General features: G+C 45.0%; 396 protein-coding genes, 8 tRNA genes, 9 pseudogenes and 2 other annotated features (2 of these 415 running past the window's edge). Of the genes and pseudogenes, 226 read left to right on the top strand and 187 right to left on the bottom strand.

The annotated features are described in order from the left end of the window. Window positions 1-15, bottom strand: the 5' portion of a protein-coding gene (locus ACRRSW_RS15025) for an IS91 family transposase (protein ID WP_432459742.1). The gene continues 1,026 nt to the left of window position 1, outside the view; the window shows 15 of its 1,041 coding nt (coding positions 1-15); it begins with the start codon at window positions 13-15; its stop codon lies beyond the left edge, outside the window. A 2-nt stretch (window positions 16-17) separates the two neighbouring features. Further along, window positions 18-899, bottom strand: coding sequence for a site-specific integrase (locus ACRRSW_RS15020; RefSeq protein ID WP_432459741.1), 882 nt, complete (start codon window positions 897-899; stop codon window positions 18-20). Between the two features lie 212 nt (window positions 900-1,111). On the opposite strand from ACRRSW_RS15020, the gene ACRRSW_RS15015 reads away from it, so the two are divergent. The 3 genes and pseudogenes from ACRRSW_RS15015 (at window position 1,112) to ACRRSW_RS15005 (ending at window position 3,113) form a co-directional block, all read left to right on the top strand. Continuing rightward, a complete protein-coding gene (locus ACRRSW_RS15015) occupies window positions 1,112-1,462 on the top strand; it encodes a hypothetical protein (RefSeq protein ID WP_432459740.1) in 351 nt (116 codons plus the stop codon). 325 nt (window positions 1,463-1,787) lie between these two features. After that, a pseudogene (locus ACRRSW_RS15010) lies at window positions 1,788-1,996 on the top strand (transposase); the annotation flags it as partial. A 192-nt stretch (window positions 1,997-2,188) separates the two neighbouring features. Beyond that, window positions 2,189-3,113 (top strand): annotated as a pseudogene (locus ACRRSW_RS15005) (transposase). Window positions 3,114-3,367: 254 nt separating this feature from the next. Here ACRRSW_RS15005 and tatC read toward each other — a convergent pair. The 4 genes from tatC to ACRRSW_RS14985 all read right to left on the bottom strand — a co-directional run bounded on the left by tatC (window position 3,368) and on the right by ACRRSW_RS14985 (window position 6,751). Continuing rightward, window positions 3,368-4,111 (bottom strand): twin-arginine translocase subunit TatC, encoded by a 744-nt coding sequence (tatC, locus tag ACRRSW_RS15000; RefSeq protein ID WP_432452430.1) that lies wholly within the window; start codon window positions 4,109-4,111, stop codon window positions 3,368-3,370. Beyond that, a complete protein-coding gene (gene tatB, locus ACRRSW_RS14995) occupies window positions 4,108-4,416 on the bottom strand; it encodes a Sec-independent protein translocase protein TatB (RefSeq protein WP_432452431.1) in 309 nt (102 codons plus the stop codon). Before tatB ends, tatC begins: the two co-directional genes overlap by 4 nt. Before the next feature lie 2 nt (window positions 4,417-4,418). Then, entirely contained in the window at window positions 4,419-4,634 is a 216-nt protein-coding gene (tatA, locus tag ACRRSW_RS14990) for a twin-arginine translocase TatA/TatE family subunit (protein ID WP_432452432.1), read from the bottom strand. Between the two features lie 74 nt (window positions 4,635-4,708). Further along, window positions 4,709-6,751 carry a PhoX family protein gene (locus ACRRSW_RS14985; protein WP_432452433.1) on the bottom strand — a complete coding sequence of 681 codons (2,043 nt, stop codon included), beginning with the start codon at window positions 6,749-6,751 and terminating at the stop codon, window positions 4,709-4,711. 833 nt (window positions 6,752-7,584) lie between these two features. On the opposite strand from ACRRSW_RS14985, the gene ACRRSW_RS14980 reads away from it, so the two are divergent. The 3 genes from ACRRSW_RS14980 (at window position 7,585) to ACRRSW_RS14970 (ending at window position 9,407) form a co-directional block, all read left to right on the top strand. Then, window positions 7,585-8,058, top strand: coding sequence for a TIR domain-containing protein (locus ACRRSW_RS14980; RefSeq protein ID WP_432452434.1), 474 nt, complete (start codon window positions 7,585-7,587; stop codon window positions 8,056-8,058). Window positions 8,059-8,060: 2 nt separating this feature from the next. Beyond that, window positions 8,061-8,945 carry a DUF4231 domain-containing protein gene (locus tag ACRRSW_RS14975; protein WP_432459739.1) on the top strand — a complete coding sequence of 295 codons (885 nt, stop codon included), beginning with the start codon at window positions 8,061-8,063 and terminating at the stop codon, window positions 8,943-8,945. A gap of 72 nt (window positions 8,946-9,017) precedes the next feature. Continuing rightward, window positions 9,018-9,407, top strand: a complete 390-nt coding sequence (locus ACRRSW_RS14970; protein WP_432452435.1) for a TIR domain-containing protein — start codon at window positions 9,018-9,020, stop codon at window positions 9,405-9,407. A 267-nt stretch (window positions 9,408-9,674) separates the two neighbouring features. Here ACRRSW_RS14970 and ACRRSW_RS14965 read toward each other — a convergent pair. After that, window positions 9,675-9,977: pseudogene (locus ACRRSW_RS14965) on the bottom strand (IS4 family transposase); the annotation flags it as partial. A 106-nt stretch (window positions 9,978-10,083) separates the two neighbouring features. Here ACRRSW_RS14965 and ACRRSW_RS14960 point away from each other — a divergent pair. Continuing rightward, window positions 10,084-10,518 (top strand): annotated as a pseudogene (locus ACRRSW_RS14960) (ISAs1 family transposase); the annotation flags it as partial. Window positions 10,519-10,548: 30 nt separating this feature from the next. On the opposite strand, the gene ACRRSW_RS14955 reads toward ACRRSW_RS14960, so the two are convergent. The 7 genes from ACRRSW_RS14955 to ACRRSW_RS14925 form a co-directional block, all read right to left on the bottom strand. Beyond that, a complete protein-coding gene (locus ACRRSW_RS14955) occupies window positions 10,549-11,025 on the bottom strand; it encodes a hypothetical protein (protein WP_432452436.1) in 477 nt (158 codons plus the stop codon). A 242-nt stretch (window positions 11,026-11,267) separates the two neighbouring features. After that, on the bottom strand, window positions 11,268-12,503 hold the full coding sequence (locus ACRRSW_RS14950; RefSeq protein WP_432452437.1) for a MalY/PatB family protein: 1,236 nt from the start codon (window positions 12,501-12,503) through the stop codon (window positions 11,268-11,270). A gap of 35 nt (window positions 12,504-12,538) precedes the next feature. Beyond that, entirely contained in the window at window positions 12,539-13,291 is a 753-nt protein-coding gene (locus ACRRSW_RS14945; RefSeq protein ID WP_432456163.1) for an amino acid ABC transporter ATP-binding protein, read from the bottom strand. Window positions 13,292-13,338: 47 nt separating this feature from the next. Then, on the bottom strand, window positions 13,339-14,259 hold the full coding sequence (locus tag ACRRSW_RS14940; protein WP_432452438.1) for an amino acid ABC transporter permease: 921 nt from the start codon (window positions 14,257-14,259) through the stop codon (window positions 13,339-13,341). Between the two features lie 73 nt (window positions 14,260-14,332). Further along, complete coding sequence (locus ACRRSW_RS14935; protein ID WP_432452439.1) at window positions 14,333-15,187, bottom strand: ABC transporter substrate-binding protein; 855 nt, start codon at window positions 15,185-15,187, stop codon at window positions 14,333-14,335. 271 nt (window positions 15,188-15,458) lie between these two features. Further along, complete coding sequence (locus ACRRSW_RS14930) at window positions 15,459-16,436, bottom strand: LysR family transcriptional regulator (protein ID WP_432459738.1); 978 nt, start codon at window positions 16,434-16,436, stop codon at window positions 15,459-15,461. A gap of 225 nt (window positions 16,437-16,661) precedes the next feature. Continuing rightward, a complete protein-coding gene (locus ACRRSW_RS14925) occupies window positions 16,662-17,555 on the bottom strand; it encodes a LysR family transcriptional regulator (RefSeq protein ID WP_432459737.1) in 894 nt (297 codons plus the stop codon). Between the two features lie 265 nt (window positions 17,556-17,820). Between ACRRSW_RS14925 and ACRRSW_RS14920 the strand changes: the two genes are divergently transcribed. The 11 genes from ACRRSW_RS14920 to pstB all read left to right on the top strand — a co-directional run bounded on the left by ACRRSW_RS14920 (window position 17,821) and on the right by pstB (window position 28,529). Then, a complete protein-coding gene (locus tag ACRRSW_RS14920) occupies window positions 17,821-18,801 on the top strand; it encodes a DMT family transporter (RefSeq protein ID WP_432459736.1) in 981 nt (326 codons plus the stop codon). 296 nt (window positions 18,802-19,097) lie between these two features. Then, window positions 19,098-20,087, top strand: a complete 990-nt coding sequence (locus ACRRSW_RS14915) for a transposase (protein WP_432459735.1) — start codon at window positions 19,098-19,100, stop codon at window positions 20,085-20,087. 518 nt (window positions 20,088-20,605) lie between these two features. Next, on the top strand, window positions 20,606-21,232 hold the full coding sequence (locus ACRRSW_RS14910) for a helix-turn-helix transcriptional regulator (protein WP_432452444.1): 627 nt from the start codon (window positions 20,606-20,608) through the stop codon (window positions 21,230-21,232). After that, window positions 21,229-21,681 carry a hypothetical protein gene (locus ACRRSW_RS14905; protein WP_432459734.1) on the top strand — a complete coding sequence of 151 codons (453 nt, stop codon included), beginning with the start codon at window positions 21,229-21,231 and terminating at the stop codon, window positions 21,679-21,681. The genes ACRRSW_RS14910 and ACRRSW_RS14905 overlap by 4 nt, the downstream gene beginning before the upstream one ends. Window positions 21,682-21,789: 108 nt before the next feature. Continuing rightward, on the top strand, window positions 21,790-22,329 hold the full coding sequence (locus ACRRSW_RS14900; RefSeq protein WP_432459733.1) for a DUF924 family protein: 540 nt from the start codon (window positions 21,790-21,792) through the stop codon (window positions 22,327-22,329). A 109-nt stretch (window positions 22,330-22,438) separates the two neighbouring features. After that, window positions 22,439-24,163 carry a L,D-transpeptidase family protein gene (locus tag ACRRSW_RS14895; RefSeq protein ID WP_432459732.1) on the top strand — a complete coding sequence of 575 codons (1,725 nt, stop codon included), beginning with the start codon at window positions 22,439-22,441 and terminating at the stop codon, window positions 24,161-24,163. A gap of 297 nt (window positions 24,164-24,460) precedes the next feature. Next, window positions 24,461-24,895 (top strand): YcbK family protein, encoded by a 435-nt coding sequence (locus tag ACRRSW_RS14890; RefSeq protein ID WP_439033328.1) that lies wholly within the window; start codon window positions 24,461-24,463, stop codon window positions 24,893-24,895. Between the two features lie 212 nt (window positions 24,896-25,107). After that, entirely contained in the window at window positions 25,108-25,923 is an 816-nt protein-coding gene (locus ACRRSW_RS14885; RefSeq protein WP_432459731.1) for a phosphate ABC transporter substrate-binding protein, read from the top strand. 75 nt (window positions 25,924-25,998) lie between these two features. Then, the gene (gene pstC / locus ACRRSW_RS14880) at window positions 25,999-26,928 is read left to right on the top strand and encodes a phosphate ABC transporter permease subunit PstC (RefSeq protein WP_432452450.1); all 930 of its coding nucleotides are present in this window, start codon (window positions 25,999-26,001) and stop codon (window positions 26,926-26,928) included. Next, a complete protein-coding gene (gene pstA / locus ACRRSW_RS14875) occupies window positions 26,928-27,770 on the top strand; it encodes a phosphate ABC transporter permease PstA (protein WP_432452451.1) in 843 nt (280 codons plus the stop codon). The genes pstC and pstA overlap by 1 nt, the downstream gene beginning before the upstream one ends. A gap of 9 nt (window positions 27,771-27,779) precedes the next feature. Beyond that, the gene (gene pstB / locus ACRRSW_RS14870; RefSeq protein WP_432452452.1) at window positions 27,780-28,529 is read left to right on the top strand and encodes a phosphate ABC transporter ATP-binding protein PstB; all 750 of its coding nucleotides are present in this window, start codon (window positions 27,780-27,782) and stop codon (window positions 28,527-28,529) included. Window positions 28,530-28,585: 56 nt separating this feature from the next. Here pstB and ACRRSW_RS14865 read toward each other — a convergent pair whose 3' ends face one another. Both ACRRSW_RS14865 and ygfZ read right to left on the bottom strand, forming a co-directional pair. Next, window positions 28,586-28,798: a DUF1289 domain-containing protein gene (locus ACRRSW_RS14865; protein ID WP_432452453.1), complete on the bottom strand. Its 213-nt coding sequence runs from the start codon at window positions 28,796-28,798 to the stop codon at window positions 28,586-28,588. A gap of 142 nt (window positions 28,799-28,940) precedes the next feature. Beyond that, on the bottom strand, window positions 28,941-29,885 hold the full coding sequence (ygfZ, locus tag ACRRSW_RS14860) for a tRNA-modifying protein YgfZ (protein WP_432459730.1): 945 nt from the start codon (window positions 29,883-29,885) through the stop codon (window positions 28,941-28,943). 156 nt (window positions 29,886-30,041) lie between these two features. Between ygfZ and ACRRSW_RS14855 the strand changes: the two genes are divergently transcribed. Further along, window positions 30,042-30,287, top strand: a complete 246-nt coding sequence (locus ACRRSW_RS14855; protein WP_432459729.1) for a succinate dehydrogenase assembly factor 2 — start codon at window positions 30,042-30,044, stop codon at window positions 30,285-30,287. Further along, the gene (locus tag ACRRSW_RS14850) at window positions 30,259-30,672 is read left to right on the top strand and encodes a hypothetical protein (protein ID WP_432459728.1); all 414 of its coding nucleotides are present in this window, start codon (window positions 30,259-30,261) and stop codon (window positions 30,670-30,672) included. The genes ACRRSW_RS14855 and ACRRSW_RS14850 overlap by 29 nt, the downstream gene beginning before the upstream one ends. 75 nt (window positions 30,673-30,747) lie before the next feature. Here the strand turns inward: ACRRSW_RS14850 and nadB are convergent, their stop codons facing one another. Further along, complete coding sequence (gene nadB, locus ACRRSW_RS14845) at window positions 30,748-32,361, bottom strand: L-aspartate oxidase (protein ID WP_432459727.1); 1,614 nt, start codon at window positions 32,359-32,361, stop codon at window positions 30,748-30,750. 200 nt (window positions 32,362-32,561) lie between these two features. Between nadB and rpoE the strand changes: the two genes are divergently transcribed. The 5 genes from rpoE to ACRRSW_RS14820 all read left to right on the top strand — a co-directional run bounded on the left by rpoE (window position 32,562) and on the right by ACRRSW_RS14820 (window position 35,630). Next, window positions 32,562-33,140, top strand: a complete 579-nt coding sequence (gene rpoE / locus ACRRSW_RS14840; protein WP_432452458.1) for an RNA polymerase sigma factor RpoE — start codon at window positions 32,562-32,564, stop codon at window positions 33,138-33,140. Between the two features lie 21 nt (window positions 33,141-33,161). Then, entirely contained in the window at window positions 33,162-33,701 is a 540-nt protein-coding gene (locus ACRRSW_RS14835) for a sigma-E factor negative regulatory protein (RefSeq protein ID WP_432452459.1), read from the top strand. Between the two features lie 32 nt (window positions 33,702-33,733). Beyond that, window positions 33,734-34,744: a MucB/RseB C-terminal domain-containing protein gene (locus tag ACRRSW_RS14830; RefSeq protein ID WP_432459726.1), complete on the top strand. Its 1,011-nt coding sequence runs from the start codon at window positions 33,734-33,736 to the stop codon at window positions 34,742-34,744. After that, window positions 34,728-35,195, top strand: a complete 468-nt coding sequence (locus tag ACRRSW_RS14825; RefSeq protein WP_432452461.1) for a SoxR reducing system RseC family protein — start codon at window positions 34,728-34,730, stop codon at window positions 35,193-35,195. Before ACRRSW_RS14830 ends, ACRRSW_RS14825 begins: the two co-directional genes overlap by 17 nt. Window positions 35,196-35,441: 246 nt before the next feature. Then, on the top strand, window positions 35,442-35,630 hold the full coding sequence (locus tag ACRRSW_RS14820) for a CopG family transcriptional regulator (RefSeq protein ID WP_432452462.1): 189 nt from the start codon (window positions 35,442-35,444) through the stop codon (window positions 35,628-35,630). Here the strand turns inward: ACRRSW_RS14820 and ACRRSW_RS14815 are convergent. Then, window positions 35,627-37,285, bottom strand: a complete 1,659-nt coding sequence (locus ACRRSW_RS14815; RefSeq protein ID WP_432452463.1) for a SulP family inorganic anion transporter — start codon at window positions 37,283-37,285, stop codon at window positions 35,627-35,629. The two genes, ACRRSW_RS14820 and ACRRSW_RS14815, sit on opposite strands and share 4 nt — an antisense overlap. A 332-nt stretch (window positions 37,286-37,617) precedes the next feature. On the opposite strand from ACRRSW_RS14815, the gene ACRRSW_RS14810 reads away from it, so the two are divergent. Beyond that, a complete protein-coding gene (locus ACRRSW_RS14810; protein ID WP_432469366.1) occupies window positions 37,618-37,710 on the top strand; it encodes a hypothetical protein in 93 nt (30 codons plus the stop codon). 180 nt (window positions 37,711-37,890) lie between these two features. On the opposite strand, the gene ACRRSW_RS14805 is transcribed toward ACRRSW_RS14810, so the two are convergent. From ACRRSW_RS14805 to ACRRSW_RS14785, 5 genes are read right to left on the bottom strand one after another with little or no spacing between them, the layout of a single operon-like run. Next, window positions 37,891-39,564 (bottom strand): amino acid ABC transporter ATP-binding/permease protein, encoded by a 1,674-nt coding sequence (locus ACRRSW_RS14805; RefSeq protein ID WP_432452464.1) that lies wholly within the window; start codon window positions 39,562-39,564, stop codon window positions 37,891-37,893. Next, entirely contained in the window at window positions 39,561-41,276 is a 1,716-nt protein-coding gene (gene cydD, locus ACRRSW_RS14800) for a thiol reductant ABC exporter subunit CydD (RefSeq protein WP_432452465.1), read from the bottom strand. The genes ACRRSW_RS14805 and cydD overlap by 4 nt, the downstream gene beginning before the upstream one ends. Before the next feature lie 28 nt (window positions 41,277-41,304). Further along, window positions 41,305-41,415: a cytochrome bd-I oxidase subunit CydX gene (gene cydX, locus ACRRSW_RS14795; RefSeq protein ID WP_432452466.1), complete on the bottom strand. Its 111-nt coding sequence runs from the start codon at window positions 41,413-41,415 to the stop codon at window positions 41,305-41,307. Between the two features lie 10 nt (window positions 41,416-41,425). After that, window positions 41,426-42,562 (bottom strand): cytochrome d ubiquinol oxidase subunit II, encoded by a 1,137-nt coding sequence (cydB, locus tag ACRRSW_RS14790; RefSeq protein WP_432452467.1) that lies wholly within the window; start codon window positions 42,560-42,562, stop codon window positions 41,426-41,428. 1 nt (window position 42,563) lies between these two features. Continuing rightward, window positions 42,564-44,120, bottom strand: coding sequence for a cytochrome ubiquinol oxidase subunit I (locus ACRRSW_RS14785; RefSeq protein ID WP_432452468.1), 1,557 nt, complete (start codon window positions 44,118-44,120; stop codon window positions 42,564-42,566). Between the two features lie 981 nt (window positions 44,121-45,101). Between ACRRSW_RS14785 and lepA the strand changes: the two genes are divergently transcribed. From lepA to ACRRSW_RS14745, 8 genes are read left to right on the top strand one after another with little or no spacing between them, the layout of a single operon-like run. After that, window positions 45,102-46,901, top strand: coding sequence for a translation elongation factor 4 (gene lepA / locus ACRRSW_RS14780; RefSeq protein WP_432452469.1), 1,800 nt, complete (start codon window positions 45,102-45,104; stop codon window positions 46,899-46,901). 1 nt (window position 46,902) lies between these two features. Continuing rightward, window positions 46,903-47,817: a signal peptidase I gene (gene lepB / locus ACRRSW_RS14775; protein ID WP_432452470.1), complete on the top strand. Its 915-nt coding sequence runs from the start codon at window positions 46,903-46,905 to the stop codon at window positions 47,815-47,817. 10 nt (window positions 47,818-47,827) lie between these two features. Then, window positions 47,828-48,502: a ribonuclease III gene (rnc, locus tag ACRRSW_RS14770; RefSeq protein ID WP_432456165.1), complete on the top strand. Its 675-nt coding sequence runs from the start codon at window positions 47,828-47,830 to the stop codon at window positions 48,500-48,502. Further along, window positions 48,499-49,398 (top strand): GTPase Era, encoded by a 900-nt coding sequence (gene era / locus ACRRSW_RS14765; RefSeq protein WP_432459725.1) that lies wholly within the window; start codon window positions 48,499-48,501, stop codon window positions 49,396-49,398. The genes rnc and era overlap by 4 nt, the downstream gene beginning before the upstream one ends. Window positions 49,399-49,401: 3 nt before the next feature. Continuing rightward, window positions 49,402-50,109, top strand: coding sequence for a DNA repair protein RecO (gene recO, locus ACRRSW_RS14760; RefSeq protein WP_432452472.1), 708 nt, complete (start codon window positions 49,402-49,404; stop codon window positions 50,107-50,109). A gap of 25 nt (window positions 50,110-50,134) precedes the next feature. Beyond that, on the top strand, window positions 50,135-50,875 hold the full coding sequence (pdxJ, locus tag ACRRSW_RS14755) for a pyridoxine 5'-phosphate synthase (protein ID WP_432452473.1): 741 nt from the start codon (window positions 50,135-50,137) through the stop codon (window positions 50,873-50,875). Between the two features lie 3 nt (window positions 50,876-50,878). Continuing rightward, window positions 50,879-51,253 carry a holo-ACP synthase gene (gene acpS, locus ACRRSW_RS14750; RefSeq protein WP_432452474.1) on the top strand — a complete coding sequence of 125 codons (375 nt, stop codon included), beginning with the start codon at window positions 50,879-50,881 and terminating at the stop codon, window positions 51,251-51,253. Window positions 51,254-51,269: 16 nt separating this feature from the next. Then, window positions 51,270-51,569 carry a hypothetical protein gene (locus tag ACRRSW_RS14745; protein WP_432452475.1) on the top strand — a complete coding sequence of 100 codons (300 nt, stop codon included), beginning with the start codon at window positions 51,270-51,272 and terminating at the stop codon, window positions 51,567-51,569. A gap of 14 nt (window positions 51,570-51,583) precedes the next feature. On the opposite strand, the gene ACRRSW_RS14740 is transcribed toward ACRRSW_RS14745, so the two are convergent. After that, a complete protein-coding gene (locus tag ACRRSW_RS14740) occupies window positions 51,584-52,777 on the bottom strand; it encodes an ISL3 family transposase (RefSeq protein WP_432459724.1) in 1,194 nt (397 codons plus the stop codon). Window positions 52,778-52,923: 146 nt separating this feature from the next. After that, window positions 52,924-55,701, bottom strand: a complete 2,778-nt coding sequence (gene barA / locus ACRRSW_RS14735) for a two-component sensor histidine kinase BarA (RefSeq protein ID WP_432459723.1) — start codon at window positions 55,699-55,701, stop codon at window positions 52,924-52,926. Window positions 55,702-55,795: 94 nt separating this feature from the next. Here barA and rlmD point away from each other — a divergent pair, with 94 nt between their 5' ends. The 14 genes from rlmD (at window position 55,796) to rpoS (ending at window position 70,242) form a co-directional block, all read left to right on the top strand. Then, entirely contained in the window at window positions 55,796-57,106 is a 1,311-nt protein-coding gene (rlmD, locus tag ACRRSW_RS14730; protein WP_432459722.1) for a 23S rRNA (uracil(1939)-C(5))-methyltransferase RlmD, read from the top strand. Between the two features lie 50 nt (window positions 57,107-57,156). Then, on the top strand, window positions 57,157-59,376 hold the full coding sequence (gene relA, locus ACRRSW_RS14725; RefSeq protein WP_432452478.1) for a GTP diphosphokinase: 2,220 nt from the start codon (window positions 57,157-57,159) through the stop codon (window positions 59,374-59,376). Window positions 59,377-59,530: 154 nt separating this feature from the next. Further along, window positions 59,531-60,352 carry a nucleoside triphosphate pyrophosphohydrolase gene (gene mazG / locus ACRRSW_RS14720; RefSeq protein ID WP_432452479.1) on the top strand — a complete coding sequence of 274 codons (822 nt, stop codon included), beginning with the start codon at window positions 59,531-59,533 and terminating at the stop codon, window positions 60,350-60,352. Window positions 60,353-60,486: 134 nt separating this feature from the next. Beyond that, the gene (locus ACRRSW_RS14715; protein WP_432452480.1) at window positions 60,487-62,118 is read left to right on the top strand and encodes a CTP synthase; all 1,632 of its coding nucleotides are present in this window, start codon (window positions 60,487-60,489) and stop codon (window positions 62,116-62,118) included. Between the two features lie 65 nt (window positions 62,119-62,183). Then, window positions 62,184-63,482: a phosphopyruvate hydratase gene (gene eno / locus ACRRSW_RS14710; protein WP_432452481.1), complete on the top strand. Its 1,299-nt coding sequence runs from the start codon at window positions 62,184-62,186 to the stop codon at window positions 63,480-63,482. A gap of 449 nt (window positions 63,483-63,931) precedes the next feature. Beyond that, window positions 63,932-64,216: a cell division protein FtsB gene (gene ftsB, locus ACRRSW_RS14705; RefSeq protein WP_432452482.1), complete on the top strand. Its 285-nt coding sequence runs from the start codon at window positions 63,932-63,934 to the stop codon at window positions 64,214-64,216. A gap of 26 nt (window positions 64,217-64,242) precedes the next feature. Further along, window positions 64,243-64,950, top strand: a complete 708-nt coding sequence (ispD, locus tag ACRRSW_RS14700) for a 2-C-methyl-D-erythritol 4-phosphate cytidylyltransferase (RefSeq protein WP_432456166.1) — start codon at window positions 64,243-64,245, stop codon at window positions 64,948-64,950. Continuing rightward, on the top strand, window positions 64,947-65,426 hold the full coding sequence (gene ispF / locus ACRRSW_RS14695) for a 2-C-methyl-D-erythritol 2,4-cyclodiphosphate synthase (RefSeq protein ID WP_432452483.1): 480 nt from the start codon (window positions 64,947-64,949) through the stop codon (window positions 65,424-65,426). The genes ispD and ispF overlap by 4 nt, the downstream gene beginning before the upstream one ends. Continuing rightward, a complete protein-coding gene (truD, locus tag ACRRSW_RS14690) occupies window positions 65,427-66,482 on the top strand; it encodes a tRNA pseudouridine(13) synthase TruD (protein ID WP_432452484.1) in 1,056 nt (351 codons plus the stop codon). It begins immediately after the preceding gene. After that, window positions 66,460-67,218 carry a 5'/3'-nucleotidase SurE gene (gene surE, locus ACRRSW_RS14685; protein WP_432456167.1) on the top strand — a complete coding sequence of 253 codons (759 nt, stop codon included), beginning with the start codon at window positions 66,460-66,462 and terminating at the stop codon, window positions 67,216-67,218. The genes truD and surE overlap by 23 nt, the downstream gene beginning before the upstream one ends. Next, window positions 67,218-67,859: a protein-L-isoaspartate(D-aspartate) O-methyltransferase gene (locus tag ACRRSW_RS14680; protein WP_432452485.1), complete on the top strand. Its 642-nt coding sequence runs from the start codon at window positions 67,218-67,220 to the stop codon at window positions 67,857-67,859. The genes surE and ACRRSW_RS14680 overlap by 1 nt, the downstream gene beginning before the upstream one ends. Further along, complete coding sequence (locus ACRRSW_RS14675) at window positions 67,856-68,434, top strand: YqaA family protein (RefSeq protein WP_432452486.1); 579 nt, start codon at window positions 67,856-67,858, stop codon at window positions 68,432-68,434. The genes ACRRSW_RS14680 and ACRRSW_RS14675 overlap by 4 nt, the downstream gene beginning before the upstream one ends. Window positions 68,435-68,438: 4 nt before the next feature. Beyond that, window positions 68,439-69,242, top strand: a complete 804-nt coding sequence (locus ACRRSW_RS14670; protein ID WP_432452487.1) for a peptidoglycan DD-metalloendopeptidase family protein — start codon at window positions 68,439-68,441, stop codon at window positions 69,240-69,242. Window positions 69,243-69,387: 145 nt separating this feature from the next. Beyond that, a complete protein-coding gene (gene rpoS, locus ACRRSW_RS14665) occupies window positions 69,388-70,242 on the top strand; it encodes an RNA polymerase sigma factor RpoS (RefSeq protein ID WP_432456168.1) in 855 nt (284 codons plus the stop codon). Between the two features lie 72 nt (window positions 70,243-70,314). On the opposite strand, the gene mutS is transcribed toward rpoS, so the two are convergent. Beyond that, the gene (gene mutS, locus ACRRSW_RS14660; protein WP_432452488.1) at window positions 70,315-72,897 is read right to left on the bottom strand and encodes a DNA mismatch repair protein MutS; all 2,583 of its coding nucleotides are present in this window, start codon (window positions 72,895-72,897) and stop codon (window positions 70,315-70,317) included. Between the two features lie 164 nt (window positions 72,898-73,061). Between mutS and recA the strand changes: the two genes are divergently transcribed. The 23 genes from recA to luxS all read left to right on the top strand — a co-directional run bounded on the left by recA (window position 73,062) and on the right by luxS (window position 92,858). Then, window positions 73,062-74,105 (top strand): recombinase RecA, encoded by a 1,044-nt coding sequence (gene recA / locus ACRRSW_RS14655; protein WP_432452489.1) that lies wholly within the window; start codon window positions 73,062-73,064, stop codon window positions 74,103-74,105. Window positions 74,106-74,141: 36 nt separating this feature from the next. Continuing rightward, window positions 74,142-74,591 carry a regulatory protein RecX gene (locus ACRRSW_RS14650; protein WP_432452490.1) on the top strand — a complete coding sequence of 150 codons (450 nt, stop codon included), beginning with the start codon at window positions 74,142-74,144 and terminating at the stop codon, window positions 74,589-74,591. A 141-nt stretch (window positions 74,592-74,732) separates the two neighbouring features. Next, window positions 74,733-77,354, top strand: coding sequence for an alanine--tRNA ligase (gene alaS, locus ACRRSW_RS14645; protein ID WP_432459720.1), 2,622 nt, complete (start codon window positions 74,733-74,735; stop codon window positions 77,352-77,354). 38 nt (window positions 77,355-77,392) lie between these two features. Then, a complete protein-coding gene (locus ACRRSW_RS14640; RefSeq protein ID WP_432452492.1) occupies window positions 77,393-78,607 on the top strand; it encodes an aspartate kinase in 1,215 nt (404 codons plus the stop codon). 104 nt (window positions 78,608-78,711) lie between these two features. Next, window positions 78,712-78,891 carry a carbon storage regulator CsrA gene (csrA, locus tag ACRRSW_RS14635; RefSeq protein WP_137671596.1) on the top strand — a complete coding sequence of 60 codons (180 nt, stop codon included), beginning with the start codon at window positions 78,712-78,714 and terminating at the stop codon, window positions 78,889-78,891. A gap of 778 nt (window positions 78,892-79,669) precedes the next feature. Then, window positions 79,670-79,762 (top strand) — tRNA-Ser (locus ACRRSW_RS14630). Between the two features lie 11 nt (window positions 79,763-79,773). Continuing rightward, window positions 79,774-79,850: transfer RNA gene (locus ACRRSW_RS14625), tRNA-Arg, on the top strand. 50 nt (window positions 79,851-79,900) lie between these two features. After that, window positions 79,901-79,977 (top strand) — tRNA-Arg (locus ACRRSW_RS14620). Window positions 79,978-80,030: 53 nt separating this feature from the next. Beyond that, window positions 80,031-80,107: transfer RNA gene (locus ACRRSW_RS14615), tRNA-Arg, on the top strand. Window positions 80,108-80,155: 48 nt separating this feature from the next. Continuing rightward, window positions 80,156-80,232 (top strand) — tRNA-Arg (locus ACRRSW_RS14610). 47 nt (window positions 80,233-80,279) lie between these two features. Further along, a tRNA-Ser gene (locus tag ACRRSW_RS14605) sits at window positions 80,280-80,372 on the top strand. Between the two features lie 11 nt (window positions 80,373-80,383). Next, window positions 80,384-80,460 (top strand) — tRNA-Arg (locus ACRRSW_RS14600). A gap of 52 nt (window positions 80,461-80,512) precedes the next feature. Continuing rightward, window positions 80,513-80,589: transfer RNA gene (locus ACRRSW_RS14595), tRNA-Arg, on the top strand. 713 nt (window positions 80,590-81,302) lie between these two features. After that, entirely contained in the window at window positions 81,303-81,545 is a 243-nt protein-coding gene (locus tag ACRRSW_RS14590) for an OadG family transporter subunit (protein WP_432452493.1), read from the top strand. Window positions 81,546-81,564: 19 nt separating this feature from the next. Then, entirely contained in the window at window positions 81,565-83,340 is a 1,776-nt protein-coding gene (oadA, locus tag ACRRSW_RS14585) for a sodium-extruding oxaloacetate decarboxylase subunit alpha (protein ID WP_432459719.1), read from the top strand. A 10-nt stretch (window positions 83,341-83,350) separates the two neighbouring features. Beyond that, on the top strand, window positions 83,351-84,484 hold the full coding sequence (locus ACRRSW_RS14580; protein ID WP_432459718.1) for a sodium ion-translocating decarboxylase subunit beta: 1,134 nt from the start codon (window positions 83,351-83,353) through the stop codon (window positions 84,482-84,484). A gap of 606 nt (window positions 84,485-85,090) precedes the next feature. Next, on the top strand, window positions 85,091-85,711 hold the full coding sequence (locus tag ACRRSW_RS14575; protein ID WP_432459717.1) for a beta-phosphoglucomutase family hydrolase: 621 nt from the start codon (window positions 85,091-85,093) through the stop codon (window positions 85,709-85,711). Window positions 85,712-85,746: 35 nt separating this feature from the next. Further along, window positions 85,747-86,553, top strand: a complete 807-nt coding sequence (locus ACRRSW_RS14570; protein WP_432459716.1) for a rhamnogalacturonan acetylesterase — start codon at window positions 85,747-85,749, stop codon at window positions 86,551-86,553. An 82-nt stretch (window positions 86,554-86,635) separates the two neighbouring features. Beyond that, complete coding sequence (locus ACRRSW_RS14565) at window positions 86,636-87,127, top strand: YqaA family protein (RefSeq protein ID WP_432459715.1); 492 nt, start codon at window positions 86,636-86,638, stop codon at window positions 87,125-87,127. Window positions 87,128-87,151: 24 nt separating this feature from the next. Further along, entirely contained in the window at window positions 87,152-90,001 is a 2,850-nt protein-coding gene (locus ACRRSW_RS14560; RefSeq protein WP_432459714.1) for a M16 family metallopeptidase, read from the top strand. An 86-nt stretch (window positions 90,002-90,087) separates the two neighbouring features. Next, window positions 90,088-91,665 (top strand): glutamate--cysteine ligase, encoded by a 1,578-nt coding sequence (gene gshA, locus ACRRSW_RS14555; RefSeq protein ID WP_432459713.1) that lies wholly within the window; start codon window positions 90,088-90,090, stop codon window positions 91,663-91,665. Between the two features lie 19 nt (window positions 91,666-91,684). Continuing rightward, window positions 91,685-92,296: a hypothetical protein gene (locus tag ACRRSW_RS14550; protein ID WP_432456169.1), complete on the top strand. Its 612-nt coding sequence runs from the start codon at window positions 91,685-91,687 to the stop codon at window positions 92,294-92,296. 52 nt (window positions 92,297-92,348) lie between these two features. After that, on the top strand, window positions 92,349-92,858 hold the full coding sequence (gene luxS / locus ACRRSW_RS14545) for an S-ribosylhomocysteine lyase (RefSeq protein WP_432459712.1): 510 nt from the start codon (window positions 92,349-92,351) through the stop codon (window positions 92,856-92,858). A gap of 213 nt (window positions 92,859-93,071) precedes the next feature. On the opposite strand, the gene ACRRSW_RS14540 is transcribed toward luxS, so the two are convergent. After that, window positions 93,072-94,352, bottom strand: coding sequence for an HlyC/CorC family transporter (locus ACRRSW_RS14540; RefSeq protein WP_432452502.1), 1,281 nt, complete (start codon window positions 94,350-94,352; stop codon window positions 93,072-93,074). Between the two features lie 68 nt (window positions 94,353-94,420). Next, window positions 94,421-95,215, bottom strand: a complete 795-nt coding sequence (locus tag ACRRSW_RS14535; protein WP_432459711.1) for a cytochrome C assembly family protein — start codon at window positions 95,213-95,215, stop codon at window positions 94,421-94,423. A 390-nt stretch (window positions 95,216-95,605) separates the two neighbouring features. Here ACRRSW_RS14535 and ffh point away from each other — a divergent pair, with 390 nt between their 5' ends. Continuing rightward, a complete protein-coding gene (gene ffh / locus ACRRSW_RS14530) occupies window positions 95,606-97,000 on the top strand; it encodes a signal recognition particle protein (protein WP_432452504.1) in 1,395 nt (464 codons plus the stop codon). A gap of 160 nt (window positions 97,001-97,160) precedes the next feature. On the opposite strand, the gene ACRRSW_RS14525 is transcribed toward ffh, so the two are convergent. The 5 genes from ACRRSW_RS14525 to hpf all read right to left on the bottom strand — a co-directional run bounded on the left by ACRRSW_RS14525 (window position 97,161) and on the right by hpf (window position 104,221). After that, window positions 97,161-98,957: an alpha/beta fold hydrolase gene (locus ACRRSW_RS14525; protein ID WP_432459710.1), complete on the bottom strand. Its 1,797-nt coding sequence runs from the start codon at window positions 98,955-98,957 to the stop codon at window positions 97,161-97,163. A 126-nt stretch (window positions 98,958-99,083) separates the two neighbouring features. Continuing rightward, the gene (locus ACRRSW_RS14520) at window positions 99,084-100,391 is read right to left on the bottom strand and encodes a hypothetical protein (RefSeq protein WP_432459708.1); all 1,308 of its coding nucleotides are present in this window, start codon (window positions 100,389-100,391) and stop codon (window positions 99,084-99,086) included. A gap of 26 nt (window positions 100,392-100,417) precedes the next feature. Beyond that, window positions 100,418-101,404 carry a thrombospondin type 3 repeat-containing protein gene (locus tag ACRRSW_RS14515; protein ID WP_432459707.1) on the bottom strand — a complete coding sequence of 329 codons (987 nt, stop codon included), beginning with the start codon at window positions 101,402-101,404 and terminating at the stop codon, window positions 100,418-100,420. Window positions 101,405-101,615: 211 nt separating this feature from the next. Then, complete coding sequence (gene aroF / locus ACRRSW_RS14510) at window positions 101,616-103,619, bottom strand: 3-deoxy-7-phosphoheptulonate synthase (RefSeq protein ID WP_432452508.1); 2,004 nt, start codon at window positions 103,617-103,619, stop codon at window positions 101,616-101,618. Window positions 103,620-103,633: 14 nt separating this feature from the next. Further along, window positions 103,634-103,760, bottom strand: a sequence feature (Phe leader region). An 86-nt stretch (window positions 103,761-103,846) separates the two neighbouring features. Continuing rightward, entirely contained in the window at window positions 103,847-104,221 is a 375-nt protein-coding gene (hpf, locus tag ACRRSW_RS14505) for a ribosome hibernation-promoting factor, HPF/YfiA family (RefSeq protein WP_432452509.1), read from the bottom strand. 271 nt (window positions 104,222-104,492) lie between these two features. Between hpf and ACRRSW_RS14500 the strand changes: the two genes are divergently transcribed. From ACRRSW_RS14500 to ACRRSW_RS14475, 6 genes are all read left to right on the top strand, one after another. Beyond that, window positions 104,493-106,700: a putative bifunctional diguanylate cyclase/phosphodiesterase gene (locus ACRRSW_RS14500; RefSeq protein ID WP_432459706.1), complete on the top strand. Its 2,208-nt coding sequence runs from the start codon at window positions 104,493-104,495 to the stop codon at window positions 106,698-106,700. A gap of 225 nt (window positions 106,701-106,925) precedes the next feature. Continuing rightward, entirely contained in the window at window positions 106,926-108,698 is a 1,773-nt protein-coding gene (locus ACRRSW_RS14495; protein WP_432459705.1) for an extracellular solute-binding protein, read from the top strand. Window positions 108,699-108,704: 6 nt separating this feature from the next. Further along, on the top strand, window positions 108,705-109,796 hold the full coding sequence (locus tag ACRRSW_RS14490; protein WP_432459704.1) for a microcin C ABC transporter permease YejB: 1,092 nt from the start codon (window positions 108,705-108,707) through the stop codon (window positions 109,794-109,796). 2 nt (window positions 109,797-109,798) lie between these two features. Continuing rightward, window positions 109,799-110,851, top strand: coding sequence for an ABC transporter permease (locus ACRRSW_RS14485; protein WP_432459703.1), 1,053 nt, complete (start codon window positions 109,799-109,801; stop codon window positions 110,849-110,851). A 10-nt stretch (window positions 110,852-110,861) separates the two neighbouring features. Further along, window positions 110,862-112,433 carry an ABC transporter ATP-binding protein gene (locus tag ACRRSW_RS14480; protein WP_432459702.1) on the top strand — a complete coding sequence of 524 codons (1,572 nt, stop codon included), beginning with the start codon at window positions 110,862-110,864 and terminating at the stop codon, window positions 112,431-112,433. 35 nt (window positions 112,434-112,468) lie between these two features. Then, window positions 112,469-114,409 carry a transglycosylase SLT domain-containing protein gene (locus ACRRSW_RS14475; RefSeq protein ID WP_432459701.1) on the top strand — a complete coding sequence of 647 codons (1,941 nt, stop codon included), beginning with the start codon at window positions 112,469-112,471 and terminating at the stop codon, window positions 114,407-114,409. Here the strand turns inward: ACRRSW_RS14475 and pdxH are convergent. Continuing rightward, window positions 114,399-115,052, bottom strand: coding sequence for a pyridoxamine 5'-phosphate oxidase (gene pdxH / locus ACRRSW_RS14470; RefSeq protein ID WP_432459700.1), 654 nt, complete (start codon window positions 115,050-115,052; stop codon window positions 114,399-114,401). The two genes, ACRRSW_RS14475 and pdxH, sit on opposite strands and share 11 nt — an antisense overlap. 198 nt (window positions 115,053-115,250) lie before the next feature. On the opposite strand from pdxH, the gene ACRRSW_RS14465 reads away from it, so the two are divergent. The 6 genes from ACRRSW_RS14465 (at window position 115,251) to ACRRSW_RS14440 (ending at window position 121,777) form a co-directional block, all read left to right on the top strand. Next, window positions 115,251-116,270 (top strand): LacI family DNA-binding transcriptional regulator, encoded by a 1,020-nt coding sequence (locus tag ACRRSW_RS14465; RefSeq protein WP_432452517.1) that lies wholly within the window; start codon window positions 115,251-115,253, stop codon window positions 116,268-116,270. Between the two features lie 634 nt (window positions 116,271-116,904). After that, window positions 116,905-117,741 (top strand): SDR family oxidoreductase, encoded by an 837-nt coding sequence (locus tag ACRRSW_RS14460; RefSeq protein ID WP_432459698.1) that lies wholly within the window; start codon window positions 116,905-116,907, stop codon window positions 117,739-117,741. Then, on the top strand, window positions 117,738-118,790 hold the full coding sequence (ltaE, locus tag ACRRSW_RS14455) for a low-specificity L-threonine aldolase (protein ID WP_432459697.1): 1,053 nt from the start codon (window positions 117,738-117,740) through the stop codon (window positions 118,788-118,790). The genes ACRRSW_RS14460 and ltaE overlap by 4 nt, the downstream gene beginning before the upstream one ends. Before the next feature lie 14 nt (window positions 118,791-118,804). Next, on the top strand, window positions 118,805-120,076 hold the full coding sequence (locus ACRRSW_RS14450; protein ID WP_432459695.1) for a CinA family nicotinamide mononucleotide deamidase-related protein: 1,272 nt from the start codon (window positions 118,805-118,807) through the stop codon (window positions 120,074-120,076). 53 nt (window positions 120,077-120,129) lie between these two features. Then, window positions 120,130-121,137 carry a protein-methionine-sulfoxide reductase catalytic subunit MsrP gene (msrP, locus tag ACRRSW_RS14445; RefSeq protein WP_432452521.1) on the top strand — a complete coding sequence of 336 codons (1,008 nt, stop codon included), beginning with the start codon at window positions 120,130-120,132 and terminating at the stop codon, window positions 121,135-121,137. Window positions 121,138-121,147: 10 nt separating this feature from the next. Continuing rightward, entirely contained in the window at window positions 121,148-121,777 is a 630-nt protein-coding gene (locus tag ACRRSW_RS14440; protein ID WP_432452522.1) for a protein-methionine-sulfoxide reductase heme-binding subunit MsrQ, read from the top strand. Here ACRRSW_RS14440 and ACRRSW_RS14435 read toward each other — a convergent pair. The 3 genes from ACRRSW_RS14435 to ACRRSW_RS14425 form a co-directional block, all read right to left on the bottom strand. Beyond that, entirely contained in the window at window positions 121,761-122,726 is a 966-nt protein-coding gene (locus tag ACRRSW_RS14435; protein WP_432459694.1) for a sensor domain-containing diguanylate cyclase, read from the bottom strand. The two genes, ACRRSW_RS14440 and ACRRSW_RS14435, sit on opposite strands and share 17 nt — an antisense overlap. Window positions 122,727-122,893: 167 nt before the next feature. Further along, window positions 122,894-123,349: a lactoylglutathione lyase gene (gene gloA / locus ACRRSW_RS14430; RefSeq protein WP_432459693.1), complete on the bottom strand. Its 456-nt coding sequence runs from the start codon at window positions 123,347-123,349 to the stop codon at window positions 122,894-122,896. A gap of 55 nt (window positions 123,350-123,404) precedes the next feature. Then, complete coding sequence (locus ACRRSW_RS14425) at window positions 123,405-125,279, bottom strand: MOSC N-terminal beta barrel domain-containing protein (RefSeq protein ID WP_432459692.1); 1,875 nt, start codon at window positions 125,277-125,279, stop codon at window positions 123,405-123,407. A 179-nt stretch (window positions 125,280-125,458) separates the two neighbouring features. Here ACRRSW_RS14425 and dinB point away from each other — a divergent pair, with 179 nt between their 5' ends. The 4 genes and pseudogenes from dinB (at window position 125,459) to ACRRSW_RS14405 (ending at window position 128,843) form a co-directional block, all read left to right on the top strand. Continuing rightward, window positions 125,459-126,526, top strand: coding sequence for a DNA polymerase IV (gene dinB, locus ACRRSW_RS14420; protein ID WP_432459691.1), 1,068 nt, complete (start codon window positions 125,459-125,461; stop codon window positions 126,524-126,526). A 391-nt stretch (window positions 126,527-126,917) separates the two neighbouring features. Further along, on the top strand, window positions 126,918-127,241 hold the full coding sequence (locus ACRRSW_RS14415) for a cupin domain-containing protein (protein ID WP_432459690.1): 324 nt from the start codon (window positions 126,918-126,920) through the stop codon (window positions 127,239-127,241). A 250-nt stretch (window positions 127,242-127,491) separates the two neighbouring features. Beyond that, a pseudogene (locus ACRRSW_RS14410) lies at window positions 127,492-127,773 on the top strand (transposase); the annotation flags it as partial. An 80-nt stretch (window positions 127,774-127,853) separates the two neighbouring features. Beyond that, entirely contained in the window at window positions 127,854-128,843 is a 990-nt protein-coding gene (locus ACRRSW_RS14405) for a transposase (protein WP_432459689.1), read from the top strand. Window positions 128,844-129,146: 303 nt separating this feature from the next. Here ACRRSW_RS14405 and ACRRSW_RS14400 read toward each other — a convergent pair whose 3' ends face one another. Beyond that, complete coding sequence (locus ACRRSW_RS14400) at window positions 129,147-130,130, bottom strand: NAD(P)H-binding protein (RefSeq protein ID WP_432459688.1); 984 nt, start codon at window positions 130,128-130,130, stop codon at window positions 129,147-129,149. Window positions 130,131-130,221: 91 nt separating this feature from the next. On the opposite strand from ACRRSW_RS14400, the gene ACRRSW_RS14395 reads away from it, so the two are divergent. Together ACRRSW_RS14395 and ACRRSW_RS14390 are read left to right on the top strand one after the other, a co-directional pair. Further along, window positions 130,222-131,124 (top strand): LysR family transcriptional regulator, encoded by a 903-nt coding sequence (locus tag ACRRSW_RS14395; RefSeq protein WP_432459687.1) that lies wholly within the window; start codon window positions 130,222-130,224, stop codon window positions 131,122-131,124. Window positions 131,125-131,361: 237 nt separating this feature from the next. After that, on the top strand, window positions 131,362-131,598 hold the full coding sequence (locus ACRRSW_RS14390; protein WP_432452531.1) for a hypothetical protein: 237 nt from the start codon (window positions 131,362-131,364) through the stop codon (window positions 131,596-131,598). Between the two features lie 320 nt (window positions 131,599-131,918). Here the strand turns inward: ACRRSW_RS14390 and ACRRSW_RS14385 are convergent, their stop codons facing one another. Both ACRRSW_RS14385 and ACRRSW_RS14380 read right to left on the bottom strand, forming a co-directional pair. Beyond that, a complete protein-coding gene (locus ACRRSW_RS14385) occupies window positions 131,919-133,118 on the bottom strand; it encodes an MFS transporter (protein WP_432452532.1) in 1,200 nt (399 codons plus the stop codon). Between the two features lie 115 nt (window positions 133,119-133,233). Then, window positions 133,234-134,190: a helix-turn-helix transcriptional regulator gene (locus ACRRSW_RS14380; protein WP_432452533.1), complete on the bottom strand. Its 957-nt coding sequence runs from the start codon at window positions 134,188-134,190 to the stop codon at window positions 133,234-133,236. Window positions 134,191-135,310: 1,120 nt separating this feature from the next. On the opposite strand from ACRRSW_RS14380, the gene ACRRSW_RS14375 reads away from it, so the two are divergent. Genes ACRRSW_RS14375 through ACRRSW_RS14365 form a run of 3 tightly spaced genes read left to right on the top strand, consistent with a single transcriptional unit; the run spans window position 135,311 to window position 138,213 of the window. Further along, a complete protein-coding gene (locus ACRRSW_RS14375; protein WP_432452534.1) occupies window positions 135,311-135,943 on the top strand; it encodes a LysE family translocator in 633 nt (210 codons plus the stop codon). Window positions 135,944-135,980: 37 nt separating this feature from the next. Further along, a complete protein-coding gene (locus ACRRSW_RS14370) occupies window positions 135,981-137,165 on the top strand; it encodes an MFS transporter (RefSeq protein WP_432452535.1) in 1,185 nt (394 codons plus the stop codon). A 58-nt stretch (window positions 137,166-137,223) separates the two neighbouring features. Continuing rightward, on the top strand, window positions 137,224-138,213 hold the full coding sequence (locus ACRRSW_RS14365) for a diguanylate cyclase (protein ID WP_432452536.1): 990 nt from the start codon (window positions 137,224-137,226) through the stop codon (window positions 138,211-138,213). Window positions 138,214-138,347: 134 nt separating this feature from the next. Here the strand turns inward: ACRRSW_RS14365 and ACRRSW_RS14360 are convergent, their stop codons facing one another. Together ACRRSW_RS14360 and ACRRSW_RS14355 are read right to left on the bottom strand one after the other, a co-directional pair. After that, the gene (locus ACRRSW_RS14360; protein ID WP_432452537.1) at window positions 138,348-138,665 is read right to left on the bottom strand and encodes a hypothetical protein; all 318 of its coding nucleotides are present in this window, start codon (window positions 138,663-138,665) and stop codon (window positions 138,348-138,350) included. 361 nt (window positions 138,666-139,026) lie between these two features. Then, window positions 139,027-139,920, bottom strand: coding sequence for an EamA family transporter (locus ACRRSW_RS14355; protein ID WP_432459686.1), 894 nt, complete (start codon window positions 139,918-139,920; stop codon window positions 139,027-139,029). A gap of 102 nt (window positions 139,921-140,022) precedes the next feature. On the opposite strand from ACRRSW_RS14355, the gene ACRRSW_RS14350 reads away from it, so the two are divergent. Further along, window positions 140,023-141,399 carry a PLP-dependent aminotransferase family protein gene (locus tag ACRRSW_RS14350; RefSeq protein WP_432459685.1) on the top strand — a complete coding sequence of 459 codons (1,377 nt, stop codon included), beginning with the start codon at window positions 140,023-140,025 and terminating at the stop codon, window positions 141,397-141,399. Between the two features lie 62 nt (window positions 141,400-141,461). Here ACRRSW_RS14350 and ACRRSW_RS14345 read toward each other — a convergent pair whose 3' ends face one another. The 12 genes from ACRRSW_RS14345 to ACRRSW_RS14290 all read right to left on the bottom strand — a co-directional run bounded on the left by ACRRSW_RS14345 (window position 141,462) and on the right by ACRRSW_RS14290 (window position 152,311). Then, window positions 141,462-141,845: a DUF1499 domain-containing protein gene (locus ACRRSW_RS14345; protein WP_432459684.1), complete on the bottom strand. Its 384-nt coding sequence runs from the start codon at window positions 141,843-141,845 to the stop codon at window positions 141,462-141,464. Between the two features lie 119 nt (window positions 141,846-141,964). Further along, complete coding sequence (locus ACRRSW_RS14340; RefSeq protein WP_432459683.1) at window positions 141,965-142,387, bottom strand: VOC family protein; 423 nt, start codon at window positions 142,385-142,387, stop codon at window positions 141,965-141,967. A gap of 390 nt (window positions 142,388-142,777) precedes the next feature. Next, window positions 142,778-144,265 carry a sodium:solute symporter family protein gene (locus ACRRSW_RS14335; protein WP_432452542.1) on the bottom strand — a complete coding sequence of 496 codons (1,488 nt, stop codon included), beginning with the start codon at window positions 144,263-144,265 and terminating at the stop codon, window positions 142,778-142,780. A 135-nt stretch (window positions 144,266-144,400) separates the two neighbouring features. Then, complete coding sequence (locus ACRRSW_RS14330) at window positions 144,401-145,375, bottom strand: LysR family transcriptional regulator (RefSeq protein ID WP_432459682.1); 975 nt, start codon at window positions 145,373-145,375, stop codon at window positions 144,401-144,403. Between the two features lie 149 nt (window positions 145,376-145,524). Continuing rightward, the gene (locus tag ACRRSW_RS14325; RefSeq protein ID WP_432452544.1) at window positions 145,525-146,469 is read right to left on the bottom strand and encodes a 3-keto-5-aminohexanoate cleavage protein; all 945 of its coding nucleotides are present in this window, start codon (window positions 146,467-146,469) and stop codon (window positions 145,525-145,527) included. Window positions 146,470-146,562: 93 nt separating this feature from the next. Then, window positions 146,563-147,750, bottom strand: a complete 1,188-nt coding sequence (locus tag ACRRSW_RS14320; RefSeq protein WP_432459681.1) for an acetyl-CoA C-acetyltransferase — start codon at window positions 147,748-147,750, stop codon at window positions 146,563-146,565. Between the two features lie 90 nt (window positions 147,751-147,840). Beyond that, the gene (locus tag ACRRSW_RS14315; RefSeq protein WP_432452546.1) at window positions 147,841-148,806 is read right to left on the bottom strand and encodes a cyclase family protein; all 966 of its coding nucleotides are present in this window, start codon (window positions 148,804-148,806) and stop codon (window positions 147,841-147,843) included. 17 nt (window positions 148,807-148,823) lie between these two features. After that, window positions 148,824-149,774 carry a 3-hydroxyacyl-CoA dehydrogenase family protein gene (locus ACRRSW_RS14310; RefSeq protein WP_432452547.1) on the bottom strand — a complete coding sequence of 317 codons (951 nt, stop codon included), beginning with the start codon at window positions 149,772-149,774 and terminating at the stop codon, window positions 148,824-148,826. A gap of 23 nt (window positions 149,775-149,797) precedes the next feature. Further along, window positions 149,798-150,613, bottom strand: coding sequence for an SDR family NAD(P)-dependent oxidoreductase (locus ACRRSW_RS14305; protein WP_432452548.1), 816 nt, complete (start codon window positions 150,611-150,613; stop codon window positions 149,798-149,800). Window positions 150,614-150,648: 35 nt separating this feature from the next. Beyond that, window positions 150,649-150,999, bottom strand: a complete 351-nt coding sequence (locus ACRRSW_RS14300) for a cupin domain-containing protein (RefSeq protein ID WP_432452549.1) — start codon at window positions 150,997-150,999, stop codon at window positions 150,649-150,651. After that, entirely contained in the window at window positions 150,996-151,655 is a 660-nt protein-coding gene (locus tag ACRRSW_RS14295; RefSeq protein ID WP_432452550.1) for a 3-oxoacid CoA-transferase subunit B, read from the bottom strand. Before ACRRSW_RS14295 ends, ACRRSW_RS14300 begins: the two co-directional genes overlap by 4 nt. A gap of 5 nt (window positions 151,656-151,660) precedes the next feature. Continuing rightward, a complete protein-coding gene (locus ACRRSW_RS14290; RefSeq protein WP_432452551.1) occupies window positions 151,661-152,311 on the bottom strand; it encodes a CoA transferase subunit A in 651 nt (216 codons plus the stop codon). 421 nt (window positions 152,312-152,732) lie between these two features. On the opposite strand from ACRRSW_RS14290, the gene ACRRSW_RS14285 reads away from it, so the two are divergent. Further along, window positions 152,733-154,160 (top strand): esterase-like activity of phytase family protein, encoded by a 1,428-nt coding sequence (locus tag ACRRSW_RS14285; protein WP_432459680.1) that lies wholly within the window; start codon window positions 152,733-152,735, stop codon window positions 154,158-154,160. A 191-nt stretch (window positions 154,161-154,351) separates the two neighbouring features. Here ACRRSW_RS14285 and ACRRSW_RS14280 read toward each other — a convergent pair whose 3' ends face one another. Continuing rightward, the gene (locus ACRRSW_RS14280; protein WP_432459679.1) at window positions 154,352-154,969 is read right to left on the bottom strand and encodes a LysE family translocator; all 618 of its coding nucleotides are present in this window, start codon (window positions 154,967-154,969) and stop codon (window positions 154,352-154,354) included. Window positions 154,970-155,067: 98 nt separating this feature from the next. Here ACRRSW_RS14280 and ACRRSW_RS14275 point away from each other — a divergent pair, with 98 nt between their 5' ends. The 3 genes from ACRRSW_RS14275 to ACRRSW_RS14265 all read left to right on the top strand — a co-directional run bounded on the left by ACRRSW_RS14275 (window position 155,068) and on the right by ACRRSW_RS14265 (window position 157,089). Beyond that, window positions 155,068-155,946, top strand: coding sequence for a LysR family transcriptional regulator (locus ACRRSW_RS14275; RefSeq protein ID WP_432459678.1), 879 nt, complete (start codon window positions 155,068-155,070; stop codon window positions 155,944-155,946). A gap of 143 nt (window positions 155,947-156,089) precedes the next feature. Next, window positions 156,090-156,488: a GFA family protein gene (locus tag ACRRSW_RS14270; RefSeq protein ID WP_432459677.1), complete on the top strand. Its 399-nt coding sequence runs from the start codon at window positions 156,090-156,092 to the stop codon at window positions 156,486-156,488. Between the two features lie 118 nt (window positions 156,489-156,606). After that, window positions 156,607-157,089 carry a tetratricopeptide repeat protein gene (locus ACRRSW_RS14265; protein WP_432459675.1) on the top strand — a complete coding sequence of 161 codons (483 nt, stop codon included), beginning with the start codon at window positions 156,607-156,609 and terminating at the stop codon, window positions 157,087-157,089. 158 nt (window positions 157,090-157,247) lie between these two features. Here the strand turns inward: ACRRSW_RS14265 and ACRRSW_RS14260 are convergent, their stop codons facing one another. From ACRRSW_RS14260 to hutC, 7 genes are all read right to left on the bottom strand, one after another. After that, window positions 157,248-158,132 carry an alpha/beta hydrolase gene (locus tag ACRRSW_RS14260; protein ID WP_432459674.1) on the bottom strand — a complete coding sequence of 295 codons (885 nt, stop codon included), beginning with the start codon at window positions 158,130-158,132 and terminating at the stop codon, window positions 157,248-157,250. A 281-nt stretch (window positions 158,133-158,413) separates the two neighbouring features. Next, complete coding sequence (locus ACRRSW_RS14255; RefSeq protein WP_432459673.1) at window positions 158,414-159,721, bottom strand: YjiH family protein; 1,308 nt, start codon at window positions 159,719-159,721, stop codon at window positions 158,414-158,416. Between the two features lie 844 nt (window positions 159,722-160,565). Further along, window positions 160,566-162,572, bottom strand: coding sequence for a urocanate hydratase (locus tag ACRRSW_RS14250; RefSeq protein WP_432459672.1), 2,007 nt, complete (start codon window positions 162,570-162,572; stop codon window positions 160,566-160,568). Window position 162,573: 1 nt separating this feature from the next. Next, complete coding sequence (gene hutG / locus ACRRSW_RS14245) at window positions 162,574-163,401, bottom strand: N-formylglutamate deformylase (RefSeq protein WP_432459671.1); 828 nt, start codon at window positions 163,399-163,401, stop codon at window positions 162,574-162,576. Beyond that, complete coding sequence (hutI, locus tag ACRRSW_RS14240) at window positions 163,394-164,617, bottom strand: imidazolonepropionase (RefSeq protein WP_432459670.1); 1,224 nt, start codon at window positions 164,615-164,617, stop codon at window positions 163,394-163,396. Before hutI ends, hutG begins: the two co-directional genes overlap by 8 nt. Before the next feature lie 115 nt (window positions 164,618-164,732). Then, window positions 164,733-166,280 carry a histidine ammonia-lyase gene (gene hutH / locus ACRRSW_RS14235; RefSeq protein WP_432452563.1) on the bottom strand — a complete coding sequence of 516 codons (1,548 nt, stop codon included), beginning with the start codon at window positions 166,278-166,280 and terminating at the stop codon, window positions 164,733-164,735. A gap of 544 nt (window positions 166,281-166,824) precedes the next feature. Next, window positions 166,825-167,580, bottom strand: a complete 756-nt coding sequence (gene hutC, locus ACRRSW_RS14230) for a histidine utilization repressor (protein WP_432452564.1) — start codon at window positions 167,578-167,580, stop codon at window positions 166,825-166,827. Between the two features lie 157 nt (window positions 167,581-167,737). Here hutC and ACRRSW_RS14225 point away from each other — a divergent pair, with 157 nt between their 5' ends. After that, window positions 167,738-169,108 carry a formimidoylglutamate deiminase gene (locus ACRRSW_RS14225; protein ID WP_432459669.1) on the top strand — a complete coding sequence of 457 codons (1,371 nt, stop codon included), beginning with the start codon at window positions 167,738-167,740 and terminating at the stop codon, window positions 169,106-169,108. 315 nt (window positions 169,109-169,423) lie between these two features. Here the strand turns inward: ACRRSW_RS14225 and ACRRSW_RS14220 are convergent, their stop codons facing one another. The 4 genes from ACRRSW_RS14220 to ACRRSW_RS14205 all read right to left on the bottom strand — a co-directional run bounded on the left by ACRRSW_RS14220 (window position 169,424) and on the right by ACRRSW_RS14205 (window position 173,284). Further along, the gene (locus tag ACRRSW_RS14220) at window positions 169,424-169,789 is read right to left on the bottom strand and encodes a hypothetical protein (protein WP_432452566.1); all 366 of its coding nucleotides are present in this window, start codon (window positions 169,787-169,789) and stop codon (window positions 169,424-169,426) included. 3 nt (window positions 169,790-169,792) lie between these two features. Further along, window positions 169,793-170,815, bottom strand: coding sequence for a hypothetical protein (locus tag ACRRSW_RS14215; RefSeq protein ID WP_432452567.1), 1,023 nt, complete (start codon window positions 170,813-170,815; stop codon window positions 169,793-169,795). A gap of 423 nt (window positions 170,816-171,238) precedes the next feature. Next, complete coding sequence (locus tag ACRRSW_RS14210; RefSeq protein ID WP_432459668.1) at window positions 171,239-172,600, bottom strand: alpha-amylase family glycosyl hydrolase; 1,362 nt, start codon at window positions 172,598-172,600, stop codon at window positions 171,239-171,241. A 114-nt stretch (window positions 172,601-172,714) separates the two neighbouring features. Then, window positions 172,715-173,284 carry a TetR/AcrR family transcriptional regulator gene (locus ACRRSW_RS14205; protein WP_432459667.1) on the bottom strand — a complete coding sequence of 190 codons (570 nt, stop codon included), beginning with the start codon at window positions 173,282-173,284 and terminating at the stop codon, window positions 172,715-172,717. A gap of 168 nt (window positions 173,285-173,452) precedes the next feature. On the opposite strand from ACRRSW_RS14205, the gene ACRRSW_RS14200 reads away from it, so the two are divergent. From ACRRSW_RS14200 to ACRRSW_RS14170, 7 genes are all read left to right on the top strand, one after another. After that, on the top strand, window positions 173,453-174,442 hold the full coding sequence (locus ACRRSW_RS14200; protein ID WP_432459666.1) for a transposase: 990 nt from the start codon (window positions 173,453-173,455) through the stop codon (window positions 174,440-174,442). A gap of 607 nt (window positions 174,443-175,049) precedes the next feature. Then, a complete protein-coding gene (locus ACRRSW_RS14195; protein ID WP_432459665.1) occupies window positions 175,050-175,931 on the top strand; it encodes a helix-turn-helix domain-containing protein in 882 nt (293 codons plus the stop codon). A 210-nt stretch (window positions 175,932-176,141) separates the two neighbouring features. After that, a complete protein-coding gene (locus ACRRSW_RS14190; protein WP_432459664.1) occupies window positions 176,142-177,374 on the top strand; it encodes an MFS transporter in 1,233 nt (410 codons plus the stop codon). A gap of 112 nt (window positions 177,375-177,486) precedes the next feature. Further along, window positions 177,487-179,520: a TonB-dependent receptor gene (locus ACRRSW_RS14185; RefSeq protein ID WP_432459663.1), complete on the top strand. Its 2,034-nt coding sequence runs from the start codon at window positions 177,487-177,489 to the stop codon at window positions 179,518-179,520. Window positions 179,521-179,605: 85 nt separating this feature from the next. Further along, complete coding sequence (locus ACRRSW_RS14180; RefSeq protein WP_432459662.1) at window positions 179,606-180,727, top strand: SIP domain-containing protein; 1,122 nt, start codon at window positions 179,606-179,608, stop codon at window positions 180,725-180,727. 456 nt (window positions 180,728-181,183) lie between these two features. Continuing rightward, entirely contained in the window at window positions 181,184-181,681 is a 498-nt protein-coding gene (locus ACRRSW_RS14175) for a hypothetical protein (protein WP_432459661.1), read from the top strand. Beyond that, window positions 181,678-182,232, top strand: a complete 555-nt coding sequence (locus ACRRSW_RS14170) for a hypothetical protein (RefSeq protein WP_432459660.1) — start codon at window positions 181,678-181,680, stop codon at window positions 182,230-182,232. Before ACRRSW_RS14175 ends, ACRRSW_RS14170 begins: the two co-directional genes overlap by 4 nt. A 187-nt stretch (window positions 182,233-182,419) precedes the next feature. On the opposite strand, the gene ACRRSW_RS14165 is transcribed toward ACRRSW_RS14170, so the two are convergent. The 9 genes from ACRRSW_RS14165 to ACRRSW_RS14125 form a co-directional block, all read right to left on the bottom strand. Next, entirely contained in the window at window positions 182,420-183,118 is a 699-nt protein-coding gene (locus ACRRSW_RS14165; RefSeq protein ID WP_432459659.1) for a TapB family protein, read from the bottom strand. A gap of 376 nt (window positions 183,119-183,494) precedes the next feature. Beyond that, on the bottom strand, window positions 183,495-184,667 hold the full coding sequence (locus ACRRSW_RS14160) for an acetyl-CoA C-acyltransferase (protein ID WP_432459658.1): 1,173 nt from the start codon (window positions 184,665-184,667) through the stop codon (window positions 183,495-183,497). After that, window positions 184,664-185,938, bottom strand: coding sequence for an ArgE/DapE family deacylase (locus ACRRSW_RS14155; protein WP_432459657.1), 1,275 nt, complete (start codon window positions 185,936-185,938; stop codon window positions 184,664-184,666). The genes ACRRSW_RS14160 and ACRRSW_RS14155 overlap by 4 nt, the downstream gene beginning before the upstream one ends. Continuing rightward, window positions 185,935-186,582 (bottom strand): 3-oxoacid CoA-transferase subunit B, encoded by a 648-nt coding sequence (locus tag ACRRSW_RS14150; protein WP_432459656.1) that lies wholly within the window; start codon window positions 186,580-186,582, stop codon window positions 185,935-185,937. The genes ACRRSW_RS14155 and ACRRSW_RS14150 overlap by 4 nt, the downstream gene beginning before the upstream one ends. After that, entirely contained in the window at window positions 186,569-187,264 is a 696-nt protein-coding gene (locus ACRRSW_RS14145) for a CoA transferase subunit A (protein WP_432452582.1), read from the bottom strand. The genes ACRRSW_RS14150 and ACRRSW_RS14145 overlap by 14 nt, the downstream gene beginning before the upstream one ends. Continuing rightward, window positions 187,261-188,007, bottom strand: a complete 747-nt coding sequence (locus ACRRSW_RS14140; RefSeq protein ID WP_432461121.1) for an amino acid ABC transporter ATP-binding protein — start codon at window positions 188,005-188,007, stop codon at window positions 187,261-187,263. The genes ACRRSW_RS14145 and ACRRSW_RS14140 overlap by 4 nt, the downstream gene beginning before the upstream one ends. Window positions 188,008-188,022: 15 nt before the next feature. Further along, window positions 188,023-188,685: an amino acid ABC transporter permease gene (locus tag ACRRSW_RS14135; protein ID WP_432452583.1), complete on the bottom strand. Its 663-nt coding sequence runs from the start codon at window positions 188,683-188,685 to the stop codon at window positions 188,023-188,025. 11 nt (window positions 188,686-188,696) lie between these two features. Continuing rightward, complete coding sequence (locus ACRRSW_RS14130) at window positions 188,697-189,461, bottom strand: ABC transporter substrate-binding protein (RefSeq protein WP_432459655.1); 765 nt, start codon at window positions 189,459-189,461, stop codon at window positions 188,697-188,699. Between the two features lie 47 nt (window positions 189,462-189,508). Further along, window positions 189,509-190,834, bottom strand: coding sequence for an aspartate aminotransferase family protein (locus ACRRSW_RS14125; RefSeq protein ID WP_432459654.1), 1,326 nt, complete (start codon window positions 190,832-190,834; stop codon window positions 189,509-189,511). Window positions 190,835-191,015: 181 nt separating this feature from the next. On the opposite strand from ACRRSW_RS14125, the gene ACRRSW_RS14120 reads away from it, so the two are divergent. After that, window positions 191,016-191,918: a LysR family transcriptional regulator gene (locus ACRRSW_RS14120; RefSeq protein ID WP_432452586.1), complete on the top strand. Its 903-nt coding sequence runs from the start codon at window positions 191,016-191,018 to the stop codon at window positions 191,916-191,918. A 60-nt stretch (window positions 191,919-191,978) separates the two neighbouring features. Here the strand turns inward: ACRRSW_RS14120 and ACRRSW_RS14115 are convergent, their stop codons facing one another. Further along, complete coding sequence (locus tag ACRRSW_RS14115; protein ID WP_432459653.1) at window positions 191,979-192,512, bottom strand: adenylate kinase; 534 nt, start codon at window positions 192,510-192,512, stop codon at window positions 191,979-191,981. A 75-nt stretch (window positions 192,513-192,587) separates the two neighbouring features. After that, window positions 192,588-193,532 (bottom strand): hypothetical protein, encoded by a 945-nt coding sequence (locus tag ACRRSW_RS14110; RefSeq protein ID WP_432459652.1) that lies wholly within the window; start codon window positions 193,530-193,532, stop codon window positions 192,588-192,590. A gap of 584 nt (window positions 193,533-194,116) precedes the next feature. Between ACRRSW_RS14110 and ACRRSW_RS14105 the strand changes: the two genes are divergently transcribed. Continuing rightward, entirely contained in the window at window positions 194,117-195,028 is a 912-nt protein-coding gene (locus tag ACRRSW_RS14105; protein WP_432452589.1) for a DMT family transporter, read from the top strand. Window positions 195,029-195,243: 215 nt separating this feature from the next. Here ACRRSW_RS14105 and ACRRSW_RS14100 read toward each other — a convergent pair whose 3' ends face one another. After that, window positions 195,244-196,164, bottom strand: a complete 921-nt coding sequence (locus ACRRSW_RS14100) for an integron integrase (RefSeq protein ID WP_432459651.1) — start codon at window positions 196,162-196,164, stop codon at window positions 195,244-195,246. Between the two features lie 229 nt (window positions 196,165-196,393). Here ACRRSW_RS14100 and ACRRSW_RS14095 point away from each other — a divergent pair, with 229 nt between their 5' ends. The 4 genes from ACRRSW_RS14095 to ACRRSW_RS14080 all read left to right on the top strand — a co-directional run bounded on the left by ACRRSW_RS14095 (window position 196,394) and on the right by ACRRSW_RS14080 (window position 199,619). Beyond that, window positions 196,394-197,623 (top strand): ISL3 family transposase, encoded by a 1,230-nt coding sequence (locus ACRRSW_RS14095; protein ID WP_432459650.1) that lies wholly within the window; start codon window positions 196,394-196,396, stop codon window positions 197,621-197,623. A 245-nt stretch (window positions 197,624-197,868) separates the two neighbouring features. After that, window positions 197,869-198,564 carry an SDR family NAD(P)-dependent oxidoreductase gene (locus tag ACRRSW_RS14090; protein ID WP_432459649.1) on the top strand — a complete coding sequence of 232 codons (696 nt, stop codon included), beginning with the start codon at window positions 197,869-197,871 and terminating at the stop codon, window positions 198,562-198,564. A 124-nt stretch (window positions 198,565-198,688) separates the two neighbouring features. Continuing rightward, window positions 198,689-199,051: a hypothetical protein gene (locus tag ACRRSW_RS14085; RefSeq protein WP_432459648.1), complete on the top strand. Its 363-nt coding sequence runs from the start codon at window positions 198,689-198,691 to the stop codon at window positions 199,049-199,051. 91 nt (window positions 199,052-199,142) lie between these two features. Beyond that, a complete protein-coding gene (locus tag ACRRSW_RS14080; protein WP_432459647.1) occupies window positions 199,143-199,619 on the top strand; it encodes a hypothetical protein in 477 nt (158 codons plus the stop codon). 84 nt (window positions 199,620-199,703) lie between these two features. Here ACRRSW_RS14080 and ACRRSW_RS14075 read toward each other — a convergent pair whose 3' ends face one another. The 3 genes and pseudogenes from ACRRSW_RS14075 to ACRRSW_RS14065 form a co-directional block, all read right to left on the bottom strand. Further along, window positions 199,704-200,744 (bottom strand): IS481 family transposase, encoded by a 1,041-nt coding sequence (locus ACRRSW_RS14075; protein ID WP_432459037.1) that lies wholly within the window; start codon window positions 200,742-200,744, stop codon window positions 199,704-199,706. A gap of 119 nt (window positions 200,745-200,863) precedes the next feature. After that, on the bottom strand, window positions 200,864-201,814 hold the full coding sequence (locus tag ACRRSW_RS14070) for an IS110 family transposase (RefSeq protein ID WP_432459646.1): 951 nt from the start codon (window positions 201,812-201,814) through the stop codon (window positions 200,864-200,866). Between the two features lie 457 nt (window positions 201,815-202,271). Continuing rightward, a pseudogene (locus ACRRSW_RS14065) lies at window positions 202,272-202,940 on the bottom strand (IS91 family transposase); the annotation flags it as partial. Window positions 202,941-203,520: 580 nt separating this feature from the next. On the opposite strand from ACRRSW_RS14065, the gene ACRRSW_RS14060 reads away from it, so the two are divergent. From ACRRSW_RS14060 to ACRRSW_RS14045, 4 genes are all read left to right on the top strand, one after another. After that, window positions 203,521-203,994: a hypothetical protein gene (locus ACRRSW_RS14060; protein WP_432459645.1), complete on the top strand. Its 474-nt coding sequence runs from the start codon at window positions 203,521-203,523 to the stop codon at window positions 203,992-203,994. Window positions 203,995-204,434: 440 nt separating this feature from the next. Next, window positions 204,435-204,767, top strand: a complete 333-nt coding sequence (locus ACRRSW_RS14055) for a type II toxin-antitoxin system RelE/ParE family toxin (protein ID WP_432459644.1) — start codon at window positions 204,435-204,437, stop codon at window positions 204,765-204,767. Continuing rightward, the gene (locus tag ACRRSW_RS14050; RefSeq protein ID WP_432452593.1) at window positions 204,754-205,068 is read left to right on the top strand and encodes a helix-turn-helix domain-containing protein; all 315 of its coding nucleotides are present in this window, start codon (window positions 204,754-204,756) and stop codon (window positions 205,066-205,068) included. Before ACRRSW_RS14055 ends, ACRRSW_RS14050 begins: the two co-directional genes overlap by 14 nt. Before the next feature lie 217 nt (window positions 205,069-205,285). Beyond that, the gene (locus tag ACRRSW_RS14045) at window positions 205,286-205,747 is read left to right on the top strand and encodes a DUF2867 domain-containing protein (RefSeq protein ID WP_432459643.1); all 462 of its coding nucleotides are present in this window, start codon (window positions 205,286-205,288) and stop codon (window positions 205,745-205,747) included. A gap of 55 nt (window positions 205,748-205,802) precedes the next feature. On the opposite strand, the gene ACRRSW_RS14040 is transcribed toward ACRRSW_RS14045, so the two are convergent. Further along, the gene (locus ACRRSW_RS14040; RefSeq protein WP_432459626.1) at window positions 205,803-206,936 is read right to left on the bottom strand and encodes an ISAs1 family transposase; all 1,134 of its coding nucleotides are present in this window, start codon (window positions 206,934-206,936) and stop codon (window positions 205,803-205,805) included. A gap of 185 nt (window positions 206,937-207,121) precedes the next feature. Between ACRRSW_RS14040 and ACRRSW_RS14035 the strand changes: the two genes are divergently transcribed. Continuing rightward, a complete protein-coding gene (locus ACRRSW_RS14035) occupies window positions 207,122-208,330 on the top strand; it encodes an IS256 family transposase (protein WP_432452821.1) in 1,209 nt (402 codons plus the stop codon). A gap of 190 nt (window positions 208,331-208,520) precedes the next feature. On the opposite strand, the pseudogene ACRRSW_RS14030 reads toward ACRRSW_RS14035, so the two are convergent. Beyond that, window positions 208,521-208,667, bottom strand: a pseudogene (locus ACRRSW_RS14030) (IS3 family transposase); the annotation flags it as partial. Window positions 208,668-208,798: 131 nt separating this feature from the next. Between ACRRSW_RS14030 and ACRRSW_RS14025 the strand changes: the two are divergent. From ACRRSW_RS14025 to ACRRSW_RS14000, 6 genes and pseudogenes are all read left to right on the top strand, one after another. Next, window positions 208,799-209,760, top strand: a pseudogene (locus ACRRSW_RS14025) (transposase). A gap of 299 nt (window positions 209,761-210,059) precedes the next feature. Further along, window positions 210,060-210,914 (top strand): helix-turn-helix domain-containing protein, encoded by an 855-nt coding sequence (locus ACRRSW_RS14020; RefSeq protein WP_432452598.1) that lies wholly within the window; start codon window positions 210,060-210,062, stop codon window positions 210,912-210,914. 78 nt (window positions 210,915-210,992) lie between these two features. Further along, window positions 210,993-211,727, top strand: coding sequence for an SDR family oxidoreductase (locus ACRRSW_RS14015; protein WP_432452599.1), 735 nt, complete (start codon window positions 210,993-210,995; stop codon window positions 211,725-211,727). Window positions 211,728-212,073: 346 nt separating this feature from the next. Continuing rightward, on the top strand, window positions 212,074-212,355 hold the full coding sequence (locus ACRRSW_RS14010; RefSeq protein ID WP_432452600.1) for an ECs_2282 family putative zinc-binding protein: 282 nt from the start codon (window positions 212,074-212,076) through the stop codon (window positions 212,353-212,355). Next, complete coding sequence (locus ACRRSW_RS14005; RefSeq protein WP_432459642.1) at window positions 212,355-212,828, top strand: hypothetical protein; 474 nt, start codon at window positions 212,355-212,357, stop codon at window positions 212,826-212,828. The genes ACRRSW_RS14010 and ACRRSW_RS14005 overlap by 1 nt, the downstream gene beginning before the upstream one ends. 845 nt (window positions 212,829-213,673) lie before the next feature. Continuing rightward, a complete protein-coding gene (locus tag ACRRSW_RS14000; protein ID WP_432459641.1) occupies window positions 213,674-214,135 on the top strand; it encodes a GFA family protein in 462 nt (153 codons plus the stop codon). 146 nt (window positions 214,136-214,281) lie between these two features. On the opposite strand, the gene ACRRSW_RS13995 is transcribed toward ACRRSW_RS14000, so the two are convergent. Then, entirely contained in the window at window positions 214,282-214,758 is a 477-nt protein-coding gene (locus ACRRSW_RS13995; protein WP_432459640.1) for a GNAT family N-acetyltransferase, read from the bottom strand. Between the two features lie 352 nt (window positions 214,759-215,110). Between ACRRSW_RS13995 and ACRRSW_RS13990 the strand changes: the two genes are divergently transcribed. Beyond that, entirely contained in the window at window positions 215,111-215,680 is a 570-nt protein-coding gene (locus tag ACRRSW_RS13990) for a flavodoxin family protein (RefSeq protein WP_432452603.1), read from the top strand. Between the two features lie 21 nt (window positions 215,681-215,701). On the opposite strand, the gene ACRRSW_RS13985 is transcribed toward ACRRSW_RS13990, so the two are convergent. Then, window positions 215,702-216,007 carry an NIPSNAP family protein gene (locus tag ACRRSW_RS13985; protein WP_432461120.1) on the bottom strand — a complete coding sequence of 102 codons (306 nt, stop codon included), beginning with the start codon at window positions 216,005-216,007 and terminating at the stop codon, window positions 215,702-215,704. 89 nt (window positions 216,008-216,096) lie between these two features. Then, entirely contained in the window at window positions 216,097-216,612 is a 516-nt protein-coding gene (locus ACRRSW_RS13980) for a hypothetical protein (protein ID WP_432459639.1), read from the bottom strand. A 280-nt stretch (window positions 216,613-216,892) separates the two neighbouring features. Between ACRRSW_RS13980 and ACRRSW_RS13975 the strand changes: the two genes are divergently transcribed. Beyond that, window positions 216,893-217,729, top strand: a complete 837-nt coding sequence (locus ACRRSW_RS13975; RefSeq protein ID WP_432459637.1) for an MBL fold metallo-hydrolase — start codon at window positions 216,893-216,895, stop codon at window positions 217,727-217,729. An 849-nt stretch (window positions 217,730-218,578) separates the two neighbouring features. Here ACRRSW_RS13975 and ACRRSW_RS13970 read toward each other — a convergent pair. The 8 genes from ACRRSW_RS13970 to ACRRSW_RS13935 are packed head-to-tail and all read right to left on the bottom strand — an operon-like array spanning window position 218,579 to window position 230,471. Next, entirely contained in the window at window positions 218,579-219,910 is a 1,332-nt protein-coding gene (locus ACRRSW_RS13970) for a lysine N(6)-hydroxylase/L-ornithine N(5)-oxygenase family protein (protein WP_432452607.1), read from the bottom strand. A gap of 9 nt (window positions 219,911-219,919) precedes the next feature. Beyond that, the gene (locus ACRRSW_RS13965; protein WP_432459636.1) at window positions 219,920-222,694 is read right to left on the bottom strand and encodes a GNAT family N-acetyltransferase; all 2,775 of its coding nucleotides are present in this window, start codon (window positions 222,692-222,694) and stop codon (window positions 219,920-219,922) included. Further along, window positions 222,691-223,314: a nitroreductase family protein gene (locus tag ACRRSW_RS13960; protein ID WP_432452609.1), complete on the bottom strand. Its 624-nt coding sequence runs from the start codon at window positions 223,312-223,314 to the stop codon at window positions 222,691-222,693. The genes ACRRSW_RS13965 and ACRRSW_RS13960 overlap by 4 nt, the downstream gene beginning before the upstream one ends. Then, a complete protein-coding gene (locus tag ACRRSW_RS13955) occupies window positions 223,295-225,229 on the bottom strand; it encodes an iron ABC transporter permease (RefSeq protein WP_432459635.1) in 1,935 nt (644 codons plus the stop codon). The genes ACRRSW_RS13960 and ACRRSW_RS13955 overlap by 20 nt, the downstream gene beginning before the upstream one ends. Continuing rightward, entirely contained in the window at window positions 225,222-226,184 is a 963-nt protein-coding gene (locus ACRRSW_RS13950) for an ABC transporter substrate-binding protein (RefSeq protein WP_432459634.1), read from the bottom strand. The genes ACRRSW_RS13955 and ACRRSW_RS13950 overlap by 8 nt, the downstream gene beginning before the upstream one ends. After that, on the bottom strand, window positions 226,181-226,951 hold the full coding sequence (locus ACRRSW_RS13945) for an ABC transporter ATP-binding protein (RefSeq protein ID WP_432452612.1): 771 nt from the start codon (window positions 226,949-226,951) through the stop codon (window positions 226,181-226,183). The genes ACRRSW_RS13950 and ACRRSW_RS13945 overlap by 4 nt, the downstream gene beginning before the upstream one ends. A gap of 10 nt (window positions 226,952-226,961) precedes the next feature. Continuing rightward, window positions 226,962-229,181 carry a TonB-dependent receptor gene (locus ACRRSW_RS13940; RefSeq protein WP_432459633.1) on the bottom strand — a complete coding sequence of 740 codons (2,220 nt, stop codon included), beginning with the start codon at window positions 229,179-229,181 and terminating at the stop codon, window positions 226,962-226,964. Between the two features lie 27 nt (window positions 229,182-229,208). Then, window positions 229,209-230,471 carry an MFS transporter gene (locus tag ACRRSW_RS13935; RefSeq protein ID WP_432459632.1) on the bottom strand — a complete coding sequence of 421 codons (1,263 nt, stop codon included), beginning with the start codon at window positions 230,469-230,471 and terminating at the stop codon, window positions 229,209-229,211. A gap of 94 nt (window positions 230,472-230,565) precedes the next feature. Between ACRRSW_RS13935 and ACRRSW_RS13930 the strand changes: the two genes are divergently transcribed. From ACRRSW_RS13930 to ACRRSW_RS13915, 4 genes are all read left to right on the top strand, one after another. Next, on the top strand, window positions 230,566-232,326 hold the full coding sequence (locus ACRRSW_RS13930; protein WP_432459631.1) for an IucA/IucC family protein: 1,761 nt from the start codon (window positions 230,566-230,568) through the stop codon (window positions 232,324-232,326). Window positions 232,327-232,509: 183 nt separating this feature from the next. Continuing rightward, window positions 232,510-233,940, top strand: coding sequence for a Wzz/FepE/Etk N-terminal domain-containing protein (locus tag ACRRSW_RS13925; protein ID WP_432459630.1), 1,431 nt, complete (start codon window positions 232,510-232,512; stop codon window positions 233,938-233,940). A gap of 29 nt (window positions 233,941-233,969) precedes the next feature. Beyond that, window positions 233,970-235,052 (top strand): glycosyltransferase, encoded by a 1,083-nt coding sequence (locus tag ACRRSW_RS13920; RefSeq protein ID WP_432459629.1) that lies wholly within the window; start codon window positions 233,970-233,972, stop codon window positions 235,050-235,052. A 9-nt stretch (window positions 235,053-235,061) separates the two neighbouring features. After that, a complete protein-coding gene (locus ACRRSW_RS13915; protein WP_432459628.1) occupies window positions 235,062-236,873 on the top strand; it encodes a sugar transferase in 1,812 nt (603 codons plus the stop codon). A gap of 558 nt (window positions 236,874-237,431) precedes the next feature. On the opposite strand, the gene ACRRSW_RS13910 is transcribed toward ACRRSW_RS13915, so the two are convergent. Beyond that, a complete protein-coding gene (locus ACRRSW_RS13910) occupies window positions 237,432-237,680 on the bottom strand; it encodes a DUF3297 family protein (protein ID WP_432452620.1) in 249 nt (82 codons plus the stop codon). A gap of 929 nt (window positions 237,681-238,609) precedes the next feature. On the opposite strand from ACRRSW_RS13910, the gene ACRRSW_RS13905 reads away from it, so the two are divergent. Further along, the gene (locus ACRRSW_RS13905; protein ID WP_432459627.1) at window positions 238,610-238,984 is read left to right on the top strand and encodes a hypothetical protein; all 375 of its coding nucleotides are present in this window, start codon (window positions 238,610-238,612) and stop codon (window positions 238,982-238,984) included. 149 nt (window positions 238,985-239,133) lie between these two features. Here ACRRSW_RS13905 and ACRRSW_RS13900 read toward each other — a convergent pair whose 3' ends face one another. From ACRRSW_RS13900 to ACRRSW_RS13880, 5 genes and pseudogenes are all read right to left on the bottom strand, one after another. Beyond that, entirely contained in the window at window positions 239,134-240,267 is a 1,134-nt protein-coding gene (locus ACRRSW_RS13900; protein ID WP_432459626.1) for an ISAs1 family transposase, read from the bottom strand. Between the two features lie 118 nt (window positions 240,268-240,385). Continuing rightward, window positions 240,386-240,673, bottom strand: a complete 288-nt coding sequence (locus ACRRSW_RS13895) for a hypothetical protein (protein WP_432459625.1) — start codon at window positions 240,671-240,673, stop codon at window positions 240,386-240,388. 84 nt (window positions 240,674-240,757) lie between these two features. Next, window positions 240,758-242,578, bottom strand: coding sequence for an AIPR family protein (locus tag ACRRSW_RS13890; protein ID WP_432459624.1), 1,821 nt, complete (start codon window positions 242,576-242,578; stop codon window positions 240,758-240,760). Window positions 242,579-242,819: 241 nt separating this feature from the next. Then, window positions 242,820-242,930, bottom strand: a pseudogene (locus tag ACRRSW_RS13885) (IS5/IS1182 family transposase); the annotation flags it as partial. A gap of 587 nt (window positions 242,931-243,517) precedes the next feature. After that, complete coding sequence (locus ACRRSW_RS13880; protein ID WP_432452622.1) at window positions 243,518-244,954, bottom strand: alanine/glycine:cation symporter family protein; 1,437 nt, start codon at window positions 244,952-244,954, stop codon at window positions 243,518-243,520. A 668-nt stretch (window positions 244,955-245,622) separates the two neighbouring features. Between ACRRSW_RS13880 and ACRRSW_RS13875 the strand changes: the two genes are divergently transcribed. The 13 genes from ACRRSW_RS13875 to ACRRSW_RS13815 all read left to right on the top strand — a co-directional run bounded on the left by ACRRSW_RS13875 (window position 245,623) and on the right by ACRRSW_RS13815 (window position 261,901). Beyond that, the gene (locus tag ACRRSW_RS13875) at window positions 245,623-245,985 is read left to right on the top strand and encodes an STAS domain-containing protein (RefSeq protein WP_432452623.1); all 363 of its coding nucleotides are present in this window, start codon (window positions 245,623-245,625) and stop codon (window positions 245,983-245,985) included. A 21-nt stretch (window positions 245,986-246,006) separates the two neighbouring features. Then, complete coding sequence (locus ACRRSW_RS13870) at window positions 246,007-246,831, top strand: OmpA family protein (RefSeq protein WP_432452624.1); 825 nt, start codon at window positions 246,007-246,009, stop codon at window positions 246,829-246,831. Between the two features lie 11 nt (window positions 246,832-246,842). Beyond that, window positions 246,843-248,972 carry an SLBB domain-containing protein gene (locus tag ACRRSW_RS13865; protein WP_432452625.1) on the top strand — a complete coding sequence of 710 codons (2,130 nt, stop codon included), beginning with the start codon at window positions 246,843-246,845 and terminating at the stop codon, window positions 248,970-248,972. Continuing rightward, window positions 248,969-249,667 carry a hypothetical protein gene (locus tag ACRRSW_RS13860; protein ID WP_432452626.1) on the top strand — a complete coding sequence of 233 codons (699 nt, stop codon included), beginning with the start codon at window positions 248,969-248,971 and terminating at the stop codon, window positions 249,665-249,667. Before ACRRSW_RS13865 ends, ACRRSW_RS13860 begins: the two co-directional genes overlap by 4 nt. A 1-nt stretch (window position 249,668) precedes the next feature. Beyond that, the gene (locus ACRRSW_RS13855; protein WP_432452627.1) at window positions 249,669-250,607 is read left to right on the top strand and encodes a phosphate/phosphite/phosphonate ABC transporter substrate-binding protein; all 939 of its coding nucleotides are present in this window, start codon (window positions 249,669-249,671) and stop codon (window positions 250,605-250,607) included. Window positions 250,608-250,631: 24 nt separating this feature from the next. Then, entirely contained in the window at window positions 250,632-253,715 is a 3,084-nt protein-coding gene (locus tag ACRRSW_RS13850) for a PAS domain S-box protein (RefSeq protein WP_432452628.1), read from the top strand. A gap of 21 nt (window positions 253,716-253,736) precedes the next feature. Then, a complete protein-coding gene (locus tag ACRRSW_RS13845; RefSeq protein ID WP_432452629.1) occupies window positions 253,737-255,146 on the top strand; it encodes a sigma-54-dependent transcriptional regulator in 1,410 nt (469 codons plus the stop codon). A 758-nt stretch (window positions 255,147-255,904) separates the two neighbouring features. After that, complete coding sequence (locus ACRRSW_RS13840; protein WP_432459623.1) at window positions 255,905-258,028, top strand: LruC domain-containing protein; 2,124 nt, start codon at window positions 255,905-255,907, stop codon at window positions 258,026-258,028. 1 nt (window position 258,029) lies between these two features. Then, complete coding sequence (locus ACRRSW_RS13835) at window positions 258,030-258,581, top strand: hypothetical protein (protein WP_432452631.1); 552 nt, start codon at window positions 258,030-258,032, stop codon at window positions 258,579-258,581. 13 nt (window positions 258,582-258,594) lie between these two features. After that, entirely contained in the window at window positions 258,595-259,653 is a 1,059-nt protein-coding gene (locus ACRRSW_RS13830; protein WP_432452632.1) for a glycosyltransferase family 4 protein, read from the top strand. Between the two features lie 336 nt (window positions 259,654-259,989). Beyond that, a complete protein-coding gene (locus ACRRSW_RS13825; RefSeq protein WP_432452633.1) occupies window positions 259,990-260,805 on the top strand; it encodes a hypothetical protein in 816 nt (271 codons plus the stop codon). Window positions 260,806-260,808: 3 nt separating this feature from the next. Further along, complete coding sequence (locus ACRRSW_RS13820; protein ID WP_432452634.1) at window positions 260,809-261,216, top strand: hypothetical protein; 408 nt, start codon at window positions 260,809-260,811, stop codon at window positions 261,214-261,216. Next, a complete protein-coding gene (locus ACRRSW_RS13815) occupies window positions 261,209-261,901 on the top strand; it encodes a hypothetical protein (RefSeq protein ID WP_432452635.1) in 693 nt (230 codons plus the stop codon). The genes ACRRSW_RS13820 and ACRRSW_RS13815 overlap by 8 nt, the downstream gene beginning before the upstream one ends. A 92-nt stretch (window positions 261,902-261,993) precedes the next feature. Here the strand turns inward: ACRRSW_RS13815 and ACRRSW_RS13810 are convergent, their stop codons facing one another. Next, complete coding sequence (locus tag ACRRSW_RS13810) at window positions 261,994-262,224, bottom strand: DUF2798 domain-containing protein (protein WP_432452636.1); 231 nt, start codon at window positions 262,222-262,224, stop codon at window positions 261,994-261,996. Window positions 262,225-262,623: 399 nt separating this feature from the next. Here ACRRSW_RS13810 and ACRRSW_RS13805 point away from each other — a divergent pair, with 399 nt between their 5' ends. From ACRRSW_RS13805 to ACRRSW_RS13765, 9 genes are all read left to right on the top strand, one after another. Beyond that, complete coding sequence (locus ACRRSW_RS13805) at window positions 262,624-263,157, top strand: hypothetical protein (protein WP_432452637.1); 534 nt, start codon at window positions 262,624-262,626, stop codon at window positions 263,155-263,157. Between the two features lie 166 nt (window positions 263,158-263,323). Beyond that, window positions 263,324-263,758 carry a hypothetical protein gene (locus ACRRSW_RS13800; RefSeq protein ID WP_432459621.1) on the top strand — a complete coding sequence of 145 codons (435 nt, stop codon included), beginning with the start codon at window positions 263,324-263,326 and terminating at the stop codon, window positions 263,756-263,758. A gap of 216 nt (window positions 263,759-263,974) precedes the next feature. Further along, window positions 263,975-264,598, top strand: coding sequence for a hypothetical protein (locus tag ACRRSW_RS13795; protein WP_432459620.1), 624 nt, complete (start codon window positions 263,975-263,977; stop codon window positions 264,596-264,598). A gap of 501 nt (window positions 264,599-265,099) precedes the next feature. After that, window positions 265,100-265,315: a hypothetical protein gene (locus ACRRSW_RS13790; protein ID WP_432459619.1), complete on the top strand. Its 216-nt coding sequence runs from the start codon at window positions 265,100-265,102 to the stop codon at window positions 265,313-265,315. Between the two features lie 552 nt (window positions 265,316-265,867). Beyond that, window positions 265,868-267,652 (top strand): ABC transporter substrate-binding protein, encoded by a 1,785-nt coding sequence (locus tag ACRRSW_RS13785; protein WP_432459618.1) that lies wholly within the window; start codon window positions 265,868-265,870, stop codon window positions 267,650-267,652. 81 nt (window positions 267,653-267,733) lie between these two features. Continuing rightward, entirely contained in the window at window positions 267,734-268,672 is a 939-nt protein-coding gene (locus tag ACRRSW_RS13780) for an ABC transporter permease (protein ID WP_432452643.1), read from the top strand. 26 nt (window positions 268,673-268,698) lie between these two features. Then, the gene (locus ACRRSW_RS13775; RefSeq protein WP_432452644.1) at window positions 268,699-269,775 is read left to right on the top strand and encodes an ABC transporter permease; all 1,077 of its coding nucleotides are present in this window, start codon (window positions 268,699-268,701) and stop codon (window positions 269,773-269,775) included. Window positions 269,776-269,789: 14 nt separating this feature from the next. After that, on the top strand, window positions 269,790-271,490 hold the full coding sequence (locus tag ACRRSW_RS13770; RefSeq protein WP_432452645.1) for an ABC transporter ATP-binding protein: 1,701 nt from the start codon (window positions 269,790-269,792) through the stop codon (window positions 271,488-271,490). A 186-nt stretch (window positions 271,491-271,676) separates the two neighbouring features. Beyond that, window positions 271,677-272,837 carry a PQQ-dependent sugar dehydrogenase gene (locus tag ACRRSW_RS13765; protein WP_432452646.1) on the top strand — a complete coding sequence of 387 codons (1,161 nt, stop codon included), beginning with the start codon at window positions 271,677-271,679 and terminating at the stop codon, window positions 272,835-272,837. Window positions 272,838-273,031: 194 nt separating this feature from the next. On the opposite strand, the gene ACRRSW_RS13760 is transcribed toward ACRRSW_RS13765, so the two are convergent. Further along, a complete protein-coding gene (locus ACRRSW_RS13760; protein WP_432452647.1) occupies window positions 273,032-275,122 on the bottom strand; it encodes an RICIN domain-containing protein in 2,091 nt (696 codons plus the stop codon). Window positions 275,123-275,971: 849 nt separating this feature from the next. After that, on the bottom strand, window positions 275,972-276,097 hold the full coding sequence (locus tag ACRRSW_RS13755; RefSeq protein WP_432452648.1) for a hypothetical protein: 126 nt from the start codon (window positions 276,095-276,097) through the stop codon (window positions 275,972-275,974). A 250-nt stretch (window positions 276,098-276,347) separates the two neighbouring features. Here ACRRSW_RS13755 and ACRRSW_RS13750 point away from each other — a divergent pair, with 250 nt between their 5' ends. Continuing rightward, on the top strand, window positions 276,348-277,121 hold the full coding sequence (locus tag ACRRSW_RS13750) for a substrate-binding periplasmic protein (protein ID WP_432452649.1): 774 nt from the start codon (window positions 276,348-276,350) through the stop codon (window positions 277,119-277,121). 80 nt (window positions 277,122-277,201) lie between these two features. On the opposite strand, the gene narL is transcribed toward ACRRSW_RS13750, so the two are convergent. The 7 genes from narL to cobA form a co-directional block, all read right to left on the bottom strand. Next, entirely contained in the window at window positions 277,202-277,849 is a 648-nt protein-coding gene (gene narL, locus ACRRSW_RS13745) for a two-component system response regulator NarL (protein ID WP_432452650.1), read from the bottom strand. Window positions 277,850-277,898: 49 nt separating this feature from the next. After that, window positions 277,899-279,698, bottom strand: coding sequence for a type IV pili methyl-accepting chemotaxis transducer N-terminal domain-containing protein (locus ACRRSW_RS13740; RefSeq protein WP_432452651.1), 1,800 nt, complete (start codon window positions 279,696-279,698; stop codon window positions 277,899-277,901). Between the two features lie 20 nt (window positions 279,699-279,718). After that, window positions 279,719-281,491 (bottom strand): protein kinase domain-containing protein, encoded by a 1,773-nt coding sequence (locus ACRRSW_RS13735; RefSeq protein ID WP_432452652.1) that lies wholly within the window; start codon window positions 281,489-281,491, stop codon window positions 279,719-279,721. Window positions 281,492-281,579: 88 nt separating this feature from the next. Further along, window positions 281,580-283,049 carry a NarK family nitrate/nitrite MFS transporter gene (locus ACRRSW_RS13730; protein ID WP_432452653.1) on the bottom strand — a complete coding sequence of 490 codons (1,470 nt, stop codon included), beginning with the start codon at window positions 283,047-283,049 and terminating at the stop codon, window positions 281,580-281,582. Between the two features lie 105 nt (window positions 283,050-283,154). Next, window positions 283,155-283,481: a nitrite reductase small subunit NirD gene (nirD, locus tag ACRRSW_RS13725; RefSeq protein ID WP_432452654.1), complete on the bottom strand. Its 327-nt coding sequence runs from the start codon at window positions 283,479-283,481 to the stop codon at window positions 283,155-283,157. A 27-nt stretch (window positions 283,482-283,508) separates the two neighbouring features. Further along, on the bottom strand, window positions 283,509-286,049 hold the full coding sequence (gene nirB / locus ACRRSW_RS13720) for a nitrite reductase large subunit NirB (protein WP_432459617.1): 2,541 nt from the start codon (window positions 286,047-286,049) through the stop codon (window positions 283,509-283,511). Between the two features lie 44 nt (window positions 286,050-286,093). Then, window positions 286,094-286,903, bottom strand: coding sequence for a uroporphyrinogen-III C-methyltransferase (gene cobA / locus ACRRSW_RS13715; RefSeq protein WP_432452656.1), 810 nt, complete (start codon window positions 286,901-286,903; stop codon window positions 286,094-286,096). 386 nt (window positions 286,904-287,289) lie between these two features. On the opposite strand from cobA, the gene ACRRSW_RS13710 reads away from it, so the two are divergent. After that, the gene (locus ACRRSW_RS13710) at window positions 287,290-289,764 is read left to right on the top strand and encodes a molybdopterin oxidoreductase family protein (protein WP_432459616.1); all 2,475 of its coding nucleotides are present in this window, start codon (window positions 287,290-287,292) and stop codon (window positions 289,762-289,764) included. 92 nt (window positions 289,765-289,856) lie between these two features. On the opposite strand, the gene ACRRSW_RS13705 is transcribed toward ACRRSW_RS13710, so the two are convergent. Continuing rightward, window positions 289,857-290,321 (bottom strand): Lrp/AsnC family transcriptional regulator, encoded by a 465-nt coding sequence (locus tag ACRRSW_RS13705; RefSeq protein WP_432452658.1) that lies wholly within the window; start codon window positions 290,319-290,321, stop codon window positions 289,857-289,859. 138 nt (window positions 290,322-290,459) lie between these two features. Here ACRRSW_RS13705 and ACRRSW_RS13700 point away from each other — a divergent pair, with 138 nt between their 5' ends. Next, window positions 290,460-291,398, top strand: a complete 939-nt coding sequence (locus ACRRSW_RS13700; RefSeq protein WP_432452659.1) for a DMT family transporter — start codon at window positions 290,460-290,462, stop codon at window positions 291,396-291,398. 52 nt (window positions 291,399-291,450) lie between these two features. On the opposite strand, the gene ACRRSW_RS13695 is transcribed toward ACRRSW_RS13700, so the two are convergent. From ACRRSW_RS13695 to ACRRSW_RS13680, 4 genes are all read right to left on the bottom strand, one after another. Beyond that, window positions 291,451-292,176: an ArsR/SmtB family transcription factor gene (locus tag ACRRSW_RS13695; protein ID WP_432452660.1), complete on the bottom strand. Its 726-nt coding sequence runs from the start codon at window positions 292,174-292,176 to the stop codon at window positions 291,451-291,453. After that, window positions 292,158-292,547, bottom strand: coding sequence for a hypothetical protein (locus tag ACRRSW_RS13690; RefSeq protein ID WP_432452661.1), 390 nt, complete (start codon window positions 292,545-292,547; stop codon window positions 292,158-292,160). The genes ACRRSW_RS13695 and ACRRSW_RS13690 overlap by 19 nt, the downstream gene beginning before the upstream one ends. Next, the gene (locus tag ACRRSW_RS13685; RefSeq protein ID WP_432452662.1) at window positions 292,540-292,863 is read right to left on the bottom strand and encodes an antibiotic biosynthesis monooxygenase family protein; all 324 of its coding nucleotides are present in this window, start codon (window positions 292,861-292,863) and stop codon (window positions 292,540-292,542) included. Before ACRRSW_RS13685 ends, ACRRSW_RS13690 begins: the two co-directional genes overlap by 8 nt. Before the next feature lie 219 nt (window positions 292,864-293,082). Next, entirely contained in the window at window positions 293,083-294,033 is a 951-nt protein-coding gene (locus tag ACRRSW_RS13680; protein ID WP_432452663.1) for a LysR family transcriptional regulator, read from the bottom strand. 96 nt (window positions 294,034-294,129) lie between these two features. Here ACRRSW_RS13680 and ACRRSW_RS13675 point away from each other — a divergent pair, with 96 nt between their 5' ends. Then, window positions 294,130-295,044 (top strand): PhzF family phenazine biosynthesis protein, encoded by a 915-nt coding sequence (locus ACRRSW_RS13675; RefSeq protein WP_432452664.1) that lies wholly within the window; start codon window positions 294,130-294,132, stop codon window positions 295,042-295,044. A 397-nt stretch (window positions 295,045-295,441) separates the two neighbouring features. Then, window positions 295,442-296,113, top strand: coding sequence for a response regulator transcription factor (locus ACRRSW_RS13670; protein ID WP_432452665.1), 672 nt, complete (start codon window positions 295,442-295,444; stop codon window positions 296,111-296,113). A 316-nt stretch (window positions 296,114-296,429) separates the two neighbouring features. Here the strand turns inward: ACRRSW_RS13670 and ACRRSW_RS13665 are convergent, their stop codons facing one another. The 3 genes from ACRRSW_RS13665 to ACRRSW_RS13655 are packed head-to-tail and all read right to left on the bottom strand — an operon-like array spanning window position 296,430 to window position 300,479. Then, entirely contained in the window at window positions 296,430-298,751 is a 2,322-nt protein-coding gene (locus ACRRSW_RS13665) for an efflux RND transporter permease subunit (protein ID WP_432452666.1), read from the bottom strand. A 16-nt stretch (window positions 298,752-298,767) separates the two neighbouring features. Then, on the bottom strand, window positions 298,768-299,490 hold the full coding sequence (locus tag ACRRSW_RS13660) for an ATP/GTP-binding protein (protein ID WP_432452667.1): 723 nt from the start codon (window positions 299,488-299,490) through the stop codon (window positions 298,768-298,770). Continuing rightward, entirely contained in the window at window positions 299,487-300,479 is a 993-nt protein-coding gene (locus ACRRSW_RS13655; RefSeq protein ID WP_432452668.1) for an AvrD family protein, read from the bottom strand. Before ACRRSW_RS13655 ends, ACRRSW_RS13660 begins: the two co-directional genes overlap by 4 nt. A gap of 196 nt (window positions 300,480-300,675) precedes the next feature. Here ACRRSW_RS13655 and ACRRSW_RS13650 point away from each other — a divergent pair, with 196 nt between their 5' ends. Then, complete coding sequence (locus tag ACRRSW_RS13650) at window positions 300,676-301,452, top strand: outer membrane lipoprotein-sorting protein (protein WP_432452669.1); 777 nt, start codon at window positions 300,676-300,678, stop codon at window positions 301,450-301,452. 38 nt (window positions 301,453-301,490) lie between these two features. After that, window positions 301,491-302,630: a hypothetical protein gene (locus tag ACRRSW_RS13645; RefSeq protein ID WP_432459615.1), complete on the top strand. Its 1,140-nt coding sequence runs from the start codon at window positions 301,491-301,493 to the stop codon at window positions 302,628-302,630. A 189-nt stretch (window positions 302,631-302,819) separates the two neighbouring features. Here ACRRSW_RS13645 and ACRRSW_RS13640 read toward each other — a convergent pair whose 3' ends face one another. After that, window positions 302,820-303,728 (bottom strand): THxN family PEP-CTERM protein, encoded by a 909-nt coding sequence (locus ACRRSW_RS13640; protein ID WP_432452671.1) that lies wholly within the window; start codon window positions 303,726-303,728, stop codon window positions 302,820-302,822. A gap of 930 nt (window positions 303,729-304,658) precedes the next feature. On the opposite strand from ACRRSW_RS13640, the gene ACRRSW_RS13635 reads away from it, so the two are divergent. After that, complete coding sequence (locus ACRRSW_RS13635) at window positions 304,659-305,273, top strand: LysE family translocator (RefSeq protein ID WP_432459614.1); 615 nt, start codon at window positions 304,659-304,661, stop codon at window positions 305,271-305,273. Between the two features lie 502 nt (window positions 305,274-305,775). After that, window positions 305,776-306,417, top strand: coding sequence for a glutathione S-transferase family protein (locus ACRRSW_RS13630; RefSeq protein WP_432452674.1), 642 nt, complete (start codon window positions 305,776-305,778; stop codon window positions 306,415-306,417). Between the two features lie 225 nt (window positions 306,418-306,642). Here the strand turns inward: ACRRSW_RS13630 and ACRRSW_RS13625 are convergent, their stop codons facing one another. Then, entirely contained in the window at window positions 306,643-308,340 is a 1,698-nt protein-coding gene (locus tag ACRRSW_RS13625; RefSeq protein WP_432459613.1) for a carboxylesterase/lipase family protein, read from the bottom strand. A 204-nt stretch (window positions 308,341-308,544) separates the two neighbouring features. Between ACRRSW_RS13625 and ACRRSW_RS13620 the strand changes: the two genes are divergently transcribed. The 3 genes from ACRRSW_RS13620 to ACRRSW_RS13610 all read left to right on the top strand — a co-directional run bounded on the left by ACRRSW_RS13620 (window position 308,545) and on the right by ACRRSW_RS13610 (window position 310,386). Then, window positions 308,545-308,679, top strand: a complete 135-nt coding sequence (locus ACRRSW_RS13620; protein ID WP_432459612.1) for a hypothetical protein — start codon at window positions 308,545-308,547, stop codon at window positions 308,677-308,679. A 127-nt stretch (window positions 308,680-308,806) separates the two neighbouring features. Beyond that, window positions 308,807-309,739 (top strand): Gfo/Idh/MocA family protein, encoded by a 933-nt coding sequence (locus tag ACRRSW_RS13615; protein ID WP_432459611.1) that lies wholly within the window; start codon window positions 308,807-308,809, stop codon window positions 309,737-309,739. Window positions 309,740-309,813: 74 nt separating this feature from the next. Then, window positions 309,814-310,386, top strand: a complete 573-nt coding sequence (locus ACRRSW_RS13610) for a hypothetical protein (protein ID WP_432459610.1) — start codon at window positions 309,814-309,816, stop codon at window positions 310,384-310,386. Between the two features lie 150 nt (window positions 310,387-310,536). On the opposite strand, the gene ACRRSW_RS13605 is transcribed toward ACRRSW_RS13610, so the two are convergent. Further along, the gene (locus ACRRSW_RS13605; RefSeq protein WP_432452678.1) at window positions 310,537-311,499 is read right to left on the bottom strand and encodes a glycosyltransferase family 2 protein; all 963 of its coding nucleotides are present in this window, start codon (window positions 311,497-311,499) and stop codon (window positions 310,537-310,539) included. Window positions 311,500-311,543: 44 nt separating this feature from the next. Here ACRRSW_RS13605 and ACRRSW_RS13600 point away from each other — a divergent pair, with 44 nt between their 5' ends. The 6 genes from ACRRSW_RS13600 to ACRRSW_RS13575 all read left to right on the top strand — a co-directional run bounded on the left by ACRRSW_RS13600 (window position 311,544) and on the right by ACRRSW_RS13575 (window position 318,689). Next, complete coding sequence (locus tag ACRRSW_RS13600; RefSeq protein ID WP_432452679.1) at window positions 311,544-312,965, top strand: O-antigen ligase family protein; 1,422 nt, start codon at window positions 311,544-311,546, stop codon at window positions 312,963-312,965. 155 nt (window positions 312,966-313,120) lie between these two features. Then, window positions 313,121-314,125: a glycosyltransferase family 2 protein gene (locus ACRRSW_RS13595; RefSeq protein WP_432452680.1), complete on the top strand. Its 1,005-nt coding sequence runs from the start codon at window positions 313,121-313,123 to the stop codon at window positions 314,123-314,125. Next, window positions 314,125-315,090 carry a glycosyltransferase family 2 protein gene (locus ACRRSW_RS13590; protein WP_432459608.1) on the top strand — a complete coding sequence of 322 codons (966 nt, stop codon included), beginning with the start codon at window positions 314,125-314,127 and terminating at the stop codon, window positions 315,088-315,090. The genes ACRRSW_RS13595 and ACRRSW_RS13590 overlap by 1 nt, the downstream gene beginning before the upstream one ends. After that, entirely contained in the window at window positions 315,077-316,495 is a 1,419-nt protein-coding gene (locus tag ACRRSW_RS13585) for a lipopolysaccharide biosynthesis protein (RefSeq protein WP_432459607.1), read from the top strand. The genes ACRRSW_RS13590 and ACRRSW_RS13585 overlap by 14 nt, the downstream gene beginning before the upstream one ends. Window positions 316,496-316,785: 290 nt before the next feature. Beyond that, on the top strand, window positions 316,786-317,511 hold the full coding sequence (locus ACRRSW_RS13580; RefSeq protein WP_432459606.1) for an acyltransferase: 726 nt from the start codon (window positions 316,786-316,788) through the stop codon (window positions 317,509-317,511). Beyond that, complete coding sequence (locus ACRRSW_RS13575; RefSeq protein WP_432459605.1) at window positions 317,508-318,689, top strand: glycosyltransferase; 1,182 nt, start codon at window positions 317,508-317,510, stop codon at window positions 318,687-318,689. Before ACRRSW_RS13580 ends, ACRRSW_RS13575 begins: the two co-directional genes overlap by 4 nt. A gap of 40 nt (window positions 318,690-318,729) precedes the next feature. Here ACRRSW_RS13575 and ACRRSW_RS13570 read toward each other — a convergent pair whose 3' ends face one another. After that, on the bottom strand, window positions 318,730-319,314 hold the full coding sequence (locus ACRRSW_RS13570) for a hypothetical protein (RefSeq protein WP_432459604.1): 585 nt from the start codon (window positions 319,312-319,314) through the stop codon (window positions 318,730-318,732). A 141-nt stretch (window positions 319,315-319,455) separates the two neighbouring features. Here ACRRSW_RS13570 and ACRRSW_RS13565 point away from each other — a divergent pair, with 141 nt between their 5' ends. Together ACRRSW_RS13565 and fusA are read left to right on the top strand one after the other, a co-directional pair. Beyond that, window positions 319,456-319,797, top strand: coding sequence for a YajD family HNH nuclease (locus tag ACRRSW_RS13565; RefSeq protein WP_432452686.1), 342 nt, complete (start codon window positions 319,456-319,458; stop codon window positions 319,795-319,797). Window positions 319,798-320,378: 581 nt separating this feature from the next. Beyond that, a complete protein-coding gene (gene fusA / locus ACRRSW_RS13560) occupies window positions 320,379-322,463 on the top strand; it encodes an elongation factor G (RefSeq protein WP_432459603.1) in 2,085 nt (694 codons plus the stop codon). Window positions 322,464-322,794: 331 nt separating this feature from the next. Here fusA and ACRRSW_RS13555 read toward each other — a convergent pair whose 3' ends face one another. Beyond that, window positions 322,795-323,163, bottom strand: a complete 369-nt coding sequence (locus ACRRSW_RS13555) for an RNA-binding S4 domain-containing protein (protein WP_432459602.1) — start codon at window positions 323,161-323,163, stop codon at window positions 322,795-322,797. Between the two features lie 152 nt (window positions 323,164-323,315). On the opposite strand from ACRRSW_RS13555, the gene ACRRSW_RS13550 reads away from it, so the two are divergent. The 4 genes from ACRRSW_RS13550 (at window position 323,316) to ACRRSW_RS13535 (ending at window position 329,254) form a co-directional block, all read left to right on the top strand. Further along, a complete protein-coding gene (locus tag ACRRSW_RS13550; RefSeq protein WP_432452689.1) occupies window positions 323,316-324,257 on the top strand; it encodes an alpha/beta fold hydrolase in 942 nt (313 codons plus the stop codon). Window positions 324,258-324,606: 349 nt separating this feature from the next. Then, the gene (locus ACRRSW_RS13545; protein WP_432459601.1) at window positions 324,607-326,661 is read left to right on the top strand and encodes a TonB-dependent receptor plug domain-containing protein; all 2,055 of its coding nucleotides are present in this window, start codon (window positions 324,607-324,609) and stop codon (window positions 326,659-326,661) included. Between the two features lie 71 nt (window positions 326,662-326,732). Then, window positions 326,733-327,215: a YfiR family protein gene (locus ACRRSW_RS13540; protein WP_432459600.1), complete on the top strand. Its 483-nt coding sequence runs from the start codon at window positions 326,733-326,735 to the stop codon at window positions 327,213-327,215. Between the two features lie 23 nt (window positions 327,216-327,238). Then, the gene (locus ACRRSW_RS13535) at window positions 327,239-329,254 is read left to right on the top strand and encodes a putative bifunctional diguanylate cyclase/phosphodiesterase (protein WP_432459599.1); all 2,016 of its coding nucleotides are present in this window, start codon (window positions 327,239-327,241) and stop codon (window positions 329,252-329,254) included. A 20-nt stretch (window positions 329,255-329,274) separates the two neighbouring features. Here the strand turns inward: ACRRSW_RS13535 and ACRRSW_RS13530 are convergent, their stop codons facing one another. Both ACRRSW_RS13530 and ACRRSW_RS13525 read right to left on the bottom strand, forming a co-directional pair. After that, the gene (locus ACRRSW_RS13530; RefSeq protein ID WP_432452693.1) at window positions 329,275-330,576 is read right to left on the bottom strand and encodes an inosine/guanosine kinase; all 1,302 of its coding nucleotides are present in this window, start codon (window positions 330,574-330,576) and stop codon (window positions 329,275-329,277) included. A gap of 148 nt (window positions 330,577-330,724) precedes the next feature. Then, complete coding sequence (locus ACRRSW_RS13525; protein ID WP_432459598.1) at window positions 330,725-331,408, bottom strand: tRNA (adenine(22)-N(1))-methyltransferase; 684 nt, start codon at window positions 331,406-331,408, stop codon at window positions 330,725-330,727. Window positions 331,409-331,798: 390 nt separating this feature from the next. On the opposite strand from ACRRSW_RS13525, the gene ACRRSW_RS13520 reads away from it, so the two are divergent. From ACRRSW_RS13520 to ACRRSW_RS13505, 4 genes are all read left to right on the top strand, one after another. After that, window positions 331,799-332,050: a DUF4212 domain-containing protein gene (locus ACRRSW_RS13520; protein ID WP_432452695.1), complete on the top strand. Its 252-nt coding sequence runs from the start codon at window positions 331,799-331,801 to the stop codon at window positions 332,048-332,050. Then, the gene (locus tag ACRRSW_RS13515) at window positions 332,051-333,787 is read left to right on the top strand and encodes a sodium:solute symporter family protein (RefSeq protein ID WP_432452696.1); all 1,737 of its coding nucleotides are present in this window, start codon (window positions 332,051-332,053) and stop codon (window positions 333,785-333,787) included. Between the two features lie 294 nt (window positions 333,788-334,081). Continuing rightward, window positions 334,082-334,522 (top strand): hypothetical protein, encoded by a 441-nt coding sequence (locus tag ACRRSW_RS13510; protein ID WP_432459597.1) that lies wholly within the window; start codon window positions 334,082-334,084, stop codon window positions 334,520-334,522. Between the two features lie 185 nt (window positions 334,523-334,707). Further along, on the top strand, window positions 334,708-334,968 hold the full coding sequence (locus ACRRSW_RS13505; RefSeq protein WP_432459596.1) for a hypothetical protein: 261 nt from the start codon (window positions 334,708-334,710) through the stop codon (window positions 334,966-334,968). A 4-nt stretch (window positions 334,969-334,972) separates the two neighbouring features. Here ACRRSW_RS13505 and ACRRSW_RS13500 read toward each other — a convergent pair whose 3' ends face one another. Both ACRRSW_RS13500 and ACRRSW_RS13495 read right to left on the bottom strand, forming a co-directional pair. Further along, a complete protein-coding gene (locus ACRRSW_RS13500) occupies window positions 334,973-335,380 on the bottom strand; it encodes a SufE family protein (protein WP_432459595.1) in 408 nt (135 codons plus the stop codon). Beyond that, entirely contained in the window at window positions 335,373-336,587 is a 1,215-nt protein-coding gene (locus tag ACRRSW_RS13495; RefSeq protein WP_432459594.1) for an aminotransferase class V-fold PLP-dependent enzyme, read from the bottom strand. The genes ACRRSW_RS13500 and ACRRSW_RS13495 overlap by 8 nt, the downstream gene beginning before the upstream one ends. 107 nt (window positions 336,588-336,694) lie before the next feature. Here ACRRSW_RS13495 and ACRRSW_RS13490 point away from each other — a divergent pair, with 107 nt between their 5' ends. Beyond that, on the top strand, window positions 336,695-337,864 hold the full coding sequence (locus ACRRSW_RS13490) for a GGDEF domain-containing protein (protein WP_432459593.1): 1,170 nt from the start codon (window positions 336,695-336,697) through the stop codon (window positions 337,862-337,864). A 40-nt stretch (window positions 337,865-337,904) separates the two neighbouring features. After that, window positions 337,905-339,320 (top strand): sodium:proton antiporter NhaD, encoded by a 1,416-nt coding sequence (gene nhaD / locus ACRRSW_RS13485; RefSeq protein WP_432459592.1) that lies wholly within the window; start codon window positions 337,905-337,907, stop codon window positions 339,318-339,320. Between the two features lie 322 nt (window positions 339,321-339,642). Here nhaD and ACRRSW_RS13480 read toward each other — a convergent pair whose 3' ends face one another. The 3 genes from ACRRSW_RS13480 to ACRRSW_RS13470 are packed head-to-tail and all read right to left on the bottom strand — an operon-like array spanning window position 339,643 to window position 344,359. Further along, complete coding sequence (locus ACRRSW_RS13480; RefSeq protein WP_432452703.1) at window positions 339,643-341,142, bottom strand: SpoVR family protein; 1,500 nt, start codon at window positions 341,140-341,142, stop codon at window positions 339,643-339,645. Between the two features lie 7 nt (window positions 341,143-341,149). After that, complete coding sequence (locus tag ACRRSW_RS13475) at window positions 341,150-342,418, bottom strand: YeaH/YhbH family protein (RefSeq protein WP_432452704.1); 1,269 nt, start codon at window positions 342,416-342,418, stop codon at window positions 341,150-341,152. 18 nt (window positions 342,419-342,436) lie between these two features. Then, on the bottom strand, window positions 342,437-344,359 hold the full coding sequence (locus tag ACRRSW_RS13470) for a PrkA family serine protein kinase (protein ID WP_432452705.1): 1,923 nt from the start codon (window positions 344,357-344,359) through the stop codon (window positions 342,437-342,439). A 985-nt stretch (window positions 344,360-345,344) separates the two neighbouring features. On the opposite strand from ACRRSW_RS13470, the gene ACRRSW_RS13465 reads away from it, so the two are divergent. Both ACRRSW_RS13465 and ACRRSW_RS13460 read left to right on the top strand, forming a co-directional pair. Then, complete coding sequence (locus ACRRSW_RS13465) at window positions 345,345-347,030, top strand: sodium:solute symporter family protein (RefSeq protein ID WP_432459591.1); 1,686 nt, start codon at window positions 345,345-345,347, stop codon at window positions 347,028-347,030. Window positions 347,031-347,181: 151 nt separating this feature from the next. Then, window positions 347,182-347,721: a hypothetical protein gene (locus ACRRSW_RS13460; protein WP_432459590.1), complete on the top strand. Its 540-nt coding sequence runs from the start codon at window positions 347,182-347,184 to the stop codon at window positions 347,719-347,721. A 189-nt stretch (window positions 347,722-347,910) separates the two neighbouring features. Here ACRRSW_RS13460 and ACRRSW_RS13455 read toward each other — a convergent pair whose 3' ends face one another. Beyond that, complete coding sequence (locus ACRRSW_RS13455; RefSeq protein ID WP_432459589.1) at window positions 347,911-349,317, bottom strand: glycoside hydrolase family 1 protein; 1,407 nt, start codon at window positions 349,315-349,317, stop codon at window positions 347,911-347,913. 856 nt (window positions 349,318-350,173) lie between these two features. Here ACRRSW_RS13455 and ACRRSW_RS13450 point away from each other — a divergent pair. Beyond that, on the top strand, window positions 350,174-351,802 hold the full coding sequence (locus ACRRSW_RS13450) for a methyl-accepting chemotaxis protein (protein WP_432459588.1): 1,629 nt from the start codon (window positions 350,174-350,176) through the stop codon (window positions 351,800-351,802). An 804-nt stretch (window positions 351,803-352,606) separates the two neighbouring features. On the opposite strand, the gene fruA is transcribed toward ACRRSW_RS13450, so the two are convergent. The 3 genes from fruA to fruB are packed head-to-tail and all read right to left on the bottom strand — an operon-like array spanning window position 352,607 to window position 356,445. Next, window positions 352,607-354,343 (bottom strand): PTS fructose transporter subunit IIBC, encoded by a 1,737-nt coding sequence (gene fruA / locus ACRRSW_RS13445; protein ID WP_432459587.1) that lies wholly within the window; start codon window positions 354,341-354,343, stop codon window positions 352,607-352,609. 19 nt (window positions 354,344-354,362) lie between these two features. Next, complete coding sequence (gene pfkB / locus ACRRSW_RS13440; protein ID WP_432452712.1) at window positions 354,363-355,304, bottom strand: 1-phosphofructokinase; 942 nt, start codon at window positions 355,302-355,304, stop codon at window positions 354,363-354,365. Between the two features lies 1 nt (window position 355,305). After that, on the bottom strand, window positions 355,306-356,445 hold the full coding sequence (gene fruB / locus ACRRSW_RS13435) for a fused PTS fructose transporter subunit IIA/HPr protein (protein WP_432452713.1): 1,140 nt from the start codon (window positions 356,443-356,445) through the stop codon (window positions 355,306-355,308). Between the two features lie 256 nt (window positions 356,446-356,701). Between fruB and cra the strand changes: the two genes are divergently transcribed. Continuing rightward, window positions 356,702-357,688 carry a catabolite repressor/activator gene (gene cra / locus ACRRSW_RS13430; protein WP_432452714.1) on the top strand — a complete coding sequence of 329 codons (987 nt, stop codon included), beginning with the start codon at window positions 356,702-356,704 and terminating at the stop codon, window positions 357,686-357,688. Between the two features lie 324 nt (window positions 357,689-358,012). After that, on the top strand, window positions 358,013-358,876 hold the full coding sequence (locus ACRRSW_RS13425; protein WP_432459586.1) for a PEP-CTERM/exosortase system-associated acyltransferase: 864 nt from the start codon (window positions 358,013-358,015) through the stop codon (window positions 358,874-358,876). A gap of 39 nt (window positions 358,877-358,915) precedes the next feature. Here the strand turns inward: ACRRSW_RS13425 and ACRRSW_RS13420 are convergent, their stop codons facing one another. The 6 genes from ACRRSW_RS13420 to pspF form a co-directional block, all read right to left on the bottom strand. Beyond that, entirely contained in the window at window positions 358,916-359,710 is a 795-nt protein-coding gene (locus tag ACRRSW_RS13420; RefSeq protein WP_432452716.1) for a peptide ABC transporter ATP-binding protein, read from the bottom strand. Next, window positions 359,703-360,713: a peptide ABC transporter ATP-binding protein gene (locus tag ACRRSW_RS13415; protein ID WP_432452717.1), complete on the bottom strand. Its 1,011-nt coding sequence runs from the start codon at window positions 360,711-360,713 to the stop codon at window positions 359,703-359,705. The genes ACRRSW_RS13420 and ACRRSW_RS13415 overlap by 8 nt, the downstream gene beginning before the upstream one ends. After that, window positions 360,713-361,600 carry an ABC transporter permease subunit gene (locus ACRRSW_RS13410; RefSeq protein WP_432452718.1) on the bottom strand — a complete coding sequence of 296 codons (888 nt, stop codon included), beginning with the start codon at window positions 361,598-361,600 and terminating at the stop codon, window positions 360,713-360,715. The genes ACRRSW_RS13415 and ACRRSW_RS13410 overlap by 1 nt, the downstream gene beginning before the upstream one ends. After that, on the bottom strand, window positions 361,587-362,552 hold the full coding sequence (locus tag ACRRSW_RS13405) for an ABC transporter permease (protein WP_432452719.1): 966 nt from the start codon (window positions 362,550-362,552) through the stop codon (window positions 361,587-361,589). The genes ACRRSW_RS13410 and ACRRSW_RS13405 overlap by 14 nt, the downstream gene beginning before the upstream one ends. A 3-nt stretch (window positions 362,553-362,555) precedes the next feature. Next, a complete protein-coding gene (locus ACRRSW_RS13400; protein WP_432459585.1) occupies window positions 362,556-364,154 on the bottom strand; it encodes an ABC transporter substrate-binding protein in 1,599 nt (532 codons plus the stop codon). 72 nt (window positions 364,155-364,226) lie between these two features. Then, window positions 364,227-365,207: a phage shock protein operon transcriptional activator gene (gene pspF, locus ACRRSW_RS13395; protein ID WP_432459584.1), complete on the bottom strand. Its 981-nt coding sequence runs from the start codon at window positions 365,205-365,207 to the stop codon at window positions 364,227-364,229. Between the two features lie 154 nt (window positions 365,208-365,361). Here pspF and pspA point away from each other — a divergent pair, with 154 nt between their 5' ends. From pspA to ACRRSW_RS13360, 7 genes are all read left to right on the top strand, one after another. Next, window positions 365,362-366,024: a phage shock protein PspA gene (gene pspA / locus ACRRSW_RS13390; RefSeq protein WP_432452722.1), complete on the top strand. Its 663-nt coding sequence runs from the start codon at window positions 365,362-365,364 to the stop codon at window positions 366,022-366,024. An 11-nt stretch (window positions 366,025-366,035) separates the two neighbouring features. Continuing rightward, window positions 366,036-366,260: an envelope stress response membrane protein PspB gene (pspB, locus tag ACRRSW_RS13385; protein WP_432452723.1), complete on the top strand. Its 225-nt coding sequence runs from the start codon at window positions 366,036-366,038 to the stop codon at window positions 366,258-366,260. Continuing rightward, the gene (gene pspC, locus ACRRSW_RS13380; RefSeq protein ID WP_432452724.1) at window positions 366,260-366,634 is read left to right on the top strand and encodes an envelope stress response membrane protein PspC; all 375 of its coding nucleotides are present in this window, start codon (window positions 366,260-366,262) and stop codon (window positions 366,632-366,634) included. The genes pspB and pspC overlap by 1 nt, the downstream gene beginning before the upstream one ends. A 474-nt stretch (window positions 366,635-367,108) precedes the next feature. Next, window positions 367,109-368,581 (top strand): TyrR/PhhR family helix-turn-helix DNA-binding protein, encoded by a 1,473-nt coding sequence (locus ACRRSW_RS13375; RefSeq protein WP_432459583.1) that lies wholly within the window; start codon window positions 367,109-367,111, stop codon window positions 368,579-368,581. A 111-nt stretch (window positions 368,582-368,692) separates the two neighbouring features. Further along, window positions 368,693-369,799: a 3-isopropylmalate dehydrogenase gene (gene leuB, locus ACRRSW_RS13370; RefSeq protein ID WP_432459582.1), complete on the top strand. Its 1,107-nt coding sequence runs from the start codon at window positions 368,693-368,695 to the stop codon at window positions 369,797-369,799. 220 nt (window positions 369,800-370,019) lie between these two features. Further along, on the top strand, window positions 370,020-371,198 hold the full coding sequence (locus ACRRSW_RS13365) for a cystathionine beta-lyase (RefSeq protein ID WP_432452727.1): 1,179 nt from the start codon (window positions 370,020-370,022) through the stop codon (window positions 371,196-371,198). 138 nt (window positions 371,199-371,336) lie between these two features. Continuing rightward, window positions 371,337-372,290 (top strand): DUF808 domain-containing protein, encoded by a 954-nt coding sequence (locus tag ACRRSW_RS13360; protein WP_432452728.1) that lies wholly within the window; start codon window positions 371,337-371,339, stop codon window positions 372,288-372,290. Here the strand turns inward: ACRRSW_RS13360 and ACRRSW_RS13355 are convergent. From ACRRSW_RS13355 to pdsR, 3 genes are all read right to left on the bottom strand, one after another. Continuing rightward, window positions 372,283-373,056, bottom strand: coding sequence for a substrate-binding periplasmic protein (locus ACRRSW_RS13355; RefSeq protein ID WP_432452729.1), 774 nt, complete (start codon window positions 373,054-373,056; stop codon window positions 372,283-372,285). The genes ACRRSW_RS13360 and ACRRSW_RS13355 overlap by 8 nt on opposite strands. A gap of 103 nt (window positions 373,057-373,159) precedes the next feature. After that, window positions 373,160-375,322, bottom strand: coding sequence for a proteobacterial dedicated sortase system histidine kinase (gene pdsS / locus ACRRSW_RS13350; RefSeq protein WP_432452730.1), 2,163 nt, complete (start codon window positions 375,320-375,322; stop codon window positions 373,160-373,162). Beyond that, window positions 375,322-376,014: a proteobacterial dedicated sortase system response regulator gene (gene pdsR / locus ACRRSW_RS13345; RefSeq protein ID WP_432452731.1), complete on the bottom strand. Its 693-nt coding sequence runs from the start codon at window positions 376,012-376,014 to the stop codon at window positions 375,322-375,324. Before pdsR ends, pdsS begins: the two co-directional genes overlap by 1 nt. A 222-nt stretch (window positions 376,015-376,236) precedes the next feature. On the opposite strand from pdsR, the gene pdsO reads away from it, so the two are divergent. The 3 genes from pdsO to ACRRSW_RS13330 all read left to right on the top strand — a co-directional run bounded on the left by pdsO (window position 376,237) and on the right by ACRRSW_RS13330 (window position 379,884). After that, a complete protein-coding gene (gene pdsO / locus ACRRSW_RS13340) occupies window positions 376,237-376,980 on the top strand; it encodes a sortase-associated OmpA-like protein PdsO (RefSeq protein ID WP_432452732.1) in 744 nt (247 codons plus the stop codon). Window positions 376,981-377,000: 20 nt separating this feature from the next. Next, window positions 377,001-379,199 carry a marine proteobacterial sortase target protein gene (locus ACRRSW_RS13335; RefSeq protein WP_432452733.1) on the top strand — a complete coding sequence of 733 codons (2,199 nt, stop codon included), beginning with the start codon at window positions 377,001-377,003 and terminating at the stop codon, window positions 379,197-379,199. Between the two features lie 64 nt (window positions 379,200-379,263). Then, entirely contained in the window at window positions 379,264-379,884 is a 621-nt protein-coding gene (locus ACRRSW_RS13330) for a class GN sortase (RefSeq protein ID WP_432459581.1), read from the top strand. 89 nt (window positions 379,885-379,973) lie between these two features. Here the strand turns inward: ACRRSW_RS13330 and ACRRSW_RS13325 are convergent, their stop codons facing one another. Continuing rightward, window positions 379,974-380,408, bottom strand: coding sequence for a PaaI family thioesterase (locus tag ACRRSW_RS13325; RefSeq protein ID WP_432452735.1), 435 nt, complete (start codon window positions 380,406-380,408; stop codon window positions 379,974-379,976). Between the two features lie 228 nt (window positions 380,409-380,636). Then, window positions 380,637-381,179, bottom strand: coding sequence for a NifB/NifX family molybdenum-iron cluster-binding protein (locus tag ACRRSW_RS13320; protein ID WP_432452737.1), 543 nt, complete (start codon window positions 381,177-381,179; stop codon window positions 380,637-380,639). 666 nt (window positions 381,180-381,845) lie between these two features. Here ACRRSW_RS13320 and ACRRSW_RS13315 point away from each other — a divergent pair. After that, the gene (locus ACRRSW_RS13315; RefSeq protein ID WP_432452738.1) at window positions 381,846-383,387 is read left to right on the top strand and encodes a methyl-accepting chemotaxis protein; all 1,542 of its coding nucleotides are present in this window, start codon (window positions 381,846-381,848) and stop codon (window positions 383,385-383,387) included. 71 nt (window positions 383,388-383,458) lie between these two features. Here the strand turns inward: ACRRSW_RS13315 and ACRRSW_RS13310 are convergent, their stop codons facing one another. Further along, complete coding sequence (locus ACRRSW_RS13310; RefSeq protein WP_432452739.1) at window positions 383,459-384,337, bottom strand: LysR family transcriptional regulator; 879 nt, start codon at window positions 384,335-384,337, stop codon at window positions 383,459-383,461. 130 nt (window positions 384,338-384,467) lie between these two features. Here ACRRSW_RS13310 and ACRRSW_RS13305 point away from each other — a divergent pair, with 130 nt between their 5' ends. From ACRRSW_RS13305 to ACRRSW_RS13290, 4 genes are all read left to right on the top strand, one after another. Then, window positions 384,468-384,656, top strand: a complete 189-nt coding sequence (locus ACRRSW_RS13305) for a hypothetical protein (protein WP_432459580.1) — start codon at window positions 384,468-384,470, stop codon at window positions 384,654-384,656. Continuing rightward, a complete protein-coding gene (locus ACRRSW_RS13300; protein WP_432459579.1) occupies window positions 384,640-385,104 on the top strand; it encodes a hypothetical protein in 465 nt (154 codons plus the stop codon). Before ACRRSW_RS13305 ends, ACRRSW_RS13300 begins: the two co-directional genes overlap by 17 nt. Before the next feature lie 69 nt (window positions 385,105-385,173). After that, complete coding sequence (locus tag ACRRSW_RS13295) at window positions 385,174-386,070, top strand: MBL fold metallo-hydrolase (RefSeq protein ID WP_432459578.1); 897 nt, start codon at window positions 385,174-385,176, stop codon at window positions 386,068-386,070. A 745-nt stretch (window positions 386,071-386,815) separates the two neighbouring features. Continuing rightward, window positions 386,816-388,432 (top strand): methyl-accepting chemotaxis protein, encoded by a 1,617-nt coding sequence (locus ACRRSW_RS13290; protein ID WP_432452742.1) that lies wholly within the window; start codon window positions 386,816-386,818, stop codon window positions 388,430-388,432. A gap of 51 nt (window positions 388,433-388,483) precedes the next feature. On the opposite strand, the gene ACRRSW_RS13285 is transcribed toward ACRRSW_RS13290, so the two are convergent. Beyond that, complete coding sequence (locus tag ACRRSW_RS13285; RefSeq protein WP_432459577.1) at window positions 388,484-389,269, bottom strand: substrate-binding periplasmic protein; 786 nt, start codon at window positions 389,267-389,269, stop codon at window positions 388,484-388,486. 202 nt (window positions 389,270-389,471) lie between these two features. Here ACRRSW_RS13285 and ACRRSW_RS13280 point away from each other — a divergent pair, with 202 nt between their 5' ends. The 3 genes from ACRRSW_RS13280 (at window position 389,472) to ACRRSW_RS13270 (ending at window position 394,376) form a co-directional block, all read left to right on the top strand. After that, window positions 389,472-390,383 (top strand): LysR family transcriptional regulator, encoded by a 912-nt coding sequence (locus tag ACRRSW_RS13280; RefSeq protein WP_432452744.1) that lies wholly within the window; start codon window positions 389,472-389,474, stop codon window positions 390,381-390,383. Between the two features lie 100 nt (window positions 390,384-390,483). Continuing rightward, window positions 390,484-391,875, top strand: coding sequence for a DUF1254 domain-containing protein (locus ACRRSW_RS13275; protein ID WP_432459576.1), 1,392 nt, complete (start codon window positions 390,484-390,486; stop codon window positions 391,873-391,875). Between the two features lie 467 nt (window positions 391,876-392,342). Further along, window positions 392,343-394,376, top strand: a complete 2,034-nt coding sequence (locus tag ACRRSW_RS13270; RefSeq protein ID WP_432459575.1) for a methyl-accepting chemotaxis protein — start codon at window positions 392,343-392,345, stop codon at window positions 394,374-394,376. On the opposite strand, the gene ACRRSW_RS13265 is transcribed toward ACRRSW_RS13270, so the two are convergent. From ACRRSW_RS13265 to ACRRSW_RS13250, 4 genes are read right to left on the bottom strand one after another with little or no spacing between them, the layout of a single operon-like run. Then, a complete protein-coding gene (locus ACRRSW_RS13265; protein WP_432452747.1) occupies window positions 394,366-395,367 on the bottom strand; it encodes an ABC transporter substrate-binding protein in 1,002 nt (333 codons plus the stop codon). The genes ACRRSW_RS13270 and ACRRSW_RS13265 overlap by 11 nt on opposite strands. Continuing rightward, window positions 395,364-396,416, bottom strand: a complete 1,053-nt coding sequence (locus ACRRSW_RS13260; RefSeq protein WP_432459574.1) for a FecCD family ABC transporter permease — start codon at window positions 396,414-396,416, stop codon at window positions 395,364-395,366. Before ACRRSW_RS13260 ends, ACRRSW_RS13265 begins: the two co-directional genes overlap by 4 nt. Next, window positions 396,413-397,438, bottom strand: coding sequence for a FecCD family ABC transporter permease (locus ACRRSW_RS13255; RefSeq protein WP_432459573.1), 1,026 nt, complete (start codon window positions 397,436-397,438; stop codon window positions 396,413-396,415). The genes ACRRSW_RS13260 and ACRRSW_RS13255 overlap by 4 nt, the downstream gene beginning before the upstream one ends. After that, window positions 397,435-398,271: an ABC transporter ATP-binding protein gene (locus ACRRSW_RS13250; RefSeq protein ID WP_432452750.1), complete on the bottom strand. Its 837-nt coding sequence runs from the start codon at window positions 398,269-398,271 to the stop codon at window positions 397,435-397,437. The genes ACRRSW_RS13255 and ACRRSW_RS13250 overlap by 4 nt, the downstream gene beginning before the upstream one ends. 215 nt (window positions 398,272-398,486) lie before the next feature. On the opposite strand from ACRRSW_RS13250, the gene ACRRSW_RS13245 reads away from it, so the two are divergent. Beyond that, window positions 398,487-400,640 carry a TonB-dependent siderophore receptor gene (locus ACRRSW_RS13245; protein ID WP_432459572.1) on the top strand — a complete coding sequence of 718 codons (2,154 nt, stop codon included), beginning with the start codon at window positions 398,487-398,489 and terminating at the stop codon, window positions 400,638-400,640. Window positions 400,641-400,692: 52 nt separating this feature from the next. On the opposite strand, the gene ACRRSW_RS13240 is transcribed toward ACRRSW_RS13245, so the two are convergent. After that, entirely contained in the window at window positions 400,693-401,844 is a 1,152-nt protein-coding gene (locus tag ACRRSW_RS13240; RefSeq protein WP_432459571.1) for an anaerobic sulfatase maturase, read from the bottom strand. 109 nt (window positions 401,845-401,953) lie between these two features. Continuing rightward, window positions 401,954-403,489, bottom strand: a complete 1,536-nt coding sequence (locus ACRRSW_RS13235; protein ID WP_432459570.1) for a sulfatase-like hydrolase/transferase — start codon at window positions 403,487-403,489, stop codon at window positions 401,954-401,956. 380 nt (window positions 403,490-403,869) lie between these two features. On the opposite strand from ACRRSW_RS13235, the gene ACRRSW_RS13230 reads away from it, so the two are divergent. Further along, the gene (locus tag ACRRSW_RS13230; RefSeq protein ID WP_432459568.1) at window positions 403,870-405,042 is read left to right on the top strand and encodes an OmpP1/FadL family transporter; all 1,173 of its coding nucleotides are present in this window, start codon (window positions 403,870-403,872) and stop codon (window positions 405,040-405,042) included. Between the two features lie 273 nt (window positions 405,043-405,315). Beyond that, window positions 405,316-406,515, top strand: a complete 1,200-nt coding sequence (gltS, locus tag ACRRSW_RS13225) for a sodium/glutamate symporter (protein ID WP_432459567.1) — start codon at window positions 405,316-405,318, stop codon at window positions 406,513-406,515. 643 nt (window positions 406,516-407,158) lie between these two features. On the opposite strand, the gene ACRRSW_RS13220 is transcribed toward gltS, so the two are convergent. From ACRRSW_RS13220 to ACRRSW_RS13205, 4 genes are all read right to left on the bottom strand, one after another. Then, complete coding sequence (locus tag ACRRSW_RS13220; RefSeq protein ID WP_432459566.1) at window positions 407,159-408,190, bottom strand: HlyD family secretion protein; 1,032 nt, start codon at window positions 408,188-408,190, stop codon at window positions 407,159-407,161. Then, window positions 408,187-408,528, bottom strand: coding sequence for an Mg2+ and Co2+ transporter (locus tag ACRRSW_RS13215; RefSeq protein ID WP_432459565.1), 342 nt, complete (start codon window positions 408,526-408,528; stop codon window positions 408,187-408,189). Before ACRRSW_RS13215 ends, ACRRSW_RS13220 begins: the two co-directional genes overlap by 4 nt. A 45-nt stretch (window positions 408,529-408,573) precedes the next feature. Next, on the bottom strand, window positions 408,574-409,359 hold the full coding sequence (locus tag ACRRSW_RS13210) for a hypothetical protein (protein ID WP_432459564.1): 786 nt from the start codon (window positions 409,357-409,359) through the stop codon (window positions 408,574-408,576). A gap of 91 nt (window positions 409,360-409,450) precedes the next feature. Then, entirely contained in the window at window positions 409,451-410,887 is a 1,437-nt protein-coding gene (locus tag ACRRSW_RS13205) for a DUF1254 domain-containing protein (RefSeq protein WP_432459563.1), read from the bottom strand. A 230-nt stretch (window positions 410,888-411,117) separates the two neighbouring features. On the opposite strand from ACRRSW_RS13205, the gene ACRRSW_RS13200 reads away from it, so the two are divergent. After that, window positions 411,118-412,128, top strand: a complete 1,011-nt coding sequence (locus ACRRSW_RS13200; protein ID WP_432452760.1) for a bile acid:sodium symporter family protein — start codon at window positions 411,118-411,120, stop codon at window positions 412,126-412,128. On the opposite strand, the gene ACRRSW_RS13195 is transcribed toward ACRRSW_RS13200, so the two are convergent. The 4 genes from ACRRSW_RS13195 to ACRRSW_RS13180 all read right to left on the bottom strand — a co-directional run bounded on the left by ACRRSW_RS13195 (window position 412,125) and on the right by ACRRSW_RS13180 (window position 415,506). Continuing rightward, complete coding sequence (locus tag ACRRSW_RS13195; protein WP_432452761.1) at window positions 412,125-412,583, bottom strand: dCMP deaminase family protein; 459 nt, start codon at window positions 412,581-412,583, stop codon at window positions 412,125-412,127. The two genes, ACRRSW_RS13200 and ACRRSW_RS13195, sit on opposite strands and share 4 nt — an antisense overlap. Window positions 412,584-412,784: 201 nt before the next feature. Continuing rightward, window positions 412,785-414,494, bottom strand: a complete 1,710-nt coding sequence (locus ACRRSW_RS13190) for an EAL domain-containing protein (RefSeq protein ID WP_432459562.1) — start codon at window positions 414,492-414,494, stop codon at window positions 412,785-412,787. A gap of 152 nt (window positions 414,495-414,646) precedes the next feature. Beyond that, a complete protein-coding gene (locus ACRRSW_RS13185) occupies window positions 414,647-415,279 on the bottom strand; it encodes a DUF2959 family protein (RefSeq protein ID WP_432459561.1) in 633 nt (210 codons plus the stop codon). 2 nt (window positions 415,280-415,281) lie between these two features. Beyond that, window positions 415,282-415,506 carry a hypothetical protein gene (locus ACRRSW_RS13180; RefSeq protein WP_432452764.1) on the bottom strand — a complete coding sequence of 75 codons (225 nt, stop codon included), beginning with the start codon at window positions 415,504-415,506 and terminating at the stop codon, window positions 415,282-415,284. 215 nt (window positions 415,507-415,721) lie between these two features. On the opposite strand from ACRRSW_RS13180, the gene ACRRSW_RS13175 reads away from it, so the two are divergent. Beyond that, the gene (locus ACRRSW_RS13175) at window positions 415,722-416,864 is read left to right on the top strand and encodes an exonuclease SbcCD subunit D (protein WP_432459560.1); all 1,143 of its coding nucleotides are present in this window, start codon (window positions 415,722-415,724) and stop codon (window positions 416,862-416,864) included. Then, complete coding sequence (locus ACRRSW_RS13170) at window positions 416,864-419,920, top strand: SbcC/MukB-like Walker B domain-containing protein (RefSeq protein ID WP_432459559.1); 3,057 nt, start codon at window positions 416,864-416,866, stop codon at window positions 419,918-419,920. The genes ACRRSW_RS13175 and ACRRSW_RS13170 overlap by 1 nt, the downstream gene beginning before the upstream one ends. A gap of 79 nt (window positions 419,921-419,999) precedes the next feature. On the opposite strand, the gene ACRRSW_RS13165 is transcribed toward ACRRSW_RS13170, so the two are convergent. From ACRRSW_RS13165 to dinG, 6 genes are all read right to left on the bottom strand, one after another. Next, window positions 420,000-420,830 (bottom strand): outer membrane protein OmpK, encoded by an 831-nt coding sequence (locus tag ACRRSW_RS13165; protein WP_432459557.1) that lies wholly within the window; start codon window positions 420,828-420,830, stop codon window positions 420,000-420,002. A gap of 308 nt (window positions 420,831-421,138) precedes the next feature. Then, window positions 421,139-421,321 carry a pleiotropic regulatory protein RsmS gene (rsmS, locus tag ACRRSW_RS13160; RefSeq protein ID WP_432452768.1) on the bottom strand — a complete coding sequence of 61 codons (183 nt, stop codon included), beginning with the start codon at window positions 421,319-421,321 and terminating at the stop codon, window positions 421,139-421,141. Between the two features lie 77 nt (window positions 421,322-421,398). Further along, window positions 421,399-422,145 carry a YccT family protein gene (locus tag ACRRSW_RS13155; RefSeq protein ID WP_432459556.1) on the bottom strand — a complete coding sequence of 249 codons (747 nt, stop codon included), beginning with the start codon at window positions 422,143-422,145 and terminating at the stop codon, window positions 421,399-421,401. A gap of 66 nt (window positions 422,146-422,211) precedes the next feature. Next, window positions 422,212-422,814 carry a primosomal replication protein PriC gene (gene priC, locus ACRRSW_RS13150; protein WP_432459555.1) on the bottom strand — a complete coding sequence of 201 codons (603 nt, stop codon included), beginning with the start codon at window positions 422,812-422,814 and terminating at the stop codon, window positions 422,212-422,214. Further along, window positions 422,793-423,572 carry a TSUP family transporter gene (locus ACRRSW_RS13145; RefSeq protein ID WP_432452771.1) on the bottom strand — a complete coding sequence of 260 codons (780 nt, stop codon included), beginning with the start codon at window positions 423,570-423,572 and terminating at the stop codon, window positions 422,793-422,795. The genes priC and ACRRSW_RS13145 overlap by 22 nt, the downstream gene beginning before the upstream one ends. Further along, a complete protein-coding gene (gene dinG, locus ACRRSW_RS13140; protein WP_432459554.1) occupies window positions 423,572-425,596 on the bottom strand; it encodes an ATP-dependent DNA helicase DinG in 2,025 nt (674 codons plus the stop codon). The genes ACRRSW_RS13145 and dinG overlap by 1 nt, the downstream gene beginning before the upstream one ends. A gap of 350 nt (window positions 425,597-425,946) precedes the next feature. Between dinG and ACRRSW_RS13135 the strand changes: the two genes are divergently transcribed. Both ACRRSW_RS13135 and ACRRSW_RS13130 read left to right on the top strand, forming a co-directional pair. Continuing rightward, window positions 425,947-426,990 carry a porin gene (locus ACRRSW_RS13135; RefSeq protein ID WP_432459552.1) on the top strand — a complete coding sequence of 348 codons (1,044 nt, stop codon included), beginning with the start codon at window positions 425,947-425,949 and terminating at the stop codon, window positions 426,988-426,990. Between the two features lie 769 nt (window positions 426,991-427,759). After that, complete coding sequence (locus ACRRSW_RS13130; RefSeq protein ID WP_432459551.1) at window positions 427,760-428,785, top strand: porin; 1,026 nt, start codon at window positions 427,760-427,762, stop codon at window positions 428,783-428,785. Between the two features lie 239 nt (window positions 428,786-429,024). Here the strand turns inward: ACRRSW_RS13130 and ACRRSW_RS13125 are convergent, their stop codons facing one another. Further along, window positions 429,025-429,399 carry a TraR/DksA family transcriptional regulator gene (locus ACRRSW_RS13125; protein WP_432452775.1) on the bottom strand — a complete coding sequence of 125 codons (375 nt, stop codon included), beginning with the start codon at window positions 429,397-429,399 and terminating at the stop codon, window positions 429,025-429,027. Window positions 429,400-429,571: 172 nt separating this feature from the next. Then, window positions 429,572-430,513 carry a tRNA-dihydrouridine synthase gene (locus tag ACRRSW_RS13120; RefSeq protein WP_432452776.1) on the bottom strand — a complete coding sequence of 314 codons (942 nt, stop codon included), beginning with the start codon at window positions 430,511-430,513 and terminating at the stop codon, window positions 429,572-429,574. Between the two features lie 421 nt (window positions 430,514-430,934). On the opposite strand from ACRRSW_RS13120, the gene apt reads away from it, so the two are divergent. The 4 genes from apt (at window position 430,935) to ACRRSW_RS13100 (ending at window position 434,691) form a co-directional block, all read left to right on the top strand. Then, window positions 430,935-431,480 (top strand): adenine phosphoribosyltransferase, encoded by a 546-nt coding sequence (gene apt, locus ACRRSW_RS13115; protein ID WP_432452777.1) that lies wholly within the window; start codon window positions 430,935-430,937, stop codon window positions 431,478-431,480. Window positions 431,481-431,493: 13 nt separating this feature from the next. Beyond that, window positions 431,494-433,779: a DNA polymerase III subunit gamma/tau gene (gene dnaX / locus ACRRSW_RS13110; RefSeq protein ID WP_432452778.1), complete on the top strand. Its 2,286-nt coding sequence runs from the start codon at window positions 431,494-431,496 to the stop codon at window positions 433,777-433,779. A gap of 71 nt (window positions 433,780-433,850) precedes the next feature. After that, window positions 433,851-434,177: a YbaB/EbfC family nucleoid-associated protein gene (locus tag ACRRSW_RS13105; RefSeq protein ID WP_432459550.1), complete on the top strand. Its 327-nt coding sequence runs from the start codon at window positions 433,851-433,853 to the stop codon at window positions 434,175-434,177. 88 nt (window positions 434,178-434,265) lie between these two features. Further along, window positions 434,266-434,691, top strand: a complete 426-nt coding sequence (locus ACRRSW_RS13100; RefSeq protein ID WP_432452780.1) for a DUF3010 family protein — start codon at window positions 434,266-434,268, stop codon at window positions 434,689-434,691. A gap of 84 nt (window positions 434,692-434,775) precedes the next feature. Here the strand turns inward: ACRRSW_RS13100 and asnB are convergent, their stop codons facing one another. From asnB to ACRRSW_RS13085, 3 genes are all read right to left on the bottom strand, one after another. Next, entirely contained in the window at window positions 434,776-436,440 is a 1,665-nt protein-coding gene (gene asnB, locus ACRRSW_RS13095; RefSeq protein ID WP_432452781.1) for an asparagine synthase B, read from the bottom strand. A gap of 176 nt (window positions 436,441-436,616) precedes the next feature. After that, window positions 436,617-438,227 carry a cation:proton antiporter domain-containing protein gene (locus tag ACRRSW_RS13090; RefSeq protein WP_432452782.1) on the bottom strand — a complete coding sequence of 537 codons (1,611 nt, stop codon included), beginning with the start codon at window positions 438,225-438,227 and terminating at the stop codon, window positions 436,617-436,619. 19 nt (window positions 438,228-438,246) lie between these two features. Next, window positions 438,247-438,996: an HAD-IIA family hydrolase gene (locus ACRRSW_RS13085; RefSeq protein ID WP_432456174.1), complete on the bottom strand. Its 750-nt coding sequence runs from the start codon at window positions 438,994-438,996 to the stop codon at window positions 438,247-438,249. Window positions 438,997-439,745: 749 nt separating this feature from the next. Here ACRRSW_RS13085 and ACRRSW_RS13080 point away from each other — a divergent pair. The 3 genes from ACRRSW_RS13080 (at window position 439,746) to lpxM (ending at window position 442,211) form a co-directional block, all read left to right on the top strand. Next, complete coding sequence (locus tag ACRRSW_RS13080) at window positions 439,746-440,762, top strand: adenosine deaminase (protein WP_432459549.1); 1,017 nt, start codon at window positions 439,746-439,748, stop codon at window positions 440,760-440,762. 81 nt (window positions 440,763-440,843) lie between these two features. After that, the gene (locus tag ACRRSW_RS13075; RefSeq protein ID WP_432452784.1) at window positions 440,844-441,173 is read left to right on the top strand and encodes an antibiotic biosynthesis monooxygenase family protein; all 330 of its coding nucleotides are present in this window, start codon (window positions 440,844-440,846) and stop codon (window positions 441,171-441,173) included. 90 nt (window positions 441,174-441,263) lie between these two features. Next, window positions 441,264-442,211, top strand: a complete 948-nt coding sequence (gene lpxM, locus ACRRSW_RS13070) for a lauroyl-Kdo(2)-lipid IV(A) myristoyltransferase (protein ID WP_432459548.1) — start codon at window positions 441,264-441,266, stop codon at window positions 442,209-442,211. Here lpxM and ACRRSW_RS13065 read toward each other — a convergent pair. The 3 genes from ACRRSW_RS13065 to ACRRSW_RS13055 all read right to left on the bottom strand — a co-directional run bounded on the left by ACRRSW_RS13065 (window position 442,208) and on the right by ACRRSW_RS13055 (window position 444,359). After that, window positions 442,208-442,897, bottom strand: coding sequence for a DUF2982 domain-containing protein (locus tag ACRRSW_RS13065; RefSeq protein ID WP_432452786.1), 690 nt, complete (start codon window positions 442,895-442,897; stop codon window positions 442,208-442,210). The two genes, lpxM and ACRRSW_RS13065, sit on opposite strands and share 4 nt — an antisense overlap. A 97-nt stretch (window positions 442,898-442,994) precedes the next feature. Continuing rightward, the gene (locus tag ACRRSW_RS13060) at window positions 442,995-443,288 is read right to left on the bottom strand and encodes a DUF1244 domain-containing protein (RefSeq protein WP_432452787.1); all 294 of its coding nucleotides are present in this window, start codon (window positions 443,286-443,288) and stop codon (window positions 442,995-442,997) included. A gap of 81 nt (window positions 443,289-443,369) precedes the next feature. Beyond that, window positions 443,370-444,359 (bottom strand): DUF2333 family protein, encoded by a 990-nt coding sequence (locus ACRRSW_RS13055; protein WP_432452788.1) that lies wholly within the window; start codon window positions 444,357-444,359, stop codon window positions 443,370-443,372. 271 nt (window positions 444,360-444,630) lie between these two features. Here ACRRSW_RS13055 and ACRRSW_RS13050 point away from each other — a divergent pair, with 271 nt between their 5' ends. Continuing rightward, entirely contained in the window at window positions 444,631-445,200 is a 570-nt protein-coding gene (locus ACRRSW_RS13050) for a TonB-dependent receptor (protein WP_432459547.1), read from the top strand. A 380-nt stretch (window positions 445,201-445,580) separates the two neighbouring features. Continuing rightward, entirely contained in the window at window positions 445,581-447,581 is a 2,001-nt protein-coding gene (locus tag ACRRSW_RS13045; protein ID WP_432459545.1) for an oxidoreductase, read from the top strand. Window positions 447,582-447,643: 62 nt separating this feature from the next. On the opposite strand, the gene ACRRSW_RS13040 is transcribed toward ACRRSW_RS13045, so the two are convergent. The 4 genes from ACRRSW_RS13040 to ACRRSW_RS13025 all read right to left on the bottom strand — a co-directional run bounded on the left by ACRRSW_RS13040 (window position 447,644) and on the right by ACRRSW_RS13025 (window position 450,224). After that, the gene (locus ACRRSW_RS13040; protein ID WP_432459544.1) at window positions 447,644-448,228 is read right to left on the bottom strand and encodes a TetR/AcrR family transcriptional regulator; all 585 of its coding nucleotides are present in this window, start codon (window positions 448,226-448,228) and stop codon (window positions 447,644-447,646) included. A gap of 110 nt (window positions 448,229-448,338) precedes the next feature. Then, window positions 448,339-448,884 (bottom strand): phosphodiesterase, encoded by a 546-nt coding sequence (yfcE, locus tag ACRRSW_RS13035; protein WP_432459543.1) that lies wholly within the window; start codon window positions 448,882-448,884, stop codon window positions 448,339-448,341. Window positions 448,885-449,039: 155 nt separating this feature from the next. Next, window positions 449,040-449,660 (bottom strand): GDSL-type esterase/lipase family protein, encoded by a 621-nt coding sequence (locus ACRRSW_RS13030; RefSeq protein ID WP_432459542.1) that lies wholly within the window; start codon window positions 449,658-449,660, stop codon window positions 449,040-449,042. A 222-nt stretch (window positions 449,661-449,882) separates the two neighbouring features. Further along, the gene (locus ACRRSW_RS13025) at window positions 449,883-450,224 is read right to left on the bottom strand and encodes a zinc ribbon domain-containing protein YjdM (protein WP_432452794.1); all 342 of its coding nucleotides are present in this window, start codon (window positions 450,222-450,224) and stop codon (window positions 449,883-449,885) included. 201 nt (window positions 450,225-450,425) lie between these two features. Between ACRRSW_RS13025 and ACRRSW_RS13020 the strand changes: the two genes are divergently transcribed. After that, window positions 450,426-450,650 carry a hypothetical protein gene (locus tag ACRRSW_RS13020; RefSeq protein ID WP_432459541.1) on the top strand — a complete coding sequence of 75 codons (225 nt, stop codon included), beginning with the start codon at window positions 450,426-450,428 and terminating at the stop codon, window positions 450,648-450,650. 517 nt (window positions 450,651-451,167) lie between these two features. Here the strand turns inward: ACRRSW_RS13020 and hisIE are convergent. Genes hisIE through hisG form a run of 8 tightly spaced genes read right to left on the bottom strand, consistent with a single transcriptional unit; the run spans window position 451,168 to window position 458,250 of the window. Continuing rightward, window positions 451,168-451,785, bottom strand: a complete 618-nt coding sequence (gene hisIE, locus ACRRSW_RS13015; RefSeq protein WP_432459540.1) for a bifunctional phosphoribosyl-AMP cyclohydrolase/phosphoribosyl-ATP diphosphatase HisIE — start codon at window positions 451,783-451,785, stop codon at window positions 451,168-451,170. Next, window positions 451,782-452,555 (bottom strand): imidazole glycerol phosphate synthase subunit HisF, encoded by a 774-nt coding sequence (gene hisF / locus ACRRSW_RS13010; protein ID WP_432452796.1) that lies wholly within the window; start codon window positions 452,553-452,555, stop codon window positions 451,782-451,784. Before hisF ends, hisIE begins: the two co-directional genes overlap by 4 nt. Further along, a complete protein-coding gene (gene hisA / locus ACRRSW_RS13005) occupies window positions 452,545-453,297 on the bottom strand; it encodes a 1-(5-phosphoribosyl)-5-[(5-phosphoribosylamino)methylideneamino]imidazole-4-carboxamide isomerase (RefSeq protein WP_432452797.1) in 753 nt (250 codons plus the stop codon). Before hisA ends, hisF begins: the two co-directional genes overlap by 11 nt. 1 nt (window position 453,298) lies before the next feature. Further along, window positions 453,299-453,907 carry an imidazole glycerol phosphate synthase subunit HisH gene (hisH, locus tag ACRRSW_RS13000; RefSeq protein WP_432459539.1) on the bottom strand — a complete coding sequence of 203 codons (609 nt, stop codon included), beginning with the start codon at window positions 453,905-453,907 and terminating at the stop codon, window positions 453,299-453,301. 14 nt (window positions 453,908-453,921) lie between these two features. Then, complete coding sequence (gene hisB / locus ACRRSW_RS12995; protein ID WP_439037776.1) at window positions 453,922-454,950, bottom strand: bifunctional histidinol-phosphatase/imidazoleglycerol-phosphate dehydratase HisB; 1,029 nt, start codon at window positions 454,948-454,950, stop codon at window positions 453,922-453,924. Between the two features lie 48 nt (window positions 454,951-454,998). Then, window positions 454,999-456,057 carry a histidinol-phosphate transaminase gene (hisC, locus tag ACRRSW_RS12990; protein WP_432459537.1) on the bottom strand — a complete coding sequence of 353 codons (1,059 nt, stop codon included), beginning with the start codon at window positions 456,055-456,057 and terminating at the stop codon, window positions 454,999-455,001. 1 nt (window position 456,058) lies between these two features. Continuing rightward, window positions 456,059-457,345 (bottom strand): histidinol dehydrogenase, encoded by a 1,287-nt coding sequence (hisD, locus tag ACRRSW_RS12985; protein ID WP_432459536.1) that lies wholly within the window; start codon window positions 457,343-457,345, stop codon window positions 456,059-456,061. Window positions 457,346-457,350: 5 nt separating this feature from the next. After that, complete coding sequence (gene hisG / locus ACRRSW_RS12980) at window positions 457,351-458,250, bottom strand: ATP phosphoribosyltransferase (protein ID WP_432452801.1); 900 nt, start codon at window positions 458,248-458,250, stop codon at window positions 457,351-457,353. A gap of 21 nt (window positions 458,251-458,271) precedes the next feature. Continuing rightward, window positions 458,272-458,398 (bottom strand) — a sequence feature (His leader region). A 188-nt stretch (window positions 458,399-458,586) separates the two neighbouring features. Between hisG and ACRRSW_RS12975 the strand changes: the two genes are divergently transcribed. The 3 genes from ACRRSW_RS12975 to tsaB all read left to right on the top strand — a co-directional run. Further along, complete coding sequence (locus ACRRSW_RS12975) at window positions 458,587-458,799, top strand: hypothetical protein (RefSeq protein ID WP_432452802.1); 213 nt, start codon at window positions 458,587-458,589, stop codon at window positions 458,797-458,799. 242 nt (window positions 458,800-459,041) lie between these two features. Next, window positions 459,042-460,958, top strand: a complete 1,917-nt coding sequence (locus ACRRSW_RS12970; protein WP_432459535.1) for an ATP-dependent DNA helicase — start codon at window positions 459,042-459,044, stop codon at window positions 460,956-460,958. Further along, window positions 460,955-461,373 carry the 5' portion of a tRNA (adenosine(37)-N6)-threonylcarbamoyltransferase complex dimerization subunit type 1 TsaB gene (tsaB, locus tag ACRRSW_RS12965; protein WP_432459534.1) on the top strand. It continues 271 nt past the right edge of the window, so the window shows 419 of its 690 coding nt (coding positions 1-419); its start codon is at window positions 460,955-460,957; the stop codon falls past the right edge of the window. Before ACRRSW_RS12970 ends, tsaB begins: the two co-directional genes overlap by 4 nt.

Here is a 461,373-nt window from a genome sequence, read left to right as displayed (position 1 = left end):
AATAAAGGTGCTCATGGTTACGGCCACATGAGTGTGAGAGAGTCAGTGAGTTTATTCACTGCCTTTACGGCATCTAGTTGCTTCACTTGGGTCAACTGGGTATAACGTGCAGTGGTATTTAAACTGGCGTGTCCCAGTAAGTGTTGCAAGGAGCGTAAATCCAAGCCTTGTTCAAGCAGATGGGTGGCATAACAATGGCGCAGCGAATGCGGGCTAATGGGTTTATGAATACCGCAATCGCGCAATACCCGCTTCAAGGCTTTTTGTACGCCGCCTTTATCCATAGGCACATCCACCTGTTTACCTTGGCGTGGAAACAGCAGACGAGCATGGCGATGGCTTTGCCAATGGTGACGTAAAACCTGAAGGGTGCGATGTGGCATGGGCACGAAGCGGTCTTTACCGCCTTTAGCATCCCGCACATGGATTTGCATGGCCTGACTATCAATATCATGAATGCTTAAGTGTAAGCCCTCGCTCAAGCGCAGCCCCATGGAATACAACACTAAGAAGAAGACTTGATAGCGGGGTTGCGACGTCATGCTAATCACGAAGCCGACTTGCGCAGGGCTTAAGATATCGGGTAAGCGCTTCACTTGAGGAGGCTTCACAATGTTTAACCACTGCCATTGTTTCTCGAGGGTGTAGCGATAAAAAAATTGCAAGCCATTGCGGTCTAGCTTCACGGTGCTCCAAGAATGGCTGCGAATCAGTTGAGCAAAATAGGCCTTTAAATCAGCGGTGCTTAAGGTATCGGGGGAGCGGTCAAAGTGGGCAGAAATCCGACGTACCGCACGCGAGTACGCATCAATGGTGGCTGGTCGTTTCCCTTGTAAGGTTAAATTGGTAAGGTGTTGTTTATATAAAACATGATAACGATGTTGTTGGGTAGGGTTCATGCTGCATACTCCGGTTCATCACGACCGATTGGCCGTGTCACATTGAGTATGAGATATCAGGTGCTATGCACTCTGCCGCAGAGCGGCTTCGTTCAACAAGGGTTTTCAAGTCTGACAAATTACAGTTGGCTTTTTGTTCGTGCCTCACTTATTTTAGCCAACTGCAATTTGCCGCTTAAAACGGCGTTATGTGTCAGTAGCCTGAGAGAGAAATGGTATATTCAAAGACGAAATTGACTCTATTTTGGGTGGCTGGTGGGTTTGTTTCTTCGGTGCTTGGAGTAATTCCAGCAGTGATCTATTGGTCTTATGTCAATCAAGATTGGAAGCTTGATATAGTTGGTGAGATTATGGCAAGTTCAATAATGCTGCCCGTGGGCTGGATTTTCTGTGCCATTATCCCAATGAGTTTTCCTTCTACATTAATGTCATGGGTATCAATTGGAGCTTTTATTTTGGCTTGTAGGAAACAGGAAATTGCTCCTCTTTATCTATCATATGTAGCATTTTTAGTTTTCGGAATATTTTGGCCTATGGCTTTCTGGGCAATGATGAGCGTTTAACAATGTCACATAATCGGGTAGCCAGCCCCCACAACACCCTGCATGCGGCTCCGCACAGGGCGTTTCACTTAGAATAGTGAAGCTTTATCCATCCATCTCGAAGTGAGAACAAGCCTTGGGGAATTATTGAGGGGAATTATTGAGAGGGAATTATTGAGACACCCATTCTAATTTGCTAGTACTGAAAACATTCTTAACCGACTTCAAATGCCACTAGAAAACTGGCCAACATCAAACACAGCATCAAACAAGACACCCACCCAACTAACAAAACGCTTGCAATAGTTTAAACTATCAATAGCCATTTATTTGGGGAGTTATCATTATGTCTCGGCCAAGACGCTCGCAAGTAAGCTTATCGGATACACCTTACTATCATTGTGTTTCGCGTTGTGTTCGACGGGCGTTTTTGTGTGGCGAAGACCAGCAAATCGGCAAAAGCTAAGAGCACCGCCGCCAGTGGGTCGAAGATTATTTGCTTAAGCTCGCAGCGGTGTTTGCCATTGTTGTTTGTGTTATGCAGTCATGAGCAATCAGCATCAAACAAGACACCCACCCAACTAACAAAACGCTTGCAATAGTTTAAACTATCAATAGCTATTTATTTGGGGAATTATCATTATGTCTCGGCCAAGACGCTCGCAAGTAAGCTCATCGGATACACCTTACTATCATTGTGTTTCGCGTTGTGTTCGACGGGCGTTTTTGTGTGGCGAAGACTAGCAAATCGGCAAAAGCTAAGAGCACCGCCGCCAGTGGGTCGAAGATTATTTGCTTAAGCTCGCAGCGGTGTTTGCCATTGTTGTTTGTGTTATGCAGTCATGAGCAATCACAGCCATGTGGTGTTGCATATTGATAAGGCTCAAGCCGAAGCGTGGTTGATAGATAAGGTGCTAGAGCGCTGGCATCGTTTGCATAAAGGCACCTTACTGGCTCAGATGTCCCTTAATCCAGACTTACGCTCAAAGCTCGATGAAGTGCAACTGCAAGCCGTTCACACCATTGCAGAAGTCTATCGCGTTCGATTCTATGACTTGAGCTGGTTTATGCGCTATTTAAATGAACATATTGCTCGAGAAGCAAATAAGGAAGATAAATGTACGGGACGTTTTTGGGAAGGCCGCTTTAAATCCCAAGCGCTACTCGATGAAACAGCGCTTGCGGCTTGCATGGCTTATGTCGACTTAAATCCAATCCGCTCAAATATCGCCGCAACGCCAGAAACCTCAGCCCACACCTGTATCAAATGGCGTATTCGGCAAGCCAAGCAAGGCCAATAGTCCAAAGTTCTGATGCCCTTTGCGGGTCACCCTAATGAAACCATGCCTAAAGGCCTACCCTTTGAACTACAAGATTACCTGCAATTGGTGGCGCTTACAGGTCGAGTCATCAGAAAAGATAAACGCGGTTATATTGATGATGCGCAAACGCCTATTCTGCAACGCTTACAAATTGATGAAGAAAGCTGGTTAGCTTTGAGTACGGGCTTAGAATATCACTTTGCTAGCGTAGTAGGGGCAGGGCAATTACTGCGACATTATAAGCGCCAGCATAATCACAACGGATTAAAGGGATGGGTGCAGCTAAACGCTGGTTTGATGTTGGCTATACATTGATAACCTCATATCATTCTCTCGGAGTCGGTATTTAAGCTTCTCCCTAATCACTGTAGCTATCCGCTTGCACATCGTGGATTTTTACCATAACAACATGAATTAAAACTGCTATTTTAATATCTGCTGTCTTTTGGTTCGTTTTGTTCACCGCTTGGCATGATTTGGAGCGGTGGTTTGTTTTTGGCGAAAGAAATTATAACTTCTTATCATGTCGCTCAAAAAATACTCACGAAAGAGCAACATGCCCTAGTGTTGACTTGAATGTCCCTTGCCGGCTGCGTTTAAGCGCTTATATGCTTAGTTTAGCCGTGTGCTCTGGCGTTGTGCTAATCCAGCAGCGGCTAGCCAGTATGCCTAGTTCAAATAACAAACACATCGGTATTGCGAGCAAGGTTTGCGAGATAATATCGGGTGGAGTGAGTAGCATGCCCAATACGAAGCTGGCTACCACCACATGTGGTCTTGCTTTAGTTAAGTCGCTGACTTCGCAGATCCTCAGTTTACAGAGCAGAAATACGAGGATGGGAATTTCAAAGGCCAGCCCAAAGGCCATGAACAGCGCCAGTACGAAGTCGAGGTAGCTACTGATGTCAGTCGCCATAGTAACGCCTTGCGGCGTAGTGGCGGTGAAGAAGCTAAAGGCTGCTGGCAGCACGACCATGTAGGCAAAGCTGATGCCTAGGTAAAATAACAAGGATCCCGATAGCAACATGGGGGCAAACAAGTTGCGCTCTTGTCGTTTTAAGCCTGGAGCAATAAATTGCCAAAGTTGATACAAGATCATCGGTACCGACAACGCGACGGCGCAGAACAAAGTGAGCTTGATGGGGGTAAAGAAAGGAGTCGCCACATCGGTGGCGATCATACTGGTGCCTGCTGGTAAGTAGCGCATTAAGGGGCTGGCGAGTAGCTGATAAATGTGGTTTGCAAAGTACACTAAACTCACAAAGCAGAATATTACCGATGCTAGCGCCAGCAATAGGCGCTTGCGTAGTTCTACCAGGTGTTGCACTAAGGCGCGGTTGAGACTCATGCCTGCTCCTTGATAGCAGTATTAGAAGATGGGGGGGCTTGATTTGGTTGGCTCTCGCTCGCTGGACTTTTTCGAGGCCGCACTTTGGGGCTGGCTAGCGGCTGTTGCGCTTGCTTTATCCCCTGATTCAGTTCTTCTAAACCCAATTCAGACTCTAGTGTTGCGCCCAGCTGACTCATCATCTGTTTGACGCGTCGCCAGCCTGAAAACACATTGCGCAGGGTGTCGGGTAGGCGCTGCGGGCCAATGATTACCAGGCTCACAACGGCAATAAGGCTAAGTTCCCAAAAGCCGATATCAAACACTTTTAGCTACCTTGCTGTTGTTTAAGCTCTGCGCTTTCTGCGGTGGTCTGCTTGGTTTGGCTAAGCAAATCTTGGTCTTTATCTTCAGCCATCGCTTGCTTAAAGCCTTTGATGGTGGAGCCTAGGTCGCCGCCTAGTCCGCGTAGGCGCTTGGTGCCAAATAGCAATACGACGATTACCGCGATGATGGCTAGCTGCCAAATACTAATTCCTGCCATGTTATTTCCTTAAGGTTTGAGTTGTTTAAAATAGGCAGGCCATAAGGCCTGCCTAGTGACGCTAAATGGGCTGATTAAACCCCTAGTGGGCTGCCATCGTTTTTGCGAATGGCAACCAGAGCCGCGCGAGGGCGAACGTTTACTCCGGTCGGCGTGGCTTCGGCAGCATTGTTACTGTATGGCCAGTTACCTGGATGTTGAATCGAAACAAACATGGTGGTGTTGTCGGGGGTGATGGTGAAACCCGTGACTTCACAGCCGTTGGGTCCAACAAAGAAGCGACGTAATTCGCCTTGGTTGTCGGCGTTAATGGTATCCAGATTACCTTCATTGTCAGTGAGCTTAGAAGGCACTACCGCTAACATTTGGTCGTTAGTATAGTTAGTGACTTCACTGGCACCGTTGTCGGTTTGGATCCACAGTATGCCTCGCTCATCGAAGTTCAAACCATCTGGGCTAGCAAATTGGTTAAACTCATTCAAACCAGACAAGTTAGTTGCCGCATCGCCGTTGGCGTCTGAGCCAAACACGAAAATATCCCATGTAAATTCGCTCACCGTTTCACCTTCGTCCCAACGGATCACATGGCCAAACTTGTTGTTTAGGCGTGGATTAGCAGGGTTGGTGCCAGTGGTTTCGTTACGACGGGTGTTGTTGGTGAGTGAAAGATAAACCGCGCCAGTGATCGGGTCAACGGCACACCATTCTGGACGGTCCATTGGGGTGGCACCCACTAAATCGGCGGCTCCCGCGGTATTGAGGATAATGTCTTCTAAGCTGTTGAAATGATCGCTTAGGCTTGCACCGTCTTTGGTTGCGCCATCCATACTTAATGGCAGCCAGCTACCGACGCCCTCTGCGTCAAACTTAGCCACATATAGCGTTCCTTCGTCCATGTATTTGTTACCCATGGCTAAGCGGTCGCTCGCGTTCGCATCGCTTGGATCCCAGGCTGCGGCTGAAACAAACTTATACATATACTCGAAGCGCGAATCGTGGCCAGAATAGAAGCTGATTGGTTGGCCTGCTTTTAGCTGACCAAAGGTGCAGCCTTCGTGGCGGAAACGACCTAAGGCCGTACGTTTTACTGCGCGTGAGTTTGCGGTGTAGGGGTCAATTTCCACAATGAAACCGTGGCCGTTGGCTTCGTTGCGGTAGTCATCCATGGCGCTGTTACCACTTGGTGTGATGTTAAAACGAGAGAATTCATCGACTCGCTCTGCTGCATTACCCGCAAGGGTTTCCCAGCCATAACGACCGGTGCCTGCAGTGGTAATGCCAATGCGCTCTTGGTCGGCGCTGGTGGTGCCGGTGTTGATGAAGTAGCCCGGCCAGTTTTCTTCACAGGTAAGGTAAGTGCCCCAAGGAGTATAACCATTACCGCAGTTGTTTAAAGTGCCACGCGCTTGGCTGCCATCGGGTGAAAACGGCGTTGCCAATTTATCCGAGTAAGCAAGTGGGCCTGAAATATCCATGGTGGTGGCGCCGGTATAACGGCGGTTAAGTGGATCATTATCTACCACCATCCATTGGCCGTTATCTTGCTGCTGAATTCGTACTACCGCAACGCCGTGGGCATTAATTTCTTTGCGCACTTGATCAACACTGCTACGAACACCGTTAGCATCGGCATCGCTGCCATTGGGATGCAGAGCGTTTTGGTCGATGTATTCGTGGTTAACACATAACAGGCCGTCGCTACCAGAGTCATTTAAGGGGAAGAAGTGCAAGCCGTCGTGGTGCATGCCCATGGCATTCTCTTGATCTACGGCATTGTTGCTGCCGTCAGCTTGCCAAGCCGAAGCTTGGTCGGTAAGCGGTTGGCCCCATGGCGCTAGCACTTGTGCGCTATAGCCTTCTGGCACACTCACGGCATCGGTTTTGGAACCCGCAATAGAGTTAAAGCCTAATTTGGCTGTAGACACTGCGGGTGCAGCCGTATTACTGCTGCTGGAGTTACAACCCGCTAACCCAAAGGCGCCGAAAGTGGCCATTGCCCCCAAACCCAGACCGCCCTTTAGTACGCTACGACGCGCTAAGTGGGCTTCTAATACTTGGTCAAAATCTGGATTATCACTTTTGTTAAAGCGAGTCGGGTTAAATATTTCCTTGCTCATTTCTCTCTCCTGAGTCGTTGTTTTACGCTGGTTTAATCCATACGAGTGCGGAGTAACATAGAAAAGTTGTGTGACAAAAACTTTACCGAAATGTGAAGTAAATTGTTTGCACTGTGTTTAGGGTGTTAATTGTTTGCTTTGTTTTTAGTGGTTTCGCTTAGTTACTTCAACATGAGTGGCAAGGCCTGAGAGACCCCGACACTTTTTATGCTAAAAATGTAACTAAAGCATAAGAATTAACATTTATGGCTAAAGGCACGTGCGACTCGACAGGAATTCAAGCAAGAAGCTGTTCATTCAATTGTTGTTCAGGGTTATGCCATCGCAGAAGTGGCAGAACGTTGAGGTGTTAGCACTAAGGCGCTGTATCACTGGATGCGTATTTACGCGAAACCATCGAAACATAGTTTACAGGAGCAAGATCTTCAGGGTGAAGTCGCTAGGCTTTAGCAAGGGCCTAAACGCACACAATAAAAGCGGCATCTTAAAGGAAGTCTCCGTGTTCTTTGCAAGCGAGTTAAAGAATGCTAGCTGTTCATAAAGTCTCGTGACAATCACATAGTCAGCCATTCCCATTCGCTAGTAAAATGCTTAAGTGACTGCTTGTTTTTATTTCCACTGTAAGTATACAGTTTGGTGGGATCCCATCTTTCACGCATGGTCAAAATGGTGATTGACTGGTATGCTGTTGATAAATCTAAATATTAAAGGCTATGTGAATTTCTGTGGTGCGTGATAGGTGGTAACTTCGCATGCGTGAAAGATGGGAATTTGCATATTAATATACTGTTATGCGTTTTAGGCAACTAATCAATTAACTGATGGAGAATTCGATGGGGTTAGCAAGAGCGTTTGTCGGGTTTAGTAGCACAGATATTCATAACTACAGGCTAATGCAAGCATGGAAAGCAAATAATAATATTGATTTTAACTTTGCTGACTGTCAACTTAGTAGTGCATTAAATTCACAAAATGAAGCGTACATAAAAAGTAAATGCCGTGAACGTATTCATATGGCTGGAAAATATGTAATGCTTATTGGGAACGATACTAAAAGTAGACATAAATATGTGCGCTGGGAAGCCGAAGTTGCAATTGAAAAAGGTTGCACAATCATCGGTGTCAATTTAGATGGCTCACGTAATATGGTCAGGGATACTTGCCCACCAATCATTCGAGATATTGGTGCCATTTTTGTACCTTTCTCCCCTAAGATAGTTGCTTATGCAATTGAAAATTACAGTATGCCTAATGATAATGACAATTATCATTACCTTGAACATATCTATAAGAATCTAGGATATTGATAGTGTCTGAAAACAACCTAAACGAAGATGATTTTCCTGCGTTATACCAATCGGCAGATCAAGCATCTTTAACAGCACAGTCAAATTATTATTTTGCGCTTAAAAGTTACCTGTTTTTACTTGTGATCGCAGCCTTAATTTCATTTTATTATCCGGCAGATTTAATTGGGGCTTTAGCATCTGCTTCACTATTCCTAATTACATTATGCATATTAATTTGGCTTAAAGTCCAAAAACCTGAAGATACTTGGTATAACGGGAGAGCTGTCGCTGAATCGGTCAAAACAAGAACATGGCGCTGGGTCATGAAAGCTGAGCCTTATGATCAAAATGTACCGGATGAGCAAACCAGAAAAGAGTTCTTATCTGACTTGAAAGCAATTCTTGATCAAAATAGGTCTTTATCAGCACATTTACAGTCAGAAAAAACTAATGGGAATGCCATTTCAACTCAGATGTTCAACATCCGAAATTTATCTTTAGAACAACGGTTGAGTATTTATAAAAATGAAAGAGTAAAAAACCAAGCTGATTGGTATTCAAAAAAATCTCTTTTTAATAAACGCAGAGCTAAGCATTGGTTCATTGTTTCTGTTGTATTACACGCAATTGCAATAGCACTTCTGTTATGGCGTATCACAGAACCATCACTGTCATTGCCCATCGAGGTAGTTGCAACAGGAGCAAGTGCTGTTTTAACTTGGCTTCAAGCTAAAAAACACAATGAGTTAAACTCATCATATTCACTCGCAGCACATGAAATAGTGTTAATAAAAAGTGAAGCGGAATCAGTTGCTTCAGATAAAGAATTATCTAATTTCGTAGTGAGCAGCGAATCGGCTTTTTCACGCGAGCATACACAATGGTCTGCGAGGAAAAATGGATAAAATTAATATCCACAAATTAATGATTAAATGTTCTTAGTTTATAGTTTGTTCAATTAAATAAAGGAGTATAAAGTGGCAAATAGAATCTTTGTTTCTTACAATTTTAATGACCGAGAAATCAGTCGTAGTATTAAAAGTTTTACACAATCACATGGAGGTCCAGTAAGAGGTAATTTCTTTTTTGTTGAAAATGATGTTTCAGCATATGGGGATGCAGCTATAGATAAAGAAATTAAAAGCGTTATGTCTGGCTGTGATTCTGCCTTTTTTGTTATAGGGAATAATAACCACAATAGTCCTTGGATTAACAGAGAAGTTGTTCTTGCAATATCTAATGGACTTAAAATTGTAATTTCTCGCTTTCCTAATTCTAATGGTGGAGTGCCAAGTCAGCTAAGGAATATACCTTATACTGAAGTGCAGTGGACACCTTCCAATATAGCTAAAGAATTAAATAAATAGTGTTGTGATATAAACGTATAATCGGGTAGCCGGAAAAATCACATAGACACCCATTCTAACTCATTTATTGAAATGTTTAAGTGGATGTCTTGTTTTCAGTCGTTGTTTTCAGTCGATGATAACCGGACATCCAGTTTCATAGAAATTATTGAGAGAAATTATTGAGATAATTATTGAGACACCCACTCTAACTCGTGGGACAAAATCACATAGACAGTCATGCCCATCAGCTATTGAAATGTTCAAGTGGCTGTCTTGTTTTCACTGTTTATCCTTAGATTTAAATACATATAAGTGACAGGGCATGGGTTTCTTTCGCGCGACTTGCACTGCGCCTATATAGCGCGCTTTATTGTTTGCTGAAGCATAAAGCGTTTTGGTGAGTACCCATTGGTCACTAAGCTGATAACAGACCTCGCCACGTAGCCTACCCAACCAATACCAGCCATAAGAAGCCACTTCTCTAAACCAGGTATTGTGATAACCCGCATCCGTCACTATGAGCGGTGTACAGCCTGTTGGTAATACACTGGCTAGCTCAGATAAGAACTGATGATGACTACGAGGTGAAATTATTGAGACACCCACTCTAACTCGTGGGACTGAGTAAAGCGCATAAACAGCCATGCCAATCAGCTATTGAATTGTTTAAGTGGATGTCTTGTTTTCAGTCGGGGTTGAAGCACGTACTTACCATGTATTGAGCGCCAGTGACTTGGTTGGAGACTTCTCCGCTTGGAGCGGCCTAACCAGCATTGTGATGGTCGAAAATTACCGCGCAGCAAAAGGCAAAGAGCCAGAGTTAGAGTATCGCGACTACATCAGTTCAACTGAGCTGACCCCAAAGCAAGCGGGAGATGCCATACGGGCTCATTGGGGCATTGAGTCCATGCATTGGATTTTGGATGTCAGTATGCGGGAAGATGCTTGCCAGATTTACCGAGAAAACGCCGCTGAAAATTTGGCGGGATTAAGGCACATGGCACTTAATATGCTCAGAGCTGAGCCAACCAAGATTAGTGTGCCAATGAAACAGAAGCGATGCATGATGAAACCCGCGTTTCTGGAGCAAGTTCTTGTGGCTGGATTGACGTCAATGGTTAAATCCTAACCATTCATGCGGACGCCCTGCCTTATATCTTCAGTTAAAAAATGATTCTATAATAAAGCCCCTCATGTCAATATAGCTTCCCCAAACCTTGGTCTTTACACCAACAGCATAATAGTCTCTGATGTCATGCTTAGTTTCGACTAATAATTTCCAATCTTTACCGTTATAAGCAATGCCAGAGAAAAACCCTTCAAAAGACAAAATGGATTCACCGACCATACTATCCGTCGAACTTCCCAATATAAAACACCGCTCATCAAAATCATCAACTGGTGTATCAACACACTTAGGTATAATCCACTCATAAGTGAATTCTTTATTAATTAAATCAACCTTGCTTATATTAAACGCTGCATAGTAGGTTTTATCATCCATCACACCTTTTCTTTTAAGCGCGATCCACTCACCACTTTCAAATTCTAGCCCAGCATCCGAAACAGGAAAAAAAAACAAATATAAAATAAAACTTAAGAACACACAAAGTACTAGTATTATTTTAAAACGCACTACAATCTCCTCCCCCACAAACACCATATTCAGTTGTGACAGACTCTAAATGTTCAGGAACTTCACGAGAATATTTGTTTTCCAAAGACGAAATTATTGAGACACCCACTCTAACTCGTGGGACAAAATCACATAGACACCCATTCTAACTCATTTATTGAAATGTTTAAGTGGATGTCTTGTTTTCAGTCGGATGTCTTGTTTTCAGTCGATGATAACCGGACATCCAGTTTCATTGCTATTTAAGCATCATGGGTCTGGCGCTGTCGCCATGCTGTAGAGATGCGATTTAAGCCCTCAGAGAGGCAGGCTCGAGTGGTTGCCAGGTTGAAGCGAACATGGCCTTCTCCCCCTGGGCCAAGGGAAGCTCCCGTCACCAGGTTCACTTGTGCTTCGGTTTCGAAAAAACGCAGAAGCGCTGCATCTGTTAGTCCCAATGCGCTAAAGTCCAGCCAGGCAAAGTAGGTGGCTTCTGGTTGAGTCGCGGTTACCAGTGGCAGATCTTGAGCAAGTTTACTTTTGAGCCGTTTAAAGTTCCCCTCGATGTAGTGCATCAGTGCCTCACTCCAGTGGTCACAGTCTCGGAAGGCGGCTTCGGTCGCGGCTTCTCCAAAGATACTGCCGCCGTAGCCCAGGTTACTGCGTTTTAGGCCCCGTGAATAGGCGGCTTGCAAGTGTTCGCTTTCGGCGATCATCAGTGCATGTTTAAGCCCGGTGGTATTGAATGATTTGCTTGCTGAGACCAGAGTGACGCTATTGAGAGATGCCTCGTCTGATAGGCTTGCAAAGGGGGTGAAAGGCACGCCCTTATAAAGAAGGCCGCAATAAATCTCATCTGTAACAACGATTAAGCCATGAGCCAGACAAAACCTATTGAGTTGTTCTAGTTCTTCTCGGCGCCACACGCGACCGACAGGATTATGCGGACTGCACAAAAGAAAAAGTTTGCTACGGGGTGTGACGCAGCGAGCAAGATCTTCGAAATTCATTTCGTAATGCCCATTGCGTTTTAGCAATTGGTTCGGCACGGCGACGCGGCCGCTAGCGGTGATCAGCTCTTCAAAAACATGATGAACTGGCGTTTGGTACAGAATTTCGTCGCCGGGTTCCGTGAGTTCCTCGATCAATGACTGCATCGCCGGATAGACACCTACATTACTTGAAATCCAATCCTTGTCGATTCTCCAGTCAAAATGGCGTTCGAAATATTCGATAACGGCATCGAAATAGCTATCGCGCTTGCTTGGGTAGCCAAAATGCTTGTTTTCGACGACTCGTTGCATCGCTTGGTTGATGGCAGGCGCTGCTGCGAAATCCATCTCGGCGGTACCAAAGCAAAGCAGATCCGGATTGTTGGTTCTGGCTATCTCGGCCTCCCATTTTTTGGTGCTGAGATAGGTTCGGTCTATCGGGGTATCAAAACCGTAGGGGTCGTCCACCGAGGTCTGAAAATCATTTTTAGATAATTTGCTTGTCATATTAAGCCTATAGTAAACCTTTAGGGAAATGCGGATTAGAGTACTCTAGCGAGAAATTCACGGGTGCGAGGTGATTGTGGTTTGTCAATCATTTCTCGTGGTTGTCCGCTTTCGACAACGACACCGGCATCCATGAAAATTAACTGGTCTGCGACTTCGCGAGCAAAACCGATTTCGTGTGTCACGACCACCATGGTGATCCCATCTCGAGCGAGATCCTTCATCACATCTAGAACTTCACCCACTAGCTCCGGGTCGAGCGCCGAGGTGGGCTCATCAAAAAGTAGTACCTTGGGATTCATTGCCAAGGCTCGAGCAATCGCGACACGCTGTTGTTGTCCGCCAGATAGCTGACGCGGGAAAGCGTCTCGCTTTTCTGCCAGGCCCACGCGAGCGAGCAGGGCTTCGGCATGGGCCCGAGCGTCGGCAATGGGTTGGCGGCGTACCTGTATTGGGGCTTCCATTAAGTTTTCAAGCACGGTCATATGTTGAAATAGGTTAAATTGCTGGAATACCATGCCGATTTCCGCGCGTCGCTGGCAGATTGCCGCAGGGGGGAGTTCGTGTAGCTTTTTGCCATCAAAGCGGTAGCCGACAAAATCCCCATCAACCAGCATGAGGCCAGCGTTTATCTCTTCCAGATGATTGATGCAGCGCAGGAGTGTACTTTTACCAGAGCCTGACGGGCCAATAATACAAGCAACAGAGCCTGTTGGTACGCTTATATCAACGCCCTTTAGTACTTCAAGATTACCGTAGGATTTATGAATACCGGCAGCGTACACCATGGTATTGCTTGGTACGCCGAAGGTTTCTCTATGGTTAGTTGGAGCTTTCATATTTGGCTACTCTTGCTTCGTAAGGATAGGATCTGAGCTATGAAGCCCTTGCTGTGGCTGCGCTCTTCACGGCCGAAATAGCGTTCTAGATACGATTGCCCCATCGACATGAGCGAGACCATGAGGAGGTACCAGAAGGTGACAACGATCAGCAAGGGAATGGTTTCAAAGGTCCGAGCATAGATGGCCTGAGCGGAATAGAATAGGTCACCTACCGCGATGATGCTCACCAGTGAGGTGGTTTTCAGCAGGTTAATCGTTTCATTTCCAGTCGGTGGAATAATCAATCGCATGGCTTGCGGGATAATGATACGACGGGTCAGCAGGCTTGGTGTCATGCCGAGACAGGCTGCGGCTTCGGTCTGCCCTTTGTCTATTGAATTGAGTCCGCTGCGAATGATCTCGGCCATATAGCCAGACTCATGAAGTGACAAGGCTATCGTCGCCGCGACAAACGGGGTCATGATGTCGTTAGTGGCCACCGAAAAGACGGTGCCAAGCCCCGGGAGCCAAAGCGAAAATTCTTTTACGAGAATGGCTAGGTTGTACCACAGAACCAGTTGCACCAGTGCCGGCGTGCCGCGAAAGAACCATACAAAGATCCGTGCGGGGATGGTTAGCAACTTGCTGGAGGACATCATCATCAGAGCTGCAATCAGGCCAATTGAGGTGGCAAGGAGCATAATCACAATGGTTAGGACGATGGTCATCCACAGCCCCTTCACAATCATTGGGTGAAACAGGTATTTGCTCACAACTGGCCATTGAAGTTCAGGATTCGAGATAGCGCCATTAATCAGAAAGGCCACGATGAGAACAGTTAAGATGCTGGCAATCACCCGGACAGGATGGCGCAGCGGAACGACCATCAGGTTTTCGGGATCAAGTTTTGGTTTCGGTGTATGGGAGGCGGACATGGCTGTTTCCTGGCTGATGGGGGATGAAACTTAACCCCGTCATATGAGGATGACGGGGTGCTTGTGAATCACCTTAATCGGCGAGTTGAGAGGCATTGGTGTAGATCACTGAAGTGTTGACGGCAGAGGTGGTGAGACTGTAGCGACGAAGGATATTGGCATAGGTGCCGTCAGCGATAAGCTTATCAAAAATAGCTTTCATCATATTGGCGGTCTCGGTATCGCCCTTGCGGATCGCAACGCCCAGAGGCGAGGGCAGCATCGCGTCTCCAACCACGACTTGTTTGCCGTTGGTGGTTTTTTCAAAATACCCGGCAGCCGTCGAGTCGTCGAGCCTGGCGTCTACGCGACCAGAGATGACCGCTTGGATGGTGTCCTTTTGTTCGGGATAGAGCGCCTTATTGACAATTTCTAAACCGGCTGCGGTACAGCTTTCGGAAACTTTGTCTGCTACAAAATCGGCAGCGGAGCCAGTTTGCAGCGCAATCGTTTTGCCGCAAAGGGCGTTGTCCATTTTAAATGCGGCGGCTTTGTTAGGTGTGGTGACCACGACGACCCCAGATTGCAGGAATGAGACAAAGTCTACCTGCTTTAAACGTTCTTCGGTGACGGTGAAGGTTGCCCAAGCTACCTTGTTCCTTCCCGCAACTAAAGCTGGGATTTGGTTGGAAAAAGGCATGGTTTGAATTTCCAGTTTGGCTTCCATCAACTTGGCCGCGGCGGTCGCAAGCTCGATGTCGAAGCCGGCGGCCTTACCGTTTTCGTCGATATATTCAAAAGGAGCATAAGACAGGGTATTTGCGATGGTGAATTTGCCAGTCTGTTTCACGTCTTTGATTACGGTAATTTCTTGAGCGCTGACTTGACTTGTTATGGCGACCATGAAAATGGCGCTGAGCAGGGGGCTGATAGGTTTAAGTAAGATCATTTGGGTTTCCTTCCGTTGGATTCATTTGACTATCAAGCAAGCGAATACATAAATCAAATAAATAATTTTAATGACATTCATGCAAACCATGCATATAAAGCTTGCAGTTGATCACATAACGGGAATTTTTGTGACTGATTTTTATCCAATATTTGCAAAAGTAAGCGGAGGATGGAAATCCTATTGAAGTCGCGTAAAGACGATGGTTCAAGCAAGACTAATTACGGTGAACCTTTAAGTATTTCCCTTCGGTTGACGAGTTATGTAATGGCTAAAGTTTAAAGCGACGATAAGCGGCTTGCTTACCTTCACGTTGCTTCTCTACAACGGAGCGCAGCAGGCTTCGGAACCAAATATGTCCAAGGTCGTTTTCCATCTCATGCTCATAGATAAGCGACAGGGTGACGTCGGGTAACGAAATCGGCGGGGGCAGGATGCGGATTTCGCTTTCCTGCGATAATACAGGCAAGATGCCGTCGCCAAAGGTGGTGAGTAAGTCTGAGCCCTTGATGACCCAAGGTGCGACGAGGTAATGCGGCACAGTTGCCACGATATTTCGAGACTTGCCCATATTTTTTAATGCATTATCGGCTAATCCTGGCGAGATTCCGTCTGCCGATATTTGTAAGTGCTGAGCAGAAAGATAGCCTTCCAGATTCAGGTGGTCGAGCTTTTCATTGCCAGCCCAGCCGGCGCAGACCATTTTATCGCGAGCCAATTCGACCACTCTAAACATGCCATCTTTCATCGTTGAGTTGCCAATGATAATACCGTCGACTTGCTTATTTCTTAACGAAGATGCTGCGTCATTTTCCCGTTCATGTATCGCGTTTAGGCTTGCATTTGGTGCTTCGATTGAAAAGGCCTCAATTAAGCCCGGTAGGAAAGTAACGGCAGTATAGTCGTTCACGCCAATCCGGAAGTTCCGCTGTGTTTTGCTTGGGTTAAATTGTAAATGCTGGTCTATCGCTGCGCGGATTTGCGAGATCGCTTGGGAAATTGCGGGCCAAAGTTCCATTGCTCGCGGTGTTGGTAACAAGGCTCGAGACTCTCGAGAGAACAATTCATCGTCTAATAATAGCCGTAGCCTTGCCAGAGAGTGGCTTATGGCCGGTTGGGTTCGATTTAGACGGGCAGCCGCTAGTGTCACGCTACGTTCTTGCATAAGGACATCAAAGACCCTGAGCAGATTGAGATCGATTTGCTTCAAAGCGTCTTCACTTCTGGCACTTGGAGGAAATTCTGTCATTACTTGTGACCTAATATGCACTATTTCTATTTAAGATGTCATACTGATTATATTTATGCATATTACAAGGTGAAGCAAGCCTTTTATCAAAAACACCGGATAGTTGGTACTTCATAAGACACCTCAAAACCCTCCAGCGAGTAAAACAATAGTCGTTATCTAAAGCGACATAAAAGGCCACCTATCCCAACTAGTGCTTACTTGGTAGAAAAGGTTGGGATGTTCTTATTGCTTGCTCCCCAGACGTTCGACTAAAAAGTCGATCAAACTACGCAACTTAGCGGACGGACGAGTATCTTGGTGATAGGTAAGGTACAAGGGTGTTGGCTTATAGGACCAGTCTGGCAATACTTGGACTAGATGGCCTTGAGCAATGTCATTTATTAAAACATAATCGGGTTGCATCACGACACCACAGTTATTGATCGCGGCCATTCTGAGAGCATCCCCCTGATTGGACATAAAGCGTCCATGAATATACACCTGAAAGGTTTCATCTTTAGGTCCTATTAAGTCCCAGCGATCCTGACGTTGCCAGTATGATAGGCCCAGACAGCTGTGATGACTGAGCTGATTTGGATGCTCGGGCATACCATGCTGACGGATATAAGCTGGAGACGCGGCCAGTATCCTGCGATATGCGCGTAAGGGGCGTGCAACCACACCGGGTTCACATATCTTGCCAATCTGAATGCCTAATTCGTAATTGTCATTACTAAGGTTTGAAATTCGATTATCCAGATTTAGCATCACGTCCACATCTGGATTTTGTTCCATATAAAGGCTCAGCTCTGGCACTAAACATTGACTACCAAAACTGACCGGGGCAACCATTCGTACTAGGCCTTTTGGTGCCGACTGTAATTCTATTGCGCTATTCTCAGCATATTCAACTTCAGACAATACTCGAAGGCAACGTTCAAAATAGAGTTGACCGACTTCAGTGAGATGTTGTCGTCGAGTGGTTCGGTGTAATAACCGAGCCCCGATCCGTTCTTCCACTAATCTGATCTGCTTGGCTACCATGGTTGGCGACACGTTACTAGCCGCAGCTGCGGCGGTGAAATTTCCGCATTCCACCACTTTGACAAACATTTTCATCCCAGAAAGTACACTCATGATTAAGAACCTACAGGTTTTAAATCAATCAACTTAACACGTATTTATCATGAGTTTGGAGTTAAATATAATAAATTTTCATCACCCATTGGGTGGCTTCTGAGTGACTCATTGCTAGTCCAGATCAAAACCACAGATAGTCAACAGATGGTTGTTGTATTGGCTAAACAAACGATCACGTAGAAATATTGTTTCTGCACGATTCTTCATCAACAACTGGGTGTGAGTCATCTGAACATGCCTGAAGCGAGAAATGAGATATAAAATGAAAAATTCATATTCGATGGGCGTAATCTGCTGTCTTATCGCGACCTTTTCTTGGGGAGCCACATTTCCAATCATGACCAGCGCACTGATACACATTGATCCTTATACATTTACCACGCTACGCTATGGCTTTGCTGGTATCGCGTTAGCCATCGCACTATGGCTACGAGAAGGTGAGCAGGGACTGAATCTGAAAGGGGAGCGCATTGGGTTGGCTTGGTTACTCGGCTCTGCCGCTTTTGTGGGGTTTGGTTTTTTTGTGTTTTTAGGTCAGAAAATGGCGGGAGAAACTGGCGCATTAACAACCTCTATCATGATGGCAACGATGCCAATGTTGGGCATTTTGGTGAATGGTGTCTTACGAAAAGTAGTGCCTCCGACGATTTCTATAGGGCTGATTATGATGTCATTTTTTGGCGTAATGACCGTGATTACAAAAGGCCATTACGCTAGTTTGTTTGATTCTCCCACCAGCTATAAAGCCAATGCTTTCATTATTTTTGGTGCACTGTGTTGGGTTATATATACCGTAGGGGCCTCGTTTTTTCCTCGCTGGTCACCGCTTAAATATACCGCATTGACAACTTGTTTGGGGATGACCAGCGTATTGGTGATAAATGGAATATTATATGCCAGCGGTGTGGTTGCTGTGCCGACGACTAGTGCCTTTGTTTATGTGATTCCCCATGTTTTTTATACCGCTATTGTGGCTAGTTTCATCGGGATCCTATGTTGGAATATTGGTAACAAGATTCTGACGCCACTTAATGGTGTTTTATTTATGGATATTGTGCCTATTACCGCTTTCTCTATCTCAGCGATGATGGGAATAAACCCTGGCTTTCCTGAAATCGCTGGGGCCAGTATCACAGGAGCGGCACTGATTCTTAATAATCTCTATCTTCGGTATCGCGTGACACCTAAAAATACGAGGCTCTCGGTTCGCAATAACAGCGAGATTAGTAAACAGCCATCCTAATTCAGTGAGTAGCAGGCGGCCCTATCAAGTAGATATTTAGTGGCAAGTATCAGAGTACTATGGAGTTTTTTGTGTGGAAATAATTAGACATCTACCCCAACTAGCCAAATGCCAGTAATAATCTAAACTATCAATAGTGGTTTTTGGACAAATTATTGAGACACCCACTTTAACTCTTTGCAAATAGCAAATAGCAAATAGCAAAATGGAAAATGGAAATAATTAGACATCCACCCCAACTAGCCAAATGCCAGTAATAGTCTAAACTATCAATAGTGTTTTTTGGAGTTATTGCCATGCCTCGGTCAAGACAGTCGCAAGTGAGCTTATCGGATACACCTTATTATCACTGTGTTTCCCGCTGTGTTCGGCGGGCTTTTTTGTGCGGTAAAGACCAACACACAGGTAAAAGCTATGAGCACCGCCGCCAGTGGGTGGAAGATTATTTGCTGCAACTTACTGCGGTTTTTGCCATTGATGTCTGTGCTTATGCAGTTATGAGTAATCATACCCATGTGGTATTGCACATTGATAAGGCTAAAGCCGAAGCCTGGTCCATGGATGAAGTCTTAGAACGCTGGCATATTCTGCATCAGGGCACCTTACTGACTCAGATGTACCTCAATTCTGAGTTACGTCCAAAGTTAAGTGAGGTGCAACTACAGGCCATTCACGCCACCGCCGAAGTGTATCGGACTCGCCTCTTTGATTTAAGCTGGTTTATGCGCCATTTAAATGAACATATTGCTCGAGCTGCCAATAAAGAAGACCAATGTACCGGGCGTTTTTGGGAGGGGCGTTTTAAATCTCAAGCGCTTTTAGATGAAGCAGCCCTCGCAGCTTGCATGGCCTATGTGGATTTAAACCCGGTTCGCTCAAATATAGCGAGCACGCCTGAAACCTCGGACCACACCAGTATCAAACAGCGCATTCAGCAAGCCAAACAAGGTCAGCAACCCAAGCCGCTAATGCCCTTTGTCGGTAACCCCAGAGAAACCATGCCTAAAGGCTTGCCTTTCGCGTTACAAGACTACCTGCAACTGGTGGAACTTACCGGTCGAGTTATCAGAGAAGATAAACGCGGTTATATCGATGATGCACAAGCGCCCATTTTACAGCGCTTACAAATCGATGAGGAAAGCTGGTTAGCCTTAAGCACGGGTTTAGAGCATCACTTTGCCAGCGTGGTTGGGGCTGGGCATTCACTAGAGCGCTACAAGCGTGAGCACAATCAACAACGAATTAAAGGCATGGCAGCTGCCAAGCGCTGGCTGGATCTAGGTTAAGAACTTACAGGTTCAATTTCATTGACTCGCGAGTGATTCAGGTTATCTAGGCTAGCTGTGTCTTCCGTCTCGCTGATTGCCAGTTTTTATTATCCCCCTCTTTATTAATACTGAACTTTTCAACATCAAGCTGCCTTTACATGGATGAAATGTGATGTTTATTGCTTAATGGTGGCGGTTAAAGTGACTTTAAGAGTGGATTTTAAAATGGCTGTCTTATTTTGGAAGAGTCTCGTTTTAGGAGGCTTAAGCATTTCGATTGTTTTCGAGCTTTATAAAGCCTTAACTTTACAAACTCTAGGCGAATGACAATAATCAGTTGATGTTATAGCCAGAGACCCATTATGAAAACCACAGATAGCATCTTGTATGATTATTAAAATGGCTGTCTTGTTTTGGAAGAGTCTCGTTTTAGGAGGCTTAAGCATTTCGATTGTTTTCGAGCTTTATAAAGCCTTAACTTTACAAACTCTAGGTGAATGACAATAATCAGTTGATGTTATAGCCAGAGACCCATTATGAAAACCACAGATAGCATCTTGTATCGAATCAAAAGTCGAGGTGTGCAAACGGTTAAAATGCTGGCTGAGTACCTAGACATTACAACCATGGGGGTGCGCCAGCATTTACAAGCACTAGAAAAAGAAGGTTTGATCGAGCATTTTGATAAGAAAGTGAAAGTAGGTCGGCCGACTCGGTATTGGCAATTGACTGAGGGGGGACATGGTCGTTTTCCCGATTGCCATAGTGACTTGAGCGTGCAACTGCTCGGTGCGGTACAACAAGTATTTGGTGAACAGGCGATTGAACAGTTGCTGGCTCATCGCGAGCAGCAAAGCTTTAATATTTACCAAACTTTGTTAGCAGGTGAGCGCAGTTTAGAAGACAAGCTAGAAGCTTTGAGTCAAAAGCGGGGCGCTGAGGGTTATATGGCAAATTGGCAACGTGAGGGAGAGCACTACTTGTTTATTGAAGATCATTGCCCTATTTGTGTTGCCGCTAGTGAAAACCAAGGTTTGTGCCAGTCTGAGTTAGCGTTACTGGCAAAGTTGTTCAGCAATTGCCAAGTCGAGCGGATTGAGCACATCGTTGAGGGGGCTCGTCGTTGTGCTTATCGCTTAAGCCCTATAGAAGGCGAACAATGACCTTTACACTGCAGCTACCCAAGGTCACCCTTGGAGCCACTCTATATATTGTGAGTTTTTTATCTCAAGCTTGTGAATTACAAGCAATTCCGCCAGCGCAAGTGCAGCGGGGCTGCGGTTGCAGTTATTACTTCCCTGCCAAACCACCACTGCCACCGAAGATTGTGCTGCAAACCCAATTGGATGGGCTACAGCCAAGGATGATGCGTGAAGGACAGCTGGTTGAGTTGTGGGGGGCTAAAGCCCGACCTTTATACACTCAGCCGGGTTGGGTTAGCGAACAAAAATTTCGCTATCAGGCAACCTCAATTAAGCTTTATAGCGAGCTTCGTCGCGGTTGTACTTGGGGTGAAGCGGGTTGTGATGTTCTGGGTTATTTGAGCCAACTTGCCATGGCTGACAATTACCAGCAATGTCAATGGTTGGTGCAAGGGGATTGTGGCTGCTAGGCTCACTGATGATTGAGCTCTGCGTTTGAGTGCTTGGATACTTTTCTCAATCTTTAAAATGAGCGGGTAAACCCGACAAAGCCAGCTTTTTAAGCTAGAGAGGATTAGATGGAATATCAAGCGATCCTTGAGTTTTGGTTTGAACACTTACAGGCAGAGCAGCGATTTGTGATTGAAGCGAGCGTTGATCTGCAAATAACGGAAAGTTATAGTGGGCTACTGCAAAGCGCTAGTTTTGCGGAGCTATGGGCTTGGCGTGATAGTGCTAAGGGGAGTCTTGCGGAAGTCATTGTATTAGACCAATTCTCTCGTCATATTCACCGAGGTTCTGCCCAAGCTTTTGCTTGCGATCCGTTGGCATTAGCCTTGGCGCAAAATGCGGTGGCGAAGCAATTTGATCAGCGGCTAACACCAACGATGCGTGCATTTTTATATATGCCCTATATGCATAGCGAATCTTTAGTGATCCACCAACAGGCGGAACAGTTGTTTCATCAACCCGGTTTGGAGCAACAGTACCAATTTGAATTAAAGCATAAAACCATTCTCGAGAAATTTGGACGCTACCCCCATCGTAATCAAATTTTGGGGCGGCAGTCGAGCGCAGCTGAATTAGCATTTTTAGCAGGGCCTAATTCATCTTTTTAGGATTCTCAAGCACTTAAGCTTCTGCTTGCGAAATGCATAGCATTTTTTAAGCATAGCGACTGGCTTACACGCTATGCTTAATTAATATCATCTCATTCAGGAGTGTTGGGTGAAAAGCGTAGTCATTGGACTGGGAGTCTATTTATTTAGCCTACATTTATATGCCGCGGTGAGCCTATTAGCGCCAGAAGAACAAGCTGTAGTACAGTCAAATACACTTGAACAAGCGGGGATGGTTGAATTAAAAGGCGGGGCGGCAGTGATTGCCACTAAGGTTGACGACGATCCGGTAAGCCAACGTTTACTCAGCCGTTTAGATTGGCCTCAGGCTGGTGGGGCATCGCAGAGATGGTTAGCCAATCGTGCTGATAATTATCAATTACGCTATCCTCAGCTGCAACAGCGTATCTATGCTTATCATCCTCAGGCGCTTTGGTATGGTTATGCCCAAGCGCGTAAGGCGCGAGACCAACTACAATGGTTGCTGTTTGAACTCAGCCTGGCGGGTGCACCAGAACAAATAAGCCGATGGCTGGTTCAGCTAAACATTATCGATAGTAGTGATGCTCAATGGGAGTCTTTATACACCGATGCATTTCTCGGTGTAATTGCCTGTTATCAGCAGTTGATGGCTTTGGATTATTCGCAAAGTATGGCTTTGAATCATATCGCAGAATTGCCGTTACAATTGTTTATCGATCAAGCCTGGATAGCAAATCTTAATCAGCAGCAAGTTTATCAGCAAGTCATGACTTTACGGGGTGAACTAGACATTGAGCGGCTGCGTTATCGCCAACAAATGTTGTATTGGCTTAATGTGGCTCAACAGCGTACCGAAAACACCCGTATTGCAAATGGTCCTTTAATTCGTTTAGGAGATTCCGATCCGCGGGTTCCTTTGATCCGGGAGCGTTTAATTGAATTTGACTCTAATCATCAACTGCTTGAGCAGAATTTGCCATTATTCGAAAGTGAAACTTACAATGCTTTGCAACGTTTTCAGCAGCAACATGGCTTGAAAGCTGACGGTATTGTGGGTAAAGACACATTGTATTGGTTGAATTTTCAACCGCTAGAGCGCTCAAAAATGCTTGCCAAAAACTTACTCAGGCAGCAGCTTTTAGATCGTTTTCTGGTGATGCCTCCAAATCAACAACGGATCGTGGTAAATGTGCCTGCCTATCAAATGAGCTATATCGACCAAGATATCGAATTGTTTCGTTCTAAAGTTGTGGTGGGTAGAGCGTCTCGTGCGACACCATTATTAGTGAGTGAAATCAGTAGTGTGGTGATTAACCCCTATTGGAATGTGCCTAGAACCATTGTCCGTAGAGATATTATTCCCAAGCTTCGCCTCGATCCCAGCTATGTGCAACGCTTGGGCTTTGAACTATTTGATTATCAAGGTCAGGCGGTTGAACCGGAGCAAGTGGATTGGACTCTGGTTAAGGATACCGGAAGATTTCCCTATCGAATGCGTCAGCGGCCAGGCTCAGCAAATGCGTTAGGTAACTATAAATTTTACTTTGCCAACCAATTTGCGGTTTATTTGCATGATACGTCTTCCCCTGAGCTGTTTTCTGAGTCACAACGAGCGTTTAGTTCTGGCTGTGTTCGGGTTGAAGCTGCTGAATCATTGGCAGAACAACTACTCAAGCAAGATGGTTATAGCCAACGTTACAAGCAGTCACTCATGGCAAAAGGTGAGCCTAAATGGTTACCTTTACGAAAACGTGTTCCGGTTTATTTAGTGTATTTTACTTCTTGGTTTGATAGCTCCGGTAGCTTGAATTACCGCAAAGATATTTATAATTTCGACCCGAAGATTGGCTGATAACAGAGCTGAAAACATCTTTTTAAACAGCTTGTTAGCTTACCTTTACTTAAACTTTAGCTCACTAAAAAATCACTCACTGTAGTGATTTGTTTGCTTTTTGTGGTGCTTTTCGGTATTTTACACCAAATTGATGTTTTTTTAATCCGTTTGAGGTAAGTGTAAATGTTAGACCGAAAGTTAAATAGGCGGTCATTGTTATTGGGGTTGGGCGCTGGATTTATCGGTCTTGGGATACCAAAAAGCTATGCAAGTTCTAGTATTGCCAGAGAACTTCCGGGAACACGCGTTTTAAATATGAACAACTTACACACCAATGAAAGTTGTGAAGTCTGTTTCTGGAAAGATGGTCAATTTCAAGAGAAACAAGTTAAACGTTTAGATAATTTGTTGCGTGATTTTAGGCGCAACGAAATTATCAATATGGATAAATCTTTATACATGCAGATGGCCTTGTTACAAGAACGTTTGGGTGGGGAAGTCTTATTTGAAATCATTTCTGGCTATCGCTCTCCTGCTACCAATGAAATGTTACGCAATAGCACCACAGGCGTAGCTAAAAAGAGTTTTCATATGACCGGACAAGCTGTTGATGTGAGAGTCAAAAATGTCGCACTGCATAAGGTTCACAGCGCCGCTTTAGAGTTGGGTTTAGGTGGGGTTGGCTATTATCCAAATAGTGGTTTTGTGCATATCGATACTGGTCGAGTCCGTCATTGGCGAGGTTCTTAATTTGCGATGAGCGCAAGAATGAATGTTTGCGCTCATGCATATATTATATATCTATATTTCATTTTTTCTTTCTTATTTAGTTTATAAAACCGCCTAAGCTGCACAATTCCTGTGTAATATTCTGTTTGTAATATTTCTGTCACTTTTGCTTGCTTCAATGCATCCGCCTTAGACAAGTTGTTTGTCATTATTTAAATGCAAAGAGAAATATTATGAGAAATAAGTTAATCACAGCGTTAAGTATCGCATCTATCCTATTGGCAACCAATGCTTATGCCAGTAATACAGTGACGGTGTCAGGTTCCACTTCTGTATCTGGTATTATGGAAATATTGGCCGAAAACTACCAAAGCACTCAAAATGATGTGGTTGAAGTGCAAAGTACCGGCTCTTCGGCGGGGATCCGTGCTGTTAAAGAAGGGACAAGCATGATTGGTATGTCTTCTCGTGAAGTACAAGATGACGAACTCAATGCTGATACTAAGAAAGTTGTGATGGCGCAGGACGGTATTGCAGTGGCCGTAAACAAGGCCAATGCGGTTCAAAATCTAAGCATTGAACAAGTTAAAAAAATCTACTCTGGTGAGATTAAAAACTGGCAAGAAGTCGGTGGCGCCGATCAAGCGATTGTTGCCGTCACTCGTGAAGTGGGTTCCGGTACTCGTGGTGCCTTTGAAGATATTATGGGGCTCACTCGAAAAATTAATGGGGTAACCGTTACCGCTATTTCCCCTCGCGCTCAAGTGGCCAGTGGCAATGGTGCCATTAAAACCTTAGTGGCGAACAACGTCAACGCCATAGGTTTCATTTCTCTTGGTTCGGTTGACGATTCTCTTACCGCCTTAAACATTGAAGGTGTCGCCGCAAGCAAAGCCAATATTCAAGCTGGTCGTTACGAAATTGCCCGTCCTTTTATTCTGTTAGTCAATACAGACCCCGCACCAGAAGCTCAGCAGTTTGTTGATTACATTATGAGTGATGCCGGCCAAACCATTGTTGCTGAACACGGCTACATCGAAGTTAACTAGGTTTTCCTTTAAAAGCTTAACAAAGGGGCATGAGTATGCCTCTTTGTTGTGCCTTGGGATTGGAAATAAAATCTTATGAATCAAACGGTTATTACGCCACAGGCTGAGTTTAACAACCCAGCATTAGTTGCAGCGCTCAAGCAGTCATCTGAAAAGGTTGACTGGCTTGGACGTTTTTTTAATCTACTCTTTTTGCTGAGCGCACTGATTGGTGTTCTGTCGGTCGCGATTATTGGTTATTTTTTGGTGCTTGAGGGCTTACCAGCCATTCAGTTTGCGGGTTTAAGTCATTTCTTGATCGGAACTGATTGGTATCCGCCGGCCTTATTTGGTGTCGGCGCGATGATTGTGGCATCACTTGTTTCAGCCCTCGGAGCCGTGCTCATTGGGGTTCCGGTTGCGTTGTTAACGGCGGTATTTTTAGCTGAAGTTGCACCGAAACGCTTGGCCAATATGATCCGCCCGGCGGTAGAGCTGCTGGCGGGGATCCCATCGGTTGTTTATGGTTTTTTTGGCTTGGTGATCATTGTTCCGGCAATTGAATCGGTGTTTAAGGTACCCGCGGGTAGCACCATTTTAGCGGCCATTATTGTGTTGGCGGTGATGATTTTACCCACGGTGATTACCATTGCTGAGACTTCTATTCGTGCCATTCCTCGCAGTTATAAAGAAGGATCTTATGCGCTAGGAGCTTCGCCGATATTTACCATTTTTAAGGTGATCTTGCCGGCTGCCCGCTCAGGGATTTTAGCCGGTGTGGTGCTCGGAATTGCGCGCGCCGTCGGCGAAACCATGGCCATTATTATGGTGATGGGAAACTCCCCTGCGATGCCTGGCTCACTGCTTGACTCGGCTCGCTCGCTGACCGCAAACATCGCTCTGGAAATGTCTTATGCAAGTGGAATTCATGCCAGCTCATTGTATTCAACTGGGATTGTGTTGCTGGTTTTTGTGATGTTGTTAAATGGGACCTTGTTAATTTTGAATCGTCAGAGGGTTAAGTAATGCGCCGTCGTATTGAAGATCTGGCTGCTTTAAGCCTCGTTTGGGCCGGAGCAGGCTTGACTATTTTATTTTTGCTGTGGATGTTATGGCACATCTTAAGCAATGGTTTAAGCCATGTAAGTTGGGAGTTTATTAGTTCAAGCTACACCACGATTGGTAAAACCTCGGGTATTTTCTCGATGATTGTCGCCACCTTATATATGGTGCTGCTATCGATAGGCATCGCAGCCCCAATTGGCATTATGACTGCACTTTACTTAACCGAGTATGCCAAGCCCGGGAGCAAAGTTGTCAAGGTGATTGGTTTTTGCACGGAGTCTTTGGCGGGTATTCCATCGATTATTTATGGTTTATTTGGGATGACTTTTTTTGTGGTCACCCTTGGTTTGGGCTTTTCGATTCTGTCGGGCGCGCTCACCTTAGCCATTTTGATTTTACCGGTGATTATTCGGACCACTGAAGAGGCCCTGATTGCAGTCCCACAAGCATACCGAGAAGCTTCTTATGGCTTAGGCTGTTCACGGATCTATACCATCTGGCGGGTGATCCTTCCATCAGCGATGCCTGGTATTGTCACCGCGGTAATTTTAAGTACCGGGCGAGTGATTGGCGAATCAGCCCCTGTCTTTTTAACCGCGGGTATGGTTACCAGACTGCCGGAGTCGGTGTTCGATTCAGGGCGAACTTTAACCGTTCACTTGTATAAATTAACTCAAGAATTGTTCACCGTTCATGAATGGAATCAGGCGTATGCAACTGCCACGGTACTGATTGTCTTGGTTTTAGCCATTAACCTACTGACTAAATTGATCGCGAGTCGATTCAACAAAGCTGCTTACTAAGAGATAGATATGAATAAGTTTGATGTTCAACAACTTGATTTACATTACGGTGATACGCACGCACTAAAGGCGATTGATTTAGAAATTCCTGAGAAACAAGTTACGGCACTTATTGGCCCGTCTGGTTGTGGTAAATCAACCCTGTTACGGACTTTAAATCGGATGAATGATTTAATTGAAAATGTGCGTATTACCGGGCGTGTGCATTTAGAAGGGAAAGACATTTATCAAGAGCGTAATGTGGCTGCGCTACGGATGAAGGTGGGAATGGTTTTTCAAAAGGCCAATCCCTTTCCCATGAGTATTTACGAGAATGTGGCTTATGGGTTACGCGCTCAGGGGATCCGCAATAAGCAGACGCTCGATGAGGTGGTTGAAAATGCCTTGCGCAGTGCCGCCCTGTGGGATGAAGTGAGCGATCGTTTACAGAGTCATGCTTTTGGTTTGTCGGGCGGTCAGCAACAACGTTTGTGTATCGCGCGAACCATTGCAATACAGCCTGATGTGATTTTGATGGATGAACCAACCAGTGCCCTGGATCCCATCGCCACTCATAAAATTGAGGAGTTGATGGAGGCGCTGCGTAAAAAGTTCACCATTGTGATTGTCACGCACTCGATGGCGCAGGCGAAGCGTATTTCAGATAAGACCGCTTTCTTCTGGATGGGGGAATTGGTGGAGCATGGTGATACTGAGCAAATATTTAGCGCGCCAAAGGACCAACGAACCCAGGGGTATGTGAATGGAGACTTCGGCTAAGGCTCGCTGAGGGCTTGATAAAAATGCCGTGATTAGAAAACTCGGCATTTTTATTCCTATAAGCGGGAGTTGAGCTTGCTAAATTTCCAGGTGGGCGCTTGCTGACGCCGTTGCTCACAGCGTTGTAAAACTTCCCGTTTGGCTTGCTCATCCAGCCCACTCCAGGCGCAGATTTCATCGAGTTGCCGAAAACAACCGACGCACTGATCTTTGTCATCCAACGTGCAATGCCGAATACAAGGGGATGCGATAGCTTGTGGAGCGCTCATTGTGTTTTCCTGGTCTGAATTTTCGGTTTTTTCGGCGATCAATGGCGCGCCAAAAAAAATCACCAATGCACGGATCCTTGCATCTAAAGTACAGTATAGCTACCAGCAAATAGATGCGGGGCGCTCAGTGTTTGCCCTTGTCTCAATCTTCTAAGCCGTAAGGTAGCTGAGCAATGGTATAGAGACTCTGTTCATCCCCTTCTAAGCGAAACTTTGCGGTGGCATCCGTATCCTTATTTAACACCGCTAATAGTTCAATATAGCCAGGATCGAGCTGAACGGCCTGTAATACGGTGGCTTTGGCTCGCCAGTTTTCACCCAGTTTTTGTTCTAGACGGTCGCCAGCTTTGGGTAAGAGATCGCCATGTCCGGCAAAGCGCAGCGTCGCTCGCTTGTTGTTGCCGCGATACTTGGCGCGTGCAATGGTTTCCTGACCGGTATAACAGCCTTTGGAAAAGCTAATGGCGTTTAAACACTGTAGGTTTAAGGCTTGAGGAATGAATTGCTGGCTGGTGGCCAGCTCCAGCATGGGGAGGCCGGAGACAATCTGTAACGCGCGCCATAATTGATTGGCGTCGAGTGGGCTGGTTGGCGCATCTTCTCCCCAATTGGCGAGATCGGTAATCACTAAATAGCGGCGTTTGGGACCATCCAGGTGCACACAGATGCCACTATCGATTAAACCACCATAGCTGGCGATATCATCGCCAAAATGTTCCGCGATGTAATGTGGGGCTTCACTGCCAAGTACTGCGATAATCTTCAGCTTGGTTTCGGTTTCGATGGCCACTTTAGAAAATACCGCATATTTCTTTAGCTGGGCTAATTGGCTGTCGGCAAGCGATTTTGGTTGCAGGTATAAGTAGTCATCGTTTAAACGCAGCAGTCGCAATACTGACCACATTTTACCTGTGGGGTCGCAGTGCGCTGCCAGACTTTGTTGGCCCGGATCAAGACTGTTTACGTCACAGCTAAGCTGTCCTTGCAAATAGCTTTGGGCGTCAATTCCACTCACCCTGACTAAATGCCATTGGTCCAGAGGCTGAACTAACAGCGGAGGGAGAGTGCATAAGGTTTGTTGAGACATAGTCGGCTTCCGTTGAGAGCTAGATCAAGCTTATTAGCGTGTAATTTTGTTGCTGAAATGGTATTGTCGTCAATACTTTTGCAGCATTTTTTAACTGGTTATTAACTGTGGCTAATACCGAGTTTACCAGTGTCACTGATGTATACAAGGAACAACATGCAGGAAAATAAATCACGTTTAAAATGGGCTTGTCGTCGGGGGATGTTGGAACTTGATGTATTGTTTATGCCGTTTGTAGATGAAGCTTATGATGATTTGAGTGAGGCGCAAAAACAAACCTTTAAACGCTTACTCGCCTGTGATGATCCTGATCTATTTGCTTGGTTTATGGGTCATAAGGTCTGTGATGATCCGCAACTAGCTGCGATGGTTAATGTTATTCTCAAGCGCGTCAAAGTGTGAATTTAGGGCGACTCGTTCGTCGACTTATTTTGCGCTGATCTGCCTGATGGCTGCGGCGCAAGTCTTGTTGTTATTTTGTTTCCCTCGTTTACTTCCTTTACTCCCTCTGAGTCTTTTTTCGATAGTGCTGTGCTATTGGCATTGGTGGCGGTATCGCCCTAAGGGTTATTTTTCTGCGGAACAGATTGCTTACCAACAAGGTGGGAAAACTGAGGTTTACCAATGGTTAGCGAACTCTCGCGTGGCTTTTACTTGTTGCATTATTATTGGTATTCGCCAAGACCGTTTAAAATTAAATGTGATTTTTGCAGATAGTATTGAGCATGATATTTATCGTAGGATGTGCTTTGTAATTAACTTTCCCATCGAGTCTGAACAACCATAAGGGCGGAATATCGTTGCAACGGTGGTGAATAGTATGAAGGCTTAGCTAAGCTAAGCCTTGTTTAAATCCATCGATTTAGTCTACGTTATCTGGTTCTTGATAAAAGGTGTTTGGATCGAGGATAGTCGGCTTCACGATGTCCAGTTTATCTGGGTAATCCAAATTGTAATGTAGACCGCGACTTTCATGACGGCGCATGGCACAGCCCACGATTAACTCGGCGACTTGCACCAAGTTACGTAATTCTAAGAGATTATTCCCCACTTTAAAGTTTGAGTAATATTCATAGATTTCTTGCTGTAGTAAATGGATTCGATGCATGGCACGTTGTAAGCGCTTGTTGGTACGCACAATGCCAACATAATCCCACATAAATAACCGTAGTTCGTGCCAATTGTGGGTAATGATGACTTCTTCATCTGAATTACTCACTTGGCTGTCGTCCCAAGGCTTAATTTGGTTGCATATACTCACTTCGTTTAGATGTGCTTTTATATGCTGGCTAGCGGAATGAGCAAACACCACGCATTCCAATAGAGAGTTGCTGGCCATTCGGTTGGCGCCATGTAAACCAGTGTATGCCACTTCGCCAATGCCATATAAGTTTGCAATATCCGTTTCGCCATTCAAGTTGGTGACTACACCACCACAAGTATAATGGGCTGCTGGTACAACCGGTATTGCTTGTTTACGGATATCGATCCCGAGATCTAAGCAACGTTGTAAAATAGTGGGAAAGTGTAATTCGATAAACTCATCATCGCGATGGCTGATGTCTAAGTAGACACAGTCTGCACCGAGGCGCTTCATTTCGAAATCGATGGCGCGGGCCACGACATCACGAGGGGCTAATTCTTCTCTGGCATCAAAGTCAGGCATGAAACGAGTCCCATCGGGACGTTTTAATAACGCGCCCTCTCCTCGGAGTGCCTCAGTGAGCAAGAAGTTTCGAGCTTCTGGGTGGTATAAACAGGTGGGATGAAATTGATTAAATTCCATGTTCGCAACTCGACAGCCGGCGCGCCAAGCCATGGCAACCCCATCGCCACTACTGACATCAGGGTTACTGGTGTACTGATAAACCTTGCTTGCACCGCCAGTCGCCATCGCCACAAATTTTGCTTTGACTACATCAACTCGTTCGGTATTTCGATTCCATACATAGGCACCGACAACAGTTTTTTTCGGGTCACCTTCTTTCACAATTAAGTCGACCGCATTAAATCGCTCTAGAATCGTGATATTAGGGTGGCTTAATACCGCTCTGACCAAGGTTTGTTGAACGGCCTTGCCTGTCGCATCGGCAGCGTGCAAAATGCGACGTCGACTATGCCCGCCTTCACGAGTGAGATGATACTGGGCCTCGCCATCTTTGGTGGTCTCTTGATCGAAGGGAACCCCAAGGTTGATGAGCCAGTCGATACAGCGTTTACTGTTTTCTGCGGTGAATCGAACGGTGGCTTCTTCACATAAGCCATCACCGGCGATAAGAGTATCATTGACATGTTCTTCTACGCTGTCATTCTTATCGAACACGGCAGCGATGCCGCCTTGGGCATAATATGTGGAGCCTTCTTTTAGTGGTCCTTTGCTCAGGACGTGGACTTTGGCATAATCTGCCAAGTTTAACGCCATTGTTAAGCCTGCAGCGCCACTGCCTATTATTAGAACATCGCTAGTGTATTCCATTAGATGCGCTCTTATATGAAGTTAAAGGGAAATTTGAGTATATCGTAGTTTAACTGAAACTTACTCAAGTTTGCACTGTCTCACAGAGGCGCAAAAATTTATTTGATGAAAAGAGAACTTTTTTGAAAACAAGTAGTCTGAAGAGATGTGCCGCCAGAGAAGTTACCGACACCCAAGCATTAGGAGGTCGGTAGTTACTGATGTCAGAACAGTGGACAGATCAAGCGTTGGTCGAAAGAACTCAGCGCGGAGATAAGGCGGCATTTAATTTGTTGGTGCAAAAATACCAACATAAGGTGGCTAACCTGGTATCACGTTATATTGTGAATCATGGTGATGTAGCCGATGTAACGCAGGAAGCATTTATTAAGGCTTACCGAGCGTTACCTAATTTTCGTGGTGAGAGCGCATTTTATACATGGTTGTATCGAATCGCCGTGAATACCGCGAAAAATTACATTGTTGCTCAGGGGAGAAGGCCTCCAGCAAATGATGTAGACGCAGATGAAGCCGAGTTTTACGATGGTGCAGAAGCATTGAAAGAAGCTGATACACCAGAAACCTTGTTGCTATCTGAAGAAATAAAAGAGGTAGTTTTTGCTACAATGGAAGGACTACCCGATGATTTACGTACGGCAATTACGCTTCGAGAGATAGATGGTCTTAGTTATGAAGAGATTGCAAGTGTGATGGATTGTCCTGTTGGTACTGTCCGTTCGCGGATATTCCGAGCAAGGGATGCAATAGAGAAGCGGATCCAACCGCTTTTAAGCAGGTAATTTTGGGGATGAGTGACTAATATGGCAAATCAAGAACAGTTATCCGCATTGGTTGATAACGAGTCGACCGACGCATCACTGTTAGAGCTGTTAGCCAACGAGCCAGAGCGTGCTCAGCAATGGAGTAATTACCATTTGATTGGCGATGTGCTTCGTGGGGAAACCCCCAAGAAGATTAATTTGAATATTGCTGATAATATCGCGTTGGCCTTAGAAGATGAGCCCGCCATTGTCGCACCTCGGCCTTCTCATTCTTCTGAAAAAGAATCTTCTGGTAAGTTGGTGCGGTTTTTCAAGTATACGGGACAGTATGCAATTGCGGCATCAGTCGCGGTGGCTGCTATTGTTGGTGTTCAACAGTATTCTTTACAAGTAGCAAGTGATACAGAGCAACCTTTACCGGTATTTAATACTGTGCCTGTCGGTGGTTCGGTTGCTCCGGTTAGTTTGCAATCTAGCCCACAGCCACGCGAGTTAAGTGAAGCCGAAATGATTGAACAACGTAAACGTATTAGTGCTTATTTACAGGATCATCGTTTTCAACAGAGAATAGTAGAGTAGTTATATAACTTATGCGTTTTAAACAACTTTTGATGCCAGTAATTATATTACTGGCATCTTTTTCTGTTTCGGCAGAGAGCACTGATAGTCCCCCTAGCGCTCCTAGTGAGGTCAGCCAAGCTAGCCCCGCGATTAATTTATTACAAGAATATCAACAAGCCTTTCATCAACGTAACTACGAGTTGTCTTTTATCACGGTACGTCAAGGTCATATTGAACCAGTACGGTTAATTCATGGTGTTGTCGATGGGGTTGAAGTTGCGCATCGTGTATATCTCAATGGTCCTGCCAATGAAGGGGTTTATCGTCAAGGTGTTGTGGCTTTTTTTGAACCAGGACAAACACCTTATAGTTTAGCTTCTACTCGTTTACCGGGCATGTTTGGTAATTTGGCGGCTATTGATATTGATGGTTTAACCACGAATTATGATTTAGTGATCGCGGGCAAGAGTAGGGTTGCTGGACGTCCTGCCCAAGTGATGCGGATCGTTCCTAAGTCTTCCGATCTTTATGGTCTGTATTTTTGGATTGATTACGCGACGCAATTACCCTTGCGATTAGATATCGTTGACCATGATGGCGAGCTTGTTGAACAGCAAATGGCTGTCAATTTAGCCGAATTTGAACAACCCACCGCCTGGATGCATGAACTTGCTAGTTTGGATTTACCAAAAGCAGTGGTTGGTAAGCTCCCCGTTGATGAGTCGAAGCAAAAAATTAACTGGCGTTTAGGCTGGCAGCCGGAGGGTATGAAAGTTGCGCAAAAAGAACGACATTCATTATTATTGTTAGCTGAGCCAGTGGATTATCTCAAGTTAAGTGATGGTTTATTTGATATCTCTGTTTATGCAAATGCTATAGGTAAAACCAATCCCTTACGTGAACAATTGGTTCGCCAAGGGGCCACCAGTTTACATACGGTTGTCAGGCAGGGAGTTGAAATTACTGTTGTCGGAGAGATCCCTCCAGACACAGCCTCTAAAATTGCTGATTTTGTGAAATTGGGCCCTTATCTGGAGCTGCCAAGTGAACCTGCCCAATAATTCCAATTTAATTATCGAAACGGCCAAAGTTGTTGCGCTAGAGCAGGGATATGCAGTCGTTGAATGCGTGAGTAAAAGCGCTTGTGGCAGCTGTGGGAGTGCTGAGCATTGTGGTAATAGTTCTATCGCCAAGGCATTTCCTCATCGAGTTCATCGGCTCAGTGTGAAACTTACCGAAGAAGTGCAAGTTGGTGAACAGATAGACCTAGGCCTAAATGCTAAAAACATGCTCACAAGTGCTTTACTGATTTATTTAGTGCCTTTGTTGTGTTTAATTGTTGGCGCGGGTCTTGGGAAGTTTTTGTTTGCGCAGCAATCATCGAATGAATGGGGCGTAGTGTTGATGGCCTTGCTGAGTCTAGGGCTCGGTTTTGTATTCGTTCGTTTATTTGCTAAACGTGTTAGTCGACAGCTTCAATATCGACCTAAGATGCTGAGACGTCACCGCTGAGTGGATTGAACGGTGATGGTAGTTGCTGTTTCAGCGATAAATTGTAACCGAGCCCTTCGGTTGGTGATGCTGCGTTCCCGTATGAGCCATGGTGGCGATGACTCTTTATTGAGTTTGTCCTGTCTAACTATAACGACAAGCGACTGCAAAAATAATAAGCAAAGATTAACAGACCCTAGTATTAAAATCTGATCTTAATTACACTAACGTTATAATCAAATTATAATGTTAGTGAGGTACACCCCAGTGGAAAACAAGACCGCGCGTTTTACAGTGCTGATGGACCCGCGTAAAAAGCAGGCATTTGAGAAGCTATGTGCTTCTCAAGACTTAACGCCGTCACAAGTCGTTAGGCAATTGATCCGAGAATATCTTGAGCAACATAATGTGAGTTATGCTGACAGTGCTACCCATAACCCACAAGTGAAACGTTAGCGCTGCTGTTTTGAGTTATTGTTTAGTAAAACTCGAACCGCTTCATCAAATAACAGAAACATATGCTCGTGGCCAACTAGCTCGATAATTCCTGCTTTCTTCAATTTGGCCGAGACCCGTTGATTGGCTCCAGATAGCAATACATTCACGCCACGACGCTGTAAGCCGCTGATGACTTCTTCTAAGGCTTGCAGCCCAGTAATATCGATAAATGGAACCCATTTTAAACGAATGATAAGGTGTTCAGGATCGCTGTGAGTATAGGCTAGCGCTCGTTCAAAATTTTCAACTGCTCCGAAGAAGAAAGGACCTTCAACCGCAAATACCAATATATTCTCTGGTAATTCTCCTAAGCCTTTCTCTGCAAACTCTAAGGCGAGTTCTTGTGCCGAAGATTGCTTCACTTCAACACTGCTCGCCATACGTCGTAAAAAATGTAAAGTTGCTAATATTACGCCAATATTGACTGCTACAACGAGATCGGCAAATACCGTAAGAGCAAAGGTAATTAATAGGATTAGCACGTCGGCTCGTGGTGCGCGGCGAACCATTTTAATGAAGTGTTTCGCTTCACTCATATTCCAAGCGACAACAAATAAGATGGCCGCAAGGGCCGCTAAAGGAATGTGTTTTGCTAGGGGGGCAAGCACTAACAATATGACTAATAAAGTGATTGAGTGGACAATACCAGCTAAGGGACTGTTGCCACCATTACGAATGTTGGTTGCGGTACGAGCAATCGCCCCGGTTGCCGCGAAACCGCCAAATAATGGCGCTGCTATATTTGCCAGTCCTTGACCAATTAATTCTTGATTGGAGTCATGACGAGTACCCGCCATCCCATCGGCAACCACCGCTGAGAGTAAGGATTCAATCGCGCCTAACATGGCGATGGTAAAGGCTGGGCCAATCAGTTCTATTACTTTCGTCCAGCTTAGTGAAGGAATGCTTAGCTCGGGTAAGCCTTGTGGTATTTCGCCAAAAGCTGAGCCAATTGTGCGTACGCCGTCAAATTGAAAGAATACTTGAATAAGGGTGGTGAGGACGAGCGCAATTAAGGGGCCAGGGACTCGTTTTAATAGCGGTACTTTCGGACTATAAATTACCAGCAATAGGGCAAATATGGCTAGCATGCTAGTGCTAAGATGAAATTGTGGAAGAACATTAATCAGATGATATAGCTTGTTATGGAAATGCTGACCAGTGACCTCAGGTAAACCAAAAAAATCCTTCCATTGGCCGACCCAAATGATGACCCCTATTCCTGCCGTGAAACCTACGATAACAGGCGCTGGAATAAATTTAATGACACTTCCTAGTTTGGTGATCCCCAAAAGCATTAAGATCAGTCCAGCCATGAATGTGGCTATTTGTAATCCTTCAATACCATGCTGGGCGGTGATGCTTGAAAGTACCACAATGAAGGCGCCGGTCGGGCCGGCAATTTGTACCCGGCTACCGCCAAAAATTGAGACCAAAAAGCCTGCGACAATTGCGGTATATAAGCCTTGCTCTGGTTTGGCGCCGGAGGCGATGGCGAAGGCCATCGCGAGAGGAAGAGCAACAACACCAACAATGACGCCTGCAATAATATTACTTACCCAGTTCTTAGGCTTGAGTAATCCCGCTCTTAGCGCTTCGCTAATCGCAATCATTTATCGCTCCAATTTAGAAAGGTATATTACAATTACATTATAATGCGATTATAATTAACGGCAATCATCTTTGCTTTATTATCTAGCTTTATTATCTAGCTTTATTACAGTAAGGGTGGCCTAGAATATCGAATGTATGCTTGTTTAATGTGATGAGCGAATGAGCGATACAATTGCGACTTGTCCTCAAGATGAATCTATCTATGCTTATCATTTGCCATGCATGCTCTGGTAACGGGTCTGAAGTTGATGCGGGGGCATTAGTTGCACAAGACGTTAGCGGCAACTCATTATAAGCTCGAGATTTTGTCCCTATTATTAAGGTTTTGAAGGTGAAGGGATTGTCATCGTTGGCCAAAATTGGCACTACAGTGAAAATTAATCAGCTAGTCTACGGTGATCGCAATATCGATGATATTGGCTAAATGATGCTTAAATTTGAGCTTGTAAAAAGCCTACGTGGACTTTTCTATTTGCTGAAGAGTGATTATTGGTTGCCTGTGCACCAAGAACCGAACGATTAAACAAGCCGAGAGGATTCACGGCTCTCGGCTTGTTTGTTTGATGCTCGACTCGGATCTTATACCGTCAACGATTGGTTTTAATTATTGAACGCCTAAATGCCAACGCTTCGTAAATGCTGGATGTTCTAATTGTTGGTGGCTCGCGATAATTAAAATACCATCGCGTTGCCAGTGCAATAGACCCTGCAGTAGTTGCTCTGTAGAGGCTTGGTCTAAACCTGAAAAGGGTTCATCGAGTAGTAAAACTGGGGTTTTGGCTAACAATAGGCGAGCTAAGGTGAAGCGACGTAGTTCGCCGCCAGATAAGCCGACACCGTACTCACCTAAAATGGTTTGTAGGCCGTGACTTTGTTTGGCTAACCATTCTTGTAAGCCGACTAATGATAATATTTCGGATAACTCCGTATCACTTGCTTTGGGTTTTGCGAGTCTTAAGTCGGCAGCGATGGTTAGCTGGAAGATAAACGGACGTTGCGGCAAGTAGCCAACATATTGATGCCAAGTGTTATCGTTAAACTGGTGCTGTAATTGTTGGTTTAGAGCAATCGAACCTGCTATTTTCGGTATATCGCCAGCAAGGGTTTGCAATAAACAACTCTTGCCAATACCTGAAGGACCGCTTAATAAGACCACGTCGCCAGCCTTAAAGGTTTGGTTTTGCTGGTGAGTGAGAATTGCTTGTGGTTTAAATCCAAAGCATAGATCTGCGATGCTAAAATTCAACTCCGCTTGAGAAAGAATATCGACCGTTTTGCTTGCCGATTCTGTCTTTGCACTTGGTGAGCTTGCGATCAGTTGATTGGTTCTATTTTTGGCTGCGACGCTATAACCGATGGCAAGGTGGAGAGAGGATAAAGCTTGAAAGACCTCAGATAAACCTAACCAAGCTAAGAGCAGAGCCACTAAAATAGCCGGATGCAGTGCTTGCTCGAGGACCATCGATGTTCCAGGCATCGCTAAACAGATTATACCGACTAAAAGCAACAGCTGGGCAAGGCTATCGGCGATGAGAACAGAGAGTTGGAGTCGTTGTTGTAAACGGTTGATTGTCTGTTCATTGTCTGCCACGGTTTGAGCATAGTCTTGCCAGCGACCAAAGGTTAAAAGGGTGGTTAATAATTGCAAACCAATGAGCGTGACTTGTCGACGTTGGCCGTTGTAATTGACTTCTTGCTTGGCTAAATGAATACCCAGAGGCAACATCATAAAGGGGAGTAGTATAAGTCGCATCAGCAGGAGCAAAACGATGCTGAACAATGCACTGGGAAGATAGTAGGCGATGGCTAAACTAAAAAATCCGCCAAGGGCAATAGCCCAGAACCAAGGTGCGATAGCTCGTAGTGGAAATTGGTCAAGTAAGTCAATGTCACTGATTAAACGTTGCAAGGTTTCGGCGCTATCGGGCTGCTCAAATCGCAAAGAATCAGCAATGCTTTGATGACTCAGTCGATGAAAGGTGTTTACCCGCAAATTTTTCAGCAGCGATAATACAGTATGGTGTGATTGTAAACGCTCTGCGTAGCGCCCCGCCGTTCGGGTAATGGCTAAAAACCTGATCACGGCTCCCGGCCGCATGTAATTGAAGCTGCCTGCTTGAATGGCTGCAACCCCTGCCATCGCGGCGGCGCTAATAAACCAACCAGAATACGCCAATAGTAATACGGTGGCTGCAACGGTGAGTAAACCAAGCAGCCCACTGAGGCTCCAGCCTCGCCACTGCCAAACTAATAAGTGACGTAATTTTAATGATTTCATGGTGTCGGCTCTTGTATATGGCAACTGCTTGGCAGCGGTGATAACTCATCAGAATGAGTCATTTTACCTTCGCTCAGATAAATACAAGCGTCTAAAAAATGAAGGTGTTGCCATTGATGGCTCGCGATGAGCAGCGTTTTTCCTCGGCTTATTTCTGCGAGGACTTCGCAGAGTGGTTGAACACTTTGTTGGTCCAGCTCGGCAAAGGGTTCATCGAGTAGCCAAATGGCTTTAGGTTGTAGTAATAAGCGCGCGAGGGCCAAACGTTGTTGTTGTCCACCTGATAGCCCGAGTCCGCTTTCACCGATGGGATAGTCCAAGCCTTGTTGCGTGGTGGCTAACCATGTCCATAAGCCGACTGAAGTAAGGGCTTGAATCATTTCCGTTTCAGTGGCGTTGCGTTTTGCAAGTTGCAAGTTATCGGCAATGCTACCGGGCATCAATTCGGCGTGCTGGTTTAAATAGGCAATGTGTTGCCTTAGTCGGGGCATTTGACTCGCAGATATATCAATTTCATTGACTGTTAAATTACCTTGAAAAGGAAGAAAACCAGCGAATAATTGCAATAGAGTGGACTTGCCGCTGCCACTTGGGCCAGTGATAAGGAGTCGAGATTGAGCGGGAATGTTTAGTTGCTCTAGTGCTAGTCGAGGCGTTTGGGTTTGTCCCACCACAATGTGAGAGAGTGTCAGTGAAAACTGCTTCGCTTGCAGTAATTTTTCTGGTAAATCATGGGTCGCTAAATCTGAGCTTTGTTGGCGGCTCTCGGCTTCGCTGATGGCTCGCCATAATGGTGCTAGTAGTAAGCTCGCCGACTGTGCTTGTGCTTTGGCATGATAATCGTTGCCCAGTTGCCGAAGCGGTTGATAAAACTCGGGCGCAAGCAGCAGGATAAATAATGCTGAAGCATAATCTACAGGAACCACCTGTTTAAGCCAGGGGAGTTCTCCTAACAGACCTAAGCCTAAATATAGGGCGACCAACGCGATTGCCAATGAGCTAAATAACTCTAATACGGCAGTGGATAAAAACGCCAGTTTTAGGACTTGCATGGTACTGCGTTGATATCCTTCCGCTGCGTTAGCAAGGTGTGCTTCAGCAACATGACTGGCATTGAGTCTCTTTAAGATATTCAAACCTAGTAAAAAGTCATACAGTCGACCACTCATTCGACTTTGTACTTGTAGTTGTTTGGTACTGGCTTTGCTCGCTTCTTTGCCAACGAGGATCATAAATAGCGGCACTAAGGGGGCGGTACATAATAATAACGCACTAGCCAATAGGCTGTGTTGACTTACGACGATAGCGATTGTTAGTGGTGCGACTAATACTAGAAATTGCTGTGGCCAATAACGACAGATGTAACCATCGAGTGCGTCGATATGCTCAGTTAATAAACTGGATAGCTGGCCATCACTACCGTATTTGAGCTTCGCGGGCCCTAATAGTGATAAACCTTGCCAAATTTGGTTGCGCAATTGCTGACGTAAATTTCGGCTGGCACCTTGGGCTATAAAGTCTTTGCTACTTAAGAGTATTAATCGAATCAAAAATGCACCACCAAAACCATACCAGAGCAATGGCTCTGGTTGGTTTAGTTGGATCAGTGAGTTAGAAATGAGCGCCAAAAAGTACATTTGCAGAATAAGCAAAGGGATACTGAGTAGCGCGAGTAGGGTTGCGATTAATAGTTGCGGCCGGATTGGCCGCAACCAACTTCTAAGAAGTTGTGATGAATTATTATTGTTCAGGTTCGTCGTCCGAATATCCGTTAAATTCTAGCCACATAGCATTGATAATGCCAAAGGAACAGGCCAGTAGTACACCTAAAATCCAAGTAAAATACCACATAGAATGCTCCTTAATATAGTGAATGAGAGTTATCTCGAATAGTTTGTTCATTGAGGCGACCAAACATTTTGACATAACACCAAATGGTGTAAGCCAATACGATGGGAACAAAAATACAGGCCACTACAAACATAATCTTGAGAGTGAGTTCGCTAGACGTTGCATCCCACATGGTTAGACTATGATTGGGTCGCGAGCTCGATGGCATTATGAATGGGAACATCGCGATGCCACAAGTCATAATAACACCCGCTTGGCCGAGCGAGGAGCAAACAAATGCAATGGCACCTTTGCCCATCTTGCTAAATAGCCCGGTGAATAAGAATGCGCCCACACCTAAAATTGGAAATAGCCATAAAATAGGGTACTTGGAAAAATTACTGAGCCATGCTGCGGGCTGAACCTCTACAGTTTTAGCCACTACATTATTAATCGCGTTGGTATCAATGGTACTGGTAAGGGTATACCCATCGATCCCCATATGTAACCAAAGACCTGCAAGCACAAATATTAGCGTTGCGCCAAAGCCAGCAATAACGCCGATAGATTGGCTTCGTTGCAAAATGACACCTTCGGTTTTCATTTGCAGATAAGCAGCGCCTTGGCTGACAAACATCAGCAAACTTAGAACTCCAACGAGTAAGGCGAAGGGATTCAGTAACGCAAAGAATGAGCCTGTGTAATGGATCCGTAGAAGTTCGTCAAAATGAAATGGAACCCCTTGTAATAAATTACCAAAAGCGACCCCGAAGATAATGGGCGGAACAGCTGAACCAACGGTGAGAGCCCAGTCCCAATTACTACGCCATTTTGTATTGTCTAATTTGGAGCGATAATCGAATCCAATAGGTCGTAAAAATAGCGCGGCCAGAGTCAAGATCATCGCCAAATAAAAACCACTAAATGCTGTCGCATAAACTGGTGGCCAAGCGGCAAATAGTGCTCCTCCAGCCGTAACTAGCCAGACCTGGTTGCCATCCCAATGGGGAGCAACGCTGTTAATCATGACGCGTCTTTCTTCATCGTTTTTACCAACCACTTTTAATAGGGCACCGACGCCCATATCAAAGCCATCGGTAACAGAAAAACCAATCAGTAGTACGCCGATTAACAGCCACCAGATAAATCTTAAAAATTCATAATCCATGTTATAGCTCTCCAAGTTGATCCGTTTCTAAGGCGTATTTACCGGTATGCAATGATGAGGGGCCTTTCCGTGCAAAATGTTGCATTAGCCAAACTTCAATGACAATGAATATGCTATATAAAGTGGTAATTAGACCTAGACTGATCCAAATTTCCGCCGGTGTAAGTAATGAGGCGGCTAAATGCGTTGGTAGTACCTCACCAACGGCCCAAGGTTGACGACCATATTCAGCGACAAACCAACCAGCTTCACAGGCAATCCACGGCAAAGGTAAACTAAATAAAGCCATCTTTAAGAACCATTTCGGTTTGTGTTGAATCCGTTTCGCACTAAACCAAAAGGCGAGTGCAAAGACTAACAACATCAAAAAGCCTGCGGCGACCATGATGCGGAAGGACCAAAACATTGGCGCAATTTGGGGAATACTGTTGTCTACGGCTAATTGTACCTGTTGATCGGTTGCGTTGGCTGGATTGTCTGTATAGGCCGTTAACAATAGTCCGTACCCCAGATCCTGTTTGACTACTTCAAAGGCGGCTTTGGTTTGTTCTGTGGTATCTCCGGCTCTTAGTAATTGTAATAAGCGATAGGCTTCTTTACCGTTGACAATCCGTTCGCGGTGGATTTCTTTCAAGTCTTTGAGACCTAAGACCTGCTCATCAACCGAGCGTGTCGCAATAAGGCCCAATGCATAGGGAATTTTTATTGCGTAGTCTGTGGTTTGTGTTTCACTATTTGGCAGGCCAAACAGAGTAAATGCAGCGGGGGCTGGATGAGTTTCCCACTCGGCCTCAACGGCGGCGAGCTTCACTTGTTGCACATCGCCTAATTCATAACCTGATTCATCGCCAAGGATAATCACCGACACTGAAGAGGCAAGACCAAAGGCAGCTGCAATGGCAAAACTGCGGCGAGCAAAGGCTAAGTCGCGGCCTTTAAGCATGTACCAAGCTGAAATGGCCAATACAAACATTGCGCCAGTCACATAACCCGCAGATACCGTATGGACGAATTTTACTTGAGCGACTGGATTAAATACCACTTCAGCAAAGCTGGTCATTTCCATGCGCATGGTGGTGTAGTTAAACTCTGCTCCGACAGGGTTTTGCATCCAACCATTGGCGATTAAGATCCATAATGCCGATAAGTTAGAGCCCAATGCAACCAGCCAAGTTACAGCTAAGTGTTGAACTTTAGTCAGCCGATCCCAACCAAAAAAGAATAAACCAACCAAAGTTGATTCAAGGAAAAAGGCCATTAAGCCTTCAATTGCCAATGGCGCACCAAAAATGTCGCCCACATAATGTGAGTAATAGGACCAGTTGGTACCAAACTGGAATTCCATGGCTAAACCAGTCGTTACTCCCAGTGCAAAGTTAATACCAAATAGTTTGCCCCAAAACTTAGTCATATCTCGGTAAATCTGTTTACCTGTCATCACATAAACAGATTCCATGATGGCAAGTAAAAAGGTCATACCCAGGGTGAGTGGGACAAATAAGAAGTGGTACATCGCGGTGAATGCAAACTGCAATCGTGAGAGTTCAATAATATCCATAAACCGACTCCGAGGGTTAAATGTAGTCCTACATTAGGACAGTCTAATTTACATATTTAGACAAAATTTAGCTATCTGGGGATTGGCTATTTTGTTGATTTAGATCAATTAGTTTGATGTTTTGTATGTTTTTTCGCAAACTCGAACTGAATAACTGTTTTTTATCAAGGAAATATCATTAACTCTGCTATCTAGAAATCTCTTTGGTTGTTTTTATTCTTGTCATTAATTGTGAATTATGATGCGTTGAGGTTAAGTATTTATTACAGTTTTTGTTCGATATAAATGCGCGGATTATTTTTCTTTTTTAGAGGAAGTGAAGGTTATTGTTGACTTGTTTAAGCTAGCTACTTCTGTGGCGTAATGATCCTTAGCTTGCTTTATTTCCCAATTTACGAGCGTTTGCTAACGGTGCTTTCAAGTTTTATCGTTATTTATTTGGTGTAAAATACAAATTTAAGTTCTTTAAGCTTGCGGGGGCACTCGTCGGATGATCTTTAGTGTTAGTTTTAGCGAGCTTGGTTGTTGATTTGTGTAAAATTATCGATTCGCAATCGTTGTTACAGGACTGAATAATCCTGTAACTGGTGCCTCTGATTACAAGTTATATCACGCGGCTCGTGGTGATTTAGGCCCGCAAGAATGAACAGATAGTGAGTTAGATTGGTAGAATGGCTAACAGCGTTTTTCGAAGCATTGTATTCAATCGTTTTTACTGTTTAATGAGCGATATTGGCTTAGCCTTCTTGCTAATGTGCTTTTCGCCGCGATTAAAAAGCCTGGAATTCGAACCAATTTACAACAGCAGAGAGCAATCGCTCTCTTTCACTGGGATCTGATCCCCTTGAAATAGTCGCGCATTTTTTTTGGATCTTGATGGATTGTGGTAGTATCCGCGTCAACGATATAATGTGCGATTGCCGCATTTTTTAGAAAGGCAAGATTTGATTCTTTAGCCAATGATTTTACATAGGTACCCCCTTGATAAATAAGAATATTCGTAATTTTTCGATTATTGCCCATATTGACCATGGTAAATCGACCCTATCTGACCGTTTAATTCAGCACTGTGGTGGATTGAGTGCGCGCGAGATGGAAGCTCAGGTATTAGATTCTATGGATCTTGAGCGCGAACGCGGAATCACCATTAAAGCGCAAAGTGTCACTTTAGATTACATCGCTAAAGACGGTGAGACTTATCAGCTCAACTTTATTGATACGCCAGGGCACGTCGACTTCACCTATGAAGTCTCTCGTTCTTTGGCGGCCTGTGAAGGTGCTTTATTGGTGGTTGACGCAGCGCAAGGGGTAGAGGCTCAAACTCTCGCCAACTGTTATACCGCGATGGAAATGGATCTGGAAGTTATTCCAGTTCTGAATAAAATCGATTTACCGCAAGCTGACCCAGACCGGGTTGCTGAAGAGATTGAAGATATTGTTGGGATCGACGCGACTGATGCCACCGTATGCTCGGCTAAAACTGGCTTAGGCATTGAAGATGTATTGGAAACGATTGTTCGCGATGTACCGCCCCCAGTCGGTAATAGTGAAGGGCCTTTGCAGGCGCTGATTATCGACTCTTGGTTTGATAACTATCAAGGCGTGGTCTCGTTAGTTCGCATTACTAATGGTGAAATGAAAGCTGGCGAGCGGATGCTTGTGATGTCTACAGGTCAGTCTCATGTGGTCAATGAAGTGGGCATTTTCAAACCGAAACAAACCAGTACCGGGGTATTAAAAACCGGTGAAGTGGGTTACATCGTCGCGGGTATTAAAGATATTTTGGGGGCGCCGGTAGGAGATACGCTTACGACCTTAAAAAATGGTTCTACTGAAGCATTACCTGGTTTTAAAAAGGTTAAACCTCAGGTTTATGCGGGCTTATTTCCCACCAGTTCAGATGAATACGAGAACTTCCGTGATGCGCTCGGTAAGTTAAGCTTAAATGATTCATCGTTATTTTATGAACCGGAGAATTCTACTGCCTTAGGTTTTGGTTTCCGTTGTGGCTTCTTAGGGATGCTGCACATGGAAATTATCCAAGAGCGTTTAGAGCGGGAATATGATCTCGATTTGATCACGACCGCGCCGACCGTGGTCTATCAAGTGGTGATGAATAATGGCGAAGAGTTATTTGTAGATAGTCCAGCCAAGTTACCTCCAACCAATAATATTGCTGAAATTCGCGAACCGATTGCCGAAGTGAATATCTTGGTGCCGCAAGATTATCTTGGCAACGTGATTACGCTATGTGTGGAAAAACGTGGTTTACAAACTAATATGGCTTATCACGGCAAGCAAGTCGCATTAACCTATGAAATTCCAATGGCGGAGGTGGTGCTCGATTTCTTCGATAAACTTAAGTCAACCAGCCGCGGTTATGCATCACTGGACTATAACTTTAAACATTTTCAGGCCGCGAGTATGGTGCGGGTTGATATTATGATTAATGGTGATCGTGTTGACGCCCTAGCGCTTATCACTCATAAAGACCACTCTGAGTCTCGAGGTCGGCAAGTGGTCGATAAGATGAAAGAGCTGATCCCTCGGCAAATGTTTGATATTGCCATTCAGGCTTCGATAGGCATGCATATCATTGCTCGTTCAACGGTTAAGCAGTTACGTAAAAATGTGATTGCGAAGTGTTATGGCGGAGATGTAAGTCGTAAGAAAAAACTACTCGCTAAACAAAAAGCAGGTAAGAAACGAATGAAACAAGTGGGTAATGTTGAAGTACCTCAAGAAGCATTCTTAGCTGTTCTACATATTGGAAAGGACTAATATGGCCACTATATTTCCGCTTATTTTAGTTATCGCAACATTTGTAACGGGTGTTGTTTGGGCTTTAGACAAGTTTCATTGGGCAAAACAGCGACAGCTTAAGCTGCAAGATGCTCGAATTGCTGCTGGGGGTGAGTTACCCAGCAATGCGGAGCAAACGATTAGTAACGCGCCGAGCTGGATAGAAAATTGCAGCTCGGTATTTCCGGTGATCGCCTTGGTGATGATCTTACGCTCGTTTATTTATGAACCTTTTCAGATCCCCTCGGGTTCGATGATGCCAACCTTATTGGTTGGGGATTTCATCTTGGTTGAAAAGTTTGCTTACGGTTTAAAAGATCCAGTGACTCGCACCACTTTAGTACCAACCGGTCATCCAGAACGGGGTGATGTGGCGGTCTTTAAATATCCTCAAGATCCCCGCGTTGACTATATCAAACGTGTGGTGGGTTTACCGGGCGATCGTATCATTTACCGTAATAAACAATTGTTTATTCAAGAAAAATGTGAAAAAGAGCCTTGCCCAGAGTTGCGCCCTGTACCCTTAGACTTTGAGGTTTCTGGACGCTTTAAGCAAGGCTTAATGCCACTTGAAAATTATCGAGAGCAGTTAGCCGAGGTCAATCACGAAATATTGATTAACCCTGCGGCTCCTGACCGAGTGCACTCCTTTTACCAGCAGCCAGGGACTGCTAAAGATGAGTGGATCGTACCTGAAGGGCACTATCTGGCTTTTGGAGACAACCGAGACAACAGTATGGATAGTCGTTACTGGGGCTTTGTGCCAGAACATAATTTGGTAGGTAAAGCGGTCGCGATCTGGATTAGTTTCGAGTTTGAGCGTGGTAAAGATTCATTTTTGCCAACATGGATCCCAACTGGGGTTCGATTTAATCGCATTGGCGCGATCAAGTAAAAGGGTCATGATGAATAGCAACAATCAGGAACGCCTGCAGCGCATCATTGGTTACCAATTTGAAGATGCTAATTTGTTGACGTTGGCTTTGACTCATCGCAGTGCTGGAGGCATTCACAACGAACGTCTCGAATTTTTAGGTGATGCGGTATTAAGTTGGGTGATTGCCGAAGAACTGTATCAGCGTTTTCCTAAGGTTTCTGAAGGCGATCTGAGTCCAATGCGCTCTACTTTAGTGAAGGGGAAAACTCTCGCAGAGTTAGCGCGTAGTTTTGAATTAGGCGAGTATATTAAATTAGGCCCCGGTGAATTAAAGAGTGGTGGCTTTCGTCGTGAATCGATCTTAGCCGACGCAGTTGAAGCGATCATTGGTGCGGTGTATTTAGATAGTGACCCCCAAACCGTGAAGCAATTGCTCCTGAGTTGGTACCAACCTCGTTTAAATAAAATAGAGCCGGGTTTGAGTCAAAAAGATCCGAAGACGCGCTTGCAAGAAATTTTGCAATCTCGTAAGCAAGCTTTACCTGATTATCAAGTGGTTGAGATTAAGGGGGAAGCACATAACCAACAATTTACCGTGAGCTGCAGCGTGGCTGGTTTAGATAAACCGATTATTGGCACCAGTACCAGTCGACGCAAGGCCGAACAAGTTGCCGCAGAATTGGTATTGGAGCATTTACGATGAACTATGATACGCGCTGTGGTTTTGTGGCAATTGTTGGTCGACCGAATGTGGGTAAATCAACCTTGCTGAATACCCTGTTGGGTCAGAAAGTCAGTATTACCTCTAAAAAACCTCAGACCACCCGGCATCGAATTTTAGGTATCGATACTCATGATATCTATCAAACTATCTTTGTAGATACGCCAGGCTTACATATCGAAGAGCAACGCGCGATAAATCGTTTGATGAACCGCGCCGCAACCAGCTCTTTGGGGGATGTGTCGATGGTGATTTTTGTGGTTGAAGGCACTAAATGGACCGCCGATGATGAATTAGTTCTGGGTAAATTGCGGCATTTAAAAGTGCCTGTCGTGCTGGCGATTAACAAGGTGGATAACGTTCAAGATAAAGAATTGCTGTTCCCACATATGCAGGCGATGAGTGAGAAATATTCGTTTTCTCATATTTTGCCTATCTCTGCTAAACAAGCCAAGAATGTTGAGCAGCTGCGCGAGTGGGCGCAACAGGCGCTTCCGGAAAACGTGCACTTCTTTCCCGAAGACTATATTACGGACCGCTCTTCGCGTTTTATGGCTGCCGAAATTGTGAGAGAGAAGTTAATGCGGTTTACTGGTCAAGAGTTGCCCTATTCCACTACTGTGGAGATTGAGCAGTTTAAAATGCAAGAGAATGGGGTTTACCAAATTAACGCACTTATTTTGGTTGAGCGGCCCAGCCAAAAACGAATGATTATCGGGAATAAAGGCGAAAAGCTAAAAACCATTGGTAAAGAAGCGCGATTGGATATGGAAAAATTGTTTGATAACAAAGTATTCCTTGAGATGTGGGTGAAGGTTAAATCTGGTTGGGCTGATGACGAACGAGCCTTGCGTAGTTTAGGTTACGGAGACGACTAAGTTTTGTCAGAGTTAGCGCTTAGCCCCGCGTTTGTGCTGCATACTCGACCCTACCGTGAAACCAGTTTATTGGTTCAGTTGTTTACCCTGGAACAAGGGAAAATTAGTGTGGTGGCCAGAGGGGCGAGGGCAAAGCGTTCTCGCTGGCGGGCTATCTTACAACCCGCAGTTCCTTTACTGGTGGGGTTTTCGGGAAAGACGGAGTTAGCTAATTTAACTCAGGCGGAAGCGACCAACTTGGCTTTTCCATTATTTGGTGAGCATCTATATAGCGCTTTGTACTTAAATGAGTTGTTATATTACTTGCTGGAGGAAAAAACTGCTTATCCTCGTTTGTATCAACAATATCAGCAGAGTTTACTGGCATTGGCGAAGCAACAACCTTTGGAGGCGAGTTTACGTCGCTTTGAATTACAGTTGATCGCCGAACTCGGCTTTGCTTTAAGTGAACCAAGCGGTTTTATTCAAGGTCAAAGTTATCAATATCGTCTCGAGCAGGGATTTATTGCTAGCCCATTGGCTCCTGTGAACGCTGGATTTAGTTATCAAGAAGTGCTGATGTTGCTGAGCTTTGATGCTCAGCAGGCAGAACATTTGGCCTGTGCTAAACGCTTTTGTCGTATCGTCATTGCACAATTACTTAATGGACGTGAATTGACTAGTCGTGCATTATTTAAACAAATTAAAACAACCAATAAAGCGGTTCGTTAACCGCATTGTTGAATAAGGAAAGCTCGTGAGTGAAATATTATTAGGCGTTAACGTCGACCACATCGCTACTTTACGTCAAGCCCGTGGAACCACTTATCCCGATCCTGTATTAGCAGCGGGTATCGCTGAAACCGCAGGCGCCGATGGGATCACCATTCACTTGAGAGAAGATCGCCGGCATATTATTGATCGTGATGTGGCGATCATGAGCCAAACGGTGCAAACCCGACTTAATTTAGAAATGGCTGTGACCGATGAAATGATTGAAATAGCCTGCCAGCATAAACCGCATTTTGTCTGCTTAGTTCCTGAAAAACGTGAAGAACTGACCACGGAAGGGGGGCTGGATATAGTCGGCCAGCTTGAGAAAATTACCGCCGCTGTGGAAAAATTGACAGAAGCAGGCATCCTCGTTTCATTATTTATCGATGCCGATGATGAACAGATTGATGCAGCTGTTGCCTCAGGCGCACCTTTTATTGAACTGCATACGGGTCACTACGCCGATGCTGCAACGGAGTCGGCGCAGCAAGCGGAGCTTAAAAAAATTGCAGCGGCAGCGAGTTACGCCAGTGATAAAGGCCTGAAAGTGAACGCAGGTCATGGCTTGCATTATCACAACGTATTGCCGATAGCCGCTATGCCTGAAGTTATTGAGCTAAATATTGGTCACGCCATTATTGCTCGCGCGGTGTTAGTCGGCATGAGTGAAGCGGTTCGTGAAATGAAAGCCTTAATGGTGCAAGCTCGTAGAGCGGAAGCTTAATTAGTGGCAATTGTTGGTTTGGGCACCGATATTGTGCAAGTGGCTCGAATTGCGCAGAGCAAGCAGTTGGCGGGTTTAGCGAAGCGCATTCTCACGCTTGCCGAGTATCAACGTTTTGAAAACACGCATGCCGCAGAACGCTTTTTGGCGAAACGTTTTGCAGCCAAAGAAGCCGCTGCAAAAGCTTTGGGGACTGGGATTGCCAACGGAGTTGGTTTCCAGCAGATTGAAGTTAGTAACGATGCCTTAGGCAAACCGGTACTGCAATTTTATGGGGCGGCCTTAGCGTTAGTTGAACAGTTAGGGGTCACCAGCCAATTTATTAGTATTAGTGATGAACGTGAGTACGCCGTTGCGACGGTAATTTTGGAGCGTTAAGTTTTGGAGAAAAAAATTGATTGAGCGATATCGAGTACAGCTAGATTTATTCGGTTTGATGAAACTCATGGCCTTAGTTGGTTTTGGGGTCGGTATTATTGCTGGTTTAGCCTTAGTGATTTACACCTTAAGCCAAGGGGGGAATGTAATTCAGGTGTTGCTTCCTATGATTATCTCTCCCTTTAGCAATGCTTTGGTGACGGCTATTTTTGGGCTGGTGAGTTACCCTTTTTACAATTGGTATTGTAAGCGGAATCGCGGCCAAATATTGACCGGGCGTTTCCTAAAAGATCAACAAAGTCAAACCGATATTTAACCAATAAAAAAGGTTCATCGCGGCTTTCCGGGGAAGGCCGCTTTTATCTTCATAAAGAAGTAATCCGTATCTCGATACCCATAGCCCATTCTTTTGATTAGCTTGATCTTATTATTAATCCCTTCCAGGGTGCATGTATTTAAGTGATATAAAGCCGAAGACACTATCCCATGAAGGTACGGTTTCAGCTTTCTAGCAAAGTTTATGAGTGGCTTTACTCCGCTTTCATGGACTTGTTGCCACCATATTCCCCAAAGGTCTTTGGCTTGTTTTTCCGAGTCGCAGTACCAGAGTTCCTTGAGCTGAGCACCAAGTAAATGGGTCACCATTAAGTCACGGTTAACCGCGAGTATTTCATCCAGATAGCTTTGTTGCTTGGTATTTAAATTCTCTCTATTTTTCAGTAGTACCCAGCGTGAGCGCTTGACCCAACGCCGTGCACTTTTGTCATCTTTTAGTTGGTTGGCTTGATCTACACGAACTCTATCCATAACCTCTCGACCAAACTTAGCAACGACATGAAAGAGGTCATAGACAATACGAGCATTTGGACAATGAGCTTGAACCTCAAGGTCAAAAGCGGTGTTCATATCCATTGCCACAACTTCGATATTTTGAGCATGTTCTCCAAGCATCTCAAAGAAGGGACGTATGTCTTTGCGACTTCTACCTAGACCAATCCAAAGTACTTGATGTGTTTGTGCATCTGCGATAACAGTGGCGTAACAATGGCCCTTGAATATGGCAAACTCATCCATGACCAGTTGACGCAAACGCCCCCAAGGAACCTCAGGTACGACACGCTTGAGACGTTGCTTATCTATTTCTTTGATGGTGTGCCAGTGCACTCCAGTAAGCTCTGAAATGTGTTTGATGGGTAGCAATGGTAATAGATTATCAATGTAATCAATCAGCCGATTAGTGAGGCGAGAATATGGCTTAACCCAAGAAATAGACTCAGTCTTGATACCACAATTTGAACACTTGATGCGCCGAGTCTGAACGAGTAACTCAACGGGTGTACCTAGCATCATCGCATCCTTAAGCGTTCGCCACTGAGTGTCATGAATAGAGTCAGAAACTTGACCACAAGAACAGTATGCAGCGGTATTAGGAATTAAGGTGATAGAGATTAATGAGTCATTTTTATAAGACTTTACGATCTGAAAGCCTTCCCAGAATGACGATAGAAAAGTATTATTCGGCATGAAAACGGTAGTTTGTGAAAGGTTGTGTTTGGCGATGTAACCTTACCACTAACTACCGTTTTTGTTTTCAGTTCCCGCTAATCTGCAAAGAACCATAAAAAAGCCGCATCTTGTAAGTTGCGGCTTTTTATATATTGAATATCGATTTAAGCGAATGCCGCCATCAGTTGTTCGGCAGCTTGTTGGACTTTCTCTATCTCATCATTTAATTCGAGTAATTCAGGTTCCACTTGCTTAACATCATTATGCTGGCGTAAGTTTTCTTCGATAGTCGCACTCAGGTTTTCAAGCCGCAAACAACCACTGTAAGCACATCCTCCGCGAAAGCGGTGGATGACCGCAATAAATTCACTGCAACTGATCTGCTGTGCCAAAATTAGCTCGATGTTACTCTGCATTTCGGGAAAGCTTTGCTGCAACATATTCAGCATATCGATGGCTAAAGCTTGATTATTATTCGATCGCTGCATGGCGAGTTTCCAGGAAAGGCTCGCATGTTCGAATTCAACAGTAGAGCTCAGCTGTTTAGAGGATTCCAAGGGTCTATCTGTGATGACTCTGGCGTTGGGTTGCCAACGGTGAATCACTTGCTCTAAAGACGATTCGTCGATTGGCTTTGCCAGATAATCATCAATCCCTTGACGCAGTAATTGGGCCTTTTCTCCATTTAAGGCGTGGGCTGAAACTGCAATAATTGGCGTTTCTTGATTTTTACTCTGTTGACGGATTTTTTGGGTAGCGCTAATTCCATCGAGGATCGGCATCTGAATATCCATTAAGATCAAGTCATAAGCCTGGGTTTCGGTACGGGTAATTGCTTCAAGGCCATTGCTGCAGGTATCCACCTCTGTCACGAGTTCATGCAGCATTGCGGAAATGAGTTTTAAGTTGGCGGCGTTATCGTCTACAGCTAATACTCTTAGTATCAACTTGGCGCGTGATAGCGAAGGCATGGGGGCCAGTATTGGCGGGTGATCGGTATGTTGATCGACTAGGGCCTGCGCTAATTTACGGTGGTTCACAGGCTTACTGATACAGTGCTTGGCTCCTGCATCTGTAATGCGTTGATGAATATCGGGGTCGCTGCTATTTATCAATACAATGACTTGGTCGCAGTGCTGTTTAGCTTGCTTGATTTTGCTCAGAAGTGGTTTTAAGTCTTGCCAATCACTATGACCAATCAAGATACTGGCATAGTGTTGTTGCAGGGCTTGCTGCCATTGTGGTTGGTCGGTGGCTTTATTGAATGACAGTTGCCATTGTTGACTCAAGCTTTGAATCACTTCTTGGCTCACCGGATGAGGTTCATAAAGCAATACCGATAGCTGCCCTAAAGCCTGCATCGGCAGCGGTGCCCCTAATACCATGTCGGTTAATTCTAGGTGGATATTAAAGGTGAACTCCGAGCCTTGCTCTGGTTCAGAGCTGAGTCGGATATCGCCCCCCATTTGTTGGACTAGTTTTTGAGTAATCACCAGACCTAGACCTGTACCGCCATATTCGCGGTTAATACTAGTATCGGCTTGTTTAAAGGCTTGGAATAATTGTGACTGTTGTTCCTTAGAGATCCCAATACCACTATCTCGAACGCTGGCGTGCAATACCACTTGCTGGCCTTGTTGTTTCGCCAAACCAACACTAACGGTAATTTGTCCTTTATGGGTAAATTTAATGGCATTACCCAGTAAGTTGGTAAATACCTGCTGTAAACGTAATGGGTCACCACGCAGGCCGTCGGGGACGTTAGGCTCGATCAGTAAATTTAGTTCTAACTTTTTGTCTTGGGCGCTTGGCCCTAACAATGTTAAAACTTCGTTTAGCGTATCGTGTAAATTAAACTCGGTACGGTCAAGTTTTAATTTGCCAGCCTCAAGCTTAGAAAAATCAAGGATATCGTTAATGATTGCCAATAGGTTATTCGCTGATTTCTCAATGGTGAGTAGATAATCAGCTTGGTTATGATTTAAAGATGTTTTCAGCAACTGTCGGGCAAAACCGATCACTCCGTTTAACGGGGTTCGTAGCTCATGACTCATATTGGCGAGGAATTCCGATTTGGCTTTAGCGGCTTGTTGCGCTTCTTTCTTCGCGATATCGAGTTCAATATTTTGAATTTCAATTTGTTCTAAGGTTTCTCGTAAATCGCTAGTGGCTTGATCAATACTTTGATGCATCTCCTCGTGGTATTCGGCAAGTGATTTTGCCATCGAATTAATGCCGTGTTTGAGCAAACCTAGTTCACCAGTGTAACTTCCTTCAACCCGCGCATCTAAACGGCCTTGGCGGATCCGGTCAACAATATTCACCATGTTGGTGATGGGCTGGGTGACTTGCTTACTTAATTGGAACGCAAATAAAACACTGATCAATACGCCAAACAGAACGATGAAAAGTGCGACGGTGGTGTCGCGAAACTGTAACAATAATGCTCGGTCTTTATTGTATTGCATCGAGATATAACCGAGTAATTCGGGTTTCCCATCGGCAAAGGCGGCGAAGCTGCCTTCAGCTTCGGCCCAAATTGGGGCCCGGAGGATGATTTTATCCGGATAAATTTCGACTTGGGTAGATTGTGGCAAGGGCAGTTCGGGATCGCTTTGCAACAATCGAATATTACGATGGTAATTACTGGTAACAAATAATTGGTTATGTTTATCGTAAACGGCGATGCTTTTAATTAAAGGCGACATTTTTCGGTGGGTGACGCTGATTAGTGATTTTACTCGCTCTCGATTATAACGACTTAAGCCCACTTCGCTGGCGATAGCTAAGGGCTCAATAACGTTAACTCCCTGTTCAATCACGAAGCTATCTAATTGCTGATTACGATTAAACGTAAAGTAGCTAGCAAGCAAAATTCCCACAATAAGTGTGGGGATAATGGTAAGAATATATACGCGGGCACGTAAGCCATACTTGGTCATAAACGTTTCTTATGGGAAAATGACATGGTTCCAATCGGCTATGATGACATAAGCCCATCTCTTTTTGTATTCACTGGTAAAATAAGTCTCTTCTATGGCGCAATTTTTTAAAGCAAAACCCAAGACCACCTCTCTCAAGAGGATCGATGATTGTCAAGTCGAGCAATTAGATCATCACTTACACGGCATTGTAAGAGCGGGGCGGCAAACTTACTTTGTGCCCAATACGTTGCCCGGTGAGCGAGTCAATATTTTTCCGAGCCATAAGTCTGGGCCAGCAAAGCTAATCAAACGACTCAAGGACAGCGCACAGCGTATCTCGCCAATTTGTCAGTTTTATCAACAATGCGGTGGTTGTAGTGTCCAACATTTGGACGCGGCCACACAGCGGCAGTATAAACAAAGAGCGGTGGCGCAGTTGATTTCGCGATTGTCGGGCTACCCAGAGATGACAGCGCTGGAACTATTGAGTGGCGATGATTGGCATTATCGCAGAGTAACTCGGCTGAGCACTTGGTATGATAAGTCTCTTGGTTGGCAGCTTGGTTTTAGACAAAAAGGCAGTCAACAATTGGTGACCATTAGTGATTGTTTGGTATTGAGTAAGAACTTGTCGGTTTTACTCGAGCCTTTACAGGCTTTACTTAAAGGCTGGCCCAAAAATGTCGGCTTGGGTCATGTTGAGTTGATTGATTGCGAACCCAAGGTGGTTTGTCGGGTGCGCTTAACGAAGCCTTTAGCTGCAAAGTGGCAAACTCAATTACTGGCAATCGCTGAGCGTTTTAATTTTGCGATGCTGCTTACCGAAGCCGAGCAGCATACTTGGCTCACTGGCGAGCAAGCTTATTATACTTTGCATGACCAGCAGCTTGATTTAGCCTTTCACCCCGGTGATTTTATTCAGGTGAACGTCACTATCAATCAGCTGATGATTAATAAAGCCTTGGCTTGGCTAAAGCTTAAACCACAAGATGTAGTGCTCGACCTATACTCTGGTATCGGGAATTTTAGTTTGCCTTTGGCGCAACGAGCGAAACAAGTGATTGCTATCGAGGGCGTTCCTGCGATGAGTCAGCGGGTGATGGATAACGCCAAGCGTAATGGCTTAATGAATATCAGTGCCTACTGTGGGGATTTGGAACAGCCCGAGACAGCCAAGTTTTGGCAATCGAGAGCAGTCACCAAAGTACTTCTTGATCCGGCCCGCGCGGGAGCAAAACAGGCCATAACTCAGGTTGCCAAGCTTGGCCTAAGCACCGTAGTATATGTGTCATGTAATCCTGCAACCTTGGCCAGAGATGCCAAGGTGCTAAAAGAAGCTGGCTATAAAATGGTTAAGCTCGCGGTTGTTGATATGTTCCCTCAGACAGAGCATATCGAGACAATGGCTCTGTTTGAACGTTAACTTTAACAAGATAAAAGTGGTCAGCGACCAAAATAAGGAACAGTAGTGTTATGGTCTCGGTGAGAGAAACGCATCTTAATCAACAGTTGTTGTTTGATGAAAATCAATGGGTAGAAAGCCTTGGCATTGCGCTTGAAGACCAGCAGCATTTATTTGGCTCCACTAATTTTTATCGCGCTTTAGATGCCGAAAAAGAGCAGATCCATATCTGTCTGACGAAGGGCAAGGAGATGGTTGAGATCCTTGTAACACTCAACATGGATTTACCGACCTTGGAAGCTGCTTTGTTATTTCCTTTCGTGGATAGCGGCCTATTAAGCAAAGAGCAACTGCCGCAGTATTTTTCTGAAGAAGTGATTAAGTTGCAATTTGATGCTGCCCAAATGGATGCGATGAAGGTATTACATACCGGGCAAAATAAAAATTTATCTTCGACACAAATCGATAACGTGAGACGAATGCTGCTCGCGATGGTAGGCGATGTGCGAGCCATCGTGATTAAATTGGCAGAGCGGATCTGTTTTTTACGCGAAGTTAAAAATGAATCGGAAGAAGTTCGTGTATTGGCCGCAAAAGAAAGCAAAGATATTTACGCTCCGTTAGCAAATCGCTTAGGGATCGGTCAACTCAAATGGGAGCTTGAAGACTTTACCTTCCGTTATCTGCATCCCGATACCTATAAACAAATCGCGAAACAATTGGATGAAAAGCGGATTGCGCGCACACAATATATCGAAGACTTTGTTGCCAAATTACAGCAGGATATCGTAGCTTCCAGTATTAATGCCGAGGTGTATGGTCGACCCAAACACATCTATAGTATTTGGCGAAAGATGCAAAAGAAAGATTTGTCTTTCGACAAATTGTTTGATGTACGGGCGATTCGTATCGTGGCTGAGAAGCTACAAGATTGTTATGCCATCTTAGGCATCGTACATACTTCTTGGCATCATATTCCTAGCGAATTTGATGATTATGTGGCCAACCCTAAACCGAATGGTTATCAATCTATCCATACGGTGGTCATTGGTCCAGAAGGTAAATCTATCGAAGTACAGATCCGTACTCGGCAGATGCATGAAGATTCTGAACTCGGGGTTGCGGCGCATTGGAAATATAAAGAAGGCGGAACTGGTGGGCGCAGCGACTTCGAAGATAAGATTGCCTGGTTACGTAAGTTACTGGCTTGGCAGGATGATATCGCTGAAAATGGTGCGATGCTTGAAGAGTTACGTTCACAAGTATTTGATGACCGCGTTTATGTCTTTACCCCTAGTGGTGAAGTGATTGATTTGCCCGCTGGCTCAACACCGCTTGATTTTGCCTATTACGTGCATAGCCAAGTCGGTCATCGTTGTATTGGCGCTAAGATTGGTGGGCGGATTGTGCCTTTTACCTATCAATTACATACAGGTGAACAAGTTGAGATTATTACCCAAAAGGAATCGAGCCCTAGCCGTGATTGGCTCAATCCTAATCTAGGCTTTGTAAAGTCTTCTCGGGCGCGTAATAAAATTGCCACTTGGTTTAAGAAGCAAGATAAAGATAAAAACCTCTTGGCGGGTAAAGATTTACTTGAGGCAGAGCTCAATCGCTACGGTTTTAAAATGAGTGATATCGACCATTGTCTTGAGCGTTTCAATGTGAAAACTGTAGAAGATTTATTAGCCGCTATTGGTGCAGGTGATGTGCGACTGAATCAATTGATTCATTATTTGCAAGCGACGCTATATAAGCCTTCTGCGGAAGAACTCGATCGTCAAGCGCTGGAAACTATCACGAAGAAAGCCGAGCACCATGGACAGAAGAAGAAGCGGGCAAAAGACTCCATCGTGGTGGATGGCGTTGGCAATCTTATGACTCATATTGCTCGTTGCTGTCAACCGATACCCGGTGACTCAATTAAAGGCTTTATTACCCAGGGGCGTGGAATTTCAATTCATAATGTTGATTGTGAACAACTTGCTGAATTGCATAGTCGCACACCAGAACGTGTGATTGACGCGGTATGGGGCGAAAATTACTCGGGAGGTTATAACCTTACAATTCGCATTGTGGCGAACGATCGTAGTGGGTTGCTGCGGGATATTACCACCGTGTTGGCGAATGATAAGGTGAATGTTATGGGGATGCAGAGTCACTCTGACGTCAAGAGTCAGACGGCAACCATCGATATGGAAATTGAAATTTATAATCTCGATACTCTGTCTCGGGTATTGTCCAAAATAAATCAACTTAATCATATTATTGAAGCGCGGCGTTTACGCTAATCATCGAGGGCTATTTTCGCATCGTAGGATGTTGAAAATAGCCTCATTAACCAGAACTTTATGTAAGTGCTAGAGTGATGAATCGCCAGCGTTATCTGAAGCTATCGAAAATTTAAAATGAAAGGCTAATAATCCTTAGGAAATTTTGAACTCTATGCTGCAACGTCCTTATCGTATTGATACCTTACTCGCCATTATGGCGAAATTACGTGACCCCGAGTGTGGTTGTCCTTGGGATCTTAAACAAGATTGGCAATCTATCTTGCCACATACTGTAGAAGAGACTTACGAGGTGGTAGAAGCAATTCACCAAGCGCTGGATTCTGGTGATTTTGCTGAAGTAAAGTTAGAGCTTGGTGATTTACTGTTTCAGGTGGTGTACTACGCTCAGTTTGCTCAAGAGCAAGGAGACTTTGACTTTGCAGCAGTGGTTGATGGGATCTGTGAAAAATTGATCCGCCGTCATCCACATGTTTTTAATCAGCAACAAAAAATCCAATTGGATGATGCCCAGCTAAAAGTTAACTGGGAAGCCGAGAAAGTGCGAGAGCGGGCAAATAAGTCTCATCATCACGCACCAAGCGTGTTAGATGATGTGCCGCAAGCATTGCCAGCTTTGAGCCGAGCACAAAAGTTACAAAAACGCTGTGCTCATGTGGGGTTTGACTGGCCCAGCGTCGCTCCGGTGATCGACAAGGTTAAAGAAGAATTGGCGGAGGTCGAACAGGCTATCGACGAAAAACAGCGGCAGGATGTTGCCGAAGAAATTGGCGATTTGTTGTTTTCTTGCGTAAATTTGGCACGGGTTTGCGATTTTGATGCTGAAGCGCTGTTACGCCAAGCGAATCATAAATTTAGTCGAAGATTTCGTGGTGTAGAGGCTTTGGCAAGAAACCAAGGGCGGCAACTTGACAGCATGAGCCTGCAAGAGATGGATGCCTTGTGGGATAAAGTGAAAGAAAATTACAAAAATTGATTTACAACAAATACACTAAAACTTAGTCTTGATAGAGTGACATCGATTGTGGTGTTAAAGAGGCTTTGCTATACTATGCCCCCGTCCAAGTATCGCAGATACGCCCTTAACACATCCAACTTCTCAGGTTCGACATGACAACAAAATACATTTTCGTCACCGGAGGCGTAGTGTCCTCTTTGGGTAAAGGTATTGCCGCTGCATCGCTGGCTGCCATTTTAGAAGCTCGTGGTCTTAAAGTGACCATTATGAAGCTTGACCCATACATCAATGTAGATCCCGGTACTATGAGTCCGATCCAGCACGGCGAAGTATTTGTGACTGAAGACGGTGCCGAAACCGATCTAGATTTAGGTCATTATGAGCGCTTTATTCGTACCAAGATGACTAAGCGTAATAATTTCACGACGGGACGCGTCTATGAAGACGTGCTGCGTAAAGAGCGTCGTGGCGACTATCTAGGTGCTACCATCCAAGTCATTCCACATATTACCAATGCGATTAAAGAACGGATTGTCGCGGGCGGTGAAGGTGTTGATGTTGCTATTGTGGAAATTGGTGGAACGGTGGGCGATATTGAGTCACAACCGTTTTTAGAAGCAATTCGTCAGTTAGGCACTGAAATTGGTCGTGAACGCGCGATGTATATGCATTTGACCTTAGTGCCTTATTTGGGGGCGGCTGGTGAAGTAAAAACGAAGCCGACTCAACACTCAGTGAAAGAACTCCGTTCTATCGGTATTCAACCCGATATTTTGATTTGCCGGAGTGACCGAGCGATTCCAGCTAATGAACGCGCCAAAATCGCTTTGTTCACTAATGTACCCGATCGCGCAGTTATCTCGCTGAAAGATGTCGACAGTATTTACAAAATTCCCGCTTTGCTGAAGTCTCAGGGCTTAGATGCATTGGTCACCAATCGCTTTGGTATTGAATGTCCTGAAGCCGACTTAAGTGAATGGGAACAAGTCATTTACGAAGAAGCGAATCCAACGAATGAGATTGTGATTGGCATGATTGGCAAATATGTTGAATTACCTGATGCCTATAAGTCGGTGAATGAGGCCTTGAAACATGCCGGCCTTAAGAATCGCTTGAGTGTGAAGATTCAATATGTCGACTCTCAAGATCTAGAAGTAAAAGGACCTGAGGTCCTTAAAGACTTGGATGCTATTTTAGTGCCTGGTGGCTTTGGTGAGCGTGGTGTAGAAGGTAAGATTTTAGCTGCGCAATATGCTCGTGAAAACAACGTACCTTACCTTGGTATTTGTTTGGGGATGCAAGTCGCTTTAATTGAATACGCGCGGAATGTGGTTGGCTTGACAGATGCCCATTCTACCGAGTTTAATGCGGAATCATCGGCACCCGTGGTTGGGCTTATTACCGAGTGGATCGACGAAGATGGCAAACGAGAAACGCGGAATATTGATTCAGATTTAGGTGGCACAATGCGCCTTGGCTCTCAGCTTTGCCATTTAACTAAGGGCTCTAAAGTTGCAGAGTTGTACGGTAGTTTAGAAATTTATGAACGTCATCGCCATCGTTATGAGGTGAATAATACTTTGTTGCCAAAGATCACCAAAAAAGGTCTAAAAGTGACCGGCTTGTCGGCAGACAAGAAACTAGTGGAAATCATCGAAAACCCTGCTCATCCTTGGTTTGTTGCTTCACAGTTTCACCCTGAATTTACATCTACCCCGCGTGATGGACACCCATTATTTGCCGGGTTTGTGAAAGCCGCTGGCGAATTTAATAAAGCTCGCTAGTATCTACTAGCGAGTAGAGATTTTTAGAAAGTTTGTAGTTTATTAACTTATAGAGGAAATTAGTAATGTCTAATATCGTAAAAGTACTTGGTCGCGAAATCATGGATTCACGCGGTAACCCTACTGTAGAAGCTGAAGTTCATCTAGCTGATGGTTCTTTCGGTATGGCTGCTGCGCCTTCTGGTGCTTCAACTGGTTCTCGTGAAGCCCTAGAATTGCGTGATGGCGATAAAGCTCGTTACTTAGGCAAAGGTGTATTAAAAGCTGTTGCTGCTGTAAACGGCCCAATTGCTGAAGCATTAGTTGGTAAAGATGCTTTGGCTCAAGCTGAGCTTGACCAAATCATGATCGATCTTGATGGTACCGAAAACAAAGCTAAGTTTGGCGCAAACGCTATTCTAGCGGTTTCTTTAGCGGCTGCTAAAGCTGCGGCAGCTTCTAAAAAAGTACCACTATACGCTCACATCGCTGACTTAAATGGTACTCCTGGTGTTTACTCTATGCCTCTTCCAATGATGAACATCATCAATGGTGGTGAGCATGCAGATAACAGCGTAGACATCCAAGAATTTATGATTCAACCCGTTGGTGCTGCAAACTTCCGTGAAGGCCTACGTATGGGCGCTGAAGTATTCCATAGCCTTGCTAAAGTACTTAAAGCTGATGGTCACTCAACTGCAGTTGGTGATGAAGGTGGTTTTGCGCCTAACTTGGCTTCAAACGAAGCGGCACTTGCAGCAATTAAAGTTGCGGTTGCAAATGCAGGTTACGAACTAGGTAAAGACATCACTCTAGCGATGGATTGTGCTGCATCTGAGTTCTACGACAAAGAAGCTAATATCTACGACCTTAAAGGCGAAGGTAAAAAATTCACTTCTGAAGAGTTCAACTTCTTCCTTAAAGATTTGACTGAACAGTACCCAATCGTATCGATTGAAGACGGTCTTGACGAGTCTGATTGGGATGGTTTTGCACACCAAACTAAACTTTTGGGCGACAAAATCCAATTGGTTGGTGACGATTTGTTCGTAACTAACACTAAGATCCTTAAGCGTGGTATCGACAATGGTATTGCTAACTCTATCCTGATTAAATTCAACCAAATCGGTTCTTTAAGCGAAACTTTGGCTGCTATTAAAATGGCGAAAGATGCTGGTTTCACTGCCGTTATCTCTCACCGTTCAGGCGAAACTGAAGATGCAACTATCGCTGATCTAGCGGTTGGTACTGCTGCTGGCCAAATCAAAACAGGTTCATTGAGCCGTTCTGATCGGGTTGCTAAATACAACCAATTGCTACGAATCGAAGAAGCACTAGGTTCAAAAGCACCTTACAATGGTCTTAAAGAAGTTAAAGGTCAGTAATATTAAGGCTTAACTCGGTTAAGCTTAATATGCTACTTTGATTATAAAATCCTCGCTTAGGCGGGGATTTTTTTAATGAATGTTGATGGCGAGGCTAAAGTGGAAGAGCGGCGAGCCGTTCTGAGCGTGTTGCTACTCTTTGTTAACTACGGGCAAGCAATTGCTACGAATCGAAGAAGCACTAGGTTCAAAAGCGCCTTACAATGGTCTTAAAGAAGTTAAAGGTCAGTAATATTAAGGCTTAACTTCGGTTAAGCTTAATATGCTACTTTGATTATAAAATCCTCGCTTAGGCGGGGATTTTTTTATATGAATGTTGACTCGAACCTCCATGGATCCCTAGTCGCAATTACGACTAGGGATTTTTTTGCCATTGAATTGGCTAAATCAACGCACTAAGAGTGGAGTAACAATCGGCTTTATGGGATTATCTAGCTCACGGAGGAATCATGCGTTCGTTTAAAATTCTGCTCATACTGCTCGTTATGTTATTACAGTACCAACTATGGTTTGGGAAAAATTCGCTTAACGATTATTTCGGCTTGCGAGAACAAGTTTCGAAACAGCTACTCGCTAATCAGGAGTTGAGCCAACGTAACGTTGTATTGCAGGCGGAGATTGCGGATTTGCGTAATGGTTTAGATGCCGTTGAGGAACACGCTCGAAACGAACTCGGTCTGATAAAACAAGGTGAAACCTTTTATCGAATCATTCCTTCCCCCGAACGGAACTAATCGCAGCCATTGAGTAGTTACTATTGATGAACTTTATATCGAAGCAATATATTGCATTGCTTCCTGCCGCGGGAATTGGTTCGCGAATGCAGGCGGATATTCCCAAGCAATACTTAAAGATTGGTCAGCAAACAATCTTAGAAACCACACTTGGTGTTTTCCTTTCTCACCCCGATATTGCGCGGGTGGTCGTGGTGTTGCACCCCGAGGACCAATGGTTTAAGCACTTAGCTATAGCCGCTTCTGATAAGGTTTTAACGGTGTTTGGTGGAGAAGAAAGAGCCGATTCGGTATTGGCTGGGCTGGGGGCTATCGATGAGAATGCTTGGGTTTTGGTACACGATGCCGCTCGGCCATGTATTACTCATCAAGATATTAGCAAGTTAATTCGCCATGTAGAGTTACACGCCGATGGCGCTATTTTAGCCACTCCAGTACGCGATACCATGAAACGCGCCGCTTCAGGTAAAGTTGAGCATACCGTTTCCAGGGAGCAGCTTTGGCATGCATTAACGCCACAAATGTTTCAAGTCGCGCCATTAAAACAATGTCTCTCTCAAGCCTTAAAAGCTGGGGTTCAGATTACTGATGAAGCTTCGGCCATGGAATGGGCGGGTCAGTCGGTGAGCATTGTGGTTGGTCGAAGCGATAATATAAAAGTGACTTGCCCTGAAGATTTAGCGTTAGCCGAGTGGTATGTCAGTCAACAACTTAATAAAGAGGAAACCGCGTGAGCATCCGCATTGGGCACGGCTTTGATGTACATAAATTTGGTGGACCAGGACCATTGATGGTTGCAGGTGTTGCCATTCCTTATCCACAGGGTTTTGTCGCCCACTCTGATGGTGATGTTGCTTTGCATGCTCTCTGCGACGCATTACTGGGTGCTTTAGCCTTAGGTGATATTGGCCATCATTTCCCCGATAATGACCCCGCTTATGCAGGGATTGACTCGCGTATTTTACTGCGTCAAGTGATGGCGGAGGTGAGCCAGCGCGCTTATAAACTCGGTAATCTTGACCTAACAATTGTTGCACAAGCGCCTAAGATGGCGCCTCACATTGAAATGATGCGTCAAAACATTGCCGAGGATCTAAATGTGGATATTGACCGCGTGAATGTAAAAGCCACCACTACTGAAAAGCTCGGTTTTGAAGGGCGAAAAGAAGGGATTTCTAGTCATGCAGTTGTGTTATTGGAGGCTTGTTAAGTGAGCAATTATTCACAAGTTATCTCTGAGTTTAATTTTCTGCATGGCCAACCTACTGGCACTGGTTTGTTAAAGCAACAAGCCGTCGATTTTCGGGTTGATGAGGTGCTGCCGTTTGAATTTAGCGGTGATGGCGAGCACATGTTGGTTCAAATCGAAAAAACAGGAGAGAACACCGCTTGGGTTGCCAAGATGCTCGCGGAAGCTTGCCAAGTAAGCCCTAAAGACGTGAGCTACGCGGGTTTAAAGGACCGTCATGCGGTTACCCGTCAATGGTTTAGTATCCAATTGCCTGGAAAATCCAATATTGAGTTGGCCGAAGATTTGGGCTCGGGCGTGAAAGTTATCGCGATTGCTCGTCATAATCGTAAGCTGAAACGGGGGGCTTTGTCGGGGAATAACTTTGTGATCCGTCTGCGTGATGTTTCCGACATCGAGCAAGCTATGGCCCGGGCTAAGTTAGTCTCAAAGATGGGCGTTCCAAATTATTTTGGCTCACAGCGCTTCGGCCGGGGAGCAGGGAATATTGATAATGCTTTGGCGATGTTTACAGGCAAACGGATTAAAAACCGTGAAAAACGCAGTATGTATTTATCAGCGGCGCGCAGTTTAGTGTTTAATCATGCGATTAGCCAACGCATTGAGCAGCAGTTATTTAATCAAATACTCGATGGCGATGTGATGAAGTTTGCTACGAGCAATGCTTATTTTGTGGCTGAGCAAGCAGAGTCAAGCATCGTAGAGCGTTTTCAGCAAGGGGAAATAGAGTTATCGGCGCCCATGGTTGGCAAAGGGGAGCTGGTATCTTTAGATAAGGCTTTGGCATTTGAAAGTGCGGTGCTTGCCGCCTACCCAGACATTGTGGCGGGTTTGGCTGAAGCTGGCTTGAAAATGGAACGTCGCGCTATAGCATTACGGCCTAAAGAATTTAATTATCATGCTGAAGGTAACGATTTAGTTCTGAGCTTTTTTTTAACGGCGGGGAATTACGCTACAAGTATTCTTCGAGAAATTGTTAATTGCGAGGGCGATGATAATGACCATATTAGTGAGTAATGATGATGGTGTATATGCTCCAGGGATCCACTGTTTAGCAGAGGCCTTACAAAGTATCGCTCCAGTGATGATGGTTGCCCCAGATCGAAATTGCAGTGGTGCTAGTAACTCATTGACCTTAGAAAATCCTTTACGGATCGTTGAGCTGGAAAATAATATTATTTCGGTAAAAGGAACGCCGACCGATTGTGTGCACTTCGCGATCAATGAGCTGGTTGATGAGTTGCCTGAGCTCGTGGTATCAGGGATAAATGAAGGTGCAAATCTGGGCGATGATGTATTGTATTCGGGGACTGTCGCGGCAGCCATGGAAGGTCGCAATTTAGGTTTGCCTGCCATTGCGGTCTCATTGGTTGGTAGCGAAGGAAAGCACTATGAGAGCGCTGCAGCAATCAGCTTGAAATTGGTCAAACAACTCCGTCAACAGAGTTTACCCAGTAATCAAATTTTAAATGTTAATGTTCCTGATTTGCCTTTAAGTCAAATAAAGGGCATAAAAGTAACTCGTTTAGGAAGTCGTCACCGTGCAGAAATGATGGTTAAACAACAAGATCCGCGAGGGCACGATATATATTGGTTAGGTCCTCCGGGAGCCATGCAGGATGCTGGTGAGGGAACCGACTTTGCCGCCATTGCGGCAGGCTATGTATCGATAACCCCACTTACCATCGACATGACGGCACACGCATATTTGGACTCACTCGATATGTGGATCAAGGATTGGGAGGCACTGTAATGCAATTTGGCGAAAGCCCTCATAGTTTGAAGTTAGTGAATCAACTGCGCCAACACGGCATTAGTAATCGCGAGGTACTTAGCGCCATCGCCAAACTCCCTCGTCAGTATTTTATCGATGAAGCTTTAGCTCATCAAGCTTGGGACAATACCGCTTTACCAATTGGTCAAGGGCAAACTTTATCTCAGCCTTACATCGTGGCGAAAATGACCGAGTTGTTGCTAGAAGCAAAGCCGAAAAAAGTATTGGAAATCGGGACCGGCTCGGGCTATCAAACCGCGGTATTAGCGGCTCTGGTTGAGCAAGTTTATTCGGTAGAACGGATCAAAACTTTACAGTTTCAAGCTAAGCGTCGTCTCAAACTACTCGATTTACATAATGTAGCGACAAAGCATGGTGATGGCTGGCTGGGGTGGGCAAGTAAGGGGCCTTTTGATGCGATTCTGGTGACGGCCGCAGCAACCGAGGTGCCACAAGCACTGGTGGAGCAGTTAAATGTTGGTGGGCGGATGATTATTCCAGTTGGCGCGCAACAGCAACAGCAAACTTTATTGTTGATCGAAAAACAGGTACAGGGTTACAGCGAGCGCTGTTTAGAGCCAGTACGTTTTGTCCCTCTTGTGAATGGTGAATTAGCGTGAAGATATTTAGTCATTTATATGACCGAGTGATGTTGTGGTCAGAGCATAAACATGCAGTTCGCTATCTTTGTAGCATGAGCTTTATCGAATCAGTTTTCTGGCCAATCCCGGTGGATGTGATGTTAGCACCGATGGCATTGTCGCAACCATACAGGGCTTGGCGCTTTGCCTTATTGGCCACTATCTTTTCAGTACTCGGAGCCGCTTTGGGTTACGGCTTAGGGCAGTTTTTCTATGAACCACTGGTCGCTCCGTTGGTGAAGTCAGTCGGTTACCAAGATAAAATGGAGGTTGCTTTTCGTTGGTTTGAGCATTGGGGAGTATTGGTGGTGTTTGTCGCTAGTTTTACGCCAATCCCCTATAAAGTATTTACTTTAACAGCTGGTATATTGAATATGGCTTTCGTTCCATTCTTACTTATTTCATTCATTGGCCGTGGGATGCGCTTCTATTTGGTGGCCGGGCTGATGAAGTGGGGCGGCAAGAGAATGGAAGAACAACTGCGGAAATACGTTGAATTATTGGGTTGGTTGGTTATTGTGTTAGCAGTGGTTGCCTATTTACTATTACGTTAATTAGATGAAAACATTGCAGTATCTCATTTTCTTCATTTCGCTTAGCCTGTTATTTGGCTGTAGTCGAGAGGGCGCGCCAGCGCCAGTGAGTGATGCTGGAATTTACAATGCTGATAATCATGGGGTCTTAAATTCTACTCGCTATACCGTTAAGCAAGGAGAGACTCTTTACTCCATTGCATGGCGAGCTGGGCTTGACCCCAAAGTTTTAGCAAAAAGAAACAATATCTCAGCTCCGTATACAATCTTTGTAGGTCAAACTATTAAATTGAAATCTAACGGAGTTAAGTCCGGTAAGGCTAAACCAAGCAAGCATAAAACAGCGCAAGCGCAAGTCAAATATGTTAATGAATCGTCAAAAAAACTTGAATCAACGTCAACAAAGGCATACGCTAAAAACTCGACCAAGCGTGTAACCAAGGCTCCAACGAAAGCTGCTAAAGGCTGGGTTTGGCCTACAAAGGGTAGAATTATCAAAGGCTTCTCAACTAAAGCCAATGGTAATAAGGGACTCGATATTGGTGGCAAGCAAGGTCAGAAAGTAGTAGCGTCAGCGTCAGGCAAAGTGGTTTATGCAGGGAGCGCGTTAAGAGGTTATGGAAAACTTATAATTATAAAACACGATGACGATTACTTAAGTGCTTATGCACATAACAGTCGTTTAAGAGTGAAGGAAAAACAGCAAGTAGTAGTAGGACAACATATCGCTGATATGGGGGATACAGGGACAACTGATACGCGATTACATTTTGAGATCCGTTTCAAAGGAAAGTCGGTCGATCCAACAAGGTTTCTACCGACACTCTAGCCTAGATTGCACACAATAATAATTAGCAATCAGGTCTGTTCAGGGAGGCTATGCTATGACTCAAGCAAAAACTGCTGTAAAGCTAAAAAGTGTTTCAACGACAGGTAATACTAAGGTTGAACGTACCGCTGAAAAAGATGACATCATGCAAGCCGATGTCTCCAAGAGTTTAGATGCGACTCAGCTCTATCTTGGTGAAATTGGTTTCTCTCCACTATTAACTGCAGAGGAAGAAGTTTTATACGCACGACGAGCGCTGCGTGGTGATGAGGCCGCTCGTAAACGAATGATCGAAAGTAACTTACGTTTAGTGGTTAAAATTGCTCGCCGTTATAATAACCGTGGTTTAGCGTTATTAGACTTGATTGAAGAGGGTAATCTGGGATTGATTCGAGCGGTAGAAAAGTTTGATCCGGAACGCGGGTTTCGTTTCTCGACTTACGCAACTTGGTGGATCCGTCAAACCATTGAACGTGCCATCATGAATCAAACTCGTACCATTCGTTTGCCGATTCACGTGGTAAAAGAACTGAATGTTTATTTACGTACAGCACGTGAGTTAGCTCATCGTTTAGATCATGAACCAACCGCAGAAGAAATTGCCGAGACTCTCGACCGTCCCGTTGAAGATGTGACTAAGATGCTGCGTTTGAACGAACGTATTAGCTCTGTGGATACACCAATTGGCGGAGATAACGATAAAGCCTTGCTCGATATCATTTCTGATGAAAATGATCACGGTCCAGAGCATCGAACCCAAGACGATGATATGAAAAATAGCATTGTTGGCTGGTTAGGTGAGCTGAATAGTAAACAGCGTGAAGTATTGGCGCGCCGTTTTGGCTTACTCGGCTATGAAGCATCGACTTTAGAAGATGTAGGACGCGAAATTGGCCTTACCCGGGAACGGGTTCGACAAATTCAGGTGGAGGCATTGCGTCGTTTACGGGATATTTTGTCATTACAAAATTTGTCGATAGACGCTTTATTTAAAGTCTAATATTTTATCGTTTGAATAAAAAAGGAAGCTTCGGCTTCCTTTTTTGATTGAGTTTTATTTGAGCACTAAAGATTAGTGACTCGTTTGTTGCTTGAGCATAAAGAGCAAGTCTAGGGCCGCTCGTGGTGACAGTTCATTGGGATCTAGCATTTTAAGTTGCTCAATAACTGGATGTTGTTGGGGGAGGGGGAGCTCAATGTTCAGTTGCTGTTCAAATGCTTGGTCTTGTGGCTGAGCCGGACTATCGTGTGGCACTGATGCTTCCAGTTGTGTTAGCTTTATTTTGGCCTTTGAGATCACCGATTGGGGGATCCCTGCCAAGGCTGCAACTTGTAAACCAAAGCTTTTGCTGGCTGCACCTTCTTGAACCTGATGCATGAATGCAATGGTGTCATGATGCTCTACAGCGTCTAAGTGAACATTGGCGACTGCGTCGATGAGCTTCGGTAATTGAGTGAGTTCGAAGTAATGGGTCGCGAATAAAGTTAAAGAGCTTATGTTGGCGAGTTGTTCGGCAACAGCCCATGCTAAGGACATTCCATCATAAGTGCTAGTTCCGCGACCAATCTCATCCATGAGGACCAGACTATGGGGGGTCGCATTGTGTAAAATATTAGCGGTTTCGGTCATTTCAACCATAAATGTAGAACGCCCACTCGCTAAGTCATCAGATGCGCCAATTCGAGTGAAAATTCGGTCTATAGGGCCGATTTCGACACTATCTGCGGGTACATAGCTACCAATATAGGCCATTAAACTAATCAGCGCGGTTTGTCGCATATAGGTTGATTTCCCGCCCATGTTAGGGCCAGTCACAATCAATAATTTACGTTGCGGATTAAGTTGGACGGGATTAGCAATAAATGGCGTTTCGTTAACTTGTTCAACGACTGGATGGCGCCCACCTTGAATGTTGATACAAGCTTGTTGGACAAAACTAGGGCGAACGTAGTTTAAATACTCGGCGCGTTCAGCGAGGCAGCTAAGAACATCCAACTGTGCCAAAGCTTGGGCACTACGCTGTAATTCACTGATTTTTGGTAGCAGTAGATCTAATAATTGGTCATATAATTGTTTTTCAAGAGCAAGTGCTTTGCCTTGGCTGGAGAGTACTTTTTCTTCATGCTCTTTGAGTTCGGCAATAATGTAACGCTCCATATTCTTCAAAGTTTGACGACGAATATAGTGCTCCGGTACTTGGTCTGCATATAGGCGACTGACTTCAATATAGAAGCCGTGTACTCGGTTATAACCGATTTTTAAGTTGGCAATCCCGGTTTGCTCTCGCTCTCGTTGTTCAATTTGACGAAGGTAGTCATTGGCGCCGTCACTTAGATCTCGCCATTCATCAAGCTCCTGATTATAGCCTGCGGCTATTACCCCACCGTCACGAATTAACACTGGCGGATTATCGATCAGCGCTCGCTGTAATAGTTCCAGTAGTTCTGGAAAATCAGCAATGTCTTTAGCCAATGGTGCTAAAGCGACAGTTTGTTGTAAGTTGCTTTGTAATTCGGGCAAGATATTAAATGCATTGCGAAGTCTGGCCAGATCTCGAGGCCTCGCTGAGCGCAGCGCCAAACGCGCTAAAATTCGCTCAATATCTCCAATTGCTTTGAGCTGAGTTTGTAGTTGTCCGTATAAATCTGCTTGGATTAATTCGGCGATGCAATCTTGACGCACACGGACTTGAGCCTGATCTCTTAAGGGCTGATGCAGCCAACGATTTAGCAGCCGACTCCCCATTGCGGTTGCGCTGCGGTCTAATACTGCGCTGAGGGTGTGCTCTTGCCCGCCAGACAAATTACGGGTGAGTTCAAGGTTCTTACGACTAGCAGCATCGAGTTGAATAAATTGATTTTGCTTTTCGATGATGATCGTATTGATATGCGGTAAGGCGGTGCGTTGTGTATCTTGAACATATTGCATTAAGCAACCTGCGGCAGCTATCGCTAATGGGTATTCACTAACGCCAAAACCATCTAGGTGACGGGTACCAAATTGTAGGTTTAATATTTTTTGTGCGCTGGCAAGATCGTACTCCCACTCTCCGCGCCGACGTAGGCCTTTATTCGCTTGTAAGATCTCTACAAACTCAAAGTTATCGGGGTATAGTAGCTCAGAGGGCTTAAGTCTTTGCAACTCAGCTTGAAGCTGTTGTTCACCGCTGAATTGATTAATCACAAACCGGCCGCTGGCAATATCTAAATAGGCGAGTCCAATCTGCAGCTGTTGATTTACAACGCTTACCAATAGGTTTTCTTGCTTTTCTTCTAATAAAGCCTCATCGCTGACTGTGCCTGGTGTGATGATGCGAACCACTTTACGTTCTACTGGACCTTTACTGGTTGCCGGGTCGCCGATCTGTTCGCATATCGCGACCGATTCACCGAGTTGCACCAGACGGGATAAGTACGTTTCTACGGCATGATAGGGGATCCCGGCCATTGGTATTGGGTTGCCCGCAGATTGTCCTCGTTTGGTTAAGGAAATATCCATCAATTCAGAAGCACGCTTGGCATCTTCATAGAACAATTCATAGAAGTCACCCATCCGATAAAATAGTAAAATTTCGGGGTGCTGTGCCTTTAAGCTAAGGTATTGGCGCATCATCGGTGTATGTTTTTCTAGATTGATATCGGTCATTTCGGTCATCGAACTGCATAGTGAACTGGCTAAATGAAGCTGCAAGGATAAAAGTTGTGGCTGGATTAGGCAAAACTCTTTTACTAATTTATAGTGGAATAAACTTGATGCTGTATGAATAAACAGTATACTACTGGACAATAAGATTGTTTAAAGCACCTGATGAGGGCGATATGGATCAAAATAAACAAAAGGCACTGGCTGCGGCCTTAGGTCAAATTGAAAAACAATTTGGCAAAGGTTCAATTATGAAACTTGGCGATAACCGTACTATGGATATTGAAACGGTTTCTACCGGTTCGTTATCTTTGGATATCGCTTTAGGCGCTGGTGGCTTACCTATGGGCCGGGTGATTGAGATCTATGGCCCTGAAAGTTCTGGTAAAACAACCTTAACACTAGAAGCCATTGCGCAGGCGCAAAAAGCCGGTAAGGTTTGTGCTTTTGTCGATGCTGAGCATGCTCTGGATCCTATCTATGCTAAAAAGTTAGGCGTCGATGTTGATGAGCTACTTATCTCTCAACCTGATACGGGTGAGCAAGCCTTAGAAATCACTGATATGTTGGCCCGTTCTGGCGCGGTTGATATGATAGTGATTGACTCAGTGGCCGCACTGACACCAAAAGCCGAAATTGAAGGCGATATGGGTGATAGCCACGTTGGCTTGCAAGCACGCTTAATGTCTCAAGCTTTACGTAAGTTAACGGGTACTTTGAAACAAACCAACTGTATGTGTATCTTTATCAACCAAATCCGGATGAAGATTGGCGTGATGTTTGGTAACCCTGAAACCACTTCGGGTGGTAATGCCTTGAAGTTTTATGCTTCGGTTCGTTTAGATATTCGTCGTATCGGTGCAGTGAAAAGCGGTGATGAAATTGTTGGTAACGAAACGCGCGTTAAAGTTGTTAAAAATAAAATAGCGGCTCCGTTCAAGCAGGCCGAGTTTCAGATTTTGTATGGTGAAGGTTTTAATCGCTACGGTGAATTAATTGACCTTGGAGTGGCTGAAAAACTAGTTGATAAAGCTGGTGCTTGGTTCTCTTATAAAGGTAAAAAAATTGGTCAAGGTAAGGCGAATGCCTCAAATTACTTAAAAGAGCATCCAGAAATCGCTCAAGAAATTGAATTGACCATTCGTAATAACCTTCTTAATCCCGTGGTTGCGGAAGAGCCGGTAAACGTTGAAGACTTGCCAGTCGATAGCGAAGCGTAAGCCAATCTAGAGGAGCCGTAAGGCTCCTTTTTATTAATGATGAACCAGCGTAGCGCTTTAAACTCAGCCATCAATTTACTTTCTCGACGCGCCTATAGTCGCCGTCAATTATCGCAAAAACTGCAACAAAAGGGTTATTCACCCTCGGATATCGCTGACGCCATTGACTATGCTGAGCAGAATGCTTGGTTGGATGATATTAATTATGCGATGCAATTAACTCGCTCCCGCCTTGCTAAAGGTTATGGACGTAATTACCTCTATCAATACTTGCTCAGTAAAGGAATCGATAAGGCGATTGTCACAGAAGTGTTAGCGCTTCCTGAATGGGATTGGTATCAAGCCCTTCAGCAGCTGTTTGCACGTAAATTCAGTCAAGGCTTCCCCTCCGAACGACTTTTACAGCAAAAATGCAGCGCTTACCTATATCGTCGTGGCTTCGATTTTGAACTGATCAATCTTTTGTTTAGCGAGCAGCAGCAATAAGTGTCGAACACTTTGCCTATAAAGGTCTGCGTGCTATATTGTCGCGATTAATTTGAGTTTCATTTTTTTCAGCGCTTGTCGACGAGTAATACTAGCTTTACCACTAAGTCGAGTTGCTACAAACCCCCAGGAAAGAGTTTCATGAAGATGACTTCAGCTGAAGTAAGAGAAGCGTTTTTAAGCTTCTTTAACAGCAAAAATCACCAAGTTGTGGCAAGTGGTTCGTTAGTGCCACATGACGACCCAACCTTACTATTTACTAACGCGGGTATGAATCAATTTAAAGATGTATTTCTCGGAATTGACAAGCGTAGTTATACCCGAGCGACAACCTCACAGCGTTGTGTTCGGGCGGGCGGTAAGCACAATGATTTAGAAAATGTTGGCTATACTGCACGTCACCACACTTTTTTCGAAATGCTAGGCAACTTCAGTTTTGGTGATTACTTCAAAGAAGATGCAATTGCTTACGCATGGGAGTTTTTAACCGAAGTGGTTAAGTTACCTAAAGAAAAGTTGTTGGTGACGGTTTATCACTCGGATGATGAAGCTTTTAATATATGGGCCGATAAAATCGGTGTACCACAAGATCGGATTATTCGTATTGGTGACAAGTCACCAGAGAAAAATTTTGAGTCTGATAACTTTTGGCAAATGGGTGACACAGGACCCTGTGGTCCTTGTACCGAAATTTTCTATGATCATGGCGAGCATATTTGGGGTGGCCCTCCGGGATCCCCTGAAGAAGATGGAGATCGTTTCATCGAGATATGGAACGTCGTATTCATGCAGTTTAACCGCCAAGCTAACGGGCATATGGAGCCTTTACCAAACCCATCCGTTGATACCGGCATGGGCCTTGAGCGGATCTCTGCGATTTTACAAGGGGTCCACTCCAACTACGAAATTGATATTTTCCAAAACTTGATTGCAGCAGCTGCAAAAATCATCGGTACCAATGATTTAGAAAATAAATCGTTACGGGTCATTGCTGATCATATTCGAGCATGTGGGTTCTTGATTGCCGACGGTGTTATGCCCGCTAATGAAGGCCGCGGCTATGTATTGCGTCGAATTATTCGTCGAGCTGTGCGTCACGGGAATAAGCTTGGTGCGCAAGAAGGTTTCTTTTATCAACTGTTAGCGGCCTTAATTACCGAAATGGGGGATGCATACCCAGAATTGGCCAAGCAGCAGCCTGTTATTGAGCGAGTCTTACGTCAAGAAGAAGAGCAATTTGCTAAGACTTTAGATCGCGGCTTAATGATTTTAGATGAGGCGCTTCAGGGCTTAGAGGGCTCCGTTATCCCGGGTGAGTTAGTTTTTAAACTCTATGATACCTATGGATTCCCTGCGGACTTAACTGCCGATATCGCTCGAGAGCGTGAGCTTAGTGTCGATGAGGCTGAGTTTACCGCAGCAATGCAAGCGCAACGAGAACGCGCTAAAAAAGCGAGTCATTTCGATACGGACTACAACGATAATCTGCAAATTAACGCCGAAACCGAGTTTTTAGGTTATCAACATCTAGAAGCCGAGGTAAACATTGTTGCAATGTTTAAAGAAGGTGAGGAACAGTCGGTGTTAGAGAATGGTGATCATGGCATTTTAGTGCTTGATAAAACGCCATTTTATGCTGAATCTGGCGGTCAGGCTGGGGATGCTGGTGAGCTTCAATTTGACGGCGGTAGCTTTGTCGTTGAAGACACCATTAAGTTAGGAAAAGCCTTTCTACATAAGGGATATGTTCAAGGGGCTAGTCTTGCCCAGCAGCAACTAAGGGCCAAAGTAGATTCACGTCGCCGCTGGAACACGGCACTTAATCACTCGGTGACTCATTTATTACATGCAGCTTTACGACAAACACTTGGCGAGCATGTATCGCAAAAAGGTTCGTTAGTTGAAGCGCAACGTTTACGCTTTGATTTCTCTCATTTTGAAGCGATTTCGATGAAGTCGATTAGTCAGATCGAACATTTAGTCAATCAACAAATTCGCCGTAACCTACCAGTACTCACCAAGGTGATGAACTTGGAAGAAGCCAAACAAGCCGGTGCAATGGCGCTATTTGGTGAAAAATATGATGATGACGTGCGGGTGGTGAGCATGGGTGACTTCTCTACAGAGCTTTGTGGTGGTACCCATGTAAATCATACTGGTGATATTGGCTTTTTCAAAGTGACTAGCGAATCAGGGATTGCAGCTGGCGTCCGTCGTATCGAAGCCGTTACCGGGCAATTTGCGATTGATCTGATCCATCGATTAACCGAAGAAGTTCAAACGGCAGCTAACTTGGTCAAAGGTGATCAATTCACCATCGGTGAAAAAGTGATGCAGCTGGTTGACCGAAACAAGATGTTGGAAAAAGAAATCTCCCAATTGAAAGACAAATTGGCCAGTGTCGCCAGTAACGATGTGGCAGATCAAGTACAAACGATTAACGGTGTGAAAGTATTAATTGCCTTCCTCGATGGTGTTGAAGGCAAAGCCTTGCGCAGCATCGTAGACGAGTTGAAAGTTAAATTGGAAAGTGGCGTGGTACTCTTGGGCACGGTAAGCGACGGTAAAGTCAGTCTAATTGCTGGCGTCACTAAAGATTTAACAAGCCGTGTTAAAGCGGGTGAAATGGTTAATATTGCAGCCCAATGCGTTGGCGGTAAAGGCGGCGGTCGACCTGATATGGCACAAGCTGGTGGTAATAATCCCGATGGTATAGCAAATGCGCTGGCACAAGTGAAACAGTGGCTAGGCGAAAAGCTTTAAACATATCAACATTCAGTGTTAAGAAAGAAGGAAAGCAAGTGGCACTAATTGTTCAAAAATATGGCGGTACATCGGTGGGTACGATAGAGCGTATCGAAGCCGTGGCTGACCGAGTGATTAAGCATAAACAAGCGGGTGACGATTTAGTTGTGGTGCTTTCAGCGATGTCTGGTGAAACCAATCGCTTGTTGGGCTTAGCGAATCAAATCGATGAAAACGCCAGTGAGCGTGAAAAGGATGTTCTGGTATCAACTGGTGAGCAGGTGACAATAGCCTTGTTGAGTATTGCTTTACAGAAGAAGGGCTGTGATGCGATTTCGATGACGGGAGATCAGATCCAAATGCATACTGATAATGCGCATGGTAAAGCGCGTATTACTAGCATTGACGATCAAAACATCAAGGCTCACTTAACGAAGAATAAAGTTGTGGTGATTGCTGGGTTTCAGGGGCGTAGCCCAGATAACTATATTACTACGCTTGGTCGTGGTGGTTCAGACACCACTGCTGTTGCCATTGCAGCCGCGCTGAAGGCCGATGAGTGCCAGATCTACACCGATGTGGATGGTGTATACACCACTGATCCGCGGGTTGAGCCTAAGGCGCGCCGTTTAGAGAGTATTACTTTTGAAGAAATGCTTGAAATGGCTAGCTTGGGAGCGAAGGTTCTGCAAATTCGTGCAGTGGAATTTGCCGGGAAATATAATGTGCCACTGCGAGTATTATCCAGTTTTGCAGAAGGTAATGGCACTCTAATTAGCTATGAGGGAAATAAAATGGAATCACCGGTCATTTCTGGTATTGCCTTTAATCGGGATGAAGCGAGCTTAACGATTTTGGGTGTGCCAGATAAACCTGCGGTGGCAGCGGCAATTTTGACTCCGATTGGGGAAGCGAACATTGATGTGGATATGATTATTCAAAACTCAATGGGCGATGGTACAGCTGACTTTACTTTTACGGTACATCGTAATGATTATAAACGCGCCAAAGTCTTACTAGAGCAAACTTGCGAAAAATTGGGTGCCCGAGCAGTCCAAGGTAAAGATTCTTTAGCAAAAATATCTATTGTTGGCGTTGGCATGATGAACCACCCCGGTGTCGCTAAAACTATGTTTGAGACTTTTGGTGCAGAAGGAATAAATATGCAACTTATTTCAACTTCTGAAATCAAAGTATCGGTAGTGGTTGATGAAAAATATTTGGAACTGGGCGTGCGTGCGTTGCATAGCGCCTACAAGCTCGACCAATAATAATGACTCTGCGACTTAAACAGGCTAGTCTATAGGCTGAATAATTGAAAATAATAGTCTGTTAAGTCGCTAAAGAATAAGAAATCGAATTTAAGGAGATATAAATGCTAATTTTGACTCGTCGTGTAGGCGAAACCTTGATGATTGGGGATGAAGTGACTGTGACCGTATTGGGTGTGAAAGGAAACCAAGTACGTATCGGTGTTAATGCACCGAAAGAAGTTTCGGTTCACCGTGAAGAAATTTATATGCGCATTCAAGCCGAGAAAAATGCCAGCGCATAAGCACGCGTTGGTGCTCAAATTTACAAAAGGAAGCTTAGGCTTCCTTTTGTGTTTTTGGGACTGCAGCGCCCTCTAACCAAGCCGTTGAGGTAGACCTTCAGTCGGCGCCTAAAAGCTTTAACTGTTTGTTGTTTAACATGTCTCATCTTCATTTGATTGATTTTTCATGAACCATCATTGATGTCGCAAGGTATGCCATTTGGTTTACTTCCAAAAATGCTTTTAAGTTGAACCTCAAGTCGCTGGTGATTGGTCACGGCTTCGTTGATGCATCATGTTATCGGTGACATTTGCTTGCTGTGGCTTATCTAAAGTAAGCGCAAAGCACAGACATTGATATCAGCCTTTGCTTACTTTGAACACCTACCTCATTGAAGCACCGTTATTTGCGATTTGTATTTGGTTAGTTTTTAGCGATTTAGCTATTTAAATGCGTATGAGTAATGCTCACATCGTCATCAATCGATTTCACTTCGATCGGCTTTGTCGGGTTTGGTAAATGATGTTTTGAAGTTTATTGTGTCATCTGATGTTCTCGGGGGCTTTGGTTTGACCATTTGATTGAAAACAGTGCAGCAAGATATATCGCCTGATGTGTTGTTTATGCGGTGTTCTTCGGTTCGCTTGCTGGTTCAGAAAGAATTGTGCTCGCTGCATTTTTGGACGTATATCTATCAAAAATACAGCGAACTGTTCGAAAGCTGTACGAACAAAAGAAAACTGGCAAAAAAGGTTTGACTATATTTTTGGAAGCAGTAATATCTGCATCCGAAATCGCGGTGAGGTGGCCGAGTGGCCGAAGGCGCTCCCCTGCTAAGGGAGTATAGGGTTTGTAGCCCTATCGAGGGTTCGAATCCCTCCCTCACCGCCATCGATTTCAACGCGCGTGTAGCTCAGCTGGATAGAGTACCTGGCTACGAACCAGGCGGTCGGAGGTTCGAATCCTTCCACGCGCGCCATATTTAAAGTAGAATGATTTCGGTCGTTTTTATATAAACAGTTTTTTTGTGCGCGTGTAGCTCAGCTGGATAGAGTACCTGGCTACGAACCAGGCGGTCGGAGGTTCGAATCCTTCCACGCGCGCCATTATTTTAAAAGCTCATAGTTCATGTGAGCTTTTTTTATTCAAGTGTTTCTGTGCGCGTGTAGCTCAGCTGGATAGAGTACCTGGCTACGAACCAGGCGGTCGGAGGTTCGAATCCTTCCACGCGCGCCATTATTTACAATAGAATGAGTGATCATTCTTATATTGCAGTGTTTTTGCGCGCGTGTAGCTCAGCTGGATAGAGTACCTGGCTACGAACCAGGCGGTCGGAGGTTCGAATCCTTCCACGCGCGCCATTCTTCTTAAAATCAGTGTTATGCTGATTTTGTTGGAGTGAAATCGTGGTGAGGTGGCCGAGTGGCCGAAGGCGCTCCCCTGCTAAGGGAGTATAGGGTTTGTAGCCCTATCGAGGGTTCGAATCCCTCCCTCACCGCCATCGATTTCAACGCGCGTGTAGCTCAGCTGGATAGAGTACCTGGCTACGAACCAGGCGGTCGGAGGTTCGAATCCTTCCACGCGCGCCATTCTTTAAGAGGCTCACCATTAATGTGAGTTTTTTATTCAAGTGTTATCTGTGCGCGTGTAGCTCAGCTGGATAGAGTACCTGGCTACGAACCAGGCGGTCGGAGGTTCGAATCCTTCCACGCGCGCCATCTCCTTTCTATGACTTCTCTTTTGTTTACTGCTCTAAAGCGGTTTCGATGCGCTTATGCTCTTACAAATATTGTATTTGCGCTCAGCTAATCATCATCGACATTCGATGAATGACATCGATATTTAGAATTGTTATTGGTTGATCGATAGCTTTGAATCTGCGCGCAGACGGCGGCCTCTTCAATGAGTTGATTCATTTTTGTTGCGCTTTGCTTAAAAGCCAAGTCCCTCACTATTATTTGATATTAATTTGTCGAAGCTGGCTTCATAGCTATCATTGATAGCGCGCTAAGGTTTTTAAATCAGGGTATTTTTTTAGCCTTTAGTGATACCTGCTTGTGAATAATTTGATGGTTTATAGGGGACATTTTTATCTTACGAAGTTAGGATCTCTAGTTGAAATTGGTATTCATCTCTTATTCAGCTTCATTTTGTAACTGTTGTGATCCTGCAGGCTTCTTTTAGTTTAGCTAAGCTGGTAAATTAGCTTATAAATCGGACAATAATCTGTATCGCGATGAATGTTAACAGCTTGTTAATATATAGCTTATTTAGCCTTGTCAGGTTTCGCCGTCACTAGATTATGAATTTTCCTATTGATAAAATAAAATTAACAATACTAATATTTTGAATATTTATTCAAATTCCAGTTTGATTTTTGTCAGTTTGCATGTAATTCTTACGGCAATCTTAAAGGATGTGGATTAATAATATGATAGATATGACCGAGCTGTTGTTGGAAGCAGCCACACTTATGGGGATCGGGATGGTCGCCGTGTTTGCTTTCCTATCGTTGCTTATTTTAGCCGTTTTAGGTCTTGCCAAATTAGCTCCGCCATTGATCGAACCAACCAAGCCTAGTCACTCGTCTTCTACTTCGACTAAACAAGCCAATAATACCGCCGTTGTTGCTGCGATCTCTGCAGCGGTTCAACAGTACCGGAAGGCTCAATAACTAAAGGGGATTTAACGCAATGTCTAAACCACTTGCTTTAACCGATGTTGTGCTACGTGATGCGCACCAATCATTGCTAGCAACCCGTCTTCGTATTGAAGATATGTTGCCCATTGCTGAGCAATTAGACCAAATTGGTTATTGGTCTCTGGAGACATGGGGTGGGGCGACCTTCGATGCTTGTATTCGTTATCTGGGTGAAGATCCATGGGAGCGTCTGCGAGAACTGAAAAAAGCCATGCCAAATACCAAGCAACAGATGTTGCTACGGGGACAAAATTTATTGGGTTACCGGCATTATGCTGACGATGTGGTCGAACGTTTTGTAGAGCGCGCAGTTAAAAATGGGATGGATGTTTTTCGTATCTTCGATGCGATGAACGATCCTCGTAACTTTCAAACGGCGGTAAAAGCGGCGCTTGATTGTGGGGCGCATGCCCAAGGAACGATTTCTTACACCACTAGTCCGATTCACTCTATCGAAAACTGGGTTGATTTGGCGAAGCGCTTGGAAGACCTTGGTTGTCATTCGATTGCAATTAAGGATATGTCTGGCCTACTTAAGCCTTATGAAGCTGAGGCATTAATTAAACGTCTGAAAGCCGATACTGACGTAGAGATAGCTTTGCATTGTCATGCGACCACGGGTTTAAGTCTACCGACTCATATGAAGGCCATTGAAGCCGGAGTGGATATTATTGATACTGCCATTTCTTCGATGAGCTGTACCTATGGACATAGCCCAACAGAAACCATCGTGGCGATGCTAGAAGGGACTGAGCGTGACACTGGTTTAGATCTGACGAAATTGGAAGCCATTGCCGCTTACTTCCGTGAAGTTCGTAAGAAGTATGCGAAGTTTGAGGGCAGTTTGAAGGGGGTTGATTCTCGGATCCTGATTGCGCAAGTGCCTGGTGGGATGCTGACGAACATGGAAGGCCAACTGAAAGAGCAGGGTGCGGCCGATAAAATGGACCAAGTACTGGCAGAGATCCCTAAAGTTCGTAAAGATTTAGGTTATATCCCGCTAGTCACGCCAACCTCACAAATTGTGGGCACGCAAGCGGTGATTAATGTGCTTACCGGGGAGCGCTATAAAACCATTACCAAAGAGACGGCTGGTATTTTAACTGGTCATTACGGTAAAGCTCCCGGCGAACTCAATAGTGAACTACAAAAACGAGTGCTTGATGGCGAACAAGCCATTACTTGTCGTCCAGCTGATTTACTCGAAGCTGAAATGGAACGTTTAGAGTCTGAAATAAAACAACATTCAGCAGACAAAGGCTTTAAGCTGGCAGATGCGGTGATTGACGACGCTTTAACTTATGCTTTATTCCCACAAATCGGCTTGAAATTTCTGGAGAATCGTGGCGATGCATCCGCTTTTGAGCCGATGCCTAGCGCCGATGACGTTAAGCCCGCGCCCGCGGTTGCTGTTAAGCAAGGTTCTGTCGAGACTTATTCGGTACGGGTCGATGGGCAGCTTTACACTGTTGATGTCGGTCCTGAAGGCTCCATTGATGGAGTGGCGGCAGTAAGTTCTTCTGCGCCTGCAAGCCCTGTGGCGGTCTCAACTGGCGGTGAAGCACTGCCGGCACCATTAGCTGGAAATATTTTTAAAGTCTTGGCCAAACCTGGGGTGCAAGTTCAGGAAGGTGACGTATTGTTGATCATGGAAGCAATGAAAATGGAAACCGAAATTCGTTCCGCTAAAACCGGGGTGGTTGCAGAGGTTCTAGTTAAAGAAGGTGATGCGGTAGCGGTAGGCGAAATCCTGCTTAGCATCGCATAAAGGAGTGACAGTGGAAGGATTAATGAAGCTTTGGCTCGAAACGGGTATCGCCAATTTTGAGCTTGGTCAGGTGGTCATGATGGCAGTGGGTTTATTACTGCTATATTTGGCGATTGTCCGTAAATTTGAACCCTTATTGTTATTACCCATTGGCTTTGGTGCAGTATTAGCAAACATTCCTAACGCAGGTTTTACTGAAGAGGGTGGTTTACTGTATTACATTTATCATGTGGGGATCGAAACTGGCGTTTTCCCTTTATTGATCTTTATGGGGGTGGGGGCTTTAACGGATTTTGGGGCATTAATTGCTAATCCCAAAATGTTGTTATTAGGTGCCGCCGCTCAATTCGGGATTTTTGCGACTTTATTTGGCGCGATAGCCTTAAACTGGGTGCCTGGTTTTAATTTTACGCTTGCCGACGCATCTGCGATTGCCATTATTGGTGGTGCCGACGGACCTACGGCTATCTTTTTAGCTTCTAAATTGGCGCCTGATTTATTGGGCGCGATTGCGGTAGCTGCTTATTCTTACATGGCCTTGGTTCCGATTATTCAACCGCCTATTATGCGCGCGTTGACGACTAAACAAGAACGTGAAATTCAAATGGAACAATTACGCCCAGTTAGCATGCGGGAGAAAATAATTTTTCCAATCGCAGTGCTTGGCTTAACGATTCTGTTTTTACCAGCGGCAACGCCCTTGGTTGGGATGTTTTGTCTGGGGAATTTAATGCGTGAGAGTGGCGTGGTTGATCGTTTAAGCAAAACTGCACAAAACGAACTGATTAATATTGTAACCATTTTCCTTGGTTTGGCCGTTGGTTCTAAGTTGTCAGCTGACAAGTTCTTAACGGTTGAAACCTTAGGGATTTTGGGGCTTGGGGCGATCGCATTTGCTATTGGTACCGCTTCAGGGGTGTTGATGGCGAAAGTGATGAATCGTGTCAGCGGGGGAAATATTAACCCATTGATTGGGGCAGCTGGTGTATCGGCAGTGCCAATGGCGGCCCGAGTCGCCAATAAGGTCGGTTTAGAGGCTAATCCTCATAACTTCTTATTAATGCATGCGATGGGACCGAACGTTGCCGGAGTATTGGGTAGCGCAGTTGCCGCCGGAGTATTACTATCCTTAGTTGGAGGCTAATAACTCTAACCATCTAAAAAAAGCTTGCTTAGGCAAGCTTTTTTTATGCTTAACGTGTTAACCACATCATGACGCCGAAAAAGCCAATGAGTAGGCTGCTGATTGCGATGATCCAATAATATCCTTTTCGACCTTGTTTAAAACTTAGACCGTAGTGGAACAAAAATAACGTCCACAGTATTGTAAGTAGCAAAGGAACTAAGAAGAAACGCACCATAGTTTTTCCATTATTACTCTTAACTGTTTGAATAATGTTAGTTTAACCTAAAAATATAAACTCAACCTAGTTTCGTGTTATTTTCGAGACGCTTCTCGCGTGTTGGTTTTACAGCATGCTGCTTAACCCCAGATAAGACTTTGAAATTTAGGTGACCAGGGCTTAAGACAAGGATTCTGCATTGGGCATTTTAAATTTATCCCCGTGGAAAGCGACTGTGTGTTTTTCAGTTGACTCTTTCTGTGGGCATCTACTGGCTAGCGATTTGTTGTTTGCCTTAGCTGTACGGCGGTATTTATAAATTATTTTTGTCTATTTTATGAAGGCTTGTTGGTATGATGATCGGCTGAAAGGGCTGCTGTTTAGTTCTAGATAATTTCGAGTAGACAATGAATATCCAACAATACCAAGATTATGACGCTTTTATTTTTGATATGGATGGGACTTTAATCGATTCGTTGCAACAGCATCAAGCTGCTTGGGAGCGAGTATTAAAGCATTTTGCGATTCCTTACACCGCGCAGCAAATGTTGGCGATGAGTGGTATGCCAGCGGAACAAACTGTAGAAAATTTACTAGCGCAGGCCAATATGACACGGATTAAAGTGGATGCGGTGGTAGAAGCGAAAAATCAGCACTATCAGCACTTAGTTCATGCAGAAATACAGGCGACGCCTTTATTGACTGTATTTAATCACTTTCAGGGCAAAAAACCGATGTCTGTGGGCACTGGTGCTTCTCAGCAGGAAGCGGAGTTCTTGCTCAATAAATTAGGCATCGCTGAGCAATTAGTTGCCATTGTTGGCGCTGATTTGGTCGATGCTCATAAACCCGCGCCGGATACTTTCTTGTTGTGCGCGAAGTTAATGAATGTTGAGCCTCAGCGCTGTTTGGTGTTTGAAGATGCTGACGCTGGCATCATGGCGGCGAAGGCGGCCTCTATGGATGTTGTTGATGTCCGACCACTGTGGCCAAATAAGTACTTTGATCAGCATCTTACACTTGAGTAAATGCGGTTATCAAGTTGTCCAGAGAGTCCACGATTATGAATAAGACCATCACTATATTACTCGCGATGTTACTCTCCCTTAGTTTTTCAGCACGCAGTAAAGAGCAGGGTATGCCAAGTATTACGATTTATTTAGTTGGTGACTCAACGATGACTGACTATTCTCTCGAGTCAGCTTATATGAGTCATCGTTATCCTTTAACGGGTTGGGGACAAGTTCTTCAACCTTTGTTGACCAAAGACAATTTGGCGGATATTGCGCTGATTTCTGGTGAACTAGCGCTGGTAGATGATCGCGCCAAGGGGGGGCGCAGTAGTCGAACTTTTTTTGAAGAAGGCCGTTGGGAAGCTGTATACCATGCCTTGCAGCCGAATGATTTGGTATTGATTCAATTTGGTCACAATGATGCTGCGCTTGAAAAGCCAGAGCGCTATGTCAATATTCAGGGTTATCAGCAGTTTTTGCGTTTATTTGTTGCGCAAACTCGTCAAAAGCAGGCTGTCCCAATTCTTGTTACCCCAGTGACCCGTAACTATCCTTGGTCTGGTGCAGTTTTAGGGAGTGCTCATGGAGGATATCCCGCAGCAATGAAAGAAGTCGCGAAACAACTCCAGGTAGATTTGATTGATTTGACGAGCTCTTCGGCTAAATATTTTTCACAGCAGGGGCGTGATTATGTCACGGAACACTATTTTATGAATCTTCCTGCAGGGATTTACCAAGCATACCCAGAGGGTAAGAGTGACAATACTCATTTTCAACCCGAAGGTGCAAAAGTTGTCGCAGATCTCGTCTTGCAAGGCTTGAAACAGTTACAGCCTCACTCTAAGTTGGCTCAATAGCATTGGTGTTGCTTGCAGAAAGTACTGTTTTCATCGCCTGCTTAAGTGCTCTGCTTGCTGAAAGCGGCGAGAGCTCTAGTCAGTGTTGTCCACGAAATTGCAGGGGCGTCCAAAAAAAGTCGGTCGCTGCTCGGTCATTATTTTGTTAAGTTTACTGTTTTTTAGCGCTTTTAGTTCGGCGACTTTGCTGCCAGGAAGCTCGGAACTGGTGTTTAGTACATTGTTGTTACAATATCCACAGCGTTGGTTAAGTCTGCTAGTTGTGGCGAGTGTTGGCAACACCTTGGGTAGCTTATTCAGTTTCGCTATGGGGTGGGGCTTAATGGCTTCTCTCAAACAGCGTTTGGTTGGCCCTCCGAATTTAGCTCGGCAAGCGAAGGTTAAATTCTGGTTGAATAAATACGGCCCTTGGAGCTTACTGTTGAGCTGGGTGCCGCTGGTGGGTGATCTTTTGTGTTTATTGGCTGGGGCCGCTAAGTTGTCGGTCTGGCAGTGCGCGATCGCGATGTTGATTGGTAAAACGGCTCGCTACGGTTTGATATTAGCCTTCGGCGCGTCACTCGCGTCGATTTAAATTGTTATAAATGAGGAAACAATAGTGCTTAGATGGTTGAGTGTTTTTAGCATTCTTTACTTAGTTGTTGGATGCTCGCAGTTTGACACGCAACAGTTGCCAACGTTGCCAGCAGGTGTGACCTTAGTTGAAGCTTCGCCAGCAAGTGACGGAGCACTCCAGATTGCCTATAAAAAATATCGTTTGGCAAACGGTCTAACCGTCATTTTATATCAAGATGATTCCGCGCCTTTAGCACATGTTGATGTGACTTATCATGTCGGTTCGAATCGCGAAGTGGTCGGGAAATCAGGATTTGCTCATTTTTTTGAACACATGATGTTCCAAGGCTCAAAACACGTCGGAGATCAGGAACACTTTCGGATCATCAATGAGGCTGGTGGTACGATGAATGGATCGACCACCAAAGACCGTACTAATTATTATGAAACCGTGCCGGCGAATCAACTTGAAAAAGTGTTGTGGTTGGAAGCCGACCGGATGGGATTTTTACTTGATGCGGTCAGTCAAAAGAAATTCGAAATCCAGCGTGCTACGGTTAAAAATGAGCGCGCTCAACGGGTTGATAATGCGCCTTATGGTTTATTGTCGGAGCGGGTCGATGAAGCCTTGTATCCTCGAGATCATCCATATTCTTGGCAGCCAATTGGTTATATCGAAGATTTAAATCGAGTGGATGTAAACGATCTTAAAGCCTTTTTCTTACGTTGGTATGGTCCGAATAACGCGGTGCTTAGTATTGGTGGTGACATCAACATTGAACAAACGCTGACTTGGGTTAATAAGTACTTTGCGACGATCCCGACCGGACCAGAAGTTCCTAAAATTAAACCGCGGCCGGCTCAATTGAGTGAGACTCGTTATATTTCTTTAGAAGATCGGGTGCATATCCCTTTACTCTACATCAGCTACCCAACGGTGTTCGCGGGAGCAAAAGACGAAGTCGCCTTGGATATGTTTTCTGAGATATTAGGCGGTGGAAAAAGTTCATTACTGTATCAATCATTGGTTGAAAGCGGTAAAGCACTATCGGCATATAGTTCTCATTATTGTCGAGAAATGGCTTGTACCTTGTCGATCGCTGTTCGGGCTAATCCGCAGGCGGGTCTGAGCTTAGCTCAGCTAGAGCAAGAAGTTGACCGAGCCATTAGTAAAGTCGCTGCGCGTGGGATGGATGCGGCTGACTTACAAAGAGTTCGCGGTTCACTCAAGGCTTCTACTATTTATAGCTTAGAAAGCGTCTCTGATGTGGTCAGTCAATTGGCTTATGGTGAAACTTTTTTTGGCCAACCGCTTTATGTGAGCAAAGTACTAGAACAATTTGAGCATGTCGATGATCAACAAGTGCAACAGGCATATCAGCAGTATATTTTGGATAAACCGCGGGTCGTGATGAGTGTGGTTCCTAAGGGCCAAAGACAGTTATTGGCTGGGCCTGATAATTATCAGCCAAAAGCGCGCCAACTGCCTGTGTATCAACATATCGATGAACAGCAATTGAAGCAGGCTAAAGTCGTCGATAGTTTTGACCGAAGTATTGAACCCAGTGCGGGACCGGCGCTAACGGTAAAATTGCCACCCTTGTGGCACGGTCAGCTCCGTAATGGTTTACAGCTATTAGGCACCTCTGCGCAAGCAACACCAACGGTCACCTTACAGTTTCGCTTACCCGGAGGTAGTCTCGCCGAAGCGCCTGGTCAAGAGGGATTGGCCAAGTTAACCGCAAGAATGTTAATGCAAAGCACTCAAGGCCATAGCGCCGCAGAGTTAGCAGACCAATTAGATGAGTTGGGGGCCTCAATTAGTTTTGGTTCTGGTTTGTATAGTCAAAGTATCAGTTTGAGTTCACTGACCGAAACCCTGCCTCAAGTGCTGGATATCTTACAGCAACGTTTGTTAACGCCGGCCTTCGATGAGCAAGAGTTTGCACGCGAGAAAGCCCGTCATTTGCAAAGCATTGAGCAGAATTATAACCGACCTAGTTGGTTGGCGAGTATTGCGAGTCAGGGCCTGATTTTTGGTGAAAGCAGCCGGCTTGCAACATCCAGTGCCGGGACGAGGCAGAGTGTTAGCGCGCTTAGTCTCGAGGATGTGAAGCAATTTTGGCAGCGTCATTACCAGCCGATGGGAAGTCAATTGGTTGTGGTGAGTAACTTGGGGCAAGCTCAAATGGAGCAAGCCTTACAGCCCTTGCAACAGAAATGGCGTGGTCAAGCAAGTCCTAGTGGTCATCTTCGCATTACCGAATCAGTCAGTAAGCCGACGATTTATTTGATTGATAAGCCTGGTGCGGTGCAATCGGTAATCCGTATTGGTCGTTTGGCGATGCCCTATGATGCAACGGGTGAGTACTTCAAAGCCAACTTAATGAATTTTAACTTTGGTGGCAATTTTAACAGCCGGATCAATATGAATTTGCGCGAAGATAAGGGCTACACCTATGGGGTAAGCAGTGGCTTCTCTGGTTTTGAAGACGGCGGTAGTTTTGTGATTTCTACCGATGTTCGTCAAGATGCAAGCGCTGATGCAATTAAAGAATTACTTGCCGAGCTGGAACATTACTCAACCACCGGGCCGACAGATAAAGAACTCGCCTACATGCGTAGTGCGGTGTCTCAACAAGAAGCGCTGGCTTACGCAACGCCTTCCCAAAAAGCGTCATTTTTGATGCAGATGCAGGTACATCAACTGGATCCCAGCTTTGTTGCCCAGCAGAATCAGATTGCCGCGACAATTAGTCGTGAGACCTTGAAAAAGTTCGCGTCAAAATATTTATCACCACAACAGATGATCATCGTTGTTGTGGGTGACAAGCAACAGTTGTTGCCACAGTTAAACAAATTAGGTATGCCTGTTCAACAACTTGCATTGTAAATGGACCCGCGCTTAGGGTGGTAAAAGGATGCTAAGCTCGTTATGCTTTGCTGCACCAAGCGCTTTAACAAATAGTGAGTTTGAATTTGACTCAACAGTTTTCTAGACGGCTTGCGCAATTAAGCGCAGCAATGGCGGATACCGGCGTTCAGGGTATTCAACGTGGTATCGAGCGAGAAGCTTTGCGAATAGGTGAGCAAGGTAAGTTGGCTAGCAATGGTCATCCAAAGGAACTTGGTGCGGCTTTAACTCACCCTTTGATTACCACCGATTATGCTGAAAACTTGCTGGAATTTATTACCCCAGTTTCTGATAGTGTAGAGCAGTTGTTATCGCGTTTAACTGATATACATCATCAAGCATTAAAAAAACTCGATGGACAGTGTCTATGGCCGCTTAGCATGCCTTGTTATATTGGGAATGAGCAAGATATCATTTTGGCTGACTATGGTCAGTCAAATATCGGCAAAATGAAGCATGTTTATCGACAGGGATTACGTCATCGTTATGGGAGTGCGATGCAGGTGATCTCGGGGGTTCATTATAACTTTTCGTTGCCTTCGAGTTTTTGGCAAGCTTTGCAAAAAGTTGAAGGGGATAGCCAAGATTTATCGGCGTTTATCTCGCAACGTTATATGGGATTAATCCGCAATTTCTACCGTTTTGGCTGGATGGTTGCGTATTTGTATGGTGCATCTCCAGCTCTTTGTGGTTCCTTCATGAATGCAGCTGAAAGTCAGTTAGACTTTCAGCACATGGGGAAAGGTACTTTGTACCTTCCCTATGCAACCTCCTTACGTTTGAGTGATTTGGGTTATACCAGCGCGGATCAAAACCAGTTAGAGATTAACTATAATAGCGTTGAGGAATACGTGCATAGTGTTCGGGAAGCTGTGAGTACTCATTCTGATGGCTTTGCTGATATAGGGGTAAAGGTCGACGGTGAATATCGTCAGCTGAATGCGAATATCTTACAAATTGAGAATGAGCTATATGCTCCGATCCGAGCTAAAAGAGTGGCTAAACCGGGTCAAACTCCTTCACAAGCGTTGGCAACAGACGGTATTGAATACATTGAAATTCGCGCTTTAGATGTCAATCCCTACAGTGCGGTTGGTGTCACCGAAGCACAAGTGAGGGTGATTGATTGTTTGTTATTAGCTTGTACCTTAATGGACTCACCGGCGATGAGTCATGCCGAATTACAAGCTTGTCGAGACAACTTTAACCAAGTCGCTATTCAAGGGCGTAACCCTTCTCTTGAGCTCAACATTGCAGGTAAACAGCAGCCATTGCCGCAGCATATTGAAGAACTGTTTTCTTATATGAAACAAGCTGCCGAGCTACTCGATATCAAGCGTAGTCGGCCTGATTTTGCGATGGCTTTAGCAGAAGCTATTCAAGATGTGAGCGACGATAATAGCTATTCAGCATATTTTTTACGCTTGCTAACCACACAAGCTGCAGATAATAGTCATTTGGGCTTGCGATGGGCGGCAGAATATCGTCAACAGATGCTGAATCATCAACCGACTAACTGGCAAGAAAAAGATTTTGCGGCCATGGCTGAGCGGAGTTTTATCGAGCAGCAGTCGATAGAAGCAGCGGATGATATGTATTTTGACCAATTTTTAATAAAGTATTTTGAAAATGCGAATCAATAGAACTGTAAATTTGACACCGATGACTCGCTGTTTATTAGCCTCGCTTGGGTTGGCAATGCTGGCGGGGTGTAGTAGTGCTCCGCCGAGAGATCCCGAAAATATATGTAGTATTTTTGAGGAAAAAAGTGATTGGTATCAGTCGGCCAAAAAAATGAATAAGAAGTGGGGAACGCCGGTCCATGTTCCTTTGGCAATGATGTACCAAGAGTCGAGCTTTAAACACAATGCTCGACCACCAATGGAGTACTGGTTTGGCTTTATTCCGGTGGGTCGTGCGAGTTCGGCCTATGGTTATAGCCAAGCAAAGACCATGACTTGGGAAGACTATGTTAGAGAAACGGGTAACTCATGGTCTTCGCGAAGTAATTTTGATGATGCCATCGATTTTATGGGCTGGTTTACTTATAAGACTCATAAAATTAATGGTGTTTCCAAGTGGGATGCTCGCAATCAATATCTTAACTACCATGAAGGTTGGGGGGGATATAAACGGGGCTCTTATAAACAAAAGCAGTGGCTCGTCAAGGTTGCCAATCGGGTTGACCAACGGTCTAAGCGTTATGCCGCACAATATAGTAAATGTAAAGAAGATCTAGATAGTAGCTGGCTATGGCGGCTATTTTTTGCTTGAATACCCTATAAATTAAACTCCGCTTAGCTGAGTATATCCGAGAGAGATAATCATGCCTTTATTAGATAGTTTTACTGTTGATCATACCCGTATGCATGCACCTGCGGTTCGAGTCGCCAAAACCATGGCGACCCCTAGCAATGATACGATTACCGTTTTTGACCTTCGCTATTGTGTGCCTAATGAAGAGATATTGTCAGAGCGTGGTATCCACACGCTAGAGCACCTGTATGCAGGCTTCATGCGTGAGCATTTGAATTCTGAGCAGGTTGAAATTATCGACATTTCTCCTATGGGCTGTCGTACTGGTTTTTATATGAGTTTGATTGGAAGCCCTTCCGAGCAGCAGGTGGCTGAAGCTTGGTTAGCTTCGATGCATGATGTATTGGCGGTGAAAAACCAAAATGATATTCCTGAGCTAAATGAGTATCAATGTGGAACTTATACTATGCACTCTTTGGATGAAGCCAAAGCTATCGCGAGTCAGATCATTGAACGTGGTATTAGTGTGAATAAAAACGAACAATTAGCCTTATCTAACGATATTTTGGGAACCCTTTAATACCAAATCAGATTCATTATATGATCAACTTATTGCGCAGAATAAATTTGCTAATAACAAGCTATGAAGTGAAGTAACTCGTGGTTTTAATTCCAAAATACATCACGCAGTTAGCGGTTAGACCCGTAAGAATGAATAGCTAATGAGTTAGATTGGTATCAATAGGCGCTTGTAAAACTAAAAAGCCAGCAAAATGCTGGCTTTTTAGTTGCTTTAATTTGATTTGGGTTTGTTATAAAAAGCAGGCATAACTCGCGCTAGGCTCACCGTATTATTTTCAATTTCAACAATTTCTATGGGATAGCCACTCAGTCTCAAGCATAGGTTGGCTTCAGGGATATCTTCTAAATACTCGATGATCAAACCATTTAAGGTTTTAGGACCATCGATAGGAAAAGACCACGCCATTTCTTTATTGAGGTCGCGAATGTTAACCGTACCTTCAATTAAGTAGCTTCCATCAATTTGTGGATGAATTTCATCGCTGGGGGCTGGTGCCATGCTCGTGGTAAAGTCACCCACAATTTCTTCCAGAATATCTTCAAGCGTCACCAAGCCTTGAATATCACCATACTCATCAACAATTAGCCCAATCCGCTCTTTGCGGCGTTGAAACTTTAATAACTGTACATTAAGTGGGGTGCCTTCTGGGATGAAATAAATTTCCTTGGCCGCGCGCAACATTGAGGTCTTATCAAATTGTTCACGAGATAGCAGCCTCAGCGCATCCCTAGAGTGGACAAAACCAACCGAGTCATCGATAGAGTCGCGAAATAGCAAGATTTTAGTATGCGTACTTTGAGTGAGTTGCCGAAGAATGCTATCCCAATCGTCATTGATGTCGATCGCTGCAATTTCGTTGCGGGGGATCATAATGTCATCAACGGTGACTTTTTCTAAATCGAGAATACTAAGTAGCATGTCTTGGTGGCGTTTCGGGATCATCGTCCCCGCTTCATCCACTACGGTGCGTAATTCATCAGGATTTAAAGCCTCATCGCCCTTGCTATTCGGATTCACACCCAACAGGCGTAATATTCCATTCGTCACTGCATTGGTGGCCCAAATCACTGGGAATAGCAATTTCATGAGTGGGCGAAGTAACAGTGAGGCTGGAAAGGCAATCCGTTCAGGGTAGAGTGCCGCCATGGTTTTTGGTGTGACTTCAGCAAAAATCAAAATGGCGAAGGTTAGTGCCAGCGTTGCGATCGCCACACCGACATCGCCGAATAGGCGTAAGCCAATAATGGTGGCAATTGCTGATGCCAAAATATTAACTAAGTTATTGCCAATAAGGATCAAACCGATCAGCCGATCAGGACGCTGTAATAGCTTGTCGACCCGTTTTGCCGCTTTATGTTTGGTATTGACTAAGTGCCGAAGCCGATATCGATTAAGCGACATCATGCCAGTTTCGGAGCTAGAGAAAAAAGCAGAACAAACTATGAGGAACACGAGCAGTATTAATAAGCTACTCGTTGAGATGTCGTTCAAACAGGAAAATCCTTGGTAAATATAAGGGACTAATTTATATGTTGAGTTTAAGGGCTGTCAAGTGATGTTTATGAGCCGATGATGATTTCTTTAACAAAGCGTGAGCCAAAATAGGCGAGAGTGAGCAAGATTGAGCCACTGACAGTCATCACAACCACTGTTTTACCTCGCCATCCTCGATAACGTTGTCCCCATAATAAACTTGCGTAAATTACCCAGGCCAATAGGCTAAACAGTGCCTTATGAGCCTGTCCATGGGCAAAAAACTGATTTAAGAAAATGAAGCCGCTGAGTAGCGAGATACTGAGTAATACAAAACCTAGTCGAATGAGGGTAAATAGTTGTTTCTCAATTCTCATTAATGAAGGTAACGCAGGGTGGATTGCGCCAGGCTTATGCCGCTTCAACGTCCAATCTAGGTAGGCCATTTGCAGGGCATAAAGGCTGGCAATCATTAACACCGTGAATGCTGCCAGCGCGACGCAAATATGGATCAGCACCTGTGGTTTCAATTCTAGATGAAGAATGTAATCACTTGGAATTAATACCGCTAAAAATATGCTAATAATCGAAAATAGGTAAGTAACTGGAAGGATAAACCAAAGCTTAAAGGGCTTGGCCAGTACGGTGACACTCAAGGAAATTAATAGGCTCACTAAGGCCGCGACATTGAATAGACTAAGGTCTTGGCCTTGGGCTAAAAATAAATGCTGAAATTCCCAGATGCCATGCAGAGCCATGCCACAGGCGGCACTTAGCCACAGCCACTTATTGGCGCCAGCCTGTTTATTCAGCAGCCCAGAAATGCATACATAGGATGCTAATAGATAAAATATGGTGGTAGGGAGTACCAATACATTCATGATTTAAAGCTAACTAACTAATTGTTTGAAATCAGTATACTCGGCCTATCCAATCAGAGCTAGAATTAGCGTTTAGAAAATGTTGCTTGCTAACCATTGATCTTTGGTGATTGGTGTTTTTCGGTGAGAAACGGCGTTAAATCATGGTGATAGGTTCTCCTTAAAGCGAGAAAAATTTAATTGAAAGCTTTGGGTTGAAGCCTCCATGCGGCATTTCTCACCATTTTCGACGCGCTATTGCTTGCTTTTGTCGACTGGCTCAGCGGTGTAGGCTCCACCTTTTCGCAAGATCCGATAAACAGCTGCAAAAATAATCTCGAAAGATAAACAGGCCCTAGGGTATAATGCCAGCGCTGAACGATGCTCGTTATATGATCAACAGGAAAAAGCATGTTTGAAAACTTATCTGATCGACTCTCGAAAACCTTAAAAAATATTAGTGGCCGTGGCCGTTTAACCGAAGACAATATCAAAGATACGCTACGCGAAGTTCGGATGGCTTTATTGGAAGCCGACGTTGCTTTACCTGTGGTTCGTGAGTTTGTAAAAAAAGTAAAAGAACGTGCCTTAGGTCAAGAAGTTAACAAGAGCCTTAGCCCAGGCCAGGTATTTGTTAAAATCGTACAGCAAGAGCTTGAAGCGGCGATGGGGGATTCTAACGAAAGCCTCAATTTGGCGGTACAACCGCCAGCCGTGGTGATGATGGCGGGTTTACAAGGGGCGGGTAAAACCACCAGTGTCGCCAAACTTGCTAAGTATCTGAAAGAACGTGAAAAGAAAAAAGTGATGGTGGTCAGTGCCGACGTTTATCGTCCGGCGGCGATCAAACAGTTAGAAACCCTCGCCACAGAAGTGGACGCAATTTTCTACCCGAGTCACGAAAAACAAAACCCGGTGGATATTGTCAACGCAGCCATTGTAGAAGCGAGAAAACAGTTTGCTGACGTATTAATCGTCGATACCGCTGGTCGTTTACATGTTGATGAAGACATGATGGACGAAATTAAGGCCTTGCATCAAGCGGTTGACCCAGTCGAAACCTTATTTGTGGTGGATGCGATGACCGGCCAAGATGCTGCAAATACGGCTCAAGCCTTTAATCAAGCATTGCCGCTTACCGGTGTGATCTTAACCAAGACCGATGGTGATGCGCGTGGTGGCGCGGCGCTGTCGATTCGTCATATCACTGGTAAGCCGATTAAATTTATGGGGGTTGGTGAAAAAACCGACGCTCTAGAACCCTTCCATCCAGATCGTATTGCGTCACGTATTTTAGGGATGGGTGATGTTTTATCGTTGATTGAAGAAGTTGAGCGTAAGGTTGATAAAGATCAAGCGCAAAAACTTGCCAAAAAAGTACAAAAGGGTAAGGGGTTTGATCTAGAAGACTTCCGCGAGCAGTTGGTTCAAATGAAGAATATGGGCGGCATGATGGGCATGCTGGATAAGTTGCCCGGTATGGGACAAGTCCCCGCTAACGTGAAAGATCAAATGAATGATAAGTTGACCAATCAAATGGAAGCTATCATTAACTCGATGACACCGGGTGAGCGTAAGCAACCGGAGATCATTAAGGGCTCGCGTAAGCGTCGAATCGCTGCTGGTTCTGGGACTCAAATTCAAGATGTAAACAAGTTGTTAAAACAGTTTACTCAAATGCAGAAAATGATGAAGAAGATGTCGGGTAAAGGTGGCATGCGTAAAATGATGGGCCAAATGAAAGGGATGATGCCTCCAGGTGGGATGGGCGGCTTCGGCGGTGGCAGAGGCCCCGGTCGTTTTTAGTCGTGACCCTTGAGACTAAAACCCAGCGCCTTGCTGGGTTTTTGCTTTTTAGCGGATGCTTTTGTTAAATATAGGTGCGACCTAGATGTATAGCAGAGGCAAATTCAGGGGCGTGTCACGTCGCAATGAATCTGTCCTAGCAGACCGTTAGGTGAACTATCTACACGACGCATTGCTCAGCCATGTGGTGGCTTTCTTTTATATGCTTGAGTATTTTGTCCCAGCAATGATAAATCAGCAGATGACCATGTGGTTTCAATTCATATAGTTTGGTATTGGGTAGCGCGTTACACAATAAACGAGCGAGTTGAGCAGGGACGTGCTGGTCTTGGCTACCATGCCACATGCTGATGGGGGTTTCTAAGGCTGAAAAGTCGATTGACCAGTCTTGACTTAATAAAGTAAGTTCATGAGAAAATGCAGTCGGTCCTTGGCGCATCGCTTCTCGAAAAGCTAATAAAAAGTTATTCATCAGCTCTGGCTCTGAAAGGGCATTGGCATCACTTTCACATAAAAATTGGTAAACTTGATCGAAGTAACGTTCAGGATTGTCCATTACATTACGCGCAATAAATGTAAATAGTGGGTGGATAATACTGGGGGCATTGAGTGCGATATAAGCCAATAGTTTATTACTGGTTTTTACCCCATGTAGTAGTTTGATTGGTTGATAAGGCGTCACGCTACTAATCAATGTTGTGTGAATGATACGTTCAGGGGCCAGTGCTGTGAGAGCTAAAGCAAATGGTCCGCCGCCGCAGAACCCCGCGACGCAAAACTTTTCCAGTTCTAATCGGTCCGCGAGTTGTAGAGCGTCTTGGGCCGATTGCTCCAAGCAAGGTTTATCGCTTGCTGTTGTGAGGCCAAACCCAGCGCGATCAGCAGTGATTAATCGCAGCCCTTGCTCATATATCAAGTTTTTATTGGGGTGTTGTTGCAGCCTTGAACCCGTGCTCGGATGGAACATGATAAGCGGCAGGTCACTGCTTCGACCAATATCGCTATAGCCAAGCTGGCGTTCGCCGAGTTTCAGTTGATGGTGATAACAAGGCGCGTTCAGGTGTTGCTGTTGTAATAAACTGGTGACAGTGGATACTGATGTTTTGTTGGTGGCGCTACTTGTAAGCGCAAGTTTGATCAGTTCGCTTTGCCTATGGCAGCCAGTTTTCGCAAAAATAGCTTTCAATTGGCTGCGTACGGTATTGATTGAGACTTTATTTTTTTCGGCAATTTGATGCAGAGTGCGTTCTTCAAGCAGTAGTGCCACAATTCGTAATTCCGCAGGACTGATGTTGTAGCTTAAAGCAAAACCTTCAAGATCAAGCTCCACCTGTGCTTCCGCGCAGGCGATTAATGCCAGTACTTGTCCAGTCTGTTGCCATCTATCCATGACTCTTGAGAGGTTTAAGCTAATCGGTTGCGCTTGGAAACTTTCACGGAGTTGCAGAGTTAATGAGTGGTGTTGAGGGTTGGCGGCGGATAGCTGCTCAATCGCTTGATTGAATTGTCGCTGAAGATGGTGTTCGGCTAATTGCAGACGATTATTGTATAAATTTATTGCGGTGGTTTTTTCTAAGGCATGTCGCGCTTGTTGATTGAGTTGCAATACTTCACCCGCTGCGGATAAAAGCAAAGCGGGTAAGGGAAGTTGCTCAAATAGTTGTTGCTGTAAGGCTTGTTGATCTTGTTCTTTGGTGAGTTGTTGGCAAATTTGAGCACTGCGTTGTAAGTGGTCGACTAAGTGTTCGAATGACGCAGTTGGTGAGATGGGGCTTATCGTGTGCAGTTGTCCAGCCCCCATACTCAGCATTGTCTGCTCGCTGACTTGCTGTTGAGATGATAATCGGGGCAGTAGTTCAACAATTTGTTCTAATAATTCAGGCCATAATGCAGGGTTTAGTGAGGTATCATAAATCTTAGCGATAAGGTGTTCAGATAGTGGCTCCGTGTTGTGCATAATACCCTTTCATTCGATGCTTTCGTCTAAGGAAATGAAAATCACGTTAACTAGACCGACGACAAAGATAAAGCAAAATTAGATGCTAACTGTAAAAAGTTAGCATCTAGATCAATTGACCATGATTTAGTTCATATTTGGACAATCGTTGGGAAAGCCTTTATTGCTGGCGTATGACCAGCCATCTACATTGGCATAGCGGTTAAAATTGTTACACATAGCATCAATCGGGTAGGCAAGTTCAAAATAGCTAAATCCGCCGAAGTCACTATTGTTGCTCGCGGTGCTACCAAGTACAAAGCTTTCATTTGAAATGACGCTAGCGTTACGTACAAACAAAGCACTGTTTATGGTGAAATTGGCGGCATCGACTTTCGCAGATTGAAGTTCTACTTTGTCTGCGTAGACTTGCTTGGTCCATAGGCTAGAGCCTGAGCGAAGCGTGAGTTCTGCAACGGGGTCATTGAGTGTACCGATAGCATCTACGTCGATCGAGGCATTACCTTCCAATTCGATATTGTTGGCAGTCATTGTGTTTCCGCCCAAAGAGGAAGAGCTACCGATATAAACTGTGTCCGCTCTTAGATCGCCTTCGATTAATAGACCACCATTATTAAATAGGTCTAACTCGTTTGCCATGCTGGCATTATATACGGTACCGCCTGCATTGGTGCGTATTCGCAAGTTATCAACCAGCAAGGAACCTTCGCCAAGGTGCTTGAATCCAGATGCGTTACTTGCGGTTAATTCAGCACTGCTTAAATTGGTATATTCCATGCTGCTTGCGGTATCAAGTAGGATCAGTTGCGCTTTACCTTCGGGAGAAAAAAAGAATAAACGAGATGATAAAGTTGCAACAAACTTTAAACCGTCGACATCATCGTTATATACGATCGATGACGTTCCTGTCGCCAGTAATTCACTGCCCGCAGGGTAAGTGTTATTTTCAAAATAGACGGCGCTTCCTGCATCGATGAAGGCTGCACGATTACTATCGGTGTTGCCTAAAATGCTGGTGCCGATGATATTCACATCCTGCTTACCAACGACTTTGATTAAGCTATCAATGCTACCACCAGTGATTTTAATGTTGTCACGACTGATCACAAGTTCAGCATTGCCATCACCGCCGCAGGTTCCTGTTAGCGTTAAACTCACAAAACGCTCCGAGCCAGGGTTGGCAAAGTAATCGTTGAGCGCATCGGCATTGCTAGCACAGTCAATATCGAGCGTAATGGCCTGATTGTTTGGGGTGGTACTTGAGTTTGCCAAGCGCTCTAGGTAGCTAAAATTGCCGTTCATCTCATTGGCTTTAATGGTCTCTCCTGCTTTAAACGTGGTTAAAGTTGTGGGGCTTGTATCGGCGACAGCTATTCCAGTGCTTAGTACGATGTAGCAGGTGAGCATTGAGAGTGAATTATTAAACTTTTTCATTATCTGGTCCTTTAGATATTTTTAAATTATTGCCATGTAGCTTGGTCAAATACGGCCTTATCAAAAGTTGCGGCTGGCTTGGGCTCACAAGCATCCCCTATGCCGTTGTCGTTGCTATCGGTCTGCTGGCTATTGGCGACATTTTTACAATTATCATGGTTGTCACCGACACCATCGTTGTCTGAATCTTGGGTTTCACTGGCATTGTTGGGGAATTTATCAGCATTATCGCCGATGCCATCGTTGTCACTATCGCTTGTTTCATTGGCATTATTCGGATAACGATCTTGTTTATCTAATACGCCATCGTTATCGTCATCGTCGTCGTCAATCACCTTTGCCAGTTCACCGTTGTTAATGATGATGGTTTCCTCTTCAGTGACGCTTGCAAGCAATTGTTTATTTTGTTGATAGCTTTCGACGATTTGACTGGCCGCACCCGCCGACAGGCTATCAATCGGCATTAATTGCGCTTCAACGAGTAGTTGCGCATAGCGTGCTGTTTCACTGTTTTGTTGACTGATAAAGTCACCGAGGATACTTTCAGGATCAATATGCAAGTCATTCGCAATTGCCTGCTTGGCTTGTTCTACGCTTAATTCGCTATCATTTTGCATTGCGAGATGCACTAAGGTTGAGAGCGGCGATATCTTGGTTTGTCCTGCCGGAGCAGCCATGAGATAACTAAAACTAATGGTTTGCTCTGGCGCGTCTTCGTCGATAGTTTGTCCTGCAATTGCCTTGACTACAATTGGGTATTTTGCGTAATCGGGGTAGTCGCTAACAATGAGAATCGCTTTGCCGCCTTCTCCTGATGTCGCAATTGGTTCTCGATTGTTCCATATATAATCGCCATTGATATCCAGCCAAACTGAAGCGTTTTGTAGATAGCCGTCGATGGCGGTCGCTTCGAGTGTTAACTGGCCAATTGGTGGTTTATCTTCACCTCCGCCGCAGCCACTTAAGCTTATCGCCATCCCAACTGCTAAGGCTAAAGGATGTAGTTTTTTCATGATTGTCCCTTTATGAGTTGATCTGCCAAAGTGATAGATTTGGCGACCTCAAGATATAAAAGAGGCCATTTTCACGCATCACCTAAATGGGTGATAGGAAGGAAAATAACGGGTCAACTAAGGGCGAGGTTGGTCTTTGGGAAGGGGAGTTGAATTAGCCAGCGCCTTAGCGCTGGCTTGATTGAAGCAAGACAAATGACCAGCGAAGTGTTTAATAAAGCTCCGCCATAAGTTGTTTGAATTGATTAAAATCCAGTGATTTATCGGTATCAACACTCGCTTCACTAGGGGCCGGGTGAGTACATAAAATTACTCCGTCTGCACCAAGTAATTTTGCGGCCTTGGCCAAGGGGGCGATAGACTCGATGTTCTCTACTACTTCTCCTGGATTGACCACGATGGGTAAGTGAGTTTTTTCGCGTAACAGGCTGATGGCGCCTAAATCGAGGGTGGTCTTGGTTTTGCCTTCTAGCGTTCGAACGCCGGCTTCACACAGAATCACCTGTTGATTGCCCTGCGCTAGAATATAGTCAGCAGCATGTAACCATTCCTCTAGGGAGCACATATTGTTACGTTCCAACACAATTGGACGAGTCGACTTGCCTAATTCCTTCAGCAAATGGAAGTTTTTCATATGGCGTGAACGAACATGCAAAATATCTGATTTGGCGGCAAGGGCGGCAACTTGGTCGACGTAACTCACTTCCGTCATGATGGGGAGCCGATATTTTTTGCCTGCGGTATTGAGATAATTTAAACCTTCTTCTCCTAGTCCCTGAAAGCTATAGGGTGAACTGCGTGGTTTAAAGCAACCTGCGGCGAGAATAGCGGCTCCTGTTTCTTTTACCGTTGCTGCACAGTTGATGATTTGTTGCTCCGACTCAACTGCTCCGGGGCCAGCAAAAGTAATAAAGTCTCCCCCTCCTATTTTCACATCACCGACTCGTACCACGGTATTCACTTGTTTATGACTGCGACTCGAAAGCGCGCCATCAGCCTGAATGGTTTTAATTAAGCTCGGTGTTTCTGTTCCTGAGTTTTGTTGGTGAGCGAGTATCGCCAGCGGGATCTGGGTTGGATCAACATTTTCGCTGGGATAACAGCCTAACACCTTAATATAGCGGGTTAGGCGGGTTAACTCTGCAAGAGCCGCTTGCATTTGTGGGGAATTAACGTTGGCCGATACATCGACATAAAACATTTCTTCCCATGGATTACCTTGTACCGGGCGAGATTCTAACTTACTCATATTAATGCTGTGCTCACGCAATACCAGCAAGGCTTCAACCAGTGAACCTGGCTGTTGGGCTGTTGACATAATAAAGGTCGTGCGAGCAGGAACTTGATCTGCAACTTCAATCGGCTTGCGTGAAACGACGATAAAACGAGTATAGTTTTGTTGTTGATTGGCAATATCTGTTTTGAAGGCTCGCAGACCATACATCTCTCCACCAAGTTTACTGCCGATCGCGCCGATACTCAGATCATCACTGGCGGCGACCATTTCCATCGCTTTAGAGGAACTATCGACAAAATCAACTCGGGTTCCGGGCAGTGTTCGCAGGTATAGACTGCATTGCTGGTAGGGTTGGGGATGCGCATACAAGGTGGTTACCTGTTCTAACTTTGCCTCAGGGTTTGCAAGAATACAATGGTCAATGGCAATCGATAGTTCTCCAACAATTGAGAGGCTCGTGTGTTGCAGCACATCATAAACTTCGTTAATACTACCAGAACTGGTGTTCTCTATCGGTAACATGCCGTAATCCGCTTGACCAGACTCGACGGTATCGACAATATCCTGAAAACCACTACAGCCAAATTCAACAATTTGCTTTTTGTAACGTGAGAAGTATTGATGGGTGGCGATATTGCTATATGAGCCTTTGTTGCCCAGGAAGGCGACACGTACCGCTGGTGCAAGTTTATCGGGGTTGGTTATCCCTTGCAGAAATGCTTGCTGTGATAGAACCGAATCTTCGATGATGGTGTGATAAAGCTGGGTGACATAGTGCGCATCAAGGCCAAGTTCGCGCCCTTTGGTGATCAGTTTAACCAGTAGTTGTTGTTCACGTTCTTGATCGCGAATCGCCTTTGGGGATTCAATTTTACTTTTAGCCACTTCAACGCTGAGTTGGCGACGCTCAGTCAATAAGCTTAATAAGTTTTGGTCGAGCTCGGTGATTTTTGTTCGGATCTGCTCTAAGTCTGCCATTTATTATTCCCTGTAAAAAAAAAGCCTCCCGGTAGGAGGCTTTATGGATCTGTGTGTTTTCGTTTTTACACCAATTCCGTCCGCCTCCCTAAAAGGGTGGAGTAAAAAAGAAACCAAACAAAAATCGGATTGTAAATATTTTCATGCGACCAGACTAAAAAGCAATCATCTTAAAGTCAAGTAATACCAAGCAAATTGATGCCTGGTATTACTGTATTATCGAAAGCCTATGCGGCTTCTTCATCATCGTTATTCGGCTCGCCATCATCAATCTCGGCAGGCTCTCTTAGGAATTCTTTTCCTGAGCGACTCGCTCGATGTGCATTTGGCTTCTCTTGGAAGCGATGTAATTGTCGCTCTAGCTTGTGTCCAAGATTATTGATGGCGGTGATGAGGTCCTGATGCTCATCACTGGCAAATAGTTGTCCATTGGGTAAGTTAATTTTAGCTTCTACCTTAACCTTCTTGTTATCGCTAATAATAATAACTTTTGGTGAGATTAATGGGATTTGGTTTTTTTCTAACTTTTCAAAGCGCGTGGCAATATGCTCACGAATGGTTGGGGTAATGGAGATTGTTTTGCTGGTAATATCAATAATCATAAGCCTCCCAAAGACTATCTAGTAATTATTTCACTTTCAGCATACGATCTTTAAAAATAAAAAAACAGACATTCGTCACATTTTTTTAGCGCTTGAATTTGTTCGAGTATGATTGTGACTTGTTAGTGAAAAGTATTATAAATTGCTGAATAATGCTTGAATATTGTTGGGTAATTCGGCACATTGGATGGGATAACAAGCAGTTGGTGTTAACCCGTCGGTCACGCTTAGTTCGTAACCGAAAAAGAAAGTCGTTGTAATTTTAATCGATATGGATGGCGTCATAGATACTACACCTTTGCTGAATTCATCTTCTGGTCCTTCCGAGTTAGCGGTTTCAATATCTGAGCTCGCTCTTGTATTAGCTCGTCAGCCCAGTCAACATTTCTTTTCTGAATTGGTTCGTCAATTGGCAGAGCGCTGTGGTGCTTGCGAAGTTTATGTTGCCCGTTTTGATTCTCGTTTGGCGAATGTACCCTGTATTGCTTATTGTCGTGATGGTCAATTGTTTTCTAGAACCTTAAGCCCTGTCACGCCTCAGTTATTGGCTGATATTCGATATCAGGCTATGACTCTCTCAAGCGATTTAGCAGAGCAGTATCCCGATTATGCCTTCCTTCCCTCCGAGCTAGCGCGTAAGCCCTCAGGCTTTTTAGCATTACAAATTGTTGATGATGCAAAGCTGGTGGCTTATTTAGCGCTAACTTTTGTGGCTTCAGAATTTGATTCGGAATTTGTTAAACAACTCTGTTTGCCATTTATGGAGCGGATTGGGACCGAATGCTCTTTGTTACAAGAGAGCGAAGCGTTGGCGCTCTCAGCGGTGGCGTTTGAAAGTAATGACGGCTTATTGATTACCGATGCAGACTATCGCATCGTGAAAGTTAACACCGCGTTCTCGCAAATTACTGGTTATCGCCAATCGGAAGTATTAGGTGCCGAGTTGACGGAGGTTTTTGGTAGTCCAAACCCAGTGTTTATTGACGCTGTGGATGGTTCCGTTCGGCGTAAAGGTGAAGTCGAGCGCTTGAGAAAAAATGGTCAAAGTTATACTCAATCAGAGACCATTACCGCGGTAACGAATGCCGATACGGGACAGAGCCATTATGTGGTGAATATTCAAGATATCTCGGCCAATATTGCATCGGAAAAACAAATTCAACATTTAGCCTATTTTGACGAGCTAACGGGTTTACCAAATCGGCGAAAATTACGTGAAGAGTTAGACAGTTGTTTTAACCGCGCTAAAAAGAGCCATGTGATTGGAGCCTTGCTGTTTATCGATTTAGATCATTTTAAAAATATTAATGATTCTTTAGGGCATGCCGCAGGCGACTGGGTATTACAGCAGGTCGCGCAACGTTTACAAGGTTTGATCCGCCAAGGCGATGTATTGGCTCGTTTAGGTGGCGATGAGTTTGTCCTGTTACTGGCTGATCTCGGCGGAAGTCCGCCTCATGCAGAACAACAAGCGCACTTAGTTGGAAAACGTCTTATTAAAACCATCTCTGCACCTTATCCCTTCGATGGTCAATCGTTGCATATTGGTGCCAGTGTGGGGATTACTTTATTTCCGGGAAAGGGGCAGACAGCAGAGGATCTGCTCAAGCAAGCTGATACAGCGATGTATCAGGCGAAATCGGCGGGGCGACGTACCGTGATCTTTTTTGAAGATGGTATGCAGCGGCAAGCGGATAAACGTTTGCAAATGCACAATGCATTGCGTAGCGCTTTAGCCAATGAAGAATTATTGGTTTATTACCAGCCACAACATATGGTCGCTACGGGTGAGTTAGTTGGGGCGGAGGCCTTAGTACGTTGGCAGCCTTTGGGGAAGAGTTTGGTGTCGCCGACCGAATTTATCCCCATCGCTGAAGAATCCGATTTGATAATCGATATTGGCATGTGGGTACTTGAACAAAGCTGTAAACACATGGCTAAATGGCAAGCGATGGGCTTAACGCTGCCAGAGCTTTCAGTTAATGTGAGTGCCAAGCAATTCCATCATCCTGAATTTGTTGAGAAAGTTGAAGATTTGATGATGCGTTATGATATCGATAATGCGATGTTAAATTTGGAAGTGACCGAGTCGGTGGTGCTCGGGCATGCCGAGGATACGATTCGTAGAATGGAACAGCTAAAGGAATTAGGGCTGCGTTTTGCTATCGATGATTTCGGCGCGGGCTATTCTTCATTAAGTTACCTGAAACGCTTACCTGTGGATGAGCTGAAAATCGACCGCTCCTTTATTCGTGATATTCCTCGTGATAGCCGTGATATGGCGATCGTTGATGCAGTATTAGCAATTGCCCGTCATCTTGGTTTTACGGTGACAGCTGAAGGCGTGGAAACGCGTCAGCAATTAGAATTTCTGAAGCAACAAGGTTGCACCTTTTATCAAGGTTTTCTATCCAGTAAAGCGATCCCTGCCGATGCGATGGAACGATATATTCAACGTTTTCAGCGTAAATTTGCTTAAAAGCTCTTTATCTTTTAGTTTCTAGTCGGTTATAACTACAGCCATAGGGTCTGTTGCCAGCTGGGGTGGATTTTTATACAGGCTAAGTTTGTCACGATGTTTTTCGTTGCATTCATGGCCTTTATAGTGAGTATTGTGGTGAACTTGAGCCTATTTCACCAGGACAGTTCAACCGATTCTGCTTAAGTTGAACATTCTATTTTTATTTGTGAGGACGCGCTTATCATGACACGACTGCTATCGGCACTTTGTATTTTGCTTATTGGTTTTGCTCACGCCGAGGAATTTAGTCGTTCTCACGCGCTGGTGATGCATGGCGAGCCAGCCTTAGCTGCTGATTTCTCTCATTTACCTTATGTGAACAGTGATGCTCCGAAACAAGGGCGTATCACTTACGATGCATTGGGAACCTTTGATACTTTCAATCCCTTTATTGTGAAGGGAAATCCCGCCGCAGGGATTGGTCAAATATACGATACCTTGATGGTCTCTAACGATGATGAAGCATTTTCTCGCTATGGTCTGCTCGCCGAAACCGTCGATTTACCAGCCGATCGCTCTTGGGTACGCTTTAATTTACGCCCACAAGCTCGTTTTCACGATGGTCACCCAGTCACCGCGGAAGATGTGGTCTTTACCTTTCATTTACTGATGGAAAAGGGTGCGCCTCATTATCGGGCCTATTATGCCAGCGTGAAAGATGTGGTGGCAGAGTCGCCGCTGAGTGTGAAATTTAGTTTTGTTAATGGCAATAATCGCGAATTACCGCTGATTCTTGGTGAGTTACCAGTGTTACCCAAGCATTATTGGCAGCAGCATGACTTTAGTAAAGCCGATTTAACCCCCCCTTTGGGTTCCGGGCCTTATCAGTTGGATAAGTTTGATATTGGGCGTGCGGTGAGCTACCGCTTGGTCGATGATTATTGGGGCAAAGACTTAGCGATTAATCGCGGTCGTCATAATATTCAAACCATCGCATATGAATATTATCGTGACTCTTCGGTGGCTTTAGAAGCCTTTAAATCGGGACGGATTGATTTTCGCTTAGAAACCAGCGCCAAAGATTGGGCCACCGCATACAACGGTCCGTTGTTCGCAGAAGGTAAAATTCATACCGATAATCTGAGAAATGAAAATCCGCAGGGGATGCAGGGTTTTGTCTTTAATACTCGGCGAAGTGTGTTTAGTCAGCGAGGCGTGCGCAAGGCTATTGGTTTATTGTTTGATTTTGAATGGACTAACGAGCAGTTATTTTATGGTGCTTATACCCGTACAGAGAGCTATTTTGCTGCCTCCGAATTGGCGGCAACCGGGTTACCTAAAGGGGGCGAGTTAGCCTTACTGACGCCATTTAAAGCGCAGCTTCCGCCTGAGGTATTTAATCAGCCATTTCAGCTCGAACGCACCCGAGGCGATGGGAATATTCGCCCGCAAATGCGCGAAGCTTTAGCCTTGCTTAAAAAGGCAGGATGGACTTTGAGCAAAGGTAAGTTAGTGGATGTTCATGGTAAACAAATGCATATCGAAATTTTGATTTATCAGAAGAATTTTGAGCGAATTGTTTTGCCCTATACACGCAATTTACAAAAAATTGGGATTAGTACTGAAGTTCGGGTGGTGGATGTTTCGCAATATATCAACCGCGTACAGAAATTTGATTTTGATATGATAGTGGGTAGTTTTGGACAGTCTTCTTCACCGGGTAATGAGCAGCGCGGTTACTGGGGCAGTGCAGCTGCCGATCATTTTGGTTCACGCAATTACATTGGGGTGAAAAGTTCGGTGATTGATGAGTTGGTTGATGCAGTGATTGCTGCTGATAGTCGAGCCGCGTTGGTGGATGCCACTCGCGCTCTCGATCGGGTTTTGTTGTGGTCTTATTATGTGGTCCCTCAGTGGCACCTTAATACTTGGCGTATCGCCTACTGGGATAAGTTAAAGCGACCGACACGTAACCCCAAATTCTCGCCTGGTTTGGATACTTGGTGGGTCGAATAAACGACCATGACTAGTTATATTCTGCGACGCCTGTTACTGATGATCCCTACTTTATTGGGGATTATGACGCTTAATTTTGTGATCATCCAGTCAGCCCCCGGTGGTCCGGTTGAGCAAGCTATCGCCAAGATCCAAGGGATTGATACTTCAGCGACTCGTCGGGTAGATTCGGGGGTCGATAGCGAAGTTATCCAATCTAACGCTGGTGCAAGTTCTAGTTCATATCGTGGCGCGCAAGGTTTACCCCCAGAACTGGTGGCGGAGTTAGAACAGCTCTACGGTTTTGATAAACCCTTGTATGAACGTTATTTTGATATGTTGGGGAATTACTTGCGGTTTGATTTTGGGGATAGTTTCTATCGGGATAGTTCGGTGGTTGACCTCATTATTGAAAAAATGCCGGTGTCGATCTCCTTAGGCTTGTGGACCTCGCTATTGGTTTATGGGATTTCGATCCCGCTTGGGATCCGTAAAGCGGTGCAACACGGTAGCCGTTTCGATGTGTGGAGCTCAACTGTGGTCACGGTTGGTTTTGCTATACCTAATTTCCTGTTTGCGATTATGTTGATCGTACTGTTTGCAGGGGGCAGTTATTGGGATTGGTTTCCACTGCGAGGGCTTACCTCAGCTAATTGGCAGGAGTTAAGCTGGTTGGCTAAAGTGGGCGATTACTTTTGGCATCTGGCCTTGCCCGTCACCGCGATGGTGATTAGTAGTTTTGCGACTCTTACCATGTTGACTAAAAACTCCTTCCTTGATGAAATTAATAAGCAATATGTATTAACCGCAAGAGCCAAAGGGCTTAGCGAAAATCGCGTGTTGTATGGTCATGTATTTCGTAATGCGATGTTGTTGGTGATTTCGAGTTTACCAGCTACCTTGATTAGCATTTTTCTAACGGGTTCTTTCATGATAGAGGTGATTTTCTCCTTAGATGGTCTTGGTCTGTTGGGTTTTGAGTCGGTAGTTAATCGAGATTACCCGGTGGTATTTGGTACTCTGTATATCTCAACCCTTATCGCTTTGTTGCTCAAGTTAATCAGCGATGTGACCTATACCATGATTGATCCACGGATTAATTTCGAGGGGAGGCGTTAACCATGGGCTTAGTCGCGCAGTGGCTGCGAGTAAAGGCCAGCCCAATTACCCAACGCCGTTGGTTGCAATTTAAAGCGAATCGACGTGGTTATTGGAGTTTTTATTTATTTTTGTTGCTGTTCTTCATTAGTTTGTTTGCCGAGTTTATTGCCAATGATAAACCGTTGCTGATTTCCTATCAGCAACAGTGGATGATGCCGATCATCACCGAATATAGCGAGCTGCAGTTTGGCGGAGACTTAGATATTGAGGCGGATTACTCCGATCCTTATATTCAAGGTTTAATCGAGCAGCAAGGGGGATGGTTGCTATGGCCTCCAGTGAAGTTTTCTTACGACAGCATTAATTTTAATTTGACGGTGCCTTCCCCCTCACCCCCTACATTTGACAACTGGTTAGGCACCGACGATCAAGGACGCGATGTATTTGCTCGCTTACTTTACGGTTTTCGCTTGTCGGTATTATTTGCGCTGGTATTGGCAGTTACTAGCTCTGTGATTGGCGTCGCGGTTGGCGCCATACAAGGTTATTTTGGTGGGCGGGTTGACCTTTGGGGTCAACGTTTTATCGAAATATGGTCGGGGATGCCGCAGTTGTTTTTACTCATTATTTTATCGAGCATCATTCAACCGAGTTTTTGGTGGCTACTTACAATCTTATTGTTATTTAGCTGGATGAGTCTGGTTGACGTGGTTCGAGCTGAATTTCTTCGAGGTCGTAACCTCGAATATGTGAAAGCTGCTCGAGCCTTAGGGGTAAGCGATCCAGCGATTATGGCACGGCATATTTTACCTAATGCGATGATTGCAACTTTGACATTTTTACCTTTTATTTTCATTGGAGGTCTGACAGCCTTAACTGGTTTAGATTATCTAGGTTTTGGTTTACCGCCAGGTTCCCCTTCATTGGGAGAGATGGTTGCCCAAGGTAAAAACAACCTACAGGCACCTTGGCTCGGTATTACTGCTTTCCTATCGATGTCGATTATTTTAATTTTGTTGGTGTTTATTGGCGAAGCGGCGCGTGACGCCTTCGATCCCAGAAAGCGTATTTAGGTAGCGGCTTGTGAAAAAACTATTAGAAATTAACCAGCTATCGGTGTGCTTTGGTTTGCCTGACCCAGTGGTTAAAGATGTCAGCTTGGAGTTGATGCAGGGTGAAACTTTAGCTCTGGTCGGTGAGAGTGGCTCGGGCAAATCGGTAACCGCCTTGTCGATTCTGTCTTTACTGGGCGGGAATGCCAAAGTGAGTGGTCAAATTTGGTTGCAGCAGCAAGCCTTGTTAAATCAACCAAGCAAGACGCTGCAAGCGCTGCGAGGTAACCAAATTGCGATGATTTTTCAGGAACCTTTAACCTCGCTCAACCCCTTGCATAGCGTAGAGAAGCAAATTAGTGAAGTACTCTATGTTCATCGTGGTATGGATAAGCAGCAGGCGCAGCAGCGCGTCTTAGAGTTACTCGACTTAGTGGGGATCGAACAACCGGAAAAACGTTTGGCTAGCTTTCCTCATCAATTGTCGGGAGGGCAACGTCAGCGGGTGATGATTGCAATGGCCCTGGCCACCGAGCCAAAACTGTTAATCGCTGATGAGCCGACAACAGCCTTAGATGTCACTATTCAGCAGCAAATTTTAAATTTGCTTAAACAGTTGCAACAACAGCTAGGGATGGCGATTTTACTGATCACTCATGATTTAAATGTGGTCCGTGGTTACGCCGATCGTGTGGCGGTAATGCAAGCTGGCCAACTGGTTGAAGTGAATGATTGCGCGGCGCTGTTTGCGGCGCCTCAGCATGCCTATACTAAAACTTTGCTCGATTCTGAGCCGGTTCGCCAAAGCCTCTGTGATGCACAGGCGGAAACTTTACTGAAGGTTGCGCAACTGAAGGTATGGTTTCCCATTAAACAGGGTTTTTGGCAGCGAACCGTCGACCATATTAAAGCGGTCAACTTAGTTGATTTTGAATTAAAGCGAGGTGAAACCTTAGGTATTGTTGGGGAAAGCGGTTCAGGGAAAAGTACCTTAGCGCAGGCGGTACTGCGTCTGATTGACAGCCAAGGTGAAATTTATTTCAAACAGCAAGCCATTCAAGCTTATGGTGTTAAACAGATGCAGCCGCTGCGTCGTTTTATGCAAATAGTCTTTCAAGATCCGTTCTCTAGTTTGAGTCCACGAATGACGGTAGCGCAAATTATTGGTGAAGGTTTAAGTTTGCATTTTGACCTGAGCAAACAGCAATTAAAGCAAGCCGTTGCGGAAGTGTTGCTCGATGTTGGTCTCACGCCAGATGTGATGCACCGTTATCCTCACGAATTTTCCGGTGGGCAGCGTCAACGTATTTCTTTGGCTCGTGCTTTGGTACTGAAACCAGAAGTCCTAATTTTGGATGAACCCACATCTGCTCTCGACCGAACCGTACAAAAGCAATTGCTTGAATTGCTGCGTCAGTTACAGTTTAAATACAATTTAAGTTATTTATTTATTAGCCATGACTTAGCGGTTATTCGTACGCTAAGTCATCGGGTGATGGTCATGCAATATGGGCAGGTGGTGGAGCAGGGCGCAACTGAAGCAGTTTTTTGCCAACCTCAGCAAGAATATACTCGCCGATTAATTGATGCTGCGTTAATCTAAAGATTGATGGTAGCAACAATTAGGCGTGACAGACTATGCCACAGTGGTTTTGGCAACTATGTGTTTTTCTGCTCTGTAGTGGCTTAGGCTTCGCTCAGGCAGGGCAATTAACGCCGCAGCAGCAAGCCTATAAAGACGTGCGGCAATTGCAACGCGCAGCGAAGTGGACACAAGCAGAGCAATCTTTAAATCAACTTAAAGACTACCCCTTGTTTGATTACCTACGTTATTACCAGCTACGAGGACAGATCCGCACTGTTAGTCGCGCCGAAGTAGAACAATTTATCGGCGCGAATTCATTGTCTTATTTAAGTAATGCGATGCAGCGTCGTTTTATGTTAGAGCTTGCCAGAAGGGGAGAATGGCAAAGTTATTTAGAATTTTACCCTCAGTTGCCGAATAGCATCGACTTACAATGTCATTATTATTATGCCTTATACAAAACCGGAGATGCTCCTCAAGCATGGCAAGGTGCCAAAAAACTGTGGTTGCACGGTCGTTCTAGACCGAAGGCCTGTGACGTTTTATTCACCCATTGGCAAAAAGCGGTTAAAATCAGCGATCAATTACGTTGGCAACGGATGCTGTTGGCTTTTCAAGCGCGGCAGATTAGTTTATTAAAATATCTCGGTAAATCTCAGTCCAAAATACATCAACCAGAGGTGAAGTTATTGGTGAAAGCCTATACTCAGCCAGCTGTTGTTTTGAGCTCCGGACAACTTAAAATTAGTCAATCGAGGTCTCATCAGCAAATTGCCTTATTAGCAATAAAAAGGTTGGCGAGGCGTGATTTGGCTGCAGCTGTGGGGTATTTGACGCGTTGGGCGAAGCCCTTAAGTCAGTCAAATCAGTTGTATTTAAACTGTGAGCGAAGTTTGGTCCGCAAGGTGATTGGTCAGCCAACTCCGGTTTTGCTGAAGTGGGCCGACCGCCAGCTTCGTTTACATCCTGATAGCCATAGTATTGAGCAGCGGGTTCGTTTAGCGATTGCGCAGCAACAGTGGGCGCAGATTAGTCTATGGTTAGCGCGATTACCTGAAGCGACTCAGCGGCAGGAGCGTTGGCGTTACTGGCAGGCTCGCTCGATGCTTGCTTTGGGACAAACCGAGCTTGCTATGGCCAGCTTCGATAAACTTTCCGTAGAACGAAGTTACCATGGTTTTCTTGCTGCTCAATATTTAAACAAGCCATTTCAACTCCAAGAGCAGCAACATCGTATGAGCGCTGCTGAACTTAAGCAAATCGACCAGCATCCAGTGGTGCTCAAAGTCAAAGAGCTATTGGCCCTAGAAGAGTATTATTCGGCGCGTTCCGAATGGGATCATTTATTAAGGCGCTCCAAGTTATCGCGCCAGTTAGATTTAGGGGCTCTGGCCCTTAGTCATAACTGGCAAGACATGGCGGTACAGGCGTCAATCATTGCAAAGCAATGGGATCAACTGCAAATGCGTTTTCCTTTGAGTTTTGCTCAAGAGTTTGAGTATTTTGCGAATAAGCGCCAAGTAGAAGCTAGTTTATTGTACGCCTTAGCGCGTCAAGAAAGTGCGATGTATCCTTTGGCACAAAGTTCGGTTGGCGCACGTGGCTTGATGCAGTTAATGCCAGCGACTGCGAAACACACCGCGAAAAAAATTGGTTTTAAGTATCGTTCACGAAGTCAACTATTTGAACCGGAAGATAATATTCGTTTGGGGAGTGCCTATTTAGACAGTTTACTTGACCGTTATCAAGGCAATCGTATCTTGGCTGCCGCTGCTTATAATGCTGGCCCGACACGGGTTAGTCGTTGGCTTGCCAAGTCAGGCAAGGTACCTGCCGATGTATGGATAGAGTCGATTCCGTTTAAAGAAACACGCCATTACGTACAGAGCGTATTGGCGTATCAAGTCGTATATCAATATCGGCGTAAGCAACCGCTTCAATCTTTACTTACTCCACAGGAGTTAAGTTACTCCTATGGTGTGCCTAAGGGCTAAGGCGGTCCGCTTTCCAGCCCTTGGCGTCGCAACTATAACGGAAGCGGTCATGCAGACGATCGGCTTTACCTTGCCAAAACTCAATTGTATCGGGAATGACTCGGTAGCCACCCCAAAACTCAGGCAGTGGCACCTCTTTATCTGCAAACTCTTGTTTGCAATTGCTGACTTGTTTTTCAAGAATACTACGGTTTGCGATGACTTGGCTTTGGTGGCTGGCCCAAGCACCAATTTGGCTGCCTCGTCCGCGGCTATGGAAGTAGTGCTCGGACTGTTGTTGAGTGACTCTTTCAACACGCCCTTCAATGCGAACTTGGCGTTGTAAAATATTCCAATGAAAGGTTAAACAAGCGAGAGGATGAAGCTCTAACTCCTGTCCTTTTCTACTCGAATAATTGGTGTAAAAAACAAAGCCCTCTGCGTCAAATTCTTTTAACAATACGACTCTAGCCGAAGGACGACCATCAGCGCCTACCGACGAAACTGTCATTGACTCAGGCAGTACAATTCCTGATTTTTTGGCTTGTTTAAACCATTCCCCAAATAGCTCTATGGGATCTTCTTTGCCAGTCGGCTCAGGAAGCGAGACCAACACTCCTTGACCCAAGGTTAAGGCACAACGTAACTTACTAATAAATGACATAATTAACTTACTTAATTAGTTGATGCAACAAGTAAAAAAACTCATTGCATGAAGCAGCAACGGATATCTAAATTTAAACTATAGTTTACACTCTGTGGCGCGGTTTCACTATCAAGTTTTGCTCTGTCTTGGTATAGTTTTACCCAGATCGTTTTTCAAGTTTAATTCTGCTTTGCAGACGATAAGAGGGTAAGTAATTTGGCCACAATTAAAGATGTTTCTCAGTTGGCAAATGTGTCGATATCAACCGTATCTCGCGTGATTAACGATACTGCTCAGGTAGCACCAGAGAAACGAGAGGCCGTTCTCCGAGCGATGGAAGAGCTTCATTATCGCCCAAATAGTTTTGCCCAAGCCTTGGTTAGCAAACGTTCCGACTGTATTGGTTTAGTGGTGGGTGATCTCGGTGGTGGCCCGTTCTTTGTGCAGATGATGAAGGGTATAGAAGAAATTGTTGATATGGCCGGTAAATATACCATTGTTATGTCGGGCCATCATAGTGCAGAGAAAGAGCGTCATGCGATCGATATATTATTACAGCGTCAGTGTGATGCAGTTATTGTTCATTCGATGGCATTAAGTAATGAGGAGTTAAGAGAAATTGCGGATTGTAAGACCCCGTTTATTTTTATTAACCGTTTAGTTCCTGGCTTCGAGAATCGTTGTGTGTACTTGGACAATAGTGAGGGGACGTATAAGTCGACTCGCCATTTACAAGAAAAAGGCCATAAAGATATTGCCTTTATTACTACCGATGATCTGTCATTCACCGATGGCGTTGAGCGTTTATCAGGTTATCGTCAAGCGATGGAACAAATATCCGCACCTATTGATGAGCAGCTGATTGCTCGAGCTTACCCCGATGAAGTTGGGGGGAGCCAAGCAGTAAGTCAATTATTAGAGCGAGGAATGAGTTTTACTGCCATCGTGGGGTATAACGACTCGATGGTTGCTGGAGCCGTATCGGCTTTACGTGATAAAGGCTTCGATATTCCCGGGCAAATCTCTGTTGTGGGTTATGATGATAATCACTATGCGCGTTTTGTTCATCCTAAGCTCACCACCGTTCGTTATCCTATTGAGGATATGGGCAAGCGTGCCGCTCAGTTAGCTATCGATATTTTGGAAAAGAAAGGCAAGGAAATTGAGCCTAATATTATCGGGCTTAAATTTATTCCAGAGTTGATTGTGCGTGATTCCGTAATCAATAAACTGTGATCTAAATCAAACATTCTAAGCAAGGGCTGTTCTTAGCCCTTTTTTTATTTTGCTATGAAAGGCTTTTCTGGTATCGTTTTCACATCGGATGCAATTGTTAGCCGCATTTGAAGATTGAGTTTGAGATGACTTAATTGAAACTTTCCCGCTGTATAGAATTGATTGATTTAACTAGCATTTCTAGCTATCTACAATTCTAAGAACTTGCTGTTACGACCTAAATTTTTGGGTCGTTTTTTTTTGCCTTCGTTTTACGGTTGGCGAATACAACTCAAGATCACTTTTATGACAGCGAAGACGCAAGTTTACTCCGTGGCCATTTTAATGAAATCTTCGGCCTAAGTGTTTTTGCTTTAGAATTAGCATAAACGCACTCAATCATCCCCCTTGTCTAACATGATTTGAATCGCTATCGATTGTTCAGATATTGTGCTCGGTTGATAGAATAGCAACTCTATTCATTATCGATTGATTTACGCTGGTTAAAATGAATGTTAGTTTTGTTGTTTATTTTCTATTTTTAATAAAGTATTCCAGCAATCAACGGCTTGCTCTCATCTATTTCCCCTCGGTCTAAATAGATCCCCCATTCGCGAATGGGGTGTAATTGCCGCTAAACTTAAAAGGACAGTGAGTGATCAAACGAATTAGTATAGTGGGCTGCGGTTGGTTGGGTTTACCTTTAGCGCAGTTTTTGTTGGCCGAAGGCTATCGGGTATTGGGGTCTCGGCGTAAGCTTGAAGAGCTGGAATCACTTGGCCATCTAGGCATAGAAGCATATCAGTTGGATTTAGCGCCGCAGTTACAGTCAAATAATATTGCAGCGTTGCTTGCTTGTGACTTGCTCATTATAAATATTCCTCCAGGGCGTAAAACAAATACCGCAGACTACCATATCGCCCAAATCACCGCGTTACTTGATGCCGCTACAGAGCATGGCGTTAAAAAGATCCTCTTTATCTCGTCTACTTCGGTTTATGGGCCTCAACAGGGAATCGTAGATGAATACACGGCTCGTCATCCGACCACCAGTTCTGGTATTGCCTTAAGCCATATTGAAGATAAGTTATTTGCTAGTCGCGCTTATCAAGCGAGTGTACTGCGTTTTTCTGGCTTACTGGGCGGACAGCGTAAACCTGGACGATTTTTATCGGGGAAAACTGTGAGTGGCGCAAAGAGTCCGGTGAATGTGATCCATCGTCAGGACTGTATCGCGTTGATTGGTGCTTTAATTCAGCGGGATATTTGGGGCGAGCAGTTCAATGCCTGTAGTGATTTACATCCAACTAAACAAGAGTTTTATGAGCTAGCGGCTGAGCAGTTGGGACTGGTTACGCCCACGTTTACCGCCGGTGAAGTCAGTAATAAACGGATCGACAACCATAGAATTAAGGCTGTATTGAATTATCAATTTAGCTACCCCGATCCGATGCAATGGTTAATCGAACATCAACAAGAGGCTGAGTCATGAGTGATTTTAGAAGTGATACTGTCACCCGTCCTACGCAAGCAATGCGTTTATTAATGAGTCAAGCGGAAGTGGGGGATGACGTATATGGTGATGATCCTACGGTCAATCGTTTGCAGGATTATGCTGCCGAGAGAATGGGAACCGAAGCCGCCTTGTTTTGTAGTTCGGGGACTCAAGCCAACCTGTTGGCCATTATGGCGCACTGCCAGCGAGGGGATGAGTATATTTGTGGTCAGAGTGCACATAATTATAGATATGAAGCTGGTGGTGCCGCAGTACTTGGGAGTGTGCAGCCACAGCCAATAGAAAATAGTTCTGATGGAAGCCTGTGTCTCAACAAGGTTCAGGCGGCAATTAAAGAAGATGATTTTCACTTTGCCCAAACTCGCCTGTTATCTTTGGAAAATACCATTGGCGGGCGGGTATTACCGATGGATTATTTGGCTAGCTTACCTTCCTTCGTGGCAGAGCATCAGCTGGCGCTGCACCTGGATGGTGCTCGATTGTTTAATGCCGTGGTTCAAAGCGGTGTCGATGAACGTCTGCTGGTAGCGCCTTTCGACAGTTTTACCATTTGTTTATCGAAGGGTTTGGGAGCGCCGATTGGTTCGTTACTGCTTGGCGATAAACGCTTAATCGAGCGCGCCAAGCGATTGCGAAAAATGTTAGGGGGTGGCATGCGTCAAGCGGGCATTATTGCAGCCGCTGGCCAATACGCTTTGGAGCATCATGTCGCTCGTTTAGCCGAGGATCACGCTAATGCACAATTGTTGGCGGAACAACTGGCGCAAATTGAGGAATTAGAATGTGACGCACACTCGGTGCAAACCAATGTGGTTTATGCGCGTTGTCGTCACCAACAATCCTTTGCCTTAGCAGAGTATTTAGCCGAACGGGGGATATTTGTTACCGCCGGGACGCCGATCCGTTTCTTGACCCATCTTGATGTGAATCAACAAGATATAAAACAACTCATTGGCGCGATTAAAGCCTTTTACGCTGAATCAGCGGCTGTGATAAGCAACAATACCGCTAGGCCAATGAATTAATTAAGGAAGTCATCATGAAAATAGAAATGCTCAGTACCGGCGATGAAGTTCTCCAAGGCGATATCGCGGATACTAACGCTGCATGGTGTGGTCAAGAGCTGAATGATATCGGTTTGAGTTTTAGCCGTCGGCAAACGGTAGCGGATAAGCTTGAAGATATCGTCGATGCCCTCCATCAGGCGGCCCTGCGCAGTGATTGGGTATTGGTGAATGGGGGATTGGGACCGACTTCTGACGATTTAAGTGCCGAGGCTGCAGCGCAACTGATCGGTAAGCCCTTACAGTTAAATCAGCACTGGTTAAGTCAGTTGCAAGCGTGGTATCAACTACAAAACATAGCGATGCCAGAAAGTAATGTTAAACAAGCGATGTTGCCGGAAGGGGCGGAATTAGTCGATAACCCCATTGGGACCGCCAGTGGTTTTATCGTACAACATGCTGGTGCTCAGTTGCTGTTTACACCTGGCGTGCCGAGTGAATTCAAGAAAATGGTCAAGCAGCAGTGGTTTCCGCGTTTGCAAGCTGCTGTGCCAGAATCGAATGGTGAAGTGAAACGTTTTTATACTTTCGGTTTATCAGAGTCTTCATTGAGTGACCGTTTTGATCCCCTAGAGTTACCGCCCGAAGCACGTTTAGGCTACCGTTCATCACGACCCAGTATTGAGGTGAAGCTGTTTTATCCTCGCCAAGACGCTGAATTTGAGCGCTTGAGCCAATTATTGCGAGCGCAACTTGCAGCACATATTTTTACTGAAGATCAAGGCAATTGGGCCCTGCATCTTCAGCAATTGATGGTTGCAGCGGGGAAAAAGTTAGTTTTAGCTGAATCTTGCACAGGTGGCATGTTAGCTGCCGAACTAGTGGCTGTAGCGGGGAGTTCAGCTTACTTAGATCGTGGCTTTGTGACCTATAGCAATCTAGCGAAGCAACAAAGCATTGGGGTTCCCGAGGCACTACTTGAACAATATGGCGCGGTGTCCATGGAAACCAGTCAAGCGATGGCTTTCGGTGCGCTCGCCAATAGTGCCGCCAATATTGCCTTATCAATTACTGGGATCGCGGGTCCGGATGGTGGTAGTGAGCAAAAACCGGTCGGTACCGTTTGTTTTAGCCTCGCGGAGGGCGACCGTTGTATTAGCCAGCAACTATTGCTTAGTAATCGGAGTCGCTCGGTGGTGCGGGTGATGGCGACTGCGGTTGCGATGGACATGTTGCGCCGTTACCTCACTGATTTACCCGTGTTCGGGGAATATCAGCACATCAAGCGGATCGCCAGTAAAAATTAAGCCTCGTGAAATTTTTTTACCGCAAGCGAGGTCTGATAGAAAAAGGAGATGCTATGTGGTTTAAAATGAAGCGTGATTGGGAAGAAGCAGAGTCGGCGGTGACGCCCGAGTCTTTATTTAAACAGCGCCGTAATATTATGAAAGGTTTAGGTTTTATTGGCGCTGGTGCGGCCTTGCCTACGAGTGTAGCAGGCGCATCTTGGTTTAGTGCTGACGACCCCGAGCCAGTGGCATTGGTTCGTCGAGCATTGAACAAAATTGACATTCCACCGATCCATCAAGATGTGCTAACCCCAGAGTCGACTGCCACTAGCCATAATAATTTTTATGAGTTTGGTACTGGTAAAAATGATCCGGCGAAGAATAGCCGCAGCTTTAATCCTTCGCCATGGACGATTAAAATTACCGGAGAGGTAGAGCAAGAACTCACGCTTGATTTAGATAAATTGATGGCAAAAATGGCTTTAGAACAACGGATTTACCGCTTACGTTGTGTCGAAGCTTGGTCGATGGTCATCCCTTGGGTGGGGTTTTCGTTGGCCGATCTGCTGAAAATGGTGAAGCCCTTGTCGTCGGCTCGCTATGTTGCCTTTGAAACGCTTTATGATCCGGAGCAAATGCCGGGACAGAAAAATTCGTTTACAGGCGGAGGGATCCGTTATCCCTACGTTGAAGGTTTGCGGATTGACGAAGCGACGAATCCACTCACGTTTATGGCTGTAGGTATGTACGGCAAAACCCTACCCGCACAAAATGGTGCGCCATTACGTTTGGTTGTGCCATGGAAATACGGTTTTAAGAGTATTAAGTCGATTGTTAAAATCCATTTACTTGAGACTCAACCACCAACCACTTGGAATCGACTTGCACCTCATGAGTATGGTTTTTATGCCAATGTGAATCCGCTGGCCGACCACCCGCGCTGGAGTCAAGCTTCAGAACGGCGGATTGATTCAACGGGCTTGTTAGGGCGTAAACGAATAAAAACAGAAATGTTTAATGGTTATAGTGAGCAGGTCGCTCATCTCTATCAAGGCATGGACTTAAATAAGTATTTTTAGTGAGAGACGTGTGAGTAAAAAAATTAATCAGTATTTAGCTAAGCATCAATGGCAAGTGCGGGTGCTATTACATTTATTGTTGTTAAGCCCACTGCTTTATTGTTTTTTAGCGGTTAGTGATGGCTGGTGGGGGGGCGATCCGGTCAAAGCCCTGATCCACTATTTGGCTAATGTAGCGCTGAATATACTCCTGATTACGCTGTGTTTAGCCCCCTTTGCTCGGCGTTTTCGTTTACCCGTGTTGTTTGCTTTTAGGCGTTTAGTGGGCCTATATGTATTCTTTTATTCGCTGTTACACATGCTCGCTTATTTGGTGTTTGACTTAGGCTTAGATTGGGCCTTGTTTGGACAAGAAGTATTGGATCGGCCCTATATATGGTTTGGTATGTTTGCCTTTATATTATTGTTGGCTCAAAGCCTGACTTCATTTAAGCGCATACAACAAAAACTGGGCCGAGTCTGGTTGCAACTTCACGGATTTATCTATCCCGTTACATTGGCGATAATCATTCATTTTTGGTGGTCTTTGAAGTCTGGATGGATTGAGCCCATTATATATTTAGGTTTGACCTTTGTTTTGTTGTCTATGCGCAGGGTTCCCTTACGACGATGGATAAAAAGCTTTACGCCTCAGAATTAAACCCCCATAAGTGAAAGTTGTTTTTACCCTCATCTTTGACTTGATACATGGCTTGGTCGGCGCGATGTAGGGTTTGTTCAAATTGTTCATCGTGGCGGTGAAAGCGACACATTCCAATACTGATGGTCACCGCGACCGAGATCTGTTGGTAGCCAATGGCTGGTGTAAAAGCGTCGAGTAAACGCTTAGATAATTGTTTCAGTTGGCTCACTTCACTGAAGGGGATCAATAGGGCAAATTCATCTCCTCCAATTCGTCCACATTGCCCTTGTTCTGGGCAATGTTGTTGGATCCGTTCGGCGCAGCATTTTAAGATCCGGTCACCGACAGTATGCCCATAGCGGTCATTAACCGGTTTAAACTTATCTAAATCAATGAACATCAAAGTGCCGCCTTCAGCTCCGATGTTTTGACAATATTGTTCGAATTGATTTCGAAAGGCATGCCGATTGAGAAGTCCGGTTAAGGGATCATGATGGGCCAGTTTGGCTAAGCGTTGGTGAGCGATTCGTTGTTGAGTAATATCGCTGTGTGTCCCCAGAACACGCAGGGGATGGCCGTTTTCATCATAGTCTTGAATGGTTCCTCGATCTTTCACCCAGCGAATTGAACCGTCTTTATGCAGCATTTTATACTCGACATCGTATTCGTCTGTTTCGCCAGCGATCAAGGCTTCAAAAGCCTTGATCGCAAAATCTTTATCATCGGGATGTAGGTTGGATTGCCAATTTTTATAGTAGGCTTTTTGCTCATTGGCGGAAAGACCACAAATTTTACCGTATTCGGAGTTATACAGACTGAGCCGCCCACTGGGAATGTGTTGTTCCCAAAGCACTAAGCCACTATCGTTCAATACAATATTAAGTAAATTGATGTTCTCGTTGAGTTGCTCACGCAATTGCTGGTTTTGCCGACGTAATTCGACAATTTTCGGGTCACTATCATCCATAGTTAGTGTTTTATTAATTTGTAAACCATTTGTGCTTATTTTATCAACACCTTGTACATTATAGCTATCGCTTATTTATTCGCTGAATAATTTAGTGAGGGAAATGGCTTAGCATGGCCGTTCCCCTCACTAAATATGTTGAGTAAAAAACTCACTTTTTTGCAGGCTTACCAGCTTCCGGTATTGCCCATCGAAGCCCAAGGTTCTTGCGCAGCTAGCGATTCACCTTGTTGTAGTAACTCCACTGAAATACCATCGGGAGATACGACAAAGGCCATGTGACCATCACGAGGTGGACGATTGATGATGACGCCAGCTTTTTGTAATTTGTCGCATAGCGCATAGATATTTTCTACCGATACGGCAATGTGTCCGAAATTACGTCCGCCGGTGTAGGTTTCTGATTGGCCATTTTCATCAGGCCAGTTATAAGTGAGTTCCAAACATGGGGAATCTTCGGTTTTGACTCGTTCAATATCTTCATCACAACTGAGATAGATTAAACTGAATCTGCCTTGGTCACTCTCATAACGGCGGACTTCGCTCATGCCCAATAAATTGCAGTAAAAATTCATGGATTGATCGAGATCTTTTACTCTTACCATGGTGTGTAGAAACTTCATTTATTCTTCCTATTATTAATGACTACAAATTAAATAAATCTAAACTAGCGTAACATTACGCTTGGGTAATACATAAGTCTGTTTGTGGAATACAACTACAGCTCAGGATGTAGCCTTGTTGCTTCTCTTCATCGTTTAAACCACTGTCTTCGAGGATGCTGACTTCACCACTTTCTAGTTTGACTTTACAGGCACCACAAAATCCACCGCGGCAGGAATAGTTTAAATTTAGCCCGGCCTGTTCCGCTTGTTCTAAGATACTTTGTTGATTATTACCTTGAACGTGACTATCCCAACTATCAAACAGAATATTAATGCTCTTACTCACCACCGAGTCGCTGATCTGGTGGCCAAAGCTTTCAGAAAAATAATCGTCGGGATGCACCCCTAAGGCGAGCAACTGCTGTTTTGCGCTGTCCATAAAGCCCTGTGGACCACAGACAAATACCGAGCGTAGTTCTAAATCTTCAATATCGAGTAACATCCCGCGATTGAGTCTGCCCTGATAGCCTTGCCAAGTGCTTTGAGCGGATTGGCTTAAACTATAACGAATACTGCAGTGTGGCATTTGTTGAGCGAGCACTTCTAGTTCGGCTCGAGCGATCAGATCTTGTTCGCTATGTGCACTGTGTAGAAACACCACATCTAGCTGGCTGTTGATGTCACTCAGGTAGCGCAGCATCGACAGCATCGGGGTGATGCCGCTGCCAGCTGACAGCAGTAATAATTTGTTGCTTGGGCTGGCGGGTAAATGAAAGTCGCCCGCAGGGGCTAAGGCTTTGAGTTGCATACCTGGCTTCAAGTAGTCATGTAACCAATTTGATGCCAGTCCGTTGGAAACCCGCTTAACGGTTATTGCTAAGCTTAAGGGGCGACTAGGAGAACTCGACAGCGTATAATTTCGGTGTACTGGGCTGCCGTCTATCTCCAGCTCAATGCCTATATATTGGCCTGCTTGATAATGGCAGATGTTGCCCTCTGGAGCCTCCAAAATGAAAGTTTTTACATCATGAGTTTCTTCGCGTATTGCAATACACTTGAGTAAGCGGCTTTGTCCCGCTTGCCAATTTGTAGTCACTGTTGGGCTGGATTGTGTTTTTTTGATTTGCTCGGGATAATGTTCTGGCGTCTTGGTTTCTAGTACTTCTATGGTGTCATATAGACTGATCTTACCATGATTGAGTGCCACCACATTTTGTCCGAAATAAACGTTTCCATCGTTACCCTTACGATACTTAGCGAGTGTTGATAGTGGTTCTTTTTGCGGATGAAACTCTCCACGGGCTTGATCGAGGGTTGTAAAAATACAGCGCGAACAAGGGTTTTGCACCTCAAATTCTACTTCTCCAATACGAAAACGTTTCCAGCCATCTTCGGCAAATGCAGCAGTGTTTGTGACCACTAGGTTGGGCCTAAATTGAGCCATATTATGTTGCGTTGGGCTGCGTGAATTGAGATCTTCTAATGAGGCTTCAGACACTAACAATAGGGGATAGGCGTCGGCGAAAGCGACCTGACTATCCCGCTTTTTGACCATACGCTGAGATTGTTCCCCAAAAAATACTAGGTGGCAGTTTTCCCCTAAATATTGGCTAAACCAATGATCGTAATCATTATGGCAATGTTGTGCTTGAACCGTATCCTGCCAAAGCTTTACTGGAATATAATGATCTGAAAAATCGGTGTATTTAATGTTTACCCCTGCCATGTTAGGGGCTTCCAGATATAAGCCTTCAGGCCGTAAAACACTGTGGATTTGCGCTAACTTGGGGTGAGTTCTGGCGGTTAGTTGTTTGCCATCGGGTAAGCAAACCACAAAACGTCGGTCGAATGCTAGGCCATGTTCTTCTACGTAAGCGTGATTTAAATCAATCCCTAAGGTTGATTTTATGGGGTAAATGCTTAACTGGCTGATCTGCGCTTGACTCACAATAATGCCTTATTATTCTTTGCTCATAATTTTAATCTTACTTAAGGTGGTGCATCGAGGCTAGCTCAAATTACCCTGATGAGCGATTTCTTATGAGGAAAGGCTTGTATTTGGTAAACGCATAACTATACTGTTTTTATATACAGTTGTTGTGGCGTATTTGCTTACTTATGACTTTAATGAATCGTAAAATCATTCATGTGGATATGGATTGTTTCTATGCTGCGGTGGAAATGCGTGAGCAACCCGAATTCGCGAACCTTCCTTTAGCCGTAGGTGGTTTGAGTAGCGGTCGAGGCGTATTAACAACCTGTAATTATCTGGCCCGTCAATATGGTATTCGCTCTGCAATGCCAACCCATAGAGCGCTACAACTGTGTCCCCAATTGGTTTTAGTGCCGCCGCGGCTGAGTTTGTACCGAGAGGTCAGCCGGCAAGTACAGGCTATTTTTGCCACTTATACTCAAGTGATCGAACCTTTATCCCTCGATGAAGCTTATCTTGATGTGAGTGCGTGTGAGGCTTGTCATGGTTCGGCGACTCTAATTGCTGAGCAAATCCGCCAAGATATCTATAACTGCACCGGATTAACCGCTTCGGCTGGTGTAGCGCCGGTCAAATTTTTGGCAAAAATCGCGTCCGACCTGAATAAGCCTAACGGACTATATGTGATTAAACCCGAGCAGGTTTCGGCATTTATTGAAACACTCGCCCTAGAGAAAATATCGGGTGTTGGTAAGGTGAGTATTGAAAAGCTGCATCACCATGGCTTATATACTGGCGGAGATATTCGTCGTGCCAAACGCGATAAACTGCAGACTTTGTTTGGTAAGTTTGGTGAGATGTTATGGTTGCGTTGTCAAGGGATCGATGAGCGAGCCGTAAGTAATGACCGTAAACGTAAGTCGGTGGCGGTAGAACGAACTTTTGCCCAAGATGAGCGAGATAAAAGCTTAGTCGTTGAGCGTTTACTGGCTTTGTTACCCGAGTTACGGCGGCGTAGCGAGCAACATTTACGACAGGCCAAGATGAATAAGTTAGGGGTAAAAGTAAAATTCGCCGATTTTCAGCAAACTACCAAGGAGCAGCAGTGCCAACAGATTGATGAATCAACCTTAGTGGAGCTGTTTCATCAAGCCTTTGCGCGCGGTAAGGGCAAAGCGGTGCGTTTAGTTGGCTTACATATTGGTTTAGCTTACGAGCAGCAAACTGAGTCGGCACAGTTGAGCTTGCCTTTTAGTGATTAAGTGGATTCCTCAGCACTTAGCCTGTCAGTGCTTACATCTGGTTGTGGGCCGAACCGACAGATTGCTCTAATGCCTCATCGTTTGTTGGCTGCTGTATCGAGTTACCACACAATTCCGCCCTAGCTCAATAAGCATTTGGTGTAGGATTTGAATTTCGCGCATCCTGACTGCCTCCGTGTAGGCTTAGATAGAATTTGTTTTGACGAAATTAATTAGATTAAACAACGGGTGTGCGTCTGCTGTATTGAATTTACTAGAAATTATGAGGTGTTCGCTAGAAGGCAGCGTTAACTTACAAAGCCTTCAAAGGCAATCAAATTTTATAAATTCTAGGTATTTTTTCTGTCTTACCATCCTCTTATATCCACTAATAATTATGTAAGGAAAATATATGATAAGCCCTCGTATGAACGAAAATATAAAATGGTCAAAAACTCCATTTTCTGGTGTTGAATTTTTTTGGTTATCAGAGAAAACTGAAAATGGTAGAACGGCAATACTCAAATTTGAAGCTCATGCAGAGCTGCCGTTGCACAATCATCCTGGCTGGGAACAAATATATGTTCTTGAAGGCCGTTTACAAATCAACTCAGAAATTTATGCCGCAAATGATTTTGTTCTTATTAGCGCGAGTACAGATCATTCGGTATTGGCTTTAGAGCCGAGCATATATATTACTATTTCACAAATGGAAGGCGTAAAAGTTCTTGAGTAACAGCCAGTTAAAAGAATTATTGAGATATTTATGGACACCCCGTGTTTTGCAACTCCTGATTGAAGATCGGTTCGCTGACATATATCCGGCGATCGGAGCAAATAAAAATAACTAGACAGCCATCTCAACTAGCCAGATCTCGGTAATAGCCTAAACTATCAATAGTAGCAAATAACTAGACAGCCATCTCAACTAGCCAGATCTCGGTAATAGTCTAAACTATCAATAGTATTTTTTTGGAGTTATTGCCATGCCTCGGTCAAGACAGTCGCAAGTGAGCTTATCGGATACACCTTATTATCACTGTGTTTCCCGCTGTGTACGGCGGGCTTTTTTATGTGGCGAAGATAAGCAAACGGGCAAGAGTTATGAGCACCGACGCCAGTGGGTGGAAGACTATTTATTGCAACTTACTGCGGTTTTTGCCATTGATGTCTGTGCCTATGCTGTCATGAGCAATCATACCCATGTGGTATTGCACATCGATAAGGCCAAAGCCGAAGCCTGGTCCATGGATGAAGTCTTGGAGCAAATAACTAGACAGCCATCTCAACTAGCCAGATCTCGGTAATAGCCTAAACTATCAATAGTGTTTTTTTTGGAGTTATTGCCATGCCTCGGTCAAGACAGTCGCAAGTGAGCTTATCGGATACATCTTATTATCACTGTGTTTCCCGCTGTGTTCGGCGGGCTTTTTTATGTGGCGAAGATAAGCAAACGGGCAAGAGTTATGAGCACCGACGCCAGTGGGTGGAAGACTATTTATTGCAACTTACTGCGGTGTTTGCCATTGATGTCTGTGCTTATGCAGTTATGAGCAATCATACCCATGTGGTATTGCACATCGATAAGGCCAAAGCCGAAGCCTGGTCCATGGATGAAGTCTTAGAACGCTGGCATTGTTTGCACCAAGGCACCTTACTGACTCAAATGTATCTTAATTCTGAGTTACGTCCGAAGTTAAGTGAGGTGCAACTACAGGCTATCAGTGCAACAGTAGAAGTCTATCGGACTCGCCTTTTTGATTTAAGCTGGTTTATGCGCCATTTGAATGAATACATTGCTCGAGCTGCCAATAAAGAAGACCAATGTACCGGTCGTTTTTGGGAGGGGCGTTTTAAATCTCAAGCGCTTTTAGATGAAGCAGCCCTAGCAGCGTGTATGGCCTATGTGGATTTAAACCCGGTTCGCTCAAATATAGCGAGCACGCCTGAAACCTCGGACCACACCAGTATCAAACAGCGCATTCAGCAAGCCAAACAAGGTCAGCAACCCAAGCAGCTAATGCCTTTTGTCGGTAACCCCAGAGAAACCATGCCTAAAGGCTTGCCTTTCGAGTTACAAGACTACCTGCAACTGGTGGAACTTACCGGCCGCGTTATCAGAGAAGATAAACGCGGTTATATCGATGATGCACAAGCGCCCATTTTACAGCGCTTACAAATCGATGAAGAAAGCTGGTTAGCCTTGAGCACTGGTTTAGAGCATCACTTCGCCAGCGTGGTTGGGGCTGGGCATTCACTAGAACGCTATAAGCGAGAGCACAATCAACAACGAATTAAAGGCATGGCAGCTGCCAAGCGCTGGCTGGATCTAGGTTAAGAACTTACAGGTTAAATTTCATTGACTCGCGAGTGATTCAGGTTATCTAGGCTAGCTGTGTCTTCCGTCTCGCTTGTTGCAGATTTTCGTCGTAAAAACGTGTATTAAGATTGCAATTTTCAGCATCAGGCTGCTTTTATGCGGATGAGAGATGATTTATATCGCTTGATGGTGGCGGATGAATATAAGCCTTAAGATGGCTGTCTTGGATAACTTTGTGGCGGATGAATATAAGCCTTAAGATGGCTGTCTCGAATAACTCGGTCTCGGATAACTTTGACAGCCTTGTTCAATGAACACTCCTTAAGTTGGAGCGGCGGCAGGTAAACATTGCAAGCCAATGAGAGTCTGTTCTACCGCTAAGGCTAGTGGTGTATGAGCTTCTTCACCGAGCTCTGCGAGCAGTTTGCTATTATTCATCTGAAGTGGCCGTTGCCATAAATAGCGCATTTCTAGTAGTTCTCTCATGGTGGCATTAAAAGGACTAATAAGCTTGACTACTCCCCAAGGAAAGCTGCGGATATTGGCTGTTTTACCACTATGTTGAAGAACTACATCGCGAATGGTCTCCACCATTTGGCGGCCGTTGGCGTCCCAGTGTCCAGCCATATGATATACTGCGAAGGCTTCAAGTTGGTGGCGACGCTCTAATAGTTGTCGCATCACTTGGGCAACATCAGGTATATAAGACCATTGATGGGCAGTTCCCTTTTGGCTTGGATTATTGATTGTGCTTACCGCTTGGCCAGGTTTGATGAGTCCTTGGGAAAACCAGTTGTTACCCGGCTGGCCACCAAAAAAATCTCCAGCGCGAACAATGATGACTCGACCGCCATTTTGTGCATAGTTGAATAAACGCTGTTCTAGTTGGACTCTGATCCGCCCCTTACGCGTTTGCGGGTGCTGCGGTGTGTTTTCATCAATTTGTAAAGATACTTCTGGGCCAAAATTATAAACGGTGCCGGGCAATACGATGGTTGCGCCAATTTTTCTTGCTGCGGCAATGGTATTGTCTAACATTGGGAGTACCCATTTTTCCCAGTTTTTATAACCAGGAGGGTTTACCGCATGAATGATCACGTCACAGCCTTGGGCTGCAGCTTCGACTTGGCTTGCATTCAGTGCGTCACCTTTCATCCACTGGACCCCTGCTTGTGATTGCTTGGCGCGGCTTAAGTTTCTGGTCATGGCACACACTTGCCAGTTGGCGTGAAGTAGTTGTCGAGTGAGCTCCCCACCAATCCCCCCGGTTGAGCCGAGCACTAATACTTTTGCTTGATTTGTCATTGTTTTGAACCTCTATTCATTTGATGGGGAGAGCATAGTATTATTGTTAGCTAAATGAAATTGAGCAAAACAAACGATCAGGTATGCATTTATGTATAGTGGCAACATTGACTGGGAACTCTATCGTTCATTTCTCGCTGTATTACAGCAGGGCTCCTTATCGGCAGCAGCGAGAGCATTAAACTCCACTCAACCCACCATCGGTCGGCATATTGCCGCTCTTGAGAAGGCACTGGAACTTAGCTTGTTTATCCGTTCTCCGGACGGATTATTGGCTACCGATGCAGCCAAAGCACTACGCGGCCAGGTGGAAGTGATGGCGAGCACCGCTGCAGCAATAGAGCGAGTTGCTACAGGTCAACAGCAGGAGCTAGGTGGCGTGGTTCGAATTACCGCCAGTGAGGTGGTGGGGGTTGCCTTATTGCCGGATATTATTACACCACTACAGCAGCAGTACCCAGGCTTAAAATTGGAGTTGGTATTATCGAGCCAAGCACAAGACTTACTGCATCGCGAAGCTGATATTGCGATTCGTATGTTTCGACCAAAGCAAACTCAACTGGTTGCTCGTAGAGTGGGCCACTCTGTATTAGCTTTACATGCAAGCCCTGCCTATCTTGAGCGCTTTGGCTACCCGGAGAGTGTGGAGGCGCTCGCCCAACATGCCATTATTGGTTTTGATTCATTGAGTGATTTTATTCGTAAATTGACTAAAAGTTTACCGCCAGAGCTTGACCGAGAAAACTTCGCTTTTAGTTGTGACAGTGATCTCGCACAATTAGCGTTGATTCGTGCAGGAGCTGGCATCGGGATCTGTCAGGCGATTTTGGCAAAAGGTGATGATAAATTGGTGCCTGTTTTAGCCGAAGCCTTTCAGCTAAAGATGGATGTATGGGTCACCATGCATGAAGACCTGCGTAACAGTCAGCCATGTGTGCGGGTATTTGAGGCTCTGGCTGATGGATTTAGGACTTATTTTCAATCATTTGACTAAACGCTGGCTAAGCTTGGCATGACCCTAGTGATGTGAGCGCCTTATTGCTTGCGCTTGAGGGGATGAGCAAACCTATAAAAAATTCTATGTATTTGATGATTAAAGGTATTATCTTGCTTTTTATCTGTCATGAGCTTCTAATTCATAATTAATCATTGGTTCCCCTCGGTGGTTTGCGCCTTTGCTATGAATGTCCGTTCATAGCTTAAGGGGGGATATGCTGCTAGGAGTGTATAGATGTTAACCCAATTTTGTCAGGCATGTGGTGAACAAACTGAGCATCAACCGTTACTTAAACAAAAACCTTCCAAATATGGCACGACTAAAAAAGAACAAATAAAAGCCTTTATCGAAGGTTTTTTTGCTGGCCAAGCCAGCCCTGTTGGTGCTTCACTGGATCTCATAGACCGTTATTTGGTTTGCCAGAAGTGTGGTCGTAAAACGCTCGCAAACCAAGGTGATGAGTTTCAGTAATCACCCGATAATTCAGAGTCATTGAAGATTAACTGAGCCGCAATATGGCAATTAGCGAAACCCTCTTTATTAAGAATTCATGATGCCTGTTCAGATAGCTTGAAAGCTAGACTCTCCCCAGCATCGTAAAACCATGAATCATCCATCCTGATTTAGTGAGCGCTGGCTGTTCTCATCGAGTAGGGATTTGGTCGGCTGTATCATTGGTCAATCGAAGCCAGCGTATAGCAGCTGGCACGGTTTACTAAAAATATAGCCATCATTTTGCGTTTTGAGTCGCGAAGAAAAGCGAATGAAAGGGATGGATGAACGATTCGTCATTAATTTTCTAACATCTCCTTTGCAGAAGTATCTGTTGCGGAATAAAACGAAAACACACTTAATACCGCTAAGCTCAAGCCAAATAGCAAATAGGGCAGAGAAGGAGAGAGTGTATAAATGAGAGTCGCAGCGAGTGGCGCAAGGCAAGTCCCCATCGCTTGCGCCGCACCTAGGCTTCCTGCCGCAACCCCTTGCTCTGAATTCGTCACCGCATTAGCCGCTAAAGTTTGTATAGAAGGAAATACCATGCCTAGCCCCACTGCAATAAGGGCATACACGGCCATAAGGTGAATGGGAGTCGAGACCCAAAACATCAATACCATGGCTATCGCAGCGATTAATGTCCCAGTGCTTAACCACGTTTTCGGCTGAATATAAACTAACTTTGTAATGACTATTTGGGTGAATATAAGTGCAACTCCTACAGAGGCCATCGCTTGTGCCGATACTTTAGCCGCAGATTGATTGTCTAGGTGCAACACATCAAGACAAAAGAATCCCACTACGATTTGGCAAGTGATCACACAACTCATACTAATAAATGCACTTAACATGGGTAAGCGTAAACGAGGATCAAACAAGCGAACGGTCGCTTTGGGGGCTGCGCTTATCACTTGTGTCTGAGGGAGGCCAAAATAAACGATGAGTAAGGCTAACATTGCTAGAAACCCACCGAGAAATAAGGGGTGAGTTAAACCATCGCCAACAATAAAACTCGCCATGAGTGGGCCAAGAACCAAACCAAAGCCGTTGGATGCACCCAGCAATGCCATTTTGGGCCCTCGAGTTGCTGGTTCATAGTGATCGGCGATGAGTGCGCTATTCGCAACCGGAATGGCTGCAAAAAATCCCCCCATCATGCCTCTTAATACAATAAAAATCAGTAACATCACCCAAATTTCGTTGTGATTTTGCAACGAATATTCCGTAAAAATGGCCAAACCAAGGTAACTTAGAGTTAAACCTAAAGAGCCCCAGAGTAGAATTTTCTTTCGGCCTAAACGATCACTTTTTATTCCCCATGCTCGCGAAGTCATTAACCAAACAAAACCGGCCATTGTGACCATCAGGCCGCTTTGCCACTCAGGCATAGACAGCGCTCGACTGATAGGGCCGATCACCACGGCAAAAATTTGCATGGTCGCGGCGCATAGCATGCTAGCTAACAATAAAGGGAAAAGTTTGATTTGTTTATTCACAGTCTACCTCGAAATTGATTTAATCGAATTAAATGGTAAACAAGGGCAGAAGACCGAACTACTCAAAAAGGGATTATCGGAGGGGGAATGATACTCTATTCTCAATCGACCACGTTTAAGCGCGATAAGACCGAGGGCTTTGACCAAAGTATTTTTTAAAAGCCACTGAAAAATGCCCATGATTGTTGCATCCAACTTGTCCCGCGATATCAATAATGGGGTGATTAGATTCGAGCATAAGGCGCGCTGCTTTGCGCATTCTCAGACTAAGTAAATACTGACCAACCGTTTGTTGGGTGATGGTTTTGAAACCTTTTTTAAGTTTAAAGTCATTTAAGCCAACACGATGAGCTAAGTTTTTTAATGAAGGTGGCTCCTGCATTTCTTGCTCTAATATGTATTTCACCATTTGTAATTTTTGTATGTCCTGTGAATTAAGCACAAGTCGACTTTCATCGATACAATAGCGAATTGCAATCTCATCTAATACAGCACTAAGCAAGTCTTGAATCAGTTCATCATGGTCACGAGTAAGATCTTGAGTTTGATTACAATAAGTGAGTAATTGCGTGATATGTGAGTTAATCGTTCCAGACAACAATATTGGTTCAGGGCTAGGGTTAAGAATATTTTGAAACAACTTGTGCAAACCTAAGCGCTCATCTTGTAAAACAAAATTACGCCAATAAGGTAGTTTAATATGAAGCCCATAGCTGAGATTTAGTTGATGAGCAGCATACTCTGAAAAGCCACATGATTCCGGTGAAAAACTTAAACAAAATTTACCCGCGAAAAAATGTTCGGGGTGTTTCCAACTCTGCATTTTAGAGTGTGATATTCCTTTTTGCATAAAGAAAATAGACACATAAAATGCCCCTAACAGACTGCTTCTTTCAATACGAGTAAATTGCTTAAAAAAGACCTGATTGCGACTAAATGCGACATCGTCGGACAAGTGCTTAGAGTAAAAACTCAAGGCACCAGCGGGATTACAAACCTTAAATTTTAAACCAGTACTTTGATGATGAAATAATGGTTCTACATCTTGATGACCAATGACAATACGTTCCACTTGGTTAACCCATGATAAAAGGGGATCTCATTATTCATCAAAATAGACTCAAACAAAAGTAGTTCTCATTTCTATTTGTTTTGGGTGTCGTTCAGGTTTAATGCCTAAAACATAATAGAAATAAACAACAGATGTATGGACACACCGATGACTGCAAGCACCGCTCCTATGCTCCCAGTTAAGCCTTACATCGCTTCCTAAATGGCGGTTTTTAGTCTTACAAGCTTTTAAAAGGCGATGATTAAACTCAGGTTTTAGGCAAATCAACGGTTAAGAGTCTGGTTTAGCTGGGGGACATAAAAGTTGGGTGTTTTTGCGCGTAAATTCTATCATGAGTTCAATTTTCAATCGCTTGGGTAATTTTTTACCGCTTGTGCTGATTTGAGTCATGTTGATATGAGGGTGGTATTTTAAGCACGTAACGCTTGTCGTGGTTTTGCTAAAAGAGCCTGCAAAAACTGAGTTGTTGGTGAGTCAGCTCTGACATGCTTGTTCCCAGTAAGTCGATTGCGGCGATGATTTCATTTCTGAATGTAGTGCTCACTAACAAGTCGGCCCCATACTTATCTGCGAAATAACTTTAATTATTTAAATAGTTAACCTATGTTTTTTGGGTGTCTACGTATAGTCGTTTCTACGTATAGTAAGGTGTCGAATTAGACTTGAGTCAGATGAAGTAAAGGCAGCTTGGTTTTGATGCGCTTCGATAGTGCCAATTTGTCATTGCTTGTCATCGTGATTGCGGAGCTTAAAGCTTATTGAATTTTGGCTGTTAAATAATTGTTTGATTCAAGCGTGGCCGGATGTGCAATTGCTTGCCAAGACATATTACTTGCTTGATGGCCGGGCTTCACGAGAGGAGCGATAAGCGACAGCGATAAAACATCACATCTAAGTCTATGAGATTGATACATATAGCAATTTTATTATTTGTTTTATTCCTGTTTTAGCTGGTTCTCGATAATTTTTATGAAATATTTTTTCAAATAATACTTTGTTTTTACGCGTGTTAATTAAATTGCGCATTTTGCTGGTAGATTTAACATTAACACTTGTCATACCAGTTATGTTACGCTTGATTTTTTTTTGAGGTGCAGGTGACTATTAGAGTTCTACGACCATGTTAGGGATCACCGATTTTTGGTTGTTTGTGGGATCTGGGATTTTGCTAAATATGCTTCCCGGACCGGATTCTCTTTATGTTGTGGCTCGAGCGTCAAGCCAAGGCTTGAAAGCGGGATCAGTGGCGGCCTTGGGAATTGGTTGTGGGACTTTTGTACACATTTTTGCTGCGGCTTTTGGTTTGTCTGCTATATTAGCCAGCTCAGCTACAGCCTTTACGCTGATAAAAATACTTGGTTGTCTTTATCTATTGTTGATGGGCTTAACCATGATATTCACCAAAGCTAATATTGTCACCAAGGAATGTGCGTTACCAGACAGCGGTTATTTGAAAATTTTCCGCATGGGTTTTTTAAGTAACAGTTTGAACCCTAAAGTGGCCTTGTTTTTCTTGGCTTTTGTCCCCCAGTTTATTGCCTCTAACGCCGACAATAAAGCCTTGGCATTTTTGGTTCTGGGTTTAGTGTTCAATCTCAATGGAATGATTTGGTGTCATTTACTGGCTTGGTGCAGTGTGGTGATTCGTGACAAGGTAGGGGTGAGTGACCAGTTTAGAGACTGGCTTAATCGTTGCCTTGGCGGTTTATTTATGTGGTTTGGGATCCGTCTAGCGCTCGCTAAAATCAGTTAGTTAATGCAAGCCGTTTGGTTTGTATTCAAGGAAGTATATGCATCGTTCTAAAAAGCAATTGTTGTTAATGATGGCATTTTTAATGCCTTTTAGTTTTTCCATTTGGATGGTTTTACTGAATAATTTTGCGATTGAAGTGGCTCAGTTTAGTGGACGCGAAATTGGGATCTTACAAAGCTTACGTGAAGTACCTGGTTTCCTATCCTTTACCGCCATCTTTGTTTTGTTGTTACTTAAAGAGCAAACCTTTGCCTTGTTAAGTTTATTGATCTTGGCGATTGGGATTAGCTTAACTGGCTTTTTCCCAAGTGTGTACGGTTTGTACTTTACCACGGTGCTGATGTCGGTCGGGTTTCATTATTTCGAAACAGTGAACCAATCACTTACCTTACAATGGGTCCCAAAATCTGAAACCCCCGAATTCATGGGAAAAGCAATTGCGGTGCGAGGCGCGGCGGCAGTGCTTGCTTATAGTCTATTATGGAGTTTATTGGAATATAGTGACCTTGCCTATTCCAGTTTATATGCCATGTTTGGTGGACTTACAATTTTGGCGATCTTATTGATTGCTTTACGTTTTCCACATTACACCGCCGAGCACGAACAACATAAAACGCTGATTTTGCGTTCTCGCTACTGGCTGTTTTATACCTTGGTGTTTCTGAGCGGTGCGCGCCGCCAAATATTTGTGGTATTTGCGGGCTTTTTAATGGTCGAAAAGTTTGGTTATTCGGTATCCGATATCGCGCTGTTGTATTTGGTCAATCAAGTCTTAAATATCTTTTTTGCAGGGAAAATCGGTCGTTTAATTGGGCGTGTAGGCGAACGTAAAGCACTCATCATAGAGTACAGTGGGTTATTCTTTGTGTTTGCAGGCTATGCCTTGGTTGAGCAAGCCGAATGGGCCGCAACGTTATATGTGATTGACCATCTATTCTTTGCTATGGCGATTGCGATAAAAAGTTATTTTCAAAAAATTGCAGCGCCCGCCGATATCGCGAGTACTGCTGGGGTGAGTTTTACGATTAATCATATTGCAGCGGTGGTATTACCCGCCTTGTTAGGATTTATTTGGTTATATTCACCTTCTATGGTGTTTTGGTGTGGTGCCGTGATTGCGATTTTATCGCTGATGTTTGCTTTATTGGTGCCTCGCCATCCCACACCCGAATACGAAACCTTACTGATTGCTAAAGTGAAGCATTCAGTGGTTAGTGAGTAACGCAATTGTGAGCTTAGGGTTGTTGGTGTCGATAATAAAGTTGATAGGGATCTAAATAATGCTAGAGCACTTATTGGAACGAATAAACCAAGAAGAGTTCGAGGTTCTATCTCATGACATTAAGTATGCGCTGTTAGAGCATCGTAAATGGTCCCATAAAATTGGTATGGCCTTGGTATTACGTCAACCGATGCACGAGCAAGACTTTGTCGCCGATGATGCGCACTCACATTGTTCCTTTGGTCGCTGGATGAAACATGTCTTGGAAGATGAGCAATTTCATCAACAGGCATTTTTTAATATTGATGACGTTCACCAACAGTTACATGATTGCGCTAAAGTATTGTTGAGTAATTTGGCTAAACGAGGGGAAATTTCTCCTGCCGATCTAGAGTGCTTCTTTCAAATTCAAAACGAGTTTGTGGATATGGTGCTGATGATTTTTGAGTTTTCGGTGATTCATAAGCACCAGTTTGACGACACCACCAAGCTAATGAACCGACGCACTCTTGATATTGTGCTGACTAATGAAAAGCATCGTATGCAACGTGTCATCGGCTCAAATTGTTGCATTGTATTGGCCGATATCGATAAGTTTAAAGATTTCAATGACACTTATGGACATGATGTTGGTGACTTGGTTTTAGCACATACCGCTTCGTTATTTCGCGAGTCAATTCGACGCCATGATACCGTCGCCCGATTTGGTGGTGAAGAGTTTCTATTTATGATGCCTGAAATGAAGCTTGAAGAGGCGACGCAAGTGATTGAAAGAATTAGGTTGAAATTGGCGGAGTCGTCGATTGTACATCAGGGGCGAGAGCTTGGGGTGACAGCCTCGTTTGGAGTGACTCAGCTCAGCCCGTATTATGATATTAAAGATTCGATTAAGTGTGCCGATTTGGCTTTATATGAGGCCAAACGGGCTGGAAGAAACTGCACCGTGATATTAGATGTGGAAGAATTAACCAAGAATATTGAAGTGATTGATCTTGCGAACTTAGATGCTAAATATGTGATTCAAGAATTCTGTTTAAAAGCGAAATAGATATGATTTTGGTGCTTGATGGCGGTTAAGGTCCCGTCGTCGCATACTCTTAATCGTTAATACTTCGCTTAACTTGGTGCTCTATTTAAGAAAACTTAAGTGGCTTTATGCCTTCATACGCGATGCTTTATCTGCTACACCAAGATGGCGATAATGCTACCGACGGTACCGATGGCTTTCAGCACTTGCCCAGCGGTATAGGCACCATCTTCTGTCTCTTCTACTTCGTTAGGTTTATCCATACCTAACACGCCATAACCAAAAGATGTGATAGTACTAGGTTCTGAATCGCTGCTCTTGGTCTCAACTTTATTTTGTTCAAGCTTGGCTGGCCCATCGTTGGCGACTGACAGCTGTGGTTTAGCAGATTCCATGTTGTTGTTCTGTTTTGCTTGCATGGCCGCATTCACTAGATATGCGTTATTGGCTCCGCCTACAGGGGCTATCGACATGAATTGACTCTCCTTTCGATTCTTTTCAACAACTTAGTTATCGACCGCTTGGCAATTAAATTAAGTGATAATTTTACCAATTTAACTTAATTGTACTGTGCCCTCAACCACGCAATAAGTCTTGCGGAACAAAGCTGCGATATGACAAATGTTATTGTAGTCTCTAACCAGATAAATGACATGTCTAATCCACTAATTTGTTAGTGTGATCATAAGCTAATGACTTATATATCCTATACTTTTTTATTTAATGAAGGAGCTGAAAACTGATACCAGATCATGGTTAAGCTGAGAGCCATTTGTCGAATCTAGCGTGCCGTTCCGGGCCCCCTTTTTACAAGGGGGGCAATGTTGTTGTGTTTTATAATGGCTTGGTTGAGGCTGATTTTATCGTAATACCCAAGGGACCGCGGTAAACCACCAAGGCGATCCCAAGTAAGAAGGCGCTGCAAGCCACCCATTGCGTAGGATTAAGTTGTTCCCCATAGACTAAGTAGCCGCTAAATAAGGCAAATACAGAGACCAGTAGCGTAAACGGTGCCATAAGACTCATAGGATATTTGAGTAACATTTTGTTCCAGACCCAATAACCAAATACGGTAGTGGGGTAGGCTTGAAATAGTACCGATAACCATGCCTTGCTGGTCCAATGTTGATAGCTGGTTGCGAGCACATCAACCCCATTAATGAGCACGCTTAAAGCGAGTAGTGGTAGTGGCGCAAACAATATTCCCCAAATGTTAAACGCAAAAGGTGCAGTCGTCCCCGATTGTTTCATAATCACCCCGGCGAGCGGCCAGCAAATAGCCGATATTGAGATCAATAGAATGCCGAGTGGTGTGACATTGCCATTGGTGTAGAGGAGCGATACGATTAATCCGAGCAGGGAAATGCCAATGCCCAACTTCATTCGTGAAGAGATTCGTTCTTTGTAAAACCAAACGCCAGCGAATACGCTAGTCAGCACATCGGTTTGCAATAGCACAGAGGCCATTCCTGAAGATAAGCCAAAGGTGATGGCGCAAGAAGCCATACCCCAGACACCAGTGCCAAAAACCAGGCCGTAGGCAATTAAATGGCGCCAAGCAACCTTAGGCCTTTTAATAAATAAAATCAGCGGGAAAGTTGCACACAAGAAGCGCATTGCAGCAACCAATAGCGGATCGATCTCGCTGACCCCCAGTTTGATCATTGAGAAATTAAATCCCCATATGGCCATCACGCTTAGGCTTAACAATAAATCCCTTAGTTTCATCTGGCTTTATCCCTTATCGATATTTATCGCTAGTGTCACTTGTTGAATAAAACAAGTACAGATACAATTATTTATCATATAAGGGGTACAGTTAGGCTGGCTATGGCAAAATATAAGCAAATCGCTCGACAATTTATTGATGATATTGAAGCAGGCAAGTTGAGCGCTGGAGTGAAAATGCCCTCGCTACGACGGTTGGCCAATCAGCAAAGCATTAGTATGACCACCGCGGTGAGTTGTTATCAAGAGCTGGAAGCTCTAGGCTGGTTAGTTGCTCGTCCCCAAGCTGGCTTTTTTGTGAGTGCCCGAAGCCAAAATTTGCGGCAACCAGATTGGCAACGGTTTACGAGCAAGGTGGCTAAACCTAGAGTTCAAGCGCATCGCTCGCAGGTGCCAGATGGTCCTTTGGGAAGAGCACAATTGGCGATAGATGACAGTACGCTGCAGTTGGTGAATAAAAGCCTTCGAGCCGCGATTCGACAAACTAGTGCATTGTTTGGTGATTATCCAGCGCGACAAGGTGAGCCGATGTTAAGGCAGGTTTTGGCCGAACATTTTACTCAAAATGGCTTGCTATTGAAGGCCGAAGAGTTGGTGATTACGCACGGTTGTATGGATGCGGTGCGCCGAGCTTTGGAAGTTTGTACTCAGCCGGGCGATTCGGTGGCGATAAGCTCGCCCTGTTATGACGGCTTGCTGGACTTATTGTCAGTGCTGGGGCTACAAATTGTTGAGCTTCCTTCACTCAAAGAGGGGATTGATTTAGCCCAATTAGAAGCGCATTTACAACAGGGGACGGTGCAAGCGGGTTTGTTCTGTACTAGCCATATGAACCCGCAGGGGATCACCATGTCTGTTGAGCAGAAGCAACGCTTGGCGAGGCTTGCTGCAGATTATAAAACCCCTATGATTGAAGATGACATATACTTGGAGCTGTCTCACCAAACTCAAATGCCACTGCCAGCCAGCTATTATGATCAGTCGGGTTATATGCTCTGGTGTGGTTCGGTTTCAAAAACCTTGTCAGCCAGTCTTCGTGTTGGATGGTGCCGTCCTGGTCGTTATCGACAGGCGTTTATTGAACGAAGTTTTGGGGTGTCGACCATACTCCAATTTGCGTTAGCTGATTTCATTGACAAAGGGGATTACGCTAAGCATATGAAGCGAGTACGTTATCAGCTTCAGCAACAAAAACAGCACTACCTTGCCTACCTGACTCAGCATTTACCTCCGTCGAGTCGCATCACCGCTCCTGATGGAGGCTTAGTATTATGGTTGCAGATCCCGGGGTTAGATCCTCAGAAACTAATAAAGCTTGCTCAAGGTGCTCAATTGGATATTCGTGTCGGCCAGCTGTTTACTGCATCGCAACGTTATCAAGACTGTTTAAGGCTTAATATGGGTTGGCCACTTGATCAAAACCTAAAGCAACAACTCGATAGATTGATGGCGATCATGGGTCATAGTGTGCATTGCTAATTAAACTGCAAGCCACTTAAGGATTTAGTTGATTTCACGGTAATGATGACGCTGTTGTCAGTTTATTTTGTTTGATTGCTTAATTCACGGCGAATATGTTCGATGCGTTGGCGATTTACTCCAAAATCATAATATCCGAGGCGCGCTGCGGAGCGAACATGGATTAGGATTTGTTCGTTTTGTTGAGCAAGCAGATAGAACTCAAGATCATCGACAAAGCCAAATAATGCGGAGTGAAATTCTACTCGCAGGTAGTTGGTTTGTTGAGTCACTATATGGCTACGCTTCTCGGCTTTGAGGATCTGTAGTAAACGCTGTTGTGCCTGCAGCATCGTTCCTTGGTAAACTAAAGGCTGAATATAGTTGCCATCGTTTGCCGCTTGGCTGATTACGCAGTTAGGCGAATCGGGACAGGCTTGCAGCAGTTGTTGATGCACGCCAAGCATTGGTGGGTGCGCTACCCGAGCAGGCAGTGAGTAGCCATAGGCTTGGCAGTAGGCAGAACACTTGTTTCTTCATCCCTGATCCCTTTTATTTAGCTCAAAAGCATTGCCAGTCGATGCGATTAAGCGGTTCGTATTGCGATGGGATGATCTGGTTTGAGTTGTAATAGATCCCAACGGTTTCCATATAGATCTTCAAACACAGCGACTAAGCCATAATCTTGCTGCTTGGGTTGACGTATAAACTGAATACCATCATCGAGCATACGCTGATAATCTCGCCAAAAATCATCGGTATTTAAAAACAAGAATACTCGTCCACCGGCCTGATTGCCGATAAAATCCTGTTGTTCCGGCTTTGAGGCTTTGGCCAGTAACAAACTTACTCCCTGAGAGTTTGGCGGCGCAACCACCACCCAACGTTTATCTTGTTCGGCTTGATAGCTATCTTCGAGTAACTCAAATTTTAGTTTGTTGACGTAAAAATCGATGGCTTCGTCATAGTCTTTCACGACCAAGGCGATATGAACGATACTCTGCTTCAAAATGAATTCCGTGCTGCTAGGAGAGATATCAAAGCATAGCTTATTTGGTGCTGTCCTGCTCAATATTTATCTTTTTAACTAATTGAAATAACAGAACATAAGTGTATTAATCTGAAGATGTTCAAAGTATTGGCAAACTGAGCGACAGGCATAGAAAAGAGTAACCGGGTGGTTACTCTTTGAGAAAAATCTACTCAGCTTGATTGGCGAAATAGACGGAAAAACAGTAAAACACAAGCCCAACGGCGATAACGCCTAACATCCAATAGGTCGTTTGATCCATGCTTTAATCTCCCTTGAACATGTTAAAAACTTTGGTGATGGTGACCGAACAAATCACGATGATCATGATGACGCAAAATGCGTTTAAGGTCAGTGTGGTGGCGATATTCATAGTACTTCTCCTTCGATAATCGTAGGGACATCAGATTTGGCAAAGAGCGGTTTGTCGCTGTGTTTGACTAAACCAAATAAAATCAGGGTGCTTAGTGAGGCAACAATGGCTACCAAGTGAGCATTTTCGAGAACGCCCATTGCTGGGAAGAGTTCAACAATGGCGTTTTTTAGCGGTGTAATAGACCATGCGCAGTTAACCGCCCAAGACCATACGACAACGGTAAAGGCTGCAGAAGCATTACGTTTCCAAAACAAACCGGCCAAGATAATAAAGAATAACGGGACTAACCAAGCAAATAACCAAGTAATCGCCTTAATCACATTGGGTTGGTTGAATAAAGTGAGTCCAGCAGAAATGATTCCAATAATCAGGATGATAGCTTGGATCATCTGCTTTTCTTTTAACGGGCTCAGTGGTTTTTTACTATTGGCACCAACAATATCTTTGGCAAAAATAGTTGCGGGTGCGAGCGCAGACATGGCAAAGGTGGATAATAAGGCTCCTAAAAATCCTGCTTGTACTAATACCACTAACCACGTTGGCAGTAACTTTACCACCATGGTTGCCCCCGCAAGTTTAGGTCCTAATTCGGAAAACTCTGGAATGGTGGCTGCAGCTAAACCGCATAATACAGGGAACACCCCAAACAACCCGTTAATGGGGGCGGCTATCCATAATGAGCGACGAATGGTACGCTCATCTTTGGCCGACATCGCCGCTGCCATCCCTTGCTGATTAACCGATTGAGCGAAAACCACAGAGAAAATCGCGGCTAAAGCAAAGCCAAACAATAGATCGGGGGTCGCAAAGATGCTTAATTTAAATGTTTCACCGTGTTCTACATAGTATTGCTGTACGCCTTCCCACCCCCCAGGAAGGGCAAATGTAAGGTAACAGCCAGCTAAGATGATTGAGCCATACATGATCACCGCATTGACTAAGTTCACCCACATGGTTTGTTTGATGCCACCCATCATCACATACGCTGTGCCAATTGCCGCACCAACAACCGCCGACCAGCCGAGAGACCAACCACTAATGGCGGAAATACCTATGCCCATTGTTTGTGTTTCTAAGGTCACCAAACCAAACACCACCATTGCTCCAACACAAGCGGTAATCGTTCGTAGTTGTTTGCCGTACATGGTACCAATCAGTTCGGGAATGGTAGAGCAGCCTAGGCGACGCACCCAGCGGCCAGTGCCAAGGCAGATTACACACATCAGAATGGTGTGCGCAAAGCTGAACCACAGCGCTACAGCCCCAACGCTAAACGACATTTCCATTAAACCGTAGACATGCGCCGAGCCCAAGTAAGTAATGGCCAAGGTTATAGAAAACATCGCAAGATTTGCATCTCGTCCGCCGTTTGCCATATCCATTACCACACCAGACTGTCTTTCTTGTTTATTCAGGTATAATCCTATGCCACCGATAACGACCACATTGTAGATTATTACCATGATTAAAACGGTATTCATTTCTTACCCCTTGTTTCACGTTTATAATGTTTTTTTTATTATCAACTATTCATATAAATAGTTTTTTAAGATGATCACTTTTATAAAATTGTTTTATTTCATCCATGGGAATGGTTTTTTCATGGGTGGTGATCGCTACTTCATTTCATTTATTTTTTCTCTGTTTCTAGAGAGTAGGAAGTCTTTAAATAACTTAGTTGAATGGGTCATGAATCGTTGTGGTAAATAATAAATGTTTAAAAACCAATCATCTGTGTCATAATCGGGGAGTAAACGAACTAAGCGTCCTTCATTAATGTGTCTGGTGACGATGAATTCGGGAAGGTAGGTAATCCCAGATGAGCGTAGGCAGGCCGATAGCATCATTTTTGCGTCAGACAATTCGACATATTTTTCTAGTTTTATTGGAACCGCCTCATTATTGTCTTTATAGATCCAAACGTTTTGGTTTTGCAGTGCTTTAGAATAAAGGCAACGGTGATTTCTTAATTCGTCAAGAACCAATGGTTCTCCATTTTTTCGAATATACTCTGGCGAGGCTACCGTAATAAATTTTTGAGTGAGTAAGTTTCGCCGAACTAATAGAAGATCGGCATCTTTGCTTTTGGCGTTGCCTGATATGGCCGAAATAATAAAATCGTGATCTTTGTAATGTTCCATGCCGCGGGGCGTGACGGTGAGTTGCACATTCACCAAAGGGTTATCTTCCAAAAATTCGCTGACGATTGGCATCACCACATTTTCAGCATAAATTGGGGTACAACAGACACGTATATTGCCTCGTGTTTCGGTGGTGAAATGGGTTAGTTCGTTGATCATTAAATTAATATCATCGGTAATTTCAGAAAATTTACTGTATAGAAAATTGCCGGCTTCGGTTAATCGTTCATTGGGATTATTTCGTTGGTATAAACTAATACCTAGATCTAATTCTAAGTCATTCAACCAACGCGAACCGGTACTGGTTGATATATTTAGTGTTTCAGCTGCTTTGGTGATGGAACCAGCATTTATTAGTTCAATAAAAAATAACATTCTTACAAGTTGTTGTGGGTCAATGTTATTTGCTTGGTTGTGTGTGCAGCCTTTTTTAAAGTTTTCATCTAACATAATGTTCTCGAGTTATTAAATGGTTAGACGTATCTTATTGAACTTAACTGTTGTACTTAATCATCCATGTTCATTATTGAGCTCTAGCTCTAAAAATGGGGAGTTTAATTAAAATACCTCCCCAATAGGCATCGTATAAATCGAGTGACTTAAGACGAATAGTTTTTCCAGCTTGGGAAGTTAGCTTTGTTTAACTTAAGGATCTGTCGCGCTTCATCAGGAGTCGCAATTTGTAAGTCGTTACAGGCAAGCATGCGCTGAGTGCGCTCAACAAATTCAACATTCGATTTTGCCAATTGGCCTTTACGGTAGTACACGTTGTCTTCCATACCGACTCGTATGTGACCGCCAAGTGCAATACAAGCGTTGATAATTGGCAAATGGCCTCGTCCAATACCTAATCCGCCCCAAGTGAAGTTGCTTCCCCAGTGACGACGTACTTCATCGAGCATTTGCAGTAAGATGTGCACTTCGGCAGGTGAGCCACCAGGCGCTCCGAGCACAAATTGAAAGTGAGGTGTTAAAAATGGGTTGTGTACTTCCGGTTGACCTTCCTGTTGGGCTTTTTGGTTTTGTTTGTTGATGCTGTTGCGATAAAACAACACGTTATGGATCATGCCAATGTCGAAAATTTCTATTTCAGGGGTGACCTGAACTAAAGGCATTTGTTGTGCGAGTTTACCTAGAAAAACCGGATTATTTTCAAAAATACAGCTGTGAGCCCAATTCATGGTGCCCGCATCAAAGGTGGCGATTTCAGGGCGTAATTCCTGGAAAGGTAGCATACGCACTTCATCTTCAAGACCCAGCCCTCCAGATGTGGTCAAGTTGATGACGATGTCGCATTTAGCTTCTCGGATATATTGAACGGTTTCACGAAACGCATTGATATCCATCGATGCATTTTGCTGTGTATCACGCACATGAATATGCGCAATAGATGCCCCTGCAGCATGGCAAGCGATGATCTCGTCGGCTTGTTCACGTGGTGTCACAGGGACGTCAGGAAACATCTCTTTCTTCGGCCATGCACCAGTACACGCGACGGTTAATATTCTTTTGTTTTGTAAACTCATGATTAAATTTCCCTTCATTTTGTTCTCCTGACCCAAATTCAAGGTGCACTGAAGCAAACAAGCAATGTTGTCTATTTCGTATACCTTGTTTTGGGTGTGGAGAAGTGAGTGTTAGTTAGGTCGCTTCACAATAACGGCAACTCCCTGGCCACCGCCGATACATAAGGTGGCAAGGCCATGCTCTTGTTTACGCTTGACCAGTTCATTGACCAGCGTTACCAAGATGCGAGCACCTGAAGCACCAATTGGATGGCCAAGTGCGATGGCACCACCGTTGACGTTGGTGATGCTTGGATCAAGATCAAGACCTCTTGTTACGGCGAGCGCTTGGGAGGCGAAGGCCTCATTTGCTTCGACCAATTGGATGTCGCGAATGTTTAAACCCGCGTTTTGTAGCGCTTTTGAACTCGCAGGAACAGGGGCATACCCCATGGTTTGAGGATCGACACCGGCAGAAGCTTGGGCGACAATTTCAACCAAAGGTTGTAGTTTTAGTTCAGCTGCTTTTTGCTTACTCATCAGAACTAATGCCGCTGCGCCATCGTTTAAGCCCGAGGAATTTGCAGCGGTAACCGTACCGGAACCATCTTTGATAAAGGCCGGTTTCGGTTTCGAAATACTGCCTAAGCTTGAATCAAAGCGTGGAAATTCATCGTTATCAACCACCACATCGCCTTTACGTGAAGGGATCACGACTGGGGCGATTTCATCTTTAAATCGTCCCGATGTGATTGCCGCTTCTGCTCGGTTTTGCGACTGAAGGGCGAAGCGGTCTTGCTCTGCACGTGAGATATCGTACTGTTTGGCAAGGTTCTCGGCAGTGATGCCCATATGGAATCCGCCAAATGCATCGGTTAAGCCATCACACAGCATGGTATCGGTTAACTTTGCATGGCCCGCTTTGATGCCGATACGATGGGATTGCAATAAGTGACCAGCATTCGACATCGACTCCATTCCACCAGCAACCACTATATCGACCTCACCAGTACGAATTTGATTGGCTGCTTCCATCACTGCTTTTAAACCCGAACCACAGACCATTGACACGAGACTGGCAGTTTTTTCATCGGGGATCCCAGCTAATTTGGCGACTTGCCGAGCCGGATTTTGTCCTAGGCCTGCAGAAAGCACATTTCCTAAAACCACATGGTCAACTTGCTCAGGTCGTATGCCTGCCGCTTCAATCGCCGCTTTGACCGCGACAGTGCCAAGTTCTATCGCCGATACATTCACAAATGCACCGAGATAGCTACCAATTGCAGTGCGTTTGGCACTTACAATGACTACATCTTTCATATTTGTAACCTCAAAAAAAGATCCCATTGCTACCTCACTCTAGGCAAGAGCGCATTGCTCATCCCCTGAGCAGAGGGATCAAACTCGATATTAGTGATCGCCAAATGGATAGACACGATCGGCAACTGGATTGACTTGGTTGTCATCAATGATGGCCATCAGGCGAGTCATCGAACCGTCACCGCAGTAAAGGTTTAACGGTGTGCCAATAATGGTGCAGCGTTTGCCTGCAATTTTTGCCACATTACCGCCAACGTTTTCCCAGCCAACTTTACCGTTGCCTAGTAATAATTTATGGCAGGGTTCCCATACACCGTTGCACAGGCCTTTCGATTCAACTAAGCCATACAGATCTTGGTATGCAGCTTCGCCATGGATTTCTTTATACAGCTCACGATCAAAGTGGGCGTATTCCTCAATTCCAAATTTGGCAATATATTCTTCTTTGAGTGGTAAACCGGAATAGCCTTCCAGATTCATTGAAAGATGTCCGGCGCACTTCTCTGCAATAGAGGTATGCAGTGGGTGGTCAAGGGCTTGTTGGTCAACTCCCAGCGCTTTAATGTCGTGGCGTACACACCAGTGGCCCACTGATGCACCGACGCCAGTGGCATAATGGTAGTATTGTTTGCTGTCGTCCCATTTCTGAGCCATGCCGGTATATATGATGACAATCATTCCTTGTAGCTCTTGATGCGTGACGCCGGTCTTAGCCAATGCTTCATCTAGATGTTCGGCTTTGATCAGGGTCCATTGCTCAAGGTGAGAAAGGTCCAGGCATACGGCGTCGCCGCAATAGGCACTGAGTTCCATTTCATGGGTATAGCGAGCTCGCCGACCATCAAACTCAGTTTCAATCACATGACGGGGGGAGTCTGCGTGGGTACCGCAGTGCATTGGCATTTTAAAATACTGGGTCAGAACCCCTGATTTTGCTAAGCCGTGTGCTCGAGAGACTTCTGGCTGAGGAAAATAAGGCCACTGTGGTGATTGGTTGCCAATTGGGTGAGACAAATCAACAATGGTTTTACCCTTAAAAAAGTTATGGTTGGACATCTTGTTTCTCCGTTAAATTAGGCGTTTTGTTGTCTGTATTTAGTTTGATCAATCAGGTATTGAAATAGTCGATTCTTTGATTCTGTAGCAGAGGCTTCACTCCAGTGCTGGAAGCCTTCTCCAGTTTTGAACCCTTGTTTCCCTTCGGCAACTAGTTGCTTTAGCTTGGTACTTGGCTCAAGTCCTGAATACAGATGTTCAAAGATATAGTTGTGAATATTCAAGCTGAGTTCGGTTGAGACCATGTCTGCGTTTTCAAACGGTGCAATTTGTGGCAGCCGAAAACCGAAAGAATTTTTGATGCACTCATCGATGGTATTTGCATCGGCAATCCCTTGATCGAGCATGTAGAAGGCTTCACGCCATAGGGCGTGTTGTAATCGATTGGCTAAAAATCCTGGAACATCTTTTTTGCATTCGGCAGGGGCTTTACCGCACTCCTGCAACAAATGCATCGCGCTACTAACAATATCATCGCGGCTTGCTTGAGTACGGATCACCTCTACCAGTGGGATTAATACCGCTGGATTCCAAAAGTGCATACCAATCACCCGGTCTCGCTTTTCGACGGCAGCGGCAATTTCGGTGATTGACTTGACCGAGGTGCCAGAGGCAAAAATACATTCGGGCTTGGCGTACTCTTCCATCTCTTTAAAAGTGGCATGTTTGATTTCCATGACCTCTGGTACCGATTCGAAGATTAAATCGGCATCTGCATAGGCTTCAATGGCATCAGCAGTCACTGATACGCGATCGAGAATGCCATCCTTTTTGCTCTCATCGAGCAGGCCTTCGCGAACAAACATATCCAGTTGAGCTGACATATCCTCAATAGCGGTACAGTTTGAAACATTGCGGGTCTTGATGGTGACGTTACGACCACCGCCGGAAAATATTTGAGCGATACCCACTCCCATCATTCCCGAACCACCCACAATGGTGATGTTTTTGATATCTAAACTATTCATTTATGTTTTCTCTTATTGATTGCTTAACCTGCGGTACAGCCGCCATCGACGTAGATGATTTGGCCGTTAATAAAATTCGCACCAGCAGAAGAGAGGAATAACACCAAGCCGATCATGTCTTTTGTTTCGGCGACACGCCCCATAGGCAATCGAGCAAGAAATGGCGCGATGCGATCGGGATCTTCACAAATTTCTTGGGTGAGTGGTGATTTGATCAGAGTGGGCGCTATTGCATTCACATTGATGGAGAAGTCTTGTTTAGCGCCTTTGATTGCCCATTCGGTAGCAAGTTGTTTGGTCAGCGAATCAACAGCTGCCTTGGATGCTGCATAGGCAGCATAACCGTCGGGGTGGCCACAGAATCCACGTACACTTGAGGTATTCACAATTTTGCCATGGCCTTGCTGCATGAAGTATTGACCAAACACTTGGCAGGGCACTAAGGTGCCAGTGACATTAACGTTTAATACTTGGTTAAACTTGTCGACGGGTATTTCTTCTGCCGGGGCACGAAAGGCCATACCAGCGTTATTAACCAGAATGTCGATGCGCCCATAGGTTTCATGTACTTGTTTCACAATTGCCTGTTGTGCCTCAACACTGGTTACATCGCCACAAATCGCTGTACATTCCCCACCTACTTGAGCAACACTGCGCACCGTCTCTTCTAGAGTTTCCATACGACGTGCCGTGACGATTGTTTTGGCACCGTGTAGTGCAAATGCCTGAGCATAGGCTGCCCCTAGGGTGCCGTTGCCGCCGGTAATCACCACAACTTTGTCTTGTAGGTCAAAACATTTACGGGCGAATTCGTCGCTCCAACTTGATGTCATCACCATTTTTATTTCCTCGTTATTTGATTTAAATCGTTTACTTATGCTGAGACCGTGACTAAAACCACCGCATCGGTATTGCTGCTATTCCACATTTTTCGTTTTTCATTTGGCTGCAAGCTAATGGATTCGAAACGATTGACTACATAGCTCTGGCCAGCTTCATTTTCGACGGTAATTTGACCCTCGATAACGAAGTAACTTTTCTCGGTGCCAGCGCCAAATGTGCCTTCTCCGTATTGCCAGTCGGCTCCTCCATCGGCCTTAAAAGTCGACAAGCCTTGCCAGAACTTTGTGAGGCCTGTGTCTTCGCCCTGAACTTTTAAACAGGACACATTGAAATGCTTGGGCGGTTGGTATTGGTTTAGTGTTTCCAATTGCGATAGCTTCATTTTTCTTCTCCAAATAGCTTGATAGATCCAGCGATCACCAGTTCGGTTCCGGTTTTTTGAATCACTTCTTCAACGCTGGTGTTATAGGCAATTTCTAGCAGTAACAAGCCCGCTTTCGTGGGTTTAATCACCGCTAGCTCGGTAACGATGAGGTCGACACAATGGCTTGCTGTGAGTGGCAGGGTGCATTGATTAAGAATTTTGGGCTCACCGTTTTTATTGCAATGAGTCATCATGATGATGACTTTCTTGGCCCCGTTCACCAGATCCATTGCACCGCCCATTCCGGCCACCATTTTTCCGGGGATCATGTAGTTAGCGAGATTGCCATGTCGGTCGACTTCCATGGCGCCAAGAACGGTTGCGTCTACGTGTCCTCCACGGATCAGCGCAAACGATAGGCTCGAATCAAAATAAGCCGCACCGTGGCAAGCCGTCGCGGCTTGGCCGCCCGCATTGGTGAGGTCCCAGTCTTCTTGCCCCGCTATAGCCGTCGAATCCAGACCGACCATGCCATTCTCTGATTGAAAGATGACGTGTTTTTCAGGTGCCACAAAATCTGCCACCAGAGTGGGCATGCCAATCCCAAGATTCACCAGGTCTCCAATATTGAGTTCTTCAGCGACGCGTTTAGCGATGAGGTTTTTAATTGACATATTGTTTACTCCACGATGAAATCGACAAGAACCGACGGCAGGGTAAATAACGCTGGTTCGACATGGTCGTAATCGATGATTTGCTCAGGCTCTACCAGAACCAGTTCGCCAGCGGTTGCCATCACAGGATTAAAATTGGCGGCGGTTTTGTTGAAGCTGGAGTTGCCGTATGGGTCGCTCAGATGGGTACGAATTAGTGAAACATCTGCTTTAAGTGGTTCTTCAATTAGGTAGCGTTGACCTGCCACTGTGACTTGTTGTTTCGCGTCTTCGACCAGAGTATTGAGCCCTGTTTTGGTTAAGACTCCACCAAGACCAGCTCCCCCTGCGCGAATTTGCTCGGCTAAGGTGCCTTGTGGGATTAACTCAACCTGCATTTCTCCACTATTCATTTTTTCACCGGCAATTCGATTTAAGCCGATATGGGATGCAATTAACTTACTTACTTGACCATTTTTAATGAGTTTGCCGACGCCTTTGTCTGGTAGACCTGCGTCGTTACAAATAACGGTAAGATTGGTGATATTTTTTTCTACCAGGGCATCGATCAACTTCTCTGGCGTACCAACCGTCATAAACCCGCCAACCATCACCGTCATCCCATCTTGGATATGTGCGATGGCTTGTTGGGGGCTAAGAGTTTGTTTACTGAGCATGACTTCTATCTCTGTCGCAATGAACTTGAGGCAGACTTTACGCCGAAGAGAATTGGAACAAATAGCGTCAGCGGGAAGGGGGCTTGCATTGTTGGGAGCGGATCTACGATTGAGCTCACACATTGCTTTTCTGGCGGTTGGCGGTCACACATTTTGCGGTCTTTTTTGCGCTGATGGGACTCGCGGTTCCATTCATGCAAATTTTATCCGAGTGAGTTCATACAAAAGTTTGATGATTTTGATGAACCATTTTTATCGTGCTGTAGCTTGGGTAGGTATTTTTGTCACAACAAGAGCAGCGGGGCTTCGAAAGGTTTCCGCACAACGGCATCGTTGAGTGGTCATTAAAATGTCATAGCCGTTGATTAGGCTAGGGAAAGAGTCACCAAACACGGCAGTTTTAACAGTAAAGGGAACGACCATGAGCAATCAAGCCTGCTTAGCAGGAATCATTTCAGCGAGCCTTTTAGTTGCTTGTACCCATTCAGCAACTACAGCGCCAACTACAGCGACCGGTTTTGTAGATAGTTTTCCTCAGCAGGGGAGTCGTCTACCTTACACGGTATTGCGAGATGATCTTATCGACGCTAAAACCAGTTTACCCTTGGAAATTCGTAATGGTGGTTTTGGCTCAGCCATGACCGGCAATCCAAATCAAGCGAATCAGTTTTACGCACTGACCGACCGAGGTCCGAACGCGAATTACAGTGGTGATTACGGGAAAGGGAAGAGCTTTCCAACGGCTAGTTACACGCCGCGGATCGGCTTATTTGAAGTGGCTGAGAATGGCGAGATCAGCCTCTTAAAAACTATTTTGCTAAAACGGCCAGATGGCAGCCTTATTTCAGGTTTACCCAATAGCTCGGCTTTGGGGGGAACAGGTGAAACGCCTTATCATGCCAATGGCAAGCCAGTGTTGGTGAATGACAATCGGCCTTATGACGCGCAGCGTAATCCAATTAAGCTGGATGATTTTGGTTTAGATGGGGAAGGTTTAGCAGCCTTGCGCGATGGTACTTTCTGGGTGAGCGATGAATATGGCCCACATCTGGTTCATTTTGATGCCAATGGGGTGGAACTTGAACGGATGAATGCGTTTCAAAACGACAAGCGGGCGACTTACCACTTGCCTGCGGTGTTTCAGCATCGACGTGCCAATCGAGGTATGGAAGGTTTAGCAATTACGCCAGACCAAAGCACCTTGGTGGGGATCATGCAGTCCACCATGAAAAATCCTGATAAAGCGGCACAAAAAGGCGATTTGACTCGTATCGTGAGTATTGCCTTAGCTAATGGCAAAACTGAACAGTATTTATATCGTCAGCAGAAAAAGCAAAACTCAAATTCTGAGTTGGCGGCTTTGACCAGCCATGATTTTCTAGTGATAGAACGTGATGGTGGTTTTTTGCTGGGCGGGCCTAAGGGGGCTAGTAAAGCCAACCCCAAAGTGCAGAAACAAGTGTATCGCATCGATCTTCACAGCGGGACGCCGCTTTCTCAAGTGCCTTTATCGGCTTCAGTGACCCGCGATCCCAGCCTTGGATTACTGATTGACGGTTTAACGCTGGAGCAGTACAGCGTTAAATATGGCTGGGATGGCTTGGCTAAGCACGGGATTAAGCCGGTGACGAAAACCTTGGTGGTGGATATGGTACAAGCCGTTGCCTATCCACATGACAAGATGGAAGGCTTGTGGGTGATTGATCAACAGCATTTGGGGGTGCTGAATGATGATGACTTCGCGACTTGGTCAACGAAGGGGAAGTTAGAACAAAAACATCTCGATGCCAACACGGTTGATCACAACCACTTGTATATCATTAAGGCCGATCTTTTTGGCGTAAAATAGCCGATTGCTTGCAGCATCCGGCGAAATAATTTGACTTTGTTGCTTTATAAAGTATCCACTGGATGGTCGATATTCGACTCATCCAGTGGATACTGCTGGTGATTATTCAAGGTTTTTTAGCTTGCATTCAAATCGCCCTCGAGAGAGTAAATGAGACAAGTTTTTTGTTATCCTGTTGCCAAAATATGCGGTTACAACTGTTTACTGGCTAATAGTGCTGCGCCAAAAGAAACTAAACCAGCACCGCACAGTTGATTGATCCGCTGCCCAAAGCGTTGAAAAATATTTGAGCTCCCTTTGCTGGTGACAACAAACGACAGCAAGCTAAACCAAATCCCATGGAGCAAGGCAATGTATAGGCCATAAGCGATAACGAAGCTGAGCTTACTGTTGTCTGTAGTGAGCAGTTGGCTAAATACGCTGAGAAAAAACAGCATCGTTTTTGGGTTTAGTAAGTTACATAAAAAACCCTGCATCACATATTTGCCAGCAGTTTGATGGGGGTGTTTTGCATGTTGCTCACTGATTTGGGTTTTTGAAGCGAATAAGCCACAGATCCCCAAGTAGATAAGGTAGAGCGCGCCTATATATTTGATGGCGTTAAACAGAAAAATATTTTGTGAGATTAGGTGACTAATCCCGAATATAGAATAGCTGCTATGTACGCAGATACTGAGCGCTATGCCAAGCGCGGTGAGCATACCGGCAGCTCGGCCCTTAGCCATGCTATTTTTAAGCACTAAAACAAAGTCAGAACCGGGACTAACAACAATAAGAAAACCAAAAACTGCTAAACTCAAAAACTCCATAACTTCCCTGATAGGTTGAGGATTTGAATTTATTGTATCTATTTTTAGTTTATATATAATCGAAAATACGTCACAACAACTGTGAGAAATACTCACCTATGAGGCATTTAAAGGCGTTTCATGTTTTTCATATCGCCGCTCAGTCGACCAGTTATAGTGAAGCCGCTAAAAAACTCTACTTAACCCATGGTGCCATTAGTAAACAGATCAAAGTGTTGGAACAGCATTTACAAAAGCCTTTATTTATCAAGCAAGGGCGACGAATGCAGCTCACAGCGCAAGGAAAAGTTCTGAAACACTATACTGATGTGGCGTTTGATGCGCTTGACAATGGCGCCAAGCAAGTGATTAGTATGGATGAGCATCATCTTGAAGTGTCCTGTGAGCCAACCTTAACCATGCGTTGGTTAATGCCGAGGCTATCGCAGTTTCACCAAAGCTCAGGGATTGATGTCCGGCTCTCTACCGCTGGTGGCTCTATTGCCTTAAATGAGAATGGCCTATCGATGGCGATCCGGCGTGATGATTTTGATATCCCCGAAGATTATGGTGTTCACCCCTTAGTCGAGGAATGGGTTGGGCCGGTGATGTCTGCGGCTTACTGGGATAAAGTACAAGCAGATCTTACCAAGATGACTTTATTACACTCCGAAACGAGAGCCAGTGCATGGCAGGATTGGTCACAACACTCTTGCCATATACTGCCAGTTCATCCGTTTGAAAAGACCTTCGAACATTTTTATTTTTGCTTGCAAGCTGCTGCCGATGGTCTTGGGGCTGCAATGGGCTCTTATCCGTTAGTGGCCGATGATTTAGCTTGCGGTCGTTTAATTGCTCCTTTGGGTTTTATTTTGTCAGGGCATCACTATATTTTGCTTAGTTGTCGCAATGAACTTGTAGAAGATGAGGCTCAGTTTTTAGCTTGGTTGCAGGACTGTATGCGTCGATCTTGTCCCGAAGGTTTGTCAGGTAAGTGAATATGATTTACTGGCCACCGAAGATGTTTGAGATTGAGAGATCTTCTTGCCGTCGCCCTATTGTGGTTTTGTGCTTTAATTGATTACCGCTTCTCGAAAGTATTTTTCCTGAACATATCTGCTCACAAACTTTGGAGTATTAAATGAGTCAAATCAACGGTAGTTGTCATTGTAATTCAGTACAATGGGCGTTTGAATTACCGATTAAAACGGTGGTTAAATGTCATTGTAATAGTTGTCGGAAATTGCAGGGCTCTGATTACAGTACATGGATTGTTGTGCCTCAGGCGCAGTTCGAAGTGATTAAAGGTCATGAATATATCGCTAAATATAATGCCACAGAGTTATCCAGTAAGGCATTTTGTTCTAATTGCGGTTGTTCTGCATATTTGGTTAATGGTAAGCATTTCCCAGAAGACTTTGTGCTGCCTCTCGGCTCAATTGATCACTATTCAGAAGCGCTGGCACCGCAAATTCAGGTGTACACGACCGACAAAGCCGCGTGGCTAAAATTACATGACGATGAACCTGTATTTAGCTAAAGCTGTCACCCCCCTTACAGCATTGTATGTAGTAAGGGGGCTTTTTGTATAAAACAAAGGTCGCAAACTGCGTCTGTTATGCGCCATTGTTTGATAACTTATAAGTGTTTAAGTATTTATGGAAACAGTAATCAATCGGGCGATTGCTTTGCGTAAGGACGGTCTGTACCAAGAATCTCGATCTTTGCTCGAAAGTCTGCTTAAGGATCGGACATTCGCGGCCAAAGCTCACTTGCAAATTGCGTGGTCGTACGACAATCAAGGCAAAGAACAAGCGGCAATTCGGCATTATAAATTAGCCTTATTGGGTCCACTTTCTGCATCCGAATGCTTTGATTGCTTATTTGGTCTCGCAAGTACTTATAGAAGTCTCGGTGCTTATGCCGAAGCTTTACTTTACTTTGAGCGAGTTATCAATGAATATCCAGAGTCAATTGAAGCTCAGCCTTTTTATGCCATGTGTTTGTACAATGTGGGTCGCCACAAGGAGGCCATTTCATTGCTGCTTGAGCTCTTGGTTTCAACCACAAATAGTGAATCCATTCAAGAATACCAAGCGGCTATTTTGTTATATGCCAAAGACCTCGACAAAATTTGGTAAGCACAATTTGCTCATAAAATGGAATGACATACCCAGTATGGCTTGTGGTTAAAGTTGGTGTCTACTGGCCACTTGGGGTTCAACGATGAAGCAAGCTTGGCTTCATCTGTACCTGCCAGTACTTTGATTATTCTAGGGGAAGACTAGTGGCTTATTGCTCACTCGCGATGTTTTGAAGATAGAGGCGTGGTGCTAAGTTTTTGCTGAATAAAAGCTAATAATTTGTCGGACTGATCGTGGAAGTGTTCAATGGAGTCATGTTTTGCCCCTTCAACAGCCATAATTGTCACCGACTGTTTGTCTGTAGCATTCTGTTGAATCAGTTGCATATCGCTGATCGGGACCACCTTATCTTCCGTGCCGTGGGCCAGCAATACCGGACAGCGAAGCTCGCTGATTCGGTTCATCGGGGCGATATCTTCGAAACGAAATCCTATCACATGCTGAATGTAGTTTAAGATCTGCGTACGCATGAAGCGAGGCAACCAGGGTTTGTCTAAATGGCGCTTCATTAGCAGGTTGGGGTGTGCAAAGCCCGATAGGCCTATGACCAAATCGATGTCATGGCGTTGGGAAGCACTCAGAATAGCTGCCGCCGCGCCAAGCGAATGGCCTAGGATCACCAGTTGATGGCCAGGGGAGCGCTGTTGAAGCCAATCAAGTGCGCAGCCAAGATCTTCAGCAAAGCGCGGCAGTGAGGAAAAACTGTCTCGGTCACTGCGACCATGATTGCGCGCATCATAAAGTAGCACATCCATTCCGGCAGCGTAGAAGGGTTGCGCCAGTGGTAGCATCATTTCGGCGTTTGCCCCCCAACCATGCACGATGACCAGAGTACATCGACTGTTGTTGGCGGGCAGAAACCAGGAAAACAGTTGTTTACCGTTTACGCTGCTGAGCCATTGCTCAGAGAAATTTATCCCCAGCGCTGCGGGTGTCGATTGTTCGATGATCCGTGGTGCGCGATAGACCCGATGCAAGATCAGCGGAAAGCATAGTAGCAGGCAGGCAAGTACGACTGTCAGGAGTAAAAATAAGTCCATGGATGATGGCTTAAGCGTTAAGGTTTAGGCCAGCATTATAGCAAGCGAAACATCTGCGCGAGTGCGTGAATGTCTTAGTTTTTGAGCTTAAGTTTTTGAGCTTAAGTTTTGCTGCTTAAGTTTTATGATTGGAAGGCGATTGCTAGACAGCAGAAAGTCTGGGTTGGTGATATTAAGACTGTAAGCCGTGGATAGTCAGTGCTTGCTTGGGGCTGATGGAATCGCTGTCGTCAGCAAGGGTAAACAAGCTCATAAGCAAATGATTATGAGCTTGTGATTGATTAACTAAAAAGCACGAGTGCTGTGGGTACCGCAAGTAGCAAGCTTAAAAGTGTGCGAATAAACCAAATCACCACTAATTTAGCAACACTTAAGGGGATTTTGGTTGAAAGAATACATGGGATGGATGCTGAGAAAAATAGGATGGATGAAATCGCAACCACTCCTGCTGAAAAGCGAGCAACCAAATCGGCATCTTTCATCAACAAAGCGGGCAAAAACATTTCGGCTAACCCAGAGGCACTGGCCTTAGAGAGCGCCATCGCATTATCGATATTAAATATCCAAATTACCGGATAGAACAGGTAACCAATCCAATCAAACAGCGGCGTGTATTTGGCGAGCAATAAACCGATTAAGCCGACTGACATAATTGAGGGCAAAATGCTAATCGTCATCAGTAAGCCATCTTTTAGATTGACCAAAATACTTTTACCAAGTGGTGGTGCGTGTTCTGCGACTTCCAAGCCATTTTTAAGAGCGCTGGCGAGTCTATTTCCTGGCTCGCAATTTGGCTCTCGATGGCTCGCGTGGTTATTGATTGTTGTTAATGGGGGGAGGCGGACTGTGATTGCGGTGACGATGAAAGTAATCAACAGTGTTAACCAAAAGTAAAGATTCCAAATCGCCATTAAATCTAAAGTTTTTGCAACGATAATCATAAAGGTCGCAGAAACCGTTGAAAAGCCGGTTGCGATAATCGCCGCTTCGCGTGCCGAGTAGTGACCCGAGAGGTAGACTCGGTTGGTGATCAGTAAACCGATGGAATAGCTGCCGACAAAAGAGGCGACCGCGTCAATTGCTGAGCGCCCCGGCGTGCGCCAAATTGGCTGCATTAATTTTTGTAAAATGATGCCAATACTTTCTAATAGACCGTAACTGACTAAAAACGCGAGAAATACTGATCCAACTGGTACGATTAAACCGACCGATATTACCAGCTTATTGAATAAAAACGGCAGCATATCGGGAGTTTGTAAAAACGCTGGCCCCGATTGACTGATGGCGAGAATAGCTGCGATAACACCGAGCCATTTCAACGCAAGAAAAACTTTATTGGAGAAACTTTTACGCCATTCGTTACTGATGATGGGGTTAATGGCACCAGCCAAAATCATGGCCATCGCATACCAAGCGGTTCCAGCACCAAGGCTTGTTTTTAACCAAGCGACAATATGGTCTAAAGGAATGCTTTGTTTTCCAGCAACCGTGATTGGAATAAAAAACATAAAGATACCGACACTACTTAGTCCAAGCAATCTTGCCCAAACCAAGCTTGGTGAAGCACTCGACTTGACCAGCTGACTCATTGCACTCTCCATTTTACATTCAATTTGTTAGCGACGTGAAGACGAAGCTTGATATAAGTTATATATATGTATATACAACCAAGGCTAATCATTAATTAGCAATCTATATGCCAAGTGATAAGCATTCATAAATACAGCGTCAGCCAAGCAAGATGCATCGATGGCTCGCCCATTCCAGGTCTTTCTGCACCAGTTTGGGGTGATAAATGCACCTATTTAGTGCTTTCGGGGCGATTTCTTGAAGGTTTTACGAGTGAGGACGAGATGTTTTTTCTGGTCGTGAGTTATTTTTGCTCAATACTTTGTGGGGGCGTTGTTATTATCTTGTCTTTGCCTTAAGGGTTTCCAGTGCATATGACAGAGGCCTCGGTTCGGCCTAATGACTCGGCTAAATGAGTGCTTGTATATGCCTATTTATACCAGGCTAACAGATTATCTGTTCATTCTTGCTAGCCTGGAACAGCACGACCGCGTTATGTGTGTTGTAATTAGAGCCACTGGTGACAGCACTTCATGCCTGGTTCTCGGCAGAATTATTCTATGCAATCAGCGGATCATATCCTGAATCAAATCGGTATTAGCTGGGAAAAGGAATTTAAACACATCATGATGAATTGAAACACCAACTTGATTGGTATGGCAATGCTACAGATATAAGTTCCCCGATCGTGAGAATTTGTGAGTAAGAGTGGCATAGAGAGCGAGATTGTGGGGAATGGGTTGGGGACGGAGTTATTGATCAATTTGCTTCATTCTGAGCTTGCCTGTCGATTGCCAATCCATCGAGTATCCGCAAACAAAGTCTTGAATGAGTGTATGCTCACTCAAGACCTGTGCCGCTTAGTTATTGAATCAGTTGATCAATTAGCGCGTCATCTGCGACCGTGGGGATGGTAACTTTTAGTCGCGGCTCGGCGGCCATGGCTCGTTTGATGGCAAACACCGCGCCTTCATTTCGAGCCCAGTTTCTTCTTGATATGCCGTTATTTACATCCCAATGCAGCATCGACTTCAAGCGTCTGGCACAATCATCTGAGCCGTCCAGCAGCATCCCGAAACCGCCATTGATCACTTCGCCCCAGCCAACGCCACCGCCATTGTGAATACTGACCCAGGTTGCCCCGCGGAATGAATCGCCAATCACATTGTGGATCGCCATATCGGCGGTAAACCTAGAACCGTCGTAGATATTTGAGGTTTCTCGATAAGGTGAGTCGGTGCCGGATACATCATGATGATCGCGACCCAGAATCACTGGTGCAGATAGTCTGCCCGACTTGATGGCCTGATTAAATGCATCAGCAATCTTGATCCGTCCTTCGGCATCGGCATATAAAATTCTAGCTTGAGAACCCACCACCAATTTGTTTTCCTTGGCTTCTCGGATCCAAAGCAGGTTATCGGCAATCTGTTGTTTAATTTCTTTTGGTGCCTCCAGATACATGGCTTCCAGTACTTCAGCGGCAATTTGGTCGGTAACATCCAGATCCTGTTCACTGGAAGAGGCACATACCCAGCGAAACGGTCCAAAACCATAATCAAAACAAATTGGTCCCATAATATCCTGCACGTAGGAAGGATATTTAAAGGAGCCGTCGGCTTGCATAATATCGGCCCCGGCGCGACTCGCTTCGAGCAGAAAAGCATTCCCATAATCAAAGAAATACATGCCCTTGGCGGTGAGCTGGTTAATCGCATCAACATGCCTTTTCAGGGAGTGTTGCACCGCAGCTTTGAATTTTTCAGCTTGATTGGCCATCATCTCATTGGACTCCTCAAAGCTGTAACCAACCGGGTAGTAGCCACCCGCCCAGGGATTATGCAGCGAGGTTTGATCGGAGCCGAGATCCACTTGAATATCTTCCTGAGCAAACCTTTCCCAAAGGTCAACGATGTTGCCAAGATAAGCCAAGGAGACTGGCTTGCCTTGCTCCAGCGCGAGTTTCACTCGGGCCATGAGTTGCTCGATATCTTCATAGATTTCATCAACCCAGCCTTGTTGATGGCGTTTATAAGCCGCTTTAGGATTCACCTCGGCCACGATACCGATGGTTTTGGCGATGACTGCTGCTTTGGGTTGGGCGCCACTCATTCCGCCCAGCCCAGAGGTGACAAATATCGGTAGTTTGGATGGATCGCGATCCGGTTTCATTCGGGTGGCATTTAAAACGGTCAGTGTGGTGCCATGCACAATCCCTTGTGGTCCGATATACATGAATGAACCCGCTGTCATCTGACCATATTGAGTCACCCCCAGTGCGTTAAATTTTTCCCAATCATCGGGCTTTGAATAGTTGGGGATCATCATGCCATTGGTCACCACCACCCGAGGTGCGTCTTTGTGTGACGGATATAAACCCATAGGATGACCCGAATACAACACTAAGGTTTGTTCATCGCTCATCTCTGCGAGGTACTTCATGGTAAGGCGATACTGGATCCAATTCGAGAACACCGAACCGTTGCCACCATAGGTAATCAGTTCTTCAGGATGCTGGGCAATCGCATGATCTAGGTTGTTGCTCAGCATCAGCATAATGGCAGCGGCCTGCTTGGATTGGTGCGGGTACTCATCGATAGACCTTGCCGAAATCTGATAGTTCGGCATGAAACGATACATGTAAATGCGGCCGTAGGTTTCCAGCTCCTGATAAAAATCTTCAGCAAGTTCCTGATGATGCGCTTCGGGAAAGTATCTTAGGGCATTTTTTATGGCTAATTTTTTCTCGGTCTTAGTGAGAATATCTTTTCTTTTTGGCGCATGGCTTAAGTTCTCATTTCTGGCTCTTTTGGCCGGTAAGATCTTCGGGATACCTTCTAAGATCATGTCCTTGAAACTTTGCTCAGTCATTTTAAACCTCGTTTGTATTCTTTAAGTATGCTGCTTTGCCGGGCGCTAATAAACAGCTGATGAGCTGCTGTAACAACGGCTTAAGGGGCTCAATTTTGCCGCTATCCAGCTGATAAGTTTTAGAAGAATCAGCTAGATAAGTATCTTGTGAGAGCTCGAGCTGAATCGCGTGAATGTTGTGTTGGGGCTGGCCAAAATGGCGGGTGATGTAGCCGCCCTTAAAGCGTCCGTTACAAACATGGCTATAGTGGCTACTGGCTACAATGTTTTCTAAGTCAGTGAGTAAGTCAGGCGCGCAGGCGAGGCCGTCATTGTTGCCAAAGTTGAAATCGGGCAGTTTTCCTGCAAATAACATCGGCACCTGTGCGGCAATGCTATGCGCGTCAAATAAGATGGCATAGCCAAATTGGGCTTTCAGCCGCGCCAGTTCGCTGGCAATCTGTTGGTGATAGGGCTGCCAAATTTCAGTCTTAATCTGTGCTTTTAAAGCGGCGCTATGCTGCTTGTCGGTTAAAAAAACCGGGCGTTCATCAAATAATATCTCCGGAAATAACCCGGTGGTTTTACTGGCATAAAGTGCTTGGTCATCCTGCGGGCGATTTAAATCCACTACATAGCGTGAATAGTTGGCGCTGATGATGGATACATCCAACTCGCTTAAGAACTCGTATAACTGAGGCAAATACCAGTCGGTATCCGGCAAGTGCCTGGCCGATTCGCTCAGGCGCGCTTGCATCCCGGGCAATAATTGCAGGCCACTATGTGGCATGCTGACCAGGAGTGGGTTATTGCCCTGATGAAACTGAAATGGTTTCTCGCACTTAAACATCTGTGAGTTCTCCTGCTTTGACCCGAGCCTTTAACAAATCCCCACCCAGCCAATAACTAAGCTCCCCTGGGCTGTCGATGTCCCAACAGACAAAATCGGCGATTTTGCCAAGGCTGAGTTGGCCATGAGTCTTGGCCAAACCCAAAGCTTTGGCGGCGTGAATGGTGGTGCCTGCCAGTGCTTCTTCGGGCGTTAAACCAAACAGGGTACAGGCCATGTTCATCATCAGCCGCAGCGAGAGTACGGGTGAGGTGCCGGGATTGGCATCGCTGGCAATCGCCATCGGCACTCCGTACTGGCGTAATAGCGCAATTGGTGGCTTTTGGCTTTCTTTCAAGCAGAAGAAGGCGCCGGGCAATAACACCGCGACGGTGCCCGATTGCGCCATGGCGGCAACATCTTGCTCGGTTAAATATTCCAAATGGTCAGCCGACAGCGCTTGGTAGCGAGCAGCTAAAGAACTGCCACCAAGCGCCGACAACTGCTCGGCGTGTAATTTTACCGGTAGCCCTAAAGATTGCGCGACTTTAAAGTAGCGTTCCACTTGTGCGGGACTAAAAGCAATGCCTTCACAAAAGGCATCCACTGCATCGGCCAAGCCTAAATGGGCGATTTGTGGCAGTAGTTGTTCACACAAATAGTCGATGTAGTCGTCGGCGCGGCCCTCAAATTCTGGTGGCAGGGCATGCGCGGCGAGGCAAGTGGTTTGAACATCCACTGGAAAATCTTTGGCTAAATCGCGAGCCACTTGCAGCATTTTGGCTTCATCAGTGCTTGTGAGGCCATAACCCGATTTTATTTCTACCGTGGTCACGCCATCTTTTAGCAGCGGGCTTAAGCGGCGTTTGGCGGAGTCGGCCAACTGTTGTTGACTGGCCGCCCGAGTGTCTCTTACCGAAGCGGCGATGCCACCGCCTGCCTTGGCGATTTGTTGATAGCTGATGCCATTGAGGCGTTGCTCAAATTCGCTAGCGCGATTGCCACCAAAAATAAGGTGAGTATGGCAATCAATTAAACCGGGGGTCACCCAACCGCCGCCCAAATCATGTTTCTGTTCAGCCTGATAAGCGGGGAGCGCTGCATATTCACCAATCCAGACGATGTGTTGTTGGTTGACGCCAATAGCTGCGTTTTCGATGCTTTGATAGTGGCCACCTTGCATGCTGGCGAGGTGGAAACCGTACCAAAGAGAATCAAATTTGATGGCTTGACTCATCTGCGCCTCGTTTCTTGTTTGATGATTAAAACGGTCAGGCCACGGCTGGTTTGCAGCTGTGGCGCTACGGTAAATACCGACGGTGAGCGATTAAGGCTTGCCGCCGAACCCAGGCTTATGCCTTCATTTCGTGTTGGCTGGGTAATAAACCCTGCGGCATTTGCTCGTTATGGAGTGCTTCGGCAAGCAGCTGGTTGGCTTTTTCGATATCTGCTGCGAAGTAGCGATCTTTATCGTAAAACGGTACTCGGGCGCGAAGCTCGGCTTTGGCTTGCTCCAGTCGCTCGGTCGACTTCAGAGGCGATCTAAAATCTAAACCTTGCGCCGCGGAGAGCATCTCTACGGCTAAGATCCCACGGGTATTCTCTGACATATCTTTTAAGCGGCGTGCCGCAAAGGTGGCCATGGAGACATGGTCTTCTTGGTTGGCCGAAGTGGGGAGGCTGTCTACTGACGCCGGATGAGCAAAGCTTTTGTTTTCGCTGGCCAGGGCGGCAGCGGTCACCTGCGCAATCATAAAACCGGAGTTTACCCCACCGTTATCTACCAAAAATGGCGGCAGTTTGCTGAGGCTGCTGTCGATGAGCAGCGCCATCCGCCGCTCCGATAAACTGCCTATTTCGGCAATTGCCAGTGCTAGGTTATCGGCGGCAAAGGCCACCGGTTCGGCATGGAAGTTACCGCCGGAAATAATATCGCCTTCGGCTGCAAACACTAAGGGATTGTCGGAGACTGCGTTAGCTTCCACTAACAGGGTGTTGGCAGAATTGCGGATCTGATCTAAACATGCGCCCATTACCTGGGGTTGGCAACGCAGCGAGTAGGGATCTTGTACTTTTTCGCAGCCCACGTGTGATTCGCCTAAGTCACTACTCTCACCAAGCAAATGACGATAAGCGGCAGCAGCGTCGATTTGTGTTTGATGACCGCGCACTTCATGGACTCGCGCATCAAAGGGACGGCGGCTGCCGAGCGCTGCTTCTACCGATAGAGAACCGCAGACAATTGCTGAAGCGTACAAATCTTCGGCATGGAATAGGCCTTCCAAAGCAAAGGCGGTGGAGGCCTGAGTGCCGTTGAGCAAGGCCAAGCCTTCTTTGGGCGCGAGAGTAATTGGCGCTAAACCCGCGATGGCAAGCGCGGCTTGTCCAGAAATGATTTCCCCCTTGTAGCGAGCCTGACCTTCGCCAAGCAGTACCGCGCTCATATGGGCCAGCGGGGCCAAATCACCGGAAGCGCCCACCGAACCTTTCTGTGGAATACAGGGGTATACCTGTTTATTAATCAGGGTGAGCAAAGCTTCAATGACACTGAAGCGGATCCCCGAGAAGCCGCGAGCCAGACTGTTTACCTTCAGCGCCATCACCATTTTTACCGTAGCATCACTCATCAGCTCGCCAATACCAGCCGCGTGAGATAACACGATGCTGCGTTGTAATTCTTCCAGATCGTCAGCGGCAATGCGGGTATTGGCCAACAAACCAAAACCGGTGTTAATCCCGTATACGGTGCGGTCTTCGGCGATGACATCGTTTACGACCTGAGTGCTGGCATCGATGCCGGCAATCGCGTTTGGATCGAGGGATAATTGAACACTACGGCGGCTGATTTGGCGCAACTGATTAAGACTGATTTTTCCTGGTACGATTGTAAATTCAAACATGAATTATCTGCTCCGCAATGTTTGCTGTTTGATGAGGTGAACCAGCGCAGTGGCAATTCAACTTCGCTATAACGCTTATCTTAGTTTAGTCGTTGTAATTGCCAGTTTGATCGTAATGACTGCACAGGGCTAGTATCACGATCGAAGTGGTTTTGCTTGCTCAACTCATATTAATTATGAACATGATTTCCGCCGCTTGGCTTAACATGTATATACAAGTTAGCTAAACAATAAAATCAAATGTGATTCAGCGCAAGTATTTTCTGTGGAAAAACCGATGCGAGTAAACCTAATCGGGTCAATATGGTGGGCCACTTGTGCGGGAGTGAGGCAAAGTTATCTGGATGAAAGCTCGCCATGTGCATCAATTTTTGAGGAAATGCTAGGGAAATCACTCATTAATACTGCGGTAAGCTTTTGCTGCAATGCGCTTATTGTTTGGTCTTTGCAATGCGTCGTGAGTGGGACTTGCTGGTTTCACTCAGCAATAATCCGCACATACGATAAAAATGTCTTGAAAAATCCCCTAAAGCTCAGTGCTCATCTAGCGATGAAAGTGACCAAATAGTTGGAATCTTGAGCTGGGAGATAATAAGCGAGCAGTGGTCACCAATTGTTCCTTGGACCAAGTGCGACGCTTAATTTGCAAGCAGGGTTCGCTGGGGTCGATTTGCAATAACTGACACTCTTCAGCGCTGGCCATCACCGCCTCAACCAAATGTTCACCCTCAGTCATGGGGGCGACCTTCATCAGGTAGTCATAGGTGGTATTCAATTGAAAATCTTGTTTATCGTAATCAGGCGCAAGGCTGGCGTTTACCACTCGTTCTTCTAGTTGGATCGGTAGCTCATTTTCGAAGTGTAAAATAGTCGCTCTAAAAATGCTGTGACTGGTTCTCACCCCTAGATTCATCGCCTCTTCCATGGTGGCTTTGGTACGGGTGATTTCGATTAATTGAGCACGGTGCTGGTGTCCGCGAGCGGCAATTTCATCAGCAATATTGTGTACTTCGAACAGCGCCGAATGGGCTTTTTTTTGCGCGACAAAAGTGCCAACCCCTTGTTGGCGAATCAGGATGCCTTCATCGGTCAGTTCTCGTAGGGCGCGATTAACCGTCATGCGGCTGATATTGAGCGCCTTCACCATCTCTGATTCTGAAGGCACCCGCTGGTCGGCCTGCCACTCTCCGCTACTTATTTTGTGGCAAATGGCCTGTTTTACCCGAGCATAAATTGGCGCTGGAGAATCTTCAATTGATTGAGATAGGCTGTGCATGATGCTGCTGGCGGTCTCTACCATAGGGGGTCCTGTGTCATAAGCGATAGCGGAACGAATGTTTGGATTATACCCAGTAATGCGCTGTCATCACAGTATAGGGATCGTAAAAAAATTATCTTGTATATACAATATGGCTTCTATTACACTGAATTCATCCAATGAATTGCGAGAGAAGGCTATGAGCAGCCAAGTTTATTTTGCCGAGCAGGCCTTGCTCCAACAAGGTTGGGCGCAAAATGTTCGTATTGAGGTACTTGACGGAGTGATCCTGCGGATTGTCCAAAATAGTCATGCCCAAGATGCCACGGTCCTGAGTGGACCAACCTTACCTACGCTTGCTAATCTTCACTCGCACGCCTTTCAGCGGGCGATGGCCGGGATGGCCGAGGTGAGCCTTAAGGCAAACGATAGTTTTTGGAGTTGGCGTGAGCTGATGTATCGCATGGTTGGTCAGTTGAGCCCGGATGATGTGCGGATCATTGCCACCCAGTTATACATTGATTTGCTCAAGGCGGGTTACAGCCAGGTGGCAGAGTTTAATTATTTGCATCATCAGCAAAATGGTCAGGCTTATGCACAGCTTAACGAGATCAGCCAACAGCTGCTTGACGCCGCCGATACCGCAGGTGTCGGTTTAACCCTATTGCCCGTGTTATATAGTTATTCTGGATTTGGCGGTCAAGTACCCAATGCAGGGCAAGCCCGTTTTATTAATAGCAGCGAACAATACTTAGCGCTACATCAAGCTTGTGAGCAGTCGATTGCGGGCAAGCCCTTACATCAGTTGGGGATCTGCTTTCATTCACTGAGAGCGGTCAGTCCCGAGCAAATCAAGCAGGTGATGGCAGCGCTTCGCAGCCCCATGCCGATCCATATTCATATTGCAGAACAACAAAAAGAAGTCGCAGACTGTTTGGCTTGGAGTGGTCAGCGTCCGGTACAATGGCTGGCCAACGAAATTGGCTTAGATGAACGTTGGTGTTTGGTGCATGCCACCCATTTAACCGAGCAGGAAATGCTCACGCTGGCACGCAGCCAGGCGGTGGCGGGTTTATGCCCCAGTACCGAGGCGAATTTAGGCGATGGAATCTTCCCCGCCGCTGACTATATACGGGCGCAGGGACGTTGGGGCATCGGCTCCGACAGCCATGTAAGCCTGTCACTGGTGGAAGAATTACGCAGCTTGGAATACGGCCAACGACTGCGTGACCAGCAACGTAATCGGCTGTATAGCCAGAGTCAAAACCATGTTGGCGACTTTTTATTCGAGCAAGCTCGTTTGGGAGGCAACCAAGCGACGCAGGTACAATTGGGTTTGGCCAAAGGTCATCGCGCCGACTTTATGGTGCTCGATCATCAGCATCCATTTATTGCCGCCAGCAAGCCTCAGGATATCCTCAATCGCTGGCTATTTGCCTGTAATGAAAACCTGATCCGTCATGTCTATGTAGCTGGAAAACCAGTGATCTGCGATTTTCAACATCCTCAACAACAAGCCGCACGAACGGAATTTACCGCCTTGCTGAGCCGCTTATTTAAGGCAGTTTAAAGCCTTGGCTGCGTGAGCCGCAGATGCTCACGCTCACCGTTCATGAGTGTGGATCTCCCAAGCGTTTTAAGCCGGTTGCTTCCTCAAGAAGCGCCAGTGATGGAGCGCTCATATGTCGCACCTTGGCTAGAGCTTATATGGCTGTTCACCAAATGTGGTGGAAAGACTTTCAACAAACATTAATAAGCGAGGTAATCGGTAAACGTTCATTGGCAAGATAAGCAAATAGCAAGACACATAGGTTCATTCCCGCTGGGTCAAGTTAGAGCCAGCAAGTTTTTACAATGTTATTACTTTATTGTGGACGGCCTGACCTCAAATGTCATAGATTTCCATAATTACGCCGCCAGCCACCATTAAAGCGAAACTCAACATGAACCAACAAAAAGCAAAAACAAATAGATTACGAATATGCTTTGGAACATGGTCTCTTTTTTCTAGCATCCCATAACGTTTCGCATGGAAAGAGCTTAAAAATACAGTGGCGTATTGTAAAACGCCTTGACCCGAGAAAAACATGTTTAAAGAGTAAAATCTTACTCCATCATCAAGTTCATCTTCTAAATATATCAGCCATTTTGACTTCAAGTAGGCTACCAACCCAAGCCAGAAAAAAACACCAAAACAGCCAGCCATAAAACAAATAAGCGAAATTTTTGATAAAAGGGTAATTTCACTCATAATTTACTTAATTCCATTCCATTTATATAATTCTTCGCCGAATGATTCGGCTTTGTTACCTGCTATTTTGCCACTGGCATAACCACCAGCAGCACCTGCAACAACAGAACACCAAAAAAAGCTTGTTCCTCCTGATGGCAAACCAAAAACTAAAGAACAAGTAGCCCAGATACTAATAGCTCCGCCTGTGGCTCCCCCTGCAATACTGCCTGCCGCTTTCATTGTATTTTTATATTTAGCTTTAGTGCACGTTGCCTCATTAGCAAGCGAGCAAGCTTTTTGTATGTTAGAAACGGCATCAACTCCGGTTAAGGCAATTCCTACGTAGCCAACACGTTTTAGGTGACGAGCCATTTTGGCAACTGTTTTATAGTTTCTTGCAAAGTTAGGAATAGTGGTTGCGTTTCCGGGCTGTTTACGCCACTGATGGACAATACTTTTACTACTTAAGCCTAAGTTACTACGAATATCTCCAGCGACTATATGACGACCGAGTGTTGGTTGTCCAAACCGATTTAGAGCAGTGTTTAGCCTTTGAAAATGCACTTTTCTTTTAGCAAAGAAACCTTGGCTATTTAAGTTACCGGTTGAGTTATAGCTACTCACGTAAGAACGCTCTAAGTCTTTTAATATAGCTTTTACTTGGTTAGTGTGTGCATTCCATGTGGTATTGCTCACGCCTAATAGTAAGCCATTGTAGCTTGCTACATTCGACAAAAAGTCATATCTCTTGGCTAATATTTTTCGTTCTGAACTATCGAGCATTAATAGCGTTTTATCAACTGCGTGCGCAATTTCTAAAAAGTCAGCTTCTTCTTGCGTACATTGATTACTATTGGCAGGGGATAGCAACACAATTTGGCCAACTTGCACCTTATCGTTTTTTAGGTGGGCGTTAACCATCTTGAAGTGGTCATAAACCAGTTGATTCGGAGAGTTATACATAATCATAATTAATTGGTCGATCGACATCGATTTTTCAACAATGTGTATAACTTTGTCATGTACTCTAGTTGGTGAAGACACGGGCTACCCTTTATATAATTGGCTATTTTTATAGAGAATTTAAGACACTCTACAGTAATTGATAGATAAGTAAATAAAGGTGGTGTGAAGAGTACAATTATTGAGACACCCACACTAACTCGTTGGACAAAATCCCTTTGCTAGCGTAGTGGGGGTAGGGCAATCACTGCGACATTATAAGCGCCAACACCAGCAACAACGGATTAAAGGCATGGGTGCCGCCAAGCGCTGGCTTGATGTTAGCTAAATATTGACAACCTAACTTCATTCCCTCTGAGTTGGTATTTAAGCTTCTCTCGAATTGTGATACGGAGACACCCATTCCAGTACTTAACCAAGTGTCTAGAAGTACAGCTAGGGATCGCCGCATCAAACCACACATAGTTTTGCCATAGAAACCAAGTTACAATTCTAAACCCCCGATTATTCTAGGACTTTGAGCACACGTCCCCAACATCCTGGAATTTCGAGAGAGAGTTCGCCGTGATGACACTGAAAACACTGCTTATGATTAAGCAGGTCAAGCACAGTTTGTCCTAGTACGGCGATTGGGATGTGGACTGTTACTGGTTGCTGACATGTATTCACAACCACGATTATCTTTTCCTGCTCATATTGCCGGAGAAAGGCAAATTGCTCCGAGGCCACAAACAACTGTTGGTAGGTCCCATGCTGTAACGCCGGAGATTGTTGGCGGAGATAACTGATATGAATAATAGCGGCTCGTAAATCAGCGTGCTTTTGTGTTCCCATGGACTCCAATTGGAGTTCTGGGCGTAAGTTGTGGTCGCTATTATGTTGTCTTTCTCCTTCTAAGCCCCATTCACTCCCATAATATAGTGATGGGACTCCTGGAATAGTAAACAGCAAGATATACAAGGGATAGAGATGCGCTGGATCATGTAGTGTGGAGGCTACACGATTAACATCATGATTATCGGCAAAATTATATAGGTATAGACCGCGGTAAATGCCATGCTCTTGGTTGAAAAGACGGTTCAGAGAATAGGCTATCTCAAAATAATTGTGATCATTATGGCTAGAATATAGTCCTTTATAACATTCATAGTTTGTGGTTGCATGTAACATATCTGGGTTTGCCCACTGCGTGTAATCACCATGAATAACTTCACCCATTAACCAAAAATCTTTCTTTATTTTTTTTGTGTACGAGGCGAGGCGTTTCATGAACTGCTTATTTAACACGTCAGCGACATCTAAGCGCAACCCGTCAATTTCAAACTCTTCTATCCAGAGACGTACGGCCTTAAAGAGGTGTTCCTCTACCTGTGGATTGGTGACGTTGAGTTTGACCAAATTGAAATGGTCATTCCAACCCTCATAGGAAAACGGATCGCCGAAGGGACTGCGTTGCTGAAAATTGATCTCGCAAAACCACTCCGTAAAGATTGAATGTTGTTGATGTTGCTGAAGATCCTGAAACGCAAAGAAATCACGACTGACATGATTAAATACGCCATCCAGCACAACTCGGATATCGTGTTGATGAAGGTGTTTAATAAGCTGTTTTAAGGTCTCGTTTGTACCTAATCGACGATCCAGTTCAAAATAATTAACGGTATCGTACCCATGAGATTCTGACTCAAAGATGGGTCCCAGATACACGGCATTTATGCCCAATTCCTTCATATGGGGGATCCATTCACAAATTTTAAACAGTCGTTCTTTATTTTGCGAATGATAGTCATTGTGCTCAGGGGCTCCGCAAAACCCGAGTGGATAGATATGATAAAACACGGACTCTTCATACCAGGCATGAGTCATGGTTGTTCTCCTTATTAAGTACGTACCGTTAGGTATATAAAAGTGGTAAAAAAAATGGATGCCTTGTTCAGTTTTCTCCCAAATAAAGCATCGGTTTAAATAGTGTTTTACTTATCATGAAAAGATCCCATACATGTACTGCTGACAGGCAATATGGGCTCTTTCGTCATTTAAAGTAATCTGACGATCATAGAAATTTGTAGTGATATAGGCATTGACCATCCCCAAAAACGTCACAGCGTAACGCGTGCTGCGGCCCCGCATATTTCCATGATCCTGTTCAGCACTGCGAAAGATGTCTTCAAGGATCGCATATTGCTGTTCAACAAAAGGAAATATTGTCTTTCGGGCTTCGCTTTGTTCGGATGAATACATCAGTGATAAGGCGAACCGATATAGATCTGGTGATTTCGTGGCAAAACGGAAGTATGTTTTCACAATATTCTCTAAGGTGAGCGTCATATCGCCAGAATAGACCGCATTGTGCGCCAGACCTTCGAGAAACGGGTCAAAATACTGTTCTAGCAATGTTACAAGTAACCCTTGTTTGCTGCCAAAATAATAGTACAGTGTGGGTTTCTTCACGCTCACGGCCTCTACGATTTTTTGGATCCCGACATTTTCATATCCATTTGCCGTAAATAACCGTAAAGCGGCTGATAACATTTCGTCTTTTTTATTCATGTGTCATATATACCGATAGGTATACACTGCGTCAAGGAAAAAGTATGGAATTGATGAAATTCTGTAACATCCAGACAATAAGAACAATAAGCGAGACATCCATACCAACTAGCGACCCCATTATTAATTATCTAAATTGTCAATAGATGTTTTTTGGGAGTTTTAGTTATGCCTCGTTCAAGACAATCGCAAGTGAGCTTAGCGGATACTCTTTATTATCATTGCGTTTCGCGCTGTGTTCGTCGTGCTTTTTTGTGTGGTGAAGACCAACACACTGGTAAGAGTTATGAGCACCGGCGTCAATGGGTAGAAGACTATTTACTACAACTGGCAGCGGTGTTCGCTATTGATGTTTGTGCTTATGCTGTTATGAGTAATCACAGTCATGTGGTGTTGCATGTTGATAAGGAGCAAGCCGAAGCGTGGTCGATGGATGAAGTGCTAGAGCGCTGGCACATTCTGCACAAAGGTACCTTGCTGACCCAAATGTACCTTAATCCTCAAGTTCGTTTACGACTTGATGAAGCTCAATTACAAGCCATCAAAGATACTGCGGATATGTATCGCGCTCGCCTCTATGATTTAAGTTGGTTTATGCGCCATTTGAATGAACACATTGCTCGAGAAGCAAATAAAGAAGATAAGTGTACAGGTCGCTTTTGGGAAGGCCGCTTTAAATCACAAGCACTATTAGATGAAGCTGCGCTTGCAGCTTGTATGGCTTATGTGGACTTAAACCCCATTCGCTCAAACATGGCCTCTACGTCAGAAACCTCAGACCACACCAGTATTAAGCAGCGTATTCGGCAAGCTAAGCAAGGTCAACAACCTAACGCGCTGATGCCCTTTGCTGGCAATCCCAGTGAAACCATGCTCAAAGGCTTACCCTTTGAACTACAAGATTATCTGCAATTGGTGGAACTCACTGGTCGAGTTATTAGAGAAGATAAACACGGTTATATCGATGATGCGCAAGCGCCTATTCTGCAACGCTTACAAATTGACGAAGAAAGCTGGTTAGCTTTGAGTACTGGCTTAGAAAACTACTTTGCTAGCGCGGTGGGGACAGGGCAATCACTGCGACATTATAAGCGCCAACACCAGCAACAACGGATTAAAGGCATGGGTGCCGCCAAGCGCTGGCTTGATGTTGGCTAAATATTGACAACCTAACTTCATTCCCTCTGAGTCGGCATTTAAGCTTCTCTCGAATCGCTGTGCTTGCTGCTTTGCTTTTAGTGGCTTTTCGCCGTAAAAACATAAATTCAAAGCTGCTCTTTTCTACGTTTGGCTGTTTCTTATTGGATGAGTTGTAATGCTTGTTACCTGATGGAAGTGATTGAATAGTATTTTAAAATGGCTGTCTTTTTATTATTTTTTTAAAATGGCTGTCTTTTTATTATTTTATTAGAACGCCAGACAAAACCACAAAAATCCGCCAGTAATGACATCCGATTTGAACTTTTAAAACAGGTCGTCAACTGCTCTTATCTGATCGGTATTCGCCAACTAGGCTTCTTTGTGTAAAACGCGCATTTATTGTGCGCAAAACAGTAGTACGATTAAGCCGGGCTTGGTGGTGGAAACCCTAAGTTAATTGGCTGCGAAGACTCACCGATATTAGCCACTTGGCCGATTATGTGCGCTGGGCCTAGCATAAATTCTAGTTGCGAAAATCCAATATATCTGGTAATTAAATACTAATGATAATTATTACCGTTAAGGTTGTTGTGCGTTACCTACGACTTTATATGAGGGCAGTACTTTGGAAAATCTCTCTATTCGGAATGTATCTACATTCGAACACTTAGAATTGGACGCTCATTCACAAAGCTGGGTACGGTCTATCAACCACTGTTTTACAGAGGATACGACAGTTGAAAATGCCTATTTGCCAGGGCTTTACATCACCTTACTTGGTCAGTGTCAGTACAGTACGCCAAATAGCCCCCAAGAAAAACTGGATAACTACAATTATCACTATGCGGTTGCATTAGCCGATGAACCTTGCACCAGCAGTGTAGTGTTTCCTAGTAACGCTACTTGGCAAACCCTGTCGATTATGCTGCCTCTTGCCCAGCTTCATGAGTATGGTATTAGTTCCGTGTCCGAGGTTGCCCATCACTTTAGACCTGAAGCAAGGATCTCCGAACTGGGCGCTATTTCTGGTGACATTCTGAGATGTTGTGAGTCAGTGTGGCAGTGTGAATTTAAAGGACTAGAAAGGCAGTTGTTTATCAGAGCAAAAGCTTTTGAAGTGTTGTCTTTATTTCTTCATAAACGGCGCGAAGACTCCCAGTACGGTATGTCATCTCGCATGTCACAATTGCGTGAAGCGCTTAATCATGTTGAAGATAACCTTGACCAAGATTGGACTTTGTCTTCACTGGCTCGTCTTGCGGGGAGTAATCAAACCTATATTAAGCAAGACATTAAAGGTTTGGTGGGAACCAGTTTTCGCAAGTGGCTAAATAAAAAACGACTCAACATTGCGCTTGAACGATTGTCTGGCGATGCTCCCATCCATCAGATCGCTGATGATATCGGCATCAAAAGTCAAGCCTACCTTGCCACCTTATTTAAAGCTGAGTTTGGTCTAAGCCCCAGTGAATATCGACAGGCGCTATTGTTAAAGAGAAGCGCTTAAAATTGTCTGTTTTCAAAAGAAACATGACCCCATTTGAAAGCGCTCAACGACCTACCTTTTATAATACCTGCTTGATGTAAACAGTGTTACTTATGCAACACATTCGTATTACGCGATTACCTTGGAAGAATAGCATCGTGTTACCCAAGGCTAGCTGCTCACTAAGACAGCATTAGCCGTCATGTCACAAAAGGAAGTTGGTTCCATTCAATGCTTAAGACTAAACACCCATGGATAATGCTCGCCAGCATATATATCACTCAATATATTGGTATTGCCTTCATACTTTCTGCGGCCATGGCAATTTTACGTCAGCAGGGTGTTCCTCTCGACAAGTTAGCGTTGCTTAACCTCGCTGTTTTACCCATGGTGGGCAAGATATTTTATGCACCGCTGATTGATAAATATAAGCTCTCGTTACAAGGAAAGTACCGTAGTTGGTTAATTCTTTCTAACCTTGGCATGGTCTTGCTGTTGCTTATCATCGGAACCATGGATGCCTCACAGGGCTTTTTAGGCATACTTGGAGTGATTGGCTTATATGTCTTTTTTATGAGCCTACAAGATGTTTCGGTCGACGGTTTATCTTGTAAGTTATTTTCAATGAGCGAGCGAAAGTTTGCGAGTAGTGTGCAGTTTTCGGGAAACTTGCTCGGTAATATTATTGGTGGCGGTCTATTACTGATCTTTTACCCGTGGTTAGGATGGCAAGGTTCGTTTGGGGTATTGGCGGGCTTAACCGCACTCGCATTAATTCAAGTTTGCTTATTTAAAGAACCGAATACAACCAACAATGTGAGCCAAGAGAATCATCAATACCTGTTCAAGGATATTAATGGCTTTATGGTAAAGCATAAATCATGGTTTGTTGTTTTAGCGCTTTATCCCTTTGTGTCTACATGGGGCTTTGCGTTACTTAATCCTATTCTTGTTGATGGCGCTTGGTCGTTGGATGAGATAGGTTCGTCGATCAAAATTTTCGGCTCCATCGTTGGCGTGTTCTCCGCTATGTTGGCAGCCCCGTTAATCACGAAACTCGGTCGACAAAAAGCACTTATTAGTGCCCTTGTTTTACAAATGGCAGGCTTGTGCCTAATTATTTTACCTGCCTTTGGTTATACCGATAAAGTCACGGTTTACCTTGCCATCGTTACTCATTTCGTTAGTTTCCCTGCTTTGCTTGTTATTTCATCAACCATATTTATGGACAACGCTTCGGTTACCTCTCGTAAGGCTACATTTTTCACCCTGCAAGCCAGTTTTGCGTCGCTACTGGGCTTTGTTTACTCGTGGTTAAGTATGGCGGTGGCTAAACAGCTTGGTTATGGCATGACGAGCCTGTTGGGTGCGGTTATTTCTCTTATTATTGTCGGTTTAGTATGGATTTTATTATACAGGCAAGGTCCCGATACCCGTCTTCAACTCGATAATCAATGTAACTAACCAGCCTTGAATAATAGAGATCATTTTCATTTTTAATAGCTTTGCTAAATGCAAAGTTAAAACATTCATTACAATTTTTAATTTATTTCATTTTATTTGGAAAGGAAGTCTTATGATGAGTCATTGCCAAAGAAATATTCGAGCCAGTTTGTTTTATTCTCGGTGCTTATTGGCGTGTGTTGTTAGCAGCATGGCATATTCTTCAATATTGAGCGCGGAACCGGTATCGCTTGAAACATACGTGGTCACGGGTGAAAAAAGAGATAAAAACATCAAGGATGTCCCCACTGGTGTCACACTTATCTCAGGCGAGCGTTTAGAGTCTGGAGAATATAAAGAAGCCAAAGAGACGGCGGTATTGGCGCCTAATGTTATCGCCGATTCGTTTAATAATATCTCGATACGGGGTATTTCGGGCGGTGGAGCGGCCACCGGGGGACTCGCATATTTAACTGGGGCTCGCGCTAGAGTGGTGAGCGTGGTGGATGGTGTGACCCAAGATTTCTCTGGTTATAATTTTAACCCTGTTTCTGTTTGGGATATCGAACAATTAGAAGTGCTTCGAGGGCCTCAATCGAGCAGTCAAGGTTCTAGTGCTATTGGTGGTGCGCTGGTGATCAATACCAACGATCCTACTTTTTATCGCGAAGCCGCGTTTAGAGGCGGTTTTGAAAATTATAAAAATGGCAATATGAATTATAACCTTGGCCTTATGTCATCGGGGCCCTTGCTTGAAGATGAACTGGCCTACCGAGTGGTGATTGATGCTACCACTGGAGAAGGCTGGTTAAATTACGATACTAATGGTTATGATACGCCGAATCTAAGTGAGTCAGATAACCTTAACGCTAGAGGAAAATTGCTGTGGCTGCCTACCCATATCCCTGCTTTGTCTGCAAAGCTCACTCTTAATTATCATAATAATCAAGGGGAGCATGCTAACTTTGCCAGTAATACCGATGAGGGCATTGCCTCTAAGACATTCTCCTTAAATGGCTCTAACGAAGTGCGTTTGCAAGACTCTAAAGCGGACTCTATTGCGACAGACATTGATTATCAGATCAATGATAGCTTAACTAACTCGTTGCATATCAGTCGCAGTAGCGCTGACATCCATGACGATGCCTATTCGACAGGCAATACCTACGATATTAACAATGAAACTTATGCCTTGGAGAATCGGCTGCTACTCAGCGAAAACGAGTCGGCGCTAACCGGGGTTGTTGGGATCTTTATTTCTCATAAAGATGCTTCTCTTGCTACCTCTAACTTTACTATTGCAACCGAATATCAAACCACAACCAGCGCCTTATATGGGGAGGGAACATATTCACTTTCGCCAAAATACAGGCTAGTGGCGGGCGTACGGGTCGAAAATGAAGACGCAGACAAGACCAGTTCTACAGCGTTTTCTGGGGGCGATAATAGTCAAAACGACAGTGAAACCTATTATCTGCCGAAGCTGAGTTTGCTCTATGACTTGGCCGACTCAACCACTCTTGCTGCAACAGCCAGCAAAGGTTACAGCCCTTCCGGTTTAGGGATTAACTTTTTTGGCGAAGAATATAGTTATGATAGTGAAACGGTATCGGCATTTGAGCTAAGCAGCAAGAGTATATTTGTCGGTGGAAGCGTATTAAATGCCAATTTGTTTTATAACGATTACAAAAATTATCAAGCAGGAACCAGTGGTTTTACCATTGAGAATGTCGGCAAATCTTATACCTACGGTTTAGAGCTAGAGGGCTCCACTTGGTTGACCAACAATCTAGAAATAACAACGGCGATTGGTTTGCTAGACAGTGAAATCAGTGATGATGAGTCATATCAGGGAAATCAGCTCACCAATGCGCCAAAACTGAATGCGAGCCTTGGTTTCACGGTGTATATCGATGAACGTTGGACTTTGGGTGCCAACGCCACTTATGTCGGAGAGTACTACTCAGACTTAGAAAATACCGAGACATCTGTCGCTGGTGATTATGCTCTGCTTGATGTTCGCGCGAGTTACCGAGTAGGAGACTTCACCATTAATGCCTATATTAAAAACCTCACCAATGACGATGCGGTTTCCTATCGTGCTGGCGCGCTTGCCTCGGTTGGTCAGTCACGCACTATTGGCATGAGTGCCATGTACCGTATGTAGATTGATTCGTCACAATGATTCGTTTTTTCGCAGAGCTTTATTTTAAGCTCTGCTCGTTTAAGCCCAGCAGAAGTACGAAAAACTCATGAGCAAGTCACCAACCCCCATTCGCGATGTTGACCATAAAGTCGACATTATTGACCACGTTAATCAAGACCACCCCGAGGAGTTATTAGCCATTGCTAAAAGCCATGTGTCGGATAAACAAATTGTATCGGCAAGGGTTAAAGATATCTTTCAAGAGGGGATTCAAATTGATATCGCATTTGCAGTTAAATCGGCTCAACACACAATACTTGTACCTTTTGAAATAGAGGGCAGTTTAGAAGAAAGAATTCTCTATTTAGCTTACGCGAGTATTGTAAAGCAGGGGCTTGACTTTTCGGGCAATGGTAAGCAGTTTTTTGAAGTGCTTGATAAACAATGGCTCACCGCCAATATCATTCGCTTGACCGTAAAAAGTGACATGCCTTTACCAGAATACTATCCAGGCTATGCCTATGCTTTGGTGTTAAAAGGCATGCAAAAAAAGCGGGCAAATTCGGTCCAACAAAGTACTCAAAAACATTGCTTAAAGCGTATAGCTGACCATCTGTTTATTTGGTTAATGAAGCACCTTTCAACGAAGAATCGTGAAAAACTGTTATATAAAGCCAATAAAAATGTGCGGCTTTACACCTTACGTAAATCATGGAAAAGCAGTGATTCCGCCCCTTTCCCCGACCGTGGGCAGATAGATATTTATACGCATGGCAATAGCGCGGGGAGCCAGTGGGCAGAGCGCTTGAGTATCGGTGATGTATTTATGAGTCGTTCACAAACCCAAGACCAACACCCCCATTTAGCCAATGGTCAAGCTCTGATTATTGCTGATGAAACGGCATATCCTGCGGCGGCGGGTATTATTGAACATTGGAGTAATGCATTACCGCCAGTGGTCATTATATTAAGTGCCAACAAAGAGCAGCAGAACTATTTTTCTGAAGACAGCCTTCCTCGCGGCGCTCAACTTCACCGAGTGGTTTGTGCAGAACAAGAGCAAGCCACAGAAGTGTTACGCATATTACGCAGTCTCGATAACATCGATGCGGTATGGGCTGCGCTAGAGTCGTCTTCAGCGACAAAAGTACGACACTACCTGCGTAATCAGCGCCATATCAAGGGAAAAAATAATCACACCAAAGCTTATTGGAAGCTTAAGTCATAAGGTTTCACTATTTAAGGCTAATTACATTGCCTGCAGCGGCATCTTTAAATGCCGCTAATTTTTGACGGTAGGCCACCTGGCTGTCGCCGTATTTGCGTAATAATCAGACATATATAATTTCTATTTGGAGATCCCTTCGCAGTTATGCCCTTGCCATTCGCTAGTCCTTAGCGTTTAATAATCAAAGTCTTATTAAGCGGTGACCTTCCAACAGCGGACTTTCACTTCATGAGTTCATGCCCATGCTGGTTGTACACAAAAAGCTGCACTCGGAATTATTTTATTACGCTCGTTTTTATGAAATGCACTGCGCTTCATTTTTACACAAAACGCTCTCCGTAAAATAATCCGGTGAGCTTGGGGGGTCTAGAAGTCGTGGTAGGGATCGGCCTGTAACTTGGATTAAAAATAGCATAAGTGGTCAGACAAGAAAGCTTAGGTGTTTGAGGGATGAGAATGAAAAGCGGCAAAAAGGGGTTGAAAACAGGCACTCGCTTTAAAAGGGTGAAAAAAATTTTATTTCGAGTCGTGATCGCTCTGGGTCTCTCCATCGCCCTGAGCATTGCGCTTATCGTTTATACTCCGCCCATATTTACCGTAGCCTTAAATACCAGCTTAGCGTTATTGCCAGAGCACAAATTTGTAAGCTACAGGGTTCAGCCAAAATCTGAGTTGGCTGAGCGTTGGCAGCTGAGTACCTCTTTTTCTAATGATGATGCGCTGTTACAAGCGCTGAAACAAGGTTTGCCTGAGAGCCACGATAAAAGTACTTTTTTTGCGCGTATGTTTGTGGTTCATGATTATCCGCAGCCTTGTCAGTTTATGATTTTCGGCCTGCACCGGAGTATCGATATAAGCTGGCAGGTCGAAGGGCTGCGCTGTAACAGTAAGGCCAGTTGTGAAGTGGCTCGAGTCCAACATATTTGTCCTGAACGTAAGAGACATGACAAATGAAGGCAAAGTTAAAACTGGTGCTTTGGATTGCGATAGCCTTGTTGGCGATTGTCGGGATGCAAGGTTTAAGTAGCAACTATAGCTTGAGTGATATGCGGGCCGTGGTGGATGCATATTATTGGTATATTCTGCCGGCTTATACTTTGGTTATTTTTCTGCGTGGGGTACTTTTTATCCCGACTATGCCCTTGATTCTGTTAATGGCAAGTAGTATCGATCCGCTGCTGATGTTTCTTCTTACTTTGGTGGCATCTTGTAGCTCCGCCTATTTGGTTTGTCTGGCGATTGATTACATGGATATGCAAAAGCGACTGGAAGCCTTGCCTAGCAAGAGTGTGCAACGAGCGCAGCGCTGGGTTCGCTCTTTTGGTGTTGCGGCGATTGCCGGATGGGCTTTTTTCCCTTTGGTATTTACCGAGCTGATTGTCTATCTCGCGCGCTTGGCCGGTTTACCGCGACGACAGATTGTGATGGCGGTTGGTCTTGGCGAAGGCTTGTTGATTAGTGGGCTGATTGTTGTCGTCAGCTGGTTTACCAGCGTGGCACAGTGAGCTGACTTTCAAGGCTTACTCGGATGCGCTAGAGCTTGCTTGATGAGATGTTTAAAACGCTACCTTTAGGCCGAGCCTGATGGCTGCGTTTTTAATGGCTAGTGCGGGTGGAGCGAGGAGACTTATCTCCCCATTTTTTAACCAGCTGTATCATCGTTTAAATATTGAAATAAACACCATTTGGAATTTACATTTTGACGCCATTGAGCTCTGCTTCAACCAGTTTGCTAATAGTTCCATCATTTGATACTTGAACTTCCACTCCGTAGTTTGCTGCATACCAGATGATAGCCTTACTATCAGCCGGAGAGCCGTCAGGTAATGTCATTGAATAATTTTGTTCAAATTTGCATGTTTTGAAGCTACCAGCAGGAACAGTGATGTTTTCAAAGCCTTGAAATTCAGAACTAATGTTGATCACAAATTCTTGGTCAACCCCCGATGAGTTGTTTACGATCATGGTAATGGTTTGACGATGAATATCACCTTTATCTACGTCAAATCGCATTGAGGTACCAGGCGTATAGCTCAATTCGTTTTCATTTGCATTATCAGTTTCGCCCAACATGATTTGTTCTTTATTCCCTTCATCGATGAATAAATAGGCGTTATCGGTGACGTTATTTTCGGTTGTTTGAGCGAGCAATGCAGGCTGGCTCCGGTAAGTTGTTTCTTCAATCACTTTCGTTAAACTGGTCTCAATGGATCCATCTTGCGCGACCATGCTGATAGTCTGTGTTGCACCGAGCTCATATAAATCTTCATTAAAACAAATGGAGGCATTCTCGATATCGATGTTTTTTACATCGCCACTCTCGCTATTGCTACTACCACAACCCCCGATTGAAACCGCTAACATAAAGAATGGTAAGACTGTAACTTTCATTTTAATTCCCTTAATAAGTCAATATTTTTTACACAATGCCGCTGATTAAAAGAGAGTACCTTTGATGAGCGGCTAATCAGTGCTCATATTATTATTTCTCTGGCTGGCAAGCGCTGGGTGAATAGAGTCACGTTACGGCAGGGCTTTGACATCATGTCACTCTCATATTAAGAGTGACTGCCAGTCGAGAAGCATTGAAGTATACGCCTGATTTATAAAGGATTACAGCTCTATAATGTTCTATGTGAACAAAACGTTAGTAATTTCTCTCTAGGTTTTTTAGCATTGCTGAATGACTCGAAAGTAACGGTGGTTGCATATCCATGGAACAAACTGTTACATGGATATGGGGAATATATGATCAATGATATGGATTTTAGACTCGCTCGATTAACATCGCGATCCCTTGACCGCCTCCGATACAAGCGGCAGCAACACCGTAGCGAGCTTGTTGTTGGTGTAAGGTTCGAGCAAGTGTGCCAACTAAGCGAATACCACTGGCTCCAAGGGGATGGCCGAGGGCGATGGCTCCGCCGTTTATATTTAGCTGTTCATGGCTAATTCCCAATTGTGCCATTGCATAAAGTGGTACGATGCTAAATGCTTCGTTAATTTCCCAGCAATCGATTTGCTCTGGTTTTAGCTTCGCCATTTGCAGCACTCGCTGTATCGCGGGCACCACACCTTGTCCCATAAGTTCTGGTTGAGTACCTCGATCGGCGCAAGCAACTATTCGAGCGAGTGGTTGAGCATGATGCTCCTCTAAAGCTGACTCCGTCATTAACATCATCAGCGCCGCACCACTGGTTAAGGGGGAGCTATTCCCAGCGGTTATATGACCGTTTTCAGTGAATACCGGTTTAAGCGCTGCGAGTTGGCTGAGGCTGGTATCGCTTCGAATGTTGGCATCCTGTTCAAATACGGAGTCATGCTTGGTATGGATCGGCAGAATTTCTTGGCTTAAGTAACCACTGGCTTGGGCATTGGCTGCACGTTGGTGTGAGCTTAAAGCGAATTCGTCCATAGTGTTTCGGTCGCACTGTGTTTTTTTCATCAAGGCTTCTGCTGTGAGGCCCATATTCATCACGACATCCATTTGATAACGATCGGCGTAATGTTCTGGAATCGTGAGAATACCTTGCTGAAATAACGAGGGGCCCATGGGGATCCGAGTCATGTTTTCATAGCCTCCGGCGAGTGCGATATCGGCTGCCCCCGAAGCTAAAATTAATGCACTGGAACGGATTGCTGAGATCCCGGAACCACATTGCTGGTCGATACTTCTGCTGGCACACTGATCGCCTAATTGGCTTTGATAAAGCGGATAACGTCCACCAAAACTCCACTGATCTTTAACACTGAGTGCGCAGCCGAGCGATAGGTCATCCACCTTATCTGCATTAACCGCGGTTTCGATTAACGCATGGTCGATCAGTTGTGCCAAAAGTGTATCGCCACGTATTGGCGCTAAGGCGTCAACCTCGGATTTTTTAGGGTGGGCTCGACTAAAGGCAGTTCGTTGATAATGACTTAGATAAACAGCTTTCATTTTTTCTCCAGTTGACACCAGCGGCTGATAAAGAGAGCGTAGGTTTTTAAGGTGTGGCGAATGGATTCGATATCGACGCACTCATCAACGCCATGAATGTTCTTTGCTATTGGCCCGTAGCAGGTTCCAGCGGTTCGACTATAGAAGTGGAATGCGCGTAAGTCGGTGGTACAAGTGGATAAATAATGCTCAGGTTCTTTTCCTAATAATGTGTGATGACAGTTAGCAAGCAAGCCGACCCCTGCATGGCCAGTATCCACGATATGTCCTTCAGAACGAAAGCCATGAAACCGCAGGATCGGTTTTTGACTCACAAAGGCTTTATCTTTTAAGGCCGCTTGTTCAATACAATCGTTTACCCGTTGCATGATATCACTGGCACTCATGCCAGGCGGAAAGCCGATCCGTCCTTCCATTTCGGCATGTGCAGGAACACTCGAAGCCCAATTACCGCCTTTAATTTTACCAATGTTCAGGTTAAACGGTTGCGCAATTTGATCATAGGGTGCTGGTCGTTCGAGCTCATTAAGTTCAGCTTCTAGCGATTTTAACCAAGGAATTAATTTTTGTATTTTCTCGATGGCATTGTCGCCGGCTGATGTATCTAAAACATGGGCGGGTCGGCCTCTGACCAGCAGTTTGAACCATAAGACACCAACTTGAGCGGCATAAATTTGTGGTCCGAAGGGTTCTGGAATTAGCACGAAGTCGCCGCCAAACCCTTGCTGTAAACATGCCAGAGCGCCATTTCCAGAGCACTCTTCTTCGACCACGGCTTGAATAATTAACGGTGATTTAATTGCATACCCGGCGTGCTGAATGGCATGTACCGCAAAAATCATTGCGGCGACGCCCGATTGCATATCACCTGCGCCTCGACCATATAACCAACCGTCCTTTCGCCATGGTTGATTAGGAGCCTGAGTCCACATGTCTGCTGGGTCTGCGCTCACGACATCGAGATGACCATTCAGTACCAGCGTTTTACCTGGAGCGCCTTTGTTGAGTTGACTTACCAGGTTGTATTTATTCTCATGATCCCATGGCACGGGGGCATAGAGGGCGTGACCGCACATATCACTATGCTTCATTGCGACACGTTCCACCGGAAGTTTTAAGGCGCAGAGCTGTCTTTCAACAATATCTAGAACACCTTGCTCATGGTTGAGTACACCGTATTGTCGGACCATGTCTTCGGTGAAAGAGAGGGTATCTTCGAAGAGTTGCTCGCAGCTATTGAGAATGGCTTGTTCACATTGATTAAAGCTCATAGCTCACCTATTTGTTCTGGAATGATAAGATCAGCTTCGGTGAAGTGAATCAGCTGCTGTAGACTTATGTCTCTGGCTTTTTCTCTAAGCACTAAACCCTGCGGGGTCACATCCATCACCGCCTTATCTGTAATAATCCGCGATACACAGTGTCTTGCGGTAAGTGGTAATCGGCACTGCTTTAGAATTTTAGGCTGGCCTTTTTTGTCACAGTGGGTCATCAATACCACAATACGCGGGGTTTTTTGTGCAAGCTCCATCGCGCCGCCGATGCCCGGCGAAAAACGCCCCGGGATCTTCCAGTTGGCTAAGTTACCGGCTTGGTCCACTTCAAACGCCCCAATCATGGTTAAATCCAGTTTTGCACGTCGGATCATCGCAAAAGATACAGCACTATCGAAATAGCTACTGCCGAGACAAGTTGAAATATAGTTCCCGGCGGAGTCTATCACGAAGGGGTCTATATCCTCCGGTTTCGGTTGTTCGGCGGCGCCGAGCACGCCATTTTCGCAATGGATTAAAATGTTTAATTCCTTTGGTAAAAACTCGACAACTTTAGCTGGTAAACCAATCCCAAGATTGATGACGGTGTCGGCTTGTATCTCGCGCGCGGCTCGTTCGACGATTCGACTAATATTTGACATGGTGAGAAAGTGCTCCGTATTCATCAGATAATGCGGCTAATGGCACTAAACTGCTCACAAATACCGATGGCGTATGAATGTGATTTGGATTAAGGCTCCCGGGTTCTTGGCAATCAGCGGTTTCCACAATCACATGGTTTGCTGCCATTGCCATTAAGGGACTGAAGTTGATCGCCGACCCCTGATACATTAAGTTGCCGTAGTGATCGGCTTGGGCTGCGTGCAATAAGGCAAACTCTGCGCTTTGCGCCATTTCAACTTTATAGCGCTGTCCTTGCCATTCCAAAAGCTGTTCCGGTAAGGTGATTTCTGAATCGAGCCCAATATCAGATAAAAAGCCAAAGCTGCCGGCTCCGGCAGTACGGATCTTTTCGGCGAGAATGCCTTGCGGGTGAAATTCAACTTCTAATTGGCCGCTGTTCATCAAGTCGATCACCGGTTTATTTAAACCTAGATGGGTGGTAATTAGTTTATCGACCTGACCATTTTCGATAAGTTTACTGATCCCAATACCACTCTCGTTGGCATCGTTTTTGATTAAGGTTAAATGACGCTGCCCTTGGCGTAATAATTCGTTGATCAGGGTGAAAGGGGTTCCTGGGCAACCAAAACCGCCCACCATAACCGTCGCACCCTCGGGGATTACAGCAATTGCCTGCTGTAATGTTTGTTGTTTGTTCATGAATGAATGCTCGCTAGAAATTGCTGGGTTCGCTGATGCTGAGGATTGCCAAATAATTGCTCTGGTGTGCCGTCTTCAACGATGTAACCACCGTCCATAAATATGACGCGGTCAGCAACTTTTTGTGCAAAACTCATTTCGTGAGTCACAATCAGCATGGTCATACCATCGCGAGCCAACTGTTCTATAACCGCCAGTACTTCGCCCACCAGTTCGGGATCGAGAGCCGATGTGGGTTCATCAAACAACATAACCGCTGGGTTCATCGCTAACGCTCGGACAATCGCAACGCGCTGCTTTTGACCACCAGAAAGCATGTCTGGATAGGCATTTTGTTTGTTGGCTAAACCGACACTTTCCAGTAATTTGATGGCTCGACGAGTCGCTTCTTGGCGGGCTTGTTTGAGCACAATAGTTGGGCCTTCAATTATATTTTCGAGGATCGTCATGTGCGGGAATAAATTGAAGTGCTGGAAAACCATGCCTAAGTTGGTACGAACTTTACATAAATGACGCTCGAGCATTTTTCCGTTGAGATTATCGTCATTTACGAGCGTGTTATTCACGATAATGGTACCTCCGCTGGGGGTCTCCAAATGGTTCATGGTACGCAACAGAGTGCTCTTGCCTGAGCCGCTAGGACCAATGATGACAATCACTTCCCCTGCGTTTACATCTAAGTTGACCGAACGAAGCACTTCTAGTTGGCCATAGCTTTTCTTTAGGGCGTTGATTTTTACAATGGAGTTGGCCATTCCTTAGCTCCTCGTGGTTTTTTGATGCAGGTGTCGTTCTAATTTATGCAGTAAGGCGGCGGTGACGCTAGTCATGACGGCGTACAGCATGGTTGCCGCGAGGTAGAGCTCAAATGGCTTATAGGTGGTTCCAACTAATTGTTGCGTTTTCATGGTGAGTTCAACCAGCGTAATCGTGGAAACCAGAGAGGTATCTTTGATTAAGATAATAAAATTGTTTCCTAAAGGAGGAATAATATTGCGCAGCGCTTGCGGAAGAATAATGCGCCGCATGGTTTGCGCATGATTCATTCCGATTGATTTGGCTGCTTCTGTTTGGCCTTGTCCAATCGATTGAATGCCAGCTCTTATGGTTTCGGCATTGTAAGCGCCCACATTGAGCGCTAAACCAAGTACACCAGACAAGAAGGGGGATAAATCAAGTCCAAACTGGGGCAATCCATAGTAAATAAGAAACAGTTGTACTAATAATGGGGTCGAGCGAATTAACCAAATATAGAAGTTGGCGATTGCTCTAAATAGTAGATTATTAGAGACCTTTGCCAATGCCGCAATCAAACCAAACGCTAAGCCTAAAGCAAGCGCCACGATGGCGATATATAAGGTGAGAATTGCCGCCTCAGAAAGCACGGGCATATATTTTATGATGATAGCCCAGTCAAACATGAATTCACTCCTTATCGAATATCGGTACCGAAGTACTTCTGGCTGATCTGGGTATAAGTACCGTCAGATTGCATTTCGGTAATGGCGCTATTAATTGCCTTAAGCAACTCTGGGTTTCCTTTATTGAGGGCGATGCCAATCAATTCAGGGTAGAGCAGTTCTCCAGCCATCTGTAATTTGAAATCATGCTGTTTAATTGCCATTAAGCCCGTCATTCGGTCAGAGACAAATCCAGCAAGTCTGCCTGATTGAGTTTCCATAATCAGTTGCGGAACGCCTTTATAGGTACGAACTTCGACTTCCGGAGCATTTTTACGTAACCACGCCTCGAAGGTGGTGCCTAGGGTTACCCCTACTTTTTTGCCTTTGAGATCTTCTATGTTCATCGTTTTAGCGCCTTTTTTGACAAATAGTTGCGCGCCAGAGCGATAGTAGGGTTGCGAAAAGTCGATAGTTTTTAGGCGGTCTTCGGTAATGGCCATGGAGCCAATGATGGTGGTATAGCGCTTGGCCAACAGACCCGCAATAATCCCATCCCAGGCGGTGGCAACGGGTTTACCTTTAACACCAATCCGACGCGCTATTTCTTGACCAATTTCAACATCAAAACCAACCAATTTACCGTTGTCATCAACATAGTTGAACGGCGGGTAGGCCCCACTTAGGGCAAAACTGAGTTGTTTGTCTTGTTTTACCTTGGCGATCCCATCCTCGGCGTGAGCCGATAGTGTTAATCCCAAACTTAGACATGCACTTAGTAGTATTCTTAAAAACATATTAATTTCCTTTTAATGTCGAATGTAAATTAAGGCGTATACAGCTGCTATAAATAGGCCTGTTCGAGCTTGTGTAAAGCATCACTAAATAACGAAACGATTAAATCGATTTCTTCACTTGTGACGGTTAATGGAGGAGCAATCAGGATATGGTCACCTGCGACTCCGTTGAGACTGCGACGGGGATAGATTAATAAGCCCATTTGTTTCGCAATATTGGTAATCTGCGCAAAAATATTGAATTCGGCTGGCCATGCTTGTTTAGTTTGTCGGTTTTGAACAAATTCAACACCTTGTAGTAAACCAATCCCTCGAACATGACCAATCATCGGATGGTCATCTTGTAATTGATCGAGCTTCTCGCGCAAGTAAGCTCCTTGTTTGGCGGCATTGGCCACGATTTGCTCGTCATGCATTGCTTGAATAATGGCGCGACCTGTCGCGCAAGCTAATGGATTCCCTGCGTAAGTATGACCATGTTGAAACCCGCCGCTCTCAAGGACGGGGCTGACCAATTCTTGTCTCGCCAGCATTGCTGCGATAGGGTAGTAACCGGCACCTAAGCCTTTCGCCAAGGCGACAATATCGGGTTTTATATCCCAGTGTTGGTATGCTAACCATTGGCCGGTGCGCCCCATTCCTGAAAGCACTTCATCAAGAATAAGTAAGCAGCCGAAGCGCTGGCAAAGTTGTTGAATACCATCATAATATTGCTGAGTAAGCATTCTTGCACCGGTGCTGGCACCGCCAACGGGCTCGAGTACGATGGCTATAATATTTTCACCGCCTACCTCGTTGATCGCCGCTTCAGTTTCGCCCAATACCGCTTCAATATGGAGTTGCAGTGAGGCTTGTGAATAGCGGTAAAGATCGGGTGAGGGCACTTTAATTGCTGAATTAATAATGCTGCTAAAGGGCTGCTCTAACGGTTGGTAACTGGTTAAGCCTAAGGCTCCCAAGGTGCTGCCGTGATAGGACGGTCGCAGTGACACGAAATGCTGACGTTGGGTTTGTCCAAGTGCAAAAAAGTACTGGCGAGCGAGTTTAATCGCACTTTCTACGGCTTCTGAACCGCTGCCGACAAAGAACACTTTATCTAAGTCATGATTGGTTATTTCAACCAACTGATTGGCTAAATCAATCGCCGCCTGATTCTCAAACTGGGTGCGATAGCTGAAGGCTATCGTCTCTAGTTGTTGTTTCATCGCTGCTTTAATTGCCGGATGATTATGACCCATATTACAAGTAATCGCGCCGGAACAGCCATCAATGTAGCGTTTACCGTTATTGTCCCAAAGATAGATACCATCAGCACGATCAATCAATGGCGCATCATCACTAGTTTGATAAAACAAAGCATTATTTGTTGTCATTACACCCCTCACATCCGTGTTTGAAAAATATTGGTTTTCCTCAATACAAGATCGATTATAAGAAGGAATTTAATATTGTAAATTATAATGTTTTTTCATTAATTGATGACTTTTACTCATATGCTGAGTGATACTATTTAGTATTGAAATCCCGCATTGGCATCCAAAATAAGGGCAGGATATGTCGCAAATTAATTTAAATTCGTTGAAATCACTGATTATTTTTAAAGTGCTTTATGAAACAGGAACGGCGACTCGTACTGCAAAAGATTTAGGCATTACTCAATCTGGGGTGAGCCGTTCCTTGGCCTTACTCGAAGAAAACATAGGGATGCCTTTGTTTACTCGATATAAAAAGCGTCTCATCACCACTCCGGAAGCCGATGAATTATATGGCGAAATACTCGGCCTACTGGGTAACCTTGAAGAGATGAAGCATAGTATTGTGGCTTTGCGTGAGTTTGGCGCATCAAGGATCCGCTTAGCCGCGGTGCCCGGTTTGGGTTTTGCTTTTGTACCACAAGTGATTGCGGCGGTGTTAGGCATTAACTCTGGATATAATATCTCTTTCGACATCTTGACGAGTTCAGAGGTGGTGCGGGCTGTAGAGGCGGGGCAGTTTGATGCCGGTTTTGTTACCTTGCCTGTTAGTAGTCAAACGCTGATTGTTGATAAAATTTGTGAAGTGGAAGCGGTCTGTTTGGTCCCCATTGAACATCCGCTTGCCAATAAGGCGCAAATATCTACCGATGATTTTAAGGATCAACATTTGGTGATCCCCAATCAACCTAACTTAGCGGCGGACCAGCTGTTAATGCATATTGCCAAGAGTAATATTCGAATTTCTGGGAAAACCGAGGCAAATATTGCCGCGATTTGTTCTTTGGTTGCACACAATGTGGGAATGAGCCTGATTAACCCCATTACCGCTTATGACTTAGCTAATCTGGATAAAGTCGCAATTCGTCCTTTTAAACCCGCAGTGAACTACAGCTTTGGCTTAGTGTATAAGCGAAGTTGGTCAGGCAATCAGTTTATTAAGCTATTAAAGGAAAACCTACCCGCGGTCCCTAAACCTCTGTAATCCCCTGCTTGGGCCTGTTCGGATCTGCGAGACATAAATGTAACAACATAAAAATGCGGCCTAATGATTCAGTTCTGCAATAAATTTTGAGGTTTGTTTAGGGCAGCTTAAGCGAATAAATTTGATATGTTGGTAGGTGTTGGTATGCATCAGTTGTTGGTAATAGCGCTGATTGCTTCTATAGGTTCTTAGCGTCCAAAGTATTATCGAATCTCGGCTCATAAAGTTTTTTCGAAAACTTTCTCGATTGCCAGTTCCCTGCCATAGTTCTTGGCGATGTAAGCTGCGGCTCAACGCCCGTCTTACCGCCTGAAATAAGGTTCTGCGGAGTGAATAATCGAGCCAAATTACGGTATCAACATGGGCCCATTTCACTGGGATCGTTCGATTATAGTTGCCATCTAAAACCCAGTTTTCTTGCTCGGTAACGGCAGTAATCGCTGCGAATAGTTGTGGATCGGTGGATTTAGTCCAATTGGACTTCCAGAACATCGCATCCATCTCATAATGCGGGTAAGCCAAGGCTTTCGCTAATTGTTTGCTAAAGGCAGTTTTACCGCTGCCGCTGGTCCCTATAATATTGATACGTTGCATGGTGAACTCTTGAGCTGATCGATCTCTGGTAGAAGCAACACCGAGTCGCCAGCGTTGTTGCTTCTATTCAGTCGTTTAGGGGGTCAAAGTCATTGAATCGGCGACTAATTGAATGGCATTTACTAGTTCTGTTATCTTCTGCGTGGCTCCTGTTGAGACGAGGCGCAGATAGCTTCCGTCTTCTTTCATTGCTAGATATTGAACAATTGTTTTATCGCCAGCAGTCGCTTGTATTTTGTATCCGTCTAAGTTCGCAAATTTAACGGGCTGAGCGTTGGTAATGCGGGCATCCTGAAAACCAGTCGTCGATTTCAAAAATTGTTCTGCAGCAGGCTTAATATCACCAATGTTGTGCTGAGCTTGTGAGCTTGCAAGGACCATGTTCGGTAAATTGCCGCTTGGATCGGTACCGTCGAAAGTGGTGAGTATGGCGGAGCTACCAAGCAGTACATCCACGACTTTAAAGGGAGAGAATGCTGTAAATTTAAAGGGTAAGTTTTGCAACTTTGTTTCAAGCGGTTCAGCTGCAGAAAGTGAGATGGATTGTAGTGATTTTATGACGTCATTTTCGCTCAGCTGCTCCTGGTTTAAAAGATTGTAGTTAATCAGAACGCTTGAGTTCCCATCGAGTAGACTTATATATTTAACAACATTTATGCCATTAATATGCTGATTTCCCGATAGCAATGGAATGCTGTTGGCGCCAACTTTGATGTTTTGACGTTTGCTTATCTGGATCCCTTTTGTGGCGAAGCCCTTTTTTGCAATCGCGGCATCAGTGAAGAGTATTTGTAGTTGAGCGTAGGCGTCTCCGGGGAGCTCGGCAATCACAATGCTGGAATGTGTTGTCAAATTTTCAAAGCCTGAAAAACTGTTGGACAGCGTAAAACCTGCAGGAGGCGTCATGGATACAGTGGTGCCCGGAACATGCACTAAGGCCTGACCAGCCCAAGACATCATGGGAGTGAGCAAAATGATTGCGGTGATGAACCGAGCAATTTTGATTCGATGTGCTTTCAATATTCACCTCTTATAGTTATTCAAACACTCAGTTTTGAGTGTGCAGGAATTCGACATCTTTGTTATTTGGCTTGGCGGTAACCTTGATACTGCCAGAAATTCATTCGTAAACAGCATGACACAAGTCACAGCTATTTTATAAGTGTTTGATGTTTAAATGCGAATGATTTGCGAATGCTAAGAATAAATTAACCAAGGCTTATGGATTTTTGACAATAATTTTAATATTCAATTGCTTGACTCAAATGCAAGCTTGGCTAGCTCGTCACCGAGCCATTGCTGATTTCGTTTCAAGGATGAGGCTGAGTAAGCGCATTACTTCGAATTATACAGTTGAATTTTTATGCAATAAAAATGTATACTCGCCGACTGGCATTTTCCAAGATGCCTCAAATTTATCTTTGTTAACCTAGTCTCTATCACTCTGAAATAATATTCGGGCAAGAAAAGCTTGAATAGAGACATCACTTTTACTTGTGTATTAGGCATATCAGGTTCCCTTACTATGTGCCACAAATGCGAACGGTATAAGCTAGGCGATTGCCGCATTTTTTTGGTTACTTTCATTTTAGATAGGAGTTGCTATGGAAACATCCACCTTGCGTGCGCATTTGGCATTGTTACTCGCGATGGTGTTGTGGGGCAGTTCTTTTATTGCCTTGAAAGTTGCAGTTAATGAAATGGCACCAATGATCGTGGTGTTTTTGCGAATGAGTATTGGAACGACTGCATTTTTGGTCGTTTGGCCTTGGTTAAGGCAAGACTTTAAGTATCAAGCGGGTGATTGGAAGTTTCTCATGGGGATGGCGTTTTTTGAACCATGTTTGTACTTTTTGTTTGAGTCTCAAGCGCTGATTTATACTAGCGCCGGGCAAGCGGGCATGATTACGGCCATGTTACCGTTAATGGTTGCGGTCACGGCGTTCTTTTTTTTAGGGGAAAGGAATACCCTTAAACAATGGACTGGTTTTATGATCGCCGTTGTTGGTGTGGTATGGATGTCGGTAACTGGCGAAAATAGCCTGCAAGCACCTAATGCGATATTGGGGAATTTCCTTGAATTTTTGGCAATGTGTACTGCCGTTGGTTACACGTTGTTGGTTAAACATCTCACCAAACGTTACTCGGCTTTTTTATTAACTGCACTACAAAGTTTTTGCGGCGCTATATTTTTCTTCCCCTTAGCATTTGTTTCTGAGTGGCCTGAGCAGGTGTCATTGGCATCGGTTGGCACCATTGTGTATTTAGGGCTGGTGGTCACATTAGGTGCGTATGGCTTATATAATTATTCTTTGACTCATGTAAAGGCTTCAACCGCTGCAGGCTACGCCAATCTATTGCCGGCTTTGTCATTGATTTTTTCGATGTTGCTGCTTGGGGAACGTTTGGAAACGACTCAGTGGGTTGCGGTAGGGGTTATTTTCTTTGGTGTTTATTTAAGCCAAGAGCGCAAGCCTAAAATACCTAAAGAAGTGCCGCCAGCAGTGACAGGATGATGACTTCACCCTTGTTATCGACAGTTATTGCGCTGCCGTATATGTGCAGTGATTTTTAATCCGAAGTTTGTTGAGGGGCAGTGGATATCAGTTGTGTCGCTCTTGTCCCGAAGTGGCTTAGGGCGTACTGACTCGTTGGTGTTCCAAAACGTGTTAGGTCTTCTTACGAACGACCCTCTCATGCATAAGCGCCTTGATGCTTTTTCATCGGTCATCTATTTTGCAACTTGAACCAAGCACTCTAAAGGGCTTTTGACGCCCGTGGTATAACGACCGATAACATGCGTGTAAATCTCAATCGTTGTTACATCTTGATGGCCAAGTAGTTCTTGTATAGTTCTTAAATCAGTCCCTTGTTCTAATAAGTGGGTGGCAAAACTGTGCCTAAAGGTATGGCAACTTGCAGGCTTATTTATTCCGGCATTATGCACGGCTTTGGTGACGGCTTTGGTGACGGCTTTGGTGACGGCTTTGGTGACGGCTTTGGTGACGGCTTTTTGGAGCACACTATGATGAATATGATGGCGTTTGAGCTCACCTGTTCTAGCGTCGATACACAGGCGAGTTGAAGGAAACAAAAACTGCCAAGAAAACGACCGTTGAGAATGTGGATACTTACGGGCTAACGCGTAAGACATCGTCGTTCCAGCATAATGTAGACTCATATCGTGAGCAAAAACACTTTTGCTCAGGAGAATGTTATCGCGAAGCTTTGGGATCAAGTTAGGGGGTAACAAAGTTACGCGATCTTTATTTCCTTTGCCTTGCCGTACGGTGATTGTATTTTGATCAAAATCTAAGTCTTTAATCCGTAATCTCAAGCATTCACTGAGTCTTAGTCCCGAACCGTAAAGCAGTGAAGCCATGATCTGATAATCCGCGGGTAAATTCGCAATCACTTGGCTCACTTCAGCTCGAGTAAAAACTACGGGAATGTTGACTTGTTTTTTCGAGCGTTTCGCCTGAATTCCAATCATTTCGATACGTAGTACTTTGTTATAGATAAACATGAAGGCATTAAATGCGATGTTTTGAGTCGCCGGAGCGACTTGCCTATCGACCGTTAGGTGAGTTAGAAATCGTTCAATATCAGCAGCTCCGAGCTTTGCTGGGTGCTGCTTGTGATAAAAGTACAAAAAACGTTTTATCCAATGCCAGTAGGTTTGCTCGGTGCGAATACTGAATACTGTAATGGTGCTGATAAATCGTATTTCTAAATCGCTGCTGGAGCCGCAATGGTGTGTTTGACATGTTGCGCACCTTTTATCTGTATATACATGGCTCTTCACCGAATGTAGTGGAAACACTTTCAACAAACATTAATGAGCGAGATAATAAGTAAACGTTCATGAATACCTCGCGACCATGCAAGACACGACGCTTTATCAATCCATTCTTGGATTAACTCATCCTTGGGCTGTTTCATCTGTTGAACTCAATGAGTCAACCCAAACCATCACCGTACGCGTTGACTATGACCGAGCTTCATTAACGGCTTGCCCCTCTTGCGGTAAGGCTGTTCGTCGACACGATACTCGGCGGCGGGTTTGGCGACATTTAGATACCTGTCAGTTTGAAACACGTATTGAGGCTGAAGTCCCTCGAGCTGATTGCCCAGAGCATGGAGTGCAAACACTTCAAGTGCCTTGGGCGACAAGTAACAGTCGCTACACAGAGCTGTTTGAGGCTCGCGTTATAGAGATGCTTAAAGTCAGTTCCTTATACGCGGTGAGTAAAACCTATCGGCTTAGCTGGGGAGCCATCGACCGTATTATGGCACGAGCCGTTCAACGCGGTCTGACAGCCAGAACCACCATCAACTACCAAGACCTGTTGGTCGATGAAACGGCATTTAAGAAAGGCCATGACTATGTCACGGTATTATCCAATCGTGATGGTCAGGTGATATCGGTTGAAGACGGTCGAACAGGCCTGAGCTTATCAGCTTGCTTTAAGGCATTGCCCCCTGAGTCAACAATGGTTACACGTTCCATATCGATGGACATGAGCAGAGCATATATAAACGCAGCATATGACTACTTCGGTGAGCGGGCTAAGCAAATGATAGCCATAGACCATTTTCATATCGCAAAGGCGCTCACTAAAGCGGTGAATGAAGTGAGAAAAAGCGAACTCATGGCGTTGCCCCAGCATTTAAAAAGAGAGTGCCACCAAACACGGTATGGATGGTTAAAACGAAACAGCCACCTACATGGGACATTGAGAGAAAGAGTGAATGCGCTGGCCAAAATGATGCAAAATACTGGCTTGAGCTGGATATTCAAAGAGCAAGCAAGAGCCATTTGGTATGGCGATGCAGCTAACGCCAAAGCGGCTTGGAATGATTGGTTGGCACTCATAAAGGTCAGTCAAATCAGGCCGATGATGACAGCAGCAGAAACCGTGAAAACGCACTTAAAGGGCATCATCAATGCGATGCGTTATAAGGTATCAAATGGCTTGGCAGAAGCGATAAATGGAAACATTCAGCGCCTAAAAATACGTTCGATGGGTTTTAGAAATAAAGAACGCTTTAAGCGAGCTATTTTATTTCACTTTGGAGGGCTTGATATGACTTTCCACCAAGAACGGTGAAGAGCCATATACATACAGTATTTTTAGTTTCGTTTGCGTCATTTGTCAAAGTAATCAATGATAGAAATGGATCGACGATTGATTGATTCCGAGTAAAAAACTAAGGTAGACAATGGGTTAATATCAAATCATAAATTGATGGGCGAACGTGATGAAGATCATGTTTTTTGTGATAGGACGCGCGCTCATTGAATGGGATAGACCGCACGTGCGGCCTACTTAGCGTTAAATTGCAATGGAGTATTATGAATTCTGTATTAATAACAGGTGCAAATAGAGGGTTAGGTTTAGCATTAGCACAACAATTTTCTGCCTGTGGTTATGAATTGTATTTAGTAGTACGTACTGAATCTTCAAAAATTGATTTACTTAAAGAGTTACCTGACGCAAATGTTTTAATTTGTGACGTGACCACTAATAAATATGAAGTGTTATTAAATGAGTGGTTAAGCGATATATCCTTAGATGTTATTATCAACAATGCTGGTTCGGGTACAAAAGCCCCAACGCTAGAATCTACGAAATCTGAGTTTTTGCGTAAAGAATTTGAAACTAATTGTATAGGTGTCTTAGCGACAGTTAAGGGGGCTTTAGTTGCTTTAAAAAGAAAGCATAATTCCCTTGTAATCAATATCAGTTCTCGTAGAGGCTCATTAACTATGCAGTCTGAATTAGCAGCTAAAGGTTCAGGATGCTCATATTCTTATCGCATAAGTAAAGCCGCACAGAATATGCTTACACTTTGCCTTGCTGATGATCTAGAAGATTTGAATATTCGAGTTGTTGCGATACACCCGGGACGACTATTAACCAAAATGGCTTCAACTGATGCTGACATGACACCAGAATTATCAGCAAAAAAATTACTGGCGATGGTGAAATGCAACAAACTAAAAACACGAGACTATATAAGTTTGGATACAGGTGAGCTACCTTGGTAAGCAATTTAACTATGCGTTTAAACGGAACTAAAACAGTGGGTTACGTTTCGCTTCGCTACACATTATAACCCACAATTTTAGTCCGCTTAACGCGGCGTTAGATCTCACTCGGAGTTAGTGAAAAATGCAAAAAATGAACAAAGTTGAACTTAGCCCAAAAACGTTATTGAATGCAGAAGATTTTCAGATGTATAAAAGTAACAATAGAAAATGGTTTGTTATCCACACTATCATTCTAATTTCGATTATTGTGTTGGTTACAGTATCAATTATGAACAAAGAATTAGAGCTTGGTATTTATACGGGCTCTTTACTATTTGGGTATATTATTTCTTTGGGAATAATAGCATCAAAGAATAAGTTGAATTGGTTTTTATGGGTAGTACTTACATTTATTTCAATGTTTACACTGCCCTTAATAGGTATGATCATTTCACACGTATTGATTGCTAGAAAAGGTTTTAAGAATGAGTGGCTATCGAGATAGAATTTAAATATATCGATCTAACAAGTTCCGTTTAGCAAGGCGTTAGGTATTCTATTGAAAATCTGAATTACTAAAATATAGGAGCGTACAAATGGTGTTGAATAGTTATCAGGCTACTTCCGGGAGTTTCGTTCCCGTATGGACGTTAGAAATCCAAACTCCCATTGAGGATGTTGATAAAATTCTGGATGCAGTTATTGCAGTACACCCTCTTAAATATGGGCGTTATCGACGTAATGCTAGTATCTCCGGTCAAGGTATGGAAACCTCACAACCAGAAGAGGACTCAACGACCACAACACATGTAGAAACTTACGTCGCAGGACAGCCTGAAACTTACCCAATGGTTGAATTGAAGGTATCTATTGAGCGCGACGTTGCAGTTCTGGAAAAGGTCATGGACGCCATCCATTTCGTCCATCACTATGAAGAACCTGTTATTTTTCTACGAGAAGATTGGGCAAGCCGGGCCGCTTACAACCCGAATAGTGAAAATCCAAACCGTTGGTGGAACAATGGGCGGGGAATGCCGAACAAGATTGAAAGCATCGGTGGAAAGAATACCTAACAAACGACTATGGTGTCAATAAGTTAGATGTAGTAGCTCAGACCTGATCTGACAGTTACCCGATTTTTAGGGTGCCTTGTCAGCTTAGATTTGAGCTAAATTCTTCTCAGCCCAAACCGTTTTCCCATCGACTAATGTTTCAAGTGGTGTTCTGCCACAGCATATCTTTCCTTGATGGGTTCGTTCATTGTTGTAGTAATCCATCCACTCGTCCAGATCTTTTTGCAGCTCCTCTAGTGTTGAGTACAGTTTCTTCCTAAATGTGATTTGATAAAACTCGTTCAAGATCGTCTTATGAAATCGCTCGCAGATGCCGTTAGTTTGAGGCGACATTGCTTTAGTTTTGGTGTGGTCTATATCATTGATGGCTAGATAGAGCTGATAGTCATGCTGTTCTACTCGGCCGCAGTATTCTGTACCTCGGTCAGTCAATATACGAAGCATGGGCAAGCCCTTTGACTCAAAGTACGGCAGAACTTTGTCATTCAGCACATCAGCTGCTGTTATTGGCGTTTTGGTGGTATACAACTTAGCAAAAGCGACTTTGCTATAGGTATCAACAAAGGTTTGCTGATAGATGCGTCCAACGCCCTTCAGGTTGCCTACGTAAAACGTATCTTGTGAGCCTAGGTAGCCAGGGTGAGCGGTTTCAATTTCCCCACAAGCCTCATCATCGTATTTCTTTTTTTCAAGCGCAGCAACTTGCGCATCACTAAGTACAATGCCTTCGCTAGCCACTTTAGCTTCTAAGGCTTTTAAACGCTTTTTAAAGTTTTCGAGACTATGGCGTAACCAAATTGAGCGAACACCACTGCCAGAGACAAACACACCTTGTTTGCGTAGCTCGTTACTGGTTCTATGCTGGCCATGAGCGGGCTGCTCAATAGCATATTTAATGACGGTCTGTTCGGTTGCTTCATCGACTCTATTTTTAAGGTTAGGCGTTCGCCGAGTCCTGTTGATGAGGGCATCTAAGCCACCTTCCTCTGCAAGCTCTTGGTAGCGATAAAACGTATCCCTAGATACGCCCATGACTTTACAAGCTTTAGACACATTGCCAAGTTCTTCGGCAAGATTGAGTAAACCAGCTTTGTGTTTGATGATCGGGTTGTTAGTATGCAACATAGAGAGTTACCTTCCTTTTTGGATATTTTGATTAAAGATTCAACACCTTTATCAAAACGGGTAACTCTCTACTTTTCAAGAAGTAGTGTCAGATCTAGTCGGAACTAATACAAGTTAGATTAAATTATTTTTGCATCCCATAAGGCGCCATCTCGTAGCATTGAGTTTAGGATGGTTACCATCTTTCTTAGGCATGCAATGATGGCTACTTTTTTAGGTTTCCCTTCAGCTAAAAGCCTCTGATATGTGCTCTTAAAAATGGGGTTACATTGGATGGCTGACATCATGGCCATGTATAACACGGTTCTTACTTGAGCTCGTCCCCCTTGAATTTTTCTGAGCCCTTTATAGCGGCCACTTTCTCGGTTCATTGGGGCCACTCCGACGAGAGATGAGGCTTGTTTATTGGTTATTAACCCTAACTCTGGAAGGTTACTAATGATAGACGCCGCTGCAATTTTCCCTATTCCTGGCATGCTTTGTAATATCCCATTCTTGGCTTGATACTCAGGGTTACTTTCAATTAGCTTGATAATCTTGCTTTCAATTTTCTCTATCTGATTTTTAAACGCAGTTAAAATAGGTTTAATCGTCAGAATGAGTTGCGAGGGCATAATTTTCATGCGATTTTTTTCCATTGTTTGCATCGAAAGAAGCTGGTTTCTTCGGATGACTAAATCTGCCATGAGTCGCATAGAATCTGGCTTTAGTGTCGTTAAATTGGGCTTTATAGCTTCGGCGTAGTGCGCGATAAGTTTTGCGTCAAGTTTGTCTGTTTTAGCCCTCTGCCCGATAGCGCCTGCAAAACGTCTTACATGAACAGGGTTGGCTATTACATACGGTAGTTTGGCATTGTGACAAGCTATAATAAAAGGCATTTCTAATCGACCTGTAGCTTCAATCACGACTCGTAATGGCGTGTGTTTTTGAATGATTTTTATGGCTTGCTTGATACCTTTATCATCGTTGGAGACAGTGAAGAAAATGTCGAGGGGTCTAATATAAACATCAAGTTGTTCTTTACCTGTATCGACACCGACGTTAATACATTTATTTGTTACTGTATTCATAATAAGCTGACTCTATATTGCGTAATACGGGTTCTAGACCCTGTAGACTATTCGAGTGTGGTGCTTGGAGTTCCACTTAATGCTCACGTTTGTTATCGGCCTTTGAAAGGAGCCTTAAGAATATCGAGCTATTAAATAGAAGCTTAAGTTGCTGCTTAAGCCTGAGTCTCACTTTACTCATATTTCTTAATAATTATCCATACAATAAGAATAGGTGTCGCGTAGCCGCCACCTTATTCGGGTGTTGAACAAGCCCGATGCTCCCTTCTATAGTAAATAACGGTATTGATGTTGGCGGGGCCAAGGCCTTGTTACTTTTTACAAGGCGAGTTTGGCTAAGACTGGGTGAATGGCGTTAAGCCTTTGCCTGTCATACATGGTGCTAAGCTGTTATTTTTTGTATGTATTCATCCTCATGTTAAGCCCTGCCATTCTCCTTATCCTGTTCGCCTTTCGGCTAGCTCGTTCGACTCACGCCTGTGCAGTGCATGGGGTGCTGGCAGCAAGGGCATGGCCGGGTCGCGCTGTGGTTGTCGGTTTGGAGCGCGGCGAGGTTCACGCGTTGCGGCACTCGCAGGAGTAACTGAATGCGCCGCAATATGTGTTTGGCGTTGCCCCGTAAAAAACCATAATCTCTCACCCGCTGTAATCCCTTGGGCAATACATGCGCCAAGATAAGCCTTAAGAACCTTAAGGTAGGCAAGGTGCGGATTTTGGTGGTGTGGCTTTGGCTATCTAGATACCTAAAACTCACTTGGTCATTATCGGTACTGATGATGTCGTTATCGGATAAGATCCCGCGATACAAGTAGCGAGATAAGTACTGTAGCGCGGGCAGCCCAAAACCTACGTTGCGACAATCGACCACCCATTTGGTGGGGATATGCGGGGGCAACTTGATGTTTGGGTGTTGACTGAGCGCATCTAGCATTCTCCCTCGCCATACCTTGGCCAGCGCAAAGGCGTTAAACAAGTACTTCTTGTTGCAGTGATGCCACTGCTGCTTCGCACTGTGATAGCGCCCACCGGCCACCAATACATGTAAGTGGGGATGCAGGTTACGCTGGCGGCTATGGGTATGCAGTACGGCGGTAAACCCTAATTCCCCCTGGTTCTGGCGTTTGGAAGCAAATTATTGAGACACCCACTCTAACTCGTGGGACAAAATCACATAGACAGCCATGACCATCAGCTATTGAAATGTTCAAGTAGCTGTCTTGTTTTCAGTCGGTTAAGTGGATGTCTTGTTTTTAGTCCCTGCTTCATAAACTACACAAAGATGAGTAGCCAAGATTTTGTATTTTTGATAGATTTGTTGATAGAGCGAGTGTTGGTGGGGATGGTGGCATGGAATACAGGCTCATCTCTTGAATTATCAACACAATAAGCGACATCTGTGGTTTCTTTGTGAACGTCTAGTCCAATGACAAACGAGCTAGATTAGACATGTCGATCTCCTGTTCTGTTATGACTTGCATTTAACAGTGTGGCTCTAGTTTGACGACCCCACAATAAACGCAGGAAGTCGACACTTTCACCAGGGGATCATTATGTCTAGTTTTTGGTGCTAAAGGTGGCAATTTGGCGTGAAGTCTGTGCTATTTACCCTTTAAAGCAGGGTTAGTATTCGAAAAATATACGTCGTATATCGTAGGAGAGATATGCGACCTTAAGTTTTATATCAAAAAATATGCACGGAGGCATAAATGGCTAGTGTAATTTCAATCAGTAAACTGCCCTACAACTTACCATCGAGTGAGCGAGAGCAATTAAGAACCCTTGCAAAAATTATCGGTTTCCGACCGGAGTTACTTGTCGGAGGAGGAAAGAATGAAACCGATGCAATTTGCTCTATGATTTTGTATAGGCATCTAAGTCAAAAACAGCGAATCGATGCAATGAAAATTATTCGGAGTGTATCGAATCGAGCATTGATGGGGAAACTTATCACTGGGGCATTGGATGCGACATTTTTGAATTCACAGTATGGAGTGTGGTCCATGACGAATAAAGAGCTACAGAATGACAAGAGCTTTCATGAGTTTTTAGATACATTCGTTAGTTATGTTGGGATTGGTGCATCCAGTTTGGGTATTAAAGATCTATATGAGAAGTCCCTTGCAAAAGGAAAGTTTGGTCGTAGTGGCTATGCTAGTGATTTGGGGTGCTGTTGCTTTTAACAAGTCAGAACTTAAAAAAGTGAATAGAGAACTTGCGAATCGTAGTGTGCTATTAACTTCGGAGTTACACTAATGATTTATAATGTTCTTTCATATGTAGCTGTCACTGTTTTTGCGATTTGGCTTTGGAATGATTCTTCCGCTGAACACAAAGATAATCTATTCTATGTTGCAATAATATTCTCTCAAATTGGTTTTTTCCTTTACTCAAGAAGGTTAGACAAGCTAAAAGACAGGATATCTGAACTGGAAAATAACAAGTTGTAACTAACAGATAAGAATAGGTGTCACGCAGCCGACACCTTAATTCGCAGTCAGTCAAACAAGACACCCATCCCAACTAACGAAACGCCTTTATAGCCTAAACTGTCAATAGTGATTTATTTGGGGAGTTATACGTAGAGTTTGCCTTCTCTACGCTAGTTGCGTACACTTTCTGTATGAAAAGCGTATTTGTCGAATCAACCATCTTTGAAAAGTACCGAAATGAATACCTCCGTGATGAAGAGTTCAGACTCTTTCAAGCTGAGTTAATGTCCAACCCTAAGCAGGGGGATGTGATTCAAGGTACAGTTGGTTTGCGAAAGATTCGAGTTGCAAGTAAAGGCAAAGGTAAGCGTGGAGGCTCACGTGTGATCTATTACTTCCTCGATGATAAGCGGCGTTTCTACTTGCTAACTATCTATGGCAAAAATGAAATGTCAGACTTGACCGCAGAACAAAAGAAACAGTTAAAGTCTTTTATGGAGGCGTGGCGCAATGAGCAATCGTGACCTATTTGCAGAATTAAGTTCCGCTCTTGTTGAAGCGAAAGAGCACTCAGAGGGCAAGCTTACCCTTAAAACCCATCAAGTTAACGATATTAGCGATCTAAATATCTCACCTGATGAAATTGTGAGTATTCGTGAGCAGTTTAATATGTCACGTGGTGTTTTCGCTCGTTTGCTGCATACATCATCTCGAACATTGGAAAACTGGGAGCAAGGACGTAGTGCTCCAAACGGCCAAGCTGTTACCCTTCTAAAGCTGGTTCAGAGTCACCCAGAAACTTTGTCACATATCGCTGAGCTATAACAAACAGCAGCATTCGACCCAATTCCTTAGCAGTTTTGGTATCAATCGGCGGCGGTGTTTTCGGTGGTTAAATTGGCACCTGCGCAATTGGGCGCATGTGGTTTATTCGCTTTAAAGGCAACCAAAACCACTCTCAGTTTTTTGAGTTAGTAAAAAAGTAAAGTATAACTACTCCCCCCCTCTATTGGGACGTTTTACATTAAAATTAAGAATGGACATGATGAATAAAGTTATTGCAACTGAACTTCCATTGAGCAGTCTTCTGAGTAAACGAATTAGAGCTACGGATTTTATAGACTGTTTTTCCGTAAAGTCTGATTTGACGCCTCGTCATGCGGCGGAAATCATCACGGATTTTCCTGTTTGGGCTCGCTTTCTAGTTAGTATTAGAAATTTGGTAACTTCTCCCTTTGGTCTTTCAAGCGATGGTCCCGAAGCAAAAGATAAAATAGGGTTCTTTCCTGTTGAAGTTGAAAATAATCAAGAATTGATTGCTGGTTTTAACGATAAACATTTAAATTTTAGAGTGTCCGTAATATCTCAAAATGGAAGGGTGTTTTTATCTACATGGGTGCGTACAAATAATATAGGCGGTAAAATTTACCTTAAGACCATTCTTCCATTTCATGTTTTGATTGCTCGTAATGCTTTAGTTCGTGTTCGTTTGGCCAGTGGTTAAAGGTAAAATACAACAAATAAGAATAGGTATTGCGCCAGGGTGAGAGCATGAATGCTCACTTTTCACTCACTCCTTTAAAACCAGCCAGCAGCACCTTATCCAAATAGCTACAACTCATAGCTGCAATTTTCTGTTTGCGCCGGATGCTGGCTTTTCTTGTCGTTTCTGCACGCAGCATGTTTATAGCTATATGGCGCATACAAGCCATGATCTCTGCCGCGTTGCCACGGTAAATCTGGCAAGCATCTTCATTCATAGATGCATCCAAAACCCAGTGTAGACTGTTTTCTATGGCCCAGTGACCACGAACAGCAGCTGCAAAACGTTCCACACTGAGTTCTGCAGAACAAATATAATAGCGATAATCGAGTGATTCTTTACCTGCTTTATCAATGCGATAACCAATGGCAACCCCGATACTTTTTAAGCCTTTCCAGTCTGGAAACTGTTTGATAAGTTCACCTGCAGGAAGTACATGATATTCACGGACTTCAACACGTCCATGGCCCTGTTCGATAGTGACATCATTCCGTAAGCTCGTAGCTTTTACGCTTTCTAACAGTGCTTGTTGAACAGATTTAGCCAGTGTCTCTTGGTTACCTTTAACTGCAAGCAGATAATCACCACCGTTATCGACGATGGTTGAAGCGATATTTTTCTGGCATGCAATGGCATCAATAGATACCAAACAACCTTTGATATCCAGTAGCTTAATGAGCTCCGGGATAGCCGTGATTTCGTTCGACTTAGCATCTGTTTTTCGCTGACCGATGACAACACCATTTTTAGTGGCGAATGCACTGACCATGTGAATGGTAGATTGCCGGGATTCACGATCATAGGAGCCACGCAAGACTTTGCCATCAATAGCGATCAGTTCGCCTTCGGAGCGAGCAGAGACTGCTTCCATCCAGCTGATGAAACACTGCTGAAACTCGCTAGAGTCAAGGCGCGAGACGATTCTAGCAATGGTATCGTGAACAGGTAAACCATCTTTGAATAAGCCCTTATCTTGGAACCAATCAAGGTGGATTTCTCCAAAATCTTCAATGTCTTCCCATCCCTCGGCACCGGCTATCGCTGCACAAATAGTCAGGAATAGAACATCAAATAATGGATAACTGATTTTCGCTGACTGACGTGGGTCTTTTAGGTCGCCGAAATGAAGAGAAAAGGCATCGATACTCATGGTGATACTCTCGAAAAAGAGAGTATAAGATCACAACTCGATCTGCAGGTCAAATAGGATGAACTTGGTTAAATAATGTTCGCGATCTCACCCTGGGTATTGCGCAGCCGACACCTTATTCGAGCCTGTAAATTAAATTGTGTAATTGCTTATAATTAGGCCTGAACAGGCTAAGGATAAGCAACATGGATAAGAAAGTTCTCGAAGCATTTGCTCGTGAAGCCGCTAAGTCAATCAAGACCCCTTCAGATCTAGATGACTTTCGTAAAATGTTAACCAAGGTGACTGTTGAGACAGCGTTAAATGCTGAGCTTGATGACCACCTCGGTTATCAGAAACACGCTGAAAAGCCCGATAAGAATAGTCGTAATGGTTATTCATCCAAGACCTTGATCACCGACGATGGTGAGATTGAACTGGATGTACCTCGAGACCGAGATGCCTCGTTTGAACCGAAGCTTGTTCGTAAGCATCAAACTCGATTTCAATCGATGGATGACAAGATATTAAGCCTTTACGCCAAAGGCATGACAACTCGTGAAATCGTCGCTACGTTCAAAGAAATGTACGATGCTGATGTCTCTGCAAGCCTCATATCTAAAGTTACCGACTCAGTTCTAGAGCAGGTTGTTGAATGGCAATCACGGCCACTGGATGCAGTCTATCCCATCGTCTACCTTGATTGCATCGTGGTGAAAATCCGCCAAAACAAACAGCTCGTCAATAAGGCGATTTACTTGGCTCTGGGCGTAAATATCGAAGGTCAGAAAGAACTTTTAGGGATGTGGATATCTGAAACGGAAGGTGCGAAGTTCTGGCTCAGCGTTCTCACTGAACTCCAGACTCGAGGTATCAACGACATTCTTATCGCTTGTGTTGATGGCTTGAAGGGCTTTCCAGATGCTATTAATGCCGTATTCCCAAAAACCCAAATACAGCTCTGTATCGTCCACATGGTGCGCAATTCAATGAAGTATGTCCCTTGGAAAGACTACAAGGCTGTAACGGCAGATCTCAAAGGTATTTACCAGTCGAATACCGAGGAAGAAGCGCTTCTGGCCCTCGAACAATTTGGTGACCAGTGGGATGATAAATACCCACAGATAAGCCGCTCTTGGACAGCGCATTGGGATAATTTAAATACATTGTTCAGCTACCCTCAGGACATTCGTAAAGCCATTTACACGACGAATGCGATAGAGTCCTTGAACAGTGTGATACGCAAAGCGACAAAGAAGCGTAAGCTATTCCCCACGGATGAATCAGCGAGGAAAGTTGTCTATCTTGCAATTATGGATGCATCGAAACGCTGGTCGATGCCAATAAGAAACTGGCGACAGGCTCTCAATCGCTTTATGATTATGTTTGAAGACCGACTTACTGATTACTTGTAACCCAAAGCAGTTACACAGAATTATTTACAGGGTCCCTTATTCGGGTGTTGAACAAGCCCGATGCTCCTTTCTATAGTAAAACGGTGTTGGTGTCGGCGGGGCCGAGAGCGTCAAACAAGACACTCACCCCAACCAAATTATAAGCGTCAAACAAGACACCCATCCCAACCAAATTATTGAGACACCCACTCTAACTCGCTTTTAGTTGAGAATTTTCAAACGCCACTGGTGATAAATCACCATTGGCCGAATGAAACCGCTCTAAGTTGTAATACTTCATATAAGCAGCCACATCTTGCTTCATAAATTCTCGTGTTGGCTGATTAACTTTAAACAGCCCCGAATTCAACTCCGAACTGCGACATTCTTAATTCTCAAGCCGCCTCCATTATTTCTTTGAAAATGACGGCGGGTTGCTTGAATCCTAAACATTTTTTCGTGGCATTATTGAGACACCCACTCTAACTCGTGGGACAAAATCACATAAGCAGCCATGCCTATCAGCAATTGAAATGTTTAAATGGATGTCTTGTTTGCATTGTTGTGTGCGGGGAAGATCCTATATCAGGTGAAAGTTTTGAGCATCGCCGAGGTTGGGTTGAGAATAGACTGTTATTTCTAGCGAGTGTCTTCGCTATCGATATTTGTGCTTATGCGGTGATGGTAACCACCTTCATGTGGTGTTACATATTAACTCAGAGAAAATAGCAAAATGGTCTACGTTGGAGGTTATTCAAAGGTGGCATAAGATCCATAAAGGCACCTTGTTTACTCAGCAATATGTACGAGGTAAGTCCCTATCTGAATACGCTCTAATGTTAGTGGAATCGTCAGCCGAGACCTTTAGAAATCGTCTCATGGACATTAGCTGGTTCATGAAAGAGTTAAATGAGCCCATTGCCAGACAAGCTAACTTTGAAGATCAATGCACAGGACGATTCTGGGAAGGGCGTTTTAAGTCTCAAGCTTTACTAGATGAAGCCGCATTAGCGGCTTATATGGCGTATGTTGACCTCAACCCCTTAAGAGCAAAAATAAGCCGAATACTTGAAACCTCAGAGTTCACCAGTGTGAAAAAACGTGTGGTTGCTGCAAGACACCAAAAACAACCTAAACCGCTTTATCCTTTTGTCGGTAACCCAAGAGAAAATATGCCTGATGGTTTGCCTTTCCATTTATCAGATTACCTTGAGCTTGTTGACATGACAGGCAGAATCATCCGAGAAGACAAGCGAGGTGCAATAGACACTACATTGTTGCCAATTTTACAACGCCTCAATATATCTTCAGAAAACTGGCCATGTATCGCTACAGAATATGGAGAAAGAACGGGTGCCGTTGTTGGTGCAGAACATTCAATTGCCCATTATTGCAATTCAAATAAACTCAATAGAAAGCCAAGATTCAGCTACAACCAACGACTCGCTTAACCTCCTCAAATCATCCTAGTCCTTTCAATATTTCCTACTAAATCATTAGGAAGAAATAAACTCGCCTAAAAACCAATAAACCTACTTTTAGTTCATTACTTTAGCGTATTAAAAAGAGCGAAAGAGGGCATTTTAGACAAATGCGCTTTTGTTCGGGGGCGGATTTTGTATGATGAGGTTAAGTTTTTAACGTGCGTGTCCAGTTTCTGTCACGTGTCCAGTTTCTGTCAGTGAATGATGCCAGCTGGATGTAAAGCATTTCATCTTTTCAAACACGGTATCTTCAATTTCGAGTGACGATGACAACACCTTTATATGATCACGTTTCATTTGAAAGTTCAGGCATTAGCCTGTGGTCTCATCTCGACTCGCCATTGACAGAAGAGATGACTCAGAAACTTTTAAAACCCCATACCAGCACCAACTATTTTCTGATGTTCGTCAATCACAGCCTTGTTCATTATTGCGTGGATTTAAAAGATATCACGGTATCCGCTGGGCAAGTTCTATTCATCAAACCAAGGCAAATCCGCATTCCTCCAAGTAGTAAAAACAAAGCAGAATACTACAAAGTTATTTTCAATGAAGAAATCTATGGACTATTACCTAGTCCTTGCCGCTTTTGGTTGGATCCGCTGAATGAGCAAAAGGTTGCTATGTCAACACAGGCATGGCAGCGAATGAACGATGCATTAATGCTCTTGCGCACCGCTATCCTAACATCAGCTCCCTTAAATATCAGAATGGCGTATTTAAATTCGGTATTACAGGAATTAGAGCATGCTTATTTTTCTAACGTTGAAAATGAACCCAAGAAACGGCATGTTCAATCATTCCTTCATTTCCAAACCCTGATTGAAAACAAGTTCATAGAACAACTTACCATTTCTGAAATAGCAAAGACACTTGCTCTTAGTGATACCAGCCTATATCAGCTGGTAAAAGAATGGGCTGGAGTATCACCGAAAGAATACCTTAATCGCCGTATTGTTTTAGAAGCTCAACGTCTACTGATTTACTCCAATCTATCAGTAAAAGAGCTAGCTGTGCGGCTAGGGTTTGCCGATGAAAACTACCTTTCTCGTTTTTTTCGTAAGCAAACAGGGCAATCGATTACAGACTTTTTAGTGAAATTTAAAGATATGTCTAGCTAGTACAATGATCTGTCTCTGTGTCATGTCAGCCCGTTTTTCTACACTACCTCTATCACAAATGTATCAAGAGGTGTCGTAATGAAAAGTGTTTTAATCACTGGCGCAAATCAGGGAATAGGTTTGGCAACAGCTAAGAATTTAGCTCATCAAGGATATTATGTTTACTTGGCATGCCGTAACCCAGATGCTGGAACATTAGCCGTTGAAATACTAAAAGCAGAAGGGATTGAAAATGCCTCATGTGTACTGTTAGACGTTACTGATCAGGCATCAATTGATTTAGCCGTAAAAGAGGTGCTAAAACACTCGAATAGTCTAGATGCACTCATCAATAACGCAGGTATTCTTGGTAACTTCAACCCCGATGGAAGCGTCTCTATTGAAGAAATTAAACGCGTCTTTGAAACCAATGTTTATGGCGTGATAAGAGTCACACGCGCTTTCCTTCCCTTGTTACAACAGTCTAATGCGCCACGTATCGTCCATATTAGCAGTGGGCTTGGATCACTTACGAATCAAAGCGACCCAGACTGGTTGTTTTCTCATTACAAAAGTGAAGCTTACTTTCCATCTAAAACAGCACTTAATGCTTATTGTGTTGCACTAGCAGCAAAACTTAAATCAACGAGGTGTAAGGTTAACGTTGTTGATCCAGGCTTTGTCAAAACGGCCTTTAATGGTTTTCATGGTATACATGACCCAGCTGAGGCCGCGAAATTTATAACCTATGCCGCAACGCTTCCTGAAAACGGTCCAACGGGCTGCTTCCTCTCAGAGTCAGAAGGATCATCAAATGGCATAATGCCTTGGTAAACCCCACTCTATCAGACAGTAGTCGCGCGGCTTAAAAATAAAAAAACATGCCATAAAAAAACACGGAGTCATTAACATGACACCGTGTTTTTTTATTGAATCTAATTACGCTGATTTCGCCTTGCCATTCGCTAGTAGTTAGCGTTTAATAATCAGAATATTATTAAACGGTGACCTTCCTACAGAGGACTTTCACCTCATTAGTTCATGACCATGCTGGGCGTACACAAGCGCTTCAAATCGGAACAAAAACAGCTGGCTTTGTTTTCGTTCCTCAACAAGTTTAGCCAGCAGTTTTAGTCCGCTTAAGCGGGCGTTACGTGTCGTATGAGAATGGAGTAACTCTATGAAAGATGAAAAGTACAATAGAAGTATTGGATTGCAATGTCCTACCTGTGGATGCACATCATATGAGTATGAGCACGGCGTTGATGAAACCATCGAAGTTGCAAAGTGCGCATCTTGTGGCCGCGAAATAACCAAGGATGAGTTGTTTCAAGAGAACAGCGAGAATATTCAAGAGCATATTTCTGAAGTAGGTAAGCAAGTGACCGATGACTTAGCAAAAGAGTTGAAGGCATCTCTAAAGAAAGCATTCAAAGGCAGCAAAAACATCAGGATTAAGTAATGCCCATAACAATTGATGCTGGCGATATTATCGCAGGTTTCGCCCTTGCGATGTCAGCTTATGCAACATGGCGAACTACAAGCTTTAATGAAAAGCAAAAGTCACTAATTGAGAGCCAAGAAAAGCTTAATAATCTATTGCTTGAAAAAGAGGAAGGCGAAGCTCTAAGTGACAAAAAAGCAGATTTAGGTGCTTTCTTTGTTAAGCTTGGAAGCAGTAAGTATAGGCTTAAAATATGGAACAAAGGAAGTGCAACTGCAAGAAATGTTCGACTCGAATTTCCAGAAGAAAATGACGTTCTCATAGGCTCAGATATCGAAGAAAAGTTCCCTCTTGAAAGCCTTGAGAAATTCCAGTCGGTAGAGCTAATTGCGGCTGTTTACATGGGAACTAAAAGCAAGCATGTTATCCGCTTGGTTTGGGAAGATGATGCTCATGATCATAATGAAAAACTTGCATATCCCACCCTGTAAACACGTAACAAACGCGTCAATTAGGACGCTCGCAAGCTTGCGCCTATTACGCGGGCGTTATAGGCCCAAGAATGATTAAGCCAGCACTTGCGATTATCGCTATTACTGTTTTGCTTGCATCTTGTGTAAGCCCTGAACAATTGGAGAGTCGTTACAATAGTCTCGGTAGCAAATGTGTATCCATCGGTAAAAGTATGAGCGCTGTTGAAAAGTGCATTGGCGTCGAGTTTCGTGAAAGCACATACCAAAATAAAATAGTGAGAGATCACCAGTCATGTAAGCCATATTGGGGGTTCCCATTTATGCAGTCTTGCGGTGGTATCAAAGTCATTTATGATCAAAACAAGGCCGTTACCAAGTGGCTAGCATGGGGGCAATTTGACGGTGTATAGCTATAACAAGTCAATCAAAGTTCGCCTTCGGCTGGACGCGCTAACGCGAGCCCTTTATTGAGGCGTTGATATGACCCCCACAGTCAATATAAAGCGCAGAAATTTCGACTCTTACATTTGAGAGCCTACTACTTGTTTTGGGTATAGTGTTACCGCATAGATGAAGCAAGTAACTTCGTTGGTTCTCATGCTGATATGCGTGGATTACTCACTATTTGATGAGTAGAGCCAACCTTACTTATTTCGTCGTGGCACCTGGCTTCAGTCTATGCTCGATGTTCTTGTAATACAGCCACTTGTATAAAGGACTTATGCGTATCTAAGCCAATAAAAATTATGTTATCGTTATTCATGCTAGCCTTCAGCTTTAGTTGTTAACACACAAAGTATGGCTCTGGCTCTGGCTTCGCGCTAACCCACGACAATGGAGGCTAGCACCTCGTGGGGGTCATTATGTCTATGCGTACTTTTCGATTAAGGAGATCGAGTTTGAAAGGTAACTGTTTGTGTGGCGAGGTGTCGTTTGAATTATCTGGTATCTTACCTCCGATTTATCAGTGTCATTGTTCGCTTTGTCGCAAAGTATCTGGGGCGTCATCGAATTCAGCTTTAATCGTCAGAGCTGATAGTTTTAAATGGCTTTCGGGGACAAATTCTATTAGTCGTTATGTTTCAAGTTCAGGTTTTAAATCGGAGTTTTGCCAATGTTGTGGAAGCCCTGTACCAAACATAAGCTCTAGCAAAGACACATATTGGGTACCAGTTGGTTTGATGTCTGAAGATTTAGCAACGACAATCAAGGCTCATGTTTACGTTAATTCGCGAGCAAACTGGGATGAGGCATTTATCTGCGACAACGTCGAAAAGTTTGCCACAATGCCTTCGGAATCTGAATGGTTGAAATTATCGGAGTAAGCGCACGCATACAAGCGTTTAAGACCGATTTGCAACGCTTGGTATTTTCCGGCTTATTTTGGGTTTAGTGTTTATGTCACAATGGTTTGGTAGGGTGGTGGCGTTGCTCGCCACGTTACACCATCAACGCTTAACTCGTTTCTGTGTTACACCAGCATTTTATAGTTCATGATGTGCTGCGGCCCAGCAGGCCCTCCTCGATACAAATCTCCGGTGTCTTGAAAACCACATTGTGCGTAACATTGATAGGCTGCTTTATTTCGGCAGTTCACGGTTAAATATAGCGCTCTAAAAAATGGGTAAACTTTCTCGATATAATTGGGGAGTTGTAAGAGTACTTTTTTTGCAATGCCTTTGCCCTGAGAGTGCTGGTCTATGAGTAATGAGCGGATCCCTAATGAGTCTGGCGGACAAAAGTCATAACTTGCGCTATACGCTAAATCCAGGATGAAAAATCCGACCACTTGATCTTCAACGATGACGAGGTGCGGGTGTTCATGCGCTGCAAGTTTTGCGATTAACCCAGAGACATTGTCAATGGCAAATATGGCTTGTTCAGGTTTTACACTTAAGCCACTCACTTGTTGCGCCCGTTGGGCGCTATATTTTTCAATGATTGGCATCTAGTCCTCGAATATATTGATACTTAATTCTTTGTTAAATATTGGTAAAGCATGGCTTCAGCCTAACAAGATTAGGGTGAATATAAAAGTGAGTCCAAGCTAAAAATCTCTAGCATTTAAATTTGTATGAGATGGCTCTATGGACAGCGAAGCAGAGCGGGGCTCACGATCTTAACTGGCTGGTTTGTTTGGCAACATCGGGAAACAGGGACGACCGCTCGTTCAAAATGTATCTGCCTTCGTACTATGTATCTATAGCGCTTTAAATTCTTAACTCGCTCCAAAAACTCTTGACCTTAAGTTGACTTGAGGTTTTATGCTGCTGAATATTGACTGTTCAGGAGTAAAAAAGATGAAAGTAGCCGTTGTTTATTACAGCAAAACCGATATCACGCGACAATTAGCGCAAGCGATTATTGAGGGACTGAAAACACAAGCTTGTATCGAGGTGCTTGAGCATTGTATTACGGGGAAAGAAATCATAGCGGGCAGGTTTCAGAATAAACCATTATTTGAATCGATTCTGAGTTGTGATGCATTGATTATGGGAACGCCAACTTATATGGGCGGGGTCTCGGCACAATTTAAAGCATTTGCCGATGCGAGCAGTGAGTATTGGTCTGAGCAACAGTGGGCGAATAAGCTGGCAGCTGGCTTCACTTGTGGCAGCGCTTTAAATGGTGATCAGTCGAGTACCTTGCAATATTTAACGATTCTGGCGAGCCAACATGGGATGTATTGGCTTGGTTTAGATACCGCTGATGGTTATCGAAATGATGGCTTAAATCGACTCGGTTGTCAGCTTGGGCTTGTGGCGCAAAGTCGTCACGATCAGGTCAATCCCGTTGATCTCGCAACCGCGAAATATTTGGGAAAAAGAGTTTCAAATTTGCTGTTCCGATTGAATAAAGTTGACGGTTAAGCCTAAGTTTCATAGGGATGCTTATTTAAATACAGGGCGGAAAAAACTGCGTTGGTAACTCACAATACAGTCCGTCTCTTCAGCAAATCGAAAGGCTGCAATACACTCTGGATCGGCCAAGGATTTAGTCCGATAGTCTTCATATATGGCTAGACTGGGAAAGCTGAATAGGGCTAAGGCAATATTGTTAGCGCCTTCCGACGGTAGGAAATAGCCATGGTGTTGACCACCAAACCTTTCGACCAAAGGGATCCACATCTTTGCATATTTTTCGAATTCCTTTGCTTTTTTCGGGTCAATTACATAGTTCAGATAGCAAGTGATCATCAATTTTGAACTCCAGTTTAGATTGTTTTTTAAAACTAAATATTGTGCAACAACTTACTTATTGTTGACGATGTTTGTCTCATCGCAATTTATTGCGACGGCGCTTCGATAATCGCTTGGGTGGTATGATTTTTATCTAACACAAAGCGTTGTTGGGTGTCTCCCAATGTGAGGGTAAACCCATCTGTCTCTAAGCTATAGTTCCAATCTTGTTCGTAAGATGTCAGTTTGCTTTCGTTTATCTCATAGTAGGAACCGCCCAAGGCATAGAGTTTACCTTCGATGGAAGCCATATAATCTTGATCGAAACCGTCGTCTTGAATTACATGTAGCTCTGTCGCTTGGTATACCCATCCGTCTAGGAAAAGATAGTAGTAGTCTCTGGAAAATAGCTCGTCGCTTCCATCGTTGTCTTTATCTTGTATTTTTTCAATGGGATAGAGGGTCAGCTTATTTCCTTTTTGCTCAGAGTACAGACGCCATACGTGGTTTTGTAGCGCTTGTTCTGCCGTAGCAACTGGATTGCTGTCGCCTGAATCTCCTTGACCACAGCCGAGTAGTAGAAAAACAGAAATGAGTTGGAATGATATGAGTAAATTTTTCATCTTTATCCTTAACTTTGAATTCGATGATTGAGTTTCGATGGCGACGATGGTTTCTCTTTAGAATGACTGATGGTGCCTCGTCATCTTTTTGCGCTGTCAGTATCACTAGCTGATACTCTAGACACTACTTTATTTTTGTTTCTTTGCCAAACAACTTATGTTGATGATTACTTAAGTGAAATTAAAGCGAATGAAGGATAGGTTAAGTTCGATATTGTTTATATTCAGGTGTATCTTGTTGATACACTCCAAGCTCAAAATAGTCGCTGAGAATTAAATTATGGAATTGAAAGTTTTAGTCGATAACAACACCATCATTGATCGTTATTTTTTGGCTGAGCCCGCTGTTTCATATTTAATTCGCGAGGGTGATACCAAGATATTATTTGATGTGGGATATTCAGATATTTTGATAAAAAACGCTCAAAAAATGAATGAATCTCTTATGGATATTGATTATGTGGTTATTTCTCACGGGCATAATGATCATACCGGTGGTTTAGTTCCTCTTGTGAAATATTACTCCGAAGCAAAAGCTGAACATTTTAACTATCCCCATCCAACACTTATCGCTCATCCAGATGCTTTCTCATATAAAGAATATGAAGGTGATGACATCGGTTCAAGTTTAGATCGTAAGCGATTAGCTCGGTATTTCAATACACGTTTAGTCACTGAACCATTATGGATTACTGAGCACATTGTATTTTTAGGTGAGATAGAAAGAGCGAATAATTTTGAAAAGATTGAACCAATTGGTCGGTGTGAGCACTTAGACTCAATGGTCGATGATTATGTGAAGGATGACTCCGCACTCGTCTATAAATCATCACAGGGTTTAGTGATTGTTACTGGATGTTCTCATTCCGGGATTTGTAATATTATCGAATACGCAAAAAAGGTTTGCGGTGATGAGCGAGTGATCGATGTCATTGGCGGTTTTCATCTTATGAATCCAAGTGAACTTCAAGCGGTAGGCACATTAAAATACTTCAGTGAGCAGAATATAGAAACGATTCACCCATGTCATTGCACAAGCTTGGAGTATAAAATAAATTTGTCTAAATCAAGCCATGTGGTAGATGTTGGTGTTGGTTTGTCTCTTGACTTCTCATAGATGGTTTCGCGATAAGTATCGACTGATAACAAGATGGCGCATTTAGAATAATCAGCGAGCTGATAAAATGAAGATGAGCATTTTCAGTGAATCACTTGTTTAGTTTCTTTCAATCAACAATCACCCGCTAGGCTTGGCAAAGTTTGGGCTTTTGTTACAAAGTTCAAAGCCTTGCTCAGCTTTACTAGGGGTGGTGCATTCCTATTTATAAATACGGGCGGAAAAACCAAGCCCATAGCCCGTGATTCCCAATGGTACGCAATCAATATTTATATCCTACAGGTAGTACACAAGCCTTACACTCCTCTAAAAGCAGCCGCGACTATTGGTAGTACCAAACATCTATTGCTACAAATTCGGTTAAGGGCGCAATCTTTGCCTTAGGAGCGGATATGGCTGCCGATATTGGGAATGGGGAAATCTTTAGCGAAAGTTCCCGCGATAGACCTGCGAGCTGGCGATAAAGTAATGATCAATATTAGTTTTGAACTGCGGGAGTTACTCGCTCAATATAGCCGCAGTGAATTAAGGGAGAGCACAAAAGTACGCATTATCCAACCCATGGGGATATGGTGTTGGGCGCAGCCCCTAACGACAAGTCGGTTGTAAGCCAGTTTATTGGTGATGAGCAGGCCTGAGACTGAGCGACATCCTTATAAATGCGAAAATGACGCCTAGAATAATTACTGATTAAGGGCTCATTTGTCCATGGCTATACGCTATAACGGTAAAATGTTCAGTTTAGCAGCCAAGGCACCAATTGATGCCTTGGCTGTCAAATCGCTATCATGGGTTCGTCGCGTTTAAGTGCAATCGCTCAATGACTTGAGCGATTGCTTTATGATTCGATTAAGCGTTAATCGCCGACAGCGTGGCGCTTTGATGACGGCTGGCTAGACTTGAAGGGCTGAGGCCCCAGTCGATCATACTGTGCTTTTCTTCGATCTTATATAAGCTTTGCTCGCTGGCATGGTTGAGAATTTTGGCCGCTCGCCAACTGGCTAAGCTTAGTTGTGGTTCGGCGATCCCGTGGCTATGCAGTCCGGCATTCACCATATAAATGCGGTTTTTACTGGGGCCCTGCCAGTTCACATCAAAATCGGCGTTTAGCTGAATTTGACCAGCCGTATCGCGCTCAAATAACTTGCTGAGCTCTGCGATGCAGGGAGGAAGGGCGCGTTGGTAGCCAGTGCAGAGGATCACCACGTCGGCGTCCAGTTGGGTCGTATTCTGATTCAGGCCATGCTTGAGCTGCAGTTGATAGCCAGTGTTGTGATCGCTGAGTGAAGTTAAGCTGCGATTTGGCTGAATCGACCACCAAGGCGGATTTCTAAGTACATAGCGGTCATGATAAAGGCGCTGGTAAATGCTCAAGAGGCAATCGTTAGTGATGCCATCGCTGGTGAATTTTTGGCGTGCTACCTCGCTATTCTTGATGTCTTGTTGCAGTGAGTAGAAACCATTAACGTAGTCGGGCATAAAATATTGGTCGGTAAAGCAGCTTTCATCGAGAACTTCGATGTTTGGTCTGCGCGATACCCAGGTTAATTGACTGACTTTGCCAAACTCACCATCAAAAACATGTTGAAATATATCGGCGCCGCTTTGTCCGCCACCAATAATCGCCACTCGTTTGTCGCTTAAGTTGGGTTTACGAAGGCCCAATTCACTGGCATGAAAACAAGTATCGTTGACTAAGGCTTGGCAGAAATCGGGCATCTTGGGGCGAGTGCCAGTGCCGATCACCAAATGGCGACTATGCAAGCGCTGTTGTTTGGTTTCCAGGGTAAACCGACCTTGCTCAAAGCTCACCGACTGAACTTCATGATCAAATTGGGTATTGGGCAGTGCCTGCGCCGCCCATGACAGATAGTCGGAAAACTCTAAACGAGAAATAACCGACTGACCCGAGGCAATGAAGGGGTAGAGCTTTTGTTGGCTCACCAAATAGTTAAGAAAGCTATAGGGATTGGTGGGATCGACACTAGTCACTAAATCTTTCAAATAAGAGGTTTGCATTTTTGCATCACTTAGCAGCATGCCGGGATGCCAGGCAAAGCGGGCTTGTTTTTCTAAAAATAAAGTTGAGAGCTGCGCTTTGCTGCTGGCAAGCGCTGCAATGCTGAGGTTGAACGGGCCAATGCCAATGCCCAGTAAATCATATGCTGGTGTATTCATCATGCGAAACCTCTAGATTACAAACTGATTAAAGAAACGTTCTCGCTCGCACTGTAGTAATGCGGCTCGTTTGTGTGGAAAATCAAACTCAAATTGCTTTTCTAAGCCTAAGCGCTCGGTGATTTTAACCACGCGATGGTTATCTGCGCGTGGTTCGCCCATCACCCGCTGGGTTCGCGGATCATCAAGAAAACAATATTGAATAATTGCGCAGCCCCAGGTATCAAAATAAACACCGCCGCGAAAATCGAAATTGCCCACCAAAATGTGTACTCCTCGGTCATAATTCTGATAGGCATAATGGGGACCTAAACGGTCTTCAGGGGTCCAGTAAACCTCGAAGTAACCAAAGGGCACGCCATCAAATTCGCCAATTACCGCGTATTGGTGAGGATCTGAGCGCATCTGTTCTAGATAGCTTGCATGTTGTTCAAGGCTGCCAGCTAATTCCCAAACGGGGGCGATCATGGGGTGGTTGTGCCAGTGATGAAAGCCATTCAAGTCGCGCTGTTGATCGATCACTCGAAAGCTTAGTTGTCGCTTCAAATGATAGTAGTAACGGGTGAATACTTGGCCAGTGGGTTTGTTGGGACGCTGTGGGTGCTCAATGCCATTGGCAGCCTTTAAGTGTTGAGTGGGTGGCAACTCGGCTTGTGGCTCTCGCCATAGCGGGGCAATTTGTAAAAATTGATGCAGGCTCAAGCAGGGCCCTGTTTCGCCTTGGCTGGAGGCTTCTAAATGAGCGCTGGCAGCCTCGGGGAAATAGTCTGCTTGTAAGTGGCTTGCTTTGAGCTGGTAAAAAGCATGCTCGGCGGCGCTCCACCAAACTAAATCATCACTGTGTGGTGCATCGCTAACCAGCCTTAAATCTAGATGGCATTGGCGTTGGTGTAACCGTGCTTTGCCCTGAGCAATGGTTTGGCCGTATTCTCGTACGCTGAATTCAAGACGACCAGCACTCGTTTGCTCGTCTGTAAAACACAGCTGGCGGCCACCTGCTAAGGTTTTATGGCTTTGTGGTTGTGCTGCGCTCAGCTGTAAGGGATTGGCAATGTCGCAATAGATTCGACTGGGATCACTGAGCGTGGCTTCGTTATGATCGGCCAAGAAGCAATAAAAATTACGCTTCCAATGCAGCGTGGGTGAGTCCAATACATAGTCATAGAAGGAGCTATCTTTTGGCCGAGCTGCGCGTAGCGCCGAGAGTTTATCGCAGCAGAGAGACCATAATTGTTGCTCGCTTATCAAGCCCTCGGCGCCAATTGCCGCAATGGTGTTGAGGAGGGTGTTGCCAATCAAGTAATAAGCATGGAAGGGATTAAGCTGTTGCGCTGGCATAAAATAGGCGGGCGACTGCTGGTTAAGCTCTTCTTTAAAGCGTTTTAGGGCAAGATCGGTTAGGCCGATGCCCTGGCAATCGCGGTAGGCCATTCCTGCTGGCAGGTTATTCTCAATTTGCAAAACAATGTTTTGTTGATGCGCCAACAACACGATTCCGTAATCGCTGCGGGCAATACACAGCGGGGCAATCACCTGGTCCATGAAGGCCGAAAACCAGACTAGAGCCGCATTCTGCTGGCTTAAGTTTTGTTGTTCAGCATAGCCTCGGATCCATCGACAGGTCTGTGCCGAAGGTTGCGCTAGGCTGGTCTGATTGGCACTGGCTAATAGATAGTAATTAGCTGGGTCGAGCGTTTGCGCTTCATCGCTTGCTTGATAGAAAGGGTTTTGCCGTAAGCAGCTCAGACTTAAGTCGAGCACATTGCCATGCTGATCGGCGATCGCAGCCCACAGGGGTTCTTCCATAAAACAGGTGGTTGCTAAGCGTTGTTGCAACTCTTGACCGCTGCGAGTTTGCAACAGCCGACTAAATTGAATGCCGCGCTCGGCCTCGGTACTGGATAGTAGGCGCAATGAATTGGTTAGTTTGACTGGTAATGAGACCTTGAGCATCCATGGGAGCTGAGGGTGATAGATGGCACGTGTTGATGAGGTGGCGGTCCAGCCTGTCGAATTCAGTTGCAGATCTTTCACCACCGCTGACAGTTGTGTGGCTGAATCGCTATTGCGCCAGGCCTGCGCCTGCAAGGGGTGCATCGGCAGCGGCCACCACTCTTGGCCCAATTGTGCTTGCGCCACAAGCTCAGGTTGCTGCGCAAAACTGGCCTGAAAAAAGGCCAATAGTTGTTGCTGAACACGCTGTAATTCGGTTTGCGCTGTACCTGTACTGTCTTGCTCTGGTTGGCCGAGTGAACATTGGCCAACCAAGTGCTGTTGATGGACTGCAAACCATTCTATGGCAAATTGGCCTGCATGTTCTGGCAGATATTGGCGTTGTTGCTGGGCGTTTAAAGGCTCACAACTTTTCGCCGCTGGATGCATGCTATGACCAGCAGTGAGACTTTGCTCGGCATGAATAAATTGCTCGGTCGAATCCTCTGAGCGGGCGGCGAGGGCTGCTTCCGCTTCTATAATTGATTGCTGCGATCCGCATATGCGTTGCCGAAAGTTTTGTTTTCGCTGCTCGTCAATCTCGGGATAGAGCTGCTCGAGCACTAAATCTAGGGCTTGAGAAAAGTCAATGATTTGCTGCTGCTCTGCCTGATGTAAGATGATTTTGCCCGTATAACGATGACGCCACGCAGGGGAGCAATAGCTAAGCTTCAACTCTAGGGTCTGGCTTGGACAAAGCGGCAGGAATACCGAATTACCCTCCAAGTGTTTGTTAGTGGTTTCAACAAGTAGGCTATTGAAGAAAGCTTGTTGGCCTAGCGGATGAGTGTTCACTTATTTGCCTCCTGTTTGCTGGACGAGTGATTTAGCCAAGGGCTGAGCTGGCCAGCCCCTTGCCATTGAAAGGTGTAAGTTCGAGCATCTTTGCGTTTTTTTTGTCGAGGATTGAGCGGCGTGCCTAAGATCAAAAAGCCTACCGGGTGATGCTGTGGTTGCAAGCCCAGTAGCGGTCTCACTTTGGGGAGTGAGACCGCATCGGTGCTGTACCATACGCCACCAAAACCCAGCCCATCGGCTGCCAGCAGAATCATTTGGCAGGCGGCTGCGGCAGACAAGATCTGATCCTGCTCGGAGATCTTGCTATGCGGTTGGAGTGCCGCCGACACCAATATCATGCTTGGTGCCTGCTTTAAGTAGTTGGCGAGGCGTTTGGCGCGTTGCGGATCTAAGTCTTGTTCAGAATCCTGCCAAGCTTGCTGTAAGTGCTCGATTAATTCCCCGATCTGTTGGTGTTCGATCACTAAAAAGTGCCACGGGTTCAAGTTGCCGTGATCGGGGGTGCTCATGGCTGCCTGCAAGATTTGTTGCAGTTGGCTTGGATTGGGCGCGGGAAAGCCCATTTCATGTACATGATAAGACACCCGACGATTCAGACTATTGAGTAGCTCGGTCATTATTTTTTCGATATCCAATAAATAGCAATAATAAGAAGTACAGGCTGCCGATGACGGACACCATTAAGCCAGCGGGAATTTCGTTCGGTGACAATAGGCTGCGGCCTAAGCCATCGGCCCAAATTAGTAAAATAGCTCCGGTTAGGCCCGCGGCCGGGAGCAACTGAACATGACGGTATAATCCTAGAAGGCGGGCGCAATGCGGCGCCAGTAAGCCAACAAAGCTAATTGCGCCAATGCTGGAAACACAAATGGCAGTGAGTAGCGCCGATACAATCAGTAAGATGCGTCGCTGATGTTGCAAAGGGATCCCGACGGCTCGGGGAATAATTTCGCCCAGCGGCAAAATATCTAAACTGCGCAGGAATGGCACAATACTGCCGAGGCTGAGTAGGAGAACCACCGCTAAGGGTAAGATCCGATCAGTCGATGCACCATAGGTGGTGCCCGCTAACCACATCATGGTGACAGAAGCGGTCGAGCTGCCAAAGGTGAGTAGAATATGGGTGGCTGTGCCGGCAAAGGCGGAGATTACAATGCCAAACAAGGCCAGTTGCGAGACACTTAACTGCTGCTTTAATCCCCAAGATAACAAGCCAATCACCAGACCCGCACCAACTAAAGCTGCGATGGTAAGGCTGAATTGTCCGGCGCCGGGATAAATCACTAATACGCAGGCAATTAATAAGACAGCAAAAGCGCTCACGCCGGATATATCGGGACTCGCCATCGGGTTTTTAAATAGGGTTTGCAGTAAGGTTCCGGCGCAGGCGAGGCCAAAACCGCCTAGCCCTGCTAGTAATACCCGCTGGTTTACCCAGCTTGCGCCAAGTTCTCCCGGCATTTTTAGGCAAAGCGTTAAAGTGGCCAAGAGTAGCAGTATTAAGCCACCGAGTACCCATTGGGCGCGGGCATGGATTAGTGGTTTTAAGGCGATGGTTTGGGTTTCCGTAGCCGCTAAGGCCCTGCCAGATTTTTGGAATAATAAGTAAATAAAGTAGGGGGCTCCGAGCAGCGCAGTAAATGCCCCCGTAGGTAGACGATAGCCTAAGAATAACAGGCTACGTGAACACCACTCGGCGGCCAGCACTAATACTGCTCCGAGTATCATGGTGAGCAGCCATTGTAGTAGCATCGCTTGGCGCGTATGACTGGCGCGTAATACTAAGCGGGCGAGGTGGGGTGCCATTAAACCGACAAAACCAACCATACCCACCAGTGCGGTGGCAAGGGCAGCCTGACTGATCGCCAGCAATAAAATCGCCCAACGCCAGCGTTTCACCGCTAAGCCTAAGGTGCTGGCGTGGGTATCGCCTAATAGAAATAAGGCCAGTCGTGGTAAGGCTAGCAGACCTATCAATAAAGCAAGGCTGATAGGCAATGCCGTTTGTTTGAGTAGTTCGGTATTGGTTTGCAAGACCTGACCGCTGCCCCATAGGAACAGGCCGTCGGTTTGGTTTTCAAAATACAACAATAGTAATGAAGAGACCGCGCCAGCACCTAGGCCCAGCGCCATACCAATCAGTACCACAGGCAGCTTACCGCCACCAATTAGCTGGCTGACCGTCAAGACTAATAGGGATAATAAGGCTGCGCCGAGCAATGCGCCGCCCCATAACAGGCTGAGTCCGGCTTCGGGGAGCAGTACCCGCACCAACACTGCACCTAATAAGGCACCGGCGGAAATACCCAAGGTTGAGGGTGAAGCAAAATCGTTATCTAAGGTGGTTTGAATGAATAAGCCAGAACTGGCAAATAGCGCGCCGGTGAGCAAGGCCATGGCAGCGGTGGGCAACCACACATAGTCAAGCATGGCTTGAGCCAAATCAGCCGGGGCAATATTCGGGCGACTTAGAAAATAGACGGCGATGCTCAGTAGCATCAGTGAAGATACTGATAGTAGTGGCTTAACCATGTTGTTGCTCCTGCCAATCTAACAGTGATTGAGTGAAAGCCTCTGCCATTCTGATAGCTGATTCTGGGCCGCCAAAGCTCCATAAAGGAGTCACCTTGGAAAAGCGTTGTGCTTGCACAAAGGGTAGCTTGGACCAAACAGGGGAAAGGGTCATTCGCTCGCCATCGGCCTGATTTCCCGCCAAAATTAAATGGCTATGCTTGAGCTGAGGTAATTGCTCGAGTTGCAAGTGAGTAAAGTCTTTTCCCGGTAAGCCAGTTTGCCATTGATAGCGTAAGCCTAGTTGCAGCGCGACCGCGCCAGCTAAGCTGTCTCGTGTGAATACTCTTAAGCCATAACCCATGCCAACAAATTTGGCATAGCTGACTGAATAATTGGCTAAACCGGCAGTGGCGAGTTGTTGTTTCAGCTGCATGAAACGCTCATCCATCGCTTTGAGTTGTTGCACGGCTTGTTCGGTTTTGCCAAGCGCTTGAGCGATGTGGCGAAATACTCGCTGCGAGTGCTCGAAATAGTTAAAATCTGCTTGCTGTGGATGAGGAAATTGCTGATAGATGAGCGTGGGAGCAATCTGTTCCAAAGCGCTTAATAAGCGAGCATGGCGAAATTCGTAACCAATAATAAGATCGGGCTTTAGTTGTGCAATGGCTGCTAAATTTGGCTCTTGACGTCGCCCTAATTCGGTCACTTGTTCAGGCAGCTCGGGGTGGTTGGTTTGCCACTTTCGGTAGCCGGCATTTTGGGTCAGGCCAACTGGTGTGACGCCTAAACTTAAGAGCATCTCTGCGGCCGACCAATTTAAGGCGACCACCCGTTGGGCGCTGTGGTTTAAGTGAATGCAGCTGGCTAAACACAGCTGCACGGGTGCCGCTTGGCTAGAGCTGCTAAGTAATGCACCGAGCACCAGTAAGCACTTCAATTGTCTTCGGTAAGCGCCTTTGAATATGCGGCTCATAGCTGCTCCTCTGGCCAAAGGACATGCTGCTGGCCGATTTGGTGGCTCCGTACTGGCGTTTGATAAACTTGACTGATCAAGGTCGCATTGATCACTTGAGCTACCGGGCCTTGGCTAACGATGCGGCCCTGGTTGATGAGAATGGCTCGGTCGCTATAACGGCTCGCTTGGTTGAGATCATGTAATACCCAAACGATGGTTTTTTTATATTGACGATTGAGTCGCTGCACTATTTTAAGCAAGGCTAATTGATGGGAGATGTCTAACCAGGAGGTGGGTTCGTCGAGCATCACCACTGGCGTGTCCTGGGCTAATACCATGGCCAGCCAGGCGCGTTGCAATTCACCACCCGATAATTCGGTGAGTTGGCGGTGGGCGTAGTCACCGATCCCGGTTTCATGCATTGACCAGTCGATAAGCTGCTTGTCACTGGCATTTAAGCGTTGGTACCACGGCCGATGTGGGTGACGACCAAAGGTGACCAGATCAGAGACGCTTAGGCTGGCCGGAACCGGATTACGTTGTGGCAGCAGTGCCAGCTGTTTCGCCAATTGGGCGCGAGGAATGGATTGTAGCGCCTGTCCTTGCAATACAACTTCGCCCTGTAAGGGACGGACTAAACCGCTTAATACCGACAATAAACTACTTTTGCCTGAACCATTGGGCCCGATCAACGCAGTGATCGAGCCCTCGATGATTTCACCACTCATGCTATTAAGAATGGTTGTTCCCCCCAATTGGAGGGAAATGTTATGGAAGCTTAACAATGAGTTATCCTTAGAAAACGGCGTTGTAGCTAACTGAGAAGGTGGTGCCTTTACCCTTGTAGGTAAATAACTCCGAGGCTGACAAGCTGCTATAAAGGATCTGTGCGCGCTGACTCCATAGGGTTTCGTAGTCTTTGTTAAACAGATTTTGGATCCCAAAGTTAACTTGTCCCAGCGGCAGTGCGTAGTAGCCGTTTAGGTTTGCCAGTGAGTAACCATGAAGCTCGCTACCTTGATCATCACTGTAGTCGGCCAAGGTTTGCCATTGTAATTCAGCACCGTAAGCTTGGTTGTCGTAACCAAGGTTTAAGCTACCGTTAGAAGGACTCGCTTCTTCTGCCGCGAGTTTGTTCCACGCGCCATTACTCTCGGTTTCGCTTTTGATTAAATGTGCTTGCAGACCGGTGTAGAAGTTATTGTCGAAGTAGTAGTTTGCCTGACCTTCAATACCATAAATTCGGCGTTGGTCATCGTTAACCACCACCGCTAGAGTACTTTTGTTGTAGGAGGTCGTTTTGTCGGAGATCGAATAGTAGCTGGCAACTTGTAGATCATAGTTACTGCTGGTTTTACGCCAACCAAGTTCAAAGGCATTGGTTTTTACGCCGCTGAGTCGATTGTCGGCCACATTAATGCTGCTGATTAAGTTTGGACCATCGCCATAGGTACCATCGTAGTTACCGTTCCCGTAATACTTCGCGGGATCGGGCAAGTTGAAACCTTGGCTGAAGTTAGCCCAAATTTGCTGCTGGTGGTCGATTTTATAGATGGCACTGAGATTAAATAGCAATTCATTATAATCACTTTTACCGCCTTTAATTACATCCGGATCGTTATACATCCCAATCGCTGACAGGTGTTGCTGTAAGAGGCCTACAATGTCACCGACTTCATGTTCGATGTGCTGATAGCGGAAACCACCTGAGAGCGACCAATCGTTATTCACTTCCCACTTGGCTTGAGAAAATGCTGCAATATTGAGGGTGTCGATATCGGGGTAGCGCTGCAGGTTTTGGGTTTGTTTAAAGTTGAGACCGCCAGAAGCAAGTGCGGTATTGGCATCGTAAATTCGCTGTTTGGCGGAAAATGATTCTGATTCGGCATCGATGCCGTAGGTGAGCTGAACCTGGTCAAAGTCTTTCACCAATACCAGTTTGCCGCCTAATACATCGGTTTCTTGAAGAGACGCGCCATAGATCGGATAGCTATTGCCAGCTAAGGGGGAGCCGGTCACCCGATAAATAGAAGGAAAAGGAAAAAACTGCATCGACTCACTGCGGTAAAACAGTTGCGCCATCAGCGTTTGGCCCAGAATGTTGTGGTGCTGGTATTGACCATTCACCATGACCCGTTCGGTGGATGGCTGTTCTTCAAGGGACAAGCCTTGTTGCACCGAAATTAGATCTGGCCGACCAAAAATTCCGGCGAGATTTGGCCCTAAATAGGTGCCGTAGTCGCTATCTTGTTCGCTGTTGTAATATTGAGCACTTAACGACAGTAGTTGCTGGTTATCGGGTTCAAATTCAAGATTGCCCATGATGTCGATACTTTGATTAAACTGTAAGTCAGTTTGGGTGATATCTGGCAAAATCATCTGACCGTTGGCATCATAGGCTGCGCCGCTATCTTGGTAGGCGGCAGATAAACGGCCGCGTAGTTTTTCTGAGCCGCCAGCCACACTGAGTGCCAGTTTTTTATTCTGGTCATCACTATTGTTAAACCTAGATGAACCCGCTAAGTTGAGCGCTACTTCAGCCGGGCCGACGCTGGCCTTCTTGGTAATAATATTGATGATACCGCCAGCGGCTCCCGCGCCGTAAATCGCGGTCGCGCCGGAGAGCACTTCTACATGAGCAATATTGAAAGGGTCGATACTGTCTAACTGGCGGCTAATGGCTCGAGTTGAGTTGAGTGACACACCATCGATCATCACTAATGCCGAGCGTCCCCGTAAGTTTTGACCGTAATTGGTTCGACCCTCACCGCCAAAGTCAAAACTTGGGATCAATCGACCGAGTGCGGTTTTTAAATCGGCGCCAGCGTTCACTTGGCGTTCAATTTGCTGCTGGTCAATCACCCACATGGTGGCTGCTACATCGGCGATTGCGGTATCGGTCCGACTAGCAGTGACCACCATTGTGTCCAGGTTGGTGACGGCTTGAGCACTTGAAGCCATTAACAATAATGCAATGGGGCTCAACTTGGCTGTTAAAGGCGTTAATTTGTTCATTCGATTCCTTGAACTAAAGTGACATCATTAAATAACTTGGGTGGCAGAGCGCAGGTATTGCTGGAGGCACAATACACAGGCCACCAGCCCAAGCGCGAATGCCCATATGGGCGTTAATAAGGGAATGCTGAAATACAAACAGCTGCTCGATACGGCGCTACCGACTAAGTAACCACTGCTATGAGCCCGCGACAAAGAGCCACTGCGTCGACTCCGTTCGCTCAAACTCGATGATTGGGACAGCGCTAACTGGCTGTACCAAACTGGGAAACCAGAAACTGCAAGGGTCAGGCTGGTTAGCCCTGCGAGTAATATCAGCCATGGTTGTTGTGCCCCGCTTGAGCTGAGGCCAACCGAGAGGCTAAGTAGCAGGCACCCAAGTGCTAAACACAGCAGTAAAATGGGGGCCAGTGGGCGTTGTTGTTTTGACCACCAAGGGATTAAAAGTAACTGAGAGATCAGTAAGGTGATGCTGATGTATAACAAGATGGAGGCGTATAAACTTGAGGCCTGTTCCCCTTGATAGCCTAAGTCGAGCAATAGTGGCAACAGATAGAATTGTAGTGTGCTCACCAAGGCGGTCATCAATAGCGCACTGAGCAAAATTAGTTTCAGCTGATTGGGGCGGCGTCTGGTTTTGGCTTGTTCACGAGGGGACTTGCCTGAGTATGTCTGGAGGGGGAAATCTTTGGCAAAATCAACCTGATTATCAGCCTTTTCACACAGTTGCTTGACTAGTAAGGGTAGCACTAAAATCAGGGGGATTAGCAGTAAGTACTGCATGCTAAAAGGCAGTAATACTAAGCTTGGGCCGAGTAAGCGACCGAGAGTAATTGCGCCACTGGTTTTAGCGAGCGGGCCTAAGCCATTTTGTTTTGTGATCGCCAAATGGGTTTGCGCCAATATAATAAAAGCGCTGCTAAATATCCCCAGCGCTAAGCGTGCCAGAGCCATTACCGGTAGCGAAGGCGTTGTTGGTATAAGCAAGGCGAAGTAAAACAACAGATTTGCAAGGATAAAGCCACTGATGGTGATGCGTGAACAGAAGCGGATCCCCAGTTTTGGTAGCCACTTGCCCCAAAGACCGCTTCCCAACCAAAAGCTAATTAAATTAACATTCACGACCGCCGCAATCAGCCCTAGACCCTGTCCCGATCCCTGCAAACCCTTTAATGCTGCAATGTTTGGCAACAAGGCAAGTAGCAGAGTTTGGTTTAATCCCAAAGCGATGAGTAAACAGCGATACAGCATTAACTTGTTAATCTTAATGATAATGGTTTGTATTATCATTGTTGATTTTAAGGTAGTTTGTCAATATATTGATGATGTTTTTAACAAATAAATTTCATTGTGTATTTCAAAAAAAAGCGAGTAGGGAACCACCATGACACAACACCGTGCTTGGCAATTAGCGAGTCAACAACTAGTCGCTAAGATATTGAGTGAGTTACATTTTGAGGAACGTTTAGCGTTTGAACCTCGGTCGCCAGCTGTGTGCGAAGGTCATGCTGTGGCGAGCAAGCTGACGAATTGGCGTCTGGTGACTGCCTCGCGCCACTGGGATTTTCAGGCGAGCCAAAGCATTTGGGGCATGTTTATCATTACGCCTGATAGTATTCAATGCAGCGACGGTTTAGCGCCGAGTGCAAGTCAGTTGTTGATTGATATTCAGTCGCAAATTCAAATTAACGATATTAATCTCGCAGGCCTATTAGAAGAAATTCAACAAACGCTATACAGCGATATGTTGCGCATTACTCAACTGCGAAACTTAACCAGTGATGCGCTGGTGACTATGGATGAAACCTCTCGGCAACGTTATTTAGACGCGCACCCTAAGGCGATTGCCAATAAGGGTCGCTTGGGTTGGGGGGCTGCGGAGTTAGCGCTGTATTCGCCGGAATCAGGTCGGGCATTTCAACTCCATTATTTGGCGCTGAACAAGCAACATTGTGAGGTGGGTTTTGCCGAAGGTTTGAGTCCACAGCGCTTGCTTGAAGAGGTGCTGGGGAGTGAAGCGTATCTGGCGTTGATCAATAAATTGCCCGCGAAGAATCGCGATCAGTTCTTGATTATGGCGGTTCATCCTTGGCAAATGTCGCGCTTTTTAGTTGGGCAATTTGCCGAATGGTTTGCCAATGGCGACGCAATCGATTTGGGTCCTGTTACTGGTGATTGGCTGGCGCAGCAATCAATCCGTACCTTGAGCGCCGTTGACCCAAGGGTCCGTTATGACGTGAAAACGGCATTAACGATTTTAAATACCTCCTGTTACCGCGGTATTCCTGGCAAATTTATCGTGCAGGGGCCCAAGCTGTCGGCATGGTTGGCCCAGTTAACCATTCAAGATCCCTTGTTTGCTCAGCTGGGACTGAGGGTACAGCAAGAAGTTGCGGGGGTATTTTGCCCGCAGCCTTATCAGCAACAAGTCGCAGGAGGGAGCTATCGTTATCAAGAAATGCTCGGTTGTATTTGGCGTGAACGTGCCGAGAGTGTATTAAGTGAGCAGCAGCGTCCGATGTCAATGGCCACGTTGATGCAAACCGATAGTCAAGGCAAGGCGGCGATTGTTACCTTGATCGAACTCTCGGGCTTGAGCGCCGAAGCCTGGCTCAGAAAGCTGTTTAAGCATGTGGTGGTGCCGTTATATCATTTGATGTGTCGCTATGGAGTGGCCTTGGTGGCGCACGGTCAAAACATTACCTTGGCCTTGCAAGGCCATCAACCCGTTGGCTGCTTGATTAAAGATTTTCATGGCGACTTACGTCTGATAGACCAAGATTTCCCAGAACTTAATCGCTTGCCGCAGGCGATCCGCCAGAACTTGACCCGCTTGCCCGCCCATTACTTGATCCACGACTTATTAACGGGCCATTTTGTCACGGTATTGCGTTTTGTGTCACCCAAGTTAATTAGCCTTGGGATTGATGAAACACAGTTTTATCGCTATTTAGCCGATGAAATCCGCAGCTATCAAGCGGCACACCCGCAGTTGCAGGAACGGTTTGAGATGTTTGATTTATTGAAACCCGAGATCGAGAAACTATGTGTGAATCGAGTGCGCTTTAAGATTGGCTACGGCGATAGTGAGCAACGACCATTGCCAGAAATTGGTCAGCCGATCACTAATCCGCTGTGTGTTTAATTTAATTTCTCAGACCGATCGCGGATTTAAGGCCATCGGTCTGGGCGTTTATTTTACGGCTTCGCAATCTGCAAACTCGCCTAATTAAAAATCATTTATTGTCTGTAATCCATTGTTTTATTTAAGTAATTATTAATGGCATGATTTTGGCTATAACTCTCTTGAATTCAGACGGAGAGTGGCATGGGCGAATTACTACCAAGACTATATTTGATTGTGGATGCCTTATGGCGTCGACGTTATCTTATCGTCATGCCGATCCTGTTGATGCCCATTTGTGGTGTCTTAGTCTCGTTGTTCTCCGCGAAGCAGTATGCTTCACATACCAGTATGTTGGTGCAAGAAACCGCTAGTTTAAATCCTTTTCTGGAAGATTTAGCGGTGTCGGCAAATCTAGAGGGCCGGATGGAAGCCCTGACGACCTTATTACACAGCCGACATGTGTTAACTGAAGTGGCCATTGAACAAGGCTTGATGGTCGAGAGTGACAGTCCACAGCAAAAGCAGCAGGTGATTAATCGTTTGTCGGCGGCGCTCACGGTGCGTCAAGTGGGTAAGGACTTAATTCGGATTGATTATCGCTCAGCGCATCCGCAGGGGATGCGTGAATTACTAGAAACCGTCTCTTCACATTTTATTGAGCAGTTACTCGCGCCAGAGCGTTCTTCCATTAAAGAATCAGAACGTTTTCTGCGGGAGCATTTAATGTCCAGTAGTTTTGCTTTAGAAGAGGCCGAAGAAGCCTTAGCGGATTACCGCACCCTGCATGCCGATGGTTTACCCGAGCAACATGCGGCTAATACCCAGCGTTTGTCGCAGATCCGTCAACGTTTGATTGAGCGAGAAGCAGAACTTGCTGGTGCAAAACAAAGCTTAGGCAGTATCGATCAGCAACTCTCTCGCACCAACCCGGTCCTGACTCGACTCGAAGAGCAGATCGTGATGAATCGTGCCGAGCTGGCCACCCTCATGTCGCGTTATACCCAAGGTCACTCCAAGGTACAAGCGCTGCAACGGGTATTGCGCCATCTCGAACAGGAGCGTGAACAAGTCTTATCCTTACCTCAGTCCTCGATTTCGAACACGGATAGCTCGGCCTTATTACAGCAACAAATTTCCCTGACCGAATCCAATGGGGAGATGTTGATCGTGCAAGTTGAAGCCTTAATGATCGCTCGCCAGCGAGTCGATGCCCTCGCCGAAGAAGTCTCACAATTACGCAGTTTAGCTCGCTCGCTGCAGCAGCAAATTGGCTCGGTGGGTGAGCAAGAGAAACAACTGCGGATCCTTAATCGTAATCTTAAAGTTAAACGTAGCCTGTATGAAAACATGCTGACACGTTACGAGATGGCCCAAGTGACGGGCGCTTTAGGGGTATTTGAACAATCCGATCGGATTAAAATTATCGATCGTGCTTTTACTCCCAGTGGGCCTTCTACGCTGCCAATGTGGTTGTTTGTGCTTGCCGGGCTGGTGGCTGGGATCGTGACGGGGTTCAGTTTAGCGCTATTGGCTGAACTGGCCGACCCCAGTTTACGCACCATTAAAGACATCGAAGATATCGCCGGAGTGACGGTGCTTAGCCGTATTCCACCACTGTCTCACTCGAATTAACAGCCTATTGTGCTTAAGAGGAACAACTTATGAGTATTTGGATCCAAGTGGTACAGCACCTACAGCCGGGTGGCATCGAAACCATGGCGCTCGATTTACAACGGATGGAAGAGGCGCACGAGCAAGGGGTGATTATTTCCTTGGAAGGCACCAAGCAGCAGGCCTTGCAAGACTGGCCGCGGCTGCGCCCCTACGCCAATCGCCTGATGTTTTTAAATAAGCAGCCGGGATTTCGCCTTAGCACCCTATGGAAGCTGGTGAAGCTGTTTCGTCGTTGGGCTGTCCCCGTGGTGCATACTCACCACATCGGGCCATTAATTTACGGCGGTATCGCAGCGCGTTTAGCCGGGGTTAAAGTGGTGATTCATACCGAACATGACGCCTGGCATCTGCGCCAGCAGCGGCGTCGTATGCTGCAATCCTTCGCGCTGAAATGGGTTCGGCCGATGATCGTCGCCGATGCCAATTTGGTGGCGAGTGAGCTGAAGTCGGCATTGGGTTTTAACGATGAACAAGTGCAAGTGATTAAAAACGGCGTCGATACTCACAGTTTCGCGGTGGGAGACAAACACTTAGCTCGCCAGCAGCTAGGTTTGCCAATACAGCCTCGATTGATTGGTTGTGCGGGTCGTTTAGAGCCAGAAAAAGGTCAGGCGGTATTGATTGAAGCCCTCAATAGTTTGCCCCAAGACGTACATTTGGTGTTTGCCGGCGATGGAAGCCAACGCCAGGCGCTACAACGTTTGGTGATGGCTCTGAAGTTACAAGCGCGAGTGCATTTTCTTGGCGCCATCGAATCAATGCCGCAGTTTTATCAAGCGCTCGATTTGTTTTGTTTACCTTCTTATTTTGAAGGTTTGTCGTTGGTGATTCTCGAAGCGCAAGCCTGCGGCATTCCGGCAGTGGTGACCGATGTTGGGGCTTCAACCGAAGCCCTGTGTCCACGTACTGGCACTTTGGTGGAGCCCGGTTCAGCCTTTGCGATGGCGCAAGCCTTGGGGCAGCAATTGGCACTGAAAGTGACAGGCAATCCGCGCCAGTTCGTTAAACAGGTGGGCGATTTACGAACCACCGCCCGCAATTATGCAGCTTTACGTCATCGTTACTTATAGGAGCTTACTATGACCATTGTCACTTACTTGACTCTGATATCGATGTTTTTGGTCGTTTATCACCATGCGCTCTATCCCTTGTTGCTCAAGTTACTGAGTCAGTTGGCGGGTAAGACAGAACCACAGGAGCCAGTGGCGGTGGTTCGAAAATATCATCGCTCGCTTAACGATGAGCAATTGCCAAGCATTGAGTTGCTGATCCCTGCCTACAACGAGCAAGACTATGTCGCGGCAAAACTGATTAATTTGGCCACTCTGGATTATCCCGATGAGCGCTTAAGCATTAAAGTGGTGTGCGATGGCTGCAGCGATGCAACAGCGACGGTGGCCAGAGAAACCATCGCACAATTAGCATTTTGTAATTTTAGTTTCGAGGTTTGTGAGCAGCCGCAAAATAGCGGTAAGGTGGCGGTGCTCAATCAACACATCGCCCAAAGTGGTGCCGACATCGTGGCGCTGTCGGATGTCTCGGCGTTAATTTCGGTGGATGCGCTGCTGATTGCTGCCAGTCACTTTGCTCAGGATGATGTGGGAGTGGTGTGTGGTTATTATCACCTGTTAAGCCCCGGCTCAGTGGGTGAACAAGCGTATTGGAACTACCAACGCCAAGTGAAGCGTTGTGAAGCCGACATGGGGGCACCGCTGGGGGCTCATGGTGCTTTTTATCTGATTAAGCAGCGTTTATTTCGAGCGATGCCGGAAGATACTATAAATGATGATTTTGTGATCCCCATGGATATTGTGGCGCAGGGCTATCGAGCGGTGTACGAGCCAAATATTCGCGCTTTAGAGTTAGAACACGCGGCCGACAGCCAGGATCGCAGCCGTAGGAAACGCATTGGCGCAGGCAATTTGCAACAGTTGATCCGGCTACGCCACATGTTGTTACCACGTTTCAAAGGGGTGGCTTTTACCTTTTTTTCAGGTAAGGCATTGCGGGTGACCATTCCATTTTTGATGTTAAGCAGCTTGCTTGGCTCACTGCTGCTCGCCTCACATTCTCTGGTTTTTATGGCTTTACTGGCCTTACAGCTCAGTGCTTATTTGTTGGCTGCGTTGCCGAGGATGTTACCCATGTTAAAGTTTCCAGGGCCGATTGGAAGCTTGAATTACCTCGTTGAAGGACACTTTTCCAGCATGTTGGGTTGTATTGACTATGGCTACAAGAAGATTAAGAAACACTACTTTACTCACTTACTGAATCCTTGGGTGGTGGTCTTGAAACGCGGCTTCGATATGTTTGCGGCTAGTTTATTGTTGCTATTGGTGAGTCCCTTATTTCCTTTGATTGCCTTGGCCATCAAACTTGATAGCAAGGGGCCAGTGTTTTATCAACAAACGCGAGTGGGTTTAATCGCCGAGGATCGGGCCGTACTATTCTCGATTATTAAATTTCGCAGTATGCGCGCCGATGCCGAACAAGCCAGTGGCGCGGTATGGGCTACTAAACAAGATAGCCGGATCACGCGGGTAGGGCGCTGGCTACGCAAGACTCGGCTCGATGAGTTGCCGCAGTTATGGAATGTGATCCGAGGGGATATGTCATTGGTGGGGCCTCGGCCGGAACGTCCGGCCTTTTATCAAACCCTGGAGCAGGCCATCCCGTTTTATAGCGAACGAACCGTGGGTCTCAAGCCGGGTATTACTGGTTTGGCTCAGGTGAATCTGCAATATGATTCCAGTATCGAAGATGTAAAGCAAAAACTTGCTTATGATCACCGTTACGCGCTTTCTTTAAGTCAGTGCAGTAGTTGGTTATATCAGGATTTGAGTGTATTACTTAAAACTTTATGGGTGGTCGTTGCGGGGAAGGGCCAGTAAGGCTTTGCGGATCGCAGCATGATGCGCTTTCTTTATTCCAGAGCTTGCAGCAGTTGGTTATATCAAGACTTGAGTGTATTACTTAAAACCTTATGGGTGGTCGTTGCGGGGAAGGGCCAGTAAGGCCTTGCGGATCGCAGCATGATGCGCTTTCTTTATTCCAGAGCTTGCAGCAGTTGGTTATATCAAGACTTGAGTGTATTAGTGAAAACCTTATGGGTAGTCGTTGCGGGGAAGGGCCAGTAAGGCCTTGCGGATCGTAGCATGATGCGCTTTCTTTATTCCAGAGCTTGCAGCAGTTGGTTATATCAAGACTTGACTGTATTACTTAAAACTTTATGGGTGGTCGTTGCGGGGAAGGGCCAGTAAGGCAATTTTATTGCAGAACGCTCTGTGGGTGTAAGTCTGGATATTACTGGCTTGGCTTTGGTGGAGCTGCAATATGATTCCAGCATCGAAGATGTAAAGCAGAGCAAAGGGCTCGACAAGCTATGCAACTGAAAAGCTAAATTATTTCAAGCTTGAACTATTGATAGCAAGTCGTGGTTTATAAAAGGCTTAAATATAGAAGGCTTCAACCGTTCCTTTGAGCGTGATAAGGATAGGTTGGCCGCGACGATCTAAGGCTTTAGGTGATGGGATTTTTACCCAGCCTTCACTAATGCAATATTCTTCAACATTATTGCGCTCTTTACCGTTCAATCGAATACCGATGTCGTGTTCGAAACACTCTGCTACATGATGTGGGCTGCGAGGGTTGCCTGCAAGGCGATCGGGTAAGGCTGGCTTTGAGTTTGTGTCGCTCATGTTTATGACCTGAAATAAATAAAAGTGGCTTATTGTAGACAATGCGAGACTGACGCTCAAGATTTTAGACAAATCGTTAAAGCAACGATTTGTCTAAAATTTGAAACGTGCTAAAGGCGAACAAATAACGAATAGTCGATCATGGTTCTGGTGTCTTTACTCGCTAGAAGCGCCTATCGATGTTGACTTGACTTGACTTGACTTGATTTGCGGATCAGCTTGGTTCCTGTTGGAGGACAATAAAGTTTGATTATATTCAAACACGTTTCTGCCCCGTTCTGTGTTAGCAACGGGGTAAAAGCTTTCGCCTACGGCGACGTCATTAAGCTTCAACGAGCAAAGCTTAGCTAAGCAAAAAGAAAGCTCGCCCTGCATCTTCTTAAACCCTGCGTTGCTCATTCTCAAGGGCGTTGAAGTAAACACTACGCTCAAACAGACTTCAACTTTGCTCCCTTGTTCATTTGAGCTACTCGGCGAAGATGATGGGATTATAAAGCGTAATCTTGGCTATCGAGAGTATGAAAGTTTTTGTTTTTAGAATGGGTGTCTAGTTTATTTTCCTAGTTTATTTTCGCGCTTCATACGACTTCACGTCGCACGCCCCATTCTGTGTTAGCTACGAGGTAAAAGCTTTCGCCTACGGCGACGTCATTTTTCTTTGACGAGCAAAGAAAAACGAAGCAAAAAGAAAGCTCGCCCTGCATCTTCTTAAATCCTGCGTTGCTCATTCTCAAGGGCGTTGAAGTAACTCGCTATGCTCAAACAGACTTCAACTTTGCTCCCTTGTTCATTTGCGCTACTCGGCGAAGATGATGGGATTTAAAAGCGTAATCTTGGCTACCGAGAGTGTGAAAGGTTTTTGTTTTTAGAATGGGTGTCTAGTTTATTTTCCCTCATTTGAACAAATATCTGACTCGATAGAGAAAGGGTTGGTCTATGTCCATGCGCACACTGCCGCAAAAGGCAAGTCATCTGCGCCTCAAGGTGAGCAGTTTATTGACGCTGAGTCCGGGGATTATTTTTACCTCACTCACGGTAATAGAGGTATCTATTTACTGGGGCAGTTTACTGGTCCTGCGAACATTTTCAGCTCTATGGGGCATGGTTGGGCTGACCGACCTTTTCGCGTAATCCGTCACGCTAAGCCAAATGGTGGTTATGCTGGGCCTCATAAATGGTGGGCACCAAATGATCGCTCAACATTTACACCCGTTCCTGCTACTGAGCTAGCTGAATTCGAAGAGCATATTCTTGAGCCATTTTTCGGGATCAGCCTCTCCAACTATGGTGTGGATGCAACTTAACAAACCAATCAACAGCGACCGCTTGCGCTCTGCGATTTTTAGGCATTAGCTCGCAAGCTCGCTATATTATGCCTAAAATCGCGCCACGCAAGCGCCACGTAACCCACTGTTTTAGTTCCGTTTAAATGCCAGGGTGAGAGCATGAATGCTCACTTTTCACTCACTCCTTTAAAACCAGCCAGCAGCACCTTATCCAAATAGCTACAACTCATAGCTGCAATTTTCTGTTTGCGCCGGATGCTGGCTTTTCTTGTCGTTTCTGCACGCAGCATGTTTATAGCTATATGGCGCATACAAGCCATGATCTCTGCCGCGTTGCCACGGTAAATCTGGCAAGCATCTTCATTCATAGATGCATCCAAAACCCAGTGTAGACTGTTTTCTATGGCCCAGTGACCACGAACAGCAGCTGCAAAACGTTCCACACTGAGTTCTGCAGAACAAATATAATAGCGATAATCGAGTGATTCTTTACCTGCTTTATCAATGCGATAACCAATGGCAACCCCGATACTTTTTAAGCCTTTCCAGTCTGGAAACTGTTTGATAAGTTCACCTGCAGGAAGTACATGATATTCACGGACTTCAACACGTCCATGGCCCTGTTCGATAGTGACATCATTCCGTAAGCTCGTAGCTTTTACGCTTTCTAACAGTGCTTGTTGAACAGATTTAGCCAGTGTCTCTTGGTTACCTTTAACTGCAAGCAGATAATCACCACCGTTATCGACGATGGTTGAAGCGATATTTTTCTGGCATGCAATGGCATCAATAGATACCAAACAACCTTTGATATCCAGTAGCTTAATGAGCTCCGGGATAGCCGTGATTTCGTTCGACTTAGCATCTGTTTTTCGCTGACCGATGACAACACCATTTTTAGTGGCGAATGCACTGACCATGTGAATGGTAGATTGCCGGGATTCACGATCATAGGAGCCACGCAAGACTTTGCCATCAATAGCGATCAGTTCGCCTTCGGAGCGAGCAGAGACTGCTTCCATCCAGCTGATGAAACACTGCTGAAACTCGCTAGAGTCAAGGCGCGAGACGATTCTAGCAATGGTATCGTGAACAGGTAAACCATCTTTGAATAAGCCCTTATCTTGGAACCAATCAAGGTGGATTTCTCCAAAATCTTCAATGTCTTCCCATCCCTCGGCACCGGCTATCGCTGCACAAATAGTCAGGAATAGAACATCAAATAATGGATAACTGATTTTCGCTGACTGACGTGGGTCTTTTAGGTCGCCGAAATGAAGAGAAAAGGCATCGATACTCATGGTGATACTCTCGAAAAAGAGAGTATAAGATCACAACTCGATCTGCAGGTCAAATAGGATGAACTTGGTTAAATAATGTTCGCGATCTCACCCTGGTTTAAATGCCTTGTTATAACTCTTACCAAATAGACTTACGGTACTCTTTCCCATTTAAATCTATAGCTATTGCACATGTATAAATCTGATGATTTTTAGCCCTGTGAACTTCAGTTCGAAATTCCTTTATTACACCAATCTCTATACCGTGTTGAGCAACAAGAGTTGGAAGCCGGTGACGATAATATAGCACTGACTTTCTTACTCGTAACGGTAATTTAAACAACTGTTCATCGTTATAAGGTAACCAATTAATAGTTACAACGTTACCTGCTTTTAAGTTCGCTAGTTTATGTAAATCTTCAAACACAAAGCCATCATCGACGTAATTCGTGCCACTCATAAATGAATGGCAAAAGTTATGAATAACAACATTGATGTGCTTTAGTTTCACTTAGATATCGAAAAAACGTTTCAAATCATCATGAATTGTACGGCCTTTATAGTATCCTTCATAATTTAAATCTTGTTTCAGCACTCCTGTGTCTTCATCTTGATAAGTTCTGAAATATAAAGAATTTTTAGCGTTCTCTTGGGCGTTTTTTTCAAATTCAATCCACCTATTTAGTACAGATTTGAAGTGCTCACTTACCTCATTTAAAGAACCCACGCCGTCATATAGTGTTTTTACACATACTGCGGTTACAGCAAACCGACCATAGCGTATTGCTTGACCATATGCAGAAGTACCAAAGCGATCATTAACATCTTCCCTTAATGATTTTTCAAGAGCATTAATACTTTGATAAATATTAAATGCATAAAAATATTCTGTTACTCTTTCAGAGTCATTGAGGTATTTAGTAAAGTTAGACTCCTGAAAAAGGAATTTCCCACTAGATCTTCTAGCTACGGCTGGCTGCATATCGCAGCAGATAGCTAATCTTAATAATAGCTCTCGATCAATTATTTGATTCCGCGAGATATACTTATCCTTAATACCATCTGCAAACTCTCCCTTTTTACGTTCATAATAATAGCCAAATTTATTAAACAATAACTCCTGCAAATCTATCTGAATTTTATCGTTTGAACGCCTATCTGCATCAGAAACTTCATTTTGTCTATTTGTAGCTTTGGAGATACTTTCAATTAATGAACGTTTTTTCATTTCGCTATTTGCAGAATGCTCGCCAAATGTGATTATTTTTAGTAGTACTTCTTTGTTATCGAAAATGTCTCCATTTTCAACACTGTTTTTAATATCTTCATATATACGGCTTAATGTAAAAGCCGTTTGGCCACCATTTATTATTTGAGGATTTGATATAACTATTTGAGCTTTATCTTTTTGACCAATTCTTTCATTAACTGACGTTTCGTCAGATAGCATTGTGATCCCATTGTTAAAAAGAGCAAACTCATTGGTTTTCTTCTGAGTTATAGTGTTATGAATTTCTTTGTTCACAGAGTTAGCTTTCATTTCAAGAAAGCAGCGAGGGTTGTACTTTAAGATTGAGTTCTTATAAGTGTATAAAATTCTACCAATTTCCTCTGTGGGAACAAAAACCACAGTGATATCACAATCTTTGAATTCAGTTTCAACATTGTAGCTAATTCTTGCGCTTGAAGAGTTTTTATTAGTTAAGTTTAATGATATTGATAGAAGGTTGTTATGGTAATAAGTCCCTGTTATTACAGGAAAAAGTAAATCTTTATATACCTTTTCATTGTCAAATATTTCAGCAGAAAACCCGTTCGTTAGTCTTCTAACTTGACTAGTTTTAAGGGACTTTAAATTTGCGAGAATTATAACCTTATATTTATATCTTCCTATATCATCTACTTGAGATAACTCTCTAAGAAGTTGTTTTATTTTTCCGTTATATTCATTGCCGTCTTCGTCATGTGTTTCTCCGTCAACGATCCTATCTATATCCATTTTTAGTAATTCGTCAGGTGAAATCTCCTTACTTTCAAAATTACCTTTGTTAGTTCTAAATTTTGATTGAATGAAATAAATTTCTTTAGCTTCACCATCAATGTAGTAGGCATCAACCCCTGCATCGTAGCCTTTATCAGTAATTAACCTCTCTCTCGACTTAAAATCTAAAATACCAAAAGTCACCTTTAAATAAAGGTGTATCAATGCTCTTCCACGAGCTTGGTTAATTTTTTCCAAATCGTCTTGCTTAGGTCTATAACTCTTGAACTCAATTGGAGATTCAAATCGAACCTGATCTAGAATATTTACTAAATTCTCATACTTTGTCATAAACCTTCCTCTAGATATGACGATCAAAACTTGGGGAAACTAACAGTATATTAATATGCAAATTCCCATCTTTCACGCATGCGAAGTTACCACCTATCACGCACCACAGAAACTCACATATCCTTTAATACTTAAATTTATCAACAGCATACCAGTCAATCACCATTTTGACCATGCGTGAAAGAGGCCTTGTTGATCAAATCCAAGCTCAAGGTACAGTTATTCTAGGCTCTTACTTTATTTAGCCAGTTACCTGACGAATAGGCATACCTAGCCTAGTCATTTTGTTTAATGCACTGACACTTGCCATCATTTCACCCACTTGGGCGTTGTAATTACGTAAGCTCAACTTATCAAAATAAACTAGACCCCCATTCTAAAAACAAAAATCTTTCATACTCTCGATAGCCAAGATTACGCTTTTAAACCCCATCATCTTCGCCGAGTAGCGCAAATGAACAAGGGAGCAAAGTTGAAGTCTGTTTGAGCGTAGTGTTTACTTCAACGCCCTTGAGAATAAGCAACGCAGGGTTTAAGAAGATGCAGGGCGAGTTTTCTTTTTGCTTAGCTAAGCTTTGCTCGTTGAAGCTTAATGATGTCGCCGTAGGCGAAAGCTTTTACCCCGTTGCTAACACTGAACGGGGCAGGACTGGGATAGACCATGGATGCCCAACAGTTTGTTTAAAGCAACAATGATTAAAATTTATTGTAAACGAGCAAACTTTATTGTCCACAGATAGTTCCAAGCGGCGCGGTTTTAGAGATACAGCGCTCATTAATCTGGAAATTGAAGCTTCAGAACATGGTTCATTTAAAGCTATCGAAGATAGCCATCAGACGAAATGAACCATGTCCATGAAAATACCAAATAGTATTTTTCCGAAAGTTTGTGACTCGATATCTCGAGTTGAGCGTTTCGTTGCTTCAGCTCTCTCGGGTTTAAGCGTCAGTCTTCAAGCGGGCTTTATCCCAAGCTTTGTGATCGATATCTAGGTCTGAGAACTTGGCAGGATCAAATACAGGGTGTTCTATGCCTGCCTTTAATTGTGCTTTGTAGTCATTTAATAAACGGGTAATGGTCGGGAATAACATCAGCAGCGCTAATAAATTCACAATTGCCAAAACACCCATCATCGGATCGGAGAAGAAAAACACCGATGTTGCTGCTGGCGCAACGGCACCGAGAAATACCATCGCAACCACAAACATACGTAGTGAATGCAGCGCAGCTTTACTCTTCGACATAAAGGTGATTGCGTTCTCACCAAGGTAGTAGTTGTAGATAATCGAACTGATTGAAAACAGTAAAATCGCAGCGGTTAGGTAATACTTGGCCCATTCACCGACATGAGAGACTAGCGATTGCTGAGTCAACACCACTCCGTCGATATTGGCAGCACCAGGTACATAAACATCACCAAGTAAGATGATGAATGCAGTACAACTACAGATTAATATCGTATCAATAAATACTGAAAGTGATTGAGTAATCCCCTGACTGATCGGGTGGGTTACATCGGCCGTAGCGGCAACGTTTGGTGCAGAACCAAGACCTGCTTCGTTAGAGAACAGACCGCGGCGTAGCCCTTGTGCCAGCGCTGCGCCCATACCGCCACCAACCGCTTCTTCAAAACCAAAAGCATTGGATACAATTGAATAGATAACACTTGGAATTTCAGTAATGTTGAGCAGGATAACAATCAGTGCCATCGCCACATACCCAACGGCCATGATAGGCACAATCACATCTGCTACTTTTGCGATACGTTTAATCCCACCGTAAACGATGAAACCAGTGATAACAGCCAGAACAATGCCACTCCACATACGGTCAATGCCCATACTGTCTTGCGCAGCACCGGCCACAGTGTTGCCTTGGAAAGCATTAAATCCGATTGCAAATGATGCGATTAAACAAACGGCATAAACATAGGCCAGCCATTTGTAATCCTCTCCAAGGCCATGAATGATGGTGCGAGCGGGGCCGCCACGAAAGGCGTTGCCTTCTTTACGTTTGTAAAGCTGAGCGAGTGAACATTCGATCAGACTGGTCGCCATTCCTACCAGCGCAATGGCCCACATCCAGAATACCGCACCCGGTCCGCCTAAAGTGATAGCAACCGCAACGCCAGCGATATTACCACCCCCCACGCGGCCACCCACAGAGAGTAGTAGCGCTTCACGACCAGAAATCGCATTTTTGCCAGCGGTTTGGTTTTTGTTTAAAAGAACGTGGAACATCCGCCCAAAAAATCTAAATTGAACAAATCCTGTGACCAAGGTGAAAAACAAACCTAAGATCACCAGAAACGGGATAAGTGCCCATCCCCAAGTGAGGTCACCAATGACTCCAAAAAATGACTCTATTAATTCCATTTTGTTGATTCCTAAAATAAATAAGCTTTATTACCCAGTAGCTACCGCGCAAAAATTTCGCAGAGCATAATGCATGCCATAACTTGAAGTCAATTTGTGCTAAAAGTTATATCTTTCTTCGACTAGTGATTGCAGCTGTGTACCCAATAAAAACAGGCCGTTGCTCAGGGAGAGATGAAGCAGCTTGCTCGAATCGTGAGTTTGTTCAGAAGTAAATAAAAGGATAACAAAAACAACAATAAAATAACAACTACGGTAAATTAAATATAAAAACAATCGTGAGGTACGAACAAGAGCAGCATTGCTATTTTGATTCGTTCTTGGCACGAGCCGTATTTTATTTGCTTAGCATTCGGCCATCCCTTTTATTAGTGCGCAACAATTACCAGCAAAACAAAAGTTCACTGCTTAACTCTGCTGGATGTTGCAATATGATCTCCACTGGTTTTTGGCATGTTTGTTGAGCCAGATTAGCCCTCAGTGTTTGCTCCAAGCAAAGAATCCCTAAGCGCAGCTTTTGCATATTGCAAAAGCTGCGATTTTGCTTCTGAAAACCCTTTGTTTATGGTCTCTGTTTTTATGTAATTAATTGATATTTAAAGCTATATATTCATTGGCATGATATTGGCAATAAATCCGTCGAGAACAAATGTTTTGTGGAGCTAATTATGAATATGCAACTAACAACTTCCGTTCAAGGTGATATTACCGCATCCATCGTAGGTGCCTTAGACGCCAGCTCATGTGGCCAATATAAACATGTCTTTGAAGATCTTTGTCAGAGTTCGGCCAACAAGGTCATTGTGGTGAATATGACTCAAGTCAGCCAATTGGATGCTTCTGGTATTGGCGCCTTGGTATTTATGTTTAAGCGGATTCATGCCGCAGGCGGACATTTGATTATTTGTGGTGCTCAGCAACAACCTCGCGATTTATTGCTGATGCTAAGAGTTAATCAAATTATCACCATGTTTGATACCTTACCGTCAAGCGCCAGCGTGCACCAATCATTGTCGTCGATAGCTGCTTAATTGAAACTCAAGGAGTCTGCCATGCGTTGTATTGTGATAGGTCTGTTGTTATTGATTGGCTCGGGTTGTAGTTCTTGGCCAAAGCAGGGTCGAGGCGGTTTTGCTGAGCACCAGTTGAGTATTTTAGCTTGGTTAGATGGTAGTAGCGGCAGTCTCCAGCAGAGTGAAATTGGTCCGGAACACGGCTTGCAGTTTGAGTCAATACTGACCAAACACCAGCTCGACTTACTGGTTTTGGAAGGTGCTGAACTGTGTTTCCCAGCCTCAGTGGCACAGGCGCGCAGTCAGCAACAACGGATCATTCGGGAACTGGAAGGTGGTTTAACCCTAGATGCCGCCAATGACTTAGAAATACAGCAGCATTTTCTCGCAATGTTAGAGCAGCGGCTCGACCGAGTCTTACAAAGTGGCGCTTGTCAAACTGATAGTTTTGGGCAGATCCAGTCATCGCGGCTCATGGTGAGCATTAGTGATGCGCTAAACAGTAACAACCAGTTTGCCTTCGATTCCAGCGAACTTACACCAGCTTATCGCGATCAGCTCAGCCGTTTAACGCCAATCATTGTTGCTAGCAAGTTATCGCTGATGATCACCGGACACAGTGATAGCAAGGGCGATCAGGCTTATAAGCAAGATTTGTCTTTGGCACGAGCGCAACGAGTGGCCGACTACATGGTGGAGTTAGGCATGCCGCAATCGTTGATTAAGCTACAAGCCGCCGCCGATTCTCAGCCCTACTTTACTGGCGATAGCGATGAGGTTCGCCATTCTAACCGACGTGTCACCGTGAGTCTGATTGACTCCTATCCTAGCAACGCCATGCCGCGTTTTGCTGCCGCAGAATAAGGAATCGCATTATGAAAATTAGCAAAATTCCATTTCCCGCTTGGATGCTCATTGGTTTAGTGATCAATATGTTCATGATATTCGAAGCCAATGCTGCCAATCCTCAAGTACAACCTGGCGATGTGGTTCGAATTGTTCTCCCGGGCGAAACCTCCCTAGACAAACGTTTTGAGGTGGATCGCAATGGTCGGTTGATACTGCCTGAAGTGGGACCAATCATGGTGTCCGGTTTTACCGAAGCACAAATGCAACAAAAAATTAAGCGAGAATTGTCCAACGCTTACCGAGATTTGGCTGGTTTGCGAGTATTGCTACAGGAGCGTCGAATTCGGATTAGTGTATTGGGCTTTGTTGATAAACCAGGTGAAGTGGTTCTTGCTGAAGGCGCTGGGGTGCAGATGGCGATTCAAGCGGCTGGTGGCTTACGGGCTGGTGCTCAGCTAGATCGCTTGCAACTCCGCCGGGCTAGTTTTAGTCAGCCGCAGGTATTTAACTACAAACAATATCTCGATTCGGGCGATTTGGCTGCGTTGCCTCGCTTGCATTCGCTCGATGTATTATTTGTTCCTGCATCGCCGAAAATTGGCAATGTGGCGGTGGATTTTGATCCGAATAGTTTGAACGACAATGGTGATGCCGCTGAAGACCGCACCGCGGTTAAAGTATTTGGCGAGGTTTATAATCCAGGGAGTTTTTCTTATAAAAGTTCAGCTAATTTAGTGGATATGTTAATGCGCGCTGGCGGGGTGACTCGTTATGCCAGCGTAGAGCAAATTCGGGTGATTATTGACGGAGAACCTAAGTTATTTAATCTGAAACGCTATCTGGATACCGGCGATAACGATTTGTTGCTGAGCTTAACTGCGGGCACCACCATTTTTGTACCGAAGCAGGAAGAGGAGATTAAAGCGGGCGCGAATACGGTGTATGTGATGGGGGAAGTGTTCAAACCTGGTGCCTACGAAGGCAATCAAGCGGCGGGGTTCTTAGATGTATTAGCGAATGCCGGTGGGCCGAGTCGCTTTGCCGAAACCCGACAAATTCGAATTATTCGTAGCAGTGGCGCGGTAGAACGTTTTGATTTGCAGTCTTTTACCGAAGGTCGCAGTGCTCAGTTGCCTAGAATCATGGCGGGTGACGCGATTTTTGTGCCCGAAAAAACCGATTTAAATGAAAAATCATGGACCAAGGTGTCACCGAACCAAGCGGTAAAAGTGATGGGCGAAGTTAATCGGCCCGGTCGTTTTGAGTGGGCTGACGAAATGAATCTGATGGATCTTTTGGCACATGCCGGCGGCCCAAAACCAAACGCAGACATGGCCAAAATCACCGTATTATTCAGTGATGCTGGTGGCACGACCCGCTCGGTTAACTTTAATTTAAACGCCTACCTTAATGGCGAGATAAACAATCAACAGATGCCGCGGATCGTGGCTGGCACTACTATTATGGTGCCGCAACTACCCGATGACCCAAGTGATAATAAATCGCAGTGGGTGCGCCAAAGTTCGGAAGATTCAATCTATGTATTTGGTCAAGTGGTGGCACCTGGCCGCTATCGTTTTGACCCGAGTATGCACTTTTTAGACATTCTTGCCGCCGCCGATGGTCCTTCAGAGCAGGCTGATATTAGTAATGTACGGATTAGTCATCGTAATGGTAAACATGCGTCGGTATCGAAACTCGATTTAGCTTTGTACTTCGAAACGGGCGATGAGTCGATATTACCCAAGGTGGTTCCTGGTGATTCGATTTATATTCCAGAAAAAAACCGCAATTGGTTGTCTGAAAAGAAGGAGCGCACGGTACGGGTATTAGGTTCCGTTAGTAAGCCGGGTCGTTACCGCTTTAATGATGAGATGACCTTATTAGACCTGTTAGCCGAAGCGGGTGGGATTGATAGCGAGGGCTATCCGCAAAAAATCACCGTGGTGAACCTATCTTGTTGTAAGGATCAGGCGCGAACTTTTGACTTGCTCGAATTTTCTAAAACGGGTGATTTCAGCCTGTTACCGGTGATCCGTGCAGGAGACACCGTATATATTCCATCGCGTGCCGAAAGTGGCTGGGTAAAAGCGCGTCAAGGGCTAGAAGATGTCTTTAGACTGATTTCTGTGAGCGCATTATTGGGGTTCCTATGATTGCATTACCTTCAACTTATCAAGAACTAGAGCGGGTCTATCAACGACTACCGAATCATCAAAATAGTTGCATCGGAGTGAGTGCTGCCCAACCTGGAGAGGGCGTATCAACGTTGGTGGATGCCATCGCTAAACGCGCCGCAGGCGCAGGGCGTTCGGTATTAGTGGTGGACTTTAATTTACATCATCCACGGCGCTTCGATTGCCCCTTATTTGACTTGGGTTGGGACCGAGGTGAAGTGAAAGGAGTGGTGAAAGACCCATCTTCGCTGGTGGATTATTTGCCAGCTCCTCTGGATAAGGCCTCATTACTTAAACTCAAAGAGCCGGGGTATATCGAACAACAGATTGAAGCTTGGAAGCAAGACTATCAATTGATCTTGATTGACACCTCGGCGATCAATCAAAACAACGGCGGTAATGTTTCGGCGCAACGCGCTTTAGCGGCCAGTGATGCCTGCATTTTAACGGTGTTGGCTGGGGTGACCGCCCGGCCAGCATTTCAAACCGCAGTGAACGATTTAAAGCTAGAAGATGTGCGCTTATTGGGGGTTGTGATGAACGATCGCTTTAATCCGAGTTTAAAAGCCGAGTTATTGAGAGAGTCCTCACGAATTACCATATTATTCCCTCGATTTAGTCAATATCTAAGAAGATTTCTTGTTAATTCTCAACTACTTTCAATAAGGGTGTGATATGTTTTCGAATATACAAATCGTCGATGGAGTGACGGAAAACTTGACCAAGCAAAAGCCAGCAGAAAAACCCTTAGTGTTAAAGGGAAAACGGTACTGGGCACAACGTAAGGTTCAGCTTAAAGCGACCCTATTATTACTGTGTCTGCTGTTAGTTGTGCTGTTTTCTTTAAATGCACAAGCGGTACAAAAAACTTACTCTTTTGGTATTGTGCCGCAGCAATCAGCGACTCGTTTGGTAGAGCAATGGGGGCCGTTGCTGGATGCGGTGAGTCTTGCCAGTGGCTATCCCTTAACGTTTAAAACCGCGCCGAGCATTCCTGAATTTGAGCAACGCTTAGCTAACGGCGACTATGATTTTGCTTATATGAATCCCTACCATTATCAGGTGTTTTCAGCCAATCCTGGTTATCAAGCCTTGGCTAAATCAAAGGATAAAACGCTGCAGGGGATCCTGGTGGTGAGGGCCGATAGTGAGATCCAAAATATTGCGCAATTATCGGGCGACTCCTTGGCTTTCCCTGCACCGCAAGCTTTCGCTGCCAGTGTGGTGATAAGAGGTTATTTAGCTCAACAACAATTAGACTTCAAGTCGAAGTATGTGGGCTCTCACGATTCGGTTTATCGGGCGGTTGCTGCGGGTTTATATCCGGCAGGTGGCGGTATTCCTCGAACCTTTGCCAGCATCGATCCAGAAATTTCAAAACAGTTGAGGATCCTTTGGACGTCAGCTGGTTTTACTCCCCACGCCATCGCTGTTCATCCGCGAGTGGCTCCGGCGGTCAGTTCCGCAGTACAGCAAGCGCTGATAGGGCTCGCTGAACAACCGGATGATCAACTCTTACTCGCCGAATTGAATATCGACGGTTTTGTCAGTGCTAAGGACCAAGATTGGGATGACGTACGCCAACTAAATATTGGAACCCCTATCACTAAATAGCGTGACTTGAGGAATAAAATTGCGATGGCATTGAGCTTTAAAGCAAAAACCGTATTAGGGGTCGCCTTAATCGAATCAGTGCTATTAGCGATTTTGGTATATAGCAGCATTGGTTGGCTCTACGACTCCAATGAGATGCAAGTTGAACAACATGGGCGAATGATGTCCACTTTGTTCGCCTCAAGTACTAAAAATGCGCTGATCACCACAGATATCGCTACCCTCGATAGCCTTGCCTCAGAATTCGCTTCGCAGAGTGATGTGGCCTATGTGATTATTCGCGATGAGCAGCAGCGCGTTTTGGCTCAGTCGGGGGCCGATCCCAATGAAGACCCAGCCAATAATCCTGAACTGGGAGACCATGTCCACAAGGTATTTAATACTCACATTGAAGTCATGGCCGCCAATCACTTATACGGTGAAATTGATGTGGGCATTTATGACCATGGTCTGCATGGTTTGATTAGTGAAGCGAGTTCATTTGGGGTTGGCATTGCGGTATTGGAAATTGCGTTAGTGGCGTTATTTTCCTTTTTGTTGGGGACCTATTTAACGCGCCAGTTGGGTGGCTTACGGGATGCCGCAAAAACCATTGCTCAGGTGGGGCCAGGTTTTCAATTGGCGGTCAAAGGTCATGATGAGATTTCTGAAGTTGCCAGTGCCTTCAATAAGATGTCGGCAGCCTTGGAGCAATCTCATCTTGAGTTTAAGCAAGCTATTAATGTGCAGCAGCAACTGGCCTTGGAATTAGAGAAGAATCAGTCGATGCTAAGCGCGACCATCGCCTCGGCGATGGACGCAGTGATCACCACCGACCGCTATGGTTACGTGCTGGAATTTAGCCAGAGTGCCGAGCGTATGTTTGGCTATAGCCGTGATGAGATGCTTGGCCAAGAGCTGGCGGAATTTATTGTACCGAAGGCTTTTCGTGAGGCGCATCGCAAGGGTATGCAGCATTTTCGAGAAAGCGGTGAAGCGCCAGTACTTGGCCAGCGTTTAGAGTTGCCAGCCTTGCATAAAGAGGGACATGAGTTTTTGGCTGAGTTGACCATCAGTGCGGTGGAGCTGGGCGATAACACTATTTTTACTGCCTTTATGCGGGATATTTCCGACAAGAAACGGACTGAGCAAGAGTTGCAACTGGCCGCGTGTGCCTTCGATGCTAATGAAGCGATATTTATGACCGATCGGTACTCTAAGATTGTTCGCGTGAATAAAGCTTTTACTCATATTACCGGTTATTCGGCCGAGGAAGCGATTGGACAACAACCTTCTTTATTAAGCTCTGGTCAGCATGACAAGGCTTTCTTTGAACAGATGTGGCAGGGGATCCGCGAACAGGGAGAGTGGTCTGGTGAAATTGTCAATCGACGTAAAAATGGTGAATTATTACCAGAGTGGTTAAGCATATCCTCAGTCAAAGATAGCCAAGGAAAACCAAGCCATTATGTCGCACATTTTACCGATCTGAGTGAACAAAAAGCGGTTGAACAGTCTCTGGAAAGAGCGAAACACGATGCCGAAGCTGCCAGCCTTGCCAAGAGCCGTTTTTTAGCAAGCATGAGTCACGAAATTCGCACTCCTTTGAATGCTATTATCAATATGTATCAGATCTTGAAGGAAACAGAGTTGAGTGCGGAACAGCAAAGTTTCGTGGATGTTGGTCATGAAGCTGGCCATACTCTGATGGCCTTAGTGAACAATGTCTTAGATTTCTCCAAAATTGAAGCGGGCCAATTAGACTTCAATAACGAATGGTTTTCTCCGGTGAAGGTGCTGCAAAGCATCGTTAAATTGTTTAGTACCACCGCGGCACAAAAATCTCTCAGCTTTAAACTCGATGTTGACTCACAGGTTATGTCGGAATACTTCGGTGAACCCCTGCGTTTTCGTCAAATTGTATTTAACTTAATGGGTAACGCGATTAAATTCACCCAGCAAGGCGGGGTGAGTCTGGCTTTACACCGCAGCCAGCATAAGGGCTTAGTATTGCAGGTAAAAGATACTGGGATCGGGATTAGTGACGAAGACAAAGCACGTTTGTTTGAAGAGTTTTATCAAGTAGAGAGTGGTTCAACCAAGCGTTATTCGGGAACTGGATTGGGGTTGGCGATTAGCTTACAGTTGGTTGAGAAAATGGGCGGGCAGATCTCCGTGGAAAGTCAGCTTGGGGAGGGCACCACTTTTTGTGTTGAGTTTCCTTTCAAAGGTCGCGCGGCGCCTGCGGTTCAGCTCGAAGATGTATTGGATCCGCACCAGCATTTAGATGCACTCACCGCCAGAGTCTTGTTAGTGGAAGATAGCGCGATGAACCGCACCGTGGTAAGCCAAGTGCTCAAAGATGTGGTGCAGCAACTTGATTGTGCTGAAAATGGTCAATTAGCGGTAGAGCGATGCCAACAGCAGCACTTCGATGTGATTTTAATGGATATGGCAATGCCGGTGATGGATGGTGTTAGTGCAACGCGGGAGATTCGTAATCACGCTGGACTCAACCAAAATACACCGATTATTGCGATGACCGCCAATGCCTTTGCCGAAGACAAACAAGCTTGTTTTAGCGCAGGTATGAATGATTTTATCACTAAGCCTATCGACATTGCCTTACTTCGGGCTAAACTAATCCAATGGTTTCATGCTTCAAAGCTCGAAGCGGATAAGGTTAAGCCTTCTGCGTGCACGGTGGAGCAGCCCCTTGCATTATTAAATCAAGACCAGCAAAGCGATACTGCGCTTCAGCCTGAGAGCGATCCTATTTTGCCAATGATCGATTTTAAGGTTTTGGATCAACTGGTTAAAGATGCGGGGATGGAGGCTTTGCCTGTGATGTTGTCGCTGCTCTATCAGGAAACCGAGCAGCAAGCGCTTGCCATTAAAGAGGCGTTTGCCGGACAGCAGTTTGAGCAGTTGGCGCTGGCGGCACATACCATGAAGGGCAACCTCGCAACCTTTGGTGGAGAAAAAGTACGCCAGTTAGCATTAGCTATTGAATTGGCCGCCAAGGCCGGCGATGCGGCAAGTTTAAAAGCGCCTGTCGCCGAGCTTGATGCGGTGCTTGGCGCAACCATGAATGCGATTAAACAATATGAACAAAACTTAGCAAGTTGAGGACGGTACATGGGAAGTGATATGAAAGCCTCGGTTTTGTTGGTGGAAGACAGTGCCACACTGGCCGCCACCTATCAGGCTTATCTCAGTAAAGACGAGCTTAAACTTGAACGAGTCGCCACTGGTGGTGCAGCTATCGAATTTCTTTCTAAGCAATCGGTGCAGGTCATGTTGCTTGACCTCAATCTTCCCGATATGAGTGGCATGCAGGTTTTAGAATGGATGGTAGAGCGCAGCCTGCCAACTTCGGTGATTATTATTACCGCCTACGGCTCGGTCGATGTGGCGGTCGATTCGATGCGTTTGGGGGTGGTGGACTTTATCGAAAAACCCTTCGACGCCAGTCGCTTGCGGGTAACGGTAAACAATGCGCTGAAATTACATAAACTAAAATCCTTAGTCGAGGACTATCAGGCGGACGCTGGGCGTGAGCGTTTCCATGGCTTTATTGGTGGCAGCTTGGCGATGCAGAATGTCTATCGAATGATTGAAGCGGTGGCCGCCAGTAAGGCAACGGTGTTTATTACTGGCGAAAGTGGCACCGGTAAAGAGGTTTGCGCCGAGGCCATCCATCAACAGGGACAGCGGGCCGATAAACCTTTTATTGCCCTTAATTGCGGTGCTATTCCTAAAGATCTCATGGAAAGCGAGATCTTCGGTCATGTGAAAGGTGCTTTTACTGGTGCCTCTTCGGCCCGGCAAGGGGCAGCTGCGCAGGCTAATGGTGGCACCCTGTTTCTCGATGAAATCGGTGAAATGGACATGGATCTGCAAACCAAGTTATTAAGATTTGTGCAGACCGGTCGTTTTCAAAAAGTGGGTGGCAGTCAGGAAGAGCAGGTTGATGTGCGCTTCTTGTGTGCGACCAATCGCGATCCCTGGGAAGAGGTGCAAGCGGGTCGGTTTCGGGAAGATTTGTATTACCGTTTATATGTGGTGCCGATCCACTTACCGCCACTGCGTGACCGGGGTCTGGATGTACCAGCTATTGCGCAACAGTTTTTGCGCCGCTATGCCAAGGAAGAAGGCAAGCAATTTCGACGTTTTTCCAGCTTAAGCGCGACCATCATCAGCAATTATGATTGGCCGGGTAATGTTCGGCAGCTACAAAATGTGATCCGCAATATTTGCGTATTGCACGATGGTAAAGAAGTATTAGCCAGCCAGTTGCCGCCGCCGCTGAATCAATTAATTCCGGAAGGCGCGATTGGTGCCGATGGTCGCCATGCGGAGGAAGTGGCGACCAGTGAACCATCGAGCAATCATGGCAGCCAGTACCAAATACAGCCGCTGTGGATCACCGAAAAAGAGGCGATTGAGCATGCCATCGCTCATTGTGATGGCAATATCCCCAAAGCCGCAGAGCTGTTAGATGTGAGTCCATCCACCATTTACCGTAAAAAACAGACTTGGGATGAGGCCGAGCTTTAAGCCTCGATGGTATTTTAATAAAGCTTGATGGTTCAATTCTGCGGCTCGCTCATGGGGCCGCAATGTCGAAGGCTTATACCAATCTAAGGAATTATCTATTCATTCTTACTCGCCTAAATTACCGCTAAGCGATGGATGTATATGGTAATTATAGTCACGGGTGACTGCGCTTCATTGCTCGTTATTGGCAGATTTATTCTGCGCCATAACTTGCTCACATAATGAATTAGATTGGTATTAAGGCCCTATTCTCAACTCTAGCTTTCTGCGCCTAAGGTCTTAGGTTTAAGGCCCAAGGAAGTCCCCATATTTAATTCTACCTTCTAGCGCTTAAGGCTCAGACTCAAGGAGTCCCCACTTTTATTTTAGTTGCCAGCGCCCAAGGTCTAAGGTTTAGGGTTCAGGGAAGCCCCACGTTTAATTCTAACTTCTAACTTCTAACTTCTAACTTCTAACTTCTAGCTTCTAGCGCTTAAGGCTTAAGGAAGGCCTCAGTGTTAATTTGGGTCTATAAGGCTTAACGCTTGGACTCGACTTAAGCTTGGTTTGGCTGTTTAATTCCGCTTAAATCGTCGTCAAATGGCCAAGCAAGTTTCAGCTATGCTGGTTTTTGCAGTTTGCGAATCTACCTTCAGGCTAACTGAATATTGTTTTATAAATCCGAGTAATATCTAGTTAAATCAGGTCATTATGGATCTGGCTTGGCTTTTGCTATCCAAGGGCTATCGGTATCTCACTCAGCACAGACAGGATGGATTATGAAACCTTGGAAACCTCTCGCCTTGGCCTTGCTCTGCTCACCAATGAGTAGCTATGGGGCGGCATTCTCAACTTGCCCGACGCAGGCATTTTTAGTGCAGCAAAACGTTGCACAGCTCTTTGGTGTGAATTTAGCCACTGGTCATTACCAAACCCTCTCTTCTGATATGGGGACCAGCGGCAAACTAAACGCTATCGGTTTTAACCTGCATGACGATCACCTCTACGCCTGGAGTTACCAACATCAAACGCTGGCCAAAATTGGTGACGACTATCAGCTGCAGCCGCTCAGTCTGAATTGGAATGGCATCGATAGTCAGGTGAATTTTTATGTGGGAGATGTGGCGGTGGATGAAAACGCCCACTATTTGTATCGCAGTGGGGGGGATCGTGGTCTGTACCGGGTGTCTTTAGCCCCCAATGAGGCTGACTATTTGAATATGCAACGGATCGTTGATGGGGCCGCGCTAAACCTGCGGATCTTTGATATGGCCTTTCATCCCGACAACGGCATGCTGTATAGCGTTGATAATAAGGGGGTGTTATGGCGGATTGATCCCAACGATGGTAGCAGCCAGTCGTTAGCAACGGTCGGCCAAACTGGCACCTTTGGCGCGGTGTATTTTGATGTAGACGGTAATCTCTACATTAGCCGTAATAGTGATGGTTTAATTTTTCAAATCGACATTAGTGCAGCACAGCCTACCGCACTGCGATATGCCCAGGGCCCCGCTTCGAGTAATAACGATGGTGCGCGTTGCGCCATCGCACCAATTGTCGCGGAAGATGATGCCAACATCGACTTTGGCGATGCACCGTCAAGTTTTGGCACCCGTTTGGCCGAAAACGGCGCCAGACACCAGTTGGTGGCTGACGGCATTCGCCTCGGTCAGCGGGTGGATGGGGAAATGGATGCCTATGTTTATCCGGCCAGCGATGACAGTTCTCGTTTGTTGGATGATGAAGACGGCATCGCCTTTGTTACCGCTTTGCAGGTGGGTTTAGATTTTGTACTGCAAGTGGATAGTTCTGGCGAAGGCTATTTGAATGGCTGGATCGATCTCAATGGGAACGGTGTATTTGACGCTCAAGAGCAGATCTTGAATGACCAAGCGGTGGATCCCGGTGTTCAGTCTTTGTTGGTCTCTATCCCCGAAGGCTATACCAGTGGCGAGCGTTGGGCTCGTTTTAGAGTTAGCTCGGTCGCTGGGGTGCAAGCCACCGGCGGGGCGCCGGACGGAGAGGTAGAAGATTATCAAATTTATGTGGGGTATGCGGCGACTCAGGTGAGTTACTACCCCAGTGCCGATGGCTATGCCACGGTTGCCTTTGAAGACAACTGGCCCGCAGCGGGCGACTACGATCTGAACGATTTAGTGGTGAATTTGCAAACCAAAGTGCTTAGCTTTAACAATGCAGAGGTCGCCCGTATTGAGTTGCAGGGTGAGGTGCGGGCGGTGGGTGCCAGCTTCCACAATGGTTTTGCCATTCGTATTCCGGGCCTCGCTAAAAGTTTGCTCGACAGGGCTACCATCCGTTTTGAAATCAATGGCGAGCTGCAAGCACACAGCGTAATTGACGAAGCCAGTGATGAGATTGTGGCGATTATTGCGAGTGATGTGCGCCAGTACATTAATCCGCAAAATCAATGTGATTTTTACAAAACTCAAAGCGATTGTGAAGGGGCGGGGCAGCTCCATTTTAAAGTGCATTTACCCTTGCTTGAAGGGCTTGATTTGGCGAGCCTGCCAAGTGCGCCGTTTGACCCTTTTATTTTTGCTACCGAACATTCCCGCGAGCCCTATTTTAGTGACTCGCCAGCGCGTGGTTTAGAAGTGCATGTGAAAAATCAAAGCCCAAGTACCCAAGCCAGCGATAGCCTTTGGGGAAGTTTCGATGACAGTTCAAATCCATCTTCGGGCAGTTATTACCAAACTGCTAATGGCCTGCCCTGGGCGATTATTGTGCCCTATAACTGGCAGTATCCCTTCGAGCGAGTCAGCGTTGCCGATGCCTATCCACAGTTTTTGCAATATGCACAAAGCGAAGGTTTAGAAAGTGGTGACTGGTACTTATTAGAAAATGCGCGTAGCGAGTTAATTTATCAACAAGAGGGGAAGTAACATGACAGGCTTTACACAAATCACAAACCGACTGTTTTATAGCTCAATCTTGGCGACCAGTTTACTAATGGTGGGCTGTGGTGGTGGCGGTGACAGCGCCCCTGCAAATAATCAGAATAACGAGCAGCCCGCAGCGCCGATTGAACCTGCACCAGTAGAGCAGCCATCAATCGTCGAGCCACCGGCGCCCAGCCCAGAACCTGCGCCTGTGGTGAGTAGCCTTGAGCAGCTCCAGGTTGCCGAGAGTTTTAGTTTTGTTAATCAGCAGCAGCGGCAGCTGAACATTCGATACCCCTATTCGCAAGGCGAGCGTGCTTATCTAAATATTTGCACTCACTGGAAAAATGCCGACAGTGGCAGCATAGAATACAGCTCTTGTTTATGGCGAGGCCAAATCAGCGCTTCGCAAATGGCGCTGCAATTGACCGTACCGGCCCATGCTTCGCTGTTAATTGCCGAAATATGGCAGTTGTCTTCGGGAAATGTGAGCAGCGTTCAGCAGCAGCTGAGCTTGGCTGAGTTTGGGACACAAACCCTGACTTTTAACTTTTAATTGAGTCGCGCCGATGCAAACTTATCGAAGCAGTGATACTCCCCCGCAAACTCAGGCGATTTGGCTGTTTATCGACAGCCAAACGGTTGGCGGGATTGAAAGCCACGTGGTCAATTTAGCTCAGGCTTTGGCCAAGCGCAGGCATCCGGTTTGTGTGGTATTGTGGCGCGCCTATCAACCAGACCATCCGATGCTGGCCCAGCTTAATCAGCATCAGGTGGCTTGGCTGGTGTTGGATGGTTCGATACGAACACTGCGCCGAGCGTTGAATGATTATTCGCCTTGTGTGGTGCATAGTCATGGCTACAAGGCCAGTATTGTTGCTCGCTTGGTGCGTCTGTTTCAGCCCATCAGGTTGGTGTCCAGTTTTCATGCGGGTGAAGCCTGCCAGGGTCGTTTAGCGCTGTATGATTTTGCTGATCGCTATAGCGCGTGGCTGTCGCAGCAACGCATTGCGGTGAGCCAGTCAATCGCCAGCCGGGTGGCGGCGTCTTGTCAAGTCATCAATAACTTTGTTGAGTTACCCGCAGCAAGGGCCAGCCTGGCAAGCGTGAATCGCAGCCCGACCATCGCTTTGGTTGGGCGCTTAACTCAGGTGAAAGGTCCCGATCGTTTCTATGACTTGGCCAAGGCGCTGCCGCAGTTTGATTTTGCGGTGTATGGGGAAGGCGACTGGTTTGAACAGGCAAATCTCCCCCCTTTAGCAAACCTCGTCTTTCATGGCCGAAAATCTTCCATGAGCAATCATTGGGCGAATATCGACTTATTGTGCATGCCATCGCGCCACGAAGGTTTACCCTTAGCGGCGCTCGAAGCCATGGCGCGGGGGATCCCGGTGATGGCCACCAATGTGGGCGCCTTGGGTCAGTTAATCCAACATCGGGTGAATGGTTTCCTATTTGAGCAATTTCAGCGCAGCCAATGGCGGGATTGTTTGCTGGAGTGGCAGCATAGCACCCAGCTACAGCACGCGTTGAGCGCTCGGGCGAGGCTAACCGTGGCACAGCATTATTCTGCAGAGGCAGTATTGCCGCAATTTGAAGCTCTCTATCGGCAGCTCAGGCAAAGCTAAAACCGCCAGTGATGCTTGGTTTGAGCAGCTTGCGGGGTCAAATGTTTGCTGGAGTGGCAGCATAGCACTTAGCTACAGCATGCGTTGAGCGCTCGGGCGAGGCAAACTGTAGTGGCACAGCATTATTCTGCAGAGGCAGTATTGCCGCAATTTGAAGCTCTCTATCGGCAGCTCTGGCAAAGCTAAAACGGCCAGTGACGCTTGGTGTGAGCAGCTTGCGGGGTCAAATCAATGCAAGCTTAGTGCTCTGTCTTTATGATTAGTGTTTGAGGCCGCCGTTGGCTTTAGTCAGCCCAAATCAGGGTTTCATGGAGCGTGAGTGAATAAGGAACCGCGGTGAGTCTGATACAGAGTCAAGCAAATCTTCTCAAACAAGCCGCATATCTGCTCAAAGATATTGAAGCCGAGTTACATTTTCGTGCGCCATATTCTTCCAAACTAAAGCCAATCCGCGAGCTGCTGCAATGGCTCAAAGATGGCCAGCCAGTGGGGTGTTTTCGCCATCAATACGGGTCGGAGCAAGCCGATGCTGCAGCGGACGAGCATTTCGAGTTGAGTGATAACCTCACGATTGACGATTGCTTGGAGCCAGACGCCTTTTGGCAGGCACCACTGGCTCAGTTGCTGGCGGAGTCGGCATTATGTGAAAGCATCATGCTCAAGCTGAGCCAAGGTCAAGCGCAAGAGCTTATTTATAATCCCTTGATCTACGAAGCCGGCAAACCGTTTTTTTTCATCCTGAGTAAAACTCGGGAGCCACAGGCACTGGCTGCCTTTGTGCAGCTGTTCTGTCACTATCTGCGCTACAACGAGCAACTCGATTGGCAACAAATTCAGCCGAATAATGTGCAGGATTTAATGTGCAGCATCGTCATCCCCAGTCTGGCGAAGTTTCGCGAAAGTATGATTAGTGAGGTGATAGTTATGGATGAAACCCATTGGCATAGTGCGGTGGCGCTTGAAAATATCTTGCAACATGCTTCAGATCCCGAGGTCGGCATTTGGCTGGACGGGCTGAAGCTGAGCGTGGATGAAAACTACATGCCACCCATCGATAACTGGATCCTCAATGCGCTGCAGCTGCAGCCGGATGGTGATAATCCGCTGCAATTTTTTGAAACGCCGCAACAATACGTGTTATTTGGGAGTTAAATCATGAACGCTTGTTTATGCAGTGGATTGCTGGTGGCCTTACTTAGCGTGGCAAGCTGGCCGTTGTCGGCCGCCGATACCCAGCTGTTACGTCATGTTCAAGGGCTGAGCCGAGATTACTATTACCTGAATATCGAGTCGCCGGCCCAGCCCTTTCAGGTTCAGGATATTGTGGGGGGCGAGCACGAAAACCAATACTTCATCCTTGGTTTTGCGGGCGATCAATTCTCGATTGCCATCGATTCACTGGAGGGGGACGCTGGCTACTCGCTTGGAGGTGAGGGCTACCAAGCTCAACAACAGGCGGAGGGAGACCATGTGCTGGTGGAACAGCCGCACACTTGGATCAGGATTCAGGTGTCGGCCCATCCCTATGCCGAATATCGTTTAAGGGTGAAAAAATATGAATGAGCAAAACCCCGGGCAAGCCGCTGCCAGTGCGCAAATCGCGGCGCTGTTGGAGCTACTTCCCACCCTTAAAGCCGAGCTACGGTTTGCCGGTTGTGAGCTGGGGGCTCCCTTATTCAGGCGGATCGAGCAAATGCTGAGTGAGCTTAATCAAGCCCAGCGCTCGGCCATGGACTCGCGGTTTGCCAGTACCGCCGAGATTGAAGATCCGGTGGCCCACTTGCAGCAGTATCCGTTTTTAGCGCCCGTTTATCACTGCGATGGTCACGGCCATGTACAGGTTCAGCAGCCGCAAAGTCACCAGCCCCATTCCTTAGAAAGCTTATTACAGGCGATTGAAGATAAAAATGACTGGTCACGCTGTTTTTGCATGTTTGAAGCTCAGGATCCGGTCTGGTTAGCAGAGCTCGCCGAGCAGCTAACCAACAGCGCCGCTTACCATACGCAGTGTCAATTGAAACTGAGTGAGTTGCTCAACCAGCGAGCCCAGTTAATTGGCCTGTTGCAGGACGCTGACCAATGGTACTGGGATGCTGAAAATCATCACTTGCTGTTATCACTGATGGCCACCATCGAGAGTTTGTTGGTGGATGACGATAGCGACGAATTGGAACAGGAAATAGAACGCAGCATGCTAAACGCATTGAAACAGCGCCTGGCCGAGCGTTATCAGCAACTCGTGGACTAAATTTAGCTTCTGAGCAGGCGGATGCTGGTTCAATCTCATTCGCCTGCCGGCATGCCAAAAACGCTGTTGTCCTGGCTTGTGAGCAGCCTGCCTCAGGTTTCGCGCGAGGTCGTGAGTTTCAGGGCAATACCAAAGGAAACTTTACTGACCACCAGTGAAAGTAAAAAGGCAATCGGCCAGGCCAGTAGGAAACGCTCGAGCCAGATACTCAGCCATTGTGCGTTAAAGCCTAATTCGATAAAGCTGAAAATGCCGGTCATTAAGAACGCCATCATTAATGAAATGAGGAACTGAGCAATAATAATGGTTTTTGGGTTTTGCATGGTTTCATCCAAGTCATGGATGATGCTTAGGACATGATTAAATACACCGCTGCACCATCCTAATTAAAGGTTAGTGCCGTGGGTTCGCCAATCGCGACTAGATCTCACCGAGGGGGGAGGGCCGGAATAACCATACCGACCTAAAATTTTTTCGACGCGGGATGTTAAATAAAATGGTGATCCGGGTCAAGCTTTTGCTGTGTTTATGCAATGCCTTGTTGCTAGCAATGAATGCATCCTTGAATATGACTTTACTATCAATTTATGTGCTAACTGTCTGAAATTATTAAAAAGTAGTGATATGCTATTGAACAATCAATGGATGAAATAAGGTCGACTCCCGTATGATAACAAGGTTTTTTTTCTTCAGAGAAGCTGTTAGCTAGCCCAGCAGGTTTTATGAATATTTTAATACATTTTTTATTTTTTATTTTACTTTCGACAAGCGCTTTCGCAAAGGTTTGTAAAAAGGGGCAGCCCTGTGGTAACTCATGCATATCTTGGAATAAAACATGTCGTATAGAACAACCAACTTTATTTACTCATCAGAACCAAATAGCAAATAATAATACTGGAGAAGATGTTCCGACTGGTCGTAAAATTAAGGACAGTATTACTATTGAGGCTGAATTTGGTTGTATGGTTACATGGACTGCTTTGGTTGATTTTCATCTATTCAAGAAAAATGAAGAAGAAGTTATTAATGATGTTTTATATAAAGTTAAGCTTAAGGCGGAATTTAATAATCAATCAATCGACCAAAATTCAGAAAATGAATTAAGGGTTGTTTACAGAAATGCACTTAATAAAGATTCTATCAAAGCATTAGAGTTGGAAAAAATGCAAAAAGATGTGGAATCATTCCGTGGTGAGTTTATGAAAAGTTGCGTAATACAAACAGTAAAGATAATAGCTATGCGCAAGGATAGCTAACAAATGAGAATATGTGTAGAAGCAATTCCCCCAAATTTAGCAGTAGTCAAAATTATAAATAATAAAATGGTCGTCTCAACTATTTGACCGTGCAAATAATCATAGATTTTTATTATGGGTGTCTAAATTAACTGCGCTTTTAAAGCTGTATTTAACGGAGAAAGTTTTGAAGATAAAACGTAATAACAAACAATGTGAACTGGATGGGCCTTTAGCTTTGCATGAAGCCATGCTTGAAGCTGACTTGAATGCAAAGCTATTCAGACCCACAGATCCCATGTTTATGGAATCTGTGGGTGAAATGGTCACTCGAATAAATGAAATGAATGACATTCACGATAAAGGTGAGTTTGAGTCACTTGTTGAGGACGCTTGCCGAGAGCACTTGTTCTTTTTAAAGCTTGAAAATCAAGACAATGTTGTTGAGCTTCACTTTGAGAATAATGAAATTACCATCACTAATTCAACAGCCAATGAAGTCTCTGCATTGCTCGAAATGGCGGCTTCTCTAAATGCTGAATTACTGAATGAATTCGGTCGGCTGATCCCTCAACCAAAGAGTCCAAAAAAATCATTCTGGCGCTTGTTGGGGCTGAAATAAAATTACGGAGTCGCTTATTCCAAGCCGCAAAATGGCTGCAATGGTCTGAACAGGTTTTGGCTTTCGTCAAAAACAACAAAGAAACAACAACAAAAAACAAGATACCCACTTCAAGGCTCAGTTAATGTAAATAACCGTAGGTTTTTATCATGGGTGTCTAAATTAATTTTTTTAAATTAAATTTTTATCAGAAGATGTTAATTACTTGGAGAAAATTTGAAAGGTCGAATATCAAGATTGACAATAGTAGATGTATGTCTTGAAGGTGTTGTATTGGCACAAAACGAATACTGTGATATGTCTGGCGGGGTCTGGGTTTGTTGGGCTCCTGAGTACTTTATAACAACAACTGTTGCGCGGTGTTTGCATCAAGCAAAAGGCAATAAGTATGTAACGATTGAAAACGGTGCATACGATGCTCTTGACTATGCTGGAGCTGTTGGTAAAGGTCTAATTCATAGAGATATACGATCCGGCGGACGTTTTGATCTTCTACTTTGGTGGGCAAAAGGAGCTCCTAGAGCCGTAATTGAAGTAAAGAACAGAGTATTTAATAAGACACAATATGAATCAGATTTAAAAAGAATTACTGGCGTTCTAAAACGAAAGAAGTTGCAGTCTTCAATGGAATTTGGTGCATTTACTTTTTACTCTGCTGCTGATGACTCGTCTACTAAAAGGTCGCATGAGATATTGGAACAACGAATTGAAACTATTCAGAATAACGCTCAAGTAATTGTTGGCGATGAGTTCAAAGCAACTTTATACATAAGAGACGTTGTGATTGAAGATGCAAGCGGTTGGTTTGCTGGGTGTATACTCGTAGAACATAAAATATAACAAGACATCCACCTCAAGGCTCCGTTAATGTAAATAACCGTAGGTTTTTATCATGGCTGTCTGAATTAAATTGAATTAACTTGAATTAACTGCTTTGAATTAACGGCTTGTGAATGTCGCTGGGTTAAATCGTAGGCTGTTAAATGACAATGGTTAAAGTAATTCTTAAATCACAACATGACGTAAAATTAGGTAGACATCCATGGCAACTCTTGAAATGACACGAGTTGCCTTAGCAGTCGTCTAAACCGCTATATTATTGGTCAGTTTCATTTGTCATGATTCTTCTGTTTTGGAAAGCATTGCAGCTAAGCGTGTCGAGCTAGTTTGTTGAAGCCCTCTGAAATACTGAATATCGCTACTGTCACTAGCAGAGTATTATGGCTAGGCATCAGAAGCATAAAGGATATGACTGTGAACATTGGATTTTCAGTATCAGATTTAACAAAGCGTAATTAATTTTACTCCAATGCGCTTACTCCATTGGGCATTAAGAAGATAGTGGCGTTTGATGGCGCGAGTGGTTTCGGAAAGAATGGAAAACCAGAGTTGTGGTTTGGGAAAGGTCGCCTACAACAGTCACCTATACATGTTGCTTTTACTGCTGATAGCCGAAAACAGCTTGAGCAATTTTATGAAGCGGCTTTGGCTTCTGGTGCTTTTGTTATCGATACTGATAAGTATAATATTGAGGCGGTACGCCGCAGCACTGAATAATGCCTTTCATTGGCTTGAGCTTGGGATGAAAATGGAAGGAAACTAATAGCTGGTTTAGTGTTTGGGTCTTTTGAGCCAGAAGGTGCTATCAGTAAGTGAGGCAGTTTATTTTGCTATGTGGATTTTTTTAAGCTTTTGTCTCAATGGAAAAAATTGCAGTTTGCAAGCGGTGAACATAAGTGGTTCTTAAGGTGGTTATCTATCGCGTTGCTTTCAATTGGAAACGTCCAACTTGGTGCGATTTGCAGGGTGTTGTGAGCCAATTCAGTGAAACACTCAACGGAACATGTCGAATTTGGGCGACTCGTCATAAATATGTCTAAACAAAAACCTTACAAGATATTGGCTGTATGGCGATAGCAAAGACCTATATAATACAACGTGTTGTATATACATGTACCGGTAGACTCGGACAAGGTGAGTGATGAGTCTGTTGGAAATGTAGCAAAACTGTATAAGTTAAAGAGTCTGTGAAAAGAAAAAAGGAGATGGCTTGTTATTTGCTATGTCATATCAATTAGTTACCTAACAACTTAATATGAAGAGGATCGAATGAAGAACAAACTCTATAAAATAGGCCTGCTCTCTGCGGCGATGCTAGCTTCTTGTTCGCTGTATGCTGGAGAAAGTAAAAGTACACTCAATGTTGCATTCGAACTTGCAGCAACGGGCTTTGACCCTGCGAAAGTTTCTGATATTTATTCCGGTAAAGTCATTGAAAATATTTACGACTCTTTACTCACCTATGACTACCTTGCTCGCCCGATTAAGCTTATTCCTAATACCATTGAAGCCTTACCAACTATTACGAATGACGGAAAAACCTATACTTTTAAAATAAAACCGGGGATCTATTTTGCAGATGACCCCGCGTTTAAAGGTAAAAAGAGAGAGCTGGTTGCTGCTGATTACGTTTATTCCTTGAAACGGATATTCGATAAAACCATTAATTCGCCACAGAGCTATCTGGTTGATGGCAAGTTTGTTGGTACCGATGAAATGGTCACCCAAACTGGTAATGGTGCGCTGAATTACGACACGCAGATTGAAGGTATTAAAGCGTTAGATAAATATACCTTACAATTGAACCTAACCAGCAAGAACTATAATTTTGCGACTATTTTGGCAATGCCCACTTTTGGCGCTGTTGCACGAGAAGTGATTGAAGCCAATGCCGCAAATACCAATGCGCATCCGGTTGGAACCGGTCCATACATGCTCACAGAGTGGAAACCGGGCAGTAAAATTATCCTAGACGCAAACCCAAATTTCCGTAAATCGGTGTTTAATTATCAGCCTGATCCGAGCGATCCAATTTCTGTTCGGGTTGCTCAAGAGATGCATGGTAAAACTTTGCCACAAATGCAGCACATCAACATTAGTATTATTGAAGAGGAACAACCCGCCTGGCTTGCTTTTTTAAATAATCAGCTTGATCTGAATATGATTCCCCAACCCGCGCTGAAAGAAGCGTTAGTGATGAATCCTAACGACCCGCTGGATGTGAAATTAGCACAAAAATATGTGGATGAAGGCATTACCCTGCAACGTAGTAAAATACTCGAAATTGTATTTTACTTCTTTAATATGGAAGATCCCGTTGTTGGCGGCTATACCCCGGCTAACATTGCATTACGCCGTGCAATTGCCATGGGTTTTCCGATTAATGAAACGATTGCCAGAATTCGTCGTGGGCAGGCGGTTCCTGTAGAATATGCGATCCCAGAAGGGGTTGCAGGCCATAATCCTAAAGTAAAAAGTTCAGTGAAATATAACCCAGCAAAAGCTAATGCATTATTGGATGCAGCGGGTTACAAAATCGGTGACGACGGTTACCGTACCCTACCGGATGGTTCGCCATTATCGGTTCGAATGGGAACCACCACTTCCGCTGTTGACCGCGAATGGAATGAATTTTGGCAGCAAGATTTTGATTCGCTTAAAATAAAACTCTCGTTCAAACCCGGTAAATGGCCTGAATTGTCAAAAGCCAACCGTGAAGGTAAATTGCAGATGTGGGGATTGGCATGGAGTGCCGACTACCCTGATGGCGAGAATTTCATGCAGATGTTTTATGGTCCCAATAAAGGTGATTCTAATTTTGCAGCGTTTAACTTACCCGCCTTTAATAAAGATTATGAGGAAGCGTTAAGCCTGCCAAATGGAGAGAAGCGACAGAAGCTTTATGACCATATGAATAAACTGGTTGTACAGTACCAGCCCTACATTTTTGGCGACACCCGGGTACGTAGCTATGTGTCACACAAAAATGTTCATGGCTATAAAACCCATCCTATTATGCAAGCTCCTTGGCGTTACATAGAAGTAGACAAATAACCGCTCTATTTCATCTGTATTATTCAATACAACTCACCATGAGGTGCGTTGTATTGATGTTTTTTTGCTCGAGGAGACTGCATGCTTTCTTATGTTATTCGCCGCAGCTGGCAAATGATCCCCACCTTGCTTGGGGTGATGTTGCTACTGTTTACACTGTATACCTTGGTTGGCGGTGATCCATCTTATATTTTGGCAGGGAAAAGCCTGAGTAATGAGATGCTGGCCAGCATTCATGCTCAATTAGGCTTGGATAAAAGTCTGCCTGAACAGTTCTGGATTTTTGTGAAACAAGTGATCAGTATGGACTTTGGCACCTCTTGGTCAACCCAACAGCCTGTCTCTGAGATCATCAATAGTCGTATTGGTCCATCGGTGATGCTGTTGTTGACTTGGCAAATGTGTTCACTGTTTTTCTCACTGCTGTTTGCCGCATCTGTCGCTTACTACAACGGCAGCGCTTATGACCGTACTGTGACTATTATTTCAACGGTTGCAATGTCGATCAGTATCTTGGTGTATATCATCGCCGGGCAATACTTTCTTGCCTATAAAATGCAATGGTTTCCAGTGTTCGGCTGGGGCAATGATATGTGGCAAAACTTCCTGATTTATATACCGCTACCGCTATTGATTGGGGTTGCCGTGAGCATTGCACCAGACACGCGCTTTTATCGTACCTGTTTTGTTGAAGAGATGAACAACGATTACGTTCGTACTGCGAGAGCAAAGGGTTTGTCGGAGAGAACCGTTGTTTTAAAACATGTGATGCGTAATGCACTGATTCCGATTGTTACGGGAGTGATGTCTTCCTTACCTTATATGATCACTGGGTCGGTGTTGATCGAACGGTTTTTTGGTATCCCCGGTTTAGGCAACGAAATACTAAGAGCAGTTAATGCCAGTGATTTTCCTGTGATTAAAGCCATTACCATCTATCTCGTGATTACCATTATGATTTTTAATCTGCTTGCGGACTTGATTTATAAGCTGGTCGATCCACGCGTGCAATTAAATTAGGAATGTAAGGTAGGGAAGAATAGACCGTGAAATATCAAACTAACGATGTTGCTATCGAACTAGAAAATGTGGTGCAACAAGAAGATGCCCATACCCGAAGTTTATGGACGCTCGGCTGGCAACGGCTAAAAAACGACAAAGTCGGTTATATTAGCTTGATGATTGTCAGTTTATACTTATTGTTATCACTCGCTGGATGGATGAATCTTGCGGGTGAAAACTGGCGCGAAGAAATTGCATTACCCCATGCACCGCCAAGTTTTGCGACTTGGGAAGCGCGTGGCGCTGAAGTCAAAGCTGTTAGTTATTCGGAATCTCCGAGCGCCCAAAATGAGATTGCCGATGCTGCCGACGACCCTTTGGCGGCATTGATGGCGGAAGCCAGTTCGAATGCCGAGCAATATGAAACCGAAACCATAGAAAAAGCCCATTCTCTTATCTTAGGGGCGGATGGTCGTGGACGCGACATTTTACAAAAAACCATTAAAGGAACTTCAGTGTCGGTGACTGTGGCGCTGTTTGGCTCTTTTTGCGCGATTATTATTGGTACTATTTTAGGCGCGATTGCGGGTTATTTCGGTAAGTGGGTTGATGATCTGCTGATGTGGTTTTACAGCATCTTTACTTCCATTCCCGAGATGTTATTGCTGTTATCTTTTGCGGTGGTGTTTTCTCGAGGCATTGATACCTTGATCATCATCTTTGCCGTGACTTCATGGACATCGGTATTTCGTGTGATGCGAGCCGAGTTTATGAAACATAAGCATCGTGAGTATGTGCAAGCCGCGGATGCCATTGGTGCGGGCCATGTTCGCAAGATGTTTTTGCATATTCTTCCCAATGTGAGTCACTTGTTATTGGTGCAGTTTTCCATTCTCACGGTGGGGATGATCAAATCGGAAGTGGTACTTTCCTTCCTTGGATTTGGGGTTGATATCACCCAAACCAGTTGGGGGGCGATGTTAGCGGAGGTGCCAGCAGAGTTGATACAAGGTTATTGGTGGCAAATGATTACCGTTACTGTATTTATGTCGATTCTGGTGACTGCATTTAGCTTATTGACCGATAGCTTGCGTGACGCATTAGACCCTAAAGTGAAGTAACGGTGGAGAATATAATGGACAGTTCCTTACTCAATGTTAAAAACTTAAGCGTTGATTTTAGATTGGAAGATGGTCGTCTATTTCACGCCCTAAAAAGGGTTAATTTCGAGATCCCAAGAAATATGACCGTTGCGCTGGTTGGTGAATCAGGGTCTGGAAAATCAGTGACTTCAATGGCGCTTATGGGATTATTACCAAGTTCTAATACCTTAATTTCTTCTGAAAGTGAGATAGAATTTGATGGCAGCGACGTGTTAAGCATGTCGAAAAAATCTTTACGTAAATTACGCGGTGGCGATGTTGCGATGATTTTTCAGGAGCCGATGAGCTCGCTCAATCCAGTGTTCACCATTGGTAACCAAATCATTGAAACCTTGTTGCAACACAAAGACATTAGCAAAAAGTCCGCGAAGCGCAAAGCGATTGATTTGTTGACCGAAGTGGGCTTGCCCGATCCGGAAAATCGTATTCATGCTTATCCACATGAATTATCGGGTGGCCAGCAACAACGGGTTATGATCGCGATGGCGATTGCCTGTGAACCCAAGCTGTTGATCGCCGACGAACCAACCACGGCGCTGGATGTGACGATTCAGAAACAGATTCTGGATCTGTTGGCCAAAATGCAAAAAAAGCACAAGATGTCGGTGTTATTTATCACCCATGATCTTGGCGTGGTCGCTGAATTTGCCGATCAAGTGATTGTGATGCGCCATGGTGTGATTTGCGAGCAAGGAGACATTAAGTCTATTTTTACGCAACCGCAGCACCCATACACCAAGGCCCTTTTGAACTGTCGTCCAACACTTGACTATAGACCCGAGCGACTGGCTGTGATTGATGATTTCCTGCAAGACGAGCCCTATCAGCTTCCCTCAGAGCGAGCCCGAGGATATCAGGAAACGGGAGAGGTAGTGCTTGAGGTGAATAACCTATGTAAGTACTTTAATATTAAGACAGGATTGTTTCATCGCAAGCAATTAAAAGCTGTGGATGGGGTGTCCTTTCAATTACAACGTGGTAAAACCTTAGGCATCGTAGGAGAGTCTGGTTCGGGTAAATCTACCGTGGGTCATACCATTATGCGTCTGCTTAATGCGACGTCTGGGGATGCTTTTTTTAAGGGAGAAGAAATTCTGGGAATGTCCGATGAGGCGTTTAAACCGCTGAAACGCCGGGTACAGATTATTTTCCAAAATCCTTACGCTTCTCTAAATCCGAGATTCACGGTCGGCCAAATATTGATGGAACCGATGTTACTGCATGGGATTGGTCAGGATAAAGCAGACCGTAGACAAATGGCTGAATCACTTTTAGAGCGGGTGAGTCTGCCCAAAAGTGCATTTAACAAGTATCCCCATGAATTTTCTGGAGGTCAACGTCAACGGATTGCGATAGCCCGCTGTTTAACCTTGAAACCCGATGTGCTGATTTGCGATGAATCGGTTTCCGCCCTCGATGTGTCAGTTCAGTCGCAGGTCTTGAATTTACTCCAAGACTTACAAGACGAGTTCCAAATTTCTTATTTGTTTATTTCTCATGACTTGTCGGTGGTTAAACACATCTCCGATCAAATTATGGTGATGCAACAAGGGAAAGTTGTTGAGATTGGTGATTCAGACCGTATTTATGCCGATCCACAACATGAATACACCCGAAAATTAATTTCTGCGATACCTAAAGACCCAATGAGAGAGGCGGCTTTATTTGCGTAGCCGCCACTTCTTAACCAAAATAAGCCTCCTTAGGTTAACGCGGGGCGGCTTGTTTTAAGGGCAATGCGGGCTGATTATTGGGAGGATGGTTCAAGGACTTGTCACTATTTGAGTTTTGCGTTAGATCTATGATCAAGCGACATATTCAAATTGCTTAGTGGGCGCCACTTTTATAGGAGGTGTGTTATGCCAAACTCATCCGTATTTAGTCAGTTGTTTAAAGTTATGCTTTGTTTGTTATGGGCCGTTACATGGTGCGTTTCGGCGGCTCAAAAACTGCAACTACAGGCCAGCAAAGACTATACACTGCAAGTGGAAAAGCTGGTTCAGCTGCCCGGTACGCCCTGGGCAATGGCTTGGTTAAACTCGTCGACCTTACTGGTTACCTTACGTCATGGTGAGTTACTCAGTGTCGATCTCACTAAAACCCAGGCTGGTCAGCAAGCGTGGCAAAAAATATCGGGCTTGCCCGCCATTTGGGCGCAAGGTCAAGGTGGCTTACTAGATGTGGTTAAAGGCCCCGACGGCTGGTTTTACTTTACCTACAGCAAACCAAAAAACAATAGCGGGGTCACCAGCTTAGCCAAAGCCAAGATTGTGATAAATGACTTTGGCCAAGTGCAGATGATTAACTGGCAGGATTTGTTGGTCACTGATTCTGTGAGCGCTACCAATCGCCATTATGGTAGCCGTATCGCATTTGATCCCCAGCAACATATTTACTTCTCTATTGGCGATCGCGGAAACAGAGATAACGGGCAAAATACTCTGAACCACGCCGCGACTATATTGCGCTTGAACCTCGATGGTAGCGTGCCGAGCAATAATCCATTTGTGGCGAACAGCAAAGTCGACGACGCCATTTATAGTTATGGTCATCGCAATCCGCAAGGCTTGGCTTTTGACCGAAAGTTCAATCGCTTGTGGGCAATAGAACACGGCCCTCGTGGTGGCGATGAGCTTAATTTAATTGAAGCAGGAGGGAATTACGGCTGGCCGCTTACCTCGCATGGTCAAGAGTATTGGGGGCCGCTCAAGGTGGGCGAGGCTGAAACCCTACCGGGTATAAATTCGCCCCTTAAAGTGTATATTCCCTCTATTGCACCCGGTTCGTTACTCAGTTATACAGGCGCCGCCTTTCCAGCCTGGCAAGGAGATTTATTCAGTGGGGCGTTAAAACTGCAACATCTGAATCGCATCATTATGAACCAACAGGGCATGCCTGTAGGAGAAGAGCGTTTATTTGAAGACTTGGGCGAGCGAATTAGAGCCTTAACGGTGGATCCACAAGGTTATCTTTACTTCACCGCTGATAGTGGCAATTTATACAAAATAAGTCCCAAGTAGTTGTTCTCGATAAGCATTCTAACTTGAGATCGCTGTTCGGAGCATTATCAAGGGAAGTTCTTTGTGTGTCTTGTTATGCACGCTTAAAGACTCGTTACGGGTGAGTCCGTCTCGAAGTCTGTTATCCAAGAAAGATAGAAAAAGGGGACAGCAATGTGTCCCCTTTAGATGAAGCCAGTGTTAAACGGTTATGCTTAGTTCGATTCGAAAGCACCGATATCGGGCGCTGAGCCGTTGTAGCTCAAACCAACATTGGTCCCTGCATCAATTAAATCACTGTCACTTTTCAGGTGGAAGAAATCAACCACTGGCAGGCTACCATCATCTTGACGGTCAGCCAGTAGGTCATCCACGTTCAAACTTACAAAGTCAGAAGAAGAGGTTGATACATTTTGCCAGCCGTTTTTACTGATGCTTGTTGATGCTGCGTCAAGTTTGTCACTACTGTCACCATCTAAAGAAATACTGTTTTTGATGGTGAGTTTTTTAAGTTGACGACTACTGCCATCACCTAAACCATAGTTGCGTGCATTCTTGTAGGATATCGCATTGTAGATGGTGACTTCACCACGGTTACTGTTTTGGTCGTAACCGTCAGCCGTGTTATCGGCAGAGATGGTGTTAATGTAAATGCCGTTGTGGGCAAGATCTTTATTGTCACTACCACCCGTTTTAAAACCGTTACCGTCGCCCACACCTTCTGAACCATTCTTTTGATAACCGTTTCGGATCATCCAAGAATATTCATGGGTTGTGGTGATGCTGCTGCCGTTGTCACGCAAGTATCCATCAAAACCATCATCTAAGTTCTGCCAAGCACGGCAGCCGTAGAAATAGTTACCGGTACCCACACCTAACTTCGCCGCAAAACCATCCGCATTTTCTAATGAAGAGTCTGCATTGTAGTAAGAGTCTGAATTTTTGATGAAGTTGTACGCAGCATTGCTGTCTATTTGTAAGCCAGTATCGGCATTTTCATAGAAAGCCATAAATTCAACTGTATTGTGCGATCCAGTCATATGCATACCGTTGTCACCGGCTTTTTTAATATCAAAGCCGTAGATGTGCCAGTAATCGGCTTTCATTTCGATACCGCGGTTTGAACCACTTTCAGACATTGCAGAAAAATCTAAGACGGGTCGGTTATCCCCTGGGTATGCACTGAGCACAATGGTTTTAGAGGAGGAGCCATCGTTGTCGATAATAATTGGCGAAGACGGTTTATAAGTGCCGCTACGGATGTAAATCACATCACCAGCGCTGGCTTTATCAATTGCACTTAATAGACTACTTAAGCTAGATACGACGGTTGCGCCGCTCACGGTACTCTTAATAAAAGAAGGGTAGCCGTTGGTTCTAGGCTCGCTGTTGGCTCCTGCATATTTGGCTGCGTCGGCCGTTGGGGCAGCAGCAGAACTGGACGAATCGCCGTTAGAGCCACCAGAAGATGAAGCTTTGGGAGTAGCACTAAACATCGATGAGTTCGAGTAGCCGCCATCACTGTTGGTATATTTAACCCAGAAGTAATAGGTTTTGCCGTTTTGTAGACCGGAAGCTGTGTAACTCAGGGTGCTTGGCGACACGCTGGCAATGCGAGTTCGACCAGAAGGATCACTGTCGGTATCTTGGTAAATTTGGTAATTTGAGTTGGTATTCGAGTCATTCCAACTTAATTTGACGATGCCATCTCCAGCCGAGCCATTGAGCACCACGCTTTCGGTCACCGCAGAGCCAGAACAACTGCTGGTTACAGGCTCTAGCCACCAACGTTGGGTATCGGTATTGCTGTCGTTTTCTTGGCGAACATTTGAACCGTTACTGGTACCGTTAGCACTTAAAGATAATGACGACTTTTTATTTACAATTTTGTAAGCACCTATGTAATCACCTGAGGTGGCTTGCTTGAGCTCCCATTGTTGATTATCGCCAAAATCATATGTTTCTTGTCGAACCGTTGCACCGTTGCTACTCGAGCTATCTTTAACGCTCGCCGCATAATCGGTGTTGGATGCTTGAATCGTCCAATAATGAGTGCTGGATTGGTAGTTTAAATAGAAGCGTTGCGAGTTTTTTCCTGCATTGTTTTCAATTGCTACATTTGCATTTTCTGAATCTGATTCTGCGGCAAGCAATAATTCAGAACCAACATTGACTATTTTATATATAGCACCGTCAACAGGTTGGTCTTTACAGTATTCTGCGGCTTGAATGTGTAGAGCTAAGGGAAACAGGCTGACACCTGTCACGAGGCTTGATATTATTTTTTTGGTTCGTAATCTATTCAAGTTTATATACTCCATGTATAAGTTCAATTGTGTAACCGAAGTTTTTATTTATAAGTGATGTTTTCGGTGTGAGTAATTTATCAAATACAAGCTTTTATTTTGAGATCTTGAACGCATATAAGAGTAAGTATGTGTGATTTATGCATGGTTTTTGATTATTTATAGTATGAAAATACTTATTATATAAATAGTGAGCAACCTTGTTTGCTCATATAAATGAAAGACAAAGTGAACGGGTTCATTTGAACACCAAGTGTGAGTTTTCATCTTACCTGTCAGGCGCATTATTTCATATAAAAATCAATATCTTATAATCGAGCTTGGTTGTTGGCGAAACTCGCTGGATAGATTCTTCCAGAAATTTTTTATACCTCACTTGGTGTTATGGCAGGTTGTTTGTGTTACCTCTTTATTTATTTCCTTACTAATTTCCAAGAGTTAATCTTTAAGTGATTGATTTATTGGTTTTATATTTTTTGAAATCAGTGGTCTTTTGTTTTTATTTTTTTTAAAACGTAACATCTTGCGCATAAATTATTAATTTTTATTCTTATTGGTTTTATAGAATATGGGTTAACCCTAAAGTGTTTAGACTATTTACTCTAACAACTGAGCGCGGAGGCGAACAGTATTTAACAACCCCCTTGATGAGTGGGCATTTATTAGTAGTCACTTTAAGTTATTTGCTTTTTATAGCTGTTTTGCTTGAGGCTTGGCTTTGATATGAGTGGATAAAGATTGTTTTATATTATTTCGTGTGATCTTAGTTTGTTTTATACAATAGCTGTCCATTAATACGTAGGGCCTTGGCTGTTTACGCTTTGTCGAAGGAGTCTCACTGTTTATTGTTCAATCAATGGTTGAAGCATCGATACGCGTCCCTAGAGTTTGTTGGCGCAGAGCCATCAGCTCAGCTCGCTTATATTTATCCGTGTAAGGCTCGGTTTCATCGATGAAAGCATGCTGCTGTTTCATCTCGCCATCATTGATCTTTAACTGCTTGCCAACCGTTTATTATCTTGTCTTTAGCTCTACCGTACACATTTTTAACTATTTTGTGCGGGTCTTATGGTTTTGGCTTAGAATTATATTTAGTTAAATGGGTCTGTAGTCTGATGATGGAATGGTTATTTTGATAAGTCTTCCCAGTGTGAAAAAGTGGCTGGTGACCCGATGCCCCAGTTTTTTCCGATAGCTTATTCGTTGTTTTGAATTAAGGGGGTTAATGAATATGACAAAATCTGTTTTCTTTTTTTTGCTGATGTGCTGGCTGACTTTACCTGTTTCTTTGTTGGCGCAAGCTCAGACTTTGCTTAGAGTTGCCTCCCCTGAGTTTCCGCCTTACGTCTATAAGCTTGAAAACGGAGAAGTTGGGGGAGTGGTCTCGGAAATCGTGGCCGAAGTATTTCAGAACATGGGCGTTGATTACAAGAATACCATCTATCCGTGGGCAAGAGCCTTGCGTATGCTCAAAGTTGGCCAAACGGATAGCCTTTATACGATTATGAAAAGCAAGGATAGAGAGGCGCTTTTTCATTACCCGGATGAACATCTCTTAGATGCCCAATGGGTGTTTTTTATCCGTAGAGCTGATGTTGGAAAACTTAAATTTGATTCTTTTGAAGATCTAAAGGGGAAACGAATTGGTTTAGTGATTGATGTTAGATACAGTGAAGCGCTCTGGGAATTTGTCAAAAAAGAAAATAATTATGAACTGGTCGCCGGGGAAGAATTAAATTTTAAAAAGTTGGTTGCAGGGCGGGTTGATTACATCATCAGCGATTATCTTACGGGAATGTTTTTAGCAAAGAAACGTGGTATTGAAAATAGTGTTGCAGCCCTTACTGCTAATCCCATCGACTCTACGCATTTCTATATCGCGTTTAATCAGCTAAATGTTGAGCGAACATTCGTGAAGCAGTTTTCTGATGAATTGAACAAATTTAAATCGGGTGCTCAGTATATGCAAATCCTGCAAAAATACAATATTCCCCAGTAAGCCTTTTGAGCGGAAATAGTGGGATCAAATTTGAGCTGCCAATCGAAATCTCGTTTAAGGTTTTAGTTTATTTCTGTTTTTTATAATTGCTGATCTTTCAGCCAAACCGCAGCTTCTAAGCGTGAGCGTAAGTTTAATTTCTTGAGTAAGTGTTTTACATGGACTTTCACGGTGGCATCAGTAATTCGTAGTTCTTGGGCAATCAGTTTGTTACTCATGCCTTTGGCGATCAGTATCAAAATTTGGGATTCTCGGCCAGTTAAGCTTTCCAGTAAGTTTTCATCTGGCTGTTGCTTGGGTTTGTGCCATGATTGGGCGAGAACTTTAGTCAGACGATCAGATAGGGCCAGCTTTCCCAATACCGCTTGTTTAATGTTTTCAACAATGTCTTCTGGTTCCATATCTTTGAGTAAGTAACCGTCGGCTCCATTTTCAATGGCGGCTAATACATCATCTTCGGCGTCAGATACAGTTAACATCACAATGCGAGCGGTGATGTGTTGTTCACGCATTAAACGAACGGTTTCTAAGCCATCCATACCTTGCATATTCAGGTCTAAAATAATTAAATCAGGATCATCGTGAAGTGCCCCGATGATGGCGTCCGAGCCATTGTTATACTCGCTCAGTACCACCAGATCATCTTCCATGGCAATCAGTTGCTGTAAGCCTTTACGAAATAGCGGGTGATCATCGACTAACATCACCGTTGCTGCATTTGTACTCACATTACACTCCTTGTCACAAGTTCATTCGGCTTAACGCTATTCAGGCAGATTAAGCATTTTTCTCGACTTTACTCAGATAATTTGGCAGGAAAGTTAGACCGACTTCGGTCCCCATCGTATCAGGGGAGCGGATGGTTAATTCGCCATGTAAGGAATGACAACGCTCCTGCATAATTTCTGTTCCATAATGGTTTAATTTTAGCGCCATCTCTTTGATACCAATTCCATTATCTTTGATCAACAATTCAATTGATTTATTTGACTTTTCAATCAACGATATGCTGACCAACGAGCCATGGGAGTGCTTGATGGCATTTTGTAAGGCTTCTTTGGTGATTTGTAAAATATGAATGGCTTCACTGGGCTCAAAAGGTACGTGCGTGCAGTCGTAGTCAAGGCGAATATCGATGTCACTGCGCTCTGCGAGGGTTTTGATGGTATCGGTCAGTGCTGCCTTTAAGCCACCATTGCCAATTTGCAAACGAAATGTCGTGAGCAGCTCGCGCAATTGTCGATAGGCTGAGCTGAGGCCTTCCTTAAGCTCTGCTACCGGTTTGCTCACCTGTTCTGGAACATCAACGTCTTGTAGGCCTTTTTCGATACGGGTGACTTGTATTTTTAAATAGGACAAGGATTGTGCTAATGAATCGTGCAGCTCGCGGGCGATGATCGACCGTTCGTCCAATAAGGCGATGCGTCGTTGTTGATTGAGTTGCTCGGTTAAGCTTAAGGCGATTGCGAATTGATCGACCAGGGAATGTAATAAATTCTGTTGCCAGTCTTCTAAGGGAGCACTGGGATCATCTGCTACGATAAGTTCGCCAAATTGGGTATTGTTCCGCTCGATGATAAAGGTGCTGATCGCTGTAGATTCAGAGTGCTGCTCTGGAGGGCTTTGGTGGTCAACAATAATATGTTGATAGGGCAACTGATAGTCATTGGCGAATAGTTTGAGCTCAATTTTTTTTCGTTCGCTCACTAAACATAATTCCTCAAGAATAGCGCGAAAAGCAAGCTGGCCGAGATGCGACTGATTTACCTGCTGAGCCACGTTATACAGAAAGGTTAAAATTTCATTGTTTCGACTCAACTGGATGGTTTTATTGTGGATCCGTTGTTCTAGGTCTCGATGGATTGCTTGAATACTGTCGTGAGCCTGATTGATGGTTTGCGACAACAGCCCCAATTCGTCTTCACGTTCAATATGACAGCGTTTACTCCAATCTCCCTTGGATGAGGCTTCGGCAACCGCAGTTAATGCCTTGAGTGGTTGTGCAATATGTCGATGAATCGAATACAAGGATAAACCAATCAGCAGCAAAGTAATCGACAGCATTACGGTTTGAATTATCTTCAGTAGAGCGAGGCGCTCTTCTAGTACTTGTTGATAGCCGTAAACCAGCTGGTCAATGTTCTCGACGAAGGATTCTAAGGTGGGCAAAAATCGCTCTAAGTCGAAATGTTGATCGGCATTGGCTAATTGCGGCTTGATCACGGTTTGCCAGCTGTGACGAATGGCTTGGTATTCTTGTTGTAGTTCGATTTCGTTAAAACGTATGAAATCCTTTTTAAGGACCGGGTCGCTAAATAAGGTTTCGAAACGTTGGATCAGAGCTTGTACTTTTTGCTGGTTTTGTTGATTGGGCGACTTTTGTAAGGTGGCGGCTTGGGTCGTGATCCGGTAGCTCATCATGCGCAGCGAGCCCGAGAGGTTGATGGCTTTTCCGTCATTCTCGCTGATTTGAGACATATACATCGAAGAAAAAATGCTGATGAATGCCATTAAAATCACGCTAATCATCATCGACGTAATTCGAAGTACAACGGAGCGACCAAATTTATGAAACACTAATGCAACCATAGCAATGTTTATTGTATTCTCTGTGATAAAAGTAAAAGCCCTTCGATAAGCGAGAGCACACTAGCGAATAAGGCCAGACATTTCCAAAACAATAACGGATTTCGTTTTAATAAAGGTCTATTTTCTGTTCGTTTAGATAGTGCCATATTAGGGCTATAAATATCAGTGATAAAATCCCCCAAGGCAGAGTAGCGCTGATTTGGCTGAGGAGAAGTGGCTTTTGCAAACGCTAAATCCACCCATAAGGGGATATCAGAACGGCTCTGTTGCATTGGCCGATAGGCCCATTTTATTTGTCTAGCATGTTGGATATTTTGTTGTGATGAGCTTTTAAAAGGCAGTTTCCCACATAACATTTCATAGCCGATCACGGCGACGGAAAATAGATCCGAGTAAATTGTGGCTTGGCCTGTATTTATGTATTCTGGTGCGGTGTAATTCACCGAACCCAAGGGGAGCGCTTGGTTTACTTCAGGCAAGGCTTCCAAGGCGCCTTTAACCTCGACCGTGCCAAAATCGATAATTTTTACCAAATTGCCGGGCATCAGCATAATGTTTTCTGGTTTTAGATCTCGATGAACCATATCGGCGCGCTGCAAAACCCGTAAAGCAGCAATCACTTCTTTCAATATTTCTCTGACGGTTTTTAAGGACGGACAAGGGTTATCAAGCATCCACTGGCGTAGCGTCACCCCTTCGATATATTCACAGATTTGGTAGAGATAGTCGCTGGTTGCGGGGCAAGGATACATCTTCATGATGCGAGGGTTTTGCAGTTGAGAAGCAATCCAATACTCGTTGGCGAATCGCTGGAGGGTCGCGCGCTCGTCTTGTGCATTCAGTGAAGGGACTTTAATGACTCGTTTTTGATTGGCAATCTTATCCATTGCCAGGTACAGATGGCTTCGACTGCCTTCGTAGAGCACTTTCAGTACTTGAAAATGGTCGATAACATGCCCTTCGCCTAGTGCTGGTGGGATGTTTCTAGCTAGTAGTATTTGTTGGTGCTCTAACAGATCATATTTGGTTAAGTTGAGTATTTCAAAAGCAATGCAGCTGGTATTATCGCTGCTGCCTCGTTCCAGCGCCGCCTGACATATTTGCTCGCTGAGACGGGTTATTGGCAGTGACTGGCAAAGTAACTGCTGTAATTGGTCATCTGGAATAAATTCGTGAACCCCATCGGTGGTTAGCACAAATCGATCGCCTGCTTGAAGTAAACAGCTTTGATAGTCGATTTCTAGGTGCTCATCCATTCCCAAGGCGCGTGTTAATACTCCGTTTGTGCCACTGCCTATCCGTTGATGATCTCGAGTCAGCAAGGTTAGTTGCTGATCTCTATATCGATAAATTCGGCTATCTCCTACGTGAAATAGGTGGGCGGTATTTGATTTAAAAATAATGGCGCTGAATGTGGTGATCATGCCATTGTGTTGTAGATGGGGTTTTCCTTGTGAAAAGAGCCAATAATTTAGGGGATTGAGAATTTTCATCACCGCATGTTTCACACTCCAACTAACTGGTGTTGAATAGTAGTCGCTGACAAATTGAGTGACCGCAGTATGGCTCGCGCGCTGCCCTTGTTCACTGCAACTCACGCCATCAGCGATGCATCCAAGAATGCCCTTATAGGTGAGTTCATCGCTGCTTAATGGCGATTTGACGATAAATGCATCTTGGTTTTGATCGCGGCCCCCTTGGCAGGAGTGACCGGAAAAACTTATCCAATTCGCTCCTTCGGCGCCCAACATTCGCTGTATTCCTGACTCACTCTGGTTCATAAATTGGCTCGTAGATAAAAGCTCGATGGGTTTGCCATTCGAGCTTTGAGTGTTTTATATCAATCGCTTGGCGATGATGTCGCAATATTTAGTTGGAGACATCGATTAAAGTGACACTGCCATCATCGTTTACTTCAGCGATTTTACCGTTTGGCTCTTCCATAAACATTAGTGCGATAAAGCCGACGACCGCGGTACATGCGATGACATAAAAGAAAGTCTGATATTCCACAAACGAAAGAATGGTTAAATAGACTACCGCTCCCACATTACCATAAGCCCCGGTCATGCCAGCAATTTGTCCAGTCATACGACGTTTAATCAAGGGCACCGTGGCAAATACCGCGCCTTCACCAGCTTGTACGAAGAATGAGCACGCCATGGCAGCGGCAACGGCTAACCATAGAGGCCACTGGGCATTGACATTTCCCATCAGAAAATAACCCACTGCTAATCCGGCTGTTAAAATCAGCAGGGTAAGCTTGCGACCAAATTTATCGGAAATTAAGCCGCCGCCGGGTCGCGACATTAAATTCATGAAGGCATACGCTGAGGCAACCATCCCGGCGACCACTGGCGACAGTTCGAAGGTTTCAGAGAAAAATAATGGCAACATAGAAATCACCGCAAGCTCAGAACCAAAGGTGGCGAAGTACAGTAAGTTTAATACTGCCACTTGTTTAAATTTGTATTGATGGATCGCTTCAACAGGTTCCACAAATACCGATTTATTTACCTTCCATACCTGATGAGCATCGAGGACATAAAGCCCAATTAAACCCATATAGATTGAGTTGACGACCCATTGCTCTAGCATCCCCACACCACCCGGAGATAATTTCCATGCCAGTAAAGCAAGCACCGCATACATCGGTACTTTCATGGCGAGTAACAGGAAGAAATCACCTTTGGATGTCACTTCCATGGCCGACAGGTGTTTTGGTTTGAAATAGGTCGCCCCTTTAGGGGTATCGCTAACGTTAAAGAAGAATACAAACGAGAACAACAAACTCATTAAACCAGTAATGGCAATGGCATAACGCCAACCGTCATCTCCACCCAAAATTAGCGCTAGTGTTGGCAATGTAAACGCCGCAGCGGCAGAGCCGAAGTTCCCCCAGCCCCCATAAATACCTTCAGCCATCCCTAGTTGGTGGTGAGGAAACCACTCAGAAACAAGGCGGATCCCAATCACAAATCCAGCACCGATGAAGCCCAATAAGAAGCGAGCAATTGCCGCTTGAATAAATGAGTCGGCAAAAGCAAACATAAAGCAGGGGATGGAACAAATGGCTAATAGGGCCGAATAAACGATGCGAGGCCCAAATCGGTCAGTAAACATGCCTATCAGGACTCGGGCGGGGATGGTTAACGCCACATTTAGAATTAGTAAAGTTTTGACTTCTTCCGTTGATAATCCCAGCGAGACTTTTACCGCTTGCAGCAAAGGTGCAAAGTTAAACCAAACTACGAAAGTAATAAAAAATGCCATCCAGCTGAGATGGAGGGTTTTCATTTTTCCTTGAAAGGAAAGGAGTGAAATTTTTGTGCTATCCATAATATTTCCCTATATAACTAGTATTTTTTAGAACGCGACATCCCGCCCATAACTGAAGCCTGGGTAAGCTTGTTCAGTTTGTTACGGGGGATGAGGCTGTCTCGTCTATTGTTTGATTTCGATAGAACCTTGATTGATTCGAACTTGATAGGTGTGTAGTTGAATTTCTGGTTGTTCCAGACACTCTCCGGTGTGCAGATCAAAGTGCTGTTTGTATAGGGGGGACGCGACACACAGGCGATCGTTGATGGTGCCAATGATGCCGCGGGAAAGTACGTTAGCTTTCCCAAAGGGATCGAAGTTGGCAATCGCGTGTACACTGTTGGTTCGGTTGCTGAGAAAGATCGCAACCTGATTATCGCCAACTTTAGCGCATACACCGGTGTTGGGCGCAATATCTTCGCTCTTACAAATAGTGAGCCAGTTATCCATGGCATATTCTCCTCAGGGCTGGTGGTATTAGTTAACGGTGGCAACGTCAATTGCTAATTGGTTTATCTTGATATCAGGACATTTCTGCTGGCGAATACTGATAAAGCGCTGGTTTTCATCCCGCTCGTCGCTGTTAATGAAGTGATTAAAACGTTTTAATTTGTCGGGTGACTCAAGGGTGGTTTTCCATTCACACTGATATTGACTGATGGTGGCGGCCATGGCCTGTTCTAATTCGGCGTTCAGGCCGAGTTTATCTTCGATAATCACTTGCTTGAGGTAGTCGATGCCGCCTTCTAGATTTTCTAACCAGACAGAGGTTCTTTGGAGTCGATCGGCGGTGCGTATGTAGAACATCAACAGGCGATCGACATATTGGATCAGCGTGGCATCATCCAAATCAGTCGCAAAAAGATCAGCATGCCGGGGGCGCATGCCGCCGTTGCCGCAGACGTATAAATTCCAGCCTTGGTCTGTGGCGATGATGCCAATGTCTTTGGATTGTGCTTCGGCACATTCCCGGGTGCAACCCGAGACGGCAAATTTTAATTTATGCGGAGAGCGTAAGCCTTTATAACGGTTTTCCAGATCAATGGCGAAGCCCAGGCTATCTTGCACACCATAACGACACCAGCTGTTCCCCACGCAAGATTTAACCGTTCGTAAGGATTTGCCATAGGCATGACCCGTTTCAAAACCGGCATCCACTAGACGCTGCCAGATTTGCGGCAAGTCGTTGAGTTGAGCGCCAAATAAATCGATGCGCTGGCCACCGGTGATTTTGGTGTAAAGCTGAAACTCGCAGGCCACCTGACCAATGACAATTAGTTTTTCGGGAGTGATTTCTCCGCCAGGTATTCTTGGCACCACTGAATAGCTCCCGTCTTTTTGCATATTGCCCAGGTAGATATCGTTGGTATCCTGTAGCTCGATATGCTGATCCTGCAAAATATACTCATTCCAGTAGGAGGCGAGGATAGAGCCCGCCGTGGGTTTGCAGATCTCACAACCTAAGCCTGAACCGTAGCTTGTGAGCAATTGCTCAAAGGTTTTGATTTGATTGACCCGAATCAGATCACTCAGTTCCTGGCGAGAATAGGCGAAGTGTTCGCAAATGTGGTTGTTCACTTCAACTCCTGATTTTGCCAGTTCGCTGTCTAAGACTTGCTTGGCCAGCGCGCTGCAGCCGCCACATCCGGTGGAGGCATTGGTCATTTCTTTGAGCGCAGCCATCGAACTACAGCCTGCAGCAACCGCCTGTTTGATGTGGCCTTTGCTTACGTCGAAGCAGGAGCAAATCACCGCACTGTCGGGCAGCGCATCAACACCTAAGCCTGGCGACTGATCTTCGGCAACATTGGGCAGGATCAGTACCGATGGATTTTCCGGCAGTGCCAAATTATTTTGCTGTAGTTGTAAAATATTGCCGTAGGCTTGAGTATCGCCAACCAGCACTGCGCCAATAATTTTTTGTTTATCTGCCGAGACAATCAGTCGCTTGTAGACTTGTTCAATATCGTCTTTGTAGGTATAGGAGAGCGCCCCTTGCGTTGCGCCATGCACCTCGCCAATGCTGGCCACATCGATCCCCAGTAACTTCAATTTGGTGCTCATGTCGGCACCGGTAAATTCCATGGGCTCGCGCTGACCGAGCAGATGCTGGGCCGCCACCTTGGCCATTTGGTAGCCGGGTGCTACCAGACCAAAGATTCGCTGCTGCCATAGGGCACATTCGCCAATGGCGTAGATATCCTCGAAATTGGTTTGGCAGAAATTGTTAATCACGATACCGCCACGGGGACCAATCTGAATATCGGCATTTTTGGCCAAGCCATCTTGAGGACGGATCCCCGCGGAGAATACGATCATATCGGTTTCGAGATAAGAGCCATCGGCAAAATTCATGCGGTAGCGAGACTGTTCGCCGTCAACGATTTCGGTGGTGGCTTTATCGGTATGTACCTGCACGCCTAATGCTTCGATTTTATGGCGCAGCAAGTCGCCCCCATCCTGATCGAGTTGTACTGCCATCAAGCGCGGGGCAAATTCTACCACGTGAGTCTCTAATGCCAGATTTTTGATGGCATTGGCGGCTTCCAGCCCCAACAATCCACCGCCGATAATCACGCCGGACTTGCAGGACTGACTCGCCAAAGCGATGGCATCGAGGTCTTCGAGAGTACGATAGACATAACAATGCTCCCGATCATGACCGGGAATAGCCGGTACAAACGGATAGGAGCCGGTTGCCAATATCAGCTTGTCGTAGGACTCTTCGCGTCCCGAGGCGGTTTGGATAGTTTTATTGCCGGGGTGAATCGCAGTGACTTTTTCATTTAGCAGATAATTGACCCCGTGCTGTTGATAATAGCCTTCGCTGGTTAAGGCCAGATCCTCCGCAGATTTTCCGGAAAAATAGGCGGTTAACTGGACCCGGTCGTAAGCCAGGCGCGGTTCTTCCGAGAAGGTCAGGATCTCCAGATCTTCGGCTTGGCTTTGCAGCAGCAGATCAATAAATTTGTGACCAACCATTCCGTTGCCAACCACGATGATTTTTTGCTTATTCATGATGCAAATTCCTTTTTAATTAAATCGACTCATTGACCCGAGGTTTAGGCGATTAACGAGAGTTGTTGTGTTGCTGGGCTGGAAAACTGGAGAAGATGGTCTTGTTCCAGAGTTGCTAATTGCGAAGCAAGCGTCACCACTTTGCCAATTACAATCAGCGCAGGAGACTTTAGCTGATGTTTGCTGGCGAGGTTTTCCAAGCCATCTAATTGACCGATAAACTGTCTTTGTTTGGCGGTGCAGCCATTTTCAATGATGGCGACCGGCGTGGCCGGATCCATGTCGTAGCGCATTAATTGAGATTGGATCAGCCTGACTTTGCTTAATCCCATATAGATAACCAGGGTTTGCTTCAATTGTGCTAGCGCTTGCCAGTTCACATCGAGTGACTGTTCGGCATGCGCAGTTATAAAGCTGCAGCCTTGCGCAAGGCCTCGGTGGGTGAGGGGAATGTTGGCGTAAGTTGAGCAGCCAGAAGCAGCGGTAATGCCCGGCACCACATTCACTTGAATACCGTGTCTGGCAAGATAGAGCATTTCTTCACTGCCGCGGCCAAACACCAAAGCATCTCCGCCTTTGAGGCGACATACCCGGTAACCTCTTTGGGCATAATCGCGGAGAAGACGGTTGATTTGATCCTGCTGATAGCTGTGCTTGCCTTTGGCTTTGCCGACGCAGATTTGTTCTGCCCCAGCGGGGAACAGCGTTTGTATTTCCTGACTGACCAGCTTGTCATAGACAATCACATCGGCAGCCTGAATGGTTTTGAGTGCCTTTAGCGTCAGTAGCTCCGGATCGCCCGGGCCTGCGCCGACTAAAGAAACCACACCATAAAGTGATTGATTGACATGCATTGCGGCCACCACTGCGTTTTATAAAATTCATATTTCACTCAACGCAATATGAGTGCCAAGGCTAGCTATATGTTCGTTTTGCTTTATATTTATTGTTGTTTATCAATTATTTATATTATTTACTTTTGAATTTTCAGCTTTGAGTGTGAAGCTTGGGTTTTTCAAATAATAATGATTATGGGCATTTAAGGTGCGATGATTATTTATAATCGACCAAACTACAACTAAATAGGTAGATGGCAGGTCCTTATGCAGCTACCACTTTAGTGGTAGTTGTTAATTCAAGGTGCTGATTAAAAACATCTTTAATTTGTTTTTTGTTGTTTTCATTGATTTGGAATGGTATTTGCTCTAATTCTCTCTAATGTTGGTCTTTGAGGTTACTTATGAGAGACGTGGAAGGATGGATAAAAACCACCTGTGCCTATTGTGGTGTGGGTTGTGGTGTAGAGGCAAGAGTGCTCGCCAGTGGTCGTTTAGAGATCAGAGGAGACCAACAGCACCCGGCAAATTTTGGGAAATTGTGTACCAAGGGCATCGCGCTTGGCGATACGGTGATTCACGATGGGCGATTAATGTCGCCGCAACTGAAGCAGCCTGATGGCTTTGTGGACATCGACTGGGAGCATGCCTTAAATCGGGTTGCAGAGCAGTTTAGCCAAATCATTGGTGAGCACGGCCCCGATGCCGTGGCATTTTACGTCTCTGGGCAGCTATTAACTGAAGACTATTATGTGGCGAATAAACTGATCAAGGGTTTTCTGGGAACCGCAAATATCGATAGTAACTCCCGTTTATGTATGGCCTCGGCGGTGGTGGGGCAGAAACGGGCATTTGGCATGGATACGGTTGCGGTGTGCTATCAGGATATCGAGCAAGCCGAGCTGGTTATTTTAGTTGGGTCTAATCTGGCGTGGTGCCATCCGGTGTTATTTCAGCGATTAATTGTGGCGAAACAGAACAATGCAGCGCTTCAAGTCATTGTGATCGATCCCCGCAACAACGAATCTTGCGATATTGCCGATCTGCATCTTGCGATTGCACCGGGAAGCGATGTGGTACTGTTTAATCAATTATTGGCTTATCTGGCGGCGCAGGGTGAGCTTGATCAGGACTTTATTGCCCAACATACTCAGCACTTTGAGCAGGCTTATGCCTCGGCCAGCAGTGATGCTCAGGCGGTGCATGACATTGGCCTCAGTGAAGCCGAATGTCAGGCATTTTTTGAGGCTTTTGCTCGCACCGAGCGGGTGCTTACCATTTATTCTCAAGGGGTGAATCAGTCTTCGCAGGGCTCTGACAAAGTTAATAGTATTATTAACTGTCATTTAGCCACCGGGAAAATTGGTAAACCCGGCTGCGGGCCGTTTTCCATCACTGGCCAGCCCAATGCCATGGGGGGCAGGGAAGTTGGGGCTTTAGCCAATACCTTAGCCGCGCATATGGAGTTTAATCCGCTGGATATTGAGCGGGTTGCCAGCTTTTGGCAGGCCGAGCACATGGCCACCGAGCCGGGACTAAAAGCGCTGGATATGTTTGAGGCCATCGCTGCCGGCAAAATCAAAGCGCTGTGGATCATGGCGACCAATCCAGTGGTGAGTTTGCCCGATAGCAGTAAAATTAAACGGGCCCTTGAAAAATGCCCCTTTGTCGTCGTCTCCGATTGCATCGAAAAAACCGCAACGACGCAGTTTGCCGATGTATTACTGCCGGCGCAGGGCTGGAGTGAAAAGTCGGGAACGGTCACTAACTCGGAACGTCGGATCTCTCGCCAGCGGCGTTTATTAGCCAGCCCGGGGCAGGCCAAACCCGACTGGTGGATTATTTCACAGGTGGCGCAGAGGATGGGGTTTAAAGAACAATTTAGCTACGCCCATGAAGGGGCGGTATTTAAAGAGCATGCGGCGCTCACCGCGCTGGATAATCAAGGTTTTGCAAGAGACTTAAATCTGGCAGGTTTGAGTCATCTTAGCGGCAGCGAATACCAGCAGTTACTGCCGCAACAATGGCCGGTGTTGAAACAGCAACGCTCCGTGAGTCATCAGCGGCTGTTTGAAGATGGCAGGTTTTATACTCCCAATCGAAAAGCTAACTTTGTAGCGGTGACTTATCGCGCGCCATCAATTCAAGTCTGCGCAGATTTCCCGCTGATTTTGAATACCGGACGAACTCGCGATCATTGGCATACCATGACTCGAACCGGTTTGTCTGCGCGACTGGCCACACATATGCCAGAGCCTTATCTGCTGGTGCATCCCGATACGGCGAAAAAATATGCAGTAACACATGGGCTGTTGGCAAAAGTGAGTAATCGCCATGGCGATTGTATGAGCCGAGTGATTGAAACGACATCGATGCGGCGCGATGAAGTTTTTGTGCCGATCCACTGGAATGAACTGACCGCGTCGAACAGCAAGCCGGGGGGCTTGATTGACGCAAGAGCGGATCGCTTGTCGGGGCAGCCGGAGTTTAAATTTACGCCGGTTAAAATTGCCGACTGTCCGATGAGCAGCTTTGCGCTGTTGTTGGTTCGAGAGCCTGTCGAACTTGGCCAGATTGACTATTGGGTGAGACGAAAAACCACAGGTGCTTATCTGTATCAAATCGAGAGTCAACAAAGCCTGCAACGGCTCGATGAACGCATTCATCTTGCGCTCACGACAGCGCGCAGCAGAACCATTCAGGCGGCCAGCGCAAACCATCGGCTCTGCGCGGCAATCGATAACAACCAGCTTAGCTGGCTTTACCTGGCCGCCAATCAAGGGATCGCAGAACCCACCATGCAGCAGGTGATGGCATGGTTCGCCGAGGACAAGCCGCTGGCGGAGCTTGAGCAAGACATGATGGCACTGGCTCAATGAGTGGCCGCTGAAGCGCAGCGGTGTGCTATTTGCGTAAGCTGCAACAAGTTAAGCTTGCCAAAAGTACTTCAGCAGCCGCCACGTTTTATCCGTTACCGGCTCACCTTTGTCAACGGCAGTGGGGCCGCTGATTTCACACAACGGATCGCGAAGTGACTCTGGATATCCTTCACATGGGGGAGTCCTTGCAGGCGTTTTAAAATACCTTCGTAATCATTTAAATCAATCGCCACAACTTCCAGACTATAATCGGCGGTGCCTGAAACCAGATGGGCGCTAACGATGTCTTGCATGTCGATCATCGCCGTTTCAAAAGCCGTATGGGCGCTAACTTCATGGGTGTTCAGTCGTACCTCTACAAAAATAGTCATCGAGAAGCCCGCTTTTTGCCGATCAACGCGCGCGTGGTAGCCCTGAATCACGCCACTTTGCTCTAATTGTTTTACGCGTCGCAGACACGGCGAGGGCGATAAACAAATCTGCTCCGAGAGGGCGACATTGGTGAGGCGTCCATCGTCTTGCAGTCGGGATAAGATCTCGATGTCTGTTTTGTTCATTTTGGCATACTATTAATATTAGGAAGGGTAATTTGGCATAGTATAGCAATTTATTCAAAATTTGGGTTGGATATTGCAAGGACATGCTCACCATATTGGCTGGATAATAGACTTTCGGTACGCCATAAGGAAAGCGTTATGTCTGATACTTGCAGCTCCAACACCGCCCCCCACTATAAACAGTATGCCACTGGCGGGGCGTTTCGTTATGGTTTACTCGCCGCTCTGGTGAGTATTTCTATTTGGGCTTTCTGGCTGGTGAGCATGCGGGCCGGGGTGACCAATTCTTTAGGCTTTTTTGACCTTGGCTTGTTGCGTTATTCGCCGCCAGCGCTGTTGCTGCTGCCTATTTTATGGCGCTCGAGAGCCTTACTGAAAGGTGTTTCGCCAACGCTGTTATTGGGGATAGTTGCCGGTGCGGGCGTGCCATTTTTCTATTTGAGCGCCACCGGTCTTAAGTACGCTCCAGCCTCCCATGCCGGTTTATTAATTTTGGGGGCTTATCCGCTATTTGTGACTTTATTGGCGGTGGTTTTTTATCAAGAAAGGGTGAGCATTCAACGTAAAATCGGTCTCTGCCTAGTGACTCTGGGCGTCGTGGTCCTCTTTAGCTTATCTTTGCTCACGGCCCCTGCTGGAACTTGGATTGGCGACTTATTGTTGCTTGCCGCGAGTCTTTTTTGGGCGATTTATACGGTGAGTTTACGGATAGCTGGCCTGCCGCCGCTGGTTTCTACGGCTTTGATGGGACTGGTTTCGGTGCTGGTTTTGCTGTTGTTATGGTCGACTGGTTTGGTGTCTAGTCAGTTAGTGGACTCGCCATGGCAGATGTTAGCGTGGCAGTTTTTGGTGCAAAGCTTATTGGTCGGTTTGCTCACGGGTTTTAGTTATGGCTTTGCCATTCAACGCTTGGGAGCCGAAAACATGGCCGCGATTGGTGCCTTTACCCCTGTTTTAGCGGCCTTGATAGCGGTTCCTGTTTTGGGCGAAATGATCGAGGTTTATTCCATCGTGGGGCTGCTATTGGTGAGCGCTGGAGTACTGATTGCCAGTGGTATTTTTAGCAAGCGGCAGTGAGTCCCGCCCGGCTGATCATTGTTCGCTGAAGATTTGCATTAGCCTTCGCTGGCTAGACGGTAATCGCAAATAATTTTTTAAAAGCTTGCCGGCCTGTTTTCGAGATGTTCACCATTCGATATTCGCTGACGCGAATCAGCCAGCCGTGATTCTCGAAGCAGCTGAAGAGTTCTGCGCCCAGGTGGCCGCCAAGGTGGTATTTCCTCTCGCTCCAGTCTAAACAAGGACAACAGTATTTACGCTTGGTTTTTGGCTGGAGGTTTAGCCCAAGATCTGCAAATTTTTGCTTTCCCAAGGGGCTTAAGTGTTGCCCATCTTTCTCTATCCACTGATTGCTGAGCAGCGCATCATAAATATTGACCGCCAGTTCACCAGCGAGGTGGTCGTAACAGGTTCTGGCCTGCTTTAATTCAATTGGCGTTCGACTTTTGGGCGGTTCGATTCTTTTCCAGGAGACGCCCATCAGCGTTTCAACCAGATTGGCGACATCCGCACCCGCGAGGCGGTAATAGCGATGCCGCCCTTGAGACAGGCAGCTAATCAATGCTTCCTTGAGCAGTCGAGCAAGATGAGCACTCGTGGTGGAGGGCGCAATATCTGCTATCACGCTCAGCTCAGTAGCGGTCCAGGCCCGACCATCCATTAAGGCGCAAATAATTTTGACTCTCGAGACATCCGATAGGGCAGCAGCAAGTGCTGCCATTGAGACGGGTTGAATATTATCTTCAACATTTTGCTGAGAAAGATGCGGGTGGCTGCTCAAGCGTTGACGGTCCATTGTTTGGTGGCTTGTTCGGCCAGCTTAAAATTATCTGTAATCAGGATCAAGCGGTTGGCATGATCGCTGTACTGGGTCACAATATTTACCCCAATATTGGCGAGGCTTGCTGCAATTTCACCCAGCTCTCCGGGGCGCTCTTGTTTTAGTTTTCTGATCAGTGGTTTACAAACGCCGATGACTTGCAAGTCGTGACTTTGTAATACTTGTTTTGCCTTCTCGCCATCTTCCACCAGAAAATGAGCATGGCTTTGACCCGCGCTGGAAAATACCCCGCCGCCTTCAAGGCCCACGCCATGGCTGCCAAGCAGACTTGCTAATGCCGCCAGTTGTCCGGGCTGATTTTTTAAACAGACATGAATATCATACATTGTGCTTTCCTTTGGTGTTTGATGAATCATCTTTAATCACTTCGGCAACTCGGATCTGATAAAAAGAAAAAATCGACTGATAGCCCTCGGTTTGCGCCGATTGGTGCTGCATATTTGTTTTCCATTGGCGAATCGATTCTGCATCGCGCCACCAGGATAGGGATAGAAATTTCTCTGGGTCCGCGAGGCTGGTGAAACGCTCTACAGAAATAAATCCATCTATATCAGAGAGTAAGGGTTTTAGCTCTGCCGACAGCTGAAAGTAACGCTGTTGTTGTTCTGGCTTGGCTTTGGCTTCAAAAATTACGGCAATCATTGGGTCGCTCATCAATTGTGTGTGAATGCCGGGTACTATAATCGGTTTGCCGAGGCTTGCTTCGTTAGGTAGCGAAATATGCACGCCCGGATGCATGGGTCGCGGTGATGGCAGATTTGGGGGCGGCACTAAATTGATGGATGTTTGCCGATGAAGCGACCTGCTCCCCGAGTCATTCGTAAGCAAGGATAGTGTTCCGCCTTGCTTGCATATCGATGTTTATTGAATGGCATGAGATTGATTGACCGTCGCTTGAATTTCCTTTTTGAGCCAATGCTGCAGCAGCTTAAAGCGTTTGCTTTGCGCAAAACTAGCCGAACAAACCAGCCAGTAACTGGACTCGATGTTCACTGAAGGGCCAAGTGTTTTTAGAAAACCCGCCTTCAGGTCATTTTCTATCAGTAATGTTCTGCCCAGACCAATCCCCATACCACTAACCGCGGCCTGAATCATTAGGTCGGCCCGATCAAATTGATGTTTGCAGGTGAAGGGTTCGATGAGAGAGCCGGTTTTTTCGAAGTAGTTTTGCCAGTGATAACCAGTATTGTCTTTGGCCCCTCGTCGGTCTGACAATAGTGACATTTTTTGCTCGAGTAAGGCTTGTTCGCTTTGGTCTACGACACCGTTGAGGAAGCGAGGACTGACCACGGCTTGTATTTTGCAGTGAGTCAGGTGAATTGCATGTAAGCCGGGGTAGGGGCCGACGCCGAATCTGATGGCTGCGTCGGTATCATCATGACGAAAGTCAGTCAAATCGTCTTTCACTTCAAGCGATATTGATAGTCCCTCTGAGCTTGCATTTGGCAAAATTGGGATCGCCCATTTCATGGCGAGAGAAGAAGGTAAAGAAAGTCTAATCTGGTCAGCGCTTTGGTTTTTTTCGAGCTTATCTAATGCGGGTTGCCAGACCGACATGGACTGTCGTGCTGCTTCACAGAGTATTTTTCCTGCCGCTGTCAGACGAAGATTTTTGGTGCTGCGCTCGAAAAGGGTGAGCCCAAGTTTTTCTTCCAATGCCCGGACTCTATGGCTGATTGCAGACTGTTGTACATTGAGCCGCTCGGCAGCCTTGGTAAAGTTTAGCTCGTCAACGATCGCCGCGAGTAAGGGGGCCGCCTGGCTTAATCGATTGACGGTCTCTTTGTCGGTTTCGTCCGTGAATTTATTCATGAATTTATCTCATGCCTTTATGAGTGTCTTTAAGGATATCTTTGGTTTTATTATAAGCACTAACAATTTATAGATACGATAAAATAGGATTTTTATATGAATAGATCTCATGTTATGGCTAGAAAAATACCAGCAAAAATTGTGAATGGTTTTGTCGTTGAAGGCTGTGGTGGCAATCCTGCGGGGCTGGTTCTGGACGCCGATGGCTTGAGTGAACGTGACATGTTAGATATTGCGTCTCAAATCGGCTTGTCTGAGACCGCGTTTGTCTCTCAGTCGAATACTGCAGCGTTCAAGCTTGACTTTTTCACGCCTAATCGCCGTATTGCTCATTGTGGTCATGCAACTATCGCAACATTTTCTTACTTAGCTGAAACAGGCAGGATTACGCAAGGAGAGTCGAGTAAAGAAACCGTGGATGGTTCGCGTAAGATTATGATCAAAAATGGGGCTGCCTACATGGAACAGGTGGCACCCACTTATCTGAACCATCGGGATTGGAACCCTAAGGGGGTGACGCTTGAGGACGTTCTTGATTCATTGGGCTTGGATGCCGCCGATTTGGATCCGCGTATTGAGCCTATGGTTGTGAATACGGGCAACAGTTTTGCTATGGTCGGGGTGTCAGAGGGAGCTAGACTGGCTCTGCTAAGCCCAGACTTTGCCAAAATTTCTGAGATTAGCGAGAGGCTTGAGCTTATTGGTTATTATGTTTTTACCACTGATGCTGCAGCCACCACTAAAGATGCGACGACCCGGATGTTCGCGCCGCGCTTTGCGATTAACGAAGAGTCGGCAACAGGAATGGCAGCGGGACCTTTAGCTTGTCTATTGCATGATTATCTCGGGCTTAAGCAATCTTCAATCACCATCGAGCAAGGGAAGTACATGCAGCCTGCGTCTCTGAGTCAGATTTCAGTAGAGCTTATTGTTGCAAGGGATGGACAAATCCAGGGCTTGATGGCTGGCGGTTATGGCAAGTTGATGAAGCAAGTGGATGTTTTGTTATAGTGACATTTTATTTACAGGGACCACTGGCGCGATTGCATCGGTATTCGCATCAAGGGGCAAGCCAATGGCTTGTCTCCAGATCAATAAAATGTCGATGACTTGGCTCTGAATAAGCTGAAATTTTGGGTTCAGGAGATCCTAGAAAAGTCCGCTAAAAGAGCATGCTACGCTCAAATATGTAAGCGACAGATATGACATACAGCGATTTTTCCCGGATCGCTAGCATTTAAAGTGGCGGCTTTGAGTCATGGATTTATTTTCAATAATACTTTGTTTGTCAATAAGGCCTTGAATGCAAAGCTAGGAGCGGGTATACATACCAGCATCAATGACTCAGATGCTTATACAGATTTGAGCTTGTTAAAGTCACTCGGCTCGGTAGGTATCAATAGTGCTTATGGATAAGCAGAAACTGTTTGAATTATCACACCAGTTAACCGAAGTACAAAAGGATGAAGATTTTCAAGATTGGTTTAGCGCTTTGAAAAACGAAATATCTTTTGATTTTAGTATATTAGGTTCATTGTCTAAGGAAAGCGCTAGTGCGCCCGTTTGCTTTGGTTTTTCACAGCAGCATTTTGTTCGCTGCTTTAGCGCTCGGTCACTGGCCAGCGATCCCTTATTTTCTGCCGCACGCACTCACTCGCGCAGTATTTCGGTATTGATGGATCCCATCGTCCATCCTGATTATGGTAAACGTTTGGTTATCTCAGGTCGTCAAGGGAAAGAGAGCAGCATGTTCTTATTGTCATTTGGTGAGCGGCAACCATCGAGTGACGAAATAAATGCGCTTTACCTGTTAAGCCCGCATCTTAATATGGTACGCCAGAGTATTTGCGAAAATAAGGCGCGTGAAGTGGCGTCAAAGCCGAGCTTGATGACTCAGCGAGAACAGGAGTTATTGCCTTGGTTAAAAATGGGGAAGAGTAACTGGGAAATCAGTCGATTACTTAATATCAGTGAGAGAACGGTAAAGTATCATTTGCAGAACATCTATAAAAAGCTGGGTACCCATAATCGGACACATGCGGTTGCCAAGGCAATTGAGCAAGGCTGGTGTGACGGATAAAATAAGCTGCTGCTAATGTGGCTTGAATCCTGACAGTCTATTTTTCCAGATAAACATGTTTGATGATGCTGTGCGGTATGCCGTTTTCAGAATGACGCAAATTCTGCTCAATTATTGTTGCAAGGAAAAACTACGCCCCGCCTTTCGCTGAACGCTTTAGATAGTTCTTATTGTCGATTTTTTATGCTTCTCCATTGTTTGTGTCGCTTGCATTCTGGCGAGGCGGCTTGGTCTCAATGAATCATCGGTGCTGCAAGCAATGTCATCAAAAGTAGCGGGCCGCTCGGTGAGCGAGCCCTTACTTTTTAGTTCGGTACTATCCCAAAGGTAGCCCGATTGCCTGCTCATTTGACTCGATTGGCCGGTTTTTAGCGCTGGTTATTTTTAGCATTGCAGGGACCAGCAGCAGATCGAGGACCAATGCTATTAAGATGGTAATGGCGGTCATGAGTCCCATATCTGCATTCATCTTGAAGCTGCTGCAGGCGAGGACCAAGAAACCAAGACTCAGCACCAGGCTGGTGCCGATGATGGCGAGCCCGGTATGTTTGACCGAGGATTGAATCGCTTCTTGTTCTGAATATCCCGACTTGCGGAGTGTATTGTAGCGGTACAGGAGGTGAATGGTATCGTCGACCACTATCCCCAAGGTCATACTGGCAATGACCGATAAACTCAAGCCAACTTCTCCAACCATCATTCCCCAGGCGCCAAAAGCAATCGAGGCGGGAAGAATATTCGGTAAGATACTGATAAGGCCGAGTCGGACCGAACGCAGCATGATGCCGATCAGCAGGGAAATGAGTACTAAGGCGGCCACAGAAGCAGTGAGCATACTGATATTATTGCGGTAGCCAATATGGGCAAACATGATGTCTGCGCTAACACCCGGGCTGATACTGCTTGCATTAAAATGTTCTAAGAGCTGTTTTCTCAGATTGGATTCTAGCACGACCAGTTGATTCGAAGACATCTTTTTGGCCGTGATGATGATCCGTAACTCTTTTTTATCTAATGCGACCTGATTACTCAGGTTGAGTCCGTAAGGGAGCGACATGTCGTAAAGTAGCAGCGTTTGTGCAGACAGTTGCGGATCCTGTGGCAAAACATAGTAACTGGGATCATCATTATGCAGACTGCTATTGAGCCGTTTCATGATGTCGGTGAGTGACTGGACGTGATAGACGCCATCGGTATCACGGGCCGAGGTGACAAAGGCATCCAGTTTTTGCAAGAAGTTGGGTGAGGTGACCGTTTCGCCGCCTTCGGGGCGGAGCGCAAATTGAATACTGGCGACGCCTGTGAGCTTGGCGTAGGTGAAATCATTGGCTTGTCGAACCGCATAACTCTCATCGAAGTACTCGAACAGAGTATCGTCGATTTTATTGCGGACCAGGTTGGCGGCAATCACTAAACTGAAAATTAACACCGCTGCAATTTTTAATGCCGGATTTTTGATTGTCCAGCGGGCCAGTTTTGTTAAGGGCCTGCTTAACCATTGTTGCTGATGTGCTGGGGGCCTGCGCAAGGGGAGAACGACCAGTAAGGCTGGGGCGAAGTACAGGGTGAGCAGCATAGCGGCAAAAACGCCCATGGCGGTGATGTTGCCAAGGTCATTAAACGGTGGTGAATCGCTGAAGTTCATCGACAGGAAGCCAACGGCAGTTGTTAAGCTGGTGAGTATGATGGGCAATCGGTGTTTGGCCATTGCATCAGCGATGGCTTCTGGTTTTGCCTTGCCGTCGAGTTGGGCTTTTTTGAAGCCTTGCAGAAAATGGATGCAGTCGGCGACCGCCATGGTCAAAATAATGATAGGTGCGGAAGCCGAAGGTGAGGTAATGGCGATGCCCAGCCAGCCAGCTGCGCCAAGAGCTATAAAGATCGAGGATAAGATAGCTAGCGTGATTACGACAGAACTCCAAATGCTGCGCAGATAGATTCCGGTACCCAGAATGATCAGTAACAATGCGATGGGCACGAGGCTGCCCATGTCTCGCTGCGAGGCTTCGCCAAAGGCATCATTTTGCATCACTTGACCAGTCAGGTAAAATTCGATCTCTGGGTGTTGCTCTTGAGTTTGAGCAATCAGATCTTGCCAAAATTGGGCTATTTCTCGCACTTCTTCCGACTGTTCATCGACTGAAAGTCGAACCAGTACGTTGATTGCTGTCGATTTAGCATCGGCTGCGAGGTAGCGATTGAGCAACTCGGGTTGTTGTAATGCATATTGCTTTTTATCCGCCAGTACAGCTTGCTGTTGAAGTTCATCTGATGAGATGAAATCCTCGACCAGCAGTTCATCATCGACGGCGCGGGTATATTGATAGTTGCTAACGGAGTCGACTCGGTAAGAATGGGGGGTTTGCCAGCCTTGCTCGGTGAGCTCGATGATGGTTTGCAGTACATCGGGCTGAAAAATGTCGCCAGATTTGGGTCTGAGTACCACTAATACGCTGTCATTGCTATTGTACTTATCTTCAATCTGTTCGAAAGCAACCAGATCGGGGTTATCTTTACTGAAGAACACCTTATAGTCGTTATTCAGTGTCAGTTTGCCAAGGCCAATAAAGGCTACCGCCAGAGTGGCAAGCCAAGCAAAAATCGCCAGCCAGGCACGCTTTTTAGTCCAATTAATCATGATTTATATCCTATGTTTAAGCTTGTTGAGCGGCAAGGACCGACAGACGATGATTTTCGATTTCGATCGCTTCCGCCTTGACTTTATTGACTGCGGTTTCGATCGCCTCATCGGGATCCATGCGTAGCGGTAGGTGAAAGTGTTGCGCAATGGTGAGCAGACGTTCTCGCAGCTCACCACCGACGACAATGTACGGGATATTCAGTTCTTTGAGTGTATTTAGTAACAGATCATTGGAGAGCTGACGAAATACTTCGGAGACCGGTCGGTGACCATCTGCGACCAAATCAAATTCAATCGGTAGATGGACAAATTGGCTGTAGGTTTTTTTTGCATGGCGTTTGGCGACATTGCCAAATGCTTCAATATAGCCTTTGTGAAGTGAGGCATAAGGAGCGCCTGCGATACGTTTTAGGGCTAACAGCAAGTCACTTTCAGATGGATTAATTCCGGTTTCTAATCTGGCGGCACCATATACCCATTCGTGAAGGCTAGAACCGTCGGAAAAAAAACGATCACCAAACTGTTCTTCGTTAATCATCCGCTCGGTTAGTCTGCTTAAACCAAGGGTGAGTAACTCAAAGGGTTTACATTGTTCCAGGGTTTTTCCTGGAACTGCATCCGGCAGGATTTCCCGCATCGTTCTGGCCTGAGTTCTGGGGATCTCAGTTGCAATGGCGAGCGCTTCGGTTAGGGTTGTTTTCCCGGTTGAATAGGTTCCTGATATGGCAATTTTCATGCGATTGTTCCTTGGGGAAGTGAGTGGCAAAGCTTGGCGCTAAGTGAGAATTCCGGATGGCTGGCAATAGAGCCTGAAACGGTAGCAAGACGCCATTGTTCGTGATTTTTGTTGATTAGCGAGTTGCGCGTACTTCGTAAAGTAAGGGTATGTTTTTGCTGGGGAATAATTGGGTACGGGGCAGTGATTTTGACTGAACGCATCCACAGGTTATTGGTTTGGTTTCGTTGCACATTATCTAAACGATACATCACTAATTGTGAAAGCTGAGCGAAGCTGGTTAGCCAATCCACAATCATCAGGGCGTGTGGATATTGGCCCATCAGACCGCTGAATTGATTTCCCGGTCGTTGTAGGGTGAGTTCACAAGAAACTGCACAGGATTTATCATTAAAGCTGTTGTTGTATAGTTCGCAGTGTCTTTCCCGGAACTCATCGATGAAATATTCTTCAGCGTTTAAGGGAGCCGCATTCACCGTGTGGCTGTCAATACCCGGCGGGTGGTCAATAATGATCTCAACTTCCATTGTTTTTAAGACTGTTTTGAAATGACTGAGAACCCCAAACATACTGTTATTGTTGGTCACCGATTTTATTAGCCGGGTGCTGAGCGGAACGGCAACCAGATCCTCTAAAGCTTCACTGCCAGCCTTGATGGACAAGTGTCGGATCCATGCCTGGGATGTCTGTTGTTCGCTTAAGTTGAATTCTCGTCTGAGCAGCTCACAGGCAATTCGACCCGCAACCAGAAACGCATCGATAGTACTCAGGTGGGGCGGGCGGCTACTGACTTTTTCCTTTTGTGACCAGTCGGTTCGGTAATCAATCGCGATGGTCCCTTCGGCGAAGCTGGCGGTGTATTTGACGTTGCACCGATATTGGGTTTTTTTATATCCCTCGCCAAAATAACGTTGTGCGGCGGGGCCGAGTGCATCATCGATATGTGGAATGAGTGTACATCCTTGTTCTAAGATTGGTTCAGCTTCCATTTCGGTTTCTACTCCTAACATACGAACAGTTATTTGAGAAAATCATGCTAGCTGCTTTGCTTATATTTTTATCCTGTCCGCTTGTCTGAATAAACCTGTCTGATCGTACAGGTTAAGTTTTTCAACAACTTATGTATGTTTACTGTCTGTTCATATTTCAACGTTGAATATGGGGATATGGCATCAAGGAGGAAACATGATAAAAAGCATATTGCTGCTATTAATGATATCGAGCCTGGCGTTTGGCCAAGAACCCACTGGTTTGGATATCGCAACCGAGATGGTGAATCGAGATAGTGGTTATCAGTCTTACACTGCGACGGTTGAAATGACGATTACAGCCGCCAATGGTGACGCGGTGCAGCGCCAACTGACGGTGCAAGGTAAAGAGCAGGCTGATGAGGGTGATAAAATCATTACCTATTTTAAAGCGCCTCGCGATATAGCCGGGACCAGTTTACTGACTTTTAGCCATGCGATTGAAGCGGATGATCAGTGGCTGTATCTGCCGTCCATTAAGCGAGTGAAGCGGATTTCGTCGAATAATCGCTCCGGCCCATTTATGGGAAGTGAATTTGCCTATGAAGATATGAGTTCGTGGGAGTTGGATAAATATCGCTATCAACTGGTGGGTGAAAAAGTGCAAGGTGAGCATCGTTACTGGTTGCTGGCCTGTTATCCACAATATGTGAATTCCGGTTACTCTAAATTGATTGCCTGGATCGATCAGTCCATTTACCAGCCACGCAAGATTGAATATTTCGATCGCAAAGGAACACCACTTAAGAAGCTTTCTCTGAGAGAGTATAAGCAATATGAAGATCGCTACTGGCGTCCACATATTGCCTTTATGGAGAACTTAATTTCGAAACGCACCACCGAGCTTACCTGGCAGGACTATCGCTTGGGATTAACGCTCCCTGAAAGTCAGTTCGACCCCAGACAGTTGCAGCGGGCTTACAGGCATAATTGATGATGGTTAAAAGCATGAGGTGTCTGGTTTGTATATTGATGGCCGTTTATGTCGGGGATGTCTCGGCAGAGATGATGCTGGAAGGCTATGCGGGTCTGGCGGGCGAAGTATACGCCGAGGCGCCGCTATCAGCAGAACAGTGTTGCCATCGCTTTAATCCGCAAATTACCTTAGCGCCTAAGTTGAAGTGGTGGAATGACGATGGCTGGAATGTTCTGCTGGCACCTTATTCACGGTATGAGCCACAAGCTGATGTGATTTTTGGGAACTGGCGTGAGGCGAACATTGCTTATAATGCGCAGCGTTATTCGGTGACGGTCGGTATTGATACCGTTTACTGGGGGGTTACCGAAGTCTATCAGCCAATCAATATCGTAAATCAGTATGACGGGCGGATAGCGTTAGGTAACGACGAGAAGATTGGTCAGCCGATGCTGCACTTTCAGTATTGGCCTCAGTGGGGGGAAGCACAGCTATTGTTGTTGCCGTTTCATCAAGTGAGACCATTTCGCGAACCGCAGCAACGTTTGTCTCCGGGGAAGCCGGTGGGTGAAGAGATTGTTTATTCTGACGGTAAGCGCAATCTGGATTTGGCGGCCAGAGTGGCATTTTGGCGAGACGAGCTAGATCTTGGGATTAGCTTATTCAATGGGAATAGCCGAGAGCCGATGTTGCTCGATGACGGTGCTCAGCTACTGCAATCTTACGCCACTATGACTCAGCTCGGATTAGACCTGCAGTGGACCAGAGATGATCTGCTGTGGAAATGGGAAAGTGTTGCCAAACATGGGGAAGGTAAAAATTATCTGACGCTGGTCACTGGGGCGGAGTATTCCCTATACGGCTTTGAATTCAGCCCGGGACAGTTGGGTTTGATTGCCGAGTATACTTGGGATAATCGGGACACTCAGGCACCGCCAACGCTTTATAATAACGATTTGTTTGTAGGGCTTCGATGGCAGGCAAACGATGTCAGTGATACGGAGTTATTGTTGTCGGGCCTGTTTGATCTTAAAAAAAACTCGCAGCTATATCAATTAACCGCGTCAGGTCGGGTGAGTCATCATTTTCGTTGGGTGGCAGAAGGGTTCTGGTTATCGGCCATGTCACCCACTGAGCCGATTTTCTACATGAGCAAAGACAGTTACTTATCACTGGGACTCGAGTATTACTTTTAGTTGCGTCGAACTTTTCTCGTCTTGGCTTACTTGATAAACATCAGAGCCAAACAGCTGCTGTCGAAAGCAGCCCACTGGCTTCGAATAAAGCTTCTACATATAAAATTTGAAAAAAAAGCGCAGTACAGGGGGCTGCGCTTTTCATCTTAAGCAATGATGCTAAATTCTTCGCATCATTTTTATTCGGTCTTAAGCACGGCGGCGTAAGCCAGCCAAACCTAATAAACCTAAACCAAAGATAGCTAAAGTACCTGGCTCTGTCACTTCTCTAGCTGAGATAGCAAATGCAGCTTCAAGGGTATTGGTATTATCTTCTTCAGTTAAGAAACCGATACAGGTTTTACCTTCTGGACAATCTACATTTTCAACGAATGTTAGACCTAACAAACGAGTTGTTAAGGTATATTCGTAGTCGTCTAAGCCGTCTGCTGGGATAACGAAGCTATTACTTAAGAAAATAGCATCACCATCTTGAGTGAAAGAAACATCATCATCTAATATAATGGTGAATAAATCGGCACAACCAGATTGGTTGATACCAACTTCACCGTCTAGAGTACCGCCATATTCACATGTGCCGCCAGTAGGGTGGTTGTAGGTTTCTTCAAATTGAATTTGAAATTGGAGAGCTGGTGCAGCTGTAGGAGGCAATGACACTGGCGCGGTTGGGGCTAAAAACAAACCGTCGAATAAAGTTGCCGATACTAAAGTATCACCCGTTACACCCCAGTTTTCATGGGTTAAACCTGTACCTTCAGAGAACGCTAAGGCACCAACACCATCTACAACACTGGTGGTTACTGAACCAGTTTTAGAATCATCAATTGCTAAAGAGCTTTGCAATTCGTTTGGGTTCACCGCTTTATAAGGTTGACCCCAAGACAATGTTTTAGGGAGTTCACCACTAAAAAGTGGGTCAAATTGGTCTAAAGTAGCACCCGTTGCAGTCACACCTGTTGCGTCGCCAGCTTCTGAAGTATAATCAGTGCCGAAGCCAGCATCGTTTAGGTAATCCCAATCTGTAATTAGAACTGCGTTTGCTGAAATGCTTGAAAAACCTAAGCCTAATGCGATACAAGTTAATTTAAATTTATTCATGTTGCTCATCTATTGGTTCATTTAGGAGTTTTATATGATTCCAGTAAATGCAAATATGAGGCCAATATTTTAAATCCTTTAAAAACAATGCTTTATGTATATAGTATTACATTTTAGTGAGCGTGGTGTAAAATTTACTGACACTTAAAATCAAAGTCTTTTGATCATGGTTGTTGGCCAAGCATCGGTTAAAAATTCAAGTTGGATCTATTTCTTGGGCTCAGACCTGCCTCTTCATTATTCAATGAAAGAAGATAAAACTTTACTGTTGCTGCAAGGGGTTTATCACTCGCAGATTAAAACCTCACTCGCAGATAAAAACCTACTTGAGATTGTACAGATGATGAATCAGGCGGAGCCTGGATGGTGACTCTAAAGTGTCGGCTTGGTCTACGGTGAATATTGGGTTTAGCCTTGCTCAATCAAGAGGTGTTTGGGCTTGACTATGATCTGAGCATATAGAGCGGTTGGCTCTAGAGGTAAAACAAGCCGTTTATAAAATTATTGTAGGTAAAGAATACACCAACTTAGTCATTGGCGTGGTGATTACTCCTTAGTGGAAGCTATATTAGACAATAGTAAAACCGTATGACCAATATCGGTTCATTTAAACGGTAATATGGCTTGAGTCATGTGGCCTTAAGTTTATCGGTTTGCATTGGGACTAGAGGTGTGGAAAAGGCATTGAGCTTCTTGTTGTGGACGATGAACTGGCTGCATTGCAGTGTTCCGGTGAAGCAATGCGTGCGAGTCTAGTCGAGATTGGTTTTTGATCGAATCGCTTTAGCCTTGTCTGTTCACTGCAATCGAGGCCGAACACCATTGACACAGTCGTCGTGAACTTAAGCACTCTCGTACAGTGCTCGTGCTTCACTTCATTCAATGAGTTACCATTTCAGAGATGTAAGCAAAATGAAGTCGGGATGTTTTATGAGTGTTGATGTTTGGTTCGCATATGTTGCTGCATCGTTGGTGCTGACAGCGACACCGGGCCCAAGTGTTTTTCTTGGTATCGTTAATTCCATTAATTACGGTGTGAGAAGAACCATATTTACCGCCCTTGGGGATATTAGCGCTAATTTCATTCAAATGATTTTGGTTTCGATTGGTTTGGGAGTAATTATTGCTAATTCTGAAGCGGCCTTTGATGTGATTAAGTGGTTGGGCGCGGCAACCCTGTTTTATATGGGGGTGAAGATGTTGTTTGCTTCAGAAAGTAAGTTCAAAAGGGATGATCATTTAGAAAACGTTTCAAATTCTAAACTCTACGTGTCGGGTTTTATGGTGGCAGCTGGCAATCCCAAAGCGATCGTGTTTTTTACTGCCTTTTTTCCTCAATTTATTGATACTACTCAGCCAGTGTTTTCGCAAATGGCTATTATGTGTCCTACTATGGCATTATTAGATTTTACGATGGTGATGTTATATGCCTTCTCTGCAAATAAGGTTTTGCGTGCAGGAAAAGCAAGATTAAATGTAGTGAATCGAATTAGTGGTGGTATTTTAGTCGGCGCATCAGGGGCTCTCGCCTTAAGTAGCCGTTAAGTCCTTATTCTCGGGTGAAGGTATTAAACCTTCAGACTTGCAGCTGGTCGATGCTCTGACGATTCATTGTGGTTACAATCTAGTGAGTGTCGAAGTCGCTCTGAGCCTCCCTTGGTCAACATCTATGTACTTGTGGCGCGACAGCAAACAGCGAGCCACTAAGCCTTGGCGGAAATGGAGTGATTTGAGCGGGTTCATCAGCCAGATGGTTATCGTAGACTAGAAATTCAAGCTGTTTGTAAAGACACTCGCGAAGTATGTCTGGTTTACGTTTACGGTAATCCTGAGGAAATGCTGTAAGCCGAAGATGTTGCTATTGGCTTAGCGGGTGAGTCTCTGCTAGAACATGCCAAGCTCTACCGCTGCGCAGTTTAAATGGTGAGTTAAGAGGGGTCAGTGGATCTTGATTAGTTTCCTTTGAATTGGGGATGTCGTCGTTATATCGACTCTGATTTTGGATGATAGAGATCTACTTATGGTCTTCTTTTTAATGGATGGTTAGGTGAAAATTTACGGAAGAACGACATCATTTAATGTTCAAAAAGTTTTGTGGTTTCTTGAAGAGCTAGGCAATTCTTATCAGCATATTGAATTAGGGGGGCGATTTGGTGGATTAGATGCCGCTGAATTTTCAAAACTAAATCCGATGAAGAAAGTTCCTGTCCTGATTGATGGTGATAAAGTGATTTGGGAATCACACAGTATTTTGCGGTATTTGGCCGCGAGTTACGGTTATCCTCAATGGCATTCTCAAGATCCTTATCAGTGTTCTTTATACGAGCGCTGGATGGACTGGTCACAGGTACTTTTCCAGCCCGCGTTTATGGGAACATTTTGGGGGTATTATCGAATGCCAGTAAACCAACGGAATATGGTGGAGGTTAATCATCAATTACAAAAATGCGAGGCATGTTTAAATATTCTTGAGCAAAGGCTCAATGAGAGTCCGTATTTAGCTGGTTCATCGCTTTCACTTGGCGACATTTGTGTTGGCTCTATTCTTTATCGCTTAACATCCCAAGGATTAGAGATAACGCTCCCGCCCAAAGTGACACAATGGTATCAACGCTTAAGATGTCGGCGTGGTTATAAAAAATGGATCATGAGTGATTTTAGCGAGCTGAAAGCGCGTGAAGCGTATTAACATTCAGTTTATTTAAGCTGGCGCTGGTTAAACTGTTAAATCGTGATTAAGTGAGTGCCACAACTAGGTGCGAGCCCTGAGTAGGGACATGATTTTAAGAAGATGAGTCTGATCGCAGCAAACTATCTATAGGCGAAGTGAATGGCGGATGTGTATGCTGTCAGTTTTGGCCCCGCAACAGTCAGCTGAATTTTCGCTGACTGCGATAGCGGATACGGCTTAAGTTTACTCCATCCAAAGATCCCAGAAGAAACGTCCGGAAATAATCTTATCGATATAATAATGATACTCATCGGAAGCTAAGTCCGTTTGCATTTCTGCATCAACTTGATTTTTGTCGTAGACAGCATCAGACATTGCGATGATCGAAGTGCCAAGATCTGCATCTAAACGCATGATTTGATGCTGCACGCTATAAGCTTGCCATTCTGTGAGGTCTTCACCATTCGGCGAGTCGGTATGCAGGAAGTTGCCTATATATGCCATCATTGCAGCGCTTAGAGCATCACGTCCTGGTTGGTTTTCGTCGAAATAGAACGCGCCATTGAACCACTGATTCATACCACTACTCCATTGACCCGTTATAAAGTCCATGTCAGCGCCGTGAGTCGCGGATAAACCAAGCGTGTCTGCTGGTGATTTCACCACGCCAGACCTTGTGCCCCAAGCAAAACGGTAACCAAATACCGGAGGCTGGTCTGGATTCCCTACCAGTTGGTCGGCTACATTTTCCACATTGAATGCCGCGTAGATGTTGCTGCCGTAATGCATTGCGGTGCCATAAGAGTCCAGTAAATCGGGATCTTGCGATCCTCTAAGTAATGGGGCAAATTCAGGATCGGTTAGCGCAAAAATAGCAAATTCTTGTTGCGCGCTGCCCAGCATCACCGGAACTTTGTTGTAGTGACCGGTTTTAAGTACTTCAAAACCCTCAGCAGGGAGTACATAGCCATCTTTAAACAAGTGTGGGAAAGGTGCCATTTTGATCGGTGCTGGGCCATATAAAGCGAGAAATTTATCTGCTTCTTGCGCTCTTAAGTAAGCGGCAAAATCTTCGTGTTGAGCTATCCAGATCATGGCATCTGCTTGGTTATCTGCCTCGCCATTATTGATGACTAGCTGGATCACGGCTTGTTGTGCGATAGCGTCACCAGCACTTGTCTCGGAAGTGGTCATGCCGCCACTGAGTGCCAATATTTTATGGAATAATCCACTGGCAAGGGGCGAGATCATCAGTGCCAGTGTATCTCTCGCACCAGCAGATTGACCGGCTAGGGTCACGTTACCGGGATCGCCCCCGAAGCTACTGATGTTTTGATTCACCCATTTCAGCGATTGAATAATATCAAGCAGACCAAAGTTGCCAGAATCACTAGCCAGATCGCCACTTTTTAACGCCGGATGTCTAAACCAGCCTATGGCCCCTAAGCGATAATCGATTGATATCACGATACTGTTTGTCGCTTCAGCTAACTTGTCACCAATAAACTCTTTTGGTGATCCGCTTCGATTGCCGCCGCCATGGACAAACAGCAACACTGGTAAGTCTTTGTCTGCCGTGTTGGGACGCCAAATATTCAGGTACAGGCTATCTTCACTGCCTGTCGCATTCTCGGAGTTATCTCCTTGTATTGACCCATCTTTAAATGCTTTTGCCTGCAAAGTGCCATGCCATGCTTCAGGGCTTTGCGGAGCTTTCCAGCGCAATTCAGCGATGGGGGGCTGAGCGTAAGGGAGCCCTAGCCAGCCAATGGTGTTATTTTCTTGGCTTTCGAAACCTTCCACAAAACCATATTGGGTTTCTTGTAGTGCGACACCTTGGTAAGGAAATGTTTGCGAGTGATCATCATTACATCCTGCCATTAATATGGCGATGAGTAAGGCGGCACATAAGTGTATTATTTTGCGTGCACAGAGTTTCATAACTTGTCCTATTCAGTCGAGTTTATGTTTTTAGTTTTGCTCGACTATATCTGGCGAAAAGAGGTAAGTGTTTACAATATGGTGCGAGTAATTAGTTAAAGGGTGCGGCTTTGTTGAAGTGTGAGGGGGCTGTGATTGTTACGATAACTTACAAAGTGTTACCATAAATCGTGAGTATCATCTCCGTTTATTTAAGGCTATGTTTTGCTTCTTTGTAGCTTTGCCTTTGCCGCGTTAGTGACCGGTATGGACCTATTTGTGGCGCATCAATTTATTTTCTTTTTGGATGCCATGTGGGGGCTTGACGGCGGCCAAGAGATGTTATTCAAAATCATCTAACAGATTATTTTTTGTTTAAATTCAGGTGAATAGCGAGTGTCTTTGATTGTAATTATCGGTTACCATAATTCCTTTTTAATAAGACGCGCTTAGTCAATTCTGGCGTTAATGATTAAAAGGGATAAACATGAAAGTTGCGATGATTGGTTTGGGTGATATCGCCCAGAAAGCCTACCTACCGTTTATAACTCAATTAGCCAAGCTTGATTTAGTATTCTGCACCCGTAATACAGACACGCTCAAACAGTTGTCAAAAACCTTTCGGGTGGCGGAGTATTGTCAGGATTATCGAGAGTTGCCTCGTTTTCAGGTCGATGCGGTGATGATCCATGCTGCGACTCCGGCACATGCTCAAATCGCGACTTTTTTTTTAAAACAGGGCATTCCAACCTTCGTTGATAAGCCATTGAGTGACAGTGCCATCGAAGTGGAACAGCTCTATGAGCTAGCAGCCCAAAAGAGACTGCCACTTTATTTGGGGTTTAATCGGCGTCATGTTCCTTTGTTTAACCAATATATTCCGGAACTCGCTCAAGCTAATATTGGCAGTTTGCAGGCCTTGCGTTGGGAAAAAAATCGTCATCACCTACCGGGCGAGATCCGCAGCTTTATTTTTGATGATTTCATTCACCCGCTTGATAGTGTCAACCTTGCCGCCAAGGCTGATCTGGATGATGTCTATCTGACTTGGCAAATGCAGGGCGAGCAGTTAGCTCGGATTGATGTGCAATGGCAAACTGGGGCGTGTTTATTCCATGCTTCGATGAATCGCCAGTTTGGTCAAACTTCGGAACGGCTGACCGCTTGTTATGAAGATCGCGCATTCGAATTTGATTCCTTTGCCGAAGGCAAATATTGGCAAAACAATATCGAGACTAAACTGATGCAAAAGGACTGGGTGCCAATGCTTGAGAGTAAAGGTTTTACTGCGATGGTCGACGATTGGTTGACTGTGGTTGCCAAGGGGCAACTTTCTTCTGCCATTATCGAAAGAAATATTGCGACTCACCGTCTCGCAGATCGCTTGTGTGAAAAGTTGAGTCTTAAAAACTGTGACTGATTCGAATTAAACATCATTGAAGGAAGGCCTTGCTCTGGTCATTGGTCTCCCTGTTAACTTTATTAGGCTAAATATTGGAAATAGTATTGGTTCGTCATGGAAAGCCCAGTGCTGCAGTTTACCCGAAACTCTCTGCGGCTGGCTTTGTGGCTTGGGTGAGAAAATACCATCACTCAGGATTGCTGGTTGATAGTCTGCCGCCACAACAGCTAAAGTCACAGCTTGAGTCGCATTATGTGGTTGGTAGTGATCTTAAACGAGCCGTGGAATCGGCGATTCGTTGTACAGACCAACCTCCCAAAACCTATAAACTCTTTAGGGAAATGGAAATTCCTCGCTATAAACTGCCGTTTACAATCAAAGCAAATTATTGGCTTTATCTAAACCGCTTGTTATGGACGATAGGGTTTAAGGGGCCTTTCGAATCTTATACCGAAGCGAAACAGCGCGCTTATTTGGCCGCTGAGTTGGTCATATGTTTAGCCGAAGAGCATCAAAAGGTGGCAGTGTTTGGTCACGGTTACTTACAATTTTTTATGCGTAAGCAGCTGGTTAAACGCGGCTGGAAGTTGCAGGCAAGCAGCTCTTCTCATTGGGGGCTGAGTCGCTTAACCGCTCCCAATGATGCCAGAGCAAATCACCAGTGAGAATTTGGCTCGTTTAAGCACGCTTATCGCTTGACTCATTATTTCGAATGCGTGCCGCGAGGCCCTGTCTGTTCAGCTTGTTGACTGCTCTCTTGGGCAGCTTTAGATGCTCACGATGAGCGTAACGCTGCCATTAGGTTTGCGATTTTGTTAGCGTATCAGTAGCAAGTTACGGGTATCGGCTAGCGTTTCAAACAAATGGCGTTTGCTGGGTGAATAATAGAGCGCCTTGAGTCGAGCGCCGATGGCCAGTAGTCGTTGTTGTTCATCGTTATAAAGTTCGGCTTCAGCGGTGGCAATCCGCGCTTTGGCTTGACTTAAAACAGAAAGGGTATTGCTTGCAAAGTTGGCCGCATAACGTTGGTAAATGATGTTCATTGCTTTTAAGCGCTGCTCACTTTTACTACTTTCTGAACCATCGCGCATTAGGTAATGGCAATCGCAGTGATTACTGACCGCGACTGGACCATGTAAGGCTAATTTTAACCATAGATCCCAATCCTCGGCTGAAGGTAAATGTTCATCAAAAGCGAAACAGCGGCGTAAGGCTGAGCGTGAGGCCATCACTGTGGAGGTTCCCACCACATTCTCAGCAAATAGGCTTGCGGCGGCATCGTTCTTAATGCGATAGCCTAGCGTTTGTTGTCGTTGATCTTGGTAATTTGGCCAAAATTCGAAACAGGTGCCACGGTCTTCTCCCTTGGGCCCAATGTGGCGATAATCGGTAAAGCTAAAACTTAACTCTGGATGCGCCTGATGAAAAGCAATTTGACGTTGCAACTTGCCTTCCAACCACCAATCATCCGCGTCAAGAAAGGCAATTAGTGGTGCTTTCGCCGCATCAATGGCCACGTTTCTGGCATGAGCGGGGCCATTGCCCTGCTGTTTAATACAGACTAAGTTGCTGAGCGTCGCTTGCTGGCTTTGCAACCACTGCCAGGTGCCGTCGTTAGAGTTGTCATCCACTACGATGATCTCAAGATCTGTAATGGCTTGCAGTTGAACACTGATGAGCGCCTGTTTTAAATAGGTTAAGCAGTTGTAGCTGGGAATGATCACCGAACATATAGGCTGCGCGAAATTGGCTTGAACAAAGTGCTTAGCTGAAGGCATGTTGTTGTCCTTGGTACTGAGTTTGCTTATAGCTTGGTATAAGCATGACTTATGCCATAGAGAGAAGTGTGATGTTTTCAGAGTCTCCAAGCCGTACCCCGTGTCCTCGTCATGTGAGCCAGTTATTGCTTGGTTGCATGGTTTGCCTATTACTGGGATTGGTATGGATAAAATTTTCTAACCCACTGATCCCCATAATATTATCTTTGATTCCTGTGGTGGTGGTAGTGGTCATTCGCCAGCCATTTTGGGTCGTGTTGGGCTTCGTTTGTTTCTCTTTTTTCCGCTTACATGAGGCTTTTCCTGCGCTCTACGCATTACGCATTCCGCAGCTTTTGGCGCTTGCTTCTTTGGCCAGTTTAGCTTGGCATTTAGCTTTGTCTCGCAAATTGCAAATCTATTGGAGTCGCGAATTGAGCTGGTTATTGGCCTTTATATTGTTGTGTGCCATTGGGGTTATTTTTGCCAGTAGCCGACCCGTTGCGATGGCCTATTTTAATGGGGTCTTTAGTAAAATCGGTTTGATGACGGTGGCGATTGCTTGGTTGTTACGTCGACCTGAAGACATCGTTAAAGCGGCTATTGCCTTCTTCTGCTGTGGTTTGTTGATCTCGATAGTTGCTTTGCAAAATGCCGCCGCGGGTGTCGAAATGGTGGAGGGGACTCGCGTTACCATTGGTCGCTCAATGGGCTCGGTGCTGGGAGATCCCAATGATTTAGCCTTAACGCTGTTGTTTCCTTTAGGTTTTGCCATGGCTTTCAGTTTAAAACGTGGAAATTGGCTGCTACGGCTATTGGCTATTGCCAGCATGCTGGCGCTCATCATGGCAATCTTGGCCACCCAGAGTCGTGGCGGCTTGCTGGGGATCGCAACCATTAGTGCTGTATTTGCTTGGCGTAGAGTGAAGAATAAGCTGTTGCTGCTGTGTTTGGGGGGATGTGCGATGGCAATTTTATTTGTATTGGCGGGGGTGTCTGAGCGAAGTTCTGGTGGCGCGGCGGAGTCGGGGATTGATGAATCGTCAATGGGGCGGATCTATGCCTGGCAAGCAGCCTTTAAGATGGCGCTGTATAATCCGATCACTGGTGTGGGGATTGATAATTTTTATGCTAATTATTACTTCTTTTCAAATCACTGGGACGGTAAAAATCATGCGGTTCATAGCACTTGGTTTGGCGTATTGGCCGAAACGGGCTTCTTGGGATTTGCGGTTTTTTGTACGCTCATCCTTAAGATCTGCCGTTTGGCGCAGCGTAATCTGCAGCAATTGAGTGCCTGTATTGAGCCGCGAAACTTGGGTCTGCAGGCTTGTGCTGAAGGAGTATTAGCCGGATTGTTGGGCACTATTGTATCGGGTACTTTCTTAACCCAAGGGTTTACCTGGCCTGTGTATATTTTCACTGGCTTGGTGGTGGCCATGGCGCAATTACTTAGACAAGCTTTGCAGAATGCAAAATCCAGCTAGAGACAAATCCTATGACTACATTTATCTAACCTAACTCACTGAATTAAATGCCTAATACGTTATTGGTCCGGCTTTTGCTCTATTCCTTGTTATGACCCGTTGATTATTTCTGCAGTGACTGGGCAAGGTGGCGCTGCGGTAAAGAGGATAGGCTTATGTATAACGTATCGATTATTGTCCCTGTCTATAAATCAGAACAATACTTGGCGACCTGTCTTAGCTCGTTAGCCAACCAAAGCTTGGCGCACATTGAGGTAATAGTGGTTATCGATGGCTCGCCAGATAACTGTGCCGCGATTGCTGGTGAATTTTGCTTAGCGTATCCAGAACGCTTTCGAAAGATTGTATTAGAGCAAAATGTGGGGGTATCGATGGCGCGAAATATTGCCATGCAATCAGCCCAAGGTGAATTCATTGGTTTTGTCGATAGCGACGACTATGTTGAGGCCAATATGTTTGAACTGATGTTCTGTAAGGCTTTGCAAAGTCAGGCTGATGTGGTCAGTTGCCAGATGCGCAGCTTTGAGGTGAATGATAACCACACCTTTTACCAGCTATTACCGACCCAAGAATATTATGACGATACCTATGTCACTAATAAGTTATTTCGACGAGCTTACCTTGTTTCAAAACAGATTAACTTTTATAGCAATGTAATTTTTGAAGATGAGCCCTTCGCATATACCGCGCGCTTTGCCACTGAGCATATCGCTCAGGTGAAGCAAGCACTCTATAACTATCGGATGAGTCCTCAAGGCTTGTGCCGAGGTGATAACCATGGCCGTTTTAACCTTTATGATAAGCAGTTGATGTTGGCTAGATTTCTAGCCGACATGGAGCGGCGTGGGGCGATAGCCGGCCACGCAGAGGATTTGCTGCGTTGCTTAGCCAACCATGCCCTCAGTGCCTTGTACTATAAGATATCGGCGATCGACCTGGTGGGATTTTTCAGTTTTATTGACCATTTGGTAGAGAAGTACAAGCTGCTGAGTTTGTGTATTTCGATACCGCAAGATTACAAAGTGAGTCGTTATTTAAAATTTCGAGGCTCTGCTTTGAGGATTGCTTTGCTGAGTTACTGGGTGAAAAGTCGCGAAGCAAAACAGCACTTTGTCGATAGCTTACAACTTGCGCAATTTATGCCTCAGGGAGTGAAATAATGCCAGTACTTACCAGCTCTGCGCCGATGGTATCGGTGATTGTTCCGGTGTTTAATACCGAAGCTTATTTGTGGCAATGTTTAAATAGTTTAAGTGAACAAATCCTCCAATCTATAGAAGTGATAGTGGTGATTGACGCCTCACCTGACGATTCCTATCAGTTGGTTCGAAAGTTTAGTGCGCAAAGTTCATTGGCGATCACCTTGCTTAATTTAAAAAGCAATGTTGGATTGGCACAAGCAAGAAATATGGGGATCAAACATGCCCAAGGTCGTTATTTGGCTTTTGTCGATAGCGATGACTTTGTTGCCAAAGCAATGTATGCAGATTTATTACAGCAGGCTTTGGCTCAGGATGCAGACTGGGTGAGCTGTGGTTTTACTAAGTTTTCTGAGCAACATGTAGAGCAGTACCAGCATCGTGAAATTATTGAAAATACTTCAGTGTGCAATAAGCTATTTAAGCGTCAGTTTGTATTACAACACGCGCTTGAATTTCCGGTAGGAGAGTGGTTTGAAGATGAAATATTTTCTTATATGGCGGAAATATTAGCCACCAAGGTGTGTCATGTTGAGCAGCCTCATTACCACTATCGACATAACCCTCAAGGAATCTGCCGCAAGCCGGGTGCCGATAAACAAAGGTTGCACGCGCGAATGTGCTCCATTGCTGATTTTATGCAGCGGATCGAACTGGCCAACTTAACTACGGTGGCTGCGCCGCTCTGTTTACAAATGCTCTGTCGGCATGCTTTTTTACAGCTGCGCACCGACGTGAGTTGGAGTGATTTGCTGTGTTACTGGCGCTTCACCCGCCATTTGATCGATAAATACCGCTTGATGAACGCCTTTGAGCCAATGGCTAAAGATTATTTTGTTGCCAGTTATATCAAATGGCATAAGCGAGAATGGGCTTTGTGGTTGTTGCGTCTTCGAGCGGGGAAGGCCAACTATGCTGTGGAATAAATTGCTTGCGCTGAAACAGTCCACTCAAGAAATGGGCATCTATGGCTTATTGATGTTGTTACAAAAGGGAGCTGGTCTGATGATGTTACCAGTGACTACCCATTATTTGAGCTTGGCTGAGTATGGTTTGTTAGAGAGCTTAGTGGTGATTTTTTCCTTATGCTCCTTGTTGGAAATTAGCGCTGGTGCATTGCCTCGTTTTTACCCAGATTGCGAGGATGATGCTGGTCGTCAACGTTTGTTGTCGTCGTCAGTACTACTCAGCCTCTGTTATGGCTTGGTATTAGCCTGTTTAACCGTGAGCCTGCTGGCTCATCTACCATTTGCTATTTTTGATACACTCGTTACGGCGCAGTGGTGTTTGATTGCAGCAGTCATTACCTTTTCTATTGGACTGCAGCCTCTGATGATTTGGTTGCGTATTGAAATGCGCGCCGTGAGCTACTTTTATTTAGTTATTTGCCAAACGGCTGCACAAGTGCTGATCACCTTCTGGGGATTGAAACACGGTTGGGGAATCGATTCGGTGCTCATCGCCAGTGCTTGCGCTAATGCTTTGGGTTTAGCGATTGGGCTAGGCTGCTGTCGAGCGCAGCTCAAACTGAAATTAGACTTTTTTTTGGTGAAACAAACCCTAACTTATCAAGTGTGTTTAATTGGTGCGTCGTTATCACTGTTTGTGATGCATGGCCTAGATCGCTTATTACTGGCCGAGTGGCTAGGGAGTGAGACCTTAGCCCGTTATGCGATTATGATTAAAGTGGTGGAGGCCACCGCACTCGGGTTTGGTATTGTAGAAAGTTGGTGGTTACCCCGTCGTTTTAAGGTTTTAAAGAAACAAAATGGGCCGCAACAAGTATTACAAATTCATCAGCGCTTGCTATTGATTATTTTCAGCTTGCTATTATTAGCCATGATTTTTGCTCCACCGCTGTTACCCTGGGTTTTACCCAGCGATTATTTGCAGGGACTGATTTGGTTGCCGTTAATGCTGCTGGCGTTGGGTTTTAAACTTGCGACCTCGGTGACCGATATCGGATGTTATTTACCGAATAGTCCGGTTTGGTTACCACGCATTAATGCATTAGCCGCGGTGTTTGCCTTGGTTCTGTATTATTGTTTGATCCCTCGTTGGGGAGTATGGGGTCTAGTGGTTGCTAGCAATTTGGTGTTTGCCGCGCGATTCATCCTGTTCACTTGGGTCAGTTTACGCTTACAGCCGCTCGCTTATCCCTTAGCTCGTTTATTGTTTAGCTTTATACCTCCTTTATTTGTATTCGTGTTATTGCCATTTGTCGCGGGCTCACTATGGTTTTACCTGTTACCTCATTTGGCCTTATTCTGGTTATTTGTGGCCAGTACCCGTCTAATAAGCCTACGTGCAAGGACTTTGGTTTGTGATTAGAAGCTCTTGACCTCTTGTGGCTGATGTTCGTTATTGAATTCTACATTTTTATCGCCTGAGCGCGTTTTGCTGATGGTTTGCAAGCTTGGGCTTGGGATGAGCGAGATCTCGCTGGTTTGTGCACCCATCCGCCTAATTCCGCGGGTCTTTAAAGGAGGATTTTCATTTTGCAAAAATCACTAGAATAATCATATAACCATCTGTATCTAAAGGTTTATTTTTTTGGCATGGTAGCTGCAACAACCATCTATAGAAACGCAAAATGCAATATTGCCGATGGGGAAAACAGCATGACAACGACTTATATACAACGCACCAAGCTTTGGCTCAAGCAAGGAGAATCGCCAGTTGCGAGGCTGCTATTTCGAGTCTTAAAGGCTTTCCGTTTATTTCAATTGCCTAAAGTGCCATTGCTATTTAGCGGTTTATATCGTCTGCATACCAGCTTAAGCGCGCTGTTGCAGGCTTGTGTTCGAGTGTGTTGGTGGACACCACTATTTAGAAGTAAAACGCAGGGGCCGTCTCAAGCGCTGTATCTATATGGCGGAATGCCGCTGCTCAGTGAAGGTTTGCAGGTGAGTTTGGGCAATCATTGTCGGATCTCGGGAGCCAGCACCTTTAGTGGGCGTTGCACTGCAGGACAAACGCCGCAACTCATCATTGCTAACAATGTGGATGTGGGATGGCAAACCACCATTGCGGTTGGAAGAGTTGTGAGCTTGGGTAATAACGTGCGGATCGCTGGACGTTGTTTTATCGCGGGCTATCCGGGCCATCCGCTTAATGCTAAAAAGCGGGCTCAGGGTTTGGCTGAAGAGGCCAGTCAAGTTGGCGACGTGATCTTGGAAGATGATGTTTGGCTCGCCACTGGTGTTTCGGTCATGGCGGGGGTGAGTATTGGCCGCGGTACCGTGGTTGCAGCAGGGAGTGTGGTGACCAAGAGTTTGCCAGCGAATGTGCTTGCGGCAGGGGTACCTGCCAAAGTGATTAAATCATTAGAGGAGTACTCATCATGAAACGCGACCTTATTGTATTTGGTGAAGACTGGCAGCGTCATCCAAGCAGCAGTCAGCATGTGATCACGGAGCTGGCCAAAGACCATCGTATTTTGTGGATTAATTCTATTGGTTTACGTCGCCCTCGTTTAAGCTGGCGAGATCTAAAACGATTGTTCGAGAAGGCTAAATCGATGCTGGGGAATCGTTATTCTCAGCATCAGGGCCAGCTTGGCAAGGCTGCAACGGGGGTCGTTAAACCGTCCAACATTCATGTGATGTCGCCAATTGCTTTTCCAGCGCCTCGTTCAACTTTGTTTCGTTGGATTAACCGCTGTTTATTAAAGGCGCAGGTCGCTCGGCAAGTGAGGCGGATCGGGATCAAGCATCCCGACCTTTGGCTGGCCCTGCCCACTGCCGTCGATCTCTTAGGTCACTTAAATGAGCAGCAAGTTATTTATTATTGTGGCGATGACTTTAGCGCCTTAGCTGGGGTTGACCATCAGCATGTGAGTCGCTGCGAACAACAGTTAGTCGCTAAAGCGGATCATGTATTGGTGGCTAGCGAAATGCTCAGAGCCAAATTTTCAAAAGACGCTAAGTTTGCTGCAAAAACGAGAATGCTGGCCCACGGCGTGGATTATCAATTATTTGTACATCCATCCAACCCTGCACCCGCGCTCGTTAAAGAAGCGCGCCCAGTTGCCGGATTTTATGGCAGTATCGCAGCTTGGTTAGATATACAGCTGATTGTAAAAGTTGCCAAGGCCCTACCACAGTGGCGTTTCATCTTTATTGGCGATGTGCAAACCGATATATCGGCCTTTAAAGCGCTCCCCAATATTGAAGTGCATGCAGCGGTGCCACATGAGCAGTTGCCATGTTATGTCCAGCATTGGCAGGTTTCTTGGTTACCCTTTCGCAACTGTAAGCAAATTGCTGCTTGTGATCCGCTTAAATTGCGTGAATATTTAGCGGCGGGTCGGCCGATAGTGAGTACGCCTTTCCCGGCACTTAAGCCCTACTTGGGGATGGTGACTCAAGCGAAGGAGGTCCATCAAATTGTGCGAGCACTGGAAGATAGCTTACAAACGCCAATGGCTTTGCAGCGCCGACGTACCTCTTTTCAGCGGATGTATGTACGCTCCGAGAGTTGGTATGAAAGAGCTCAGCAGGTGAATCAGTTATTGTCCTGTTAAATTGCTAAAACTGAGTAGAAGCAGCCTGGCTTTGAGCTTGTTAAACGAATCCAATACCTGACTGCTTATTGCTGATTTTGTGGGGGGAGTTGATGTTTAGTCGAGACGTAAACGCTGGGGTCGCAATAAACTCTCCGCCACAAGCTGGGTGGATAAGTCCAGTCGCAATAGCTGGCTCATCATGGTGAAGCCAATAATGCTTTGTAATATTGATTGACGAAGAGATTGTGTTGAGATCTAAAGATCCACAATTTTCACATTTAGCTCGATAGGCGTGTTGTTTTGACATGTCCAGTTCGGCGGCTAGGGTGAGTAGCATTTCAACACGGTTTCTTCTGGTTTGACGTAACTTCCTATTAAAGAGACGTTGCCAATAATTGGTCTTTAGCGTTTGTTCTAAGATAGAGACTTGCTGCACCAGGCTCGCCATGTCTTCAACGATGGCATCAATATCTCGAAACTTTTCGGCGTTTACTAAATGATTGCACTGTTGGCACCAGCCTAGGGTTTTTCGCAGAGGTATCGCTAAACCATGATGTAAATAAACTCGCCAAGTATTGACTTCCTTTGAGTGGGTGCAGCAATCACAGCGATTACATTGAATACGAGTTACAGCGAATGGCATTGAGCCTCCTAATTTATTGATATTTTTAATTGTGGTTTAAGTTTTGAATTTTGGGAATAGCGATAAGCTATTAATTCGCGACTTTGTTTGTTCGAGGCTGGGGATTGCTATAATATTTTCAAAAAACGCTGGAGAGAGAAAATGGCCAATATTCCAAATAATTATGCGAAGCTAGAACAGGGTTATCGAGAGAAAGCACTGAAATTGTTCCCATGGGTCTGTGGACGATGTGCACGCGAATTTCCTTATTCAAATTTACGAGAGCTCACCGTTCACCATATCGATCATGATCATACTCATAATCCCAACGATGGCTCAAATTGGGAGTTGTTATGTTTATATTGCCATGACCATGAGCATTCTAAATACACTGAAGCCGCACAATACGGTTCTAGCGTGGAAGCGGGCAGTGATCTAAAACAGGATTTGGCGACCAGTAATCCTTTCGCGAGTTTAAAGGCCATGATGGACCAGAAAAAGTAAGGTCAAGGCGAATTGAATGCTCAGATCTGTTCATTCCGAATTTAACTAGCAATGGCTTCCAACTAAATTTGAGATAATTCGTCGCGCTGAATGAAGCCCTAAGGGCCTGCTTAGCGTTAACTTTTCGGATCATAATCGGTGCTTGCTTGGTCAGCTTAGCTTGATAAAAATTTTATATAGAATGTTGAGATAAGAATTTTGAATTGCATTTGATTGTAAAGTGCTTCTAATGCGCATTATTGCTGGTTTAACGGTGTTATATATCACCATAAGCCTCTTGGTTTGCCCTTCAAGTTGAGGTATTGCTAGGTTAGATAACAAATTTGCGTTGGCTATAAGGGCGGCTATGCTCAGTATTGGGCAGCGGAGAGTTAAACATTACGAAAATAGGCTAAATGCGGTATTTAAGGGGGCGAAAATGATAGTTCTGGAGTCATTTGTCGCTTTAAGGCTTAATTTGTCAGTTTTTTTTTAAGAAATTTCGCAATAAATCGCTCAAATACAGTTCACCCTCTCGCCTTGTGCGACAGTAGTGGTATACTCCCCGCCGAATTTGAAAAACAATTGATTAGAGTTGAACAATGGCTGATTTATCAAAATATAGAAATATTGGTATCTTTGCTCACGTTGATGCGGGTAAAACTACCACAACTGAGCGTATCCTAAAACTAACTGGCCAGATCCACAAAACTGGTGAAGTGCATGATGGTGAATCTACCACTGACTTCATGGAACAGGAAGCTGAGCGTGGTATTACCATTCAGTCTGCTGCAGTAAGTTGTTTCTGGAACGATCACCGCTTCAACGTTATTGACACTCCTGGACACGTTGACTTCACCGTTGAAGTATACCGTTCACTTAAAGTGCTTGATGGCGGTATCGGTGTATTCTGTGGTTCTGGTGGGGTAGAACCTCAGTCAGAAACTAACTGGCGTTATGCGAACGAATCTGAAGTTGCACGTATTATTTTCGTGAACAAACTAGACCGTATGGGTGCTGACTTCTACCGTGTTGTTAAGCAAACTCAAGACGTACTTGCGGCGAACCCGTTAGTCATGGTTTTACCGATCGGTATTGAAGATGACTTTACTGGTGTTGTTGACCTACTGAGCCGTAAAGCTTACATCTGGGATGACACTGGTCTTCCAGAAAACTACGAAATCACTGATATTCCAGAAGACATGCTTGAGAAAGTTGAAGAATATCGTGAAATGTTAGTTGAAACTGCGGTTGAGCAAGATGACGATCTAATGGAAGCTTACATGGAAGGTGAAGAGCCGACTATTGAGCAACTTAAGATGTGTATCCGCAAGGGTACGCGTACCATGGATTTCTTCCCAACTTACTGTGGTTCCGCTTTCAAAAACAAAGGTATTCAGTTAGTTCTTGATGCGGTTGTTGATTACTTGCCAAATCCAACTGAAGTTGATCCTCAACCTTTGATGGACGAAGAAGGCGAAGAAACCGGTAAACACGCAATTGTTGCTGCCGATGAAACCTTCAAAGCTTTAGCATTCAAAATTATGGATGACCGCTTCGGTGCATTAACCTTCGTGCGTATTTACTCAGGTAAATTAAACAAAGGCGACACCATCCTTAACTCGTTCACTGGTAAAACTGAACGTGTTGGCCGTATGGTTGAAATGCAAGCCGATGACCGAAACGAACTTACTTCAGCTCAAGCTGGTGATATTATCGCCATCGTGGGTATGAAAAATGTTCAAACGGGTCATACCTTATGTGATCCTAAAGACCCATGTACTTTAGAACCAATGGTATTCCCAGTCCCTGTGATTTCGATTGCGGTTGCACCGAAAGATAAAGGTTCAACTGAGAAAATGGGTATTGCTATCGGTAAAATGGTTGCTGAAGATCCATCGTTCCAAGTTGAAACTGACGAAGATTCAGGTGAGACCATCCTTAAAGGTATGGGCGAACTTCACTTAGATATTAAAGTTGATATCTTGAAGCGTACCTACGGTGTAGACCTATCTGTTGGTCAACCACAGGTTGCTTACCGTGAAACGATTACTCAAGCAATTGAAGATAGCTATACGCATAAGAAACAGTCTGGTGGTTCTGGTCAATTTGGTAAAATTGATTACCGTATTAAGCCTGGCGAAGTTGGTTCTGGTTTCACCTTCACCTCTTCGGTTGTTGGTGGTAACGTTCCTAAAGAATTCTGGCCTGCAGTTCAGAAAGGTTTCCAAAGCATGATGGAAACAGGCCCATTAGCTGGCTTCCCATTACTTGATATGGAAGTTGAGCTTTATGATGGTGCTTTCCACGCCGTGGATTCATCAGCAATTGCTTTTGAAATCGCAGCGAAAGGCGCTTACCGTCAATCTGTGCCAAAAGCGGGTCCTCAATTACTTGAGCCGATCATGAAAGTTGACGTATTCTCTCCAGAAGATCACGTGGGTGATGTGATTGGTGATTTGAACCGTCGTCGTGGCATGATCAAAGACCAAGAAGCGGGTGTTACTGGCGTACGGATTAAAGCAGATGTTCCTCTCGCAGAAATGTTTGGTTACATTGGTTCACTACGTACCATGACTTCTGGTCGTGGTCAGTTCTCAATGGAATTCTCGCACTATGCACCGACACCACAAAACGTGGCTGAAACTGTAATTGCTGCAGAGAAAGAGAGACAAGCTAAGAAGTAAGCTAACTTTTTAGTACTAAGCCGCTCTTAAAGAGCGGCTTTTTTTTGTCTAAGATAAATATAATGAACGACCAAATTGTTACAGTTGTAGAATACTTATCTAATAAATAATCTGTTCATTCTTGCTGGTATAAATCACCGTTAACTGCGTGATGTATTTTGTAATTAGAGCCACTCGTTACTGTGTCTGATGCTTCGTTATCGGCAAATTTATTTCGCGCAACAAGTTGTTCATATGATCAATCAGATTGGTATAACCATAAGAATTTCTGTTGGCAATGTTGCCGTTTGCGCTTGCCTCACCATGCGCGCATTAATCAGCATAATCGATTTTAGAATTTAATTGAGCGGCGGCCGGTTTTGGCACTGGTTGCAATAACTGTTTGGTTTTGCTTCGGCGGAGTTGGAGTGGTAATACTTGATTGTTGTTGTGAGGGTTTAGCTTGCTCATCACAGACCACCACTAAATATTGACCGTTAAATTCGATGATGTCTCCAGCGTAGACTTTTTTTCGTTTACGTTGCTCTAATTCACCGTTTAGTCCTACATACCCTTCAGCGATGACCATCTTCGCTTCGCCACCACCATTGACCAAATTCCCAATTTTCAATACTTTGTATAGCTCGATAGGTTGTTGGCTAATCAGGACTTCAAGGGCTTCGACTTCAATTTCTTCCGTTGGTATACGTGATTCGGTCATCTTTTATTATCACTTAAGGGTTTTGCGTCAAAGTATGGCGATGCAAGTTGCGACGGTCAAGTGCAGTGATAAGTCGGTGTTTTGAAAGAAAACCTGAACTTAAGCTTTCTAGTTCATAGACCGATTCTTATAAATTAAAACAAGGGACTCTCGTGAAGCTAAATTTATTAGCCATATTTAGTCGATGTCGTTTATCTGTTGCGATAAATTGGCCTATTTTTTTGCTGATGAGCATTACACTGAAAGGCTGTGGTTGGATGCCCAAGGCATTGCAAACGCAGCAACAGTTTATTGATAATACGGTATTAGTCGATCCTGCCATCAAACATTATCAGCTAAAGGAAGATAACTTTAGTTTGAGTGTTCATAGTAATGGTGTCGCCCAACAGGCGGTTATGCTGTGGATCCATGGCACTCCTGGTTCGTGGGAAGATAGTGCTTATTTTATTAGCCAATCTCCTTTGCTCAGTAAAGTATTGGTGGTCAGTATTGATAGGCCGGGTTGGGGGCAGTCTCAATATTTGGATGTGGCTAAGCCGATCTCTGAGTTTTCACAGCAAGTTCATTATATTCGTCCGCTGATAAAGCAACTCAAGCAACAACACCCTGAATTGCCGCTGATTGTTGTGGGACATTCTTGGGGAGCCTCTTTGGCTCCTCTGTTAGCTAGCAGTAATGCTGAAGTCGATGGATTGTTGTTATTGGCTGGTGGTCTTAGTGCTGAACTAACTCAGCCGCGTTGGTATAATCGTTTTGCACGAAGTGGTGTTGGTCACTCGTTGTTAGGCCTTTTTGAGTTTGGTCAAGTGCTGAACCATTCGAATTTGGATATGTATGCCTTGGCAACTGGTTTACGCCATTCAGACCGCCTATTAGCGAGCTTAAAAATTCCTACCATTGTGGTTCAGGGTTCTAAAGATGATTTGGTTGATCCCAAAAATGCTGATTTTGCCGAAAGTCATTTAAATCCGAAGTACAGCAAAGTACTTCGTTTAGCCGATCAGGGGCACTTGTTACAGATTGAGCAAGTGGCGCTGGTAAGCCGATGTGTGTTAGCGCTGGCAGCGCAACAATTGCAACAATGCCACTCTTAATTATTCGCCTTGGATTGTTCATCTGTTAAATAAGCTGATTATTTCGATGAATAAGATTTATTTGTGCCTCCAAGTCTGTCGCTCGCTTTCTGAGGCCTCGTTGTGAAAGGTCATGTTATGATTTCGCTCGGAAAATGAATGGTTAAGTCCTTAAAATCACCTAAAAGACGTACGGCCCTGACTTAACGGTAATTAATCACGCATATTGCTTGCTTAATTCTAGGTAGGTAAATATCATCAATTTTTTGTAAATTAAAAATTAGACTTTTGTGGGCATTTACTCTTAATGTTCTCAATAAATCGCTAAGTTGACCCTTATGGACAGTTTAAATGACTAGGAGTTGTCTCGTTGAAGTTACAGTATAGCGCATGTTATGTGCTTGGTTTGTTGACGGCCAGTGTGAGTGCTGTGGCTAATTCTCTTTCAAGTCTTGACTTAGAATCTTTAATGGACACAGACGTACAGGTGACGTCTGCAATGAAGCGCGCTCAATCAGCTTTTAGCACTGCTGCATCGATTTATGTTCTTCGCAAGCAAGATATTAGAGCCTCCGGAGCGGTTTCTGTCGCGGAATCGCTAAAGTTGGTTCCGGGGATACAAATAAGGCAGTTAGATAGTAATCAATGGGCGATTACTGCCCGTGGTGTTGCTGGCCGCTATACCAGTAAGTTATTGGTGATGGTCGATGGCCAGAGTGTTTATAATCCGATGTTCGCTGGCGTATATTGGGAAGCGTTGGATATCCCTCTGTATGATATTGAGCGCATTGAAGTTATTCGTGGTCAAGGTGGTTTATTGTGGGGAAATAACGCGGTTAATGGCGTGATTAATATCATTACCAAAAACAGTATTGATACACGAACGGCTTTGGTTCAGGTCAGTCGTGGTGATCAATTAAATTATGATGTTGATATGCGTTATGGTGACGACATTGGTAATGACGGGAGTTATCGAGTCTATGGCAGCATTCGCGATGCCGATACTTCTAAGCGTGGTTTAGATCTCACGGCGAATGATGATTCACAGCAGGGCTCCGCTGGTTTTCGCTTAGACATTGCTCCAAGTGATGATTTATCGATTTTGACTCAGTTTAGTTATACCCACACCAATATTGGACAAAATCTAAAAGCTTTGTCTCAAGAGGTGAACCAGAATACCTTTTATCAAGATCGTTTTAAACGTGATGATCTGCGCCTAATGGCTCGTTTAGAGCATCGCTTGTCGACCCGCTCTAATCAAATGTTACAGCTCTCTTGGGGACATCAAGATAGTCAGCAACTCTATTTGAATGAACATTTTAAGTCGCTCGATATTGACTACCAAATGAATTCTGCTTTTGGTGATCTGCAATTAGACTGGGGCTTGAACTATCGTAATAATGATTTGCCCTATGAAGAAAATTGGCTCATCAGTAATGATCGAGGAATAGATAATTTACGCTATTATGGAGCCTTCATTCAGGCTCAGTATGCTTTAGTGCCCAATCACTTGACGGTGATTTTTGGCAATAAATTGGAGCACAATAGCTTGACCGGTTGGGAGAATCAGCCTGCCGCTCGTTTGCTTTGGCAGCCGAGCGAGCAGCAAGTGGTTTGGGCTGCAGTTTCAAAAGCGGTACGGATCCCGTCTTTAACCGAATTCGATTCTGATTCTGCGGTGAACGGTAGTCGAGTGGCAGACTATTTTACCACTGGTATTGATGCGATTGATCAATATATGGTGCGCACTGTGCTCAATGGTAATCAATCGGTCCAACCCGAAAAGTCACGGTCTTACGAGCTAGGATATCGGTTTAGCAGACACAATTGGTCCTTTGATTTAGCTTTGTTCCACACCCAATCCAGAAATGTGATTGCAGTTACTCCGAATACTAACAGTATTGATATTGACAGTATTGCGAGTTTACTGGCTAGTGGGCAATTTGCAGAGGCGCAGCAGTTATTAACTGAGTCTCAGGTAGAGCTTGATATTGTGTCTAATGCGGATTTGAATACTAAAGGGGGAGAAGCGGTACTGTCATGGCGGCCGAATAGGCGCTTTAGAAGTGAATTTGGTTATAGTCAAATGGCATATCGTTATCGTTTGCAAGAGGGGACGAGTGAAGCGATTGGCTTTGATTCTGACAGCCGACAATTTTTTGTAAAGGCGGGTTGGCAGCTGTTTGAACAGCATTCGTTATTTGGTTTGTTTCGTTCATTGAAAAGTGAAGCCTACGGAACCGATGATTTCGATGCTCTTGATGTGACTTGGCATTGGCAGTTTTCCCCCCAGACTGGGTTATCTTTAAGTGGTAAAAACTTATTAGCCGGAGAGCACTTGGAATATAGAAATACTTCTGAAACATACACTCAACCACATTATATAGATAAAACAGTGGTGCTCAGATTGTCGGCTGAGTTCTAATCTAGATGGTTGCTGTTCTGGGTAAGCGTTGCCTGCTCACTTTGGTGTTGTTTTGTGGCTTGACTTTGTTTATGAATCAGGTTGAGGCCAGTGACACAGAAATCGCATTGAAAGCTGGCTTTACATTTAACTTTGCCCGATATAGCGAATGGTCGGGTCAAGCTGCGTTGCGCGGCTCGTTTCAGCTATGTAGTCCTGATTTGCATTTTGTAACGGTGGCTGAAGATGTCTTGGCGGGGCAAACTGTACATGGTCTTCCTATTACCGTCAGTCATGTCGAATTGGTTCATCAAGCGATGTCCCAATGTAACTTGCTATTTGTAAGTGCAGCTTACCGAGCACAATGGCAAGCACTCGATAAGCATTTATTTCGACATACCATGTTGGTCGGAGAAACCGCTGATTTTATTAAGTACGGTGGACATATCCGATTTTTTTTACTATCCGGTAAAATCCGCTTCGAAGTCGCTCCTGATGCACTCAAAGAGGTTGGTATTGTGATGAGTTCCAAAGTATTGAGGCTCAGTCGAGTTATCAGTGAGGGGGCTCAATGAGAGCTTTTTTTCTAATGAATACAATGAGTAAAAAACTGCTATTTATTCTAATGAGTATGGCAGTATTCTCAACTCTAATGGTCGCTGGGGTTTTTAGTGCTTATGAGTTGGTCAGCGCTAAGCGTGAGCAACAGCAGGGCTTACAAAACTTGGCTAATATTATCGCGCCGAACGTGACGGCAGCGTTGCTGTTTGATGACCAAGAGTCGATGCACGAATTAATTAAACCATTGTTGTTACGCAAAGATGTGGTTAAAGCTGAAATATTTGATTCACAGCAGCAGCTGATTGCGAGCGTGGTTAGTCCTGTAGACTCTGTTGCTTTAGAGCAGCAGCCCGGTGCGATTATCCGAACCTCTAGTTTATTGGTGATGGATGGACAAATTTATGGAGAGTTGAGCCTCTCGGCCAATCAGAGTTATATCGAGCAACGGATCATATTTTATGGTCAATTTTTAGTGGTTCTGCTGCTTATCACCTTTGGTTTAAGTTGGTTTTTTTCATTATTTTTGCAGCGCGGATTTTTACGGCCTTTATTACATTTGACCGATGTTGCCGAGCGAGTCACTTCGAGTAATGATTATAGTTTACGCGCGCAGCAATCCTCGGGGGATGAAGTCGCCAACTTGACCGAATGCTTTAACAGTATGTTAGAAACGATTGAGGCTCGGGACCGCAAGTTAGAAACTCAAGTGAAGGTACGCACTCAAGAGTTGGAAAGTGTCAACAACCAACTCTTGGAGTATGCCTATACCGATGGTTTAACTAGCTTACCTAATCGTCGATATTTTTATGAAAAAATTCAAGGTTTAGTCAAGAGCAATGTGAGTTTTTCTATTGTATTCATCGACTTAGATGGGTTTAAGGAAATAAACGATACTTTGGGCCATGATTATGGTGATATTTTGTTGGGCCAAGCAGGGCAACGAATACTACGTTGTGTGCGCGAACAGGATACAGTCGCTCGTTTAGGTGGAGATGAATTCACTATTGTTATTGAAGGGGTCAGTAATAAAGAACGGATAACAGGGATTGCAGAAACGGTATTAGAAGGTTTAGCGAAACGTTTTAATATTAAACACGAAGCTGTTTATGTGAGCGGTAGTATTGGGATCACTTTTTATCCGCAAGATGGCGATAGTGTAGAGCAATTAGTGAAACACGCCGATCAAGCGATGTATGTGTCTAAAAGTCGTGGTCGCAATTGTTATCAATTTTTCTCTTCAGAAATGCAAATTGAGGCGCAACAAAAACGTAAGTTGTTAGAGGAATTACGAACAGGCATAAACGAGCAGCAGTTTGAGTTATATTTTCAGCCGATTGTTGCCGTTAGCACCACTGGAAACACTGAGCGAGTTAGTAAAGCAGAGGCCTTATTACGCTGGAATCACCCTGAAAGAGGTTTGATTAGTCCTGGAGAATTTATTGCTGCTGCGGAAGATTCTGGTTTGATCCGAGAACTTAGTGCATGGGTGATGCACGAAACGGTTGCAACGATTAGCCTTTGGCGTCAGCAAGGGTATTTACCAATACAAATTAGTGTGAATACCTCACCATCGCAGTTTGATGACGGCGGTATTTGGATTGACGATTGGCTACGGGAAGTCAGAGCCTATGAGCTACCAGAACATAGTATTATGATTGAAATCACCGAAAATGTGCTGATGAAAACCAACGCTTCGATTAAGCAGCAACTGACGCTTTTACATCAACAAGGCATCGATGTGGCTATCGATGATTTTGGCGTTGGCTATTCTTCTTTGGCTTATCTACAGCAGTTGGATATTGATTTATTAAAAATAGACCGTTCATTCATTCAGCATCTAGAGAACAATAAAGATAGCGCAGCGTTGGTGAAGGGAATTATTACGATGGCCCACCATTTAGACTTGAAAGTGGTTGCTGAAGGGGTGGAATCAGAGTTGCAAAGGCAATATATTGCTGACGTTGGTTGCGATTATGGACAAGGTTACTTTATGTCAAGGCCGCTTCCTAAGCAGGCCTTTTACGAGCGTTATTTACAAGCAAAAACCTTGTAGATAACGCTATATTGGGGCGCTTAGCGTTCCCAATAAGCCTCTTCTAGGCTTTCTTCACGCTCCGGTAAACCACGGGATAGTCGAGGACTATCTTGGGCCAATACTTCATAGCTGACTCGGTTTGCGTATTTACAAATTTGCGCAAATGAGGAATAGCTTAAGGCTTGATAACGGTGTTTACTGGATTGTTGTACATTTGTACGATGAAAAACGTTAGCCGCCATATCATGTAGTAGTGCCGATAACGCCCCATCACCCGCACCATTGGTATTGGTTATTTTTTCGGGACCGCCCATAAATGGGGCTATGTGTGAATATACTTTGACTGCTTGTTGGCAATGTTGGCGCAACATGGGCCGAGAAAACTCATAGCGGTTGAATTCTGGAATAGAGCCGGGTAACAGGGTATGTGTGGTGCTACGTTTATGATTTTCGTCGGTATAACCGGCCATGAATAAACCACGGGACCCAGCGGTGCAAAGGATCAAATCACACCATTCTAAAGCGGTTTCGCAAGCCTGTAATATATCACTGTGTCCAGTTAAGGCTTCTGCTTCTTCTTCATTCATAGCCAATACAGTGACATGCTCTGCGATAAATTTTTGCCACCATTGAGGATCATCTTCAATTAAAAAGCGAGTGCCGAGCGTTAGTACCACTGGGACTTCGGCTTGATGTGCATATTCAATCGCTAACATTGCCGCATCAGTGATCGGATCATTCCCGGCTCGCATTAAATAAGCGGTTAAAGCTAAAGCGGCACCAGATTTAATTAGTTGTTCATCAATGTGCTGGGGACTGAGCTTATCCATGTCGCCTTTAGAGATGGCGAAAGTTCGCTCACCACATTCAGTGATGAGGGTAAAACAACGCCCAACAGGACCGGCAACAGGTTCTAAATGATTAAGATCGACGCGCGAAGAAGTGTTGCATAAGTAGCGGTAAGCGTAATCTCCAATGGTGATGTTCTTACTCATCACGCCAAACATCACTGACCTACCATCAGCTAAAGTAGAATAGTTGTGCAGTGTATTACCGATAGTACCACCAGCAAATTCAGCGCTAATCAGCTGAGCGTCTTGTAGCTCCTGATAGAGAAGACTCGCGGCCTCATCATCAATCAGCAAAGAATTTCCCTTCACTAAGTTATGGCGTTGAATGAAGTCTTCACTCACATGCGCCTCTATATCCACTAAGGTTTGATCGATGCCTGTAATGTGGGTATGTTGCGGGCGTTGCACCGGATCCAGCAAATTAGTTAAAGGGTCGCGAGACTCCACCGGAAAATAGTGTTTGGATTTACGTTGGCCAGGAAATTTCATGCAAAAGTCGCTTGTTTCAATAGTGCTTGTTTTAGCAGCTTAGCTGCTACCTTGTTGAGCGGCGGCGATTTTACCACAGGCTGTATGAAATGTGACTTTTTGAATTGATATACACCTCTTTGCGATGAAAATGAGGTGATTTCACCTTTTATTGATGTTCATCTGGCTCGAGTAAAGCTTGATACTGGCTTAAGGCAGGATGTGCCGAGGCTTGGCTCATTCGCTGATAATGCTGAATAGTCCTTAATAGATAACGTCGATGCTCGGGATTCGTTAGTTGCCACATCTGCTGACCGATTGGGCTAATGTTAAGGCCTGCAGTTGTGCTCACATGCAGCACTTCGTAACAGCGCCGTTTGTCTTCAATTAGATGTTCACTGAGTAATGCCAGTTTCTTCTTGGCTAAAAATTCGCGTAATTCGTATTGGTGATGGACTGGGCAAAGAATGAATTCTAGCGGCCGCTGTGGATGTTTCGATAAAATGCTATCAATCAGCTGGATGCACAATTCGCCGCCGACACCTGCAATGATAATCAGCTCCTTCGTTTGGCTTGGATGAGCCGCGCTTAATGGGAGCTCGCCAGCATCAATACAATGAACTAACCACTTAGGACTCGAATGAGACTTGTTGCACGGGAAAAATCGTTGTAATTGTTGTTCTAGTTGGGCGCTTATCGTGGAAACTTGATCGACGAAGTGCACCGTCCCGGCTATCTCCCGTTGTAGTAATTGGGCTCCCAGTTGTCCGTGATCGCAGCAGCAGTCCCATATATCACGGTAGTGCTGAGTGATCAGTTGGTCAATAAATGCTAAGCGGCGGTTGAGTTTCACGATAATCCCCTAAATAAACCACGCTATAGTATATTTCTAGCCTTTATTGGCAACTATTTTAGCCCACCACTCCTAGCTTGAAGCCAGTCTCTATTGCTTGCTTGGTTAAACCTCGTTATCTGAAGTGATCTTTGGTGCCAAATATGGCCTATTTGAGTGCGACGAGCTCTCACTTTTAGTCAATTTCGCAAAGCTTTAGACTAAAGATTAATACCTGTCCTGTTAAGTATTTGTTAAGTTTTTATTCGGTAGGCTTGAATTGATTTGATATCGGATCTATTGCTACAGCAAAGAAGTTGATTTAAATCAAATTTGGCTATTAACAATAATGCAACATATTAGTCACCCTATAATCAGCAATGCGTGACCTAGATTGCTTGGAGAAATGTCATGGAAGAACAGACTACATATTGGCAAGAAAACTTGCGTTTGATATTTATCTGTCTCGTCATATGGTTCGTGGTCTCATTTGGTTTTGGCTTGTTATTGGTTGAACCGCTGAATGAGATCCGTTTAGGTGGATATAAATTAGGTTTTTGGTTTGCGCAACAAGGCTCAATTTATACCTTCGTCGCTTTAATTTTTTGGTATACCGCCAAAATGAATAAGCTCGATAAAAAATACCATGTGAAGGAGTCATAAATGGACGAGTTAAAACTCTATACCTACATCGCCGTATTTGGCTCATTTGGGCTTTATTTTGCTATTGCGTGGTGGGCTCGCGCCTCATCAACTAGCGATTTTTATGTGGCTGGTGGTGGGGTAACACCGATCCAGAATGGGATGGCAATTGGCGCCGACTGGATGAGTGCCGCATCGTTTATTTCTATGGCAGGTTTGATTGCCTTCCTTGGATATGGTGGCTCGGTATTTTTAATGGGTTGGACCGGGGGTTACGTATTATTGGCAATGTTGTTAGCACCCTATATGCGTAAACACGGTAAATTTACCGTGCCGGAGTTTATTTCTGATCGATATTACTCTAGGGGGGCACGAATTGTTGCAGTTATATGTCTTATCATTGCTTCACTAACTTATATTATCGGTCAAATGAAAGGGGTGGGCGTGGCCTTTTCCCGTTTCTTGGAAGTGGAATACGATAACGGCTTATATATCGGTATGGCGGTCGTTTGGGTTTATGCGGTGTTAGGTGGGATGAAAGGCATCACTTACACGCAAATTGCTCAATATTGTGTGTTGATATTTGCTTACACGATTCCGGCAGTATTCATTTCTTTGCAGTTAACGGGTAATCCTATTCCGCAGCTTGGTTTAGGGAGCACTTTGGCTGATGGCAGTGGTGTATACCTGTTGGATAAGTTGGATATGGTGGTCACTGATTTAGGCTTTAAGGAGTATACCACTGATAATATGGGAGGCACGCTGAATATGTTTGCCTACACCATGTCGTTAATGATCGGTACTGCGGGCTTACCGCATGTGATTATGCGCTTCTTCACCGTACCAACGGTGCAAGCGGCTCGTTCTTCGGCAGGTTATGCTTTAGTATTTATTGCGCTTCTTTACACTGTGGCACCAGCAGTAGGCGCCATGGCTCGCTTTAATTTGATGAATACAATTGTTCCTTCAGCGGATAACAATCTGGTATATGATGAGCGTCCTCAGTGGTTTAAAGATTGGGAGCAAACTGGGCTGCTAAAATTTGAAGATAAAAATGGTGATGGCAAAATTCAGTATGTGGCCGATAAAGGCGCAAATGAGATGGTGAAAGTGGACCGTGATATTATGGTGCTTGCTAATCCAGCCATTGCGAATTTGCCTAATTGGGTGATCGCCTTAGTTGCTGCGGGTGGTTTGGCTGCAGCTCTATCTACGGCGGCGGGCCTATTATTGGCGATATCTTCCTCTATATCTCATGACTTGATGAAGGGGGTGTTAACGCCCAATCTCTCGGATAAAAATGAGTTGCTGGCGGGTCGTATTGTGATGACCTTAGCCATTCTTGTCTCGGGTTATCTCGGTTTAAATCCGCCTGGATTTGCCGCAGGTACGGTGGCATTGGCCTTTGGTTTAGCTGCGTCTTCTATTTTCCCTGCGTTGATGATGGGTATTTTCGCCAAGAAAATGAGTGGCACAGCAGCGATTGCAGGCATGTGCTCGGGGATTGGCGTGACTATGCTGTACGTATTCCAGCATAAGGGCATTATGTTTATTCCTGGTACCTCTTTCTTGGGTGATATGGCTCCCAATTGGTTCTTGGGAATTTCGCCTAATGCCTTTGGTGTTGTTGGGGCTTTAGTTAACTTTGCCGTTGCTTTTGCTGTTTGCAAGGTCACAGGACCCGCGCCGCAACATATTCAAGATATGGTGGAAAACTTCCGTATACCGCATGGTGCGGGGGCAGCACACGACCATTAATTCGAGTATTGATTGAACTTAGTGAAGCAAAAGGCTCCCTAGTTGGAGCCTTTCTTTATCTTAAATGACCGTATTATGAATCATACTTAAAACCAGATAGTGATAGGTCTATTCAGGTTTAAGATGACTTACGATCAATGATTGTTGATAGTAGAGGCAAATCGCCGTTCTATCATGAGGTGTTAAAAATTGTTGGACATTTTTACGTAGTGATGGTTTTCAAATACTCAAAACCAGACAATCAGTTTTGCTACAGAGTGTCCAATTTTAAAGCTCCAAATACAGGATGTATAAATGAACAAACATACTAAGTTGGCGATACTGGTGATGCCATTTTTGGCTATCGGCGGCTACATTGCTTCTGATATTTATTTAGAGCATGACGCGGGTAAGGATAGAGTGATTCAGCTCAGTACTTATGGTCATTGCGATATTATTAATCAACAATGTATTTTGCAATCGGGTGATTTTCGTTTAAATATCTCTGATCAAGCGGGAGTCACCGAAGTGAACTCAACCTTTCCTTTAGACCAAGCCACTTTATTCTTGGTTGATAGTTCGGAGCAGGTTACCGCTTATCCCATGGAAATGAAAGATAGCCCTTATTATTGGCAGCGCAGCACTGAATTGCGGAGTTTGATCCCTAATCAGGGAAATAGCTATAAACTACGTATCATCGCTAATATTAAAGGTGGCAAATATATCAGCGAATTCTACAGTCAAACCGTGCGTTAAATATCACCTAATTGAGAGAATATACTTCTTTGGTGTGCAACAAGATGCAGTGCATTCATTCGGTTCTTTGATGTCAAAAACTAGTTTCTAGATCATTAAATGATTAATTTGTTGTGATTAAATGCAGCCAATCCAATACAATTGGTGTTTGTTACTTTTATCTATTATTTTTATAGGATTAAGTCGTGAGTGCTAATCAAGTATGTCCATCTTGTGGTGGACATAAACCTGCTTTAATGGCATGCCGTGATTGCGGATTTAAATATGTTGTTGCTGGTCGTCCTCCTGAGCCAGCTAAGCCAAACGTTTTAGTTAAGCCAAAAATTACAGCCGAGTCTATTCCAAGAAGTCAATATAGAGCGGTGGTTGAGGAAGGTGCTTCTAAGCCACAAGTGATCATTAAAACCAAAAAACGTCGCCAATACACCATTCCTAGTGAAGAATAATTGATTAGCAACCGTTGGTGTTTATTTGCTGCCATATGGCAGTAATGCCATTGTTTCTCGATTCGCTGAGGTGCTGAGCTAAACCCAATTGGGTTAAGGTCTTACGGAATAAGATTTTGGCTGGTTCTGTTTGTTGAGGGTATTCAGCAATGCAAGCCAGCAAGATCACCAGTAAGCCTTTGATGATCCGAGCGTTACTATCTATTTGTAGTTGACCTTGATGGTAATGCAGCCATACGTCGCTTTCGCAGCCAATAACTTTGTGTTGTTCGGTCTGGTATTGCGGATCTATCGGTTGAAGCTGTTTGCTTAATAATAGCAATTGTCGGTAACGTTCTTCCCAAGATTGGCATGGCTGAAAAATTTGCTCTATATGCTCTAAAGTTAAACCGATTTGCGGTGTATTACTCATCAAATAGCTCCATGATATTGTCTATTGCCTCGATGAGTTTATCGATCTCTTGCTGAGTATTATAGAGCCCTAGAGACAGACGAATACTACCTTGTTTGGCGAGTTTTTTACTTAAAGGCATCGCACAATGATGGCCACATCGTAGCGCTATATTATACTGGTCGAACAGCGTCGCAGCATCTTGAGGATGGATCCCTTTGAGAACAAAGGAAATTAAACCAACACGCATCATTGGCGTCCCAATCAGCTCGACCTTGGGGTGTTCTTTTAACTTTGTTAGTGCGTAATTTAATAGGCTGCGTTCGTGATTTAAACGTTCTTTGAGCGGAAACTGCTTTAAAAATTTTAGGGCTGCGGCTAAACCGATGGCCCCCACAATGTTCGGTGTTCCCGCTTCTAATCGGTAGGGCAGACGATTCCAAGTGCTTGTTTCGCAGCTCACTTGGCTGATCATTTCTCCGCCAAATATACTTGGTTGTAAGGCTTCCAAGGCTTCCGTTTTTCCATAAAGTACTCCAATACCTGTTGGACCATAGACTTTATGACCAGAAAAAAGATAGTAATCGCAGCCTAAACGCTCAACGTTAACATCTAGATGAGCGATCGCCTGAGCGCCATCAACAATCACTTTTGCGCCGTATTGTTGCGCGTGTCGGACTAGTTCTGGAATAGGCAACAGCGCCCCAATGCTATTGGAGACGTGAGAGATCGCTAAAATTTTACATTTTTCACTAAAGTGTTCTTTAAAATTAGCTATATCAATATCACCATTATTTAATATAGGTATACACTTAAGAGTGGCACGGGTTCTGGCTGCTAATTGTTGCCAAGGGACGAGGTTGGAGTGATGTTCTAATTCACTCACCCAAATTTCATCACCCTCGGTTAAGCTATAGGCTAAGCCATTCGCTAGCATATTACAGCCTTGGGTGGTGCCGCTGGTCCAAATGATGTTGTCAGCTTTGCTACCAATAAATTCAGCAATGGTCTTTCTGGCTGATTCGAAGGCATTGGTGGCTTGTCGCGCGAATTGATGACTCGCTCTATGAACGTTTCCATGACCGTGTTGGTAGTAGTTTTGAATCGCGTTGAGCACGGCTTCAGGAACTTGTGTCGATGCCGCACTATCCAAATAGGTAAGCTGTTGGTTTTCGCGGTTTAAAGACGGAAAATACCGCCGATAGATATGCTGTTTAGCTGAAGTCACAGTTGTCTTACCATAGCAAATAAAGCGGTTATTGTATCGGTAGCGGAGATTCTACACTAGCCTATATCGATGTTATCTTTGATTTTAGTAATGGAGTTACAGATAAGATGCCACAGTCTTCAAGCTTAGTTACTTGGCAAAAAGTCTATTTTGGCTTTGCTCAGCCGAGTCAGGAAAGTCAATTTCGCGAGATGAAGTGGTTACAACAGTGTCGTCGGCTGGCTGGTATTCAAGTGATATATGCATTGAGTGTGTTGTTTTTTTTTACACAAACCGGTTTATTACAAGCTTGGTGGGTGGTCGCAGATTGGCAGGCGACTGGAGCCCTTGCTTGCTGGTTGTTTATTCAAGTTATATTAGGCTGGTTTGGTCAGCAGATCCTTAGCGTAAAAGAGGTATCGGCTTTTGTCCTTGCGATGTTCTGCCAGCACTGCCTGTTGCTCTGCTTATTACTCTTTAACCATTCTGTCCTTGTTTTACCTTTCTGGTTGATTTTTAGTTTACCGGTGTTACTCACAACTATTTATATACCAATAGTATTGGCACATAGCATGATAAGTATTGCTGGCGGATTTGTGGTATATATCGATTTTCAGGCCTCTTCCCTGCACTTGGGCCAATGGGCATATTCGATACTTTCAACCATGGGTTTAGTTTATGTGCTGTTGGTTGTCGGGATCTTTTTATTGCATAAATTATGGCGTAATCAATATATTGCTGAACAGGGATTACAACTGTTTAGCGAACAGTATTTCGCTAGCGCTGCGGATGATGAATCATTATCGCCAGTAGTAGACGTTGATCCCGTAACTGGCTTAGCAAATGAGACCTGTTTTAAACGATTCTCCGAGACAGAAATCGAACGAAGCTCTCGTTATCAAAATGCTTATTCTGTCATCTTAATAAAAATTAATCATTTTTTTAACTACCAAGATACGCGGGGGCAAGAAGAAGCCGATAAGCTTCTGATTAACATGGTAAATCTATTGCATCCTAAGATTAGAAAAGTAGACCTAATCGCTCGTTATCAACAAGACAAGTTTGTTATTGGTTTACCTGAGACAAGCCTTTATCAAGCGCTCGATACCGCAGAACGTATGCAGACTGCATTGAGTACAGAATTTTGGAGTCGTTTTGCTGAGGACTTACAACTGGAAACGAGATTTGGGGTGGCTTGTATCGATAGTTCCGTGATGACTGTTGAACAATTACTGATGAAAGCTGAACATGCCATGAATAACCATCGTAGTCCGGTAGCTTTGAGCTACGGCCGTTAAGTTTTTGAATATATTCGGTTTCACTTAGGAGTTGGATTGGATGCGGGCCCCTTTATTCTTGCTATTATGTGTTTTTTCTTTAACTGTAAATGCCGCTGAAAATAGTAATTTGGTCGATTCATGGTTAGGTTATGGCGCCTTGGTTATTTTTATTGTTGCCTATTTATTGGTGATGAGCGAAGAGGTGATTCATTTACGAAAATCTAAGCCAGTATTGGTTGCTGCAGGCTTAATTTGGTTTTTAATTGCTATCTATTATCGAGGCTCTGGCCAAGAGCACCTCGTCACTGAGGCTTTCAGGCACAATTTACTTGAGTTTTCTGAGTTGATGCTGTTTTTGTTGGTGGCGATGACCTATATCAATGCGATGGAAGAGCGGCGGCTGTTTGATGTACTGCGAGCCTGGCTGGTTCGTAAGCAGCTCAGTTATCGTCAATTATTTTGGCTAACGGGAAGTTTGGCCTTCGTGATCTCTCCGGTCGCCGATAATCTGACGACGGCTTTGTTAATGTGCGCAGTAGTAATGAAGGTGGCTAATGGCAATAGCAAATTCATTAATTTAGCCTGCATCAATATTGTGATTGGTGCCAATTCTGGAGGCGCTTTTAGTCCCTTTGGTGATATTACAACGCTGATGGTGTGGCAAAAAGGATTGGTTCATTTTTCTCAGTTTTTTGACTTATTGTTACCTTCGATGGTGAATTTTTTGATTCCTGCCATCATCATGTCGGTGTTTGTTTCAGCAGACTCTGTGGAAGCTGAAAATGAAACGGTAGAGCTAAAACGTGGCGCAAAAAGAATTGTACTGCTGTTTTTGGTGACGATTGCTACCGCTGTATTAGGTCATAGTCTATTCCATATGCCGCCTGTGTTAGGCATGATGATGGGGCTCGGTTATCTGCAGTTCTTTGGCTTCTTTTTACGTAAAACCTTAGCTTCTAGCTTACATAAAAAAGCGGTGAATGCGATTGCTCAACGAGATGATGCACGCTTAAAAGCTCTTGGTAGTGTGGTGCCTTTTGATATATTCAACCGGGTTGCTAGAGCCGAGTGGGATACCTTGTTGTTTTTTTATGGGGTGGTTATTTGCGTCGGAGGGCTTGGATTTATTGGTTATTTGGAGATGGCATCTTCTCTGATGTATCAGCGATGGGAGCCAACCCACGCAAATATTGCGATTGGCGTGTTGAGTGCAATTGTGGATAACATTCCAGTAATGTTTGCGGTCCTCACTATGGAGCCCAACATGGTGTTGGGACAGTGGTTATTGGTGACCTTAACTGCTGGGGTTGGGGGAAGCTTATTATCTATCGGTTCTGCTGCGGGTGTGGCGCTGATGGGGCAAGCCCGTGGTCACTATAGTTTTATTAGCCACCTGCGCTGGAGTCCGGTGATTGCGCTGGGTTACGTGGCCTCGATTTATTGCCATTTGTTACTTAATGCTTCGTTATTTTGAGGGGCTTGTTGCTTGAAATACCAGTTTTATTCAGCCTGTTAATCTTTTAATTCTAGCCATCAAACGGTTTCTCGGTTTCTACTGACCGCAGTCACGCACTCTAGGGAGTAGGGGGCTTATACGTTTATACATTGCCAGTTGGGCCGTATACTCTGTTAAAGCGGTATTTGTTTGCTTTGCTTGATACCGCTTGTAGAGATTAAAATTTTTATCTTGAATAAAAACAGACCTTAAAAGCTTAATTGCTGGTGAGGTCGGGAATAAATTTATTTTTGCTGAAGCTAATTCCCCTTAGAATATATGTCGCCCATTCCTTTTGTAGCTATTCTGGATTAGGGCAGCGTGCAATTTGCTTTACTTTTCCTTGTTCATCAACTTGTTCAAGTATTACATCGAAGCCCCATAATCGATGTAGATGCTTGAGTACCTCATGTTTACTTTTGGCTAAAGGAATGCCCTGATGAGGAACGTAGCGAAGGGTTAGTGAACGGTCACCCCGTAAGTTAACATTATATACTTGAATATTTGGTTCGATGTTACTTAGGTTATATTGTGAGCTGAGCGCTTCTCGAATTTGCTGGTAGCCTTGATCATCATGTATTGCTTTTACCTTTAAATAAGGTTTATGTTCATTGTCATCAAGCGTAAATAGTTTTAAATCGCGAATGACTTTAGGCGATAGAAACTGACTGATAAAACTTTCATCTTTAAAGTTGCGCATTGCAAAGTGTAAGGTTGTTAACCAATCTTTCCCGGCAATATCTGGAAACCAGCGTTTATCTTCTTCCGTTGGAGACTCGCAGATCCGACGAATATCAGTCATCATGGCAAAGCCTAATGCGTAGGGGTTTATGCCATTAAAGTATGGGCTGTTATAGTTGGGTTGCAATATTACGCTGGTGTGACTATGTAATATTTCTAAGATAAATCGTTCACTGACTAAGCCTTGATCAAACAAGTGATTGGTGATGGTATAGTGCCAGAAGGTAGCCCAACCCTCATTCATCACTTGGGTTTGTTTCTGAGGATAAAAATATTGACTAATTTTACGCACGATCCTAACTATTTCTCGTTGCCACGTTTCCAATAGAGGTGCGTGTTTTTCCACAAAGTACAAAATATTTTCTTCAGGTGATACCGGGAAACGACCTTTAGCTTGGGGATCACTATTTTGTTTCGTTGGAATGGTTTTCCACAGCTCATTGATTTGACTTTGTAAATACTCGGCTCTGGAATCCTGCCGTAGTTTTTCTTCTTCCATAGATATCGGGCTCGGGCGTTTATAGCGGTCAACTCCATAGTTCATTAATGCATGACAGGAATCTAATAGATCTTCAACCGCATTTACGCCATGACGAGCCTCGCATTTGCTAATGTAGTTTCTTGCGAAAACTAAGTAATCAATAATCGAGCTAGCATCGGTCCAAGTTTTAAAGAGATAGTTATTTTTGAAAAAACTATTATGACCGAAACAGGCGTGAGCGATCACTAAAGCCTGCATAGGCATGGTGTTTTCTTCCATTAAATAAGCAATACAAGGATCGGAATTAATCACAATCTCATAAGCTAAACCCATTTGTCCCCGTTTATAGGTTTGTTCGGTTTGAATGAATTTTTTGCCGTAAGACCAATGGTGGTAGCCGATTGGCATACCGACACTGGAGTAGGCATCCATCATTTGTTCGGCAGTGATGACTTCAATCTGATTTGGATAGGTCTCTAGTTGGTAATGTTCAGCTACCTTGGCTATTTCTTGATGATAGCTTTCTAGCATCTCGAAGGTCCAATCTGGTCCATCGGGCAACATCTTAGTTTTGCTCATGTGGGCCTCACGCTGTGGCTTTTTTAAAGAGATCTCTAAAGGTTGGCAGAATTTCTTCGGCCGTTTTTACATGACGAATAGAGAAGTTTGGGAAGATTTCACTGAGTTGCTCATACTGATGCCATAAGCTTTGATGGGCTCTATTGGTGATTTCTATGTACGAATAGTGGCGACTGAGTGGAAGTAGCGTTTTTTCCAACAATTCTCGACACTTGGGTGAATCGTCGGCCCAATTATCGCCATCTGATGCCTGAGCCGCATAGATATTCCACTGCTCTTTGGGGTAACGCGCTTTGATGATGTCATCCATTAAAGTCAGCGCACTAGAAACAATCGTGCCTCCGGTTTCTTGAGAGTAGAAAAACTCATGTTCATCAACTTCTTTTGCTTGAGTGTGGTGGCGAATAAACACCACTTCTATCTTTTTATAGCTACGAGTTAAGAATAGATATAGGAGTAAATAGAATCGTTTGGCGATGTCTTTGGTTGCTTGGTCCATCGAACCTGAAACATCCATCAAACAAAACATAACGGCTTGAGTACTCGGTACGGGGTATTTCGCAAAATTGTTGAATTTAAGATCAAAAGTATCGATAAAAGGGATCTTTGCTAAACGTTTTTTTAAGTTAGCGATATCTTGTTTTAATTGTTCTATTACTCTTTGGTTTACGAGTGGATCTAAAATTTTTTCTGCAAGTTCCTGTTCTAACTGTTTAAGTTGCTTACGTTTATCCCCCCCCATAGCCATCCTTCGAGCCAAAGAGTTTTGCAAGGATCGCACAATATTGATATTGGCAGGCACACCGTCATTGGTATAGCCAGCGCGAGCAGTTCGGTATTCAACAATGCTGTCTACATCGGTCTCCTGCAGATTGGGGAGCTCCAAGTCGTCAAATAGAATATCTAAATATTCATCTTTGGAAATGGTAAATTGAAATTCTTCAGTGCCTTCGCCTTGATCACTGGCTTCACCATCACCTGAACCGCCGCCTTGCTCTTGCATTGGACGGTCTATTTTGTCTCCGGTTCCAAACTGGTCATTGCCTGGTAAAGTTCGCTGACGATGGCCTCCTTCGCCTTGATGGAAAAATGGTTCACTAATATCTTTATGCGGAATACTAATGCTTTCGCTGTTCTCTAAGTCTTGAATACTACGTTGATTAACGGCGTCATTCACCGCCCGCTTAATTTGACTTTTATAGCGGCGAATAAAGCGCTGGCGGTTCACCGCGCTTTTATTTTTACCATTCAAACGTCGATCGATAAAATGAGCCATTGACGCCCTCCATCAAATCTATGAAGATTTACGAACGCGTAAATACCACTCAGATAACAAGCGTACTTGCTTCCGGGTGTACCCTTTCTCCATCATACGGTCAACAAAGTCGTCATGTTTTTGTTGGTCATCAACGGAGGTTTTAGCATTGAAAGAAATAACGGGTAGTAAGTCCTCGGTATTAGAGAACATTTTTTTCTCAATGACGGTACGCAGTTTTTCATAACTGGTCCAGCTTGGATTTTTGCCATCATTGCTGGCTCGAGCCCTTAATACAAAGTTAACGATTTCGTTACGGAAGTCTTTAGGGTTACTAATCCCTGCGGGTTTTTCAATTTTTTCAAGCTCGGCGTTTAAGGCTGCTCGGTCAAATAACTGTCCGGTGTCTGGGTCTCGATATTCTTGATCTTGGATCCAAAAATCAGCATAAATGACATAGCGGTCAAAAATATTCTGCCCGTATTCGGAATAAGATTCGAGATAAGCGGTTTGAATTTCTTTGCCAATAAAGTCTACATATTTAGGAATTAAGTAGCCTTTTAAATGTTCGAGGTAGCGATCGGCCAGCTCTTGACTGAATTGCTCGCGTTCAATTTGTTGTTCTAAGACATAGAATAAATGGACTGGATTTGCTGCAACTTCGGTGGTGTCAAAGTTAAATACGCGCGACAAAATTTTAAAGGCAAAGCGCGTCGATAGACCTTCCATTCCCTCATTCACCCCTGCAAAATCCCGGTATTCTTGATAAGACTTCGCTTTCGGATCGGTGTCTTTCAGAGTTTCTCCGTTGTATACCCGCATTTTAGAGTAAATACTAGAGTTTTCGGGGTCATTCAATCGCGATAAGACTGAAAACTGGGCTAACAGTTCTAAGGTGCTAGGGGCACATTTAGCGGTATTTAACTCACTATTATCTAATAGTTTTTGATAAATATTTATTTCTTCACTGACTCGTAAACAGTAGGGCACTTTCACAATGTAAACACGGTCTAAAAATGCTTCATTGTTGCGGTTGTTTCTAAAACTTTGCCATTCTGATTCGTTTGAGTGAGCGAGGATAATGCCTTCAAATGGAATTGCCGATAGGCCTTCGGTACCATTAAAGTTCCCCTCTTGGGTTGCTGTCAACAACGGATGTAATACCTTGATAGGGGCTTTAAACATTTCAACAAATTCCATCAAACCTTGATTGGCTCGACATAAAGCGCCGGAGAAGCTATAGGCATCGGGATCATTTTGCGCATAGTGTTCTAGTTGACGAATATCGACTTTGCCCACTAAGGATGAGATATCTTGGTTATTTTCATCTCCTGGTTCGGTTTTAGCGATAGCCACCTGTTGAAGGATGGATGGGAAACTTTTTACCACTGTGAATTGGCTAATATCACCGTTATATTCCTGAAGGCGTTTTGCGGCCCAAGGTGACATAATCGTTTTTAAATGGCGTTTATTAATCCCGTATTCTCGCTGTAAAATGTCACCATCTTCATTCGCATCAAATAAACAGAAAGGATGATCGTTTACTGGAGAACCTTTAATCCGATAAATGGGAACGAGCTGCATTAAAGCTTTAAGTTTTTCGGCAAGCGATGACTTACCCCCGCCAACAGGACCGAGTAAGTAGAGTATTTGCTTACGTTCTTCTAATCCCTGAGAGGCGTGCTTCAGGTAAGAGACGATTTGCTCAATGCTATCTTCCATGCCGTAAAACTCTTTAAAGGCTGGATAACGAGCAATTACTCGATTCGAAAATAACCGACTGAGGTGTGGATCTTTGGAAGTATCTACCATTTGGGGTTCGCCAATGGCAATCAGTAAACGCTCTGCTGCGCTGGCGTAAGTGCTGGGATTATTTTTACATAGAGTTAAGAATTCATTGAGCGTGAGCTCTTCTTCCTGAGCTTGCTCGTAACGCTGTTGATAGTGGTCAAAAATACTCATAGCCTAGGCCCCCTAAAACAAGCTATCTTGATAACAGATAGTATTTAGAAACAATAAATTTGATGAAGCGTTAAAGTAAGTTTATACCATGACAAAAATAAATTAATAAAAAATAAGCATTTTTTTGTAACAAATCGCTGATGTTTCAATGCACCAAGGTTTGCTGCTAAGACCATACGAAGATGAAAAACAGTCCAGCTAATCGGCCATTATTGATGTCATCGCTGGTGAAGCAACGGCGACTAACAGCGTAAGATTTAACCGATATTTAAGTCCTATTGTTTGTGTGTTGCAAGGTATATTACTGGATGATGTTGCATATATGATTGAACCAGAGAAACCTTGTACTAAATTTAAACCAACAATTTCATCGTTTTCTTGACAAGTTCATGTGTGCCTTTCACTGACGTTTTATACGCTGTGAACAATGAAATCGATCGGGTGATTCACTTAGTCACGATGTTATATAGCTCAAATAACGTTAAATTATTGTAAATAAAATGTTGCCATGAGCGTTTGCTATGTTATTTTTAGGGGGTGGCTTAAACCTTCCAGCTTTGGTCGGCGAGCACTGCATCGAGGGGAGTAGTGTTGAAGGTTTACAAAAAGCACGTTTCCATTCGCTCTTGCTTTGCGAGAGCTTTTTTTATGCCTTAAATAAATAGAAGAAAATGTAGTTTACCTTTCTCTAAGCATTGCGGCGCTCCAATATTAACCGTTGAAGTAAGCATTTAGACTAAAGAATTAGTTAGCTTATATTTTATAAATTGGATATAAAAAACAATGAGTTGTGTTTTTTGTTATTCCAAGTTGTGCGGTCTATGGGGCAAGCTAAGCTACAATATACCAAAGTCTAAGTTTCAAGCCTTCGATTAAGCTCTATTTTTTAACAAATTATTAACGAATGCCGTGTTTTATTGGTGAGACATCAAACCATGTTTGCCAATTTAAAATCATCGTGTAGAACACGGCTTGTTGGGCGAAAATGAGTATTCAAACTTGGGTCTTTATATTTATAGGCTGTAGTTTTACCTCTTATATGATCATTGCTATTTGGACTAAGGCCAATACGACGCGCGAGTTTTTCCTCGCTGGTGCGCAGGTTCATCCGGTCACTAATGGTATTGCTACGGCGGCCAGTTGGATGTCTGCGGCTTCGTTTTTATCCTTGGCTGGGCTCATCTCTATTGCTGGTTATGATGGCGGTATTTATTTGATGGGGTGGACCGGTGGCTATGTCATATTAGCGCTCTGTTTAGTGCCCTACCTACGGCTATTTGCAAAAATAACGATCGCGGATTTCATCGCCGAACGTTATTACTCGCGTATAGCTCGGCTGGTGGCGGTTATCTGTATTGTGTTTATTTCATTTATCTATATCGCGGGACAGATGCGGGGTATTGGTCTGGTGTTTTCTCGGTTTTTAGATGTAAACATGAATCTTGGCGTGTTGCTCGGGATGGTGATTATGTTTATCTACACCGTATGGGGAGGCATGCGAGGGGTGACTTATACTCAAGTTGCTCAGTACTGCTTACTTATTTTTGCTTTTTTAGTCCCCGCATTTCTCACCTCATTTAGTTTAACTGGCCAGTATCTACCGCAAATGGGTTTAGGTAGCCACTTACTTGGACAACCAGAACAGTATGTTCTGGATAGGCTAGATATTTTATCCCTTGAACTCGGTCTTGCTTCGTTTACCAGTGGTCATAAATCATTGATCGATATTGGTTTTGTTACACTGGCCTTAATGATGGGGACTGCTGGTTTACCGCATATAATTACCCGTTTTTTTACCGTTTCTGGGGTCAAAAAAGTCCGTTCATCTGTGGGATATACCCTGGTTTTCATTGCGCTGCTTTACACTGCAATCCCCGCTGTAGCTGCTTTTGCCAGGTTAAATATCATCGAGTCGATTAATCCCCAGAAGCCGCTGCAACTTGAGGTTTCGCAAGAACCACAGTGGTTGAATAACTGGCTGCAAACGGGGCTTGTTGAATGGCAGGACGTTAATGGTGACGAGCATTTATTCTATAGTGGTGATGAGCGCAATGAAGTTTATCTTAATCAAGATATGGTGGTATTAGCCTCCCCAGAGCTGGCGAGTTTGCCCAATTGGGTTATCGCCTTGGTAGCTGCGGGAGGTTTGGCAGCTTCTTTGTCAACTGCTGCAGGTTTATTACTGGTTATTGCAAGTAGCATTGCTCATGATCTCGGCAAACACATAATCAAACCTGATTTAACTGATAAGCAAGAGCTCAAGTGGGCGCGAATGAGTGTTTGCGCGGCAATTTTAACCGCTGGATATTTGGGTGTTAATCCACCAGCTTTGGTTGCAGAGGTTATTGCTTATGCGTTTGGTTTAGCTGCCTGTTCTATTTTTCCAGCTATGGTTATGGGGATATTTTCTAAGAAGATGAATCGGCTGGGTGCGTTGAGCGGTATGTTGGTTGGGATGAGTTTGACGCTTACTTATATTAGTTACTTCAAATTTATTGAGCCGACGGCTAATGTTCCAGAGTACTGGTGGTTTGGGATCTCACCAGAGGGAATTGGCGCACTGGGAATGCTAAGTAATTTTGCGGTGGCTTTCTTGGTGCATCATTGTACGCAGGATGCGCCTGAATCGGTTCAGAGTTTAGTTGCGGAACTAAGGCGACCACCAGCTTAGTATGTTGACAATAAGGATAAGGTTCAATGTTTTGAGTCTATTTTTGATAAATTTAGCTATCGTTTAACAACCGAACTCAAGCTGGATAGGCCCCCTTCAGCTTATCTGTTGACGCGACTTGGCTTATCAAATATGAGAGGAGCTGCACCGTATGGATTTAGACGCTAAAAAATTCAAGTATGGATTAGTTTTGGTGATCAACGTTTTGCTTGTGAGCATGGTGTTGTTAATCCTCAGTCATATCGGCGTTCGGTATAGCAAGTCGATAGATGTACTTGAGGCCAAATTGCTACCAGCGATGCAGGAGATCTTAAATGCTGATCGACATCTTTATCAAGCGAGAACGGCAGAGTTAGAAGCGATTTCATTAGCAAGTACTCAGCAGCAACATTATGTGGATATTCATCATCAGCATGCCCAACAAGCGAAACAAGGAATGCTGAATTTTTTGATATTGCTAAGAGATTTTCCTGAAGTTTTACAAGGATTGGAGGTTTTTGAAACGTACTTCGCGCGTTGGCAACAAAGTAGTTCGGAGGTATTTTACTTGTTGGATTCAGGTCAATCAACAAAGGCTGAGCAATTGAGTCTGAATCGAGGCTATCAAAACTTCATTGAGTTACGCGAATTGTACAATTTGGCGGGAGAGTCCGCAGAACAATTAAATGCTGATTTGACCCTTAAAGATTAGGCTGCTGGAACAGTGTGCTTGGGGAAAACTTAGCTCTTGAGCGGCAGAGGTCCTTCGGCTGTGATGTCACTGGTTTGCTGAATGCTGCTTCTCAAGTCAGTGAATAAAAAAAACGACGTCATAATTATCTGGCGTCGTTTATATAGAGTGATGGTGAGTGCGACTCACATTGAAGCGATGATTTGCTTGTTATTTTGTTGGGGGAGTAAGGTTTTCTCCTTTCGATTGGATTACATCTTGATACCAAAAGAAACTTTTTTTGCGCTTTCTCAATAGACTCCCTTGCCCTTGGTCATCACTATCGACATAGATATAACCATAACGTTTAGACATTTGTGCGGTTGAGGCACTCACCAAGTCAATTGGAGCCCAGCTGGTGTAACCCATGATCTCCACGCCGTCCTGTAAGGCTTCACCCACCTGATATAGGTGGTCGTTTAAGTAGTCTATTCGATAGTCGTCTTCTATCTGTCCATTTTCATTGACCGTATCAACTGCGCCAAGTCCATTTTCGACAATGAATAGAGGTTTTTGATAGCGGTCATAGAGGAGGTTTAGCACGATGCGGAGCCCTTTGGGGTCAATTTGCCAACCCCAGTCTGAAGATTCCAAATAAGGATTGCAGCCCATTTTGAGTATATCTTCATCAGTAAAGGCCATATCACTTTGATGAACACTGACACATCCCGTCATGTAGTAGCTAAAGGAAATGAAATCAATGGTCTCAGTTAAGGCTTCTTTATCAGCTTCGGTTATGTCTAGCTTTACGCCCATTTGTTTGAATTTTCGCCAAATGTAGCTTGGGTAATAACCACGGCTTTGGACATCGCCAAAAAATAACCATTCTCGATTTTGTTGTAAGGCTTCGAAGATATCATCTGGATGGCTGGTGAGCGGGTATTGAATTGCGCCTAACATCATATTGCCAATTTTTCCATTGGGGACCAGTTGATGGCAGGCTTTCACGGCTTTTGCGCTGGCGACCAGTTGATGGTGGATCCCCTGATAAAGGTTTTGTGGATCTGTTCCTCGCGGAATGCCGGCTCCAGTGAAAGGTTCATGTAGCGTGATATTAATTTCATTGAAGGTTAGCCAATGTTTAACCCGATCACCATATCGAGAGAAAACAGTGCTTGCATAACGTTCAAAGAACTCAATGAGTTTTCGGTTGGTCCAGCCCTGATAATGCTGAGCGAGATGTAAAGGCATTTCATAATGGGAGAGGGTTACCAGTGGAGTGATGTTGTGTTTTTCTAATTCATCAAAAATTTTGTCATAGTATTCGAGCCCCTGCAGGTTTGGCTCTAGTTCGTCGCCTTTGGGGAAGATCCGACTCCAGGCTATGGATAAGCGAAAACAGCTGAAACCAAGCTCGGCAAACAATGCGATGTCTTCGGGATAGCGATGATAAAAATCAATGGCGTTGTCTTTTATGTTGAAGTCCCCCTCAACTCGAGGCTTTAATTCACCAAAGGTGCCATACGGTTGGATGTCTGATGTTGACAGTCCTTTGCCATCGGCGTTATAGGCGCCTTCAATTTGATTAGCTGCGGTTGCTCCGCCCCATAGAAATGTATCAGGAAAACGAAAAGCCATGGTTCTCTCCCTACTTAAATGGTGGTATGCATGAATGCTGGATAAGATACGCTAATTTAAAAATAAACAAATAGTGGTACAACCTAATTTAAACGCCTTATGGATTAGATTGGCTAATGAATGGTTTTGCGGATAATCGTTACAAATTAAAGAGAAGCACAAATAGGCTCTTCGATTTTTGTATAGGTGACGGAAGCGCTTTGATAGCTAGCATGCGCCGAGTAAAAAAGGTCTTGGTTGTTGTGTTTTATTGGCGGAAGGAAAGGTTTCTTTAGTTGTAAATGTCTTGATTAACTCTGTTAATTCCCTTAACTCTTTTGATGATTTCAATTGTAGATAAATATGATTATTGCTGAGTTTGTTCTCTACCTAAAATTTTGACATCTAAAATTAATTTTTAAAATGATGCAAAGGATAACCTTCATTGTTTTGAAGTGAATTATGCTAATTATTTTAAATAAAAAATGTGAATTAAGCCGTTTATTTTGAAAATAACTAATCAAACAATACAGGGGGCTAGTTTGTTGAAAATAAAGGGATTTAAACATAAATTTTGGTTTTTCACATGATTTTCATGGATAACTATCCTGATATCAAACTATCTTTTTATCCTAGCTTTTTGTTATTGCCTATAATTTAGTTAGCTACATTTTATCCATCTTTTTATCTGTTAAAAAATGACCATATGCTTAGAAGTAGACTAGCGAGGGTTTAATGAGGGTAAGGCGTGGGCGTCAAATTTTATCTTATGATGTTGGATGTGATGATAGTTAAATCTTTTAATCATAATCTTGTTAAAAAATAATAAATATTATTCAGCATAGATTAGGGAAGAGAGTGGATAAGGGGTAATGAAATGAATTTTGGAAGCTTAAGGTTTAAATACTCATTAGTGTTTGTGGTGAATGCCATTTTACTGGTTGTTGTTGGGCTAATTGGTATGAATATGGGTGTAAAAACTTCTGAAAGTTTAGATGCTCTTGGTGGAAAGATTCTCCCGGCTATGTCTTCGGTACTTAACGCTGATCGGGATCTATATCAGGCTCGGGTAGCTGAACTCGAAGCAATGAAGTCAAGTGATCAGCTTGCTCAATATTTAGATGATTTTAATGAAAACGCGCAACAAGCCGAAGATAGAATGCACAAATTTCAAGCTTTATTAGCTGATTATCCTCAGGCGAATCAAGGGCTTCAGAATTTTGACCAAAGGTATAAGCTTTGGAAGCAAACTAGCTCGCAAGTCTTCTCATTGCTGAAAGCAAATCAGCTGGCTGATGCGGAAGCTCTAAGTCAGAAAGCCAGTTATGAGCATTTTCAAAATTTGCGGGAATTATACAATGTTGCGACCGAAGCCGCTGAAGCGATTGCTGATGATATTAATCAAGCTTCGGACGTTGCTGTAGATACAAACATGAATGTATTGAGCTTTGTGGGGATTTCTTCTGTTATTTTGGCGGTATTACTAGCCTATTTTGGCCCTAAAATGTTAGTTGACGCGATTAATGTGGTGACATCAAGAATTCGGGATATCTCTCAAGGCGAGGGCGATTTGACGCAGCGATTGGAGGTTAAAGGCCGCGATGAAATCGCGGGATTAGCGAATAGTTTTAATCAATTTGTCGAATTGTTAGATAGATTGATCAGTTCAGTGAGAGCACAGGCCAATGATTTAAGTTCATCGATTAGCAGCCTAAATGATAAATCACAGCAAACAGCAGAAGTGAGTTTGGAGCAAAACCAGTCGGTGGAAATGATTGCAACGGCAGTAACAGAAATGGCCGCTGCCATCAGAGAGGTGGCCAGTAATGCGGGCCACACCGCGGAGGAAATTAACACGGTTAATGCGCAAACAGTTCAGGGACAAAATATTACTCAACAATCTGTTGAACATATCACCTTATTGTCAACATCTGTTCAAGACGCAGCTAATGTGGTTGAGCTTCTTTCCAAGGATTCTGATCGTATTGCTTCGGTACTGGATGTTATCCGTGGAATTGCCGAGCAAACTAACCTGTTGGCACTGAATGCCGCGATTGAGGCTGCGCGTGCGGGAGAACAAGGAAGAGGTTTTGCGGTGGTCGCTGACGAAGTCAGAAGCTTGGCGAGTAAAACGCAACAATCCACTGAAGATATTCAAAAAATGATAGAAGCCTTGCAAAGTGGCGTAACTCAAGCCGTTGAGGCAATTAATAAGGGCGCGGTTGACGCTGAAGGTACGGTTGAACTTGCTGGACAAACCCAGCAAGCATTAACGCAAATCCTTGAGTCAACGTCTAAGGTGTCAGAGGTATCTGCTTCTACAGCTGCATCGACAGAGCAGCAGAGCCATGTGACCGAAGATATTAACCGTAACCTCACAGAATTAGCAGATAAAACTAAACTAAACTTAGAAAACTCGACGGAGTCACAAGCAGACGCCCACTCCGCATTAGAATTAGCGAATTTGTTAAGCCAGCAAATGAACCGGTTCAAGGTCAGTGGTTAAGCGATACCGTTGTTTTGCAATTTAAGGCGTTCCATTTTAGAGGCGGAGCGTCACGCTGGCTCATATGTAGTAGCTCATACTACGTAATCAGTTGAGGCTCGAGACCTTTCATATCTTTAGTCATGATTGGTCTCATTATCAGTTATCGTCGCTCAGACCTTAAGCTATTTTACGGTGATTGCCTTGGAACAACGGGTTCGTTTTATTTTGAGCTAAATTCTTTTCAACCCAAGCTTGTTTTCTATCAACTGATCTGGCGTCGGCTTTAAATACACGGATGACAAAAATAACGAATAGAATTTGCTGGTTATCACGCTTCACGGGCTCAGTATTCCGAGTTCGGGTCATGTGAGACCTTGTAAGGCCGTCAAGTCTACCGAAGCAATTTCTCTTTTAAAAAGCCAAGTGTGCTAATTTTCCTCTACACTTCCAGCTGAAATTTCCAGGTGATTTTCGCTATTCGTTTTGCTTAATACAGTGATGATTTGCGCAGAACGGGTTCGTTAGGTGCTTAAATCACGATGTTATTATCTATCGTGGTTCAAGCTAAACTCGATTAAAAGTTATCGTAACAAAGTCATACCTCATCGCTGAAGTAAAATAATACTAGCCCCAGAAGTTGTTTCGATACGCCTGTCTTAATACCAGAGCTATTGCTAACGGTTTGATGCCTATTAGCTGCTGGATTTAGTGTTAATGGGAATTGTCATATGAAGTGTTGTAGGAAGCATAAAAAAACGGAAACCAATGTGGGTTTCCGTTTTTAAGATTTCACTCAGTGATTCTAATCATGTTGAATTAGAATTAGCTGATTGCCGTATCCGATTTTTTAACAAACGCGTATCCGAAACCGGTAATTGCTGTGCCGACCGCAATAGCAGCTAGGTAAAGAAATACGGGTGAAATAGCATTTGGAATAAAGAGTACAAATAATCCGCCATGAGGCGCTAATAATTGCGCACCGAATAACATCGATAAGGCACCAGTTACCGCTCCGCCGATCATACATGCTGGAATCACTCGCATTGGATCTTTCGCTGCGAATGGAATAGCACCTTCAGAGATGAAACATAGGCCAAGTACAAATGAGGCTTTGCCTGCTTCTCGCTCACTTTCAATAAATTTATTACGTGCAAGGAAGGTGGCTAAACCCATGCCTAAGGCTGGAACCATACCCGCAGCCATGATGGCTGCCATAGGACCGTAGGTTTGAGTTGACAATAGACCTACACCAAAGGTGTACGCCGCTTTGTTGACTGGGCCACCTAAGTCGAAGCACATCATTGCACCTAATATGATACCGAGTAATACCGCATTAGTTGAACCCATGTTGTTCAAGAAATCAGTCAAACCGGTCATTGCTGCTGCTACTGGGCTACCAATCACGTAGATCATGATAAGGCCAACCGCCAAGGTCGCAAGGAAGGGGACAATCAAAATGGGTTTGAGTGCTTCCATCGAATTTGGCAATTTAATATTTTCGATGAGCCATTTCGCTAAATAACCCGCAATGAAACCAGCTAAAATACCGCCTAAGAAACCGGCACCAGTTGAACTTGCTAACATACCACCGACTAAACCAGGGGCTAAACCGGGTCTATCCGCAATTGAGTAGGCGATATAACCAGCTAATACAGGGATCATTAATGCAAAAGCAGAACCGCCACCAATGGTCATTAGGGCTGCGGCTAAGGTGCCTTCTTCTTTAAATGCTTCGATACCAAATATAAACGAAAGCGCAATACAAAGACCACCAGCTACCACAACCGGTAGCATATGTGATACACCCGTCATCAAGTGTTTGTAGGCACCGGTTTTTTCAGCTTTAGCAGTCCCTTCAGAGCTACTTGATTTTGCTGAGTGCTGGTAAACTTTAGCGTCAGCGATGGCTGTAGCATAGCAGTCGTTGGTTTTTTTCAGGGCGATTCCGGTTGACGTTTTATGTAACTTTTTACCGTCAAAGCGCGCTAAATCAACTTCAATATCGGCCGCGATAATAACTAAATCAGCTTCAGCTATTTCAGCTTCGCTAAGTTGGTTCTTCGCACCAACTGAACCTCTAGTTTCAATTTTAACTTGGTAACCTTGTTTCTTACCAAAGTCTTCAAGTGCTTCTGCAGCCATGAAAGTATGTGCAACACCAGTGGGACAAGCGGTAATACCAACCACTTTCAATTGGCTTGATGCCGCGGGTGCCTGTGCTTCTATTTTAGGTGCAACAAAAGCGGTTGCTCTGCTTTGTGCTGCACTCAAGAATTCTTTAGGGTTATCGATGACTTCGCTTGCTGACGCTAGATAAGCATTTTTGTTATTGAAACGCGCCAAGTCTAAATCAGCGTAACACTGCGGGTCAGCAACAATGATCACTAATTCTGCACTATCAATATCTGCCGGAGCTAAGCGCTGGCAATCTTGAACCGTTGAGTGGCATTCAATTACACTTTTCCAACCTTTCTCTCTCGTGGCTTGCTCGAGTAGACCGGCTGTAATTATGCTATTTGCAATGCCACTGGGGCATGCGGTCACAATAATGGTATTCATATACAATTCCTTGGTCTGTTTACATTTGCGTAATAGTAGTTTGTTGCAGAACCGAGTCCAATGCTTCTTGGCTAGGCAAACCAACGTTCGTTTGACTGACCGCGAGAGACGACATGGCACTGGCGAAGCGAAGTAATTCTTTCGCGCTGGATTGATTGAGTAAGCCCCAGCAGAAACTGGCAACAAAAGTATCGCCTGCTCCTACGGTACTGACTACATTCATTGATGGAGGAGTGGCTTGCATCCAGTGGTTTTGGTTTAGCCATAATGAGCCATGTTCGCCGCGAGAAATAAGCACGTGCTCAATCCCTAAATCAGCAAGTTCTTGGCCTTTTTCTTTTAGTTTATCAATACTGTTTAATGCTGTTCCACACCAGTCTTCTAACTCATCTTGGTTTGGTTTTACCATGTTGGGAGCGGTGGCAATGGCTGTATTCAGTGCAGCCCCTGAGGTATCAATTAACACCGTACATCCCTTGCTTTTGGCGAGATTAATCCACGCTTCAAAATCGCTGAGTTCTATGCCCTTGGCTAAACTTCCCGCAAATACTACATGAGAATATTGTTCACATAGTTGCTCAAGTGATTGCTCAAAAGCTAATAGATCAGCTGCATCCACACTAAAACCTGGAAAGTTTAAGTCTGTGACTTGGCCACTTGCTTCAACCATTTTAACATTGGTACGCGTTTCACCGGCGACTCGAATAAACTCGTCGCGGATCTGGCTTTGTTCGAATAAGCATTCGAAAGCTGCGGCATTATCTTTCCCTAAAAATCCGCTAACACAGACTTGTGCGCCTAGGTCTGCAAGTACTTTCGCTACATTTACGCCTTTACCCGCAGGGTGCAGATTTGCTTCAGTGACATTATTGACACTGCCGACGGTCATGTTCTCTAATGAACCCGTCAGGTCTAATGCTGGGTTAAGGGTGATACATAACACTGCTTTAGCTTGACTCATTTTAGAGTTCTCCTAAGCCTGCCGCGATAGCTTCGCCGATGGCTTTTAATGCTTCTTGAGCATCTTCACCTTCGGCAGTGAACTGCAATTTACTTTGATATTTAACGCCAAGGGTCATTACTTTCATTAGACTTTTAGCATTGACTGCTGGCGCTTCGCTATCGACGTTCACCACCGTGATATTGGATTTGAATTTTTTTGCTTCTGCCACGAGTAACGCGCCGGGACGAGCGTGTAAACCGTGTGGGTTAACGATTTGGAATATCGCAACATTTCCATCACTTTGCGCTGGATTGGCTCCGGCAAGTTTATTTTCGGTAAGGCTGGTGATGAGCTCGACTTTACTTAGTTTTGCGACAGCAGCTAATTGATCTTGATAGACTTGTTGACCTAAAAATTTGAGTGCTGGTAGATAGCAGGCATTGGCGGCGCTGATCATGATTAAGCCATTTACTGGTTTATTATGATGTTGGAATTGCTCTTGTACCTTGATGACACATATACCACTGCGTAACGCTCCTTTGGCAACACAGTTCAGCCAATATCCGTTACCTAAGTAGGTCGCTGCTTGTTCAAGGCTAGTCGCAATACCTTGTTGGTTTAATAAATCTTTATTTTTAAGAGTGCCGGCGGCAACGGCATTGAGCTGTACCATACTTTGGACTGGAAAATCTTCTAAGATGAGTGAGGCATCAAATTCAATTTCTAACTGGGTATCACCATTAATTAGATTCATAATGGTGCTACTGTCTTTAGCATTCTTGATTAGCTCTTCTGCCCCATCCACCGAAAGCACTTTGGTAAGCTGCTTTAGGATCATCAGGTGTTCACCTGACTTAGCGGCAATACCAATAGCCAAATAAACGATGTTGCCATCCCCCCAGTCAACACCTTCGGGAAAGTGATGCACCGAGACACCAGTTTGGATGACTTGGTCACGGGTATCGGTGGTGCCATGCGGAATGGCAATACCATTACCTAAATAAGTAGAGTTAACTTGCTCACGTTGTAACATGCCTTCGACATATTTGGCTTGAATAAAGCCTTCTGCTTGTAGCGCAGCTGCGATTTTTTTTATCGCTGCTTGCTTATCTTGCGCCTGTTGATTAAGGCATATATTTTCTAGGGAAAGCGTTAACATCAGAATCACTCCTATGATCTTGGTACTTACTAGTTAGTCTACTTAGTATAGGTTAGCAAGCTAATCAGCTGAACCGATTCAGCCCATTGTTTTAAAAAAAAGTTTGAACTGGCTAATTGAGCTATATTCAAACTAATGGTGACATACTGAATCGATTCAGCTAGAGTTGCAATTATTCTCAAAGTATTTGTTAACAAAAAGAGATCAAGATCACGCTCGATCCTTTTTTATTCGCAAATTGGTAAAGGGTAAACGTGTGAAACTAGATGAAATAGCTTCGTTGGCAGGGGTATCCAAAACGACGGCGAGTTACGTCATTAATGGTAAGGCAGATAAGTACCGGATTAGTTTAAAGACACAACAACGGGTACTTGATATTGTTCGGCAACATGATTATCAGCCTAACCATGCCGCGAGCCTACTCAGAGGGGGGGCGAGTAAAACCTTCGGTTTAATTGTTCCTGACTTGGAAAACAGCAGTTACGCTAAACTCGCTAAGTTGCTTGAACGAGATGCCCGAAAGCAAGGCTATCATTTTATTATTTGTTGTAGCGATGATAGTGCAGATAACGAACGGCTTGTGGTGAGCAGTTTGATTGGACGGCGAATTGATGTGCTGATTGTCGCAAGCTGTTTACCCGCTTCTGATGATTTTTACTTAAGCGTACAAAATCAAGGGGTCCCAGTTATTGCTGTTGACCGGATGTTCAACGATGAACACTTTTGTAGTGTGATTAGTGAAGATTTTGACGGTGCTGCAGCGTTAACTCGGTCGTTGATTGAATTAGGATGTCACAGTGTTGGTTTAGTGGCTGCATCGTATGATTTAATCGTTTCTAAAGAGCGGGAACAGGGCTTTCTGGCTGCCATTACTAAGAGCGAGCCTCAGGTTGATAGTCAGATCTGTTATGGTGATCGTTTTAGCAGAGAACAGGGCCGAAGCATTATTAATCGTTGGTTAGCAGAGGGTCAATTACCGGAAGGTATTGTGACAACGTCTTATATTTTATTTGAAGGTGTGATGGACGTATTAGTGAGCCATCCAGAGCTGTCGAGTAAGGTTAAGTTAGCGACTTTTGGTGACCACGCCTTACTTGATATGTTAACCATTAGCGTGCAATCGTTGCCGCAACAACTCGAACTCATTGCAGAAAAGATCTTATATCTGGCTTTTGCTGCGGTCAGCGGGAAATACCAAACTGGTGTGGAAGTCGTTCCTCGCAAGTTAGTTAAACGCAGCTAGTCCAACACTCCTTTCTCATTTGCGCCCCAGCCGTTACTCCAATTAAGCGATGTTGTCGATTAGTTGACGAATAGCGGTTCCTTTTTCTTTTGATTCAAGTTAGCACCGGAAAGTCATTTTAAAAGATTGGCTGTGCTTCACCAGATGTTCCTATCTTGACATTAAATTCAATTTATTATGTTTTTTAACAATTGATGAAGCGATTTGAGTTGAGCCTATTGGTTGTCAAAAAAAACTATACATCAATTAAGTAAGGTAGTATCAATGTCTAAGCGTTTGAATTATTTAAACCATAAATCACTTAATGGAGTAAGGATTTAGCCATTGAAAGAAAATATATTAGCGACCAGTATAAAAGGAAAAGTCGTCGGTTTACCCAGCAATAATGCGACTCGGCAAATGGCGAAGAAAAAAGCCGTTGAGATAGCCAGGCATTACGAAAATTACTTTAAGCCGATGGTGGCGCTGAATGATGAAGATGTGCACCAAGTTTATCGTTTGCGTCATGATGTTTACTGTGAGGAACTAAATTTTGAGCCGGTCAATGCCTTAAAGCAAGAGCGAGACGAATTTGATGAATATTCTGATTACTGTTTAGTTCGTCATTTGTCTTCCAATAGTTATGCAAGTACGGTGAGAGTCGTGGCCCCTTCTGGTTCACAATTGTTACCACTAGAAAAGTATTGTCGAGGTGCCATTACAGATGAAGAGTTGCATCCTGATAACTTTGACCGAGCAGACATCTGTGAAATATCAAGGTTAGCCTTACGTTCAACCTTTAGACGTCGTAAGGCTGATAAGTTTCAAGATTCAGCTATTGGCGGGATTAACGTTGCTGAATTGTATGAAGAAGAATTACGTTGTTTTCCTTTTATCACGGCTAGCATGTATTTAGCGGCAACAGTGTTAGCTGAGCAACAACATGTTCGGCACGCTTATGTCATGATGGAGCCTCGTCTTGCTCGAAGTACGGCTTTACTTGGCATTAAATTTCAACAGATAGGACCTGTGGTTGAATACCATGGCCAGCGCGCGCCGTATTATATTACCGCGGAAAAGATACGGAGTGACTTGCCAATTACTCTCCAGCCTCTAATGGACATGATTGAAAGAGAAGTCCTGCAATCTCTTTCTATGACAAGGATTATGGATGCTCAAGAAAGGCTTTTATTTCGTAACGACCGCTAGTGTGAGTCCCTGACCGAGCTTTATAGACCTGCCCAAGATTTACTTGCGAATTGCATCTTGGTAGGCCGACAGCAGGCGTTGGCTTAATTCATGCTCTGGATGGGTGAAAAAATCTTCGGTGTCTTTAAATTCAACGGCTTTTCCTTGTTGCATGACCAGTACCTTGTCACTAAAGTGGCGTACAAGGCCTAAGTCGTTTGAAACAAAGATGTAGCTGATAGCAAAACGGCGTTGTAAGCCCAATAATAGGTTGATTATTTGGGCGCGAACTGAAACATCAAGTGCGGCAATGCTTTCGTCAATCACGATGATTTTAGGGTTGAGTATTAGAGCCCTTGCGAGTCCAACCCGTTGCTTCTGCCCACTGGATAACATATTAGGATAGAATTCGGCATGTTCTTCCAATAGCCCAACTAATCGGAGTGTCGCCATTACTTTTTGTTGCTGCTCTTGAGCCGAAAGCTCGGTATTTAAGCTTAAGGGGGCGGACAAAATGCGTCCTATATTTGAACGTGGATTGAGTGAGCTGCTGGGATCCTGAAAAATCATCCGAATTAAGCGACAGCGACGTGTATAATCACCAAATTGTAGTGCTTCGCCCTGAATGAATATATCTCCTTGACTCGGTTTATTGATACCGGTCAATACCTTGGCAAGGCTTGATTTTCCTGAGCCAGCTTCACCAATAATCGCCAAACTCTCGCCCATATTTAAGCCGAAGCTAATGTCGTCGATAGCAGATACTCGTTGTCGACTAAGCCAACCTTTGTGAACATAAACATGTTGTGATAAGTGACGAACTTGTAATAAGTTCCCCATTTTTGATTTATCCATTATCAGAGACGACCTTTGGTTCCATGTTCAGTGGGTAGTGGCAAGCAAATAGATGACCTTTAACCTTTTTCAACTTAGGTTGAATCACACACTCTCGTTGTGCTTTAGGGCATCGAGGGCCAAGTCGGCAACCAATCGGCAGGTGCTGTAGCGCAGGGATCGACCCTGGTAAGCCAGGTAAAAAGCTCTTGTGTTCGAAGGGATGGTCAAATTTTGGCGCAGAGTTTAATAACGCCGAGGTATAATGATGCCGAGTATCATTGGTAACTTGCTCTGCGCTGCCCACTTCAACGATTTGGCCACAATAAATCACACTAATGGTATCGGCTAAGCCAGCTAAGGTAGTTAAATCATGACTGATCAATAAAATCGCGGTGTTATTCAATTTATTGAGCTTGTCGAGTAAACGCAGGATCTGGCTGGCGGTGGTAATTTCCATCGAGGTGGTAGGCTCGTCTGCTACCAGTAGTTTTGGTTGACCTGCAATGGCCATGGCTATCATCACTTTTTGACATAAGCCGTCGGATAATTCGTAAGGATAGCTACGCATTACTTTATGGTGGTCTTTTACGCCCACTTTATGGAGTAGCGCGTGCGCTTGTTTTTTACGCCATTGAAAACGACGCCAAAAGCCGCCTTTGATATTATGGCAAGGGATGGCTTCTTCGATCTGTTTGCCGACTTCTTCCGAAGGGTCTAAGCAGGAGCTCGGTTCTTGGAAAATCATTGCAATATCATTGCCGAGTACTTTTCTGCGTTGGCGGGCACTGAGCGATAACAGGTCGATATCGCCCAAGTGCATCCGGTCAGCCTTGATCTTCCAATTGGGTTTGGTCACACCAAGTAAAGCCTTGGCAATCAGACTTTTCCCTGAGCCGGATTCGCCAACTAAAGCTTTGATCTCTCCCTCGGCAATGGTTAAGTTGACTCGATCCACTGCTTTTACGATTCCTGCGGGAGTATCAATTTCAATCGTCAGATTTCTAATGTCTAATAATGCCATTAATCGACTCCCTCGAGCATCGCTTTACGCAAGCCTTCCCCAACCAAGTTAACGCTTAGAATACTGCTCATGATTACAAATCCTGGTAAGGTTACAGTCCAAGGGGCTGAAAATAACAAATCATGACTGTTACCGAGCATTGCTCCCCATTCAGGAAGGGGCGCTTGCGCGCCAATGCCAATAAATCCCAAGGCGGTAATATCAATCAGTGAAGACGAAAAGCTACGGTTGATTTGAAATACTATGGCATCGGCGATGTTAGGTAGCACGCCGTTTTTTAAGATCCGGTAGTGGGTGGCACCATCCAAACGAATTGCTGTGATGTATTCCTTTTGGATCTCGGCTGAGACAACGATGTAGGTGAAACGAATAAATTGCGGAATTTGAGCTAAGGTAATCGCAATTAGAGTATTTTGTAATCCAGGCCCTAAGAACGATACCACCATAATGGCGATTAACAGTGAGGGTATGGATAAAGCGGTGTCCATTAAGTGGTGTAATATACTGGATTTTACACCGCGGCTCATGCCAGAAAATACCCCTAATGGAATGCCGATAAATGCGGCGAAGCAGACGACCAATAATCCGCCGCCAAAGGTAAGCTGACAACCGTAAATGAGTCGGCTAAATACATCTCTACCTAAATCATCGGTCCCAAAAAAGTTATCAACATGGCCACTTGGATTCCATGACGGGGGTTGCATTAGATTATCTCCCTGGAAGTCCAACGCATAGGGAGCGAGCAGTGGACCAAACAAGGCGATGACCATATAAATCAAGAATACCCAAAAGCCAATCATCGCAATTGAATTATCACGAAATCGACTAAGAACCCTTTGTAGAGCGCTGGAAACCGTAGTTTCAGAAAATACGTTAGTGCTGAGCATACACTTCTCTTCGGCGAAGCGGGTGGATCAAGACGGTAAATAAGTCGGTGAGAACAAAAGTGCCAATAACGAGAGTCGATATGGCTAACATGCCGCCTTGGATCACCGCATAATCTTGCTGGTAGATGCTTGATATTAGCCAACGGCCAATCCCCGGCCAGGCAAACACCACTTCTAATACCATTGCCATGGTGAGTACATTACCAAATTGTAAACCTAAACTGGGTAAAATGGGCGGTAAAGCATTATGCAGCGCATGGCGGATCACAATTTGACTCTTGGACAAACCTTTGGTCGCTGCAGCTTTTATGTAGTTTTCATTCATGACTTTCGCCATCGAATTTGAGAGTTGGCGGATGACTTCGGTGGTTGGTACGACTGCTAATACTAAAGTTGGCAAAATTAGGTGACTTATTACACTCATTAATGCTGGCCAGCGGGCCTGTTGTGGTAACCAGAATACGTCGATAATGCCAAATCCGGTAACTTGAGGGATCTCTAGTAGCAGGTCATAACGTCCTGAGACAGGAAACCATCCGAGTAATAGTGAAGAATTCATCACTAATAACAGTGCTAACCAAAAAACCGGAATACTGTAGCCAATCATCGTGAGGCTAAGAATGACGTTTCTGATCCAGTGCTGATGGAAAATACCAGCTAAGGTTCCTAAAGGAATGCCGATTAGAAATGCCAGAATAAAGGCGGTAAAACATAACTCTAAAGTGGCGGGTAGAAAAATAATCAATTGATCAAAAACAGGCTTCCCAGTGACTCTCGATATGCCAAAGTCACCGTTCAGATTATGCCAAACAAATTGGCTGAATTGCTGAATGCTTTTGGCTTCGGCTGGACTCGCCAGTGACTGACTATGTTGGAACATAAAAGCAATTAAATTAATAATTAAAAAGGTGATTATAAATAGATTAATTCGTCGTATTAAATAGCGTAGCATGGCTTACTTCCTGTATGCGTTGTTAAACGACACACCACCGTATGGATTCCAAGTGATACCACCAAGAGTATCACTGTATGAATACATCTTTAAGGCGTGAGTTAAGGGCAGTACTGGAACGTCTTGTTCGATGATCTCTTGAATTTTGTAATAGTTTTTTAATCTGTTAATTAAACGCGGTGAACGGATTGCATCTTCTATTAAGCTTTCAATTTGACCATTACACCAACGGCTATAGTTATAACCTTGTTCTATTGCATCACAAGAAAATTGTTGCCTAAAAAAGTCGTCGGGGTCACTGTTATCGCTAGACCAGCCAACTAACAGTAGGTCGTAATTTGCTTGTCCGGCGAGTAGGTGGCGTCGTAACACCTGCCAATCCATCAAACGCACATTGACTTGGTACCCATCGCTGATCAGGTCATTACGGATCAGTTCAGCTGTTTTACGGGGTTGAGGATTATAACTCTTGGCTTGATTTAAAACCCAAAACTCTATCGCGGTTTGTTTGGCTTTTTCCACATAAGGATAAACCAAGTTATTTTGGGCGGGTGAATGGGCTTCACGTCGATAAGCCCAAGAAGAAGGCGAAAGTAGCCCATGTGCAATCTCAGCGGTATTTAAGTAAACGGAATCAACAATACGCTGTTTATCAATTAAACCTGCCACGTCGCGTCTGATCCGCACATCGGCAAAGGGCGGTTTTTGGGTATTAAAGGCCAGATAAGAGACATTCAGCCCTGCTTGTACCGAAACTAATAAGTCATCGCGTTGTTTCAATACTTGCAACTGGTTGGCGGCAGGTTGCGCCATAATGTCACACTGTCCGGTGAGTAATTTTGCTAAACGGACCGATGAGCTTGGAGTAATATCAAATACCAACTGCTGCATCGGTGGGGCACCTCGCCAATGTCGCCAATGGCGATAATAACGAATAAAGTGATCTTTGCGCTGATTGGCGAAATAGAAAGGCCCACTGCCGATTGGTTGCTGGTCGATTAAGGCTAACTGATTCTGTTGTCGCAGGTGATCAGCGTATTCTGCGGATAGTATCACCGCATAGTCACTGGCTAAGCTGGCGAGAAAAGCAGCATCAGGTTTTTTTAAAACAAACTCGACCGTGCTTTGCGAAAGCTTATGGAGTTGACGAATATTATTTGCGAAACCAATATTATTGAAGAATGGATAGTCACCGTGCACCAGTTTATATAAGGGGTGATCGGGATCCAGAATTCGCTGAAAACTTAACATCACATCATCGGCATTAAGCGTTCTGCTTGGCGAGAAGTACTTGGTTTGATGAAAATGGATCCCCTGCCTAAGATCGAAACGATAGTGCAGACCATCTTCACTAATTTGCCAGCTACTGGCGACCCCGCCGATCAATTGTTGGGTGATTGGATTAATTTCAACTAAACGGTCGTATAAATGCCGCGAAGTGACCGCAATCGCATTGATAGAGCTTTCGAGTTGGGGGTTAAAAGTACGAGGTGCGGTTTCGGTACAATAAACTAAACCTAGCTTTTTAACGTCTTGTTGTTGCTCACAACCGACTAGCAGCAAGCTTAGGCACATCATTGTGCCGTATAAAAATGCATTCATGTAAAGCTGATATCCTGATAACCGCGGGATAATTTACCATTAACCATCTGCTTATCTCAACCAATGATAGACCTAAGCTTGAGTATTAATTTGATGCTTTTTAATTAATCCTCTTAGCTGATGGTAGCTTATTTGTAGCGATTTGGCAGTAAGCGTTTGTTTAAAATGATTTTTCTTAAGCGTTTGAGTAATTAATTTTTTTTCGAAGGTCGCGACTTGTTGGTAAAATCCAGTGCTGTCGTGACTGTCCTCTAGAGTTGCTTGGGGAGCTTGCTTGGGACGCCAAGGAGACGCGAAAGCGTCAAAGTTTATGTCGTTAATTAAGTCTTTGGGATCTCCATTTTCAACCACCGCTCGTTCCACCACATTTTTTAGCTCGCGGATGTTTCCAGGCCAATGATATTGTTCCAGTTTGAGTTGCGCTGCTTGGCTGAATCGAGGTTTAGATTGTAGATTTAGTTCACGGGTCATTTTTAAAGCAAAATAGTTGGCCAGTAGCAGAATGTCTTCAGGTCGATGGCGTAAGGGAGGCAGAGTGATGACTGCAAAAGATAATCGGTCTAACAGGTCGGCTCGAAATTGTCCTTGTTGGGCGAGGGTGGGCAGATCTTGATTTGTGGCGCAGACTAAACGTACGTCGATGTTGATGCTTTTATTGCCACCAACTCGCTCGATTTGGTTTGACTCGATAGTTCTCAGTAGTTTTTCTTGTACTTCCATCGGCATATTCGCCAATTCATCTAACAATAGCGTTCCATGGTTGGCTTGTTCAAATCGTCCTTGGCGTTGCTGAGTGGCACCGGTAAATGCCCCCGCTTGATGACCAAATAGTTCTGATTCGATTAAATTGGGATTGAGGCTGGCGCAGTTTAAACCTAGATATTGTTTATCCCAGCGTTCCGACAGGTAATGAAGACGAGCGGCAATTAGTTCTTTACCCGTTCCTCTTTCGCCGATGACCAATACCGGACGATTCAGTGGCGCCAGTAATGACACTCGGTCGAGTACTTCCAAAAAACTAGGACTATTTCCGAGTAAACTGGGGCTTTCCATTGGTTATTCTCACTAATAGTTGGTTAATTTAACTATATCTTTGGTCGTCACTTCTGTCACCTATAGATTATACCCTTTAATATCAATGGTTTAAATTATTGGTATGAGTCTTGATAGAGAACAATAGACCAATTTTACTGAATAAGGAATTCCCATGGGTATGTTCACTCGATTAGCCGATATCATTAATGCCAATATTAGTGCAATGTTAGATAAGGCTGAAGATCCACAAAAAATGTTGCGTCTTATCATCCAGGAAATGGAAGATACTTTGGTAGAAGTACGCGCAAGTACCGCAAAGGTTTTGGCTGATAAAAAACAATTGCTTCGAAAAATCGAACATTTGGCGTTGCAAATGGACGACTGGCAAGCGAAAGCTGAATTAGCTTTAAGTCGCGAGCGTGAAGATTTGGCCCGTTTAGCTTTGGTGGAAAAGAAACATTTACAAGAGTCAATCAAGGTTCAGCAACACGAGCTCGGTTTAGTGGATGATAGCTTAATACAACTACAGCAAGAAATTGAGCAGTTAGAACTTAAATTGCTTGAATCTCGTAATCGACAAGCGGGATTGATAGCTCGTCAAACCACGGTAAAAAATCGTCATGCGGTTCGACAACAATTAGATAACGATCGCGCCTTAAAAACTCGTGAGAAGTTTGAGCAGTTTCAGGCTAAAATCGATCAACTAGAAGCTAAAGCGGAAGTGTTAGGCACGGATGAGGGGAATCAAGACTTAGCGAAGCAGTTTGCTGAGTTGAGCGCTGATGCGGAAATTGCCGATGAGTTAGCTAAACTAAAAGCAAAATTGGCTAAATAATGGGAGAGGGTATGCTTACTGTATTAGTCACACCGTTAATACTATTTATGGCGATAGTTGCTCCCTTATGGTTGATTTTGCATTATAAAAGTAAACGTCAGCTGGAACACGGCATTAGTGAACAAGAGCGAGAGCAACTGAATGCGATAGCGGCACGTGCGAAAGAAATGTCGTCTCGTATTAGCGCATTAGAAAGTATTCTTGATGAGCGAGTGCCGCACTGGAGGGACCGCTAATGTTTGAACGACCTTTTTATCGCGATCCAGTTAAAGGCAAAGTTGCGGGTGTTTGTGCTGGATTGGCACATAGCCTAGGCGCTGAAACTTGGTTAATTCGAATCATCGCAGTGACCTTGGCGATTACCAATTTTGGGTTATTTTTAATTGTATATGGCGCGGCTTGGCTATTTTTGGACAAGCAGCCTGTCGACGCCAAAGTTAACGATGAGGTCACCGTAAAATCGAAAGTATGGCAACGTGGCGAAACGCCAAGTCAAGCCTTAAAAGAACTCGACTCTCAATTTGATGGATTTGAGCAACGCTTACGTAAAGTTGAAAAAATGGTTACTGCTCGTAACTTTGACCTCCATAGTCAGTTTAAGGATTTGTAATTCGAATTACATGAATATTCAGTTGACTGTGCCATGGATATGGCTTCAGGCAGTAGTTATGATTCTGGCCTAGGTGAAGTCGTTGGGGATGGCATCAAGCCTTTCGACTCTCACCTCATTACAGCTTACATTTATTGGCGATCGTTATTCACAAATAACCATTGCGCAATCACCCTCTTGGAATTAATGTTGCCCTCAGCGCTTGATCTAACCGATATTGGAGCAGTAAATTGCTTACGCCTCAAATTAACCCAATTCATTAGCAAATGACACTTTGGTTAAGCTAGCTTTTTTGGTTAGACTAAACACATATAAGCGCATTAAGTCGAATAGTATGTTGAAGTCACTAAGGAATAGGAGAGCTTTTTTGCAGTTAACGCGGATGTTTAAGCAGAAAGCAATACAATACGAAGGTGGCTTTTTTTTGAGCCTCAGTCAATGTATCAAACCACGGGGTGATGTAGTAGGCGTTTTATGCGCATAGAACTTAATTGTGAGCAAAGTACCTCAGTTTTTAGTGCCGTATTAACAGTATTGGTAAAACATGGATTGGCGCTAAAAGCTATGCAAAGTGTTGATAGTGGCCATTTGTTTTTACATTTAGCTGAAATGGAACTCTCTCTTACGCAACAACTACTGAGTGAGTTTCGTTATGTGAATGGCGTTTCCGATGCGCGTATTGTTTCAGCTTTACCTTCGGAAATTGAGCATAAAGAAGTACAAATTTTGTTAGACAATGTGCCTTATCCGGTGGTCTTGATCGATAAGGTAGGTCAGATCCGACAGTTTAATCAGGCATTTGAACAATCCTGCCCAGATTCCACGCAGTCTCTAACAAACAGTGATGTAGGCCGATTTTTACGAGGTTTTAGTGTACAACGTTGGTTCGGTGGCGGTTCTGGAAAACGTGAGTTAGTGGAAGTTCAGCTGAGTGGTCGAGTTTATATGGCTGACATCATTCCGCTGTCTGAAACGGTATTATTTTCTCACCTTCCTGGCGCGATTATGCTGTTTAAATCGGCGCATTGGCTAGAGTCAAGTTTTGACTTATCTCAGCTTGAATTGGGAATTAGCGAAGGTCGCTTGGTTGCGAGCAGCGATGAAACCAATCTTGTCTTAAGCGGTATCAAACGTCTGGTTGAGCATCCGATGCCAACCTTATTATTCGGCGAAGCGGGCGTAGGAAAACGATTTTTTGGCCGTTTACTGAACGAGCTCTCGATGGGCTGTGATCAAGGTCTTTATGCATTCAATTGTCAAGATCAGCAATATAGTTTGTTGGAACAGTTGGCAGAAATTGCTGCCGAACGGCCGCATACGGTATTGTTAAGTAATATTGAAGACTTAAAAAGTGTTGAGGTTGAAGATGCGATTAGCGCGCTGTCCGCACCTCAACTTGGGATTAAACACCTCTTGTTTACTAGTCGTTATACGCCAGAACAACTGGCGGCGTTATGGGGCGGCGATCGTTATTATACGTTGATCAAAAATAGCATATGTGTGCCTCCGCTTCGGCAACGAAAAGAAGATATTGTCCCCTTAAGTCAATCCTGGTTAGACTTTCAGTATGCAAAACATCAGGAAGTTTCTCCTCCGCTAACGCGAGAGGTAAAGCGCTATTTAAGTTCTCTGAGTTGGCCGGGCAACATTCCGCAACTTTATCAGGTTTTACAAGATTCACTCGACTTCGGTAATATTAAACACTGGCAAGTGAATGATATTAAATACCATCATGAAAAAGTAGTGGACAGTGTGAATATCGAAAGTCTGTTGCAACAAGATTATCATTCAGCGATGGGCCAATTTGAACATTTGCTGCTGAGTTACCATTATCCGCAACATCCAAGTTCGCGTTTACTGGCGAAGAAGTTGGGTTTATCTCATACCGCGATAGCCAATAAACTTCGAGAACATAATATTCGTAATAAATCCGATTTTGACAGCTAGCTGATGCTGCTTTGACGGTGAAAAAGCGCGTTCTTAGGTTTACCCTTGCGCTGGTTTTGCTATGATGCGGCAAGCAAAAATATAAATTAGAGCAATGGAGACGCAAACATAATGAAGACCTATAAGATCGCCTTATTGGCTGGTGACGGTATCGGCCCAGAAGTAATGAAACAAGCGGTCAAAGTACTTAAAGCTGTTGAAGCGCGTAACCCTGAAGTCGCATTTGAACTTAATGAAGCCTTATTTGGTGCCGTCGCTTATTTTGAAACGGGTAAATCTTTCCCTGAAGAGACCATGGCCATCTGTGATGAGGCGGATGCGATTCTTAAAGGTACGATTGGTTTAAATCACGAAGATTCTAAAAAAATTCCGGTAGATGAGCAACCCGAGCGGGGCGCTTTGTTACCTTTGCGTCGACGTTACAATACTTATGCGAACTTCCGCCCTGTATATCTACCCAAAGAATTAGCGCATTTCTCACCATTGAAACCAGAAGTGATTGGTGAGGGTATCGATATCATGATCATTCGCGAATTGGTGGGTGGTTTGTATTTCGGCGAAAAAGAAATGGGTAAAGATGAGAGTGGTAAACGCTATGTGCGTGAAGTGCTTGAGTATGATGAAGACCAAATTCGTGACATTTTAAAAGTTGGTTTTGAGACCGCCCAACGTCGTAAGAAAGTACTGCATAATATTCACAAAAGTAATGTTTTAAAATCTAGCGTATTGTGGAACGAAATTTTAGAAGAAGTAGCGGTGGATTACCCCGATGTTGAAGTTAAACATATTTTGGTTGACGCTGCGGCGACTTACTTATGTTTAAATCCAGGCCAGTTTGATGTGATGGTGATGGAAAACATGTTTGGTGACATCTTAAGTGACCAAGGTGGTGGGATCTTGGGTTCTTTAGGTTTGATGCCTTCAGCTTGTATGGGACCTGAGAAGTCTTATTATGAGCCTTCTCATGGCAGTGCTCCTGATATCGCGGGTAAAAATATAGCCAACCCTTACTCCATGATTGGCTCGGTTGCGCTGATGTTAGAGATGAGCTTTGGTATGGAACAAGAAGCGAAAAACCTGTGGCATGCGATGAAATCGGTATTTGCCAATGGTTATGGCACGCCGGATCTCGCGAAAGGTGATGATGCCAAATTAATTGATACCGATGCTTTTGGTGACATGGTTGTCGCTGAGTTAAATAAAACCTCTCGAGGTTAATGAGTCAGTCTTAATAAAGCCAGCCTACGGGCTGGTTTTTTGTTGCTGCTACCTAAGGTAATCATCCCCTATTTACCTTGCTAAAAATGAATGCTAGCTTGATGATGCGCTTAGCAATTGGAACTGCAGCGATAGCAATCAATCGCTTGCTTTACTCAAGTGCCTTCGGCTTAAGTGTTTATCAAATGGGTGGCATTGGGGTTAATCTGGACTTAAACAAATGAAAAAACAAACAACATTAATTAGTGCGGGTCGTGATAAGAAGTGGACCCAAGGTTTAGTCAATCCGCCGGTCTCGCGTGCCTCTACCGTGGTATTTAACAGTGTTAAAGAAATGAAGTTGGCAACGGCTAATCGCCATGATAAAACTTTATTTTATGGCCGCCGTGGTACTCAAACCCACTTTGCTTTCCAAGAAGCGATGAATCAAATTGAAGGTGGCGAGGGTTGTGCCTTGTATCCTTGTGGTACCGCTGCCATTAGTGGGGCACTGTTGTCATTTTTGCAGCAGGGTGATCATCTACTGATGGTGGATACCGCCTACGAGCCGACTCGTAATTTATGTGACATGCTGTTAAAACGTTATGGCATTAGTACCACTTATTATGACCCTTTGATCGGCGCTGGCATCAGTGATCTTATCCAAGCCAATACCAAAGTGATTTTCCTCGAGTCTCCTGGTTCCTTAACCATGGAAGTACAAGATGCGCCAGCGATTGTCGCTGCTGCGCGACAAGCAAATCACGATATTGTGGTGATGCTCGATAATACTTGGGCTTCACCACTTAATTTTAGCCCCTTTGAGTTTGATATCGACATTTCTATTCAGGCTGCGACTAAATACATTGTTGGCCATTCCGATGTGATGTTGGGGACGGCAACTGCCAATAAACGCTGTTGGGATCAACTTCGCGAAAACTCTTACTTATTGGGTCAATGTACCTCGCCGGATGATATTTATTTGGCAATGCGAGGCATACGTACCCTTGGCGTACGTTTAGCTCAGCATCAAAAAAACGCCTTAGAAGTCGCTCATTGGTTGATGCTACATGATGATGTGGATCACGTTCGTCACCCTGCTTTAGCCAGTTGTCCCGGGCATGAATTTTTCAAGCGGGATTTTCAAGGTTCTTGTGGTCTATTTTCTTTTGTGATGAAAGGGGGAAATTCACAGGCTTTAACTGCCTTACTTGATGGCATGCAGCATTTTAAAATGGGCTACTCATGGGGCGGCTACGAAAGCTTGATCATGGGCGTAAACGGGGTTGATAAACTGCGCACTGCGACTCAGTGGCAGGCAACCGGTACTCTGATTCGGGTGCACATTGGGCTAGAAGATACGGCTGATTTGCTCGCCGATTTAGCGGCGGGTTTGGCGAGATTTAAGGCTGAACTTTAAGCGCTGCGGACTTATACCAATCGGGATAAAGCGCCTATTTTTGTAAGCCTCTGAGCAATGCCAGCGAAGGAGCGATTGGCACTCTAGCTCTTAAAGTAATAATGGAAATGGGTGTTTCCCATCACAATAAGGGTCTGCATGGCTGGTTTAAGTTTAATTGCCTTACTCGATGATATCGCCGCGGTATTAGATGATGTGGCGCTGATGACCAAAGTGGCGGCAAAGAAAACGGCGGGTGTGTTAGGTGATGATTTAGCCCTAAATGCTCAACAGGTTTCCGGGGTTAACGCTGATCGTGAGTTACCTGTAGTATGGGCGGTCGCTAAGGGCTCTTTGCTCAACAAGTTAATTTTGGTTCCTTTGGCCTTGTTGTTGAGTGTATTTTTACCTGTGGCAATCACTTGGCTGTTAATGTTAGGCGGTTTATTCCTTTGTTTTGAAGGTTTTGAAAAAGTATCTCATGCCTTGTTTGAGCAAACGGGACCAGAGCAAGATGCGCATCGGCAGCAGCGTATACGGGCAAACTCGGATCCGGCCATTGACCTCGTCGCTTTTGAAAAAGAAAAAATACGAGGTGCGATCCGTACTGATTTTATTTTATCGGCGGAAATTATCGTGATCGCTTTGGGCACGGTGAACGGTGCGGAACTGCTTACTCAAACAATCGTCGTTTCGGGGATTGCGGTGATGATGACTGCGGGCGTGTATGGCTTGGTTGCAGGTATCGTGAAGCTTGATGATGCGGGTCTATATTTGTTGAAATATGCAGAAGTTCATCATCGTGGTTTTATACTGCGAGCTTTTGCCCGTGCCCTATTAGGGTTTGCACCGCGCTTAATGAAGCTGTTAGTCATTGTTGGCACCGCTGCCATGTTTTTGGTTGGTGGCGGTATATTAGTGCATGGTATCCCGTTGTTCGCGGACTTAGCGCATCAGATAAGTCATTACTTTGCTTCGGCAAAAGGTTTCCTACTATTACTGAAATATAGTGTGCCAGTATTGCTTAACGCTCTAGTTGGGGTGGTTGCTGGAGCAGTCATTATGTTGGGATGTATGACAGCTAAACGTTTGATAGGACGAGTCACTACTTAGGTAAATGCTTGCTTGGTGCTCGCAAAGATTGATATTTCTTTAGGATCTCCGAGTAACGAGGGCTGTCCAAAATTTTGAGTAAGGCGGTTTGAAAGCGCTCTATAAAGTGATCGCTAATCGTACGATTAAAGGCATAACAAAGAGGCACGTCTTGGAGTAGCCATTTCACCTCATAAGCGTCTAGTGGCAGTTGATTTTCAATTGCGGCTTGGCGAATAATGGTTTCTACGCCCGAAATGTACTCGACCCGTTTCGATAATAACAGCCGTATTAATTGTCGGTAGTTATTGGTTAGCTTGATATTGTGGTCGTCAAAGCTGTGATTGAGCAACAGTTGCTCTCCTACATCAGTGCGCATTGCAGCAATCATGCTGCTTTTGAATTGATTTAAATGGCTTATTTTTATTGCCGTATTTTTGGGCCCGAAGATGACCACTTTAATCCTATCGATTGGACAAGCCCATTTAAAATAAGGTTCACGTTTGCTGGTTCGGGCGGTAGAAAATAGTACAATATCTGGTTTTTGGGTCATCAGATAATAGGCTCTCGCCCAAGGCATCACTCTAATTTCTTGTTCGGGCTCGCCCATGACTTGCCATGTCAGCCTTAATAGTTCTACCGAAATACCCTGAAGTTGACCACGCTCATCGGTATAATTAAACGGAAAGGCTTCTTCAGTGATATAGGAGAGAGTAGGCGTTGCTGCTGAGGTAAGCGCCGGAGAAAGAGAAACAAGCAATAGAAATAAATATTGGGAAAGCCGCATGATGATACGCTCACTACAGTTGGATAGTCCAAGTATAGTGAGCGAAGCTGACTTATGCTTTTCCCTTAAATATCAGTTTGTGAACTGCCCACTCAATATTTAATTAGATCAGTGGCAACCTGACGCAAAATTCAACACCGCTGTTGTCACTGAAATTACGAGCTGAGATCTTACCTTTGTGAAATTCACAGACTAGACGTGCGATATATAAACCCAAGCCTAAGTGGGGTTTTTGTTGCGCTTGTTGGCTGCGAATTGACACCATTGATTCAAAAATTTGTTCTACCATGTTGTCTGGCAGAGTCGGGCCATGATTACTAATAAGTAATACTGCGTCTTTATTGTCTCGTTGAAAGCTCACCTGAATGGCTTTATTGGGCAGGCTAAACTCCATTGCGTTGGCGACCAATTTGTCCATTAATTGGGCTATATATTCAGGAACTCCAATGATGTTTAAGTCATCAGTGCAAATATCACAGTCGAAGACTTGTTCAGGATAAGTGTATTGGTAGCCCTGCATGCAGCCCGATATCACCTTCGTGAGTGGAAAAGAACAGCGTTCTGCTTGCGATAGGCTCTGTTCAAGTCGAGTCGCTTCGCTCATATTATTTAAGATCATATTTAAGCGATTGACACCTTCTTGAGCCCGGTCGACATATTTTTGAGCGTCCCGGTCGAGGCGTTGTAAACCGAGATGTTCTAATGAAGAGCGCACGACGGCGACCGGTGTGCGCAGTTCGTGAGACAGCCGAGAAGACATATTTTCCAAATAATGAGTATATTGGCTTAAACGGCTAACCACATTGGCAAAACTACGGGATAAATCGCCGATTTCATCCTTATCTTTGGAGCCTCGCAGTGGTGCGCTCACTCTACCTTGACTATCGATGGCCTGTTCGGCTTGGTCGCGTAACTTCCGGATCCGATTTGAAATACTCGAAGCGAAAATAAATAGCGACAATGTACCCACCGACATCACAATCAGAATAATATTGAATAGTCGTTCGAGGGCATGATTACGCAGCGTTCGAATACCGTTGGTGGTTTCCTCGGCAATGACCACCCCCATAACCTTGTCGTCGATCCAAATCGGACTCGCGGCAGCCAACACAACCGCACGGCCATCGGGCGTGAGCCGCCAAGTTGAACCGGGTTTACCATTCAAGGCTTGCTGAATATGGCTGCCCCTAAGTTCGGTTGAGTCCTGCAAGGAGTCAACAAAGTCTTGCGGCGGTTTGGTGAGTATTTTGTAGTACAGCGGATACAGATATTGTTGCATCAGCTGGTTCCACCAATTTGTTTTGGATTTATGATTGAGACTACGCGCCCAAATACTTTGGGTATTGCGAATATCACCAGATTTAGCCAATACACGACCGTGTTTGTCAACCACCCAAATACGCGAGCTATTATGGCTCATGCCTTTAATAATGCTTTCAATTTCAGGCGAAGGGACTAACACAGTACCGAGTTGGTCGACACTATCAATTGCTGAGGTGCCAATAATAGAGATCAGTTTTCGTTTGGCTTGGCGATTCACGTTATAAATCGCAAAGCCAAGTTTACTGCCCACCATCTTCAGCGGGATCCGTAATTCTATGTTATAGCCTTGCTTGGTGCTTAGCCACTGTCCTTGGATCTTTATCTCAGGTTTGACGGGGGTGTTTAGCTTGGGATCGAGCGGTAGCTCGAAGGCATTGATCCAACCGTCTTCGGTGGTGGCCACAATATAGCGGCGAAAATTACCGTCAGGAGCCAAAGTTGCGATCGCCAGATGATCGTTATTATCGATGCGCAGGGTATTTTTGCCGCGATACACCACATCGGGATCTGTGACTTCAAAACTGGCATAAAGATAGCGGCCAAACTTGCCTACCATGTGAGTAAATTGACTGTTGATCGGTGCATCGGGATCGGCTTGGTAAATCACATGTTCTTTGCCGTAAGTGAGCATTCGATGCTGGTAGTCTTGCCAATCACTTAATTTACCATCTAATAGGATCGGGCCCGCCAATGGATAAGCATAGAGATCGCGTCCTTTCTCTACTTGGCTTAAAAAGCTGGCTTGGCTGTCAAATAATTTGGGGCGTTCGTGTAAGGCGGTCGCTAAGGCTTGGGTCGTCCCTTCGAGGGTTTTTTCTTGGCCTAAACGTAAGTATTTCTCCATTTCCCAGACGTATTGATAACCCAACCAAGGCAGGCAGAGCAAAAATAATGATAAAAAAGTGACCTTGGCTCGCAAGCCTAAAGGTAATACCGGCAGCATTAGGCGAGGCTATCCCAGCGGTAACCCATGCCATAGACCGTATCGATGCATTCGAAATTGGGGTCGCTGGCTAAAAACTTCTTGCGGATCCGTTTAACATGGGAAGTAATGGTACTGTCATCGACAAAAATTTTCGCCTCGCTCATCAAGTCCTGACGACTACGCACATGCCCAGGGCGTTTGGCGAGGGCATGTACCATCCAAAACTCGGTGACGGTTAGTTCAATCGTGTGTTGATTCCATAAAACTTGCATCCGGTTGCCGTCGATGGCTAAGGGGCCTCGTTGTAGTAAGTTATCTTCTACAGGGGGGGCCGCCAGTAATTCTGAGCGGCGAAAGAGGGCGGCGATGCGTGCTACTAAGTGCGGAAAACTAATGTCTTTAGTGAGGTAATCGTCGGCCCCTAAGCGCAAGCCACAAACGGTGTCGAAGTCGCTGTCACGGGCCGTTAGAAAAATAATCGGTAAGCTGCTAGACATCGCACGCAGCGACTGACACAACGAAAAACCGCCGTCAATCTCATCCTCTAGGCCAATATCAATAATCGCTAAATCGGGTAAGCGGGTGTTAAAGGCTGCCAGAGCGCTAGGGCGATTTGCATAGGCTTGGACGCTATAGCCTTGTTGCTGTAGGACGTCTTTGTAGTTTTCGCGGATAGCCGCTTCATCTTCTACGATGGCAATGCGTTTCATAGGGGCATGGATCTTCTAAGTGATTGACTCAGGTGAACTATACCTCATTTTTAAGCAAGTTTGCGGGGCTTAAGTGAATTGCCATTTTATTGCCACAATTGATAAGCGTACTGCCATTTTTGCGGCCCGTGAATGCCATTTGTTTATTGTTTAATGGATCCATCGAAACGGTTTGAGCTTTTCAAACCTCGTGAATGAAACCATTGAACAAGGATATTAATTATGAACAAGTCAGTTATTAGTCTCGCCTTAGTGACCAGCTTAAGCCTTTCTTCATTGAGTTATGCGGCTGAGCCTAGTCCGCAACTGAGTGAACGTGATGCGAAAACGGAAATGATCGGTTTAGGTTCTGGCGCTGCTGTTGGTGCGATTATTGGTGGCCCGATTGGCGCCTTTATTGGCGGTTTTACAGGGGTGTTTATTGGTAAATCGGTGGCTGACGAAGAGGCACTTGCCAGTCAACAGCAGCAGTTAAGTGAGCAACAGCAGCAGTTGGCTCAGTTGAGTGAACAGACTGAGCAATACCAGACATTAGCGGCGCAGCATGCCAGAGTTAATGCTCAGTTGGAGCAACTTAAAAACGCCCATCAAGAAAAGATGTCAGAACTTGAATTAGGTCTGAATGTGCAATTTAAAACCGGTTCATCGGTGATCGAACCGCATTTTAAACAGCAATTAGATGATGTGGTTTATACCATGTCTCTCGCGCCAGAGCTGAAGTTGAACTTAACTGGCTATGCCGATCGTCAAGGCGATTCTCGTTATAACCAAGCGCTGTCGGAACAACGTTTAGCTGAGGTTCGCGCCTATTTAATTCATCAAGGGATTGCTGAGCAACGACTGAATTCGCAAGCCTTTGGTGATCGTTCTCCATTGCTGGCCGAGCCCAGTGTAGAAAACAACTTTTTTGACCGCCGAGTCACTCTCAAACTTAGTGCTCAGCGTGGCATGTTAGCCGCCCAGTAATTGCGTTTAGGAGATAGCAAATGGACCAGCAATTAATCCGCTGTCGCCGAGGCTGGGGTTCCCCCTTTAACTTTGGTGCTGTGGTTCTCGCATTCGGGGCTGCGTTATTGTCACCCTGTGCGGTAGTCGCTAATCAAAGCCTGACGACGCCGCAAGATCCTTTAGGTTTAGGACAACTACGCTATATCGATCAAAATGGTCAAGCTCAACGCAGTTTACCACTGCATAGTGACGTCTCGATGACGGTCTCGGGTCTGACCAATCGAGTGACTCTGACTCAAACTTTTATGAATGAGAGTGAGCAGTGGATTAACGGTCAGTACCTTTTTCCGCTACCTAATGAGGCGGCGGTTGATCAGCTTCAGTTAGTGGTAGGGGATCGGGTGATTGAGGGGCAGGTTCAGGCCAAACAGCAAGCACTACGCACTTTTGAAGTGGCTAAGCGGCAAGGTAAACGGGCAAGTTTGGTTAGCCAGTTAAGGCCGAATGTATTTAATACCGCCATCGCCAACCTCGGTCCTCACCAGCGATTGCAGGTGAGAATCACTTATCAACAGCGTTTGGATTATCTAAATGGTGAATTTAGTCTGCGGTTTCCGATGCTGGTTAATCCGCGTTATACGCCGCTTATTTTTCGTAAATCGATGGCGCTTATCCAGCCTCCAGATGTGGAACCAAGGGCGGAGCACTCAGGCGCTTGGTCTGCTGAGCATTTCAGTGGATTGAACGCGATAAATTCGTATCACAATAGCGCCTATCGTTTAGTAGAGCACAGTATTGCTCAATATACTTCGATAGGAGCAAAGCCTCTACCAGTTAAATTGAAGGTCCATCTCGACAGTGGTTTTGACTTAGCGCAACTCACTAGTTTGTATCATCCAATTGCCAGTCATCCGCGCAAGGATGGCAGTGTTGATATTGACTTGCTTTCTAGTGATGCGAATCAAGATTTTGTGCTGAAGTTTCGCCCTCAAGTCGGTCTGCGGCCAGAAGCGGCCATTTATGTGCAGCAGGGGCAAAGTCACCAAAAGGCTCAAACCAGTAATCGAGATGACTATGTTTTGTTGATGTTAATGCCGCCTCAAGGGGCTAAAGTGGATCAGTTAGACTTGCCAAGAGAACTGATCTTAGTGATTGATACTTCAGGATCGATGTCGGGGCAGTCGATGACTCAGGCTCGCCAAGCGCTACAATATGCATTGGATGGTTTAGAGCCTGATGATTCCTTTAATATCATCGAATTTAACTCGGATTATCGGCAATTTTCGGCGCACTCCTTGGTGGCAAATAAAGGTAATTTACAAGCCGCTAAAGGCTTTATTGCAAGTTTAAGCGCAGACGGCGGTACCGAAATGTTTAGTGCACTTCAGGCTGCTCTGAGCCACAACGAAGGCCAAAAAAATGGCTCTTTACGCCAAGTTATATTTATTACCGATGGTGCAGTGAGTAACGAAGTGCAGCTATTTGAATTAATTCGGCTGCAGCTTGGTGCGAATCGCCTATTTACCATTGGGATAGGCTCCGCGCCTAATTCACATTTTATGCAGCGGGCTGCCGAATTAGGTAAAGGCACATTTACCTACATTGGTAAGCAGAGCGAAGTGGAACAAAAAGTAATAGCCTTGTTTGAACAGATAGCTCATCCGGTATTGAGTGACATTCAGCTGAGATATGATGATGGCACCGTCCCCGATTATTGGCCCACGAATATTCCTGATTTGTATTCGGGGCAACCTTTAATGTTAAGTATTAAACAGGCGCATGGTCGACATTCACAAGTTTGGGTCAGCGGTAAATTTGGCACACAACAATGGCAACAAAATGTGAATTTAAAGAGCAATAAACAGGTTGCAGGTTTAGATTTGCTTTGGGCGAGGCAGCAAATATCGGCCTTAGAGCTGAGTAAAAACGGTGCTAACGAGCAACGCGTTGATCAGCAAGTATTAGCACTGGCGATGAAATATCATCTCGTTAGTTCGCAAACTAGCTTGGTGGCGGTAGATATTAGTCCGGTGAAACCTGCAACGCTTCGTGCGGTCGACAAACCGATAGATGGTGGGATGCCGAAGGGATGGCAATCGAATGGCGTATTGCCTCAAACCGCGACGGGCAGTCGGCTAGATATTTTATTTGGGCTAAGCTTGCTGCTTGGTGCCTGGGGATGGGGATACTTTAATCATCGTCGTGCAGCCGCAGTGCGAACTTCCGCCTTGATTTAGCTTAATGAGTCAGCTCTCTTTGGCTGGTTTTGTTAGAGGGAGTTGACAGTATGGGGAGCAAGTTATGATCTTAAGTTTCTTAGCCAAACATCCGTTACCATGTAGTTTATTTCTATTCGGTGTTCTGGTGTTGAGCCACGGTTTGTATATTCAGGCCAAAGCTTATCTTGCACAGCTGTTGATTGCGCAGGCATGGCAGCATACTTTAGTTGATCAGCAACCGCACAAACCTTGGCAGTGGGCCGATACTTATCCGGTGGGTAAGCTTAGCTTCGTGACCAAACAAGAGAGCATAAATTTTAAGCATCAAGTGGATTCCGTTTATGTGTTGGCGGGGGCATCTGGGCGCACGCTCGCTTTTGGCCCTGGCTTAGTTCTGAGTGGTGCGAAGATTGGGGAGGTGGGCAATACCGTGATCGCTGGGCATCGAGATACTCATTTTGCAAATTTAGCTGCGGTGAATAAGGGGGATTTGTTGCAGATTGAAGCGAGTCATGGCGAAACCTTGCTTTATCAAGTGATGAATACTCAGATCGTCGATCAATCCGCGACTCAGTTTATGGCACCAAGTGACGATAACCGCCTCACCTTGATTACTTGTTATCCCTTTAACCAATTAAGTGGTGGAGCCCAGCAGCGATATATTGTGGAAGCCTTATTGGTACATAAGCCTCGGGTAATATAGTCAGAATATTCGATGTTTTCTGACAATCCGTTGCTGGGTTTATTGTCAATCATCGGCCATTTTGTTTTGCTGTGATACCGAGGTTTCGCTCAGTCATTAGTGAGTAGTGCATCGCTAGCTTGAATAAATTTCGCCGAGGCCCGCGCTAGTTGCTGTGATCCTTGGCAAATAAAAGCTTCCAGTCGATAAAATCCTCTTTTTTGGCTCAGTAGTTTAGCTTGCACTGTTACTGTTGTTCCCACCCGAATTGGGGCAATAAAACGTACGCTTAATTCGGCGGTTAGCGCTTTAATGCCGCGCATCAACAAGCAGTGGGTCATGGCTGCATCAAGTAGTGTACTGGTCATGCCGCCGTGTAATAACCCATGATAGCTCTGATGTTGAGCGGTCACCGAAAATTGGCTGTTGGTCCAACCTTCAGCATCTAGTTGAAAGCGTAAATTAAGAGAGTGTGGGTTGAACTTGGGGTCGCTACAGACCATACAGTGCGAATGGCTTTGCATGGCTTTTGGATAAGTTTGCATATGGGGGGGTCTCGTGAGATATGGGCTCCGCGCCTGCGGAGCTCGATAATTATGGTGCTGTGGGTGGTTCTTCGATTTGATAAAGGTGTTCAGCACAGGCAGTTTTACAGCCACATAAACGTTGATCGTGAAGCATTGGTTTGGTGAGTCTAGCCCGTTTTTTTCGTTTAAAACCGAGCATGATCCCAACAAATAGCAATATGATAACAAAGGCGCTGAGGCAATAAGCTAAGAGTGACAGCATCGGCCGCGGCCTTTTTGGTGTTGCGGGTGAGCATGGCCTGGGTTGTCGTTACATCGACCTGATTTTTGCTCATGGTGATGTCCTTGATGATGGCGTTCTTCACAGCAGCGCCCTTGCTTTGAATTTGCAGGTTCATCATGGGTGCAGCCACAACCACCTTCAGCTTGTTTTTTCAGATGATTGATCGATGGACGTCCTTGAGAGGCATTTTGAAGCGGAATTAACTGGCTGGCGTTGCTAGCTAACTGCTCAATGGTTTTATTACTGGTTGGTGATTGTAATACGTTTAATGATAGAGCGAGTAACTTACCGAGCATTTGTTCGCCAATGTTGCGAACGATCACTAAGTTGGCCTGTTGCTGCTGAAGTAGAATAAGTAAGTCTTTTTTCCCCGAGCAGTTGGTGTTCAATCCCGGATTAGCGTGCCGGGACAGTTGTTCCCCCTGTTCGTTGACAAACAAGATACTGTCGGCTTTGGTGAAGTGTGGTGCGAGTCGATCATCATTAATGGGGATGGCAATTATCATTGGGTGTTACTCCTAGGTATGAAAGTACATCAGCACAACGCTGTTTGCAGGGCATATCAATGTTCATCATTTACGCCCTCATCGAGTGCAGTTTGGTATTAAAAAACTAGCCTGTATTTAGCATATGCTATTTATACTCGTTATTTTTAGCATATGCAACATTTGGGATGACATTGTTCATGCTAACCGCCTACAGCAGAGGCGTGGCCGTTGGATTAAGCTGTTATCTGAGTTTGATGTCTGGATCTGATTTGCATCCGAGTTTGTTGCTAGCGAAGTGTTTTGTTATTGGTTTAAGGTGAGTTTTTTTGGCGTGCTTATTTTGACCGCTTAGCCAGTTTATGGGATGACTGTCCGATAAAAGCTGAACGAGCCGGCCTAACTGCGCAAAAAATTAAAGCCCTGAGATGTGCGCCAACGAATAGTTTGGTGGATTATTTTTTGGGGGGGAGGACTAGACTATTGAGTATTTACTTGCTGGATTTGTTGCGGCAGAGCAAGCCTGTTTTTATTGCTTGCTCAACAGTCTGGCTAAACGACAGTATCATAAGCGCGATAGGTACTAGCAGTTCACGCAGCATGTTTATATTAACTAAAAAGACAATTATTAGGTGCAATGGGCTACACTCGATATGTGACTAATCTATTCATATTTGGGGTAATTCTATGAGCGATGAGCGGGTCCGTTATAGCAAACAAGACAGTTTAATTTCTACTACCACTTCAGATAGCCACATCACTTATTGTAATCAGGATTTTTGCCGAGTGTCTGGATACCAAGCCGCGGAACTGAAAGGGAAACCGCATAATGTGATCCGTCATCAAGACATGCCTAAAGCCGCATTTACTCAGTTGTGGCAGTATATTCAATCGGGTCAGAGTTGGATGGGCTTGGTTAAAAACCGCTGTAAAGGCAGCGGTCATTATTGGGTGTCGGCATTTGTTACCCCCATCGTTGATAAAAGCGGCAAAGTATACGAGTATCAATCGGTTCGAACCGAACCGGATGATGCGCAGATCCATCGTGCTGAAACTGTCTATCAAGCCTTGAATAAGGGAGAGGATAAGCGTTTTCGCCGTCGTTGGCTGGGAGTCTCTTCCGCTTTAGCGTGCGTTACATTTGTGGCGGTGTTGCTGGGAGCGGCAGGCTATCTTTGGTGGTGGCTGCCAGTTATTGTTGCGGGTCTGCAATTGCCAGTCATGTGGTGGAATCATCGTCGCCATCGATCCGTTGTAGATTTAGCGCAGCGCCAATATAGCAATGCTTTGATGGAATACCCTTATACCGGCCATTTTGATGACTGGTCAGCGATTGAATTAGCGGTAAAAATGAAAGGGGCTGAGCTTAGAGCTGTGACCGCAAGGTCAATCGATACTACAAGCCAAATTCGTGAAGCCAATCGTGACGAATTAGCCAGTCGAAAACGTCTCACAGAGAATCTCAACGAGCAAACGGTCGCCACGGAGGCAATGGCGGCTTCAGCCGAAGAAATGCTGTCGGCAATTGAGGAAGTGGCTAACGACGCCCAAGAGAATTCAGTGTATGCTCAAAAAGTTCAGCAGATTGCATTGGATGGACAAGCGGTGGTCAATAATACCTTAGATTCGGCACAACAGTTACATCAAGAGTTATTGGTGTCGCACTCATCGCTAGAACAGTTAAACCAAGATGTGAATAGTGTTGAAGGGATCTTAGGTTTAATCCAAGCTATTGCTGAGCAAACCAATTTACTGGCCCTCAATGCTGCAATCGAAGCGGCGAGAGCCGGGGAGTCTGGTCGTGGTTTTGCGGTGGTGGCCGACGAAGTGAGGACCTTGTCGGAGAAAACCACTCATTCTGTGGATGATATTAGAAACAAGATTGAGGGTTTGAAAGCCACAGCAACAGATACTGGTAAGAAAATTTTAGCAGGGCAGCATTATTCAAATCAAAGCGTTGAGCAAACGCAGCAAACCCATTCAGCCTTTAGCGACATTGTCTCTCATATCAATTCAATTGGTGAACGCTCGGCGCGCACTTCCGAAGCGCTTTCGGAACAAGCGACGGTGACTCATGAAATGGTGAACCATATTCATCGAATGAAAGAGGCTATTTCAGGTACTGGTAGTCTCTCCGAGTTGTCAGAAGACCGGACTCGGCAAGTGATTCTTGAGCTGGATAGTCTTGAGCGATTAATTCGAGCCTTTGACGCCAAGTCTTCGTTTTAAGGGGGCGGTTTAGCAATTGAGAACTTGTTGGCTGCACTCTTCTGTGGTGCTAAGTCTTATCCTGTTGGCGCTCATCCATTTATCTTTTCGATTAAGAGGTCGACAAAAGCTCTTACTTTCGCTGGGCGAAAGCGGGCCGAAGGGAAGACCACATGAATATCGCCGCTCGGTAGCTGCCATTGTGGCAGAAGTTTGATTAATCGGCCGGCGGCAAGATCGTCGGCAATCGCATAATCAGGTAATACGGAGATGCCAGCATCGGCAAGTACTGCTTCTCGTACTGCGAGCGTGGCATCTAAGTAGATCGAAGCTTGCATCTCAATACTCTGCTGCTCACCATCATCGGATAAAAAATTCCAGCGTAAAGGATTATTTAATGCGGTGTTGGCGATGAAAGGTAATTGGCTTAGATCTTTTAGGTTCAGCGGTTCTGGTAATTGAGCATGCAGCGACTTGGATACCACTAAAAATTGTTGAAATTCGCCAATTCGTCTTACGGGCAGGTTATCTTCGCTAAGCCAACCAACGCGGATTGCCAGTTCAACCTGTCCAGACATGATGTCGACAGTTTGATCGCTTAAGGCGGCATCTACTCTGCAGTTTGGATAGTGTCGGGTGAATGCAGCAATGGTGGGGACGATAATGCCGATCCCGTAATCGAAAGGTGCGGCGATCCGCAAGGTCCCTGAAGGTTCAAGTACGGTGTCGGTTAATTCGTCGAAGGCCTCTTCCGCTTCACGCAAAATTAATACGCAGCGTTGGTAAAAGGTTTGTCCTACATCTGTGACTTTAACTGAGCGAGTGGTTCGTACTAATAGCGATACTCGGAATTCTTGCTCCAGTCTAGCGACTTGCTGGCTCACCACGGCTTTGGTGATGCCGAGACGCTCGGCTGCTGCGGTGAAGGAACCCGTCTCTACCACAGCGGTAAAATAGACTAAGCGACGCATGTTACCGAGGTCACCTAAGTTAGTTTCAGTCTTATTGTTTATCTTTAGCATACTATATGTATATATGTAATGCGTTTAACTGTCAATGTATTCGGTTTAAAGTAGCTACACTTAACTGAGGAGATAAACAATGAACATCACCCTTAACTATTTATTCGATCCATTATGCGGTTGGTGCTACGGCATCTCCCCTGCGTTTTCAGCGCTCGCGAACGCTAGCGAGCAAGTTCATATCAAACTGCTACCCACTGGACTTTTTTCCGGCGCAGGCTCAAGAGCGATGAACGAAGAATTTGCAGCTTTTGCCCTGGTCAAATGATCAGCGTATTGCCAGCCTAACTGGACAGCCTTTTAGTGAACAATATCGTCACAGTGTATTAGCTGATCATCAGCAACGTTTTGACAGTAGCTTGCCAACAATCGTGCTGACGGCGGTTGCTTTAACCCAGCCAGAAAAAGAGCTGGAGATGCTGAAAGCGATTCAGAAACTTCGCTATGTGGAAGGCCGCAATGTCACTGACCGAGCGACCTTGGAGCAGGCCTTACACACCTTAGAACTTAGCGATGCAGTTGCATTATTAGACAGCCCTGAGTTGCACAAAGCGAATCAACAGCGCCTCGAGCAGGCTCAAAATTTAATGCAAGAGTTCGCTGCCCGTGGAGTGCCAAGTTTGATTGCTGAGTCTAAGGGACGTCGTGTGCAATTATCTACCGCAGATTTTTATGCCGACTCACAAGCTTTATTGCGTCAGCTTAAAGCGCTTTAAAGCGCTAGCTAAGCTTATTTATTTCTGCACTCTTAATGTGCGATTAGTTACAATTTAAAAGGAAAGATAATGTCTATTAAAAATAATTTCATGAAGTTTATCGCGGCTGGCATCGTTGCTGTGTCTAGTATCAACGGTGCTGCATTTGCGGCAGAGTCTACATTGAAGGTGCAGCATTTTCCAGCTGGAGAACACGGCTTTTATCGCGCTCCAGTATTGCTTAGCGGCGAACATGACGCGCTGTTGATTGACGGTGGTTTTACTTACCCCGACGGTCAGGCTTTAGTGGCTGCTATTAATGCTTCGGGTAAGACCTTAACCACTATTTATGTGAGTCAAAGCGATCCCGATTATTATTTCAGTCTCGCGCCGATAAAAGCGGCATTTCCTGATGTACGGGTGATTGCTGCATCGGCAACGATTGAGGCAATTAAAGCTAATGTGAAGAAAAAACTCGCTATTTGGGGGCCTCAACTTCAAGCGAATGGTCCACAAACCATGGACGATATTGTGCTACCAGAAGCCTATGATGAGTCTTCTCTTCGTATCGAATCGCATCACTTGGATATCGTCAACGCAGAGGGTTTAGCCAACCGTCGTTACTTGTGGGAGCCTTCAAGTCGAGCTATTTTGGGTGGTGTGATGGTATTTTCAGGGGTGCATGTATGGACCGCTGATACCGCTGGTGCAGCGGGGCGTGAAGCCTGGATCAACAATCTGAATGCCATGCTTGAGCGTGAACCTAAGATGGTGATTGCTGGGCACATGAGTCCCGATGCACCGACTGACGCCAGTGCTATTCGTTATACTCGAGACTATTTATTGGCTTTTGAAGAAGAACTCGCTAAAGCTACGAATAGCGAACAGCTTATCAAAGCCATGACGAAACGTTACCCGAATGCTGGAATGGGCGTAGCCCTACAAATTGGTGCAAAAGTGGCCATGGGCGAAATGAAGTGGGGCTAAGCCGTTTGTATTAGGCTTAGGTCTTTGGGGAGCGGAGCGACAGTGATACCAGATATCTCCTTCAATCGTTAGCTGCTCCGGCTCCCTTACTTTATTGATTGAGCTGCTAAGTTTGTTAGTCGCTCTTTTTATATATGAATCCTTGAATATGATCGGCTTAGGCGAGGTAAACTTATTTCATTGAGGATATTTTGGGTCCGCCGAAGCGCTAGATGCCTTTAGCTTGCGACAATAAATGTCATAATTGTTAGCAGTGTGTTTAAAAAAATCGTGAACCCAAACTGATATTATTTTATCGAAAGGCTTGGTTTCTCCCTCCTTGTTTTACATTTCGTGTTTTTTTGGGCGCTGTTGTTGTCCTTGTATATTTCACATTATCATTTGATTCTACTTCTATTTTGCGTGGAAGCGATAAGCGCATCACATCGCGGTGAACTGGACTTTTTGAATCTTGCCGAGTGGGGTAATGTAGGCTTAACTTACGATGCAATTCATATTTTAGTAACAATTCGCCAGTTTTATGTGAATTGTTTGAGAATGTAGGGGCTTGCCACGCGAATAAAATCAATTTAGCCCAATGGCAATGAAGCGCTTTACTGATGCTGTATTTAAAGTGCATATCAGATACTGATTTACGGTAAGCAAAGTAGAGGTTGTGAATCGCCTTAAGACTGGTGTTGAGCAATTTTTTACCCCGAATCCGAGTAATGTAGTGCACTGATTTCTTCAAGTATGGGAGACAGTTATGAGTTTTTTTTGGGGGCGCTTATCCATTGCGACAAAACTATATGTGACGATGCTTGTGGTGGGCTGCTCGCTGTTGATCATCACCCTTAACTACACCTATCAACACGAAAAATCTTTGGTTGAAGCGATGGCTCGTCAGCAAATTAAGGCCATGAGCGAAAGTTATTTCGAGGGCCTGAATACTTTGATGTTATCGGGGGCGATGGCAAATAAAAATTTATTGCATAAAAAGATGTCTAGCCAAGAGAATATCCTTGATATCAAACTGATTCGCTCAGAATCGATTCAGGCGATGTTTCATCCCAGTGAAGCTTCGGTTAGTTTAACCGACAATCAACGTCAGGCTTTCACTGGGCAGACGGTGGTTAAGCAAAGTATGATTGAACAACAATCTGCGCTGACGGTACTGACACCTATCATCATGAGCCGCGATCATGGCGGTGTTGATTGCCTTTCTTGTCATGTGACCAGTAAGGAAGGCGAGACCGCAGCGGTGATTGAAGTTGCATTTTCACTCGCCAGCGCTCAAAAAATTATTTATAGCGCACTGCTTAAGCAAGCCAGTCTGTTAACGGTAGTCTTTTTTATTGGCATGTTGATGTTGGCCTTGATTTTTCGAAGTGCGGTGGCAAAGCGTCTTAAATTACTGCGTAATCGTTTGTTGAAAGCGGCTGATAACTCAGATCTAGCTGTGGATTTTTCGGATCAATACCACGATGAAATTAGTGGCGTTTATGCTTCGTTACAATCATTAGTGAATAGTTTTAAACAGAGTTTAACTCAGCTGACGAGTAGTAGTGACGAATTACATGATACTGCCGAGCAGGTCAGTCATGTGGCTGGTTCAACTGAACAATCAGTCACAAGGCTGAAGGCTGGAACCGATTCTGTTGCGACCACCTTAGTCCAAATAGAAGCCTCATCGAATGATGTGAAACAAAATGCGCAGTTCACCACCGACCGAACCCAGCACGCCAGTCTACATGTTGAGTCTGGTGCGAAGAAGGCGCAACAAATACTTGCTTATATGCAAGCCTTAGTGGCGATAGTAAAAGATGCCAACGAAAGCTTACTTGAATTAGGCGAGCGAAGCGAAAGGGTGAATTCGATGGTTGAAGCCATTTCAGCTATTGCTGAGCAAACCAATCTATTAGCCTTGAACGCCGCCATTGAAGCAGCGCGAGCGGGAGAGCAAGGTCGAGGGTTTGCGGTTGTCGCAGATGAGGTGCGTTCGTTAGCGAGTCGAACCCATCAGTCGACAGGGGAGATTAAACAGATTAATGAGCAGCTGACACAACAAAAAGATCGTGTGATTTCGGTGATGAACGAGGCGAATACTGCAGTTAGTAACTCGGAAACGAGTATTGAAGAGTTATGTGCGATCTTGGAAGATATTGCCATACAAAGCCGCGAGATAGCCCAGCTAAACTCACAAGTGGCGCAAGCCGCTGATCAGCAGAACCAAGCGGTTTCAGAGGTGAATCAGCATGTGACGAGCATTCAAGATATCGCTGACGTCACCGCGCATGATGCCAGCCAGCAGCATATTATTAGCGAACGTGTCGTTGCATTGGCAACCGAGCTTAAACGGCTTGTGAATAGTTATAAGTTGTGAGTAGCAATAGGGGCGATGTTTGTTGGTCAAACTAAATAGCTTGATCATCGTTTATGGTTCCATGTCGGTGTCCATATACTGACCATCGAGTGAGGCTTGAAGCATGTGCTGATAACGTCCACTTTGCTTTAATTGGCTTAGCCCTCGATTGAATTTAGCTATCAGCTGTTGCGCATTTGGTGTTTGTTTAGAAATGATGAGGTAATAACGATCGCTCGTGACTGATTTGGGGTGATGAGTGATTTGAGCGATTTCATTGGGATTAAAATATTGCTGCAATAGATAATAACCAGCAGCTTTATCGAGTTGAAAAACTTGAATATAACCTCTTAGTAAGCGAGCGAAGTTACTGCGGTCCGACTTACTTCGGTCAATTGTGATGAGCTTCTGTCTCTCTAGTTTTTCGAGTAGTTGGTACTTATAACCCGCCGCCCCACCAAATTTAACGCCATATAAGTCTTGCGGTTTATGCCAATCGAATGCAAAATTTTTCAGATGAAAAAATACCGAAGTCCCCTCTATTACGAAGTCAGCACTATACAAAAACTGTTGTGCGCGATTGTCATTGTAAGACCAAATGAGCGAGCCATCGACTTCACCCAATTCAGCTAATAGGTAGGCTCTTTTCCAAGGGAAAAATTGATAATGAACCTCGATCCCTTGAAGTTTGAATGCTTCACTCACGATGTGTGAAGCAACGCCACCGTGTTTCAAATTTACAGATAGATAAGGCTCCCATTCGCCATTGCTAAGAATTAGCGAATGGAGCGGCGCTAATGTTGGAAATGACGGATAGAGTAAAAGTGCAAATAGTATCCCTGTTGAGAGCTTTTTCATAAGTTCTACATAGTTGATGCGATGGTATTAGTTTAGACTATTTTTGATCTTGTTATTTAGCTCGGTTCTCTATTGCAAAGGCGTGCCTGCTCAACCAAGCTCGATAAGATTAAAATCGGGTCTGAGTTATAAATACTCGTAGCATTGCAGCTTGCGCTAAGCCATTGTTGTATCATAGGGCTTTAGTTGAAAATGATACCCAATGATGATCAAAGACTTTAATTTATTGCGGCTGTTACTGGTGTTAAACGAAGAGCGGCAAACAACATTAGCTGCGAAACGATTGCATCTTAGTCAACCAACGATCAGCGTCATGCTGCGAAAATTACGTGAGCAATTTAATGACCCGCTGTTTGTTCGAGACAAAAATCAGTTGGAGCCAACGGTGCGTTGTCAGCAGTTACTGATGCAGCTCCCTGCGCTGCTGGATCAATTGGACTCGTTATATATTAACCAGAAAAATTGGGACATTTCCCTGCTCGAAGGCGAGATCACCTTGATATTGTCACCACCTTTAATGAGCTCTTTCGCCGCCCCCTTAGTGAGTAAGCTTAGTGCTCAGGCCCCGTTAATTACGGTCGAGTGTTACCATTGGGGCTTTGAGGCTCAGCGAGATCTGGAGTTAAAAAACCAATGCTGGGGTTTTAGTTATCTACCCATGGAAACCAATAAAAATATTTTGCAAAAGGATATTGGTGATGATGAATTTGTAATGGTGATGCGTAAAGACCATCCGCTTCAGTCCTCAGAACTCAGTGCCGTGTTAGCTTATCCCTTGTGTATTAATTTAATCTTTGGTGAATCCAGCGTCTCTCGTAGTGAGCAGATACTTAAGTCTCTTGAGCTCGACAAAAAGATTAGTGTGCGTACCAGTGATATTGGCTTAATGTTAGCCTTGGTTGCTGATGGTGATTATATTGGTATTGTTTCTAAGAATATTGCAGCTCGATTTCCTTACAAATTCCGCTTCGAGCCTTTACCTCATTCTCTGCCTGATAAAAGCCGATTCCGAAGTATTGCGCTATTTACCCATCAGCGAAATCGCATTGACCCGCTTACCAACTGGCTATTTGAGGAAGCTTCCGCAATTATTGACGGTGAATTGCATTATTAATATTTCTAATGGAGCTTATAGAAATTCATCGATGGGGGGAGGAAAGCGCTTTTGTTAGGCTTATAAAGTAATTTAATGATTCACTTTATAAGGGGTTTAAATGAACCATAAGTTCTGTTCCGCAGTCATGTTTTGTTTTGCTTCAGGTTTTGCTCTTTCTAGTTTTGCGCAGTCTCAACACAGCGCTGAAGAGGAGCTTGCTTATCATCTCGGGGTACAAGCTTTTATTTATGGGACGGGTCCGCTCACTGTGGCAGCCGTTCGCCAAACCTCTACATCGGTGACAGCACCGATGGATAACGCGATGGCACCGCTAAATCAAATGGGCAAAACGCGCGTCTTATCGGGTCCGCAACACCGTATTGTTCCTACGGTAAACAACGACACCTTATACTCTCAATCACATATTGATTTGGATGTATCTGGGCCGATGGTTATCGAAGTCCCTAGAACCGATAACCGTTATTTTATTGTTCAGTTGCTCGATGCCTACTCTGATTCTATCGATGACCTTATTAAGCAAAATGCTGGCACTCAAGGGGCTAAATTTTTATTGGTCCAGCAGGGTTGGCAAGGGGAAATCCCAGAGGGCATTAGCGGGGTGATTGAGTCACGTACCCCCATGGTTTGGTATATTCAACGTACTGGTGTGGCAGGAGAGCAAGATCTGGATGCGGCGCTTGAAGTACATGACGGTTTTATCCATTATCCTTTATCTGAATACGGTGAGTCTCACGGCGTAGTTAGCCTTCAACAATCTTCAGGTGGTATTCCGCCAATGGCTCGTCCCCAAGGTTTGGAGTGGTTTGCCTTAATTGATCAAGAATTAAGAAAAAACCCTTTAGCCGAAGATGCCGCTATGGTGGCGCAATTTAAATACATTGGTATTGGAGGAGAAACGCCTTTTAATTCGGAGCTGCTTTCTGCAGCGCAAAAACGCGGTTTGCTGCGTGCGGTGGAATCTTCAGCCCGTATTATTGACTACGCAGGTCGTCAACTTGGCGCAACTAGTTACGGTTGGTCGATGATGTTTGAAGGGGGGCGTTATGGCCAGGATTATTTGAGCCGCGCGAGTATTAATTTACGCGCCGCTGGCTTAAATGTGCCAGAGCGAGCACTTTACCCAAACCGCTACACCGACTCTCAAGGTATGCAATTATCGGGTAAATATCAGTATCGAATGACCATGCCAGCGGATGCACCAGCAAAAGAGTTCTGGTCCTTAACTATGTACGATGCTACAAATTTGTTTATGGTGGAGAATGAAATCAATCGTTATTCGATTTCCACTAATCGTCCTGAAGAGTTGAAGTATGCGACAGATGGCACCTTGCCGATTTGCATTCAACATCAACCTCCAGAAGGCGAGCATTGTAATTGGCTACCAGCACCAGAAGATGACTTCTATTTGCATCTTCGCTTATATGAGCCGACTCAACAAGTGCTTGATAATGAGTATCCAATGCCACAGGTGATCAAACAAACTCTTTAAGCGATTTATTTTCGCTTGTTCAAAACCCAGTGGACATTCCATGGGTTTTGTTTCCTGAATACCAGAGTTTTATGTACCAGTAACACCGGAACAAAAAATAGACCACCTTAAGTTACTGATTTGTTTATATGGTTTTTTGTCTTTTTATGGCCTTGTGTGTCGTTTAAAATAAAATCCTGCAAGTGAGTCGTCTTCCACTAAGTGTATGTTGTTCGTCCTTTTGGTTTGATGAGTGTTGGTGGTTTTGTCGCTCCCATTAAGACAATGAAGAAGAAGGCTGATGCTCTTTGATTCAATACGATGTTGCTTCTAATAATCTTTGCTGTGTAGCAAAACATTAAGCTTGTGAATAAATATATTTATGACCAAAAAATCGCTATTGATTTTAAGATTATTTTTTTGTTGTTTTTTGTATCTATTACCTAGACTAGTTGTATGGCGTCATAACATGCATATAAAGGGTGAACATGCGAATTAACTCTATTCGATTAAAGGCGATGTTTCCAACCGCCTTGCTGGCGGTTATTTTGGTTGGCTTATTTATTTTTTCTAAAGCTATGACTTCTATTCAACAAAAAGCTCTAACCGTTCAGAATGAGCATTATTTTGCAGCGATATCGGCGGTATTAAATGCGGACCGAGATATCTATCAGGCGCGTTTAGCAATCGAAAAAATCTATTGTGGCGAAGGGGCTCTCGTTGAGAATAGAGCTGAATTTGAAGAAAATGCCCAACAGGTACTGGACCGTTTCCATTTATATCGTAAGAATCTTGAAAGTGAACCCGAGTTACTCGCTTCCTACACCCAATTTGAACAGTATTTTCAGGATTGGTACTCTGCGAGCGAACTGGTCATGGCATCTGCAAAAGAGGGGGTTGATTTTGGTCCTAAATTTATTGAGTTGGATCGGCAATTTGGAGTGATTCGGCAGATGCTTGACCAAGCGGGAGAGAAGCTGAATGAACATACTCAGAAATTGGAAGCGGAAAACATCGATCAGGCTACACTGAATCGTTACATTGAAGCTATATCTGAAGTACTGAAAGCAGATGTGGACATCTATCAAGCGCGCTTAGCGATGCAGAAATTGATGATTCACGATGGTCTGCCGCAGCAGAATAAAGCTTCTTTTAAAAAAAATGCCGCTCAAGCCTTGCAACGTTTTCATGCCTATCGTGCTTACTTAATTGATGAGCCTAATTTAACGGAACCTTATCAGGAGCTTGATACCTTGTTTACCGAGTGGCATCACAACAGTATTGCTTTTATTGAATCCACTGAAGTCAAGACTAACGGTGCACTCTCTGAGGCATTAATGCGGCTCGATGAAAAGTTTAAAGTGGTTCGCTCTCAATTAGATCAAGCCGGAGAAGACGTTAGAGCAAAATCCCAAGAGAGTGATGAAATTTTAAGAGAACAGGTGGAAAGTCTAGAAAGTATTGCCATGGTGATCATTATATTAGCTTTTATCGTCGCGATCGGATTTGGTTATTACATGCCTTTGCTGTTGACGCGTAACGTAAAAAATATGGCCAATCGAATTAAAGAAATCGCCGAGGGTGATGGTGATTTAACTGCTCGTATTAATTCCAGCGCTGGTGACGAACTAGGTGACCTCGCTCATGAGTTTGACGGTTTTGTGGAGCACCTACGTTCAATTATTAAAGTGATTCACAATAAAAGTGAGGCCTTAGGAGGGATGACCGAACAGTTTAACGGTGTGTCCAGTGAAGCAAGCGCGATCACCTTGGCTTTAGTGGATGCCTCAAACTCAATTGTGAGTGCCAGTAGCGAAATGAATATGTCTAATCAGCAAATGGCTGAGGTTGCCAAAGATACAGTTAAGGAAGCGAATAACTCCAATCAGCTTTCCAAACAGGGGATTGCCGCGGTCAATACCTCTAATCAAGCCATATCTAGCTTGGTCAATGATATCGAGGTGACCGAGAGTCAATCTATAGAGTTAGAAAAAAGCTCACAAACCATCGCCTCAGTACTGGAGGTGATCCGTAAAATTGCCGAGCAAACTAATTTGCTGGCTTTGAATGCGGCGATTGAAGCGGCTCGAGCCGGAGAGCAGGGGCGTGGATTTGCAGTGGTTGCTGACGAAGTCCGAACCTTAGCGACTCGTACCCAAGACAGTACCAATGAAATTGAGGGCATGATTGAACAGTTGAAAGTAAACGTGGAACGTTCCTCAAGTGCCATTCAAAATAGTCGGAAAAATGCCGAGAGTACGGTTGATAACTTTAGTCAGGTTATTCAAATATTTGATGAGCTTCGTGCGTCTTTTGGGCGGGTTCAGGAAATGGCCGATCACACGGCCCAGGCGACTCAGGAGCAATCGGCAGTCTCCAGCGAAATCAATCAAAATCTTGTTTCGTTAAAAGAGCAAACCGATGGTGTGCAAAATGTCGCGGATGAAATTCAGTCTCAGTCGCATAATATTTCCGATTTATACCAAGAGCTGAACAAGCAGGTGGGCAGCTTTAAGGTATAAAGGCTGAGTCGGCAGGCTTTATTGGCTCGTCCGGCAAGCTGTTTTGTTTTGGCCGGGCAATAAGATGCGCTTGTACCATAGTGGCCATTGCCTGTAAGCCAGCATAAGAGTTTGAGATGGCCAAGTCGCGTGGCACCAATACATAATTGCCACTTCGACAGGCTTGCAGAAAGTTGCAAAAGTTTGCCAGCATGGTATTCATATGCGCTATTTCAGTTGCCGCGCCACCAGCTTGATCGGCGCGATAGGGGGAAAAAATAATGTCGGCATCCAGTTCCGGTAGGCGCTCTACGCTGAGCGAGATACGCTGGCCTGGGTCGATGGCATTGATTAACTCTGGAAAATGAAAACCGGCATCACGTAAGACCTGGCCTAAGGCGCGATAGCTATGGTAAACACTGAGTTTGCCACGTAGTGATTGAAATACCGATGCGGTGATAGTGGCCGAACCGATGCTATTTTTAAGCGCGGCGATTTGCATGGCATAACGGCGCTCTAGTCTGCCAAGTTGAACTTGGCTTGCGGTTAATTTAGCCAGCTTGCGATAGACCTGTGGCGCCCCTTTACTACTATCGATGACCACCGTTGGCGCAATCCTGGCTAACAGTTCAATTGGAGTTGAGCGGTTTTTTTCGGTGATGATCAAATCGGGTTTCAAGCTCACGATTTTTTCCAGATCAAGCTTCGTGGCGCCGATAAAAGAGATTGAACTGTTATCGAAATCAACACCGGTTAATCGTGCACTGGAGCGCAGATAGGGAGTGCCATTACGATTCAGTCGACCATGACTGCCGATAGGCAAAATACCTAATTCAATGAGCGGAATGGTGATATCGACGTCGTAGGTAGACACGAGCCGTTTCGGGTGCACCGGCACAGCTACGCTTCTGCCAAGGTCATCAATATAGAAGGTGGTGGTGAGTGCGAATACATTGCTGTTATTTAAGAAACAGCAACACAGAGTGAATAAAACCGTACGAATTAATTTCAAAATTGATCCCTGCGCATCCAAAGAAGGAAAATTAAACTGGGTGCTCCAAGCACTGACAATATAATCCCCGTAGGTAAGGTGAGTGGGCTAAAGGCGGCGCGGGCGAGGGTATCAGCACTGAGTACCAATAAAGCGCCAATCACGCCACTGCCGAGCAGCAAACTGCGTTCACTGTTGTTTGCCAGCAAACGGGCGAGATGTGGTGCAATTAAGCCAACAAAGGCCATCCCCCCGGCGACCGATACGCTGGTGGCCACTAATAAAACGGCTGCGCAAAAACGCAAACTGGCAATTAAAGATCGGCGCACGCCAAGGCTTGTTGCCAGAGCGTCACCCAGTGCTTCTATATTTGCCGAGGGGCAGCACAGGATTAATATCAGTGCGCAGCTAAGCAATATCAAGCTGGCAAGTTGCACACTGGACCAGGTTGCCGCCTGCAGATCGCCGGCAAGCCAAAGCATCACCGTTTGTAGATCTTGGGTACTGCTTGAGGATAGCAAAATCAGCATCACCGCGGATAATAACCACGATAAACAAATGCCGATCATCACCAAACGCAGACCGGTACTCTGTTTGGCGAGCAATTTAACCGACAGTCCGGCAGCTAATCCCCCAGCCATCCCCAGTAAGGGGCGCCAAATTAACGCCAGCTCTGAGCGCATCAGTATCACGCTTACAATTGCTAACGCAGCGCCTTCGCGTACCCCCAAAATGGAGGGATCGGCTAAACCATTTCGGGTTAAAGATTGCATCACCGCACCAGCACAGCCGAGCATTGCACCACACAACATGGCTAAGCAGATCCGAGGCGCACGAAACGCATCAAGGATCAACAAATCAGCCCGTTGAGCCGCCGAGCCGTCGAGGCTTCCCAGATGAAAATAGCTCAACAATGTGTCGAAGGGCACAGCTTCACTGCCGGTGAGCAAGGCCGTCATTGCCACCGCAACGAGTGTCATACTCAGCCCCGCCAGGCTGAGTAGCGGCAATAAATGAAATGTGAGTGAAAAAGGACCCGTGCGCAGGGTCAACGCGCTTGCTTTGTTCATCGTATCCGTCTCGTGAAAATCCACATAAACACCGGGGCACCAACCAATCCGGTTAGGGCTCCCGTGGGTAACTCCTGAGGCGAGATGATGCTGGTGGCAGCAAGGTCGGCAGCCAGTAATAAACTTGCCCCGGTAAGAGCAATAAGCAGCATTGATTGCAGCGTGGGACGGGCGTGCACACCTCGCCATATTGAAGGGGAGATTAAACCCACAAAACCAATCGGTCCCACTAGGGATACCGCAGTTCCGCTTAACAGCGCTGCGGCACAAAGGGCAAAAAATCGGGTCAGCTTAACCGAGGCTCCTAAACCTCGAGCCATATTGTCGCCCAGTGACATTGCATTTAATTGCGGCAGTAGTAGCAAGCTCATCAACACCGCCAGGCCGATAAAGGGCAAGCCCGCGAGCACTGTGGATAGCTGCGCACTGGCCCCGTCACCCACTAACCAAAAGCGCAACTCGTCCAGAGTGTTTTCATCCAGTAGCAAGATGGTGGCGCTAATGGCATTCGCGAGAGTGGAAAACGCGATGCCACAAAAAATGAGTTTCAGTGCCTGTAAACCCTTGCGTCCAGAGGAGGCTAGCGTTAATACCATGCTGAACATGATGGCGGCACCAATACTTGCAGCCAGCGGCCGTAAAGGGCCAATTAATGGCACAATTGGAAAGGCCGTCAGGCTTACCACCATTAAGCTGGCACCAGCATTAAGACCTAAGATATGGGGTTCGCAGAGACGGTTAGCCAGCGTGAGTTGCATTAAATATCCGGCTATAGCGAGGCAGATGCCTGCAAGCAGGATCGCCGTAACTCTTGGCAGCCGCAGAGCTATCAATACCCGTTGCTCAAAGTTGTTTGGGTCGTAGTCAATAATGGCATGGGCCAAACTGCTGAAGGGAATATCGCGTGGCCCTTCGATGAGATGTACCAAGCCTAATATGAGCGTGACAAGCAGCATTAAGCTGAGCTGTCCGCTGGTCGTCAAGTGAAGCTGTCGCGGTGGGCTAAGTGCTGATATGTTCATGCGCTTTGGGCTTGGTGTTGATTGGGAGCGGTTTTGCTTAAAAAAATCGGTAAACCAGTTTGGGGATGTGGTACTGCCAACAGTGGCGTTTCGAATACCTGCTCCACGATGGCCGTCGTGCATTGGCTTGGGTGCTCAAGCTGATGGAGGATCTGACCTTGTTTAAGGAACACCAGATGGTCGGTGTATTGCAAGGCTAGGTTGAGATCATGCAATACACAAACAATGGTTCGCCCGTGATGCTTGACTAAATCTCTTAATAATTCAAGCAATTCAACCTGATGGCGCATGTCGAGAAAGCTAGTGGGCTCATCTAGCAAGATCAGCTCGGTTTGCTGAGCTAAGATCATGGCTATCCATACGCGCTGGCGCTGTCCGCCGGATAAACTATCGACCAATCTTGCGGCAAGATGAGTGGTCGCGGTTAACCGCATTGCTTCGGCCACGGCCTGTTGATCCTGTTCGCTCCATTGCTTGAGCAAGCCTTGGTGTGGAAAGCGACCCCGGGCAACTAAATCTTTAACGCTGAGATCTTCCGGCACGCTTGGTTGTTGTGGTAATAAGCCAAGCGTACGGGCCACTTGCTTGCTGGGTATATCAGCTATATTCCGCTGTTGTAAAAAGACAGAGCCTCGCTGGGCTGGTAATAAACGTGAAAGGCTGGCTAACAAGGTCGACTTCCCCGATCCATTGGGTCCCAGTAACACCGTCATTTTTCCGGATGCCAGTTTGAGATTGAGGTTTTTTAGAACGGTATGGCCAGCGTGTCCGGCATCTAAATGTTCAGCACGCAGGATTGCAGGCTCTGAGGTCGGCTGAGCGCGCTTGTCCATTTATTTATCTCCTAGATGGTAATAGTCGTATGTGACATCGATGTTTGCCTAAATTATGTTTAAATTTCATACAAATGGTAATACAAACGATTCGCATTTTAGTTTCTATTGAGGTGAAAATCACGTAACATTTATGGTCTTGTTAAATTAAGTTGTGGCGATAGGCTGAAAAATAACCCGTTTGCAGTGTAGCCATCGTATAAATGGAATGATCGATGTTATTCAATATTTCTTCTAGACAGGCAGGCCAATGCCGCGTTGTTTTGGGTTTTACTTTACTGGTATGTCCTCGTTTACTGTATGCTGCGACTGAAAGCAGCCTGACCAAGGAAACCTTAGAGCTTACGGTGATGAAGGTTCAAGCCGCTCAAGACCGTTATCGTTTAGCAAACAGTTCGCTGGCGACACGAACAGCCACCTCTGTCATGGACATCCCAAAATCGATAACCGTGGTCAGCCCTCAGCTGCTCAAAGACCGCTCCAGTGACTCCCTGATCGATGCTCTTTCTCATGTGAGTGGCGTGAGCGAAACCAATACCATTGGTGGGAAAGAAGACGCAATTATTCGTCGCGGCTTTGGCTCTAGTCGTGATGGCTCTTTGTTAAGCGATGGTTTAAAGACGGCTTTTCCTCATTCGTTTAATGTAACCACCGCCTATGTCGAAGTATTAAAGGGTCCCTCTTCTACGCTATATGGTGTGCTCGACCCAAGTGGAATGGTAAATGTGGTGAGTAAAAAGCCGCAGCAAATTTTTTCTGCTGAAGTTTGGTCAAAGTATTCTGCCTTGGGGGCGGGGCGTTTTGGCGAAGTATTGGGGGGCGACCTGACCGGGCAGCTCGGCAATAGTGATTTTTCCTACCGGATGATTGGTGAATTTGAAGACAGCGACTACTGGAGAAATTTTGGTCAGAATCGAAACTGGACGATTGCACCTTCGTTGCTTTGGCAAGGAATGAACACCGAAGTGCTACTTTCTTATACCCATCAACAATATTTAGCCCCCTATGATCGCGGCACCATCTTTGATGTGACTGAGGGAGATTTTGTTGCGACAGACCCACGACTTCGTTTCGATGAAGTGTTCTCGGAAATCGAAGGGGACTCGGATCTGGCAAAACTAGCGCTGAACCATCATCTCAATGCAAGTTGGGATGTGGCACTCAATTATGCCTATTCTCAGGATGATTTTGTCGCCAATCAGGTTCGAACTCGAGGCTACGATTCGGCGACCGGCAATGTGACCCGACGGGCGGATGTTCGAGACTATTATAAACGGAGTATGCATGCGGTTCGCAGCGACCTCACCGGCCAGACCGCCAGTCTGGGGGGGCAGCATCATTTATTATTGGGCGCCTCCTTCGACCATGAAACAACTCGACGTTCCAAACTGCAAAACTGTAATACCAACTCAGATTTTAATATTTATGACCCGCTGTATGGACAGGTGCAGGGCTGTGATTACAATGCCGAGCAAGCAGTGGGCGAATATGAAACCATAACAACGAGTGCGTTTTATCTGCAGGACCAACTGCACTTAAATGAGCAATGGATAGCTGTTGCTGGATTACGGATGCAGCAGTTTGATATCGATGCTGGTCGAGGCGCTGCGCACAATACCGACTCCAGTGGCACCGCCTTATTACCTAATGCAGGTCTGGTATGGAAGGTGACTGGGGATAGCTCGCTGTATGCTAATGTTGGCCAAACTTTTCGTCCGAATAGTTCAATTGGCAATCCCTACGGTAATTTGGACCCTGAACAGGGCACGGCTTACGAATTTGGCAGTAAGTTTGATCTGGGCCAGCGTTTTAGCATGACGCTGGCGTTTTATCATGCACTTAAGCAAAACGTGGCTTACTCCGAAACGGTGAACGATGAAACGGTTTATCGCACCGCAGGTCAGGTTCGCTCTCAAGGCATCGAATTGGATGTGGCGGGTGAACTTTTCGAGCGATTGCAAGTTGTTGCCAGTTATGGTCTGACGGATGCGAAGGTGTTGGAAGATCCTGACTATGCAGGCAAGCGTTTGGCGAACGTTGCCAAACATACCGCTTCGCTGTGGTTAAGTTATGATCAAGGATCGCTTTTCTCTGGTAAGGGGAGTTTACGTTACGGTGGGGGGCTTCGCGCCGCCAGTAAACGGGCGGGTGACAATAACAACTCTTTTTACCTGCCAGCTTACAGTGTTGCCGATGTATTTGCAGCCTATACCTTCGAGCGCGAACATCCGATTACTGTGCAATTGAATTTGAACAATTTGTTTAATACCCAATATTACAGCTCGTCTATTGGTAGCTCCGCCTATGCGGTGGCAGTGGGGCAACCATTTCATGCTAGCTTGAATTTGAGCATGGCATTTGGTGATTAGGCACGGGCGCTCTCTGCTATGCTTAAACAGCTGTTGTTGCCTCTACAGAGGCTTAAAACATCTTGTAGTGGGCAGGGGAATAGCCCTTCATCATTGCATCGCTCATCTTTAATAATCGGGGCAGTGCATAGATAAAAAACATTTGATAGCCTTCGCAGAGCTGATTCAGGGCTTTGCCTGGTTCAGCGGCGAGGCTACGATTTTTCGGACAGCCACCTTGACATAGGGCTAAAAAATCACAGCTTTGGCACTGGCTGCAAAGGCTCGCCGATTTATTCGCGGCAAATTGGCGTTGCTGTTGGCCGCTGACCATGCTTTGCAGCGAGTCTTGTTGCACATTGCCGAGGCGGTGATCAGAGTAGGCGAAGTGATCACAGCTATAAACTTCACCATCGGCTTCTGCCATCAACTGTTGTCCACAGCTGGCGGCATGGTGGCACATTTGGCTGGGGTAGCCCATCAACAACATCAGACAATTTTCAAAAAATTGCACGTAAACTTGACCCACATCTTGCTCGCTCCATTGGTCAAAAACATCACAAAGAAACTCTCCCCACTGCTTACCATTAAGGCTCCAGTCGTGTTCTGAACGCCGGTCCAAGGGGTGGTCAATACAGGGTTGAAACTGCATGTAGCCGCTGCCATGTTGTTTCAAAAACTGATAGATAGCCTTGCCCTGTTGATAAGTGCGATTATTCACTACGGTCAGGGTATTAAAATCAACCTGATGGGCCTTGAGGTGGGCAATGCCACGCATGGTGCGCTGAAATGACGACTGACCGGAATGATCGATCCGCGCGATATCGTTATGCACTTGGTCTCCATCGATGCTCACCCCGATAAAAAATTTGTGCTCACGGAAAAACTGAGCCCAGCGCTGGTTGATCAGCGTGCCATTGGTTTGCAGAGTGTTGGCCAGGGGGCGGCCCGCCGCATGTTGTTGTTGCAGAGCCACCGCTTGCTGATAGAACTCCAGGCCACGTAACATGGGTTCGCCGCCATGCCAAATAAAGTCGACAGGCTGGCTTGAATCGGGTTGCGATTGAATGTGATTTTTGATCACTTGTTGCAGCTTGGCCTTACTCATTCTGGTGCTGCGCTGCTCGGCTTGCTTAAGGTAGTAGCAATAGCTGCAATCTAAGTTGCACTTTGCACCTTCGGCTTTAATGAATAGGCTATAGGGAACAGATGCTTGAGTTGTCATGGATTACCTCTGGTGAGTTGTCGTTCAGTCGTCCATGAGCCGCAAAGTCCGCTGTTGGTCTGGATTTAACGTTTCGGTAGAGGCTTAACCCTCTACCGAAGCTGGTCAGTTACTTGGCGATAACCGATTTATCTGCCATGCCTATTCCTCCGGCTTTTTGGCGCGGTGGAAAGTCCTTGAGAGATTGCTGGTATTGCACAATTTTGTGTTGCAGGCTTGGTACCACCCAGGTTTTCTCTTTCATCCACAAAAACCAACCGTAGGTATCGGGTGAGCGCTCGTAGGGATCGGCTTTAATGTTTAGCAAAATCCCCAAGGGCCACTCTTTGGCAGGTGCCATCCATTCGGTTTTAGTCTTTAAATGCACTTTCCATTCATCCACTCGAACCGCGTTTAGATCTTGCTCGTTATAGTAGAAGAACTCATGACGATTACTGGGGGCGTCTTTGGTCAGCATGTCGAGTTGGTTGTAGCCATCGAGATGCACTTTGTAGTTGACGCCATTGATGGTTTTACCTTTCAGCAACTGTTGTTTAATGCTGCTGTCTCCGGTTGCCGCCATGATGGTGGGTACCCAGTCTTCGGCGGTCATAAATCCGTCGGTATAGCTGTTCTCTGGAATATGTCCGGGCCAGCTAATCAGCATTGGGACTCGGAAAGCGCCATCCCAGGTGGTGCCTTTTTGGCCACGGAAAGAAGCCGCGCCACCATCTGGCCAATGGTCGAGATTAACTCCGTTATCGGAGGTAAACATCACGATGGTATTCTCCATTTCGCCAAGCGACTCCAGTTTGTCGAGCAATTCACCGACTTGGAGGTCCAGTTCTTTTAAACCGTCATAGTAAACACTGGTTTGGCTACTCCCCTGATGTTCGGCGCGAACATGGGTTTTCTGGTGCATGCGAGTAGGGTTATACCACATGAAGTAAGGTTGTTCGGGTGCCTCTGCGTGCTGTTTATCCAACCATTGAGTGGCAAAGTTGAGAAACTCTTCATCCACCGTTTCCATGCGTTTGGCACCGAGTTTCCCTTGGTCGGTAATGATTTGTTTGCCAACCACACCAAAACGAGGGTCTTCGGTCGGATCAAATTTGTCGGTCGCGATGCTATGTAATACGTTACGCGGGCGGCCCACAAAATTTGGATCTTGTGGATATTCCGGTTGTTCGGGCATTTCCATCACATTCAGGTGATACAAAAAGCCGAAAAACTCATCAAAACCATGCACTGTGGGAAGCATTGAGTTGCGATCTCCAAGATGGTGTTTTCCCACCTGCACCGTCGCATAGCCCTTGGCTTTCAGCATTTCGGCGAGGGTTGGATCCTCTTTTTGCAGACCGATGCTGGAACCCGGTTGACCCACCGACGTTAAGCCAGTGCGAAATGGGTATTGTCCGGTAATAAAGGCGGAGCGGCCAGCGGTGGAGCTTCCTTGTGCATAGTAGTCACTGATCATCATGCCGCTTTTGGCGATGCGGTCAATGTTGGGGGTTTTAATGGCGCCTAAGCCTCGGTGATAGGCCGAAATATCCATGGTGGTGACGTCATCAAGCATGATGGCAACGACATTGGGTTGCTGTGGCGCAGCGTAGGCGCTAAAAGATGCTCCGAGCGCCAGTGCCAGTATAGAACGATTTATGGTCATGTTATTTACCTCTTAATGGTTTGGCGGCGAGCGGTGCGTTGCAAGCAACTGCCTGCAACGTACCGCTCACCAGTTCAGAAGCTCCAAACCGATGTTGGACGAGTCCAGTGTAGCGAAGCTGGTGTTGGTTTGGTTTAATAAGCTTTATTAATATATGTAATAAACGATAGGGGTGGCACTTGCTAATCGTGATGGATGATTCACATTGAGTTAATTTTTTGAATATTCTTTATGGAGAATTGGTTTTCTATTAAATTATTTAATTCACACTATTCTTTTTTATAGCAAGTTCAGCCGCTTGAATTTGCTAGCCTAGGGCATTCATTTTTTCACTCACTGTTGTTAGCGACTCAACACCGCGATGCAGTATCCAGGAGTTCATGATGATGCAGTTAGGCAGCAGGTTATCGCTATTCACCATCGCCGTTCTATCCAGTCCTGCCTATGCGGCGGGCTCGCTGGTACAAGAGATGAGCAAGCTCAATGTGGGGACTGCGGGTGCGGGCAGTGCGGTACTTGCCGACAATGCCAGTACGGCCTATAGCAACCCAGCAGCGATGGCCTATTTTAGTGAACGACAGCTGGCGGTAAATTTGGCAGCCATGGATCTTCAGGTGCAATATCACGATCAGCGCAGTTCAGCCCTGGACAGCGATAATGCGGGCGGCGTTCAGGCTTATGGCTCACTCTATTGGCTTGAGCCCCTTTCTGACACCCTTGCTGTGGGAGCTAGTTTGGTAGCCACCGGCGGCAGTGCTTTGGATTACGGGAAGCAATATGCCGGGGCCTTGAGTTTAAACAGCCTGCAACTATCGGTGTTGCAATTTAACCCTTCACTCTCATATCGCCTGTCGGAGGCGTGGTCGCTGGGTGCTGGTATTCAAGTGGATTACGCAAACTTTGAGCAACAGATGTTTAGGGATCACGCTGTTTTAGAAACCGACTCTTTTGCCTTTGGGTACAACTTAGGTTTGAGCTATCAAATTAACCACCTGCATCGCTTAGGCGCGAGCTATCGCTCTGCGATGCACCACAATTTTGGGGGACATCTGCGTTCCAGTTCTCCTCTGGAAGGCGATGTTGGGATCAATTTGGTTCATCCTGCCCAGTTTGAACTGTCTGGTTTGCACCAACTGAGCCAGCCCATGAGCATGGTATGGAGCCTTGGTTGGGAGCAATGGAGTGCTAACGAAATCACTTATATCGAATTAAATAATCAGCAGCTGGCGGAAAAGAACCGTGATTTCAAGGATGTTTGGTTTGCAGCTATTGGTGGACGTTATCAACTCAATCCGACACTTCGTTTAGACGCTGGCTTGGGTTACACCAGTTCACCTCTAGATGATGCCAGCCGCCAATCGGCAGATCTACCGGTTGCAGAGCAGCATCGTTACAGTATCGGTGCGACTTATCAGTGGAACGAAAAGTTGTCGATGAATGTTTATTATAGCTACGTGGATTATGGCTCGCCGGCGATCCAATCTGGCTTAATGAATGGCTATTTTAATAATCATAATCAGTTTATCGGTGTCACTTTAAATCACTCGTTTTAGCGCCATAAGGGCGAGCGCAACACAAAGGATTCGTCTGAGTCATGCACATCGCTGGTCTAAAATGGGGCTCATGGCTAGGTCAAGCTTGTTGATTTAGCGCTTGCGACTTATTGAAAGATTGCAGCGCTTGATGTGTGATTGATTTAAAAGATAAAAAAGCAAAGCGTTCAGCTTTACAGAGAGCCCAGCTGCGATAGATATACGCAAACGAAATGTATCAATAGTGCTAAACTGACAACGCGAAGTATCCATATTTATTTTAAGGGTTTAGCTATGGAAAATTTGAGTGCCAGTGGTTTCTTTTCATTTACCCTCGCCATTATTTTATTGTTTGTCGGTAAAGCCAGCCTTAATCGCTATGAATTACTGAGACGTTATAGCATTCCTGAGCCGGTGATTGGCGGCTTTTTATGTGCCTGTGTGGTGGCGGCCGTTTACTTTTTGTTTGGCATTCAAATTAGTTTTGATCTTGAAGCTAGAGATATTTTGCTACTGTACTTTTTTGCTGCGATGGGGCTGAATGCGGATATCAAATCGTTGCTCCGCGGGGGGAAACCTTTACTGATTTTAAGTGGCTTGGCTGCTATTTATATTGTGTTGCAAAACCTTATCGGCATGGGGGTTGCGAGTAGTTTTGGGATGGATCCCCGAGCTGGTCTGATGTCTGGATCAATTGCGCTGATTGGTGGGGTGGGTACAACTTTGGCGTGGGCGCCAAAGTTTGTGAATGACTTAGGGATCAGTAATGCTATGGAGTTAGGCATTGCCAGTAATACCATTGGTCTGATCTTTGCCTGCGTAATTGGCGGACCAATTGCCAATTATTTAATGAGTAAACACCGTTTACAGGGGAATCAGGAAGCGTCTTTAGATATTGGTCAGGCCTATACCAAACCCCACCAAATGGTCGACAGTTATAGCCTGCTATTTGCCTGGCTTCGGCTTAACTTGGCCTTAATGTTGGGCTATGGCATACAACAAGGTCTCCAGGCTGCCGGTGCCGAGCTTCCGATGTTTGTGTCCTGTCTAATGGCTGGCATATTGATTGGTAATCGTCCCGGTAAAGTGCTACCCAAAGCACATGTTGAGGGCAGTGATCAGGGCTTGTCACTGATCTCCGATATTTGTTTGGGGATGTTTATTGTGATGGCGCTGATGGATTTAAAAGTTTGGGAGCTAGCGGGTTTGTTTCGCTACTTGTCGGTGGTGATGAGCTTACAAATTTTACTGTCGGTTATGTTTTCCTTGTTGGTGGTGTTTCGTTTGATGGGAAAAGATTACCAAGCCTGTGTCATTTGCTCCGGCTTTGGTGGGATCACCCTTGGCTCTACCGCGACTGCCATCGCTAATATGACGGCGGTGAGTAAACAACATGGAGCGGCGCATCGGGCGTTTATTATTGTGCCGCTGGTGTGCGGTTTTTTTGTAGACATCTTCAATGCCTTCGCTATTAATTTTTTTACAAGCTGGTGAAGCGCGCGGTTGTTTCTTGGGAAAAGTTTAAGACGGTTTAGCGTTCAATTGGAAAAATCCGATATGACTCGGTTATTTCCGGTGTAAATGCGGTGATTGAATTGTGCTGCTGTCTGGCACCGTCCAGTTCATGTCGAAAATTTGTTGTGACGGAATATCCCCGCGGCTGAATACAAGCAAGTGGGCGTTTCGTCGTGGCCGCTGGTTTGCAAATGGTCTATCGACTGATTTTTTATGCTTGACTTGTAAGCGCAATGAAATGTCCGGATTTTCATTACTTTGAGAGCAGTTGCTGACACCATCGTGATAGATTAAATTTTCAAGCCGTCGCTTGGTTTTCGCCACATAGACGCTGATTGGCCAAAATGCCTCGACTGGCCGTTAGTGGATTGGCTTGGTCTGCAGTTTCGCTTTGGTCGGAGTGTGTCAATCAGAGGATAGCCAGATTTTGTCAGTTCCGAAGGCAAGGCTGAGTCTCCATGTTGGCTCAGGGGAGGAAAACCGTCATCATTTCGCAGCTGGTCATGCATGGCTTTAGGCCTTGTCAAGATCATAGCGTCCTCCATTTATCGGGGCTGCGTTTGATTCAGCAGGAAAAGTCCAGCGCTAGCACAGCACTGGACTTTGCGTCAGGGGCGGGAGCTTAGAGCGCGGTCAGATAGGATTTGACGGAGCTTAGCCTTAAGGTCGCTCCGCCAATAATGTCCAGAAAGCCGAATAGGGGGTGGGGCTTCTCGGCGCTGATCCACGCCGAACCAGTGGCTCCGATGGGCATCATGTCCATGGTGGTTTGGTCAATACTCAAGATTACGGTTCGACCTACTGGCGCGCCACCGCGTTGAATATGGTTGGATACGGCTTGTTCCGTGGGCAATAGATTGCCTTGGGCTTCGCCCGTTGCCTTCACGATACTATGGACTTTGGCGCGAAATATTTGTCCCGGAAAGCTATCCACATAAAATTCGCTAAACTGTCCCGGTTTAATGTATTGATAGGCTTGATCGGCAATCCGCATTTCGACAAATTTTTTGTTGATATCCCAAAGATGCAGCGAGCCAATCCGTGAACCATCGGCAATGTATACATGTGTGACCATGCCATTGAAGGGCGCGCGAACCGTGAGTCGTGATAAGTCAAATTTGAGGCTATCAAGTTTAGCCAGCAGGCCATTTCGCTTCGCCTCAAGTATTTTCAACTCGGCTTTGATAATAGCGACCGCATCTTCTGACTCTTCCAGCTCTTTAAGACTGACGTGCTGTTGCATATCGTAGTTACGCTGGTAATCGCGCTGCGCCTGAGAAAGCAGCACCTGCTGGGCTTCAATGCTTCGTTTTACTTCACTTAAGCCCGAGTGTACTTCGCTCATCGCGGCGGCAATTTTGTCGTCCTTTAAGGTATAAAGGATCTCCCCCTCATTCACTTGTTGGTTATGATCGACGTAGATCTTATCGATGTGCTGACCCAATGCGGGTGAGAGCACTGCGTGGGGGGCCTTGACCGTAGTTGAATTGGTTAAATCTAAGGGCGAGTAGAAACGGTGACCGACAAACAGTGCCAGTGCCAATAAACAGCCAATCACGATGCTGGCAAAGTAGTTTCTGGCGCTCGGTTTGAGAACTTTAAATTTGAACAGCAACCATACGATCAATATATAGGGCAACATAATTTCTTTCATGAGACCGCTCCTTTAAGCCACTGTTGTAGTTTTTCCCAATCGGTGACGATGGCCAAAACGGCAAGGATCCATAGTGGTTTATAAAACAGTCCAAGAATGCACAACCAAAAAATCAGTTTTGCCTGTGCCAGGCCTTGCTCCTGTGCCAGGTGCTTGGGGATAGAATGGATATGCCAAAGTTTGGCGATGAGCCAAATTGCAATCCCGAGGGTAACCAATACCACAAACCACATAAAGGCAAGTGATTCTAATAAACCATAGACTGTGGGGTAGTGTTGATAGTGAAATGTTGTTGGGTGAATGACCATTCGGTGTTCTCGTGTAGGGCGTGGGTTCACGCTGCCGCTCGACTTGAGTGGCAGCGTAAATGGTTGCTCGATGATTTAGAGCTGGTAGTTAAATTCTATCCGATGGTTGCCTTTGCCTATGTCGCTATACTCAGACCAGTTGGCAAAATACCTAATATTAAAGCGCGGCGATACTTGGTAGGAGAGCGCTATTTCGTGAGTTAACACGCTATTGTGGCCCTCAAAGCCATGTTGTTTGTATATATCCGAGCCCGACAATGTATTCATCCACATCGGATTATAGTTAAGCCACAGGCGGTCACTAAGCGCATACTTGGCGTAAGTTCCGACCACCGCAAACGTTCCGGGTACCGAGTAGCCGCTGATTGTTTGTTGGTGGTCGCCCATCACATTATTGCCAAAGGCAACACCCGCACCAAGCAGAGGAAACAGACTAAGTTGGCCAAACTTGGGCAAGGCTTGAATGAAGCTATAGGAAGCCGTGCCGAACTCTTGGGCAAGGTTATAATTCACATCTAATTGTCTGCCGCGACCGCTTTCTAGGCTGGCTTCAAAATTTCGAAAGCGAATTGAGTCAATACTATTGTTTCTGGGTCCCGTTTGGGAGTCACTCCAACCGGTGATGTCACCGGCAAAGCCTTTTACTTCAAACACATTCATTCCGCCGAGGTTTTCGACCCCGGTATCATAGCTTTGGCCAATTTTTAGGTTGAGGCCCATATCGGTGATACCGCCGCCAACTTGGGTATAAACAGCAAGTGGGTCCGACATGTCTTGTAAATCGTCGTTGGCGGTTTCTGCCCAAGTCAAACCAGAGATTATTAAAGGAAGCGTACAGAGGCTGGTTACCAATTTAGTCATCAATTTTTTCCTAGGACTATGGATTACTCATGATCAAGTCAATCAATCGGAAGTAGCCGATATGGTTCGGCTATTTCCGGGTGAAATAATGCTATTGGAGCTTGCTGATCCCTGGCACCGTCCAGCTCATGTCGAGAATTTGTTTTGACGGAATATACAGTCGAGCTAATACATAGAAGCGACCTTCTGGTAGTGGCAGCCAGTTTGCAAGCTGTCCGTCGGTCGGTTTTTTATGGCTAAGTTGCAACTGAAATGAACCGTCTGGGTTTTTATTCAATTGATTCAAGTTGCTGATGCTGTAGCGGTGGATCGAATTTTCAACCAACATTTTGGTTTGCGCATCATAGACTGTGACTGACCAAAATGCGTCGACTGGAGGCTCGCCGTCAAAATTCATTACATAGCTGTTTTCACCAGATAACGCTTGGCCGTTTACGTCCATCGCGGCCATCGGATAGATGGCTTCTTGAGGCCCTTGGCCACCGAGGTAGGGGTGAGCAATAAGTGAGCGCATTGCATTGTCATCACCAAAGGCGTCTAGCGCGAAGGTATATACCCAACCGTCTTTAAATTCGAGATTGGCAGGGTTGGCCTGTTGTGCCATAACAATTTTCTGTGCGTCTTGTATACCAGCAATTAGCGCTTCTTGGCTGGACTCACTCAGTGAACTTACATCGAAACCATCTTGGCTGAGACCGATTTTGCTAAATTGACCCGCTAAGGCTTGTTGACGTTCCGGTAGTGGATTGGCCATTAAGTATTCACCAAGTTCAACGAAGAAACGGAGCGGATCATCGGCCTTACCTGGACGAGGTGCTAAGGGGCTGAATGTTACTTTACTACTGGCTTCACCGGCATACTCGCTCAGTGGGGTGAGGGTGTACTGATCTTGGATCTGGTGTGCTGCTGGGTAATCTTGCTCATCAAATACTTGGGTACGCCCCCATAACCACACTTTGCTCGTGGGTGCTTCAATAATGCTCAGGTCGCGCGGGGTGGTTGGTTTTTTTTCCCAGCCCGGAGGAACAATTAGGAACTGTTTGGCTAGGCTGCCAGTTTCGCGAGTGCCTACATATTGAAATAAGTTATGCCACATGTCGAACATGTTGATGACGTAGTAGCGTTGATCAAGCTTTGGTACACTCAAGACCATTGGCTCTTGGCTTAAGTCCAGTACCGCGCTGGAGTACAAGGTGTCGCGGTTGGCTGTTGGCATGTCGGTATCGGCAGGCGTACTGAGTCGACGAGCATGACCAAACTGATTGAGTGGGCCACGATAACTGGTGGCCGCTTGGGGTTCAGATACATCGGAATATTGGCGAGCGATTTGCTCCATTCTGACTAAGGTTGAACCCCATAGATAGGCATTCACCGCTAAGGTATAGGATTCGTTGTACAGTGCTTGTTGCAGTTGCTCGGCCTGAGTGGCTTGGGGAGTGCCCGCTATGCTGGGGCTGACACTGAATAAACAGCTCGATGCGATAAGCGCAGCTAAAGATAACTTACATAAGCTAGGGGTAATCATCATATATCTCCTCTGATTTGGTGCCAGCTTATCGAAAAGTTGTGATTAAGTGCTTAATAGCCTTTATTAAGATATCCAATACAAAGCTGCTGAGCTTGCTCTGAGCGTTTAATAGAATATTTAATTCTATTAAACGAGAGCGGAATAGGTTCATATAAAGATTGTTTTGCATTTGCGCTAGTTCATTTCGTATGATATGACTGTCGCTTAAATATCAAGAGCTTACCTCAATTATGATGTACTTCCGTTGGATAAAAAAAGAATGGTTTTTACTCGGTATGTTGTTCGCTATTGTACTGGCGTTGCTGGTGCCACAATGGGGACGCTCCGGAGGCTATTTACATCTTGATCAGCTGACGGCGATCGGTATTGCCTTAATTTTCTTTTTGCATGGTTTAGGTTTGGCACCGAAGGAAATCAAAAAAGGGCTATTTAATTGGCGATTACACCTGATGGTTCAAGCGACCACTTTTGTGGTTTATCCCTTACTGTGGGTACTGTTTGGTGACTTGTTACATGCCTTATTACCCAGTGCGCTGGCCTTTGGTTTCTGTTACTTATTCGCCTTGCCCAGTACTATTTCGTCGTCGGTCGCGATGACCAGTATTGCTCAAGGGAACGTTGCGGGGGCTGTATTTAATGCTTCCTTATCGAGTTTGCTTGGGGTCTTTATCACGCCCTTGTTAGTGCAGTTATTCATGGGCGGAGACGGCGGCGCTATGGATTTAATGGCAACGGTGAGCTCCATTTGTCAATTATTGTTGTTGCCGATGATCATTGGGCAAGCTCTACGACCACTGTTGCTAAGCCTGTTTCAGCGTTATAAAGGCATCTTAAATAAAATTGATAAGCTAGTGATCTTATTGATTGTGTTTAATGCTTTTAGTGATTCGGTGGTGGAGCATATTTGGGGGGAGTTTAGTCCGCGTTATTTATTATTTTCATTCCTGATCTCGCTATTGGTGTTGCTTAGTGTCGTGCATAGTATTCGTTTGGTTGCGAGACTACTGGACTTTAATTCGGCCGATGAAATTGCCGCAGTTTTTTGTGGTAGCAAAAAAACCTTAGCGGCGGGAGTGCCGATGGCTAAGGTGATCTTTAGCGCTAACCCAGACCTCGGGATGCTGTTGCTACCGATTATGCTCTATCATCCAATCCAGATTTTTTACTGTGCGCTGTTAGCCAATCGCTATGCCGCAGCCGAAAAAGTTAAGGACTTACATCAGCCAGTAGCAAGGGGTTAGTCTGCCGATGCTTTACTTAGTTCCTGTTGAGGCAACCAGTCAACTCGCACACCTGCTTGCTCAAACATATCTTGGCTTATTTTTATTTTGTCTCCCCAACGAGCCATAAATTCTTGGTTTTGCTCAGGACAATGAACTTCGCTAATCCCAGTTTGAATAATTTTTGCGGCGCAATTGGGGCAGGGAAAGTGGGTGACCCAAATTTCACAATTAGATAGATCGCGCTTGGCAAATAAGATCGCGTTTTCTTCTGCGTGTAGGGTTTTAAGCAGTTTCATCTCGCGATTGTCGGTTTCTGCACTGTCGGAAATGCCGTGCGGGTAACCGTTAAATCCTAGCGATACGATACGATTGTGCTCGGTGATGACCGCGCCAACTTGAGTGGAAGGATCTTTACTCCAAGAGCCAACCAGTTCAGCCATTTGAAAAAAGCGTTTTGCCCATTTTGAAATCATGATTAAGTCTCTGCTAATTGTACCGCGCTATTCTGCGGAACTTGACGCCTGCTTGCAAGTTTCGCTAACGGTTTGAAACTAAATTTGTTTTGTAAATTCTATAGAGACCCTTGCTAACGGTATCGAGCTTGATGCTTGAGTAGCACATTTACCTTGGAGTGCTTGATAGAGTCTTTGGGGATTGGGCAAGTGTTGAGCGATTCAAGTGCTCTCAGCATAAACCGGGTTAAATGGTCGCGCCGCTGGCGGTTCAATGATTGGTATGAGTGTTAATAAATCCTCGATAGGGCCTGCTTTGCTATACAACCAACCTTGGTGTAAGTAGACGCCTTTGTCACGTAAATACTGAGCTTGAGCCTCGGTTTCTACTCCTTCTGCCACAATTTGTAGATTAAGATTTAAGGCTAGGTCTATGACTCCATCGAGTACTTTAGCCTGCGGAGAGTCGGTATGGATAGCAGCTACAAAGCTGCGGTCAATTTTTAGCGTATCTAAGGGGAGTTGTTGTAAATACTGTAAGCCAGCATAACCAGTTCCAAAGTCATCGATGGCTAATTTTACGCCTTGGGTTTGTAGTTTACTGAGCGCGTCTTGAACCTGTGGTGAGTCTATATCCACCAGTTGAGTTTCGGTAATTTCCAGACAAATTTGCCGGCAAGTTTGATGAATCGCCAACAGTTTCACCACAAACTCGGGATCGTTGAGATGCTGACCAGTGATGTTGATATTGATCTTTAGTAAAGCATTGTGTGTGAGCAGGCCATTGAGATCGGTCTTTAAGGTCGCCAGTAGCTGCTCGGTTAAAGCCACCTGAAGTCGGTACCGTTGGATGTCTGGCAAAAATGAATCTGGGCTGCGTATGCCGTCAATTGGGTGTAACCATCGAGCTAACAGTTCTACGCCGATTAAACGACCCGTTCGGCTATCCCAGATTGCTTGGTAATAGTTAATGAATTCTTGATTACGGATGGCTGTTTTTAACTGACTTTTTTGGCTAAGTCGACGCCCCTGTTGGCGTTGGATAAAATAAAAGATGCCGCAAATTAGCAATAAATACAATGCGACCTGTAACAGGGATAAGCGATGGGCCCCAAGATAAAGTTGTTGCTCGGTACGAGTCGATAACAAGCTTAAACCGGGCAGAGCGGAAAACGGTTTCGCTAAGTAATACCGCCTGTTTGAGTCGTCAAAGTGGGCGGTTTGATCGATCACCGATTGAGTTAAAGGAAATAGTGTCTTGCCGTGCTGCAGTGGTAAGCTGTAGTGACCATTGACAAATAATGGTGTGCCATTGTTTGAGTCGACCAAAGCAACGAGATCTTGTTTATTGTCGTTGCCTTGAACAAAAGCCTTAAATACAGATAACGGGATGGCCGCGTTAATTTCACTCCCATTGCTGCGTGTTTTGGCGATAATCATCGCCACCTCTTGACTGTATTCCAGAACGCTTGGCCCATAGTAACGCAGTTGCTGATTCGCGACTGGTTTAAGGACCTCATAAGGGGGATTGACCGGCCCCCAGCTGCTACATCTGAGTTGTCCGCTTTGATCAACTAAACCAAGTTCTGCGACATAAGTGATTTGAAAATGCACCTTGCGTAGTGCTAGTAGGGTTTCAGGAGCACAGTTAATATCGAGTCGATCTAAGCCAATAAAATAGTGATGCAGCGCCAGCAGGTTTTGGTTTATTGCTTGATAACTGAGTTCAAATTGCTGAGCAAATGCTTCACGACGCTGCTGCTTAGTATGCGCTAAGGTCCAAGAATAACTCATTACGATGGGCAGGAGGCTGCAAATAAGCGTGAATAGTATCGGCCTAAGATGTCGCGAAGAAAACCAACTTTGCCGGGTCCGTTGCTGATGTTCTGAAGGGGGCTGAGTCAATCGAATTTGATGGTTAAATATATGCATTGCGGGTCACTGTTGCGCCTAGGCTAAGTATGAGCAATGGCAAATTTACTACAATTTTATGAAGGAAATGTTGCAGAAAGGGGGCTTTCTTGAAGTGCCTAAAACACTGCTGGCGAGTCGTTAACTGACTGCCAGCATTGGCTATTTAGTATTTATTGCATGCTGGCAATAAATTTATCGGACTCGGCAATCGCCTTACTCATCTGTTCGATGACACTCGCCACCTCTTTTTCTAAGCGTGAAAACTCTTGGCCAACCGCCCCAATGGCACGGGCATTCAGGTTGTGTTTCAAGTAAAGTTGATTGTCCTTGAGTCGACTTAATACCGGTTGCATTTGCGCTTCGGCCTTGCGCATCGCCTTTAACATGCTGGCGTAGCGTTGGCGGGTAGTGGTGAGTTGTTTACTACTTTGCGCTTTGAGACTCTTCGACTGGTATTGGTCCAATTCGCCACGCCATTCATCAAACATAGCCTCGGCGACACTGGCGACTTGATTGATTTGCTGACTCACGTCTTCGGCCGCAGCCTGAGCATCTTGATATTGGGCGTTGACTTCATCATAGATATCTTCGAGGTCGCCACCTTCAAATTGGCTTAGTGTTTTTAGTTGCTCTAGGGCCGAGCCAAACTGTTGTTGCGCTTGTTGTTGGCTCTGTTGAGCGTCTTCGACTCGGTCCACCAATATTTCGCGCTTGTGGTAACCTACTTTTTCCATGGCCGAGTAGTAGGTTGATTCACAGCCCTGTATCAAGCTCAGCAGTAACATAAGGGTTAGTATTCTCATTTTTATTCTCCAGAGCGAAACCGAGCTGCGTCAATAATCGCCCATAGATGAACCAATGCAGCAATGACTGAAGGAAAAATCAGCCACCACATGGCGTAACCTGCGGCGGTCACCACAAAAAATAGCAATGCGGCTAACAATCTTCCCTGGACTAACTGACCCAGACCGGGAATAAAAAAACTACAGATTGCGGCAATCACATTGCCAGCGGAACCTTGCGTAGACACGACGCTTCCTTAGTTAAAATCAGGTTTGTGTTGCTATGTTGCCAGAGACAGTCGCTTGAGGCGAGTTTTGCGAAAGGAAAAATCGACAGCTTTGTATAATTGCGGTCGTTAAAGCCCGAGCTTTCGTTGATTTAGAGGCTTTGCTTGGCGATAATGAGGCGCGCAAATAATTCGCAAATTCTTGATATCTCATTTCGTTAACGCACAGGCATTTCATGAAGTTTCTGCATACTTCCGATTGGCATTTAGGTCGACAGTTACACAATCACTCTTTGTTAGAGGACCAAGTCTTTGTCTTGGAGCAAGTGATTCAATTCGCCAAACAACATGAGGTGGATGCTTTGGTGGTCGCCGGTGATGTGTTCGACCGTTCAGTACCGCCGAGCCAAGCTGTTACGGTGCTCGATGAGGTCTTAGACCGACTGGTGAAGCAATTGGCTATTCCGGTGATCATGATTGCCGGCAATCATGACGGCGCGCAGCGTCTCGCCTTTGCTGCTCGACAAATGCAAGCCAGTGGTCTGTATATCGTAGGCCCATTAAGTCGGGAGCTGCAAGCTATTAAAATTGGCGCGAAAAATGGCGAGTCGGCGATGTTTTACGGTTTGCCTTATGCAGAGCCTGCGATGGTCAGGCAAGTCTTTGATTGTGAAGTGAGTACCCATCAAGAAGCGATGGCGGTGTTAGTGGAGCAAGTGAAGCAACATGACAGCGGCGGTTTAGCCAAAGTGGTGGTGGCGCATTGCTTTTTGGATGGTGGTGACGAGTCTGAGTCGGAGCGACCACTCAGCATGGGTGGTGCCGATAAGATTTCGCCATCACTTTTCGCAAATTTTGCTTATAGCGCGCTTGGGCATCTGCATGGGCCGCAATATAAGGGGGCTGAACATATCCGCTATTCTGGCTCTTTATTAAAGTATTCTTTTAGCGAACAGCATCAAAACAAGTCGCTTAGCTTGGTTGAATTGACTCCACAAGGGCCGCAGGTCACGTTGTTGCCGCTTAAACCCCTGCGTAATGTACGGGTGATCGAGGGCTTTTTTAGCGAGTTATTAGCCGCGGGTTTAAGTGACCCGCATGCCGACGATTACCTGATGATTCGGCTGCTCGACAAGTCGGCTATTTTGGATGCTATGGGAAAACTGCGTGCGGTTTACCCGAACGTGTTGCATTTGGAGCGCAGCGGCTTAATGGCGCAGCAGCCGCATTTAGAACTGCAGCGCGATCACATCAAAAAAGGCGAATATGCCATGTTCAGCGATTTTTTTGAGCAGGTCTCGGGCGAGCCTTTAAGCGAGGCTCAGCAGCTGTTTGTACAGCAGACTATTGAGCAGCTACACCGCGGAGAGCCAGCATAATGCGACCCATTCACCTGAGCATGAGCGCCTTTGGGCCATTTTCCACTTGTGAGAATATCGATTTCAGCCAACTTGGTAGCAACCCGCTATTTTTACTCAATGGGCCGACGGGGGCGGGGAAAACTACCATTCTGGATGCGATTTGTTTTGCGCTCTATGGCAAAACCACCGGGGATGAGCGAGAAGGCGGTCAAATGCGTTGTGATATCAGTGACGAAGCCTTATTGACCGAAGTTACATTTGAATTTGAATTGGGAACTAAACGCTATCGGATCCGTCGGGTGCCAGAGCAGCCGCGGCTGAAAAAATCCGGGGATGGTTATACGCAGCAAAAACCGGAGGCGCAGTTATACCAATTCGACCTCGCGGGAGAGTCTTCATTGATGGTGGCAGCCAAAGTCTCCGAAGCGAATGCCGAAATTGAACGTTTAACTGGTTTAGATGCAGACCAATTTCGTCAGGTGATGGTTTTACCGCAGGGTAAATTTCGCCAACTGTTGATGGCAGATTCCAAAGAACGCGAGAAGATCTTCAGCCAATTGTTCCAAACTCACATCTATCGGCGAATAGAAGAGCGTTTAAAAGTAAAAGCCGCGACGATCCGTGCTACGGCGTTGGAGCAAAAAAATGTCCGCGAGGGAATTTTACAAGGCGCCGAGTTGAGCGAAGAAAGTGCATTAGCAGAACAAATTAGCCAACTTGGCCCGCAGTTGGAAGCAGCCAAGCAAGCGCAGTTAAAGGCCAGTGAAGCCTATGACATCGCAAATAAACAGTTTGAATCGGCTAACCTGGTGGCCAGTGAATTTACCGAGTTAGAAAAACTCAAGGTGAGTGTTGGCGCGCTGAAAAAACAGCAAGCGGGGATCCAAAAACAACAATTGGAATTAGAGCAGGCTTTAGCGGCTCAGCGTTTAGAGCCAGCCGATCAAGCGAAGGCAAAGCGCTTTAATGACGCTAAAAATGCCAGTTTGGCCCAAAGCCAAAGCCAAACTGCTTTTGCCGAAGCTAAACAAGCCCTGACACTCGCGGAGCAAGATTTCCAACAAGTGGCGGAGAAAGAGCAGCAACTTAGTGCCAGCCAAGAGCAACTTCGGTTACTGGAAAGTTTTAAGCCGCTGTTGCAAAAGCAGCAGCAAATAGAGCGTGAGCTGGGCGAGGCAAAGCGCCGTTTAAACGAACAAGAGTTACAGGGCAAAAGTTTAAAAGCAAAGCTGAGTACACTAGAAAATAGTAAATCAGCGATACAGCAACAACTCACTTCGGCCCAGCAGCAAGCGCAACGGCAGCTAAGCTGCCAAAAACAGCTGCATCTTGTAGAGCAGCGCTTTAGCCAATGTCAGGCTTTAGCTGAGCTCAACGGTAAGTTGATAGAAACTCAGCAGCAACTGGAGGCTTCTTTACTTCGTGGTAAAAAACTTGCGGATGCTCATCAGGCTGCGTTGCAGCAGGCTCAGCAAATTCAGCTGAGCTGGCATCAGGGGCAGGCAGCGATTATTGCTCAAAGCTTACAGCAGGGACAAGCTTGTCCAGTGTGTGGCAGTATTGAGCACCCTCATTTGGCTCGCAGTAGCGAAATACTGCCAACAGAGCGTGACTTAGAGTTGGCGAGAGAAGCTGAACAACAGGCTAATCAACGTTTACAAGAAGCCCGCCATCAGCACAAGACGTTGACGGTACAGCTCAATGAATGGCGGACTCAGCAAGCTTCTTTAGAGCAGGGTTTAGGGGACGCGGCTAAGATGACGCTGGAGCAGGCGCAAATTTTGCTCCAGCAAGCCCAGCAGGACTTAAGCTTGGCTGAACAAGCGCAACAGCAGGTGCAAGCCTTACAAACTCAGTTGGATCAATTACAACTCGAGGAACAACAATTACAGCAACAGATTGAACTGGCACGCGAGTCTTACCAACAGCAGAAAAGTCAGCAGGACATCTTGAGTGGTCAATGTGAGCAGGCGCAACAAGCGCTGCCTAAGCAATATTGTGAGGCGCAGTTATTAGAGCAGGCGCTGCAATTACAGGGCGATAAAGTCAGTAAGCTACAGCAAAATATCAAACAGCTTACTCAGCGTCATGCTCAGGCCCGTGAGGATTACTCGGCAAAACAGTCGGCAGCGGAAGCCGCCCAGCAAGCGCTGAAACTTGCTCAGCAAGGCTTATTGGAGGCGCAGCAGCTATTTAGTCAGCGTTTAGCTGAGTCCTGTTTTACCAATGAGAATGCTTATAATCAGGCTTTGATCAGTGATGGTGAAATTGCCAACTTAAAACAAGTTGTAGAGCATTTTAGCACTCACTTCACCAGTGAACAGGCTAAGTTTGAGCAGCTAAAGAGTAAGCTCAAAGGGAAAAAAACCGAAGACTTGACGCTGTTGCAACAACAGCTGAACACTTTAGCGGAGCAGCGTAGCGAACGGGACGCGCTATGGAACCGACTGAATAGCCGTCAACAGGAATTATTGGCGGTACAACACAAATTACTGGACGCCGATAGAAAAGCCGAAGAATTGCAGCAACAATATCAGGTGATTGGCACCTTGGCTGACGTGGCCAATGGCAATACCGGTAATAAAATCAGTTTACAGCGCTTTGTTTTGAGCGTATTGCTCGATGATGTATTGCTGCAAGCGAGCCAGCGTTTGCAAGTGATGAGTAAGGGGCGCTATCAGTTGATCCGCAAAGCGCAGCGCGCCAAAGGGAACAAGGCCTCGGGTTTAGAGCTGGAAGTGGAAGATAGTTATAGCTCAAAGCTGCGATCAGTTGCTACCTTGAGTGGTGGGGAGAGTTTTATGGCTGCATTGGCGATGGCGCTTGGTTTGTCGGATGTGGTGCAGGCCTACGCTGGAGGCATTAAGCTGGATACCTTATTTATCGACGAGGGTTTTGGCAGTCTCGATCAAGAATCCTTAGATCTGGCCATTCGCACCTTGGTGGATTTACAGAGTGCTGGTCGCATGGTGGGGGTGATTTCCCATGTAGCTGAAATGAAAGAACAGATCGCGACTCGGATTGATGTCTTAAAAACTGCCAGTGGCAGCCACACGCAATTGGTATTACCGTAACCGGCTGTGGTTAGTTTATCAGTGTTGGAATAAAAAAGCCTGGCGAGGCCAGGCTTTGAAAGTACGTGAGAGACTCAGTTTAGATTTTGTAAGTCACTGAGAAGTAGTGACCGAAGCCGGTTGAATCCATAAATCCACCATCTTCAAATCCATACACATCATAGAAGTATTTTAGACCGTAACCCACTGCAAAGCGGTCTGAGTGCCAGTAGATACCTTGGAACAGGTTACCACCAGAGCTGGTACGGCCAAATTGGTCTGAGTAGTCACTGGCGCCAAATAGGTGGTCCCAGTAACCTTGGTAAGAGATAAAGCTCTTATTGTCGAAGAAGTACAAAGGTTTGAACCAGTTCATCGAGAATTGGTAACCGTTGAATGAACCTTCGTCGTCATTGCCAAAGTTTTTCGCACTGTAACGAGCATACAAGTTCATGCCAGTTTTACCCAACCAAGGCACGTTCACGTCAGAGCCAAGGCCGATGAAGTGTTCTTGCTGTTGGTCACCAAAGTTATTTAGCGTGGCGATGTAGAGTTCTTGAACTGGACCGAAGGATAGATCTTTACCGGTAAGTGCATCTAAAGATAGGCGAGGGGCAAACTTCATGAACATGCCACCTTGTTTATGTCCAGAAGCGTTTAAGTGTTTATTACTGCTGCCACTGTCGAGAATATCGAAGACATCGACATAGCCATAAACATCCCATAAGCCAGAACGTCCACCAAACTCCATTTCTAGGTAGGTATCTTGGTAGTCTGAACCACTATAAGGTCTTTGATCTAGAGTATGCATCAAGTTGAACTGCATCCAATTATAGTCGTTAGCGTGTACATCATCTTGAACTTCTGCAGCGTTGGCTGAGAAGGATGCTGCTGCAAGCAATGTTGCAGCTATTAATCCAAATTTTTTCATTGAGGTAGTTCCTTGTTCACTGTATGTGAATTACCGAATGTGGCTTATATCGCTCTCACGCCAATCTTATCCCTGAAACTTGAAAAAGTTCAGTATGGTTCACGGTTTTTTTTAATTATTTTTGTACAGCTCGTTAGTTATTAACTAAAAATGTTTATGTTTGTATGAGGATCCATCGATTTTCATCGACTGATCACAGTCTTGTCATCAATATGATATCTATTTAGAGGCGTTTTAGTTTGCTTGGTGGTTTGTGGCCAAATTTAATTTAACAGATAGAGGTGAGTTAGGAGGGTGGTACTGCGTTTTTAAGCTTCGATATCTATCGAATTGCTGAACTGAGCTGCAGTTTGTTTTAGCTTGCGTTGGTAATCTTGGTTAACAATTTCCAAGGCATCTAGGACAGTTTGCGCTTCAAGGTTATGTTGTTCGAGCAGTTGAATTAGATCGACTGCGAGTTGGATATGTTTGGGGGCCTGATTTAGAGACATTGCGATTCCAGATTCCAAGGCGTTGTAACAAGGTTTGGATGGATGAACAGCATTATCCATCCAAACCCATGCACAAATTATTGTTGTTGGATAACCCAAATTTGAAATTGTTTACGGGTGGTAGCATCTGCACGCTGGTACCAGAACTGTAGCATTTGTAATTCGGTGTTATCGCTTGCGTCTGTGTTACTTGGTATAGTGACTGCTGCTGTTGCTGCGCTTGTTGTTGCCACTGTTACCGCTGTACCGGTTGCACTATTCATCACGACTGGTTTGGCAGCCGGCGCTGGCGTTGCTGCACGGGTTGTGGTCTCCGCTACTGCAACAGTACTTGCCGCGACTGGATTTGCCTTCGCTTGCTGGGCCTCGATGGCGGCAATTTCATTTAAATAGTTACGTGAAAGCTGTAGCCCTGATTTTTTAGGTAAAATGTAATGGCTTGCGTTGACTGTGCCGCCATGTTGATCTTTTAAAGTGAATTGCGGTTTTTTAGCGAAGCTTTTGGCGCGACTTAGGGTATTGGGTTGCTTCGACTCTAAGAAGATCTCTTGACCTTTTTTAAGCTCAATATTGATGACGATAGGGCTAGACTTAACGAGTTCAGAATTATTGTTAGAGCCTATATTGTCGCTATAACGAACCACAACTTGATGTTGGCCTGTCGGCAGTTCGACGTTACTTTTGTTTAAGCTCAAGACGCCAACAGATTGTTTATCGACATACATTAGCTCAAAATGATTTGGCGTAGAAAAACTGGCAGCCAACGCACTCCAACTTGCCAAACAAGCACATGTTAATGTTACCGCCTTTACTAAGAATCGCATGAATTACTCCTTAAAGTGTGATTCTATTTAAGCTGAGTAAGCAATATTGCTTATGATTAGTTCAGCTTACTTAATTTGATTAATCTTTTGTTCTAGTTTCCAAGTTGTTTTCTGACACTCACCTAAGCGACTCTTTAGGTTGAGGATCTCGGCGCTTAGTCTAGCAGTATCTGTCTGTGGATTGCTACGATTAAGTCGTTGGCTTTTTTCGGCAATTTTATACTCCAATTGTTGCTCGAATTGTTTTTGTTGCAGCAATTTTTCTTGAAGTTGCGAGCGATCACCAGAACGAATTATTTTATCCAGCTTATTTTGCCAGGAAATAACTTTTTGTTGTTGTGGTGCTCGTTGGCGTTGTTGCAGCGCTAAAGCCTTGTTCATTTGACTCTGCAACATCGCAAATTTACCAATAAAGCGATCGCAGTATAGTTTGATGAGTTCTACATCTTGACTGATGTCGCTCAGACGTGCGATACGTGATAAGTCGTTTTCCAACTCCAACACGTAGTCAAAAAATAAGTCACTGCGACAACTAAAGCGTTCATCTAGAACCGCCATTTTTGCATAAGCGCTGCGATCGCCTTGTAAATCACGATGCTCCGCTTGTTGTTTGAGTTGTCTTAATTTATCAGCTAAGCGTTGCAGCTCTAGCTGAACCATGCTTGCCATGCGAGTTTTCCTGCGATCACCATCACCACCGTGACAAATACTGGACGTATGAACTTGGCACCGAAATGAATTGCCGAATGAGCCCCTGCGACCGCGCCGAGCATAATACTGAAACCCATCGCCAGACCTATCAGCCAGTTGACATGCCCCAGATAAACAAAAGTTAAAAAGGATACAAAATTACTGGTGAAGTTCATCGCTTTAGCCAAACCAGAAGACAGCAAGATATTCATTTTATATAAGGCCATTGAAGATACCGTCCAAAATGCGCCTGTGCCAGGTCCTGCAACGCCATCATAAAAACCAAGACTCAGGCCTTGAACACTCATTTGCTGTTTCAATTTCTTATTCATCGGCGGCAATACCGCTTGGCCATCCGCTTGTTGACGATTCAACACGGTATAAACGGCGGTGGCCATGATCACCAACGGTAATAATTTCTCGAGCCAATCGGTACTAATGAAATCGACCACCATGGTACCCGCGAAGGCACCAAGCGCGGTGGCGACAAAGCTATAAAACCAAAATAGCGGATTAAAAAGTTGTTTTCGATAAAAGGTCCATGCTGCAGTACTGGAGCCAAAGCTGGCGGCAAGTTTATTGGTACCCAGTGCAATATGTGGTGGTAAGCCGATACTGAGCAGTGCCGGAATGGTGAGTAGGCCACCACCGCCAGCAATTGCGTCGATGAACCCGGCAGTTAAACCGATACCAACGATGAGGATTAAAACAGAGGAGTCGAGTCCCAATTCTAACATTAACTATCACTTCTATTATATGGAGGTAAAGCAGCCAGCAATTGGCTACCATAGCGGCGTGAACTGAGCCGACTATCAAGCAGCGTGATTCTACCTGAATCACTTTCTTTTCTCATTAATCTTCCACAGCTTTGTATTAGCTTTCGACTGGCACTGGGTAAGGTGAGCAGCATAAAGGGATTTTGATTGCGACTTTCTAATAATTCTGCATGGCTAGCCATTACCGGATCGGTGGGGACGGCAAAGGGCAAGCGGGCAATAATTAAATCGGTGAGTAACTCTCCGGGTAAATCGATCCCTTCACTAAAGCCGATGGTCGCGAGTATGGTACTGGTTTGCTGTTTATTGCGACAAGCGCGATGCTTGGCTAACAATTGGTGATTGCTCAACTCTCCTTGGGTCCACAAGTGCTCAATCTTTGCCGACTCGAGTTGTTCTGCGACCAATGAAACTAGTCGATAAGAGTTACATAGCACTAAAATGCCGCCTTGATGCTGCTGGGCCCGGATGATATAACGGGCAACGTCTGCGGCAAAACTGGGTGAGTCAGGATCGCTCACGTCATTGGGAACCGACAATGAGACTTGTTGGTAATTAAAGGGAGAGGGGAGTTTGATCAGTTGTTCGGCCTTGAGTTTTTGCAGCCCTACTTGCTGTAAGAAATAAGAAAACTTGCCTAGGGCACTCAGGGTTGCAGAGACCGCGATAACCGAGAATGCATCTTGCCACAGCAGTTGTTGCAGTAAGCCCCCGACTTCGATTGGCGAGCAGCAAATATAGCTTTCCTTGTCTTGAAGGCTGAACCAGAATGCATAATTTTTTTGCTGGTTGTCATTGGCATAGCTATATAAGGTATCAACCCAAGATTCAGTCAGGTACTGAAATACGCTGAGTCGGCTTAATAAAGCCTCGGCTAGTGAAGACTTGAGTTGATTATTGTCGACGCTTTCCTGGATCACCCCAGCATAGGATTGCAGATTGTTATTGAGCTTGGTGGCTTGGCGATGATAGTTCTTCGCCAAATTACTTACCGCACTGGGGGTTTGCTCTAGTGGGAAACGCCAATGACCGCTGGAGTCGAATAGACTTCGATTGCTGGTTGCAAAGTCTTTGAATTGATTGAAGCAGCGCTGTAACTCGGCGCAGGCTTCTCTGACTTGTAGGCTGGTCGCGGCAATTGCAGAAGCGTCTAGTTGCGCCGACAATTCTTTATCTAACAGCTGAATGGCCGCTAACTCCTTGAGGGCTTGCGTTAAAGCAATATGGTTGGCACTGGATTCTCTGGCTATCTCAGGAAATTGATGAGCTTCATCTAATATATAGATGCAATCTTCTGCGGGTGGCAAAATATGACCGCTGCCGGCATGTAAATCAGCGAGTAATAAGCTGTGATTGCTGATAATCACATCGGCCTTTTTAAGGCCTTTACGGGCCTTATGAAAGGGGCAACTCCGGTGGCGAGCCGATTGTACCGAGCAACTTAAGCCATCGACCACCACATGTTGCCATAATTGCCACGGTATTGGCTTTGGCCAAGTATCGCGGTCGCCATCCCATTTACCTTGTTGCAGGGCCACTGCCAGTTGTTTGCAAAGTTCTATGTGTTTAGCACTTAAGCCTTGTTCTGGGGCGAGGGCGGCAACCAGTTTATGTGCACAGCAATAACGTTGCCGTCCCTTGGCTAAACAGAATTGAAACTCACTGTGGGCAGCGCGGTGCACTAAGGGTAAATCGCTGTCGAGGAGTTGTTGTTGTAGGGCCACCGTTGCGGTGGAGATTACAATTTTTTTATTGAGGGCCTTGGCCAGAGGGATTGCCGCTAATAGATAAGCCAACGATTTACCGGTTCCGGTTCCCGCCTCTGCTAATAGGATCCGCGAGTGGCGATTGATATCCCCAGCAATTGTTTTGGAAATTTGTGCAATTAAAGCAGTTTGTGCAGCTCTAGGCACAAAATTTGAGTTTTGCTCCTGAAGCGTGCGATACCAAAGGCGGATTTTTTGTTTGTTTTTTTCCGATAACATGAAGATCTCAATGTTGTGAACCACTTAAATTGGAGTGCTTTGTCTAGGCTTGTTCGCAAGTTTATCCCCTGTATGGCATAAAATGCTGCAAATGGGGTAAAAATTCAATCTTAGCACTAAGTTGCATAGATCACACTTTTATCAATTTTATTGGTGAATATCGCGCCATAATTCAGTTTAACCACTTTAAATCGTTGTAGATACAGCGATTTACACGATTTTATAAAAGTTCAATTTTTTATTGCAAAAAAATTTCAGCTTGCTAATGTATTGCTCGTGCAGTGCTAAACCACTGCCGCACAGGGAATTTAAGGAATAAGTGTTTAATTAATTAAAGAAGGCACAGGAAAATGAAAAAAACTATTCTAGCTGTAGCAATACCAGCTTTATTTGCAGCTTCAGCACAAGCTGCAAACGTATATGATGCAGACGGCGTATCTGCTGACGTATATGGTCGTATGCAGTTCACCATGAGCGATGATGGTACTGATACCAATGGTGTGGGTACAGCACGTATGGGCTTCAATGTTAAATCAGAAATCGCCCCAGGCCTTGCCGCTATTGCCAAAGGTGAATGGCAAATCGCCGCTGAAAACAGCGCTAAATCTTCAGATGGTTCAATCGAGTGTACAGATAATACAAATGCATCTACCTGCACAGTCACAACTGAATCTAAATCTCAGTTTGCCGCTCGCCACGTATATGCTGGTTTTGAATTTGACGATGCTGGTACAGTGGTATTTGGTCAAACCGATACCGCCTTCTATAAGGCTGTAGAAGCAACCGATATCTTTAATGGTGATGTAGGTTATGAAGCTTTTAATAATATTGAAGATGGTCGTCAGGAAGGTCAAATCGTTTATAACGGCGAATTTGGCGGCTTCTATGTAGGCGCTTCTTACCAGTTTAAAGATGATAACTTTAAAATTGGTGTGAATCCAGGTTCAGCAACTCCACCTGCTGCAACTGGTGAAACTTTAGATTCTGGCTACGCAGGTACCTTAGGTTACACCTTTGCTGATATCGGTCTTTCTACTTATGTCGGTTACCATGTAGAGACATTCGCCAATTTCGAAGATAAGAAAAACTTCGCTTTGTCAGCCGCTTACTCTTTAGACAACCTATACTTAGGTGCTGCTTATGTGACCGCTAAAATGGGTGATGCAGAGCTTGAAGGCTACGACATCGTTGCCGCTTATACGATTGATGCTGTGAAACTATACACAGGTTATGCAGCTCAAGAAGATAAGGATAACGTTGATACTGCTGATGCATTTAAACTTGGCGCTCAGTACGCCTTTAACAGCAACATGAAAGCTTGGGCTGAGTACAAAGTTAACGGCCTTGATGGTGCAGATGATTACTGGGAAATGTCACTACAATACAACTTCTAAGTTGTGTTAGTGTCTTAAACACCTTGAGTGTTTAGTCCTGATGAAAAGCTCGCTTCGGCGGGCTTTTTTGTATTTGTTTCTCTTGTCTTGTTGCTGGACTATTTCTACCTTCTACCTTCTACCTTCTACCTTTTATCTTCTCGCTATTTCTATAATGCTGAGCTTGTTAGGCTGCTGCGTTGCTGTTGCCCGTTGTGCTTGTTCGGTGAATCAGTGCTCGACCCACGCTTTCAAGCCGAAGCAAGCCTCATTAGAGAACTAAAAAACACAGTCGAAGTCGCTGGATTTAATCGTTTTTCTCCTTTAGTACAGTACTCAATCATTGTTTGATCGTGGTTCGCGGGTTTCACTCAGCGCATATCTCCAGCTGTGATGGATAATATTTCATGTTAAATAAAAATTGAACACAAAGCGCTAATGGGCTCCAAGGTTTGAAGATGATCGCTTGGGCTTGGCGTTTTTCAACGCCGGATGATGAGGCCATCGATGGATTGATTTTTGTAAGCCTTCAACCGATAGATGAATGTTGTTATTTATATGGTTTTTAGGTATTCACAATGCTTTAGATTTAAATGTCATGTTTATTTTATTTATTGGTTTTTAATTTTTAAAAAGTTCAATTTATATTGTAAATATATTGAATTTGTTCTGTTTATAGGTGAATATATCGCTCGTGAGATGGACTTCACTGCTCAGGGATACCATTCGTAGGATGTAAGAATGGGTCATGGAAGAGGCTAATAATTCATCTTTAATAGGCAGTGGAACAATGAAAAAAACAATTTTAGCTATCGCTATTCCAGCTTTATTCACCGCGGGTACAACGACCGCACAAGAGCTTTACAACGACGGTGAGAATGCATTCTCGGTTGGTGGTCGAATCAACTTGATGCTTGAGTCAGCCAATAAAGACGGTGAGCGTGATCTGCGTTCAGAAGATAATTCTTCACGGATAAACCTTAACTTCTCTCGTCAATTAAGCCATGGCTTTGCTGCACGAGCGACTCTAGAATATGGTATGAATACACCAAATGGCGATAGTGATGCACCATTTTACAATCGCTTAGGTTTTATCGCCTTTGATCATCAGGACTACGGTTCAGTTTCTTATGGTAAGCAATGGTCTACTTATTCGACGGTGGCGGCCGTAACTGATGTATTTTGGGTCTACGGTGGCTCAGCCATGAGTTTGTACGATGGTGAATCTGGTGAAACGGGTACTGGTCGTGCCAACGATGCTTTGCAATACAATGCTAGCTTCCACAACATAAACCTTAGCGCTCAATACCAATTTGCTGATGAAACAGAAGGCCGTAAAGACAGCTATTCTGCTGCACTATCTTATGACTTTGATTTTGGTTTGAATTTAGCGGCAACTTATCACCAAATGAACCGCACCGATGCTGAGAAAGTTGCGGTAAACAACGACGGAGACATCAAACTTGCGGTATTTGCGGCTAGTTACAATCAAGGTCCTATCTATGCGGCGGTGACTTACGGTGAATTTAAAAACAATATTGAATTTACCGCAGCTGATGGTGTATCGGATAAAGCAAACGGCCATGAAGGTGTATTCATGTACACTCTCGACATGGGCTTACAGCTATACACTGGCTGGAACTACCAGGAAGATAAACATTCAGCTGCTGAATTAAAAACTGGTTTAGTGGGTGCCATGTATGATTGGAACGACATCTTGTTGTACACCGAGTATCAGGACAGTAGCTCTAAATCAGTGTCTGGTGCAGTGACTGATGACAACCGCTTAGCTGCGGGTGTTCGTTACAATTTTTAAATTTCTAAGCAATCCGCGAGCGCTTTAGTTTCTCGGGACTAAACCCTGCCGTTCACAGTGTTGAGCGGCATTTTTGTTGTTGGATGAAGATAAACGAAATGATAAATAGATTGTTTTGAAATGAGGGCTTTCTGGAGTGCGGGCTATAAATTAGGACATAAACAATCCGAAATAATAATCAATATTTCGGATTGTTTGTTTAAGTGGTGCTGACGCTCAGTAAGCGACACTTTTCGTACTTATAGCGCTAAGCATTGATGTCTTCTTGATAGTCGATGTTTATCACTGCAACATTGACAACGCTGAGTACTTGGGTCGTTGTCCAAACGTTCTTGCTCGATGACTTCTTCACAATCACTGCATAAACCATAAAGGCCTAGGTCAATTTGGCACAAAGCAGCATCTACTCTTTTTAATTGCTTCAATTGATTATTTAGTTCGGTGTATTGAAGCTTTAAGGCCTGATCGATCAACTGCTCATTACTCATTGCTTGCAACTTGTCTGCAGTTAATTTCATGCTGGATTTTTCTGAGGCAGTTAAAAATGAGATTATTTCAGACTTTAACTGCTCAAGTTGCTGTAATAATTGCAGCTGATAATCTCTAGTTTCCACGGTTAACCCCAAATAATAAAGTGAGTTAGCAGTATAAACAGTGGGCTGACTCTCGAGATATGATGTGAATCAAAACTAAAGCCTATAAACTTATAAGCCCCCATTTATTCACTATTTGTTGATCTAATACAAATAAATATTAATTCTATCAGTATTGGGTGGCTTGGTTGTGCTACAGATACTTGTGTTGGGCTTCAATGGCTTGAATGATTGAGGGGGTCTCCTTTAGGCTACGAATATCTCTAAATAGTTGATCGGCTTGTGGATAAAATCCGACTAAGTAGCGGAGCCATTGTTTTACCCGGCTTTGATAGTATTTAGATTTCTCGTGATTGATCTGGTGCTCAGAATATCGGAGCAATAAGGCGATTACACCCTGCCAGCTTAAGGGAAATTCTTCTCCACGTACTACCTTGGCTAAGTTTGGAATAGTGAGGGCCCCACGCCCAATCATCACATCATCGCAGCCACTGTGGTGTTGGCATTGCAAGTAACTTTCGCGGTCCCAAACTTCGCCATTGGCGATAATCGGGATTTGATAACGTTGTTTGAGTTGTTTTATATAGTGCCAGTGCGCGGGCGCTTTGTAACCGTCAAGTTTACTGCGAGCATGGATGGTGAGTTCATCGGCTCCAGCTTCTTGTACCGCTTGCACGATGTCGAAACAGTCACTTCTATCTTCCCAACCGAGTCGAATTTTAGCCGAAATGGTGTGTAGAGTGGGCACTGCCTGGCGGACCGCTCGTACCACGTCATAGATTGACTGGGGGGTTTTTAACATTGATGCACCACCGCAACTTCCCGTAACCGTTTTACTGGGGCAGCCAAAGTTTAGGTCTAAACCGTGTGAGCCTAACTCGATCGCCCGGCAGGCATTATCTGCCATCGGAGTGGGGTGTTGACCTAACAGTTGAACTCTTACTGGCGTTTGCTGGTCAATGTAACCATTGTCATAGAGCTCAGGACAATACTTATAAAAGACTTTGTCAGGTAATAGCATATTTGTAACGCGAATAAATTCGGTCACACACCAATCGTAGCCACCACAACTGGATAATAGTTGTCGCATTGACGCATCAGCGACACCTTCCATTGGGGCGAGAACTACACGCATATTTTACCTTCAGTCAAAAGCGCACAGTCTAGCGTTTCATAGGCCTTACGGCTACAGATATTAATGAGGGGTAAATGAGTCGATGACAGCTATTTCCATAATTTATTTGGGTGTTTAACGGCGTGTGATTCTAGTATAATTGATCTAGATCAAAGTTGTTTGAGTTTAATTTTTGGGAAAAGTGTTGATGGATCATCAATTTAAAGAAAGTTATAACGTATTCTATTTACTAGGTTTTGTGGTAGCTTTGTTGTTACCGACACTACCATTGAGTTTGTCTTTAATTAAAATATTTGGCTAATACTGCAGCAATTTTTGCGGTTTCTGTTCGTTGCTTTATCCTGTCAAATTGAGATAATTAAAAATTATAAATAGCGCCCACCATTGTTTGGGCGTTTTTTTTTGATAAATGGAATATAACATGAGCAGCATTAACCTCGACTATATTAAAGATGCAATTATTACCATACCTGATTACCCAAAAGAGGGGATCTTATTTCGGGATGTTACGAGTTTAATTGAAGATCCTAAAGCTTTTGCTCTGGTCATTGAATTATGGCATCAAGCTTTTAAAGATCTGGGTATCACCAAGGTGGTTGGTACTGAAGCACGCGGCTTTATTTTTGGCGCACCTCTCGCCTTAGCTCTTGGTGTTGGTTTTATTCCAGTACGTAAACCTGGAAAGTTGCCCCGAGCAGTGATTGGTGAAAGTTATGAGCTTGAATACGGCATGGACACGCTAGAGATCCATACCGATGCAATTGAACCCGGTGATAAGGTTTTATTAGTCGATGATCTGATAGCGACTGGTGGAACTGCTGAAGCCGCAGTAAAATTGATTCGGCGCTTAGGGGGAGAGATTAACTATGCGGCTTTTGTGATTAATTTGATAGACTTACCGGGATCGCAAAAGTTAACCACCCTTGGGGTAGAATCAACTTGCTTAGTTGAGTTTGAAGGCGAATAGGAAAGTATCATTCATGAAGTATCAAGCACTGGCAAGAAAATGGCGGCCGAAAACCTTTCAGCAGGTGGTTGCTCAACAGCATGTTCTCGCGGGCTTGATTAACTCTTTAGATCAGCAGCGTCTTCACCATGCCTATTTATTTAGTGGTACTCGTGGTGTGGGTAAAACGACTATTGCACGTTTGTTTGCCAAGAGTCTTAACTGTGAACTGGGCGTTTCATCTCAGCCTTGTGGACAATGTAGTAATTGCATCGAGGTTGACCAAGGTAACTTTGTCGACTTGTTAGAAATTGATGCGGCATCTCGGACCAAAGTTGAAGATACCCGCGAACTGTTGGACAACGTGCAATATAGCCCGGCGAAAGGTCGTTATAAGGTGTACTTGATTGATGAAGTGCACATGTTATCTCGACATAGCTTTAATGCTTTGTTGAAAACGCTGGAAGAGCCTCCGGAACACGTTAAATTTTTATTAGCAACCACCGATCCTCAGAAGTTGCCGGTGACCGTGTTATCTCGTTGCTTACAGTTTCACCTAAAAGCTTTGAGTGAACCGCAGATCGCGGGTCAATTAGCACATATCTTGGATGCGGAACAACGTGGTTATCAGCTACCAGCACTGAATGCACTCGCACATGCCGCCGATGGTAGTATGCGAGATGCTTTAAGTTTGACTGATCAGGCGCTGGCGCTTTGTGAGCAAACGCTTGAATATCAGCAAGTTCTAGATATGCTTGGGGTACTCGATCCCCATCAATTACGGCAGTTATTATGCCATGTAGTCGCGGGCCAAAGTGAATCGGCTTTCAATAAAATTGCTGAGTTGGCCAGCATGTCTCCCGACTATGAGCACTTACATCAACAACTTGCTGAATTAATTCATCATGTAGCTATGGCGCAGGTATTGCCTGCGAGTCAACAGGATGAAACGATTCAAATGTTGGCCGAACAGGTTGATGCGCAATTGTTACAGCTTTTGTATCAAATAGTGATTACTGGTAAACGGGATTTAGCCTACGCTCCTAATCCTCGAACTGGTTTTGAAATGAGTGTGTTACGGATGTTGGCTTTTCAACCTGCGGAGCAGGGGATTGCAGCGTCGCGAGAGCCTGTCGCACAAGGCCCCGATAATTCAGCGCTTGCTGATAGCAGTTTAGTCAAAGAGCAGCAGGAGATTTTGGCGCAGGCTGAACAACAAGGTTATCAATTACAGACTCCGGCGACTCAAAGCTCGGCGGTGAGTGAGCTTGCAACACCGATCACTGGTCAACCTCGAGTACAACAACGCGAACAAAGTATTGCGAAATTAAAGGCGCAACTGTCTAGTGATGCACCGAGTTCAAGCCCTCCAATAACGCAGCAGGCAATGCAGGTCGACTCGGTTTCTGAATCAAGTTCAAGTGTCAGCCCAGCGACTGACAAACAATCGCAACATTCAGCACCAGCTACCAATAATTCACTGTCAGAATCAACAAGTGCTGTTGTGAATAAGCCGACGGTTTTAGCAGCAGAGCCAAGCCAGTCAGCGGTACCGCTGACCGAGCAGCAACCGCCAGTGGATGATAGCTATTATGCGCAGTTAGCTGAAATGGATCAGCAACCAGCCGAGCCTGATCTGAATTATGCTGCCGAATATGCTCAGCCTCTTTCTGATGCTAGGCAAAGCAATCCAATAAATTCATCATCATCGACTCCGGTTGGTGCGGAAGACACCGCCTCGCTACTACAGTTACGCAGTCAATTACGCGGACGAGGCAAAACTGAAAAAAAGTCTGAAGAGGCGAGCGCCTCTCAGTCTGTAGCAGCCAGCTCGCCAGTGCCTCAACCCCTTCAAGCGTCTGAAACTGTGCAAGACGCTACCGCGCAAGTCCTAGAACAAACGGTCGCGCTTGCAGCTCAAGTTCCGGTGTTTATTGGCAGCAACGATGAAACTTGGGCCAATATGGTCAGCCAGATGAACTTAGGGCCCATTGCGCGTCAAATCGCGATAAATACTCTTTATTCACGAAACGAAAATGCTGTGCAACTATTGCTCAAGCCCGAGTTTAAAAATTTGCTGAAACCAAATTCTGTTGCAGAACTTAAGCAGCAGCTGAGTACCAGTTTGCAAGCACCGATAGAGTTGGTGATTAATATTGGAGAGGATGGTCAGCAACAGACCCCTCTTGAATTGCAACAGCAATTACACGCCCAAAATATCGAAGCGGCTACCCAGCGTTTACTCGCGGATCCTAACATTCAAATTTTACAACAACGTTTTGGCGCACAATTAGTCGGCGAAAGCGTTAAATACCACTGAACAACTTGATTTTCGACATTAATCTAGATGTAATGTCGAAGTTATAACTAACCGAAGAGAAGAGAACAGTTATGTTTAAAGGCGGAATGGGCAACCTTATGAAGCAAGCGCAGCAAATGCAAGATCGCATGCAGCGCGCTCAGGAAGAAATCGCCAAAATGGAAGTGACCGGTGAAGCTGGCGCGGGCCTAGTGAAAGTAGTTATGTTAGGTAACCATAATGTGCGTCGAGTGGAGATTGATGGCAGCTTGATGGACGATGACAAAGATATGATCGAAGACTTGCTTGCAGCAGCTGTCAACGATGCGGTGCGCCGAGTAGAAGAAACCAGCAAAGACAAAATGGCTGAAGTGACCGGTGGCATGCAAATGCCACCTGGTATGAAAATGCCATTTTAATATTGCACAGCGAACCGATAAAAGGTCGCTTAGCGGCCTTTTTTGTGCAATAAACTGATTGCACGGTCTATTTTTAACGGGTATGAATATGAAAGTATGTGGCGTAGAAATAAAAAGTAATGAAGTAATTGTTAGCCTATTGAGCCTCGATGATGGCTTGTTTCTAATCCCTGATTGCCGTGCGCGACGATTAACACTGGCTAACATTAATAGCACCCAAGATCTTCGAGAGTTTCAATTTGCCTTTGCGAAGCTAATGAGTGATTATCAAGTAGAAGTTGTTGCAATTAAGCAACGGCCAATGAAAGGTAAGTTTGCTGGCGGCGCAGTTGGTTTTAAACTAGAAGCTGCGATTGAGTTGATTAGTGAGCTTAAAGTGGTGTTGATTTCGGCGACACAATCAAAACAGGTTCTTAAAGATAACCCAATGCCTGTAGATTTCTCCACTACGGGTCTTAAAGCCTTCCAAGAAATTGCTTTTACAACGGCTTATGTTGCTTGTATGGCTGAATAAAAATGAGTAATTTTTCACGATAAAAAAACCGATGCAAGCGCATCGGTTTTTGTTTGCCTTGAAGCAATTAAAGTCTAAAACAGCTTAGTAAGCTTCGTTGTGTACCGAGAGTACCGCACGACCTGAAGGATCGGCATTATTCGCGAAGCTTGCATCCCAAGCAATCGCTTCAGCCGTTGAACAGGCTACAGACTTACCATGGGGCACACATTCTGCTGCAGAGTCCTGTGGGAAGTGTTCTTCAAAGATACAACGGTAGAAGTAGGCTTCTTTAGTATCGGGTGTATTAATTGGAAAACGGAAGGCCGCATTCTCTAACTCTTTATCCGACACTTCTAACTCAACCAGCTCTTTTAAACTGTCAATCCAAGAGTAACCAACACCATCAGAGAACTGTTCTTTTTGACGCCAAGCGACTTCTGCGGGTAAATAACCTTCAAAAGCTTCACGTAGAATATGCTTCTCAATCTTGTCACCAGCACACATTTTGGCTTTTGGATTAATGCGCATTGCCACATCCATAAACTCTTTGTCTAGAAAGGGAACACGGCCTTCAATGCCCCAAGCGGCAAGAGACTTGTTGGCTCGGTTACAATCGAACATATGTAACTTTTCAAGTTTACGCAGCGTTTCCTCGTGGAACTCTTGGTCATTGGGCGCTTTATGGAAATACAGATAGCCACCGAAGATCTCGTCGGCACCTTCGCCAGACAATACCATTTTAATACCCATGGCTTTAATCTTACGTGCCATTAAGTACATTGGAGTTGATGCGCGAATAGTGGTGACATCATAAGTTTCTAGATGGTAGATAACGTCTTGTAGCGCATCGATACCTTCTTGAACCGTGAAATGAATTTCATGGTGAACGGTGCCTAAATGTGTGGCTACTTTTTGTGCGGCGATAAGATCGGGAGAACCGACAAGGCCAACCGCGAAGGAGTGTAGTTGTGGCCACCAAGCTTCAGAGTTATCGTTATCTTCAATACGCTTATCAGCGTACATTTTGGTAATCGCAGAGATAACCGAAGAATCCAGACCGCCAGAAAGTAATACGCCATATGGAACGTCACACATTAACTGGCGCTTCACCGCCGCTTCTAAGGCTACTTTTAGATCTTCTACACTGGCATCGTTGTTTTCTACATTGCTGTAGTCCATCCAGTCGCGTTTGTAGTATTTAACGGGCTCGCCGTTTTTGCTATACAAGTAATGGCCTGGAGGGAATTCGCTGACGGTTTTACAAATCGGTGTCAGTGCTTTCATTTCTGAGGCTACGTAAAAGTTACCGTGCTCGTCGTAGCCCGTATATAGGGGGATAATCCCAATATGATCGCGACCAATTAGGTAAGCGTCTTGTTCTGCATCATACAAACAAAAACCAAAGATACCGTTTAAGTCATCTAAAAACTCAACCCCTTTTTCTTTGTATAAGGCCAAAATGATTTCACAATCGGACTCGGTCTGAAATTCAAAATCGACATTGAGTTGAGTTTTAAGATCTTTGTGATTGTAGATCTCGCCATTAACGGCAAGCGCGTGAGTTTTCTCGGGATTGTAGAGAGGTTGTGCGCCAGTATTTACGTCAACAATAGATAAACGCTCATGCACTAAGATGGCATTTTTTGATGTGTAAATACCTGACCAGTCGGGGCCACGGTGGCGTAAACGTTTTGACATCTCAAGTGCTTGCTTACGCAATACACTGAGATCAGATTTTATATCTAGAACTCCAAATATGGAACACATACTCTTCCCTTAACTACTTTGTGTTTACCCTCGAGTGAATGGTGCTTCGCCATTTACTCAAATATTGCTCTCAATTTGCCAATATCAGAAATTATTGCAAGCCCTGAATCAGTTTTTTTGCTAAAAAAAGCCTGAAAACAACGAAATTGTAACAAACTGTCCGTTTTTACATATCTCTAGCTACTTTTTGGGTCTTGCTCTACTGATTTATTATCATTAATGAGTTGTGATTGAACGTGCTCTGCAAAGCCCGCTCCAGCTTCGTTATATAAGTTGAATACTTCATCGGCGCCGAGATGCTTTAGTTTTTCAGCATCGTCTGCAAACTGGGCTATTGCGGCAATTTTACCGGTAAAAGAGCCCTTTTTAAGTTGTTTTAATGCGTACTGGTTCCCGTGGTGATGAGGCATTGCAAGAAGAACTAACTTTAAGTCTTGGGAGGGGGCTAATTTTTCCCAAAAGTCTGAATCGGTGGCGTCCCCTTGTATTACCGCGCGACCACTTTCGATTTGATGTTCAATTTTTTCCAAGTCGGTATCGATACCTAATACTAAATCAGGGTAGTGTTGTTGCAACATATCGTAGGCACCTTCACCAATCCGGCCCATGCCCAAGATGACCACTTGCATTTGACCAAGCTCAATCGGTTGGTCTTCTAAGTGCAATTTTGTGCGTTGTAGTCGTTTCAGACAAGGTCGAAATAGCTGATAGATAATATCAGCATTTTTATAAATTGGGGCCGCGATTAAGAAGCTCATGCTGACGGCCAAGGCGAGGGTTGCCATCCATGAACTATCTAACCATTGCTTGTGGACCGCCACGGCGATCACAATCAGGCCAAACTCGCTATAGTTTGCCAAACTCATTGCACCGAGAAACGAGGTTCGCGAGCGTAATCGAAATAGTAGTAAATATAGTAAATAAAACGCCGATTTTAATACCAGCATTAGCACGATAAATAATGCGATATAGAGGGATTCAAAACTAAGCTCACTGGATAGTCCAATTGATAAGAAAAACGCAACCAGAAACAGCTCTTTAAAGCTAAATAGTGCTTTCGCCATACCGCTGGCGGCTGGATGGCCAGCCAGTAACATGCCAATAATAAGAGCGCCTAAATCAGCTTTTAATCCGACGAGATCAAATAATTTAGCACCTAATACAAAGGTTAGAAAGAAACCAAGAACCAGCTGCAGCTCACCATGACCGACGCGATTGAGAAGTTTGTATAACACCGGCCGTAGTGGTAGCAGTAATAGTAATAGCGGTGCATACAAGGTTGGGACTTTACCGGTGGTAGCTGCCAAAAAAATCACCGCAAAGATATCCTGCATAATCAGAATACCAATCGCAACACGGCCGTAGAGTGCGTTCATTTCACTTTTGGCTTCCAGTACTTTCACCGCAAACACGGTACTGGAAAAACACAGCGCGAAAGCTAATACCAAAATACCAGTATTTGAGAGTTCACTAATACTCGTGATCCCGAGCCATTTTATAGCCGATAATAAGCCAACAAATATCGCGATATTACTTAGCATGTGAGCGCTTGCGGTGCCCCAAACTTCACGTCTGAAGAGAGTTTTAATATCGAGTTTGAGACCGACTGTAAAGAGTAGCAGAGTAACCCCTAAATCAGCACAGGTCGAAATGAGTTCATTTTGTTCAAAACCCATATTATGCAATATAAAACCAGCCGCCAAAAAACCAATTAGTGGTGGTAAATGTGCTAGGTGGGCGATAAAGCCCGCCAAAAAAGTAATCGTGATAAGTAAAGAAATATCCATTTATACCTTAATTATCGTTTTATAGGATGTCGATGGCGGCAACGTTTGGGAAAATATAATTCGGTCTAAAGGGCACCACATCAATATCTTGCTCAGTGCTCACGCCCGATAAGACCAAAATCGTTTCGAGGCCAGCTTGAAACCCAGCCAAAATATCGGTACGTAAATTATCACCGATAATCATAGTTTCTTCAGCATGAGCGCCCATTTTATTTAAGGCTGCTCGAATAATCCAGGCACTGGGTTTACCCACAACAAAAGGCTGGCGTCCGGTCATGCGTTCAATGGGAGCACACAGCGCGCCACAGGCGGGTGTTAAATTGGGTCCATGGGTATCTGGATTGGTGGCGATAAACTGCGCGCCGTCGGCGACAAATTTGGCGGCATGTTGAATCATATTCCAATTGTAATTTTTGGTTTCACCGACCACTACGAAATCCGGATTGATATCGGTAATGGTAAAACCTGCACTATACAGTTCATGAATTAAGGCCCCTTCACCAACCACATAGGCTTTGTTACCTTCTTGTCTTTTCAAAAAGTCTGCGGTTGCCATCGCAGAGGTGTAAAAACAGTTCTCGGGTATTTCGACCCCTGCGGTTTGGAAACGGTTCTGTAAGTCTTGCGGAGTTTGCGCTGGATAGTTAGTTAAAATAACTAGTTTAGTTTTTTGTGCGAGTAGACGTTCGATAAAGGCTTTCGCACCTTCGATTAGTTGGTTATCGTGCAGTAGTACACCATCAATGTCGCAAATAACTGCTTTGCTCATCATCATCTCTCATTAGCAATATTATCTATGATTCAGAGTAACTTAGGGGGCTAGCTTAGGGCTAGCTAAAAATCACTAATGTTAAATATTTGTGAGCTTATATTGGGTCAGTGTTTGCTGAGATAAGTGAGATGCGATAAATTCAAGCAACCCATCAGGGCTCTTATTTTGCAGAGCGTCTAGGAAACTAATCTTCTGTGGCTTAACAAAAGTGGCTCCGCCGCAACGTTTATTTAAGCTTACGTGGATTGAACAAGGTCTGACATTTTTAATTTGGGAGGTGAATCGATGTTGATGTTGCTTAAGTGCTGGCGGTGGGGCCGATCTTAAATCACTTAGATATAACGATGTCTGTTGCGCTACTGAGGTCTGTTTAAACAATATATACCAAACTTTAGCTACTCCAACTCCCACTCGATCAAAAGAGATGAAGAAAGACGATTTGCTTGAGAACTATCCTCTAAGCCATTGCTTGAACGATTGGTTGGAAGTTGACTCTCTAGTCGGGCCTTCGCTAGAGAAGCCGGGTTTTGGTTTGTAAGATTAATTGCGGTAAACAAGTTATTTCTCAATTGGTTTCTGGTGAGAGACCCATGCTGCATTTATATTTTCAATAAAATCAATCAAATAAAACCAGTTTTTATTTAACTGCCTGATAGTTATTTAGGTGCTTAGCCGACAGATGTGAAACGGTTTGTTAGTTCACAGCTTGGAAAGATTTGTTAAGCTAGGCAAAAAGGAGTCATTAGATGTCGAATCGTTCTGAGTTGATTAAAAAAATCCCGAAAGTAGAGTTACACCTGCATATTGAAGGCAGTTTAGAACCAGAGCTGATGTTTGCCTTAGCCGAACGAAATAATATGCGCTTGCCCTATGCGTCGGTTGATGCCTTAAAGCAGGCATATAACTTTAATAATCTTCAAGAATTTCTCGATCTGTATTACCAAGGTGCTGATGTATTACAAACGGAGCAAGATTTTTTTGATTTGGCTTGGGCTTATTTCGAAACATGTCAGCGAGATAACGTGGCGCATTGCGAGGTGTTTTTCGATCCACAAACTCATACCGATAGGGGCGTTGATATTGGAACTGTGATTAACGGTTTGGTGGCAGCGAAGCTAGCGGCGGAGCAGCAGTTTGGTATTAGCTGTGAGTATATATTGTGTTTTCTACGTCATTTATCTGAAGAATCAGCCATTGCGACGCTAGAGGCGGCGAAACCATATCTTCAACATATTATTGGTGTCGGGCTGGACTCTAGTGAGCAAGGCCATCCTCCAGAAAAATTTAAAGGAGTATTTGCGCAAGCGAAGCAATTGGGCCTAAAGCGGGTAGCGCATGCGGGAGAAGAAGGCCCCGCGAGTAATGTTCAGGATGCTTGGCAGCTGCTGGATGTGTCGCGCATCGACCACGGGGTTCGCTGTTTAGAAGATGCTGAATTGGTTCAACAATTGGTTGAGGCGAAGATGCCATTAACGGTTTGCCCATTTAGCAACGTTAAATTAAAAGTTGTTGAAGCGCTGGCCGACCATCCTCTGCCTGAAATGCTTGAACTCGGTTTAGCGGTTACCATTAATTCCGACGACCCTGCTTATTTTGGCGGCTATTTGTTGGAAAATATGCAAGCTTGCGCTGAAACCTTTGATTGGAAGCAAGCTCAAATTACCCACCTTGCAAAAACGGCGGTGCAAGCGAGCTATGCTTCCCCAAGCCGTAAACTAGAATTAATGCAATTAATTGATAACTGCGTTGCAGAGTTTGCTTAGCCCACTTGAGTTTTCTGACTAGTCTTCACCATAGTATGAGAATGTGCTGATTGAATAAATAAGTGACAGAGGAGGGTGCCAATGTTTGTTGTATTGTTTCGTTGGAAACTAGATGAACAACATATTCAATCTTTCAAAGAGGGTTGGTCGGAAATTATTCATTTTAATGTCGATAAATGTGGTGCCTTGGGCTCGCGCTTACATAAGGCCTCTGATGGGACTTGGATCTCGTATTCGCAGTGGCCAAGTAAGGAGCATTGGTTGCGTTCCAAAGAATCAGAATCCTATGTTGTTAAGGCTCGAGACAAGATGCGTGAAGCTATCTTGTGGCAGGATGAGCCTTTGCTGATGTCTCCACAATTAGACCATTTTGTTGCGATGGGTATTGAAACAAATCATGCCAAATTTTAGGCAGATCAAATTTGCTGACTTGCTTTCGTTGCGAAGCAAAGTAAACTGACGCGCAGTATCGATTAGCTTCAAGGTTGCGCGAATAGCTATATGGCAAAGTTTGATTCACAAGCGTTTTTCATTTCTTTTTCTTGGTCTTGGTTAGCCCCAAAATATTGGGGCACTTGGCTGCTCGGCGGACTTATTTTATTGTTTGCCTTCGTTCCCGTTAAGTTACGAGACCGTTGCGCGATTGCCATCGCTAAACGCATTTTTAATTTAAAAGCCCTGAAAAAACGTCGTGCCATCGCTGACACCAATTTAGCGCTTTGTTTTCCTGATATGGACGCGCCAGCGCGCGAACAATTGATGGAAAAAAATGTGCAGATTTTTGCGCAATTGATTTTAGGTTTTGGTGAAATGAGCGTTCGCTCAAAGGCATATTTGCAAAATCGTATCGAGGTCGATGGCGAAGAACATATTCAAGCCTTGTTGGCGAATAATGAGCGCTTCATTGTTTTGTTACCGCATACTTACCCGGTAGATTTTTTAGGGACCTATTTTTGTACCCGCGGTCATCAGATGTGCACCATGTTTAAAAAAACGGGTGATCCCATTGTTGACTGGGTGATGACCAAACAACGGACTCGTTTTGGCGGCGTAATTTTTGAACGTGATGCCGGAATTAAAACCTTAATTAAAGCGGTACGTGCTGGTTACGGCTGTATTTACCTCCCCGATGAAGACTTTGGTCCAGACGCCAGTCTGATGACGCCATTATTTGCGACCCAAAAAGCTACGCTACCTGTACTTGGTAAAATGGCTAAGTTAAGTGGTGCTAAAGTGATACCGATTTATGCTGGTTATGATAGTGAACGACATAAGGTGAAACTTTATATTCACCCACCCATGCAAGATTATCCCAGCGCTGACGTGGCCGATGATACTTTACGGATGAATCAAGAAGTCGAGAAACTCATTCAACGCTCGCCAGAACAATATATGTGGAGCTTAAAGTTACTTCGTACTGTGGAAGGTAGTGATCAACCCAGGTATTAACCGTCGCGACTTTGTAGGGCTTGGCTTTTATAACGTCTCACCAGTACTACAAAGTCTTGCGCCTCACGGTCTAAAATACTCTGGTCGACTAATAGATCGTAGCCGGTTAATTCTCTGAGTTTTTTCATGCGATTGGCAAACATGCCAGTTAATCCAGTGTAAATCTTACCACTCGCCGACTTGTAGTAGTCATCTTCAATTAGATGCTCACTCACCTGGCTGTCTTGGCAATGGGCGCAGCTGCGTCGTAAAGACGCAAGTAGCGCGCTACGTTGTTCGGTGAGTAGGTGGGCGGCGAGGCGAGGCGATAAGGTATCCAGTAGATAGTCAGGGTCGGTTAGTCGCAATCCCACATAATTCATCTCTTGCCAATTGAGCCCATCGTGCAGTCGAGGGATATCGATCCGTTGTAACTTTCCCCAGGGAAGGCTCCATCCCCCGTAACGATGGTGAAATTGTAGGTGGTCGTAACATAATACCACTGAATACACGGGTTGAAATAGCTTCGCGAGACCCACTCGAATGCCCAAATAGGCAAGAAAAAACAACATAGATGCGATTAAGGAAACCAGCACGGCTGGTACATAAAGAGTGCCTATTGCCGCAAATACCAATAACGAACCCAATAAAATTAGCGCCTTAGCATTATGGCCTAACTTACTTTTTATTAAGATCGATTTAGGCATTCAAGTCACCAAATGAACAATTGTGTTTGTTTATATACGGACCGAACTTAAGCGCGGTTCATTGCAATAGGCTTCTTTAATAGATATCCAGTTGAGGCTAAGATTTTGCGGCTTGTTTCGCGTTAAAAATTGCCAGTTGTTCCTCGGTAGCCGGTTGTTGATGATGCTCTTTCCATTGAGCATAAGGCATGCCGTAGACTTTTTCTTGAGCGCTGGAATAATCGAGAGTCACGCCTTGTTCCTCGGCCGCAGCAACCATCCACTTGGCTAAGCAGTTGCGACAGAAATCGGCAAGATTCATTAACTCAATATTTTGAACTTCTTTATGCTGATCGAGATGAGTCAGTAGCTGACGAAAGGTGGCTGCTTCAATAGCTTGTTGTTTATCCATGATGTTATCCAAAAAATAAAAGTTAACAAAGTGTAAACGCAGTAGAGCAGTGAAGCAACGCTGCTCTACTTAGAAGAGAGCTTAGCCTTTCGTGAGAAGGTTATTTAGGTTAATAATCGCGGCATTAGCACGAGACACATAATTTGCCATGACCAGCGAATGGTTTGCCACTAAACCAAAACCGGTACCGTTTAGCACCATTGGGCTCCATACTGACTCTTGTGTTGCTTCTAACTCGCGAACGATTTGGCGAACCGCAACGGTGGCATTTTTCTTCTCCAATACACCTTTAAAATCGATTTCTACCGCTTGGAAAAAATGTAGTAAGGCCCAAGCTTCACCGCGCGCCTCGTAAAATACATCGTCAATTTTCCACCAAGAAGTTTTGACTCGAGACTCTGAGGGCGCAAACGTAGACTGAGTGGCACCTTCGTCGCCAGCGAGGCTGGTATTGATCCGCTCTCTACCCACTGACGCTGAGAGTTTTTGTGACATGCCGCCTAAACGAGACTGCACTTCGTTCAACCAATTCACCAGATTATCTGCTCTTGCATAGAACTGAGCGTTTGGATCTTTTGGGTCTGCGAGTTGGCTACGATATTTGAGCAAGGCATTAATCGCACCTTGGTACTCACCTTCGGCACTGGGGAACTGCCAGCTAGTATGATCGATATTAAACTTTGGTTGGGCGATTTTTAGTTGAGGGTGTTCTTCTGACTGAGCCTGAGAGCGGCTAAAATCTTTACGCATGATCAGTGACAAATCGCGGATCTGGTTTAAAGCGCCAAGTTCCCAACTGGGCATATTATCCATGAAAACACTCGGTGGCATCTTGTCGTTGCTAAGGTAGCCACCCGACTTATTTAATAAGGTTTCAGCGACAAATATCAAAGCGGTTGATGTCGCATAGCCCGTCACAACTTGTTCATTGTTTGCCAGTGCTTGCTCTTTCATGTAGCTATTTAGGTCGATACGGTCGGGCTCACTACTCCAAATTACCGCAAAAACATAATTGATGATGACTATCACCAGAAAAATACCGATAACCTTGCGGCCAGTGAGTTGAAACATAGAGACATCCTCAAGCTGATTTAATGTTCTCAGCATAGTCAAGTCGTGAATTTAATCAATAGCTTAAAATAAAACTATGGTCTGCATTAGCGCGACTCATGCAGCATCAATGGCTAGCCTGTCCGTAACTAGCCTACTGTAAATGTATTTAGCGACTAGGTATAGGCTTGTGCTATTTTTGATGACTTTTTGATTTGACCGACTCACCGATTATCGGTTTATATATCGACATTTATATTTACACGGATGTTGTTGATGAAAGGTGTAAATATTGGCGTTTTCTTCTCAGAGCAGTATTTTAAATAAACTGGTTACAAGGGGTCTGGTATTGCTTGTTGTGCTGCCTAATACGATTCCAGCGATGGCTCAGTCTCAAGCGATTGAAGTCATAAACCAGCCCTGGTCGGCGGTTTATCTCGATTACTTGCAGGTTTCCGAACCGATGTTGGGGGTGACGCTGTCATTGAATCATTATGACCGAGCTTATCCCAATTGGGGCTACTACTTTGGGTATGCTAAGTCGAAACAACAATCATTGCTTGTGAGTGAACCAGCAGAGGCGCAGCAAGACTCAACAATGCTGAGGCTGGGCTTGAGTTATAGTCTAAGCCACGATTTTAGTATCTATGGCGGTGGAGCCATGCTGGAAAGAAGTATTCACTATACCAGTGGTATTACGCCGATGTGTCGCGATTGTCAGCCGACTTGGCAAACTGATATCGAAAAAAAATGGGGCGCAGAGTTAGGCTTGCGCTACGCGCCAAGCCGTCATTTGATTTTTAGCCTTGGCTACAACGCAATAAGTGAAGGCGGCGTATTTGGCATCGGTTATCGAGGATAGTAGGTCGAGCAATGTGTCCATGGGGTTAAGCGCGCTAGCGATGTGTTGAAAGAGGCTCACTGCGACTCTTATGCGACCGTTTGAGAGCATTATTTAAAGTTAAAATTGTATTTTTTGTTTGCCTAATCAGCAATGGATGTAGATTTTCAATGCGAGGGCATGGCTTCGTTCTAAGCTGCCCTTGCTCAAAACCAGCGATCAGTGTCGCTTTTCCTCTCTAATTTTTTGTAAACGCTTTTAGGCCGGCGATGGTTTATTGATCTATTCCAAACTTATTGCAGTTAATCAAAAAATAATGATTAAAAAACAAAGAACACATATATAGTGAACTCATTCGGTGAATGCGTTCACTTTTGTTTTTTAACTCGAGGAACTTTCTCATGAAAGAACATCACAAGATCCTGTTTGAACCCTTTAAAATTGGTAATTTAGAAATAAAAAATCGATTTGTTATGGCGCCGATGGGGCCGGGAGGCTTATGTAGCGCAGATGGTTCGTTTAATGAGAGAGGCGTTGAATATTACGTAGAACGGGCTCGTGGCGGTACTGGCTTGCTTATTACCGGTGTAACCATGGTTGAAAATGAAATAGAAAAATGCGCTTTACCTTCCATGCCTTGTCCCACCTTAAACCCGCTTAATTTTGTCAAAACCGCGAAGATGATGACTGAGCGGATCCATGCTTATGGGTCGAAAATATTTCTACAGTTATCGGCGGGTTTCGGTCGTGTGAGTATTCCATCGATCGTTGGAAATACGGCGGTAGGGCCATCACCCATTCCACATCGTTGGTTGCCCGAGGTAACGTGTCGGGAGTTAAGCATAGAAGAAATTCATCGCTATGTTGGTAAATTTGCTGAGTCGGCGGCAATAGCCAAAAAAGCCGGATTCGATGGTATTGAAATTCACGCGGTCCATGAAGGTTATCTACTCGATCAGTTCGCGATATCATTTTTTAACCAAAGGACTGATCAATACGGTGGTAGTTTGCAGAACCGACTTCGTTTTGCGATTGAAATTGTTCAAGCGATTAAGGCGGAGTGTGGGGCAGATTATCCGGTGTCACTGCGTTATAGCATCAAAAGCTTTATTAAGGATTGGTGTAAGGGCGGCTTACCCAATGAAGAATTTGTTGAAAAAGGTCGAGATATTCAAGAAGGGATCGAAGCGGCTAAAATTTTAGAAGCCGCTGGTTATGATGCTTTTAACGGAGATGTTGGCTCTTATGATTCTTGGTATTGGGCACATCCACCAATGTACCAAGAGAAGGGTTTATACCTGCCTTATAATCAAATTTTGAAAGAAGTACTTCAGGTGCCGGTGATTACGGCAGGGCGAATGGAAAACCCTGATTTGGCAAGCCAAGCCATTCGTGAACGGCAAACTGATTTTATTGCCTTAGGGCGTCCTTTGCTAGCCGATTCAGAGATACCCAACAAAATTAGAGCCGATAAATTCAATAAGGTGCGCCCTTGTCTTTCTTGCCAAGAAGGATGTATGGGTCGATTGGCCAGCTATGCGGTTATCTCCTGCGCGGTAAATCCGGCCTGTGGCCGAGAGTTAGACTATGCGATCACGAACAGCGATCAGCAAAAAAGTGTGTTGGTGGTTGGCGGCGGCCCTGCGGGCTGCGAAGCGGCCCGGGTTTCAGCTCTTCGCGGCCATCGAGTTAAGCTTTACGAAAAAGCATCGCGTTTGGGCGGGAACTTAATTCCGGGCGGGGTACCAGATTTTAAAGAAGATGATCATGATTTGGCAAACTGGTATCAAGCTGAGCTGCAAGATCTCAAAGTAGATGTGCATTTAAATAGTCCATTAAGTAAGGCGATGATTATTGAACAAAATGCGGATGTTGTGATTTTTGCAACCGGTTCAACACCTAGAAAATTTGCAATTGATGCTGCAACCAATGTGTATTCGGCTGAAGATGTATTACTTGGTCATCAAGATCCGGGGCAATCGACGCTGATTATTGGGGGCGGTCTAGTTGGTTGTGAGACGGCTTTATGGTTGGCCGATCAAGGGAAGCAGGTTTCATTGGTGGAAATGCAAGGCGATATACTCACCATTGGAGGGCCATTATGTCATGCGAATGAAGACATGTTACGGGACTTAGTGGCTTATAAGAATATCGAATTACTGACCAATTGCGTGGTTTCCGGGGCTACTGAGCAAGGCTTTGTATTGAAGAATTCCGATGGTGAAGAAACTGTTCTGGCTGCGGATTCGGCGATTTTGGCGGTTGGTTATAATTCTCAACGTAATCTTTACGAGTCCTTGCGAAATGAGCTGCCGCAAAGCTACTTGCTGGGGGATGCAAAACAGGTACAAAATATTATGTATGCGATCTGGGATGCTTATGAAGTAGCAAGAAATATATAGCGGCTATGTTACTTTTTGAGCCACCTTTATAAGCAAAATAAAGGTGGCCAATTTGTCGCATTTTAAGCAGCAATCGACTTTAATAAGCGCTGCATATAAATGTTCATTTCAGCTGATAAGTCCAGATGACCATCATGAAGGCACCAGTTGTAAATGAGTCCGCGTGCCGAAATGAAAAGATACTCTGTTAATTTTTCAGCGCTTGTCGTTTCGTCAATCTGATGATTTTTTTGTCCCTGTTGGATGATCAAGGTCAGAAACTTTTGCATATTGCGGCCTTTCATAATGAAGAGCTTATTATTGCAGGTATAGAGTTGTTTTACGGTCTGTAAACCGACTTTCAGATGGTATTGAGCGTAGGTTTCAAAGTACTCAAGAATAGCCTCTTTGGTGGTGCTAGTCGTTTTCTGAACGGTATACTTTTCTTCGAAAAAATCATCCGCTTGATCATACATTTCGACAAAAATATCGGTTTTGGTGGCGAAATGCTTATAAAAGGAGCCTACCGAGACCCCTGCACTCGAACAAATATGACTGATGGTAATGTCTTCGATATTCGAGTCATTCATTAAAGCTAAGGCACTGTTATAGAGTTTTTTCTTGGTGATAAGGCTTTTTTGCTGTCTTGAGGTCAATTTTTTATCCATCTACTTCCCAATCTATTTGAACCAGTTATCAAGCCATTGATGTGTGTCGCTCAGTGTAATACGAGCCCTTATGGATACAAGTGGTATTTTTTATACTACGCCCAATTGCCCTAGCTCAAGCTGCAAGTGAGTAGGGGCTTGTTATCAATTAAGCTGCAAACTCGCAATAGCTGCTCGGTGATTAGCGCATAACTGGCCTGCCAATCTTGGCGCGGCATGGAAACAGAACCTGGGTTAAGCACAAAATGAGAGCCTTCTTGGCTCGCTTGTGGAATATGGCTATGGCCGCTTACGAGTAGGTCGCCTTCAGCCAAAGGCGGCAGCTTGTTTGGCCCGTACTGGTGGCCATGGCAAAGAAATACCTTACGCTTACCGAGTACTAACTGGTTATAGTCGGCTAACAAGGGGAAATCACACAAGGCTTGGTCGACCTCGCTGTCACAATTACCTCGTACTGCAATAATACGTTCCGCAATTTTGTTTAAATCTGCTGCTACCGCCAAAGGCGCATAGTGTTCGGGGAGCGGATTACGCGGTCCGTGACTGAGTACATCCCCCAAACAGATAAAATGCGAAGCGCCACTGCGCTCAAAAGCGGCTAGGGTGAGCTGTAAAGCTTGATGGTCGCCATGAATATCGGAACATACAAATAGCATAAATCTTCCTTTCAACCTAAACCCCAATAATATCGTGTTTAGGAAAACAAAATAAAGGCCTTGCTTGGCCATAAAACGTCTATGATTTTAGCGCAAATGAGTCTGTTCGGCAGCCATTGACTTATGCTGTTCTGCAAAGTGGTATGAGGCAGCTACTATATCAATTGCCGCAGTTTGGCGGCCACAGCACTTGCCAGCACTCGATGCTCAGCGCCGTTCAGGTGAACCCCATCTTGAGGATCAACCATTACCAGTTTTCCTACATCTAAGAATCCACACTCAAGTGATTTTGCTACGACTTGATAATGCTTTGCTAGCTGCTTGGACTTTTCACTCGCTCCCCGAAAGTACTTCGCAAAATTACCGTTGTTATTGACCGTGGGCGGCGCTAGCACGAATACATGTGGAGCAGCAATCTGCAGGCTTAGGCAATGCGTTCGTAATTCAACAATCATACGCTGCAGATTTGCGGCAACTTGCTCAGCACTTAGCTCAAAGGCTGGGTATAGGTCATTGGTGCCTAGCATCACCACCAGCCACTGTGGTTGTTGCTGAGAGACTTTTTCTAACAGCGCTTCAATCCCGCGCTGTAAGCCAAATTCAGTGGCATTTCGGTAGCTGGTGCGGCCGGGCTGACCTTCCTCAATTACCTGGAAATGGTCACCGAGTAAGTTGCCTAATACACCCGGCCAGCGTGCGTCAAGGGGAAGGCGTTGACCATTCTTAGGTGAGTAGCCCCAAGTATTGGAGTCGCCGAAGCAAAGGACTTTAATCATTATAATTTTACCAAGCTATTTTTTTACCGTGATGTATAAACCATCTTGCGTGGTTGCTGCATCGGCTAGACAAGGTCTCATCGGTGGAAACTTGGTGATTACTCTAGCCATATGAGCTTGCTAGCATATTGATCTAAATCGACTTTTTGGCATTATGTCGGATAGTTCAGAGATAAAAAAACCTGCTTATGCAGGTTTTTTTAACGTTGGTGATTCAATTTCTTAGCTTTGTTTTCGCACGAACTTTGACTTCAGCATCATGCTGCCGTGGCCATCTACTTTACAGTCGATGTCGTGGTCTGCATCCACAAAGCGCTTAATCACCGCTTTGGTGCCTACTTTTAATACTAAAGAAGAGCCTTTCACTTTTAGATCTTTAATCAAGGTTACTTTGTCGTCTTCAGCCAATAGGTTACCTACCGCGTCTTTTAATACAATGGCATCAGGGTCCACTGCTACTTCGTTTGGGTTCCACTCATGCGCGCACTCTGGGCAAATAAGTAGTGAACCATCTTGGTAAACATAGGCTGATTCACATTTAGGGCAAGGAGGGATATCGCTCATGGTAAGTTCTCTTTAGTCTTCAATTTAGGGTGGCTTTTTGAAACAGTTATACCTAAGCCAAAGTTGGCTTTAGGCGACTAGTAGCCGTATTTTGTGGGGCTATTATAGGGAAAATTGCGTCAGTCAGCTAGTTAAACAGGCCAACCAAGGTGTAGTCGTTAATGTCTGATCTGTCATATCCCTTTGAGTATTCCAATTACAATGGCTAAGTTGTCTAGTTTTGTTGCGGTTAAAAATGGGATTATTACCATAGCAGCAGGCTTAACTGTAACATCATCATTATTGGAGATTGCGATGTTCGCTACACCTGTTGGCTGGGTAGTGGCTATTGGTATTGGCTTAACCGTGGGTTACTTTGCAGCAGTTACCGGAGATGTGATAGGACGGTCACTAGCAACGGAAGCGTATGACTTGGTATTAGCTTAATCACCTCATAGAATAAACAATCATGATTAATTTAAATTCTCTCGCCTCGATAGCAATGTTCTTTATTTTTAAACTGGGAGATAGCGACGAGAGTCTTTAGAAAAATGAGTGTTCGCTATTTGGACCATAAGCTCGTGGAGCAAGGCTGCGGACCAGCAACACGGGATAAAGCTTACGGTGCTCGCATTATCACTTACGCTATAGTGATTGTAAATAAAGAGCTAAAAGCACCCCTTAGTTGATGAGCGCTTAAGCGCCATGCGCGCAGCAAAGATATAAAATTAACATGGTATTACAATTTTTCATCTCTGGTTTTGTATCTTTCAGCGGCAATTTATTATTTCATCGTTATTAATCAATTGTGGTTCTGGATATAGCCTACTAAGTAATTGTTATCGCTATTTTTTAGAAGATTAAATATTGAGTATTTAACTCGTAAAGTCTGATTTGATGAGCAATCAAGTGAAACAAAAAAGCCTCTTTAATAGAGGCTTTTTAAGGTTAAGTCATAAAAAAGTTACTTATGCCTAGCCTGTAAACAAGCCACGACTTCATCAAAACCGACTTCTTGTTTTTCTAGCAATACCAGCAAGTGATAGAGTAAATCAGAGCTTTCGTTGATCAGTTCTTCGCGATCGTTGGCCATGGCCGCTAGCGCCACTTCTACGCCTTCTTCACCGACTTTTTGGCAAATCCGTTTGGTGCCGCGAGCAAATAGGCTCGCGGTGTAGCTTTGTTCTGGGTCGGCTAATTTCCGTTCGGCCAATACCGCTTGCAGTTGGGCAATAAAGGTAAGCTTCGGCTCGCTGTGGCCGTCAAAACAGCTTTGGGTTCCTTTGTGACAGGTGGGGCCAATCGGCTCTACTGCCACCAGTAGGGTGTCTTGGTCACAGTCTAGGCTGATGCTTTTTAGCTGAAGCACATTACCCGAGGTTTCCCCCTTGGTCCACAGTCGCTGTTTGCTGCGACTAAAGAAGGTGACCTGTTTGCTTTCAAGGGTTTTTGCTAGCGCATCTGAATTCATATAGCCGAGCATCAAAACTTGACCACTGTGGTCGTTTTGTACCACGGCAGGGATCAAGCCTTCAACTTTGTCCCAATCGATTTGTTGGTTTAACTGTTCAAATTGGCTCATAGTCGAATTGCCACCTGTTGTTGTTTGAGATATTGCTTGAGTTCGCCAATATCAATAATGCTTTTATGAAATACGCTGGCGGCGAGTGCGCCATCGACGTCGGAAATTTTAAAGGCGTCTTTAAAATGCTGCATTTCGCCGGCTCCGCCAGAGGCGATTAAGGGCACATGACAAATCTCACGCACTCGGCTGAGTTGTTCTAAATCGTAACCTTGGCGCACCCCATCCTGGTTCATGACATTGAGTACAATTTCGCCAGCGCCACGAGCTTGCACTTCTTTCACCCAATCAAAGGTGTTCCAGGTGGTGGTCACGGTGCGTTTTTCATCGCCAGTAAATTGTTTCACTTGGTATTGTTGGGTTTCTTCGCAGTAGTAAGAATCGATACCGACCACGATGCACTGCACGCCAAATTTGTCGGCCAGTTTAGTAATTAAACTTGGATCGGCTAAAGCAGGGGAGTTAATCGAGATCTTGTCGGCACCGTTTTGCAAGGTGCGGTTGGCGTCTTCGATGGTTTTAATACCGCCGGCGACACAAAAGGGAATGTCGATCACTTCGGCAACACGGCTGACCCAGCTTTTATCCACCACCCGCTGATCAGAGCTGGCGGTAATATCGTAAAACACCAGTTCGTCGGCGCCTTCTTCAGCGTAACGTTTCGCCAGTGGCACGATGTCGCCAATAATTTCGTGGTTTCGAAATTTCACGCCTTTAACCACCATGCCGTCTTTGACGTCTAGGCAGGGAATTATTCGTTTAGCGAGCATTATTGCCTCCTTGCTGCCAACAAGCGATGGCTTGTTTTACGGTAAACTTGCCTTCTAACAGCGCTCGGCCAACAATCACCCCAGCAACACCCGTGTCGGTTAAGGCTGCTATGTCATCTAAGTTGCCAATGCCACCAGAACTTTGCCACTGAATATCTGGATACTGAGCACATAACTCGCGGTATAAGCTGACGTTTGAACCCTCGAGAGTACCGTCTTTAGAAATGTCGGTACATAAGACGTGTTTCAGGCCCACCGGGGCGTAAATTGCCACTAACTCTTCAATGGTCACGCCGCTGTCTTCTTGCCAGCCCGATACCGCGACCACTTTGTTGCCCTGCGCGTCGATGTTAATGTCTAGTGCTAGCACAATGTGCTCGGCGCCGTATTTTTCCATCCACTGCGCCACAACTTGTGGCTGTTTAACGGCAGTGGAGCCGATCACTACTCGTTCTGCGCCCGCATCGAGTAAGTCTTTTACGTCTTGCTCACTGCGTACACCGCCACCAATCTGAATTTTTGCGGGGGTGTTTTTAAGTAGCTGAGCGATTACGTCGAGTTGGCGAGCGCTGGTATCTTTAGCACCATCTAAGTCGACTAGGTGTAACCAATCAGCGCCTTGGCTGTGGTAGTCCGAAAACTGGGCTTGCGGGTCGTCCCCATAAATGGTTTTTTGCGCGTAATCTCCTTGGAACAAACGCACAATCTTTCCGTCGATGAGATCTAAAGCAGGAATGATCATGTTACATCTCCAAGAAGTTTTTAATTAATTGCGCACCGGCCTGACCGCTGCGCTCTGGGTGAAACTGCACACCGTAAAAGTTGTCTTTGTTTACTGCAGCAGTAAAGGCGTTACCATAATCGCACTGGGCAATGGTGGCATCGTTAACGGGCAAGGCGTAGCTGTGTACAAAGTAGAAGTAACTGCCGGCTTCAATGTCTTTAAACAGCGGATGACCAGCTTTAGGCTGAATTTGGTTCCAACCCATGTGTGGCAAGCGTTGGCCTGCGTTAGGCTTCATTAAGCTTACGGTGCCGGGTACCAGGCCTAAACAGGGAACGGGTTCCAGCGCTTCTTTAGCACCGCCTTCAATGGAGAATTCGGCCAGCATTTGCATGCCTAAACAAATCCCTAGAAGTGGCTTTTTCACTTGTTTGACTAAGTCAATCAGCTCTCGATCGGCTAAGTTTTTCATGGCTTCGGTGGCGGTACCTACACCGGGTAGAAACAGCTTGTCTGCGGCAAGAATCACCTGAGGGTCACGGCTGACCGTGACCGGAAATCCCAAGCGTTCTACGGCAAACTTTACCGATGAAAGGTTGGCACATCCGGTATCAATAATTACATTCATTGTTGTTCCTTAACCTATAAGGTGCCTTTGCTACTTGGCAATGCATCGCCAGATTTAACAATGGCCTGGCCTAGCGCCCGCCCAAATACTTTAAACAGCGCTTCAACCATGTGATGGGTATTTTTCCCGGTGGTTTCCAGATGCAGAGTACAGGCCATCGCATCACTCAGTGAGCGGAAAAAATGCGGCACCATCTCGGTAGCAAAGTCACCAATCGCGGCACGTGGAAAATCGGCTTTAAATTCCAAATGCGCTCGTCCACTTAAATCTAAGGCGCATTGGGCTAAACACTCATCCATGGGCAACACAAAACCAAAACGGCCAATCCCCCGCTTGTCGCCTAAGGCGACTTTTAAAGCCTGGCCCAGTGCGATTGCGGTGTCTTCTACGCTGTGATGATCATCGATGTGATAATCGCCGATGACCTTACAATTGAGCTGGAAGCCGGCGTGGGTGGCGATTTGATCGAGCATGTGGTCGAAGAAACCAAGGCCGGTATCAATTTGGCTGCCACCGGCATTGTCCAGGTCGACGGCAATGCTAATTTGGGTTTCTTTGGTATTGCGTTCAACGCTGGCTTTACGGCCCTGTTGGGTGAGCCGCTTTTCAATGGCGGGCCAGTTTAAGCCGTCCCGTTGATACTGCAGACCTTCCAGCCCCATATTTTCGGCCAGCTGCATATCGGTATGGCGGTCGCCAATCACGTAGGAGTTGGCAAAATCAATCACGCCGCTTTTCAGGTAGTCTTTGACCAAGCCGAGCTTGGGTTTGCGACAGCTACAGTTGTCGGCGTCAAAGTGCGGACAAACCAGTACTGCATCAAATTGGATCCCCTGCGACTCGAAAATGTCCATCATGTAGTTTTGCGCGAGGTGAAAATCAGCTTCTGGAAAGCTGTCGGTGCCTAGGCCATCCTGATTGGTCACCATGACCAAGCGATAGCCGTTGGCTTGCAACTTGAGTAATACCGGGATCACTTGAGGCTCCAGTTTTACTTTCTCTACGCTATCAACCTGCTTGTCGGTGATGGGTTCGTCGATCATGGTGCCATCGCGGTCGATGAATAAGATTTTTTGTTTTACCTGGCTCACTTAGCTTCGCTCCAATCCTTGAATCGCTTTCAGTGTAATTGACACTTCTTGCTGGTTACCAATACTCATTCGAATACAATTGTCTAAACTTGGTTTGTTGGCAAAGTCTCGCAGTACAATGCCTTGCTCGCCCAGTGCTTTAAAGATGCGGGCAGAGTCGTCAAAACGGATCAAAATGTAGTTGCCAGTGGCAGGGAAAATTTGTCTTACAATCTTCAGTCTGCTTAATTCATCCACGGCTTGACTGCGGATCGTATTCAAGGATGCTACTCGCTCGCGCATGATTTTTAGCCCATCGGTAGTCAGGGCTTTGGCTGCAATTTCGGCCACTGGGCGGGCAATAGGATAGGGTGCAATCACCTTACTCATCACTTCAATCACTTCTGCATTGGCGAGGGTAAATCCACAACGCAGGCCAGCCAAGGCAAAGGCTTTTGACAAGGTACGGGTAATCACTAAGTTGTCGAAGTCGGTCAGTAAACCCTGCACACTTTGTTCTGCGCAAAACTCAATGTAGGCTTCATCAACCACCACCAGTGCTTTATCGCGTTGTGCCTCTAACACCTTACTGAGTTTGGCGTGGTCTAACATAGAACCGGTCGGATTATTGGGGGCACATAGAAAGATGATTTTGCTGTCTATTGCCGCCAAAGCGTTATAGTCAGGGTTAAAATCACTATCTAATTCGACGGTTTTTACCTCAACCCCGATGGTTTCGGCACTCACTGAATACATGCCATAGGTTGGGCTACAAATGACTACGCTGTCTTGGTTTGGCTCACAAAAGGCCCGGATCAGCACTTCAATGGCTTCATCGGCACCGCGACTGGCCAACACTTGTGATGGCGAAACCCCGGCATAAGCGGCATAGCCGTTAATCAGCGCTGCTGGTTGAAACTCTGGGTAACGATTGAGCTGGTCACCGTCGTAGTTAAAATCACTTACCTCTGGGCTTTCGTTGGCGTTGAGCCAGACTTCACCGCTGCCACCAATGCGACGTGCACTTTGATAGGGAACCAGCGCTTGGATTTTCTTGCGGGCTAATAATGAGACTGACATATTATTGCTCCTCACCTAAACGGATAGTGACGGCGCGGCGGTGGGCATCGAGCCCCTCAGCGTCGGCAATCGGTACGACAGCGGCGCTTAAGTCTTTTAAGCCTTGTTGAGTTAATTCTTGAACAGTGAAGCGCTTCATAAAATCTAAGGTACCTAAGCTTGAATAAGTCCGGGTATAACCGTAGGTTGGCAAGGTGTGATTGGTGCCACTGGCATAGTCACCCACCGATTCTGGCGTCCACTCACCCAAGAAGATGCTGCCGGCATTTTCTAACTGGGGTAATAGCTGGCGAGCTTGCTCGGTCTGTACAATCAGGTGCTCGGGGCCATAAAGATTATTCACTTGAACCGCTTGTTGTAAATCGTCGACCACAATCGCAGTGCTGTGCGATAAGGCTTGATCGGCAATATTAGTTCGACTGAGCAAGCTAAGTTGACGTGTTAACTCTTGATTCACTGCCGCCGCTTGCGCCTCAGCTGTGGTCACTAAAATCACTTGCGAATCGGGCCCGTGCTCTGCTTGTGACAGTAAGTCGGCGGCAACAAAAGCGGGGTTCGCTTGTTCGTCAGCAATCACCAACACTTCCGAGGGGCCAGCGGGCATGTCGATGGCGGCGCCGGCGTGGTCGGTATTTACTTGTTGCTTGGCTTGAGTCACAAAGGCATTGCCGGGGCCAAAAATTTTGTCGACCTTAGCCACGCTCTCGGTGCCATAGGCCATCGCGGCAATCGCTTGCGCGCCGCCAGCTGAATAGATTTCGTCAACACCACACAGTTTGGCGGTGTATAGAATTTCTGGTGCAATCGGCGGTGGTGAGCAGAGTACTACCTTTTTACAACCAGCTATTTGGGCTGGAATGGCCAACATTAATACCGTAGAGGGCAGTGGCGCGGTGCCGCCCGGAACATACAAACCGACTTGAGCAATGGCGGCGTAGTGCATTTCGCAGCGCACCCCTGCTTGGGTTTCCAGACTAAAGCCTTGCGGCTTCTGTGCTTGGTGAAATACTTCGATATTGGCCTTCGCTTGGGCGACGGCGCTTTTAAACTCTGTACTTAAATTATCTCCAGCAGCATCGATTTGCTGCTGGCTCACACGAACTTGCGACAGCGTGGTCTTGTCAAACTTAGCGGCAAGCGCAATTAACGCTTGGTCACCTTGGCGACGCACAGTATTGATCACGTCGCTGACAATCGCGGCAGTATCTTGCGAGCTATTGACCGCTGGCCGCGATAAGACTTGTTGCTGTTGTTCGGTAGTTAAGCGATTCCAAATGACCGTTTGCATGGCTTTTATCTCAACATTTTCTCGATTGGCATGACTAAAATAGAGCTCGCTCCTAAGGCTTTTAACTTCTCCATGGTTTCCCAGAATAAATTCTCGGTACTGACCACATGGAGTGCCACCTTCTCTTCATCGCCGGCTAAGGCCAATACGGTGGGATGCTCGCTGCCTGGCAGTAGGTCAACGATTTGCTCTAGATGGGTCTTCGGTGCATGCAACATGATGTATTTGCTTTCTTTGGCTTCCATGGTGCCTTGCATGCGCAGTAATAGCTTGTCTAATAGTGTTTGGTGTTCGTCACTGAGTTTGTTTTTAGACTTAATTAGTACGGCTTGAGAGCGGTAAATCACTTCGACTTCTTTTAAGCCATTGGCTTCAAGAGTGGCACCAGTTGAGACTAAGTCACAGATGGCATCGGCGAGTCCTGCACGAGTGGCTACTTCAACAGAGCCGGCTAACATACAAGTTGAGAAGGGGACGCCTTGTTGGTCTAAGTAGCGTTTTAAGATCCCAGGGTAGCTGGTAGCGATGCGTTTATTGGCCAGGCATTGTGGGCCAGTGTAGTCAAATTCTTCAGCCACTGCGATGGAGAAACGGCAATCGCCAAAGTCTAAACGTTTTAATACTTCGCAGTCGGTAGGCTCATCTTTAGCACTACGTAGCATGGTTTCTTCTTCAAGTACGTTTTCCCCCACGATGCCAAAATCGACCACGCCATCCATGACTAAGCCCGGAATATCGTCATCACGAACCCGTAACAAGTCGACGGGCATGTTTTCAGAGTGGGCAATCAGGCGTTGTTGACGAAGGTTGATCTTCATCCCGCAGCTTCTTAATAGTGCCTGAGAATCATCGCTTAAGCGTCCGGATTTTTGGATGGCGATGCGTAGTCGTTTTTGCTCTGTCATGTTTATGTCCCTAATTATAAAACTAAAAAACCCCCGGGAGGATTACCTTCCGGGGGTTTACAATATTTTATATTCTACCACCGGAAGCTATTCATAAGCTCCCAGCAGATAACCGCCTGAAGCTTACTCTGGATGATGGTGGTGGTGATGCTTCATTTGGTTAAAAATCATGTTACGTTCCTGTCAACGTTAGTTTGCCTTTGTGGCAAATTCTGCCCATAAAGTTACCAAGCTAGCGCTAAATTGCAACCTTTTTTCCGCAGTTTTTGCTAAACAGTTCAAGTTGTGCAAAAAATAGCCGATAATTAGGTGGAGAGCGTCTATAGGAGAACGATCGTGAGCCAAGATGCGATTTTACCCATTTTGCCAAGGCCGCTGGCGAAGCCTGATGGCCAAAAGCCACCATTGCGTACCACGAAGGTGGAAAAGAAAAGCAAGTTATCGGCCCATAACGACATCCAAGTTCGGCCTAAATCCCAAGCCGTGCCAAGTCAGCATAAGAAAAAACCTGACGAGGATGAACAGCATGATATTGATCTGTTTGTTTAGAGACGGCTTAGCTACGAGTGTGATTTTTATTCAGCTCAATTCGACTTACGGCGACCTAGCGTATACGGTTTTATTGGATATTGCTTGCGGCCATGCTCTGTTATCGCGGTGTAAACGTTAAGGGATTTGGGCAGTAAAATGAGTCCGAAGCTGTCTCCTTGACTAACATTTTTGTCTCAAGGTTTGGTCTAGGGTTTGTGGGCTGGTATAGTTGCGGCGACTATTGCCTACCGGAATTTAGATTGAAACAGCACTACTTTACCAACGACGGACTGCTCTCTCAAGCCATCCCAGGGTTTTCACCTCGTCCCCAACAGCAGCAAATGGCTGAATCTGTTTCTGCAACGATTAAGCAACGCACCAGTCTGTTGGTTGAAGCGGGGACCGGCACTGGTAAAACCTACGCTTATTTAGTTCCGGCGATGGACAGCGGCAAAAAAATAGTCATCAGCACCGGAAGCAAAGCCTTACAAGACCAGCTGTTTAATAAAGACTTACCAAAAATGCAAAAGGCTTTGGCTTACGCTAAATCGGTGGCTTTATTAAAAGGACGTTCCAATTACTTGTGCATTGAACGGCTAAATAGCTTTTCGCACTACAGTAGCGGTCAAGATCGCCAAACCTTGGCCGAGTTAGTGAAAATTAAGCGCTGGGCGCAGGGCAGTGAATCTGGAGATATTGGTGATTTAGGTCCGGTTGCTGAGCGCTCCGATGTATTTCCTCTGATTACCAGCAGCAATGATAATTGTCTTGGCCGTGATTGCCCATCTTATAAAGACTGTTATTTAGTGAAGGCACGAAACCGAGCGCTAGAAGCAGATTTAGTGGTGGTGAATCATCATTTGTTTTTTGCCGATATGGTGGTAAAAGAAACCGGATTTGGTGAATTGATCCCTGAAGCCGATGCCTTTATCTTCGATGAAGCACATCAGCTGCCTGATATTGCAGCCAGCTATTTTGGTCAGCATTTTTCCAGTCGGCAGATCTTAGATTTATGCAAAGACATCGAGCTGAGCTATAAAACCGAATTGCGTGACATGGCGCAGTTGTCCAAAGCGGCTAAGAAGTTGGAACAACGCATTCGAGAGTGCCGACTAGCCTTCGAAGGCTTGCGTGATAGAGGCGAGTGGCGTCCATTGGCTAAACAAAGCCGCTTTGCTGAAATGATGCGTCATTTGCATGAAGACATGGATTTTGTTTATCAAGTGTTAAAGTTAGCGCTGTCTCGTTGTGAGCTTGCGGATAGTTGCTTTGAGCGTTTAGCGAGAATGCGTTTGTTATTTGAGAAGGTGATGGACGTCGATAAAACGGGCTATAGCTATTGGTACGAAACGTCTCGCTTACATTTTACCTTAAACATTACCCCGCTCAATATTGCTGAACGTTTTATGAATGAAGTTAAACAACGCGAAGCGGCCTGGATCTTTACCTCTGCAACGCTTGCAGTTGATGGTAACTTTGAGCATTTTCAAACTCAAATGGGCTTGAGCGATGCAGAGAGTATGTTATTGGATAGCCCCTTTGATTATCAGAAGCAGGCCTTATTATGTGTGCCTCGTTATCTTCCCGAAACCAAACAACATAATTCAGAACAGCTCATGTTAGATCAATTAGCGCCAGTGATAGAAGCTAATCAAGGTCGATGTTTCTTCTTGTGTACCAGTCATCGGATGATCCAAAAGGTTGCGACGGAGCTACGTCAGCGTACCGAATTATTGGTATTGGTGCAGGGCGAGGCTGGTAAACAAGAGTTGCTTAGCCAATTTGTCACCGATGGCCACGCGGTGTTGGTTGCCACTAGCACTTTCTGGGAAGGGGTTGACGTTCCAGGGAAGGCACTGTCTTGTGTCATTATCGATAAACTACCGTTTGCAGCTCCCGATGATCCCCTATTGAAAGCGAAAAGTGAGGATTGTCGTTTACGTGGCGGAGATCCTTTTCGTCAGGTATATTTGCCGCAAGCCGTGATAAGCCTTAAGCAAGGCGTGGGGCGATTGATACGTACCCAAGCGGATCATGGCGTGGTGATTATCTGCGATAATCGCTTGGTAAACCGTGATTATGGTGCCTTGTTTATTAGCAGCCTACCGGCTATGCCCCGAACCAGAGAACTGTCAAAAGTTTTAGAATTTGTAAAAAATAACGCTGAGGAAACATGACAGCAAATATACTCGCTTTAGATACATCGACTGAAAATTGTTCCGTCGCCTTGCAATGGCAGGGACAAATTTATAGTCAGCAAGAATACAGCCCTCGAGATCACACACAAAAGATTTTGCCTTTTGTCGAGCAAATATTAGCAGCGGCTGGCGCGAGCCTGAAACAGCTTGATGCTATTGCCTTTGGTCGTGGTCCAGGCAGTTTTACGGGAGTACGAATTGGTGTCGCTACGGCGCAGGGCTTAGCCTTTGGTGCCGATAAGCCGATGATCGCGGTCTCCACTTTACAGGCGATGGCGCAAGCCGCTTATCAGCAACATCTGTCTCAAACTTGTTATGCTGCTATTGATGCGCGTATGGGGGAAATTTATTGGGGCCAATACCAACTCAGCGATGGTTTAATGGTGTTAGCAGG

Source organism: Agarivorans sp. QJM3NY_25, assembly GCF_050870875.2.
In the GTDB taxonomy this organism is placed as follows: domain Bacteria; phylum Pseudomonadota; class Gammaproteobacteria; order Enterobacterales; family Celerinatantimonadaceae; genus Agarivorans.
The sequence above is the reverse complement of the archived record's forward strand: the minus strand, read 5'-3'. Positions and strand labels throughout refer to the sequence as shown.

Excerpts from the sequence above, each read along its gene's own strand:
- ACRRSW_RS15020 (WP_432459741.1), bottom strand. The coding sequence starts at position 899 with ATGAACCCTACCCAACAACATCGTTATCATGTTTTATATAAACAACAC.
- ACRRSW_RS15015 (WP_432459740.1), top strand. The coding sequence starts at position 1,112 with ATGGTATATTCAAAGACGAAATTGACTCTATTTTGGGTGGCTGGTGGG.
- tatC (WP_432452430.1), bottom strand. The coding sequence starts at position 4,111 with ATGAGTCTCAACCGCGCCTTAGTGCAACACCTGGTAGAACTACGCAAG.
- tatA (WP_432452432.1), bottom strand. The coding sequence starts at position 4,634 with ATGGCAGGAATTAGTATTTGGCAGCTAGCCATCATCGCGGTAATCGTC.
- ACRRSW_RS14985 (WP_432452433.1), bottom strand. The coding sequence starts at position 6,751 with ATGAGCAAGGAAATATTTAACCCGACTCGCTTTAACAAAAGTGATAAT.
- ACRRSW_RS14980 (WP_432452434.1), top strand. The coding sequence starts at position 7,585 with ATGGGGTTAGCAAGAGCGTTTGTCGGGTTTAGTAGCACAGATATTCAT.
- ACRRSW_RS14950 (WP_432452437.1), bottom strand. The coding sequence starts at position 12,503 with ATGACAAGCAAATTATCTAAAAATGATTTTCAGACCTCGGTGGACGAC.
- ACRRSW_RS14945 (WP_432456163.1), bottom strand. The coding sequence starts at position 13,291 with ATGGTGTACGCTGCCGGTATTCATAAATCCTACGGTAATCTTGAAGTA.
- ACRRSW_RS14940 (WP_432452438.1), bottom strand. The coding sequence starts at position 14,259 with ATGTCCGCCTCCCATACACCGAAACCAAAACTTGATCCCGAAAACCTG.
- ACRRSW_RS14935 (WP_432452439.1), bottom strand. The coding sequence starts at position 15,187 with ATGATCTTACTTAAACCTATCAGCCCCCTGCTCAGCGCCATTTTCATG.
- ACRRSW_RS14930 (WP_432459738.1), bottom strand. The coding sequence starts at position 16,436 with ATGACAGAATTTCCTCCAAGTGCCAGAAGTGAAGACGCTTTGAAGCAA.
- ACRRSW_RS14925 (WP_432459737.1), bottom strand. The coding sequence starts at position 17,555 with ATGAGTGTACTTTCTGGGATGAAAATGTTTGTCAAAGTGGTGGAATGC.
- ACRRSW_RS14920 (WP_432459736.1), top strand. The coding sequence starts at position 17,821 with ATGAAAAATTCATATTCGATGGGCGTAATCTGCTGTCTTATCGCGACC.
- ACRRSW_RS14915 (WP_432459735.1), top strand. The coding sequence starts at position 19,098 with ATGCCTCGGTCAAGACAGTCGCAAGTGAGCTTATCGGATACACCTTAT.
- ACRRSW_RS14910 (WP_432452444.1), top strand. The coding sequence starts at position 20,606 with ATGAAAACCACAGATAGCATCTTGTATCGAATCAAAAGTCGAGGTGTG.
- ACRRSW_RS14905 (WP_432459734.1), top strand. The coding sequence starts at position 21,229 with ATGACCTTTACACTGCAGCTACCCAAGGTCACCCTTGGAGCCACTCTA.
- ACRRSW_RS14900 (WP_432459733.1), top strand. The coding sequence starts at position 21,790 with ATGGAATATCAAGCGATCCTTGAGTTTTGGTTTGAACACTTACAGGCA.
- ACRRSW_RS14890 (WP_439033328.1), top strand. The coding sequence starts at position 24,461 with ATGAACAACTTACACACCAATGAAAGTTGTGAAGTCTGTTTCTGGAAA.
- ACRRSW_RS14885 (WP_432459731.1), top strand. The coding sequence starts at position 25,108 with ATGAGAAATAAGTTAATCACAGCGTTAAGTATCGCATCTATCCTATTG.
- pstC (WP_432452450.1), top strand. The coding sequence starts at position 25,999 with ATGAATCAAACGGTTATTACGCCACAGGCTGAGTTTAACAACCCAGCA.
- pstA (WP_432452451.1), top strand. The coding sequence starts at position 26,928 with ATGCGCCGTCGTATTGAAGATCTGGCTGCTTTAAGCCTCGTTTGGGCC.
- pstB (WP_432452452.1), top strand. The coding sequence starts at position 27,780 with ATGAATAAGTTTGATGTTCAACAACTTGATTTACATTACGGTGATACG.
- ACRRSW_RS14865 (WP_432452453.1), bottom strand. The coding sequence starts at position 28,798 with ATGAGCGCTCCACAAGCTATCGCATCCCCTTGTATTCGGCATTGCACG.
- ygfZ (WP_432459730.1), bottom strand. The coding sequence starts at position 29,885 with ATGTCTCAACAAACCTTATGCACTCTCCCTCCGCTGTTAGTTCAGCCT.
- ACRRSW_RS14855 (WP_432459729.1), top strand. The coding sequence starts at position 30,042 with ATGCAGGAAAATAAATCACGTTTAAAATGGGCTTGTCGTCGGGGGATG.
- ACRRSW_RS14850 (WP_432459728.1), top strand. The coding sequence starts at position 30,259 with ATGTTATTCTCAAGCGCGTCAAAGTGTGAATTTAGGGCGACTCGTTCG.
- nadB (WP_432459727.1), bottom strand. The coding sequence starts at position 32,361 with ATGGAATACACTAGCGATGTTCTAATAATAGGCAGTGGCGCTGCAGGC.
- rpoE (WP_432452458.1), top strand. The coding sequence starts at position 32,562 with ATGTCAGAACAGTGGACAGATCAAGCGTTGGTCGAAAGAACTCAGCGC.
- ACRRSW_RS14835 (WP_432452459.1), top strand. The coding sequence starts at position 33,162 with ATGGCAAATCAAGAACAGTTATCCGCATTGGTTGATAACGAGTCGACC.
- ACRRSW_RS14830 (WP_432459726.1), top strand. The coding sequence starts at position 33,734 with ATGCCAGTAATTATATTACTGGCATCTTTTTCTGTTTCGGCAGAGAGC.
- ACRRSW_RS14815 (WP_432452463.1), bottom strand. The coding sequence starts at position 37,285 with ATGATTGCGATTAGCGAAGCGCTAAGAGCGGGATTACTCAAGCCTAAG.
- ACRRSW_RS14805 (WP_432452464.1), bottom strand. The coding sequence starts at position 39,564 with ATGAAATCATTAAAATTACGTCACTTATTAGTTTGGCAGTGGCGAGGC.
- cydX (WP_432452466.1), bottom strand. The coding sequence starts at position 41,415 with ATGTGGTATTTTACTTGGATTTTAGGTGTACTACTGGCCTGTTCCTTT.
- cydB (WP_432452467.1), bottom strand. The coding sequence starts at position 42,562 with ATGGATTATGAATTTTTAAGATTTATCTGGTGGCTGTTAATCGGCGTA.
- ACRRSW_RS14785 (WP_432452468.1), bottom strand. The coding sequence starts at position 44,120 with ATGGATATTATTGAACTCTCACGATTGCAGTTTGCATTCACCGCGATG.
- lepB (WP_432452470.1), top strand. The coding sequence starts at position 46,903 with ATGGCCACTATATTTCCGCTTATTTTAGTTATCGCAACATTTGTAACG.
- rnc (WP_432456165.1), top strand. The coding sequence starts at position 47,828 with ATGAATAGCAACAATCAGGAACGCCTGCAGCGCATCATTGGTTACCAA.
- era (WP_432459725.1), top strand. The coding sequence starts at position 48,499 with ATGAACTATGATACGCGCTGTGGTTTTGTGGCAATTGTTGGTCGACCG.
- ACRRSW_RS14740 (WP_432459724.1), bottom strand. The coding sequence starts at position 52,777 with ATGCCGAATAATACTTTTCTATCGTCATTCTGGGAAGGCTTTCAGATC.
- barA (WP_432459723.1), bottom strand. The coding sequence starts at position 55,701 with ATGACCAAGTATGGCTTACGTGCCCGCGTATATATTCTTACCATTATC.
- rlmD (WP_432459722.1), top strand. The coding sequence starts at position 55,796 with ATGGCGCAATTTTTTAAAGCAAAACCCAAGACCACCTCTCTCAAGAGG.
- relA (WP_432452478.1), top strand. The coding sequence starts at position 57,157 with ATGGTCTCGGTGAGAGAAACGCATCTTAATCAACAGTTGTTGTTTGAT.
- mazG (WP_432452479.1), top strand. The coding sequence starts at position 59,531 with ATGCTGCAACGTCCTTATCGTATTGATACCTTACTCGCCATTATGGCG.
- ACRRSW_RS14715 (WP_432452480.1), top strand. The coding sequence starts at position 60,487 with ATGACAACAAAATACATTTTCGTCACCGGAGGCGTAGTGTCCTCTTTG.
- eno (WP_432452481.1), top strand. The coding sequence starts at position 62,184 with ATGTCTAATATCGTAAAAGTACTTGGTCGCGAAATCATGGATTCACGC.
- ftsB (WP_432452482.1), top strand. The coding sequence starts at position 63,932 with ATGCGTTCGTTTAAAATTCTGCTCATACTGCTCGTTATGTTATTACAG.
- ispD (WP_432456166.1), top strand. The coding sequence starts at position 64,243 with ATGAACTTTATATCGAAGCAATATATTGCATTGCTTCCTGCCGCGGGA.
- ACRRSW_RS14680 (WP_432452485.1), top strand. The coding sequence starts at position 67,218 with ATGCAATTTGGCGAAAGCCCTCATAGTTTGAAGTTAGTGAATCAACTG.
- ACRRSW_RS14670 (WP_432452487.1), top strand. The coding sequence starts at position 68,439 with ATGAAAACATTGCAGTATCTCATTTTCTTCATTTCGCTTAGCCTGTTA.
- rpoS (WP_432456168.1), top strand. The coding sequence starts at position 69,388 with ATGCAAGCCGATGTCTCCAAGAGTTTAGATGCGACTCAGCTCTATCTT.
- mutS (WP_432452488.1), bottom strand. The coding sequence starts at position 72,897 with ATGACCGAAATGACCGATATCAATCTAGAAAAACATACACCGATGATG.
- recA (WP_432452489.1), top strand. The coding sequence starts at position 73,062 with ATGGATCAAAATAAACAAAAGGCACTGGCTGCGGCCTTAGGTCAAATT.
- ACRRSW_RS14650 (WP_432452490.1), top strand. The coding sequence starts at position 74,142 with ATGATGAACCAGCGTAGCGCTTTAAACTCAGCCATCAATTTACTTTCT.
- alaS (WP_432459720.1), top strand. The coding sequence starts at position 74,733 with ATGAAGATGACTTCAGCTGAAGTAAGAGAAGCGTTTTTAAGCTTCTTT.
- csrA (WP_137671596.1), top strand. The coding sequence starts at position 78,712 with ATGCTAATTTTGACTCGTCGTGTAGGCGAAACCTTGATGATTGGGGAT.
- ACRRSW_RS14590 (WP_432452493.1), top strand. The coding sequence starts at position 81,303 with ATGATAGATATGACCGAGCTGTTGTTGGAAGCAGCCACACTTATGGGG.
- oadA (WP_432459719.1), top strand. The coding sequence starts at position 81,565 with ATGTCTAAACCACTTGCTTTAACCGATGTTGTGCTACGTGATGCGCAC.
- ACRRSW_RS14575 (WP_432459717.1), top strand. The coding sequence starts at position 85,091 with ATGAATATCCAACAATACCAAGATTATGACGCTTTTATTTTTGATATG.
- ACRRSW_RS14570 (WP_432459716.1), top strand. The coding sequence starts at position 85,747 with ATGAATAAGACCATCACTATATTACTCGCGATGTTACTCTCCCTTAGT.
- ACRRSW_RS14550 (WP_432456169.1), top strand. The coding sequence starts at position 91,685 with ATGACTCGCTGTTTATTAGCCTCGCTTGGGTTGGCAATGCTGGCGGGG.
- luxS (WP_432459712.1), top strand. The coding sequence starts at position 92,349 with ATGCCTTTATTAGATAGTTTTACTGTTGATCATACCCGTATGCATGCA.
- ACRRSW_RS14535 (WP_432459711.1), bottom strand. The coding sequence starts at position 95,215 with ATGAATGTATTGGTACTCCCTACCACCATATTTTATCTATTAGCATCC.
- ffh (WP_432452504.1), top strand. The coding sequence starts at position 95,606 with ATGTTTGAAAACTTATCTGATCGACTCTCGAAAACCTTAAAAAATATT.
- ACRRSW_RS14525 (WP_432459710.1), bottom strand. The coding sequence starts at position 98,957 with ATGCACAACACGGAGCCACTATCTGAACACCTTATCGCTAAGATTTAT.
- ACRRSW_RS14520 (WP_432459708.1), bottom strand. The coding sequence starts at position 100,391 with ATGAAAAAGTTTAATAATTCACTCTCAATGCTCACCTGCTACATCGTA.
- ACRRSW_RS14515 (WP_432459707.1), bottom strand. The coding sequence starts at position 101,404 with ATGAAAAAACTACATCCTTTAGCCTTAGCAGTTGGGATGGCGATAAGC.
- aroF (WP_432452508.1), bottom strand. The coding sequence starts at position 103,619 with ATGGCAGACTTAGAGCAGATCCGAACAAAAATCACCGAGCTCGACCAA.
- hpf (WP_432452509.1), bottom strand. The coding sequence starts at position 104,221 with ATGATTATTGATATTACCAGCAAAACAATCTCCATTACCCCAACCATT.
- ACRRSW_RS14500 (WP_432459706.1), top strand. The coding sequence starts at position 104,493 with ATGGATGGCGTCATAGATACTACACCTTTGCTGAATTCATCTTCTGGT.
- ACRRSW_RS14495 (WP_432459705.1), top strand. The coding sequence starts at position 106,926 with ATGACACGACTGCTATCGGCACTTTGTATTTTGCTTATTGGTTTTGCT.
- ACRRSW_RS14490 (WP_432459704.1), top strand. The coding sequence starts at position 108,705 with ATGACTAGTTATATTCTGCGACGCCTGTTACTGATGATCCCTACTTTA.
- ACRRSW_RS14485 (WP_432459703.1), top strand. The coding sequence starts at position 109,799 with ATGGGCTTAGTCGCGCAGTGGCTGCGAGTAAAGGCCAGCCCAATTACC.
- ACRRSW_RS14475 (WP_432459701.1), top strand. The coding sequence starts at position 112,469 with ATGCCACAGTGGTTTTGGCAACTATGTGTTTTTCTGCTCTGTAGTGGC.
- pdxH (WP_432459700.1), bottom strand. The coding sequence starts at position 115,052 with ATGTCATTTATTAGTAAGTTACGTTGTGCCTTAACCTTGGGTCAAGGA.
- ltaE (WP_432459697.1), top strand. The coding sequence starts at position 117,738 with ATGAGTGATTTTAGAAGTGATACTGTCACCCGTCCTACGCAAGCAATG.
- ACRRSW_RS14450 (WP_432459695.1), top strand. The coding sequence starts at position 118,805 with ATGAAAATAGAAATGCTCAGTACCGGCGATGAAGTTCTCCAAGGCGAT.
- msrP (WP_432452521.1), top strand. The coding sequence starts at position 120,130 with ATGTGGTTTAAAATGAAGCGTGATTGGGAAGAAGCAGAGTCGGCGGTG.
- ACRRSW_RS14435 (WP_432459694.1), bottom strand. The coding sequence starts at position 122,726 with ATGGATGATAGTGACCCGAAAATTGTCGAATTACGTCGGCAAAACCAG.
- gloA (WP_432459693.1), bottom strand. The coding sequence starts at position 123,349 with ATGAAGTTTCTACACACCATGGTAAGAGTAAAAGATCTCGATCAATCC.
- dinB (WP_432459691.1), top strand. The coding sequence starts at position 125,459 with ATGAATCGTAAAATCATTCATGTGGATATGGATTGTTTCTATGCTGCG.
- ACRRSW_RS14415 (WP_432459690.1), top strand. The coding sequence starts at position 126,918 with ATGATAAGCCCTCGTATGAACGAAAATATAAAATGGTCAAAAACTCCA.
- ACRRSW_RS14405 (WP_432459689.1), top strand. The coding sequence starts at position 127,854 with ATGCCTCGGTCAAGACAGTCGCAAGTGAGCTTATCGGATACATCTTAT.
- ACRRSW_RS14400 (WP_432459688.1), bottom strand. The coding sequence starts at position 130,130 with ATGACAAATCAAGCAAAAGTATTAGTGCTCGGCTCAACCGGGGGGATT.
- ACRRSW_RS14395 (WP_432459687.1), top strand. The coding sequence starts at position 130,222 with ATGTATAGTGGCAACATTGACTGGGAACTCTATCGTTCATTTCTCGCT.
- ACRRSW_RS14390 (WP_432452531.1), top strand. The coding sequence starts at position 131,362 with ATGTTAACCCAATTTTGTCAGGCATGTGGTGAACAAACTGAGCATCAA.
- ACRRSW_RS14375 (WP_432452534.1), top strand. The coding sequence starts at position 135,311 with ATGTTAGGGATCACCGATTTTTGGTTGTTTGTGGGATCTGGGATTTTG.
- ACRRSW_RS14370 (WP_432452535.1), top strand. The coding sequence starts at position 135,981 with ATGCATCGTTCTAAAAAGCAATTGTTGTTAATGATGGCATTTTTAATG.
- ACRRSW_RS14365 (WP_432452536.1), top strand. The coding sequence starts at position 137,224 with ATGCTAGAGCACTTATTGGAACGAATAAACCAAGAAGAGTTCGAGGTT.
- ACRRSW_RS14360 (WP_432452537.1), bottom strand. The coding sequence starts at position 138,665 with ATGTCGATAGCCCCTGTAGGCGGAGCCAATAACGCATATCTAGTGAAT.
- ACRRSW_RS14355 (WP_432459686.1), bottom strand. The coding sequence starts at position 139,920 with ATGAAACTAAGGGATTTATTGTTAAGCCTAAGCGTGATGGCCATATGG.
- ACRRSW_RS14350 (WP_432459685.1), top strand. The coding sequence starts at position 140,023 with ATGGCAAAATATAAGCAAATCGCTCGACAATTTATTGATGATATTGAA.
- ACRRSW_RS14345 (WP_432459684.1), bottom strand. The coding sequence starts at position 141,845 with ATGCTTGGCGTGCATCAACAACTGCTGCAAGCCTGTCCCGATTCGCCT.
- ACRRSW_RS14335 (WP_432452542.1), bottom strand. The coding sequence starts at position 144,265 with ATGAATACCGTTTTAATCATGGTAATAATCTACAATGTGGTCGTTATC.
- ACRRSW_RS14330 (WP_432459682.1), bottom strand. The coding sequence starts at position 145,375 with ATGTTAGATGAAAACTTTAAAAAAGGCTGCACACACAACCAAGCAAAT.
- ACRRSW_RS14325 (WP_432452544.1), bottom strand. The coding sequence starts at position 146,469 with ATGAAGGGAAATTTAATCATGAGTTTACAAAACAAAAGAATATTAACC.
- ACRRSW_RS14320 (WP_432459681.1), bottom strand. The coding sequence starts at position 147,750 with ATGAAAGATGTAGTCATTGTAAGTGCCAAACGCACTGCAATTGGTAGC.
- ACRRSW_RS14315 (WP_432452546.1), bottom strand. The coding sequence starts at position 148,806 with ATGTCCAACCATAACTTTTTTAAGGGTAAAACCATTGTTGATTTGTCT.
- ACRRSW_RS14310 (WP_432452547.1), bottom strand. The coding sequence starts at position 149,774 with ATGAATAGTTTAGATATCAAAAACATCACCATTGTGGGTGGTTCGGGA.
- ACRRSW_RS14305 (WP_432452548.1), bottom strand. The coding sequence starts at position 150,613 with ATGGTGATGACATCAAGTTGGAGCGACGAATTCGCCCGTAAATGTTTT.
- ACRRSW_RS14300 (WP_432452549.1), bottom strand. The coding sequence starts at position 150,999 with ATGAAGCTATCGCAATTGGAAACACTAAACCAATACCAACCGCCCAAG.
- ACRRSW_RS14295 (WP_432452550.1), bottom strand. The coding sequence starts at position 151,655 with ATGTCAATTAAAAACCTCATCGCTAAACGCGTCGCTGAAGAACTCAAT.
- ACRRSW_RS14290 (WP_432452551.1), bottom strand. The coding sequence starts at position 152,311 with ATGCTCAGTAAACAAACTCTTAGCCCCCAACAAGCCATCGCACATATC.
- ACRRSW_RS14285 (WP_432459680.1), top strand. The coding sequence starts at position 152,733 with ATGAGCAATCAAGCCTGCTTAGCAGGAATCATTTCAGCGAGCCTTTTA.
- ACRRSW_RS14280 (WP_432459679.1), bottom strand. The coding sequence starts at position 154,969 with ATGGAGTTTTTGAGTTTAGCAGTTTTTGGTTTTCTTATTGTTGTTAGT.
- ACRRSW_RS14275 (WP_432459678.1), top strand. The coding sequence starts at position 155,068 with ATGAGGCATTTAAAGGCGTTTCATGTTTTTCATATCGCCGCTCAGTCG.
- ACRRSW_RS14270 (WP_432459677.1), top strand. The coding sequence starts at position 156,090 with ATGAGTCAAATCAACGGTAGTTGTCATTGTAATTCAGTACAATGGGCG.
- ACRRSW_RS14265 (WP_432459675.1), top strand. The coding sequence starts at position 156,607 with ATGGAAACAGTAATCAATCGGGCGATTGCTTTGCGTAAGGACGGTCTG.
- ACRRSW_RS14260 (WP_432459674.1), bottom strand. The coding sequence starts at position 158,132 with ATGGACTTATTTTTACTCCTGACAGTCGTACTTGCCTGCCTGCTACTA.
- ACRRSW_RS14255 (WP_432459673.1), bottom strand. The coding sequence starts at position 159,721 with ATGAGTCAGCTGGTCAAGTCGAGTGCTTCACCAAGCTTGGTTTGGGCA.
- ACRRSW_RS14250 (WP_432459672.1), bottom strand. The coding sequence starts at position 162,572 with ATGACTGAGCAAAGTTTCAAGGACATGATCTTAGAAGGTATCCCGAAG.
- hutG (WP_432459671.1), bottom strand. The coding sequence starts at position 163,401 with ATGTTTAAGTGCGAGAAACCATTTCAGTTTCATCAGGGCAATAACCCA.
- hutI (WP_432459670.1), bottom strand. The coding sequence starts at position 164,617 with ATGAGTCAAGCCATCAAATTTGATTCTCTTTGGTACGGTTTCCACCTC.
- hutH (WP_432452563.1), bottom strand. The coding sequence starts at position 166,280 with ATGTTTGAATTTACAATCGTACCAGGAAAAATCAGTCTTAATCAGTTG.
- hutC (WP_432452564.1), bottom strand. The coding sequence starts at position 167,580 with ATGGTAGAGACCGCCAGCAGCATCATGCACAGCCTATCTCAATCAATT.
- ACRRSW_RS14225 (WP_432459669.1), top strand. The coding sequence starts at position 167,738 with ATGAGCAGCCAAGTTTATTTTGCCGAGCAGGCCTTGCTCCAACAAGGT.
- ACRRSW_RS14220 (WP_432452566.1), bottom strand. The coding sequence starts at position 169,789 with ATGAGTGAAATTACCCTTTTATCAAAAATTTCGCTTATTTGTTTTATG.
- ACRRSW_RS14210 (WP_432459668.1), bottom strand. The coding sequence starts at position 172,600 with ATGACTCATGCCTGGTATGAAGAGTCCGTGTTTTATCATATCTATCCA.
- ACRRSW_RS14205 (WP_432459667.1), bottom strand. The coding sequence starts at position 173,284 with ATGAATAAAAAAGACGAAATGTTATCAGCCGCTTTACGGTTATTTACG.
- ACRRSW_RS14200 (WP_432459666.1), top strand. The coding sequence starts at position 173,453 with ATGCCTCGTTCAAGACAATCGCAAGTGAGCTTAGCGGATACTCTTTAT.
- ACRRSW_RS14190 (WP_432459664.1), top strand. The coding sequence starts at position 176,142 with ATGCTTAAGACTAAACACCCATGGATAATGCTCGCCAGCATATATATC.
- ACRRSW_RS14185 (WP_432459663.1), top strand. The coding sequence starts at position 177,487 with ATGATGAGTCATTGCCAAAGAAATATTCGAGCCAGTTTGTTTTATTCT.
- ACRRSW_RS14180 (WP_432459662.1), top strand. The coding sequence starts at position 179,606 with ATGAGCAAGTCACCAACCCCCATTCGCGATGTTGACCATAAAGTCGAC.
- ACRRSW_RS14175 (WP_432459661.1), top strand. The coding sequence starts at position 181,184 with ATGAAAAGCGGCAAAAAGGGGTTGAAAACAGGCACTCGCTTTAAAAGG.
- ACRRSW_RS14170 (WP_432459660.1), top strand. The coding sequence starts at position 181,678 with ATGAAGGCAAAGTTAAAACTGGTGCTTTGGATTGCGATAGCCTTGTTG.
- ACRRSW_RS14165 (WP_432459659.1), bottom strand. The coding sequence starts at position 183,118 with ATGAAAGTTACAGTCTTACCATTCTTTATGTTAGCGGTTTCAATCGGG.
- ACRRSW_RS14160 (WP_432459658.1), bottom strand. The coding sequence starts at position 184,667 with ATGAAAGCTGTTTATCTAAGTCATTATCAACGAACTGCCTTTAGTCGA.
- ACRRSW_RS14155 (WP_432459657.1), bottom strand. The coding sequence starts at position 185,938 with ATGAGCTTTAATCAATGTGAACAAGCCATTCTCAATAGCTGCGAGCAA.
- ACRRSW_RS14150 (WP_432459656.1), bottom strand. The coding sequence starts at position 186,582 with ATGTCAAATATTAGTCGAATCGTCGAACGAGCCGCGCGCGAGATACAA.
- ACRRSW_RS14145 (WP_432452582.1), bottom strand. The coding sequence starts at position 187,264 with ATGAACAAACAACAAACATTACAGCAGGCAATTGCTGTAATCCCCGAG.
- ACRRSW_RS14135 (WP_432452583.1), bottom strand. The coding sequence starts at position 188,685 with ATGTTTGACTGGGCTATCATCATAAAATATATGCCCGTGCTTTCTGAG.
- ACRRSW_RS14130 (WP_432459655.1), bottom strand. The coding sequence starts at position 189,461 with ATGTTTTTAAGAATACTACTAAGTGCATGTCTAAGTTTGGGATTAACA.
- ACRRSW_RS14125 (WP_432459654.1), bottom strand. The coding sequence starts at position 190,834 with ATGACAACAAATAATGCTTTGTTTTATCAAACTAGTGATGATGCGCCA.
- ACRRSW_RS14120 (WP_432452586.1), top strand. The coding sequence starts at position 191,016 with ATGTCGCAAATTAATTTAAATTCGTTGAAATCACTGATTATTTTTAAA.
- ACRRSW_RS14115 (WP_432459653.1), bottom strand. The coding sequence starts at position 192,512 with ATGCAACGTATCAATATTATAGGGACCAGCGGCAGCGGTAAAACTGCC.
- ACRRSW_RS14105 (WP_432452589.1), top strand. The coding sequence starts at position 194,117 with ATGGAAACATCCACCTTGCGTGCGCATTTGGCATTGTTACTCGCGATG.
- ACRRSW_RS14095 (WP_432459650.1), top strand. The coding sequence starts at position 196,394 with ATGCAAGACACGACGCTTTATCAATCCATTCTTGGATTAACTCATCCT.
- ACRRSW_RS14090 (WP_432459649.1), top strand. The coding sequence starts at position 197,869 with ATGAATTCTGTATTAATAACAGGTGCAAATAGAGGGTTAGGTTTAGCA.
- ACRRSW_RS14085 (WP_432459648.1), top strand. The coding sequence starts at position 198,689 with ATGCAAAAAATGAACAAAGTTGAACTTAGCCCAAAAACGTTATTGAAT.
- ACRRSW_RS14080 (WP_432459647.1), top strand. The coding sequence starts at position 199,143 with ATGGTGTTGAATAGTTATCAGGCTACTTCCGGGAGTTTCGTTCCCGTA.
- ACRRSW_RS14075 (WP_432459037.1), bottom strand. The coding sequence starts at position 200,744 with ATGTTGCATACTAACAACCCGATCATCAAACACAAAGCTGGTTTACTC.
- ACRRSW_RS14070 (WP_432459646.1), bottom strand. The coding sequence starts at position 201,814 with ATGAATACAGTAACAAATAAATGTATTAACGTCGGTGTCGATACAGGT.
- ACRRSW_RS14060 (WP_432459645.1), top strand. The coding sequence starts at position 203,521 with ATGGCTAGTGTAATTTCAATCAGTAAACTGCCCTACAACTTACCATCG.
- ACRRSW_RS14055 (WP_432459644.1), top strand. The coding sequence starts at position 204,435 with ATGAAAAGCGTATTTGTCGAATCAACCATCTTTGAAAAGTACCGAAAT.
- ACRRSW_RS14050 (WP_432452593.1), top strand. The coding sequence starts at position 204,754 with ATGAGCAATCGTGACCTATTTGCAGAATTAAGTTCCGCTCTTGTTGAA.
- ACRRSW_RS14045 (WP_432459643.1), top strand. The coding sequence starts at position 205,286 with ATGATGAATAAAGTTATTGCAACTGAACTTCCATTGAGCAGTCTTCTG.
- ACRRSW_RS14040 (WP_432459626.1), bottom strand. The coding sequence starts at position 206,936 with ATGAGTATCGATGCCTTTTCTCTTCATTTCGGCGACCTAAAAGACCCA.
- ACRRSW_RS14035 (WP_432452821.1), top strand. The coding sequence starts at position 207,122 with ATGGATAAGAAAGTTCTCGAAGCATTTGCTCGTGAAGCCGCTAAGTCA.
- ACRRSW_RS14020 (WP_432452598.1), top strand. The coding sequence starts at position 210,060 with ATGACAACACCTTTATATGATCACGTTTCATTTGAAAGTTCAGGCATT.
- ACRRSW_RS14015 (WP_432452599.1), top strand. The coding sequence starts at position 210,993 with ATGAAAAGTGTTTTAATCACTGGCGCAAATCAGGGAATAGGTTTGGCA.
- ACRRSW_RS14010 (WP_432452600.1), top strand. The coding sequence starts at position 212,074 with ATGAAAGATGAAAAGTACAATAGAAGTATTGGATTGCAATGTCCTACC.
- ACRRSW_RS14005 (WP_432459642.1), top strand. The coding sequence starts at position 212,355 with ATGCCCATAACAATTGATGCTGGCGATATTATCGCAGGTTTCGCCCTT.
- ACRRSW_RS14000 (WP_432459641.1), top strand. The coding sequence starts at position 213,674 with ATGTCTATGCGTACTTTTCGATTAAGGAGATCGAGTTTGAAAGGTAAC.
- ACRRSW_RS13995 (WP_432459640.1), bottom strand. The coding sequence starts at position 214,758 with ATGCCAATCATTGAAAAATATAGCGCCCAACGGGCGCAACAAGTGAGT.
- ACRRSW_RS13990 (WP_432452603.1), top strand. The coding sequence starts at position 215,111 with ATGAAAGTAGCCGTTGTTTATTACAGCAAAACCGATATCACGCGACAA.
- ACRRSW_RS13985 (WP_432461120.1), bottom strand. The coding sequence starts at position 216,007 with ATGATCACTTGCTATCTGAACTATGTAATTGACCCGAAAAAAGCAAAG.
- ACRRSW_RS13980 (WP_432459639.1), bottom strand. The coding sequence starts at position 216,612 with ATGAAAAATTTACTCATATCATTCCAACTCATTTCTGTTTTTCTACTA.
- ACRRSW_RS13975 (WP_432459637.1), top strand. The coding sequence starts at position 216,893 with ATGGAATTGAAAGTTTTAGTCGATAACAACACCATCATTGATCGTTAT.
- ACRRSW_RS13970 (WP_432452607.1), bottom strand. The coding sequence starts at position 219,910 with ATGATGAATACACCAGCATATGATTTACTGGGCATTGGCATTGGCCCG.
- ACRRSW_RS13960 (WP_432452609.1), bottom strand. The coding sequence starts at position 223,314 with ATGACCGAGCTACTCAATAGTCTGAATCGTCGGGTGTCTTATCATGTA.
- ACRRSW_RS13955 (WP_432459635.1), bottom strand. The coding sequence starts at position 225,229 with ATGGTTAAGCCACTACTATCAGTATCTTCACTGATGCTACTGAGCATC.
- ACRRSW_RS13950 (WP_432459634.1), bottom strand. The coding sequence starts at position 226,184 with ATGAGCCGCATATTCAAAGGCGCTTACCGAAGACAATTGAAGTGCTTA.
- ACRRSW_RS13940 (WP_432459633.1), bottom strand. The coding sequence starts at position 229,181 with ATGAACAAATTAACGCCTTTAACAGCCAAGTTGAGCCCCATTGCATTA.
- ACRRSW_RS13935 (WP_432459632.1), bottom strand. The coding sequence starts at position 230,471 with ATGATAATACAAACCATTATCATTAAGATTAACAAGTTAATGCTGTAT.
- ACRRSW_RS13930 (WP_432459631.1), top strand. The coding sequence starts at position 230,566 with ATGACACAACACCGTGCTTGGCAATTAGCGAGTCAACAACTAGTCGCT.
- ACRRSW_RS13925 (WP_432459630.1), top strand. The coding sequence starts at position 232,510 with ATGGGCGAATTACTACCAAGACTATATTTGATTGTGGATGCCTTATGG.
- ACRRSW_RS13920 (WP_432459629.1), top strand. The coding sequence starts at position 233,970 with ATGAGTATTTGGATCCAAGTGGTACAGCACCTACAGCCGGGTGGCATC.
- ACRRSW_RS13915 (WP_432459628.1), top strand. The coding sequence starts at position 235,062 with ATGACCATTGTCACTTACTTGACTCTGATATCGATGTTTTTGGTCGTT.
- ACRRSW_RS13910 (WP_432452620.1), bottom strand. The coding sequence starts at position 237,680 with ATGAGCGACACAAACTCAAAGCCAGCCTTACCCGATCGCCTTGCAGGC.
- ACRRSW_RS13900 (WP_432459626.1), bottom strand. The coding sequence starts at position 240,267 with ATGAGTATCGATGCCTTTTCTCTTCATTTCGGCGACCTAAAAGACCCA.
- ACRRSW_RS13890 (WP_432459624.1), bottom strand. The coding sequence starts at position 242,578 with ATGACAAAGTATGAGAATTTAGTAAATATTCTAGATCAGGTTCGATTT.
- ACRRSW_RS13880 (WP_432452622.1), bottom strand. The coding sequence starts at position 244,954 with ATGGAATTAATAGAGTCATTTTTTGGAGTCATTGGTGACCTCACTTGG.
- ACRRSW_RS13875 (WP_432452623.1), top strand. The coding sequence starts at position 245,623 with ATGAATATGCAACTAACAACTTCCGTTCAAGGTGATATTACCGCATCC.
- ACRRSW_RS13870 (WP_432452624.1), top strand. The coding sequence starts at position 246,007 with ATGCGTTGTATTGTGATAGGTCTGTTGTTATTGATTGGCTCGGGTTGT.
- ACRRSW_RS13865 (WP_432452625.1), top strand. The coding sequence starts at position 246,843 with ATGAAAATTAGCAAAATTCCATTTCCCGCTTGGATGCTCATTGGTTTA.
- ACRRSW_RS13860 (WP_432452626.1), top strand. The coding sequence starts at position 248,969 with ATGATTGCATTACCTTCAACTTATCAAGAACTAGAGCGGGTCTATCAA.
- ACRRSW_RS13855 (WP_432452627.1), top strand. The coding sequence starts at position 249,669 with ATGTTTTCGAATATACAAATCGTCGATGGAGTGACGGAAAACTTGACC.
- ACRRSW_RS13850 (WP_432452628.1), top strand. The coding sequence starts at position 250,632 with ATGGCATTGAGCTTTAAAGCAAAAACCGTATTAGGGGTCGCCTTAATC.
- ACRRSW_RS13845 (WP_432452629.1), top strand. The coding sequence starts at position 253,737 with ATGAAAGCCTCGGTTTTGTTGGTGGAAGACAGTGCCACACTGGCCGCC.
- ACRRSW_RS13840 (WP_432459623.1), top strand. The coding sequence starts at position 255,905 with ATGAAACCTTGGAAACCTCTCGCCTTGGCCTTGCTCTGCTCACCAATG.
- ACRRSW_RS13835 (WP_432452631.1), top strand. The coding sequence starts at position 258,030 with ATGACAGGCTTTACACAAATCACAAACCGACTGTTTTATAGCTCAATC.
- ACRRSW_RS13830 (WP_432452632.1), top strand. The coding sequence starts at position 258,595 with ATGCAAACTTATCGAAGCAGTGATACTCCCCCGCAAACTCAGGCGATT.
- ACRRSW_RS13820 (WP_432452634.1), top strand. The coding sequence starts at position 260,809 with ATGAACGCTTGTTTATGCAGTGGATTGCTGGTGGCCTTACTTAGCGTG.
- ACRRSW_RS13815 (WP_432452635.1), top strand. The coding sequence starts at position 261,209 with ATGAATGAGCAAAACCCCGGGCAAGCCGCTGCCAGTGCGCAAATCGCG.
- ACRRSW_RS13810 (WP_432452636.1), bottom strand. The coding sequence starts at position 262,224 with ATGCAAAACCCAAAAACCATTATTATTGCTCAGTTCCTCATTTCATTA.
- ACRRSW_RS13805 (WP_432452637.1), top strand. The coding sequence starts at position 262,624 with ATGAATATTTTAATACATTTTTTATTTTTTATTTTACTTTCGACAAGC.
- ACRRSW_RS13785 (WP_432459618.1), top strand. The coding sequence starts at position 265,868 with ATGAAGAACAAACTCTATAAAATAGGCCTGCTCTCTGCGGCGATGCTA.
- ACRRSW_RS13780 (WP_432452643.1), top strand. The coding sequence starts at position 267,734 with ATGCTTTCTTATGTTATTCGCCGCAGCTGGCAAATGATCCCCACCTTG.
- ACRRSW_RS13770 (WP_432452645.1), top strand. The coding sequence starts at position 269,790 with ATGGACAGTTCCTTACTCAATGTTAAAAACTTAAGCGTTGATTTTAGA.
- ACRRSW_RS13765 (WP_432452646.1), top strand. The coding sequence starts at position 271,677 with ATGCCAAACTCATCCGTATTTAGTCAGTTGTTTAAAGTTATGCTTTGT.
- ACRRSW_RS13755 (WP_432452648.1), bottom strand. The coding sequence starts at position 276,097 with ATGAAACAGCAGCATGCTTTCATCGATGAAACCGAGCCTTACACGGAT.
- ACRRSW_RS13750 (WP_432452649.1), top strand. The coding sequence starts at position 276,348 with ATGAATATGACAAAATCTGTTTTCTTTTTTTTGCTGATGTGCTGGCTG.
- ACRRSW_RS13735 (WP_432452652.1), bottom strand. The coding sequence starts at position 281,491 with ATGAACCAGAGTGAGTCAGGAATACAGCGAATGTTGGGCGCCGAAGGA.
- ACRRSW_RS13730 (WP_432452653.1), bottom strand. The coding sequence starts at position 283,049 with ATGGATAGCACAAAAATTTCACTCCTTTCCTTTCAAGGAAAAATGAAA.
- nirD (WP_432452654.1), bottom strand. The coding sequence starts at position 283,481 with ATGGATAACTGGCTCACTATTTGTAAGAGCGAAGATATTGCGCCCAAC.
- nirB (WP_432459617.1), bottom strand. The coding sequence starts at position 286,049 with ATGAATAAGCAAAAAATCATCGTGGTTGGCAACGGAATGGTTGGTCAC.
- cobA (WP_432452656.1), bottom strand. The coding sequence starts at position 286,903 with ATGCATGTCAATCAATCACTTTATGGTGTGGTTTCTTTAGTCGGCGCA.
- ACRRSW_RS13710 (WP_432459616.1), top strand. The coding sequence starts at position 287,290 with ATGAGAGACGTGGAAGGATGGATAAAAACCACCTGTGCCTATTGTGGT.
- ACRRSW_RS13705 (WP_432452658.1), bottom strand. The coding sequence starts at position 290,321 with ATGAACAAAACAGACATCGAGATCTTATCCCGACTGCAAGACGATGGA.
- ACRRSW_RS13700 (WP_432452659.1), top strand. The coding sequence starts at position 290,460 with ATGTCTGATACTTGCAGCTCCAACACCGCCCCCCACTATAAACAGTAT.
- ACRRSW_RS13695 (WP_432452660.1), bottom strand. The coding sequence starts at position 292,176 with ATGGACCGTCAACGCTTGAGCAGCCACCCGCATCTTTCTCAGCAAAAT.
- ACRRSW_RS13690 (WP_432452661.1), bottom strand. The coding sequence starts at position 292,547 with ATGTATGATATTCATGTCTGTTTAAAAAATCAGCCCGGACAACTGGCG.
- ACRRSW_RS13685 (WP_432452662.1), bottom strand. The coding sequence starts at position 292,863 with ATGATTGCCGTAATTTTTGAAGCCAAAGCCAAGCCAGAACAACAACAG.
- ACRRSW_RS13680 (WP_432452663.1), bottom strand. The coding sequence starts at position 294,033 with ATGAATAAATTCACGGACGAAACCGACAAAGAGACCGTCAATCGATTA.
- ACRRSW_RS13675 (WP_432452664.1), top strand. The coding sequence starts at position 294,130 with ATGAATAGATCTCATGTTATGGCTAGAAAAATACCAGCAAAAATTGTG.
- ACRRSW_RS13670 (WP_432452665.1), top strand. The coding sequence starts at position 295,442 with ATGGATAAGCAGAAACTGTTTGAATTATCACACCAGTTAACCGAAGTA.
- ACRRSW_RS13665 (WP_432452666.1), bottom strand. The coding sequence starts at position 298,751 with ATGATTAATTGGACTAAAAAGCGTGCCTGGCTGGCGATTTTTGCTTGG.
- ACRRSW_RS13660 (WP_432452667.1), bottom strand. The coding sequence starts at position 299,490 with ATGAAAATTGCCATATCAGGAACCTATTCAACCGGGAAAACAACCCTA.
- ACRRSW_RS13655 (WP_432452668.1), bottom strand. The coding sequence starts at position 300,479 with ATGGAAGCTGAACCAATCTTAGAACAAGGATGTACACTCATTCCACAT.
- ACRRSW_RS13650 (WP_432452669.1), top strand. The coding sequence starts at position 300,676 with ATGATAAAAAGCATATTGCTGCTATTAATGATATCGAGCCTGGCGTTT.
- ACRRSW_RS13645 (WP_432459615.1), top strand. The coding sequence starts at position 301,491 with ATGGCCGTTTATGTCGGGGATGTCTCGGCAGAGATGATGCTGGAAGGC.
- ACRRSW_RS13640 (WP_432452671.1), bottom strand. The coding sequence starts at position 303,728 with ATGAATAAATTTAAATTAACTTGTATCGCATTAGGCTTAGGTTTTTCA.
- ACRRSW_RS13635 (WP_432459614.1), top strand. The coding sequence starts at position 304,659 with ATGAGTGTTGATGTTTGGTTCGCATATGTTGCTGCATCGTTGGTGCTG.
- ACRRSW_RS13625 (WP_432459613.1), bottom strand. The coding sequence starts at position 308,340 with ATGAAACTCTGTGCACGCAAAATAATACACTTATGTGCCGCCTTACTC.
- ACRRSW_RS13615 (WP_432459611.1), top strand. The coding sequence starts at position 308,807 with ATGAAAGTTGCGATGATTGGTTTGGGTGATATCGCCCAGAAAGCCTAC.
- ACRRSW_RS13605 (WP_432452678.1), bottom strand. The coding sequence starts at position 311,499 with ATGCCTTCAGCTAAGCACTTTGTTCAAGCCAATTTCGCGCAGCCTATA.
- ACRRSW_RS13600 (WP_432452679.1), top strand. The coding sequence starts at position 311,544 with ATGACTTATGCCATAGAGAGAAGTGTGATGTTTTCAGAGTCTCCAAGC.
- ACRRSW_RS13595 (WP_432452680.1), top strand. The coding sequence starts at position 313,121 with ATGTATAACGTATCGATTATTGTCCCTGTCTATAAATCAGAACAATAC.
- ACRRSW_RS13590 (WP_432459608.1), top strand. The coding sequence starts at position 314,125 with ATGCCAGTACTTACCAGCTCTGCGCCGATGGTATCGGTGATTGTTCCG.
- ACRRSW_RS13585 (WP_432459607.1), top strand. The coding sequence starts at position 315,077 with ATGCTGTGGAATAAATTGCTTGCGCTGAAACAGTCCACTCAAGAAATG.
- ACRRSW_RS13580 (WP_432459606.1), top strand. The coding sequence starts at position 316,786 with ATGACAACGACTTATATACAACGCACCAAGCTTTGGCTCAAGCAAGGA.
- ACRRSW_RS13575 (WP_432459605.1), top strand. The coding sequence starts at position 317,508 with ATGAAACGCGACCTTATTGTATTTGGTGAAGACTGGCAGCGTCATCCA.
- ACRRSW_RS13570 (WP_432459604.1), bottom strand. The coding sequence starts at position 319,314 with ATGCCATTCGCTGTAACTCGTATTCAATGTAATCGCTGTGATTGCTGC.
- ACRRSW_RS13565 (WP_432452686.1), top strand. The coding sequence starts at position 319,456 with ATGGCCAATATTCCAAATAATTATGCGAAGCTAGAACAGGGTTATCGA.
- fusA (WP_432459603.1), top strand. The coding sequence starts at position 320,379 with ATGGCTGATTTATCAAAATATAGAAATATTGGTATCTTTGCTCACGTT.
- ACRRSW_RS13555 (WP_432459602.1), bottom strand. The coding sequence starts at position 323,163 with ATGACCGAATCACGTATACCAACGGAAGAAATTGAAGTCGAAGCCCTT.
- ACRRSW_RS13540 (WP_432459600.1), top strand. The coding sequence starts at position 326,733 with ATGAATCAGGTTGAGGCCAGTGACACAGAAATCGCATTGAAAGCTGGC.
- ACRRSW_RS13535 (WP_432459599.1), top strand. The coding sequence starts at position 327,239 with ATGAGTAAAAAACTGCTATTTATTCTAATGAGTATGGCAGTATTCTCA.
- ACRRSW_RS13530 (WP_432452693.1), bottom strand. The coding sequence starts at position 330,576 with ATGAAATTTCCTGGCCAACGTAAATCCAAACACTATTTTCCGGTGGAG.
- ACRRSW_RS13520 (WP_432452695.1), top strand. The coding sequence starts at position 331,799 with ATGGAAGAACAGACTACATATTGGCAAGAAAACTTGCGTTTGATATTT.
- ACRRSW_RS13515 (WP_432452696.1), top strand. The coding sequence starts at position 332,051 with ATGGACGAGTTAAAACTCTATACCTACATCGCCGTATTTGGCTCATTT.
- ACRRSW_RS13510 (WP_432459597.1), top strand. The coding sequence starts at position 334,082 with ATGAACAAACATACTAAGTTGGCGATACTGGTGATGCCATTTTTGGCT.
- ACRRSW_RS13500 (WP_432459595.1), bottom strand. The coding sequence starts at position 335,380 with ATGAGTAATACACCGCAAATCGGTTTAACTTTAGAGCATATAGAGCAA.
- ACRRSW_RS13490 (WP_432459593.1), top strand. The coding sequence starts at position 336,695 with ATGCCACAGTCTTCAAGCTTAGTTACTTGGCAAAAAGTCTATTTTGGC.
- nhaD (WP_432459592.1), top strand. The coding sequence starts at position 337,905 with ATGCGGGCCCCTTTATTCTTGCTATTATGTGTTTTTTCTTTAACTGTA.
- ACRRSW_RS13480 (WP_432452703.1), bottom strand. The coding sequence starts at position 341,142 with ATGAGCAAAACTAAGATGTTGCCCGATGGACCAGATTGGACCTTCGAG.
- ACRRSW_RS13475 (WP_432452704.1), bottom strand. The coding sequence starts at position 342,418 with ATGGCTCATTTTATCGATCGACGTTTGAATGGTAAAAATAAAAGCGCG.
- ACRRSW_RS13470 (WP_432452705.1), bottom strand. The coding sequence starts at position 344,359 with ATGAGTATTTTTGACCACTATCAACAGCGTTACGAGCAAGCTCAGGAA.
- ACRRSW_RS13465 (WP_432459591.1), top strand. The coding sequence starts at position 345,345 with ATGAGTATTCAAACTTGGGTCTTTATATTTATAGGCTGTAGTTTTACC.
- ACRRSW_RS13460 (WP_432459590.1), top strand. The coding sequence starts at position 347,182 with ATGGATTTAGACGCTAAAAAATTCAAGTATGGATTAGTTTTGGTGATC.
- ACRRSW_RS13455 (WP_432459589.1), bottom strand. The coding sequence starts at position 349,317 with ATGGCTTTTCGTTTTCCTGATACATTTCTATGGGGCGGAGCAACCGCA.
- ACRRSW_RS13450 (WP_432459588.1), top strand. The coding sequence starts at position 350,174 with ATGAATTTTGGAAGCTTAAGGTTTAAATACTCATTAGTGTTTGTGGTG.
- fruA (WP_432459587.1), bottom strand. The coding sequence starts at position 354,343 with ATGAATACCATTATTGTGACCGCATGCCCCAGTGGCATTGCAAATAGC.
- pfkB (WP_432452712.1), bottom strand. The coding sequence starts at position 355,304 with ATGAGTCAAGCTAAAGCAGTGTTATGTATCACCCTTAACCCAGCATTA.
- fruB (WP_432452713.1), bottom strand. The coding sequence starts at position 356,445 with ATGTTAACGCTTTCCCTAGAAAATATATGCCTTAATCAACAGGCGCAA.
- ACRRSW_RS13420 (WP_432452716.1), bottom strand. The coding sequence starts at position 359,710 with ATGGATAAATCAAAAATGGGGAACTTATTACAAGTTCGTCACTTATCA.
- ACRRSW_RS13415 (WP_432452717.1), bottom strand. The coding sequence starts at position 360,713 with ATGGCATTATTAGACATTAGAAATCTGACGATTGAAATTGATACTCCC.
- ACRRSW_RS13410 (WP_432452718.1), bottom strand. The coding sequence starts at position 361,600 with ATGCTCAGCACTAACGTATTTTCTGAAACTACGGTTTCCAGCGCTCTA.
- ACRRSW_RS13405 (WP_432452719.1), bottom strand. The coding sequence starts at position 362,552 with ATGCTACGCTATTTAATACGACGAATTAATCTATTTATAATCACCTTT.
- ACRRSW_RS13400 (WP_432459585.1), bottom strand. The coding sequence starts at position 364,154 with ATGAATGCATTTTTATACGGCACAATGATGTGCCTAAGCTTGCTGCTA.
- pspF (WP_432459584.1), bottom strand. The coding sequence starts at position 365,207 with ATGGAAAGCCCCAGTTTACTCGGAAATAGTCCTAGTTTTTTGGAAGTA.
- pspA (WP_432452722.1), top strand. The coding sequence starts at position 365,362 with ATGGGTATGTTCACTCGATTAGCCGATATCATTAATGCCAATATTAGT.
- pspB (WP_432452723.1), top strand. The coding sequence starts at position 366,036 with ATGCTTACTGTATTAGTCACACCGTTAATACTATTTATGGCGATAGTT.
- pspC (WP_432452724.1), top strand. The coding sequence starts at position 366,260 with ATGTTTGAACGACCTTTTTATCGCGATCCAGTTAAAGGCAAAGTTGCG.
- ACRRSW_RS13375 (WP_432459583.1), top strand. The coding sequence starts at position 367,109 with ATGCGCATAGAACTTAATTGTGAGCAAAGTACCTCAGTTTTTAGTGCC.
- leuB (WP_432459582.1), top strand. The coding sequence starts at position 368,693 with ATGAAGACCTATAAGATCGCCTTATTGGCTGGTGACGGTATCGGCCCA.
- ACRRSW_RS13365 (WP_432452727.1), top strand. The coding sequence starts at position 370,020 with ATGAAAAAACAAACAACATTAATTAGTGCGGGTCGTGATAAGAAGTGG.
- ACRRSW_RS13360 (WP_432452728.1), top strand. The coding sequence starts at position 371,337 with ATGGCTGGTTTAAGTTTAATTGCCTTACTCGATGATATCGCCGCGGTA.
- ACRRSW_RS13355 (WP_432452729.1), bottom strand. The coding sequence starts at position 373,056 with ATGCGGCTTTCCCAATATTTATTTCTATTGCTTGTTTCTCTTTCTCCG.
- pdsS (WP_432452730.1), bottom strand. The coding sequence starts at position 375,322 with ATGCTGCCGGTATTACCTTTAGGCTTGCGAGCCAAGGTCACTTTTTTA.
- pdsR (WP_432452731.1), bottom strand. The coding sequence starts at position 376,014 with ATGAAACGCATTGCCATCGTAGAAGATGAAGCGGCTATCCGCGAAAAC.
- pdsO (WP_432452732.1), top strand. The coding sequence starts at position 376,237 with ATGAACAAGTCAGTTATTAGTCTCGCCTTAGTGACCAGCTTAAGCCTT.
- ACRRSW_RS13335 (WP_432452733.1), top strand. The coding sequence starts at position 377,001 with ATGGACCAGCAATTAATCCGCTGTCGCCGAGGCTGGGGTTCCCCCTTT.
- ACRRSW_RS13330 (WP_432459581.1), top strand. The coding sequence starts at position 379,264 with ATGATCTTAAGTTTCTTAGCCAAACATCCGTTACCATGTAGTTTATTT.
- ACRRSW_RS13325 (WP_432452735.1), bottom strand. The coding sequence starts at position 380,408 with ATGCAAACTTATCCAAAAGCCATGCAAAGCCATTCGCACTGTATGGTC.
- ACRRSW_RS13320 (WP_432452737.1), bottom strand. The coding sequence starts at position 381,179 with ATGATAATTGCCATCCCCATTAATGATGATCGACTCGCACCACACTTC.
- ACRRSW_RS13315 (WP_432452738.1), top strand. The coding sequence starts at position 381,846 with ATGAGCGATGAGCGGGTCCGTTATAGCAAACAAGACAGTTTAATTTCT.
- ACRRSW_RS13310 (WP_432452739.1), bottom strand. The coding sequence starts at position 384,337 with ATGCGTCGCTTAGTCTATTTTACCGCTGTGGTAGAGACGGGTTCCTTC.
- ACRRSW_RS13305 (WP_432459580.1), top strand. The coding sequence starts at position 384,468 with ATGAACATCACCCTTAACTATTTATTCGATCCATTATGCGGTTGGTGC.
- ACRRSW_RS13295 (WP_432459578.1), top strand. The coding sequence starts at position 385,174 with ATGTCTATTAAAAATAATTTCATGAAGTTTATCGCGGCTGGCATCGTT.
- ACRRSW_RS13290 (WP_432452742.1), top strand. The coding sequence starts at position 386,816 with ATGAGTTTTTTTTGGGGGCGCTTATCCATTGCGACAAAACTATATGTG.
- ACRRSW_RS13285 (WP_432459577.1), bottom strand. The coding sequence starts at position 389,269 with ATGAAAAAGCTCTCAACAGGGATACTATTTGCACTTTTACTCTATCCG.
- ACRRSW_RS13280 (WP_432452744.1), top strand. The coding sequence starts at position 389,472 with ATGATGATCAAAGACTTTAATTTATTGCGGCTGTTACTGGTGTTAAAC.
- ACRRSW_RS13275 (WP_432459576.1), top strand. The coding sequence starts at position 390,484 with ATGAACCATAAGTTCTGTTCCGCAGTCATGTTTTGTTTTGCTTCAGGT.
- ACRRSW_RS13270 (WP_432459575.1), top strand. The coding sequence starts at position 392,343 with ATGCGAATTAACTCTATTCGATTAAAGGCGATGTTTCCAACCGCCTTG.
- ACRRSW_RS13260 (WP_432459574.1), bottom strand. The coding sequence starts at position 396,416 with ATGAACAAAGCAAGCGCGTTGACCCTGCGCACGGGTCCTTTTTCACTC.
- ACRRSW_RS13255 (WP_432459573.1), bottom strand. The coding sequence starts at position 397,438 with ATGAACATATCAGCACTTAGCCCACCGCGACAGCTTCACTTGACGACC.
- ACRRSW_RS13250 (WP_432452750.1), bottom strand. The coding sequence starts at position 398,271 with ATGGACAAGCGCGCTCAGCCGACCTCAGAGCCTGCAATCCTGCGTGCT.
- ACRRSW_RS13245 (WP_432459572.1), top strand. The coding sequence starts at position 398,487 with ATGTTATTCAATATTTCTTCTAGACAGGCAGGCCAATGCCGCGTTGTT.
- ACRRSW_RS13240 (WP_432459571.1), bottom strand. The coding sequence starts at position 401,844 with ATGACAACTCAAGCATCTGTTCCCTATAGCCTATTCATTAAAGCCGAA.
- ACRRSW_RS13235 (WP_432459570.1), bottom strand. The coding sequence starts at position 403,489 with ATGACCATAAATCGTTCTATACTGGCACTGGCGCTCGGAGCATCTTTT.
- ACRRSW_RS13230 (WP_432459568.1), top strand. The coding sequence starts at position 403,870 with ATGATGATGCAGTTAGGCAGCAGGTTATCGCTATTCACCATCGCCGTT.
- gltS (WP_432459567.1), top strand. The coding sequence starts at position 405,316 with ATGGAAAATTTGAGTGCCAGTGGTTTCTTTTCATTTACCCTCGCCATT.
- ACRRSW_RS13220 (WP_432459566.1), bottom strand. The coding sequence starts at position 408,190 with ATGAAAGAAATTATGTTGCCCTATATATTGATCGTATGGTTGCTGTTC.
- ACRRSW_RS13210 (WP_432459564.1), bottom strand. The coding sequence starts at position 409,359 with ATGACTAAATTGGTAACCAGCCTCTGTACGCTTCCTTTAATAATCTCT.
- ACRRSW_RS13205 (WP_432459563.1), bottom strand. The coding sequence starts at position 410,887 with ATGATGATTACCCCTAGCTTATGTAAGTTATCTTTAGCTGCGCTTATC.
- ACRRSW_RS13200 (WP_432452760.1), top strand. The coding sequence starts at position 411,118 with ATGATGTACTTCCGTTGGATAAAAAAAGAATGGTTTTTACTCGGTATG.
- ACRRSW_RS13195 (WP_432452761.1), bottom strand. The coding sequence starts at position 412,583 with ATGATTTCAAAATGGGCAAAACGCTTTTTTCAAATGGCTGAACTGGTT.
- ACRRSW_RS13190 (WP_432459562.1), bottom strand. The coding sequence starts at position 414,494 with ATGCATATATTTAACCATCAAATTCGATTGACTCAGCCCCCTTCAGAA.
- ACRRSW_RS13185 (WP_432459561.1), bottom strand. The coding sequence starts at position 415,279 with ATGAGAATACTAACCCTTATGTTACTGCTGAGCTTGATACAGGGCTGT.
- ACRRSW_RS13175 (WP_432459560.1), top strand. The coding sequence starts at position 415,722 with ATGAAGTTTCTGCATACTTCCGATTGGCATTTAGGTCGACAGTTACAC.
- ACRRSW_RS13170 (WP_432459559.1), top strand. The coding sequence starts at position 416,864 with ATGCGACCCATTCACCTGAGCATGAGCGCCTTTGGGCCATTTTCCACT.
- ACRRSW_RS13165 (WP_432459557.1), bottom strand. The coding sequence starts at position 420,830 with ATGAAAAAATTTGGATTAATAGCTGCAACATTGCTTGCAGCAGCATCC.
- rsmS (WP_432452768.1), bottom strand. The coding sequence starts at position 421,321 with ATGTCTCTAAATCAGGCCCCCAAACATATCCAACTCGCAGTCGATCTA.
- ACRRSW_RS13155 (WP_432459556.1), bottom strand. The coding sequence starts at position 422,145 with ATGCGATTCTTAGTAAAGGCGGTAACATTAACATGTGCTTGTTTGGCA.
- priC (WP_432459555.1), bottom strand. The coding sequence starts at position 422,814 with ATGGCAAGCATGGTTCAGCTAGAGCTGCAACGCTTAGCTGATAAATTA.
- ACRRSW_RS13145 (WP_432452771.1), bottom strand. The coding sequence starts at position 423,572 with ATGTTAGAATTGGGACTCGACTCCTCTGTTTTAATCCTCATCGTTGGT.
- dinG (WP_432459554.1), bottom strand. The coding sequence starts at position 425,596 with ATGTTATCGGAAAAAAACAAACAAAAAATCCGCCTTTGGTATCGCACG.
- ACRRSW_RS13135 (WP_432459552.1), top strand. The coding sequence starts at position 425,947 with ATGAAAAAAACTATTCTAGCTGTAGCAATACCAGCTTTATTTGCAGCT.
- ACRRSW_RS13130 (WP_432459551.1), top strand. The coding sequence starts at position 427,760 with ATGAAAAAAACAATTTTAGCTATCGCTATTCCAGCTTTATTCACCGCG.
- ACRRSW_RS13120 (WP_432452776.1), bottom strand. The coding sequence starts at position 430,513 with ATGCGTGTAGTTCTCGCCCCAATGGAAGGTGTCGCTGATGCGTCAATG.
- apt (WP_432452777.1), top strand. The coding sequence starts at position 430,935 with ATGAGCAGCATTAACCTCGACTATATTAAAGATGCAATTATTACCATA.
- dnaX (WP_432452778.1), top strand. The coding sequence starts at position 431,494 with ATGAAGTATCAAGCACTGGCAAGAAAATGGCGGCCGAAAACCTTTCAG.
- ACRRSW_RS13105 (WP_432459550.1), top strand. The coding sequence starts at position 433,851 with ATGTTTAAAGGCGGAATGGGCAACCTTATGAAGCAAGCGCAGCAAATG.
- ACRRSW_RS13100 (WP_432452780.1), top strand. The coding sequence starts at position 434,266 with ATGAAAGTATGTGGCGTAGAAATAAAAAGTAATGAAGTAATTGTTAGC.
- asnB (WP_432452781.1), bottom strand. The coding sequence starts at position 436,440 with ATGTGTTCCATATTTGGAGTTCTAGATATAAAATCTGATCTCAGTGTA.
- ACRRSW_RS13090 (WP_432452782.1), bottom strand. The coding sequence starts at position 438,227 with ATGGATATTTCTTTACTTATCACGATTACTTTTTTGGCGGGCTTTATC.
- ACRRSW_RS13085 (WP_432456174.1), bottom strand. The coding sequence starts at position 438,996 with ATGAGCAAAGCAGTTATTTGCGACATTGATGGTGTACTACTGCACGAT.
- ACRRSW_RS13080 (WP_432459549.1), top strand. The coding sequence starts at position 439,746 with ATGTCGAATCGTTCTGAGTTGATTAAAAAAATCCCGAAAGTAGAGTTA.
- ACRRSW_RS13075 (WP_432452784.1), top strand. The coding sequence starts at position 440,844 with ATGTTTGTTGTATTGTTTCGTTGGAAACTAGATGAACAACATATTCAA.
- lpxM (WP_432459548.1), top strand. The coding sequence starts at position 441,264 with ATGGCAAAGTTTGATTCACAAGCGTTTTTCATTTCTTTTTCTTGGTCT.
- ACRRSW_RS13065 (WP_432452786.1), bottom strand. The coding sequence starts at position 442,897 with ATGCCTAAATCGATCTTAATAAAAAGTAAGTTAGGCCATAATGCTAAG.
- ACRRSW_RS13060 (WP_432452787.1), bottom strand. The coding sequence starts at position 443,288 with ATGGATAAACAACAAGCTATTGAAGCAGCCACCTTTCGTCAGCTACTG.
- ACRRSW_RS13055 (WP_432452788.1), bottom strand. The coding sequence starts at position 444,359 with ATGTTTCAACTCACTGGCCGCAAGGTTATCGGTATTTTTCTGGTGATA.
- ACRRSW_RS13045 (WP_432459545.1), top strand. The coding sequence starts at position 445,581 with ATGAAAGAACATCACAAGATCCTGTTTGAACCCTTTAAAATTGGTAAT.
- ACRRSW_RS13040 (WP_432459544.1), bottom strand. The coding sequence starts at position 448,228 with ATGGATAAAAAATTGACCTCAAGACAGCAAAAAAGCCTTATCACCAAG.
- yfcE (WP_432459543.1), bottom strand. The coding sequence starts at position 448,884 with ATGCTATTTGTATGTTCCGATATTCATGGCGACCATCAAGCTTTACAG.
- ACRRSW_RS13030 (WP_432459542.1), bottom strand. The coding sequence starts at position 449,660 with ATGATTAAAGTCCTTTGCTTCGGCGACTCCAATACTTGGGGCTACTCA.
- ACRRSW_RS13025 (WP_432452794.1), bottom strand. The coding sequence starts at position 450,224 with ATGAGCGATATCCCTCCTTGCCCTAAATGTGAATCAGCCTATGTTTAC.
- ACRRSW_RS13020 (WP_432459541.1), top strand. The coding sequence starts at position 450,426 with ATGGCTAAGTTGTCTAGTTTTGTTGCGGTTAAAAATGGGATTATTACC.
- hisIE (WP_432459540.1), bottom strand. The coding sequence starts at position 451,785 with ATGAGCCAATTTGAACAGTTAAACCAACAAATCGATTGGGACAAAGTT.
- hisF (WP_432452796.1), bottom strand. The coding sequence starts at position 452,555 with ATGCTCGCTAAACGAATAATTCCCTGCCTAGACGTCAAAGACGGCATG.
- hisA (WP_432452797.1), bottom strand. The coding sequence starts at position 453,297 with ATGATCATTCCTGCTTTAGATCTCATCGACGGAAAGATTGTGCGTTTG.
- hisH (WP_432459539.1), bottom strand. The coding sequence starts at position 453,907 with ATGAATGTAATTATTGATACCGGATGTGCCAACCTTTCATCGGTAAAG.
- hisB (WP_439037776.1), bottom strand. The coding sequence starts at position 454,950 with ATGATCGACGAACCCATCACCGACAAGCAGGTTGATAGCGTAGAGAAA.
- hisC (WP_432459537.1), bottom strand. The coding sequence starts at position 456,057 with ATGTCAGTCTCATTATTAGCCCGCAAGAAAATCCAAGCGCTGGTTCCC.
- hisD (WP_432459536.1), bottom strand. The coding sequence starts at position 457,345 with ATGCAAACGGTCATTTGGAATCGCTTAACTACCGAACAACAGCAACAA.
- hisG (WP_432452801.1), bottom strand. The coding sequence starts at position 458,250 with ATGACAGAGCAAAAACGACTACGCATCGCCATCCAAAAATCCGGACGC.